The 461373-nt window shown below is 61.3% G+C and carries 372 protein-coding genes and 6 pseudogenes (2 of these 378 only partly in view); 188 read left to right on the top strand and 190 right to left on the bottom strand.

Translation table 11 applies throughout. The features are described from left to right. From TK06_RS02500 to TK06_RS02510, 3 genes are all read left to right on the top strand, one after another. A protein-coding gene (locus TK06_RS02500) for a Zn-dependent hydrolase (protein ID WP_063320667.1) crosses the window boundary here: on the top strand, positions 1-910 show its 3' portion. The gene continues 374 nt to the left of window position 1, outside the view; the window shows 910 of its 1284 coding nt (coding positions 375-1284); its start codon lies off the left edge, out of view; it ends in the stop codon at positions 908-910. A gap of 84 nt (positions 911-994) precedes the next feature. Continuing rightward, positions 995-2479: a helix-turn-helix transcriptional regulator gene (locus tag TK06_RS02505; protein WP_063320668.1), complete on the top strand. Its 1485-nt coding sequence runs from the start codon at positions 995-997 to the stop codon at positions 2477-2479. Between the two features lie 239 nt (positions 2480-2718). Further along, positions 2719-2964, top strand: coding sequence for a DUF1652 domain-containing protein (locus TK06_RS02510; RefSeq protein WP_063320669.1), 246 nt, complete (start codon positions 2719-2721; stop codon positions 2962-2964). Positions 2965-3149: 185 nt separating this feature from the next. Here TK06_RS02510 and TK06_RS02515 read toward each other — a convergent pair whose 3' ends face one another. Together TK06_RS02515 and TK06_RS02520 are read right to left on the bottom strand one after the other, a co-directional pair. Then, positions 3150-4535: a sensor histidine kinase gene (locus TK06_RS02515; protein WP_063320670.1), complete on the bottom strand. Its 1386-nt coding sequence runs from the start codon at positions 4533-4535 to the stop codon at positions 3150-3152. Further along, entirely contained in the window at positions 4513-5196 is a 684-nt protein-coding gene (locus TK06_RS02520; protein WP_003202897.1) for a response regulator transcription factor, read from the bottom strand. The genes TK06_RS02515 and TK06_RS02520 overlap by 23 nt, the downstream gene beginning before the upstream one ends. A gap of 271 nt (positions 5197-5467) precedes the next feature. On the opposite strand from TK06_RS02520, the gene hcnA reads away from it, so the two are divergent. From hcnA to hcnC, 3 genes are read left to right on the top strand one after another with little or no spacing between them, the layout of a single operon-like run. Then, positions 5468-5791, top strand: coding sequence for a cyanide-forming glycine dehydrogenase subunit HcnA (gene hcnA / locus TK06_RS02525; protein WP_063325046.1), 324 nt, complete (start codon positions 5468-5470; stop codon positions 5789-5791). Continuing rightward, a complete protein-coding gene (gene hcnB / locus TK06_RS02530) occupies positions 5788-7197 on the top strand; it encodes a cyanide-forming glycine dehydrogenase subunit HcnB (protein WP_063320671.1) in 1410 nt (469 codons plus the stop codon). Before hcnA ends, hcnB begins: the two co-directional genes overlap by 4 nt. Beyond that, a complete protein-coding gene (gene hcnC, locus TK06_RS02535) occupies positions 7190-8452 on the top strand; it encodes a cyanide-forming glycine dehydrogenase subunit HcnC (RefSeq protein ID WP_063320672.1) in 1263 nt (420 codons plus the stop codon). The genes hcnB and hcnC overlap by 8 nt, the downstream gene beginning before the upstream one ends. A gap of 281 nt (positions 8453-8733) precedes the next feature. Here hcnC and TK06_RS02540 read toward each other — a convergent pair whose 3' ends face one another. Further along, on the bottom strand, positions 8734-9339 hold the full coding sequence (locus tag TK06_RS02540) for a glutathione S-transferase (protein WP_063320673.1): 606 nt from the start codon (positions 9337-9339) through the stop codon (positions 8734-8736). A 30-nt stretch (positions 9340-9369) separates the two neighbouring features. After that, on the bottom strand, positions 9370-10293 hold the full coding sequence (locus tag TK06_RS02545) for a MurR/RpiR family transcriptional regulator (protein ID WP_063320674.1): 924 nt from the start codon (positions 10291-10293) through the stop codon (positions 9370-9372). A gap of 313 nt (positions 10294-10606) precedes the next feature. On the opposite strand from TK06_RS02545, the gene TK06_RS02550 reads away from it, so the two are divergent. The 14 genes from TK06_RS02550 (at position 10607) to TK06_RS02610 (ending at position 27634) form a co-directional block, all read left to right on the top strand. Further along, on the top strand, positions 10607-12544 hold the full coding sequence (locus TK06_RS02550; RefSeq protein ID WP_063320675.1) for a bifunctional 5-dehydro-2-deoxygluconokinase/5-dehydro-2-deoxyphosphogluconate aldolase: 1938 nt from the start codon (positions 10607-10609) through the stop codon (positions 12542-12544). A 194-nt stretch (positions 12545-12738) separates the two neighbouring features. After that, positions 12739-13632 (top strand): myo-inosose-2 dehydratase, encoded by an 894-nt coding sequence (iolE, locus tag TK06_RS02555; protein WP_063320676.1) that lies wholly within the window; start codon positions 12739-12741, stop codon positions 13630-13632. Continuing rightward, positions 13629-14438 carry a 5-deoxy-glucuronate isomerase gene (iolB, locus tag TK06_RS02560; RefSeq protein WP_063320677.1) on the top strand — a complete coding sequence of 270 codons (810 nt, stop codon included), beginning with the start codon at positions 13629-13631 and terminating at the stop codon, positions 14436-14438. The genes iolE and iolB overlap by 4 nt, the downstream gene beginning before the upstream one ends. A 30-nt stretch (positions 14439-14468) precedes the next feature. Continuing rightward, positions 14469-15971 carry a CoA-acylating methylmalonate-semialdehyde dehydrogenase gene (locus TK06_RS02565; RefSeq protein WP_063320678.1) on the top strand — a complete coding sequence of 501 codons (1503 nt, stop codon included), beginning with the start codon at positions 14469-14471 and terminating at the stop codon, positions 15969-15971. Between the two features lie 35 nt (positions 15972-16006). Next, on the top strand, positions 16007-16828 hold the full coding sequence (locus TK06_RS02570) for a TIM barrel protein (protein ID WP_063320679.1): 822 nt from the start codon (positions 16007-16009) through the stop codon (positions 16826-16828). A gap of 148 nt (positions 16829-16976) precedes the next feature. Then, positions 16977-18908 carry a 3D-(3,5/4)-trihydroxycyclohexane-1,2-dione acylhydrolase (decyclizing) gene (gene iolD, locus TK06_RS02575; protein WP_063320680.1) on the top strand — a complete coding sequence of 644 codons (1932 nt, stop codon included), beginning with the start codon at positions 16977-16979 and terminating at the stop codon, positions 18906-18908. A gap of 31 nt (positions 18909-18939) precedes the next feature. Next, entirely contained in the window at positions 18940-19950 is a 1011-nt protein-coding gene (locus TK06_RS02580; protein WP_063320681.1) for a Gfo/Idh/MocA family protein, read from the top strand. Between the two features lie 39 nt (positions 19951-19989). Continuing rightward, positions 19990-21042 (top strand): Gfo/Idh/MocA family protein, encoded by a 1053-nt coding sequence (locus tag TK06_RS02585; RefSeq protein WP_063320682.1) that lies wholly within the window; start codon positions 19990-19992, stop codon positions 21040-21042. A gap of 142 nt (positions 21043-21184) precedes the next feature. Beyond that, positions 21185-21337 carry a hypothetical protein gene (locus tag TK06_RS32645; RefSeq protein WP_175456230.1) on the top strand — a complete coding sequence of 51 codons (153 nt, stop codon included), beginning with the start codon at positions 21185-21187 and terminating at the stop codon, positions 21335-21337. Positions 21338-21388: 51 nt separating this feature from the next. After that, a complete protein-coding gene (locus TK06_RS02590; RefSeq protein ID WP_063320683.1) occupies positions 21389-22315 on the top strand; it encodes a sugar ABC transporter substrate-binding protein in 927 nt (308 codons plus the stop codon). A gap of 77 nt (positions 22316-22392) precedes the next feature. Next, positions 22393-23946: a sugar ABC transporter ATP-binding protein gene (locus TK06_RS02595; protein WP_063320684.1), complete on the top strand. Its 1554-nt coding sequence runs from the start codon at positions 22393-22395 to the stop codon at positions 23944-23946. Positions 23947-24094: 148 nt separating this feature from the next. Next, the gene (locus TK06_RS02600; protein ID WP_063320685.1) at positions 24095-25117 is read left to right on the top strand and encodes an ABC transporter permease; all 1023 of its coding nucleotides are present in this window, start codon (positions 24095-24097) and stop codon (positions 25115-25117) included. A 327-nt stretch (positions 25118-25444) separates the two neighbouring features. After that, on the top strand, positions 25445-25849 hold the full coding sequence (locus TK06_RS02605) for a TraR/DksA family transcriptional regulator (protein ID WP_003202859.1): 405 nt from the start codon (positions 25445-25447) through the stop codon (positions 25847-25849). Between the two features lie 561 nt (positions 25850-26410). Further along, complete coding sequence (locus TK06_RS02610; protein ID WP_409077375.1) at positions 26411-27634, top strand: methyl-accepting chemotaxis protein; 1224 nt, start codon at positions 26411-26413, stop codon at positions 27632-27634. Positions 27635-27848: 214 nt separating this feature from the next. Here TK06_RS02610 and TK06_RS02615 read toward each other — a convergent pair whose 3' ends face one another. From TK06_RS02615 to TK06_RS30500, 3 genes are all read right to left on the bottom strand, one after another. Then, positions 27849-28085, bottom strand: a complete 237-nt coding sequence (locus tag TK06_RS02615) for a DUF2789 family protein (protein ID WP_063320687.1) — start codon at positions 28083-28085, stop codon at positions 27849-27851. A gap of 87 nt (positions 28086-28172) precedes the next feature. Further along, positions 28173-28403 (bottom strand): hypothetical protein, encoded by a 231-nt coding sequence (locus tag TK06_RS02620; protein ID WP_063320688.1) that lies wholly within the window; start codon positions 28401-28403, stop codon positions 28173-28175. Between the two features lie 129 nt (positions 28404-28532). Beyond that, on the bottom strand, positions 28533-28769 hold the full coding sequence (locus TK06_RS30500; RefSeq protein WP_092146011.1) for a hypothetical protein: 237 nt from the start codon (positions 28767-28769) through the stop codon (positions 28533-28535). Between the two features lie 426 nt (positions 28770-29195). On the opposite strand from TK06_RS30500, the gene TK06_RS02630 reads away from it, so the two are divergent. From TK06_RS02630 to TK06_RS02640, 3 genes are all read left to right on the top strand, one after another. Next, a complete protein-coding gene (locus TK06_RS02630) occupies positions 29196-29645 on the top strand; it encodes a hypothetical protein (RefSeq protein WP_063320690.1) in 450 nt (149 codons plus the stop codon). 171 nt (positions 29646-29816) lie between these two features. Beyond that, on the top strand, positions 29817-30827 hold the full coding sequence (locus TK06_RS02635; RefSeq protein WP_063320691.1) for an ABC transporter substrate-binding protein: 1011 nt from the start codon (positions 29817-29819) through the stop codon (positions 30825-30827). A gap of 140 nt (positions 30828-30967) precedes the next feature. Further along, the gene (locus TK06_RS02640) at positions 30968-31405 is read left to right on the top strand and encodes a DUF3995 domain-containing protein (RefSeq protein WP_063320692.1); all 438 of its coding nucleotides are present in this window, start codon (positions 30968-30970) and stop codon (positions 31403-31405) included. Positions 31406-31889: 484 nt separating this feature from the next. Here TK06_RS02640 and TK06_RS33335 read toward each other — a convergent pair. The 8 genes and pseudogenes from TK06_RS33335 to TK06_RS02680 all read right to left on the bottom strand — a co-directional run. Beyond that, positions 31890-32096 (bottom strand): annotated as a pseudogene (locus TK06_RS33335) (Na+/H+ antiporter subunit G); the annotation flags it as partial. Between the two features lie 86 nt (positions 32097-32182). Next, a complete protein-coding gene (locus tag TK06_RS02650; protein WP_063320693.1) occupies positions 32183-32536 on the bottom strand; it encodes a Na+/H+ antiporter subunit G in 354 nt (117 codons plus the stop codon). After that, complete coding sequence (locus TK06_RS02655; RefSeq protein ID WP_024780040.1) at positions 32533-32811, bottom strand: K+/H+ antiporter subunit F; 279 nt, start codon at positions 32809-32811, stop codon at positions 32533-32535. The genes TK06_RS02650 and TK06_RS02655 overlap by 4 nt, the downstream gene beginning before the upstream one ends. Beyond that, a complete protein-coding gene (locus tag TK06_RS02660; RefSeq protein ID WP_063320694.1) occupies positions 32808-33296 on the bottom strand; it encodes a Na+/H+ antiporter subunit E in 489 nt (162 codons plus the stop codon). The genes TK06_RS02655 and TK06_RS02660 overlap by 4 nt, the downstream gene beginning before the upstream one ends. Then, positions 33293-34978: a monovalent cation/H+ antiporter subunit D gene (locus TK06_RS02665; RefSeq protein WP_063320695.1), complete on the bottom strand. Its 1686-nt coding sequence runs from the start codon at positions 34976-34978 to the stop codon at positions 33293-33295. The genes TK06_RS02660 and TK06_RS02665 overlap by 4 nt, the downstream gene beginning before the upstream one ends. Then, positions 34975-35319: a Na+/H+ antiporter subunit C gene (locus tag TK06_RS02670; protein WP_007986256.1), complete on the bottom strand. Its 345-nt coding sequence runs from the start codon at positions 35317-35319 to the stop codon at positions 34975-34977. Before TK06_RS02670 ends, TK06_RS02665 begins: the two co-directional genes overlap by 4 nt. Continuing rightward, entirely contained in the window at positions 35319-38243 is a 2925-nt protein-coding gene (locus TK06_RS02675) for a monovalent cation/H+ antiporter subunit A (RefSeq protein ID WP_063320696.1), read from the bottom strand. Before TK06_RS02675 ends, TK06_RS02670 begins: the two co-directional genes overlap by 1 nt. 206 nt (positions 38244-38449) lie before the next feature. Then, positions 38450-39454: a DMT family transporter gene (locus TK06_RS02680; protein WP_203417424.1), complete on the bottom strand. Its 1005-nt coding sequence runs from the start codon at positions 39452-39454 to the stop codon at positions 38450-38452. A gap of 12 nt (positions 39455-39466) precedes the next feature. Here TK06_RS02680 and TK06_RS02685 point away from each other — a divergent pair, with 12 nt between their 5' ends. From TK06_RS02685 to TK06_RS02690, 3 genes are all read left to right on the top strand, one after another. After that, a complete protein-coding gene (locus TK06_RS02685; RefSeq protein WP_063320698.1) occupies positions 39467-40030 on the top strand; it encodes a helix-turn-helix domain-containing protein in 564 nt (187 codons plus the stop codon). A gap of 145 nt (positions 40031-40175) precedes the next feature. Continuing rightward, positions 40176-40544, top strand: a complete 369-nt coding sequence (locus TK06_RS32355; protein WP_153044815.1) for a hypothetical protein — start codon at positions 40176-40178, stop codon at positions 40542-40544. 234 nt (positions 40545-40778) lie between these two features. Continuing rightward, a complete protein-coding gene (locus TK06_RS02690) occupies positions 40779-42212 on the top strand; it encodes an FAD/NAD(P)-binding protein (protein ID WP_063320699.1) in 1434 nt (477 codons plus the stop codon). Positions 42213-42662: 450 nt separating this feature from the next. Here the strand turns inward: TK06_RS02690 and TK06_RS02695 are convergent, their stop codons facing one another. The 3 genes from TK06_RS02695 to TK06_RS02705 form a co-directional block, all read right to left on the bottom strand. After that, positions 42663-43778, bottom strand: coding sequence for a Gfo/Idh/MocA family protein (locus tag TK06_RS02695; protein WP_063320700.1), 1116 nt, complete (start codon positions 43776-43778; stop codon positions 42663-42665). Between the two features lie 153 nt (positions 43779-43931). Continuing rightward, positions 43932-44699 (bottom strand): SDR family oxidoreductase, encoded by a 768-nt coding sequence (locus TK06_RS02700; RefSeq protein ID WP_063320701.1) that lies wholly within the window; start codon positions 44697-44699, stop codon positions 43932-43934. Positions 44700-44723: 24 nt separating this feature from the next. Then, entirely contained in the window at positions 44724-45791 is a 1068-nt protein-coding gene (locus TK06_RS02705; RefSeq protein WP_063320702.1) for a phosphotransferase family protein, read from the bottom strand. A 198-nt stretch (positions 45792-45989) separates the two neighbouring features. Here TK06_RS02705 and TK06_RS02710 point away from each other — a divergent pair, with 198 nt between their 5' ends. Then, complete coding sequence (locus TK06_RS02710; protein ID WP_003202818.1) at positions 45990-46385, top strand: DUF4280 domain-containing protein; 396 nt, start codon at positions 45990-45992, stop codon at positions 46383-46385. A gap of 221 nt (positions 46386-46606) precedes the next feature. Here TK06_RS02710 and TK06_RS02715 read toward each other — a convergent pair whose 3' ends face one another. The 10 genes from TK06_RS02715 to tssB all read right to left on the bottom strand — a co-directional run bounded on the left by TK06_RS02715 (position 46607) and on the right by tssB (position 58324). Further along, complete coding sequence (locus TK06_RS02715; protein ID WP_063320703.1) at positions 46607-47149, bottom strand: toxin-antitoxin system YwqK family antitoxin; 543 nt, start codon at positions 47147-47149, stop codon at positions 46607-46609. Between the two features lie 13 nt (positions 47150-47162). Further along, positions 47163-49172: a type VI secretion system tip protein VgrG gene (tssI, locus tag TK06_RS02720; RefSeq protein WP_063320704.1), complete on the bottom strand. Its 2010-nt coding sequence runs from the start codon at positions 49170-49172 to the stop codon at positions 47163-47165. 11 nt (positions 49173-49183) lie between these two features. Then, positions 49184-49750, bottom strand: a complete 567-nt coding sequence (locus tag TK06_RS02725; protein ID WP_063320705.1) for a hypothetical protein — start codon at positions 49748-49750, stop codon at positions 49184-49186. A gap of 42 nt (positions 49751-49792) precedes the next feature. After that, positions 49793-52336 (bottom strand): type VI secretion system ATPase TssH, encoded by a 2544-nt coding sequence (gene tssH / locus TK06_RS02730; protein WP_063320706.1) that lies wholly within the window; start codon positions 52334-52336, stop codon positions 49793-49795. Between the two features lies 1 nt (position 52337). After that, complete coding sequence (gene tssG / locus TK06_RS02735) at positions 52338-53363, bottom strand: type VI secretion system baseplate subunit TssG (protein ID WP_063320707.1); 1026 nt, start codon at positions 53361-53363, stop codon at positions 52338-52340. After that, a complete protein-coding gene (tssF, locus tag TK06_RS02740) occupies positions 53327-55117 on the bottom strand; it encodes a type VI secretion system baseplate subunit TssF (RefSeq protein ID WP_063320708.1) in 1791 nt (596 codons plus the stop codon). The genes tssG and tssF overlap by 37 nt, the downstream gene beginning before the upstream one ends. Continuing rightward, the gene (gene tssE / locus TK06_RS02745; protein ID WP_063320709.1) at positions 55101-55544 is read right to left on the bottom strand and encodes a type VI secretion system baseplate subunit TssE; all 444 of its coding nucleotides are present in this window, start codon (positions 55542-55544) and stop codon (positions 55101-55103) included. Before tssE ends, tssF begins: the two co-directional genes overlap by 17 nt. A gap of 13 nt (positions 55545-55557) precedes the next feature. Continuing rightward, positions 55558-56055 carry an Hcp family type VI secretion system effector gene (locus TK06_RS02750; RefSeq protein WP_014337905.1) on the bottom strand — a complete coding sequence of 166 codons (498 nt, stop codon included), beginning with the start codon at positions 56053-56055 and terminating at the stop codon, positions 55558-55560. Between the two features lie 197 nt (positions 56056-56252). Continuing rightward, positions 56253-57734 carry a type VI secretion system contractile sheath large subunit gene (gene tssC, locus TK06_RS02755; protein ID WP_063320710.1) on the bottom strand — a complete coding sequence of 494 codons (1482 nt, stop codon included), beginning with the start codon at positions 57732-57734 and terminating at the stop codon, positions 56253-56255. Between the two features lie 29 nt (positions 57735-57763). Beyond that, positions 57764-58324 carry a type VI secretion system contractile sheath small subunit gene (tssB, locus tag TK06_RS02760; protein ID WP_003202799.1) on the bottom strand — a complete coding sequence of 187 codons (561 nt, stop codon included), beginning with the start codon at positions 58322-58324 and terminating at the stop codon, positions 57764-57766. Between the two features lie 224 nt (positions 58325-58548). Between tssB and TK06_RS02765 the strand changes: the two genes are divergently transcribed. The 5 genes from TK06_RS02765 (at position 58549) to tssA (ending at position 66076) form a co-directional block, all read left to right on the top strand. Continuing rightward, positions 58549-58998, top strand: a complete 450-nt coding sequence (locus tag TK06_RS02765; RefSeq protein ID WP_063320711.1) for a hypothetical protein — start codon at positions 58549-58551, stop codon at positions 58996-58998. A gap of 63 nt (positions 58999-59061) precedes the next feature. Further along, entirely contained in the window at positions 59062-60393 is a 1332-nt protein-coding gene (tssK, locus tag TK06_RS02770; protein WP_063320712.1) for a type VI secretion system baseplate subunit TssK, read from the top strand. Positions 60394-60411: 18 nt separating this feature from the next. Then, positions 60412-61176 (top strand): DotU family type IV/VI secretion system protein, encoded by a 765-nt coding sequence (locus TK06_RS02775; protein WP_063320713.1) that lies wholly within the window; start codon positions 60412-60414, stop codon positions 61174-61176. Further along, positions 61173-64997 carry a type VI secretion system protein gene (locus tag TK06_RS02780; protein WP_063320714.1) on the top strand — a complete coding sequence of 1275 codons (3825 nt, stop codon included), beginning with the start codon at positions 61173-61175 and terminating at the stop codon, positions 64995-64997. The genes TK06_RS02775 and TK06_RS02780 overlap by 4 nt, the downstream gene beginning before the upstream one ends. After that, entirely contained in the window at positions 64994-66076 is a 1083-nt protein-coding gene (gene tssA, locus TK06_RS02785) for a type VI secretion system protein TssA (RefSeq protein WP_063320715.1), read from the top strand. Before TK06_RS02780 ends, tssA begins: the two co-directional genes overlap by 4 nt. Here tssA and TK06_RS02790 read toward each other — a convergent pair. Beyond that, a complete protein-coding gene (locus tag TK06_RS02790; RefSeq protein WP_063320716.1) occupies positions 66073-67026 on the bottom strand; it encodes a 2-hydroxyacid dehydrogenase in 954 nt (317 codons plus the stop codon). The two genes, tssA and TK06_RS02790, sit on opposite strands and share 4 nt — an antisense overlap. Before the next feature lie 379 nt (positions 67027-67405). Between TK06_RS02790 and TK06_RS02795 the strand changes: the two genes are divergently transcribed. Beyond that, entirely contained in the window at positions 67406-68686 is a 1281-nt protein-coding gene (locus TK06_RS02795) for a serine/threonine transporter (RefSeq protein ID WP_063320717.1), read from the top strand. A gap of 312 nt (positions 68687-68998) precedes the next feature. On the opposite strand, the gene acnB is transcribed toward TK06_RS02795, so the two are convergent. Further along, on the bottom strand, positions 68999-71608 hold the full coding sequence (gene acnB, locus TK06_RS02800) for a bifunctional aconitate hydratase 2/2-methylisocitrate dehydratase (protein ID WP_063320718.1): 2610 nt from the start codon (positions 71606-71608) through the stop codon (positions 68999-69001). 408 nt (positions 71609-72016) lie between these two features. On the opposite strand from acnB, the gene TK06_RS02805 reads away from it, so the two are divergent. Beyond that, on the top strand, positions 72017-72487 hold the full coding sequence (locus TK06_RS02805) for a DUF1289 domain-containing protein (protein WP_063320719.1): 471 nt from the start codon (positions 72017-72019) through the stop codon (positions 72485-72487). A gap of 185 nt (positions 72488-72672) precedes the next feature. Here TK06_RS02805 and TK06_RS02810 read toward each other — a convergent pair whose 3' ends face one another. After that, positions 72673-73536: a universal stress protein gene (locus tag TK06_RS02810; RefSeq protein ID WP_063320720.1), complete on the bottom strand. Its 864-nt coding sequence runs from the start codon at positions 73534-73536 to the stop codon at positions 72673-72675. A gap of 178 nt (positions 73537-73714) precedes the next feature. Here TK06_RS02810 and TK06_RS02815 point away from each other — a divergent pair, with 178 nt between their 5' ends. Then, entirely contained in the window at positions 73715-74320 is a 606-nt protein-coding gene (locus TK06_RS02815; protein ID WP_063320721.1) for a tRNA-(ms[2]io[6]A)-hydroxylase, read from the top strand. 197 nt (positions 74321-74517) lie between these two features. On the opposite strand, the gene TK06_RS02820 is transcribed toward TK06_RS02815, so the two are convergent. From TK06_RS02820 to TK06_RS02830, 3 genes are all read right to left on the bottom strand, one after another. Further along, the gene (locus TK06_RS02820) at positions 74518-75006 is read right to left on the bottom strand and encodes a GFA family protein (RefSeq protein WP_063320722.1); all 489 of its coding nucleotides are present in this window, start codon (positions 75004-75006) and stop codon (positions 74518-74520) included. A 127-nt stretch (positions 75007-75133) separates the two neighbouring features. After that, positions 75134-75751 (bottom strand): DNA-3-methyladenine glycosylase family protein, encoded by a 618-nt coding sequence (locus tag TK06_RS02825; protein WP_063320723.1) that lies wholly within the window; start codon positions 75749-75751, stop codon positions 75134-75136. 23 nt (positions 75752-75774) lie between these two features. After that, a complete protein-coding gene (locus TK06_RS02830; RefSeq protein WP_063320724.1) occupies positions 75775-76857 on the bottom strand; it encodes a bifunctional transcriptional activator/DNA repair enzyme AdaA in 1083 nt (360 codons plus the stop codon). A 145-nt stretch (positions 76858-77002) separates the two neighbouring features. Between TK06_RS02830 and TK06_RS32615 the strand changes: the two genes are divergently transcribed. Next, the gene (locus tag TK06_RS32615; RefSeq protein ID WP_063325047.1) at positions 77003-77482 is read left to right on the top strand and encodes a hypothetical protein; all 480 of its coding nucleotides are present in this window, start codon (positions 77003-77005) and stop codon (positions 77480-77482) included. A 67-nt stretch (positions 77483-77549) separates the two neighbouring features. Here the strand turns inward: TK06_RS32615 and TK06_RS02840 are convergent, their stop codons facing one another. Beyond that, the gene (locus tag TK06_RS02840; protein WP_063320725.1) at positions 77550-79004 is read right to left on the bottom strand and encodes a TrkH family potassium uptake protein; all 1455 of its coding nucleotides are present in this window, start codon (positions 79002-79004) and stop codon (positions 77550-77552) included. Positions 79005-79147: 143 nt separating this feature from the next. Here TK06_RS02840 and TK06_RS02845 point away from each other — a divergent pair, with 143 nt between their 5' ends. Further along, entirely contained in the window at positions 79148-79735 is a 588-nt protein-coding gene (locus TK06_RS02845; RefSeq protein WP_063320726.1) for a LysE family translocator, read from the top strand. A gap of 218 nt (positions 79736-79953) precedes the next feature. On the opposite strand, the gene TK06_RS02850 is transcribed toward TK06_RS02845, so the two are convergent. Further along, complete coding sequence (locus TK06_RS02850) at positions 79954-80778, bottom strand: helix-turn-helix transcriptional regulator (protein WP_063320727.1); 825 nt, start codon at positions 80776-80778, stop codon at positions 79954-79956. Positions 80779-80916: 138 nt separating this feature from the next. Here TK06_RS02850 and TK06_RS02855 point away from each other — a divergent pair, with 138 nt between their 5' ends. Next, on the top strand, positions 80917-81879 hold the full coding sequence (locus TK06_RS02855; RefSeq protein ID WP_063325048.1) for a GGDEF domain-containing protein: 963 nt from the start codon (positions 80917-80919) through the stop codon (positions 81877-81879). A 126-nt stretch (positions 81880-82005) separates the two neighbouring features. Here TK06_RS02855 and TK06_RS02860 read toward each other — a convergent pair whose 3' ends face one another. The 4 genes from TK06_RS02860 to tnpA all read right to left on the bottom strand — a co-directional run bounded on the left by TK06_RS02860 (position 82006) and on the right by tnpA (position 84816). Next, a complete protein-coding gene (locus tag TK06_RS02860) occupies positions 82006-82452 on the bottom strand; it encodes an Imm26 family immunity protein (RefSeq protein ID WP_063320728.1) in 447 nt (148 codons plus the stop codon). A gap of 69 nt (positions 82453-82521) precedes the next feature. Next, positions 82522-84090: an IS66 family transposase gene (gene tnpC / locus TK06_RS02865; RefSeq protein WP_063320729.1), complete on the bottom strand. Its 1569-nt coding sequence runs from the start codon at positions 84088-84090 to the stop codon at positions 82522-82524. A gap of 61 nt (positions 84091-84151) precedes the next feature. After that, positions 84152-84487, bottom strand: coding sequence for an IS66 family insertion sequence element accessory protein TnpB (tnpB, locus tag TK06_RS02870; RefSeq protein WP_063320730.1), 336 nt, complete (start codon positions 84485-84487; stop codon positions 84152-84154). Next, positions 84484-84816, bottom strand: coding sequence for an IS66-like element accessory protein TnpA (gene tnpA / locus TK06_RS30520; RefSeq protein ID WP_219737628.1), 333 nt, complete (start codon positions 84814-84816; stop codon positions 84484-84486). Before tnpA ends, tnpB begins: the two co-directional genes overlap by 4 nt. 206 nt (positions 84817-85022) lie before the next feature. On the opposite strand from tnpA, the gene TK06_RS32365 reads away from it, so the two are divergent. Next, positions 85023-85217 carry a hypothetical protein gene (locus TK06_RS32365; protein ID WP_153044816.1) on the top strand — a complete coding sequence of 65 codons (195 nt, stop codon included), beginning with the start codon at positions 85023-85025 and terminating at the stop codon, positions 85215-85217. Positions 85218-85465: 248 nt separating this feature from the next. Here the strand turns inward: TK06_RS32365 and fabI are convergent, their stop codons facing one another. From fabI to gloB, 8 genes are all read right to left on the bottom strand, one after another. After that, positions 85466-86260, bottom strand: coding sequence for an enoyl-ACP reductase FabI (gene fabI, locus TK06_RS02875; RefSeq protein WP_007988438.1), 795 nt, complete (start codon positions 86258-86260; stop codon positions 85466-85468). Between the two features lie 19 nt (positions 86261-86279). After that, positions 86280-87890 carry an ABC transporter ATP-binding protein gene (locus tag TK06_RS02880; protein ID WP_063320731.1) on the bottom strand — a complete coding sequence of 537 codons (1611 nt, stop codon included), beginning with the start codon at positions 87888-87890 and terminating at the stop codon, positions 86280-86282. A gap of 1 nt (position 87891) precedes the next feature. Next, positions 87892-88911: an ABC transporter permease gene (locus TK06_RS02885; RefSeq protein WP_063320732.1), complete on the bottom strand. Its 1020-nt coding sequence runs from the start codon at positions 88909-88911 to the stop codon at positions 87892-87894. Between the two features lies 1 nt (position 88912). Further along, positions 88913-89986, bottom strand: a complete 1074-nt coding sequence (locus tag TK06_RS02890; RefSeq protein WP_063320733.1) for a microcin C ABC transporter permease YejB — start codon at positions 89984-89986, stop codon at positions 88913-88915. Positions 89987-89990: 4 nt separating this feature from the next. Further along, on the bottom strand, positions 89991-91844 hold the full coding sequence (locus TK06_RS02895) for an extracellular solute-binding protein (protein ID WP_063320734.1): 1854 nt from the start codon (positions 91842-91844) through the stop codon (positions 89991-89993). After that, the gene (locus TK06_RS02900; RefSeq protein ID WP_063320735.1) at positions 91841-93673 is read right to left on the bottom strand and encodes an extracellular solute-binding protein; all 1833 of its coding nucleotides are present in this window, start codon (positions 93671-93673) and stop codon (positions 91841-91843) included. Before TK06_RS02900 ends, TK06_RS02895 begins: the two co-directional genes overlap by 4 nt. Positions 93674-93922: 249 nt before the next feature. Then, positions 93923-95371, bottom strand: coding sequence for a transglycosylase SLT domain-containing protein (locus TK06_RS02905; RefSeq protein ID WP_063320736.1), 1449 nt, complete (start codon positions 95369-95371; stop codon positions 93923-93925). Positions 95372-95470: 99 nt separating this feature from the next. Next, entirely contained in the window at positions 95471-96238 is a 768-nt protein-coding gene (gene gloB / locus TK06_RS02910; protein ID WP_063320737.1) for a hydroxyacylglutathione hydrolase, read from the bottom strand. Between the two features lie 65 nt (positions 96239-96303). Between gloB and TK06_RS02915 the strand changes: the two genes are divergently transcribed. The 4 genes from TK06_RS02915 to TK06_RS02930 all read left to right on the top strand — a co-directional run bounded on the left by TK06_RS02915 (position 96304) and on the right by TK06_RS02930 (position 99509). Next, the gene (locus TK06_RS02915) at positions 96304-97062 is read left to right on the top strand and encodes a class I SAM-dependent methyltransferase (protein ID WP_057452232.1); all 759 of its coding nucleotides are present in this window, start codon (positions 96304-96306) and stop codon (positions 97060-97062) included. 89 nt (positions 97063-97151) lie between these two features. Then, positions 97152-97604 carry a ribonuclease HI gene (rnhA, locus tag TK06_RS02920; RefSeq protein ID WP_030142629.1) on the top strand — a complete coding sequence of 151 codons (453 nt, stop codon included), beginning with the start codon at positions 97152-97154 and terminating at the stop codon, positions 97602-97604. A 201-nt stretch (positions 97605-97805) separates the two neighbouring features. After that, on the top strand, positions 97806-98567 hold the full coding sequence (dnaQ, locus tag TK06_RS02925; protein WP_060741972.1) for a DNA polymerase III subunit epsilon: 762 nt from the start codon (positions 97806-97808) through the stop codon (positions 98565-98567). A 327-nt stretch (positions 98568-98894) separates the two neighbouring features. Next, positions 98895-99509 carry a GNAT family N-acetyltransferase gene (locus TK06_RS02930; RefSeq protein WP_063320738.1) on the top strand — a complete coding sequence of 205 codons (615 nt, stop codon included), beginning with the start codon at positions 98895-98897 and terminating at the stop codon, positions 99507-99509. Here TK06_RS02930 and TK06_RS02935 read toward each other — a convergent pair. Beyond that, on the bottom strand, positions 99475-100368 hold the full coding sequence (locus tag TK06_RS02935; RefSeq protein WP_063320739.1) for a LysR family transcriptional regulator: 894 nt from the start codon (positions 100366-100368) through the stop codon (positions 99475-99477). The two genes, TK06_RS02930 and TK06_RS02935, sit on opposite strands and share 35 nt — an antisense overlap. Before the next feature lie 86 nt (positions 100369-100454). Next, positions 100455-100718, bottom strand: coding sequence for a hypothetical protein (locus TK06_RS02940; protein ID WP_063320740.1), 264 nt, complete (start codon positions 100716-100718; stop codon positions 100455-100457). Positions 100719-100903: 185 nt separating this feature from the next. On the opposite strand from TK06_RS02940, the gene TK06_RS02945 reads away from it, so the two are divergent. From TK06_RS02945 to TK06_RS02955, 3 genes are all read left to right on the top strand, one after another. Then, the gene (locus TK06_RS02945) at positions 100904-101461 is read left to right on the top strand and encodes an NADPH-dependent FMN reductase (RefSeq protein WP_063320741.1); all 558 of its coding nucleotides are present in this window, start codon (positions 100904-100906) and stop codon (positions 101459-101461) included. Between the two features lie 197 nt (positions 101462-101658). After that, on the top strand, positions 101659-102009 hold the full coding sequence (locus TK06_RS02950) for a metalloregulator ArsR/SmtB family transcription factor (RefSeq protein WP_063320742.1): 351 nt from the start codon (positions 101659-101661) through the stop codon (positions 102007-102009). Positions 102010-102046: 37 nt separating this feature from the next. Then, positions 102047-103330, top strand: a complete 1284-nt coding sequence (locus tag TK06_RS02955; RefSeq protein WP_063320743.1) for an arsenic transporter — start codon at positions 102047-102049, stop codon at positions 103328-103330. Positions 103331-103450: 120 nt separating this feature from the next. Here the strand turns inward: TK06_RS02955 and TK06_RS02960 are convergent, their stop codons facing one another. Next, a complete protein-coding gene (locus TK06_RS02960; protein WP_063320744.1) occupies positions 103451-104416 on the bottom strand; it encodes a DUF1853 family protein in 966 nt (321 codons plus the stop codon). Between the two features lie 271 nt (positions 104417-104687). Between TK06_RS02960 and TK06_RS02965 the strand changes: the two genes are divergently transcribed. The 8 genes from TK06_RS02965 (at position 104688) to TK06_RS03000 (ending at position 115082) form a co-directional block, all read left to right on the top strand. Next, the gene (locus TK06_RS02965; RefSeq protein WP_003202709.1) at positions 104688-105578 is read left to right on the top strand and encodes an NAD(+) kinase; all 891 of its coding nucleotides are present in this window, start codon (positions 104688-104690) and stop codon (positions 105576-105578) included. After that, positions 105575-106549 carry a metallophosphoesterase gene (locus TK06_RS02970; RefSeq protein WP_170862103.1) on the top strand — a complete coding sequence of 325 codons (975 nt, stop codon included), beginning with the start codon at positions 105575-105577 and terminating at the stop codon, positions 106547-106549. Before TK06_RS02965 ends, TK06_RS02970 begins: the two co-directional genes overlap by 4 nt. Next, positions 106546-107418, top strand: coding sequence for a rhomboid family intramembrane serine protease (locus tag TK06_RS02975; RefSeq protein WP_063320746.1), 873 nt, complete (start codon positions 106546-106548; stop codon positions 107416-107418). The genes TK06_RS02970 and TK06_RS02975 overlap by 4 nt, the downstream gene beginning before the upstream one ends. Positions 107419-107463: 45 nt before the next feature. Further along, positions 107464-107724, top strand: coding sequence for a YeaC family protein (locus TK06_RS02980; RefSeq protein WP_063320747.1), 261 nt, complete (start codon positions 107464-107466; stop codon positions 107722-107724). Beyond that, the gene (locus TK06_RS02985) at positions 107721-108551 is read left to right on the top strand and encodes a DUF2797 domain-containing protein (RefSeq protein WP_063320748.1); all 831 of its coding nucleotides are present in this window, start codon (positions 107721-107723) and stop codon (positions 108549-108551) included. The genes TK06_RS02980 and TK06_RS02985 overlap by 4 nt, the downstream gene beginning before the upstream one ends. Positions 108552-108564: 13 nt before the next feature. Continuing rightward, positions 108565-111222, top strand: a complete 2658-nt coding sequence (pepN, locus tag TK06_RS02990; protein ID WP_063320749.1) for an aminopeptidase N — start codon at positions 108565-108567, stop codon at positions 111220-111222. 388 nt (positions 111223-111610) lie between these two features. After that, positions 111611-112663: a WD40/YVTN/BNR-like repeat-containing protein gene (locus TK06_RS02995; RefSeq protein ID WP_063320750.1), complete on the top strand. Its 1053-nt coding sequence runs from the start codon at positions 111611-111613 to the stop codon at positions 112661-112663. A gap of 43 nt (positions 112664-112706) precedes the next feature. Further along, a complete protein-coding gene (locus tag TK06_RS03000) occupies positions 112707-115082 on the top strand; it encodes an efflux RND transporter permease subunit (protein ID WP_063320751.1) in 2376 nt (791 codons plus the stop codon). An 807-nt stretch (positions 115083-115889) separates the two neighbouring features. Here TK06_RS03000 and TK06_RS03005 read toward each other — a convergent pair. From TK06_RS03005 to TK06_RS03015, 3 genes are all read right to left on the bottom strand, one after another. Further along, entirely contained in the window at positions 115890-120602 is a 4713-nt protein-coding gene (locus TK06_RS03005) for a dermonecrotic toxin domain-containing protein (RefSeq protein ID WP_063320752.1), read from the bottom strand. A gap of 132 nt (positions 120603-120734) precedes the next feature. Further along, positions 120735-121454, bottom strand: a complete 720-nt coding sequence (locus TK06_RS03010; RefSeq protein WP_063320753.1) for a FadR/GntR family transcriptional regulator — start codon at positions 121452-121454, stop codon at positions 120735-120737. 349 nt (positions 121455-121803) lie between these two features. After that, a complete protein-coding gene (locus TK06_RS03015; RefSeq protein WP_063320754.1) occupies positions 121804-123540 on the bottom strand; it encodes an IlvD/Edd family dehydratase in 1737 nt (578 codons plus the stop codon). Between the two features lie 193 nt (positions 123541-123733). On the opposite strand from TK06_RS03015, the gene TK06_RS03020 reads away from it, so the two are divergent. The 7 genes from TK06_RS03020 (at position 123734) to TK06_RS33170 (ending at position 130115) form a co-directional block, all read left to right on the top strand. Continuing rightward, on the top strand, positions 123734-125056 hold the full coding sequence (locus TK06_RS03020) for an MFS transporter (protein WP_063320755.1): 1323 nt from the start codon (positions 123734-123736) through the stop codon (positions 125054-125056). 219 nt (positions 125057-125275) lie between these two features. After that, positions 125276-126268 carry an AraD1 family protein gene (araD1, locus tag TK06_RS03025; protein ID WP_063320756.1) on the top strand — a complete coding sequence of 331 codons (993 nt, stop codon included), beginning with the start codon at positions 125276-125278 and terminating at the stop codon, positions 126266-126268. A gap of 12 nt (positions 126269-126280) precedes the next feature. Beyond that, complete coding sequence (locus TK06_RS03030) at positions 126281-127861, top strand: aldehyde dehydrogenase (NADP(+)) (RefSeq protein WP_063320757.1); 1581 nt, start codon at positions 126281-126283, stop codon at positions 127859-127861. A gap of 160 nt (positions 127862-128021) precedes the next feature. Beyond that, a complete protein-coding gene (locus TK06_RS03035) occupies positions 128022-128318 on the top strand; it encodes a DUF5629 family protein (protein ID WP_063325049.1) in 297 nt (98 codons plus the stop codon). After that, a complete protein-coding gene (locus TK06_RS03040; RefSeq protein ID WP_063320758.1) occupies positions 128305-129480 on the top strand; it encodes a lactonase family protein in 1176 nt (391 codons plus the stop codon). Before TK06_RS03035 ends, TK06_RS03040 begins: the two co-directional genes overlap by 14 nt. A gap of 156 nt (positions 129481-129636) precedes the next feature. Next, positions 129637-129816 (top strand): hypothetical protein, encoded by a 180-nt coding sequence (locus TK06_RS03045; RefSeq protein WP_003202673.1) that lies wholly within the window; start codon positions 129637-129639, stop codon positions 129814-129816. A gap of 173 nt (positions 129817-129989) precedes the next feature. After that, positions 129990-130115, top strand: coding sequence for a hypothetical protein (locus TK06_RS33170; RefSeq protein WP_003180680.1), 126 nt, complete (start codon positions 129990-129992; stop codon positions 130113-130115). A 143-nt stretch (positions 130116-130258) separates the two neighbouring features. On the opposite strand, the gene TK06_RS03050 is transcribed toward TK06_RS33170, so the two are convergent. The 9 genes from TK06_RS03050 to TK06_RS03090 form a co-directional block, all read right to left on the bottom strand. Next, positions 130259-130861: a glutathione S-transferase gene (locus TK06_RS03050; RefSeq protein WP_063320759.1), complete on the bottom strand. Its 603-nt coding sequence runs from the start codon at positions 130859-130861 to the stop codon at positions 130259-130261. Beyond that, positions 130858-134499: an AAA family ATPase gene (locus TK06_RS03055; RefSeq protein ID WP_063320760.1), complete on the bottom strand. Its 3642-nt coding sequence runs from the start codon at positions 134497-134499 to the stop codon at positions 130858-130860. Before TK06_RS03055 ends, TK06_RS03050 begins: the two co-directional genes overlap by 4 nt. Next, on the bottom strand, positions 134496-135740 hold the full coding sequence (locus tag TK06_RS03060; protein WP_063320761.1) for an exonuclease SbcCD subunit D C-terminal domain-containing protein: 1245 nt from the start codon (positions 135738-135740) through the stop codon (positions 134496-134498). The genes TK06_RS03055 and TK06_RS03060 overlap by 4 nt, the downstream gene beginning before the upstream one ends. 337 nt (positions 135741-136077) lie before the next feature. Beyond that, positions 136078-137715 (bottom strand): BatD family protein, encoded by a 1638-nt coding sequence (locus TK06_RS03065; RefSeq protein WP_063320762.1) that lies wholly within the window; start codon positions 137713-137715, stop codon positions 136078-136080. Continuing rightward, entirely contained in the window at positions 137712-139448 is a 1737-nt protein-coding gene (locus tag TK06_RS03070) for a VWA domain-containing protein (RefSeq protein ID WP_063320763.1), read from the bottom strand. The genes TK06_RS03065 and TK06_RS03070 overlap by 4 nt, the downstream gene beginning before the upstream one ends. Next, positions 139445-140524, bottom strand: a complete 1080-nt coding sequence (locus tag TK06_RS03075; protein ID WP_063320764.1) for a vWA domain-containing protein — start codon at positions 140522-140524, stop codon at positions 139445-139447. Before TK06_RS03075 ends, TK06_RS03070 begins: the two co-directional genes overlap by 4 nt. Beyond that, on the bottom strand, positions 140517-141011 hold the full coding sequence (locus TK06_RS03080) for a DUF4381 domain-containing protein (RefSeq protein WP_063320765.1): 495 nt from the start codon (positions 141009-141011) through the stop codon (positions 140517-140519). Before TK06_RS03080 ends, TK06_RS03075 begins: the two co-directional genes overlap by 8 nt. Further along, the gene (locus tag TK06_RS03085) at positions 141008-141952 is read right to left on the bottom strand and encodes a DUF58 domain-containing protein (RefSeq protein ID WP_063320766.1); all 945 of its coding nucleotides are present in this window, start codon (positions 141950-141952) and stop codon (positions 141008-141010) included. Before TK06_RS03085 ends, TK06_RS03080 begins: the two co-directional genes overlap by 4 nt. A 9-nt stretch (positions 141953-141961) precedes the next feature. Further along, a complete protein-coding gene (locus TK06_RS03090) occupies positions 141962-142921 on the bottom strand; it encodes an AAA family ATPase (RefSeq protein WP_003202654.1) in 960 nt (319 codons plus the stop codon). A 601-nt stretch (positions 142922-143522) separates the two neighbouring features. Between TK06_RS03090 and TK06_RS03095 the strand changes: the two genes are divergently transcribed. After that, positions 143523-143891 carry a DUF6124 family protein gene (locus tag TK06_RS03095; protein ID WP_063320767.1) on the top strand — a complete coding sequence of 123 codons (369 nt, stop codon included), beginning with the start codon at positions 143523-143525 and terminating at the stop codon, positions 143889-143891. A gap of 791 nt (positions 143892-144682) precedes the next feature. Here the strand turns inward: TK06_RS03095 and TK06_RS03105 are convergent. The 5 genes from TK06_RS03105 to TK06_RS03125 all read right to left on the bottom strand — a co-directional run bounded on the left by TK06_RS03105 (position 144683) and on the right by TK06_RS03125 (position 149904). Then, entirely contained in the window at positions 144683-145660 is a 978-nt protein-coding gene (locus tag TK06_RS03105) for a 2-hydroxyacid dehydrogenase (RefSeq protein ID WP_063320769.1), read from the bottom strand. 14 nt (positions 145661-145674) lie between these two features. Continuing rightward, the gene (locus TK06_RS03110) at positions 145675-146973 is read right to left on the bottom strand and encodes an MFS transporter (RefSeq protein ID WP_063320770.1); all 1299 of its coding nucleotides are present in this window, start codon (positions 146971-146973) and stop codon (positions 145675-145677) included. A gap of 92 nt (positions 146974-147065) precedes the next feature. Beyond that, positions 147066-148040, bottom strand: a complete 975-nt coding sequence (locus tag TK06_RS03115) for a sugar kinase (protein WP_063320771.1) — start codon at positions 148038-148040, stop codon at positions 147066-147068. Continuing rightward, positions 148033-148815, bottom strand: a complete 783-nt coding sequence (locus tag TK06_RS03120; RefSeq protein ID WP_063320772.1) for a sugar phosphate isomerase/epimerase family protein — start codon at positions 148813-148815, stop codon at positions 148033-148035. The genes TK06_RS03115 and TK06_RS03120 overlap by 8 nt, the downstream gene beginning before the upstream one ends. A gap of 63 nt (positions 148816-148878) precedes the next feature. Then, entirely contained in the window at positions 148879-149904 is a 1026-nt protein-coding gene (locus TK06_RS03125; RefSeq protein ID WP_086936555.1) for a LacI family DNA-binding transcriptional regulator, read from the bottom strand. Positions 149905-150146: 242 nt separating this feature from the next. On the opposite strand from TK06_RS03125, the gene TK06_RS03130 reads away from it, so the two are divergent. Continuing rightward, complete coding sequence (locus TK06_RS03130; protein ID WP_063325051.1) at positions 150147-152300, top strand: WG repeat-containing protein; 2154 nt, start codon at positions 150147-150149, stop codon at positions 152298-152300. Positions 152301-152349: 49 nt separating this feature from the next. Here the strand turns inward: TK06_RS03130 and TK06_RS03135 are convergent, their stop codons facing one another. Further along, entirely contained in the window at positions 152350-152703 is a 354-nt protein-coding gene (locus TK06_RS03135) for a hypothetical protein (protein WP_063320773.1), read from the bottom strand. 431 nt (positions 152704-153134) lie between these two features. Here TK06_RS03135 and TK06_RS03140 point away from each other — a divergent pair, with 431 nt between their 5' ends. Then, a complete protein-coding gene (locus tag TK06_RS03140; RefSeq protein WP_063320774.1) occupies positions 153135-158003 on the top strand; it encodes an NAD-glutamate dehydrogenase in 4869 nt (1622 codons plus the stop codon). A 179-nt stretch (positions 158004-158182) separates the two neighbouring features. Here the strand turns inward: TK06_RS03140 and TK06_RS03145 are convergent, their stop codons facing one another. The 3 genes from TK06_RS03145 to TK06_RS03155 all read right to left on the bottom strand — a co-directional run bounded on the left by TK06_RS03145 (position 158183) and on the right by TK06_RS03155 (position 160733). Further along, on the bottom strand, positions 158183-158587 hold the full coding sequence (locus TK06_RS03145; RefSeq protein WP_063320775.1) for a cupin domain-containing protein: 405 nt from the start codon (positions 158585-158587) through the stop codon (positions 158183-158185). 293 nt (positions 158588-158880) lie between these two features. After that, entirely contained in the window at positions 158881-159174 is a 294-nt protein-coding gene (locus TK06_RS03150) for an antibiotic biosynthesis monooxygenase family protein (protein WP_063320776.1), read from the bottom strand. A gap of 125 nt (positions 159175-159299) precedes the next feature. Further along, entirely contained in the window at positions 159300-160733 is a 1434-nt protein-coding gene (locus TK06_RS03155) for a PLP-dependent aminotransferase family protein (protein WP_063320777.1), read from the bottom strand. Positions 160734-160928: 195 nt separating this feature from the next. On the opposite strand from TK06_RS03155, the gene TK06_RS03160 reads away from it, so the two are divergent. Then, positions 160929-161369, top strand: a complete 441-nt coding sequence (locus tag TK06_RS03160; RefSeq protein ID WP_063320778.1) for a carboxymuconolactone decarboxylase family protein — start codon at positions 160929-160931, stop codon at positions 161367-161369. Positions 161370-161549: 180 nt separating this feature from the next. Here TK06_RS03160 and TK06_RS03165 read toward each other — a convergent pair whose 3' ends face one another. Next, positions 161550-161891, bottom strand: coding sequence for a hypothetical protein (locus TK06_RS03165; protein ID WP_063320779.1), 342 nt, complete (start codon positions 161889-161891; stop codon positions 161550-161552). 205 nt (positions 161892-162096) lie between these two features. Here TK06_RS03165 and TK06_RS03170 point away from each other — a divergent pair, with 205 nt between their 5' ends. From TK06_RS03170 to TK06_RS03180, 3 genes are read left to right on the top strand one after another with little or no spacing between them, the layout of a single operon-like run. After that, the gene (locus TK06_RS03170) at positions 162097-162729 is read left to right on the top strand and encodes a secretin and TonB N-terminal domain-containing protein (RefSeq protein WP_063320780.1); all 633 of its coding nucleotides are present in this window, start codon (positions 162097-162099) and stop codon (positions 162727-162729) included. Beyond that, complete coding sequence (locus TK06_RS03175; protein WP_063320781.1) at positions 162726-163271, top strand: sigma-70 family RNA polymerase sigma factor; 546 nt, start codon at positions 162726-162728, stop codon at positions 163269-163271. The genes TK06_RS03170 and TK06_RS03175 overlap by 4 nt, the downstream gene beginning before the upstream one ends. A 37-nt stretch (positions 163272-163308) precedes the next feature. Then, a complete protein-coding gene (locus TK06_RS03180) occupies positions 163309-164250 on the top strand; it encodes a FecR family protein (RefSeq protein ID WP_063325052.1) in 942 nt (313 codons plus the stop codon). Positions 164251-164417: 167 nt separating this feature from the next. Here the strand turns inward: TK06_RS03180 and TK06_RS03185 are convergent, their stop codons facing one another. Beyond that, on the bottom strand, positions 164418-165029 hold the full coding sequence (locus TK06_RS03185) for a PulJ/GspJ family protein (RefSeq protein ID WP_063320782.1): 612 nt from the start codon (positions 165027-165029) through the stop codon (positions 164418-164420). Next, entirely contained in the window at positions 165026-165478 is a 453-nt protein-coding gene (gspH, locus tag TK06_RS03190; protein WP_063320783.1) for a type II secretion system minor pseudopilin GspH, read from the bottom strand. Before gspH ends, TK06_RS03185 begins: the two co-directional genes overlap by 4 nt. A 116-nt stretch (positions 165479-165594) precedes the next feature. Between gspH and TK06_RS03195 the strand changes: the two genes are divergently transcribed. Continuing rightward, positions 165595-166038: a type II secretion system protein N gene (locus TK06_RS03195; RefSeq protein WP_063320784.1), complete on the top strand. Its 444-nt coding sequence runs from the start codon at positions 165595-165597 to the stop codon at positions 166036-166038. A gap of 110 nt (positions 166039-166148) precedes the next feature. Here the strand turns inward: TK06_RS03195 and gspI are convergent, their stop codons facing one another. Beyond that, on the bottom strand, positions 166149-166523 hold the full coding sequence (gspI, locus tag TK06_RS03200; protein ID WP_063320785.1) for a type II secretion system minor pseudopilin GspI: 375 nt from the start codon (positions 166521-166523) through the stop codon (positions 166149-166151). Positions 166524-166670: 147 nt separating this feature from the next. On the opposite strand from gspI, the gene gspG reads away from it, so the two are divergent. The 9 genes from gspG to TK06_RS03245 all read left to right on the top strand — a co-directional run bounded on the left by gspG (position 166671) and on the right by TK06_RS03245 (position 189560). Continuing rightward, positions 166671-167120 (top strand): type II secretion system major pseudopilin GspG, encoded by a 450-nt coding sequence (gspG, locus tag TK06_RS03205; protein ID WP_060742020.1) that lies wholly within the window; start codon positions 166671-166673, stop codon positions 167118-167120. Between the two features lie 8 nt (positions 167121-167128). After that, entirely contained in the window at positions 167129-168115 is a 987-nt protein-coding gene (gene gspK / locus TK06_RS03210) for a type II secretion system minor pseudopilin GspK (RefSeq protein WP_063320786.1), read from the top strand. Further along, positions 168112-169284, top strand: coding sequence for a type II secretion system protein GspL (gene gspL / locus TK06_RS03215; protein ID WP_063320787.1), 1173 nt, complete (start codon positions 168112-168114; stop codon positions 169282-169284). Before gspK ends, gspL begins: the two co-directional genes overlap by 4 nt. After that, complete coding sequence (gspM, locus tag TK06_RS03220) at positions 169277-169849, top strand: type II secretion system protein GspM (protein ID WP_063320788.1); 573 nt, start codon at positions 169277-169279, stop codon at positions 169847-169849. The genes gspL and gspM overlap by 8 nt, the downstream gene beginning before the upstream one ends. After that, positions 169846-172209 (top strand): type II secretion system secretin GspD, encoded by a 2364-nt coding sequence (gspD, locus tag TK06_RS03225; protein ID WP_063320789.1) that lies wholly within the window; start codon positions 169846-169848, stop codon positions 172207-172209. The genes gspM and gspD overlap by 4 nt, the downstream gene beginning before the upstream one ends. 172 nt (positions 172210-172381) lie before the next feature. Further along, positions 172382-173800 (top strand): type II secretion system ATPase GspE, encoded by a 1419-nt coding sequence (gene gspE / locus TK06_RS03230; RefSeq protein ID WP_063320790.1) that lies wholly within the window; start codon positions 172382-172384, stop codon positions 173798-173800. Next, positions 173800-175011: a type II secretion system inner membrane protein GspF gene (gspF, locus tag TK06_RS03235; protein WP_063320791.1), complete on the top strand. Its 1212-nt coding sequence runs from the start codon at positions 173800-173802 to the stop codon at positions 175009-175011. Before gspE ends, gspF begins: the two co-directional genes overlap by 1 nt. 532 nt (positions 175012-175543) lie before the next feature. Continuing rightward, positions 175544-176728, top strand: a complete 1185-nt coding sequence (locus tag TK06_RS03240; protein ID WP_063320792.1) for a substrate-binding domain-containing protein — start codon at positions 175544-175546, stop codon at positions 176726-176728. Positions 176729-176942: 214 nt separating this feature from the next. Next, complete coding sequence (locus tag TK06_RS03245; protein ID WP_063320793.1) at positions 176943-189560, top strand: filamentous hemagglutinin family protein; 12618 nt, start codon at positions 176943-176945, stop codon at positions 189558-189560. 150 nt (positions 189561-189710) lie between these two features. Here TK06_RS03245 and TK06_RS03250 read toward each other — a convergent pair whose 3' ends face one another. From TK06_RS03250 to TK06_RS03260, 3 genes are all read right to left on the bottom strand, one after another. Beyond that, positions 189711-192284, bottom strand: a complete 2574-nt coding sequence (locus TK06_RS03250) for a bifunctional diguanylate cyclase/phosphodiesterase (RefSeq protein WP_063320794.1) — start codon at positions 192282-192284, stop codon at positions 189711-189713. Between the two features lie 429 nt (positions 192285-192713). Beyond that, complete coding sequence (locus TK06_RS03255) at positions 192714-194024, bottom strand: ATP-binding protein (RefSeq protein WP_063320795.1); 1311 nt, start codon at positions 194022-194024, stop codon at positions 192714-192716. Then, a complete protein-coding gene (locus tag TK06_RS03260; protein WP_003202589.1) occupies positions 194021-194761 on the bottom strand; it encodes a response regulator in 741 nt (246 codons plus the stop codon). Before TK06_RS03260 ends, TK06_RS03255 begins: the two co-directional genes overlap by 4 nt. 223 nt (positions 194762-194984) lie before the next feature. Here TK06_RS03260 and TK06_RS03265 point away from each other — a divergent pair, with 223 nt between their 5' ends. The 3 genes from TK06_RS03265 (at position 194985) to TK06_RS03275 (ending at position 197188) form a co-directional block, all read left to right on the top strand. Further along, complete coding sequence (locus TK06_RS03265) at positions 194985-195248, top strand: DUF2790 domain-containing protein (RefSeq protein ID WP_063320796.1); 264 nt, start codon at positions 194985-194987, stop codon at positions 195246-195248. Between the two features lie 168 nt (positions 195249-195416). Beyond that, positions 195417-196628, top strand: a complete 1212-nt coding sequence (locus tag TK06_RS03270; RefSeq protein WP_063320797.1) for a cytochrome c biogenesis protein DipZ — start codon at positions 195417-195419, stop codon at positions 196626-196628. Between the two features lie 230 nt (positions 196629-196858). Next, positions 196859-197188 carry a hypothetical protein gene (locus TK06_RS03275; RefSeq protein WP_063320798.1) on the top strand — a complete coding sequence of 110 codons (330 nt, stop codon included), beginning with the start codon at positions 196859-196861 and terminating at the stop codon, positions 197186-197188. Positions 197189-197192: 4 nt separating this feature from the next. Here TK06_RS03275 and TK06_RS03280 read toward each other — a convergent pair whose 3' ends face one another. Beyond that, positions 197193-199058 (bottom strand): sigma-54-dependent Fis family transcriptional regulator, encoded by a 1866-nt coding sequence (locus TK06_RS03280; protein WP_063320799.1) that lies wholly within the window; start codon positions 199056-199058, stop codon positions 197193-197195. A 342-nt stretch (positions 199059-199400) separates the two neighbouring features. Between TK06_RS03280 and TK06_RS03285 the strand changes: the two genes are divergently transcribed. From TK06_RS03285 to TK06_RS03305, 5 genes are all read left to right on the top strand, one after another. Continuing rightward, positions 199401-200474: an ATP-NAD kinase family protein gene (locus TK06_RS03285; protein ID WP_063320800.1), complete on the top strand. Its 1074-nt coding sequence runs from the start codon at positions 199401-199403 to the stop codon at positions 200472-200474. A 2-nt stretch (positions 200475-200476) separates the two neighbouring features. Further along, positions 200477-201454, top strand: coding sequence for a thiamine pyrophosphate-dependent dehydrogenase E1 component subunit alpha (locus TK06_RS03290; protein ID WP_063320801.1), 978 nt, complete (start codon positions 200477-200479; stop codon positions 201452-201454). 36 nt (positions 201455-201490) lie between these two features. Next, positions 201491-202507, top strand: a complete 1017-nt coding sequence (locus TK06_RS03295) for an alpha-ketoacid dehydrogenase subunit beta (protein WP_014339122.1) — start codon at positions 201491-201493, stop codon at positions 202505-202507. Next, a complete protein-coding gene (locus tag TK06_RS03300) occupies positions 202507-203619 on the top strand; it encodes an acetoin dehydrogenase dihydrolipoyllysine-residue acetyltransferase subunit (RefSeq protein WP_063320802.1) in 1113 nt (370 codons plus the stop codon). The genes TK06_RS03295 and TK06_RS03300 overlap by 1 nt, the downstream gene beginning before the upstream one ends. Before the next feature lie 85 nt (positions 203620-203704). Beyond that, entirely contained in the window at positions 203705-204769 is a 1065-nt protein-coding gene (locus TK06_RS03305) for a 2,3-butanediol dehydrogenase (protein WP_238992646.1), read from the top strand. Positions 204770-204839: 70 nt separating this feature from the next. Here the strand turns inward: TK06_RS03305 and TK06_RS03310 are convergent, their stop codons facing one another. The 15 genes from TK06_RS03310 to TK06_RS03380 form a co-directional block, all read right to left on the bottom strand. Continuing rightward, entirely contained in the window at positions 204840-205394 is a 555-nt protein-coding gene (locus tag TK06_RS03310) for a DinB family protein (RefSeq protein ID WP_063320804.1), read from the bottom strand. Between the two features lie 137 nt (positions 205395-205531). Continuing rightward, positions 205532-206449, bottom strand: coding sequence for a dihydrodipicolinate synthase family protein (locus TK06_RS03315; RefSeq protein WP_063320805.1), 918 nt, complete (start codon positions 206447-206449; stop codon positions 205532-205534). Between the two features lie 214 nt (positions 206450-206663). Beyond that, positions 206664-207692, bottom strand: a complete 1029-nt coding sequence (locus tag TK06_RS03320) for a trans-3-hydroxy-L-proline dehydratase (RefSeq protein ID WP_063320806.1) — start codon at positions 207690-207692, stop codon at positions 206664-206666. 51 nt (positions 207693-207743) lie between these two features. After that, positions 207744-208466, bottom strand: coding sequence for an amino acid ABC transporter ATP-binding protein (locus tag TK06_RS03325; protein WP_063320807.1), 723 nt, complete (start codon positions 208464-208466; stop codon positions 207744-207746). Further along, a complete protein-coding gene (locus TK06_RS03330) occupies positions 208459-209109 on the bottom strand; it encodes an amino acid ABC transporter permease (protein WP_063320808.1) in 651 nt (216 codons plus the stop codon). The genes TK06_RS03325 and TK06_RS03330 overlap by 8 nt, the downstream gene beginning before the upstream one ends. A 12-nt stretch (positions 209110-209121) precedes the next feature. Next, complete coding sequence (locus TK06_RS03335; RefSeq protein ID WP_063320809.1) at positions 209122-209787, bottom strand: amino acid ABC transporter permease; 666 nt, start codon at positions 209785-209787, stop codon at positions 209122-209124. Continuing rightward, complete coding sequence (locus TK06_RS03340) at positions 209780-211555, bottom strand: aconitase X (RefSeq protein ID WP_063320810.1); 1776 nt, start codon at positions 211553-211555, stop codon at positions 209780-209782. Before TK06_RS03340 ends, TK06_RS03335 begins: the two co-directional genes overlap by 8 nt. 10 nt (positions 211556-211565) lie before the next feature. Next, positions 211566-212384: a transporter substrate-binding domain-containing protein gene (locus tag TK06_RS03345; protein ID WP_063320811.1), complete on the bottom strand. Its 819-nt coding sequence runs from the start codon at positions 212382-212384 to the stop codon at positions 211566-211568. Positions 212385-212617: 233 nt separating this feature from the next. Continuing rightward, positions 212618-213367: an AraC family transcriptional regulator gene (locus TK06_RS03350; RefSeq protein WP_063320812.1), complete on the bottom strand. Its 750-nt coding sequence runs from the start codon at positions 213365-213367 to the stop codon at positions 212618-212620. A gap of 120 nt (positions 213368-213487) precedes the next feature. After that, a complete protein-coding gene (locus TK06_RS03355) occupies positions 213488-214744 on the bottom strand; it encodes an NAD(P)/FAD-dependent oxidoreductase (RefSeq protein WP_063320813.1) in 1257 nt (418 codons plus the stop codon). Next, the gene (locus TK06_RS03360) at positions 214741-214977 is read right to left on the bottom strand and encodes a 2Fe-2S iron-sulfur cluster-binding protein (protein WP_063320814.1); all 237 of its coding nucleotides are present in this window, start codon (positions 214975-214977) and stop codon (positions 214741-214743) included. The genes TK06_RS03355 and TK06_RS03360 overlap by 4 nt, the downstream gene beginning before the upstream one ends. Positions 214978-215168: 191 nt before the next feature. Further along, positions 215169-216284 (bottom strand): NAD(P)/FAD-dependent oxidoreductase, encoded by a 1116-nt coding sequence (locus TK06_RS03365; RefSeq protein ID WP_063320815.1) that lies wholly within the window; start codon positions 216282-216284, stop codon positions 215169-215171. Continuing rightward, positions 216281-217213 (bottom strand): 4-hydroxyproline epimerase, encoded by a 933-nt coding sequence (locus TK06_RS03370; RefSeq protein WP_063320816.1) that lies wholly within the window; start codon positions 217211-217213, stop codon positions 216281-216283. Before TK06_RS03370 ends, TK06_RS03365 begins: the two co-directional genes overlap by 4 nt. A 112-nt stretch (positions 217214-217325) precedes the next feature. Beyond that, positions 217326-217997 carry a GntR family transcriptional regulator gene (locus TK06_RS03375; protein WP_063320817.1) on the bottom strand — a complete coding sequence of 224 codons (672 nt, stop codon included), beginning with the start codon at positions 217995-217997 and terminating at the stop codon, positions 217326-217328. Between the two features lie 203 nt (positions 217998-218200). Then, positions 218201-219367, bottom strand: coding sequence for an MFS transporter (locus tag TK06_RS03380; protein ID WP_063320818.1), 1167 nt, complete (start codon positions 219365-219367; stop codon positions 218201-218203). Positions 219368-219504: 137 nt separating this feature from the next. Between TK06_RS03380 and TK06_RS03385 the strand changes: the two genes are divergently transcribed. Both TK06_RS03385 and TK06_RS03390 read left to right on the top strand, forming a co-directional pair. Next, positions 219505-220896, top strand: coding sequence for a PLP-dependent aminotransferase family protein (locus tag TK06_RS03385; RefSeq protein WP_063320819.1), 1392 nt, complete (start codon positions 219505-219507; stop codon positions 220894-220896). Positions 220897-221096: 200 nt separating this feature from the next. Then, the gene (locus tag TK06_RS03390; RefSeq protein ID WP_063320820.1) at positions 221097-223226 is read left to right on the top strand and encodes a TonB-dependent siderophore receptor; all 2130 of its coding nucleotides are present in this window, start codon (positions 221097-221099) and stop codon (positions 223224-223226) included. Between the two features lie 65 nt (positions 223227-223291). On the opposite strand, the gene TK06_RS03395 is transcribed toward TK06_RS03390, so the two are convergent. Further along, positions 223292-224026 carry an SDR family NAD(P)-dependent oxidoreductase gene (locus TK06_RS03395; protein WP_063320821.1) on the bottom strand — a complete coding sequence of 245 codons (735 nt, stop codon included), beginning with the start codon at positions 224024-224026 and terminating at the stop codon, positions 223292-223294. A gap of 253 nt (positions 224027-224279) precedes the next feature. Next, positions 224280-224486 (bottom strand): tautomerase family protein, encoded by a 207-nt coding sequence (locus tag TK06_RS03400; protein WP_025213530.1) that lies wholly within the window; start codon positions 224484-224486, stop codon positions 224280-224282. 126 nt (positions 224487-224612) lie between these two features. On the opposite strand from TK06_RS03400, the gene TK06_RS03405 reads away from it, so the two are divergent. Beyond that, on the top strand, positions 224613-225536 hold the full coding sequence (locus TK06_RS03405; protein ID WP_063320822.1) for a LysR family transcriptional regulator: 924 nt from the start codon (positions 224613-224615) through the stop codon (positions 225534-225536). A 198-nt stretch (positions 225537-225734) separates the two neighbouring features. On the opposite strand, the gene TK06_RS03410 is transcribed toward TK06_RS03405, so the two are convergent. Both TK06_RS03410 and TK06_RS03415 read right to left on the bottom strand, forming a co-directional pair. Further along, complete coding sequence (locus TK06_RS03410) at positions 225735-226169, bottom strand: nuclear transport factor 2 family protein (RefSeq protein ID WP_063325053.1); 435 nt, start codon at positions 226167-226169, stop codon at positions 225735-225737. 319 nt (positions 226170-226488) lie between these two features. After that, positions 226489-227385 (bottom strand): LysR substrate-binding domain-containing protein, encoded by an 897-nt coding sequence (locus TK06_RS03415; RefSeq protein WP_063320823.1) that lies wholly within the window; start codon positions 227383-227385, stop codon positions 226489-226491. A 90-nt stretch (positions 227386-227475) separates the two neighbouring features. Between TK06_RS03415 and TK06_RS03420 the strand changes: the two genes are divergently transcribed. The 3 genes and pseudogenes from TK06_RS03420 to TK06_RS03430 all read left to right on the top strand — a co-directional run bounded on the left by TK06_RS03420 (position 227476) and on the right by TK06_RS03430 (position 231754). After that, positions 227476-228891: an MFS transporter gene (locus TK06_RS03420; protein WP_063320824.1), complete on the top strand. Its 1416-nt coding sequence runs from the start codon at positions 227476-227478 to the stop codon at positions 228889-228891. Next, entirely contained in the window at positions 228888-230162 is a 1275-nt protein-coding gene (locus tag TK06_RS03425; protein WP_063320825.1) for a glucarate dehydratase family protein, read from the top strand. The genes TK06_RS03420 and TK06_RS03425 overlap by 4 nt, the downstream gene beginning before the upstream one ends. A gap of 406 nt (positions 230163-230568) precedes the next feature. Then, positions 230569-231754 (top strand): annotated as a pseudogene (locus tag TK06_RS03430) (porin). Positions 231755-231963: 209 nt separating this feature from the next. Here the strand turns inward: TK06_RS03430 and TK06_RS03435 are convergent. The 11 genes from TK06_RS03435 to TK06_RS03485 all read right to left on the bottom strand — a co-directional run bounded on the left by TK06_RS03435 (position 231964) and on the right by TK06_RS03485 (position 241171). Further along, positions 231964-233460, bottom strand: a complete 1497-nt coding sequence (locus tag TK06_RS03435; RefSeq protein ID WP_063320826.1) for a nitrite reductase — start codon at positions 233458-233460, stop codon at positions 231964-231966. Further along, complete coding sequence (cobA, locus tag TK06_RS03440) at positions 233457-234299, bottom strand: uroporphyrinogen-III C-methyltransferase (RefSeq protein WP_063320827.1); 843 nt, start codon at positions 234297-234299, stop codon at positions 233457-233459. The genes TK06_RS03435 and cobA overlap by 4 nt, the downstream gene beginning before the upstream one ends. Positions 234300-234339: 40 nt before the next feature. Then, positions 234340-235518, bottom strand: coding sequence for a heme d1 biosynthesis radical SAM protein NirJ (gene nirJ / locus TK06_RS03445; RefSeq protein ID WP_063320828.1), 1179 nt, complete (start codon positions 235516-235518; stop codon positions 234340-234342). A gap of 28 nt (positions 235519-235546) precedes the next feature. Then, the gene (locus TK06_RS03450; RefSeq protein ID WP_063320829.1) at positions 235547-236083 is read right to left on the bottom strand and encodes an Lrp/AsnC family transcriptional regulator; all 537 of its coding nucleotides are present in this window, start codon (positions 236081-236083) and stop codon (positions 235547-235549) included. Beyond that, the gene (locus tag TK06_RS03455) at positions 236058-236501 is read right to left on the bottom strand and encodes an Lrp/AsnC family transcriptional regulator (RefSeq protein ID WP_063320830.1); all 444 of its coding nucleotides are present in this window, start codon (positions 236499-236501) and stop codon (positions 236058-236060) included. Before TK06_RS03455 ends, TK06_RS03450 begins: the two co-directional genes overlap by 26 nt. Then, positions 236494-237006 (bottom strand): Lrp/AsnC family transcriptional regulator, encoded by a 513-nt coding sequence (locus tag TK06_RS03460; protein WP_063320831.1) that lies wholly within the window; start codon positions 237004-237006, stop codon positions 236494-236496. Before TK06_RS03460 ends, TK06_RS03455 begins: the two co-directional genes overlap by 8 nt. Further along, positions 237003-237461, bottom strand: coding sequence for an Lrp/AsnC family transcriptional regulator (locus tag TK06_RS03465; protein WP_063320832.1), 459 nt, complete (start codon positions 237459-237461; stop codon positions 237003-237005). The genes TK06_RS03460 and TK06_RS03465 overlap by 4 nt, the downstream gene beginning before the upstream one ends. Before the next feature lie 2 nt (positions 237462-237463). After that, the gene (locus TK06_RS03470) at positions 237464-238642 is read right to left on the bottom strand and encodes a cytochrome D1 domain-containing protein (protein ID WP_063320833.1); all 1179 of its coding nucleotides are present in this window, start codon (positions 238640-238642) and stop codon (positions 237464-237466) included. Beyond that, positions 238639-238968: a c-type cytochrome gene (locus TK06_RS03475; protein WP_063320834.1), complete on the bottom strand. Its 330-nt coding sequence runs from the start codon at positions 238966-238968 to the stop codon at positions 238639-238641. Before TK06_RS03475 ends, TK06_RS03470 begins: the two co-directional genes overlap by 4 nt. A 190-nt stretch (positions 238969-239158) precedes the next feature. After that, on the bottom strand, positions 239159-239467 hold the full coding sequence (locus TK06_RS03480) for a c-type cytochrome (protein ID WP_063320835.1): 309 nt from the start codon (positions 239465-239467) through the stop codon (positions 239159-239161). Positions 239468-239491: 24 nt separating this feature from the next. Continuing rightward, positions 239492-241171, bottom strand: coding sequence for a cytochrome D1 domain-containing protein (locus tag TK06_RS03485; protein WP_063320836.1), 1680 nt, complete (start codon positions 241169-241171; stop codon positions 239492-239494). A 267-nt stretch (positions 241172-241438) separates the two neighbouring features. Between TK06_RS03485 and TK06_RS03490 the strand changes: the two genes are divergently transcribed. The 6 genes from TK06_RS03490 (at position 241439) to TK06_RS03515 (ending at position 247153) form a co-directional block, all read left to right on the top strand. Next, the gene (locus TK06_RS03490) at positions 241439-242173 is read left to right on the top strand and encodes a CbbQ/NirQ/NorQ/GpvN family protein (protein ID WP_371856181.1); all 735 of its coding nucleotides are present in this window, start codon (positions 241439-241441) and stop codon (positions 242171-242173) included. Continuing rightward, positions 242157-242741: a cytochrome c oxidase subunit 3 family protein gene (locus TK06_RS03495; RefSeq protein WP_063320837.1), complete on the top strand. Its 585-nt coding sequence runs from the start codon at positions 242157-242159 to the stop codon at positions 242739-242741. Before TK06_RS03490 ends, TK06_RS03495 begins: the two co-directional genes overlap by 17 nt. A gap of 12 nt (positions 242742-242753) precedes the next feature. Then, complete coding sequence (locus TK06_RS03500) at positions 242754-243011, top strand: cytochrome C oxidase subunit IV family protein (RefSeq protein ID WP_063320838.1); 258 nt, start codon at positions 242754-242756, stop codon at positions 243009-243011. 250 nt (positions 243012-243261) lie between these two features. Then, positions 243262-243702 (top strand): c-type cytochrome, encoded by a 441-nt coding sequence (locus TK06_RS03505; protein WP_063320839.1) that lies wholly within the window; start codon positions 243262-243264, stop codon positions 243700-243702. A gap of 3 nt (positions 243703-243705) precedes the next feature. Further along, positions 243706-245133 carry a cbb3-type cytochrome c oxidase subunit I gene (locus TK06_RS03510; protein ID WP_063320840.1) on the top strand — a complete coding sequence of 476 codons (1428 nt, stop codon included), beginning with the start codon at positions 243706-243708 and terminating at the stop codon, positions 245131-245133. Between the two features lie 181 nt (positions 245134-245314). Then, positions 245315-247153 carry a nitric oxide reductase activation protein NorD gene (locus TK06_RS03515; RefSeq protein ID WP_063320841.1) on the top strand — a complete coding sequence of 613 codons (1839 nt, stop codon included), beginning with the start codon at positions 245315-245317 and terminating at the stop codon, positions 247151-247153. A gap of 4 nt (positions 247154-247157) precedes the next feature. Here TK06_RS03515 and TK06_RS03520 read toward each other — a convergent pair whose 3' ends face one another. Both TK06_RS03520 and TK06_RS03525 read right to left on the bottom strand, forming a co-directional pair. Next, complete coding sequence (locus TK06_RS03520) at positions 247158-247358, bottom strand: hypothetical protein (RefSeq protein WP_063320842.1); 201 nt, start codon at positions 247356-247358, stop codon at positions 247158-247160. Continuing rightward, a complete protein-coding gene (locus tag TK06_RS03525) occupies positions 247355-248038 on the bottom strand; it encodes a Crp/Fnr family transcriptional regulator (RefSeq protein WP_003202487.1) in 684 nt (227 codons plus the stop codon). Before TK06_RS03525 ends, TK06_RS03520 begins: the two co-directional genes overlap by 4 nt. Before the next feature lie 566 nt (positions 248039-248604). Between TK06_RS03525 and TK06_RS03530 the strand changes: the two genes are divergently transcribed. Next, a complete protein-coding gene (locus TK06_RS03530) occupies positions 248605-249795 on the top strand; it encodes an NnrS family protein (RefSeq protein ID WP_063320843.1) in 1191 nt (396 codons plus the stop codon). 25 nt (positions 249796-249820) lie between these two features. Next, complete coding sequence (locus TK06_RS03535) at positions 249821-250258, top strand: hypothetical protein (protein WP_063320844.1); 438 nt, start codon at positions 249821-249823, stop codon at positions 250256-250258. Between the two features lie 73 nt (positions 250259-250331). On the opposite strand, the gene ytfE is transcribed toward TK06_RS03535, so the two are convergent. After that, a complete protein-coding gene (gene ytfE / locus TK06_RS03540; protein WP_063320845.1) occupies positions 250332-251006 on the bottom strand; it encodes an iron-sulfur cluster repair protein YtfE in 675 nt (224 codons plus the stop codon). Positions 251007-251166: 160 nt separating this feature from the next. Here ytfE and norR point away from each other — a divergent pair, with 160 nt between their 5' ends. The 8 genes and pseudogenes from norR to TK06_RS30525 form a co-directional block, all read left to right on the top strand. Then, entirely contained in the window at positions 251167-252699 is a 1533-nt protein-coding gene (norR, locus tag TK06_RS03545; RefSeq protein ID WP_063320846.1) for a nitric oxide reductase transcriptional regulator NorR, read from the top strand. Positions 252700-252854: 155 nt separating this feature from the next. Further along, positions 252855-253502, top strand: a complete 648-nt coding sequence (gene pdxH / locus TK06_RS03550) for a pyridoxamine 5'-phosphate oxidase (protein WP_063320847.1) — start codon at positions 252855-252857, stop codon at positions 253500-253502. An 88-nt stretch (positions 253503-253590) separates the two neighbouring features. Then, entirely contained in the window at positions 253591-254145 is a 555-nt protein-coding gene (gene moaB, locus TK06_RS03555; RefSeq protein WP_063320848.1) for a molybdenum cofactor biosynthesis protein B, read from the top strand. Continuing rightward, a complete protein-coding gene (locus TK06_RS03560) occupies positions 254142-255377 on the top strand; it encodes a molybdopterin molybdotransferase MoeA (protein ID WP_063320849.1) in 1236 nt (411 codons plus the stop codon). Before moaB ends, TK06_RS03560 begins: the two co-directional genes overlap by 4 nt. Positions 255378-255458: 81 nt before the next feature. Next, positions 255459-256454: a ubiquinone anaerobic biosynthesis protein UbiU gene (gene ubiU, locus TK06_RS03565; RefSeq protein ID WP_063320850.1), complete on the top strand. Its 996-nt coding sequence runs from the start codon at positions 255459-255461 to the stop codon at positions 256452-256454. A gap of 11 nt (positions 256455-256465) precedes the next feature. After that, the gene (locus TK06_RS03570) at positions 256466-257356 is read left to right on the top strand and encodes a U32 family peptidase (protein WP_063320851.1); all 891 of its coding nucleotides are present in this window, start codon (positions 256466-256468) and stop codon (positions 257354-257356) included. Further along, complete coding sequence (gene ubiT / locus TK06_RS03575; protein ID WP_053184645.1) at positions 257350-257820, top strand: ubiquinone anaerobic biosynthesis accessory factor UbiT; 471 nt, start codon at positions 257350-257352, stop codon at positions 257818-257820. Before TK06_RS03570 ends, ubiT begins: the two co-directional genes overlap by 7 nt. Beyond that, a pseudogene (locus TK06_RS30525) lies at positions 257820-257900 on the top strand (putative zinc-binding protein); the annotation flags it as partial. The gene ubiT and the pseudogene TK06_RS30525, both read left to right, overlap by 1 nt. Positions 257901-258284: 384 nt before the next feature. On the opposite strand, the gene TK06_RS03580 reads toward TK06_RS30525, so the two are convergent. The 3 genes from TK06_RS03580 to TK06_RS03590 all read right to left on the bottom strand — a co-directional run bounded on the left by TK06_RS03580 (position 258285) and on the right by TK06_RS03590 (position 261635). Further along, positions 258285-258962, bottom strand: a complete 678-nt coding sequence (locus TK06_RS03580; RefSeq protein ID WP_063320852.1) for a Crp/Fnr family transcriptional regulator — start codon at positions 258960-258962, stop codon at positions 258285-258287. 229 nt (positions 258963-259191) lie between these two features. Then, positions 259192-259839, bottom strand: a complete 648-nt coding sequence (narL, locus tag TK06_RS03585; protein WP_063320853.1) for a two-component system response regulator NarL — start codon at positions 259837-259839, stop codon at positions 259192-259194. After that, entirely contained in the window at positions 259836-261635 is a 1800-nt protein-coding gene (locus tag TK06_RS03590) for a HAMP domain-containing protein (RefSeq protein WP_063320854.1), read from the bottom strand. The genes narL and TK06_RS03590 overlap by 4 nt, the downstream gene beginning before the upstream one ends. A gap of 308 nt (positions 261636-261943) precedes the next feature. On the opposite strand from TK06_RS03590, the gene TK06_RS03595 reads away from it, so the two are divergent. The 12 genes from TK06_RS03595 (at position 261944) to TK06_RS03650 (ending at position 278334) form a co-directional block, all read left to right on the top strand. Further along, the gene (locus TK06_RS03595) at positions 261944-263245 is read left to right on the top strand and encodes an MFS transporter (RefSeq protein WP_219737673.1); all 1302 of its coding nucleotides are present in this window, start codon (positions 261944-261946) and stop codon (positions 263243-263245) included. Beyond that, positions 263223-264620 carry a NarK family nitrate/nitrite MFS transporter gene (locus TK06_RS03600; RefSeq protein WP_063320856.1) on the top strand — a complete coding sequence of 466 codons (1398 nt, stop codon included), beginning with the start codon at positions 263223-263225 and terminating at the stop codon, positions 264618-264620. The genes TK06_RS03595 and TK06_RS03600 overlap by 23 nt, the downstream gene beginning before the upstream one ends. A 64-nt stretch (positions 264621-264684) precedes the next feature. Next, a complete protein-coding gene (locus TK06_RS03605) occupies positions 264685-268458 on the top strand; it encodes a nitrate reductase subunit alpha (protein ID WP_063320857.1) in 3774 nt (1257 codons plus the stop codon). Position 268459: 1 nt separating this feature from the next. After that, entirely contained in the window at positions 268460-269998 is a 1539-nt protein-coding gene (gene narH, locus TK06_RS03610; RefSeq protein ID WP_063320858.1) for a nitrate reductase subunit beta, read from the top strand. A 2-nt stretch (positions 269999-270000) separates the two neighbouring features. Next, positions 270001-270756, top strand: coding sequence for a nitrate reductase molybdenum cofactor assembly chaperone (gene narJ, locus TK06_RS03615; protein WP_063320859.1), 756 nt, complete (start codon positions 270001-270003; stop codon positions 270754-270756). Beyond that, positions 270749-271429, top strand: a complete 681-nt coding sequence (narI, locus tag TK06_RS03620) for a respiratory nitrate reductase subunit gamma (RefSeq protein WP_063320860.1) — start codon at positions 270749-270751, stop codon at positions 271427-271429. Before narJ ends, narI begins: the two co-directional genes overlap by 8 nt. Before the next feature lie 10 nt (positions 271430-271439). Further along, positions 271440-272408: a peptidylprolyl isomerase gene (locus TK06_RS03625; protein ID WP_063320861.1), complete on the top strand. Its 969-nt coding sequence runs from the start codon at positions 271440-271442 to the stop codon at positions 272406-272408. A 25-nt stretch (positions 272409-272433) separates the two neighbouring features. Then, positions 272434-273426 carry a GTP 3',8-cyclase MoaA gene (gene moaA, locus TK06_RS03630; RefSeq protein WP_063320862.1) on the top strand — a complete coding sequence of 331 codons (993 nt, stop codon included), beginning with the start codon at positions 272434-272436 and terminating at the stop codon, positions 273424-273426. 277 nt (positions 273427-273703) lie between these two features. Next, on the top strand, positions 273704-275719 hold the full coding sequence (locus TK06_RS03635; protein WP_063320863.1) for a ribonucleoside triphosphate reductase: 2016 nt from the start codon (positions 273704-273706) through the stop codon (positions 275717-275719). Between the two features lie 31 nt (positions 275720-275750). Then, positions 275751-275912, top strand: coding sequence for an anaerobic ribonucleoside-triphosphate reductase (nrdD, locus tag TK06_RS33175; RefSeq protein WP_003202433.1), 162 nt, complete (start codon positions 275751-275753; stop codon positions 275910-275912). Then, positions 275909-276604, top strand: coding sequence for an anaerobic ribonucleoside-triphosphate reductase activating protein (locus tag TK06_RS03645; RefSeq protein ID WP_063320864.1), 696 nt, complete (start codon positions 275909-275911; stop codon positions 276602-276604). Before nrdD ends, TK06_RS03645 begins: the two co-directional genes overlap by 4 nt. A 110-nt stretch (positions 276605-276714) precedes the next feature. Continuing rightward, positions 276715-278334: a methyl-accepting chemotaxis protein gene (locus TK06_RS03650; RefSeq protein ID WP_063320865.1), complete on the top strand. Its 1620-nt coding sequence runs from the start codon at positions 276715-276717 to the stop codon at positions 278332-278334. Between the two features lie 148 nt (positions 278335-278482). On the opposite strand, the gene mhpT is transcribed toward TK06_RS03650, so the two are convergent. Continuing rightward, on the bottom strand, positions 278483-279706 hold the full coding sequence (gene mhpT, locus TK06_RS03655) for a 3-(3-hydroxy-phenyl)propionate transporter MhpT (protein ID WP_063320866.1): 1224 nt from the start codon (positions 279704-279706) through the stop codon (positions 278483-278485). Between the two features lie 312 nt (positions 279707-280018). On the opposite strand from mhpT, the gene TK06_RS03660 reads away from it, so the two are divergent. Beyond that, positions 280019-281326 carry an OprD family porin gene (locus TK06_RS03660; RefSeq protein ID WP_063320867.1) on the top strand — a complete coding sequence of 436 codons (1308 nt, stop codon included), beginning with the start codon at positions 280019-280021 and terminating at the stop codon, positions 281324-281326. 200 nt (positions 281327-281526) lie between these two features. On the opposite strand, the gene TK06_RS03665 is transcribed toward TK06_RS03660, so the two are convergent. Next, complete coding sequence (locus tag TK06_RS03665) at positions 281527-282015, bottom strand: MarR family winged helix-turn-helix transcriptional regulator (RefSeq protein ID WP_063320868.1); 489 nt, start codon at positions 282013-282015, stop codon at positions 281527-281529. A gap of 213 nt (positions 282016-282228) precedes the next feature. Here TK06_RS03665 and TK06_RS03670 point away from each other — a divergent pair, with 213 nt between their 5' ends. The 3 genes from TK06_RS03670 to TK06_RS03680 all read left to right on the top strand — a co-directional run bounded on the left by TK06_RS03670 (position 282229) and on the right by TK06_RS03680 (position 286635). Continuing rightward, positions 282229-283059, top strand: a complete 831-nt coding sequence (locus TK06_RS03670) for a p-hydroxycinnamoyl CoA hydratase/lyase (RefSeq protein WP_063320869.1) — start codon at positions 282229-282231, stop codon at positions 283057-283059. A gap of 108 nt (positions 283060-283167) precedes the next feature. Further along, positions 283168-284616, top strand: coding sequence for an aldehyde dehydrogenase (locus TK06_RS03675; protein WP_063320870.1), 1449 nt, complete (start codon positions 283168-283170; stop codon positions 284614-284616). A 141-nt stretch (positions 284617-284757) separates the two neighbouring features. Then, the gene (locus tag TK06_RS03680) at positions 284758-286635 is read left to right on the top strand and encodes a feruloyl-CoA synthase (protein ID WP_063325054.1); all 1878 of its coding nucleotides are present in this window, start codon (positions 284758-284760) and stop codon (positions 286633-286635) included. Positions 286636-286799: 164 nt separating this feature from the next. On the opposite strand, the gene TK06_RS03685 is transcribed toward TK06_RS03680, so the two are convergent. Further along, the gene (locus TK06_RS03685; RefSeq protein WP_063320871.1) at positions 286800-287117 is read right to left on the bottom strand and encodes a DUF883 family protein; all 318 of its coding nucleotides are present in this window, start codon (positions 287115-287117) and stop codon (positions 286800-286802) included. Between the two features lie 160 nt (positions 287118-287277). On the opposite strand from TK06_RS03685, the gene TK06_RS03690 reads away from it, so the two are divergent. Beyond that, entirely contained in the window at positions 287278-287532 is a 255-nt protein-coding gene (locus TK06_RS03690) for a hypothetical protein (RefSeq protein ID WP_003181187.1), read from the top strand. A 3-nt stretch (positions 287533-287535) separates the two neighbouring features. On the opposite strand, the gene TK06_RS03695 is transcribed toward TK06_RS03690, so the two are convergent. Beyond that, on the bottom strand, positions 287536-288444 hold the full coding sequence (locus TK06_RS03695) for a LysR substrate-binding domain-containing protein (protein WP_086936556.1): 909 nt from the start codon (positions 288442-288444) through the stop codon (positions 287536-287538). 86 nt (positions 288445-288530) lie between these two features. Here TK06_RS03695 and TK06_RS03700 point away from each other — a divergent pair, with 86 nt between their 5' ends. Beyond that, entirely contained in the window at positions 288531-289454 is a 924-nt protein-coding gene (locus TK06_RS03700; protein ID WP_063320873.1) for a carbon-nitrogen hydrolase family protein, read from the top strand. A gap of 1 nt (position 289455) precedes the next feature. On the opposite strand, the gene TK06_RS03705 is transcribed toward TK06_RS03700, so the two are convergent. Next, positions 289456-289926 (bottom strand): LEA type 2 family protein, encoded by a 471-nt coding sequence (locus TK06_RS03705; RefSeq protein ID WP_063320874.1) that lies wholly within the window; start codon positions 289924-289926, stop codon positions 289456-289458. Between the two features lie 365 nt (positions 289927-290291). On the opposite strand from TK06_RS03705, the gene TK06_RS03710 reads away from it, so the two are divergent. The 5 genes from TK06_RS03710 (at position 290292) to TK06_RS03730 (ending at position 294823) form a co-directional block, all read left to right on the top strand. Beyond that, positions 290292-291008, top strand: coding sequence for a helix-turn-helix transcriptional regulator (locus TK06_RS03710; protein ID WP_063320875.1), 717 nt, complete (start codon positions 290292-290294; stop codon positions 291006-291008). A 51-nt stretch (positions 291009-291059) separates the two neighbouring features. Next, positions 291060-291401, top strand: coding sequence for a nuclear transport factor 2 family protein (locus tag TK06_RS03715; RefSeq protein WP_063320876.1), 342 nt, complete (start codon positions 291060-291062; stop codon positions 291399-291401). A gap of 322 nt (positions 291402-291723) precedes the next feature. After that, positions 291724-292992, top strand: a complete 1269-nt coding sequence (locus TK06_RS03720) for an IS110 family transposase (protein WP_063320322.1) — start codon at positions 291724-291726, stop codon at positions 292990-292992. A 157-nt stretch (positions 292993-293149) separates the two neighbouring features. After that, positions 293150-294271 carry a cell division protein ZapE gene (zapE, locus tag TK06_RS03725; RefSeq protein WP_063320877.1) on the top strand — a complete coding sequence of 374 codons (1122 nt, stop codon included), beginning with the start codon at positions 293150-293152 and terminating at the stop codon, positions 294269-294271. Positions 294272-294328: 57 nt separating this feature from the next. Continuing rightward, on the top strand, positions 294329-294823 hold the full coding sequence (locus TK06_RS03730; protein ID WP_063320878.1) for a GNAT family N-acetyltransferase: 495 nt from the start codon (positions 294329-294331) through the stop codon (positions 294821-294823). 24 nt (positions 294824-294847) lie between these two features. Here the strand turns inward: TK06_RS03730 and TK06_RS03735 are convergent, their stop codons facing one another. Continuing rightward, positions 294848-296587, bottom strand: a complete 1740-nt coding sequence (locus TK06_RS03735) for a phosphoethanolamine transferase CptA (RefSeq protein WP_063320879.1) — start codon at positions 296585-296587, stop codon at positions 294848-294850. A gap of 373 nt (positions 296588-296960) precedes the next feature. Further along, positions 296961-297134 (bottom strand): DUF6026 family protein, encoded by a 174-nt coding sequence (locus tag TK06_RS32650; RefSeq protein WP_170867344.1) that lies wholly within the window; start codon positions 297132-297134, stop codon positions 296961-296963. 250 nt (positions 297135-297384) lie between these two features. Here TK06_RS32650 and gnd point away from each other — a divergent pair, with 250 nt between their 5' ends. Genes gnd through TK06_RS03750 form a run of 3 tightly spaced genes read left to right on the top strand, consistent with a single transcriptional unit; the run spans position 297385 to position 300724 of the window. Then, complete coding sequence (gene gnd, locus TK06_RS03740; RefSeq protein ID WP_256572296.1) at positions 297385-298389, top strand: phosphogluconate dehydrogenase (NAD(+)-dependent, decarboxylating); 1005 nt, start codon at positions 297385-297387, stop codon at positions 298387-298389. Next, positions 298386-299906 (top strand): glucose-6-phosphate dehydrogenase, encoded by a 1521-nt coding sequence (gene zwf, locus TK06_RS03745; protein WP_063320881.1) that lies wholly within the window; start codon positions 298386-298388, stop codon positions 299904-299906. The genes gnd and zwf overlap by 4 nt, the downstream gene beginning before the upstream one ends. Beyond that, complete coding sequence (locus TK06_RS03750; protein ID WP_063320882.1) at positions 299903-300724, top strand: Cof-type HAD-IIB family hydrolase; 822 nt, start codon at positions 299903-299905, stop codon at positions 300722-300724. Before zwf ends, TK06_RS03750 begins: the two co-directional genes overlap by 4 nt. A 163-nt stretch (positions 300725-300887) precedes the next feature. Here TK06_RS03750 and nhaB read toward each other — a convergent pair whose 3' ends face one another. From nhaB to TK06_RS03765, 3 genes are all read right to left on the bottom strand, one after another. Beyond that, positions 300888-302390: a sodium/proton antiporter NhaB gene (nhaB, locus tag TK06_RS03755; protein ID WP_063320883.1), complete on the bottom strand. Its 1503-nt coding sequence runs from the start codon at positions 302388-302390 to the stop codon at positions 300888-300890. Positions 302391-302485: 95 nt separating this feature from the next. Next, positions 302486-303775 carry a hypothetical protein gene (locus TK06_RS03760; protein WP_063320884.1) on the bottom strand — a complete coding sequence of 430 codons (1290 nt, stop codon included), beginning with the start codon at positions 303773-303775 and terminating at the stop codon, positions 302486-302488. A gap of 183 nt (positions 303776-303958) precedes the next feature. After that, positions 303959-304225, bottom strand: coding sequence for a hypothetical protein (locus TK06_RS03765; RefSeq protein ID WP_013693488.1), 267 nt, complete (start codon positions 304223-304225; stop codon positions 303959-303961). Between the two features lie 341 nt (positions 304226-304566). Between TK06_RS03765 and TK06_RS03770 the strand changes: the two genes are divergently transcribed. Next, positions 304567-305892, top strand: coding sequence for a sigma-54 dependent transcriptional regulator (locus TK06_RS03770; protein ID WP_063320885.1), 1326 nt, complete (start codon positions 304567-304569; stop codon positions 305890-305892). Between the two features lie 68 nt (positions 305893-305960). Here the strand turns inward: TK06_RS03770 and TK06_RS03775 are convergent, their stop codons facing one another. From TK06_RS03775 to TK06_RS03815, 9 genes are all read right to left on the bottom strand, one after another. Next, positions 305961-307241 (bottom strand): transporter, encoded by a 1281-nt coding sequence (locus TK06_RS03775; RefSeq protein ID WP_063320886.1) that lies wholly within the window; start codon positions 307239-307241, stop codon positions 305961-305963. Positions 307242-307287: 46 nt separating this feature from the next. Next, a complete protein-coding gene (locus TK06_RS03780; protein ID WP_063320887.1) occupies positions 307288-308034 on the bottom strand; it encodes a hypothetical protein in 747 nt (248 codons plus the stop codon). 58 nt (positions 308035-308092) lie between these two features. Beyond that, complete coding sequence (locus TK06_RS03785) at positions 308093-308773, bottom strand: C39 family peptidase (RefSeq protein ID WP_063320888.1); 681 nt, start codon at positions 308771-308773, stop codon at positions 308093-308095. Positions 308774-309009: 236 nt separating this feature from the next. Beyond that, entirely contained in the window at positions 309010-310002 is a 993-nt protein-coding gene (locus TK06_RS03790; RefSeq protein ID WP_063320889.1) for a hypothetical protein, read from the bottom strand. 59 nt (positions 310003-310061) lie between these two features. Next, positions 310062-310655, bottom strand: a complete 594-nt coding sequence (locus TK06_RS03795) for a hypothetical protein (protein ID WP_063320890.1) — start codon at positions 310653-310655, stop codon at positions 310062-310064. 1 nt (position 310656) lies between these two features. Continuing rightward, positions 310657-311103, bottom strand: a complete 447-nt coding sequence (locus TK06_RS03800; RefSeq protein WP_063320891.1) for a hypothetical protein — start codon at positions 311101-311103, stop codon at positions 310657-310659. 322 nt (positions 311104-311425) lie between these two features. Continuing rightward, complete coding sequence (locus TK06_RS03805; protein WP_063325055.1) at positions 311426-311950, bottom strand: AAA family ATPase; 525 nt, start codon at positions 311948-311950, stop codon at positions 311426-311428. Then, positions 311947-312510: a nicotinamide riboside transporter PnuC gene (pnuC, locus tag TK06_RS03810; protein WP_063320892.1), complete on the bottom strand. Its 564-nt coding sequence runs from the start codon at positions 312508-312510 to the stop codon at positions 311947-311949. Before pnuC ends, TK06_RS03805 begins: the two co-directional genes overlap by 4 nt. Positions 312511-312773: 263 nt before the next feature. Further along, the gene (locus tag TK06_RS03815; protein ID WP_063320893.1) at positions 312774-314408 is read right to left on the bottom strand and encodes a methyl-accepting chemotaxis protein; all 1635 of its coding nucleotides are present in this window, start codon (positions 314406-314408) and stop codon (positions 312774-312776) included. Positions 314409-314681: 273 nt separating this feature from the next. Here TK06_RS03815 and TK06_RS03820 point away from each other — a divergent pair, with 273 nt between their 5' ends. Together TK06_RS03820 and TK06_RS03825 are read left to right on the top strand one after the other, a co-directional pair. Continuing rightward, on the top strand, positions 314682-315512 hold the full coding sequence (locus tag TK06_RS03820) for an undecaprenyl-diphosphate phosphatase (protein WP_063320894.1): 831 nt from the start codon (positions 314682-314684) through the stop codon (positions 315510-315512). Beyond that, positions 315509-315928 (top strand): DUF1294 domain-containing protein, encoded by a 420-nt coding sequence (locus TK06_RS03825; RefSeq protein ID WP_063320895.1) that lies wholly within the window; start codon positions 315509-315511, stop codon positions 315926-315928. Before TK06_RS03820 ends, TK06_RS03825 begins: the two co-directional genes overlap by 4 nt. Before the next feature lie 4 nt (positions 315929-315932). On the opposite strand, the gene TK06_RS03830 is transcribed toward TK06_RS03825, so the two are convergent. Continuing rightward, positions 315933-316283, bottom strand: a complete 351-nt coding sequence (locus TK06_RS03830; protein ID WP_063320896.1) for an MmcQ/YjbR family DNA-binding protein — start codon at positions 316281-316283, stop codon at positions 315933-315935. Continuing rightward, the gene (locus TK06_RS03835; RefSeq protein WP_063320897.1) at positions 316280-317188 is read right to left on the bottom strand and encodes a LysR substrate-binding domain-containing protein; all 909 of its coding nucleotides are present in this window, start codon (positions 317186-317188) and stop codon (positions 316280-316282) included. The genes TK06_RS03830 and TK06_RS03835 overlap by 4 nt, the downstream gene beginning before the upstream one ends. Before the next feature lie 128 nt (positions 317189-317316). On the opposite strand from TK06_RS03835, the gene TK06_RS03840 reads away from it, so the two are divergent. Both TK06_RS03840 and TK06_RS03845 read left to right on the top strand, forming a co-directional pair. Continuing rightward, positions 317317-317925, top strand: coding sequence for an FMN-dependent NADH-azoreductase (locus TK06_RS03840; protein ID WP_063320898.1), 609 nt, complete (start codon positions 317317-317319; stop codon positions 317923-317925). 184 nt (positions 317926-318109) lie between these two features. Further along, positions 318110-319147, top strand: coding sequence for an alpha/beta hydrolase family protein (locus tag TK06_RS03845; protein WP_063320899.1), 1038 nt, complete (start codon positions 318110-318112; stop codon positions 319145-319147). On the opposite strand, the gene TK06_RS03850 is transcribed toward TK06_RS03845, so the two are convergent. After that, positions 319141-320334: an MFS transporter gene (locus TK06_RS03850; RefSeq protein ID WP_063320900.1), complete on the bottom strand. Its 1194-nt coding sequence runs from the start codon at positions 320332-320334 to the stop codon at positions 319141-319143. The genes TK06_RS03845 and TK06_RS03850 overlap by 7 nt on opposite strands. A gap of 342 nt (positions 320335-320676) precedes the next feature. Here TK06_RS03850 and TK06_RS03855 point away from each other — a divergent pair, with 342 nt between their 5' ends. The 3 genes from TK06_RS03855 (at position 320677) to TK06_RS03865 (ending at position 326835) form a co-directional block, all read left to right on the top strand. Continuing rightward, positions 320677-322668, top strand: coding sequence for a hypothetical protein (locus TK06_RS03855; RefSeq protein ID WP_063320901.1), 1992 nt, complete (start codon positions 320677-320679; stop codon positions 322666-322668). Between the two features lie 305 nt (positions 322669-322973). Further along, a complete protein-coding gene (locus TK06_RS03860; RefSeq protein WP_086936558.1) occupies positions 322974-325106 on the top strand; it encodes an autotransporter outer membrane beta-barrel domain-containing protein in 2133 nt (710 codons plus the stop codon). A gap of 235 nt (positions 325107-325341) precedes the next feature. Continuing rightward, positions 325342-326835, top strand: coding sequence for a hypothetical protein (locus TK06_RS03865; RefSeq protein WP_063320902.1), 1494 nt, complete (start codon positions 325342-325344; stop codon positions 326833-326835). Positions 326836-326879: 44 nt separating this feature from the next. On the opposite strand, the gene TK06_RS03870 is transcribed toward TK06_RS03865, so the two are convergent. The 5 genes from TK06_RS03870 to TK06_RS03890 form a co-directional block, all read right to left on the bottom strand. Next, the gene (locus tag TK06_RS03870; RefSeq protein WP_063320903.1) at positions 326880-327977 is read right to left on the bottom strand and encodes a fimbrial protein; all 1098 of its coding nucleotides are present in this window, start codon (positions 327975-327977) and stop codon (positions 326880-326882) included. A gap of 61 nt (positions 327978-328038) precedes the next feature. Beyond that, complete coding sequence (locus TK06_RS03875) at positions 328039-330546, bottom strand: fimbria/pilus outer membrane usher protein (RefSeq protein ID WP_063320904.1); 2508 nt, start codon at positions 330544-330546, stop codon at positions 328039-328041. A 25-nt stretch (positions 330547-330571) separates the two neighbouring features. Next, the gene (locus tag TK06_RS03880; protein ID WP_063320905.1) at positions 330572-331333 is read right to left on the bottom strand and encodes a fimbrial biogenesis chaperone; all 762 of its coding nucleotides are present in this window, start codon (positions 331331-331333) and stop codon (positions 330572-330574) included. A 109-nt stretch (positions 331334-331442) separates the two neighbouring features. Further along, positions 331443-331991, bottom strand: coding sequence for a fimbrial protein (locus TK06_RS03885; RefSeq protein ID WP_063320906.1), 549 nt, complete (start codon positions 331989-331991; stop codon positions 331443-331445). Between the two features lie 253 nt (positions 331992-332244). Beyond that, positions 332245-337332, bottom strand: coding sequence for an RHS repeat-associated core domain-containing protein (locus tag TK06_RS03890; protein WP_063320907.1), 5088 nt, complete (start codon positions 337330-337332; stop codon positions 332245-332247). Between the two features lie 429 nt (positions 337333-337761). Between TK06_RS03890 and TK06_RS03895 the strand changes: the two genes are divergently transcribed. The 7 genes from TK06_RS03895 to TK06_RS03930 all read left to right on the top strand — a co-directional run bounded on the left by TK06_RS03895 (position 337762) and on the right by TK06_RS03930 (position 355642). Beyond that, positions 337762-340248 (top strand): hypothetical protein, encoded by a 2487-nt coding sequence (locus TK06_RS03895; RefSeq protein ID WP_063320908.1) that lies wholly within the window; start codon positions 337762-337764, stop codon positions 340246-340248. A gap of 283 nt (positions 340249-340531) precedes the next feature. Next, positions 340532-342343, top strand: coding sequence for a hypothetical protein (locus TK06_RS03905; RefSeq protein WP_153044819.1), 1812 nt, complete (start codon positions 340532-340534; stop codon positions 342341-342343). A gap of 178 nt (positions 342344-342521) precedes the next feature. Continuing rightward, entirely contained in the window at positions 342522-345002 is a 2481-nt protein-coding gene (locus tag TK06_RS03910; RefSeq protein WP_063320911.1) for a hypothetical protein, read from the top strand. Between the two features lie 50 nt (positions 345003-345052). After that, complete coding sequence (locus TK06_RS03915) at positions 345053-347335, top strand: hypothetical protein (RefSeq protein ID WP_063320912.1); 2283 nt, start codon at positions 345053-345055, stop codon at positions 347333-347335. Positions 347336-347364: 29 nt separating this feature from the next. Beyond that, positions 347365-350274, top strand: a complete 2910-nt coding sequence (locus tag TK06_RS03920) for a hypothetical protein (RefSeq protein WP_063320913.1) — start codon at positions 347365-347367, stop codon at positions 350272-350274. Positions 350275-350322: 48 nt separating this feature from the next. After that, positions 350323-350814 carry a hypothetical protein gene (locus TK06_RS03925; protein WP_063320914.1) on the top strand — a complete coding sequence of 164 codons (492 nt, stop codon included), beginning with the start codon at positions 350323-350325 and terminating at the stop codon, positions 350812-350814. Positions 350815-350935: 121 nt separating this feature from the next. Next, on the top strand, positions 350936-355642 hold the full coding sequence (locus TK06_RS03930; RefSeq protein ID WP_063320915.1) for an RHS repeat-associated core domain-containing protein: 4707 nt from the start codon (positions 350936-350938) through the stop codon (positions 355640-355642). A gap of 195 nt (positions 355643-355837) precedes the next feature. On the opposite strand, the gene TK06_RS03935 is transcribed toward TK06_RS03930, so the two are convergent. Further along, entirely contained in the window at positions 355838-357427 is a 1590-nt protein-coding gene (locus tag TK06_RS03935) for an ABC-F family ATPase (protein WP_003181279.1), read from the bottom strand. Between the two features lie 404 nt (positions 357428-357831). Between TK06_RS03935 and lpxO the strand changes: the two genes are divergently transcribed. Next, the gene (lpxO, locus tag TK06_RS03940) at positions 357832-358725 is read left to right on the top strand and encodes a lipid A hydroxylase LpxO (protein ID WP_063320916.1); all 894 of its coding nucleotides are present in this window, start codon (positions 357832-357834) and stop codon (positions 358723-358725) included. A gap of 15 nt (positions 358726-358740) precedes the next feature. Here the strand turns inward: lpxO and ligD are convergent, their stop codons facing one another. Both ligD and TK06_RS03950 read right to left on the bottom strand, forming a co-directional pair. After that, positions 358741-360708: a DNA ligase D gene (ligD, locus tag TK06_RS03945; protein ID WP_063320917.1), complete on the bottom strand. Its 1968-nt coding sequence runs from the start codon at positions 360706-360708 to the stop codon at positions 358741-358743. Between the two features lie 32 nt (positions 360709-360740). Further along, the gene (locus TK06_RS03950) at positions 360741-361631 is read right to left on the bottom strand and encodes a Ku protein (RefSeq protein ID WP_063320918.1); all 891 of its coding nucleotides are present in this window, start codon (positions 361629-361631) and stop codon (positions 360741-360743) included. A 199-nt stretch (positions 361632-361830) separates the two neighbouring features. Here TK06_RS03950 and TK06_RS03955 point away from each other — a divergent pair, with 199 nt between their 5' ends. From TK06_RS03955 to TK06_RS03970, 4 genes and pseudogenes are all read left to right on the top strand, one after another. Beyond that, entirely contained in the window at positions 361831-362172 is a 342-nt protein-coding gene (locus TK06_RS03955) for a hypothetical protein (protein ID WP_063320919.1), read from the top strand. Between the two features lie 47 nt (positions 362173-362219). Then, complete coding sequence (locus TK06_RS03960) at positions 362220-363368, top strand: PQQ-dependent sugar dehydrogenase (protein ID WP_063320920.1); 1149 nt, start codon at positions 362220-362222, stop codon at positions 363366-363368. 342 nt (positions 363369-363710) lie between these two features. Further along, positions 363711-364700: pseudogene (gene ilvA, locus TK06_RS03965) on the top strand (threonine ammonia-lyase, biosynthetic); the annotation flags it as partial. Between the two features lie 404 nt (positions 364701-365104). Next, the gene (locus TK06_RS03970; protein ID WP_063320921.1) at positions 365105-365386 is read left to right on the top strand and encodes a DUF1652 domain-containing protein; all 282 of its coding nucleotides are present in this window, start codon (positions 365105-365107) and stop codon (positions 365384-365386) included. A gap of 99 nt (positions 365387-365485) precedes the next feature. Here TK06_RS03970 and TK06_RS03975 read toward each other — a convergent pair whose 3' ends face one another. From TK06_RS03975 to TK06_RS04020, 10 genes are all read right to left on the bottom strand, one after another. After that, positions 365486-366424, bottom strand: coding sequence for a carbohydrate kinase family protein (locus TK06_RS03975; protein ID WP_063320922.1), 939 nt, complete (start codon positions 366422-366424; stop codon positions 365486-365488). A gap of 12 nt (positions 366425-366436) precedes the next feature. Then, a complete protein-coding gene (gene xylB / locus TK06_RS03980) occupies positions 366437-367924 on the bottom strand; it encodes a xylulokinase (RefSeq protein WP_063320923.1) in 1488 nt (495 codons plus the stop codon). Between the two features lie 206 nt (positions 367925-368130). Next, positions 368131-369612 (bottom strand): mannitol dehydrogenase family protein, encoded by a 1482-nt coding sequence (locus TK06_RS03985; protein WP_063320924.1) that lies wholly within the window; start codon positions 369610-369612, stop codon positions 368131-368133. Between the two features lie 15 nt (positions 369613-369627). Then, a complete protein-coding gene (locus TK06_RS03990) occupies positions 369628-370731 on the bottom strand; it encodes an ABC transporter ATP-binding protein (protein ID WP_063320925.1) in 1104 nt (367 codons plus the stop codon). A gap of 39 nt (positions 370732-370770) precedes the next feature. Continuing rightward, a complete protein-coding gene (locus tag TK06_RS03995) occupies positions 370771-371601 on the bottom strand; it encodes a carbohydrate ABC transporter permease (RefSeq protein WP_003202324.1) in 831 nt (276 codons plus the stop codon). Between the two features lie 10 nt (positions 371602-371611). Beyond that, positions 371612-372547, bottom strand: coding sequence for a carbohydrate ABC transporter permease (locus TK06_RS04000; protein ID WP_053184628.1), 936 nt, complete (start codon positions 372545-372547; stop codon positions 371612-371614). A 160-nt stretch (positions 372548-372707) separates the two neighbouring features. Further along, a complete protein-coding gene (locus TK06_RS04005; protein ID WP_063320926.1) occupies positions 372708-374018 on the bottom strand; it encodes an ABC transporter substrate-binding protein in 1311 nt (436 codons plus the stop codon). 340 nt (positions 374019-374358) lie between these two features. Further along, positions 374359-375264 carry an AraC family transcriptional regulator gene (locus TK06_RS04010; protein ID WP_063320927.1) on the bottom strand — a complete coding sequence of 302 codons (906 nt, stop codon included), beginning with the start codon at positions 375262-375264 and terminating at the stop codon, positions 374359-374361. 70 nt (positions 375265-375334) lie between these two features. After that, positions 375335-376627 (bottom strand): glycosyltransferase, encoded by a 1293-nt coding sequence (locus TK06_RS04015; RefSeq protein ID WP_063320928.1) that lies wholly within the window; start codon positions 376625-376627, stop codon positions 375335-375337. Between the two features lie 77 nt (positions 376628-376704). Beyond that, complete coding sequence (locus TK06_RS04020; RefSeq protein WP_063320929.1) at positions 376705-377076, bottom strand: response regulator; 372 nt, start codon at positions 377074-377076, stop codon at positions 376705-376707. Between the two features lie 260 nt (positions 377077-377336). Here TK06_RS04020 and TK06_RS04025 point away from each other — a divergent pair, with 260 nt between their 5' ends. From TK06_RS04025 to TK06_RS04045, 5 genes are read left to right on the top strand one after another with little or no spacing between them, the layout of a single operon-like run. After that, positions 377337-380819 carry a response regulator gene (locus TK06_RS04025; protein ID WP_063320930.1) on the top strand — a complete coding sequence of 1161 codons (3483 nt, stop codon included), beginning with the start codon at positions 377337-377339 and terminating at the stop codon, positions 380817-380819. Next, on the top strand, positions 380819-381634 hold the full coding sequence (locus TK06_RS04030; RefSeq protein WP_063320931.1) for a CheR family methyltransferase: 816 nt from the start codon (positions 380819-380821) through the stop codon (positions 381632-381634). Before TK06_RS04025 ends, TK06_RS04030 begins: the two co-directional genes overlap by 1 nt. Continuing rightward, positions 381631-382218, top strand: a complete 588-nt coding sequence (locus TK06_RS04035; protein ID WP_063320932.1) for a chemotaxis protein CheB — start codon at positions 381631-381633, stop codon at positions 382216-382218. Before TK06_RS04030 ends, TK06_RS04035 begins: the two co-directional genes overlap by 4 nt. Before the next feature lie 5 nt (positions 382219-382223). Next, positions 382224-383504: a hybrid sensor histidine kinase/response regulator gene (locus tag TK06_RS04040; protein WP_063320933.1), complete on the top strand. Its 1281-nt coding sequence runs from the start codon at positions 382224-382226 to the stop codon at positions 383502-383504. After that, a complete protein-coding gene (locus TK06_RS04045) occupies positions 383497-383874 on the top strand; it encodes a response regulator (protein WP_063320934.1) in 378 nt (125 codons plus the stop codon). Before TK06_RS04040 ends, TK06_RS04045 begins: the two co-directional genes overlap by 8 nt. Before the next feature lie 267 nt (positions 383875-384141). Here TK06_RS04045 and TK06_RS04050 read toward each other — a convergent pair whose 3' ends face one another. The 7 genes from TK06_RS04050 to TK06_RS04080 form a co-directional block, all read right to left on the bottom strand. Continuing rightward, positions 384142-385812: a response regulator gene (locus tag TK06_RS04050; RefSeq protein WP_063320935.1), complete on the bottom strand. Its 1671-nt coding sequence runs from the start codon at positions 385810-385812 to the stop codon at positions 384142-384144. Next, entirely contained in the window at positions 385809-387311 is a 1503-nt protein-coding gene (locus TK06_RS04055; protein WP_063320936.1) for an ATPase domain-containing protein, read from the bottom strand. The genes TK06_RS04050 and TK06_RS04055 overlap by 4 nt, the downstream gene beginning before the upstream one ends. A gap of 341 nt (positions 387312-387652) precedes the next feature. Continuing rightward, on the bottom strand, positions 387653-388711 hold the full coding sequence (locus TK06_RS04060; protein WP_063320937.1) for a tetratricopeptide repeat protein: 1059 nt from the start codon (positions 388709-388711) through the stop codon (positions 387653-387655). A gap of 297 nt (positions 388712-389008) precedes the next feature. Further along, entirely contained in the window at positions 389009-390430 is a 1422-nt protein-coding gene (locus TK06_RS04065; protein WP_063320938.1) for an efflux transporter outer membrane subunit, read from the bottom strand. After that, positions 390427-393606: an efflux RND transporter permease subunit gene (locus TK06_RS04070; RefSeq protein WP_063320939.1), complete on the bottom strand. Its 3180-nt coding sequence runs from the start codon at positions 393604-393606 to the stop codon at positions 390427-390429. The genes TK06_RS04065 and TK06_RS04070 overlap by 4 nt, the downstream gene beginning before the upstream one ends. A 15-nt stretch (positions 393607-393621) precedes the next feature. Further along, positions 393622-394875 (bottom strand): multidrug efflux RND transporter periplasmic adaptor subunit MexE, encoded by a 1254-nt coding sequence (gene mexE, locus TK06_RS04075; protein ID WP_063320940.1) that lies wholly within the window; start codon positions 394873-394875, stop codon positions 393622-393624. A gap of 284 nt (positions 394876-395159) precedes the next feature. Beyond that, the gene (locus TK06_RS04080; RefSeq protein WP_063320941.1) at positions 395160-395924 is read right to left on the bottom strand and encodes a substrate-binding periplasmic protein; all 765 of its coding nucleotides are present in this window, start codon (positions 395922-395924) and stop codon (positions 395160-395162) included. Positions 395925-396291: 367 nt separating this feature from the next. On the opposite strand from TK06_RS04080, the gene TK06_RS04085 reads away from it, so the two are divergent. From TK06_RS04085 to TK06_RS04100, 4 genes are all read left to right on the top strand, one after another. Next, positions 396292-396717, top strand: a complete 426-nt coding sequence (locus tag TK06_RS04085; RefSeq protein ID WP_063320942.1) for a VOC family protein — start codon at positions 396292-396294, stop codon at positions 396715-396717. Between the two features lie 127 nt (positions 396718-396844). Then, a complete protein-coding gene (locus TK06_RS04090) occupies positions 396845-397465 on the top strand; it encodes a TetR/AcrR family transcriptional regulator (RefSeq protein WP_063320943.1) in 621 nt (206 codons plus the stop codon). 201 nt (positions 397466-397666) lie between these two features. Next, positions 397667-398446 (top strand): thioesterase family protein, encoded by a 780-nt coding sequence (locus tag TK06_RS04095; protein ID WP_063320944.1) that lies wholly within the window; start codon positions 397667-397669, stop codon positions 398444-398446. 51 nt (positions 398447-398497) lie between these two features. Further along, entirely contained in the window at positions 398498-399769 is a 1272-nt protein-coding gene (locus tag TK06_RS04100; RefSeq protein WP_063320945.1) for an OmpP1/FadL family transporter, read from the top strand. A gap of 57 nt (positions 399770-399826) precedes the next feature. Here TK06_RS04100 and TK06_RS04105 read toward each other — a convergent pair whose 3' ends face one another. Further along, complete coding sequence (locus TK06_RS04105; protein ID WP_063320946.1) at positions 399827-400612, bottom strand: SDR family NAD(P)-dependent oxidoreductase; 786 nt, start codon at positions 400610-400612, stop codon at positions 399827-399829. A gap of 48 nt (positions 400613-400660) precedes the next feature. Next, a complete protein-coding gene (locus TK06_RS04110; protein ID WP_063320947.1) occupies positions 400661-402124 on the bottom strand; it encodes an efflux transporter outer membrane subunit in 1464 nt (487 codons plus the stop codon). Between the two features lie 218 nt (positions 402125-402342). Here TK06_RS04110 and TK06_RS04115 point away from each other — a divergent pair, with 218 nt between their 5' ends. The 10 genes from TK06_RS04115 to TK06_RS04165 all read left to right on the top strand — a co-directional run bounded on the left by TK06_RS04115 (position 402343) and on the right by TK06_RS04165 (position 418015). Next, positions 402343-403452, top strand: coding sequence for an efflux RND transporter periplasmic adaptor subunit (locus TK06_RS04115; RefSeq protein WP_063320948.1), 1110 nt, complete (start codon positions 402343-402345; stop codon positions 403450-403452). Continuing rightward, positions 403449-406529 carry an efflux RND transporter permease subunit gene (locus TK06_RS04120; protein WP_063320949.1) on the top strand — a complete coding sequence of 1027 codons (3081 nt, stop codon included), beginning with the start codon at positions 403449-403451 and terminating at the stop codon, positions 406527-406529. Before TK06_RS04115 ends, TK06_RS04120 begins: the two co-directional genes overlap by 4 nt. 56 nt (positions 406530-406585) lie before the next feature. Continuing rightward, positions 406586-407878: a beta-ketoacyl-ACP synthase II gene (gene fabF / locus TK06_RS04125; protein WP_063320950.1), complete on the top strand. Its 1293-nt coding sequence runs from the start codon at positions 406586-406588 to the stop codon at positions 407876-407878. Between the two features lie 231 nt (positions 407879-408109). Then, positions 408110-409825, top strand: a complete 1716-nt coding sequence (locus TK06_RS04130; protein ID WP_063320951.1) for a type I secretion system permease/ATPase — start codon at positions 408110-408112, stop codon at positions 409823-409825. A gap of 19 nt (positions 409826-409844) precedes the next feature. Continuing rightward, the gene (locus tag TK06_RS04135; RefSeq protein ID WP_238992582.1) at positions 409845-411155 is read left to right on the top strand and encodes an HlyD family type I secretion periplasmic adaptor subunit; all 1311 of its coding nucleotides are present in this window, start codon (positions 409845-409847) and stop codon (positions 411153-411155) included. A 1-nt stretch (position 411156) separates the two neighbouring features. Next, positions 411157-412464, top strand: coding sequence for a TolC family protein (locus tag TK06_RS04140; RefSeq protein ID WP_063320953.1), 1308 nt, complete (start codon positions 411157-411159; stop codon positions 412462-412464). Positions 412465-412587: 123 nt separating this feature from the next. Next, on the top strand, positions 412588-415209 hold the full coding sequence (locus TK06_RS04145) for a M10 family metallopeptidase (protein WP_063320954.1): 2622 nt from the start codon (positions 412588-412590) through the stop codon (positions 415207-415209). 233 nt (positions 415210-415442) lie between these two features. After that, positions 415443-415787 carry an SDR family NAD(P)-dependent oxidoreductase gene (locus TK06_RS30535; RefSeq protein WP_238992583.1) on the top strand — a complete coding sequence of 115 codons (345 nt, stop codon included), beginning with the start codon at positions 415443-415445 and terminating at the stop codon, positions 415785-415787. After that, the gene (locus tag TK06_RS04155; protein WP_063320956.1) at positions 415784-416770 is read left to right on the top strand and encodes an MDR family oxidoreductase; all 987 of its coding nucleotides are present in this window, start codon (positions 415784-415786) and stop codon (positions 416768-416770) included. Before TK06_RS30535 ends, TK06_RS04155 begins: the two co-directional genes overlap by 4 nt. Before the next feature lie 537 nt (positions 416771-417307). Further along, positions 417308-418015: a haloacid dehalogenase type II gene (locus TK06_RS04165; RefSeq protein ID WP_063320958.1), complete on the top strand. Its 708-nt coding sequence runs from the start codon at positions 417308-417310 to the stop codon at positions 418013-418015. Here TK06_RS04165 and TK06_RS04170 read toward each other — a convergent pair. The 3 genes from TK06_RS04170 to TK06_RS04180 form a co-directional block, all read right to left on the bottom strand. Beyond that, positions 418012-419769, bottom strand: a complete 1758-nt coding sequence (locus TK06_RS04170; protein ID WP_343226759.1) for an HAD-IIB family hydrolase — start codon at positions 419767-419769, stop codon at positions 418012-418014. The two genes, TK06_RS04165 and TK06_RS04170, sit on opposite strands and share 4 nt — an antisense overlap. A gap of 90 nt (positions 419770-419859) precedes the next feature. Beyond that, positions 419860-420852, bottom strand: coding sequence for a ribose-phosphate diphosphokinase (locus TK06_RS04175; protein WP_063320959.1), 993 nt, complete (start codon positions 420850-420852; stop codon positions 419860-419862). Between the two features lie 112 nt (positions 420853-420964). Beyond that, positions 420965-421531 carry a phosphoribosyltransferase family protein gene (locus tag TK06_RS04180; protein ID WP_063320960.1) on the bottom strand — a complete coding sequence of 189 codons (567 nt, stop codon included), beginning with the start codon at positions 421529-421531 and terminating at the stop codon, positions 420965-420967. A 311-nt stretch (positions 421532-421842) separates the two neighbouring features. On the opposite strand from TK06_RS04180, the gene TK06_RS04185 reads away from it, so the two are divergent. From TK06_RS04185 to TK06_RS04195, 3 genes are read left to right on the top strand one after another with little or no spacing between them, the layout of a single operon-like run. Continuing rightward, positions 421843-422733 (top strand): universal stress protein, encoded by an 891-nt coding sequence (locus TK06_RS04185; RefSeq protein WP_063320961.1) that lies wholly within the window; start codon positions 421843-421845, stop codon positions 422731-422733. Positions 422734-422785: 52 nt separating this feature from the next. Beyond that, the gene (locus TK06_RS04190) at positions 422786-423490 is read left to right on the top strand and encodes a phosphoribosyltransferase (protein ID WP_063320962.1); all 705 of its coding nucleotides are present in this window, start codon (positions 422786-422788) and stop codon (positions 423488-423490) included. Next, positions 423483-424178 (top strand): dienelactone hydrolase family protein, encoded by a 696-nt coding sequence (locus TK06_RS04195; protein ID WP_063320963.1) that lies wholly within the window; start codon positions 423483-423485, stop codon positions 424176-424178. Before TK06_RS04190 ends, TK06_RS04195 begins: the two co-directional genes overlap by 8 nt. Here the strand turns inward: TK06_RS04195 and TK06_RS04200 are convergent. Next, positions 424160-425527, bottom strand: coding sequence for an erythromycin esterase family protein (locus TK06_RS04200; protein WP_063320964.1), 1368 nt, complete (start codon positions 425525-425527; stop codon positions 424160-424162). The two genes, TK06_RS04195 and TK06_RS04200, sit on opposite strands and share 19 nt — an antisense overlap. 232 nt (positions 425528-425759) lie before the next feature. Between TK06_RS04200 and TK06_RS32540 the strand changes: the two genes are divergently transcribed. Further along, the gene (locus tag TK06_RS32540; RefSeq protein WP_161951724.1) at positions 425760-425927 is read left to right on the top strand and encodes a hypothetical protein; all 168 of its coding nucleotides are present in this window, start codon (positions 425760-425762) and stop codon (positions 425925-425927) included. A 92-nt stretch (positions 425928-426019) separates the two neighbouring features. On the opposite strand, the gene TK06_RS04205 is transcribed toward TK06_RS32540, so the two are convergent. Next, positions 426020-426667, bottom strand: coding sequence for a BON domain-containing protein (locus tag TK06_RS04205; RefSeq protein ID WP_063320965.1), 648 nt, complete (start codon positions 426665-426667; stop codon positions 426020-426022). Between the two features lie 227 nt (positions 426668-426894). Here TK06_RS04205 and TK06_RS04210 point away from each other — a divergent pair, with 227 nt between their 5' ends. After that, complete coding sequence (locus tag TK06_RS04210) at positions 426895-429177, top strand: heavy metal translocating P-type ATPase (RefSeq protein ID WP_063320966.1); 2283 nt, start codon at positions 426895-426897, stop codon at positions 429175-429177. A 384-nt stretch (positions 429178-429561) separates the two neighbouring features. Here the strand turns inward: TK06_RS04210 and TK06_RS04215 are convergent, their stop codons facing one another. After that, positions 429562-430353, bottom strand: coding sequence for an SDR family NAD(P)-dependent oxidoreductase (locus tag TK06_RS04215; protein ID WP_063320967.1), 792 nt, complete (start codon positions 430351-430353; stop codon positions 429562-429564). Positions 430354-430621: 268 nt separating this feature from the next. On the opposite strand from TK06_RS04215, the gene TK06_RS04220 reads away from it, so the two are divergent. Then, positions 430622-431431: a sugar phosphate isomerase/epimerase family protein gene (locus TK06_RS04220; RefSeq protein ID WP_063320968.1), complete on the top strand. Its 810-nt coding sequence runs from the start codon at positions 430622-430624 to the stop codon at positions 431429-431431. 174 nt (positions 431432-431605) lie between these two features. On the opposite strand, the gene TK06_RS04225 is transcribed toward TK06_RS04220, so the two are convergent. The 7 genes from TK06_RS04225 to TK06_RS04255 all read right to left on the bottom strand — a co-directional run bounded on the left by TK06_RS04225 (position 431606) and on the right by TK06_RS04255 (position 440784). Further along, positions 431606-432412 carry an IclR family transcriptional regulator gene (locus TK06_RS04225; RefSeq protein WP_063320969.1) on the bottom strand — a complete coding sequence of 269 codons (807 nt, stop codon included), beginning with the start codon at positions 432410-432412 and terminating at the stop codon, positions 431606-431608. Positions 432413-432457: 45 nt separating this feature from the next. Next, positions 432458-433465: a Gfo/Idh/MocA family protein gene (locus TK06_RS04230; RefSeq protein WP_063320970.1), complete on the bottom strand. Its 1008-nt coding sequence runs from the start codon at positions 433463-433465 to the stop codon at positions 432458-432460. Positions 433466-433761: 296 nt separating this feature from the next. Continuing rightward, a complete protein-coding gene (locus tag TK06_RS04235) occupies positions 433762-434586 on the bottom strand; it encodes a shikimate dehydrogenase family protein (protein WP_063320971.1) in 825 nt (274 codons plus the stop codon). Positions 434587-434737: 151 nt separating this feature from the next. Then, positions 434738-436180, bottom strand: coding sequence for an MFS transporter (locus TK06_RS04240; protein WP_063320972.1), 1443 nt, complete (start codon positions 436178-436180; stop codon positions 434738-434740). A 305-nt stretch (positions 436181-436485) separates the two neighbouring features. Then, positions 436486-438066: an aldehyde dehydrogenase (NADP(+)) gene (locus tag TK06_RS04245; RefSeq protein WP_063320973.1), complete on the bottom strand. Its 1581-nt coding sequence runs from the start codon at positions 438064-438066 to the stop codon at positions 436486-436488. 60 nt (positions 438067-438126) lie between these two features. Then, complete coding sequence (locus tag TK06_RS04250) at positions 438127-439674, bottom strand: UxaA family hydrolase (RefSeq protein WP_063320974.1); 1548 nt, start codon at positions 439672-439674, stop codon at positions 438127-438129. Between the two features lie 123 nt (positions 439675-439797). After that, a complete protein-coding gene (locus TK06_RS04255) occupies positions 439798-440784 on the bottom strand; it encodes a LysR family transcriptional regulator (RefSeq protein WP_063320975.1) in 987 nt (328 codons plus the stop codon). A 120-nt stretch (positions 440785-440904) separates the two neighbouring features. Here TK06_RS04255 and TK06_RS04260 point away from each other — a divergent pair, with 120 nt between their 5' ends. The 6 genes from TK06_RS04260 (at position 440905) to TK06_RS04285 (ending at position 447145) form a co-directional block, all read left to right on the top strand. Beyond that, positions 440905-442083, top strand: coding sequence for a fumarylacetoacetate hydrolase family protein (locus TK06_RS04260; protein WP_063320976.1), 1179 nt, complete (start codon positions 440905-440907; stop codon positions 442081-442083). A gap of 287 nt (positions 442084-442370) precedes the next feature. Then, a complete protein-coding gene (locus tag TK06_RS04265; protein ID WP_063320977.1) occupies positions 442371-443177 on the top strand; it encodes an IclR family transcriptional regulator in 807 nt (268 codons plus the stop codon). Continuing rightward, entirely contained in the window at positions 443174-443974 is an 801-nt protein-coding gene (locus TK06_RS04270) for a fumarylacetoacetate hydrolase family protein (protein ID WP_063320978.1), read from the top strand. The genes TK06_RS04265 and TK06_RS04270 overlap by 4 nt, the downstream gene beginning before the upstream one ends. A gap of 3 nt (positions 443975-443977) precedes the next feature. Next, a complete protein-coding gene (locus tag TK06_RS04275; protein WP_063320979.1) occupies positions 443978-444871 on the top strand; it encodes a fumarylacetoacetate hydrolase family protein in 894 nt (297 codons plus the stop codon). A gap of 22 nt (positions 444872-444893) precedes the next feature. Continuing rightward, positions 444894-445589, top strand: coding sequence for a DUF4286 family protein (locus tag TK06_RS04280; protein ID WP_063320980.1), 696 nt, complete (start codon positions 444894-444896; stop codon positions 445587-445589). Positions 445590-445864: 275 nt separating this feature from the next. Further along, positions 445865-447145 (top strand): OprD family porin, encoded by a 1281-nt coding sequence (locus tag TK06_RS04285; protein WP_063320981.1) that lies wholly within the window; start codon positions 445865-445867, stop codon positions 447143-447145. Positions 447146-447464: 319 nt separating this feature from the next. Here TK06_RS04285 and TK06_RS04290 read toward each other — a convergent pair whose 3' ends face one another. Next, positions 447465-447848 carry a winged helix-turn-helix transcriptional regulator gene (locus tag TK06_RS04290; protein WP_063320982.1) on the bottom strand — a complete coding sequence of 128 codons (384 nt, stop codon included), beginning with the start codon at positions 447846-447848 and terminating at the stop codon, positions 447465-447467. A 101-nt stretch (positions 447849-447949) separates the two neighbouring features. On the opposite strand from TK06_RS04290, the gene TK06_RS04295 reads away from it, so the two are divergent. From TK06_RS04295 to TK06_RS04305, 3 genes are all read left to right on the top strand, one after another. After that, entirely contained in the window at positions 447950-449068 is a 1119-nt protein-coding gene (locus TK06_RS04295) for an NADH:flavin oxidoreductase (protein ID WP_063320983.1), read from the top strand. Between the two features lie 149 nt (positions 449069-449217). Continuing rightward, positions 449218-449982, top strand: coding sequence for a response regulator transcription factor (locus tag TK06_RS04300; protein ID WP_063320984.1), 765 nt, complete (start codon positions 449218-449220; stop codon positions 449980-449982). A 29-nt stretch (positions 449983-450011) separates the two neighbouring features. Next, on the top strand, positions 450012-451361 hold the full coding sequence (locus TK06_RS04305) for an ATP-binding protein (protein ID WP_063325057.1): 1350 nt from the start codon (positions 450012-450014) through the stop codon (positions 451359-451361). On the opposite strand, the gene TK06_RS04310 is transcribed toward TK06_RS04305, so the two are convergent. The 11 genes and pseudogenes from TK06_RS04310 to oxdA form a co-directional block, all read right to left on the bottom strand. Beyond that, on the bottom strand, positions 451345-453312 hold the full coding sequence (locus TK06_RS04310; protein ID WP_063320985.1) for a TonB-dependent receptor domain-containing protein: 1968 nt from the start codon (positions 453310-453312) through the stop codon (positions 451345-451347). The two genes, TK06_RS04305 and TK06_RS04310, sit on opposite strands and share 17 nt — an antisense overlap. 238 nt (positions 453313-453550) lie before the next feature. Next, a pseudogene (locus TK06_RS33340) lies at positions 453551-453709 on the bottom strand (methyl-accepting chemotaxis protein); the annotation flags it as partial. A 99-nt stretch (positions 453710-453808) separates the two neighbouring features. Next, positions 453809-454864 (bottom strand): annotated as a pseudogene (locus TK06_RS33180) (PAS domain-containing protein); the annotation flags it as partial. A gap of 52 nt (positions 454865-454916) precedes the next feature. Continuing rightward, positions 454917-455594: an energy-coupling factor ABC transporter permease gene (locus TK06_RS04320; RefSeq protein WP_063320987.1), complete on the bottom strand. Its 678-nt coding sequence runs from the start codon at positions 455592-455594 to the stop codon at positions 454917-454919. Between the two features lie 60 nt (positions 455595-455654). Then, positions 455655-456095, bottom strand: a complete 441-nt coding sequence (locus TK06_RS04325) for a nitrile hydratase accessory protein (RefSeq protein WP_063320988.1) — start codon at positions 456093-456095, stop codon at positions 455655-455657. Beyond that, positions 456092-456745 carry a nitrile hydratase subunit beta gene (gene nthB / locus TK06_RS04330; RefSeq protein ID WP_063320989.1) on the bottom strand — a complete coding sequence of 218 codons (654 nt, stop codon included), beginning with the start codon at positions 456743-456745 and terminating at the stop codon, positions 456092-456094. The genes TK06_RS04325 and nthB overlap by 4 nt, the downstream gene beginning before the upstream one ends. 19 nt (positions 456746-456764) lie before the next feature. Then, complete coding sequence (nthA, locus tag TK06_RS04335; protein WP_063320990.1) at positions 456765-457397, bottom strand: nitrile hydratase subunit alpha; 633 nt, start codon at positions 457395-457397, stop codon at positions 456765-456767. Positions 457398-457473: 76 nt separating this feature from the next. Then, positions 457474-458988 (bottom strand): amidase, encoded by a 1515-nt coding sequence (locus TK06_RS04340; RefSeq protein ID WP_063320991.1) that lies wholly within the window; start codon positions 458986-458988, stop codon positions 457474-457476. A gap of 238 nt (positions 458989-459226) precedes the next feature. After that, entirely contained in the window at positions 459227-459751 is a 525-nt protein-coding gene (locus TK06_RS04345; RefSeq protein WP_063320992.1) for a group I truncated hemoglobin, read from the bottom strand. Between the two features lie 106 nt (positions 459752-459857). Further along, positions 459858-460724 (bottom strand): transporter, encoded by an 867-nt coding sequence (locus TK06_RS04350; RefSeq protein WP_063320993.1) that lies wholly within the window; start codon positions 460722-460724, stop codon positions 459858-459860. Between the two features lie 87 nt (positions 460725-460811). Beyond that, positions 460812-461373, bottom strand: partial view of an aliphatic aldoxime dehydratase gene (oxdA, locus tag TK06_RS04355; RefSeq protein ID WP_063320994.1) — the 3' portion only. It continues 494 nt past the right edge of the window; the window shows 562 of its 1056 coding nt (coding positions 495-1056); its start codon lies off the right edge, out of view; it ends in the stop codon at positions 460812-460814.

Here is a 461373-nt window from a genome sequence, read left to right on the forward strand (position 1 = left end):
CGAAGCGCCGCTGGAAGTGGTGGTGTGGACCAACGAAGAAGGCTCGCGTTTCGCCCCGTGCATGATGGGCTCCGGCGTGTTCGCGGAAAAATTCACCCTCGAAGAAACCCTCGCCAAGGTCGACGCCGAGGGCATCAGCGTGGGCCAGGCGCTCAATGCCATCGGCTATGCCGGCCCGCGCCCGGTCAGCGGGCATCCGGTGGGGGCGTATTTCGAGGCGCACATCGAACAGGGGCCGATCCTCGAAGACGAGGGCAAGACCATCGGTGTGGTGATGGGCGCATTGGGACAGAAATGGTTCGACCTGACCTTGCGCGGCGTCGAGGCCCACGCCGGCCCGACCCCGATGCACCTGCGTAAGGACGCCCTGGTGGGCGCCTCGATCATCGTCGGCGCCGTCAACCGCGCCGCCCTCGGTCATCAACCCCATGCCTGCGGCACGGTCGGGTGCCTGCAAGCTTATCCGGGGTCGCGCAATGTCATCCCCGGCGAAGTGCGCATGACCCTGGACTTTCGTCACCTGGAACCGGCGCGGCTGGATTCGATGATCGCCGAGGTCAAGCAGGTGATCGAAGACACCTGCCAGCAACACGGCCTGACCTTCGATTTGAAACCCACGGCCGATTTCCCGCCGCTGTATTTCGACAAGGGCTGCGTCGACGCCGTACGCGGCGCGGCCCAAGGGCTGGGCCTATCCCACCTGGACATCGTCAGCGGTGCCGGTCATGACGCAATCTTCCTCGCCGAACTGGGCCCGGCCGGGATGATCTTCGTGCCTTGCGAAGGGGGTATCAGCCACAACGAAATCGAAAACGCCGCCCCGGACGACCTCGCCGCCGGTTGCGCAGTGCTGCTGCGAGCGATGCTGGCCGCCTCACAAGCGATTGCCGAGGGGCGCATGGCGGCTTGAAGGGCCGATGCACTATTGCAAACCCATGTGGTCGTAACCTTCAACGCATCCATGCTTGAAACCTACTGACCACATGGAGACCCAATGAATCAGCAAGTCCCGACCACCGATACCAACCGTCGTCAATTGCTGCAGATCATTGCCGGGCTGTCCGACGGGGTGATGTTGATCGAGGTCGACCAGACCATTGCCTGGGCCAACGCAGCGGCCTTGGCGATGCACGGGGTCAAGGATCTCAGTGAGCTGGGCACCACGGCCAGGCAATACGCCCGGCGTTTCAATTTGCGTTATCGCAACAATCACCCGCTGAGCGACGACAACTACCCCATCGCCCGGGTTGCCCGTGGCGATGAGTTCAGCGATGTGCTGGTGGAAGTCACGCCCCAGGCCGACCCGGATCGGACCTGGGTGCATCGGATCCGCAGCATGGTGCTGGCCGATCGCAACGGCGAGCCGGAGCTTCTCGTGCTGATCCTCAGCGATGCCACCGAATGGGCCAGCGCCGAGCAGCGCTTCGAGAAAACCTTCGGGGCCAACCCGGCACCGGCGGTGATCTGTCGCCTCAGTGACCTGCGTTACATCAAGGTCAATCCGGGATTCCTGGAGATGACCGGCTACAGTCGCGAGCAGGTGATTGGGCGTTCGGTCTATGAGCTTGACGTGCTTGAAGCCGCCGAAAGACGCGACCTGGCCATCGAACGCCTGGGGCAGGGCGCGACCATTCCGCAAATGCAGGCCGAGTTGAAATTGCCCGACGGCACCTGCAAACAGGTGATCGTCGCCGGCCAGCCGCTGGACCTGCACGACGAAGACTGCATGCTGTTTTCCTTCATGGACATGGAGCCGCGACGCAAGGCGGAAACGGCTCTGCGCCAGAGCGAGGAGCGCTTTGCCAAGTCGTTCCGCCTGTCGCCCGTACCCACGCTGGTGTGCAGCGCTGAACAGCAGTTGTTGGAAATCAACGAGGCGTTTCTCCAGACCACCGGTTACGCCAGCGAAGAGCTGTTGGGAAAAACCGTGGAGGAAATCGGCTTTCTCGACAAGGACGCCAGCGCCGCGCTGTTTGCCCGGCTGGAAAAAGCCGCCGCTGTCTCGAGTATCGACGTCAAGGTGCACAAGAAGGGTGGCGAACTCATCGACTGTGAGGTCGCCGCCGATACGGTGCTCATCCAGGACAAACCTTGCTATCTGTTGGTGCTGATGAACATCACCGAGCGCAAACGCTCGGAGCTGGAGCTGGTGGCGGCTATCGAAGAGGTGATGAAAGACGCGTCCTGGTTCAGTCGGACCCTGATTGAAAAATTGGCTAACGTGAAGAGCATCAACGCCCACGTGCCCAGCGTGTCATTCACCGAGCTGACGGCCCGGGAGCGCGACGTGCTGGGGCTGATTTGCGAAGGCTTGGCAGACAAGGAAATCGCCGCACGCCTGAAGCTGGCGCCCAATACCGTGCGCAATCACGTGGCTACGCTGTATTCGAAACTGGATGTCCATAGCCGCAGCGAGGCGATTGTCTGGGCGCGGGAGCGAGGCTTATTCGCGAACGAATGGCGAATGAAGGCACCATGATAGCCAGTGCAAATGCACCGGGCATGCTGGTGCAAATTCGGGTTTTGCATGGGGGTTCGGTTCCTTAGGCTGTCAGTGTGCGACATCGTCTGTGATGTCGCGTCCCCACGAAACAGTCAAGGAATACGCCACAATGTGCAGTGAACTAACCCAGTATGAGAGCGACAGGATGCCTATGCGGACCAGGAGGTCGGTGCTGTCCACCGTTCATTTGTGCCCCCAGGGCTGAGGTGCATCTCATGACCCATCTGGCCCCCTTGCGCACTCGCCTGGAAGAAAGCTTTACGCCGCTGGCCTGCGAATGCAGCCTCAATGGTGACGGCACCCTCACCGTACGCCTGTATCACCGTGAAAGCGGTGAGGTGGACCTGGTGGTGAGCGGCATGAGTGTCGACAGCGTCCGCTCGGAAGAGAGCATCGCCAAGTTGATCGAAGAGCTGCGCTATGAGCTGGAAAATATCCCGCTGCATCGCGGTGACCCTTGAGGGACGGAATGGCCAGTGAGTGAGCCCGGTGTGGCGAGGGGATTTATCCCCGTTCGAGTGCGAAGCGCTCGCCATTGCAAACGAAGCACGGAATCGGGGCTGCTTCGCAGCCCAACGGGGATAAATCCCCTCGCCACAAGTGATGTGTTTCACAGGTCCCGATGGGTTTCCACAACCCCGACGAGCTAAAGCAACGTCCCCCGGCAATCGAGCACCAACCGCGCGCCGCCGTGTTCGCTGCTGCCTACCTCCAGCGTGAACCCATGCAGATTGACGATCGCCGCGACGATCGACAGGCCCAGGCCGAATCCGCCGTGCTGGCTGCTGCCCTCGGCACGGTAGAAACGGCGAAACACGGCCTTGCGCTCCGCCTCGGGGATGCCCGGGCCCGAGTCGAGCACTTCGATGCGGGTGCTGTCGCCCTGATCGACCCCACGCAGGATCACTGTGCCTCCCGGCGGGGTGAACTTGATGGAGTTGCTCAGCAGGTTCGAGACGGCCTCGAACAATAATGCCCGGTCGCCGTTGAGCAGGGGCAGCGCATCAGGCACCTCGAGGCTGAAGGTCAGCTCGCCTTCCTCGGCCAGCGGCAGGTAAAAGTCATGCAGCTCCTGCAATAACTGCAGCGGGTCGAGGCGCACGAAACCCGAGCGCCGCTGCTGGTCTTCCAGCTCGGAAATCCGCAACAACCCCCGAAACCGCGCCATCAGGGTGTCGGTCTCGGCGATCACCTGATCCATTTGCAAGGCCTCGGGCGAGCCGTCCGGCGCCTGTTGCTGGATGCGATAGAGTTGGGCACGCAGACGCGTCAAGGGGGTGCGCAGGTCATGGGCGATGTTGTCGCACACGCCCTTGACCTCATTCATCAAGCGTTCGATGCGGTCGAGCATGGCATTGACGATCGCCGCCAGCATGTCCAATTCATCACGCCGGCTCGACAGCGGCAGGCGATGGGTCAGGTCGCCGGCAACGATGGCTTCGGCACTGGCCTGCAACTGGCGAATCCGTCGTAGCGGTCGACGGCGCAGCAGATGCCAGCCGGCGATACCCGGCAGGATCGTCAGCGATACCCCCCAGAACAGCGCGTGCAAGATGATGCGGGTCACGGCGAACAACGAGCCATTGTCCCGCGCAAGTACCAGCCAGCGGCCGTCCTGGGTCCGGCTCGCCACCGCGTCACAACTGTCGGAAGGCACGCTGGGGTCGTCGGAATCGACGCAACCGCCGAGCATGTGGATCTTGCCGTCCAACGGCAGGTCCGCCGGGATCCGCACGATCGGCCCGCTCAAATGGCGCAGTTGCGGATCGAACAGCCCGTAGGCGTCGACACCGCGCTCGTCCAGCGTCAGGCTGGCCATGAGCGCATCTTCCAGTTGATCGCCATGGATCCGGGCGAACAGGTGCTGGCGCTGCATCAGGGAGTGCTTGGCCAGGCTGTCGAGGTAGCCAAATACCTCGTAGTACATCACCCCCATCAGGATCGCGCTCCAGATCACGAACAGCGAACTGTACAGCGCCAGCAGACGGCTGCTGGAGGAGCGCCAGCCTTTAGCAGGGTTCAGCAATGACATAGCCGGAACCCCGTACCGTGCGAATCAGCGGTTCCAGGCCCGGCGGGTCGATTTTCTTGCGCAGGCGGCCAATGTGCACGTCGATCAGGTTGGTGCCAGGGTCGAAGTGATAGCCCCAGACTTCCTCGAAAATCATCATGCGCGAGAGGATCTGCCCGCTGTTGCGCATCAGGAATTCCAGCAGCTTGTATTCGGTGGGCAGCAGGCTGAGCAGTTGCCCGTTGCGGCTGGCTTCTCGGCTGATCAGGTTCAGCTCCAGGTCGGCTACCCGCAGTACGGTTTCCGGCTCGCGGGCGCCATTGTTGCGCCGCAGCAGCACTTCGACCCGGGCGGCCATTTCGTCGGTGGCGAACGGTTTGGTCAGGTAATCGTCGCCGCCGGCCCGCAAGCCACGGACCCGCTCGTCCACGTCGGAGAGGGCGCTGATCATCAGGATCGGCGTGGCCACGCCCATGGTGCGCAGCGTGGTGACGATCACCAGGCCGTCGAGCTCGGGCAGCATGCGGTCGAGGGTGATCAGGTCGTAGTCGCCGCTCACCGCCCGTTCCAGGCCTTCGCGGCCGTTGTCGACCCAATCGACGTCCAGGCCGTTGCGGGTCAGCTCGGCGACGATTTCACGGGCGGTCACGGCGTCGTCTTCGATGGTCAGGATGCGGTTCATGGGCGGTACCGTGTGGGGAAGTTGATGCTATTGCGCAGCATTCTGCCAAAGAATAGCTGTCGGCTTTCTGAAAAAAAGTTCATGAGCCGGCATGCGGATTCCCTGGCCTGGATCAACACTTGGTCACAAATAATCCCTAACATAAATCGGTGCGAACCATCATGTTGTGTCTGTTGCCCTGTTGTAGCGCACTGTCGCTGCCGGGCACTGAAGCATGTGGTGTACCGCAAGGAGCCGAAACCTCACAGAACCTTCAAGGAAGAGCAGTATGATGCAACCTCAAGACCTTCTACGCCGAAAATTTGATATCCAGCCGCTGACCCAGGCCGACATGACGGTGCGCCTGGACGGGCAGGCCGTCAGCGCCGCCCACGGTGAAACCGTCCTCACCGTCATCCAGTCCCTGGGTCAACGGCAGGTGGCCCGCAACGATCACGACCAGATCAGCGGTGCCTATTGCGGCATGGGTGTATGCCAATGCTGCCTGGTCAAGATCGATGGCCGCCACAAGCGCCGCGCCTGCCAGACCCTGGTACGCCCCGGCATGCAGATCGAAACCCGGGTCAACCGCATCACCGAAACGGAGGCGCCATGAACCTCGATCCGGTGATTGTCGGCGGTGGGCCGGCGGGGATGGCCGCAGCCATCGAACTGGCCTCCCACGGCGTGCGCTGCACCTTGCTCGAAGAAGCGCCGCGCCTGGGGGGCGTGGTGTATCGCGGACCGTTGCGCGATGGCGTGCGCCTGGATTACCTGGGCCCGCGCTACAGCGAAGCCCTGGAGAAACTCCACGGTGAATTCCAGCAACACGCCGGCCTGATCGACGTGCGATTGAGCAGTCGTGTCATGGGGGCCGAAGGCTTCCGGGCGCTGGTGCTGCTGGATGCCGACGAGCGCCTGGGCGAGGTCGCCTATTCCCATCTGGTGCTGGCGGCCGGTTGTCACGAACGCAGCGTGCCGTTTCCGGGCTGGACCCTGCCGGGCGTGATGATGCTCGGGGGCCTGCAATTGCAGATCAAGAGCGGTGTGGTCAAGCCGCCGAGCCCGGTGGTGATCGCTGGCACCGGTCCGTTGTTGCCACTGGTGGCTTGTCAACTGCACGCATCGGGCGTGGCGGTGGCGGGTGTGTATGAGGCCTGTGCGTTCGGCCGGATCGCCAAGGAAAGCCTGGCGTTGCTGAACAAGCCGCAACTGTTCCTCGACGGCCTGAGCATGTTGGCCTACCTCAAGCTCAATCGCATTCCCGTGCGCTATGGCTGGGGCGTGGTGCAGGCTGACGGCGAGGGAGCGTTGAGCGTCGTTACCGTCGCGCCTTACTCCACAAGCTGGGAACCCGACCTCAAACGCGCTGAACAGGTCCCGGCCCAGACGCTGGCGGTCGGCTACGGGTTTATCCCGCGGACTCAATTGAGCCAGCAAATGGGCCTGGAGCACGGTTTCAGCGACGACGGCTATTTGCGGGCCGTGTCCGATGCCTGGCAACAGAGCAGCGAAGCGCACATTCACCTGGCCGGCGACATGGGCGGGATTCGCGGCGGTGAAGCGGCCATGCTGAGTGGACGCATCGCGGCGCTGTCGATCCTGATGCAACGCAACGTGCTGGATCCGTCCACGGCCCTGGCGCGCCGCGAACGCTACCAGGCGCAACTGGAGCGGATCATTCGCTTCCGCGCCGCCGTGGACCGCTACACCCAGCGCGGCGCCGGGCAAACCGCGTTGCCGGCCGCCGATACGGTGATCTGTCGCTGCGAGCACACCACCCGCGCCGACATCGACCGGGCCTTGGAGCAGGGTGTGCAAGACATGGCCAGCCTGAAAATGCGCACCCGCGTGAGCATGGGCGATTGCCAGGGGCGGATGTGTGTCGGCTATTGCAGCGACCGCTTGCGCGAGGCTACTGGGCGTGCCGACGTGGGCTGGCTGCGACCGCGTTTCCCCATCGATCCGATTCCCTTCTCAGCGTTCCAGAACCTGGGCACGGAGGCCGTTTCCCATGATTAAGCACTATGACGTGGTCATCGCCGGTGGCGGTGTGATCGGCGCCTCCTGTGCCTATCAACTGTCCAAGCGCAAACACCTGAAAGTCGCCCTGATCGACGCCAAGCGCCCCGGCAACGCGACCCGCGCTTCGGCGGGCGGCCTGTGGGCCATTGGTGAGTCGGTGGGCCTGGGCTGCGGGGTGATTTTCTTTCGCATGATGTCGGCCAACCGCAAGCGCCAGACCCAAGGCGCCGCGGTGGCGGTGGACGCCAGCACGCCGCATATCCTGCCCCAGTCGTTCTTTGATTTCGCCTTGCAGTCCAACGCGATGTATCCGCAGTTGCACCGCGAGTTGATCGACAACCATGGCATGGATTTCAAGTTCGAGCAGACCGGGCTCAAGTTCGTGATCTACGACGACGAAGACCGTCTGTACGCCGAGCACATCGTCGCCTGCATTCCCCACCTGGCGGACCAGGTGCGCTGGCTTGACCAGGCTGCGCTGCGTGAGGCGGAGCCGAATGTCAGCCATGAAGCCTTGGGGGCGCTGGAGTTTCTCTGCGATCACCAGGTCAGTCCGTTCCGCCTGGCCGATGCCTACACTGAAGGCGCCCGGCAGAACGGTGTCGACCTGTTCTTCAACACCAGCGTGACCGAGGTGCTGCGCAGCGGCACGCGGGTGACAGGCGTGAAAACCGCCGAGGCGGGGACGTTCAACTGCCAGACCCTGATCAACGCGGCCGGTGCCTGGGCGGCGGACCTGAGTGAGCAGGCCACTGGCGTGCGGATTCCGGTCAAACCGGTCAAGGGGCAGATCCTGTTGACCGAGCGCATGCCGAAAATCCTCAACGGCTGCCTGACCACCAGCGACTGCTACGTGGCGCAGAAAGACAACGGTGAGATCCTCATTGGCAGCACCACCGAAGACAAAGGCTTCGACGTGACCACGACCTATCCGGAGATCGAAGGGTTGGTGCAAGGCGCAGTACGGTGTATCCCGCAATTGGTCGACATCAACCTGAAACGAACCTGGGCCGGCCTGCGCCCGGGGTCACCTGATGAATTGCCGATCCTGGGGCCGATGCGCGGGGTAGAGGGCTACCTCAACGCCTGCGGTCATTTCCGCACCGGCATCCTGACCTCGGCCATCACTGGGGTGCTGCTGGACAAGCTGGTGAACAACGAACCGCTGCCGCTGGACCTTACGCCGTTCCTGGCGGATCGCTTCGAAGTGGCACCGAGTGTCGTCGAGCCGAAGGACCTGGAGCTGGCCTGAAGGGGACCCATGAAGGAGCTGAGGTGAACACCTCTCCCACAGTTACCCGAAAATAACTGTGGGAACATGCACGAATCTGCCCATCGCCACCGTCCCCAGTGGCGAGGGAGCTTGCTCCCGCTGGGGCGCGAAGCGGCCCTGAGACCTGGCGACTCGGTGTGTCAGGCAAATGGTTGGGGCTGCTGCGCAGCCCAGCGGGAGCAAGCTCCCTCGCCACAAGGGATTGGCTGGATACACAATCGAAGTACACCGCCGAATCCCACAGAAACCACACCCATCCGTTATTCCATCGGCGTGCTGACAAACGCCTCCAACCCTTCGGCATAGGCGGTGAACGCGCTGATCAACGGGAAAGCCTTGCCCTGCACCTGGTCCGGCACCACCAGGTTGGTGAAGCTCCAGGCCACCGCGACAGTGAGGCCGGCCTGATCGAGTTTGCCATCAGTGCTCAACGGCTGTTTTTCCAGTTCCTGCTCCAGCATTCCATAAGCCGCCGCCAGTTGGCCTTCTACGCGTTCAACCCAAGGCGCGTGCTGGATCTCCCGCAGGTTGCGTTCATAGTAGATCTGCACCGACTTCTCACAGGCCGCCAAGGCCAATCCAATCAGGCGCAGTGATCGCACCCGCTGCCCAAGGTCGGCCGGCATCAAGCTTTTCCCCGGAGCAGCCAAGGCCTCCAGGTAATCGATGATCAACGTGGAGTCCATTAGCACCGAGCCATCGTCCAGCACCAGGGTCGGGGCCTTGACCACCGGGTTGATGCGCTGGAACTGTTCGAAATGCCTGAACACCGAAACGGACTCGTGCTCCAGGGCAACCCCCAGGCACTTGGCGGAAATGGCGACGCGTCTTACATAGGGCGAATCCAGCATGCCGATCAGTTTCATGACTTCTCCTTGAGTAATTCTTTGCGGGCGTTAATCCTCGAACCCGACCTGTTCATGGATTTCATCGACCTTGAGTTCCAGTCGGTAAGCCACGGCGATGAACAATGCCTGGCACAGGCACAACGTGGCACTCAACGAACGGAAGGCGAACGAACTGCCTTCGTTGACCAGCAACACCGCGTTGGCCCGTTTGGCCAGGGGCGACAGGTTGCTGTCGGTGATGATCAGGGTCTTGGCCTGATGGTGCTGGGCAATGCGCAGGCAGTGCTGGGTTTCCTTGCCATAGGGCGTGAAGCTGATGGCGATGACCAGGTCGTTGGCGCGCACGCTGCGCATCTGCTCGCGGTAACTGCCCCCCAGGCCGGACACCAGGTGAATGCGTTTATTGGTGTGTTGCAGGTTGTAGACCAGGTAATCGGCCACCGCGAACGAGCGGCGCACACCCACCACATAGATATTGTCGGCGTTGACCACCAGGTCCACGGCCTTTTCGAACGCCTGGTCATCCAGCTCCAACCCCAGCCGCTCAATGCCCGACAGGGTCGCGTTGACGCACTCACGGGCCAGGTCGCCGCCGCTGGCTTTCTGTGACTTGTTGGCGATCATGCTGCGGATGCGCTGCTGGTAGTTCTGCACCGGGGTGGTCTTGTGGGTGTAGGCCTCGCGGAACAACGCCTGCATTTCGCTGAACCCGCTGAAACCGAAACGCTGGGAAAACCTGACGATGGCCGAGGGGTGCACTTCGCACTCCCGGGCGATGTCGCTGATGCGGTCGACCATGATCCGGTCGCTCTGCTGGCTCATGTAGCTGGCGATGCGTTTGAGCTGGCGCGGCAGGCTTTCGTATTCATCGGTGATCAGTTGCAGCAGGCGCTCGGCATTGATCGGTGGGCTCGGGAGGGCGGTTTCGGACGCGCTCTCGGACGGCGCCGGCAGATCATCGGGGCGGGTCATAGAAAATCCTTCTGGCTTGTTCTTATAGGGCGGCCCGAAAAAAGGCCGGCCCTCGACAATAGGTTGGCTGGTCGCAGTCTACAGCGTAGGCGCAGGGAAAATCATGGGCGGACAAATGTTGCGGCAACTGCTGAAACGATGCACTGCGTCTGGTCCGGTTCGGGTACAGCGTATTGGAAAAAATATTCCACGTAAAAAATTTATAGAATAATTATTGATTATTGCCCGCCGCTCGTTTTAGTCTGCATCCACCAACAGCGCTGGCGTCGGTTTTGGCGACAAGCGCAGGCTGATAAAAATAACAGGAGCCAGCATGGGCCAGACTCGTTTTGCCAGTGGGCGTCAATTGGATGTGATCTGCCTGGGACGCCTGGGCGTCGACCTTTACGCGCAGCAAGTCGGCGCTCGCCTGGAAGATGTCGCAAGCTTCGCCAAGTATCTGGGCGGTTCGTCGGCCAACATCGCTTTCGGCACGGCACGCCTGGGGCTCCGGTCGGCGATGCTGAGCCGGGTAGGGGACGACCACATGGGCCGCTTCCTGGTGGAATCCCTGGCACGTGAAGGCTGCGACGTCAGTGGCATCAAGGTCGATCCCGAACGCCTGACGGCCATGGTCCTGCTGGGTATCAAGGACCGGGAAACCTTTCCCCTGGTGTTCTACCGGGAAAATTGCGCCGACATGGCGTTGCGCGTCGAAGACATCGACGAAACCTTCATTGCCTCCAGCAAGGCGCTGCTGATCACCGGCACCCATTTCTCTACCGATGGCGTCTACAAGGCCAGTACCCAGGCACTGGATTACGCTGAGAAGCACAACGTCAAATGCGTGTTGGACATCGATTATCGGCCGGTGCTCTGGGGCCTGGCGGGCAAGGCCGATGGGGAAACCCGTTTTGTCGCCGACCAGAAGGTCAGCCAGCATGTACAAGGCATCCTGCCGCGTTTCGATCTCATCGTTGGCACCGAAGAAGAATTCCTGATCGCGGGCGGCAGTGAAGACCTGCTGAGCGCCTTGCGCACCGTGCGCTCGCTGACGGCGGCGACCCTGGTGGTCAAGCTTGGCGCGCAAGGTTGCACGGTGATTCATGGCGCCATTCCGGCCCGCCTTGAAGACGGCGCCCTTTACCCTGGTGTCCGGGTCGAAGTCTTGAATGTACTGGGCGCCGGTGATGCATTCATGTCGGGGTTCCTCGCCGGTTGGCTGGAGGACGCCAGCGATGAGCGCTGCTGTCAGTTGGCCAATGCCTGCGGCGGCCTGGTGGTGTCGCGCCATGCCTGTGCCCCGGCGATGCCGACCCGGGCCGAGCTCGACTACTTATTCAAGAGTCCGGTGCCGATTACCCGGCCGGACCAGGATGCGGTGCTGCAACGGCTGCATCAGGTCAGCGTGCCGCGCAAGACCTGGAAACAATTGTTCATCTTTGCCTTCGACCATCGCTGGCAACTGGTAGAGCTGGCCCAGAAAGGCGGTCGCGACCTGAACTGCATTGGTGACCTCAAGCAACTGTTCATCCAGGCGGTGGAGCGGGTTGAAGCCGACCTGCAGCGCCAAGGCATCGAGGCCGACGTCGGTCTGCTGGCCGACCAACGCTTCGGCCAGGACTCGCTGAACGCTGCCACCGGACGTGGCTGGTGGGTGGCGCGCCCGGTGGAGGTACAGAATTCGCGGCCACTGGCGTTCGAGCATGGGCGCTCCATTGGCAGCAACCTGATCGCCTGGCCCCAGGAACAGATCATCAAGTGCCTGGTGCAATTTCACCCTGATGACGAACCACTGCTGCGCCTGGAGCAGGAAGCGCAATTGATGGGGCTGTACAAGGCGTCCCAGGTCAGCGGCCATGAATTGCTGCTGGAAGTCATTCCGCCCAAGGATCATCCGTCACCCCACCCGGACGTGCTCTATCGCGCCCTCAAGCGCCTCTACAACCTGGGTATTTTCCCGGCGTGGTGGAAGATCGAGGCCCAGAGCGCGCAGGAGTGGAAACAGCTCGATGAGCTGATCCAGCAACGCGACCCGTATTGCCGCGGCGTGGTCCTGCTGGGCCTCAATGCCCCGGCCGCCGCCCTGGCCGAAGGCTTTCGCCAGGCCAGCCAGAGCACCACCTGCCGCGGTTTCGCCGTGGGCCGCACGATCTTCCAGGAACCGAGCCGGGCTTGGCTGGCCGGGGAAATCGATGATGAAACGCTGATCCGGCAGGTGCAGGGCCGGTTTGTGGAATTGATCGAGGCGTGGCGCAGTGCCCGTGCGTGATGGTAATGCAGGGCTTTTTGTGGCGAGGGAGCTTGCTCCCGCTGGACTGCGAAGCAGTCCCGATCAGCCAGCCCAGGTTCGACAGGCAAACCGCATCCACAGGTTGACGACTGCTTCGCAGCCGAGCGGGAGCAAGCTCCCTCGCCACAGGTGATCGGTTGAACATTTAGAGACAACAATAAAAGGTGCAGCCCATGCCCGCTATTCGAATTGGCATCAACCCGATTTCCTGGAGCAACGATGACTTGCCGTCGTTGGGCGGCGAGACGCCGTTGAGCACGGCGCTGAGCGAGGGCAAGGCAATCGGCTACGAAGGTTTTGAACTCAACGGCAAATTCCCCAAGGACGCCAAGGGCGTCGGCGATGTGCTGCGTCCTTATGACCTGGCGCTGGTCTCCGGCTGGTATTCCAGCCGCCTGGCCCGGCGTTCGGCGGCCGAAGAGATCGATGCGATCGCCAGCCACGTCGAGCTGCTGGCACAGAACGGCGCGACGGTGCTGGTGTACGGGGAAGTCGCCGACTCCATCCAGGGCCAGCGGATTGCGCTGATCGAGCGCCCGCGTTTCCATACGGATGAAGCCTGGCAAGCCTACGCCGACAAACTCACCGAACTGGCGCGCTTCACCTTGTCCCAAGGCGTACGCCTGGCCTATCACCACCACATGGGCGCCTATGTCGAGTCGCCCGCAGACATCGACAAGCTGATGGCCCTGACCGGCAGCGAAGTCGGCCTGCTGTTCGACTCGGGCCACTGCTACATGGGCGGTGGCGAACCGCTGCAGGTCTTGCGCAAGCACATCGAGCGCATCTGCCATGTGCACTTCAAGGATGTGCGCAAACCGGTGGTGCAACTGGCGCGCAATAACCTGTGGAGCTTCCCCGACTGCATCATCAACGGCACCTTCACCGTGCCGGGGGACGGCGACATCGACTTCGCCGCGTTGCTCGACGTGCTGCTGGCCGCCGATTACCAAGGCTGGCTGGTGGTGGAAGCCGAGCAGGATCCTGCCGTAGCACCGAGTTATGCCTACGCCAAGAAGGGCTACGACACCCTGCGTGCCTTGCTGCAAGAAAGGAATCCGTCATGAGCCTGTTGATCAAGAGCCATTCCAGCGGTCGAACCATGGTCCAGTTGCCGGCAGGTGAGCTGGAATATGTCGGGTTCGCCGCCTACCGCCTGAGCCTGGGCGAAACCCTGCCGGTGGCCGCCGATGACAAGGAATTGTGCCTGGTGCTGCTCAGCGGGCGCATCAGCCTCAAGGGCGAAGCGCCGGGGCAAGGGGCCTTCGATTGGGACAACCTCGGTGATCGCCAGTCGGTGTTCGAGGACAAATCACCCTATGCCGCCTACCTGCCGCCCGGCAGCCAGGCCCAGGTTACTGCGCTGAGCGATGTACAGATTGCCGTGTGTGCCGCACCGGGGTCTGCGCAGAACAGTTATGGCCCACGGTTGATCCGTCCGGACAGCATGAAGCGCAGTGTGCGCGGCAAGGGCGCCAATACCCGTTATGTCTGCGACATCCTGCCGGACAGCGAACCGGCCCATTCGCTGTTGGTGGTGGAAGTGCGCACACCGTCGGGGCACTCCTCGAGCTACCCACCGCACAAGCACGACACCGACGACCTGCCGCACCAGAGCTTCCTGGAGGAAACCTATTACCACCAGGTCAACCCGTCCCAAGGCTTCGTGTTCCAGCGGGTCTACACCGATGACCGCAGCATCGACCAGGCCATGGCCGTGGAGAACAGCGACCTGGTGGTGGTGCCCAAGGGTTACCACCCGGTCAGCGTGCCCTACGGGTACGAGTCGTATTACCTGAATGTCATGGCCGGCCCGAAGCGGGTCTGGCAGTTCCATAACGATCCGCAGCACAGCTGGCTGCTGGACCTCTGATTTCCAACATTCGTACGGAGAACAAGAACAATGAGTGACGCCCCGGTAGTAGGCCATTACCTCAACGGCCACGTGCAGGACCACGACAGCACGCGGTTCAGCAATGTCTTCAACCCGGCCACCGGTGCGGTGCAGGCCCGGGTGGCCCTGGCCGAGCCGGGCACCGTCGACGCGGCAGTGGCCTCGGCGCTGGCGGCGTTTCCGGCCTGGTCCGAGCAGTCGTCATTGCGTCGTTCGCGGGTGATGTTCAAGTTCAAGGAGCTGCTGGACCGGCACCACGACGAGCTGGCGCAAATCATCAGTCGCGAACACGGCAAGGTGCTGTCTGACGCCCACGGCGAAGTCACCCGCGGCATCGAGATCGTCGAGTATGCCTGCGGTGCGCCAAACCTGCTCAAGACCGATTTCAGCGACAACATCGGCGGCGGCATCGACAACTGGAACCTGCGTCAACCCTTGGGCGTTTGCGCCGGGGTCACGCCGTTCAACTTCCCAGTGATGGTGCCGTTGTGGATGATTCCCCTGGCGCTGGTCGCCGGCAACTGCTTCATCCTCAAGCCTTCGGAGCGCGATCCGTCCGCCAGCCTGCTGATGGCCCGGTTACTGACCGAAGCCGGCTTGCCGGACGGTGTGTTCAACGTGGTCCAGGGCGACAAGGTGGCGGTGGATGCGCTGTTGCAGCACCCGGACATCGAGGCGATTTCCTTTGTCGGCTCCACGCCGATTGCCGAGTACATCCATCAGCAGGGCACGGCGCACGGCAAACGTGTGCAGGCCCTGGGCGGGGCCAAGAACCACATGATCGTCATGCCCGACGCCGACCTTGATCAGGCGGCGGATGCGTTGATCGGTGCCGCTTATGGCTCGGCCGGTGAGCGCTGCATGGCGATTTCCATTGCCGTGGCAGTGGGTGACGTGGGCGATGAATTGATTGCCAAGCTGTTGCCCCGCATCGACCAACTGAAGATCGGTAACGGTCAGCAGCCTGGCACCGACATGGGGCCGCTGGTCACCGCCGAGCACAAGGCCAAGGTCGAAGGCTTCATCGACGCCGGCGTGGCCGAGGGCGCTCGGCTGATCGTCGATGGCCGTAGTTTCAAGGTGCCCGGAGCCGAGCAGGGATTCTTTGTCGGCGCGACGCTGTTCGACCAGGTCACCGCCGAGATGAGCATCTACCAGCAAGAAATTTTCGGCCCGGTGCTGGGGATCGTTCGCGTACCGGATTTCGCCACGGCGGTGGCGCTGATCAACGCCCATGAGTTCGGCAACGGCGTGTCCTGTTTCACCCGTGACGGCGGCATCGCCCGGGCGTTCGCCCGCAGCATCAAGGTCGGCATGGTAGGCATCAACGTGCCGATTCCGGTGCCCATGGCCTGGCATTCCTTTGGCGGCTGGAAGCGTTCGTTGTTCGGCGATCACCATGCCTACGGTGAAGAAGGCCTGCGTTTTTACAGCCGCTACAAAAGCGTGATGCAACGCTGGCCCGACAGCATTGCCAAGGGGCCTGAATTCAGCATGCCGACTGCTCAATAACTCACTTTTGAATGACTGCCGGAGGGAGAATAACAATGAACAAGCCCCTGCGTTTTGCCTTGAACCGAATGGTTGCGCCACGCCTGTCACTGCCCGAGTTCATCGACCTGGCGCTGGCGTTGAGAACCGATGCCATCGAGATCCGCAACGATCTGAAGGGCGTCGAGATCGAAGACGGCATGCCGCCCGGCCGGGTGCGCGAGTTATGTGAGGAAAGGGGCATCAAGGTGCTGTCGATCAATGCCCTTTACCCCTTCGATGTGTGGAACGAGCAGCGCCGTGCCCAAGCGGTGAGGCTGGCCGACTACGCCCGCGAATGCGGCGCCGAAGGGCTGGTGATGTGCCCGCTCAATGACCGCGCCGACCCACGCAGCGAGGCTGAGCGCGCGGCTGGGCTGCGTACGGCCCTCAGCGAACTGGCGCCGATCCTGCGCGCCTTTGGCATCTACGGGTTCATCGAGCCCCTGGGTTTCGAAGAGTGCGCGCTGCGCCGCAAGCGCACGGCGGTGGAAGCGATCAAGAGCATTGGCGGGCTGGATGTATTCCGCCTGGTGCATGACACCTTTCACCATCATTTGGCCGGTGAACAGGAATTCTTCCCCGAGCTGACCGCTCTGGTGCACATCTCCGGCGTCGAGGATGCCCAGGCGCCGCTGGCGACGATCCGTGACGGCCACCGGGTGCTGGTGGGCGAGGCCGACATCCTGGGCAATGCCGTGCAGATCGAGGCGCTGCGGGCCGGTGGCTACGAGGGCTACCTGTCCTTCGAGCCGTTCGCCGAGAGCGTCCATGACCTGGCCGACATCCGCCAGGCGTTGGGGGCGAGCATGAATCACCTGCAAAGCTGCCAGGCCTGATCCGATTCCCTGAACGATGGAACCCCAGTGGGAGCGAGCTTGCTCGCGATGACGGCGGCATACTCAACATCTGAGCTGCCTGACACACCGCTATCGCGAGCAAGCTCGCTCCCACACTTGACCGAGTTGCGTTTGAAAAGGTGCACGCATGACCACAACACGACTGACCATGGCCCAGGCCCTGGTGAAATTCCTCGATAACCAGTACATCGAAGTCGATGGCGTCCAGAGCAAGTTCGTCGCCGGGGTCTTTACCATTTTTGGCCACGGCAACGTGCTGGGCCTGGGTCAGGCGCTGGAACAGGACAGCGGCGACCTGGTGGTCCACCAGGGCCGCAACGAACAGGGCATGGCCCATGCCGCTATCGGTTTTGCCAAGCAGCATCTGCGGCGCAAGATCTACGCCTGCAGCTCGTCGGTGGGCCCCGGCGCGGCGAACATGCTGACGGCCGCAGCCACCGCAACAGCCAATCGCATTCCGTTGCTGCTATTGCCCGGCGATGTCTACGCCAGTCGTCAGCCGGACCCGGTGTTGCAGCAGATCGAGCAGTTCCACGACCTGAGCATCAGCACCAACGATGCGTTCAAGGCCGTGAGCAAATACTGGGATCGCATCAACCGCCCCGAACAGTTGATGACTGCCGCCATTCATGCCATGCGCGTGCTGACCGATCCGGCCGAAACCGGCGCGGTGACCCTGGCGCTGCCCCAAGACGTGCAGGCCGAAGCCTACGATTACCCGGATTATTTCCTGCAAAAACGCGTGCACCGCATCGACCGTCGCCCGGCCACCGAGGCAATGCTAGGCGACGCCCTGGCGCTGCTCAAAGGCAAGCGCCGACCGTTGATCATCTGTGGCGGTGGCGTGCGGTATTCCGAGGCCAATGCGGCGTTGCAGGCTTTTGCCGAGCGTTTCGACATTCCCTTCGCCGAGACCCAGGCTGGCAAGAGTGCGGTGGTGTCCAGTCATCCGCTGAACGTCGGCGGCGTCGGTGAAACCGGTTGCCTGGCGGCGAACCTGCTGGCCAAGAAAGCCGACCTGATCATCGGCATCGGCACGCGCTACAGCGATTTCACCACCGGCTCCAAATGGTTGTTCCAGCACCCGGACGTGCAGTTCCTCAATCTCAATATCAGCCCCTGCGATGCCTTGAAGCTCGACGGCGTGCAACTGCTGGCCGACGCCCGCTCGGGCCTGGAGTCGCTGTCCGCCGCGCTGGGCGACTATCGCGCTGAATGGGGCGGGCAGATCGCCGACGCCAAGGTCCAGTTGGACGCCGAGGTCGATCGGATCTACCAGGCCGATTATCAAGCCGAGGATTTCCTGCCGGAAATCGACGACCACATGGACCCGGCGGTGTTTCGCGAATTCATCGAACTCACCGGTTCCTGCCTGACCCAGAGCCGCGTGCTGGGCACCCTCAATGAAACCCTGGCCGACGATGCGATTATCGTCGCCGCCGCCGGTAGCTTGCCCGGCGACTTGCAGCGCGCCTGGCGCAGCAAGGGCGTGAATACCTATCACGTCGAGTACGGTTATTCGTGCATGGGCTACGAGGTGAATGCGGCGCTGGGGGTGAAACTCGCCGAGCCCGACAAAGAGGTCTACGCCCTGGTGGGCGATGGCTCCTACATGATGCTGCACTCGGAACTGGCGACCTCGATCCAGGAGCGCCGCAAGATCAACGTGGTGCTGCTGGACAACATGGCCTTCGGCTGCATCAACAATTTGCAGATGGGAAATGGCATGGACAGCTTCGGCACCGAGTTCCGTTTCCGCAACCCAGACACCGGCAAGCTCGACGGCGCCTTCGTGCCGGTGGACTTCGCCATGAGTGCCGCGGCCTATGGCTGCAAGACCTACAGGGTCAAGACCCTCGACGAACTGCACGCGGCCCTTGCCGATGCGCGCCTGCAGACGGTCTCCACCCTGATCGACATCAAGGTCCTGCCCAAGACCATGATTCACAGCTACCTGTCGTGGTGGCGGGTGGGCGTGGCGCAAGTGTCCACCAGCGCCCGCACCGATGCGGTTGCCAAGACCCTCAACGAACGGCTGGCCAAGGCCCGTCAATACTGATTGCCCCAACAATACGAAAGGAGTTCTCTACATGTCTTTGAAGCTGGGCGTCATCGGCACCGGGGCCATCGGCCAGGACCATATCCGTCGTTGCAGCCAGACCTTGCTCAACAGCCAGGTGGTGGCGGTGACCGACATCAACCTGCAACAAGCGGCCAAGGTCGTTGCCGATCTCAAGCTGACCGCCGAGGTCTACCCCGACGGTCACGCGTTGATCAAGGCGCCCGACGTGGAGGCGATCCTCGTCACCTCCTGGGGTCCGAGCCACGAAGAGTTCGTGCTGGCGGCGATTGCGGCGGGCAAACCGGTGTTCTGTGAAAAGCCCCTGGCCGTCACGGCCGAAGGCTGCCGCAAGATCGTCGAGGCTGAAATCGCCCACGGCAAGCGCCTGGTGCAGGTCGGTTTCATGCGCCCTTACGATGAAGGTTATCGCGCGCTCAAGGCGGTGATCGACAGCGGCCAGATCGGCGAACCGCTGATGCTGCATTGCGCCCACCGCAACCCGAGCGTGGGCGAAAACTACAAGACCGACATGGCGATCACCGACACCCTGATCCATGAGCTGGATGTGTTGCGCTGGCTGCTGGCCGATGACTACGTGTCGGTGCAGGTGGTGTTTCCGCGCAAGTCCAGCAAGGCCCTGGCCCATTTGCGCGACCCGCAGATCGTCCTGCTGGAAACCGCCCGGGGCACGCGCATCGACGTCGAAGTGTTCGTCAACTGCCAGTACGGCTACGACATCCAGTGCGAAGTGGTGGGGGAGACCGGTATCGCCAAGCTGCCGGAACCGTCCCAGGTGCAACTGCGCAGTGGCGCCAAGCTGTCGAATGCGATCCTGATGGATTGGAAGGACCGTTTCATCGCGGCCTACGACGTCGAATTGCAGGCCTTCATCGACGGCGTGCGCGCCGGGCAGGTGGGCGGGCCGTCGGCCTGGGACGGCTTCGCCGCAGCGGTGGCGGCGGATGCCTGTGTCCAAGCGCAGCAGAGCGGGCAGATCATCAAGGTCGAGCTGCCCGAGCGCCCGCGTTTCTACGGCTAACCCACAGGGTGCATTCCAACCGTGACCTAAGGAGCTTTCATGCGAATCGGACTAGTGGGCTATGGCAAGGGCGGACGGTTTTTTCATGCGCCGCTGATCAGCAGCCTGCCGGGGGCTACGTTTGTTGGCGTGGTGACCCGGTCCGTCGAGCGGCGCGAGCAACTGGCGAGTGATTACCCGCACGTCCAGGCCTTCGACACGCTCGAACAACTGGTGGCGGCCGGCGTCGATGCGGTGGTGGTCTCTACGCCGCTGGACGGCCGCCCGACCGTGGTGATGGAAGCCATCGAACGGGGCGTGGCCGTGGTCAGCGATAAACCGTTTGCCCGCGATGCCGCCGAAGCCGAAGCGATGGTGCTGGCGGCCGAGCGGCGCAATGTGCCGCTTTGCGTGTACCAGAACCGTCGCTGGGATTCGGATTTCCTGACCCTGCGCAAACTGCTGGCGTCCGGCGCCCTGGGCCAGGTCATTCGTTTTGAATCCAGTGTCGAGCGCTATTCACCGACGTCGGTGGGGAAGGGCAGCGGCGGTGGATTCCTGCGGGACCTGGGCAGCCATCTGGTGGACCAGGCGCTGCAGTTGTTCGGGCCGGTGGTGCGGGTCTACGCCGAGCTGGACTACCGGCAGCCGGACCAAGTGTTCGACAACGGCTTCTTCATGTCCTTGACCCACGCCAGCGGCGTGATTTCCCACTTGAGCGGCAATTGCGTGCAAAACGCAGCGCGCCCGCGTTTTCGAGTCAATGGCACCCAGGGCTGCTACACCGTCGAAGGCCTGGACGGGCAAGAAGCCCAGGCATTGGCGGGCTTGAGCCCGGCGTCCGAGGGCGAACGCTGGGGCGCTGAAGAACACCGGCGCTGGGGCTGGTTCGAACACGGCACCGAGCGCGAGCGGGTGACCTCGGAGCGAGGCTGCTGGCTGGCGTTCTACCAACACCTGCAAACCGCATTGCAGGGCGCTGGCCCGCTGCCGGTGGAGGCCCGTGATGCACTGGCGACCACGCGCATCCTTGATGCTGCCAGGCAGAGTGCCGAGCAGGGCGAAGTGGTGCGGTTGTCCACGCCTGTCGGTCATGGAATAAAAAACGAATAAAATTCTAAAATCAGTTGATATGGAAAATATTTTCCAATAAAGTCGATTCCAGGTTACCGACAATCCTGTCCGCCTCCCGCCAAGCCAGCCTTGAACGGATGAAGGACGAAACAAAAACAAGAAACACAGCTAGGTACCGTCGATGAAAACCTTCAGCCGCTCTGCGTTTTACCTGTCACCTCTGCTGCGCCTGTCCGCAATCCTTCCCCTGTTCGAATCCCTGTGCATCCAGCGCAAGGGCGCTGTTGTGTGTTGCATGCCCGGCGCGCCCATCGTGCGCTTGCCCCGTTCCTGATCCGCTACGCCTTATCCATAAAACCAACAAAAAAGTGGAGAAAGACCGTTCATGAAGACCAAGACCCGTATCGCCTCGCTGGCCCTGTCGTTGATGCTCACCAGCGGCGCTGCCCTGGCGGACTTGAAGATCGGTGTCAGCATGTCCCAGTTCGATGACACCTGGTTGACTTACCTGCGTGAATCCATGGACAAGAAAGCCAAGTCCCTGCCGGACGGCGTCACCCTGCAGTTCGAAGACGCCCGCAGTGACGTGGTCAAGCAACTGAGCCAGGTGGAAAGCTTCATCAGTCAGAAGGTCGACGCGATCATCGTCAACCCGGTGGACACCGCCGCGACCCAACGCATCACCAAGGCCGCCGTCGCCGCCGGTATCCCGCTGGTCTACGTCAATCGCCGTCCCGACGACCTGAAACTGCCGGCAGGCGTGGTCACCGTTGCCTCCGATGACCTGGAGGCCGGTCGCATGCAGATGCAATACCTGGCCGAAAAAATGGGCGGCAAGGGCGACATCGTGATCCTGTTGGGCGACCTGGCCAACAACTCCACCACCAACCGCACCAAGGGCGTCAAGGACGTGCTGGCCAAGTACCCCAACATCAAGATCGAGCAGGAGCAGACCGGTACCTGGTTGCGGGACAAGGGCATGACCCTGGTCAACGACTGGCTGACTCAGGGGCGCGAGTTCCAGGCGGTGGTGGCCAACAACGACGAGATGGCCATCGGCGCCGCCATGGCCCTCAAGCAAGCGGGTACCAAGAAAGGCAGCGTATTGATTGCCGGGGTCGATGGCACACCGGACGGCTTGAACGCGATCAAGAAGGGCGACATGGCCGTCTCGGTGTTCCAGGACGCCAAGGGCCAGGCCGATGGATCGATCGATACAGCCGTGAAAATGGTCAAGAAACAACCGGTCGAACAGTCCGTCTGGGTGCCGTATCGTCTGATCACGCCGGAAAACGTCGGTCAGTTCAAGTGACGTTTGACGCACCGGTCCCACCACAACAATAAACAGGCAAGGTTGCAACGCCGACCTTGCCGAGGGAGTACCTGATCATGTTCGCTTCAGCGACTGCTTCGAGCGCCCCGGCGATGACTTTCCGGCCGGACGTAATACCTGATGAACCGTATCTGCTGGAAGTCGTCAATGTCAGCAAAGGCTTTCCCGGCGTGGTGGCCCTGTCCGATGTACAGCTGCGGGTACGCCCCGGTTCCGTACTGGCCCTGATGGGCGAGAATGGCGCGGGCAAATCCACCTTGATGAAAATCATCGCCGGTATCTACCAGCCGGACGCCGGCGAACTGCGTCTGCGCGGTAAACCGGTGACATTCGACACGCCGCTCGCGGCGTTGCAGGCCGGCATCGCGATGATCCATCAGGAACTGAACCTGATGCCCCACATGAGCATCGCCGAAAACATCTGGATCGGCCGCGAGCAACTCAACGGCCTGCACATGGTCGACCATGGCGAAATGCATCGCTGCACCGCCCGCCTGCTGGAGCGCCTGCGCATCAAGCTCGACCCTGAAGAGCAGGTGGGCAACCTGAGCATCGCCGAGCGGCAGATGGTGGAGATTGCCAAGGCCGTCTCCTATGACTCCGACATCCTGATCATGGACGAACCGACCTCGGCCATTACCGAGACCGAAGTCGCCCACCTGTTCTCGATCATTGCCGACCTCAAGTCCCAGGGTAAGGGCATCATCTACATCACCCACAAAATGAACGAGGTGTTTGCCATCGCCGATGAAGTGGCGGTGTTTCGCGACGGTGCCTACATCGGCCTGCAACGGGCCGACAGCATGGACGGCGACAGCCTGATTTCGATGATGGTCGGGCGCGAGCTGAGCCAGTTGTTCCCGGTGCGGGAGCAACCCATCGGCGATTTGGTGCTGTCGGTGCGCGACCTGAGCCTGGACGGCATTTTCAAAGGCGTTTCCTTTGACCTGCATGCCGGGGAGATCCTCGGCATCGCCGGGTTGATGGGTTCGGGCCGGACCAACGTGGCCGAGGCGATTTTCGGTGTGACCCCGAGTACCGGCGGCGAAATCCTGCTGGACGGCCAACCGGTGCGTATCAGCGACCCGCACATGGCCATCGAGAAAGGCTTCGCGCTGTTGACCGAGGACCGCAAGCTCAGTGGCCTGTTCCCGTGCCTGTCGGTGCTGGAAAACATGGAGATGGCCGTGCTGCCCCATTACGTGGGCAACGGCTTCATCCAGCAAAAAGCCCTGCGCGCCTTGTGTGAGGACATGTGCAAGAAGCTGCGGGTCAAGACCCCGTCGCTGGAGCAGTGCATCGACACCTTGTCTGGCGGCAACCAGCAGAAAGCGCTGCTGGCCCGCTGGCTGATGACCAACCCGCGCATCCTGATCCTCGACGAGCCGACCCGTGGTATCGATGTCGGTGCCAAGGCCGAGATCTACCGACTGATTTCCTACCTCGCCAGCGAAGGCATGGCGGTGATCATGATTTCCTCGGAGCTGCCGGAAGTACTGGGCATGAGCGACCGGGTGATGGTGATGCACGAAGGCGACCTGATGGGCACTCTCAACCGCGGCGAAGCGACCCAGGAACGGGTCATGCAATTGGCTTCGGGCCTGTCCTGATGCCAGCCCGTTCAACTTAATAACGTCGAGCAACATGTGGCGAGGGGATTTATCCCCGCTGGGCCGCGAAGCGGCCCTGTCCCAGGGGCGCCACACCTCCCGGCAGGGAACAACCCCCCTCGCCAAAGAACAAAAAAGGTGAATGGCTATGAACGCGATACTGGAAAACAAACCCACGGCCGCACCGGCCAGGGCGCGCCGGCGGCTGCCGACGGAGCTGAGTATCTTCCTGGTGCTGATCGGCATCGGCCTGGTGTTCGAAATGTTCGGCTGGATCATGCGCGACCAGAGCTTCCTGATGAACTCCCAGCGTCTGGTGTTGATGATCCTGCAGGTGTCGATCATCGGCCTGTTGGCTATCGGCGTGACCCAGGTGATCATCACCACCGGTATCGACCTGTCGTCCGGCTCGGTGCTGGCGCTGTCGGCGATGATCGCCGCCAGCCTGGCCCAGACCTCGGACTTCGCCCGGGCGGTGTTTCCCTCGCTGACGGATTTGCCGGTGTGGATACCGGTGGTGGCGGGGCTCGGGGTGGGGCTGCTGGCCGGGGCGATCAACGGCAGCATCATCGCCATTACCGGTATTCCGCCGTTCATTGCCACCCTCGGCATGATGGTCTCGGCCCGTGGCCTGGCGCGCTACTACACCGAAGGCCAGCCGGTGAGCATGTTGTCCGATTCCTATACCGCCATTGGCCATGGTGCGATGCCGGTGATCATCTTCCTGGTGGTGGCGGTGATCTTCCATATCGCCCTGCGCTACACCAAGTACGGCAAGTACACCTACGCCATCGGCGGCAACATGCAGGCGGCGCGGACCTCGGGCATCAACGTCAAGCGCCATCTGGTGATCGTCTACAGCATTGCCGGGTTGTTGGCCGGGTTGGCCGGCGTGGTGGCCTCGGCGCGGGCGGCGACCGGGCAGGCGGGCATGGGCATGTCCTATGAACTGGACGCGATTGCCGCGGCCGTGATCGGCGGCACCAGCCTGGCGGGCGGGGTGGGGCGCATCACCGGCACCGTGATCGGGGCGTTGATCCTTGGGGTCATGGCCAGCGGTTTCACCTTCGTCGGTGTCGATGCCTACATCCAGGACATCATCAAGGGCCTGATCATCGTAGTGGCGGTGGTCATCGACCAGTACCGCAACAAGCGCAAACTCAAGCGCTGATACCCGGGCAGTTGCGACAAAGCGCCACGCCTGACCCGCGTGGCGTTGCCATTTGTCTTCTTAATACAGCTATTGCACCGAATTTCTTGTTATAAACGCACTCCGATGACTGCCAAAAGCCTGTCAGAGAACATTTGGAGGGGTTGTCGGACATTTTCCCTATGTTTTCAGTTGCTGAGGCCTCGACTCGGCCTTAGACTGCCGCCCCTCGTAAATTGAGTGCCGGGTGGCGCTTGGAATAGACGGCGCCTTCCTGATGAGCGTGGCAGCTGCGCTGCGGGACGCTCAATAATTCGCCTTAATGCACGTTTTTTTATAGAGATATCAATGACAAAGGAAAAGTTGCTGGCCATGCCGGCGGATGACTACATGAATGCCGAGCAGCTGGCTTTCTTCACCAAGCTGTTGCAGAACATGAAAGTCGAAACCCACGAGCGCATCGAACAGAACCGAATCGCCATTGAGAGCCTGGACACCCCGGCTGACCCGGCGGACGCTGCTTCCGTAGAAGAAGAGCGTACCTGGCTGGTCAACGCCATTGATCGCGACCAGCGCATGCTGCCTCAGTTGGAGCAGGCCCTGGACCGTATCAATGACGACAGCTTCGGCTGGTGCGACGACAGCGGCGAGCCGATCGGCCTCAAGCGCCTGCTGATCAGCCCGACCACCAAGTACTGCATCGAAGCCCAGGAACGTCACGAACAGATCGACAAGCACCAGCGTCAGGCCTGATTCGCGTTTTCCAAAAAAAGATCGCGACCTTTTGACGAAGGCCGCGATCTTTTGCTTTCCCCCGTGCTCGTACATCTACTCCCGTTGATCTGCTGCAAGAACGCGACTAATGGACCATGGATAATGGCTCTGTAGTGGCGTTTAATGCATTCATAACAACGAGAAGCGTGGGTGACGAACATGGCGACAGACGGATCTCTGGCGGGGGCGGTGCCGGCCTCGGTACCTGAGACAAACAGCACGGCGCGCTGGCTGACGCCGACCTTGCAGAGTCTCGCCCTGGCATTGCTGCTGTGCGGCATGGCCTTGGGCGGCTGGTCGCTGTACCTGGGCCTGCCGCTGGTCATGCTCATCGTCTGGTTGCCGCGCCTGCGTTCGCGCGTGGCCGCGGCGCCCGCACCCGCGACCGACACACTGGCCGAGCTGACCCGCGACCTGTCCTACACCACCAGCCATAATGCGCTGTCGGCGGCCGGCGTCGCCTATTCGGTCAAGCAATTGGCTGGCAAGGTCCAGTCGCAACTCGATGCGGCGGCGCAAATCGTCAGCAATGCCGAATCGATGATCGCCACCGAGCAAGCCACTTCGCAACTCAGCCAGCAAGCCCTGGGTGCCGCCAGCGAGGCCCATCGCAGCAGTGTGGCCGGGCGCAGCGAGCTGGTGGAATCCATCAGCCGCATGCACCAGCTCAGCCAGCGCGCAAACGACAGCCGTGAGTTGATCGAGGCCTTGAGTGTGCGCAGCGATGAAATCCAGCGGGTCAGCCTGGTGATTCAGTCGATCGCCAGCCAGACCAACCTGCTGGCACTGAACGCGGCCATCGAGGCCGCGCGGGCCGGTGAGCATGGCCGTGGGTTCGCGGTGGTGGCCGATGAGGTCCGTGGCCTGGCCGGGCGCACGGCGGCGGCGACCGGCGAGGTCGGGGTGATGGTGGCCGACATCCAGCAGCGCACCGCCCAGGTGGTGGAGCAGATCCGTCAACTGGCCGCTGACCTGGACATTGGCGTGCAGCAGGTCGAGCACACCGGCCAACACCTGGAAAACATCGCCCGGCTCGCCGCCGGCGTCGAAACCCAGGTCAGCGCCATCGCCGAAGGCACCGACACCAATCGCGAACAACTCGACAGCCTGTTCCACGCCATCGAGCAGATGCGCGGCGACCTGTCCATCAGCGACCAGCAGACCCAGCGCCTGGCCGAAGCGGCGGTGCAAATGGAAGGCCAGGCCGAAACCATCAGCGAACGCCTGGCCCAAGTGGGCCTCGACGATTATCACCAACGGGTCTATGACCTGGCACGGGAAGGGGCGAGCCAGATCGCCGCGCAGTTCGAAGCGGACATCGACCAGGGCCGTGTCAGCCTGGAGGATCTGTTCGACCGTAATTACCAGCCCATCCCCAACACCCAGCCCGCCAAATACCAGACCCGTTTCGACCGCTATACCGATCAGGTGTTGCCGGCGATCCAGGAACCCTTGCTGGCCCGGCACGAGGGTCTGGTGTTCGCGATTGCCTGCACTCAGCAGGGCTACGTGCCCACCCATAACAAGGTCTTCAGCCAGCCATTGACCGGCGATCCACAGGTGGACACGCTCAATAACCGGACCAAACGCAAGTTCTCCGACCGCACCGGGATTCGCTGCGGCAGCCATCAACAGCCGGTGTTGCTGCAGACCTACACCCGCGACACGGGAGAACTGATGCACGATCTCTCCGTGCCGATCATGCTCAAGGGGCGTCACTGGGGTGGTTTGCGCCTGGGCTACAAGCCCGAGAAGCCGCGCTAGGCCCTGTGGCGAGGGAGCTTGCTCCCGCTGGGCTGCGCAGCAGCCCCAAAAAGCTGGATGCAGCCAGCAGCCGGAGACACGAGCCGGCAGTACTCCGGGGCGACTGCTGCGCAGTCGGGCGGGAGCAAGCTCCCTCGCCACAAGAGCTTGTCTTGTACTTAGCTAAAAGTCCTGGCTGCTACAGGTGCCTTGCCACAGCCAAAAGTCCTGGCTGCTATTTACCGTCGTGCAGCCGCACATTCAACTGATCCACCAGCACCGCCTCTTCGCCGTCGGCGAGCAGCCATTCGCGCAGCAAGTCTTTCTGCTGGTCCGACCAGAAATCGGCCTCCACCAGCTTGATCTCCGGGGTCAGTGGGTGTGCCACGATGAAATCGTCGATGGCTTTGCCGTCCGAAGGCAGGCCGAGTTGGTCGAACAGGGTGCTGAGTTCGTGCGAAGGCTGTTCCATGGGGTTCTCCTTTGGGCGGGCGCCGTCATGGCGCCTCGGTTGCTTCCCTTTATCTGAGGCAAGCGCTGGTCAGGAGTTCGATCGGACTCAGGCTTTCAAGGCCCCTTCATCCACTGCGGCTTTCAGCGCCCTGGCGGCTTCCCGGGCGGCCTCGGCAGCGATTTCCGCGGTCTTGAACCAGCGATCTTTTTCCACTTGGTGCCAACTGACCGTGGTCAGGGGCGGTTTGGCGCGCATCACGATGACGGCCTGGAACTCGCCTTCGACCTCTCTGGCTTCGCCCCGGATAAAAAATTCGCCGATATCAAATTCCGTCACGTCGCGCCTTCTCAAAAGTCATGGTGTGGGTGCGCGATCCGTCAATGGGTGACGGTCTTCGCGGGCAGGCAGTATGGCAGCAGTTGCCTGTCGGCGGCTGAGTTAAGTCATGAAGGGGCGCATATGAGCTCAGGCACTTCGTTCCAGACGCCTGGCCAGGTGGCAGGCCTCGTTATGATCGGTGCGGAATCCTCTTACACGTCCAGTGGATGTTTCCTCAATATGGAAAAAGCACTTGCCGGCCAGGACGACCCGGTAACGCGGTTGAATCAACGAGACAGGCAGGCAGTCGACCCTGTCGAACGTGTCGGATGTCTCCACGACACAAGGGGCTTCAGGTTGGATCAGGGTTGTGAAAGTAGCCATGTGAATTCCTTTTCTATGGTTTACCGACGAATTGCCGAGCAGTTTGGGTAGTCTCCACGCCTCTGGCTGCTCTAGAATCGGCAGCACCGTGTGGACGGCTTGCCTATCTAAAGCAATTTTTTTTGGGCTCGATGTCAGAAAAATGCTTTTTTAAGTGAGAAATTTCCCTAAAGTTAGTAGTCCCATCTTTTCCGATGCTCAGAGTGGCTTTTTCCTTCAGCCTCTGGCGACCCCCCGGGAAAGACGGCGAGAGCGGCAACCTATAGTCTGCTCTCGGCCCGGGACAGGGCGCGCCGTTCACTTCGAATTTCAGTTACAGGTCCATTACGACGTTACAGTCGGCACGGGTTCTCGTGGTCCGTCCTTTCCGAAGGGCGGGCCGTTTTCAACGATGGGGATGTTTCCTTGGCAGTAAGTAATCTCGACATGCATGCGTTATTCGTACTTGGTGACCTGCGGGCAAAACTGGTCAAACTCTTCCAGTCACGTTTCGTCTACATCACCGAGCAGACCGCCGAAGGTATTTATGTCGCCGAAATCGATACCGAGTCGGCCCTGGTGGTCGATGACAAGCCCAGGCTCGAACTCAAGGTTGGTGATCATTTTCGCGCAGCGGTATTGCCCAGCCGCGAAGGTGGCAAGTTTGAAATCCGCTTTCGCGAAATCAAGCTGACGGTCTATGGCCTCGGTGATTACGCCTTCGTCACGACCCCCGCTGGTCAGGCAATCCTGTTCAAGGAAGGCCACAGCGTGGTGACCGTGTTTGCGGCCAACGAACAACTGCAAGAAGGCTTGACCAAGACCCTAAAGGCGGTCACCGCCAAGGCCGCCAAGTGGCGCAAGGGCGAACTGGTGACGTTCAAGGCCAGCGAGTGAGGCGGGCAGTGCCAGTGAGCGCGGGGGCCTCGGTCGCCCTGGACCGGTTACAGTTTTAACGAGATATCGCTGGAACCTCGGCTACAGTCAATTGACTGAACTATTCAGAGGCTTGCGTTCGGTGACGCAGGGCCGTTCAGCCATTGCTGTGTTTGGTACGAGGTTAAAAGCATGAAACGAGTTCGACAGTGGCTGGCTGCCTGGGCCACCTTCACTGTGTTGGTTTCGCCATTCCCGACGTTGGCCGCGTCAGCGCCGATCCACTTTGCCGACTTGAACTGGGAAAGTGGCAGCCTGATCACCGATATCCTGCGGATCATCGTCGAAAAAGGCTACGGGTTGCAGACCGACACATTGCCGGGCACCACCATTACCCTGGAAACCGCCCTGGCCAATAACGACATCCAGGTGATCGGCGAGGAATGGGCCGGTCGCAGCCCGGTGTGGGTCAAGGCCGAGGCCGAAGGCAAGGTGGTCGCCTTGGGTGATACGGTCAAAGGCGCGACGGAAGGTTGGTGGGTGCCCGAATACGTCATCAAGGGGGATCCGGCCAAGGGCATCAAGCCCCTGGCGCCGGACCTGCGCAGTGTCGAGGACCTGGCGCGCTACAAGCATGTGTTCAAGGACCCGGAGAGCCCCGACAAGGGCCGCTTCCTCAACAGCCCCATTGGCTGGACCTCCGAGGTGGTCAACAAACAGAAGCTCAAGGCGTATGGCCTGTCTGACAGCTACGTGAATTTTCGCAGCGGTTCGGGGGCGGCGCTGGATGCGGAAATCAGCTCGACGATCCGCCGGGGCAAGCCGATTCTGTTTTATTACTGGTCGCCCACGCCACTGCTCGGGCGCTTCAAGCTGGTGCAGTTGCAAGAGCCGCCGTTCGATGCCGAGGCCTGGAAAACCCTGACCGACGCCGATAACCCCAACCCGAAGCCGACCCGCTCACTGGCCTCGAAACTGTCGATTGGCGTATCTGCGCCGTTCCAGAAGCAATACCCGGACATTGCCGAGTTCTTCAGCAAGGTCGATTTGCCCATCGAGCCGTTGAACAAGGCCCTGGCCGACATGAGTGAGAAACGCATCCCACCCCGTGAAGCCGCCGAGGCGTTCCTCAAGGCACATCCGCAGGTGTGGCAGGCCTGGCTGCCCAAGGAAGTGGCAGATAAGGTCTCCGCGGGCCTGTAGGAGGGCTCGCGCGCCAGCAGGTTGAACTCTTGATCCTGGGCAATGAGTCATTCGCTGGAAACTGGCAACCTACGCCCGTCCAGCGAAATGCCAAATTCCAGCTAGGATGATTGTTCAACTCTTTTCAGGAGGCTGGCGAGATGACGCTTGTGTTGGCTCGGTCGCTGGTCGCAGTGTTTGCGACCATCAGCTTGATTCATATGTATTGGGCCCTGGGTGGGCGGTGGGCGGCCAAGGCAGTGGTGCCTCAGGTGCCGGTGAAGCAGGGGGAGGCGCTGCGACCGGCGTTCGATCCCTCAGGCTGGTTGACCTTGCTGGTGGCCCTGGCCCTGCTGATGGTGGCGCTGCTGGTCTGCCTGCGGGTCGGCCTGCTAGCGCAGCCGGTCACTCATCGGGCGTTGCAGTGGCTGATCAGCGCGATTGCCTTGCTGATGTTCGCCCGGGCCATTGGCGAGTCGGAGCTGGTGGGTTTCTTCAAGGAGGTCAAGGGCTCGACCTTCGCCAGGCTCGATACCTGGGTTTATTCACCGTTGTGCGTGGTGCTTGGGGCCGGGTTGCTGGCAGTGGCCTGGGCCTGACTGGCAGCGCAGTGGGTACACAGCCTGCTTTTTGTGGCGAGGGAGCTTGCTCCCGCTGGAGGGCGTAGCCCTCCCAAAAAGCTGAACACCAGTCAGCCTGACACACCGAGGTGACAGGTCTCAGGGCTGCTGCGCAGCCCAGCGGGAGCAAGCTCCCTCGCCACAAAAGCTGTGCCGGCTCGAGATATCGGTCAGTCGTTTCGGCGGCTGCTTACTTCCGCCGGCACATCATCCCCGGCCATGCGCTTGCGGAACAACGCCGCCCGGGCCAGCAGCAGGGTGGTCACCGGGACGGTGATGGACAGCAGGATCGGTATCAGCCTTTTGTGACGAGGGAGCTTGCTCCCGCTGGAGGGCGCAGCCCTCCCAAAAAGCTGAACACCAGTCAGCCTGACACACCGAGGTGACAGGTCTCAGGGCTGCTGCGCAGCCCAGCGGGAGCAAGCTCCCTCGCCACAAAAGCTGTGCCGGCTCGAGATATCGGTCAGTCGTTCCGGCGGCTGCTCACCTCCGCCGGCACATCATCCCCGGCCATGCGCTTGCGGAACAACGCCGCCCGGGCCAGCAGCAGGGTGGTCACCGGGACGGTGATGGACAACAGGATCGGTATCAGCCTTTTGTGGCGAGGGAGCTTGCTCCCGCTGGAGGGCGCAGCCCTCCCAAAAAGCTGAACACCAGTCAGCCTGACACACCGAGGTGACAGGTCTCAGGGCTGCTGCGCAGCCCAGCGGGAGCAAGCTCCCTCGCCACAAAAGCTGTGCCGGCTCGAGATATCGGTCAGTCGTTTCGGCGACTGCTCACTTCCGCCGGCACATCATCCCCGGCCATGCGCTTGCGAAACAACGCCGCTCGGGCCAGCAGCAGGGTGGTCACCGGGACGGTGATGGACAACAGGATCGGTATCAGCCAGGCGTGCAACACCGGCCCGGATTTGAGCGCCGAAAAGTACACGATCGAAGCCAGTGCCACGCACCAGGCCCCCAGCGTGGATGCCAGGGCCGGCGGGTGCATGCGCTGGAAGTAGTCCTTCAAGCGCACCAGGCCGATCGCTCCGATCAAGGCGAAGAGGCCGCTGAGCACCAGCAGGATCGCCACCGGGATTTCCACCCACATCGACAATTCGCCGGTCATTCGATCACCTCGCCACGCAACAGGAACTTGGCCAAGGCAAACGAGCCGACAAAGCCGAACAGGGCGATCAGCAGGGCTGCCTCGAAATAGGTGTCACTGGCATAACGGATGCCCAGCACCAGCATCATCAGCATCGCCACGATGTACAGATAGTCCAGGGCCAGTACCCGGTCCTGGGCCGACGGGCCCTTGAACAACCGCAGCAGGGTCAACACCATCGCCAGGGAGAACAGGAACAGGCTCAACAGGATCGCATTGGACAGCAAGGGGCTCATTGGAAAATCTCCATCAACGGGCGCTCGTAGGTGGCCTTGAAATGCGCGATGAATGACGCTTCGTCCTCCAGATCGAACACATGCATCAACAGGATGCTGCGGTCCAGGGCCAGTTCCGACCAGACCGTCCCCGGAATCACCGTGGTGATCATCGACAGCGCGGCCAGTCCATTGGCGTCGTGCAGGTCCAGCGGCACCTTGATGAACCGCGAGCGAGGCGGGCGGCGCCCGGCGTTCAGCACACCCCAGGCCACCGCCACGTTGGACACCAGCACATCACGGCCCACCAGCAGGAACAAGCGCAACACCACCCACGGCCGGCGGATACGGATGGGCCGTGGGCGCAACGGGCGCATCATCAACGGGGCCAGGAAGCCCAGCGCAGCGCCGAGCAGCAGATGGCCGGCGCTGACGGACACGTTCAACACCAGCCACAGCAACCACAACGCCAGGGACAACCACGGGGCGGGAAACAGGCGCTTCATGGCTGCACCTCCTGCAACGCGGCGCGGGTCTCTGGGTTGGGCACGGCGCGGGTGGCGAGTACCGACATCACGTAATGTTCCGGGGTGTTCAGCGCATCGGCAGCGGATTGGGTGTAGCGCAGCAACGGCTCGGCCTTGAAAGTCAGGGCGATGCCCAGGCCCAGCAGCACGATGATTGGCAGGCATTCGAACGGCCGCAGCAATGGCGAGGGTCGCTCCTGCGGCGTCCAGAAGCGCTGGATGCCCAGGCGCGAGAAGGCGATCAACGAGGCCAGCCCCGACAGGATCAATAACACCAACAAGCCCCAGGCCTGGTTCGACAGCGATGCCCCGGCGCTGGCGCCGAGCCCCTGGGGATTGAGCAGGGCGCTGAGCAGGCTCAGCTTGCCGATGAACCCCGACAACGGCGGCATGCCGATAATCAACAGCGCACAGAAGATAAAGCTCAAGCCAAGGAAGGCCATGGTCCAGGGAATTACTTGCCCGACCACGGCTTTCTGCTCGTCATCGAGGTTGATGCCCTTGGGCGGTTCCAGCGATTCCATCGGCCGTGGCAAGGTGTCCAGGTCATCGTCCAGGGCCTGTTCATTGGCCGAGCGCGAACGCTCGATCAGCTCGGCCAGCAAGAACAGCGCGCAGAGCGCCAGGGTCGAACTCACCAGGTAAAACAGCGCTGCGCCCACCAGGTTGGGTTGGGCGAAGCCGATGGCCGACAACAGGATCCCGGCCGAGACCAGGATGCTCAGGCTCGCCATGCGCTCCAGGCGTTGGGCCGCGAGAATGGCGATGGCAGCGCAGACGATGGTCGCCATGCCGCCGTAGACCAGCCAGTCGGCACCGTAATACGCCGAGGCGCCGGCTTGGCCGGAGAACAGCAACGTCCACAGGCGCAGGATCGTGTAGACGCCGACCTTGGTCATGATCGCAAACAGTGCCGCCACCGGTGCGCTGGCGGCGCTGTAGGCCGGCACCAGCCAGAAGTTCAGCGGCCACATGCCGGCCTTGGCCAGGAACGCCACTGCAAGGATGCCTGCCCCGGCGTGCAGCAAGCCGCGGTCGGCCTCCGGCACCAGCGGGATTTTCAGGGCCAGGTCGGCCATGTTCAAGGTGCCGGTGACGCCATAGATCAGCGCTGCGCCAATCAGGAACAACGACGAGGCCAGCAGATTGATGGAAATGTAATGCAGGCCCGACGACACCCGCGCCCGGCCCGAACCGTGCAGCATCAAGCCGTAGGAGGCCGCCAGCAATACCTCGAAGAACACGAACAGGTTGAACAGGTCCGCTGTCAGGAAGGCGCCGTAGAGGCCCATCAACTGGATCTGGAACAGCGCGTGGAAGCTCGCACCGGCGCCGTGCCAGCGGGCCGTGGCGAAGAGCAGGGCGCAGACGCCGATGATGCCGGTCAGCACCAGCATCAGCGCCGACAGGCGATCGACCACCAGCACAATGCCGAACGGCGCTTGCCAGTTGCCCGGCAGGTACACGCCGATGGAGGCGGGCAGGGTCTGGTCCTGGGTCCAGTACAGCAACAGCACGGCGATGCCCAGGCCCAGCAGACTGGAAAGCAGGTTGATCCGCGCCTTGAGCGGGCGGTGTTTCTCGCCCAGCATCAACATCAGCGCGGCGGTCAGCAGCGGCAGCAGGATGGGCGCGGCGATCAGATGAGGCGTCAACATCATTCCTTGGGCTCCCGGCCGTCCACGTGGTCGGTGCCGGTCAGGCCCCGGGACGCCAGCAGCACCACCAGGAACAGCGCGGTCATGGCGAAGCTGATCACGATGGCGGTCAGCACCAGTGCCTGGGGCAGTGGGTCGGTGTAGTGCAGCAGGTCCTGGGGTACGCCATCCTTGATGATCGGCTCCTTGCCGATGAACAGGCTGCCCATGCTGAAGATGAACAGGTTGACGCCATAGGACAGTAGGCACAGGCCCATGACCACCTGGAAGGTCCGTGGCCGCAAGATCAACCAGACCCCGGAGGCGGCCAGTACGCCGATTGCGATTGCGATGACTTCTTCCATCAGGCGGTGGCTCCTTTGACGGGGGCGACGGGTTTGGCTTGCAGGCCCGGCTTATGGGCTCGCACCGACTGGTGCGCCAGGGCGGTGAGGATCAACAGGGTGGAACCGACCACCACGGCGTACACGCCGATGTCGAAAAACAGCGCGCTGGCCACATGGAGATCACCCAGCAGCGGTAATTTGAAATGCCAGGTGTGGGTGGTCAGGAACGGATACCCCACGGCCATCGCTCCCAGGCCGGTGGCGGTGGCGAACAACAGCCCGGTGCCCATCCAGCGCAGCGGCCGCAGGCTCATTTGCGCCTCGACCCACTGGGTACCGGCGACCATGTACTGCAGGATGAACGCCACCGACATCACCAGCCCGGCGACGAAGCCACCGCCCGGTTGGTTGTGGCCGCGCATGAACAGGTAGAACGACACCACCAGGGCGATCGGGAGCAGCAGGCGCACCAGCACCGACGGTACCATCATGAAGCCCAATGCGGTGTCGCTGGCATGGCGCGGGTTGACCAGGTCGGTGACCACGTCCGGCGCCAGCAGACGCTGTTGCGCCGGTAGCTGCATGCTTTCCTTCGGTGGGCGGAAACGCCGCAGCAGGGCGAACACCGCCAGGGCCACCGCCACCAGCACGGTGATTTCCCCCAGGGTGTCGAAGCCGCGGAAGTCCACCAGCATCACGTTCACCACATTGCTGCCACCGCCTTCGGGCAGGGCGCGACTGAGGTAGAACGAAGAAATGTCGTTGGGCGTCTGCCGCGTCAGCATCGCATAGGACAACAGCGCCATTCCGCCGCCGACGGCGCTGGACAGCAGCAAGTCCCGCAGGCGCCGGATGCGCGCGCGTCGCTCGCTGTTGGGCAGCGGCGAGACGTCCTCGATCCGCCGTGGCAGCCAGCGCAGGCCCAGCAGGATCAGCACGGTGGTCACCACTTCCACCACCAGTTGCGTCAAGGCCAGGTCGGGGGCGGAGAACCAGACGAAGGTCACGCAGGTCATCAGGCCGCAGACGCTGACCATGGTCAGGGCCGCGAGCCGGTGATACTTGGCCTGCCAGGCCGCGCCCAGGGCACAGGCGATGGCCAGCAACCACAGGCTGACGAAGACGATGGAACCGGGGATCTTCGGCCGGTCGCCCCAGACCAGCGTGCTGTGCAGCATCGGGATCAACCCGGCGAGCACCGCAGCCAGCACCAGCCAGAACAATTGGGCCTGCAGGCGACGGGTGCTGATCAGCCGTTCCAGGCGCCGACCCTGGCGCATCATCAACACCAGGCAACGCTCGAACAGTCGCTTGCCACTGAGCCGGCCAATGAACGGCGGGTGCTTGATGTGGCCTTGCCGGAACTGATTGCGCAGCAGCAGGTACAGGACGATGCCGCCGGACATGGCCACCAGGCTCATGATCATCGGCGCATTCAGGCCGTGCCAGATCGCCAGGCTGTATTCAGGCAGCGTGCCGCCGACCACCGGCAACGCCGCCGCCGCGAGCAATGAACCGACCACCTGGGCTGGGAAAATCCCCACCACCAGGCAGGTGAACACCAGCAATTCCACTGGGGCGCGCATCCAGCGCGGTGGTTCGTGGGGGGTATGGGGCAGGTCGGTGGCGGCGGGGCCGAAGAACACATCCACGGTGAACCGCAAGGAGTAGGCGACGCTGAAGGTCCCGGCGATGGTGGCGATGATCGGCAGCGCCAGTTCGACCCAGGCCGTGGCGGAAATGAACACGGTCTCGGCGAAGAACATTTCCTTGGACAGGAAACCATTGAGCAGCGGTACCCCGGCCATCGCTGCGCTGGCGACCATGGCCAGTGTGGCGGTGAACGGAATCAGCCGCACGAGGCCACTGAGTTTGCGGATATCCCGGGTGCCGCTTTCGTGGTCGATGATCCCGGCGGCCATGAACAGCGAGGCCTTGAACGTGGCGTGGTTGAGGATATGAAACACCGCCGCCACGGCCGCCAGCGGACTGTTCAGGCCCAGCAGCAGGGTGATCAGCCCGAGGTGGCTGATGGTGGAATAGGCCAGCAGGCCCTTGAGGTCGTTCTGGAACATCGCGCAGTAGGCGCCTAGCAGCAATGTACAGGCGCCTGCGCCGCCGACGATGTAGAACCACTCTTCGCTACCCGACAGCGACGGCCACAGCCGCGCCAGCAGGAACACCCCGGCCTTGACCATGGTCGCCGAGTGCAGGTACGCCGACACCGGCGTCGGAGCAGCCATGGCGTGAGGGAGCCAGAAGTGGAAAGGGAATTGCGCGCTTTTGCTCAGGGCGCCGATCAGGATCAGCGGCAACAGGATGGGGTAGAGGCCATGGGCACGTATCAGGTCGCCGGCGGCCAGGACCTTGTCCAGCTCATAGCTGCCCACCACATGGCCGAGCAGCATCACCCCGGCCAACAGGCAAAGCCCGCCGGCACCGGTCACCATCAACGCCATATAGGCACCGCGCCGAGCGTCGGCGCGGTGGTGCCAGTAGCCGATCAACAGGAAGGAGAACAGGCTGGTCAGTTCCCAGAAGAACACCATCTGGATCAGGTTGCCGGAGATCACCAGCCCGAGCATGGCGCCCATGAACGCCAGGAAGAAGGCGAAGAAGCGCGGCACCGGATCGTCCGGCGACATGTAGTAGCGGGCATACAGCGACACCAGCGTGCCGATGCCCAGCACCAGCAACGAAAACAGCCAGGCGAACCCGTCCAGGCGCAGCACGAAGTCCAGGCCCAGGCTGGGCAACCAGGTGTAGTGCTCACGGATCACACCGCCGTCGGCGATCTGCGGGTACAGCAAGGCCACCTGAACCGTGCCGGCCAGGGCGACGAGGCCGGCCAGCAGGGATTCGGCGTTACGGGCGTTATGCGGCAGCAGCGCCGCGACACAGCTGCCGATGAAGGGCAAAAGCAATAGAACTATCAGTGACATAGGCTTCTATTCGGCGGGAGGTTGTGAGGGATCATACGTGGCGTATTCCCGATCACCAACCGCGAGGGTGTCGCAGAATCCTACAAGGTAGGTGGGGTTTTCCGACCTTGCAGGGTTCCAGATGACCTTGCACGCGCCGTCAATGTCGGGATGGCCACTGTCGAGGGTGGTGGTTTTTTCGGCGAACAATGGATTGCTGGCCGGCCTCAACCTTCCTGTTCAAGCCCTTCATCGACTGGGATGGCGTCTTTGTTGCGGGTCTTCAACTCACTAACAATCACCGCCGCGACGATCAGCGCCGCGCCGAACAAGGCAATCGCCGGCAACCGTTCGCCCGCCAGGCGCCCGGCAATGCCGGCCCACACCGGCTCGCCAGCATAGATCAGCGTGGCGCGGGTGGGTGAGACACTTTTCTGCGCCCAGTTCATCGCCACCTGAATGGCTGCACTGGCGGCTCCCAGGCCAACGGCGCTGACCAGCAGCAGCCAGGAGAACGCCGGGATCGCTTCCTGGGTCGGCACCACCAGCAGGAACGCCAGCACCGCCGTGCTTGCCAGTTGCACCACGGTCACCCGGCGCACATCGACCTGGCCGGCATAGGCGCTGATCAGGATGATTTCGGCGGCAATCGCGATGGCGCTGATCAACGTGGCGATTTCACCGGGGCTGAAGTTCAGCGAGGCTCCGGCCGGGCCCGACACCAGCATCAACCCGGTAAACGCCAGCATGATGCCGATGCTCGGCATCAAGCCCGGTCGACGGCCCAACACCAGCCATTGCAGCAAGGGCACGAATGGCACGTAAAGCGCGGTGATGAACGCCGATTGGCTGCTGGGGATGGTTTGCAGGCCGACGGTCTGCAGGCCGTAGCCGAGCATGATCGCCACGCCGATAAAGCAGCCGGCCTTGAGTTCGAAGAGGGTCAGGTCCCGCAGATGCCGCCAGGAAAACAGCGCGACAAACACGGCCGCGGCGGCAAAGCGCAGGCCAACGAAAAACATCGGCCCGCTGACCGTCATGGCGTGCTGCACCAGCAGGAAGGTCCCACCCCAGATCATGGTGATCAGCACCAGCACGCATTCGGCCTTGCTGAACCTTGAGAAACGGGAGGAAGCTTGAGGGGAATTCACCGATGCCATGACCTTGCGCGCCACTTGAGGCGGACGCACAATGCGCCCGAAGTTGGGCAGTATAATGCGCAGCCCTACCATGTGAGCAATATAGTGCACAAAGAATCCGGCCAGCGGGCTTCCGTCCTGCAACACGTCAGCCAGAACATCCGTCGTCTGCGCCATGCCGCGCAGCTCAGCCAGACCGCGCTGGCGGAATTGTCCGGGGTCAGCCGGCGCATGCTGGTGGCCATCGAGGCCGGGGAAAAGAACGTCAGCCTGACCACCCTGGACCGGGTGGCCGAAGCCCTCGACGTAGCCTTCAGCGACTTGATCCAGGCGCCCGACGCCCGCGATCCGAGCCGCATCAACGAGCTGGCCTGGGCCGGCACCATTCCCGGCAGCAAAGCCGTATTGCTGGCAAAAGCCACCGCCAGCCGCGAAGTCGAACTCTGGGAATGGCGCCTGGAGCCCGGCGAGCATTACCATTCCGAACCCGACGCCGACGGTTGGAGCGAGCAGCTTTATGTCTTCGAGGGCTGCCTGACGCTGCTGTTGGGCAGTGAGGAACGCCGGATTGGTGCCGGGGAGTTTTTCATGTTCGCCAGCAACCAGCCCCATGCCTATCGCAATGATGGTTTGGTGGCGGCGCGGTTTGTACGCAATGTGGTGATGTGATTTTCATTTTAAATACTGTTCATGCATTCACCTGTCAGGTTTGACAGTAGATGGCTGGGCAAGGCTTCTATCACAATCAACGAGTGGCGGATAACGTCTCGGTATACAAGTCCCACAAGGACAATCTTATTGAGAGGGTTCCACAATGGAACACGAAAATGAAGATACTTTAGTGCTTGTAGATCCAGAACTTCCAGCTCCCCGGATTTTGCAAGCAGTCAATAATGAGATTCATACTAATATTTTTGACGATTGTACGATTGTCACTCGTCTTCCTTCGTTTGCTGAGGCAGGTTATGAAATTCGTTTTGTTTTTGACTCGCCCCAGGGGCCGCTTTTCGGTCCGCGGGAGCGAATCACTCCGGAGCAAATTGACCGCGGTGAGGCTGAATGGCACATAACTTCTTTTAAGTTGAGCCTAAAGCCAGGGATGCAGATATCGGTGGAATATACTATTTATAAGGGTGATCATCCGATACGATCACCACGCGTGCCGTATCAGGTTGTTAGATAGAGGAAGGCGGGCAGAAAACGTCAATGGTTTTGCTTGGCAATAGCTGATGTGTAGGGTCTCGTTGTGGGAATACCTGTTCCTCTAGATCCTGAATTAGGTGAGCTGCTTTATAACTAGCTTCCGTAAAATCAGACAAAACAGTAAGGTGGCTTCATCTCATCGGAAACTCCCACAGTGTGCCTAGACGATGACGAGTAACCGATGGGGTGTTTACTGTTTTTATGGAAGCGTTCAATGAAAGATGATTTGACTACGCTAGCGCCACGTTTTGCCGACATCCTCATCATCGGCGGCGGCCTGAGCGGCACCATGCTGGCGGCGCAATTGCTGCGCCTGCCGGGCCGGCGTGAGGTGCTGATTGTCGAGCCGCGCAGCGAGCTGGGCCGGGGCGAGGCCTACAGTGCCGTGGAGCTGGGGCACACCTTGAACGGCAATGCGGCGCGCATGAGCGTCGACCCGGACAACGCCGACGACCTGACCCAATGGCTCACCGCGTTCATCGAGGCTGGCGGCTGGCCCGAGTCGGATCAGCAGCACGTGCCGATCAGCGAGTTGTTCCCGCCCCGGGGAATGTTTGGCCTCTATGTGCAACAACGGCTGGCCGAGGCTCGCGCGTTGGGCGCACGAAACGGTTCGACTGCCGAGCACGTGCGTGGGGAGGCCGTGGACCTGCGGGTTGTCGACGATGCCGTCATGCTGACGCTGGATGACGGCCAACTCTTACGTGGCCGTTTCGCGGTGCTGGCCACCGGCATGTTCCCGGCGGCACGCACCCCGCAAACCGAATCCAGCGGCTTGAATGCCGCGGCCCTGGACCCTTGGGATGTGGCGGCGATGCGCCTGCTTGATCCGCAGTCCACGGTGCTGATCATCGGCTCGGGGCTGACCATGGTCGATGCCGTGGTGTCCCTGGAGCAGGCCGGGCACCGTGGCCCGATCGAAGTGTTTTCCCGTCATGGTTTGTTGCCTCATGTGCGCCGCCAGCCACCCGCCTGGGTGGATTTCCTCGCCGACGATCACAGCCTGCGGTCGCCACTTCAGTTGATGCGGGCCCTGCGCGAGCAATGCCGCCGGGCCCAGGCCGAGGGCATTGATTGGCAGGCGCCGCTGGACACGGTGCGCGCCCACATCGGGCGCTTGTGGAGCCAGGCCAGCGATGTGCAACGCCGGCAGTTCGTCCGGCATGTACGGCCATGGTGGGAGAGCCATCACCATCGTTCGCCACCGCTGAGCGCCGAACTGGTGGCGCGTCTGCATGAAGAAGGGCGGTTGCGGATCCAGGCGGCATCGTTCAAGGGGCTGGTGGCGTCCGCCGAGGGCACGGTGGGTATCCGCATCCGCCGTCGGGGTGAGGCTGAGCTGACCGTGGTGCAGGGCGCGGCGCTGATCAACTCCAGCGGTATTGAATATGACTGGCGCCGCGTGGCGCGACCGTTGCCGCAGCAGTTGCTGGCTCGCGGTCTGATCCAGCCGGGGCCGCTGGCCCTGGGCATTGCCGCCCGGCCTGACGGTGCGGTGCTGGACGCCCAAGGGGCCCCCGCCCAGCGGCTGTTCGCCATGGGGCCGCCGTTGCGGGGGATGTGGTGGGAAAGCACCGCCGTGACCGACGTGGCGAGCCAGGCCAAGGCGCTGGCGGCGCGGTTGGTTGAGTGGCAAACCCAAAATTGAAGTTGGACACCTGTGGCGAGGGAGCTTGCTCCCGCTGGGCTACGAAGTAGCCCCAAAACCATTCACCCGGGTGTGTCAGGGTGATCGCATTCAGCCTTCAGCCTCTTTGGGGTTGCTGCGCAACCCCGCGGGAGCAAGCTCCCTCGCCACAGGGGAGGCATTGAATGGTGGGAAAGCACCGCCGTGACCGACGTGGCGAGCCAGGCCAAGGCGCTGGCGGCACGGTTGGTTGAGTGGCAAACCCAAAATTGAAGTTGGACACCTGTGGCGAGGGAGCTTGCTCCCGCTGGGCTACGAAGTAGCCCCAAAACCATTCACCCGGGTGTGTCAGGGTGATCGCATTCAGCATTCAGTCTCTTTGGGGTTGCTGCGCAACCCAGCGGGAGCAAGCTCCCTCGCCACAGGGTTAACCATGTCCCCGGACCAAACAGGGGATACTGAAGTGAGGGGTTATAGCTCGCTGACCTTCACCCAACGCTGCTCCCGCGCCGCCACCCGAATCGCCGCCGCCAGCCGCTCCACTTCCCAGGCCTCTTCGAAGTCCGTGCCGCTGCCGCCTTCGCCTGCAAGCGTCATGACCAGTTCCTGCACCTCCAGGGTCTTCAATTCGTTGTACCCCAACTGGTGCCCGGCGGCCGGGCTGAACGCGGCGTAGCCCGGCAAATCCGGGCCGGCCAGCAGGCGCTGGAAACCTGGCTGGCCGACGCGACACACGCGCAGTTCATTCAGCCGTTCCTGATCGAACGCCAGGGTGCCGAGGGTGCCGCTGATCTCGAAGCTCAGGTGGTTTTTGTAGCCGTGCTTGAGCCAACTGCTGCTCACCGTGCCCCGGGCGCCATTGGCGAAACGCAGCAGCGCGTGGACCTGGTCGTCCACCGCGATGGTACGTTGTTCGGCATTGCCCGCGCTGGCAGGGCGTTGGCTGTGCACGGTCTGGCTGTCGGCGCACACCGCTTCGACATCGCCCAACAAGTGCCGGGCCATGGCCAGCAAGTGGCTGCCCAGGTCCGCCAGTGCGCCGCCGGCGTGGGCCGCTTCGCAGCGCCATGACCACGGCGAGGCGGGGTTGGCCATGAAGTCTTCGCTGAATTCGCCCTGGAAACTGATGATCTGTCCCAGTTCGCCGCGCTGGATCATGTCCCGCGCCCGTTGAATGATCGGGTTGTGCTGGTAGTTGTAGCCGACCCGCGTCACCACCCCGGCCGCCTTGGCCGCCTGGCGCATCTGCTCGGCCTGCTCCAGGGACACCGCCAGGGGCTTTTCACAATAGACCGGCTTGCCCGCCGCCAACGCCGCCATGGTCATCGGGAAGTGCAGGTGATTGGGAGTGGTGATGGCGATCAGGTTGACCTTGGGGTCGTCAATCAGTTGTTGCCAGTCGCTGTGGGCCGTTTCGAACCCCCAGCTCTGGGCGCACTGCCGGGCACGCTGCGGATCGGCGTCGGCCAGGGCCGCCAGTGTCAGGTTCAGGGGGAGGTCGAACACCGCCTTGGCATTGTGGAACGCCAGGGCATGGGCACGGCCCATGAAGCCGGTGCCAATCAGACCGATGCCGAGTTCACGCATGAGGAAGAGCCCTTTGAATTGTTATTTTCAGAAGGGCTATTTATGGAATAAATATTCGCTAATTGCAAATGTTGGAATAAATATTCATTTGTTCGTCGTCACTGCAATGCCATGTAGGAGCGAGCAAGCCCGCTCCCACAAAGGTTTCCATCCTCAGGACAGGAACCCACCGTCCACATTCAACGCCACACCCGTGGTGTAGCTCGATGCATCGCTGGCCAGGTACAGCACAGCGCCGGCCATTTCGCTCGGGTCGGCCACGCGCTTGAGGGGGATCTGCGCCAGGGCGGTTTTCAGGATGGCGTCGTTCTTGACCAGGGCCGAGGCGAACTTGGTGTCGGTCAGGCCCGGCAGAAGGGCGTTGCAGCGGATGCCGAATTGCGCGCACTCCTTGGCGAAGACTTTGGTCATGTTGATCACCGCAGCCTTGGTCACCGAGTAGATACCCTGGAAGATCCCCGGCGAGATGCCGTTGATCGACGCCACGTTGATGATGCTGCCGCCGCCGTTCTCGCGCATCAGCTTGCCGGCTTCCACCGACATGAAGAAGTAGCCGCGGATGTTCACGTCGACGGTTTTCTGGAACGCACCCAGGTCGGTGTCCAGGACGTTGCAGAATTGCGGGTTGGTGGCGGCGTTGTTGACCAGGATGTCCAGGCGTCCGAACTGTTCGCGGATGTCCGCGAATACCTGGCTGATCTGCTCCATTTCACCGATGTGGCAGGCGATGGCGGTGGCCTTGCCGCCGGCGGCGATGATGGCGTCGGCCACGTGCTGGCAACCGTCGAGCTTGCGGCTGGAAACGATCACATGCGCGCCTTGCTGGGCCAGCAGTTTGGCGATGGCCTCGCCGATGCCGCGGCTGGCGCCGGAAACGAAAGCGATTTTACCGTCGAGGTCGAACAACTGGGTCTTGGACATGCTGTTTCCTTGTTATAGGTGCGCTCAGAGCGTGGATTTGCTGATGACCTGCAGGCTCATCTGCTCCAGCAGCTTGTTCATCTGAACGAACTGCGCGAAGCGTTTGTCCTGGGTCTGGCCGTGGAAGAAGCGGTAGTAGATCTGCTGGACGATGCCGGCCAGGCGGAACAGGCCGTAGGTGTAATAGAAGTCGAAGTTGTCGATGCGGATCCCGGCGCGCTCGGCGTAGTAATCGACGAACTCGCGGCGGGTCAGCATGCCAGGCGCGTGGCTGGGCTGGCGGCGCATCAGTTGCACCGGCGCCGGGTCGTCGGCCTCGATCCAGTAAGCGAGGCTGTTGCCCAGGTCCATCAACGGATCGCCGATCGTGGTCAGCTCCCAGTCCAGCACGCCGATGATCTGCATCGGGTTCTCGGGGTCGAGGATCACGTTGTCGAAGCGGTAGTCGTTGTGGACGATGCTTGAAGTGGGGTGGTCGGCCGGCATCTTGTCGTTGAGCCAGGCCTTGACCGCTTCCCACTTCGGCGCATCGGGCGTCAGGGCTTTTTCGTAGCGGTCGCTCCAGCCGCGGATCTGTCGGGCCACGTAGCCTTCGGGCTTGCCCAGGTCGGCCAGGCCGCAGGCGTTGTAGTCGACACGGTGCAGCTCGACGAGCCGGTCGATGAAGCTCTTGCACAGCGCTTCGGTGCGGGCGGCGTCGAAACCCAGTTCCGGCGGCAGGTCGGAGCGCAGGATGATGCCCTTGACCCGTTCCATCACGTAGAACTCGGCGCCCATCACTGATTCGTCGGTGCAGTGCACGTAGGCCTTCGGGCAATAGGGGAACGCCTCGCGCAACTGATTGAGGATGCGGAACTCGCGGCCCATGTCGTGGGCGGACTTGGCCTTGTGGCCGAACGGCGGACGGCGCAGGACGAATTCCTGCTCGGGGTATTCCAGCAGGTAGGTCAGGTTCGACGCGCCACCGGGAAACTGGCTGATCCGGGGCACGCCGGTCAGGCCGGGAATGTGGGCCTTGAGGTACGGGTCGATCAGGTTGGCATCGAGTTCTTCACCGTCGCGCACGCGGGTGGACTGATCAGTAAACGCCATGCTTATCCCTTCTGCTTATTTTGGAGGCCATCGATCATTGGCTAATCTAATGGCGCGCGGGAGGCGTCACAAGCACGCCAGGGTCTTATAGGTTAGCGTGTTGCAGGATAATCAGTGGGCTTGATGCATTGCGGCGTGCGCGTCGAGGATGGGCGAGCTAAGGTTCTGGAATCTGTCGCTTTCAATGGAGCAACCGCGATGGGATGCCCGCAAGTCTGTGGCACCGCGACCTTGCAATGCAGCTTCGGCGCTGCCCCGGCGGTGCTCAATGTGCTGCCGGTCAATCGCCTGCTGACCGGCGGGATGCCGGCGGCGAACATCATGGACCACATCCCGCTGGTGAACATCACCACGTTTGGCATGTGCATGAGCCTGGCGAACCCGACCGTGGCCGCCGCCACCGCGGCGGCACTCGGCGTGCTGACCCCCATGCCCTGCATCCCGGCCACCGCGGCGCCATGGATCCCTGGCGGCGCCCCGACCCTGTTGCTGGGCAACATGCCGGCCATCGATGCTAACAGCACCTTGATGTGTACCTGGGCCGGGGTGATCAAGATCGTGGTGCCAGGGCAGGTGCAGATGTTGATTCCCTGAGTAACACCAAGATCCCTGTGGGAGGCTATGTAGGTTACTTAAGACCGTAGATGACCCCGTGGCGAGGGAGCTTGCTCCCGCTGGACTGCGCAGCAGGCCCATTTTTGTGAGTGCTTCGCACTCAAGCGGGAGCAAGCTCCCTCGCCACAATGAATTAAACAAACCTTAGGTGAACAACATTCCCTGTGGGAGCGAGGCGGCTGCAGGAACCAGTCCCCAGTTTATGCCTGCGCCGGATCATTCCAGCGCCTGAACCACCAGCGCACCCGGGAGATTGGCTTGCCTTCGGCGTCCAGCGGCCGGCCGTCTTCGGCGTAGGCCTGGGCTGGTTCCAGCAGTTGGCCGTTGAGGTAGCGCGCTTCGACCGCCGGGTTGCCGTTGGGGTGCAGGCGGCGATAGCGGCCGTCGCGCACGCCGTCGCGATAGACCTCGGCTTCGGCCAGTTGTCCGTCGGGAAAGTAGTTGTTCGCCTCGCCGTGCAGCAACCCGCGGCGATACGTGGCCTGGCGTTGCAACCCGCCTTCGGCCGCGTAGAAGCTCGCCACACCTTGCAGTTTGCCTTTCACGAACGGCAGTACTGCCGAGACCTTGCCATTGGGGTGATACAGGGTGCTGGTGCCTTGCAGTTCACCTTGGCTGTAGTTGAGTTTTGCTTGCGGGCGTTGGGCTTCTTCGATCTGCAGCGGGCCGTCGAGCTGGCCGTCGACCAGTTGCCCGGTCAGTTGGCTGTCGCCACGTTCCACGTCGAGTCTCTTCGAGGCCATCGGTAGGTTCCTGTCAGTTGACCTTCACCAGGCCGCCCTTGATGGTCAGCATGCCGCCGCCGTCCACGGTCTGTTCGGCCGCCGCCTTGTTCACCAGGCTGATGCCGGCGTCATTGGTCAGGGTGGTGCCGGCTTTGTTTTCCAGCGAGGTACCGGCCTGGTTGCTCAGGGCTGTGCCGGCTTTCTGGCTGATGGACGTGCTGGCCTGGACGGCCAGGTCGGCGCCGCTCTTGATCGCGAAGCTGCCGCCGCTTTGCAGGGTCAGGGTGCCGCTGACCTTGATGGTCAGGTTGCCGTCCACCGTCAGGCTGTAATTGCCAGTGACCTTGTGCTCGTAGTTGCCGCCGGTGCTGTGGGTCTGGTCCGAGCCCACGGTGACAGTGCGGGTGTCCTTCACATCGAGGCTGTCGCTGCCGGTCTGGATGGTCACGCTGCGCTTGCCTTTCTCCAGGGTCACGGTTTCGTCGCCATCCTTTACCGTACGGGTGCGGGCGTTCTGCACTGTGAGGGTTTCGTCGTGACCGACGGTGGCGGTGGTGTCGTTGAGCACGTTGATGTTGAAGTCTTTCTGGGCCTGGAGAAACACCTCTTCGGCGTCCTTCTTGTCTTCGAAACGCAACTCGTTGAAACCGCCGCCGCCCTTGGACGATTGGGTCTTGATCCCGGACTGGGTCTGGTTCGCCGGCAGCGCGTAGGGCAGGGCATTGTCGCCGTTGTAGACGCAGCCGGTGACCAACGGACGGTCCGGGTCGCCGTCGATGAAGGTCACGATGACTTCCTGGCCGATGCGCGGCACGAATTGCATGCCAAAGCCTTTGCCGCTCCACGGCAAGACCACGCGGACCCAGCACGATGACGTCTCGTCGTTCTTGCCGGTGCGGTCCCAGGGGAACTGCAATTTGATCCGGCCATATTCATCGGTCCAGATTTCTTCGCCGGCCTTGCCCACCACCAGCGCCGTCTGGGTGTACATGCGGGGTTTTGGCGTGAGGCGGGGCGGTCGATAGACCGTGGCCTTGGGGATCGCTTCGAAGCGGTTGCGATAGCTGTCGTGGCTGGCTTCGTGGCTGACCGAGGTCACGACCCAATCGATATTCAGCGTCGTGTCTTCATGGCCGGCGAGGGTGAACCAGTATCCCGGCACCAGCCAGCGGCAATCGCTTTCGCCGACAAAACGTTGCTCCTGGCTGCGCAGGCCGTCCACCCGCTGTTTGGTCAACGCGTCGCCCTGGGCCTTGGCGGTGTAGCCGCCCGGGTGTTCGTACACTGAACTTGGCCCGGCCACGGCTTCGGCCTGGCTGTAGAGCGATGTCGTTGGCGTGGTGAATTCATAGTCGGTCGCCTGGTAAACCCCGGCCACCGCTTGCAGGCACACTTGCCCGGAGCGGATGCCGTGCAGTTCGCGCTCGCCGATTCGCTGCCCGAGGTAGTTCACCGTCGGCCCGTTGGGAATCGGTGCGAAGGCGTCGTTGCTGTCGGCCAGGACCAGCGTGTGGGTGCCTTCCTCGTGGGTGAAAAACCAGAAGATCCCCTCTTCTTCCAACAGGCGCGAGACGAAGGCCAGGTCGGTTTCGCTGTACTGCACGCAGTATTCGCGCGGGGTGTAGCTGCCGGTGAGCTTGAGCTGGAAGTCGGTGAAACCATGGGCCTTGAAAATCGTGGTGACGATGTCCGAGGTGGCAAGGTTCTGGAATACGCGGTTGTTGCTGGCCAGGCTCAACCACCAGAGCCAGGGCCGGAGCAGGAGTTGATAACGTTCGGCGGTGGCGTCGGCCGGCAGTTGGCGGATTTCGGCCACCAACCAATCCAGCGGGCGCAGCAAGGCGTCCTTGTGCAGCGTGGTGGTCACATGGCTGGCGACGGCTGTCGTGAGGTCCAGCGAGGCGCCGTCGTTGATGCCGTTGAGCATGTGCGAACCCAGGGCGTTGAGGCGTTCTTCGCCGGACAGCGATTCAGGGTACAGCGCCGACAGCGAGGTGGCGGTGAGGGAGAGGGTGGTGTTGCTGTCGGTGGAGCGGGGCATTGAATGGCCTGCTACTGGTAATTCAATTCATGGATAACTTTATTGGCGTTTCCATTCTGGTAGTAGAAGTGCCACTTCGAAGTGAATGGCCAGTAGGTGGCGACATACTCGCCCCACAGGACGGCTTCGGCCCAAGGCCCTCCATGGGTGTAGGGGACCGCTCTTTGGATTGCGGGGACATTGTATTTATCCGACGGCAGCAGCCAGGAAACATTGGTGCCATAGCGGAAAAGGTCATCCTGGGATAAGACCGGATTCTGATTGCCCGTGGTGTATAGATTGTAGTGTCGAACCCTGATGAACCCGCCGAAGTTCTGGATTCCCACGCAACAGCCTGTCAGGTTAGCAGTGAGGAACAGGAGTGGGTCGTTGCCCGTCGGGTTCGCAGGGAGGTCGACATAGAGTCCCGCGTCAGGATTCCACGGCAGGTAGTAGGCACGATGCGAGTTGCCGTCGGCCAACGCCAGCAAGTCTCGATCGATATCAAGGCGCAGGTCGAAGCTGACGATGCCTGCGTGAGTATTGGCGAAGGTGGGACAAAGATGGCGCTTTTCCAGTTCAAGTCTTGCCTTCAGCATGGCAACGTTCCCTCCGTTGATCGAGAAAAAATACAGGGCAAATCATTCCAACACCCACTCCGCCAACTTCCCCGTCACTTGCGTCATCAACACATTCTCGACATCCCGTGCCCCCGCCGCGCTGCACTTGGCCAACACAGCCTTGACGATCCCCGCATCGAATTCGAACTGCTTGCCCGTCGCAGCCTTGTAGCGCCCGCGCAATTTTTCCAGCTTCGCCAGCACAATCCCCTCCAGCGTCGCTTCATCCAGCGGTCGGTACGCCACCACGGTCATGCGCGCCAAAAACGCCGGGCGGAACGCTTGCAGCAGCACTTTGTGCAAGGCTTCGTTGAAGGCGTCGCTGCCCAGTTGCGCGGTAGGCGTATCCAGCAACAGCTCAGCGCCGACGTTGCTGGTGGCGAGCATCACGGTGTTCTTGAAGTCCACCACCAGGCCGGTGCCGTCTTCCATCAGGCCTTTGTCGAAGACGTTGTAGAAGGCTTCGAGCACATCCGGGTGGGCCTTTTCGATTTCATCCAGCAGCACCACGGAATAGGGTTTGCGCCGCACCGCTTCGGTGAGCACGCCGCCGCTGCCGTAGCCGACGTAGCCGGGTGGGGCGCCTTTGAGTTGGCTGACGGTGTGGGCTTCCTGGTACTCCGAGAGGTTGATGCTGATCAGGTTGCGTTCACCGCCGTACAAGGCGTCGGCCAGGGCGTAGGCGGTTTCGGTCTTGCCCACGCCGGTGGGGCCCACCAGCAGGAACACCCCGACCGGTTTCTGTGGGTCGGTGAGGCCGGCGCGGTAGGCTTGCAGGCGTTGGGCAATGGTGTTCAGCGCCGTGCTCTGGCCCATGACCCGCTGGCCCATGCGCTGGCCGAGGGTGCGCACGGCGTGGGCTTCGTCGGCGAGCATCTTGCCCACCGGGATACCCGTCCAGCCGGCAATCACGGCGGCGACGGTCTTGCTGTCCACCTGTTCGGGCACCAGCGGATCGTCCTGGCGAATGGCATCGAGGCCGGCCTCCAGACGCAGCAGTTCGGCGGCCAAGTGGTCGATGCGGTTATCGATCTCGGTGTCGGCTTTTTCACTGTCGGCGCGTTCGCTCAGGGTAAGCAGTTCGCGTCGGGTGTCGAGCAATTCGCGCACGGCTTCGCGCTCTTCGCCCCAGCGGGTTTCCAGCTCGCGGATGGCTTGCACGTTGCTGGTCGATTCGGCTTCGAGCAGGGTGATGCGCTCGCGATGATCCAGCCCGGTGGCCTGTTCCCGGCGCAGGCGTTCGACCTCGTCCTTGAGGCTGTTCTGCCGATGGCGCAGGCTTTCCAGCGGCGGCGGCACGTCGTGCTGGCCGAGGGCGACCCGGGCGCAGGCGGTGTCGAGCACGCTGATGGCTTTGTCCGGCAACTGTCGCCCGGAGATGTAGCGGTGGGACAGCTTCACCGCCTCGTGGATGGCCGCGTCCAGCACCTGCACGCCGTGGTGCTGTTCCAGTTTGCTCGCGACGCCGCGGAGCATTTCCACAGCGGTGAGTTCGTCCGGTTCTTCGACCTGCACCAGTTGGAAGCGGCGGGCCAGGGCCGGGTCTTTCTCGAAATATTTTTTGTACTCCAGCCAGGTCGTGGCGGCCAAGGTGCGCAGTTCGCCCCGGGCCAGGGCCGGCTTGAGCAGGTTGGCCGCGTCGCTGCCGCCTTCCGCACCGCCGGCGCCGATCAGCGTATGGGCTTCGTCGATAAACAGGATGATCGGCTTTTCGGCACTGCGTACCGCGTCGATCACGCCTTTGAGGCGCTGTTCGAATTCACCTTTGACGCCGGCACCGGCCTGCAACAGGCCCAGGTCGAGTACGCGCAGGGTGACTTCCTGCAACGACGGCGGCACATCCCCAGCGGCGATACGCAGGGCTAGGCCTTCCACCACCGCAGTCTTGCCGACGCCGGGTGCGCCCACCAGGATCGGGTTGTTCTGCCGGCGCCGGAGCAGGATGTCGATGCACTGGCGGATCTCGCCGTCGCGACCGACGATGGGGTCGATGCGCCCGGCCCGGGCGTCGGCGGTCAAGTCCTGGGTGTACTGGTCCAGCACCGGGTCTTGTTTCTGGGGAGGCTCGCCGGGTTTGGCCGGGCGCACGCCACCGACATGTTCACGGGAGCTTTCGGTCCACTCCAATAGGTGGGCGCGCAGGGCGTCGCGGGGAATGCGCAGCAACGACGAGGCGCTGTTGAGCAGCAGGCTGCGGCGCTCATCACGGTCCAGCAGGGCCAGCAGCAACAGCCCGGAGCGGATGCTGTCCAGGCCCAGTACGCTGGCCTGGACCACGGCGTCTTCCAACAGGCCGATGGTTTGCGCCGATAAGGCGGGTGTGCGGGTGCTGCCGGATTTGAACAGGTCCAGTGCCTTGTTGGTTTCCGTTGCCACCGCGTCACGCTCCAGACCGAAACGTGGCAGCAGGCAGGCAAAATCACCGCCCTCGATGTCGAGCAGTTCCAACAGCAGGTGCTCGATTTCCACGTAGTGGTGGCTGCGCTGCATGCAACGTTGCGCGGCCCGTTCCAGGGCGCGGCGGTTGTCCGGGTTGAGGCGTCCGATCAGGCTGGCCAGTTCCATTTCAGGCAATCTCCGGCTGACGAAGGCGGGTTTCGATCCGTTGCACGGCGAGGGTTGGCTGGTGTTGCAGGCCACCGTTCCAGTTCAGCCGTGGCGCTGCCTGGCGGTCCAGTTGCAGCGGGCCGGCGCCGCGGATCAGCAACACCAGGGTGCAATCCAGGTCGGGGCCGAAGTACAGGGCGTAGAGACTGGCGAGCAGCGGATGGGTTTCGCCGTTGGGCAGCAGTCCGCTGGCCTGGCCCGTGGTCAGCGGGCCGAGGGTCAGGCGCACGCCGGCATGTTCGTCCCAGACGTGGCTGCCGGCCACCGCGTTGCGGCCCAGGCACAGGTTGCGCCCGCCCGGTTGCAAGCGGCTGCGGCTGGCCGGCGGGATTTCACGCCAGCCACCTTCGTAGGCCGTCAGCTCCACGGGCAGCCCGAACTGTTCACGGACAATCGCCGCAAACCCGTCCAGGGAGCGCCGGCCATCGGCGTACAGCGCGGTGCAGGCCAGTACCGCCGAGTCTGGGGCGGCCTGGCGCTCCTGCAAGGCCTTGGGCAGCAGGCCGGTCAACGCCCGCAGTTGCGCGTGTACGGCGGACGATCCCGGGGCAGTGAAACCCAAGGCGATGCGATGTTTGCGCATCACCTTGTAAAGCAGGCTGAGCAGGCGATGCTGGAACAGGTCGAGGAATTCCGCGGGGGCATGATCCTTCGCCCGGGCTCGTTGTTGCAGCCATTCCTGGTAGGCGTAGGGCAACGGGCCGTCGGGGCCGCCGAGGCCGAAAATCGGCGTGGTCAGGGTTGGCGGCAGGCCGGGTTCCTGGCCCAGGCTTTCCACTTCGCTGGCGGCGAACAGCGGCGTCAAGGGCCCGCGCAGGCGCAAGGCTTCGGCGTGCGGCGCGGTGCCGCTGCCCAGGGGCTCGGCCTGGGGATGTTCACGTTCGAGCAACAGCAAGGCCTGGAGCCATTCGAAGCGTTGCGGGTCGCGCCGCAGGCGCTGGCTCAGGTTCAGAGCACCAGGGGTTTCCCGGCTTGGGGTTGCCATGTCTTCACCTCCTTGTCGGACTGGACCAGCACGGTGCGCACGAAGCGATTGGCGGTGGCGTAAAGGGAAAAGAATTGCGCCAGTACCCCGGAGAACAGCACGGCGCTGCTACCGACGAAGTGTTGCGGATCCAGTTGCAGGCGCACCTCCAGGCCATTGCGCCAGCCGCGCCAGGCGTCTTCGCCGACATGGGCGATGACCCGGTCGCAACTCAGCCCCGATACCCCTTCGATCTGGCGATGGGCGCTGGCCTCGTCCCGCAGGTTGTGCAATTGGAGGATCTCGCTCAGTGCGTCCAATGCCTGGGGGCCTTCGACCAGCGACAAATGGTTGAGGGTCAATTGCGACACCAGTCGCCAGCGCGATTCGCCGTCCAGGCGCGGCAGGCTTTGCGGGCTGGGTGGGTTGCGCAGGCGCGCCCAGGCCACCGGCCCCGGGCGCTCGAAACCCAGCGGGGTACCGGCCGGCAGGCTCTGGGCCAGGTGGCGGTTGGTGCACAGCAGTTCGGCGGTGAGGCTGTAGTCGCGGGTTTCGGCCAGCGGGTCGAACTGGGTGTCCACCAGGCTGACCATCAAGTCGGTGCCCAATCGGTTCGGGCTCATGCCACTGACCCGTCGCGCATGCCAATAGCAGGTCTGGTCGCTGCCATGCTGGCTTCCGTAATAGGCCGGCACTTTGCGCACGCCCTGGCTGGACATGGCGCGCATGCCACGGATGCTGTGGATCTCGACGCTGTTTTCCCGATGACTGTCGGCCACCAACCGGTACTCGCTGCGGGTGCCATCCGGGCGCAGCGGCTCGGAAGTCCTGGGAAACAGGTTGATCACCGGCGTGCAGCCCAGGGCGATGTCGCTGGCCTGGAGCGGCAGGCGGCTGGTGGGAGGGCGGTCGAAAACGATGTACAGGTACAACGACGGACTGTCGCTGGTGGCGCCGGCCAGTGGCAGATCGAAGAAGCCGAATTTATCCGGGAAGGCAAAGTACTCCGCCAGCAGGCGCATGCCGGGATGTACGCCGTCTTCATCCGGCAGCAAGACCTGGTCATTGGCGAAGCCGACGATCTGTGGCAAGCCTGTCAGCGACGCCGGCACGCTGCCCGGCGCACCGGCCAGGACCTCGATGGCGTGCGCGCCCAGCAGGTCGTACAGCCCGGCGTTGATGATCGGTGACGCCGCCAGGTGTACCCGCAGCGAGTCGATTCCCAGCGTCGACCACTGGCTTTCGCCCAGGCACCGCAGCTCCAGGCGCAAGGCCGAGCGTGCCCGGACCACGCCGGTCAGCGCCTGGGTTTCGTCGCTGCCCAGCAGCAATGCCTCGCTGATTTCAACCGGCCACAGATGCACGGCGGCGGTGGTCCGAAAATGAATGCTCTGGCCTTTGTCCGTAGTGACGAACAACGGTGTGTCGCGGGGCAGCGGGTAGCCCTCGTTCAAGTTGCCTTTGCTGGGGTCGGGTTCGAACTGCACGATGGCGCACGACGGCAAGGGGCGCATGGCCAACGGGTAAAGCTGTTCGAGCAGGGCATCGCTGAATTCGGCGTAGTCGTCGTCCAGCCGGCGTTGCAAGCGGGCGGCCAACAGGGCGAAACCTTCCAGCAGGCGCTCGACATGCGGGTCGGGGCATTCGCCCGGAGACAACTCCAGGCGCCGGGCGACCTTGGGGTAGCGCTCGGCGAACAGGCTCCCGGCGTGCCGCAACCAGGTCAGTTCGCGTTGGTAATAGTCCAACAGTTGCGGGTCAATCGAGTCGCTCATGTCGTACCTCAAGGCCGTCGCCGGCGTGCTCGATGACAAAGGCCACGGGCCAGGCATGCTGGTCGCCGCGCAGCTCGCCCAACAGCCGTATGCACAGTTGCTGCGGACGGCCCGGCACCGGGCAGACCTCGACCTCGCCCAGGCGCAGGCGAGGTTCGAAGCAGGTGATGGCCTGGCGGATTTCCCGGGTCAGTTGGCGGCGGTCATCGCTGCGCTGCTGTTGCAGCGCGGTCCAGTCGGCGATGCCGTAGTCCAGGATGCTCGGCGGTTCGGTCAGCGCCCGTGGGCCGCGTCGGGTATTGAACAGGCGCGACAGTTCGGCATGCACCGAGTCTTGCAACGCCTGGCGGTCGAACGCCCGCCCGGTATCGTCCGCCGGGCTGGCCAGGCGTTCGAACAGGGGCGGGCGCAGCCCGAAGCCAGCCATGGGCGTGGTTTCCCTACTTGGTCATTTTGTTGGCGGCCAGGTCCCAGGTCGTGCCCGCCGTGCCTTCCTTGGTGCCGTCGTCTTTCTGCGCGGTGAGCTCCCATTTGATCTTGGTGAAGTTCAGCGACAGGGTTTCCACCGGTTTGCCGCCGGTGCCGCCGCTGACACTGACGTTGGACAGCACGACGTTGGTCAGGGTGTAGACGATGAACGGCATGATCTGGCCGCTGCCTTCGGCGGCGTTGCGGCCGATGGTGATGACGGCCTGCGGGATCGGCTTGCCGGCGCAGCAATACTCGTTGAGCGAAGGGGTGGAGCTGTCGATGAATTTAGTCAGGGTGAATTCGCCGATATGGGGCCGACCGGAGGTGCGCTCCGAGTTGCTGACGTCGTTGGTGACCTGCATCGCCACGTTATGGCTGTAGGACATGACCTCGATCTTGTCCGTGAAACCCTCCAGCAGGCTGTCGCCCTTGATGTCGCCGCCGAGGTCGAGAATGATTGCATCCATTGTGTGGAACTCCTGAAGAAGACAAGTAGGTGGTACCCAATACCCCTAGAAACGAATGCCGAACCCCTGTGGCGAGGGAGCTTGCTCCCGCTGGGCTGCGCAGCAGCCCTAAAAAACAGGGCCGCTTCGCGCCCCAGCGGGAGCAAGCTCCCTCGCCACATAGCCACATAGCCACATAGCCACATAGCCACAAGCGGTCAGGCAGCTACCGGTGGCGGCAATGTCGCCACCAGGCGAATCGAGGCGGTCAGCTCCTCCAGCTGGAAGTGTGGCCGCAGGAACACCGTGGCCTTGTAGGCCCCTGGCTTGCCGGCCACTTCCGTCACGTCCACTCGCGCTTCGCGCAACGGGTACTGCGCCTTGATTTCTTGTGGCGCGTTGTCGTTGATCAGCACGTAGTCGGCGATCCAGTTGTTGAGGTAGGTCTGTACGTTGTCGCGGGTCATGAAACTGCCGACCTTGTCACGCATGATCACCTTCAGGTAATGGGCGAAGCGCGAGGCCGCGAGCACGTACGGCAACATCGCCGAGATCCGCGCGTTGGCGTTGGCCTCGTTGGTGTTGTAGACCTTGGCCTTGTTGGTGGTCTGGCCGCCGAAGAACACCGCCACGTCGCTGTTTTTCTTGTGGCACAGGGAGATGAAGCCCAGGTCGTTGAGTTCTTTTTCGCGACGGTCGGTGATCGCCACTTCGGTCGGGCATTTGAGCGACAGATCCCCGGAACTGGTGCGGAACGTATGGGCCGGCAGGCCTTCGACCGCGCCACCGCCCTCGGCCCCGCGAATGGCTGCGCACCAGCCATATTTGGCGAAGGCTTCGGTGATGCGTTGCGCCAGGGTCCAGGCGGCGTTGCCCCACAGGTATTTGCTGTGGTCCGTGCCGTTGACGTCTTCGACGTAGTTGATGCCTTCCACCGGCAGCGTGTCCGGGCCGTACGGCAGGCGCAGCAGGAAGTGCGGCAGCACCAGCGACACGTAGCGCGAGTCTTCGCTTTCACGGAAGGCGCGCCACTTGATCAGCTCCTGGCTCTCGAAAATCTTCGACAGGTCCCGGGGGATCGCCAGTTCGGTGAAGCTGGTCATGTCGAACAACCGCGGGCTGGCGGCGGCAATGAACGGGGCGTGCGCGGCGGCGGCGACGTTCGAGAGTTTTTCCAGCAGGCCGATGTCCTGGGGATGCCGGCCAAAGGTGTAGTCACCTACCAGCAGGCTGAACGGGTGCCCGCCGAAGGTGCCATATTCTTCCTCGTAGATCTTCTTGAACAGTGCGCTCTGGTCGAATTCGACGGCTTTTTCCAGATCGTTCTGCAGTTCTTTTTGAGTGACGTTGAGCAGGCGCAATTTGAGCCGAGTGCTGGTCTCGGTGTTTTGCACCAGCAGGTGCAGGCCGCGCCAGGAGGCTTCGAGTTTCTGCAGGTCAGGGTGGTGCAGCACTTCGTTGAGCTGGGCGCTGATCAATTGGTCGATCTGGCTGATGCGGTCGTTGATCATCGCCACGGTGTCCTTGTCGATGGCCATGCCTTCGTCGAGGACCTGGGTGGCGAATTCGGCCAGCATGTCGCGGGCGTAATCTTGCTGGCTGTCGTCGTGGGCCATGCGGCCTTCGGCGATGATCTTGTCCAGCAGGGACAGGGTCTGGGTCGTGCTCTCGCTGGTTTGAGCGCTGGATGAAGCAGGCATGGTGTTATCTCCCTTAATGATGCGCGCGATCAGGCCTGTGGTTCGGCCGGGGCAGGGTCATCGTTGGCGGCCACGGCGGGCAGCTCTGGCGGTACGTCCTGGGGACGCGCCGACTTGATCTCCTGCAGGCCTTCGGTGTTGGCGATCACGTCGCGCAGCAGCTTGTCCAGGTCGTCGTTGCCATCGAGTTTGGTCAAAAGATCCCGCAGGCGTTGGCGCGCTTCGAACAACCGACGCAACGGCGTGACCTGCTCCACGACCTTGACCGGGTCGAAGTCGTCGATGTGGCGGAAGTTGAGTTCGATGTTGAGCTTGCTGTCGTCGCCGCTGAGGGTGTTGTTCACCTGGAGCGTGGCGCGGGGGGAGATGGAGGCGAGCACCTCGTTGAAATTATCCCGATCGATTTCGGTAAAGCGCCGCTCATTGAGCTTGGGCAGCGGGTCCAGTGGCTTGCCTGAAAGGTCGGCCAGAATGCCGACCACCAGTGGCAATTCTTTTTTCTCGATGGCGTTGCCGATTTCCACGTCATAGGTGATCTGGACGCGGGGAGGACGGACTCTGTCGAGCTTGTGCTGGGTACTTTCTGCCATGGCGGCCGACTCCGATGCATGTGTGGGCGCAATGCATCGGGAGTCCCGCTCATCGCATTCCCTTGCTGATCCACAGGTTGCAAATGGACGGCAGAAAACCTGTCATTCCCTTGACGAACCTGGCGCATTCGACCGTGTGGGTCGAACTACCCAAGACGCTAGAACAGGTCTATAAAAAAGCAAGCAAAAACAATTTTTGACCGCTGAGAAAAGGAAGATTCATTTTGCGTGGGTTTTTTTTCGGATTTCTTTTGAGCCTGGCGCTCACCGGTTGCTCGCTTTTTGCCCCCAGCGTCGACCTGGACAGCCTGACCCTGGACGTCGCGCCGCGTGCCAATGACGACACGCCGATCGCCGTGGACTTCATCGCGGTGAACGACCCGGACCTGCTCAAGCAGCTGTCGGGCATCACCGCCAGCCAATGGTTCGCCGAGCGCGAACAGTTCCAGCGCGACTATCGTCAACTCATGTCGGTGTGGGGGCTGGAGCTGGTTCCGGGGCAATTCATCGACCGCCAACCCTTTCCGTTGGAGGGCCGGCGCGCCGCTGGACTTTTGGTCTTCGCCAGCTATAACACTCCCGGAGCCCACCGGCTTCGGCTGGACGATCAGCGCCAGGCCTGGCTGAAGTTCGACAGTCGGGAGATGACCCTCGTCAATGATGGGGCACGATGACAGCCAGCCTTGAGTGACCGCGGGCCGCCGAGCGCGGCGAATTGGGATGTCGAAGGGAGTCGTATGAGTCTGTTACCTGACGCGGTGTGCTGGCATGAGGGCATGCAATTGCTGCCCCAGCATTTTCAATTGCAAGGGCTGCGTGCCGAGGCCCTGGCTGCGTATTTTGCCGGGGCCTGCAACCCTTGGTTCTGGGGTGTCAGCCAGTTGGAAGTCGATCCTTCGGCCCTCAGCGCCGGCCAGGTGCGGCTGCTGCAATTGCAGGGCACCTTGCCGGACGGCCTGCCGGTCAACCTGCAGGCCGGTGTCGGGCCGCCCCTGGAGTTGGACATCGGCGAGGCGATCGACAAGACCGACGACGCCACCGTGACTGTGTACCTGGCCGTCAGCCCGTTGTGGCGTGCCGGGCAATTGGTGCCGCTCAAGGGGCGCCTGCAATCGGTGGTCGGCGAGGCGTTGCCGGACCTCACCAGCGGTGCATTTCCCGAGTCGATCACCGTCTGGCGACCCAACCCGAGGCTGTGCACGCAACTGAGCAAGGCGGATTCGATCTGCCTGCCGCTGTTGCGCATCCGCAAGGAGGGCGGTGGCTTCTGGCGCGTGCCCTACACCCCGCCGACGCCGATCCTGTTGCCGGAGTCGGCCCTCGGTCGCCGGGTCGCCGGGGTGTGCGCCCGGGCCCGGGAAAAGTGCATGTTTCTCGCTGGTCGCTTGCGCCAGGCCCAGGCGGCTGGCAACCAGGACGATGCCATGGAGATCCGTCGGCAATTGACCGCCTTGTGGGCGCGCTTGCCGGAAGTCGAAGGCGCGCTGAACACTCGGGTGGCGACACCCCAGGCGCTCTACGGTTTGCTGCTGGGGCTGGCCGGGAGCTGGTCGGCCCTCGATCCACTGGCGGGCGTCCCGGCCTTCGCACCGCTGGATTTCCTCGAATTGCAGCGCGGCTACGAGCCGTTGCTCGACTGGCTGGAAACCACCCTGGAACTGGTTCGCGCCGGCTATCGCAGCCTGGCCTTCGAGCGCAATGAGCAGGTCTTCTCGATCCAGTTGCCTGACGACCAACCGGACCAACGCCTGGTGATCGGCCTGCGCATGCCCAACGGCGCCAGCGAGCAGGCGGCGGGCGAGTGGTTGCGTGGGGCGATCATCGCGTCGGCGCGGCACATCCCGCTGCTGAGCCGACAACGCATGAGCGGTCTGCCTCACCAGGCCATGAGCCGCAACGAACAGGTGGCCTACAGCGTGGGCGACGACACCCGTTTGTTTGTGGTGGCCGCCAGCGGCCAATGGTTCGACGCGCAATTGCCGCTGCACATCGTGGCGCCGGCATCGGCCCAGGCCAGCAGCCCGTGGCAAGTGGTGTTGTTCGTGGCGCAAGCCAGTGAAAGTGCCTGATCGCAAAAGGGGAGTCGTATGCCTGATGGAAGTGGCGGGGCGGTTCGGAGTCTGCATGAGGCGCCGCTGAGCAGCGCTTTTCGCCAGGCCTGGCTGAAGTGGTCCCAGGAATGGCAAGACTTGCCCAAGGACAGCGACCCTGCGGTATTGGTCAATCGGGTGGTGGAGTTTTCCGGGCGCAGCGCCCAGCGTCTGTGGCGGGTGGCCTTCGCCACCGTCGGCGATGCCGCTACCGAGCAGGTCAAGTCGCTGGTCTACGCCTTCGTGGCGCTGGTGGACGAAACCTTGCTGTTCAGCCCTTGGCCCGGACAACTGGCCTGGCAGCAGCACCCCCTCGAATCACGCATGTATGCCAGTCGCCAGGCCGGTGAGCGCTTGCCGGCGGCGATCAAGAAACTACTGGACGAGCAGATGCCCGGCACCCGGGACCTGGCGAATGTTTACCTGCAGTGCTTGATCCTCGGGTTCCAGGGGCGATTGCGTGGCGAGCCCGGCCAGGTTCAGCATGAGAAATGGCGCCTGGCGTTGTTCACGTTTGCCTGGCAGCACGAACCCGATTATGTCGATGTCAGCCAGCGCCTGGCGCTGTCTGCGGCGACGCCGCCAATGCGCATGCCGGTGCAGCAATCGCTGCCGGACGGCTTTCGCCTGGGGCTGGCGATCCTGGCGATGGTGTTGTTGCTGACCGGGTTGGGGCAGGTGTTCTGGCGTGACATTCGTTTGGAACTCGAACCGGTGTTGCAACTGAACGAGTCGGCGGTGGTCCAGGAGCAGGACTCATGAGCCCGCTGAGCATCGTTGCCCTGGTGGTGCTCGCCATCGTCGTGGTGGTGTTGATCGCGGCCCTGATCTGGTGGCTGCGGACCCAAGGCGGGGCGGCGATTCGCAGTTTCTATGGGGCGGTGCGCCGCATGGAGCAGGAGCAGGGCACCCGGGACCGCTATCAGATGCCTTGGCTGATGATGCTCGGCAACGAAACCGACGGCGCCCAATTGTGCGCTCAATGGCGCTTGCAACCGACCGACAAGGCCGCCTGGTTCGGGCGCTGGTTTTCCGATGCCGAGGGTTCGGTGCTGGTGGTGCCCCAGGCGTTGTTCCTGCCCGATGAAGGCATGAACCGGCAACGGGGTAACTGGTGGCGCCTGTTGGGGCTGATGTTGCGCTTGCGCAGCAAACGACCATTGGATGCGGTGATCTGGACCGTGCCGTTCAGCACTCTCGATGACATCGAACACACCACCGAACTGAGCCTCAAGGTCCGGCGGTGCTTTATCGACCTGTTGCAACGGTTCGGCCTCAGCCTGCCGGTGTACGTGGTGATCTGCGGGATGGAAGAGCTGCCCGGGGTCCAGGAACTGGTCAGCGCGCTGCCCGCCGAGGCGCGTGAATCGATGCTGGGCTGGTCCTCGCCCTATTTGCCGGATGCGGCCTGGCAGTCGCAGTGGAGTGACCAGGCCCTGGACCAGGTCAACGCGGCGCTGTCGCAGTCGATCATCGAGATCGGTGCGCTGTCGGGGCAATTGGGCAGCGATCTTTATGGCTTGCCGGAGCGCTTCGAAGGCTTGCGACGGGCCTTGCAGATCCTGCTGGAGCCAGTGTTCCAGGGCAATGCCCAAGGCGAAGCGCCGCGTTGTCGCGGGGTGTATTTCACTGCCAGCCAGGCGCCGGCTGTCAGCGGTGATGGTTTGACCGCCGCCGAAAGTGTCCAGCGCCAAACCGTGTTCGCCCGGCAATTGTGGTCACGACGGCTGGTGGCCGAGCGTGGCTTGGCCCAACCTGTGCCGCGGCTGTTGCGCCTGCGCCAGCGCGGGCATCGGTTGGTCGCAGCGGTGGCGTTGGTGGTGGGCCTGGTCTGGTTGGGTGGCATGGTCTGGGTCTGGCACGATTCGGTGGAGGAAGCCGAAGGGCTGTCGCGCTTGATCCTCAGCACCCATAAGAACCACCTCGTGGTCGACCCTGACGAACCGCAGCTGGAACCGACCCGGCACAACGTGCAGAACTACTGGAACATGCTGGAAAAGGCCCCGCGCTGGCGCTTTGTCTCGGTGGTCTTTCCCACTTCGTGGTTCTCTTCCGTGGACACGCAACTGGAGAATGGGGTGCGCCTGACTGCTCGGCACCATTGGATATTGCCTCTGCGGGACCTGCTCAATTCAGACCTGGAACAGCTCAAATCCATCCGCAACACCGAGCGACGGGGCAATGTGGAGAACGAAGACCCGGCGCAATGGCAGAGCTATGTGAAGGCCAAGGCGCTGGTGGACCTGGCGGTACGCCTTGAACAGCACAACCAGATGTTCAGCCAGGTGGTGAACGATCCCAAGGCACCGCTGGACGAGCTGGTGCAACTGAGCAACACCGCCTTGTCCCTGGGGCTCAACACCGGCACCTTGAGCCGCGCACATTTCTACAACCGGGTGCTGTTCGATGCCGGGAACAGCGATTTGAAAGGGTTGGACCTGAATGCCGCGCGCCCGGTGATCTCCGATAATTTCACCGGCCTGATGCAGCGCTGGCTGGACCATTACTTTCTGGCGGACAACTTCGTGCGCCAGGCCGGTTACCTCAAGCTGCACCTGCAACGGCTGGAGGCCGGCAGTGGCAATTCGTTGAGTGAACTCGAAGACCTGATGGCGCTGATCGACGATTTGCAGACCCTGGTCAGCCTGACCAACTCGGCCTGGGGGCGAGGCAAGGGCCAGGACCTGGTGCCCGGCTACAGCCAGATGCTGGACAAGGTCAGCCACAGCACTTTGCTGGGGCCGGATATCGAGCAGGACCTGCAGAGCCAGGCGGCGAAGTTGCAGCAGAGCTTTCGTGACCAATGGATCGTCCAGACCGGCTCCCGGGACAATCTGCTGGTGCAACAGGGCAGCGGTCTGCTGGTCTTGCAGGACCATGTCACGGCGCTGGACGGTGCGGTGCAGGCGCTGTTCAAGCGCGACTTCGTGGCGTTGGCCATGCAGAAGGATCCGTCGGACAGCAACCCCGATGCGATGGGCCAGGGCGATGGCAGTGATGATTTCAGTGTCGCCCTGAACTACTTCGCCAGCTACAAGAGCTATGCCAGCGAAGAACTGCCGCGCATTCCGCCGGATTACCGTGACGCGCTGATGCAGGCCGCCGAAGGCGCTGCGGCCCGGGCCATGTGGTTGAGCCTGGATGAAAGCGACGCGTCGTTGCCCGGCATGGGCTTCAATGTACAAACGACCCAGGCCGTGGCGCTGCAAAAAGCTTTCATGGATGTGCATCGCGGCGACCTGGCGATCCGTTTCCAGCGTCTGCTCAATCGCCGGGCATTGGCGCAGATCAAGAGTGGCCTGGACGAAATCGATGCCCAGCCGCTGTTCAGCCAACGGGCCGATGTCCAGCGCTGGGACGGTTCGAAGAACTTCGGCTTGCAGCTGTACGGTGCCAGCGATCCACAAGACTTGAAGCTGAGCCTGAGCCAGCAGTTCGGCGTGATGCTGCAGGTCGCCGAACAGCGAATGCCCGCCCTGGAATGGCTGATCGTCCAGCAGGACAACCTGTCGGCCCTGGAACACGATCAGGTGGCACGCTTCATGGCCCTCAACGATGAATTGCTCAAGTACAAGAACCAGAACCCGGCCAGTTCGGCGGCCCAATTGGAGCAATTGGTCAGCCGGGACTTCATCGCCATGGACACCACGTCCTGCGCGCAGATCTTGCAGACCGCCAGCCTGCCCAGCGGGCGCGGCGACCTGGCCCAGCGCACGGTCGCGTTGCAGCAGGGTGCCCTGCAACGGTGCCTGTACCTGCAACAGAACCAGGCCGCGAGCGCCTGGAATGACGTGGCCAACTATTTCAATCAGTACCTGGCCGGGCGCTTCCCATTTTCTCAGGATGTGCGGGCCAGCGATGCCGACCCGGCGCGTGTCCAGCATTTGCTGGAACTGATCGACACGCGCCTGCCCCTGGCCCAGGCCGGGCTGACGTTGAGCCAGACGCCAGAGCGGCTGGCGGCCGAGGATTTCCTCAACCGTTTGAAACAGGCCGGTACTTGGCTCGGGCCGCTGTTCGTAAGGGACAAGAGTGGCATCCTGGGGGTGGAAATGGACGTGCGCTGGCGCACCGATCGCGATGAAGAGCGCGGCGCCGACCAGGTGATCGCCTGGAGTCTGGACGCCGGCAATCAACAGATCAGCTACCCCGGCGGCGGCCAGCAGAACCTGCGCTGGATGGTCGGCCAGCCCGTGCGCCTGACCTTGCGCTGGGCCCGCAACGGCTACCAGCGTCCGGCCAATGACCCATTGCAACCGAACCTGGTGGTGCGCGACCTGGAGGCCGGCTGGGAGTACCAAGGGCCGTGGTCATTGCTGCGCCTGATGCGCTCGCTGGGATCGGCCCAGCGCCAGCCGAATGTCGACTACACCGATTTTCCCCTGGCCCTGCAACTGCCGGTCACCGCCCAGACCCAGGCCCGCACGGCGGAACAGACACTGATGTTCGTGCGCCTGTCGTTGATGAGTCAGGGCTCCAAGCTGCCGTTGTCGATCCCGCCGCTGCCGACGCGGGCGCCCCGTTCACCTTTCATGGCGACCGCATCGAGCCCCGCCATCGCCACCCGTGAGGAGGGCCTGTGAGCTTGCCGATATCGCCTTTGCCTGAGTTGGTCACTCAGTTGCTCGAGCCGATCAGCGCCGAGTCGCCCTGTGGCCCCGACCTGCGCTACGAACCGGAATACGACCAACTGCGCGAATTGCGCCGGGAGGATGACACCAGCTTGCCCACCGGTGTGTGGCAGTCGTCGATCAAGCGCGCCCTGTGGCCGGACTTGGAACGGCTCGCGACCACGTTGCTGCTGGAGCGCAGCAAGGACTTGATGATCAGTGCCTGGCTGGGGGAGGCCTGGCTGCATATGGCCGGGCTGGAGGGATTGCCGGGCAGCCTGGCATTGGTGGCGGGGCTGTGTGAGCGTTATCCGGAGCAGTTGCACCCCCAGGCCGAGGAAGGCGACCAGTCGTGGCGGGTGATCCCGCTGGAGTGGCTGGCCCGTCGCTACAGCGAAGTGCTGCTGACGCGGGTGCCGTTGTTCGACGGTCGGGAACAGGCCTTCGCCGCTTTCTGCCTGGACGACTGGCAACGCTTGCAGCGCCAGCAAGTGTTGGTCAACGACAGCAAGAACGCCAAGGCCTCGGCCGAAGCGGCGCGCAACGATCAAAAGAAACTCGCCGAACTGATTCGCAACACACCCTTGTCGTTCTGGCTGCATCGCCAAGGCAGCCTGATGTTGAGCCTGCAACACCTGCAACGGCTCGAAGCCTGGAGCGACGCTTACCTGGGCAACCTGGCCCCGGGCTACAAATCCCTGCAGGACGTGATGCAGGCCTTGCTGGCACTGGTAGAGGAGTTCATCGCGATGCACCCACAGCAACCCACCGTCGCGCCGGTGCAAACGCCCCCGCCGTCCACGACGTCGACGTCCCAGGCGCAGGTGGCACCCGCCCAGGTCTTCCAGGAGCCGGCCAATCGTGAAGAGGCCTATCGACAGTTACTGGTCATCGCCGGTTACCTGGCTCGTACCGAACCCCACAGCCCGGTGCCCTACCTGATCCGGCGCGGCGTGGAGTGGGGCAACAAGCCGTTGAGCGAGTTGTTGGGTGAACTGATCAGTGCCGATGCCGAATCCCGGCGCTTATGGACGTTATTGGGCGTTCTTTAACGCTCCTCGCCGGGCCACGGCACTGGCGTCAACACCGGTTTACCGGAAAAGAACGCGGTCAGGTTCTGGCCCACCAGCTCTACCATGGCGCGGGTCGCTTCTGGCGACAGGCCGGCCACATGGGGCGTGAGGACGACGTTGGGCAGGTTTTTCAGCGCCTGCGGCACCTCGGGCTCGTGATCGAACACATCCAGGGCCGCTCCGGCGATTCGCCGATGTTCCAGGGCGCTGATCAGATCGGCGGTGGCAACCACGCTGGCCCTGGCGACGTTCACCAGGAACCCTTTAGGGCCGAGCGCATCGAGGGTCTGCTTGTTGATCAGTTGCCGGGTATCCAGGCCACCTGGCGTGGCGACGATCAGGAAGTCCGAAACCCGCGCCAGTTCCGTAGGAGTGGCGCAGAAGGTGTAGGGCACGTCATTGCGCACCCGGCGGTTGTGATAGCTGATACTCATGTCAAAGCCCAGGGCGGCCCGTTTGGCGATCGCCATGCCCACCGCGCCAAGGCCCAGCACGCCCAGCCGCTTGCCCGCCAGGGAAGGGCGCGCAACCCTTGGCCATTCGCCCCGCCGCAGGGCGGTATCGGAATGGGGTATGTCGCGCACCAACGCCAGCAACAGTGCCATGGCATGGTCAGCCACCGACGACGCGTTGACCCCGGCGCCGTTGGTGACCACGATGCCCCGATGGCGCGCGGCCTGCAGGTCTACTTGTTCGTAACCGGCACCGATCACGCAGATGATTTTCAGGTTGGGCAGGGCGGCGATCTCTTCCTCCGTCAGGCCCAGGGGGCCGCGGGTCAGTACTGCGCTGAAGCGTTCACCGTGTTCGAAAATCGCCGTCTTGCGTTCGGCAGGCGTGGGCGCCAATTCCAGGTGGTAACCCTGCTTCTCGAGGATCGGCAGGTATTCATTGACGGTTTCAACCAGTACCAGAACGGTTGCGGTCATGCTGGGCTCCTGTAGGTGCTGGGGCGATTTCAAGTATTCAACCTGATTGTAGGAGCCGGGGGCAGGGGGGCTTGGCTTTTTATTATGTGCATTTCGGATTTTGTTGACGGGGTACCTATCCATTGCTGCGGTCACGGCTGCTTAGGGTTGCGCCCTGACAGCCGGCCTGGCTCTGGCGGCTCTACTCGCTCCCACAGGGAATGCAGGGATAATTCCATGACAGCGATCTGATACGCATAACCGCTCCTCAGCTAAGTCTTTGCTTCTGCTCGTGAATCCCGGACAATCGCGCCCCTGTTTCGGCCAGGGCGCTGCCTGTCGGGTTTTTCCGACTCGTCCCGGCCGGGTGCATGTGACCGGAATACGGAGATCCGCCCGGATGAATGATCAGGCCAATAGCGTCGAAGAGCGCTTTGAAACGACAGTCCCAGCCACCCTCAGCCAATGGAGTCGCCAGGACACCACGTGGATGCTGGGCCTGTTTGGCACCGCCATCGGTGCAGGTACTCTGTTTTTACCCATCAATGCGGGCCTGGGCGGCTTCTGGCCGTTGCTGATCCTGGCTGTGCTGGCGTTCCCCATGACGTTCTATGCCCACCGAGGCCTGACCCGTTTCGTGTTATCCGGCCGCGACGGCGCGGACATCACCGAGGTGGTGGAAGAACATTTCGGCCTCAAGGCCGGTGCGCTGATCACGCTGTTGTACTTCTTTGCCATTTTCCCGATCCTGCTGATCTACAGCGTGGCGTTGACCAACACGGTGGGCAGTTTCCTGGAACATCAGTTGCATATCCAGCCGCCTCCTCGGGCTGTGCTGTCCCTGATGCTGATCCTGGGCCTGCTGGCCGTGGTGCGTTGCGGTGAGCAGGCGATCGTCAAGGCCATGAGCCTGATGGTCTATCCGTTCATCGTTGCGCTGCTGTTTCTGGCGGTGTTCCTGATTCCGCACTGGAGCGGCGGCATCCTGACCACGGCGTCCACGCCGCCTGAACCATCGGCCCTGCTGCATACCCTGTGGCTGGCGATTCCGGTGATGGTGTTCTCGTTCAACCATTCGCCGATCATTTCGGCGTTTGCGGTGGACCAGAAGCGTCGTTATGGCGCCAATGCCGAGGAACGCAGTTCGCAGATCCTGTCGCGCGCCCATGTGCTGATGGTGGTGATGGTGCTGTTCTTCGTGTTCAGTTGCGTGCTGACCCTGTCCCCGGCGCAACTGGCCGAGGCCAAGGCGCAGAACCTGTCGATTCTGTCGTACCTGGCCAACCATTTCAGCAACCCGACCATTGCCTTTGCCGCACCGCTGATTGCCTTCGTCGCCATCTCCAAATCGTTCCTGGGGCACTACATTGGCGCCAGCGAAGGCCTCAAGGGCCTGATCGTCAAGAGTGGCCGCCGCCCGGCGCCCAAGACCCTCGACCGCCTGACGGCGGCGTTCATGCTGGTGGTGTGCTGGATCGTCGCCACGCTTAACCCGAGCATCCTGGGCATGATCGAAACCCTGGGCGGCCCGGTCATCGCAGCCATCCTGTTCCTGATGCCGATGTACGCCATCCGCAAAGTCCCAGCCATGGCCCGCTATCGCGGTCAGGCCTCCAATGTCTTCGTTGTGTTGGTGGGTTTGGTGGCGATTACGGCGTTGGTCTACTCCCTGATCGCCTGACCGGCCCACACTGGCTGTGGTGGCGAGCACAAATCTGCCAATCGCCACCATTCCCCGGTGGCGAGGGAGCTTGCTCCCGCTGGGCTGCGCAGCAGCCCCCAACCACTTACCTGACACACCGAGTCGTCAGGACTCAGGGCCGCTTCGCGCCCCAGCGGGAGCAAGCTCCCTCGCCACAGGAGATCGGTCTGTCAGATGTACCGACGTTAGTCTGCTCGCGATGGCGGTGATTCGGCTGGCATCGAAATGACAGGCATAAAAAAACGCCGCCCCTCGCAAGAAGGGCGGCGTTTTTCGTCGAGTGTCTAAGCCTTAGGCTTGAACGACCGGGATGTTGGCGTTTGCAGCCGCTTCACGGAACTCGGCGATCTGGTCGAAGCTCAGGTAGCGGTACACGTCCGCTGCCATGCTGTCGATCTTGCCGGCGTATTCCATGTACTCCTCGACGGTCGGCAGGCGACCCAGGATCGAAGCCACGGACGCCAGTTCGGCCGAAGCCAGGTAGACGTTCGCGCCGTCACCCAGGCGGTTCGGGAAGTTACGGGTCGACGTCGACACCACGGTGCTGTTCGGCTCAACGCGTGCCTGGTTACCCATGCACAGCGAGCAGCCTGGCATTTCCATGCGTGCGCCAGCCTTGCCGTAGATGCCGTAGTAGCCTTCTTCGGTGAGCTGGTGAGCGTCCATCTTGGTCGGCGGCGACAGCCACAGACGGGTTGGCAGCTGACCCTTGACCTGATCCAGCAACTTGCCGGCAGCGCGGAAGTGACCGATGTTGGTCATGCACGAACCGATGAACACTTCGTCGATCTTCTCGCCAGCCACGCTGGAGAGCAGACGGGCGTCGTCCGGGTCGTTCGGCGCGCAGAGCACCGGCTCGCTGATGTCGGCCAGATCGATTTCGATGACTTCGGCGTATTCGGCGTCGGCATCGGCTTCCATCAGTTGCGGGTTGGCGATCCAGGCTTCCATCGCTTGGGCGCGACGTTCCAGGGTCCGGGCATCACCGTAGCCTTCGCCGATCATCCAGCGCAGCAGGGTGATGTTCGATTGCAGGTACTCGGTGATCGATTCTTTCGACAGCTTGATGGTGCAACCGGCAGCCGAACGTTCGGCCGAGGCGTCGGACAGTTCGAAAGCCTGTTCCAGGGTCAGGCCTTCCAGGCCTTCGATTTCCAGGATGCGGCCGGAGAAGGCGTTTTTCTTGCCTTTCTTCTCGACGGTCAGCAGACCGTTCTGGATGGCGAAGTACGGAATGGCATGAACCAGGTCACGCAGGGTGATGCCAGGTTTCATTTTGCCTTTGAAGCGCACCAGGATCGATTCCGGCATGTCCAGCGGCATGACGCCGGTGGCAGCGGCGAACGCGACCAGGCCAGAACCGGCCGGGAACGAGATACCCATCGGGAAACGGGTGTGGGAGTCGCCACCGGTACCCACGGTGTCTGGCAGCAGCATGCGGTTCAGCCACGAGTGGATGATGCCGTCGCCCGGACGCAGGGAAACGCCGCCGCGGGTCATGATGAAGTCAGGCAGGGTGTGGTGGGTGGTGACGTCGATCGGCTTTGGATAGGCTGCGGTGTGGCAGAAGGACTGCATCACCAGGTCAGCCGAGAAGCCCAGGCACGCCAGGTCTTTCAGTTCGTCACGGGTCATTGGACCGGTGGTGTCCTGGGAGCCCACGGTGGTCATTTTCGGTTCGCAGTAGGTGCCAGGACGTACGCCTTGGCCTTCTGCCAGGCCACAAGCCTTGCCGACCATCTTCTGCGCCAGGGTGAAGCCCTTGGTGCTTTCAGCTGGGGCTTCAGGTTTCTTGAACAGGTCGAACGCTGGCAGGCCCAGCTCGGCGCGAGCCTTCTCGGTCAGGCCACGGCCAATGATCAGCGGAATACGACCGCCGGCACGGACTTCGTCCAACAGTACGGGGGTCTTCATTTCGAAGGTGGTGATGACTTCGTCGGTACCGTGCTTGCAGACTTTGCCTGCATGTGGGTACAGGTCGATCACGTCGCCCATGTTCATGTTCGAAACGTCGAACTCGATTGGCAGTGCGCCGGCATCTTCCATGGTGTTGTAGAAGATCGGAGCGATTTTGCTGCCGAAGCAGAAACCGCCAGCGCGCTTGTTCGGCACATAAGGAATGTCGTCGCCGAAGAACCACAGCACCGAGTTGGTCGCCGATTTACGCGAGGAACCGGTACCGACCACGTCACCGACGTAGGCGATCGGGAAGCCTTGGCCGCGCATTTCTTCGATCTGCTTCATCGGGCCGGTCTTGCCTTGCTCGTCCGGAACGATGCCGTCACGGGCCATTTTCAGCATGGCCAGGGCGTGCAGCGGGATGTCAGGACGCGACCAGGCGTCTGGAGCAGGGGACAGGTCGTCGGTGTTGGTTTCGCCGGTTACCTTGAACACGCGCAGGCTGATCTTGTCGGCCAGCACCGGGCGCTTCTTGAACCATTCGCCGTCAGCCCAGGATTGCAGCACGGCTTTGGCGTGAACGTTGCCGTTCTTGGCTTTTTCAGCCACGTCGTGGAAGGCATCGAACATCAGCAGGGTGTGCTTGAGTTCTTCGGCGGCTACCGGCGCCAGCTCGGCGTCGTCCAGCAGCTCCACCAGGGTCACGATGTTATAGCCGCCCTGCATGGTGCCGAGCAGTTCAACGGCACGCTTCTTGTCCAGCAGAGGGGATTGGGCCTGGCCCTTGGCCAGGGCGGACAGGAAGCCGGCCTTGACGTAGGCAGCCTCGTCGACTCCAGGCGGAACGCGATTGGTGATCAGGTCAACGAGGAAAGCTTCTTCGCCAGCCGGAGGATTTTTCAGCAGCTCGATCAGGCCTGCGGTTTGTTCGGCGTTAAGCGGCTGGGGAACGATACCCAGGGCTGCGCGCTCTTCGATATGTTTGCGGTAGGCTTCAAGCACAGTTATTACCCTCATCAGTGGTCCCAAATGGGTGTCCGGGACGCTCATCCAGGAACCCACGGTACTCATGCGCGTCGACGGCTTTTTGAGCCATCACGCCAGAGTTTCCGCACGTTCCTCACAGAAGCTGCTTTCAAAGTTTTACGCCTGCAGAACGGGGAGCTGATGAGGGTTGGCGTTGGGCTTTCCCCGCTGGAAAGACCCTTCGCCAACACCGCTCTGAAGGAACGACTGTGCTCGTGACGCTTTGAAAACAGCTTCTAACGGACATTGGCGCCTTAAAAGGCTGGCTGATTCTACGGGAAAAAAAAATTAAAGGTAAGTTGGGCCTGGAAGTTTGAGGGGTGATCAATCTTAGACAAAGGGCTAACATGCCGGCCTGTCCTGCTTTTGCGTGTGCGTTTCCTTATGCCCAACCAGCTCATCAAGACCCCCTGCGTCGGCCTTTGCTCCACTGTCTACGGTGACCTGGTGTGCCGTGGCTGCAAGCGGTTCCACCATGAAGTGATTCACTGGAACGGCTACAACGAGGACGAAAAGCGCGCGGTGTGGATGCGGCTCGAGCAGCTTTTGGTGCAGGTGATGGTGGCCAAGTTGGAGGTTTTCGATCCGGTATTGCTGCGCCAGCAACTGGAGTCGCGCAAGATCCGCTTTGTGTCGCACCAGTCGGAATATTGCTGGGCCTATCAGTTGATCGCCCGGGGCGCGCGGGTGATCAACAACCTGGAAGCCTACGGCATGGTGCTGATGCCGGAGTTTCGCGACTGGGACCTGCCGGACCTGCGCGACGCCATTGATCGGGAATTTTTCCTCCTGTCCGAAGCCCACTACCAGCGCTACATAGCGCCGGGGTTCCTGAAGGATGCGATCGGCGGTTGACCTCCGGCCATTTGTGCAAAGGCGCTTTTGTGCCCGGGAGCTTTTGTGGCGAGGGAGCTTGCTCCCGCTCGGCTGCGCAGCAGACGCCTGGATTTTTCAGGCCCGGAAATTTTTAAGATCAAGAGCGAGGGTTGCTTCGCACCCCAGCGGGAGCAAGCTCCCTCGCCACAAAAAGCCCATTCGCTTTATTCCTTGACCGCCAACTCCACCAGATGGTCCTCGACCTCCTGCGGCTTGAGCACCAGCACATCGCTTTCCAGCGTATCGAGCACGGCCTCGGCGGTGTTTCCTATCAGCACCCCGGACAACCCCGAGCGGGCCACGGTGCCGATCACCGTCACCGCCGCTTGCAGCTTGCGCGCCATGTATGGAATCAAGACGTCCGCTGGTCCTTCCTCGATATGCAGGTGCTGGTCGTCGATGTCGAACTCGGCCTGGAACGCCTGGCATTGTTCGCGGTAACGGGCCTCGATGGTTTCTTTGAGCTGGAATGTCGGGTCGGCGGACGAGAGCATCGGCGAGGGGTGGGCGCTGATCACATGCAGGTGCGCCTTGGCGAGGAGGGCGATGTCATAGCCATGATCGATGATGGTGGAGTGCAGGTGGCGATGCTCGCCATCGGCATTGCCAACGTCGACGGCGGCCAGGATCACCTTGTCTTTCCAGGAACCGGCGGTTTTCACCAGCAGCACCGGGGTTGGGCAGTGGCGGAGCAGCTTCCAGTCCGCCGGGGTCAGCAGGGCTTTTTTCAACGGGCTGTCGGGGAAGTGCTGCTTGATCACCAGGCCGCAACCTTCCGCCTGCTGCACGTCGATGATGGTGTCGTGGAGGCTTTCGTTCCAGGCCTGCTCGGTGGTGATGCTGTAGCCGTCGGCCAGCAGTGCGGCCTTGAGCACGCTGAGCAGGCCGGCATGGTCATGCTTTTTGTCACACACCAGCAGGTGCAGGTGGGCCTGGGTCACTCCGGCGATCAGTTTGGCGCGCTTGAGCGCCAGGCTTTCCGAATGTTCGGGGTCAATAACCACCAGGATGCTGCGAATGGCTTGCATGATCGGCGTTCTCCTGCAATGAAAAGGCTGGCGTTGCTCAACTATAGTTGTTGTGGGGCAGTCTAGTTGCTGTGGGTGAGTCTTTGACTTGATGCATATCAACGGCGGTGGCTGGTGGTCTGGGGGCAGGCCGGTATAATCGGCGCCCTTCGCTCGACTACCTTTTCCCGTGAGCCCCATGAATCTTCCCGAAATTCACGAATTCCTTGGTTGCCGCACCCCCGATGCCTGGGTCCAGGCCGCGTTGGCTGACCAGGAAACGTTGCTGATCGACCACAAGAACTGCGAGTTCAAGGCGGCCAGCACTGCCCTGAGCCTGATCGCCAAATACCATTCCCACGTCGACCTGATCAATCTGGTGTCGCGCCTGGCCCGGGAAGAGCTGGTGCATCACGAGCAGGTCATGCGCTTGATGAAAAAGCGCAAGATCGGTTTGCGTCAGCTCTCCGCCGGGCGTTATGCCTCGGGGCTGCGCAAGGTGGTACGCAGCCACGAACCGGTCAAGCTGGTGGACACCCTGGTGGTTGGCGCCTTCATCGAGGCCCGCAGTTGCGAGCGTTTCGAGGCCTTGGTGCCGCATCTGGATGAAGAACTGGGCAAGTTCTATTTCGGTTTGCTGAAAAGCGAAGCCCGGCATTTCCAGGGCTACCTGAAACTGGCTTACCAGTACGGTGACGCCAAGGACATTGCCCAGGTGATCGACAAGGTCCGTGAGGCCGAGCGGGAGCTGATCGAATCGCCGGATGTGGAGTTTCGTTTCCACAGTGGTGTGCCGGCTCGATAGTTCAAAGGGATAGTTCAGAGGGATAGTTCAGAGGGATAGTTCAGAGGGATAGTTCAGAGGGATAGTGCAGAGGGATAGTGCAGAGATGCCGCTCCTGACGTCCTCGCGAGCAAGCTCGCTTCCGCAGGGGATTTGTGAATTTCCCAAGTCCAATGTGGGAGCTTGCTCGCGATGGGGCCTTATGCAGCACTGCATCTCTAAGTGACCAGCCCCAGGCGCTCGTGCCACTGGGCAATGGACTCCTCGGGATAAACCTCGAACTGCCGGTCGTCCGGATGCACCTCGACTTCCACCCACGACGCCCTGGAACCCAGCATCAGGTGGGTGTGCTCCGGCGGTACCGGCAGCGGTGTGTCGATGGCCGAAGCAAAGGGGTGAACCAGCTCCGGCCATTCGGGGCTGAACAGCCATAGCCCCGAACCGCACAAGGAACAGAAATGCCGTTCGGCACTGCTGCGGTGGGCGCGTTTATCGCCTTCGTCCTTGAGTCGTGCGTGGTAGATCGAGATGTGCTTGCGACCGCGCACCTTCAGGCTCTGGGCATCGCCCCCCAGGTTGATCGCAAAACCGCCGCCGCCCTGGGTCTTGCGGCAGATCGAGCAGTAGCAGCGCTGATAAGGGTAGGGGTGGGCACAGGCCAGGCTGAACGACACGGCGCCGCAGTGGCAGGATCCTTCGAGCTGCATGGGAACCTCCGATTGGGGACTGTAATGACTCTGGACAGCCTGGGCGGCCCGATGTTCTGGGCAGTGGAACGCATGGCTGACATGCGGACGCTATCGCGAGCAAGCTCGCGATGAACGAAGACACGGTCTAACGACCGGGCACTCGCCACAAATACCACGCCGCCACCGTCCGATAAGGGCTCCACGCCAGGCCGATCTCAATCATCTGCTTGCGGCTGGGCTGTCGTTCCAACCCCTTTAGCCGTCGATAACCTTCGCGTACGCCAAAGTCATCGGCCGGCAGGATGTCGGGGCGTTCCAGGCTGTAGATCAGTAGCATTTCCACGGTCCAACGCCCGACGCCGCGCAAGCTGACCAGGCGTTCGATCAACGCTTCATCCTCCATCGCCCGCGCTGTGGCGTAATCCGGCACGATTCCGTCCAGCGTCGCCTGGGCGATGCCCTGGATCGTCGCGATCTTGCTGGCTGAAAACCCACAGCCGCGCAACTGCGCAACGTCTGTCGCCAGGATCTGCCCGGGATGGGGGAATGTCTGCGCCGGGAACAACGCCAGCAGCCGACCGAGGATGGCATCGCCTGCCTTGGCGTGCAGTTGCTGGTAGGCAATCGCCCGCACCAAGGCTTCATAGGGATCGCGGGCCGGCTTGGGTTGCAGCAGGCAAGGGCCGATCGCCTCGACGTGACGTCGCCAGTCTTCGTCGAGACTTGCCAGCAAGGCGCTGGCGTCGTGGTAGGGCACAGGCATCGGGTATTTGTTCTCCGGGGCGCTCAAAACGCCAGGGGCAGCGAAACCTGCACCGCGGCTTTCTCCAGCCGTAGCAGAAATGCCTTGCGCGGCTGTCCGCCACCATAGCCGGTCAACGAGCCATCCGCACCGATCACTCGATGGCAAGGAATGACGATGGCCAAGCGATTCTGCCCGTTGGCCAGGCCCACGGCGCGGCTGGCGCCCGGGCTGCCCAGCGCCGTGGCGATGCCGCCGTAGCTGCGGGTTTCGCCGTAGGGAATCTTTTGCAGTTCAGCCCAGACCCGTACGGCGAAGGCGCTGCCCGGCATGTGCAGCGGAACGTTGAACGCCGTGAGCTTGCCGGCGAAATACTCGGCCAGTTCGGTTTCGATCTGTTGCAAATGCGCGTTGTGCCCCGGCGCAACCGTGTAGCCGTAGCGTAGCTGCAGCTCTTCGAGCTCCTTGGTCAGGGCCGGGCGGTCGAGGAATTCCAGCAGCACCAGGCCTCGTCGTTCGGCCATGGCCAGCATGGGGCCCAGCGGTGTGGTCAGGCGGGTGAACAGCAAAGGTTCGCTGAGGGCTGCGCGGCCCGGCGTGATGTGGAAGGATTTCACGAAGGCATCACGAAAACCGCTCAATGACTCATAACCGGAGTCGAATGCGGCATTGTCGATGGAGTTGCCGTCCTTGATGCCCCCCAAGGCGATGCCCAGGCGGCGGGTGCGCAGATAGGCGTGAAAGGTCATGCCGAAATGTTGCTTGAACCAGCGGCGCAATTTCAGTGGCTCGATACCTTGTTCCAGCAACAGGGCATCGGTCCAGCGCAGGTCGGGTTCGGCGTCCACGGCTTTGAGCAGGGCCTGGATCCAGTCTGGCGCGATGGCGGCGGCGTCCAGGGGCTTGCAGCGCAGGCAGGCCCGGTAACCGGCCGACATGGCTTCGTCGGCATGGGCGAAGAACTCCACGTTCTCCGGTTTCGGCTTGCGCGCGGTGCAACTGGGGCGACAGAAAATACCGGTGGTCTTGACCGCAGTGAAGAACACCCCCTCGTAGGCGGTGTCTCGTTCGAGCATGGCGCGGACCATCTCGGCATGGGGCGGGAGCAGCGAGTCGTGTAGGTTCATGGGCCTGAGCATAGAACCGTGCCAGGAACGACTCCACCGAAAAATCGACAGTGAATTTCCGTTCACTTGGTCGGAAGGTCACGAACAAAAATTGAACCTGAGAGTCTTAAAGGTTCAACCGTTGTTTTTGTCTTTCGGAGACATCATGTCCAAACATAAGAAATCTCTCATCGCCGTTGCTGTCTGTGCCTTGGCGTTCGGTGCTTCGGCCTTGCTGCCTGCTGAGTTGTCGCCTATCGGTTCGAGCTATGCCGCAGGCAATGGCGGCGGTGGTGGTGGCAATGGTGGGGGTGGCGGTCACGGTGGAGGAAATGGCGGCGGCCACGGTGGTGGCATCGGCGGAGGCCAGGGCCATGACAAGTCTGGTGATTCCAGCGGCCTTGGCAAAGGATTGGCTAGCGACCACACCGGTACCCGCACCCGCGATCATGGCCTGAGCGGCAAGCACACCGGCACCACCCGCACTGATCGCACCAGCAAGTCCTCGCTGACTTCGACCATCGCCAAGGACCGTGATACCCGTGGCCTGACCAAGGCATCGGCGATTTCCACCGCTACGCCAGGTACCCACAACACCAAGGGCCTGACCAACGCGACCAGCTCTTCGATCAAGAACGACCGCTGATCGCTTGAAAAAAGCCGCGACGCCTGTTCAGGGCATCGCGGCTTTTTTTGTCTTGTGCCCGATGTCTTCAATACTTCCAGAACACCGGCGTGAACAACACCAGTACCGTCAGGATCTCCAGCCGACCCAGCAGCATGCCTATGGTCAGCAGCCACTTCGCCGCATCCGGCAAGGTCGAGAAGTTGCCGGCGGGCCCGATGATCGTGCCCAGCCCGGGCCCCACGTTGCACACGGCCGTGGCCGCGCCGGTCAGAGCGGTGGTCCAGTCCAGACCGATCAGCGCCAGCCCCAGGGCGATAGCGCCAATGGTGATAGTGAAGAAGAACGAGAAGGTCAGCAGCGAGCGGACGATTTCTTCGTCGATGGGGTGATCGTTGTATTTTTTCTGGATCACCGCCCGGGGATGGATCAGTTGTTTCAGGCTGCCCATCAATAACTCGCCGGCTACCTGGAAGCGGAAGATCTTCAGTCCGCCGGCCGTCGATCCCGAGCAACCGCCAACGAACGTCAAATAGAAGAACAGCAGCAAGGCAAAGCTGCCCCATAGGGTGTAGTCGCCCAGCGCCACGCCCGTGGTGGTGACCACCGACGTCACGTTGACGGCCACGATACGGACCGCATCCCACCAGCTGTAGTCACTGTTCAGGCTCAGCCAGGTCCCCACGATGAGCCAGGTGATGACCAGGAATCCGACGAATCCCTTGACTTGCTGGTCCTTGAGCAACGCGCGTTTGTGGCCGCGCAAGGTGGCGACGTACAAAGTGAAGGGCAGCGCGCCTGCCATCATGACGACCACCGACACCCAGTGAATGGCCGGTTGGGGCCAATGCCCCAGGGAAGCATCCGATGTGGAAAAGCCACCCGTGGAAATCAACGACATCGCATGGTTGATCGCTTCGAAGGGCGTCATGCCGGCCAGCCACAAGGCCAGGGTGGCGAGTGCGGTCAAGCCGACATAGATCCACAGGATGTAGTTCGCCGCGACATGGGAGCGCGGCGTGACTTTCTCTGACCAGTCCGACGACTCGGTCTGGAACAGCCGCATGCCGCCGACCCGCAGCAATGGCAGGATCGCCACCGCCATGCCGATGAAGCCGATCCCGCCGAGCCAGTGCAACATCGAGCGCCAGATCAACAGGCCGGGAGAGGCCGTGTCCAGGCCGGTCAGGATGGTCGAGCCGGTGGTGGTGATGCCCGACATGGTCTCGAAAAAGGCATCGGTGTAGCTGATGTGCTGGATGAACACCATGGGCAGGGCGGCGAAGCTGCAAACGATGACCCAACTGGCGGTGGTCAACAGGTACATGTCCCGCGGGCGCATCTGGGTGTGTGCTGGCCGACCACGCGCCACCAACGCGATGCCGCAGACGAAGGTGATCAGGCTCGACCACAAAAACGCCGAGAGGTCATCGTTGCGCTCGTATATCACCAGCGTCAAAAGCGGGATTGCCATACTGGCAGCCAGGGTGATCAGGAAAATACCGAGGATGAAGCCAATAAACCGCACTACCGCAATGGACATAGAACACGCCTGGATGAAAGAGCCGCACAGTATTTTTTTTGTGAAGGGCTGATGGGTAGCCCCCTTGGGCAGTTTTGTTCAATACCGCCTGCGATTGGCAATTTACCTTGATCGTCCCCTCACAGATACAAAGAAGGTATGCGATGAGTTTGATTCTTTCCATGGCGGCGTTTGCCCTGGTCGCCTCCATTACACCTGGCCCGGTCAATATCGTCGCCCTCAGCTCCGGGGCGCGGTACGGGTTTCGTGCGACGTTGCGCCATGTGGGCGGTGCAACCCTGGGGTTTGTCTTGCTGCTGGTGCTGATGGGGCTGGGATTGCATGAAGTGTTGCAACGCTGGCCTGGCCTCACACGGGTGGTGCAACTGGGCGGCGTGGCGTTCCTGTTGTTCATGGCCTGGAAACTGGTGATGGATAACGGGCACCTGGGAAGCGAGGACGAGGGACGGGCGCCTTCGATGTTCTATGGCGCGTTGATGCAATGGCTCAACCCCAAGGCGTGGCTGGCCTGCGTGGCGGGAATGGGGGCATTCGTGGCCGATGGCGAGGCGCGGCTGGTGTGGCAGTTTGCGGCGATCTACCTGGTGATCTGCTACGTCTCGGTGGGCTGCTGGGCTTACGCCGGGAGTTTTCTGCGCAGCTGGCTGGGTAATCCGGCGACCATGCGCCTGTTCAATCGGACGATGGCGGTGTTATTGGTGGCCAGTGCGGTGTATTTATTGTTGCCGTGAGCAGAAGTGGCGGGCAATCCGGGCTTTTGAGACGAGTGCTATTGTGGCCATAATCCGCATTTTCGAGGCGGGGATGCTGTTGTGGCGAGGGAGCTTGCTCCCGCTCGACTGCGCAGCAGTCGCCCAGAATCGAGGGCTACTGCGTAGCCCAGCGGGAGCAAGCTCCCTCGCCACAGAGGTCCACCTGTTTTTGGTCCAAACAAGGTGGTGGGGCAGTATCAGCCGCGATACTGGCCGGGCGTGGCCGCCAGGTGTTGCTTGAAGGCACGCTGGAAATGCGCCTGGTCGGCAAACCCGCTGTCCAGCGCCACGTCGGCGATCAGCTTGCCTTCGCGCAATTGGCGCCGGGCAAACTGGATTCGGCGGTTGACCAGGAAGGCGTGGGGCGTCATCCCGTAATGGCGCTTGAAGGCTCGGCTCAGGTAGGACGGCGACAGTTGCGCGGCGGTGCAGATGTCTTCCAGCTTCAAGGCTTCACTGCAATGGTCGTGGATAAACTGTGCCGCACGCATCAGGCTCGGATGGCTGCCACGATCCGGGCGACTGGCAGGGTTGAGCCGTTGTTGCAGGTCAATGAAAAATGCCTCGGCGGCGGCGTGCTTGTCGCCAGCGTCGAGTTGCTCGTCTACCAATTGTCCATACAGTTTTTCCAACGCGGTAAACAGTTCCACGTCGCGGCTGTGGGTGGTGGCGAAACCCTGGAAATCCAGGCTTTCGTCAAAGCCGACACGGCGCTGCAAGTCTCTGAGCCATTGGGTGTCGACGTACAACATCACGTAGGACCAAGGCTGATCGTCGATTGGGTTGCACGCGTGGACGTCGCCCGGGTTCATCAGCACCACCGTGCCACTTTTCACCTGAAATTTCGAACGTTCGTGAAGGTAGGTGCTGCGCCCAGCGGTGATCGCGCCGATGGAAAAGTGGTCGTGGGAATGGCGCGAATAGCAGACCTTGCGCCCATCGCCGATGGCCCGGGCTTCGATGAAGGGCAGGGCTGCGTCGCGCCAGAAGCGTGGGGCGTCGTCATGGGGGGCGTGCTTCATCGGTCAGCGTCCTCGTCTTGAACTTGAGTGGCAGTGTATTAGTCCTGACCGGCAAATGCCCGTCGGATTTAGCCCGTTCGGTTTGAAGGGCTGGGGTCCTGGGCTAGACTTCATGAAGTCCTGCCAATGGAGTTTCCGATGCTTGCGCCACGCAAACCGGACGACGAAGCCGCTCGCCTCAAAAATCTGCACTCGCTCAAGCTGCTCGATACCGCACCTGAAGAACGGTTTGACCGCCTGACCCGTCTTGCCCGACGTCTGTTTGACGTGCCCATCGCCCTGGTGTCCCTGGTGGACGCCAACCGGCAGTGGTTCAAGTCCAGCGCCGGCCTGGACGCCAGCGAAACCCCGCGGGAAGTTTCCTTTTGCGGGCATGCGATCTTGCAGGATCAGATCCTGGAGATCTGCGACGCGGAACAGGACGAGCGCTTTCACGACAATCCGTTGGTCACGGACAAGCCTGGCATTCGTTTCTACGCCGGGCATCCGCTGGGGCTGGAGGACGGTAGCAAGCTCGGTACGTTGTGCCTGCTCGACACCCGGCCGCGCAAACTCAATGACGAGGAGCGCGAACTGCTGCGCGACTTGGCGCGCATGGCCGAACAGGAAATGGTCGCGGTGCAGATGGCGAGCATGGACGAGCTCACGTTGCTATCCAATCGACGGGGCTTCAGGACGTTGGCCCAGCATGCGCTGAATGTGTGTGATCGCTTGTCGCGACCGGCGACGCTGCTGTTTTTCGATCTCAACGACTTCAAGCCGATCAACGACCGTTATGGCCACGCCGAGGGCGACAACGCGCTGAAAACCTTCGCCGATGTGCTGCGTATTGCCTTTCGCGAAAGTGACGTGATCGGTCGCCTGGGCGGTGATGAGTTCGTGGCGTTGCTCACCGGTTCTTCCCATGTCGAGATAGCGGCAATCATGGCGCGCCTCAAGGAAATCCTCGATGAGCGCAATGCGATGTTGCAGCGTGGCTATGACATTCGTTTCAGCGTCGGCCAGATCGAGTACGACGCCCAGCGTCATCAGTTGATCGACAATCTATTGGCTGACGCGGACGCGGCGATGTATGCGCAGAAACAGGCGCTACGCAGCTAGCACAAGCCAACCCCCGATCACACAGGGATTTATGTTGGTCGAAGGTAAGTGGATGGCGAACTCACCTACCGAATCGCCCTTATGGCTGGGATCAGGTAGGTGAGTTCGCCGGAGGGTTACGGATTTTCATCGTATTCGTTGTGATATCTCCCATTTGCATGGGACACCTTTATAGTGCGCGTTTAGGCGATCCTCAACGTGGTGGGGCTCCCATACTTCGCATCGATCCAAGCCTTCACACTCTTCTCGGGTAGACGCTGTGATGGTGCCGCCGAGGTATATCTGGAAGCCAATGATTTTCTGGATGAACATGGGCCGCGGAGCCAGCAGGTTCTGTGGTGGGGCAATTTTACCCATCCTGAGCCATCGCCCTTGAGACCAGGCGCTTTTGTGTACTGCGACAGTAAATAGAATAGGTAGATCGAGCAAGGCTCCTAAGTCTGCTATAGGGGCACTGGAGCGCGCATCGAAGAAAGCGAAGTCCGCTTCCGGCAGTGTCAGGGCATAAGTGTGCATATCATTTTCGAGAGGAACTCGAAGCACCGCTCCGATCGTACGTTGTTGCCTTTTCATGCTGGATGTCTTCCTTGAACTAGACTTGTCTGTTTTATGTTAGCGCATGGTGAGCACACCTTGCGCAGATCAGGTGGGCGTCCATTGATGCGGCAATAGCTGGTCAATGTCACTCGCGTGCTGCGTCGGCAGGCGCGTGAGGACATCTTTTAGATACGCGTACGGATCATGGCCATTGAGCCGCGCAGACTGGATCAAACTCATAATCGCCGCCGCCCGTTTGCCGCTGCGCAACGACCCTGCAAAGAGCCAGTTCTTGCGCCCCAGTGCCCACGGCCGGATCTGGTTCTCGCACCAGTTATTATCAATGGGGACGTCCCCGTCATCGAGGTAGCGCGACAGCGCTGCCCAGCGTTTCAGGCTGTAATCCAGTGCTCTGCTGATAGCCGAACCTTCGGGCACGAGATCGCGCTGGGCGATCATCCAGGCATGTAGCATATCCATCACCGGCACGGCCCTTTCTTGCCGTATTCGACGGCGTAAATCCGGCTCCAGGTCGCGTACTTCACTCTCGATTTCGTACAGCAATTGAATGTAGCGCAGGGCTTGCTCGGCGAGCGTGCTCTTGTTGGTCGCGTGCAGTTCGAAGAACTTTCGCCGTGCATGGGCCATGCAACCGATCTCGGTCACGCCGAGTTCGAAACTGGCCTTGTAGCCACCAAAATCATCACACACTAGTTTGCACTTCCAGTCTTGCAGGAAGTTGCGAGCGTGCTCGCCGGCGCGGCTGGGGCTGAAGTCGTAAACCACCGCTGCCAAGTTCGAGAACTGGCTGGTGGTGTATGCCCAAACATAAGAGCGTTGGGTTTTCTTTGAGCCCGGCACGAGCATCTGCACGGGTGTTTCATCGGCATGAATAACCTGCTGCCCAAGCACGACATCGCGCAGTGCATCGACCAGAGGTTGCAACTGCACTCCGGTCACACCAACCCATTGAGCCAACGTTGAACGTGGAATCGCCAAGCCGGCACGACCGAAGATCGATTCCTGACGGTAAAGAGGCAGATGGTCAGCAAACTTGGCGATCATGACGTGGGCAAGTAGCCCGGCAGTCGGGATGCCCTTGTCGATGACCTGCGCCGGAACCGGCGCTTGGATCAGCGTTTCGCAGTCATCACACACCCACTTGCCACGGATATGGCGCTCAACGGTAAACACGCCGGGCGTGTAGTCCAGCTTTTCGCTGACGTCCTCACCGATACGCTTGAGTGCGCAGGCACATGGGCAGTGGGTGTTGTCCGGTTCGTGATGGATTAGCGTGCGTGGAAACTCTGCCGACAAAGCAGTGCGTTTGGGCTTTTGCTTTTTCTCGGTCGGAGCCAGCACTGTTTGCAAGGCTTGAAGCTCTGCTTCAATCGCCGCGATATCGGTATCGACTAAATCATCGAGCAAGCCGGCCTGCTCAGGATTCATCTGCTCGCTGCGCTTGGCAAACTTCAAACGCTTGAGTTGTGCTATCTCGTGGGTGAGCTTCTCGATAACCGTTTGATCGCGGTTGATCTTCTTGCCCATCGTCTCGACCGTCTTACCCAGCGTGTCGACTTGATGGTCGAGCGTCTCGACGCGCTGTATCAACTGCGCCGCTAAAGCGCGCAGTTGTTCAGGGGTAAGGTGGTCGAGATTGGGGAGCGAAGTCATGGCGCCGATTTTGCCAGACCAGACAACTCGCGGCGATAGACCGATAGGCTAATGGCAGCCGTTAAAGCAGTGTGATCGCACCGCCGGAGCCGGCGCGTTGCCATGGCAGACCCAACACCAGAGCCTGGAGTTGTTCGGTATCCAACTCCATTTCAGAGTCTTGGCGAATACCTGGCCAGTGGAACTTGCCTTGGTTCAAACGCCGAGCCGCCAGCCAGATCCCGAAGCCGTCATGCACCAGAACTTTCATGCGCGTGGCGCGGTGGTTGGGGAACAGATAAGCACAGTGCGGCTGCGCCGCACCGAACACCGCGATCACCCTGGCCAATGCCGTCTCGGTACCGGCGCGCATGTCCATCGGCTCGGTGGCGAGCCAGATGGAATCGATGCGGATCATCGCAGCAAGTCTCGTAGAAAGGTCGCGCAGGCAGTAGCACTTTCAGTTGGCCAGTTCACTTTGACGGTACCACGCGGGTGCTGGATCTCAACGCAGATATTCGGCGATGCAGCATGCGAATTTGCACCGGCCAGCTGCATAGGCAACGGAATGAAAGCAGGTTGCAGCGTCGTGCTTTTTTGCGCCTGCACTCGAATCCATTTGTGGACGAGGTTTGCGTTGAGGCTATGGCTGAGCGCGATGCTGGCAATCGAAGCGCCGGGCTCGGCGCACTCTTGAATGACCCGAGCCTTGAAGGACTTGGAATAGGAACGGCGTGTTGGCTGCATGAAATACCCGCTTAAAAGGCTAGAACTGGTGTCCACTTAAATTTAAGTGCACACCATGTCTTGGCTTTGCAGGGCTGGGTAGGTGACTTGGCCGGACGCATACGGTCGAAGAACCGAGAATCACCCCTCATTCAATGGCGAGGGAGCTTGCTCCCGCTGGGGCGCGCAGCGGCCCTGGAGCCCGGCGACGCGGTGGATCAGGTTGATTGAGTGAGCTTGAGAGGGGCTGCTGCGCAGCCCAGCGGGAGCAAGCTCCCTCGCCACAAAAGCTCAAAAGCACAAAAGCACAAAAGCTCAAAAGCTCAAAAGCTCAAAAGCTCAAAAGCTCAAAAGCTCAAAAGCTCAAAAGCTCAAAAGCTCAAAAGCTCAAAAGCTCAAAAGCATCCCGGTCGACCAACTGATTTGCTCTTGAAACTGACACCGATTCGAGGCATTCCCTTGACCCACGCCGTGCCCAATTCCCGGGGCGGGAGCGAGCTTGCTCGCGAAGGCGTCGGTACATTCATATCAATGCCAGCAGACTCACCGCCATCGCGAGCAGGCTCGCTCCCACAAGGTATTGCGGTGTAATCAGACAATCGGCAATAAAAAACGCCGCTTGGCCTTTCCAGGACGAGCGGCGTTTTTTTACGCGTGGCGCGGTTGAAGATTACTCTTCGAGGCTACCCATGGCGGTGGTGTTGAAGCCGCCGTCCACGTACATGATTTCACCGCTGATGCCCGACGCCAGGTCCGAGCACAGGAAGGCGCCGGCGTTGCCGACTTCTTCGATGGTGACGTTGCGACGCAGCGGGGTTTGCGCTTCGTTGGCGGCCAGCATCTTGCGGAAGTTCTTGATGCCGGAAGCGGCGAGGGTGCGGATCGGACCTGCCGATACGCAGTTGACGCGGGTGCCGTCCGGGCCCAGGGAGCCGGCCAGGTAACGTACGCCGGCTTCCAGGGAGGCCTTGGCCATGCCCATGACGTTGTAGTTCGGCATGGTGCGCTCGGCGCCCAGGTACGACAGGGTCAGCAGGCTGCCGTTGCGGCCTTTCATCATTTCGCGACCGGCCTTGGCCAGGGCCACGAAGCTGTAGGCGCTGATGTCGTGGGCAATGCGGAAACCTTCGCGGGTGGTGGCTTCGGTGAAGTCGCCGTCCAGTTGGTCGCCCGGGGCGAAGCCCACGGAGTGCACGATGCAGTCCAGGCCATCCCACTTCTTGCTCAGTTCTTCGAAGACCTTGGCGATTTCTTCGTCGCTGGCCACGTCGCACGGGAAGCACAGCTCAGGGCTCGAGCCCCAGCCTTGTGCGAATTCTTCGACACGACCCTTGAGTTTGTCGTTCTGATAAGTGAAGGCAAGCTCAGCGCCCTCGCGATGCATGGCGGCGGCGATGCCGGATGCGATGGACAGCTTGCTGGCGACACCGACGATCAGTACGCGCTTACCGGCGAGAAAACCCATGTGTTGCTCCTCTTTCAGGTTATTCGGCAGTTGTTGGGGCCAGGAAGGCGGCCTCCAGCAACTGCTGTGTATAGGGGTGCTGCGGCGCGGCGAATATGCTGCGGGCATCACCTTGTTCGACCACTTGGCCATGCTTGACCACCATCAACTGGTGGCTCAGCGCTTTGACGACAGCCAGGTCATGGCTGATAAACAGGTACGTCAGGTTGTACTTGGTTTGCAACGACCGCAACAGCTCCACCACTTGGCGTTGCACGGTACGGTCCAGGGCCGACGTCGGTTCATCCAGCAGAATCAACGCCGGCTTGAGCACCAGGGCCCGGGCAATGGCGATACGCTGCCGTTGCCCTCCGGAAAATTCATGGGGGTAGCGGTTCCGGGTTTCCGGGTCCAGGCCTACCTCCTTCAATGCCGCGATTATCGCTTGTTCCTGTTCGGCTTCGGTGCCGATCTTGTGGATCCGCAGGCCTTCGCCGACGATCTGGCTTACACACATCCGTGGGCTCAGGCTGCCAAACGGGTCCTGAAACACCACTTGCATTTCCCGGCGTAGCGGCCGGACTTGTTGCTGCGTCAGGCTGTCCAGCTGCTTGCCTTCGAAGCGGATCCCGCCCTGGCTGCCGATCAACCGCAGGATCGCCAACCCCAGGGTGGACTTGCCGGAACCGCTTTCGCCGACGATGCCCAGGGTCTGGCCTTGGGGCAGGCTGAAGCGGATACCGTCCACGGCCTTGATGTAGTCTACCGTGCGCTTGAACAGGCCTTTCTTGATCGGGAACCAGACTTTCAGGTCCTCGACCTGCAACAGCGGCGGACCGACGACGTTACTCGCCGGGGTGCCGCTGGGTTCGGCGCCCAGCAGTTCCCGAGTGTACGGATGCTGCGGTGCGCGGAACAACTCTTCGCACGATGCCTGTTCGACGATGCAACCGCGCTGCATGACACATACGCGATGCGCAATTCTTCGCACCAGGTTCAAATCGTGGCTGATCAGCAGCAGCGACATGCCCAATCGCGCCTGCAATTGCTTGAGTAATTCGAGGATTTTCAGCTGGACGGTGACATCCAGCGCGGTGGTCGGCTCGTCGGCGATCAGCAGTTCCGGCTCGTTGGCCAGGGCCATGGCGATCATCACCCGCTGGCGCTGGCCGCCGGACAGCTCGTGGGGCAGGGCTTTGAGGCGCTTGTGGGGCTCGGGAATGCCGACCAGTTCCAGCAACTCGAGGGTCCGGCGGGTCGCGACCTTGCCGCTCAGGCCCTTGTGGATGCCGAGCACTTCGTTGATCTGTTTTTCAATGGAGTGCAGCGGGTTGAGGGATGTCATCGGCTCCTGGAAAATCATCGCGATCCGGTTGCCGCGGATATGACGGATGGTTTTTTCCTTCAAGCCCAGCAAATTCTGGCCGGCATACTGGATGGTCCCGGTGGGGTGATGGGCCAGCGGGTAGGGCAGCAACCGCAGGATCGAGTGGGCGGTGACTGATTTGCCCGAGCCGCTTTCACCCACCAGGGCCAGGGTTTCGCCGCGCTTGATATCGAAACTGACCCCCTCGACCACACGTTGGCGGCGTTCGCCAACAATGAACTCCACCGCCAGGTCACGCACTTCGATCAGATTATCCTGGTTCATTTCATTTCCTCGGATCGAAGGCATCGCGAGCGGACTCGCCGATGAACACCAGCAGGCTCAGCATCACGGCCAGCACGGCGAACGCGCTGATGCCCAGCCACGGTGCCTGGAGGTTGGATTTGCCCTGGGCCACCAGCTCCCCCAGGGACGGTGCGCCGGGCGGCAGGCCAAAGCCGAGGAAATCCAGGGCGGTGAGGGTGCCAATGGCGCCGGTGAGGATGAACGGCATGAACGTCATGGTCGAGACCATGGCGTTGGGCAGGATGTGACGGAACATGATCGCGCCGTTCTGCATGCCCAGTGCCCGCGCCGCACGGACGTATTCCAGGTTGCGCCCGCGCAGGAATTCGGCACGGACCACATCCACCAGGCTCATCCAGGAAAACAGCAGCATGATGCCCAGCAGCCACCAGAAGTTGGGCTGGACGAAACTGGCCAGGATGATCAACAGGTACAGCACCGGCAGCCCGGACCAGATTTCCAGGAAGCGTTGGCCGGCCAGGTCCACCCAGCCGCCATAGAAGCCCTGCAGGGCCCCGGCGATCACGCCGATGATCGAGCTGAGCACGGTCAGCGTCAGGGCAAATAGTACCGAGATGCGGAAGCCATAGATGACCCGGGCCAGGACATCGCGCCCCTGGTCGTCAGTGCCCAGCCAGTTCACGGAAGAGGGCGGTGCCGGGGCCGGGACCTTCAGGTCGTAGTTGATGCTCTGGTAGCTGAACGGAATCGGTGCCCACAGCACCCAGGCGTTCTTGGCCGCCAGCAGTTCACGGATGTACGGGCTCTTGTAGTTGGCTTCCAGCGGGAATTCGCCGCCGAACGTGGTTTCCGGGTAGCGCTTGAGGGCCGGGAAGTACCAGCCGTCGTCGTAATGCACCACCAGCGGCTTGTCGTTGGCGATCAACTCGGCGCCCAGGCTCAGCCCGAACAGGATCAGGAACAGCCACAGCGACCACCAGCCACGCTTGTTGGCCTTGAACAGTTCGAAGCGCCGGCGATTGAGAGGGGACAGATTCATCTCAATGCTCCCGGCTTTCGAAGTCGATGCGCGGATCGACAAAGGTGTAGGTCAAATCGCCGATCAGTTTCACCACCAGCCCCAGCAGGGTAAAGATGAACAGGGTGCCGAACACCACCGGGTAGTCGCGGTTGATCGCGGCTTCGAAACTCATCAGGCCCAGGCCGTCGAGGGAGAAGATCACTTCCACCAGCAGGGAGCCGGTAAAGAAGATCCCGATGAATGCCGAAGGGAAACCGGCGATCACCAGCAGCATGGCGTTGCGAAAAACATGGCCATAGAGCACCCGGTGGCGGGTCAGGCCCTTGGCCTTGGCGGTGACCACGTATTGCTTGTTGATTTCGTCGAGGAAACTGTTCTTGGTCAGCAGGGTCATGGTGGCGAAGTTACCGATCACCAGGGCGGTCACGGGCAAGGCCAGGTGCCAGAAGTAATCGAGGATCTTGCCGCCCATGCTCAATTCGTCGAAGTTGTTGGAGGTCAGCCCGCGCAAGGGGAACCAGTCGAAATAGCTGCCGCCGGCAAACACCACGATCAGCAGGATGGCGAACAGGAACGACGGGATCGCGTAGCCGACGATGATGGCCGAGCTGGTCCAGACGTCGAAATGGCTGCCGTGCCGCGTGGCCTTGGCGATCCCCAGCGGGATCGACACCAGGTACATGATCAGCGTGCTCCACAACCCGAGGGAGATGGACACCGGCATCTTTTCCTTGATCAGGTCGATGACCTTGGCGTCGCGGAAGAAACTGTCGCCGAAGTCTAGGTGGGCGTAGTTCTTGATCATGATCCACAGGCGTTCGGGTGCCGACTTGTCAAAGCCGTACATACGCTCGATTTCCTTGACCAGCGCCGGATCCAGGCCTTGGGCGCCGCGGTAGGAGGAACCGGCCACCGACACTTCGGCACCGCCGCCGGCAATGCGGCTGGTGGCGCCCTCGAAACCCTCGAGCTTGGCGATCATCTGTTCCACCGGCCCGCCGGGCGCGGCCTGGATAATGACGAAGTTGATCAGCAGAATGCCGAACAGGGTCGGGATGATCAGCAGCAGTCGCCGAAAAATATAAGCCAGCATTTCGTTACTCCACGCTCGCAGGGGCGGCGATTTGCTGCTCGATGACCTGCTTCTCTACTTCATCGGCCGGCTTGACCTCCGGCTTGACCCACCAGGTGGTGGTGCCGATGTCATAGGTCGGCGTGATTTTCGGATGGCCGATGTGGTTCCAGTAGGCCACGCGCCAGGTCTTGATGTGCCAGTTCGGGATCACGTAGTAGCCCCATTGCAAAACCCGATCCAGCGCCCGGGCGTGAGCTACCAGGCTCTTGCGCGAATCGGCGTTGATCAGTTGTTCCACCAACTGGTCAACGGCTGGATCCTTAAGGCCCATGGTGTTACGGCTGCCGGGTTTGTCGGCGGCGGCCGACATCCAGAACTCGCGCTGTTCGTTACCCGGTGAGCTGGATTGCGGGAAGCTGCCCACCACCAGGTCAAAGTCCCGGGAGCGTACGCGGTTGACGAATTGGGAGACGTCGACACGACGGATGATCAGCTCGATGCCCAGGTCGCTCAGGTTGCGCTTGAACGGCAGCAGTATCCGCTCGAACTCGGTCTGGGCCAGCAGGAACTCCAGCACCACCGGTTTGCCTTGGGCATCGACCATCTTGTCGTCGACGATGCGCCAGCCGGCCTCTTGCAGCAATTGGTAGGCCTTGCGCTGCTGGTCGCGGATCATGCCGCTGCCGTCACACATCGACGGCTGGAAGGCGTCGGTGAAGACCTGTTCGGGAATCTTGCCGCGCAGGGGCTCGAGGATCTTCAGCTCGTCTTCGCCGGGCAGCCCGGTGGCGGCCATCTCCGAATTCTCGAAATAGCTGCGGGTGCGGGCGTAGGCGCCGTTGAATAGCTGCTTGTTGGTCCACTCAAAGTCCAACAACAGGCTCAAGGCCTTGCGCACCCGTACGTCCTGGAAGATCGGCCGGCGCAGGTTGTAGACAAAACCCTGCATGCCGGTGGGGTTGCCGTTGGGGATCTGTTCCTTGATCAATCGGCCTTCGGTCACGGCCGGGATGTTGTAGGCGTTGGCCCAGTTCTTGGCGGTCATTTCCAGCCAGAAATCAAACTGCCCGGCTTTCAAGGCCTCGACCGCGACGGTGTTGTCGCGGTAGTAGTCGGTCGCCAGTACGTCGAAATTATAAAAGCCGCGATTGACCGGCAGGTCCTTGCCCCAATAGTCCTTTACTCGCTCATAACGGATCGAGCGTCCGGCCTTCACTTCAGCAACTTTGTAGGGGCCGCTGCCCAGGGGGATCTCCAGATTGCCCTTGCTGAAGTCGCGCTCGGCCCACCAGTGTTTCGGCAATACTGGCAGTTGGCCGAGGATCAACGGCAGTTCACGATTATTGGTGTGCTTGAACTTGAACAAAACCTTGAGCGGGTCTTCGGCGATGACGTCGGCGACGTCGTTGTAATAGCCGCGAAACATCGGCGCGCCGTCCTTGGTCAGGGTCTGGAAGCTGAAGACCACGTCTTCGGCGCGTACCGGATGGCCGTCGTTGAAACGGGCTTCGGGGCGCAGGTAAAAGCGCACCCAGCCATTGTCCGGGGCTTTCTCGATTTTTTCGGCGATCAGGCCATATTCGGTGAACGGTTCGTCCAGGCCCTGCTTGGCCAGGGTGTCGTAGATCAAGCCGATGTCATCGGCCGGCACGCCTTTGCTGATGAATGGGTTGAGGCTGTCGAAGCCCCCAAAACCGCCCTGGCGGAAGATTCCGCCTTTGGGCGCGTCCGGGTTGACGTAGTCGAAATGCTTGAAGTTGGCCGGGTACTTCGGCGGCTCGTTGTACAAGGTCACGGCATGCTGCGGCGCGGCGCAGGCCAGCCCGGTGAATAACAGGCTGCTGGCCTGCAGGAGCAGGGCGCGTAAAGGCTTCATTGATCTTTCTCCGAAGATTTCAGCCACCATGCGCTCAGGCCCAGGGTGTAGGGCGGCGTGGTGACGAAGGCGAACCGGTTTCGATAAGCCAGGCGATGATAATTGAGATACCAGTTGGGAATGCAGTAATGCTGCCACAGCAGCACGCGATCCAGAGCCTTGCCAGCGGCGACCTGTTCGTCGCGGGTCTGGGCGGCGAGCAGCTTTTCCAGCAGATGGTCGACCACTGGGTTGGCGATCCCGGAGTAGTTCTTGCTGCCCTTGACCCCGACCTGGCTGGAGTGGAAGTACTGCCATTGCTCGAGACCCGGGCTGAGGGTCTGGCTCAAGGTCAACAGGATCATGTCGAAGTCGAACTGGTCAAGACGCTGCTTGTATTGGGCACGGTCCACCGTGCGCAGCCGGGCCTGGATGCCGATGCTGGCGAGGTTCTCGACGTAGGGTTGCAGGATGCGCTCCAGGTTCGGGTTCACCAGCAGGATTTCGAAGCTCAGGGGCTGGCTGTCGGCGTTCAGCAGGCGTTGGCCGTTGAGGTTCCAACCGGCTTGCTTCAATAACTCCAGGGCTTTACGCAGGGTTTCCCGGGGAATGCCGCGACCGTCGGTCTTGGGCAAGCTGAAGGGGTCGGTGAGCAGTTTGGCCGGCAATTGTTCCCGGTACGGCTTGAGCAGCAGCCATTCATGGCCCACCGGCAGGCCAGTGGCGGAAAACTCGCTGTTGGGGTAATAACTGAGGGTGCGCTTGTAGGCGCCGCTGAACAGGGTGCGGTTGGTCCACTCGAAATCAAACATCAGCCCCAGGGCTTCACGTACCTTGACTTCGGCAAACGTGCCGCGCCGGGTGTTCATGAACAGGCCTTGGGTCTGGGTCGGGATCTGGTGGGGGATCTGCGCCTTGATTATGTCGCCGCGCTTGATCGCCGGAAAGTCATAGCCATTGGCCCAGTTCTTGGCCTGGTGTTCGATGTAGATATCGAACTCACCAGCCTTGAAGGCTTCGAAGGCAACTTCGCTGTCACGATAGAACTCCACGTCCATGCGGTCGTAGTTGTACTTGCCGCGATTGACCGGCAGGTCCTTGCCCCAGTAATCCTTGACTCGTTCGAACACCAGCTGGCGGCCTGGTTGCACTTTGGTGATGCGATACGGCCCGCTGCCCAGGGGCGGTTCGAAGGTCGTCGCCTTGAAATCGCGGTCTTTCCAGTAATGCTGGGGCAACACCGGCAGTTCCCCCAGGCGCAGGATCAGCAGCGGATTGCCCGCGCGCTTGAAGACAAAGCGGATTCTCAGTGGGTTGAGAATGTCGACCCGTAGCACTTCCTGCAGGTTGGTGCGGTATTGCGGATGGCCTTCCTTGAGCAGCGTCCTGTAGGAGAACGCCACGTCATAGGCGGTAATGGGCACGCCATCGTGAAAGCGCGCTTCGGGGCGCAGGTTGAACACCACCCAACTGCGGTCCTCGCTGTACTCCACCGACTGGGCGATCAGGCCGTAGCTCGACGTCGGTTCATCACCGGACGGTGCGTACTGGCCTGTGCCGACCATCAGTGGTTCGTTCAGCTCATTGATGCCGTATTGCAGGAAATTGGGCGTGGAAACCGGGCTGCTGCCCTTGAACGTGTAGGGATTGAGCGTATCGAAGGTGCCGAATGCCATGACTCGCAAGACACCGCCCTTGGGCGCTTGCGGGTTGACCCAGTCGAAGTGGGTGAATCTGGCCGGGTACTTGAGCGTGCCGAACTGCGCATAGCCATGGCTTTCGCTGATGGTTGCGCTGGCGGGAGAGCTCAAGGCCAGGCTGATCAGGAGCAAGAGGAGGGGACGTATCAAGTCTGAGATCCGATCCAGGCGGCTTGGGCTTTTATGGCCTGTACAGTAACAGCTTGTATGGGCAGGAAAAAGGCGGGGGCTCAAAGCTTCAGGGTTTGCTTGAACTGTGGCGAGGGAGCTTGCTCCCGCTGGGTTGCGAAGCAGCCCCAAAAGCAGCGACTCAATCTACCTGTCACACCGAGGTGCCAGATTCGGGGTCGCTTCGCAACCCAGCGGGAGCAAGCTCCCTCGCCACAGAGAGCCCTGCGGTCAGTGCGGGGAGTAGACCGTCAGCATCTGCCCAGGCTTGAGTGCCTTGCCCATCCGCGGGTTCCAGCGCTTGAGGTGCTGCATTTCCACGTTGAAGCGCTTGGCGACGACGTACAGCGAATCACCTTGCTTGACCTTGTATTGGGTCTGCTTCTTCTGGTCCTTGCTGTTGGCGGCCACCACGGTGCTGATGCGCTTGCCACGGGCCTTGCTGGCCTTGGCGTCCTGCATCACCAGGGTCTGGCCGACCTTGAGCTTGTTGCCGCTGAGTTTGTTCCAGCGTTGCAGGTCCTTGGTCTGGACGTTGTTGGCCTTGGCGATCTGAGCCAGGTTGTCGCCGCGTTTGACGCGGTAGGTGCGCCTGGCACCTTCCACTTCGCTGTCGTCGGCGGATTCGAAAACCGGCTTGAGCGCGCGCTGGCTGATCAGCTCTTCCGGGCGCATGGTCGACAGGCTGGCGGTCAGCAGCTGGGCCTTGGACGTGGGCACCAACAGGTGCTGGGGGCCGTCGATGGTGGTGCGTTGCTTGAAGGCCGGGTTGAGCTGGAACAGCTCGTCTTCGTCGATGTTGGCCACCGCCGCGACCTTGGACAGGTCCATGCGCTGGTTGATCTCGACGACCTGGAAATAGGGTTCGTTGGCGATCGGGTTGAGGTTCACGCCATAGGCATCGGGCGAGAGCACCACCTGGGACAGCGCCAGCAACTTTGGCACATAGGCCTGGGTTTCGCTGGGCAGCGGCAGGTTCCAGTAGTCGGTGGGCAGGCCAAGCTTCTCGTTGCGCTCGATGGCGCGGCTGACCGTACCCTCGCCGGCGTTGTAGGCCGCCAGCGCCAGCAACCAGTCGCCGTTGAACATGTCGTGCAGGCGCGTCAGGTAGTCCAGGGCGGCCGTGGTGGAGGCGGTGATGTCGCGACGCCCGTCATAGAAGCGGGTCTGGCGCAAGTTGAAGTAACGCCCCGTGGACGGGATGAATTGCCACAGGCCCACTGCGTTGGCCCGGGAATAGGCCATGGGGTTGTAGGCACTCTCGATCACCGGCAGCAACGCCAGTTCCAGCGGCATGTTGCGCTCTTCGAGGCGTTCGACGATGTAGTGGATGTACAGGCTGCCGCGCTCACCGGCGTTTTCCATGAAGGAAGGGTTGCTGGCGAACCACAGGCGCTGTTGCTCGATACGCGGGTTGACGCCGGCCGTTTCCTGCAACTGGAAGCCCTGGCGCATGCGCTCCCAGACGTCCTGGGGGACTTGAGGGCTGGGTTTCTCGGTGAGCCATACCGGCTTCTGTTTGGCGCGAGCGGCGATATTCGGTGTGTGCGCCGCGTCGGTCTGCGGCAGCTGGCTCGTGCTCTGGCAGCCCGCCAAGGTGGCGGACACAGCCACCGCGATGGCTTGAGCCAAGCGGGTCAATGTGTCTGACTGGACGGACCTGCGTATGGATGACGACATTGGCTGGAAGTAAGTTCCGGGCAAAAATGTCGGCCGATTCTAGGAAGCGCACCCCAACAGGTCAACCTTTCAGAATTTTTGTATCAATCGATAGCTGCCTTAGAACGTATCTTTCCAAGCCCTCAAGGCCGCAAAAACCTCACTCGGCGTCTGGTTTCGCTGGCCGTTCCGTTCGTCTGCTTTTTGTTTAACGGATGTTTCAGTCGTGCGCAGGAACGGATTGGTGAGTTTTTCCAGGGCCAGGGTCGAGGGCAGGGTCATGATGCCTTCGTTGCGTTGCCGGCTGACTTTTTCCAGGCGGGCAGCGACGTCCGGATTGCCGGGCTCCACGGCGGCCGCGAACTTCAGGTTGCTGAGGGTATATTCATGGGTGCAGTAGACCAGCGTATCTTCAGGCAGGGCGGCGAGGCGACTGAGCGAATGGTGCATTTGCGCAGGCGTGCCTTCGAAGAGCCGGCCGCAACCGGCGGCGAACAGGGTGTCGCCACAGAACAACAGGCCATGGTGGTAGTAGGCAATGTGTCCGAGGGTATGGCCAGGCACGGCGTAGACATCGAAGTCCCAGCCGAGCACGCTGACCTTGTCGTTGTCATGCAGGGCCTGGTCCCGCGCCGGGATGTTTTCGCTGGCCGGGCCGTAGACGGTGGCGTTCGTCGCATTCTTCAGCGCCTGGACGCCGCCGACATGATCATGGTGATGGTGGGTGATCAAGATGTCGCTCAGGACCCAGCCCGGATGGGTCTCGAGCCAGGCCTGCACCGGAGCGGCGTCACCCGGGTCGACCACGGCGCAGCGCAGGGTCGCGTGGTCCTGTAACAACCAGATGTAGTTATCGGTGAATGCGGGCAGGGCACTGATCTGTATCATCGTGGAATTCGCCAAGCGGAAAACAAAGGCGCATCTTAGAACTTCCTGACGCGTTGGAGAATGCAATGACCGATGAAGCGTTCGCTCAGGCTGATCCTGACTGGCTGGCGTTGATCAGCGCCGCCCGTGAATGGCTGTCCGGCCCTGTCGGGCAATTTTTGCTGGAAGAAGAACGGCGCATGCTCGAAGACGAGTTGGGCCGGTTCTTCGGCGGCTATCTGGTGCACTACGGCCCTTCGGCGCAAACGCCGCCGTCGGCACCGCAAGTCCAGCGCAACGTGCGCCTGGGAGCGCCGCTGCCCGGGGTGGAAATCGTCTGCGAGGAGCAGGCCTGGCCGTTGAGCGAACATGCCGCCGACGTGGTGGTCATGCAGCACGGCCTGGATTTCTGCCTGTCGCCCCACGGTCTGTTGCGTGAGGCCGCCAGCAGCGTGCGTCCCGGCGGCCATCTGTTGATCATCGGCATCAACCCCTGGAGCGCTTGGGGCTTGCGTCATGTGTTTGCCCACGATGCCTTGCGCCAGGCCCGCTGCATCTCGGCGTCGAGGGTCGGCGACTGGCTCAACCTGCTGGGCTTTGCGCTGGAGAAACGCCGCTTCGGGTGCTATCGTCCGCCGCTCGCGTCGCCCAAGTGGCAGGCGCGCCTGGCCGGCTGGGAGCGCAAGGCCGGTGATTGGCAGCTCTCCGGTGGTGGTTTCTACCTGCTGGTGGCACGCAAGATCGCGGTCGGTCTGCGCCCGGTGCGCCAGGCGCGACGCGAGCCGATGGGCAAGCTGATTCCTTTGCCAATGGCCAAGGTCAATCGTCGCCACATCGAGCCGTAACCTTTTTCAATGGTGCTTGCCGGCATTGGGCTGCGGGTGTTGTCGGGCCTGATCGGCGGGCCTTTGCATTTTTTCCTGGATAGATTGGCATGAGCGATAGCGTAGAACTCTTCACTGATGGCGCCTGCAAGGGCAACCCCGGTCCGGGCGGCTGGGGCGCGTTGCTGGTGTGCAAGGGCGTGGAGAAGGAGCTCTGGGGCGGCGAAGCCAATACCACCAACAATCGCATGGAGCTGATGGGCGCCATCCGTGGCCTGGAGGAGCTCAAGCGGCCCTGCGATGTGCTGCTGGTGACCGACTCCCAGTACGTCATGAAAGGCATCAACGAATGGATGGCGAACTGGAAGAAACGCGGCTGGAAGACGGCGGCGAAGGAACCGGTAAAAAACGCCGACCTCTGGAAACTGCTGGATGAACAGGTCAACCGCCACAACGTCACCTGGAAATGGGTGCGCGGCCACATCGGCCACCACGGCAACGAACGGGCCGACCAGTTGGCCAATCGTGGGGTGGATGAGGTGCGGGGCTACAAGCAGGCTTGATAGAGACGTTGTCATGATCTGGGCAGGATGACACCTGTGGCGAGGGAGCTTGCTCCCGCTCGGTTGCGCAGCGACCGCCCGAAGGGGCCTGCTTCGCAGTCCAGCGGGAGCAAGCTCCCTCGCCACAGGTGCGGCACCGCGTTCCGTGAGCGTGCTAATATCCGCGCTTTTGCAAGACTGCCCGCTGAGAGCTGAACACTGATGGCCAACAGATCTGTAGTACTGGATACCGAAACCACCGGCATGCCGGTGACCGATGGTCACCGGATTATTGAAATCGGTTGTGTCGAGCTGATCGGCCGGCGCCTGACCGGTCGCCATTTCCACGTTTACCTGCAACCGGATCGCGAAAGCGACGAAGGCGCCATTGGCGTGCACGGCATCACCAACGAATTTCTGGTGGGCAAGCCGCGTTTCGCCGAAGTGGCCGACGAGTTCTTCGAATTCATCCAGGGCGCGCAGTTGATCATCCACAACGCGGCGTTCGACGTCGGGTTCATCAATAACGAATTCGCCCTGATGGGCCAGCACGACCGGGCTGACATTACCCAGCATTGCACCATCCTCGACACCTTGATGATGGCCAGGGAACGTCACCCCGGGCAGCGCAACAGCCTCGATGCCTTGTGCAAGCGCTATGGCGTCGACAACTCCGGTCGTGAACTGCACGGCGCCTTGCTCGACTCCGAGATCCTGGCCGACGTCTACCTGACCATGACCGGCGGCCAGACCAGCCTGTCCCTGGCCGGTAACGCCTCGGACGGCAATGGTACTGGCGAAGGCTCCGGCAACCAGGCCACGGAGATCCGGCGTTTGCCCGCTGACCGCCAGCCATCGCGGATTATCCGCGCCAGCGAAAGCGACCTGGCCGAACATGCCGCGCGTCTGGAAGCCATCGCCAAGTCTGCAGGCGCTCCGGCATTGTGGACGCAGTTGGCCGAGGCACAGGCCGCCACGCACTGATGAAACCCTATGAGAGCCATGCTGTTCATTCAAGGTAAGTAAAGAGCCTGTGGCGAGGGAGCTTGCTCCCGCTGGGCTGCGTAGCAGCCCCTTTTTGTGAGCGCTTCGCACTCAAGCGGGAGCAAGCTCCCTCGCCACAATGATCCAGGCAATCCTTGTGTGAGCTACTGCATCCATCGTTCATTTCTCGCCACAATCGCCACGACCTTCTACCCTGAGGTAACGGGCAGGCTACGGATCCCGCTTGATGTGTGAAGATTTGAAAGGCAAGGGCAATGGATGGCACCACGCCGTTGGTTGTCTCAAGGAATGAGGACCTTCCCCAGTATGCAACCGGTCATGAATCCCAAGCACCCCGGGTTGTCGGTGCGCATCGTCGATGACGGCTTTGCCGCTTATATCTGGGGCAGTGACTTCAGCTTCGAAGTCAGCGACTACGCGACGGCGCAGATCGGCCGGCCCGTCAGCCAATGGCCGGTGACGCCCATTGTTCCCTATCGCAAGTGCTATGGCATCGATCCCGAGGAATTCAGCAGCTTCCGCAATGCCCCGGACAGCGAGATTTTCATGGCCTATCTCGACGACCAGCCCGTGGGGCATCTGGTCGTCAGTACCAACTGGAACGGCTACGCCCACATCGACGAGTTGGCGGTGCACGCCCCGGCCCGTCGCCACGGGGTGGCCAAGGCATTGCTCGATGTCGCCCAGTTCTGGAGCCGCAAGAAAAAACTGCCGGGCATCATGCTCGAAACCCAGAACAACAATCTGGGGGCATGCCGGCTCTATGAACGTTGCGGCTACGTGCTCGGTGGTATCGATCACCTGCGCTATCGCGGCATTGACCGACATACCGCCGAAGTGGCGTTGTTCTGGTACCGGCTGTTCGACGATCCGCTGGGCATGTCGATCAGTGGCTCAGCAACGCCTCGGCTTGTTCCGTAACCCGTTCCAGCAGCGATTGGACAGCGGGTGAGGGCGGCGTGCCGTTCAGGCTCAAGGCGTAGAGACCAATCGCAATGGCGGGCGATACCGGGCAGACGTCCAGGCCACTGCCCTTGGCACCCGAGGCAGTGAACGGGTCGACGATGGCAAGGCCTTCGCCGGCCTCGACCATCGCGCGCATCATCTGATGGGTCTGGACGCGGATCTGGATCATCGGCGCCGGACGCAGCGCCGCCAGTTTATGCTCGAACGCCGGGCTCAGCGGGTCATGGCCATCCAGGCCTACCAACGGCTGGCCTGCCAGGTCCTGGAGCGAAATGTATTTCTGTCGTGGTTGCAGCCAGCCGTGAGGTGCCAGCAATTGCAGTTTGCCCTGGGCGATCATCTGGCAATGGATGTCGGGGTGTTCGGGGTCGTGCAAGCTCAGGCCCAGGTCACTTTCACGCAACAGCAGGCTGTGGACGATGTCGCGGGTCGGTTGGCTGAGCAGGGTGCAGGGCGCATCCGGATGGCGGCGACGCAGGGCGGCGATGCTCTGGGGCAACAACTGCTGGGCCAGCGGCGGGGTGCAGATAATGCGCAAGGGTGGCGCCTGATAGTGTTTCAGGCTGCTGGCCAGGCGCTGCACCGGTTCGAGGGTGTCGTACACCCGCGTGATGCCGTCGCGCAGTTCAAGGGTTTCCCGGGTGGCCTGCAGGCGTCCGCGCACGCTGGCAAACAGCATGAAGCCCAACTGGGCCTCGGCATCGCGCAGGATCGCCTCGACCTCCGCCACCGGCAGTTGCAGCCATTCGGCCGCCGTGCCGAGGTGACCGGTCTGCAGCAGCGCCTGGATCACTTCGATGTGGCGTAAACGCATGCAAGAAGTCCATGTTCGGCGGGTGAGCCATTGAGTGGCTGAATCCTAACCCAAGTCCGGGCATGACTTCTGCTCATAACTGCCAGTTATGAAGCTATTTGCGTTTCAGTGGGTGTTTGAGCTTGCAGTGGCGTTTCCGGTTCGCGCGTCAGTTCGATTTGAGATTGCACCAGAATAAATTTTCCGTCTTCGAGTTTGTTGACTCGATCACCGATAGCCAACTTATAGGTGGTGACAGGCTCCTTGCCGTTTCCGTCGGGCGACGGGGTCGATTCCTGAAACTCATGCACCGAATAGACGCGACCTTCGGCGTCCCGCGCATGAAATTGTCCGACAAGTACTGCTGCCATCGCTTAGAACCTCTGGAAATAAATCACTCGATTTGCGGTTCTGTAGACCCTGGTCAAGCGCGGTAAGTTTTCCTACATGAAAAAAATAGTCCAGCCGCCAGGTTTTCGTCGCTCCACTGGTCCAATTGTCACCCCGATCATCTATAACTACAGGCTCCTTTGAGCCGATAGTCGAGAAGCCTCTCATGAGTAATGTCTACACAGTGGCCGTTTTGGTGGGCAGCCTGCGCAAGGCATCGATCAACCGCAAGGTGGCGCTGGCACTGGCTGACCTGGCGCCAGCGAACCTCAAGCTGAACATCGTCGAGATCGGCGAGCTACCACTTTATAACGAAGACATTGATGTAGCGCCGCCGGCAGCCTACACCACATTCCGCCAGCAGGTGGGCGCGGCCGACGCCTTGTTGTTCGTCACGCCAGAGTACAACCGCTCGGTACCGGCACCGCTGAAAAATGCCATCGATGTCGGCTCGCGTCCCTATGGCCAGAGTTGCCTGAGTGGCAAGCCGGGCGCGGTGATCAGTGCATCGCCGGGCGCCATCGGTGGTTTTGGTGCCAACCATCATTTGCGCCAGTCCCTGGTGTTCCTCAATGTGCCTTGCATGCAGCAACCGGAAGCCTACCTGAGCGGCGCCGGGACGGCGTTCGACGAGGCGGGCAATCTCTCGGAGTCCGTGCGGCCGTTCCTGCAGACATTTATCGATGCCTATGGCAAGTGGGTCGAGCAGCACAAGAAGGCCTGATGTTCCGAGGCTCCAGATAACCCCGTGGCGAGGGAGCTTGCTCCCGCTCGGTTGCGCAGCAACCGCCCGAAGGGGCCTGCTTCGCAGTCCAGCGGGAGCAAGCTCCCTCGCCACAGGTGCAACTTCAAATCCCCGCTTTACTGGATATTCGAATTTCCATATATTCGCCCCTTCGTACCTCCAGGCCGTCCTTAGCCATGTCTGATTCCCACAATCCCGTCGATGTCTTCAAGGCGCTGGCCGACGACACCCGTACGCGCATTGCGCTGCTGGTGGCCCGTGAAGGCGAGTTGTGTGTCTGTGAACTCACCGCCGCGCTGGACCTGAGCCAGCCGAAGATCTCCCGGCACCTGGCGCAGTTGCGTAACGCCAGCCTGCTCAGCGATCGGCGCCAGGGGCAATGGGTCTACTACCGTCTGCATCCGCAGTTGCCGGCCTGGGTCAGCAATTTGCTGGAGCAGGCGTTGGCAGCCAACACAGCGTGGCTGATGGCGGATGTCGAGCGTTTGGGTGCCATGGCTGATCGTCCGGTGGCGCGTTGCTGCTGATTTCGTCTTTTCAATCCTCCTTCCAAGGCTGTTGCGCATGCTGATCGCGTCATTGATTTTCCTGCTGACCATTACGTTGGTGATCTGGCAGCCCAAGGGGCTTGGCGTCGGCTGGAGCGCGACGCTCGGCGCGCTGCTGGCGTTGTTGAGCGGGGTGGTGCAGGTCGGTGACATTGCGCTGGTCTGGCAGATTATCTGGAACGCCACCGGTACGTTTGTCGCGCTGATCATCATCAGTCTGTTGCTGGACGAGGCGGGATTCTTCGCCTGGGCAGCGCTGCATGTGGCCCGGTGGGGACGAGGCAGTGGACGCAAGCTGTTTGCCTTTATGGTGCTGTTGGGGGCACTGGTGTCGGCCCTGTTCGCCAATGACGGGGCGGCGTTGATCCTGACGCCCATCGTGATCTCGATGCTGCTGGCGCTGCGTTTTTCCCCGGCGGCGACCCTGGCATTCGTGATGGGCGCCGGTTTCATTGCCGACAGCGCGAGCCTGCCGCTGGTGGTGTCGAACCTGGTGAACATTGTCTCGGCGGACTTCTTCGGCATTGGCTTCAACCGCTACGCGGCGGTCATGGTGCCGGTGAACCTGGTCAGCGTGGCGGCCAGCCTGGCGATCTTGCTGTGGTTCTTTCGTCGCGACATCCCGGGTGACTACGACCCCGATCAACTGGACGATCCGGCGACGGCGATCCACGACAAGGCAACGTTTTATGCCGGCTGGGTGGTGTTGGTGATCCTGCTGCTGGGCTGCTTTGCGCTGGAGCCGCTGGGGATTCCCATCAGCGCGATCTCGGCGGTCTGCGCTGCGTTGCTGCTGGCGGTCGCGGCCCGCGGCCACAAGATTTCCACCCGCAAGGCGATGAAGGAAGCGCCCTGGCAGATCGTGATCTTCTCCCTCGGCATGTACCTGGTGGTCTATGGCCTGCGCAATGCCGGGCTGACCGGCTACCTGGCCCATTGGCTCGACGGCTTTGCCGAATATGGCGTGTGGGGGGCGGCCATGGGCACCGGCGTGCTGACGGCGTTGCTCTCGTCGGCCATGAACAATTTGCCGACGGTGCTGGTCGGCGCCTTGTCCATCGATGCCAGTCAGGCCACCGGGGTGGTGAAGGAGGCGATGATCTACGCCAACGTCATCGGCAGCGACCTGGGCCCGAAAATCACCCCGATCGGTAGCCTGGCGACTTTGCTGTGGTTGCATGTGCTGGAGCGCAAGAACATCCGGATCGGCTGGGGGTACTACTTCAAGGTCGGGATCGTGCTGACGGTGCCGGTGTTGCTGGTGACGTTGGCGGCGCTGGCGGTGCGGTTGTCCTTCTAGACCAGACCGAATTGACGTCATCGCGAGCAAGCTCCCACATTGGAATGCAACATCCTCTAGGAATGTGATCCCTTGTGGGCGAGCTTGCTCGCGATGAGGCCCTGACAGGCAGCACAAGGCTCAGCCATTACCCGGCACATCCGGCCAAAGATCGGCCACCAGGAATAGCCGCTCAGCTTCTTCCCACTCGCCCTCGGCATTTTCAGTCAGGCGCACCATCAGTTGCGCCGGCGCCATCGGGTCGAGGGCCATTCGCCAGGCCTCCAGTTGCTCGGTGCTCCAGGTCTGCTCCGCCGGATAATGGGCCGGGGCCAACCAGGCGGCGCGGGGCAGGGGTTGCCAGCGCCCAGGTGGGCGCTGGGCGATGAATGCAGGCCAATCCCGCTGATGCAGCCAACTGCCCCGCAAATGCCGGGGGTGCGCACCGGTCGGTGGGTCGGCGTGGCCTGGCCAGGGGTAGAGCAGGTAGCCGCCGAGCCAGAGCTCGGAGCGGAATACCTCGAGACCGGTCGGCTCAATACCCAGTGCCGCCAGGGCCTCACGGCTTTCCGGGCGGGCCGAGATCGGCAACTGGTGTTCGCGCAGATGGGCCAGCTTGCGGTCAAGCCGGTCATGGCACCCCGGACCCAGCCATTGCGCGGCGTCCCGCCCGTTACCTTGTTGCGGGCCGAGGTACAACTTGATCGCCAGCTCCAGATGATGGATGCCGTCACGATCGCGTAGCAGCAGGTCCAGTTCGCCCAGGGTATGGCCTTCGTGGCGGATCGGCAGGTTCGCGGCAATCAGCTCGATGCCGGGAGCGTGCTGCACGGCGAACTGCCACAGCCTTTCGTAATACAGGCCCAGGCGTCGCGTCCGTCCCAGGGACAGGCAGTGCAGCAACGGGTAGCTGTCGCGGTCCAGTTGTCGCAGCCAGTGTTCCAGTCGATGGGGATCCTGCACCCAGTCACTGCCGGCCAGGGGATGGCGCTGGGGCCAGGGCGTGTCGATGAGCATCGGCGGGGCGATGATCGCCCACGCGAGGTCGCGCACTTCGGGATGGTGCAGGCGGCGGGGCAAGTCCAGCAATTCAGGGAACAGGATCATTTTGCGAGCATAGCCGCTATGCGGCCAATGCTGTCAATTCAGGAAGGTAAAGACCCTGTGGCAAGGGAGCTTGCTCCCGCTGGACTGCGAAGCAGGCCCCTTGGGGCGGTTGCTGCGCAACCGAGCGGGAGCAAGCTCCCTCGCCACGGTGATTCAGGTACCCCTTGAATAACAGCATTGCGCCACGGTGAAGGCTTAAAGAATTTTGTCTATGGAGCGCTTTCGCCCATAATCGTGTTTTTCGCCCGCCGCAGACCCTCGCAGGAGCCTCATGGAGCAATTTCGCAATATCGGCATCATCGGTCGCCTGGGCAGTTCGCAGGTGTTGGACACCGTTCGCCGTCTCAAACGTTTCCTCCTGGAGCGACACCTGCATGTGATCCTCGAAGACACCATCGCCGAAGTCTTGCCGGGCCATGGCTTGCAGACGTCGTCGCGCAAGATGCTGGGCGAGGTCTGCGACATGGTCATCGTGGTCGGCGGCGACGGCAGCCTGCTGGGGGCTGCCCGGGCCCTGGCGCGGCACAACATCCCGGTGCTGGGGATCAACCGGGGCAGCCTGGGGTTCCTCACCGATATCCGCCCTGACGAGCTGGAAACCAAGGTCGCCGAGGTGCTGGACGGCCACTACCTGGTGGAAAACCGTTTCCTGCTGCAAGCCGAGGTCCGTCGTCACGCCGAGGCCATTGGCCAGGGCGATGCCCTCAATGACGTGGTGCTGCACCCCGGCAAGTCCACGCGCATGATCGAATTCGAGCTGTACATCGACGGCCAGTTCGTCTGCAGCCAGAAGGCCGACGGCCTGATCGTCGCGACCCCGACCGGTTCCACGGCCTATGCACTGTCGGCCGGCGGACCGATCATGCACCCCAAGCTCGACGCTATTGTGATTGTGCCCATGTACCCCCATACCTTGTCTGGGCGACCGATTGTGGTCGATGGCAACAGTGAGCTGAAAATCGTCGTGTCCAAGGATATGCAGATCTACCCGCAAGTGTCCTGTGACGGCCAGAACCATTTCACCTGCGCGCCGGGTGACACCATCACCGTCAGCAAAAAAGCGCAGAAGCTGCGCCTGATCCATCCGCTGGATCACAATTACTATGAAGTCTGCCGGACCAAGCTCGGCTGGGGAAGTCGGTTGGGGGGTGGAGGCGACTGATGCTCGATCCTGCGCGCAGTTACGATTTGATCGGTGACGTGCACGGATGCGCCCTGACCCTGGAACACCTGCTGGACCGACTCGGTTACCACAAGCAGGGCGGGGTCTGGCGGCATCCGTCGCGCATGGCTGTGTTCCTGGGGGACATCATCGACCGTGGCCCGCGGATTCGCGAGGCGCTGCACATCGTCCACGACATGGTCGTGGCCGGCCAGGCGCTGTGCATCATGGGCAACCACGAGTTCAATGCCCTGGGCTGGAGCACACCGGCATTGCCGGGCAGTGGCCAACGCTACGTGCGCGAACACACGCCACGCCATGCCCGCCTGCTCAACGAGACCCTGACTCAGTTCGAGCAGCATCCCGGCGATTGGCATGACTTTCTCAAGTGGTTCTATGAGCTGCCGCTGTTTGTCGACGCCGGCCGGTTCCGGGTGGTGCATGCCTGTTGGGACTCCGGCCTGATCGAACCACTGCGTGGCCTGTTCCCGGATGGTTGTGTCGACGAACATTTCCTCCAGGCCTCGGCGCAACCGGGCAGTTTTGCCTGCACGGTATTCGATCGTTTGCTGCGCGGCACCGACATGCGTCTGCCCCATGGCCTGACGCTGACCGGTGGCGATGGCCTGACCCGTTCGTTTTTCCGCACCAAGTTCTGGGAAGACAACCCGCAGACCTACGGCGACATCGTCTTCCAGCCCGACGCCTTGCCGGAACCGGTGGCCCGTACGCCACTGTCGCCGGATGAAAAAAACAACCTGCTGCGCTATGGCGTCCATGAACCGTTGCTGTTCGTCGGCCACTATTGGCGCAGCGGCAAGCCAGCGCCCATTCGCCCGAACCTGGCCTGCCTGGATTACAGCGCGGTGCTCTACGGCAAGCTGGTCGCCTATCGCCTCGACCAGGAAACCCGCCTGGATCCGCACAAGTTCGTCTGGGTCGATGTCGAGCGGCCGGAGGTGCTGCAATGAGTGTCGTCGCGGTTTTGCGTCTGCCCCTGGCAGCGGACTTGAGTGGCTTCGTCAAGCTGCTGCAACGCATGCAGGTACCCCATCGTGTCAGCGAAGAGGCCGGCGAGCAGGTGCTCTGGGTACCGGATGAAATCAGTGAGGATGTGCGTTCGTTGTACGCACGTTTTCCCGCCGGCGATCCCGATCAGCAGTTGGAGCTGCCCAACACGGGTGGCACTTCCCGGCGAGCGGGGTTCGTCCAGCAACTGACGCGCAGTCCAGTGACGGCCGTGGTGTTGTTGCTGAGCCTGATCGTCAGCGCGGTCACCCTGCTGGGGGAGAATCTTGAGATCCTGCGCTGGCTGACCTTCCTCGAGTTCCGCGTCGTTGGCGACTACATCCAGTTCACGCCGTTGGCCGATAGCCTGGCGGCGGGGCAGTGGTGGCGCCTGGTGACGCCGATGCTGATTCACTTTGGCTTTCTGCACATCGCCATGAATGGCATGTGGTACTGGGAACTGGGACGGCGGATCGAAGCGCGCCAGGGCGGCATCAACTTGTTGGGGCTGACGCTGCTGTTCAGCCTCGTCTCCAATTTTGCCCAGTACTTTTTCAGCGGCCCGACACTGTTCGGTGGGTTGTCGGGGGTGTTGTACGGCTTGCTGGGCCATTGCTGGATCTACCAACTGCTTGCACCGAACCCGGCCTATCACTTGCCCCGCGGGGTGTTGGTGATGATGCTGGTGTGGTTGCTGCTGTGCCTGTCCGGGCTGGTTTCGCTGATCGGTTTCGGTGAAATCGCCAATGCGGCTCACGTCGGCGGGCTGCTCGTCGGGTGCTTCACGGGGTTGTTGGGCGGGCTGTTCGCTCGTCGTAAAATGGCCCTTTGACCGGCACCTGTGCCTTTTGAGAATGCGCAATTGCGCGGAGAACCCATGGCTTCCTTCAACGAAATGATCCAGAACATCACTCCCGACATCTACCGGAGCCTGAAACTGGCGGTGGAAATCGGTAAATGGGCCGATGGCAACAAGCTCACCGCCGAGCAGCGCGAGCTGTCGCTGCAGGCGATGATCGCCTGGGAAATCCAGAACCTGCCCGAAGACGAGCGCACCGGTTACATGGGGGCGCAGGAATGCCATTCGAAGTCCACTGAAGTGCCGAATATCCTGTTCAAGTCGGACGCCATCCATTGATCGAGATTGGCCGCGGTGCAATCAGCAAGATGTCGGCGCGCCTTGACGGGCCGACCGTTCAATACGCCTTTCGCCTGGGCGATGTCGAGGTGCCGGTCAACCCGTTGATCGGCAGCACGGTGCGCCTGGAGTACCTCGGTGCGATCCACTGCACCCATTGTGGACGCCGGACCAAGACCAGCTTCAGCCAGGGATATTGTTACCCCTGCATGACCAAGCTGGCCCAGTGCGACCTGTGCATCATGAGCCCCGAGCGTTGCCATTACGAGGCGGGCACCTGCCGCGACCCGGCTTGGGGCGAGCGGTTCTGCATGACCGATCATGTGGTCTACCTGGCCAATTCCTCGGGCGTGAAGGTCGGCATCACCCGCGCCACGCAATTGCCGACCCGCTGGTTGGACCAGGGGGCAAGCCAGGCGCTGCCGATCCTGCGGGTCGCCACCCGCCAGCAGTCGGGGTTTGTCGAGGACCTGTTCCGCAGCCAGGTGGCGGACAAGACCAACTGGCGCGCCTTGCTCAAGGGCGACGCGGTGGCGGTGGACCTGCCGGCGATCCGTGACGCGCTGTTCGAAAGCTGCGCCCAGGGATTGCAGGGCTTGCAGGAACGATTTGGCCTGCAAGCGATCCAGACCATAGCGGACGTCGAACCCATCGAGATCCGTTATCCGGTGGAGCAATACCCGGCCAAGATCGTCAGCTTCAACCTGGACAAGAACCCGATTGCCGAAGGCACGCTGCTGGGAATCAAGGGCCAGTACCTGATTTTTGACACCGGCGTGATCAATATTCGTAAATACACGGCCTACCAGCTCGCCGTGCATCAGTAGAAGGATTCGACCCATGCGCACCGAACAGCCGAAGATGATTTACCTGAAGGACTATCAGGCCCCTGAATACCTGATCGATGAGACGCACCTGACCTTCGAGTTGTTCGAGGACCACAGCCTGGTCCATGCGCAACTGGTGATGCGCCGCAACCCCGAGCGTGGTGCCGGGCTGCCGCCGCTGCTGCTTGATGGCCAGCACCTGGAACTGCTCTCGCTCAAGCTCGACGACGCCGACCTGGGGCAGGGCGACTATCAGTTGGACGACAGCCACCTGACCCTGCACCCCAAGGCCCAGGCCTTCACGGTCGACACCTCCGTCCGGATCCACCCGGAAACCAACACCGCCCTGGAAGGTTTGTACAAATCCGGCAGCATGTTCTGCACCCAGTGCGAGGCCGAGGGTTTCCGCAAGATCACCTATTACCTGGACCGCCCGGATGTGATGAGCAAGTTCACCACCACCGTGGTGGCCGAGCAGCACAGCTATCCGGTGCTGCTGTCCAACGGCAACCCGATTGCCAGCGGCCCGGGCGAAGACGGTCGGCACTGGGCGACCTGGGAAGACCCGTTCAAGAAGCCGGCCTACCTGTTTGCCCTGGTGGCCGGCGACCTGTGGTGCGTCGAGGACACCTTCACCACCCTGAGCGAGCGCAGCGTGGCGTTGCGCATTTATGTCGAGCCGGAAAACATCGACAAATGCCAGCACGCCATGACCAGCCTGAAGAAGTCGATGCGCTGGGACGAAGAGGTATACGGGCGTGAGTACGACCTGGACATCTTTATGATTGTCGCGGTCAACGACTTCAACATGGGCGCCATGGAGAACAAGGGCCTCAATATCTTCAACTCCAGCGCCGTGCTGGCCCGCGCCGAAACCGCCACCGATGCTGCGCACCAGCGGGTCGAGGCGATCGTGGCCCACGAATATTTCCACAACTGGTCGGGCAACCGCGTGACTTGCCGCGACTGGTTCCAACTGTCGCTCAAGGAAGGCTTCACGGTGTTCCGCGATGCCGGTTTCTCGGCTGACATGAACTCGGCCACCGTCAAGCGTATCCAGGACGTGGCTTACCTGCGCACCCACCAGTTCGCCGAAGACGCCGGTCCCATGGCGCACCCGGTGCGTCCGGACAGTTTTATCGAAATTTCCAACTTCTACACCCTGACGGTGTACGAAAAGGGCTCGGAAGTGGTTGGCATGATCCACACCCTGTTGGGGCCTGAAGGTTTCCGCAAGGGCAGTGACCTGTACTTCGAACGCCACGACGGCCAGGCCGTGACCTGTGACGACTTCATCAAGGCCATGGAAGATGCCAACGGCGTCGACCTGGCCCAGTTCAAGCGCTGGTACAGCCAGGCCGGTACACCACGGCTGGCGGTGAGCGAGTCTTATGACGCCGCCGCCAAGACCTACAGCCTGACCTTCAGCCAGAGTTGCCCGCCGACCCCGGACAAGATGGAAAAGCTGCCGTTCGTGATTCCCGTGGAGCTTGGCCTGCTGGACAGCAAGGGGGCTGAAATCCCTCTGCGCCTGGTCGGTGAAGCCGCGGCAGACGGCACGTCCCGAGTGATCTCGGTGACCGAAGCCCAGCAGACCTTCACTTTCCTCGATGTCGCCGAACAGCCGCTGCCTTCGTTGCTGCGTGGTTTCTCGGCGCCAGTGAAGCTGAGCTTCCCGTACAACCGCGACCAGTTGATGTTCCTCATGCAGCACGACAGCGACGGCTTCAACCGCTGGGATGCCGGCCAGCAGTTGTCGGTGCAGGTGTTGCAGGAATTGATTGCCCAGCATCAGCAGGGTGCCAGCCTGGCACTGGATCCGCGCCTGGTCAGTGCACTGCGCAGCGTGCTGTCGGACGAGTCCCTGGACCAGGCCATGGTCGCCGAAATGCTCTCGCTACCAAGCGAGGCCTACCTGACGGAAATTAGCGAAGTGGCTGACGTCGAGGCGATCCATGCCGCCCGTGACTTCGCCCGTCAGCAGTTGGCCGTGAACCTGTTTGAAGCCCTGTGGCTGCGTTACGCAGCCAACCGCGACCTGTCGAAGAAAACGCCTTACGTGGCTGAGGCCGAGCATTTCGCCCGTCGCGCGTTGCAGAACATCGCGCTGTCGTACCTGATGCTCACCGGCAAGCCTGAGGTGCGGAGTGCGACTTTGGAGCAGTTCGACACCGCCGACAACATGACCGAGCGCCTGACTGCGCTGGCGGTGCTGGTCAATTCGCCATTCGAAGCCGAGAAGGCCAAGGCCCTGGAAGTCTTTGCGGAAAACTTCAAGGGCAACCCATTGGTCATGGACCAATGGTTCAGCGTCCAGGCTGGCAGCCCGTTGCCGGGTGGCCTGGCGCGGGTCAAGGCCTTGATGGAGCACCCGGCGTTCAATATCAAGAACCCGAACAAGGTGCGGGCGCTGGTCGGCGCGTTTGCCGGGCAGAACCTGATCAACTTCCACGCCGCCGACGGTTCGGGTTATCGCTTCCTGGCGGACCTGGTCATTCAGCTCAATGGCTTCAACCCGCAAATCGCTTCGCGGCAGTTGGCACCGTTGACCCGCTGGCGCAAATACGACAGCGCCCGCCAGGCGTTGATGAAAGGCGAACTGGAACGCATCCTGGCGTCCGGCGGGCTGTCGGCCGATGTGTTCGAAGTGGTGAGCAAGAGCCTGGCATAAACCGGCACTGCCTTACCTTTGTGGCGAGGGAGCTTGCTCCCGCTGGCCTGCGAAGCAGGCCTGATCCTGGTTCACTTTTGCTGCGAATGGCGAGTGGACCAAGCTCAGGGAGTCCTTCGGCCTCCAGCGGGAGCAAGCTCCCTCGCCACATTCATCACCCTCACGAATGTCTTCTTATTCGCCGTTGGCCTATATCCCCCTGGTTAACAAAAGATAACGCGGCGTCGATTGTCAGACCTTTCGAAAGCCCGATAGGATAGGTTAGCTTCCGAAGTGGCTCTAGATTGCAGGTTTCAGGACTATGCTCCAGGACTGGCAACCATCCAGAGCCTGCTTACGGCGCCCTGAAAGGTTGAATGACCTAACAATAATAATGGGGGAAAGGTCTATGAATGAGCCTGTCATGGCTGTGGGCCGCAGCCGGCCGCCGATGCTGCGCAGAGTGGCGTTGCTGGCTTCGGCGCTCTCGCTGCTGGGCTCTGCGGTGTTGTCGGCACCGGTGATGGCTGTTGCGGCGTCGACGTCCGATGTCATCTATTCCGTCGAATCGGCCAAGGCCAGCAAAACCCTGATGCTCGATGTGGTCCACGCCGGCCAGCGCCTGGTGGCGGTCGGTGATCGGGGGCACATTGTCTATTCAGACGACCAGGGCAAGTCCTGGACCCAGGCCAAGGTGCCGACTCGTCAACTGCTCACGGCGGTATTTTTCGTCGATGACAAACACGGCTGGGCCGTGGGGCACGACGCGCAGATCCTCGCCAGCGATGACGCTGGCAGCACCTGGACCAAGCAATTCGAAGACCTTACCCGCGAAGCACCGCTGCTGGACGTCTGGTTCAAGGATGCCAACAACGGTTTCGCCGTGGGTGCCTACGGCGCACTGCTGGAAACCACCGACGGCGGCAAGCACTGGGAAGACGCCAGCGACCGCCTCGAAAACGAAGACCAGTTCCACCTCAATGCGATAGCCGCCGTGAAAGATGCCGGGCTGTTCATTGTCGGCGAGGCTGGCAGCATGTTCCGCTCCGCCGACTGGGGCCAGACCTGGGAAAAGGTCGAAGGCCCTTATGAAGGCTCGCTGTTCGGGGTCATCGGCACCGCCCAGCCTTCGACGCTGCTGGCCTATGGCTTGCGCGGCAACCTTTATCGTTCCACTGATTTCGGCGGCACTTGGGATCAGATCGAGCTCAAGGCCGCGCGCGGTGCCCTGGAGTTCGGCCTGTCAGGCGCCACGCTGCTGGCGGACGGTTCCATCGTGATTGTCGGCAACGGCGGCAGCGTCGTGCGCAGTACCGACGACGGCGAGACCTTCAGCGTGTTCAATCGCCCGGATCGAATTTCCGTGGCAGCCGTCACGACCGCCGGCAACGGCAACCTGATCCTGGCGGGGCAAGGCGGCGTACGCGCCACCACGTCCACCGGCGCCGAACTGAGCAAATGAGTCACGCCTGCAAGACGGGCACAAAAACAAGAAGGCGGACCCCATGAGCAGTCATCACCAAGACAAGGCGACGTTCCTCGAGCGCCTGATTTTCAACAACCGCCCGGCAGTGATCATCATTTGCCTGCTGGTCAGCATTTTCCTGTTCTGGCAGGCCACGCTGATCCGGCCGTCCACCAGTTTCGAAAAAATGATCCCCCTCGAGCACCCCTTCATCCAGAAGATGCTCGAGCACCGCAATGACCTGGCGAACCTGGGCAACACGGTGCGCATTTCCGTGGAGGCGACCAACGGCGATATTTTCTCCAAGGAATACATGGAGACCCTGCGCCAGATCCATGACGAAGTCTTCTACATCTCCGGCGTCGATCGTTCCGGACTGAAGTCGTTGTGGAGCCCAAGCGTGCGCTGGACCGAAGTGACGGAGGAGGGCTTCGCTGGCGGTGAGGTGATTCCCCAGAGCTATAACGGTTCGGCCGACAGCCTCGACCTGCTGCGCAACAATGTGCTCAAGTCCGGCCAGGTCGGGCGCCTGGTGGCCAACGATTTCAAGTCGAGCATCATCGACATCCCGCTGCTGGAGTCCTATCCCGACCCGCAGGACCAAGGCAAATTGCTCGCCCTCGACTACCGGAAATTTTCCCACGAGCTTGAAGACAAGATCCGCAACAAGTTCGAAGCCCAGAACCCCAACGTGCAGATCCATATCGTCGGTTTTGCCAAGAAAGTCGGCGACCTGATCGACGGCCTGGTCATGGTGGTGCTGTTCTTCGGCGTGGCCTTCGTCATCACCCTGATCCTGCTTTACTGGTTCACCAACTGCATGCGCAGTACCGTTGCGGTGTTGACCACCACCCTGGTGGCCGTGGTCTGGCAACTGGGGCTGATGCATGCGGCCGGTTTCGGCCTGGATCCGTATTCGATGCTGGTGCCGTTCCTGATCTTCGCCATCGGCATTTCCCATGGTGTGCAGAAAATCAACGGCATCGCCTTGCAGTCCAGCGAGGCGGACAACGCCCTGACAGCGGCGCGGCGCACCTTCCGGCAATTGTTCCTGCCGGGAATGATCGCGATCCTGGCGGACGCCGTCGGCTTCATCACCTTGCTGATCATCGACATCGGCGTGATCCGTGAACTGGCCATTGGCGCCTCCATCGGCGTGGCGGTGATTGTGTTCACCAACCTGATCCTGCTGCCGGTGGCGATCTCCTACGCCGGCATCAGCAAGCGTGCGGTCGAGCGCAGCAAGAAAGACGCGACCCGTGAGCATCCGTTCTGGCGCCTGTTGTCGAATTTCGCCAGCGCCAAAGTCGCCCCGGTGTCCATTGCCCTGGCCGTGATCGCCTTTGGCGGTGGCCTCTGGTACAGCCAGAACCTGAAGATCGGCGACCTGGACCAGGGGGCGCCGGAACTGCGTCCGGACTCGCGCTACAACCAGGACAACAACTTCATCATCAGCAATTACTCCACCAGCTCCGACGTACTGGTGGTGATGGTCAAGACCAAGGCCGAAGGCTGCTCGCGCTACGAAGCCATGGCCCCCATCGATGAGCTGATGTGGAAGATGCAGAACACCGAGGGCGTGCAGTCGGCGATTTCCCTGGTGACCGTGTCCAAGCAAATGATCAAGGGCATGAACGAGGGCAACCTGAAATGGGAGACCCTGTCGCGCAATCCTGACGTACTGAACAACTCCATTGCCCGGGCCGATGGCCTGTACAACAACAGTTGCTCGCTGGCGCCGGTACTGGTGTTCCTCAACGACCACAAGGCCGAGACGTTGGACCGGGCGGTGAAGGCGGTGCAGGACTTCGCCAAGGAAAACAACCGCGACGGCCTGGAGTTCATCCTTGCCGCCGGTAACGCTGGTATTGAAGCGGCCACCAATGAAGTGATCAAGGCGTCTGAACTGACTATCCTGGTCCTGGTGTACATCTGCGTGGCGACCATGTGCATGATCACCTTCCGTTCCTGGGCGGCGACGTTGTGCATCGTGTTGCCGCTGGTGCTGACCTCGGTGCTGGGCAACGCCCTGATGGCATTCATGGGCATCGGCGTGAAGGTCGCGACCTTGCCAGTGGTGGCACTGGGCGTGGGCATCGGCGTGGACTACGGCATCTACATCTACAGCCGCCTGGAAAGTTTCCTGCGGGCCGGGTTGCCGTTGCAGGAGGCTTACTACCAGACACTGAAATCCACCGGCAAGGCGGTGCTGTTCACCGGTTTGTGCCTGGCCATTGGTGTGTGCACCTGGATCTTCTCGGCCATCAAGTTCCAGGCGGACATGGGGTTGATGCTGACGTTCATGCTGCTGTGGAACATGTTTGGCGCGCTGTGGTTGCTGCCGGCGCTGGCACGCTTCCTGATCAAGCCTGAGAAACTGGCGGGGCAGAAGGGCAATTCGCTGTTTGCGCACTGATCGCTGGCTGAATTTGATCGTTGATCGTTCCCACTCCGCGTGGGAACGATCATCCAAGAAGCCCTCAGTCCGGGTTTATGTGGCGAGGGAGCTTGCTCCCGCTGGGCTGCGAAGCAGCCCCCAAACCAGGCGCCTCGGTGTAACGGGCTGATCGCATCCAACCTTTTTGGGGCTGCTGCGCAGCCCAACGGGGATAAATCCCCTCGCCACAAGAAGTCCTCAGTCCGGGCTCATGTGGCGAGGGAGCTTGCTCCCGCTGGGCTGCGAAGCAGCCCCCAAACCAGGCCCCCGGTATAACTGGCCGATCGCATTCAGCCTTTTTGGGGCTGCTGTGCAGCCCAGCGGGAGCAAGCTCCCTCGCCACGGGGTTTGTGTTTGGCGATGGGCTGGGTTAGTCAGGTAGTTCAAGCAGCTATTACCAACCCCGATCCTGTGGCGAGGGGATTTATCCCCGCTGGGCTGCGAAGCGGCCCCTAAGCCGGGTACCTCGTTGTATCAGGCTGGATCGCCTCCAGGCTTTTTTGGGGCTGCTGCGCAGCCCAACGGGGATAAATCCCCTCGCCACAAGAAGTTCTCAGTCCGGGCTCATGTGGCGAGGGAGCTTGCTCCCGCTGGGCTGCGAAGCAGCCCCCAAACCAGGCGCCTCGGTGTAACGGGCTGAATGCTTCCAGGCTTTTTGGGGCTGCTGCGCAGCCCAGCGGGAGCAAGCTCCCTCGCCACGGGGTTTGCGTTTGGCGATGGGCTGGGTGAATCAGGCAGTTCGAGCCACTGGTCTCACGTGAGCAGCGTCTTGCCCTTTCAGCGCGATCAGGGCGCCAACGGCAAGAATTTGCTTTGTGCCAACGGCCTGCCGATCTGTCCTCGATGCACATTCACCACTGCGTAAGGGCTTTTAGCCTTGGCCAGCATTGAATGGTAGTGCTCCTTGCGCTGTTCCTTGGTTTTCAAATGCGCGACGCTAAAGTCGGCCTTTGGCGTGTCGGCGGTTTCGTAATGAAAATGCGCGTACCAGAGCGGCCAGCCGTCCCGGTCATTGATGGCGTACTCCTGGAGGAAATCCTTGCGCTCTCCTTTCAAGGCTATGCGTTCGCCGAGCCTCGCGACTTGCACCAGGTTTTTCTCGAACAGGTAGCGAAGGTTGCTGTCGGTAGGCGGCAGTTTCAGGCTCAATTCGGTGCGCAGTTCACTGCCTCGGGTGGTCAGACGCGAAACAGCGTTTGACAGCTGCTCGGTCAGTGTCTGATCAGCTGCGGTGCGCGGGTTTTTCGAGGCCGTGAAGGCTCTTTCGAGTTCTTCGGACAGTTTGCGGTAGCGACTCGCCTCATTGCTCAGGATTTCCTCGATTTCTTGAGGGAAGCGGCACTGGGTTTTATAGCGCTCGGCGTTCGCCAGACTGTTGTCTAGTTGCCCGAGCAGCTTTCGTGCATCGGCCTTGATCGCTTTGACCGAGCGTGTGCGGGGGGCCGGGGCTGGTCGTTGGACCTCGACGAGGTCCCAGACGTCGTCGTGTTGCGAATAGGTGGCGAGCAGCCTGTCGTCGACTTCGGAGCGCAGCTCGACGACCTCGATCGGCAGCGACGTGCCAGCCGGCTTCAAGTCACCGATCAACACGCCGCTCTTGCGCGTTTTGATCACCTTTTTCTGCGGGCGTCCGGCAACTGTCCTGCTGCGTTTCGGCGGGCGTTTGCGCGGCTGCGGCTCGGGCTTGATCTCGGCGGCCAGTTTCGTGGACGCCTCTTCATAAAGCCCCTCGACCAGCCTGAACAGCCTGCCGAAATAGGACGTGTCCATGTCAGCGGCATTGAGGGCTTTCATGCCCTGCATGGCATCGAGTGCCGCGCCATAGTGTTCGACCAGGCTTTCCAGGACCTCGATCTGTTCCGATGGGGTCAGCTCGTAGGTGCTCAGGTCGGATTGGGAGCGCGCCTGTTCCATCAACAGCTTGGTGACGCTGTGCAGGTTCTCGGGAAGATTGGAGTCGGGATCCTTGAATATCAGTGACGCCAGCGTAGGCAGTTGCAGGGCCTTGGTAGCCAATGGCGTTCGTTCACCCAATGGACGGTCCCGGGTCAGGCGTTCGAACACTTGCGCGCCGGCGGCACCCAGGTTCAACAGCGCTTCCAGGTAACGATCCCTGAGTTCCAGCCAATAGATCGAGCGATCGTTGATGTCACTCAAGGCGTCCAGGTAGTTGAAATAGTCGAGAACGTTGCCAGCGACATTCGCTTGCAGGGTCGAATAATCTTGCGTGAATTGGCCATAGGCGGCATCCAGCGCCGTCAGCTCGAATTCGTTGATCAGGAAGCCCTTGCGGGCGTTGTTGACCACGTTCTCCATCAAGGCCCGAATGATGCCGGGGGGTAATTGCATGTCGTGGCTGGCGTATTCGGTGACGTTGTCCAGCAGCTTCAGATAGGTGTCAGTCTGCTTCTCAAGGAGCTTGTAGAACCGCGCCCGCTTGTCCGCGCGTTGCGCCTCGGTAAAGTTGCCTGCCTGGGTCCTGGTCATGACTTCCTGGGCAGTGTCGAGGGCGCGTTGCTCATCGGCCTCGCCCTTGTAGTAATTCTTCAGAAGCTCGCTCAGTTCGGCCGCGCGTTGGGTCTTGATGTCCCGCAGTTTGGCCAGGCGCTTGGGCGGCATGCCCCCACGCAGGCGCAGACGCAGGTCGATGGACCAGTTGCCGCGGGCATCCGCTTGCAATACGGGACCGTTCTGGGCCGGATCCCGCGGGGCGAGCGGGTTGACGATGATCGCGCTGCCGTCCGATTCAGGGGTCACCTGATACATTTTTCCATCCACCAGGGCGTGCCAGGTGTTTCGAATGACGTACAGGCCCGTGTAGGGGCCGTATTTTGTCGGCTCGGGCAGGGACGCCGGGCGGCTTACCTCAAAGCGCTGCAGGCGGGCGAGTTGCTCCGCTGTCAGCCGGCGGCGGGCGCTGGCGAAACTGAGGTCAAGGCTTGCGCCGCTGTCCCCGAAGCGTTCCCCTGGCAAGGCCACCGACCCTTCATGAATGCTCGGTGGCGCGGGTGCGGGCCACTGCTCGGGAATGGTGCGCGGCGCGGGAGGGCGCATCGCCTGTTCCTTGAGCGATTCGGGCAAGGGGGCATGAGGCGGCGCACTGATGGAGGGGAATTGAAGCAGGAGCATGCCGAGGTTGAGCAGCAGATCGACGGCGGCGAGTTCCCGCGTCACCGCGTCTTCGCTGCTCAGCGACGGAATGTCCTGACTGGCGCTGGCCATCAGGTTCCATAGCCAGGCCGTGGCCATGGCTGGGCCGCGTAGCAAGGGCAAGAGCAGCGTGTTGAACAGCAGGCTGCCGCCATGCAGCAGAACGGCCCAGCGACTTTCGCTGTTGGAAACCGAATCCCGGTCGGCCTGGGTGACCAGGGCCCGCGCGTTGCTGCCATAGAGGTATTGCATCAGCTCGCCGTTGCGCAGGAACTGCCGCAACTCGTCGTTGACACTGTCGACCGCCAGGGTGGCCGGGGCAGGCTTATCGGGCAGGCTGAATTCATCGCCCTGGTAGAAGCGCACGATATGGGGCTCCTGGAAGCCGCCATTGGCATAGATCGGGCGGGCGGCGTCGGACATCCAGGCCAGGACGCTCTGCTGCAGGTCTCCGGGGGCGACGATGGCTTGCAGCAAGGCTTGGCGCGTCGGGTATTGCTGCAGCGAAGGTGTATAGAGCGGGCGATACAGCACATGCGGGCCCGTCGCGACGTCCTCCGGTTCGATGATGAACATGTTCGTCACGGTATCGGGGTGGGCTTCGGGCTTGCGCAGGAACGCCAGGTGGCGAATGACGACGGGGCGGCCTGCGACCCGCTGCTCATCGGCGTCGGGCTTGAGGAGGGCTTCGATCAGCGCCAGGCCTTGGCGGGTCATGCCGTTTTCCTGGTTGAGCAGCTGCTTGAGGGCATCCAGCGGCAGCTGGGCGGGCATCTCATCGGCAAACATGCGCTGGCGCTCCTGGGTTCGAGGCCCACCGTCCAGCAGGTTTTGTTGCAGGTAGCGTGGGTAGGTCGTGCCGATGTCCACCTGTTCGATCAAGCCGCCCTTGCGGGTGATGAAGTCCGCCGTCAGCCACACCGGCAGCGCCAGGCCCCGGCGATGAGTGAGCACCGGATCCACGCCAGGTCGGGCGACGAGGTTGTTGATCGCCAGTTCGGTCAGGCTCATCGTTCTTTTTTCGACGATGCCGATGGTTCCGGGATAGCCCGCCGCCGCGCTGAAGGTCAGCTCCACATCGTCGGGCTGGTATTGGTTGGCTTGCGCCTTCACCGGACTGCTGTCGTTGGCTTGTCCCATGCACTTTAGCAAGGCGTCGGCGGCAAAGGCCTTGATGTCCTGGATATCACTGAGAAAGGTGCGCCCCTGGTTGCGTTTCTTGGCGCTGGCCAAGGCGAGGCTGTATTGCTGGATTTTCGTCCTGTCGAGGACCGACGCCTGCCTCAACCAGTCGGGGATCAGGGGCGCGATCCGCGCCGACGTTACCGGCATCGGACGCGGTGCGTCGAGCAGATAGCGGGCAGGGTCGCTCAACTCGTTATAGAGCGCCTGGAGGTCGGGCAGGCCAATGCGCGCGGGCAACTGCACGGCCTGCAGGTCGGCCAGTTGCTGCTCCAGGATCAGGGCCGCCTGGGTCTCGAAGGCATTGCCACTGATCTCGTTACGCTGGCAGGTGACGCTGTCGACGATGTACTGGCTGGCGATCAGCGCGCCCCAGTGCTGAGTGAACGCTTCCAGGGAGTCAAAGACCTGGACCGCACCCGCAGGGCTGCAAAGCAGCAAGAGCGTCGCGTTGTTCTTGCACTGGATCAACAGGATGTCGCTGCTGGTCAACAGACTGCTGGAGCCGTCCCGAGTGAGTCGGGTCTCCAGGCTGTAGGCATAGACGGCCGATTGGCCGTGGCGCCGAAAGCGTTGTTCCCGATCGGGCCATTGGACAATCTGGCCCAGGGCTTCCCGGGCCTGCCCAGTGAGGTCCTGTTGTTGCAGGCTACGGATCTGCGCAAGGTTGCGCAGTACCTCGCTGAGCCACTGCCAACGGCTGGTGCCGTCCTGCTTGTCGTCCTGCGGGCCGGTGTCGATGTTGGCGTTCCAATAGCGGGTCAGCGCGTCCTCCAGTCCGATGGGTACGGTCCAGGGCAATTCGAGCAGCAGCTTTTCAATGACCTTCATCTCCAGTTTCCCGTCATCTGGCGCGAGAAGGCGCGGTGGCGAGTCGGACAGGAAACTGCGACGCCCGTTGCGATCCTTGAATTCAACGGGGGTGCCCAGCGCCAGGTAATCGAGGACGCGAGGCATGAAGGGGTCAAGCAAGTAGCCGCGAGAGGCCGGATCGGGCGTCGCCAGCCGAGTCTTGGAAAGATCGAAGACCAGTGTGGGGTACTTTTCCTGGATGGCTTGTTCAAGCATGCGTTGTGCGAACTGCTCGAAGGTCGGACGACTGGAAAATTGCAGGCCGACGCTTTGTGCAAGCGCAGAAGGGCTGTCAGCCGGGGAGGATGAGGTCATGAGAAATCCTTTTCATGGGGCGTTGGAAATGACGCCGGAAAAGTATCGACCTCTGGGCTCGCGCGGGCGGTATATAGATACCGCCGCGGCGGCTGGAATGTGTGCCAGGCCACGGATGGGCCGGGCTAGATATCAGGAAGGATCGGCGCCCAACACCACATTCAGGGCACTGCGGGCATCGTCCAGTTGCACCAGGGTGGCATGGCGCGCACCGAGGGCATCGCGGTTTTCGATGGCGGTGAGGATCGCCTTGTGCCGTGGCATCGCCAGCTCATGCAGGTTAGGCCGCTGGTTGGAATGCTTGAGCGCTTCGGCGATGGCGACCGACAACATGTTGCACAGGTTGGCGAGCAGGTCGTTGTGGGTGGCGTCGGCGATGCGGCTGTGGAAATCCAGGTCCGGTTGCAGCACGGCTTCGGGGGTCGGTGCCGCTTCCATGCGCTGATAGGCTTCGCGGATGGCGGCGATGTCGGCCTCGTCGGCGAACTGGGCGGCGAGGGCCGCGGCGGCCGGCTCGATGATGCTGCGCACACTGGTCAGCAGGTTGAAGAATTCATTCTGCGGGCTGCTCTGCATCAGCCAATGCAGCACATCCGGATCGAGCATATGCCACTCCCGCCGGGCCTTGACCACTGTACCCACCCGCGGTCGCGAATACACCAGGCCCTTGGCGACCAGCACGCGCGTGGCTTCGCGCAGCACCGGGCGGCTGACCGCATACTCTTCGCACAACAAGGCTTCAGCGGGCAGTTTATCGTCCGGTTTGAAGCGCCCGGAAACGATCTGCATGCCCAGTTCCTGGACGATGCGCGCGTGCATGCTCTTGCGGTCGGAGGGTTTACGGTAATCCATGGGAAGCGGCGCGATCCTGTGCGAGGGGGTGCTGCGCATGATAGCAGGCGCGGCGGATATTCATCAGGCCAAACCCTTGGGCCTGGTGACCTGTTTGGTCCGGGGACATGGTTACCTTGTGGCGAGGGAGCTTGCTCCCGCTGGAGTGCGGAGCGCTCCCAAAAATCTGAAAGCCCGCACATCATTTTGCATAAGTCCGCCGCTTTTGGGGCTGCTTCGCAGCCCAGCGGGAGCAAGCTCCCTCGCCACAGTCGGTGTGACAGCCAACTTTGGATGTTGTCTGTTACACCGCTATCGCGAGCAAGCTCAGCTCCCACAAAAGCTCGCGCCCACAGGGGGATGGATGGGGTCAGTGGGAGTGGCGTGGTACTTCGGCCCCACGGCAACCGACCAGGAAGTCGAAGTCACAGCCCTGGTCGGCCTGCAACACATGGTCGATGTACAGCTGGCGGTAGCCGCCCACCAGCAGTTGCTGCGGGGGAACGATGTCGGCCAGGCGGGCGGCGAGTTCGGCGTCCGGGATGTCCAGGTGCAGACGCCCGCTGGTGCAATCGAGCTCGATCCAGTCACCTTCCTTCACCGCCGCCAGGGGCCCGCCGGCAGCGGCTTCCGGTGCCACGTGCAAGACCACGGTGCCGTAGGCGGTGCCGCTCATCCGCGCATCGGAAATCCGCACCATATCCGTCACGCCCTGGGCCAGCAGCTTGGCCGGCAGCCCCATGTTGCCGACTTCGGCCATGCCTGGGTAACCCTTGGGCCCGCAGTTTTTCATCACCAGGATCGAGCTGGCGTCCACGTCCAGTTCCGGGTCATTGATCCGGGCCTTGTACTCGTCGAAGTTCTCGAACACCACGGCGCGACCGCGATGCTGCATCAGTTCGGCGGTGGCGGCGGACGGCTTGAGTACCGCTCCCAATGGCGCCAGGTTGCCGCGCAGCACGCAAATACCGCCGTCGGCGCGGATCGGGTTGTCCAGGGTGCGGATGACTTCGTCCTGGCCGTAGATCGGTGCGTCCTTGGTGTTCTCGCCGATGCTCTTGCCGCTGACGGTCAGGGCATTCGGGTGGGGGATCAGGTTGGCTTCGCCGAGACGCCGCAGCACGGCGGGCAGGCCGCCGGCATAGTAGAACTCTTCCATCAGGAAGCGCCCGGACGGTTGCAGGTCGACAATGGTTGGCATGCCGCGACCGATGCGGGTCCAGTCGTCCAGGTCCAGTTGCACGCCGATGCGTCCGGCGATGGCCTTGAGGTGGATCACCGCGTTGGTGGAGCCGCCGATGGCCGCGTTGACCCGGATGGCGTTTTCGAAGGCTTCCTTGGTCAGGATCTTCGACAGCTTGAGGTCTTCACGGACCATTTCCACGGCGCGCATGCCGGACATATGGGCCAGCACATAGCGGCGCGCATCCACCGCCGGAATGGCCGCGTTGTGCGGCAGCGACGTGCCGAGGGCTTCGGCCATGCAAGCCATGGTCGAGGCGGTGCCCATGGTGTTGCAGGTGCCGGCCGAACGGGACATGCCGCCCTCGGCCGCGAGGAAGTCGTCGATGGTGATGGTGCCGGCCTTGACCTGTTCGCTCAATTGCCAGACGACGGTGCCGGAGCCAATGTCCTGGCCTTTGTGCTTGCCGTTGAGCATCGGCCCGCCGGTGACGACGATGGCCGGGACGTCGCAACTGGCGGCGCCCATCAGCAACGCAGGGGTGGTCTTGTCGCAACCGGTGAGCAGCACCACACCGTCAATCGGGTTGCCGCGAATCGCTTCTTCCACGTCCATGCTCGCCAGGTTGCGGGTCAGCATGGCGGTGGGGCGAAGGTTCGATTCGCCGTTGGAGAACACCGGGAATTCCACCGGGAAGCCCCCGGCCTCGATCACGCCGCGCTTGACGTGCTCGGCGATCTGCCGGAAGTGCGCGTTGCACGGCGTCAGCTCCGACCAGGTGTTGCAGATGCCGATGATCGGCTTGCCGTGGAACTGATGGTCGGCGATGCCCTGATTTTTCATCCAGCTGCGGTACATGAAGCCGTTTTTGTCGGCGGTGCCAAACCATTGGGCCGAGCGCAGGGAGGGTTTCTTATCAGACATGATCGATTCTCTTATTGTATGACTATATTGTTCTAGCGTGAGCGTAACATAAGCGCAATTTACGCGGTTTGGAAGTGTTGTTGGGTAAATAGTATTACTATATAGTCCAATTCAACGGAGGGATTGTCCTGGCGGTCATTCGCGAGAGAAATCCCCCGAGGTTCCATAACAACAACAATCGGAGACCGGTCCCATGAGCCAGGAATTGCGGCTTATTCGTCGCATTACGCTGAAACTGATTCCCTTCCTGATCCTGCTGTACCTGATCGCCTACGTGGACCGCTCCGCGGTGGGCTTCGCCAAGCTGCACATGGGCGCCGACATTGGTATCGGCGACGCCGCCTACGGCCTTGGCGCAGGGCTGTTTTTCATTGGTTATTTCCTGCTGGAGATCCCCAGCAACCTGATGCTGGAACGCTACGGCGCCCGGCGCTGGTTCGCCCGGATCATGATCACGTGGGGCGCTATCACCATCGGCATGGCGTTCGTACAAGGCCCGCATAGCTTCTATGTGATGCGCTTTTTGCTCGGCGCGGCCGAGGCCGGGTTCTTCCCGGGCGTGCTGTACTACATCACCCAGTGGTTCCCGGTGCGCCATCGCGGCAAGATCCTGGGCCTGTTCATTCTGTCCCAACCTATTGCAATGATGATCACCGGCCCGGTGTCCGGCGGTTTGCTGGGCATGGACGGGATCCTGGGCCTGCACGGCTGGCAGTGGCTGTTCATCGTCATCGGCCTGCCGGCGGTGCTGTTGACCTGGCCGGTGCTGCGTTACTTGCCGGACGGCCCGCAACAAGTGAAATGGATGGACCAGGCCGAGAAGGACTGGCTGACCGGTGAACTGAAAAAAGACCTGCAGGAATACGGCCAGACCCGCCACGGCAATCCGCTGCATGCCCTGAAGGACAAGCGGGTCTTGCTGCTGGCGCTGTTCTACCTGCCGGTGACCTTGAGCATCTACGGCTTGGGCCTGTGGTTGCCGACGCTGATCAAGCAGTTCGGCGGCAGCGACCTGGTGACCGGCTTCGTGTCGTCGGTGCCGTACATCTTCGGCATCATCGGTTTGCTGATCATTCCCCGCAGCTCCGACCGCTTGAATGATCGCTACGGTCATCTGGCCGTGCTCTATGTATTGGGCGCCATTGGCCTGTTCCTCAGCGCTTGGTTGTCGGTGCCGGTGTTGCAACTGGCGGCGCTGTGCCTGGTGGCGTTCGCGCTGTTTTCCTGCACGGCGGTGTTCTGGACCTTGCCTGGGCGTTTCTTCGCCGGAGCCAGTGCGGCGGCGGGTATTGCGCTGATCAACTCAGTGGGCAACCTGGGTGGCTACATCGGCCCGTTCGTGATCGGCGCGCTGAAGGAGTACACCGGTAACCTGGCTTCGGGGCTGTATTTCCTGTCCTGTGTGATGCTGTTCGGCCTGGTATTGACTGGGGTGGTGTATCGGTTGCTGGAGCGCAAGCACGTGCTGCCGGCGGATCAGTTCGCGGCCAGTGCCCGGGGAGCGACGCGTACCTGAGGTCACTGTGGGAGCGAGCTTTTGTGGCGAGGGAGCTTGCTCCCGCTGGGGTGCGAAGCGCCCCCAATACCAGGTGCCGAGTTTATCCAGGCAAAACACAATCGCCTGTTTTGCGACTGCTGCGCAGTCGAGCGGGAGCAAGCTCCCTCGCCACAAGAGCTTGCAAGAGGGCCTCACAGTTCACTGCATATTCATGTTTTGTTTCACAGGAGAAAATTCATGCGTTTAGTTCAGTTCGAATTGCCTAACGGCGAACGCCGCGTCGGTGTGGTCGACGGCGACCAGGTGCGGGAAGTGCAGGGCGCCGCTAGCGTGCGCGACCTGGCGCTGGCGGCCATCGAGGCGGGCGTGAAGCTTGAAGAGCAGGTCAACAGCCTGGGCCTGGGCGCTGGCCATGACTACGCCCGGTTGCTCAGCGAGCTGCGCATCCTGCCTCCGCTGGATCACCCGGATCCGGCGCACCTGCTGGTCAGCGGCACCGGCCTGACCCACTTGGGCAGCGCCTCGGCCCGGGACAAGATGCATCAACAGGCTGGCGACGAAAGCGCCATGACCGACACCATGCGCATCTTCAAATGGGGCGTGGAGGGCGGTAAACCCCAGGCTGGGCAGGCCGGCGTGCAGCCAGAGTGGTTCTACAAGGGTGACGGCAGCATTGTGGTCCGTCCGGGCCATCCGTTCCCGCTGCCGCCCTTTGCCGAAGACGCTGGCGAAGAGCCGGAAATCAGCGGCCTGTATGTCATCGGTCACGACGGCAAGCCCTATCGCCTGGGCTTCGCAGTGGGTAACGAGTTCTCCGATCATGTCATGGAACGCAAGAATTACCTGTACCTGGCCCACTCGAAATTGCGCAGCTGCAGTTTTGGTCCGGAACTTCGCGTCGGTGAGCTGCCTCAACATCTTTCCGGGACCAGTCGTATCCTGCGCAATGGCGAAGTGCTGTGGCAGAACGAATTCCTCAGCGGCGAGGCGAACATGTGCCACAGCCTCGAAAACCTGGAGTTCCATCACTTCAAGTACAGTCAGTTCCTGCGCCCGGGGGACGTGCACGTTCACTTCTTCGGCACCGCGACCCTGTCGTTCGCCGACGGCATCCGCACCCAGCCGGGGGATGTGTTCGAAATCAGCCAGGCTGAATTCGGTGCGCCGCTGGTCAATGGCATTGCCCCGGTGGACGCGGTGTTCAACCCGGGTACTATCGGCACACTTTAAAGGAGACTTGCGATGAACCAGATCCTTGGCCACAACTACATCGGCGGGGCGCGCAGCGCGGCCGGCCAGACTCGCCTGCAAAGCGTCGACGCCAGCACCGGCGAGGCCTTGCCCCATGATTTCATCCAGGCCACGGCCGAAGAAGTCGATGCTGCCGCCAAGGCCGCGGCTGCGGCTTATCCGGCCTACCGGAGCCTGAGCGCGGTGCGCCGGGCCGAGTTTCTCGAGGCCATTGCCGATGAACTGGACGCCTTGGGCGATGAATTCGTGGCCGTGGTCTGCCGTGAAACCGCGTTGCCGGCGGCGCGGATCCAGGGCGAGCGCGGTCGCACCAGCGGCCAGATGCGCCTGTTCGCCAAGGTTCTGCGTCGTGGCGATTTCTACGGTGCCCGTATCGACCGCGCCTTGCCGGAACGCACGCCGTTGCCGCGCCCGGACCTGCGGCAGTACCGCATCGGCCTGGGGCCGGTGGCGGTGTTCGGCGCCAGTAACTTTCCTCTGGCATTTTCCACCGCCGGTGGCGACACGGCGTCGGCCCTGGCGGCCGGTTGCCCGGTGGTGTTCAAGGCCCACAGCGGCCACATGGCGACCGCCGAGCACGTGGCCGATGCGATCATTCGCGCGGCGGAAAAAACCCTGATGCCGGCTGGCGTGTTCAACATGATCTACGGCGGTGGCGTTGGCGAGTGGCTGGTCAAGCACCCGGCGATCCAGGCCGTGGGTTTCACCGGTTCTCTCAAGGGCGGGCGTGCCCTGTGCGACATGGCGGCCGCACGGCCGCAGCCGATTCCGGTGTTCGCCGAAATGTCGAGCATCAACCCGGTGATCGTGTTGCCGCAAGCGCTGGAGACCCGCGCCGAGAGCGTCGCGCGCGACTTGACCGCTTCGGTGGTGCAGGGCTGCGGTCAGTTCTGTACCAACCCGGGCCTGGTGATCGGCATTCGTTCGCCGCAGTTCACCGCCTTCACCCAGCAAGTGGCCGCGTTGATCGGCGACCAGGCGCCCCAGACCATGCTCAATGCCGGCACGCTGCAAAGCTACGGTAAGGGCCTGCAGAAATTGCTCGCTCACCCGGGCATCGAGCACCTGGCCGGGCGCCAGCAGCAGGGCAACCAGGCCCAGCCGCAACTGTTCAAGGCCGATGCCAGCCTGCTGATAAACGGTGACGAGGCGCTGCAGGAAGAAGTGTTCGGCCCGACCACGGTGTTTGTCGAAGTCGCCGATCAGGCGCAACTGACCGCTGCGCTGAACGGTCTGCACGGCCAGTTGACCGCGACGATGATCGGCGAGCCGGCGGATTTCGAACGGTTCAGCGAATTGACGCCGCTGCTGGAACAGAAGGTCGGTCGCATCCTGCTCAACGGTTATCCGACCGGGGTCGAGGTGTGTGATTCGATGGTGCACGGCGGGCCTTATCCGGCGACGTCCGATGCCCGGGGTACGTCGGTGGGCACATTGGCGATCGATCGCTTCCTGCGCCCGGTGTGCTTCCAGAACTATCCCGACAGCCTGCTGCCGGAGCCGCTGAAGAATGCCAACCCGCTGGGGATTCTGCGGTTGGTGGATGGCGTGCCGGGGCGCGAGGCACTCTGATCGCGGTGGGGCCGTTGCATTGAGGTTTGATGGACTGCCGCCATCGCGAGCTTGCTCGCGATGGCGATTGTCCAGTCAACATCCCTTTTGAAGTGATGGTCCAAGGTCCATTCGCTCATTGGGTTATCATGACAACTTTCCCAACGACCGACTGATCACCATGACTGCCGTAAACGACACCCTGCTGCATGCCCTCGAAGCCTGCGACATGCTGATTATCGACGGGCTGCACGCGTTCGATTTCTCCCTCGACGAGCAGGACCAATTGCACGTCGAGTGCATGAACGGCCGTACCCTCGAGCACTGGCGTTTCACGCCGGCGCAAATGGAGGCCGCGACGTTCGACAAGGCCTCGAATCACTGGATCATCACCAGTGACTCCGGCGACCACCATCTGGAATGCGTGGAAGCCACCAGCGGCCACAATGATGAGGACGACGAAGATGAAGATGCGTAGTCTCTGGCCGTTGCTGATGGCCGGCAGCCTGGGCGCCATGGGCGTCCAGGCAGACACCGATGAACGCCATCAACTGCTGGTGGGGTCCTACACCGCCGGCCAGAGCCAGGGCATCTACCGGTTGCAATTCGACAGCCGCACCGGCCAGCTCGATGCCAACCCATTGCAAGTGATCAAGACAGACAACCCGTCGTGGCTGACCCTTTCCAAGGACATGACCCGGCTGTTCGTGGTCAACGAAAACGGGCCGGGCCAGAAAGATCCGGTGGGCAAGGTCAGCAGCTACGCCATTGACCCGAAGACCCATGAACTGAGCCTGATCAATCAGGTGCAGTCCCTGGGCAACGAGCCGACCCATTCCAGCCTCAGCGGTGATGGCCGGCATCTGCTGGTCAGTAACTACTCGGTGGTGGAAGACCCGGGCGGCACCCTGGCGGTGTTGCCGGTGGGCGCCGATGGCAAGCTGGCGCCGGTGGTGCAGTTGAGCAGTCATCAGCCGAGCAAGGTCAACCCCGAGCGGCAGATGTCGGCTCACGTCCACGCCGCAGTGTCCTCGCCCGATGGCAAGTACGTGTTCGCCAACGACCTGGGGGCGGACAAGGTATTCATCTACCGCTACGACCCCAAGGCCAATCCAGAGCTGCCGTTGACCGCTGCCGATCCAGCCTTCGTGCAGTTGCCACCCGGCAGCGGCCCGCGTCACCTGCTGTTCAGCGCTGACGGCAAGCACGCCTGGCTGACCATGGAAATGAGCGCGCAAGTGGCGGTGTTCGACTATCAGGACGGCCGATTGACCCAGCGTCAACTGGTCGACCTGGCCGCCGGCAAACCCCAGCCGGGCAGGGCGGCGGCTGCGCTGCATGCGTCCAGGGATGGCAAGTTCCTCTACGTCAGCAACCGTGGCACCACCAACGAAGTGCTGGTATTCGCTATCGACCCGGCCGCTGGTACGCTCAAAGAGCTGCAGCGGCGCTCGGTCGAAGGCGATCATCCACGGGAATTCAGCCTCGACCCGAGTGGAAGATTCCTGCTGATTGCCAACCAGAAGAGCAACCAGATCGTGGTGATCGAGCGCGATCCGAAGACCGGCCTGCTGGGTAAAACCGTGCAGAAAATGCCGATGGATGCGCCCAGCGATTTGAAGTTCATGGTCCGTCAATAGCCCACAGGCCCCGTTTTTCGGGGCCTGCGCCGTTGTATCAACGAGACTGATATTCGCAAGTGATGTAAAGCATTTCAACGCGGGACGCCTCGGCGCGTAAGTTTGCTTCACGGCCCAACCGGGCAAGTCAGCCAACTGAATCCGAGGTCTACCGCCATGAATCTGAATCTCTTCTCCGTGATCGCCGCTTCCGCCATCTCTGCCACCGTGGCGCTGCCCGCCAGTGCCAGCGTCGAGATCAGCGACAAGAAAAATCGCACCCAGAGCTACACCGAGAAATACCTGCAACAAAGCGCCAACTTCTATGCGGCGCTGGACCACAAGACCCAACACTGAAATAGCGCGCAACGACTGAAGCCTGCGATCTTTTCATCTTCACTGACCCCAGGTGCAAGAGAAAAGATCGCAGGCTTCGCCGTTTCTGGAAAAAACCAGCTGTAATATCATTTAGCCATGTGTTTAAATTTGACGCTGACAAATTGACTCCTCCGCAGATAAGGATGGACACCATGGCGATGCGTCTGGCAGTGATGCTGCTGTTTCTCTACTCCACGCCGATAGTCTCGGCGGCGCAGCCGGATTCCGGTGAGTTGGAAGTGGCTCGTGAGCGATTGTTGAGTCTGCTGAGCGACTGATCGGATCGGCAACAATCGGGTTGCAGGATTGCCTTTGTGGCGAGGGAGCTTGCTCCCGCTGGGCCGCGCAGCGGACCCTTTTTGCGATTGCTGCGCAATCGAGCGGGCGCAACCTCCCTCGCCACAAGGGCTGTGTGCAGCCGTTATTTGGCCATGATCGCCACGAACAGCTCGGACGCCAGGAACCGTTGCAACCAGTCCCGTAGCCGAGGATAAGGCGCCTGGGTGAACCACTCGCGGTCGACATGGGCGAACTGACGCACGAATGGCATCAGTGCCACATCGGCCAGGCTCAGGTGATCGGCCACCAGGAATGGCCGCGCTTCAAGCAGCGTTTCCAGCCGCCCCAGGAACACCTCGCCCTCGGCTCGATAATGCTCCACCGGCTGTTCAGGATGACGCTCGGGGTACTTGTAGCGGTTCAGGTGAAGCTTGAACCGATGGTCGTTTTCCTCGATCAACGCTGCCGCCAATGTCTGGCCTTCGGGATCATCCAGCAACCGCCAGTCTTGCGGATCATGGCGGGCCAAGGCCCAGGCCATGATCTCCAGGCTTTCATCGATCACCCGGCCATCGACCTGCAGCACCGGCACCGTGCCTTTGCTGGAGAGCGCAAGCATCTCGGCGGGCTTGGCCTTCAGGCTGACTTCGACAATCGCCACCTCGACCGCGCTGTAGCGCAAGGCCATGCGCGCTCGCATCGCGTAGGGGCAGCGGCGGAAGGAATAGAGCGTGGCGTGGCTCATTTTACCTCCACGGTGCTCAACCCATTGCCTTGACGACGGACCTGGATCTGTACCGGAATCCGCTCGTGCATTTCCTGCACGTGGGAAATCACCGCGACCTTGCGGCCCTGGGCCTGCAGGCCGTCGAGAGCGTCCATTGCCAGTTGTAGCGACTCGGGGTCGAGGCTGCCGAAGCCTTCGTCGATGAACAGCGATTCGATCTTCAGTGTGCTGGACGCCATCGAGGCCAGGCCCAATGCCAAGGCGAGGGAGACGAGGAAGGTTTCGCCGCCGGACAACGAATGTACCGAGCGCAGTTCATCGCCCATTTCCGTGTCCATCACCAGTAGCCCGAGCATGCTGCCGCCACGCTTGAGCCTATAGCGGCGTACCAGTTGCCGCAGTTGGGCATTGGCGTGGTGCACCAGCAAGTCGAGGTTGTAGGCCTGGGCCAGCTTGCGGAAGCGATCACCGGTAGCCGAACCGATCAATGCGTCCAGCCGTGCCCAACGCTGGTATTCGATATAGGCCTGTTCGATCTGCTGGGCCAGGGCCTGGTTGGCGTTCTGCCGGCGCTGGTCCTCGGCCTGTTCGGCGCGTAGTTCGGCACAGCGCTGTTCACTGGCGGCGAACTGGCCTTGCAGCTCGGTGAGGGCTTCGGCCAATTGTTCCGGCAACAGGTTGCCATTGTGTTGGGCCTGATGGTTTTGCAGGCGCTGCTCGCGTTCGGTGAGCAGGACGCGGGCCTGCTCGATGGCTTTTTCGCTGTTGAGCAAGCGCTGGCGCAACTGGCTGACGTGTTGGTCGTCCAGGCCGAGCAGGGCCTCGAGGGCGGCATCGTCCAGTTCCGGATGGCTGGTGCGCCATTGCGCGATACCGGCGGCCAGCGCCTGGCGTTCGAGGTCCAGGGATCGGGCCTGTTCCTGTCGGGCCTTGAGTTCGGCGGCCAGTTGTACCAGGTCGTTGCGCAGTTGCTGCAACTGCTGATTGGCCGTCGCCTCGGCATCCCGTGTCTGTTCCAGGCGCTGGTCGAGTTGTTGCTGCCACTGTTCGGCGCTGGTGTGCTCGCCGAGCAGTTGCGTGAGTTGCTGCTGGCAGGCCTGTTGTTGCTCGCTCAGGGCGCTGAATTGCAGGCGGACCGCTTCCAGTTGCTGGAGGCGGGTTTGCTGGCGGTCCTGCTCTTTCTCCAGGGTCTGCTGGCGCTGGAGCTGTTCGCTGAGTTCGTCGCGCTGCTGTTCCAGTTGTTCCAGGCGCTGGGCGATCTGCTGGTCGAGCTGCATGAACGTGGCGGCCGGCTCGGTGCGCAGGGCCTGCAAGGTGTCGGCCGGCAACAGGGCGCTGAAGTGGCTCAACTCATCGTCCAGGCGTTGGCGATCACGGGCCAGTTCCTGTTGCTGGTTGCTCAACTGCTGTGCCGCCTGCTGGCTTGCCGTTTCGGCATCGCGCAGTTGTTGGGCGAGGCGCGCGGCATCCTGTTGCAGGGTCAGCAGGGCGGTTTGTCGTTGTTCGTCCTGGCTGATGTGCTGATGCAGCTGACTGTTCTGCTGGGCGAGCCAGGTGTCACGCTTGTTCGAATCCTGGGCCAGCAGTTGCGCCGACAATGGGTGGGCTTCCAGGCTGGGCGCCAGGCTCTGTTGCTGGCTGGCGAGCTGTTCCTGCTGCTGTTTGAGCTCCTTGAGCTGGGCGATGACGCCGCTGTATTGCGTGCGCAGGTCGATGACTTTTTCATTGAGCAGGTCGACGGCCTTGCGGGCGTTGGCCTCTTCGGTTTCATCGAAGCGCCCGAGGTTTTCCAGCAGGGCTTCGGGCTGATGATAAGGATGCTCGACACTGCCACACACGGGGCAGGGCTGTTCATCCTGCAACTGTGCGCGCAGCTGCTCGACACTTTCGCTACGGGCCAGGCGCTGGCGCTCCAGCAGCTCGCGAGTAACGGTCAGGGTCTGTTCGGCAATGGTCAGTTCGGCCTTGGCTTCGCCGCCTTCGCGCACCAGCCGGTCACGTTCCTGCAACGCTCGTTGCTGGCGTTGTTCAAGCTCGGCGCCACGTTTGTCCAGCTCTTGCTGACTGGCCCACAGCCGGGTCAGGTCTTCGAAGGCGCGCAGTTGCTTGCGGTTGTCTTGCAGCAGGGTGCCGAGCAACTGGATCTGTTCGGCCACGGCCTGCGGCTCGGCGCCGGCTTCCTTGTAGAGCACTTCAAGGTCTTGCCGGCGGGTGGCCAGTTCCTCGGCGGCGCGGGTGGCGCTTTGTTCCAGTGTGGCGAGTTCGGCCTGGCCCTGGTTCAGGCGATTACCGATCAGCATCAGTTGTTGGAGGCGATCGCGATAGGCGTTCCAGGCATCGCTCAGCGGGGCCAGGTGCGTGCTTTGTTCCAGCGCGTCGGCGATGCGCTGCAAGCGCTCGGCCACCTGCCTTTGCTGCTCGAGCAAGGTGTCGATGGTGCGCTGGCCTTCGGTGCAGGCCTGCTGTGCCTGTTCCTGGCGCTCGGCACTGAGGTTCGCGTCTTGGGCCAGGCGGGCGAGGGTGCTCTGCTCGCCGAAGGCCTGACGCAGCAATGGCGCACTGTCGATGCTTTGCTGGCGGGCGCTGGCCAGCGCTTGTTGCGCATCGTCCAAGGCCTTTTCCAGTTCGGCTTGTTGGGCGTGCAGGTCGATCTGCTGCTGGGTGAGTTGCTGGATCTGCGCCGTTAGGGGCTCGAGCTGCCGGTTCAGTTCCGTCTGGCGAATGAACTGATGCCGCTGGGGCGCCAGTTGTTCCAGGCGGACCAGTTTCAGACGTTCGTCGGCCAGGGCGTTCCAATCGGCCTGGGCCTGTTGCAGCTGTTCGGCGGCGCTGGCGTGTTCATCCTGCAATAGGCCCAGGTCGCGCAGCCAGGTGTGCTGCTGCTCCAGCTGCTTGAGTTGGGCCTGTTGGGCCTTGAGTTGCAGCTGCGCTTCGGTGAAGCGCTGGTCCAGCTCGGCCCGGGCCTCGGGGGCGAGCGGCGTGACGCCAGTGGCCTGGTCCTGTAACTGCTTGTGAGTTTCCTTGGCGTGCTTGGCCTTGTCGAAGGCGCGGCGCCCGAGGCGGGTGTAAAGGGCGGTGTCGGTGAGTTTTTCCAGCAGTTCGCTGCGCTCGTTGTCATCGGCCTTGAGGAACGCACTGAACTCGCTCTGGGCCAACAGCACGGCACGGGTGAACTGTTCGAAATTCAGGCCCAGGGCCGTTTCGAGCTGGGTCTTGTATTCGCCTTTCTGGCTCGCCAGCAGTTGATCGTTATCCAGGTCCCGCAGGCTCTGGCGGCTGGCTTGCAACTTGCCGCCGGCCTTTTCCCGGGCGCGATTGGCTTCCCAGCGGGCCCGATAGCGGCGTCCGTCGATGCCGCGAAAATCCACTTCGGCATAGCCATCGCCGGTACCACGGCGCAACAATGTGCGCGGATCGCCCGTGGCAATCTCGCCATCGACGTCCGGCACCTTGGCATCGCGTCCGGTGTTATTGAGGCGCGGTACGGCGCCAAACAGCGCCAGGCACAGGGCGTCGAGCAATGTGCTCTTGCCGGCGCCCGTGGGGCCGGTAATGGCGAACAGGCCGGCGCTGGCCAAGGGTTCGGCGGTGAAATCGATTTCAAACGGCCCGGCCAGGGACGCCAGGTTCTTGAGGCGGATCGCGAGGATCTTCATGGCTGCTCGCTCTCCATCTGCACGTCTTGCAACAGCACGGCAAAGTCCTTGAGGGTCTGTTCGTCCACGTCGTTGCCGTAGGTGTCCTGCCAGGCGCGGCTGAACAGTTCCTGTGGGCTGAGTTGATCCAGCTCCACCAGCGCGCTGCCATCATCGGCATTGCCGGCGCCGCCGTTGCCGGCGTACTCGGCGGCGATCCGCACCAGGCGCACGGCCTTGCCTTGCAATGCGGTCTCCACTTGGTGACGCAGGTCCGGCTGCGGTTCGTCGAGGCGCACCCGCACTTCCAGCCAGGGTTGGCGCTGGACGTCGGCCAGCAGGTCGATGTCGGGCAGGTCCTTGAGTTGCACCAGCAGATCGGCCAGTGGCGCCGGGCCCAGGCGTTGCAGGTTGACGGCCCGTGGGATCAGGCGCGGCTCGACCTTGACCAGGGCCTCGCCGTCCAGGGTGATGTCGAGGATCTGATGCTGATAGCCGATCTCCGAAAATGACAGCGGGATCGGTGAACCGCTGTAGCGGATGCGCTCTTCACCGTTGACCTTCTGCGGCTTGTGCAAATGGCCGAGGGCGACGTAGCTGATGCTCGGGCCGAACAGGCTGGCGGGCAGGGCCTCGGCGTTGCCGATGATCAGGCTGCGCTCGGAATCCTCGGACACCGAACCGCCGGCCATATGCGCATGACTGATGGCGATCAGCGCCTGGCCTTTCTTGCGCTTGCTATTGGCCGCGGCGATCAGCCACTCATGGACCTGGCCGATGCCTCGCAGGTAGTCGTCGCCCAGCTGTGCGCCAGTGACTTCGGCAGGGCGCAGGAACGGCAGGGCCAGGCACCACGCCTTGACCTTGCCCTTGGCGTCGGGCAACGGCAGCAGCAGGCGCTCGACGTCCAGTTGACCGTCGTCCAGCCACAGCACCCGGCCCAGGGCGTGGGTGCGCAGGCGTCGCATCAGCGGCGCAGGCAATTCGATACGCGAGCCGGAGTCGTGGTTGCCGGCGATCATCACGATGGTCAGGTTGGCGTTTTGTTCATGGGCGCTGACGATGAAGTCGTAGAGCCGCTCCTGGGCTTTGACCGGCGGATTCACGGTGTCGAAGATATCGCCGGCGATCAGCAGCACATCGGGTTTTTCGCCGGCCAGCTGGCGCAGTAGCCAGTCGAGGAAACACGCGTGTTCGAAGTCGCGCTCCTGGCCGTGGAGGTTTTGCCCCAGGTGCCAGTCGGAGGTGTGAAACAGACGCAAGGTGTACTCCAGGAAACAGATGATGGCCGCGTGAAGAGGGGCGGCTAAAAGAAGCAGAGTTTACTGGGAAATGGGGGCGAGGACTTGCTCGACGTTGCAGGATTTGGTGCAAGACCCTGTGGAGAGGGAGCTTGCTCCCGCTCGATTGCGCAGCAATCGCAAAAAAAGGGGCTGCTTCGCAGCCCAGCGGGAGCAAGCTCCCTCGCCACAAAAGCCACAAAAGCCACAAAAGCCACAAAAGCCACAAAAGCCACAAAAGCCACAAAAGCCACAAAAGCTACAAAAGCTACAAAAGCTACAAAAGCTACAAAAGCCACGACTGCCCAGGAAACCGGGTTTATTTGGGGTACAACGGCGGCAACCCGGAATCACTGGCAGAAGCCTGCGCCCCATCGGTGGGCGGAATCGCCCGAATCGCCCGCCACAGGTCTTCACCCTGCCAATGCTGGCCGGTTTCGCTGTAGAGCGCGCCGTTGAGGCCGTCCAGGGCGTCGGACAGCGGCACGAAGCGCGCGGCCATGTCGGCCAGGGTTTCCGGTTGCTGGCGGGCCCAGGCGTCGAGGGCCTGGCGGGTGGCGTGGGGGTCGTTGGCCAGGCAGGTACGTTTGAGATCATCCAGCAAGGTGCGTGGGCTCGGTCCGGTCTGGGTCGAGCGCAGGATGGCCGGCTGCCAGCGGCCGCGCCACCACAGGGCGAAGCCCAGCACGGTCGTGCAGGCGAGGACCAAGGTGCTCAGTTGCCAGTACCAGAGCATGTCGCTGTCGACGGTCGTTACGATCTGCGCCGTGCCGGCCGGCGTGTCCACCATCAGGCTCGGATTGTTCGCCACTTGCAGGGTCCGCGCCGGGAGGCTGGTGCGGTCCAGGTGGTCTTCCAGGGTGTTCCACCAGACCACTTCCACCGGTGGCAACTCGATGGTGCCGCTGCGATTGGGCACCAGGGCCTCGCGATCTTCGCGGCTGCCCACCAGCCCGCGTTCACTGTTGCGGCTGCTGAGTACCGGTTGGTCCGGATAGCGCCGCAGGCCATTGATCTCCGTGGCCGGCAGCGGTGGCAACTGGGCGCTGGCCAGGCCTTCGGCTTCCAGGGTCAGGCTGCGGGTCAGGGAGTCGCCCACCTGGCTGTGGGTCGGTTCCGGGCTCCAGCTTTCACTCAAGGACAGGCTGCGTGCCGGCAGCCAGGGCACGTCGGCCGGATAACTGGCAGGCTTGGGCTTGACGCGCAGCAACAGTTGCGTGGAGCTTACCCGCATCAACTGGCCGGGCTTGGGGCCCGAAGGTACGGCGTCCTGGGCCACCGGCTCGACCAGGGTGGCACTGAATGTCTGGGCCGGAATCGTCAGTTCGCCGCTGCGCTGTGGGTAGATGCCGTAGCGCAGTTCAATCACGCCATGGCGGACATCGTTGATGACTTTTTCATAGGTGCGCGATTCGCCCAGTTGCTCGGTGCGGGCATCGGGGATGTGCAGCGGCGTGAGGCTGCTGTCGTCGTACAGCGACACCGAATGGTAGATGCGCAGGGTCAAGATCGCCTGGGCCTGAACATACACGTCGGTCTGGTCGAGGCTGGCCTCGATAAACACCGCTGCCAGGGGCTCCGAGGCGTTGCGGGTTTCGCTTTCGATCACCTGCAGGGTGATCGGCTGGCTGGTCACTTCGCCCAGTTGCAACGGCGGAATGATCACGGTGCCGCTTTGGCGCGGCAGCAGGGTCACGATCCAGCGGGTGGTGGCGCGGTTCTCACCGTCAAGGGTCGTCAACTGGTTGACCTGACGGGTACCGCGCACATCGAACAAGGCCTGGAGCGGAGCCAGGTCCGGTTTGCCGAACAACGTGGCGTCGTTGGATTCCAGGGTCAGCTCCACCGTTTCCCCGGAGTTCAGGCGGCTGCGGTCCACACTGGCAGTCAGCTGTGCAGCCTGGGTTCCAGAGGCCCAGAGCAGCAACACGAGGAAGTAGGTGGTGAAGCGGGTCATTTGGTTTTTTCCTGGGCCTGATGGCTTTGCTGTTCATACCAGAATTTACGTCTGAGCAGCTCCCCTGGATTATCCGGGATCTGGCGCAGCCATTGTTCCAGTGCCTGGCGCTGTTCTTCTTCATTGCGCTGGCCCGCGGCAGGACGCAGTGGCGGGGTGGTGGTCTGCTCATCGGGCAGTTCGCTGCCTGGTACATCCTGGGCGGTAGGCGGTTGTGCCGTGCGCGGGGGTTGGGGCTCGTCCGATGTCGCGCTTGTCTCGACAGAGGGCTGTCCCGGTTCGGAAGACTGGGTGGGTGAGTCGGTATCCGGCGATTGCTCGGCGCGGGCCGGCTCCTCGCTTTCGGCAGGCTTGGGTTCTTCCGGTACGGGGGCCGGCTGTTTCAACAAACTTTCCACCAGGGCCTTGTTGGTCTGGGCGGGGCGCAGGTCGGGTTGCAACTCCAGGGCCTGCTCATAGGCATCCAGCGCAGCTTCCAGTTCGCCGCTCCTGGCCAGGGCGTTGCCGCGATTGTAGTGCGCACGGGCGTCGTTGCCTTCGGCGAAGCGCCGGGCGGCTTCGCTGTACTGGCCGGCTTCGTACAGGGCGACGCCTTGCCATTGGCTGTCCTCGAAGTGGGCGGCGGCTTCGGCGGGACGTTTTTGCTTGAGCAAGTGCTGGCCCTGTTGGTCGGCGCGCAACCACAGGTCCTGGAATTCGAAGGCATGGCCGGTTTGCGGCAACATGAATAACAGTGGCAGGCAGAACAGCCAGCCTCGCCGTCCGGCACAGGCGGCCAGCAGCAACAGGGGCAGGAGCAGCCAATAGCCCTGGTCGGCCCAGGTGTCCAGGCGCAGCGTTTGTCCGTCGCTGCGCAGATGACGAGGGCCGTCCAACAGGCCCAGGCCGCGCAGGTCGCTGTCGTCCAGGCGCGCCGGCCGGTAGCGGCCGTCCAGCTTGTTGGCAAAGGCCTTGAGGCCCGGGCTGTCCAGGCGTGGCAGCAGGATCGAACCCTGCGCATCCTTGAGGTAACTGCCATCTTCCTGGGGCACCGGTGCGCCTTCGCGGGTACCAATGCCGAGCATCAGCCATTGTGTGGCGGAACCGTCCAGGGCCTGGCGAATGCCTTGGCGTTCCTGCTCGTTCAGCGACGAACCGATCAGCAGGATCCGGCCATGGCCCAGTTCGCCCTGGTCCAACAGGGCCAGCGCCTTGCGGACCGCCAGGTCGGCACGATGGCCGCTCTGCGGCATGATCGATGGCGCAAGGGCTTCGAGCAGGTTGGCGCTGGTGGACAGGTCGTCGGACAGCGGCACCAGCGTATGGGCGCTGCCCGCATAGACGATGATCGCGGTCTGGGCGTCGCTGCGGTTCTGCAACAAGTCCAGTACCTTGCGCCGGGCCTGCTCCAGGCGCGTGGGCGGGACGTCGGTGGCGAGCATTTCCGGGGTCAGTTCCAGCACCACCACCAGCGGGTCGGCGGGTTTCTGGCTGGTCTGTTCGACCCGCGCCCAACTCGGCCCCAGCAACGCCAGCACGATCAACAGCCAACCCAGGCCCAGGGCAATCCACGGCAGCCGGCTTTCCCGGCCACTGCCGCCACTGAGCAGCACAGTATGAAAGGCGGGCGGTAGGATCATCTGCCAGCGGCCCACGCGTTTCTGCCGGTGCCACAGTTGCCAGAGCAACCAGCCCAGCAGAGGTAGCAGCAATACGAACCAGGGACGTAGCCAATGTGGCCAGAAGGCGATCATCGACGCCTCCGCAAGCGCAGGCGCTTGAGCCGCTGGCGCCACTCGGTGTGTTGGGCCGGCTGGAACAGCGGCTGGTTGAACAGGCGCTGCAACGGATTGTCCGGCCAGCGCGCCCGGGCCACCAGCAACATGCTCAACAGCAGCGCAACGGCCAGGGGCCAGTGATACAGCGCCAGGGCAGGACGGGCCTGGGTCGGTTGCTGGGTCACCGGCTCGAGCTGGTCGAGGGTGGTCTTGATCGCCAGTAATTGCGCGCCATCCTGGGCACGAAAATACTGGCCGCCGGTGGCTTGGGCGATTTCCTTGAGTGTCGGTTCATCCAGGTCCAGGCTCGGGTTGACGCCGAGCAAACCCGTGGTGCCGCTTTGTTCCGGGTCGGCACCGATGCCGATCGGGTAGATTTTCACGCCTTCGTCGGCGGCCAGTCGCGCGGCGGTGAGGGGGTCGATTTCGCCGCCATTGTTGGCGCCGTCGGTGACCAGGATCAGCACGCGGCTGTGGGCCGGGCGCTGGCGCAGGCGCTTGAGGGCCAGGCCGATGGCGTCGCCGATGGCCGTATTCTTGCCGGCGATACCGATACGCGCCTCATCGAGCCAATGACGCACGGTGCGGCGGTCGAAGGTCAGCGGTGCTTGCAGATAGGCCTGGCTGCCGAACAGGATCAGGCCGACCCGGTCACCTTCGCGGCCTTCGAGAAAGTCCCCGAGCATGTGCTGGACCAGCACAAGGCGACTGACCTCTTCGTCCTTCCACTGCATGTCGGGAAAGTCCATGGAACCCGAGACATCCACCGCCACCAGCAGGTCGCGGCCGCTGGCGGCAATGGGCAATGGCTCGCCCAACCACTGCGGTCGAGCCGCGGCGATCAGCAACAGCAGCCAGAGCAGGATGAAGGGCGCCTGTTGCCGCCAGGTCGGCAGATTGGCCCGCGCCCGGCGACCCACCAGGCCTTCCAGGTCCCCGAGGAAGCTGACCTTGAGCGCTGGCTCGCCGCTATCGGCCGCCGGCAGCACCAGGCGCATCAGCCAAGGCAGCGGCAACAGGGCGAATACCCACGGCCAGGCGAACTCAAACATGTTTGCGAATCCAGATTTCGACCGCCTGGGTCAGCCCAGCGATGGCTTTGTCATCGAGCTTGCATTCGGGTTTGTAGGCGCCTTCCACCAATATCATCCAGCGCGTCAGGCCCGCGGCCGGGCAGCGGTTATCCAGGAACGCCAGCCATTTGCGCCCATTGAGGGTGTGGCTCTGGCTGTAGGGGTAGTGATTGCGGCATAGACGCTTGAGCAGCCCGTTGAGCTGTTGCAGCCAGGCCCCGGCCGGCGCGCCGTCGTAGGGTTTGGGCAGCAGGGCGAGTTCGGCCAGCGCGGCCAGGCGCACCGGGTCGAGGGGTTGTTCGGCGCGGGCGACGGTGCGCTTGATGGGAATGAACCGGCGCAGTTGCCACAGGCCCAGGCCCAGCAATGGGATCAACACCAGCAGCAGCCACCAGCCTGGCGCGGGTGGCCAGAAACCGATAGGCGGCGGCGCCATCAGCGGTTGCAGTTGATCGAGGCTGCTCATCGGCTTTTCCCGGCCCGCTTGGGGTTCAGGTAGTCGCGCAGTTGCTCGACCATGTCGCCCTGGGTACTCAGGGGCAGCATCAGGATTCGCAGTTTCTGCGCCAGCATCTCCCAGCGTTCCTGGCGCGCCTCGGCCTGGGCGCGATAGGCCTGGCGCAGTTCGAAATTCAGGGTGTCGAGTTCCAGCTGCGAACCACGCTGGGTGAACCGCAGCAGACCGGCGGCGGGCAGGGCATGATCCAGCGGGTCCGACAGTGGCAGCAACAACAGGTCGCAATGGCGCGACAGCAGGCTCAACTGTTGCTCGGCGCTGTCGGACAGCGCGCGCTCATCGCAAATCACGATCGCCAGGCTGCCGGGCCGTAGCACTTCCCGGGCTCGGCGCAGGGCGATGCCGAACGAGTCGCGATCCGGCTCGGCCTCGGTGTGCAGTGACTGATTGACCCGCACCAACCGGTTGAGCAATTGCAACAGGCTCTGTTTGCTGCGTCGCGGCTTGACCTCGTAATGGGTGTTATTGCCGAACACCAGGCCGCCGACCCGGTCGTTATGCCCCAGCGCGGCCCAGCCTATGAGGCTGGCGGCCTGGGCGGCGAGTACCGACTTGAACACCAGCCCCGAACCGAAGAACAGCCGGTGGCTTTGCTCGATCATGATGAAGATCGGCCGCTCGCGTTCTTCGTGGAACAGTTTGGTGTGGGGCTCCTGGGTCCGGGCGGTGACGCGCCAGTCAATGGTGCGTACGTCGTCGCCGGCCTGATAGACCCGCACCTGGTCGAAATCGACCCCGCGTCCGCGCAGTTTGGAGTGGTGCAGGCCGATCAGCGGGCTGCGCTGGCCTGGGGTCGAGAACAACTGCACTTCGCGCACGCGATGGCGCATCTCGATCAGCTCCGAAAGGCTGACGCGGATGCCCGGTGCGGGCGCCAGTGGATTATTCATGACACATGCTCAAGCGACAGCGACGACGTCGAGAATCCGCTGCACGACCCGGTCCTGGTCGATGCCAGCGGCCTCGGCTTCGAACGACAGGATGATGCGATGGCGCAGCACGTCGAACAGCACGGCCTGGATATCTTCGGGGCTGACAAAGTCGCGTCCGGCCAGCCAAGCGTGGGCACGGGCACAGCGGTCCAGGGCGATGGAGCCCCGCGGGCTGGCGCCGTAGGCGATCCATTCGGCCATTTCCGGATCGAACTTGGCCGGGTTGCGGGTGGCCATGATCAGTTGCACCAAGTACTCCTCCACGGCGTCGGCCATGTACAACCCGAGGATTTCCTTGCGCGCAGAGAAAATCGCCTGCTGGCTCACGCGGCGTTCGGGCTTGGTCTCGCCGTTCAGCGCTTCACCCCGGGCCTGCTGCAGGATACGGCGTTCCACCGCGGCGTCAGGGAAACCGATCTTGACGTGCATCAGGAAGCGGTCGAGCTGGGCTTCGGGCAGCGGGTAGGTGCCTTCCTGCTCGATCGGGTTCTGCGTGGCCATCACCAGGAACAGCGGCGACAGTTCATAAGTGCTGCGCCCGACGCTGACCTGCCGCTCGGCCATCGCCTCCAGCAAGGCCGACTGGACCTTGGCCGGGGCCCGGTTGATTTCGTCCGCCAGCACCAGGTTGTGGAAGATCGGCCCTTGCTGGAACACGAAGCTGCCGGTTTCCGGGCGGTAGATTTCCGTACCGGTGATGTCGGCGGGCAGCAGGTCGGGGGTGAACTGGATGCGATGGAATTGCGCTTCGACGCCTTCGGCCAGTTCTTTGATGGCCTTGGTCTTGGCCAGCCCCGGCGCGCCTTCCACCAGCATGTGGCCGTCGGCGAGCAGGGCGATGAGCAGGCGCTCGATGAGTTTTTCCTGGCCGAGAATCTGCGTTGAAAGAAAGGTTCGCAGCGCAAGCAGCGCTTCACGATGTTCCATCGGTGACTGTTCCTGGAAAGGGTGGCCCCGGACGTTCGGATAACGCCGGGGCTGGGGGCGTTACTTTAATGCATGGCGGGGGGTGGCGACTAACGGGATTTTGATTGGCCGTGTGAATTGTGATCGGCTTGGAAAGATTGTGGGGGTGGGTTTGCTTGCCATGAATCCTACCCGATAGGCGCACTTACCCGGTGGCGAGGGAGCTTGCTCCCGCTTGACCGGGCTGGCGCTCCAGTGCGAAGCACTCACAAAATGAAGGGGTGTTTATCTGGATGTAGGAGTGTTCTGTATCGGGCTACGTTGTCTTGCGCCATTGCCTACAACTACGCCAGAATCCGCCGGCTTGTGCGCTTGGGAGGCAGGTTCTATCGTTTCCGGGTCGCTGATGAATCAGCGATCGGGTTTGGTAGCCCGGCTTTTGACTTGTCGCACAGCCCCTGTAACGGAGGCCTTTTTGGTATCTGTTTTATGGCGGTCATGCGCAGGGCGTCTTCGGACGCGCCGGTTCTCCAAGTCACCGGTCTACCAACCCGCGTATGGCCGCCACCTTCGTTTGGTAGCGAGGTTGATGGTCTCCTTTTTCTGATTTGGAGATTCATTCATGTTCAAAGTAACCCCGAACCCACCGAACACCGATCCAACGTCACCGCGTTCAAAAACCAAGTCTCAAAAACACGACGAAGTCACCGATCGAGTCCTCGACCATTACCTGAACCCCAAGCCGGACAAACCCGAAGCAGAACCTGCCCCCGGCCAACTCTTCACCGTCAACAAAGACATCGACACCGAAAGCCTGCTTGCCAACCTCAGCGAAACCCTGGCCTCGGCCAATGCCATGGTCAATGACCTGGCGTTCGACCTGGACGGTTCACGCCGGCATTTCCTCCTGGGCATTCAGCAACTGATCGAACTGGGCAGCCTGCTGGCAAACCGTGCACTGGACAACATCGAAACCCGCCAACCGACATAACCCCCGTGGCGAGGGACTTGTGACATTCCTTAAATCCTAGGCAAACCACAAAACCTGTGGGAGCCGAGCTTGCTCGCGATGGCGGCGGTACATTCAACATAGATGGGGCTGAACCACCGCTATCGTCAAGTCGCCGTCCGGAGCAGGCTCCCACATTGGAGCTGCGACAACAGTCGGACGAAATTCCGGCCGTTGGTTCGTGTGAAGGGAACGACGTTAGCTTGTCGGTACCTGTCAGTCCTGACAGTAGACGCTCAATTTGGCCCGAGTTATAGATTGGCCGGCATCAGGTTAGCACCTGAAGAATCCATCCCAATAACGAGAGGGAACTGTTATGGACTACCCAAAAGATCGTCCCTTCAACGGGTACATAATTCGTCAATACGACCCTGCCTATCAGCCCTATGACAATACATTTCAAGGAGTGGACTCGAATGGGGAGCCGATTACCGGGTTCTGCAAGTCAGCGGAGGAAGTCGAGGCGTTGATCAATGAATACATTAATGATGAGGCCATATAACCGGCTATCAAGCGCGAAGCCGGTTTTAAAAAAGATAGTGGATGGGTATTCGCTCTGATTCAGAGCGAATACCCATCGGGCAAGCACATTAACCCTGTGGCGAGGGAGCTTGCTCCCGCCGGGACGGTTCGACGCTTCGGGCACAGCAGCCTCAAACCGTGCCGGCGCGGTTTCCCGGGACACACCGCGTTCGCCGGGTCTGCGACTGCTGCGCAGCCGAGCGGGAGCAAGCTCCCTCGCCACAGAAGCGCTGCCGTGCTCGGATGATTACTCAGCCTACCCACGCCCCCGCATTCACCAGATTCACCGGCCGTTCACCCGCCAATGCCGCCAGCAGGTTGTCCACCGCACAGCGCGCCATCGCTTCCCGGGTCTCGTGGGTGGCCGAGCCCATGTGCGGTGTCGCCACCACGTTATCCAGTTGCAACAACGGCGAATCCGCACTCAAGGGCTCGCGCTCGAAGACGTCCAGCCCCGCGCCACGGATCTGGCCGTTGCGCAGGGCGTCGATCAGTGCCGTTTCGTCCACCACTTTGCCTCGGGAGATATTGATAAAGATGGATTCGGGACGCATCCGGGCAAACGCCTGCGCATCGATCAGCCCTTGGGTTTCAGCCGTCAAGGGCAAGGTCAGGCAGACGAAGTCCGCCTGCTGCAACAAGGTTTCGAGGCTGCAATAGCGTGCGTTGAAACGCTGCTCGACCGCGGGCTTGGGCGAGTGGCTGTGGTAGATGACCTGCATGCCGAAGCCGAAGTGCCCGCGCTGGGCCAAGGCTTCGCCGATGCGGCCCATGCCGATGATGCCCAGGGTCTTGCCATGGACGTCGGTGCCGAAATGCCGGGGGCCGATGCTCTGTTGCCAGCCGCCGCTGCGCACCAGGTTGGCCAGCTCCACCACGCGCCGGGCGGTTGCCAGGATCAGGGCGAAACCGGTGTCCGCGGTGGTTTCGGTGAGCACGTCCGGGGTATTGGTGAGCAGGATCCGGCGTTCGGTCAGGTAGTCGATGTCGTAGTTGTCGACCCCCACCGAGACGCTGGCGATGGCTTGCAGGTTCGGCGCCAGGTCCAGCAACGGCGCGTCCAGCTTGAGGCTGGCACCCAGCAAGCCATGGGCGCTTGGCAAGGCCTCGCGCAGTTGCACCAGGCCCTGCGCATCGAGGCGCTCGATGAGGGTGACTTGGGCCTGCGCTTGCAAACGGGCCATCAATTGCGCTGACAGCGCTTTGTACAACACCACGTGCTTTTTCATGGAGGGGTCTCGCTTCAGGAATGGGCAGGCGCCGAGTGTGGCGTCGCGGTTTTCGACAGAACCCGGTCGCTGGCGCCGGGCTTGAGGGCGAGGGTCAGCACCACGGCCACCAGCAACGCGCCGCTCATCAACAGGAAGGACATGCCAGGAGAGCCGGTGGAACCGTTGAGGTAACCCACCAGGTACGAGCCGCCGAAGGAGCCCAGCGCGCCCATGCTGTTGATCAGCGCCATGGCACCGCCGGCGACGTTGGCGGGGAGGATTTCCGGAACGATGGCAAAAAACGGCCCGTACGGCGCATACATGCAAGCCCCGGCCACCACCAGCAGGCTGTAAGACCACCAGAAATGTTCAGGCCCCAGCAGGTAGGAGGCGTAGAACGCGATGGAAGCGACCAGCAGCGGCGGCCAGACGAAACGCTTGCGCTTCTGCGCCTTGTCCGACGCCCAGGACACCACCAGCATGCCGATCACCGCCGCCAGGTAAGGCAAGGACGACAGCCACCCGGCCTCGACCATGTTCATCTGCAGGCCGGCCTTGAGAATTGAAGGCAACCACAGGACGAACCCGTAGACCCCGATGCTCCAGCAGAAAAACTGCAACGCCAGGATGATGACCTTGGGCGAGCGGAAGGCCTCGGCATAGTTCTTCACCGCCTTGATACCCACCTGTTCAGCCGCCAATGCGCTTTCCAGGTCGTGTTTTTCCTGGTCGCTGAGCCACTTGGCCTGGGATGGACGATCATCGGCCAGGCGCCACCAGATAAAGGCCCAGAGCACTGCCGGCAGGCCTTCGATGATGAACATCCAGCGCCAGTCGAATTGCTGCACCAGATAACCCGACACCACCGACATCCACAGCATGGTCACTGGGTTGCCAAGGATCAGGAACGTGTTGGCCCGCGAACGTTCGGCGCGGGTGAACCAGTGGCACAGGTACACCAGCATGGCCGGCATCACCGCGGCCTCGACCACCCCGAGCATGAAGCGGATCACGATCAGCCAGTAGGCATTGGAGACCACGCCCGTCAGGGTGGCCAGTGAACCCCAGAGGATCAGGCTGACGAAGATCAGCTTCTTCACACTGTGCTTTTGCGCGTAGATCGCCCCTGGCACCTGGAAGAAAAAGTAACCGAGGAAAAACAGGGCGCCCAGCAAGGACGACAGCCCCGGGGTGATCATCAGGTCCTTGGCCATGCCCGAGGCGGCGGCGAACCCGTAGTTGGCCCGGTCCAGGTAGGCCAGGCTGTAGGTGATGAAGACGATGGGCATGATGTACCACCAGCGGCGGGTGGCGAGGTTGAGCGTTTGCATGTCGTTGACTCCTGAGCTTGTTGTTTTTGTTGCAGCAGGTGTGTTTTGCGGTGGTCTCTATCGCGAGCAAGCTCGCTCCCACGGGGTTAACGTCAGCCCCTGTTGGAGCGAGCTTGCTCGCGATTGGCGTCATTGAATTCCGCCAATAACTCAATGCGAGTCGGCAATCCCTCCATGTCTCCACGGCTCTGCACCGCGCGGCTGCCAATCCAGTTGGCGCGCTGCACGGCCTCGGTGATGGCCTGGCCTTCGAGCAATGCGCTGATCAGGCCCACGGCGAAGCCATCACCGGCGCCCACGGTGTCCACCACTTGGGCCACCGGCACGCCGGGGATGACGCCTTGGTCCAACGCCGTGCGGTAATAGGCCCCGTCCGCGCCGAGCTTGATCACGACGAGTTCGGCGCCTTGGTCCAGGTAGAACGCGGCGATGTCGGCCGGGTCGTCGAAACCGGTCAGCAGCCGGCCTTCGCCGAGCCCCGGCAAGACCCAGTGGGCGAGGGCGGCGAGGCGATTGATTTCAGTGATCATCGTCGACTCGCTGCCCCAAAGGCTTGGCCTCATGTTGGGGTCGAACGACAGGCTGCGGCCGGCCGCGCGCATACGGCTCATCAATTCAAAGGACATCTCGCGGGCCGTGACCGACAACGCCGGGACGATGCCGGTGGCGTGCAAGTGACGGGCTTCAAGCAGCGATGGCGCGATGGAATCGATCGACAGATGACTGGCCGCCGAGCCACGACGGAAATACTCGACTTGCGGGTCGCTGCCATCGTCGGTACGGGACTTGAACTGAAATCCGGTGGGGTGCGTTGGATCGACCGCCACGTGACGACAATCCAGGCCTTCGTTTTCCAGTGTCTGCACGACGAAGCGTCCCAGGGAATCGGCGCCAACCCGGCTCAGCCACGCGACCTTGAAGTCCAGGCGCGACAAACCGATGGCCACGTTGCTGTCGGCCCCGGCAATGCGCTTGTGGAACTGGTCGACGCTGGCCAGGTCACCGCGCTGGTCGGCCACCAGCATCGCCATGGTTTCGCCGAACGACAACACATCGAACTCAGGCATGGGCAGGCTCCCGGCGTGGTTGCCCGAGGCGGGCAAGGGTGGCGACATGTTCAGCGGTCAATTGCAGCAAGTCTTCGCCTTGTAGCGGGTATTCGGCGGCGCGCATTACACCGACGGGCATGTGCTTGAGCAGTTGCTCCCACAGGTGCAGGTCGGTCATGGCCGGAGGCACGGCGACGAGTTTGCCGTCGGCGCGCCGGGCCACTGCCTTGCAATGCACATACGCCACATACCGCCCGAGCTGGCGGGCGGCCACGGCGGCCGATTGGTCCTGCCATTGCCAGTTGCCGATGTCGAAGGTCATGCCGACGGGCAATGCATGCTCTTCGGCAGCGGTGAAGAAACGTTGCAACGGTTCGATCCGTCCGCCTTGCAAGGTCTGGTCGTTTTCCACCAGCAACTGCACCGGGCTTGCGCCGAGCACATCCGCCAGTGCCGACAGGTCATGGGAGTCGGTGAAGTGCCCGAGGGAGACTTTTAGCCATGCCGAGCCGAAAGCCTCGGACCGTTGCAGGGTCAGTGCCAAGGCCGGGTTGGGCCTGGACTGCCCGGCGAGCCACAGCTCCAGTGGCGACGAGAAAACACTTTGCAGCCCCTGGGCGCGAGCGCGAGCGGCCAGCTCGGCGGGCTGTTCGGTGGTGAGCAATTCTTCGCGCCATTCGATGCGTGAGGCGCCGGCGGCGGCCAGCAGATCGATGAAACGGCCTTGGCCTTGTTGCCGTACCAGGTCGGCGCCGTAGCTGGAAAGGCTGATGGAAACGGGTGGTTTGTTCATTGTTATTACACCTCTGAAACCGGTTTCAGTTTTATTTAAAAAAAGGGGGTGTGCTTCAGGGCCTCATCGAGAAACCCCAAGCGTCGACCCACGCTCAATCAACCGCGCCGCAAAATCCAGGGTCCGCACCGGCCCGTTGTCGCCACGCAAGCGCTTGAGCAGACATTCGAATGCACTGGCGCCAATCTCGGCGGTGGGTTGGGCCAGGGCAGTGATGCCGCTCCCCACCAACGGGTACCAATCCAGATCGTCGAGGGCGATCAGGCCTACGTCGTCGAACAAATGGCAACCCAGGTCGCGCAAGGTTTGAGTGGCGGCCAACGCAGCAATGCCGTTGGCGCAGAACAGTGCCTTGGGGCCAGCGCCCGGCTGGGCAAGGAAGGTCTTGATGCGGGCGGTCAACCGATCACAGGTTTCCACCACGGCGCCGGTCAGGGCAGGGCGACGCTCGATGCCGGCCTTGAAACTGTCGACCCGCTCGATCCGCGAGCTGGTGCCGTCGAAGGGCTCGGTGACCAGGAGCAGATCGCGATAACCCCGTTGTTCAAGGTGGTCGAGCGCCATCGCGACGGCGGCCGGGTTATCCAGTCCCACCAGGTCGCTGTCGAGCCGATCGACCTTGCGATCCACCAGCACCAGCGGCATCTCGCCGCGCAGTTCGAGCAGTTCCTCACGGTGATGACCGAGGGTGTTCACGATCAGCCCTTCGATGTTGTAGGCGCGCAGCAACGCCAGGTGCTGGCGTTCCTGCTCGTCGTCGCGGTCGGTGTTGCACACCACCAGGCTATAGCCATGGCGACGACAGGCGGTTTCCACGCCATGCATCACGGCAATCGAATAAGGGTTGCGGATATCGGCCACCAGCATGCCGATCAGGCGTGTGCGCCCACGCTTGAGGCCGCGGGCCATCTGGTTCGGCCGGTAGCCCAGCTCGCTGATGGCCTGCTCGATGCGCCGGGCGATGGCCTCGGAGAGCAGGGCCCGGTCTTCGCCAATGAAACGCGAGACACTGGCCTTGGAGACCCCGGCGCGTTCGGCGACATCGAGCATGGTCACGCGGTTGCGCTGGGCGGCGGAGAAAGAAGTCACGGATTGAAACCTGCTTATTGGATTTATTAGTGGTTCTGAAACCGGTTTCAGGAAACACCAGAACCCAATCGGTCGTCAAGGGCGACGTGTCGCAGGCACGACCAGCGGTGGTTCGCTTGCGTCGGACAGGGCGACGATCCAGACAGGTCTTCATCAGAACCGGGCCACCCAGGCGATTTGCAGCGCGCAAGGCCGTGTGGTTAGCTGCCTGTCTCCCCAGCCCGTTGACTGCCGAAACCACCATGAACTTTACCCAGCCTCGTTTGAGATTGCTGTCGATACTGAGTGTGACCTTGTTGGTGGTGGGCTGTGCGTCCTATTACCTGTTTCGCCACAGCGGCGCGCCGGTAGATGAAGGTTTCGCCGCCGAGCAACTGAACGAAGGGGGCATGGAAGACATCGGTACGCTGGCAGCGCCCGAGGTGGAAAAACGCCTCAATTACTTGATTCAGGACACCGGTGAAACCCTCAGGTCCCTGGAGCTGATCAGCGACGCGCAATTGAGCCTGACCCTTTCGACGAGCGAGCCCGACGACGAGCAGCCATTGCAATACGAGCCGCTGTTTGTCCCGTTCACCAGCGCGCAACTGAAAGCTGAGCTGGCGTCGATTCAAGGCTTGCGTTTTACCCAGCGGCTGTTTGCCGAGGGTTCTGAGGTGCGGCTCGATACCAGCCGCCTCGATCCGCTCTGGAAGCGCGCCGCCACGCCGGAGGAGCCGGCGGCGGAGCAGTACCTGCCGCAGCGCCTGCGTTTTCGCGATGGCAGCGAAACAACCTTCGCCGAGCTCAAGGTGTCGCCCCAGGTCGAGTCCGACGACACGATCTCGTCCCATGACGCCTTCGCCCTGTCGGTGAACAAATCCCTGGCGAGCCTCGGCCTCACGGTCGCTTACCGCAGCTACCCGGCGTTCAAGAAAGTGGTACTGGACAAGGATCACCCGAAAGTGACCCTGGACGGCGGTCAGTCCTTCCAGCTCACTGCCCTGGGTGATGACAGCGCGTCCGTGCGGTTGAGTACACCGAAATTGTCGACCTTCGTGGTGCAGGGGCTGGATGACGCGGGCAGGGCGCTCTACAGCGACGGTAATAACTCCCGGGCGTTCCCCTCCGATGGCGATATCGCGGCGTTGCACGAGTATTACAACGCGCTGTTGCAGACCAAGGACGATCTCAAGCAGCTCAAGACCGGCCAGGCGGTGCAACAGCAATTGCAGCGCTTGACCGAGGTGCTGGCCGCTCAGGTGGGGCCGTTGAAAAACACCGAGGTCGACTATCGATTCGAGGCCACCCCGCAACGTATCGTCATCCATGTGCTCGATCCGATGGAAGACAACACCGTTGAGTTCGCCCAGGTCGACAACGTCCTTGCAGCACAAGCGCGTTACATCGCCCTGGACCGGAACGCCGAGCGCTATGGTTTCATCGATCAGGCTGGCCAGTGGTTGATCAAGCCCCGTTGGGTGCAGGTGCAAGATAGCCAGATGGCCGATACCTACACGTTGTTTTCCCCGGAGAAGTCCAGCGACCCGGAGTCGGAGTGGCAGGCGTTGCGCAGCCAGCTCGCCTACTTCCCCGCCGGTAGCAACAAACTCGTAGACCTGCCGTTCGAATACATCACCGAGGCGTTGAGCAATGGCCTGCTGTTGGTGGAGCGCGAAACCAACGGCCCTTACGGGCTCTATGATGCCAAGCGTCATCGTTTCGTGTTGCCGATGAAATTCGTCAACCCTACCGTGACCGACAACGTGTTCATCGCCCGTCTCGGCAAGCGAACCGATGTCATGGAAGGCCTGTACGGCGCCTATACCCTGGACGGCAAAGAGATCCTGCCGACGCAGTTCTCGGGCATCGAGTACCGCGAGGGGTTGCTCTACGCCAGCTCCGCCGATCGGAGTCGTCAAGACGTGTTCGACCTGCAAGGTAAACGGATCAACCTTCAGGTGGACAACGTGATAGGCCGGTTTGTCGGGCAACAACCGCTATTGGTGCAAGACACTAAAAGCCGGAAATTCGCTTTTATCGATCGCCAGGGCGCGCGGCTACCCATCAAGTTGCCGTATGACGAAGTGACGCCGTTTTCCAACGGCATGGCGGTGGTCGGACGCGATGGCAGCTACGGTGCCATCGACCTGGCGGGCAGGTTGCAGGTGCCGCTGGATTACAACCAGATCAGCGCGTTCCAGACCCACTACGCCGCAGCCATCCGGGCCGATGGTGGTTCCGGCCTGGTCTTGATCAGTCGGGACAACAAGGTGATCAAGGAACTGGGGTCCTACACCAGCCTGGACGTGCCGGATAACGGCAATGAGGCTCGTTATTACGTGAGGGATCCGAATAACAGTGACGAGTACCTGGTTTATGACGCCGATGGCAATCTCGTGAAGAAAGACGGATAAAGGCGGACGCACTGATTCCTCGCCACAGGAGCGTGTTCGTGTCCGGATCTCAGAGCTGGCTTATATAGGTCCCCGTCCCCTTGAGGATGTTCTGCAACGTCAGTTCCACTTCCGCCAGGTCCGCCGTATCGGTGTCGTGGGTGATCTCCAGCACATCGTCGCCGTTGAGCGCATCGGCATCCGCCGGGGCAATTTCAATCAGCAAGTGGGTCGGGCTGAGGGTGACCTTGACGCCGTCCAGTGTCGAAGGCTCTCCATCGAGGGCGATTTCCAGTTCGTCTTCGTCGGGGTAGCGCGTCATCAGGAACATGTCGCCCTGGGTGCTGTGGCAGCAGAGCATGGCCATGTTGTCTTCTTCTTCATCACACGGGTTGGCGATCAGAAGGGCGGTGGTCATTTTCATGGTGAAGGCTCCAGGATCGAGTGCACCTGCGGGGTGCAAAAAGTGGATTCTGCCAGCGCGAAGGATTTTCTGCTGGTTTACCGCCTCGGGGTGCCGTTTGGCCCCCAGCCTGCTAGGGTTGTCCGGTGCGTACCGGCTGTTTAGCTAGCCGATGACCGAATATGTCGCAGCGCTGCAAGCAGGCAGGTTGTCGCACTCGTTAAGCTGCGCAACGGATGTGCACCTGCAAAGGCCATCCCACGGGTGTTTTTTGCAGGTGCCCATGACATGAAATTACATGGAAAAGGATGTGACCTGCGGGTCCTGTCCAGCTTCATCCACCTGTCATCCTGTTTCCTCTGCCCGAGAATCAGGAACGGGATGGCCGATAACCCCGCAAGGGGTTGCACGCGACGCTTTCATCAATAACAAGCCCAAGCGGAGTACCACAGATGGCGTTCTTCACCGCAGCCAGCAAGGCCGACTTCCAGCATCAACTGCAAGCGGCACTGGCGCAGCACATCAGTGAACAGGCACTGCCACAAGTGGCGCTGTTCGCTGAACAATTCTTCGGCATCATTTCCCTCGATGAACTTACCCAGCGCCGGTTGTCCGACCTCGCCGGCTGCACCCTGTCTGCCTGGCGCCTGCTTGAGCGCTTCGATCACGCGCAGCCGCAGGTGCGCGTCTACAACCCCGATTACGAACGCCACGGCTGGCAGTCGACCCACACGGCCGTGGAAGTGCTGCACCACGACCTGCCATTCCTGGTGGACTCGGTCCGCACCGAGCTGAACCGTCGCGGCTACAGCATTCATACCCTGCAAACCACCGTGCTGAGCGTGCGTCGCGGCAGCAAGGGCGAGTTGCTGGAAATCCTGCCTAAAGGCACCCAGGGCGACGATATCCTGCAAGAGTCGTTGATGTACCTGGAAATCGACCGTTGCGCCAACGCCGCCGAACTCAACGTCCTGAGCAAGGAACTTGAGCAAGTGCTGGGCGAAGTGCGCGTGGCCGTGGCTGATTTCGAACCGATGAAAGCCAAGGTCCAGGAAATCCTCGACAGCCTGGACAGCAGCGCCTACGCCATCGAGGCTGATGAAAAGAGCGAGATCAAGAGCTTCCTGGAATGGCTGGTGGGTAACCACTTCACCTTCCTGGGCTACGAAGAGTTCGTGGTTCGTGACGAGGCCGATGGTGGCCACATCGAGTACAACCCCGATTCGTTCCTGGGCCTGACCAAATTGCTGCGCGCCGGCCTGACCGCCGAAGACCTGCGCATCGAAGACTACGCGGTCAATTACCTGCGCGAACCGACGCCGCTGTCGTTCGCCAAGGCCGCGCACCCGAGCCGCGTACACCGTCCGGCCTATCCGGACTACGTGTCGATCCGTGAAATCGACGCCGACGGCAAGGTCATCAAGGAATGCCGCTTCATGGGCCTGTACACCTCTTCGGTGTATGGCGAGAGCGTGCGGGCCATCCCGTACATCCGCCGCAAGGTCGCGGAAATCGAGCGTCGCTCGGGCTTCCAGGCCAAGGCGCACCTGGGCAAGGAACTGGCCCAGGTGGTCGAAGTGCTGCCCCGTGACGACCTGTTCCAGACGCCGGTGGACGAGCTGTTCAGCACCGTCATGTCCATCGTGCAGATCCAGGAACGCAACAAGATCCGCGTGTTCCTGCGCAAAGACCCGTATGGCCGTTTCTGCTACTGCCTGGCCTACGTGCCACGTGACATCTATTCCACCGAAGTGCGCCAGAAGATCCAGCAAGTACTGATGGATCGCCTGAAGGCCTCGGACTGCGAGTTCTGGACCTTCTTCTCCGAATCCGTACTGGCCCGTGTACAACTGATCCTGCGGGTGGACCCGAAGAACCGCATCGACATCGACCCGTTGCTGCTGGAAAAAGAAGTCGTGCAGGCGTGCCGCAGCTGGAAGGACGACTACGCCAGCCTGGTCGTCGAGAGCTTCGGTGAAGCCCAGGGCACCAACGTGCTGTCGGATTTCCCGAAAGGTTTCCCGGCCGGCTACCGCGAGCGCTTTGCTGCGCACTCGGCCGTGGTCGACATGCAGCACCTGCTGAGCCTGAGCGAAAAAAATCCGCTGGTCATGAGCTTCTACCAGCCGCTGGGCCAGGTCTCCGGCCAGCGTGAGCTGCACTGCAAGCTGTATCACGCCGATACGCCACTGGCGCTGTCCGACGTGCTGCCGATCCTGGAAAACCTCGGCCTGCGCGTGCTGGGTGAATTCCCGTACCGCCTGCGCCACACCAATGGCCGCGAGTTCTGGATCCATGACTTCGCGTTCACCGCCGCCGAAGGCCTGGACCTGGATATCCAGCAACTCAACGACACCTTGCAGGACGCCTTCGTCCACATCGTGCGTGGCGATGCCGAGAACGATGCGTTCAACCGCCTGGTGCTGACCGCCGGCCTGCCATGGCGCGACGTGGCGCTGCTGCGTGCCTATGCCCGTTACCTGAAGCAGATCCGCCTGGGCTTCGACCTGGGTTACATCGCCAGCACCCTGAACAACCACACCGATATCGCTCGCGAGTTGACCCGGTTGTTCAAGACCCGCTTCTACCTGGCGCGCAAACTCACCGGCGATGACCTGGAAGACAAGCAACTGCGCCTGGAGCAAGCGATTCTCTCGGCCCTGGACGACGTCCAGGTGCTCAACGAAGACCGCATCCTGCGTCGCTACCTGGACCTGATCAAGGCCACCCTGCGGACCAACTTCTACCAGACCGACGCCAACGGCCAGAACAAGTCCTACTTCAGCTTCAAGTTCAACCCGCACCTGATCCCGGAACTGCCCAAGCCCGTACCGAAGTTCGAGATATTCGTGTACTCGCCACGGGTCGAAGGCGTGCACCTGCGCTTCGGCAACGTGGCCCGCGGTGGCCTGCGCTGGTCCGACCGTGAAGAAGACTACCGCACCGAAGTGCTCGGCCTGGTAAAAGCCCAGCAAGTGAAGAACTCGGTGATCGTGCCGGTGGGCGCCAAGGGCGGTTTCTTGCCACGTCGCCTGCCGTTGGGCGGCAGCCGGGACGAGATCGCGGCCGAGGGCATCGCCTGCTACCGCATCTTCATCTCGGGCCTGTTGGACATCACCGACAACCTGAAGGACGGCGCGCTGGTACCGCCGGCCAACGTCGTGCGTCATGACGACGATGACCCGTACCTGGTGGTGGCGGCGGACAAGGGCACTGCGACCTTCTCCGACATCGCCAACGGTATCGCCATCGACTATGGCTTCTGGCTCGGCGATGCGTTCGCCTCCGGCGGTTCGGCGGGCTACGACCACAAGAAAATGGGCATCACCGCCAAGGGCGCGTGGGTCGGCGTGCAGCGCCACTTCCGCGAACGCGGCATCAATGTCCAGGAAGACAGCATCACCGTGGTGGGTGTCGGCGACATGGCCGGCGACGTGTTCGGCAACGGCTTGTTGATGTCCGACAAGCTGCAACTGGTCGCGGCCTTCAACCACCTGCACATCTTCATCGACCCGAACCCGGAGCCTGCCAGCAGCTTTGCCGAGCGCCAGCGCCTGTTCGATCTGCCGCGTTCGGCCTGGACCGACTACGACACCAGCATCATGTCCGAAGGCGGCGGTATCTTCTCGCGTAGCGCGAAGAGCATTGCCATCTCGCCACAGATGAAAGAACGCTTCGACATCAAGGCCGACAAACTGACCCCGACCGAGCTGCTCAACGCCTTGCTCAAGGCACCGGTGGATCTGTTGTGGAACGGCGGTATCGGCACCTACGTCAAGGCCAGCACTGAAAGCCACGCCGATGTCGGCGACAAGGCCAACGATGCACTGCGCGTGAACGGCAACGAACTGCGCTGCAAGGTCGTGGGCGAGGGCGGCAACCTGGGCATGACCCAACTGGGTCGCGTCGAGTTCGGCCTCAATGGCGGCGGTTCCAACACCGACTTCATCGACAACGCCGGCGGCGTGGACTGCTCCGACCACGAAGTGAACATCAAGATCCTGCTCAACGAAGTGGTGCAGGCCGGCGACATGACCGACAAGCAACGCAACCAGTTGCTGGCGAGCATGACCGACGAAGTCGGTGGCTTGGTGTTGGGCAACAACTACAAGCAGACCCAGGCCCTGTCCCTGGCGGCCCGTCGCGCTTTCGTGCGGATCGCCGAGTACAAGCGCCTGATGAACGACCTGGAAGCCCGTGGCAAGCTGGACCGCGCCATCGAGTTCCTGCCGACCGAAGAACAGCTGGCCGAACGTGTCGCGGCGGGCCATGGCCTGACCCGTGCCGAACTGTCGGTGCTGATCTCCTACAGCAAGATCGACCTCAAGGAAGCGCTGCTCAACTCCCTGGTACCGGACGACGACTACCTGACCCGTGACATGGAGACCGCGTTCCCGCCGACACTGGTGAGCAAGTTCTCCGAGGCCATGCGTCGCCATCGCCTCAAGCGCGAGATCGTCAGCACCCAGATCGCCAACGACCTGGTCAACCACATGGGCATCACCTTCGTTCAACGGCTCAAGGAGTCGACGGGCATGAGCCCGGCGAACGTGGCGGGCGCTTATGTGATCGTGCGCGATATTTTCCATCTCCCGCACTGGTTCCGGCAGATCGAAGCCCTGGACCACCAGGTGTCCGCCGACGTGCAACTGGAGCTGATGGACGAGCTGATGCGCCTGGGGCGTCGCGCCACGCGCTGGTTCCTGCGCAGCCGCCGCAACGAGCAGAACGCTGCCCGTGACGTGGCGCACTTCGGTCCGCACCTGGCGGCGTTGGGCCTCAAGCTTGACGAACTGCTGGAAGGTCCGACCCGCGAAGGCTGGCAGACCCGCTACCAGGCCTACGTGGCCGCTGGTGTGCCGGAGCTGCTGGCGCGCATGGTTGCCGGCACCACGCACCTGTACACCTTGCTGCCGATCATCGAGGCGTCCGACGTCACCGGCCAGAACGCCGCCGATGTGGCCAAGGCTTACTTCGCCGTGGGCAGCGCCCTGGACATCACCTGGTACCTGCAACAGATCAGCGCACTGCCGGTGGAAAACAACTGGCAGGCACTGGCCCGTGAAGCGTTCCGTGATGATGTCGACTGGCAACAGCGGGCGATCACCATCTCGGTCCTGCAAGAGGGCGATGGCGCCCAGGACGTGGAAACTCGCCTGGCACTGTGGCTGGAGCAGCACCACGAAATGGTCGAGCGCTGGCGTGCCATGCTGGTGGACATCCGTGCTGCCAGCGGTACCGACTACGCCATGTACGCGGTCGCCAACCGCGAGCTGTTGGACGTGGCAATGAGCGGTCAGGCGGTCGTGACGGCCAACTGATCCGGCGTTGAATGAAAAAGCCCCGCATTGAGAGATGCGGGGCTTTTTTTGCTTTCAAGATTCACTGTGGCCCCCTGTGGGAGCGGGCTTGCTCGCGAATGCGTCGGGTCAGCTTGCACAAGTGTTGGATATGCCGCCGTCTTCGCGAGCCCGCTCCCACAGGGGACTGCGTTGATCCGTTAGTTCTTCAGCGGAATCAACACCGCCTCTTTCTCACCCATCACCATGAACACCAGCAGTTTCGCCGGCTCTGTCGAGCTGGCGTTTTTCGAAACCAGATGCTCGGAACCCGCTGCTTCGTACCAAAACTCCCCGGCCTTGTAGGTCGTCGCCGGCTCGCCTTTGACCTGGGAGGTGATGGCGCCTTCCAGCACATAGGCCATGGCCGTTCCTTCGTGTTTGTGGGCAACGGACGACTGGCCGGGGGCGTAGTCGACCGTCAGCATCATGGTTTTTTTACCCGGCAGGTTCTTCAGCATCTTCTCCTGCAGTACGTTGACCTTTTCCGAAGGCGCGGTTTCGTGGGCATAGACCGGGGCCAGGGGCAGCAGACTGAGGGTGGCGATCAGGCAGAGGGTTTTCATTGCAATGACCTTCGTGGGTTTGAGTGAGTTCGCGCTGGCGCGGCGATGGATTCACCCTAAGCCCCACGGTGGTGCAAACAAACGTCCAATCTTTCGGAAGGTGGGTAGACCAATGGGGGGCGGAGAATTTCCATCAGGCTGGCTCGTACCCGTGGCGAGGGAGCTTGCTCCCGCTGGGTGGCGAAGCCGCCCCAACCGGAGCGCCGCCACTGTCCAGGTAAACCGCATCAGCCGGTTTACGACTGCTGCGCAGCCGAGCGGGAGCAAGCTCCCTCGCCACGGGGTAAGAGCGCTCAGACCACCGGGAAACTATTGAAGTCCACGCTCCTGGCCAGGCGGTTGTCGATCAGGCTGATGAAACCTTGCACTTCCGGACAGTTGAAGTGGGCTTGCATGGCCGCCTCCGATTGCCAGCGGGCGCTGACGTTCCAGCGGTCGCCATCGTCCGGGCAACGGTCGACCATATAGGCGTCGCAGCCCGGCATGGCGCGCAAGGTCTCGACGATTTGCTGCAATTGCCGGCCCAGTTCTTCCGAGCGACCGGCGGCGGCTTGCACCTGTACGGTATTGATCACTTGGCGAGACATTGTTCAGGCTCCTGAATCAAGTCGAATGGGTTTGCTCGACGCTCTCAACCACACCCGTGCAGGATAGGCCTGGCGGTGCGAGGCTCAAACAGCCAATGGGCGGATAAATGCCCAGTCCAATCGCCTCAGGCGACCTGCTGCAAGATATCTCGCAAACGGTCGAGGGCGATGTCGATGTCCAGGGTTTCGATAGCGCCGAAACCAAAGAACAGGCCCGACCGCACCGGGGCCTCGTTGAAAAAGCCGTCGAGGCTGTAGAGCCCGACTTCGGCTTTTTTCGCCAGCTCGATCACCAGCGCCAGGTCCATCGGGACCTTGCACAACACCGCCATATGAAAGCCCGCGGTGGTGGGTACGGCCTCGAACCAGGGCGACAAATCCCCGCCCATGCGGGCCAGGATTCGCTCGCGGCGCCCGGCATACAGCGTGTGGCAACGGCGGATGTGCTTGAGCAGGCAGCCCTCGGCGATGAACTTCGCCAACGCCCACTGGGGCAGGGTGGAGGTGTGCTGGTCGGTGAGGCGCTTGGCCAGGATCACTGCTTCAAGAATCGCTGGCGGCAGGATCGCATAGCCGAGCCGCAGTTCCGGCAACAAGGTCTTGGAGAAGGTGCCCACGTACGCGACGATCCCGCGCTCATCCAGGCTCTGCAACGAATCGGCGGGCCGGCCTTCGTAGCGGAATTCGCTGTCGTAGTCGTCTTCGATGATGATTGCCCCCAGCTCATAGGCCCGCGCCAGCAGGGCGTTGCGGCGGGCCTGGCTCATGGGCATGCCCAAGGGAAACTGGTGGGAGGGCGTCACATAAATCAGCCGCGTGCCGTCGGGGATCAGGTCGACCCGCATGCCTTGCTCGTCCACCGGAATCCCGGCCACCGTGGCGCCGTGGGAGCCAAACAGCAGGCGCGCCGGCGGATAACCCGGGTCCTCCATGGCCACCAGGCTGCCCGATCGGGTCAAGACCCGCGAGATCAGATCCAGGGCCTGTTGCGCGCCGTTGCAGACCACGACGTCTTCATCTTGGCAATTGACCCCGCGGGAAAACGCGATGTGCCGGGCAATGGCATTGCGCAGCGACGGCAGGCCTTCGGGCTGGCTGTAGAAGCCCTTGGCACTGGCAATCTGACGCAGCGCATGGGCGGTGCAGCGGCGCCAGTCGTCCAGCGGAAACTGACCCTTGCCCGTGGCGCCGCCGATGAAGTCGTAGCGCAACGCACCTTCGAGGGTGGGATGGCGCATCAGGTCGGGCATGGTGCGCCAGGCTTCGACGACGTCGGCACCGGCCAGCTCGCGGTGGCTCTGCTTGCGCACGATCCTGGCCGGCCGTGCGTTGACGTAGGTGCCTTTGCCAATGATGCCGGTGAGCAGGTTTTCGTAGGTCAGTTGGGCGTAGGTGTCGGAGACGGTCTTGCGCGAGACGCCCAGTTGCTCGGCCAGCAGGCGGCTGGGTGGGAGCTGCGTGCCGGCCGCCAGGCGACCGCTTTCGATGGCGCTGCGCAATTGTTGATACAACTGGCCCGACAGGTCCTTGCGGCCGTTGATGACAACATGAAGTTCCATACCCGCAAGCTCCTGGGCGATTGTTTGGCGGCCAGCGTCAAAGGCGCAAGATTACCCGCATTGTGCGACTGCATAGAAGTTGCGTAGGGAAAATCCTGTGCATTGGACTTGTCCCCGGTTTTTTCGCCGAATTGGACCTGTTATTGACCGGCACCAGGGCCTACCGTGAAAGTCTCGAACACCACGGAGCCCGCCATGAGCCCGCGTCTGGATTACTACACTGCATCCCCCGGGGCGATGCGAGCCATGATCGGCCTGGAAGCCCTGACCAGCCGCCTGAGTATCGAACCTGCGCTGCTGCACTTGATCAAGATCCGCGCTTCACAACTCAATGGCTGTGCCTTCTGCACTGACATGCATTCGGTGGAGGCCCGACGCCAGGGCGAGACCGAGCGCCGGCTCTACGCGGTGGCGGTGTGGCGCGACAGCGGTTTTTTCACGGCCCGTGAACGCGCCGCCCTGGCCTGGACCGAGGCGGTGACGCTGTTGGCTGAAAGCCAGGTGCCGGACGAAATCTATGCCCAGGCCCGGGCCTGTTTCAGCGAGGAGGAATTGGTGGACCTGACCCTGGCGATCAGCACCATCAACAGCTGGAACCGGCTGGCGGTGAGTTTTCGCCAGAGTCCCAGTGCTTGATTGCCAATCCTGAAGGAGACTGTGGCGAGCTGCTTTTGTGGCGAGGGGATTTATCCCCGTTGGGCTGCGTAGCGGCCCAAAAAACAAAGAACTCAATCTATCTGACATACCGAGCTGTCAGGCTTTAGGGCCGCTCGCGCCCCAACGGGGATAAATCCCCTCGCCACAAAAGCGGCGTCGTTACTTGAGCAGCGGCGAGGTCCCCGAGGTAGCCGGCGGCCGTTGGGGCTTGACCGAAGTGCCGAATGTATTGCCCATGCGCACCCCCGTGGCCGCCGGGGTAGCCAGGCCAATGCTGTTCGGAGCGCGCTCGTTGACCGGCACATTCATGGCGTCCTGGGCCTGTTGCGCCGCCTTCGCGGCCTGGGGGTCGTTGCCCATCTGCCGACTCAGGCAGTTGTAGTCGGGGGTCTTGTAACCGCCAACGGTTACCTCGATACAGGTCGGGGCTTCTTCACCCTGGGCCCCGGGCAGGGCCATGAACAGCCCGAGGCCTGCCATCATGTTCATCCACGGTTTCATCTGCGACCTCCTGGCCCGCCGCAGCGGACGGTGCGTTGTCAGGGCACCAGTCTAGTGCGGCCTGGAGGATTTGTATCGGTTGTCATACGACATTCATAAACACCCCTCAGGATGACGATTTTCAACGGATACGTCAGTCGTGCAGCAGGGCAGAGCCGGGGGCGGACGCGGACGTGGATTGACCAGGGCGCCCTTGGGGTGGCTGATGGTGTTGCTGTGTCTGCTGGCCGGGCCGATCCAGGCGGTCGGCCTGGTGGACCTGGACATCGCGCCCCAGGAACTGACCACGGCGCTGGAGCAGTTCAGCCGGGCGACGGGCATGGCGGTGCTGGTGGACCATCAGTTGTCGAGCCAGCGTCATACGCTGGGTGTCCAGGGGCAGTTCACACCTTCCGAAGGGTTGAGGGTGTTGCTCAGCGGCACCGGACTGGCGGCGCACTATGCCCGGGCGGATGCGTTCACATTGCAGCCGGTGCGGGTCCGAGAGGTGCCGCTGCCTCCCGGCGTCACCCCAGGCTTGAGTGACAGCAACTACGCGGCAGCGATCCAGGCGGTCATCCAGCGCAATTTGTGTCGTTCACCGTTGACCCGCCCAGGCAGTTTCCGGGCGGTGCTGCAAGTGTGGATCGGCCGGGACGGCGTGGTCCAGCACAGTCGCCTGGTCAGTTCCACGGGCGACCTGATGCGGGACAAGGCCTTGGTCAACAGTTTGCAGAACCTCAGGATCGACCGCCCGGCGCCCAGCTCGTTGCGCCAGCCGGTGACCCTGCTTTTGTTACCCGACTTATCAGGAAGAAGCATGGAATGCATAGCAGGGGAAGGGGTGTCCGGGCGATGAAAGACTCCGGTCGCAGCCCGTTGGTGAGGTTGTTCCTCACCTCGTATGAGGATTTCAAGGTGCGCCTGCGCAGACGCCTGGGCTCCGAGGAACTGGCCAACGATGTGTTGCATGAAACCTACCTGCGGGTCGATCGCATGGTCGATACCCAGGAGATTGCCCAGCCCAACGCTTATTTGTATCGCATGGCCCTGAATATCGCCGCCGACCGCCGGCAGGCCGATGCGCGTTTGCTCACGGGCGATGAAATCGAGGAATTGCTGCAGGTCTCGGATGAAGCGCTGGATCCGGCCCGTGTGGTGGGTGGGCAGAAGGAGCTGCAGACCCTGCTCAAGGCCTTGTACGAACTGCCGGCACGCCGCCGCAGGATCTTCATCGCCGCACGCCTGGAGGAAGCACCGCACCTGGAAATATCCCAGCGCTTCGGTATTTCCACGCGCATGGTGGAGAAGGAAATCAAGGCTGCGTTGGGGCACTGCGCCCTGCGCCTGGAAAGAAAAGTCATTCAGCGGTTCGGTCCCGGCGCGGGAAAACCGTCTTGAGAGTAGAGACCCGACCCTTTCGTGAGTGTGTGTGCGCTTGAACATCTTCAGCATCGCTTCCCCTGACGCCACGCCCCAGGCCCGATTGGCCGGCGAGGCCCGAGACTGGCTGATCCTGCTGACCTCGGGACGCGCCACCGTGGCCGATGCCCGGGCCTTGCGCCTGTGGTGCGGGCAGAGCCCCGAACATGCGCAGGCCTTCGAACAGGCCAAGGCGTTGTGGCAGGGGCTGCAACCGGCCGCCGCAGCGTTGCAGGCGCCCCGGCATTTCGGCCGCCGGGCGTTGCTGGGTGGCGCCATCGCGGCATCGGCGGCCTTCCTGCTGATCCGCGCCACGGTGCCAGGCGGTGTTTCCGGGCTGGGAGCCGACTACGTCACCGACGTCGGCGAACAGCGCCGCGTGGAACTGGCCGAAGGCGTCAGCCTGGAACTCAATACCCAGACCCGCCTCAGTCACCGCGCGCTGGCCGATGGCGGACAAGGACTGGAATTGCTCAGCGGCGAGATTGAAGTGCAGGGGCGCAGTGCCCAGGTGGTCAGCGTCCAGGCCGGCGCCGGCTGGATCAGCGCCGCCCAGGCACGCTTCAACATCCGCTACACCGACCAGAGCGTCTGCGCGACCTGCCTGGAGGGCGTGGTGCAGGTCGAGGTGCAAGGCCGGCGGTTTCGCCTGGAGCCGGGCATGCAGATGACTTACGAGCCTCACCAGGTGGGCGCGCCCAAGCGTGCCGATGTGTCGGCCGCCATTGCCTGGCGTGAGCAGGTGTTGGTGTTCAACGACGCGACCCTGGCCAGCGTCATCGACGAAATCAACCGCTACCGTCCCGGCATGTTGCTGCTGCTCAACCGCGAACTGGGGCAGCGCAAGGTCCAGGCGCGGTTTCGCCTCGACCAGTTGGCGGGCGTGGCGCTGTTGATCCGCGATGCCTACGGCGCCAAATGCACCGAGTTGCCGGGTGGCGTGGTGGTGCTGAGCTGAGGCCTGCGGCGCTTGGCGAGCCCCATCGCGAGCAAGCTCGCTCCCACAAGGGGCCCTGTGTTGTGCCCAAATCTTGAGGTCACCCGTTAACGCTGTGGGAGCGAGCTTGCTCGCGATGAGGCCGGTACATTCGACATCATCCTTGACAGACCCACCGCTATCGCGAGCTAATCCAGCGGCCCCAGCACCTGTCGATACTGCTCGGCGCCTTGGGGTGTCTGGCGGGTCAGGCTGATTTCGATGCCCATCGGGTTTTCCTGGCGGTTGCCGCTGAGTTTGCGCCAGCCTTTTTCCGTGTCCCAATACCGCAGTCCGGCATCGCTGACGTCACTGAGCACCGCCACGCCCGGGCCGGGTGCGGGCAGTGGGTAGCGACTGCGGGCCTGGCCTTGGGCGCGGTAAAGCGTGTCACCCTTGAGCCACCAGCGCACCCGTTGCAACTCGCCCTCCTGGGTCGCCGCCACGCGAATCACATCCAGGCGGAAGCCCCGACCTTCGGTGCTGCGCACGGTGAGGGCGGGCGGGGCGGTCGAGGGCTGGTCGTCGACGCCGGGTTTGACCGGTTCACTCAGCTCGATGCTGGCGCGCAGGGCCACGTCGCGCTCCAGTTGGTTCAACACCCGCAGCAGCGCTTCGGTCTGCTCGGTACTGGCCTGCAAATGGCTGTCGGCACGAGTCACGCTGTCCAGCCCGCGCCAGGCGATCAGGCTGACCACCGCCATCAGCAGGATCGTCACCATCACTTCCAGCAAGGTGAAGCCTGTCTGCCGGGCGCTCATTGGAGTTGCACCCGCCCGGCGGCACTGCGTTGCACCGTGAGGCTGTTCACGCCGTCCGACAAGCGGATCTGCAAGGGCTCGCCGAGCCACTCGGCATTCAGCACGACCCGCTGCCTGGGCTCCACGCGAACCTCCATCGACGGGCTCTGCCAGCGACGTGGATGCAGTTGCGGGTCATCCTTGAAACGATCCAACCCGGTGCCTTGATCGGCGCGACGACTGAAACCAAACCCCTTGGCGTCCCAGCGCCAGGTAATCGGTCGCCCGTCGGTGCGGGCTTCGGTCTGGGCCAGTTGCAGCAGTTGCACCAGCCGCTCGCCGTCCTGGCGCAGCAACTTCAACGGATCCGGCTTGATGCTCAGGCTCACGGCGGCGCTGGCAATGCCGATGATTACCAGCACCACCATCAGTTCGATCAGGGTGAAACCGCGTTGCTTGCCGAGGTTCATGCGCGCTCCTTTGCGTGAAACCATCCTGCACGGTGAAGATGATAAGGATGTGAAATAAAACGGAGAGAATTGACGCGTAGGCTGGACGCTGGAACAAAAAAAAGGAGATTCAGGCCATGGCGTTCATCGAGCGTGTGTCCCCGGCGCAAATCGTCCAGGCCGTGGGTCTGTTGGCGGCGTTGGCCGGGGTGGCGACCTGGTCTTCGCTGCTGCTCACGTCGGCCGAGTCGCGCACGCCGGATGTCGCCCCGCAACGCATGGCCGAACGTTCCGATAACCCGGCGCTGCAATGGTTCTCCAACCAGACGGCAGCGGTGGATATCAAGGTCAGCGGTGTGATGGCCAGCACGCACACGCCCGTGGCGATCCTCAGTCTCAACGACGGACCGCCGCGCAGTTTCCTGGTCGGTGAAAGGGTGGCCCAAGGCGTACGGTTGGTAGCGATCGAGGCGCAGGCGGTGGTCATCGAACGCGGTAATGGGCAGACCCGGTTGGTCCTGGCTCGGTTGCCGGATTCGGTGAGTTTGCCGTCCCTGACACGCCCCGAAAACCAGCGCTGAACCTCTGTGGCGAGGGAGCTTGCTCCCGCTCGGTTGCGCAGCAACCGCAAGATTTTGGGGCCGCTTCGCGACCCAGCGGGAGCAAGCTCCCTCGCCACAAGGGGCTGCCTTTATTTTTCCCGGCTGACCAACGTCTCCAGCCGAGCCAACGGCGGTGCTTCGCGACTGCGATCCGACACGCTCAGTTCAACCCGCAGCAGCCGGCCGTTTTCCGCCGGGCGCAGGTTCTGTTCGCAACGCAACAGCAATCGCCCCTGGTCGCATTCGAACACTTTCGAGCCCTGGGCAAAACGACCTTCCAGACGCAACTGCGCCAGTTGGCTGCGGGCGGCCAGCAGGGCGATGGATTTGTCCCGCAGCAGGCCGTTGCTCTGGGTCATCACCGCCGCCACGCGCACAGCGGCCGACATGGCCACGGCGATGATCGCCAGGGCCACCAGCACTTCGATCAGGGTGAAGCCGGCTTGTGGAGCGAGGCGTGGCATGGCGCGGGCTCGGGGTGAGGGCAGCCTTGAAGATTAGCCGGCGTTCGTGACCAATTGACGACGCAAGCTCCTGAGCAATTTCAATATCACTGACATATTTTCTTGCAACACTGCGCCTCGAATCGAATCCAGCGAAGGACCGTCGAGATGCAGATCGCCCGTTACAACGCCCGTTCCCAAGGCCCTCGTGGGCAGCGGGGTTTCACCCTGATCGAAATCATGGTCGTGGTGGTGATCCTCGGCATCCTGGCGGCGATGGTGGTGCCCAAGGTGCTCGACCGTCCCGACCAGGCGCGGGCAACGGCGGCGAAACAGGACATTGGCGGCCTGATGCAAGCCCTGAAGCTGTATCGCCTGGACCACGGCAGTTACCCGAGCATGAACCAGGGCCTCAAAGTGCTGGTGGAGAAACCGGCCGATGCGAAAAACGGCACCTGGCGTTCCTACCTCGAGCGCCTGCCCAACGACCCGTGGGGCCGCCCCTACAACTACCTCAACCCGGGTGCCAACGGCGAAGTCGATATCTTTTCCCTGGGGGCCGACGGCCAGCCTGACGGCGACGGCGTGAATGCCGACATTGGCTCCTGGCAGTTGTAAGGGCCGTGATGCGAACGGATTCGCCCCTCGCGGCGAAGCAGCGCGGCATGGCGCTGATCAGTGCCTTGCTGATTGCTGCCGTGGTGGCGGTCATTGCCGGTGGCATGCTGACCCGCCAGACCCTGTTCACTCGCAGCCTGGAGGCCGAGCAGTTGCGTGTCCAGGGCTCGGCGCGGTTGCAGGGTGGCCTGCAACTGAGTCGCCAGTTGCTCTGGGATGCCAGGCAGCGCGATCCACTGACGCGCTTCGGCCAACCTTGGGCCAAACCTATCGTGATACCGGGTTCAGGCCAGATCGACACACCCTTCGAAGGCCAGTTGGAAGATGAGCAAGGCAAGTTCAACCTGCGCAACCTCGTCGCCAATGAGCGGGTGGACGAGGAACAAGTGCGCGCCTTCGAACGCCTGTGCCAGCAATTGGGCGTGGCCGCGATGGTCCGCACGCGTATCGTCGACAGGGTGGTCGAGGCCTATCCGCGCCTGTTGAGTCCGCAGCGGGTGGACCAGGCGCCAAAGGCCAATACCTTCAACAGCGGTCGCGCAACCTCGCCGCAGGCCGACAACACGCCGCAGGCCCCGACGCGCCCGATGCTGCGCACCTTGCAAGACCTGCGCAGCGTCAAGGGTGTCAATGTGCGGTTGCTGGACACACTGGCGCCGTACGTGACGATCCTGCCCACCAACACCTGGCTCAATGGCAACACCGCCAGCGCCCCGGTGCTGGCCGCCTACGTGCCGGGGCTGTCGCTGCAACGGGCCGAGGCTCTGGTCAGGGAGCGCGACGGCGGCCACTGGTTTATCAATCGCGGGGATTTCGTCAATCGCCTGCGCATGCCGGAGCTGGACACGGCCAGCGTCAAGGTCGGCATCACCAGTGATTGGTTCCGCCTGCGGGGCCAGGCACGCAGCGGTCAGCGGCGGGTCGAGCTGGAGGCGTTGCTGCAACGTACCGAGGACCGCTTGCCCCAGGTGATCTGGTCGAGGGTGGGGGTATGACGCGCTTGCGCATCGCCCTGGCGCCGCTGGACAGCCTGGACCTCGACAGCCCGGTGGCGTTTGCCTGGCTGGATCGCCAAGGCCAGGTCCGTGAGCAAGGCCGCAGCAGCCTTCGGGCGCTGGGCCAGAGTGGTAAAAACCTTTCGGTGGAGTGTTTTCTTCACCCCCGCGACAGCGTGTTGACCCGCCTGGAGTTGCCGCTGTTACCAGCGGCCAGGATCACCGCAGCGGTGACGTGCGCGGCCCAGGCCCTGATGCTCGGAGCCAGCGAACAGATGCAGGTGGCCCATGGCCCGCGTGGGGTCGATGGGCAGGTGCAGATCGCCTGGCTGGACCGTGAATCCCTCGCCAATCTCGGGCGGCTTGTGCACCAGGCCGGCATGAAACTGCGTGGCCTCTACCCGGCGGCCTACGTCTTGCCGGTGCTGTCGGGGCCGGTGGCCTGTATCGAGGACGACCATCTGCTGGTGCGCCATGACCTGCAGCACGCCGTGGTGCAACCGTTGCAGCAAGAGGCGCTGGAGGAGTGGCTACTGGAAACGGGGCCCGGGGTGCATTGGGTGGGCGAGGCGCCGCCGCAACCTTCGATCGAGGCCTTGGCCGAAACCCATCGCTGGATGGGCCCTGCGCCAGGCTGGGGGTTGCATGCCGGCCTTGCACGCAACGCCGTCGAGCGCGGTGGCTGGGGCCGGGCGGCGGCGATCTGCGCGACAGCACTGGCGGTGTGGGTGATTGGGCTGAACCTCTACGCCGCCCGTGAAGCGGCCCAGGGTCAACGGCTCAAGGCGCAGATGAGCCAGCGAGTGAAGCAGGCGTTTCCCGAGTTGCCGGTGATTCTCAACCCGCTGCAACAGGCACGTCAGCAAATCGCTGCGCGCCAGGACGGTGCGGCGACCGACCCGGCCCAACGCTTTGCCAGCCTGGTGCAACAGGCGGGCAGTGCCATGCCGTTCATGAGCGGCAATGTCCAGGCGCTGGTGTTCGAGAACGGTGAGTTGCGCCTGAGTGTCGTGGCCGAGGCGCAGAAAACCGCCGCCGAAGAGGATTGGAAAATCCCCCTGGTCCAGGCCGGCATTGACGTCGCCGCCATCGATCAGGGTTGGACCCTGCGTGTGGCACCGGCCGGCCAGGGCAGCCCCGACGAAAACCCGGACGCCGATGATGAATAAGCATTCTCTGGCATTGATGTGGGGGCGCTGGGCAACCTATCGCACGCGTTTGCGCACGTTCTGGCAGGGGCTGGCGGTGCGTGAGCAAGCCGCCGTGGCCCTGGCTGCGCTGGTGTTGGGCGGCTGTCTGGTCTGGCTCGCACTGATCCAGCCGCCGCTCAAGACTATCGCCTATTGGCAAGCCGAAACCCCGAAGCTGCGTTCACAGACCGAAGCCCTCGAAGTGCTGTTGCGCGACGTCGCAGGGCCCGCACCCGAGCAACCTCTTGATACCGCCTTGCGCCAGAGCCTGGACGCCAGTGGCTTGAGCCAGCATTACCTATTGCAAGCGCCAGGCGCCGAGCGCCCCAACACCTGGCAGCTCACGTTCGACCAGGCCCCAGCGGAGGCGGTGATCAGCTGGTTGCTGGGCAACCCACGGCAATTCTCCCTGGAAGTGATCGAGGCCCGTTTGCAGCGCACCGCCCTTGCCAATCCCGACAACCACGACACCGACAATTCCGCCGGCACACTGTCCGGAACCGTTCGCATGGATCAGGCGCAAGGCGCTAAGGAAGCTTCATGAAAGGGGCCCGATACCCACGTCATTGGCGCAAGGCTGCACCGCTGTTGTTGCTCGCGTTAAGTGCGTGCAACAGCACGCCACCCGCGTCGCAGCCACCGTTGCTGGTGGACAGCGAGTTGGGCATTCCGTTGGGGAGTACCCAGCGCAGTGGTGATGCAGTGCTCGATCGTCAGCGGGCCCAGGACCTGCGTGAACATAAGCCCGCGGTGCGGCATCAGGTCGACCTCACCACCCGTGCTCGCGAGCCGCGCAGCAATGCGCCGGCGCGTACGCCCTTGGGCGATCAACCGGTGACGCTGAATTTCGTCGAGGCGGACATCCAGGCGGTGGTGCGGGCCTTGTCCCGCTCCACCGGCCAACAGTTTCTGGTGGACCCGCGGGTCAAGGGCAACCTGACGCTGGTGTCCGAAGGCCAGGTCCCGGCCCACCAAGCCTACGACATGCTGCTGGCCGCGCTGCGCATGCAAGGCTTCAGCGTGGTCGACGTCGGTGGCGTAGCCCAGGTGGTGCCGGAGGCCGATGCCAAACTGCTGGGTGGGCCGATCTACAGTGCCGACAAACCGGCCGGCAACGGCATGCTCACCCGCACCTTCCGCCTGCAATATGAGAACGCGGTGAATCTGATCCCGGTGCTGCGCCCGATCGTGTCGCCGAACAACCCGATCAATGCCTACCCGGGCAACAACACCATTGTCGTCACCGATTACGCCGAGAACCTGTCGCGGGTGGCGCAACTCATCGAAGGCATCGACACCCCGAGTGCCATCGACACCGATGTGGTGCCGATCCACAACGGCATCGCCGTCGACATCGCGCAAATGGTCTCTGACCTGCTGGAAACCCAGGGCGGCGACCAGACCCAGAAGATCAACGTGATCGGCGACCCGCGCTCCAATTCCATCATCATCCGCGCCGGCAGCCCCGAGCGCACGGAGCTGGCGCGCAACCTGATCTACAAGCTCGATAACGCCCAGAACAACCCGAGCAACCTGCATGTGGTGTACCTGCGCAATGCCCAGGCCGGCAAACTGGCCCAGGCCCTGCGCGGCTTGCTCACCGGGGAGAGCGAAGGCGAGAGCAGCGACAACTCGCGCTCGGTGCTCAGTGGCATGGGCGCCAGTACCAACGGACAGAGTGGGCAGGGCAGCAGTGGCGATGGCACCAGCGGCACCACCAGCGGCAATGCTTCGACCAGCGGCAACGGCTACGGCCAAGGCAGCAACGGCACGACTCCTGCTTCGACGAAAAACGAACAGAACACCGCTTTCAGCGCCGGCGGCGTGACCATCCAGGCCGACGCCACCACCAACACCTTGCTGATCTCCGCGCCGGACCCGCTGTACCGCAACCTGCGGGAAGTCATTGACCTGTTGGACCAGCGGCGCGCCCAAGTGGTGATCGAGAGCCTGATCGTCGAGGTCGGCGAGGACGACGCCAGCGAATTCGGCGTGCAATGGCAGACCGGCAACCTCGGTGGCAGCGGGGTGATCGGCGGGGTCAACCTCGGCGGCACCGCGCTCAACCTCAACGGCAAGACCAGCATCGATGTCTTGCCCCAGGGCCTGAACCTGGGGGTGGTGAACGGCACGGTGGACATTCCGGGTATCGGCAAGATTCTCGATCTCAAGGTCCTGGCCCGGGCCTTGAAGAGCAAGGGTGGCACCAATGTGCTGTCGACGCCGAACCTGCTGACCCTGGACAACGAAGCGGCGAGCATTTTCGTCGGCCAGACCATTCCCTTCGTCAGCGGCAGCTATGTCACCGGCGGCGGCGGTACCAGCAACAACCCGTTCCAGACCGTGACCCGCGAGGAGGTGGGTTTGAAGCTCAATGTCCGGCCGCAGATTTCCGAAGGCGGGACGGTCAAGCTCGACATCTATCAGGAAGTCAGCAGCGTCGACAATCGTGCTTCGAGCACCACCGGCATCGTCACCAACAAGCGCGCCATCGACACCAGCATCCTGCTGGACGATGGGCAGATCATGGTCCTCGGCGGGTTGCTGCAGGATGGCTACAGCCAGAGCAATGACGCGGTACCGTGGTTGTCGACCATTCCGGGGATCGGCGCGCTGTTTCGCAACGAACGGCGGCAGATCACCAAGACCAATCTGATGGTGTTCCTGCGGCCCTACATTATCCGCGACACGGCGGCGGGACGCGGCATTACCCTCAACCGCTACGACTTCATGCGTCGCGCCCAAGGCCTGCTGCAACCAGACCGTAGCTGGGCAATGCCGGACATGCAGGCCCCGCAGTTGCCGGCCTCGGCGAGGGCGATCCCGGGGACGGCGCCTGCCGGGGTGCAGATGCCCAGGGCGGTGATCAAGGCGGTGCCTGTGATGGAGCCGATTGGACAATGAATTCCGTGGCGAGGGAGCTTGCTCCCGCTGGGTTGCGAAGCGACCCCAAAAAGATTGCATGCTATTTGCCTGGCACACCGAGGTGCCTGGTTTTGGGGCTGCTGCGCAGCCCAGCGGGAGCAAGCTCCCTCGCCACAGTGGTGGGTGGGTCAGTCGTAGAGGAAGTGTGCCCATGAACACCCTCCCATACGCCTGGGCCAAGGCCCAGCGCCTGGTACTGCGTCAGTCCGCAGAGGGGGCGGTGCTGATGGTGTGCCCGTCCACGCCGGGTTGGTCCATCAGTGAAGTGCGCCGTCAGTTCGGCCTAGTGCGGCTGGAGCGGGTGCGCGACGAGGAACTCGATGGGCTGCTCAACAGTGCTTATGCCGACACTGGCAGTGCTGCCGCCGTCGTGGGCGCGGCGGAAAACGAAGTGGACCTCGACCGGTTGATGCAGGACATCCCCGAGATCACCGACCTGCTGGACACCCAGGACGGCGCGCCGGTGATCCGCATGATCAACGCCTTGCTGACCCAGGCCGCACGAGACGAGGCCAGCGACATCCACATCGAACCCTACGAGAGCCATTCGGTGGTGCGCTACCGCGTCGACGGCACCCTGCGCGACGTGGTTTCGCCGCGAAAGGCCCTGCACGGCGCGTTGGTGTCGCGGATCAAGATCATGGCCCAGCTCGACATCGCCGAAAAACGCCTGCCCCAGGACGGACGCATCGCCCTGCGCGTGGCTGGGCGACCGATCGATATCCGCGTCTCGACGGTGCCCACCGGCCACGGCGAACGGGTGGTGATGCGGTTGCTGGACAAGCAGGCCGGACGCCTGCAACTGGAAACGTTAGGCATGGACCCGGACGTGCTGGGCAAGCTCGATCACCTGATCCGTCAGCCCCACGGCATCGTCCTGGTCACCGGTCCCACCGGTAGCGGCAAGACCACCAGCCTGTATGCCTCCCTGGCCCGGCTGGACGCCAGCGTCCACAACATCCTCACGGTGGAAGACCCGGTGGAATACGATCTGCCGGGCATCAGCCAGATCCAGGTCAACGCCAAGATCGACATGACCTTCGCCCTGGCGTTGCGGGCGATCCTGCGCCAGGACCCGGACATCATCATGATCGGCGAAATCCGCGACCTGGAAACCGCGCAAATCGCCGTGCAGGCCTCCCTCACCGGTCACCTGGTGTTGGCGACGCTGCACACCAACGACGCGGTGTCGGCCATCAACCGCTTGATCGACATGGGCGTCGAGCCGTTCCTGCTGGCCTCGTCGATGCTCGGCGTGCTGGCCCAGCGACTGGTGCGCAGGCTCTGCCCGCAGTGCAAGCAACCGGATCCGGCCACGCCCGGCACCTGGCGCCCGGTGGGTTGCCCGAGCTGCAACCAGACCGGCTACAGCGGGCGCACCGGGATCCATGAACTGTTCTGCATTGACGATGACATCCGCACGCTGATCCACCAGGGGGCAGGGGAGCAGGCACTGCGCGCCGCTGCCCGTCGAGCCGGGATGTTCAGCATGCGCGAGGATGGCGAGCGCTGGGTGCGCAGTGGCACCACGGCCCCTGAAGAAATCCTGCGCGTGACACGGGACGCCTGATGAATCGCTACCGTTTCGAGGCCGCCGACGCCCAGGGCAAGATCGAATCCGGACATTTGGAAGCCGACAGCCAGGGGGCAGCCTTCAACCTGTTGCGCAGCCGTGGGCTGACGGCATTGCAGGTGCAGGTCGAGCGCAACACGACACCGGCCAATGGCGGTGGCTTGTTCAGCGCCAAGCTCTCGGACAACGATCTGGCCTGGGCCACCCGCCAACTGGCGAGCCTGCTGGGTGCGAGCCTGCCGTTGGAAGCGGCGTTGAGCGCTACGGTGGAGCAGGCCGAGCGCAAGCACATCGCCCAGACCCTGAGCGCGGTGCGCGCCGATGTGCGCAGCGGCATGCGCCTGGCCGAAGCCCTGGCGGCGCGGCCCCGGGACTTTCCGGAAATTTATCGAGCATTGATTGCCGCCGGCGAAGAGTCCGGCGACCTGGCCCAGGTGATGGAGCGGTTGGCGGACTACATCGAGGAGCGCAACAACCTGCGGGGCAAGATTCTTACGGCGTTCATCTACCCCGGGGTGGTGGGGTTGGTGTCGATCGCCATTGTGATTTTCCTCCTCAGCTATGTGGTGCCGCAGGTGGTCAGCGCGTTCTCCCAGGCCCGGCAAGACCTGCCCGCGCTGACCGTGGCGATGCTCACTGCCAGTGATTTCATTCGTGCCTGGGGCTGGTTGTGTTTTGGCGTGCTGGCCGGTGGCTTCTGGAGTTGGCGTATGTACTTGCGCAAACCGGCGGCGCGGTTGAGTTGGCACGCGCGGGTGTTGCGCCTGCCGCTGATCGGGCGTTTTGTACTGGGCCTCAACACCGCGCGGTTTGCCTCGACCCTGGCAATTCTCGGCGGAGCCGGGGTGCCGTTGCTGCGAGCCCTCGAGGCCGCACGCCAGACGCTGTCCAACGACCGTCTGAGCCAGAGCGTCAGCGAGGCCACGGCCAAGGTTCGCGAAGGCGTCAACCTGGCGGCGGCGCTGCGGGTGGAAAAAGTCTTCCCGCCGGTGCTGATCCACCTGATCGCCAGCGGCGAGAAAACCGGCTGCCTGCCACCGATGCTCGAACGCGCCGCACAAACCCTGTCCCGCGACATCGAACGCCGGGCCATGGGCATGACCGCGCTGCTGGAGCCGCTGATGATCGTGGTCATGGGCGGGGTGGTGCTGGTGATCGTCATGGCGGTGTTGCTGCCGATTATCGAGATCAATCAGTTGGTTCAGTAAGCACACGCAACCCGTGGCGAACATTGATCTTGTGGCGAGGGGATTTATCCCCGCTGGGCTGCGCAGCAGCCCCAAGACAACCTACTCAATTTGTCTGACACATCGAGACGACAGCAGGAGGGGGCTGCTGCGCAGCCCAACGGGGATAAATCCCCTCGCCACAAAAGCGGCGACCGGTCAGAAATTTTTTCGGCACTGCGGACATCTCCCGAGCCTTGACCGCACCAAACTCGGGTTCCTCGTTCTGTCATGTTTACTTGCCCGGCAACTACCCACCGTCATCTCCATCGCGCCCCCACATCGGACAACCGCAAAACTTGCTTGAAACCCCAATCCAGAGCCCTCGAACACCCGAGGAAAAAACTCGAAAAACAGCCCCCAGCTCCCGAGGTTTTTTCCTTTATCTGTCACCGGAAACTGCGAATTTCTAACCCATGGCCTCACCCCATCGCCACCGGCACAGGACCGAGCGCCATGACGGCAAGCACGCGTCACCCAACCTTCGTACGAACACGATGAAAGGAGATTCTTCATGTTTAAGCGCAACGTTCTCGCGGTATCCCTGACCCTCGCCGGCCTCTGCGCCGCTCAGGCCGCCATGGCTGATGTCAACGGCGGTGGTGCTACCTTGCCTCAGCCGCTCTATCAGACTTCCGGCGTACTGACTGCCGGTTTTGCCCCTTACATCGGCGTGGGCAGCGGTGCTGGCAAGGCTGCTTTCCTGACCAACGACTACACCAAGTTCGTGCCTGGCGACACCAGCGGCAAGAAAGTCCACTGGGCTGGTAGCGACTCCAAGCTCAGCGCCACTGAACTGAGCACCTACGTCAGTGCCCACGGTGCCGCCTGGGGTCCATTGATCCAGGTGCCTTCGGTCGCCACTTCGGTTGCCATTCCGTTCAACAAGACTGGCACCGCCAACGTCGACCTGAGCGTCAACCAACTGTGCGGCGTGTTCTCCGGCCGTCTGACCGACTGGAGCCAGATCACTGGTTCGGGCCGTACTGGCGCAATCACCGTGGTTTACCGTTCAGAAAGCAGCGGCACCACCGAGCTGTTCACCCGCTTCCTGAATGCCAAGTGCGCTGAAACCGGCACCTTCAGTGTCACCACCACCTTCGCCTCCAGCTACAGCGGTGGCCTGCCAGCTGGTGCCGTTTCCGCCTCCGGCAGTGCTAACGTGATGACTGCACTGAACGCTGCGCAGGGTCGTATCACCTATATGAGCCCGGATTACGCCGCTACTACCCTGGCCGGTCTGGACGACGCCACCAAGGTCGCTCGTGTTGGCGGTCTTTCCCCTGCACCAGCCAACGTGTCGGCAGCTATCAATGCCGTTACGGTTCCTGCTGTTGCCGACCGGTCAAAACCAAACGCCTGGGTGCCTATTTTCACTTCCCAAAAAGTGATCGATGAAACCATTCCGGCTGATCCTAGCTTGCGCCTCTACCCAACCACCGGCTACCCAATCCTGGGTTTCACCAACGTGATCTTCAGCCAGTGCTACGCCGATGCGACCCAGACCACTCAGGTTCGCAACTTCTTCAGCCGTCACTACGGTTCGTTGACCAACAACGACTCGGCCATCACCGCCAACCGTTTCGTGCCACTGCCTTCGGCTTGGAAAACTGCCATTCGTGATTCCTTCGTCACGGCTTCCAATGGTCTGAGCATCGGCAACACCAGTGTCTGCAACGCCATCGGTCGTCCGTTGTAAGCCCAGGCTTGAACGACCTGCAACACCCGGTCAGCAACGGTGAAAGCCGTTGCTGACTTTTTGCGTCATGCCCGCGCCAACACAGCCACATGAAATTTTCATGACATCCGTTCGGTCCCGAGCGGCTGTAACCGCCTATCCCCTATAACCAACGCTGGCAGCTTGATAGCACTGCGTTGCGCCCCCTTAGAGCGAACCCGAAAGGATGAGTAGGATGCTGCGCTGCAAACCCCAGACGAACCTGAATGCTCCACGTCGCGATGGCGAGTTGTCGATGTTGCGGCTCAAGCCGCTGGCCCAGGCCATTGCCCTGCTGATGGTGGCTGGCAATGCCCAGGCGGCGACCGCGTTCAGTTCGGCCTGGTTTGCCGCCAAGGGTGCGTCCCAGGCTGGTGGTACGGGGCGGCCCACGACGGCGCAGCCGGGCATGCCACCACCCCTGGCGCAGCAGCAACGGGCCAATGCGCAGTTGCAGCGGTCGCTGACCAACCTCAACAACACCGTGGCCGCCATCGCAGCCCAGCAGGCGGCGCAAGCGGCAGGAAGGCAGGCCGCGTTCGGGCAAATCCAGACCGTGCCCGACGGCTTGGGCGAGGGCGGGCTCAAGGTCGATAACAGCCTGACCCAGGGCTGGCTCAACGCCAAGGGACCGCAGCAGACCCAGGCCGGCGGCAAGACCACGGTGAAGATCGAGCAGACCGCCGACAAGGCGATTCTCAACTGGGAAACCTTCAACGTCGGGCGCAACACCACCGTGGATTTCCAGCAGCAGTCGGACTGGGCCGTGCTCAACCGGGTCAACGATCCGCAGGCGCGACCGAGCCAGATCCAGGGCCAGATCAAGGGCAACGGCACGGTGATGCTGGTGAACCGCAATGGCATCATTTTCAGCGGCAGCAGCCAGGTCAACGTGCGCAACCTGGCGGCGGTGGCGGCCAACATCAGCGATGAGCAATTCAGCAAGCGCGGCTTGTACGTCGATGCCACTGGCACCCAGCCGACCTTCACCGACGCGGCGGGCAAGGTCGAAGTGCAGCAGGGCGCACTGATCGAAACCCATCGTGCCGCCACCTCCACGGCGGGGGGCGGCTATGCCTTGCTGCTGGGTAGCGAAGTGGAGAACGCCGGCTCCATCATCACCGCCAAGGGCCAGACCACCCTGGCGGCAGGCGACAGCTTCTACATCCGGCGCGGCCAGGGCACCAGCGGCAACCTGCGTTCCACCACCCGTGGCAACGAGGTCGCGACATCCCTCAAACCGGGCAGCAGCGCCGGCACGGTGATCAACAGCGGCCTGATCCAGGCCAGCACCGGCGACATCACCTTCACCGGACACCGGGTCGAGCAGAACGGCGTGGCCGTCGCCACCAGTTCAGTGGACACCCGCGGCACCGTGCACCTGCTCAACGCCTTCAGCGACAGCACTGGCAGCGTGACCCTGGGGCTGGGCAGCGCCACGGCGGTGTTGCTCGACGCCGCCGGCGGCAGTGCCCTGGACAGTCAGCGCAATGCCGGACCGGCCGGCCTGGATGGCACGCCGAACAACCTGATCACCGGCCAGTTCAACAACCTCAGCAGCGTGGTCGACCGCACCGATCAGTCGCGGGTCGAGATCGTCAGTGGCGGTAGCGTTGACTTCCAGAACGGCTCCATCACCCTGGCCACCGGCGGCCAGGTCGCGGTCAGCGCCGCCGGGCGCAGCCTGGTGCGCGATGGCGCGGTGATCGACGTATCCGGCGCCATTGGCGTCAAGGTGGCGATGGAGTCCAACTCCATCAAGGTCAACGTGCAGGGCAATGAACAGCGCGACGCACCGGTCAACCGCGAGGACGGCAAGCTGACCAACAACGATGTTTGGGTGGATGTGCGTGACTTGATCTACGTGCCGGCAGGCACCAATGGCTACGCCACCGACCGTTGGTACACGGCGGGTGGGCTGCTGGAAGTCGGCGGCTACATGGGCACGCGGAGCCACAGCATGGGTGAATGGGCCGCCCAGGGTGGCACGCTGACGTTCACCGGCAGCGACGTCGTGACTCAGCAGGCGGCGCAGTTGAACCTGTCCGGTGGCACCCTGGATGTGCAGAGCGGCTACCTGCGTCAGACCTGGCTCAAAGGCCCCAATGGGCGTTTGTATGAATTGTCCAAGGCGCCGGGGGACATTCTCTATACCGGCATCTACAAAGGCTACGAAGATCACAGCCAACGCTGGGGCCAGACCGATTACTACTACAACCCGTTGATCGCCCCTCGCGAGCATTTTGAGGCGGGCTACACCGTCGGCCGTGACGCCGGCAAGCTGGTGGTGTCGACCCGCAACGCGGTGCTGGAAGGCCAGATTGTCGGTGAGGTCTACCAGGGCGAACGCCAGACCCAGGCACCCAATCTCAACCTCGACGGCTACCAGCAATCGCAAAACGCCGTGGCCCGACGGGCGCAGTTGTGGGTGGGCAGCTACACGCCGATCTACGACAAGACCAGCGGCATGATCAACAGTGGCCTGAACCCCACCTTCGATCAGGTCACCGTCGGCAAGGTGGCCGACAAGATTGCCGCGGGCCTGGACCTGACCTCGGTGGTCGACACCGATCGGCAAGGCAAGCTGGTGCTGGATAACGAACTGCTCAATGGCTTCCAGCTCGGCGCGGTCAAGGTGGCGGCGGCTGAAGGCATCCAGGTCGACGGTGCACTCAAGGTCGCCGACGGCGGCGACATCACGCTTTATGCCCCGCAGGTCGAGGTGAACGCCGACCTGACTGCCCGCAGCGGTCGTATTGCCTTGGGCAACGTGCTCAAACAGGTCAGGACCGATAACTTCCAGATTGGAGACGTCACGCTTTCACCCGCCACGGGACAGCGGGCAGTGGTCACATTGGGAGAAGGCGCCAAGCTGAACGCCGCCGGACGGTGGAGCAATCTGCTGCTCGACGGCAACGACCGCCAAGGCCTGCCGTTCATCAACGGCGGCACCGTGTCCGTGCGCAGCGACAATATCGATGTGCGCCAGGGCAGCCTGATCAACGTCAACTCCGGTGCCGCGGTCATGGCCGATGGCAAGACCCGCGGCGGTAAGGGCGGGGACCTGACGCTGACGGCGGTTACCAGTACGTCGTCAGACAGCGGCGACTTGAGCCTCGGTGGTGAATTGCGCGGCACCGGAGTGAGCGCTGGCGGGACCTTGAAGCTGGCGGCCAATAAAGTGCTGATCGGCAACAGCGGCTCGCTGCTTGAACCGGGTACCTTGCAACTGGGCGGCGACTTCTTTGACAAAGGCTTCTCGGCCTATGACATCACCGGCAACGAAGGCCTGACGGTGGCCGAAGGTACTAAGGTCGATGTGACGATGCCGGTGTACCGTTTTGGCGAGCAGGCGTTGAGCACCGGCAGCGGCGCAGAACCGGTGGATGCGTTGCAGCGCTGGACACCGGAGCTGTATCAGGAAGATGCGATCAAAGGCGTTCTCACCCAGCGTCGCGGCGCGAGTTTGAGCCTCACCGCCGGTACCGCGAACTCCAGCGCCGCCGACATGGCCAGCACGGTATTGAACCTGGGCAAGGGCAGTGTCATCAGCGTCGATCCGGGGCAGGGCATCGATGTGCGCAGCATCGGCCAACTGACCGCCAACGGCACCCTCAATGCTTGGGGTGGGCGGGTCAGCCTCACCGGGTTGAGCGTCACTGATGCGGGCGAAGGGGTCAATGCCCAGGGCCACGGTCGTTCCATTTGGCTCGGTGAACAGGCGCTGATCGACGTCTCCAGTCGTGCCGTGACCGCCCGGGACATGCGCGGCCAGACCTACGGCCTGGTGCGCGATGGCGGCCAGATTGTCATCGGCGGCCAGATCGATGCCGCGAAAGGATCGGCTTCAGCGTCCGAATTGTTCGTGGTGGTGCGCGACGGTGCGCGTCTGCAAGCGGATGGCAGCCAGGCCGTGCTGGATATTCCCGGCCAGGGACGTACGTCGGTGGCGAGCAATGGCGGCAGTATTTCCCTGGCGTCGGCCAATGGTTTGTACCTGGATGGCGAATTCAGCGCTCGTTCGGGTGGCACAGGGGCGGCAGGCGGCAGTTTGTCAGTAGCCTTGGAAACGCCGTATTACCGCAACGATGCAGTCAGTGACCGGGTCTTGCAGGTGCGTGAGCTGGTGCTGGGGCAAAACGCCCAGGCGACCCTGCTGGGCGACACGGCCGAGACTTCGGCGGATTCACTTGTCTACGGTCACGGTCGGTTGGGCGTGGACCAGGTCCAGTCGGGCGGCTTCGACAGCCTTGCCTTGTTGAGCAACGGCCTGTTGAGCGTCGATGGCGACGTGTCACTGTCTCTCGGCCAAAGCCTGAGTCTGTATGCCCGCAGCTTTGGGCCGAGCGCAAACGCGCCGGCCAATACCCGGGTTCAACTCAATGCCTCCCATGTGCTGCTGTCCGGGCCGGCGGCCGGTCGACCGAATATGGACGGGTATACCCGGCCAGTAGTCGAGGGCGGCGGTGTGTCGCTGTTGGCAAACAAGGCAATGTTTTCCGTTAACGCAGATCTGCTGGATGTACAGGGCAGTGTGATATTTAGCGGCAAAGGCACGCTGAGGCAGGCCGACGGCAGTACCGTAGAACTGGAACACGCCGGTTTCGACCGGGTCCAGCTACGCAGTCGGAGTGATTTACGATTCCTTGCCGGGTTTTCTGGCGAATATTTGCCTGCTGGCATCACTACCCAATTGCTGACCCCTTCGGACATGATCTTGCAAGCGGCGCAGCTGTATCCCGCGACGGGGGTTGGGGCTCGGGTGTTGGCAGGATATGGCCGGGGCAATGAACCCGGTAACGGCATGATTCTCTATGACCCGGCGCGTAGCCTGGTTATCGGACGCACCACCCAGGTAGTACCTCAAGTGCCTTATTCGGTATTCGGTCGCTTGCAGCTCGGTAGCGCGAAGATCGAACAAGGTGGTGTTGTCCGTGCACCTTTGGGGTTGCTTGAAATCGGTACAAACGACAGCTTGGCGGGCGTCTCGGCTCGAGTAGATTTGTTGCCGGGCAGCCTGACCTCGGTCAGCGGCCTGGGGTTGGTGCTGCCTTATGGTGGCACTGTCGATGGCCAGAGTTATCAGTACGCTGGAAAGAAGGTTGTGTTGCTAGGGCAAGGAGCGGCTTCCGGAAATGGTGACCTGAATATCGGCGTGATTCTCGGCGGTAAGTCGGTGGCGGCCCAGGAAGGCTCGGTGCTCGATCTCTCTGGTGGCGGTGAACTGCTTGGCGCCGGTTTTATCTCTGGCCGTGGCGGTTCCACCGATGCTCGCTTCAACCCGCTGGTACAAATCGGCGCGAACGGCGGTTTTACCTTGCCGGGCCTATCCAGCAACCCGGTCTATGCCATCGTGCCGGGCAACCAGAGCCAATATGCACCAGTCGCCCCCGAAGGCGGCGCAGTGGACCCCAGGGTAGGCCAGCAAATTACCATTGGTGCTGGCGTTCCGGGATTGGCCGCGGGTACCTATACCTTGATGCCCTCCACCTACGCCTTGTTGCCGGGAGCGTTCCGGGTCGAAGTCAATGGCCTGGCGGGGCAGGGGGTGACAACGGCTGCGCAACAGATGCGCAACGGCTCCTGGACCACCGCTGGGGTACTGTCTGTGGCTAATACCGGGCAGCGCAACAGTTTGTCCAGTCAGGTCATTCTGACGTCGGGAGATGTGCTTCGCCGCTACTCGCAATACAACGAAACCAGCTACGCCCAGTTTGCCGTGGCCGACGCCGGACGCCTGGGTGTCCCCAGGGCTTTATTGCCAGTGGATGCCAAGACTTTGAAGCTGAACCTGGCCAGGGGCGCTGGGGATCAGGCGTTCTCCTTCAAGGGTATTGGCAAGTTCGCGCCTCAGACGGGTGGATACGGCGGTACCGTTGCAGTGGTGGGGGGCACCGGTAGCGCACTGGAGATAGTTGCCGACGGGCGCGGGGCCACGGCCGGTTTCGAAGGTGTGACCCTCAATGCCGCAAGCCTCAATGCATTGAACGCCTCGCGCCAAGTGATCGGCGGCCAGTTTTCAATTCTTTATGGCCAAGGGGGTAACTACGTCACGCCACAAAGGGTCTCCCGCAGTGTGACTTTGCGTGAAGGCGCGACTCTGGCGGCACCGGAGGTTTTCCTGCTGACCGACGGGGGCGAGCTGTTGGTGGAACAAGGCGCCGCCATCAACACCCTCGGGCAAGGCAAGGCAGCGTACGATGCCCGTGATGGCTTTATCTATAACCTCAATGTGAGGAACCAGAATTACAATTTGCTGGCGGCTTCCAACGGCTTGCTCAACGTGCTGGCTCCGCAATCGGGCGCCACGGGTTCGGTCAGTATCGGCGGTTGCAGCCTGACACCGTGCACAGGCGTGACGAAGATTCACTCTGAAGGCAGTATCGTCGCCGCCTCGGGCAGCAGCCTGGAACTGGACGACCAAGTGCGCTATGGCACCCGTCACCTGACGCTGGCCCTGAGCAACATCAACGTTGGCACCGCCCAGGCCCTGAGCGCTGCGGCAACGCACCAGGTCTTGCCGGCGGGGCTGACCCTGAGCCAGACCGTGCTCGATCGCCTGTTGCGCGGGGACACCGAGTACGGTGCTCCGGCCCTGGAAACCCTCGAACTGTCGGCCAGTCAGGCGCTGAATTTTTACGGTACCGTCAGTCTCGACACCTATGACCCGACAACAGGCAAGTCGCGCCTGAATAATCTGATGCTCAGCACCCCTGCCATCTATGGTGCCGGTAGCGCCAACGATGTGGCGACCATTCGCACCACCAACCTGATCTGGAACGGCGCTGTCGGCGCGCCGGGTCCGGTGATTGCCGGTGGGGCCGGTACCGGTGCCGGTCGCCTGGACATCCAGGCCCAGCGCATCGAATTCGGCTACGGTGACTTCGCCCAGCCCAGCTCGGTCACCACCCTGGACCGCCTGGCCCTGGGATTCGCCAACGTCAACCTCAGCGCCAGCGAACGCCTGACCGCCAATCACAAGGGCAGCCTGGCGGTGTATCAAAGCCAGGGCGCCTATGACGCAAAAACAGGCTACGTCTACAGCGGCGGCAACCTGAATATCCTCACGCCGTTGCTCACTGGTGAAGCCGGATCGGTCAACCGCATTACTGCAGGCGGCGTGGTCAATGTAACGGGCACAACCGCTAAGCCTGGCGCTGTCTCCGGGCTAGGGGGCGAGCTGTCCCTCAAGGGCGCGAGCCTCAACCTCGCCAGCGCAGTGGTGCTGCCCAGCGGCAAGCTCACCCTCAGCGCGACGGATGACCTGACCCTGACGGATGCGGCGCAGATCGACCTGGCTGGGCGCGCAGTCACCTTCAACGATGTGACGCGTTACAGCGCCGGTGGTGAGGTGATCCTGCAAAGCCGCAACGGCAACATCCGCCAGGCGGATGGTTCAAGCATCGACCTCTCGGCCCGTAACAACCAGGCTGGCCGGCTCAGTGCCGTGGCCCTGGACGAGGCCGCCGGGATCGTTGATTTGCAGGGTCGGATTCTCGGCAGCAGCACGGGCGAATATGACGCCGGCGGCACCGCCATGCCGTACCTGGCCGGCGGTGTGGAAGTCCAGGCCCAGCGCCTGGGCGGCAACGGCAGCCTCAGCGAGCAGTTCGCGGCCTTGAACCAACGATTGGATGACGGACAGGTGTTCGGTTCCCGTGGCTTCCAGCTCAAACAGGGCGACCTGGTGATCGGCAACGAACTCAAGGCCTCGACCATCAGTGTGTCGGTCGACAACGGAAACCTGTTGGTCAACGGCAAGGTAGACGCCAGCGGCGAACGGGTCGGCAGCATCCGGCTCGCCGCCGGGCGCTCTCTGACCCTGGGCAGCAACGCGGTGCTCGACGCCCACGGCAATCGCCTGCGGGTGGACAGCTACGGCAAGATCATCGACTCACCGAACCGCGCCATGGTCGACCTGACCTCCCGGGGCGGCGTGCTGACATTGGCCGACGGCGCGCGCATCGATCTGCGCCATGGCACCGCGGCGCCTGCGGGGCAGCATGATGGTCGCGCTCGCGGCACCCTGGAGCTCAATGCCCGGCGCGCCGGCCCGGATGCCACCCAAGGTGACATCGCCATCGACGCCAGCGGCAACCTGGATATCCAGGGCGCGCGGTCCATCGCCGTCAATGGTATGTGGCAGTACAACGATGCAGCTTTTGGCAGCGATCCGGCGGCCAGTGGCCGTCCTTATCAGGTCATCGACCAGGCCTACCTGGATGGCAAGCATCAGGATAGCCTCGCCTTCATCAACGCGGCGCTGGCCAACAGCGATTTGATGCAACGTAGACTCGCCGGCCTGAACAACGCCCGTTACGCCGATACGTTCCACCTGCGGCCCGGCGTCGAGATCGTCAGTGCGACGGCCGACGGTGACCTGGTGGTGCAGGGCGACCTGGACCTGTCCGGTTATCGCTACGCCAGTGTCAACCCGCACACTCGGCAAACCGCCGTGTACGGCTCCGGTGAGGCCGGCGCGCTGACCCTGCGCGCCGGGGGCGACCTGAGCATCTACGGCAGCATCAACGACGGATTCGCTCCGCCGCCCGCCACTCAGGATGACAAAGGCTGGGTGTTGCTGCCCGGCATCGATTTCACCGGTGGCGACATCGTCGTCCCCGGTGCCGGCGTGACCCTGGCCGACGGTACGGCGTTCCCTGCGGGAACCACGCTCAACTACGACTTACCCATCAAAAACGTGACCCTGGCGGCCGGCACCCGGTTGCCAGTGGCGGCGATCCTGGAACAACCCTTGGAACTGCCGGCCGGCACGGTATTGGCGGCTGCGGTGCACGACGCCTCCGGCAACCTGCTGTTTGCCGCCGGCACTTTGCTGAGCCGGGCCCAGACCCTCGAAGCCGGCTCGCAGTTGGGCGCTGGCAGCGTGTTGAGCGGCGCCACCGCTTTGCTCGGTTTCACCTGGCCCAAGGGCGTGGCGCTGCCCAACGTGGCCGACGCGGGCAATGTCCAGAGCAATATTCTCAAGCTGGACGGCAGCCTGGCGCTGAACCGTGGTTCGCTGATCCCCTCGGGCACCGATGTGAAGTTGCCGGATGGCGTCGAGTCGATCCAGCTACGTCCGGAAATCGCCGGCAGCGATGGCCGCATGTGGGCTATCGCCCCGATGCTCGCCGAGGGTTCGCAATCCTGGTCGCTGCGGCTGGTGGCCGGGGCCGATACGACGGCGGCGGACAGCCGGATCGTCCAGCCCGATCCGGTACAAGGCGACTTGCGTCTTGCCGATAGCCACTACGGCATGTTTGGCAAATCCGTGCCGGCCAAGGGCACCTATCAGTGGACTCAACTAGGGGTCGATGAGCTGGCGGGCGCGGGGTTCACGGTAGCGCTCGGACAAACCGTCGACCTGACAATCGTGAGCAATTTTGGCTACGACTCGGTTGACGCGTTCTGTGCGGATTTCGCTGGTATTTGCGCGCTTCAAGCTTCTTACAGATGGACCAAGGCAGCGGAGGAGGAATTGGCAGGTTCCGGCTTTGAGGTCAAGGCCGGCGAGCTGATCAGCCAGGCCGCTGCGCAGTTTTTCCAGTTTGATTCGGTCCAGTCACTCTGCGACGCGGCGCCGAGTGTCTGTGCCCCCGCAGACGTGGAGTATGAAGTGGTTGCCGGCAGTGTCCGTCCGAGCGTCATCCGCACCGGCACCGGCGACCTGGAACTGCTCAGCGGTGGCAGCCTGCGCATGGATTCGTTGTTCGGCATCTACACCGCCGGCACCTCGTCGGCACCGACGTTCCCAGGCGATCCCTACAACCAGCCCAAGGCCCTGGGCGCCAACGGCAAGGTGCTCACCGACGAGGATGGCAGTAACGAAAAGCTGGTCGATGGCGGCGCTGAAAGTCTCTATCGCGCCTGGTATCCGGACGCGGGCGGTAACCTGTTGCTTAAGGTCGGCGGTGACATCAGTGGCAACCTGACCGCGCCTGTCAACTCTAACGGGCGACCGAACCCTACCGACATGGGCCAGGATTCGGCCAATGTAGGCAATTGGCTCTGGCGCCAGGGCAATGGTGATTCAGCGAGCAGCCAGCCGACCGCCTGGTGGATCAACTTTGGTAGTCATACCGCGTCGACGGTGTCGGGTGGCGCTGATCAAATGGCCGCTTTCACCGGGTTCGGGACTTTGGGTGGCGGTGATCTGGATGTACAGGTGAAGGGTGATGCGGGGGTGTTGAACCGGCTCGCCGGTAACGACTTCAACTCAAACATCAACCCTCGTAGCCAGGGGCTGCTGTTGGCGGTGGGCAGCACCGGACGTGTGGGCTCTGATGGCAGCCTGCAATTGACCGGCGGTGGCGATCTCAACCTGCGTGTGGGTGGTGTTTTGAATCCCGAGAGCTCGTTCACCATGGGGCATCTCAACGGCGCGGTCATCAATTTGCGAGGACACGCCCAAATCGATGGTGGTGCCATTGGTCGTATCGACCTGCTCTACGGCAACAGTGCCCCAGTGCAATCCCCTGGAGAAACACGGGCCTACGACTCCTTCAAGTCCACACGAGGCTCTGCAACCGGTGGACTGACCCTCATGCCTGGTGATGCTACCTTCGATCTGCGTACGTTGGGCGACTTGGTCGTGATGGACGTTGCCGACCCGGGCCGGGCGCCGATGATGAGCGTGTCGCCCTTCAAAAATGGTGCGACTAACGGCTCGGGCGTGAGCTGGTTTTCGTTGTGGACGGCTAATACTGCGATTGATCTCTGGTCATCGGGGGGCAATCTGACGCCGCTGATTTCTGGGAGCGAGACGGACTTGGCGGTAGTCTACCCATCGATTCTGCGGGCCGTTGCGGCCAGTGGCAGTCTTTACTACGGCCAGGCCAAGGTCGCAGGCTCCGGTAACTCCAGTAACGGCTATCGCTCAGCCTTGCTGCTTGCCCCCGGCATCAACAGCGAGTTGCAGTTCCTCGCTGGTGACTCCATCTATGGCGGTGACCTGACGGTCAGTCGCTCTGGTGCCTCGTCCACGGCCATGGCCACACCATTTCGGCCGGCCTTCATGGGGCTTGTCGGTAACACTGTGGTGGTCAGTAATCTCTCCGCCGATGCCAATCGTGTCTCTATAGGCGCAAATACATTGCCGTTGTTTGCTTTTGACAGCAGCAGCGCGTCCGATGAATGGGCGAGCAACACCGATCCTGCCCGTTTCTATGCGCTCAAGGGCGACTTGCTGGCCGTCAATAGCGGGCGGACGATGACGTTCACCACCCCGAATGACAGCCGATTCGGCCAGACTTATTACGAAGGAACCGGGTCGGTGTGGATGATGGCCGGGCGGGACATTGTCAGCAGCGGAACACCGCTGAGTGGCGGCCAGGGTGGCGAGTCTGTCACGGGGCAGTACACCAGCGCCGGCAACCTCTTCATCCACAACAACCCCACCGACATCTCCATTGTCTCGGCCGGGCGCGACATCCTCTACAGCAACTTCAACGTCGCCGGTCCCGGCCTGCTGGAAATCACCGCCGGGCGCAATATCCTGATGGACGACAAGGTCAGCATCACCAGCCTCGGCGCCGTGGTGCCGGGAGACTCGCGCCCTGGCGCGAGCTTGGTGCTGCAAGCTGGCGCGGGCCTCAACGGCGCGGATTACGAGCGCTTCGTCAAGGCCTACCTGGACCCGGCCAACCAGGCCCTGGCCGGTGTACCGCTGGCGAACCAGGACGGCAAGGTCGCCAAGACCTATGAAACCGAATTGGTGGATTGGCTGGAGAAGCGCTTCGGTTTCAGCGGCGACACCGAGCAGGCCCGCAGCTACTTCGCGGCACTGCCGGCCGAGCAGCAGCGGGTGTTTGCCCGCGACGTGTACTTCGCCGAGCTCAAGGCCGGTGGGCGTGAATACAACGAAGTGGGCGGCGTGCGCCAGGGCAGTTACCTGCGCGGGCGCGAGGCTATCGACTTGTTGTTCCCGACCAAGGACGTGGCGGGCAATCCGATCACCTACAAGGGCGACATCACGATGTTCGGCGGGGCGGGGGTGCACACCGATTTCGGCGGCAGTATCCAGATGCTGACCCCGGGCGGCGGCCAGACTTTCGGTATCGAGGGCAACGCGCCGCCGTCCACCGCAGGTGTCATCACCCAGGGTGAGGGCGATATCCAGTTGTATGCGCATAACAGCATCCTGCTGGGGCAGAGCCGGATCATGACCACCTTCGGCGGCTCGATCCTAGGCTGGTCGGCCCAGGGCGACATCAACGCGGGTCGCGGTTCGAAGACCACCGTGGTGTACACGCCGCCCAAGCGCTTGTACGACACCTGGGGCAACGTGACCCTGTCGCCGTCGGTGCCGAGCACTGGCGCGGGTATCGCTACCCTCAACCCGATTGCCGAAGTGGCGCCGGGGGATATCGACCTGATCGCGCCGTTGGGCACCATTGATGCGGGCGAGGCGGGGATCCGGGTGTCGGGCAACGTCAACATCGCGGCGTTGACCGTGGTGAACGCGGCCAACATCCAGACCCAGGGCAAATCCACCGGCGTGCCGCTGGCGGCCTCGGTGAACACCGGGGCCATCACCTCGGCCAGTTCGGCGGCGTCTTCGGCGACGCAGGCGGCTGAAGACGTGGCCCGTCAGCAACAGAATGCGGCGCGGCAGAACCAGGCGTCGGTGTTTACCGTCCAAGTGGTGAGTTTTGGCTCCGAGCAACTGGCCCCGTCCCGCGACGGCGCCAGCCGCGAAGCGCCTCGGGCCTACGACCCGGCCAGCCCGGTGCAGGTCCTGGGTGCGGGGCCTTTGGACGAACAGAACCGCCAGCGGCTGACTGAGGAAGAGCGGGGGCGGTTGAGTTTGTAAGGAGGTCAGTGTGCAGGGAGGTTGGCTGTGCCGGCGTCATCGCGAGCAAGCCCGCTTACACAGGTGATCTTGGGTGTTCATGAGTCTTGTGTTCACCACGGGCCCACTATTGTGGGAGTGGGCTTGCTCGCGATAGCGGTGGGAAGTGGGTTACAGCCACCGTGGGGTGGTGAAGAACGAGGCCATTTCCGAGCGGGCCAGGGCGGCGCCGAAGTAGGGGCCTTGGACATGGTCGCAGGCCACGTTGCGCAGTTGGCTGAATTGCCGGGCGTTTTCGATGCCTTCGGCGGTGACCATGAGCCCTACGCTGCGGCTCAATCGGATCATCGCCAGGACGCCCTCCTTGTCATCCTCCAGGCCCAGCTGCGTCAGGATGTTGCGATCGAAGCGGATGCCATCGAACGGCTGGTCCAGTACCTCGCGCAGGGAGGCGATGCTGGTGCCGAATTTGTCGATGTTGATCCGCACGCCGAGGTCCTTGAGCGCATGGAGGGTGCTGGCGACGGTCTTGTGGTCGGCCAGCAGAACCCCTTCGGCCACTTCCAGGGTCAACCGGTGAGGCGCCAGGCCGCTTGCTTGGAGGGCCTCTTGTACCTGGTCGAGCAGGAAGCTGCTGTTGAACCACCGGGGTGAAACCGCAATGGAGACATTGACGGCGCTCGGCCAGGTGGCGGCCTCTTCACAGACGTTGATCAGCATCCAGGTACCCAGCTCTTCCAGTTGGCCCGAGGTTTCGGCCACCGGTATGAAGTCGGCCCCACCCAGTTCACCTTTCTCGGGGTGGTGCCAGAAGGTCTGGGCTTCGAAACCGTGCAATTGCTCGGCGCTCACGTCGAAGCGAGGCAAGTAGCGCAGCTCCAGTTGATCCCGTTGCATGGCGTCGCGCAGTTGCTGTTCGTATTGCCGCCGGTCGCGGGCCAGGTTGCCCATGGCTTCCACATACACGCGCCAGGTGTTGCGGCCGGCGGCCTTGGCCGCATACAAGGCGATGTCGGCGTGGCGCAACAGTTCATCGGCACGTTCGTCTCCGGGTTGCGACCAGGCAACGCCGATGCTGACCCCCAGGTACAGGGTATTGCCGTCCAGGTGCATGGGCCGTTGCATGCAATCGATCAGCCGTTCACAGAGTTGATCGAGATCGTCGGCATCGCCCGGGTCGGGCATGACAATGACAAACTCATCACCGCCCAGACGTGCCACCAGATCAGTTCCGCGCACGTTTTGCTGGAGGATATGCGCCACCTCCTTGAGCACTTTATCGCCCACGGCATGCCCCAGGGAGTCGTTGACCGGCTTGAATCGGTCCATGTCCAGGTTCAGCAGCGCCAAGGGCCGACGATCGGCTCGGTCCAGGTGTTCGCGCAGGCAATCGAACAAGCGGTTGCGGTTGGCCAGCCCGGTCAGTGGATCATGCAGGGACAGGTGCTTGATCTGGGCCAGTGCCCGCAATTCGTCGGTGATATCGGTGGCGGTGCCGCGAAAACCCAGGGTGCCCGCTTCGATGGCTCGCACCGAGAGTTTGCAGGTACGGATGCGCTGGTTGCGTGCGGTGTACTCGCACAGCAGCGGCGCCGAGGAGTCGCTGTTGGCACCGCCGAGCAGCCATTGGGCAATCGAGATCGAGCCGCCATGGGGGTGAAGCAGACGGTGCAGAGGTTTGCCCAGCCACTGCGTGGGACTGAAGCCGGTCACTTGTTCGAAGCGTTCCGACAGATAGGTCAGGGTCCCGGTCGAATCGACCTCCCACAACCAGTCGGATGACACTTCGGCAATGTCGCGGAAACGTTCTTCACTGCGTTCCAGCGCCTTGCGATGGGCCAGCAGGCTGGCGTACTGGCGTTCTTGGGCGCGGAGCATGGCCAAGGCATGGCGCAGAACGGCCAGGGCCAGAATGCCCAGCACGAATAACGCCACGGCCAGCAACGGCAGGAGGATTTTGCGCAGATCCTGGCCCGGGGTCTGCGGCCGCCAGGCCAAGGCTTCCAGGGTCAGGTTGTCGAGCAGCAGCTGGGCGGTATCGGCGGGGCCCGGTGTCCTGGCGATATGGGCATCGGGCAGGGCGAAGTCCCGCGCCAGGTTTTCCAGGGCGCCGGGATCAAGGACCTTGACGAAGAGCATCAGGCTGGGCGGGCCGGGGATTTCGGGCACGCTGCTGTCCGTGCCGATGGTGATGGCGGACGCGGCGACATACGCAGGGGCGTCCTCGTGATGGAGCATCTCGACGACCACTTCGTCGTGATTTTGCGCAGCGGCGGCTTTTTTCAACAGCGCTCGCAAGTCGCCGGTCAGCCAGGTGTCGGCATTGACCTCACTCATCTGGCCGTCGATCACCGAATAGACGGTCTGGCCGGTCGGCGAAATGACAAACACGGCCTGGTAGCCATAGAGCGAATACACGCTGCTACCGACGTTTTCCTGGTCATAGGCCCATTCCTTGTCGACGCGGACATGCAGATGCCGGTAGGCGTCGCTCCACTTGGAATAATCGCTCAGGTCCCGTCCGATACCTTTGCGGATCCCCTCGACGGCCCGCTGGGCGAAAAACAGGCTCTGTTCACGGGCGCGGCGGTCCTGGACGCCGGTGATGTTGAGCAGCACGGCGATCGCCAGTGCGGACATGACAAACAGCAGGAGCATGATGGCCGGAAAAGTGCGACGGGTGAAACTTCGGGTTGGCGAACCCGGGGAAAGGACAGTTGAGTCATTGCCAGCAATTTCAATCATAAAAATAAGTCATCAGCCAAAAAGCGATTTCACCCGCACCTGTCTTATATCGGCTGGTGAGCTGATTTACTTAGTCGTGATCACACAGGAACTGGCGGATATGGGGGCTTGCGTCAGGTGCGGGCCTTGAAGCGCAACGTCCATTCGAGGGCGAAGTCCCGCTGGCGCAGGTAACTGACCCCGGCGGCGGCCAGCAGGGTCATGAACGCGGCCAGCGCCGCCAGGGCCATGTCTTTTTGTGAGTCCCATGGGTCCTGTTGGGCGCCGCCCCCACACCACGCAGAAAGCCAGGAGCAGGGACTAATGCCAGTCAGTTAAGCCTCAAACCCGTGGGAGCAAAGCTTGCTCGCGATTGGGGTGAGCCAGTCGACAACGCCATTGATGGGGCTGCCGCCATCGCGAGCAAGCTTTGCTCCCACAGGGGCTGTGTCAGCTTGCGAATGCCAGGCGCAACTCGGCGCACAAGCCGCCGCCGTCGCGGTTGCTCAGGGTCAGTGAGCCGCCCATGGCGATCGCCAATTGCTGGGCGATGGCCAAGCCCAGGCCGGTGCCGCCGGTTTCCCGGTTGCGCGAGCTTTCCACCCGGTAGAACGGCTTGAGCACCTCGGCCAGTTCCTGCTCGCTGATCCCGGGGCCACGGTCCAGCACCTGGATCGCCAGTTGCCCGTTGTCGGCCGGTTGCACCTGGATCTGCGCCGCGCCGCCGAATTTCAAGGCGTTGTCCACCAGATTGACCAGCACCCGCCGCAGGGCATGGGGGCGGGTGTCGATGACGGCGGCGTTTTTCCCGGTCAATTGCACGTCCTTGCCCGTGTCCTGGTAGTCGAACGCCAGGCTGTCGAGGAATGCATCCAGGCTGATCCGGCAACTGGCCTCGGTGGCGCCATGGATGCTGCGGGCATAGGCCACGCCTTCACGCACCAAATGTTCCATTTCGCTCAAGTCGCTCCACAGTTTGTCCCTTTCGATCCCTTCGTCCATGAACTCGGCGCGCAGCTTCATGCGCGTGATGGGGGTCTGCAAGTCATGGGAAATCGCCGCCAGCAACTGCATGCGCTCCTTGAGGTAGGCAGCGATGCGGTCCTGCATGGCGTTGAACGCTTTGGCGGCATGCACCACTTCGGTCGGGCCTTTCTCGTCCAGGCGCACGCCGTGGGCGTTAGGATCGAGGGTTTCCACCGCCTCGGCCAGTCGGGTCAATGGGCCGACGGCGAGGCGCACGGCCAGCCAGGTGCAGCCGATCAAAAGCGCCAACTGCCCGAGCAACACCATCGGCAGCCAGGGGGAGAGGGGCGTCATTGCCGGGCGTACGTCGATGGTCAGCGGGTTGCCGTCCCCCAGGCGCAGGTGCGCCTGATAGTGCATTTTCGGTCCGGGAATCTGTTTGAAGGTCAGGCCGTAGGCCTGGCCGATGGCTTCCTGGATCGAACTGACCGAGATCGGCGCGTCGGCAAGATCCATCGGTTGCCCGGGCTGGCCTTCGTCGAGCAGGTAGCTATAGTTGCGCCGGGCGAGTTTCGGCAGCCAGGCCTGGCGTTCGGCGGCAGGCAGACGGTCAAGAATGGCGACGGAGGTCGAGACGTCGGTTTCCAGGTTGCCGAGCATGGTCGACTTGGCGCTCTGGTAGCGCTCGTAGTACTGGACGCCGAAGGACAGCCCCTGGGCCAGGATCAGGCCGATCAGGAAGATCAGCGATAGCCTCGAGGCCAGCGTACGCGGCCAGCGCAACGATAGGCTCATACCGAGGCCTCGAGGATCTCCACCGGCAGCGAGAACACGTAGCCTTCGCTGCGCACGGTCTTGATGTAGGCCGGCTCCCGGGCATCGTCCAGCAGGCGCTGGCGCAGGCGGCTGACGAGCAAATCGATGGAGCGATCGAACAAGTCGGCGTCCCGGCCCTGGGTCAGGTTAAGCAACTGGTCGCGGTTGAGCACTCGTTGCGGATGATCGAGGAAGACTCGCAACAAACGATATTCGGCGCCGCTCAAGGCAACCATGGTGCCGTCGGTGTCCAGCAGGTGGCGGGCGGTGGTGTCCAGGCGCCAGCGCCCGAACGCCAGCAGGCGGCCGCTTTCGGTGACCACCAGGTTGGGCGGCAGCATGCGGGTGCGGCGCAGCACGGCATTGATGCGGGCCAGCAGCTCACGGGCGGCGAAGGGCTTGACCAGGTAATCGTCGGCGCCCATTTCCAGGCCGATGATGCGGTCGGTTTCGTCGTTGCGCGCGGTGAGCATCAGTACCGGCGTGGCCTTGTGCTTGCCGGCACGCAGCTCCCGGCACAGCACGAGGCCGTCGTCACCGGGCATCATGATGTCCAGCACGATCAGGTCCACCGGGGTCGTTTCCAGGAAGGCGCGCATTTGCCGGCCATCGGCAACGACAGTGGTGCGCAGACCGTTCTTTTTCAGGTAGTTGCCAACCAGCTCTCTGATCTCGCGATCGTCATCCACTATCAACACGTGATCGACATGATCCATGGTGTCCAGCTCCTCGGCGTTTCGTTGTGAGCAGTCTACAGGCGCCGGCCGGCCTGGCTCGCGGCGGTTTGTATTGCAGTGTATCTGGCGCGCGACGGATACACAGCGATGCAAAAAGCCACCTGGCTCGATACAGGCGCGATACCTGCGCGGCATTCAATGGCGTCTATCGAGGCAACACAACAGGCCTCGGCAGGTAAACCCATTGAATCGAGGAATCGCCATGAACAGCAAAGCCATCTACGCCGCCTGCCTATTCGCTGCACTGAACATTTGCACACTGTCGGCCCGGGCCGAAAGCAACGTGCAGGCGCAAACCTACGCCTACGGCACCCACCTGGACATCCAGAAAGTGCTGTCCCTCAGCGAAGACACCGAGCCGACCTGCGGCGTGGTCAACGCCCACATGACCTACCTGGATTCGACAGGCCACAAGCAGGTGTTGGACTACCGCAAGTTTTCCGACAACTGCAGCAACCAGAACTGACCTGCTTTTGTGGCGAGGGAGCTTGCTCCCGCTGGGGCGCGAAGCGGCCCCTTTATTTTCCTGACGCACCCAGTTGTCAGGTCGATTTCGGGGGCTGCTGCGCAGCCCAGCGGGAGCAAGCTCCCTCGCCACAGGGTCTATGTCAGCTTTTTATTTTGAGGTGTTGCCATGCTTCTGATCGCTTTTCTCGGCGGGATCCTGACGATCCTCAGCCCCTGCATTCTTCCGGTGGTGCCGTTTCTGTTTGCCCGGGCCGATCGCTCCCGTGGCTCGGTGCTGCTGACCCTTGGCGGCATGGTGCTGACGTTTGCCCTGGTCTCCAGCCTGGCAGTGGTCAGCAGCGAGTGGGTGCTGCGTGCCAGCAGCGTCGGCCGGCAAGTCGCCTTGGTGGTGATGGTGGTGTTTGCCTTGTCGCTGATCTTCAGTCGGGTCGGCACCTGGCTGGCGCGACCGCTGGTCAGCCTGGGCAATCGCCTGGACGCCGGCGCCGGGCGGATGGCCGGGCCTGTGGCTTCAGTGCTGATCGGGGTCGCCACCGGGTTGCTCTGGGCACCGTGCGCCGGACCGATCCTTGGGGTGATCCTGACCGGCGCCATGCTGCAAGGCGCCAGCGCACAAACCAGTCTGCTGCTGCTCGCCTACGGCCTGGGCAGTGCCTTGTCCCTGGGGACGCTGATCCTGGCCGGGCGCGGGCTGGTCGGACGCCTGAAACTCTCGCTGCCGATCACCACCTGGCTGCGCCGGGGAACGGGAGCGGTGGTGTTGCTGGCGGCCGTGGCGATTGGCACCGGGGCGGATGACCGCTTGTTGGCGGCGACTTCCTCCCAACAATCGGTCACCTTGGAAAAAAGCCTGCTGGAGAACGTGCCCAAGGCCATCGACTATGTGGTGAGCAAGGCTGGGGCAAGTTCCATGCCGGCCCTCGAATCCCAGGGCGCCATGCCTGCGCTGGACGGCGCAGTGCAATGGCTGAACTCACCCCCGCTGAGCAGCGAATCACTCAAGGGCAAGGTGGTGCTGGTGGACTTCTGGACCTACGACTGCATCAACTGCCAGCACACCTTGCCCTATGTGAACGGTTGGGCGAAGAAGTATGAAAAGGACGGGCTGGTGGTGATCGGTGTCCACACCCCGGAATACGGCTACGAGAAGATCATCGACAACGTCCGTGAGCAGGTACGCAAACTGGACATCCACTACCCGGTGGCGATCGACAACCAGTATGCGATCTGGCGCGCCTTCAACAATCAGTACTGGCCGGCCCATTACTTCATCGATGCCAAGGGGCAGGTGCGCTACAGCCACTTTGGCGAAGGGCGCTACGGCGAGCAGGAGCAGGTGATCCAGCAGTTGTTGCAGGAGGCGAAGGCAGGCCAGTGATACCTGTGGCGAGGGAGCTTGCTCCCGCTGGGCTGCGCAGCAGCCCCCCCGAAATCGACCTGACAACTGGGTGCGGCAGGAAAATAAAGGGGCCGCTTCGCGCCCCAGCGGGAGCAAGCTCCCTCGCCACAAAAGCTCACATAGCCACATGTCGGTGCAGCGGTGCTGGCCCCTTGCTCATTTGCATAAGGTCAAACTTCTTTTCTTTCAGAAAGTTGGGCGACAAACCTATGCGTATTTCTATGTGGGTCGTGGCGACGTTTCTCCTGGCCGCCGTTTCGCTTGAGGTCCAGGCCAGGGCGCTGACGCAAAACCAGCAGTCGGTGTGCCGCTGGGGTTCGGACATCGCGGCAGGGGCGCAGGCGTCGAAGCTTTCCGGCGTCAGCCTGTACGGCGCGCGCAAGAAGCTGCAAGTGCGCAAGTTTCCCCGGCCCTGGATGCGCATGACCGCCCTGGGCATTACCGAGCAGACCTACAACAGCGCCTCGCGTCTCAAGCCGGCCGCGGTCAAGCAGACCTACTACGAACAATGTGTCCGTCATGAACTGGCGCGACGATAGGCCTTCAGGCCGGGCTGCGGCCTGGCATTTCGATGCCATGCAGGTTTACCCGTCGATACAGGGTCGCCCGGGAAATGCCCAGGGCCCGGGCAGCGGCGGTGGGTTTCCAGCGGTGGCGCACCAAGGCATCGAGCAGTGCCTGGCGTTCCGGGCTGGCGCTCGGCTCCGGCCCGTGATCGGCGGCGTCCGTGTGGTGCATTGACTCGGGCAGGTGGCTGAGTTGGACCACGCTGGCTTCGCACACCGCGCACGCATAGCGCAGCACATGGCGCAACTGGCGCACATTGCCCGGCCAGTGATAACCGAGCAGGCATTCCAGGGCCGCGCCGCTCAGTTGCACTGTTGCCCCGCAGAGCGCCGACTCCTCGGCAAGAATTCGATTGATCAGCGCCAGCCGGTCGCTGCGCTCGCGCAACGGTGGCAGTTGGAAACGTGCGCCACCGAGGCGGAAATACAAATCCTCGCGAAATTCACCAGCGGCCACCAGGGTCTCCAGGTCGCGGTGGGTGGCGCAGATCACCTGGATGTCCACGGCTTTGCGGCGGGATGCGCCCAGTGGCGCCACTTCACCCTCGGCCAATACGCGTAGCAGGCGGGTCTGCAAGGCCAGCGGCATGTCGCCGATTTCATCGAGGAACAAGGTGCCGCCATCGGCCTGTTGCAACAGGCCCTGCATGCCTTTGGCCGAGGCGCCGGTGAAGGCGCCGGCGACGTAGCCGAACAATTCGCTTTCGATCAGGCTTTCGGGAATAGCGGCGCAGTTCAACGCCACGAAAGGGCGATCACGGCGCTGGCTGGCCTGGTGCAACTGCCGGGCGAACACTTCCTTGCCGGAACCGGTTTCGCCCTGGATCAGCACCGGCAGGTTGCGATCCTTGACCCGCACCGCCAGGCGCAGGCTGTCGGCCAGGCGTGGATCGATTTCCAGCGGGGTCACCGCCACCCGCGAACGTGAACTGGCCCGCTGGCGTGGCGCGCTCAAGCGCCCGTGCATGGCGTGATCGAGCGAGCAGAGGCTTTCGTCCCGGGCACGGTGCAGCAACTGCTGGTCGAACACCTGGCCGATGTGTTGCGGCAACTGCCCGTAATGTTGCAGCAGGTACTGGCGGGCGGCCGGGTTCAAGGCTTGCAGGCAACCGTCGTCGTCCCAGGCGAACAGGAAGTCCGGCTGGCTGTCGACGTAGCCGGCGTTGCGATGGGCCCGCAGCACCCAGTAACCCTGGGCGCTGCTCATGAAAAACGCCTGTTCGATCTCCCGGGCGCTCTGCACCACCATTTGCCGGATCAGGTGCTGCGAGCGCCGATCATCCGGCGAGCGCACTGCCGAGACGTCCAGCACTCCGAGCAATTCTCCCTGGGGGTCGAAGACCGGTGCGGCGGAGCAGGTCAGGCCAATGAACGCCGCCCGGAAATGGTCGCGCTTGTGCACCGTCACCGGGGCCTTGGCCGTGAGCACTGCCGCCACGCCGCAGGTGCCTTCCTCGCCCTCCGACCAACAGGTGCCCAGGTACAGCCCGGCCTTGCGGCAGTCATTGCGAATCGTGGTTTCCACCCGATAGTCGATGGTCTGGCCCTGGGCGTCGGTCAACAGCACGCAGTAGTCGGCATCGCGGACCCGACCATGGAGGCGGGCCACTTCTTCGCTGGCGATATTGAGGAACAGCTCGGAGCGTTCACGGCATTGCTTGAGCACGTCCTGGGAGAGGATGCGCGGGCCCTGCAGTGAACCGGGGTCCAGGTGATGTTGCTCCAGGGAGCGACGCCAGGAGTCGAGGATCAGGTCCGGGACGGGCAGTTGTGGCAATTGGTTCGCGTTTTTCACCACGCGGCTGACGCAATCCACGTGCGCCCGGGAGTGAGCGGAAAGCATAGGGGCCTCCGATTCAGCTTCTTATCGTTGTGCGCACATTAAGCGCCGTTCCCCGGGTGCAGACAAGCTCGACGGGTTCTTCGGGTGGTGTGAGACGCCACGTCTCAGGGTCTCGCCGCAACCTCGTGCAGGCTGACATGGAGCGTCTCACCGGGGCTCGGTTCGCTGCATCGAAAATCCCATGGGGGCCGCTCTGGCCCGGGCTTTGAGCAGGTTTTTTTCACAACTGGCACCGCCCTTGCTCTACCTCTGGAGCCCGCTCGACGGGTCATCCAATAATAACAACGAGGTGTCTATGGTTTCCTGCCCAGGCCGTGTGCCTGCTCTCTCCACGGTGGTGTCATGAGTCGCCGGCCATTGACCGTGGGCATCATCGCCAACCCCGCATCGGGCCGTGACGTGCGGCGCCTGACCGCCAATGCCGGGCTGTTTTCCAGCACTGACAAGGTGTCGGTGATCCAGCGCTTGCTGGCCGCTTTCGGCGCCACCGGCGTCGAACAGGTGTTGATGCCCACCGACATGATTGGCATGGCCGCCGCCGTGCTGAAGAACAGCCACAGCCGCCAGGCCCGCAGCAGCCACTGGCCGGCCCTGGAGTTCCTCGACCTGACCTTGCGCCAGACCGTCGAAGACACCCGTCGGGCCGCACGCCTGATGGCCGAGCGCGAGGTGGCGTTGATCGCCGTGCTTGGCGGCGACGGCACCCACAAGGCGGTGGCCGCCGAAGTGGGGGACATCCCATTGCTAACCCTGTCCACCGGCACCAACAACGCCTTTCCCGAACTGCGCGAGGCCACCAGTGCCGGCTTGGCCGGAGGGTTGTACGCCAGTGGTCGAATCCCGGACTCGATCGGCTTGCGCCGCAACAAGCGCTTGTTGGTTTGTGATGCCGGACGTGGCCTGCGCGAAGTCGCCCTGGTGGACGTCGCCGTGTCGCCCCTGCGGTTTGTCGGCGCCCGGGCCATCAGTCGGGCACAGGACCTGGCCGAAGTCTTCGTGACCTTCGCCGAACCGCAATCCATTGGCCTGTCGGCGCTGTGCGGCTTGTGGTTTCCGGTTTCACGCCAGGCCCCGGGTGGCGCCTGGATGCGCCTGGACCCGCAATCCCCCGAAGCGCTGCTGGTGCCGCTCGCGCCGGGGCTGTTGCAGGGCTGTGGCGTGCTCGCCGCCGGCTCCCTGGAACCCGGTGTCGCCCATGGCCTGTCGCTCTCCAGCGGCACTCTGGCCCTGGATGGCGAACGGGAAATCGAATTCAACGCGCAGGACCGGCCCACGGTCACCCTCGATGCCGGCGGTCCACTGAGCATCGACGTCAACGCGGTGCTGGCCTACGCCGCGCAACACCGTTTGCTGGCCATCGGCCGCGAACACCCGCAACACCCTCTGAATCTTCAAGAAGACACCCCAGGAGAATAAAAATGTCGACACCGCTCACCCACGATCAACTGCTGCACGCCTACCAGGTGATGCGCACCATCCGCGCCTTCGAAGAGCGCCTGCACGTGGAGTTCGCTACCGGCGAAATTCCCGGTTTCGTCCACCTCTATGCCGGCGAAGAAGCCTCGGCCGCCGGCGTCATGGCCCACCTGGGCGATGACGATTGCATCGCCTCCAACCACCGTGGTCACGGCCATTGCATCGCCAAGGGCGTGGACGTCTACGGGATGATGGCCGAGATCTACGGCAAGAAAACCGGCGTCTGCCAAGGCAAGGGCGGCTCGATGCACATCGCCGATTTCGAGAAAGGCATGCTCGGCGCCAATGGCATCGTCGGTGCCGGCGCGCCGCTGGTGGTCGGCGCGGCTTTGGCGGCCCGGCTCAAGGGCACCGATAGCGTCGCCGTGGTGTTTTTCGGCGACGGTGGCTCCAACGAGGGCGCGGTGTTCGAAGCCATGAACATGGCCTCGGTGTGGAACCTGCCGTGCCTGTTCATCGCCGAAAACAATGGCTACGCCGAAGCCACCGCCTCCAATTGGTCAGTGGCCTGCGATCACATCGCCGACCGTGCGGCCGGGTTCGGCATGCCCGGAGTGACGGTGGATGGCTTTGACTTCTTTGCCGTGCATGAAGCCGCCGGGGCCGCCGTCGAACGCGCCCGTGCCGGGGAAGGGCCGTCGCTGATCGAGGTCAAGCTGACCCGCTACTACGGCCACTTCGAGGGCGACGCTCAAACCTATCGGGCGCCCGACGAGGTCAAGCATTTTCGCGAGAACCAGGACTGCCTGATGCAGTTCCGCGAGCGCACCACTCGGGCCGGCTTGCTCACCGTCGAGCAGTTGGACCAGATCGACAAGGAGGTGGACATGCTGATTGAAAACGCCGTGTACAAGGCCAAGTCCGATCCCAAGCCCTCCGCGGCGGACCTGCTGACCGACGTCTACGTCAGCTATCCCTGAACGCCCCCCTGAATAACAACAATAGAGAATCCCATCATGGCGAGAAAAATCAGCTATCAGCAGGCAATCAACGAGGCCCTGGCCCAGGAAATGCGCCGCGACTCCAGCGTCTTCATCATGGGTGAGGACGTGGCCGGTGGCGCCGGCGCACCCGGTGAAAACGACGCCTGGGGCGGCGTGCTCGGCGTTACCAAGGGGCTTTACGACCAGTTCCCCGGACGCGTGCTGGACACGCCGCTGTCGGAAATCGGTTACGTCGGCGCGGCGGTCGGGGCCGCCACCTGCGGCGTGCGCCCGGTGTGCGAACTGATGTTCGTCGACTTTGCCGGTTGCTGCCTGGACCAGATCCTCAACCAGGCGGCGAAGTTTCGCTACATGTTCGGCGGCAAGGCCTCCACGCCCCTGGTGATCCGCACCATGGTTGGCGCCGGCCTGCGCGCCGCCGCCCAGCATTCGCAGATGCTCACGTCCTTGTGGACGCACATTCCGGGACTGAAAGTAGTGTGCCCATCGTCGCCTTACGACGCCAAGGGCCTGCTGATCCAGGCGATCCGTGACAACGACCCGGTGATCTTCTGCGAGCACAAATTGCTCTACAGCATGCAGGGCGAGGTGCCGGAAGAGCTCTACACCATCCCCTTTGGCGAGGCCAATTTCCTGCGCGACGGCAAGGACGTGACCCTCGTGTCCTACGGGCGCACCGTCAACACCGCCATGGACGCGGCGCGGAGCCTGGCCGGGCGTGGCATCGACTGCGAAGTCATCGATCTACGCACCACCAGCCCGCTGGACGAGGACAGCATCCTCGAAAGTGTCGAGAAGACCGGGCGCCTGGTGGTGATCGATGAGGCCAACCCACGCTGTTCCATGGCCACCGATATTTCGGCGCTGGTGGCGCAGAAAGCCTTTGGCGCGCTCAAGGCGCCGATTGAAATGGTCACCGCGCCGCACACCCCGGTGCCGTTCTCCGATTCGCTGGAAGACCTGTACATCCCTGACGCGGCGAAGATCGAACAAGCCGTGCTCAACGTGATCGAGTGGAGCAAGCGCTGATGAGCCAGATTCATACCTTGACCATGCCCAAGTGGGGCCTGTCGATGACCGAGGGCCGGGTCGATGCCTGGCTCAAGGAGGAGGGCCAGGTCATCACCAAGGGCGATGAAGTGATGGACGTCGAGACCGACAAGATCTCCAGCAGCGTCGAAGCGCCGTTTTCCGGAGTCCTGCGCCGCCAGATCGCCCGGCAGGACGAAACCCTGGCGGTCGGCGCCTTGCTCGGTATCGTGGTCGACGGCGAAGCCAGCGATGCCGAGATCGACGCGGTCATCGAACAGTTCCAATCGACCTTTGTGCCTGGCGACACGGCCGACGAAGACAGTGGGCCGAAACCGCAGAAAGTCGAATTGGATGGCCGCTTGATCCGCTATTTCGAGCGCGGCGAGGGCGGTACGCCGTTGTTGCTGGTGCATGGTTTCGGCGGCGACTTGAACAACTGGTTGTTCAACCATGAGGCGTTGGCGGCCGGGCGCCGGGTCATTGCGCTGGACCTGCCGGGCCATGGTGAGTCCGGCAAGGTCTTGCAACGGGGCGATCTGGATGAGTTGAGCGGCGTGGTGCTGGCCTTGCTCGATCACCTGGACATCAACGCTGTGCACCTCGTCGGGCATTCCATGGGCGGCGCCGTGTCGCTGAACACGGCACGGCTGGCGCCCCGGCGGGTGCGTTCCCTGACCTTGATCGGCAGCGCCGGGCTGGGTTCGGAGATCAACGGCAGCTACCTGCAAGGTTTTGTCGAAGCGGCCAACCGCAACGCCCTCAAGCCGCAACTGGTGCAACTGTTTTCCAATGCCGAACTGGTCAACCGGCAAATGCTTGACGACATGCTCAAGTACAAGCGCCTGGAGGGAGTGGACGCCGCGTTGCAACAGCTGTCCTCGAGGTTATTCGCCGATGGCCGCCAGCAAACCGACCTGCGCGAAGTGGTACAGGCCGGCCAGGTGCCGACCCTGGTGGTCTGGGGCAGCGACGACGCGATCATTCCAGTGACCCACAGCGAAGGATTGAGCGCACAGGTCGAGGTGCTGCCCGGTCAGGGCCACATGGTGCAGATGGAAGCGGCCGAACAGGTCAACTCGTTGATCCTGGCATTCATTCAGCAGCACTGATCAAGCGGGCGGCGAGGTGATTCGTCGCCCCAACAAAACTTCTGGAGGCAACGTCATGAACGTTTCAATCAAGCCCACCCGCAGCATGCGCGCCGCTGTCTGGCATGGCCGCAACGACATCCGCGTCGAAGACGTGCCACTGCCGGTTTCGCCGCCCGCCGGTTGGGTGCAGATCCGTGTGCAATGGTGCGGAATCTGCGGTTCCGACCTGCATGAATACGTGGCCGGGCCGGTGTTCATCCCGGTGGACGCGCCACACCCGCTGACCGGGATCAAGGGCCAGTGCATCCTCGGTCATGAGTTCTGCGGCGAAATCGTCGAACTGGGCGCCGGTGTCGAAGGCTTCAGTGTCGGTGAACCGGTGGCGGCGGACGCCTGCCAGCACTGCGGCACCTGCTATTACTGCACCCACGGGCTCTACAACATCTGCGAGAACCTGGCCTTCACCGGGCTGATGAACAACGGTGCGTTCGCGGAACTGGTCAACGTGCCAGCCAATCTGCTCTACAAACTGCCCGCCGATTTCCCTGCCGAGGCCGGTGCGCTGATCGAGCCGTTGGCGGTGGGTATGCATGCGGTGAAAAAAGCCGGGAGCCTGCTGGGCCAGAACGTGGTGGTGGTCGGCGCCGGGACCATCGGCCTGTGCACCATCATGTGCGCCAAGGCCGCCGGGGCGGCCCAGGTGATCGCCCTGGAAATGTCCGGCGCCCGCAAGGCCAAGGCCCTGGAAGTCGGGGCCAGTCATGTGATCGATCCGAACGAATGCGACGCCCTGGCCGAAGTCCGCCGCCTGACCGGTGGCCTGGGGGCCGATGTCAGTTTCGAATGCATCGGCAACAAGCACACCGCCAAACTGGCCATCGACTTGATCCGCAAGGCCGGCAAATGTGTGTTGGTGGGCATTTTCGAGGAACCCAGCCAATTCAATTTCTTCGAACTGGTCTCCACCGAAAAACAGGTGCTCGGTGCGCTGGCCTACAATGGTGAATTCGCCGATGTGATTGCCTTCATTGCCGATGGGCGCTTGGACATCTCGCCGCTGGTGACCGGGCGCATCCAGTTGGAGGAGATCGTCGGGCAGGGCTTCGAGGAACTGGTGAACAACAAGGAACACAACGTGAAGATCATCGTGTCTCCTGCACGGATCTGAGAGCGCCCGGGTGGGCGATTTGGCGATGGCCGGCAGCGGCCATCGCATTTTTTCCGGCCTGGGGAGACTTTCAGTCCAGCCGATAGCCTTGCCAGACGGTCCTTTCGTTGAGTTGCAGTTGCTGCTCTTCTTCTTGCCGAAACGTACGGTCGCAATCAAGGAAGAACTCATCAAGCTGCGGTGGTTTGATGGCGGTAGCGCTGAGCATCGAATGCACCTGGCCGCGGTGATGGATCTGATGTTCGAACAGGTGCAACAGCAGCCGGTCGATGCACTCGCGCACGACACCGTCGGCCCGCACCAGGTCGACGCAGCGGGCGAGGTCTGTTTCCCGCAGGGCTTCGCAGAACGCCACCAGCCGCTGGTCGGTTTGGGTTTGGCTTTGCTTCAGTTGGGCAAAGGCCAGGGTTTCAGAAAAGTCCTTTATCTGGCCGTCCCGGTCGCCTTCCAGAGCGGTGAGGTAATAACGGTCCACTTCCAGGATGTGGCACAGCGTGGCTTGGATGGACGGGAAGAACCCCGTGCGCGGCGCCGTGTAGTCTGCCTCGCTCAGCTGCGTGCAGGCGCCGAGCAGTCTGTGGTTGGCCCATCGGTTGTTCAGGGCCTGGGCCAGGAAGTAATTCATGGAAAGCCTCATCGAAACGTTGTGGGAATGAGCTTGCTCGCGAAGAGGGACGGCACATCCAGCATAGCCGGCTCTGGCAGACCGCTACCGCGAGCAAGCCCTCTCCCACAGGCTGGGCTTGCGGGTTAGGCTGGACCTTAAAGCCCCACATCCGGCAACACCGGCCGATTGGCCATGGCCTTGGCCATGATCTGTTCCACGTACAGCCGGTCTTCCTCTGGCAAGGCCAGGCGCGGTGGGCGGGTGAGGGCGCTGCCGCGACCGGCGATGGCTTCGCACAGCTTGATGCATTGCACCAGATCGGCGCGGGCGTCCAGGTGCAGGATCGGCATCAGCCATTCGTAGATCGGCATCGCCTCGGCGAAGCGTCCGGCGCGGGCCAGGCGGAAAATGGTCTCGCCTTCCTGCGGGAACACGTTGGACATGCCCGAGACCCAACCTTCGGCCCCCACGGCAAGGCTTTCCAGCACTACGTCATCGAGGCCTGCGAACAACACAAAACGGTCGCCGACTTCGTTGCGCACGTCGATGAAGCGCCGGGTATCACCGGAGGAATCCTTGAAACACACCACGTTGTCGCAATCGGCCAAGGAAATCAGGATGTCCGGTGTCACGTCATTCTTGTAGATCGGCGGGTTGTTGTAGACCATCAGCGGCACATCGGCGTGGCGGGCCACGTAGCGGAAATGCTCGGCGGTCTCGAAGGGCTTGGAGCCGTAGACCAGCGCCGGCATCAGCATCACCCCGTCGACGCCCACCTTGCGCACCGCGTTGGCGACCTTGGCGGCCTGCACGCTGGTGAACTCGGCCACGCCGCAGATCACCGGCACGCGGCCGCGAGAGGCGTCTACCGCCACTTCAGTCACGGCGATTTTTTCTTCGGCGCTCAAGGAGGTGTTTTCCCCCACCGATCCGCAGACCACCAGGCCGGAAACGCCATCACGGATGACGTTGGAAATCACCTGGTGGGTTTTTTCCAGATTGATGGAAAAGTCATCGTTGAATTGGGTGGTGACGGCAGGGAAGACGCCGCTCCAGTTGATGCGTTTGCTCATGGTTGTCTCCGGTGGTTAAGGGGATTTTTCATATACGCAGGTAAAGTTGAGTCGAGTACATAGCTTTTGTGGCGAGGGAGCTTGCTCCCGCTGGGCTGCGAAGCGGCCCCAATCACTACCTGGCGACTCGGTGTGTCAGGTAGATCCAGAGGGCCGCTGCGCGACCCAGCGGGAGCAAGCTCCCTCGCCACAGGGGATGTGCAAGATTCGAAATTCATGCGCCAGGCCAGGTGTCCGAAAGCCGATAGCCCTGGGGCCACGGATCGGCCGGGTCGAGCAACAGCTGATGGGTCCCGGTGATCCACGCCCGTCCGGCGATGCACGGGTAGATCGCCGGGCGTCCGGCCACGTCGGTCAAAGAGTCGATGCGGCAGTGGAATTCGGAGCCGATGATCGAGCGGCCGATAAAACGCTCGCCGACCTGCATCAAGCCCTTGGCGTGCAGCACCGCCATACGTGCCGAGCAACCGGTGCCGGTGGGAGAACGGTCGATCTTGCCGGGCTGGATCACCACGGCATTGGCGCCGGTGGCGATGCCGTTTTCCTGGACGATGGGCGCGGCGATCTGGCAGAACGAGATGTGCGACCAGTCGGGGTTCAGCGGATGCACGAAGCCCAATTGTTCGTTGGCGGCGCGGGTGATCTTCAAGCCCACGGCCACCAGCTCGGCGGCCTCGTCGGGGCGAATGGCAAAGCCCAGGCGTTGGGCGTCGACGATGACAAAGCTGTCGCCGCCATAAGCGGTGTCCACCTGCAGGGAGCCCAGGCCTTCAACTTCGATCCAGGCATCGAGGCGGTCGGCGAAGGAGGGCACGTTCTTGATCTCGACCCGTTGCACCTTGCCGTCGCGGCAGTCGGCCACGGCTTCGATCAGACCGCCCGGCGCTTCGAGCACCAGGCGGGTCTGGGGTTCGGTCATCGGCAGGATGCCGCTGTCCAGCAGCACGGTGGCGACGCACAGCGAGTTGGAGCCGGACATCGGCGGCGTGTCGGCCGGTTCCATGATGATCCAGGCCATTTGCGCCCGCGGGTCCTTGGCTGGCACCAGCAGGTTGACGTGACGGAACACGCCGCCACGGGGTTCGTTGAGGACAAAGTTGCGCAGGGTCTGGTCCTGGGCGATCCAGCGTGACTGTTCCCACACGGTGGCGCCGGGTGGTGGGGCGACGCCGCCGACGATCACATCGCCGACTTCGCCTTCGGCGTGGCAACTGACTACATGGATGATTTTTGATGAGCGCATGGATCAATCCTTGTGTTGTCTGTTCGGGCCCCTTCGCGAGCAGGCCATCCGCTATTTCACCGACTTGAGAAACGCCGCCGTCTCGGGCTGCATCGGGTTGCCAATCACCTGGTCCGGCGGGCCGATCTCATGGACCCGGCCATTGCAAAAGAACGCCACGCGGTCGGACACGTCCCGGGCGAAGCGGATCTCGTGGGTCACCAGCACCATGGTCATGCCGTCTTCGGCGAGCATGCGCATGGTGTCCAGTACTTCACCCACCAGTTGCGGGTCCAGGGCCGAAGTGGCTTCGTCGAAGAGCATGTAGTCCGGTGACATCGCCAGCGCTCGGGCGATGGCCATGCGTTGTTGCTGGCCGCCGGAAAGCTTGCCTGGGAAGGCCTTGAGCTTGTCCCCCAGGCCCACGTGCTCAAGCTGTTGCACCGCCAGTGCTTCGGCGTCCTGCTTGCTTTTGCCCAACACCTTGCGCGGCGCCAGCATCACGTTTTCCAGCACGGTCAAGTGAGGGAAGGCGTTCCATTGCTGGAACACGATGCCGATCTTCTGCCGCAGGCGATTGAGGTCGGTGGCGCGGTCATGGACCTCGATGCCGTCCACGCGAATGTTGCCTTTCTGGATCGGTTCCAGGCCGTTGATGCACATCAGCAGGGTCGACTTACCGGAGCCGGAACCGCCGATGATCGACACCACTTCGCCCTTGTCCACCGTCAGGCTCACACCCTTGACCACTTCCAGGTCACCGAAGGATTTGTGCACGTTTTCGATCTCAATCATTTTCCTGCCACCTTCTTTCCAGGCGTGCGCCAAGGCGGGCGACCACCAGGCTCATGACGTAGTAAATGAGGCCCGCGATGCACAGCACCAGCAGGGGTTCCTGAATGCGCGTGACGATGGTTTGCGATGCCCGCAGCAATTCAACGATGCCGATCCACATCACCAGCGCGGTGTCCTTCATCACGCCCAGCACCAGGTTCAGCCAGCCGGGAAACGCCACCCGCGTGGCAATCGGCAGGACGATGAAGCGCAGGTCCTGCACATAGCTCAGGCCCAGCGACCGACTGGCTCGACGGGTGCTCGACGGCACCGCCAGCACGCCACCGCGGACGATCTCGGTGAAGTACGCCGCGGCATAGACGCCGAGGACGATGCAACCGACGGCGAAGGCGCTGAGGTTCAGGCCGGCGATGCTCTTGAGCGAGTTGAACAGCACAAACTGGATCAGCAGCGGCACGCTGCGGAACACGTCCAGCAACCAGGCCAACGGCAGGCTGGCCCGTGGCAACAACGCCCGCAACAGACCGAACAGCAACCCGGCCAGGGTGCCCAAAAGGATCGACCAGACGGTCAGTTGCAGCGTGACCCAGGCCCCTTCGAGCAAATACAGCAGGTCGTTAACGCTGAGGCTTGTAGAGAACATGACCCACGCTCCTCAATACCGAAACAGCCGCCAGGACAACAGCCGGGCCAACCCGACGATCAGCTTGGCGATCAGGTAATACAGCACCGCCGCGAGGGCGAAGTATTCGAAGGTGCGGAAGGTCTTGACGTTGTATTCCTGGGTGACACCGGTGAGGTCGTTGTTCAGGCCGACGACCACGCCCAGGGACGTCATCAACACCGCCCAGACCATCTGGTTGGTCAACGGGTAGAACACGATGCGCAACAGTTGCGGGACGATGATCATCCGGTACGCCTGGAAGGCGCTCATCCCCAAGGAGCGGGCGGCGCGCATTTGCGTACCGGGCACGGCCTTGAGACCGCCGCGAAAGTTTTCCGCCAGGTAGCCGGCGTTGTTGAAGGTGATCCCGGCCAGCAAGGCCAGCCAGGAGCTGACGTGCAGCCCGAGGGAGCCGAGGCCGAAGTAGAGGATGTAGATCTGGAACAGCGAGGGCGTGTTGCGGGCGATGGACACCCAGCCATTGCCCACGCCCCGCAGCAAGCGATTCTGGGCCTGGCGCATTACCGTCAGCACCAGGGCGATCAGTACGCCGAAAATCATCGACAGCGCAGCGGTCTCGAACGTCACCCAGGCCCCGGCGAGCATGTCGGGCAGCGCACGCAAGGCCGGGCGCCATTGGAAGCTGTAGTCAAACATGGGGCTGGCTCCCGGTGCGGGTGGGTTGCAGCCACGTCGGCGGCTGGCCGGCGGTGGCGGCGGTACACGCGGCCTCGACGCATTCGGCAAGGGCGGCAAAGTGCACGCCGCGACCGACCAGGCCGGGTGCGTAGTGGGCGTATTTACCGGAGTTGGTCATCAGCGTGGTGGCGTGGGGCGGGATCACCGGCTCACCCAACATGCACCAACAGGTGTCGGTCACCAGCACCGCGCCGAAGGCCTCGATGGCGGTCAGATACCCGGCTTTACGGGCCTGCTCCAGCACCGCCCGACCGCAGGTGATCGCCAGCACCACATACGGATGCTTGACCCGACCGGCGCACAAGGTCGCGAGGGTGGCGAATTCACTGAGGGAGAAATGCGGATTGCCCAGGGACACTACGTCCACCCAGTTGTCCCGGGCGCTGTTGAGCTCACGCCAACTGGCAAGCAGGCCTGCGGCATCGACGCTTTCCTGCGCCAAGGTGACGTCGCGCTGCAGGACATCGGCCGGATCGAGGGCTTCGGGCGTCACCCCGGCGATGTGGAACAGCGGCGCAGCGCTGGTTGTGGCGAACGCGGCGCCAAAGGCCTTGAGGTCGTCCAGGGTGGGCGCGGCGTGTTCCAGGCCACGTATCAACGGAATGCGCCGGCCTGCCAGGCCGCCGATGTGATAGCCCAGCAGCGGATAGAAACTGTCATCGACGTGACCCAGCGCCGGCACGTCGACGATCAGCCGGGCCTTGCGCGGGTCGTCGAGATGGCAGCCGGTAAACGGCGCTCGCCCGCACAGGGCAATGCAGATATCGAGAAAGTCCGGGTACTTCTGCGTACGCGCGCCCAGCACGCTGTTGGCGTAGACCACGGCGTTGGATTCAGCCCAGACGATTTGTTCGCCGGCCTTTGGCGCGGTGTCCAGCAGGTAGGGGGCGCAGGTGAAACTCAGTTGCGCGCCCATCGCCATGTAGGCATCGCCCAAGGCACTGGCCGGCTCGCCCAAGGCCGGATCGACACCCAGTTCCCGCCAGCGCCGCTGGTCCACGGAGATGGAGTTGAGCGTGGTGGGGACGCGAACCTTTGCCCCCCACTGCACCAGTTGCTCGGCAAAGCGCAGGCTGGCTGGACCTGTGTAGATGCAGCCGTCGATGTGGGCCTGGGTGACGTCCAGCAGTTGCGTGGCGCCCTGGATCTCGGCCATGCGCAGCACGATCTGCATCGCCACTTGGGCAGCCTTGCCGTGGGTGCCGTCGAGCAACGCCCGGTCCTGTTCGTTCAGCTCCAGGGTTGAGAAAGTGGACGGCTGCGGCGCTGCGTCGGAACCTTGCCAACCGTCGTTTGGGGGCCGGCCAGACAGTGTCAGGACGTCGCCTTCCAGGCGCACGAAACCCTGGCCGCGCAGCCCATTGAAGGCCTCATGCCCCACGCACAGCACCGGCAGCGAGCGTTGGAAAATCACCTGCGCCACCAGCACGCCCAGGGTCAGGATTTCATCGGCTTCGGCGAGCACCAGGGCCGCGGGTGCGTGGCCGTTGCTGATCAGCTCCATCAAGACGCTGCTGCCGGTGCAGGAGCCGCGTCCGCTGGGGATCGCCAGCACGCGCCCCGCCAGGCGCTGACCACTCAAGGGATGGTGGCGATCGATGACTTCGCCGCTGGCCGGATCGACCCCGCCCCAGAAACTCAGCCCCACCTCGGCGAACAGCAGGGCGCCCTGGGCGGCACCCTCCACCAGGCTGCGGCCTTTCACACGGACAGGCGTGCTTGGCATGCGCCGATCCTCAGTAATAGACCTGGGGAACGGTCAGGTTGGCCGGCGGGATGTCGCTGCCCACCCATTTGACGAACAGTTCCTTGTAGCGACCCGTGCGCACCTGCTGGTTGACGAACAGGTTGAGGTAGTTGAGCAGGCCGTATTCGCTGCGCTTGGCACCGAGGGACACATAGTCGATGACGTAGGGCGCGTCACCGGCGATCTTCAGGCCCTTGTACTTGCCCGACTTGATGGTCGCGGCGGCCACGGTGTTAGTCACCACGGTGGCATCGATGTGCCCCTGGGCGACGGCCAGCAAGGTGTCGTTCTGCGACTGGTAGGCGCGGAAGCTGCCACTGCCCCAGCTCTTCTGGTCCTTCTCCAGGGCGATGGCTTCGTAGGTGCTGCTGGTATTGCCCAGGGCTTTGCCCTTGAGGTCGGCGTAGCTGTTGATGCCGGTGTTGTCGCGGGTCAGCACGACCATCTGGAAGGCGAAGTAGGGCACGGTCAGGCCCACGGTCTTGGCCCGCTCCAAGGTGTCGGATGTGGAGGCGACGATGACATCGGCGCGACCGGACAGCAGCGCGGGGATTCGGTCGGAGAATGGGGTTTCCACCACTTCGGCATCTACACCGAGGACCTTCGCCAGATCGTTGCAATAGTCCACGTCGAATCCCGCCGGTTTATTGCTTTCGTCGCGAAAGCCCATCGGGGGGAAGTCCAGGGTCACGGCGCAACGCAGCTTGCCGGAGCCGATGATGTCATCGAGCTTGTCGGCGTGGGCGGGGGCGATGAAAAGCGGAGTGAGGACAACGCTGAGGGCTACGGCCAATGCAGGGTTTTTCATAAATGCCTCGCTGTCGAATAAATGCGGTGAGATATCGTATTGAGGATTTCGTATACGATATTAGATAAGCAATCAGCGTGCCTGTTTCTGGTAGCGCCACAGCAATGCCACCGGAGGGCTGGACTAGAGGCTTTCATGCCGGGCGGTAACCAGCAGGGCAAGGGTGGTGCTGGCGCCAGGGTGTTACAGATGGGAGCACCCACGGGGCTCGATGCCCCAAGAGGGAACAAGGGTCAGCGCTGATTCTCGCGATATTGGCTGGGGGACAGGCTGGTCAGGGCCCGGAACTGGCGGCTGAAGGCGCTGTGGTCGGTGTAACCGCAGCGCAGGGCGATCTCGGTGATCGGCAGGTCTTTGTCGAGTAACAGCCGCGAGGCTTCTTCCAGCCGTGCCTTGTGAATCATCTGTCGCGGCGTGAGTTGGAAGATGCGTTTGCAGTGCCGCTCCAATTGCGCCACCGACAATTCGGCAATGGCGGTCAGCTCGGCAAGGCTGATGGGGCGGGCGAAGTGCTGCTTGATATGGGCGTCCACCGCCGCCAGTTTGTGGAACGCCGGATGGCCCGATTGCGGCAGTTGCAGGTCGCGGGAAATACCGGCCAGGCCGACGATCTGGCCGTTTGGATCGTGCAGGGCGAGCTTGTGGGTCAGGCACCATACAGGTTGGTTGCCGTAATACAAATGCAGTTCGAGCTGGTCGGCCAACTCCCGCCCGCTGGCCAGCACCCGGCGGTCCTGTTCGGTGTACAGCGGGCCGAAGCGCTCGGGGAACACCTGTTCGGCGGTGAGGCCGAGCAGGTCGCCGCTGTGTTTGAAACCGCAGCGGCGGGCCAGGGTCTGGTTGACGAAGGCGTAGCGGGCCTGCTTGTCCTTGATGAAAAACACCACGTCCGCGAGGGTATCCAGCAGCGGGGCGATGGGCTGCAGGCTGCGCAGCAGGGTGTCGAGGTCGCAGGGGGCGAAGGGGGTGAGCGAGGGGTACATGGCCGACGTCGTCTTTTTTGTGGGAGCGATGGCGGAGTGTCAATCGAAAATGCGCCGTCTGTCACGCCGCTATCGCGAGCAGGCTCGCTCCCACCGGGGATTGGGGTGAGTGCAGATCAGTCAGGTGGGTGGGGTTTCTTCCAGGGCCAGCAAGGTTTCGATCCGCGCCGGGCTGAAGGGCGGGCGGGGGGCGGGCGGTGTCCAGCCGAACAGGTGTTCCAGGGCGGCGCCGCACACTCGGCCCTGGCAGGCGCCCATGCCGCAGCGGCTTGCCAGTTTTGCTTCGCGCCAGTTTTCGTGGCCGACCAGTTCGCCGTACGGTACGTCTTCGCAGCGGCAGACCAGGGTGTCGCTGCGGGCCAGGGCCTTGAGCCGTGGATCGAGGACGAAGGCCTGGTTCAATGCCCCGGCGAAACTCTGCCAACGTGCGCGGCGCGGCCACAGTTGCTGGGCAGCCGCGCTATTGCCGACGGCGGCATGGCCGGCGATGGCGCCTTCCACCAGCGCCAGTTCGCTGCCGCCGAAACCGGTGCATTCGCCTGCCGCATAATGTTCATGGCGAGTGGTCGCTTGCCAGGCGTCAACCGCCAGCGCCTGGTCTTCAACCGCGCAACCCAGGGCCTGGCCTAATTGGGTATTGGGAATGAGCCCGAAACCACAGGCGAGCCGGTCGCAGGCCAATTCAATCGTCTTGCCTTGCTGATACAGGCGCACGCCCTCCAGCCGTTCCCGACCGAGCGCTTCCACCACGTGGGTGTCGGTGCGGTAGTGCCGGTCGAACAGACTGAACGATTGGAAAAACTTCCCCGGCCAGCGCGGCAGTTGTGCGGCGAAACCGGCGACGGCGCCGCGACGGGCCTGCTCGGCGATGCGCAGCACCTGTGCACCTTGATGCTTTGCCGTGGCGGCGCTGGCCAGCAGCAAGGGGCCGCTGCCGGCGATGACCAGCCGTTCGCCGCGCACCGGCAAGCCACCCTTGATCAGCGCCTGCAAGCCGCCAGCACCGGTCACGCCGGGGAGTGTCCAGCCGGGAAACGGGAGCAGTCGTTCGCGGGCACCGGTGCAGAGAATCAAGCGCTCGTAGCTGATTTGCCAGCCGCGCTCGGCATCTTCCACCAGCAAGGTTTTATCCGCCGCGCAGGCGATCACACGGGTGCCGGCATGGCAACGTACGTTGGCGCAGGTTTGCAGTTGCTCGCGCAGGCGTCGGGCGGCGCTGTGCAGGTTGGCCTGGGGGCCGTCGCGCCAGATCTGCCCACCGGGCAGCGGGTTGTCGTCCAGCAGCACGATGCGCGCGCCGCTGCTGGCTGCGGCGAGGGCGGCGGCCATGCCGGCGGGGCCGGCGCCGATGATCAGCAGGTCGGTGGTTTCGTTCATGGTCGGGTCTGGACCTGCATGCCGTCGAGGCACAAGGTCTGGCAGGCCAGGCGTCGACGACCGTCGATCAGCACCCGGCACTCCTGGCAGATACCCATGCCGCACAAGGGCGCACGGCGCTGGCCGCTGACCGAGGTGCGACTGCAACCATCCGCGCCCAGCGCCAATGCCGCCGCGACGCTGGTGCCGTTGGCCACTGACAATGGGTGGCCGTCGAGGAATAGATCAGGCATGGGAGCAATCCTCCAGGGGTAAAGGGATATCAGCGCCAAACGCCCATCCCGTGGCGAGGGAGCTTGCTCCCGCTGGGGCGCGCAGCGGCCTCGACAACGATCTGACAACTCGGTGTGTCAGGCCAATCCAGGGGACTGCTGCGCAATCCAGCGGGAGCAAGCTCCCTCGCCACAAGGACTTGTGTCGGGCTTCAGGCATGGGCCGGCTCTCCAAGAAAACGCTGCGGCAGGTAAGCTTGAGGCGCCAGCGGCGAGGTTTCGTTGAACAGTTGGGCGACCAGCAGGTCAGCCGTCGCCGGTGCCGTGGTGACCCCCAGGCCTTCATGACCCACCGCCAGCCACAGTCCCTGGCGCTGTGGATGTTGGCCCACCAGGGGTAAGCCGTCGGGGCTCGCTGCGCGAAAACCGGTCCAGGCCCTGATGCCGTTCAGATGCGCCAATCCTGGCAGGTATTCGACGGCGCGCTTGAGCATCTTCGCCAGCATCCAGCCTTCCACCTGAGGGTCAAGCGTGCCGAACTGCCGCGAGGCGCCAATGAACAATTGCCCGGTCGGGCGCGGCTGTATATTGCACGCCACTGACGGTCCGCTGGCGTTATGGGCGCTGGTGACGTAGCCCAGTTCCACCAGGGTGTGGGTGACGGTAGCGGGGTAGCGGTCGGTGATCAGCAGGTGGCCCTTCTTCGGCACGATCGGCAGCTCCGGGCACAATTCAGTGGCCTGGATGCCATTGGCGAGGACCACCGCTTCGGCGCTCAACCAGCGACCGTCATCAAGGCGCACGCGATGGCCGTCAACTTCGCTGACCTGCGCCCGTTGCTGGCGAATGTTGGGCGCGTCCAGCATCCAGCGCGCGGCCGCCGGGGCATAGAGGATGCCGTCACCCTTGATCAGCAGCCCACCTTCCAGCCCCGGGCGCAGCTCGGGTTCACGCTGATGCAGCGCGGCGTGGCCGATCAGTTCACAGGCTTCGCCATGGGCCAGCAGGTTCAGGTATTTGCTATGGGCCACCGCCATTTCTTCGGCATTGGCCGCCAGCCACAAGGTGCCGTTGTTGCGCCAGGCGCAGCCGTCGGGCAGGGCTGGGGCCAGCTCGCGCCAGCGTTGCAGGGAATATTGACTGAGGGCCAGCTCCGCCGGGTTGTCATCGAGCACCAGCAGGTGCCCCATGCCGGCCGCCGTGGCGCCGTGCCAACCGGCGTCCAGCACCAACACGTTGACGTTGCGTCGGGCCAATGCCTGGGCACAGGCCGCACCGATGATGCCCGCGCCGATGATGATCACGTCGGCGACATGGCCCTCGCTCACGGACGAATGCCCCAGGCGAACGGGTCATCGGCTTCGATGATCAGTGTGGTTTCGGCGCTGATGTAGGCGCGACCGCGAATGGTCGGCACGATGCGCTCGCCCGAGCGCTCGTAGGAGCCCTCGAACTCGCTGCCAATGACACTGGCCTGGCGCCAGATCTGGCCGGGTTGCAGTTTTCCATCGGCCGCCAGGCACGCCAGTTTGGCGCTGGTGCCGGTGCCGCAAGGGGAGCGGTCATAGGCCTTGCCCGGGCAGAGTACGAAGTTGCGGCTGTCGGCTTGCGGGTCGTCGGCAAACAGTTCGATGTGGTCGATCAAGCCGCCGTCCTCGCCGCGAAAACCCTGCTGCTCCAAGGCTTGCTGTACGGCGTAGGTGTAGGCGGTCAACGCGTCGAGGTTATCGCCGGCCACGCGTTGGCCATGTTCGGCGATCAGGAAAAACCAGTTGCCGCCCCAGGCCACGTCGCCCACCACCTGACCGATGCCGGGCACCTCCAGGGCCAGTGCCTTGCGGTAACGGTAGGCCGGCACGTTGCGCACGCTGACCGAGCGGTCTTCGTGCAAGGTTGCCTGTACCGTGCCCACCGGGGTTTCGATGCTGTGCACGCCGGGGCCGATCCTGCCCAGGTGGGCCAGTGACGCCACCAGGCCGATGGTGCCGTGGCCGCACATGCCCAGGTAGCCGCTGTTGTTGAAAAAGATCACGCCGGCACAGGCGCTGGGGTCCACCGGCTCGCAGAGCAGCGCCCCCACCAGCACATCGCTGCCCCGCGGTTCCAGCACGCAGGCGGTGCGCCAGGCGTCGTGTTCCGTGGCCAGGCGTTGCTTGCGCTCGGCCATGCTGCCCTGGCCCAGGTCAGGAAAACCGTCGGTGACCAGTCGGGTCGGTTCGCCGCCGGTATGGGAGTCGATCACGGTGATGCGTTTCATGGGAGGGCCACGTCCGTTCAGGTGAATGACGGTAAGCGTGGCCCGCGCCAGGGGGCGACGGCTTGATAGTTTTACCTGTCGCCGATGACGAAATCGGCACAGTGCTGGCCCATCAATGGCTGGACGGCAGGAACTTGAACAAGGTCTCGCAGACCCCGGCGATGTGTTCGTCCAGCAGCATCACTGCTCGCTCGACGTCACCGGCGCGGCAGGCCTTGATGATTTCCCGGTGCTCGTGATCGGCGCGCTCCTTGCCGGCCGAAAGGCTCATCTGCATGCGCAAATAACGCTCCAGCTTGTCGTGGACCGAGCGGATCAGACTCACCATGAACGGCCGCTGCGCCGGTTCGTAGAGGCAGGCATGCAGCTGCCAGTTCAGTTCCGCCCAACGCCCTACGTCGTCTTCACCGATGAACTCCCGGCAGATGCTTTCGGCGCGGGCGAAGGTGGCTTCGGTCATGTTGGGAATCGCCAGGCGCAGTACTTTGTCTTCCAGCAGCATCCGCACTTCGAACATTTGCGCCAGCTCCGCCTCGGAAATGCGCGTCACCATCGCCCCGCGATTGCGCTGGAACATCACCAGGCCTTCGGCCTCCAGGCGCTTGAGGGCTTCGCGTACGGGGATCTTGCTGACGTTGAACTGCCGGGCGATGTCATCCTGGCGAATAGGCTCGTCCTCGGCAAAGTGCCCAGCCACGATGGCATCGCGCAGATGGCGGGTGATGATTTCCGAGGTGGAAGGGGTGTTGCCCAGATCAGGCAGGTTGAACTTGGATAAAGTCACGGCGGCGGGTCGTTCGGCTTAGGTGGGGATATGGTATACGACTTTGCCGAGCGCGGTGTCGAGCTGTCCAAGGCTTCCCCAATCCTTCAGTCAGCCTCCGTGGCGAGGGAGCTTGCTCCCGCTCGATTGCGCAGCAATCGCAGAATGTTGGGGTCGCTGCGCAACCCAGCGGGAGCAAGCTCCCTCGCCACAGGTTGGTTGTTTCAGCCGTGGGACAGGTGGCTCACATAAGCCTCGGTCCGGACGATGCGCCATCCGGTAACAGACACCCCAGCCAATAACGCCAGGCCGAACACGATCAACGCCACGTCCGCGCCGAAATGATCGGCCAGCAACCCGGTCACCACCACCGGGATGCTGAACCCGACATAGGCGAACAGGAAAAAACCGGCACTGACCCGGGCCTTTTCCGCGCCAGCCAAGGCCGTGACGGCCGACAACCCACCCAGGTACAGGAAACCGTAGCAAGCGCTGCTGGCGCCCAGCGCTCCCAGCAACACGGCGAGCAGGGAGCCGGCGCTCGCGCCCCAGGCCAGCAACGCGTAGCTCGCAGGCAGGATCAACAGGCCCAAGCCCGTGGCCCTGGCCGGCTGCATGCGTCGAACCCAGGGCTGGAAGAGCAAGCCGCAACTGATCACCGTAAAGGTCGACAGGCCCGACCAACGCTGCAAGTCGTGGGTCGCCAGCACTGATGGCAATATGGCGATGACCAGACCCGAGGTCGCCCAGGCCAACAGCATGGAAAAACTGTAGGGCAGGCTGCCGGCGGGAAACAACGGCAGGCGCAGCAACGGTGCATCTTTGATTTTCAGCGCCGGGTCCGGTAACCGCCAGACCACCACCATTGCCATGGCAGCCAACATCAGCTGCAACCAGAAGCTGCCGGGCGTGGCGCTGTGATGGACGAACAGGAACAGACTGGTCAACGCCGCGCCCAGGCCAAAGCCCAGGGAGGTGCTGGCGGTGACCCGGTTGGCCGGCGAGCGCGGATCGCGGGTTGCCATGAGCTCGGCCATATAGGCGGTTGATGTGGCTGAGGCCAGCCCTGTGCCGACCCCCATCATCAGGCGCGCCACGCCCAGGGCTTCCAGGCTCGGCCAGAGCAGTGTCACCAGCGTCGCCAGCATCGACAGCCCGAGGGCGACCAGGATCAACGGCTTGCGTCCCACCCGGTCGGCCAGCCCGCCGAACGCCAGCAGGACCGGCAGTACGCCCAGCACATAACCGGAAAACGCCACCGCCGTGGCTCCGGCCCCGTAGCCGGACAACTGCGCGTAGGTGGTGTACAGCGGCGCCTGCAGGTTGACCGCAAGGGTGATCAGGCAAAGGCCGAAAGCCAGTCCCCAGGAATGTCGATGCGATGGGTTCAAGGGTGTTCCTTAGAGGGTGTGCATGAAGTCTCGAGGACTATCACTGCCGGGCACAGCGCAAACAAGGAACAGACCCAGGCCATTTGTGCTTAACTGTTCGCTCGAAATCCGAGAACACTTAGCCAAGAGTGCCAGCCGTGGACCTGAAGATTGATCGCAACGTTGCCGAGCCTGTGATCCGGCAGCTCGTGACGCACCTCATGGGCTGGATCAACGCCCATGGCATCCGCCCCGGTGCGCGCATGCCGTCCATTCGTCAACTGGCCCGGGAAAACAGCTTGAGCCTGTCGAGCGTGATCAAGGCCTATGACCAACTCGTTGCCAGCGGGGTGCTGGAGTCTCGACATGGCGCGGGTTTTTTTGTCGCGCAGCAGTTGTTCCGGCCCGTGGAGCCGGAGCCGGAAACGGATAACGCGCGGTGGCGGTTGTTCGACAATGAGTCGACGCAGCTCAAGCTGGGGTGTGGCTGGCTGCCCGATGCCTGGCGCGACGACACCGACCTGGGCCAGGCGATCCGCCAAGTGGTGCGCAGCGACAACCATGCGTTGTTCAACTACAGCACCCCGCTGGGCTCGCCTCATCTGCGCCTGCACCTTCAAAAGCGCCTGGGCCTGATCGATATTCATGTCGACCCGACGCAAATCATCACCACCCAAGGCGCCAGCCAGGGCCTCGACCTGCTGGTGCGAACCCTGCTCAAGCCCGGTGACCTGGTGCTGGTGGAAAGTCCTGGCTACTACAACCTGTTCAATCTGCTGAAGCTGCATGGGGTCAAGACCGTGGCGGTGCCGAGAACCGCCCAAGGCCCGGACATCGCCCGCCTGGAACAGCTTCTCGGCGAGCATAAGCCCTCGTATTTCTTCATCAACAGCATGTACCAGAACCCCACTGGCACCAGCCTGGCGCCAAGCGTGGCTTATCGTCTGCTGCAACTGGCAACGGCCCATGACTTTCGCCTCATCGAGGACGACATCTACGCCGATTTCCAGAATGGTCCGACCTCACGCCTGGCCTCCCTGGATGCCCTGGACCGGGTGATCTACCTGGCGAGTTTTTCCAAGACGCTGTCCAGTTCGCTGCGCATCGGTTACGTGGTCGCCCATCCCGAGATCATCCAGCGCCTGGCCGAAGTCAAGATGATTACCGGCATCGGTTGTTCGCTGCTGGCAGAAAACGTGGTGGCGACGTTGCTGGCCAACGGTGCTTATCGCAAGTTGATCCAGCGCTTGCGCCAGCGCCTGAACAAGCAGATGGCAAGTACGCTGCGCCAACTGGACCCAGCCCACTGGGAGGTGTTTGCCGAGCCGCTGGGGGGGATGTTCGTCTGGGCCAGGCCTCGGTACCTGGCGGCACAACGGGTGCAGCAGATCGCCCGGGAGCTGAAAATCCAACTGTCCCAAGGCTCGACGTTCCTGCCCCAGGGCGAGGCGTGCGATTGGTTGCGGTTGAATGTGGCCTATACCCAGGATCATCGGGCGCAGGTGTTCTTCCAGCGGGTGGAGCAGGAGTCGACTGCGGTGGCTCAGTAGGGTTTGGGAGATTGTTCTGCGTCATCGCGAGCAATCCCCTGTGGAGCAAAGCTTGCTCGCGATGACGGACTGACCGGTCACAAAAAATATCGACGTTAATGGGAATAGATATCAAACAGAAATGAGTTGCTGTATCTTTCGCGACACATTCTTGTCAGCCTCCCGACGTGGAGGCTTTTTTCCATTAGGATTGTGCATCGATGCGTCGGATTCTCGTTTCACTGTGTGTGCTCCAGGCTTATTCCGTTTCCACTTGGGCTGAACAGCCAGTCCCTGCCAAGCCGGCTTCCCTTGAGTTGCAAGCCACGGATATCGTCGGTAGCGCCGACTATGAATCAGCACAGGGACCGGTGAAGGGCTATCACGCCACCCGTTCGGCCAGTGCCACCCGTACCGACACGGCGATCCATGAAACCCCGCAATCCATTTCCGTGGTGTCTCGCGACGTCGTCGAAGACCTTGGCGCCACGCGTCTGCAGGACGCCCTCGATTACGCTGGAGGAGTCGGCCGGGGTAACAACTTCGGCGGCCAGGGCCTGACTACTTTCACCGTACGCGGTTTCACTACCGGAGAGTTCTACCGCAACGGTTTCCCGATCAACCGTGGCTACCCGAACATGCCTGACGCCAACACCATCGAGCGGCTGGAGGTCTTGCGCGGCCCGGCCACCATGCTCTATGGCCGGGGCGATCCCGGCGGTACCTTCAACGTGGTGTCCAAGCAGCCGTTGGCCGAGCGCACGGTGACCCTGGGTAGCCAGGTCAGCGACCAGGGGATGCGTCGCGGTACGCTGGACGCGTCCGGTCCGTTGGATGAAGAAGGGCGCCTGGCTTATCGCCTGAACGTGATCGGCGAGGGCGGCGACACGTTCCGCGATCACGTCGAGACCGAGCGTTACGGCGTTGCACCCGTGGTGTCCTGGCAGGTCAACGACACCACGCGCCTGACCTTCGAAGGCGACTTCATGCGCAACAATGCGCCGCTGGACCGTGGCTTGACTCATTACGCCGGCCAGCGCGGCACCGCGTCGCGGGATACGTTCTTCGGTGAAAAAGACGTCGGCAAGCTGCATAACGACAACAACATGCTGCAGGTGCGTTTCGAGCACATGCTCAACGACGACTGGACCCTGGCCGGCGGTACCCAATGGCTCGACGGCACCTTGCAGGGCAATGCCATCGAAGGCAACGGCATCGCCGCCGATGGACGCACCCTGGGTCGCAACTTCAACTACCGTAAGCTGGAGTGGACCGACCGCGACACCCAACTCAACCTCACCGGGCATTTTTCCACTGGCGGGTTCGAGCACACGTTGCTGACGGGTATCGAGTATGAAGACTACGACTACCAGTCCATCATCCAGCGTTCCTCCGGCGCTGTCGGGGCCTACCCGATCGATATCTTCGACCCGGTGTATGGCCAGCCACGCCCGGCATTGACGCGCAAGCCCACCGATGACCAGGAAAACCTCAAGACGTTTGGCGTGTTCGTCCAGGATCAGGTGACGCTGACTGAGCGCTTGAAGTTGTTGGCTGGGGCGCGTTTCGAGCGGTTCGAGCATAAGTACGAGAATTTTGCTACCGCCAATGGTGACTGGGATGCCAGCCATAACGCCGTCACTCCGCGTCTGGGAGTGATCTACGACTTGACCGACACGGTGGCTGTCTACGCGAATACGGCTCGTTCTTTCAAACCCAACACCGGACGCAATGCGCAGGGTGGTGGATTCAAGCCTGAAGAGGGCAAATCTTATGAAATGGGCATCAAGTGGGAAGCGCTGGATCGTCAGGTAAGCGTAGATGCCGCGGTGTACCAAATCGAAAAACGCAATGTGCTCACCTCAGATCCACAGGACTCGACACTTAATGTGGCCGCCGGTGAAGTACGGAGTCGTGGTTTTGACCTGAACGTGGCGGGAAACCTGACGCCGGAATGGCGCGTGATCGGCGGCTACGCTTATGTGGACGCCGAAGTGGTCAAGGACAACACCTTCGAGAAGGGTAGCCGACTGCTCAACGTACCAAGGAACAGCTTCAGCCTGTTGAACGTCTATGAGTTCCAGGACGGAGGCCTTAAAGGGCTGGGCTTGGGACTGGGGGCCAGGTACGTCGATGAGCGGGCCGGGAAGATGGGCGTCAACCCGTTTTCCATGGACAGCTACACCGTCGTGGACCTGCTCGGTTACTACAAGGTCAACGAGCGGATCCGCCTCAACCTGGACCTGAAGAATCTGTTTGACGCCGACTACGAAGAGGGTGCATTCGGGGGCGTCTATGCCTACCCAGGCGCACCGCGAACCGTGCAGGCCGGCATCTCCTACACGCTCTGAATTCGATGCGTCATGAAAACCCCGAAGGTTCTGCCTTCGGGGTTTTCTTTTTACCACTTGCCTCTTTACCACTTGCCTGTGCTCATCCCGCCGTCCACCGGCAGTATCGCGCCAGTCGTGAAATCGGCGCCCGCCAGGTACAACACGGCCTCGGCAATTTCCTCGATGGTGCCCACGCGACCGGCTGGGGCCAGGTTGTCGAGGAATGCGCGGTGCGCCGGGTCGTGCATGGGCGTGTCGATGATGCCGGGGGCGACCGCGTTGACCTTGATGTTGTGGGGCGACAGCTCCAGGGCCAGGGCGCGGGTCATCTGGTTGACGCCGCCCTTGATCAACACCGGCAGTGCTGCCGGCACCTGGATGTTCGGTTGCAGGGCCACGGCGGCTGAAATGTTGATGATGAAGCCTTGCTGGCGCCCGATCATGTGCGCGGCAGCGGCCTGGCTGGCGTAGACCAGACCCTTGAGGTTGGTGTCCAGTAGCGCGTCCAAATCCTGGGGGCTGTATTCGACGAAGGGTTTTGGCAGGAAGAAGCCGGCGTTGTTCACCAGCCCGTCAACGGTGCCAAACGCCGCGACGGCTTGGGTGATGAGGGCGGTTGAAGTGGTCGGGTCAGCGATGTCGCCGGCCACGCCGATGAAGCCTGCCGGGTGGCCGAGGTCAGCGGCGGCAGCCTCCAGGCCGGACGGGGAGCGGGCATTGCCCACCACGTTATAACCCCGACCCAGGAACGCTTTGACCAAACCCAGGCCGATCCCGCTGGAAGCGCCGGTGATGATGACGGTTTTTTTGAGGCTCATGATTGACTCCTGATCACATTGAGTTGAACCGGTGCGCCTGTGTTGGCGGTGGTTGAGTTCAGGGTATTGATGCGCCAGGGTTTGATAAATAAGGCTTCTGGTACTTGAGTTGATACGTCGTGTAATCAATGGTCGGGGCCGCACACAATGTTCCCGGCTGATCGCAAACCCAGGTTCGCCGGTAACGCTCACAGGATTGTCGCAGGCAGAAAAAAGCCCGGTCAGTTGGACCGGGCTTGGGAGGGGCAGGGCGTTATTCCTTGGGAAGACTTCGATACTCCGTCGTCGTCATCCCCGCGTATCCCCAGTTATCCGTGTCGACTTCCTCGATCACGATGTGGGTCAAATGCGGGTCCTTGCCCAGTACGCGCTGGAGGGTTTCGGTGATTTCGGAAATCACCTGGGCTTTCTGTTCACGGGTGACGCCGTCTCGGGTAATTCGCACATTGACGAAAGGCATGTTGCACTCCAACTGATGGAAATGAGCGCAGGACAACCCTGCGCGGTGGAAGGCCACTGTATTTATACGCCGCAGACTGATAAACAGGCCTTTGGAAACTTCAGTTGATACGCGGTGTAATGAATCATGAAGCGTCATTTCGAAGACCTGCAGTTGGGCAGCATAGAACTGTTCTGCCTGGCGGCGGAGGCGGGCAGCTTCACGGCGGCGGCGCAGTTGGCGGGGGTTACCCCGGCGGCGGTGAGCCGCTCGATCTTTCGCCTGGAAGAGCGCCTGGGTTCAAGGCTTTTCGTGCGCACCACCCGCAGCATCCGCCTGACCGAAGCCGGCAAGACCTATTTCGAGCAATGTCGGCAGGCGTTGACGCAACTGGTCGAGGCGCAACAGGAAATGATGGGCGCGCAATCGGTGCCGTCCGGGCAACTGCGCATCAGCCTGCCCACCACGTATGGTCATCATCGGATATTGCCCTTGCTGCCGGCTTTCCGGGCATTGTATCCGCAGGTCAGCGTCGACCTTCACTTGAGCAATCGAAACATCGATTTCGTTGCCGAAGGTTATGACCTCGCCATCCGGGTGCGGGCCCAGCCGGACTCCTCCATGATCGCCAGGTTGTTGGAAGACGCGAATCTGGCGGTGGTCGCCTCACCGGACTACCTGCGCAAGGCCGGCACGCCGCAGACCCTTGAAGACCTGGACGATCACGAGTGCATCCAGTTCGAATTGCCCAGCAGCGGACGACGGATTTCCTGGTTGTTCAAGGTGGATGGCAAGGAGAAGGAGGTATTCGGCCAAGGCAACTATTGCTGTTCGGATGATGTGCTGGGTGGGGTGACGCTGGCCAAGCATGGCGCTGGGTTGTTCCAGACCTACAAATTCATCGTTAAGCAGGAACTGGCCAACGGGCAACTGGTAGAGGTGCTTGCACCCTTCGCGGGGCGCTCACGGCCGTTCACCTTGCTGTATCCCCATGGCCGGTATGTGCCGCAGCGTGTGCGCGCTTTTGTGGATTTCCTGCTGCAGTACCGAGAGCAGTGGGCCGCGGATTGAGGTGATTGTGATCTGTGGCGAGGGGATTTATCCCCGCTGGACTGCGAAGCAGTCCCAACAGCAGCGATGCAATCAATCAGGCGCATCGAAGTATCAGGTTCAGGGCTGCTTTGCAGCCCAGCGGGGATAAATCCCCTCGCCACAATGAATCACAGCGCCTTCAAGTTGACAGGACGCTTTGCGCGGAAAATTTTTCTGTCAGAACCGAAACGCCTGACGGCCAATCAGCAGCCACTTGCCATTCTTCTGCTTCTGCCAGATCTGGAAGTTCTCGATTTCCGTCGGAACCACTTCGGTGCCCTTGAGCGCCTGGGCCGAGAAGTGGTTGCGCACCAGCGCTACGTCACCGGACAAGGTGATTTTCTGGTTCTGCATTTCCAGGGTCTTGAACGCGCTCTTGCCCGTTTCGATGTCGGCGATGAAGGCTTTCTTGTCCTGGATATTGCCGCTGGAGTGCCCGTAGGTCAGGTTCTCGGCGGCCAGTGCCTGGAGTTGTGGGATGTCTTTGTGCAGCATGGCTTGGGTCAGGTGGTCGACGGCCTCGGCCACTTCCTGCTCGGCCGAAGAAGGGGCTGCCGCTGCGTAGCCGCTGAACAGGCACAAGAAGCTGACGATCAATGTCGCTTTTTTCATGGAGATTTCCTTGTTGTTGTAGGTATCCGGAACATACAAGCGCTTGCGCTCATCGGTCATCGTACAACTTGTCGAAGGCAACGGGAATAGCCAGACAGCTAGGCCATTTGTGAAATCAGCCAGGTCTGGTCAAAAGAACATCGGGGGATGGCCAACAATGTGGCGAGGGAGCTTGCTCCCGCTGGGTTGCGCAGCAGCCCCAGGAATCGGCACTGAGGTGTGTCAGGTTTATTGCGTTGTCTTTTTGGGGCTGCTTCGCAGCCCAGCGGGGATAAATCCCCTCGCCACAGGGGGGGGGCTTTTAGCTGTGGTGGTGTATTCACAGGCCCTCGCGAACCGCTCCCCGAATCCCTTCCAGCAGCATGGTGAACGCCGGGTTGTCGTTGTCCTGGCGCCACACCAGGTGCAACTCGCTTTGAACCCCTTCGCCCAGGTCGATCTCGCGAAACACCACCTGCTTGAACACCACGCTGCTGGCGCAACGCGGCACCAGCGCCAGGCCCATGCCGGCATTGACCAGTGCCAGGATCGTCAGCGACGACCCCAGCCATTGCACGAATTGCGGCGCGACCCGGGCCGAGCGCAGCATGCCGGTGAGCAGTTCGTTGAAGGGCGGGTAGGCGGCGTGGGAGTACATGAGGAACGGTTGGGCGTCCAGATCCTGGACGCTCACGGTCTCGGCGCTGGCCAGCGGATGTCCGGCAGGCACCGCCAGTACGAAGGGTTCGCGCACCAGGCATTCGGTGGCGTAGCCGGTCTCCAGCAGTGGCGAGCGGACGATGCCCAGGTCGATGCGCCGAGCGCGCAGGGCTTCATGCTGCTGGTAGGTGTTCATCTCCGCCAGGACGATTTTGACCTGGGGCTGTTTCAGCCGGGCCTCGGCAATCACCTTGGGCAGAAACTCGTACACCGCGCTGCCGACGAAGCTGATGGTCACCGAACCGATGTCACCCTGGGCAAAGCGCCGGGCGGCGATGGCGGCTTGTTGGGCCTGTTCCAGCAGGTTCTGCGCTTCGATGAAAAACGCCCGGCCGGCGGCAGTGAGCGCCACGCTGCGGGTGCTGCGGGTGAACAGTTCGACGCCTAAGTGATGCTCCAGCAATTGGATCTGCCGGCTCAGCGGTGGCTGGGTCATGTTCAGGCGTTCGGCGGCACGACGAAAGTTGAGTTCGGTCGCCACGGTGGTGAAGCAGCGCAGCTGGGCCAGTTCAAACATTGATTCAATCCAGGTATCAATCAAGTGCCAAGTTAGATTAGACGGGAACAATCCCCCGCGTCCATCATCGGCCCGTTCCCCACAAAAACAATGATCGGGAGGCACCCCTTGAATAACGTAACGGACTCCACCCATGACAGCACCCTGGCGCTTGCGGCGGCCAAGGTCAAACGTCATGTACTGCCGTTGGTGGTGGTGATGTTCATCGTCAACTACATCGACCGGGTCAACATCGGTTTCGTGCGCAGTCACCTGGAAACCGACCTGGGCATCGGCGCTGCCGCCTATGGGCTTGGCGCCGGGTTGTTCTTCGTCGGCTACGCCCTGTTTGAAGTGCCGTCTAACATGCTGTTGCAACGCTACGGCGCGCGGGCCTGGCTGACGCGCATCATGTTCACCTGGGGCGCGGCGGCCATGGCCATGGCTTTTGTGCGCGGCGAAACCAGTTTCTATGTACTGCGCTTCATCCTCGGCGCGGCGGAGGCGGGGTTCTTTCCCGGCATCATCTACTACTTCACCCAATGGCTACCTGCCAACGAGCGCGGCAAGGCGATGGCGATCTTCCTGAGCGGGTCGGCCATCGCGTCGGTGATTTCCGGCCCGGTGTCCGGCGCCTTGCTGCACATCAGCGGGATGGGGCTGCATGGCTGGCAATGGATGTTCCTGATCGAAGGTTTCGCCTCCATCGTGCTGTGCGGGTTTGTCTGGTTCTGGCTGCAATCGCATCCGAGTCAGGCGAAATGGCTGAGCAGTGAAGAGAAAACCGTATTGATCGCCGCTATCGCCGAAGAGCAACGGGCCCGGGAGGCGGCCCAGGTGATCAAGCCGTCGATATTCAAATTGTTGGCTGACCGGCAGATCGCGCTGTTCTGTTTCATCTACTTTTCCATCGCCCTGACCATCTACGGTGCCACGTTCTGGCTACCGAGCATGATCAAGAAAATGGGCAACCTGGGAGACTTCCAGGTCGGCTTGCTCAACTCCATTCCGTGGATCATTTCCATCATCGCGATGTACGGCTTTGCCGCCCTGGCCGGCAAATGGAAATTCCAGCAGGCCTGGGTCGCGGTGACGCTGGTGGTCGCTGCGTTCGGCATGTTCATGTCCACCACCGGCGGGCCGATCTTCGCCTTCGTGGCGATCTGTTTTGCGGCGATTGGTTTCAAGGCGGCGTCGGCGTTGTTCTGGCCGATTCCCCAAGGCTACCTGGATGCACGCATCGCGGCGGCGGTGATCGCCTTGATCAACTCCATCGGTAACCTCGGCGGTTTTGTGGCGCCGACGGCCTTCGGTTTCCTGGAGCAGACCACCGGTTCCATCGAGGGCGGCCTGTATGGGTTGGCCGCCACTTCGCTTGTCGCCGCCGTGGTGATCTTTTTCGCTCGCACCGCACCGAAGCGCGATACCCCGAACTCACTGTCCGGCCGGCCCGAAGCCGTTGCCGAAGCCAGTCAGTCGCAAACCTCTCAAGCCTTGAAACCTGGCCCATCGGGAGCCGCTGTATGAAGATCAAACGCGTCACCGTCACACCCATCGCTTTTCGCGATCCACCTTTGCTCAACGCCAGCGGCATCCATGAGCCGTTCGCGTTGCGCTCGATCATCGAGATCGAGAGCGACAACGGTTACATCGGCCTGGGGGAGAGCTACGGCGATGCGCCGGCCTTGGCGATCCAGCAGCAGTTGCAGAGCCAGTTGATCGGCCTGGATCCGTTCAACCTCAACCAGTTGCGGTCTATCGTCCAGGCGACCGTCGCCGCGCAGAAACCGGTGAGCATTGCCGGTGCCGAACTGGCGCCGGGTTCCCACGCGAGCAAGGCGGTGAGCAATGCCTATTCGGCGTTCGAAGTGGCTTGCCTGGATTTGCAGGCCCATTACCTGAACGTGCCGTTGGTGGACCTGCTGGGCGGCGCGATCCGCGACGAGATTCCGTTCAGCGCCTATCTGTTTTTCAAGTACGCCGAGCACATCGATTCGCCGTACCCGCCCGACAGTTGGGGCGAGGCGCTCAACGAACAACAGATCGTTGCCCAGGCCCGGCGGATGATCCAGGACTATGGCTTCAAGAGCATCAAGCTCAAGGCCGGCGCTCTCGATCCGGAGCATGAAGTCGCCTGCATCAAGGCGCTGAAACGGGCATTTCCCGGCTATCCGTTGCGCATCGATCCCAACGGTAACTGGTCCCTGGAAACCTCGATTCGCATGGCCGAGCTGCTGGGAGATGACCTGCAGTACTACGAAGACCCGACACCGGGGCTGGAGGGAATGGCCGAGCTGCACAAGCGCACCGGGCTGCCGCTGGCGACCAACATGGTGGTCACCGATTTCGATGAGTTCCGCCGTAGCGTGGCGCTGGACAGCGTGCAGATCGTACTGGCGGACCATCATTACTGGGGCGGCCTGCGCGACACCCAGGCCCTGGCGAAAATGTGCAGCACCTTCGGCCTTGGCGTGTCGATGCATTCCAACTCGCACCTGGGCATCAGCCTCATGGCCATGGCCCACGTAGCGGCAGCGGTGCCGAACCTGGACTACGCCTGCGACACCCATTACCCGTGGCAGGAGCCGGATGAAGAAGTGATCAAGGGTGGCAAGCTGCCGATTGTCGACGGCTGCGTGAAGATCACCCGGGCGCCGGGCCTGGGCTTGGAACTGGATCGGGATCAACTGGGCAAGCTGCATGACCAGTTCCTCAGTTGCGGCATCCGCCAGCGCGACGATGTGCGGCAGATGCAGCGTTACCGGCCGGAGTGGAAGACCGTCAAGCCGAGGTTCTGAGGAGACAGCGAGGGGGCCTGCTGCGCAGGCCAGCGGGAGCAAGCTCCCTCGCCACAAAAGCTGGATTTGACTTCAATTTTGAGTGTGGGTGCGACCCCAGTGGCGAGGGAGCTTGCTCCCGCTGGGCTGCGCAGCAGCCCCAAACCAAACAACTCGCTATGACTGACCAATGAGTTGATCCTCCCAGCCCACCCAGCGGCCCACACCCAAAGTACCGCGCCCGTCGGCAAGGCAGTCTTACACCCAAGCTATCGCACCCGCCAGCCTCGCCGTCTTACACCCAAACTGCCGCGCCGGGCCGGCGCTTCCAAAGCACCCGCCAATTGCCTCCAAGGCAGCGTATGACACGCCCTGGCGCCTTTCGATAATCGCCTCCGACATCCCGTCCCCTGTTGCGGAGCGCGCCATGCACAACAATAAAAATACCCGCCAACGTTTTTTGCCTGCGGTCATCGTAGGTGTTTCGAGCCTGGGCCTGATGCCTTGGGCCAACGCCGAAATCATGCTGTACGACAAGGACCAGACGACCTTTTCCACCGACGGCTACATCAACGCCTTTTACGTCAACAGTGACGTCGACCGCGCGGGTGAGCAGTACGACCGTCGGCAGGCGCGGGTCAAGATGGGTTTCTTGCCCAACTACCTGGGCTTCAACATGGGCAAGCAGGTCGATGACCTCAAGCTCGGTGCCCGGGCCTCGTTCTGGGTGACCATCAACGACAGTGAAACCAATGGCACCGACACCGCCATCGACGTGCGCCAGTTCTACGGTACCGTGGCGAACCCGGAGTGGGGTGAGGTGCTGATCGGCAAGGACTTCGGCCTGTTTGCCCGCTCCAACATCCTGCTGGACGAGTTGCTCGCCGGTTACGGTCAGGTCAGTGACAGCCTCGGTTTGGTGGACGGCGGTGGCGTCTCGTTCGGCAACATCGGCAGCGGTTATCCGTATCCGTTCCCGACCTCGCAGATCACCTACCGCACGCCGGTGATGGAGGGCTTGCGGGTGGCGGTGGGGATCATGGACCCGGTGGACACCAACGACAACAGCGCCACGGGCAAGGCCTATCAGGAAAACCCGCGCACCGAGAGCGAGATCACCTATCAGTTCGATCTGGGCGGGGCGAAGATCTACAGCTGGCTCAACGGCAGCTACCAGACCTCGGACAACACCGACTCCACCGTCGAATCGGTCACTTCCAAGGGCCTGGGGTATGGTGTGCAGGCCAAGATGGGCGGGTTGTCGCTGACCGGCTCGGGGTTCCAGGCCAAGGGCATCAACCCGTTCTTCACCAACAACGCCGGTGAAGCCACCCTGCGCAATGTCGACAGCAAGGGCTACCTGTTGCAGGGCTCCTACAAGCTGGGCAAGAACCGCCTGGCGTTGTCCTACGGCAAGACCGATGACGACGGCAACGGTGTGGTGGGCAGTGGCGCCGATTACGAAACCCGTGGCATCGCGCTGTTCCACGACATCAACGACAACCTCAAGCTCGTGGCCGAGTACAACCAGTTCGAAATCAACGGCCACGACACCAGCGCCCAGAACGAAGACACCGATACCTTCGCGGTGGGGGGCGGTGCTCACCTGGTAAGGGTGACCCCCCTTCAACTGAGATGTGTCAGGTCGGCTTTTGGGGCTGCTGCGCAGCCCAGCGGGAGCAAGCTCCCTCGCCACAAGAGCAGTGTTCGACTTCATTTTTGAGTACGGTGCAATCCTGTGGCGAGGGAGCTTGCTCCCGCTGGGGCGCGAAGCGGCCCCGAGACTGATTGATATTGGGGGCTGCGCATCAGCCCCCTTTTTTCAGTGTGACGTCCCCTCGGCGAACTCGATCTTGTTGCCGACGTTGTACTTGCCCGACGGCTTGTTCATGGGCAGGCGCTTGATTTCCTCGAGGGTGTTGCTGTCGTAGACAATCAGCGCGCCATCGGTATCCCAAATGCTCAGCAGCAGGTAGCGGCCGTCGCGAGTGAACTCGACGTGGGCGGCGGTTTTGCCGGGCATGGGCCGTAGGGTGTGGGCGATTTCCAGGGTCTGTTTGTCGATCAGGTGGATGGCATCGTTGTCCGGGCCGAAGAACACGTCGGTCCAGGCGTAGCGGGAATTGGCATGGCTGCGCAGGAAGAAACCCGGCCCCAGGGTAGGGATCTGCTTGATGACTTTCCAGGTGTCGAAGTCGATCACCGAGATCAGCCCCTTGCTGATGTTGGGTGTGGCGAACACCCAGTGCCCATCGCGTTTCCAATAGGTCCCCGAGCCCAGGTGCGGCATGCCCGGCAGTGCGATGTCGGTGACGATCCGCCCTGTGTCGAGGTCGATCACCTGTCCGCCCTGGGCCTTGCGCGAGGTGGCGAGCAACTGCCGGTAGTCGGGCGAGAAGGAAAAATCGTCGAGGTAATCCTCGGCCTCGATACGCCTGGGCACAAAATCCGGATTCGGGCCGGTGGACAGCTCCCAGACCTCTTTCACATCTTTCAAGGCGACGATGAAGCTGTTGCGCGGCGGCGCGGTATAGACCGCACTGACCCGCGACGCCTGGCCGTCCAGCCCCACCGTTGCAACGGTCTTGACCAATGACAGGTCGCGGGCATCCAGCACCACCAGGTTGCCGGGCAGGGTGTTGCCCACCAGCACCCAGCGCCCGTCCTTGCTCACCGCCAGGTTGCGGGTATTGAGCCCGGCTCGCACCTCGGCGATGAGCGTGAGGTTGTGCAGGTCATACAGGCTGATCCAGCCGTCCCGGGAGGCGAAATAGACGAAGCGTCCGTCCGGCGAAAACTTCGGTCCGCCATGCACCGCGAAATGTGAGGCGAAGCGCGCCAGGACCTCGAAACGATCCCCGTCGACGATATTGATGTGATGATCGCCAGCCTCCACCACCACGAACAGGTTCAGCGGATCGGCATGGTGCTGGGGTTTGTCGGGCAGGGTCGCGACATCCGCCAGCAGGCGATGGCTGTGGCGAGTGTCGTCCTCGCTCCAGGTCGGTTCGACGGCAGGCGGACGTTGGAGATAGTGGGTCAGGCCATCGATCTGCGCGGGCTCCAGCACCGCGCCGAATGCCGCCATCTGGCTGGCCGGACGGCCGTTTTCGATCACCTGGCGAATTTCGTCGGGCTTGATCCGACTCAGGCTCTGGGGCAACAGCGCCGGCCCGGCGCCGCCGATGCGATTGACCCCGTGGCATTGCTGGCAGTGTTGCTGGTAGTTCTGTTCGGCCAACGCCAGCTCCGGTTCAGGCGCCGTGGCGCCGTGGACGGCACCGATCCATAGTAATGGGGCAAGCCAGCCGATCCTCATGAGGCCACCCTCGCGACAGTTGGCTGGAGCGGTAGGGCCGGGTGCAGGCGGGCCGGATGCTCCAGCAGTTGATGGGCAAACAAGCCAACCACCTTGCCGATTACCGTCAAGGTCGGCAGGCCTTCGGCGCACGTCAGCGCCATCTCTGGCAATTGCTGGAGGGTGCCGCGCAAGACCTGCTGGTCGGGGCGTGTGCCGTTGCTGATCAGCGCCGCCGGCGTATCAGCCGCCAGGCCCGCCGCGATCAGTTGTGCGGCGATGGTGCCGAGGTTTGACAGACCCATGTAGAACACCAGGGTCTGGCTGTCATCCGCCAGGCTTTGCCAGGGCAGGTTCAAGTCACCTTCGCGTTGCAAATGACCGGTGATGAAGCGACAGGAATTGACCAGGTCGCGATGGGTCAGGGGAATGCCGGCATAGGTGCTGCAACCGGCCGCGGCGGTGATGCCGGGCACGACTTGGCAATCGATACCGCGGGCCAGCAGATACTCCAGTTCCTCGGCACCGCGACCGAAGATGAACGGATCACCGCCCTTGAGTCGCACCACCCGCTGTCCCTGGTCGGCCAGGTCGGCCAGCAGTTCGTTGATCTGTGGCTGGGGCAGGCTGTGGCAACCGGCGGCCTTGCCGACGTAGTGGCGGGCGCAGGTCAGGGGGATCAGACTGAGCAATTGCGAGCTGATCAAGCGGTCGTAGACCACCGCGTCGGCCTGCATCAACAGGCTCCAGGCGCGCAATGTCAGCAGGCCCGGGTCACCGGGGCCGGCGCCGACCAGGGCGACTTCACCCGGTCTGAAGGACGATTGCAGGGCAGCGGGCAAAACGATGGAGGCAGGCATGGGACTTCCTTGGTTCGGTATCAGGGGCGCCGTCGGTTGATCAGGCGCAGGGCATCGCAACGCTGGGGATCGCGCGCAAGCCGATTTCTTCGTCGCTGAGGTGGCAGCCGGGGTCTTGGCCCCACAGGTCACCGTCGGCCCAGGCCCGGGTGCGGGTATTGCCGTTGCAGATCGCCAGCCAGCGGCATTGCCCGCAGCGACCGCCAACGGCCCGTGGGTGTTCGCGTAGCTTCAGCAGCAGGGCATCGGGGCGATTGAGCCAGAGCGTCTTGAATGGTGTCTGGCGGACATTGCCCACCGAGTGCTGCCACCAGTACGTGTCGGGGTGAACCTCGCCGGTATTGTCGATGTTGGCGATGCCGCTACCCGACGCGTTGCCGCCCCAGGCTCGCAGCATCTGCTCCAGTGCGGCGCAGTGTTGGGGCAGACGCCGGGCGACCCATTGCAGCAGCAGGATTGCGTCGGCGTCGTTGTTGCCGCTGACGAAGTCACTGTCACGGCCTTGTTCGATGTCGCGCCAGGCCCGTTCGAAGATCAAGGCCATGGCCTCGCGGCTCATCTGTTGCTGGGCATCGAGCTTGCGACTGCGCTTGCCCCGGCCGCTGTAGTTGAGGTGCGACAGGTAGAATTTCTGTACGTCGTACTCATTCATCAAATCCAGCAAGCGCGGCAACTGGGCATGGTTTTGCTGGGTGAGGGTGGTGCGCAACCCGACCCGGATGCCTTGCTCGCGGCAAAGCCGGATGGCCGCCATGGAGCTGGCGAAACTGCCCTTGAGCTGACGGAATTCATCGTGGGTCGCTTCCAGTCCGTCGATGCTGATGCCCACGTAATCGAAGTTCGCCGCGGCAATCTGTTCGATATTGGAAGCGTCGATCAGCGTGCCGTTGGTGGACAAGGCGAGGAAAAAACCTTTGTCGCGGGCATAAGTGCTGAGTTGGAACAGGTCCTCGCGCAACAGCGGTTCGCCGCCGGACAGGATCAACACGCGCACGCCGGCATCGTGCAGGTCGTCGATGACCTGGAGCGCCGCCGGGGTGTCCAGTTCATCGCGAAACACGCTATCGGCCGACGTTGCATAGCAGTGCTTGCAGGTCAGGTTGCAGCGCCTGAGCAGGTTCCAGATCACCACCGGCGGGCGACTGCCGCCCGGTGGCGCGACACGTGGGGCGGGGCAATGCCCGGCCAGGGCTCGCAGGTAATGGCTGATCCTCAACATAAGGCGCTCCTTCAGTCGGCGTGCGGGTTCAGCGCGAGGCGGGTGACAGGCGCAGGCCGGTTTTTTTCAGGATGCGGCTGCTCACCAGCATGTCGTCGGCGGCGCAGGCGTCCCCCAGCAGGTAGCGCAGGTGTTCGCGGTAGCTGTCGATTTCTTCGCGGCTGCGGCCATGGACCATGGCGAACAGGTTGTAGCGCCAGCCGGGCTGGCGCGGGCGCCGGTAGCAGTGGCTGACGAAGGGCTGCGCCCCCAGCAGGGCGCCGAGACGCGAGATGTCGGCATCGGCCACGTCCCAGACCGTCATGCCGTTGTGGCGATAGCCCAGGCGATAGTGATTGGGCACGGCGGCAATGCGGCGGATCGCACCGTCGGCCTGCAGGCACTTGAGCAGGTCGAGGGTGGATTCCACGCTCAGTTCCAGTTGCTCGGCCAGCCAGGCCCAAGGGTCTTCGAGCAAGGGCAGGCCGGCCTGGGTCAGTTCCACCAGGCGCAGCGCCAAGGGTGTTTCATCCAGCCGTGGCGGTGCTTGCCACAAAGACTCAGACGGGGAAATACAGGCCGACATGGTAGGTCTCCTCTTTGGGCAGGTTCAGCGGCACCAGGCCGGTCAGGTGTTCGATGCGCAGCAGGGTGTCGTTGATCGCCTGTTCGCTGGGGCAGGCGAGCACGAACCACATGTTCCAGGTGTGCTCGCGGCGGTAGTTGTGGGCGACCTCGGGCATGTCCGCGAGCAGTTCGGCGATGGCCTCGAAGCGCTGTTCGGGCACCGCCAGCGCCGCCAGGGTGAACGCACCGCCCAGGCGATCGATATCGAACATCGGGCCGAAGCGGGTGAGTACACCGTCGTTGAGCAACTCATGCAGGCGATCGAGCAATTCGCTACTGCTGCTGTCCAGCTCTTGGGCCAGGGCCTGCCAAGGGTGGCGCACCAGCGGCAGGCCAAGTTGCAGGCGATTGATCAGGCGGCGGTCCAGGTCATCCATCGATATGGGCTCCGACCGGGGCGGCGTAACGTGCGCCGCATTGCTTGAACAGGTGTGTGCTGAACAGCAACTGGTGGGGCAAGTCGTCCAGCCGGTGTTCTTCAAGCAGCGCCTGGATCTGGGCCTCGACACGGTCGCGCTGGCGACCGTGGATCATGCAGAACAGGTTGTACTGCCACTGGGGCAGGCGCCTGGGGCGTTGGTAGCAAAGGCTGATGCCGGGCGCTTGCCCGAGGCGACGCCCGACTTCATCGACCAAGGCGTCCGGCACGTCCAGCACGAGCATGGCGTTGGCGGCAAACCCCAAGGCGCGATGGTTGACCACCAGGCCGACACGGCGGAACAGTCCCTGTTCATGCCAATGCTGCACCTGTTCGAGCACCTGTTGCTCGCTGGCCTCGATCTGCTCGGCCAGGGCCTGGAAGGGGCGCGATGTCAGGGGCAGGCCGGTTTCCAGCAAGCGGCGCAGTGCCAGTGACTGTTGTTCGCTCAGGGCGTTTTTCATGGGGTGGCCTCCAGGGCAAAGCCCAGGTCGATGCGATAGGCGGTCAGCATGGGCAGGTCCAGTGGCGTGAGACCGGTGTCGTTCTCCAGTTCCTGGAGGATGTTTTCCAGGTGGGCGCGGTTGGGGCCGGTCAGCACGAACCAGAGGTTGTAGCGATGTTCGCGGGCATAGTTGTGATTGACTTCCGGGTATTGGCTGATGCGTGCCGCCACCTGGTGCAAGCGCTCTTCGGGTACGGCCAGAGCGGCCAGGGTGCTGGCCCCGGCCCGGGTGTGTTCGAACACCGGGCCGACCCGCGACAAGGTCCCGGCCACTTGCAGGTGTTGCAGGCAGTCGATGACCTGGGCTTCGCTGCAGCCCAAGGTCTGGGCCATGGCCCGATAGGGCTCGGCGCACAACGGCAGGCCATGCTGGAATTGATCGATCAGGCGCCGGGCCAGTGAGCTGGAGGTCATGGTCAGTACCCCGGCTTGTGCGCGCGGCTGCTGAAGAAAATGCCGCTGGGGCTGAGGGCCGGCAGGCTGCTCAGGCGCTCGAGCCGATACGGGTTCCAGACCTGGACCTCGCCACCGTCCCGGGCAGACAACCACAACTGGTCACCCCGCGCGGTGAACTCCATGTGCAGCACCGCCGGGCCTGGCCGCAGATCCGCGACGATGGCGTGGGTCTGGGTGTCGATGACCTGGACGCGGTCGTTGTCCGGGTAGGCGAAGTTGACCCACAGCTGCCGACCGTCCGGACGCGCCGTGACGAATACTGGTTGACCGGCCACGGCGATGGCGTCGGTTTGTTGCCAATCCTGGGCGTTCATCACCAACACCTGGTGATGCCCGACCGCAGGCACGAAAGCTTGCTGGTCGGCCATGGCCCAGCCTTCCAGATGCGGCATCTTGTACACCGGGAGCCGCTCCTGGCCGCGACCGTAATGCCCCAGTACCCGTTTCACCCCAAGCTCCGGGTGCCAGAGATCGAGTTGGGCCATGCCGTCTTCACCGAACAGGCCGGCCATGTAATAACGCCCGTCCGGGGTGATCAGGGCATCGTAGGGTTGCTGGCCGATAGCGGTGAACCGTTCGATGCGCGGGGTGAGGCCTTGGCTGAAGTCGGCGGTCCAGATCTCACCCGTGTCGAACAGGCTGAACACGAAGCGTTGCCCCGGTGCGTCCACCAAGCCGACCACCCGTGAGCGCTTTTGTCCGCCGGGCAATGGTGTGGCCGGGATGTCGGCGACCTGTTCCAGGGTCCGGGCATCGAATACCTTGACACCGCCGGGCTCGTAGTTGGAGACGGCGATCAGCTTGCCGTCCTGGCTGATTGCACCGCCGATGCTGTTGCCGCCCTGGATGATGCGCCGCTCGATGCGCGCACTCAGCAGGTCGACTTTGCTCAGGCCTCCATCGCGGCCGAACACGTAGGCGTAGCGTTGGTCGCGGGAGAACACCACCGAGGCGTGGGACAAGTCGCCCAGGCCTTCGACGCGGCCCAGGGCGGTGCGGGTGTCGCTTTCAATGATTTGCAGGCTGCCGGTGGCGCGCTCCACCACCACGCCCAAATCGCCGGTGCCGCGCAACGGTGTCTGGGCGCAACCGCAGAGCAGCAGGGCGATGGCGGTGGAGGAGAGGACAGAACGGATCATGAGGCGGGTTTTCCTTGAAGGAGCCGGTCCACCAGCCAGCGGATGTCGTCGGGTGCAAGCAACGGTGCCCAACCGGGCATGGCGCTGCCGGGCCGTCCGAGGGTGACGGTGGCGATGAGGCTGTCGCGGGATTTTCCGGCCAGGGCTCCGTGGGTCAGGGGTGGGCCGAGGCCGCCGGTCATGTACAGGCCGTGGCAGGCGCCACAATCCTGGTCCAGCAGGTGTTGCAGCTGGGCCTGGCGCTGGCTGTCGGGAGCGGCCAGCACGCAGGACGAAAAAACGAAGAGGAGAGCCGTCATCGAGATTGCAGCGCTGTGTCGTTCCATGACGCCTCCTGAATTAAAGTCGTGCGCGGTCCTGTGGCGAGGGAGCTTGCTCCCGCTGGGCTGCGAAGCAGCCCCGATAACGACCTGACGACTCAGTGTGTCAGGCAAAACCAGGGGGGCTGCTGCGCAGCCCAGCGGGAGCAAGCTCCCTCGCCACAGGGTTTGTGTCAGACAGGTCTCCCTGCCGGGTTTATTTAAGGGTCAAGACCCACGCCGCGAGGATCTTGGCTTCCTCTTCCGTCACGGGGTTGGCCGGCATTGGCATCGGTCCCCAGTTGCCTTGCGTACCTTCCTTGATGTGCTTGGCGAGCAGATCCTGTGCTCCGGCGACGCCGGCGTTTTTCGCCGCGACGTCCTTGAGCGCCGGGCCCACCACCTTGGTATCAATGGAGTGGCAGGCCGCGCAGGGCTTGCTCTTGAACAGCGTCGGGCCGTCTTGCGCCAACGCCGGCAGGCTGTAGGCGGCAGTCAAGGCCAAGGCAATCAGAATAGGCTTCATGGTTTTTCCTCTTATTGATGGGGCTCAATAGATGTCGTGTTGGGTGTTGTAGACGTTGAATTTCCCCGTCGGGGTGATCAGGCGTTTGTCCTTGATCACGTTCTTGACCTTGAGGGTCTTGTCGTCGATCACCACCAGGGCCGACTCGTCTTCCTGACCACTCCAGACCGAGAACCAGACCTCGTCGCCGGCCTTGTTGTATTCCGGTTGCACCACACGCAGCGCGCCTTTCTTGATACCGGCGTACTCGGCAATCGGCAGCACGGTGTAGCCGGCGTCGAGCTTGTCGATATTGAACACCGCTACCGACTGGCTGAGCTTGGCGTCGGGGCTGAGGGTGGTGTCGACATACAGATGACGAGACGCGGGGTGAGTCTTGATGAACAGCGAACCGCCACCCTGGCCCTGGAGCGAACCGACCTGTTTCCAGGCGTATTGCGGGTGATTGACCGGGTCGGTGCCGATCAGCGAAACGCCGGCATCGCCCAAGTGGCTGGTGGCCCAGACCGGTCCGTAGAGGGGGTGGTTGAAGTTGGCGCCGCGTCCCGGGTGCGGGGTCTTGCCAACGTCCACCAGGGCGGTGAGCTTGCGTTCCTTGGAGTCGATCACCGCGACCTTGTTGGAGTTGTTGGCGGCCGTCATGAAGTAGCGATGGCTGCTGTCCCAACCGCCGTCATGCAGGAACGGTGCGGCGTCGATGCTGGTGATGGTGAGGTTCTTGATGTCCTGGTAATTGACCAGCATCACCTTGCCGGTTTCCTTGACGTTGACGATGAACTCCGGCCACTCGTGGGAGGCGATGATGGCCGCGACCCGAGGCTCGGGATGGTACTGCTGGGTGTCGACGGTCATGCCGCGGGTCGAGACGATCTGCTTGGGCTCCAGGGTCTCGCCGTCCATGATGGTGAACTGCGGCGGCCAGTACGAGCCGGCGATGGTGTACTTGTCTTCGTAGCCCTTGAACTTGGAGGTTTCCACCGAGCGAGCCTCGATGCCCACCTTGATTTCCGCGACCTTGGTCGGCTCTTTCGGCCACAGGTCGATCATGTCGATCTTGGCATCCCGGCCGATCACCAACAGGTAGCGACCTGACGCCGAGATGCGCGAGATGTGCACCGCATAACCGGTGTCGATCAGCTTGACGATCTTCTTGCTGTCGCCGTCGATCAGGGCAATCTTGCCGTCGTCGCGCAGGGTCACCGAGAACAGGTTCTGCAGGTTGAGCGTACTGATCTGTTTGGTCGGCCGGTCTTCAGGCTTGACCAGCACTTTCCAGGTCTTGCAGGTTTCCGCCATGCCCCATTCCGGTGGCGTCGGCGGGGTGTGCTGGATGAACTTGGCCATCACCGTGATCTGGTCTTTGGTCAGGGCATTGGAGGTGCCCCAGTTCGGCATGCCGGCGGCCGAACCGTAGGTGATCAGCGCCTCCAGGTAGGCTTGGCCGCGCGATTGGGTGATGTCGGGTGTCAGCGGCTTGCCGGTGGCGCCTTTGCGAAGCACACCGTGGCAACCGGCGCAGCGCTGGAAGTAGATTTCCTTGGCCGTGTCGAAGTCGGCCTGGCTCAGGTCGGGCGCGCCTTCGGTCTTGACCACGCGGGGTTGCTCCGGCGCGGCGGTTTGGTCGGCGAAGGCGTGGGGGGCGGCCAGCGCTGTACACAGCGCCGTGACCCGCAGGGCCCACGATTTTTTGTGGCTGATCAGCATTCCATTTCTCCTCAGGCGTGACCCGCGCTGCGCTGTAATTGACGTTCGGCGCGCAGGTTCTTGGTGCGGTGCAAGGCTATGCCCAGGCCGGTGGTTAGCCGCTTGACGGCGATCAAGTTTGCCGGCCGCAGCCCTTGCCAGGTTGTCGCAGGGCACCGTAGCGTGGCCTGCAATCGTGTTGTCCGAGCAGGTCTTGCCATGAACGCTATCCACACTTTGCAGCACCCCGACGAACCCTTTTATCAACCCCAGGACAACGAGCAGGCGATGTTCGAGCAGGCCTGGCATCACGGCATGCCGGTGCTGATCAAAGGCCCGACCGGCTGCGGCAAGACCCGTTTCGTCCAGCACATGGCCCACCGCCTGAAACTGCCGCTGTACACCGTGGCCTGCCACGATGACTTGAGCGCGGCCGACCTGGTGGGCCGTCATCTGATCGGCGCCCAGGGCACCTGGTGGCAGGACGGGCCCTTGACCCGGGCGGTGCGCGAGGGCGGTATCTGTTATCTGGATGAGGTGGTCGAAGCGCGCCAGGACACGGCCGTGGTGTTGCACCCGCTGGCCGATGATCGTCGGCAGCTGTATCTGGAACGCACCGGCGAAGTGCTGCAGGCGCCGCCGTCCTTCATGCTGGTGGTGTCGTACAACCCCGGTTACCAGAACCTGCTCAAGGGCATGAAACCCAGCACTCGCCAGCGTTTCGTGGCGATGCGCTTTGGCTATCCGGCGGTGGCCGATGAAGAGCGTATCGTTGCCCGCGAGGCGGGCGTCGATCTGGCCCTGGCGGCTCAGGTGGTGCGATTGGGGCAGGCGCTGCGCCGGCTCGATCAGCATGACCTGGAGGAAGTTGCCTCGACGCGCCTGCTGATTTTCGCCGCGCGCATGATCGGCTCCGGCATGGACCCGCGCCAGGCCTGCCTGGCGTGCCTGGCCGAGCCATTGAGTGACGACCCGCAGACCGTTGCAGCGTTGATGGATGTGGTCGATGTCCACTTTGGCTGAAACCGTTGCCGTGCCCCGACGTTTGCCCGGGGACCTGGCGATGTGGTTTTTCATCCTCGCCGAGTTGTCGGTGTTCGCGTTGTTGATCCTGACGTTCACCGTCGCCCAGGCGTTGTACCCACAGACTTTCAGCGAAGGCCGGCAATTGCTGGACCGCTCCACGGGCCTGGCGATGACCCTCAGCCTGCTGACGGCCGGGTTGTTCGCCGCCCTGGCCCAGGAGCAGGTCAGGCAAGACCGGCCACGTCGGGGGGCGTTGTTGCTGTGGGTGGCGTTGCTGCTTGCTTCGGGCTATGTGGGGATCAAGCTCACGGAGTACGCCCATCTGTTGGCGAACGGCCTGGGGATGGAGCACGACACCTTCTTCACCTTGTACTGGATCCTCACGGGGTTTCATTTCCTCCATGTGCTGCTGGGCATGGTGATCCTTGGCTGGCTGGCCGAGGGCTGCCGGCGCCGTCGCTATGGGGCGCAGCGCAACAGTGGGCTGGAATCCGGCGTGCTGTATTGGCACATGGTCGATCTGGTCTGGGTGCTGCTGTTCCCGGTGGTCTACATCCTTGATTGAGCGGAGGTGCTCATGTCGGCTTCCCGTGTCTTGATTGCTTGCTGGATGACGCTGGCCGTGCTGAGCACCGGCACCGTTGCCCTGGGCCAGATCGCGGCTGCCGGGCTGGTGTCCATCGCCATCCTGGTGGTCGCGGTGACCAAGGCCTGGCTGATCGCCGACGGCTTCATGGAACTGCGCCATGCGCCGCGCCTGTGGCGCGGGTTGATATTGAGCTGGGCGGTGCTGTTGGCGGTGCTGATCGCCTCGACACTTCTGTCAGGCACATAACCCGTGGCGAGGGAGCTTGCTCCCGCTGGGCTGCGCAGCAGCCCCATTCGTAACAACCTCACTCTACCTGACACACCGTGCCGGCAGGTTTTGGGGCCGCTTCGCGACCCAGCGGGAGCAAGCTCCCTCGCCACGGGATCGGTGCTGCAGGAACAACCCACCAAAACCATCGGAGATTCTTGATCGCCATCAAGCGGTTTCCGACCCCTCGCTTCCTAGAATGAACACGCCAAGCAATGAGGAAGTGACCATGTCAGATACTTTCACCAAAGGCATGGCCAGGAATATTTATTTCGGGGGAAGCATCTTCTTTTTCCTGATATTCCTGGCCCTGACCTACCACACGGAACAGACCTTTCCAGAACGCAGCAACCAGGCGCAATTGACGGAGTCGGTGATACGCGGCAAGGGCGTCTGGGAGCGCAATAACTGCATCGGCTGCCATACCCTGCTGGGCGAGGGCGCGTATTTTGCGCCGGAGCTGGGCAATGTGATCAACCGGCGCGGTGGCGATGAAGCCTTCAAGCCGTTCCTGCAGGCCTGGATGAAAATGCAGCCGCTGAACGTTCCGGGGCGTCGGGCCATGCCGCAGTTCAACCTGAGCGAGCAGGAGGTCGACGACATCGCCGAGTTCCTCAAATGGAGCTCGAAAATCAATACCAATGGCTGGCCGCCAAACAAGGAGGGCTGAGAGATGAGCATGGCTAATCCGCATCTGAAATTCGCCTCGCAGGCCGTTGCCAAACCCTACTTCGTGTTTGCCCTGATGCTGTTCCTGGGGCAGGTGTTGTTCGGTTTGATCATGGGGCTGCAATACGTGGTCGGCGACTTCCTGTTCCCGCTGATCCCTTTCAACGTGGCCCGCATGGTCCACACCAACCTACTGATCGTCTGGCTGCTGTTCGGCTTCATGGGCGCGGCGTATTACCTGATACCGGAGGAGGCCGACCGCGAACTGCATAGCCCGAAACTGGCGCTGTTGCTGTTCTGGGTGTTCGCCGCCGCTGGCGTGGCGACGATCCTGGGCTACCTCTCGGTGCCTTATGCAACGCTGGCGAAGTTCACCGGCAACGACTTGCTGCCGACCATGGGGCGCGAGTTCCTGGAGCAGCCGACCATCACCAAGATGGGCATCGTGGTGGTGTGCCTGGGGTTCCTCTACAACATCGGCATGACCCTGCTCAAAGGTCGCAAGACCACGGTCAGCATGGTGATGATGACCGGGCTGATCGGCCTGGCGGTGTTCTTCCTGTTCTCCTTCTACAACCCGGAAAACCTCGCTCGCGACAAGTTCTACTGGTGGTGGGTGGTGCATCTTTGGGTCGAAGGTGTCTGGGAACTGATCATGGGTTCGATGCTCGCTTTCGTCCTGATCAAGATCACCGGCGTGGACCGCGAAGTGGTCGAGAAATGGCTCTACGTGATTATCGCCATGGCACTGATCACCGGGATCATCGGCACCGGCCACCACTTCTTCTGGATCGGCGCACCCGAGGTCTGGCTGTGGGTGGGCTCGATCTTCTCGGCGATGGAACCGCTACCGTTCCTGGCCATGGTGGTCTTCGCCTTCAGCATGGTGAAAAACCGTCGTCGGCAACACCCGAACCGCGCCGCCACGTTGTGGGCCAAGGGCACCACGGTCACCGCGTTCTTCGGTGCGGGCGTCTGGGGTTTCCTGCACACCCTGGCACCGGTCAACTACTACACCCACGGTTCACAACTGACTGCGGCCCACGGTCACCTGGCCTTCTACGGCGCCTACGCAATGATCGTGATGACGCTGATCAGCTACGCCATGCCACGCTTGCGTGGGTTGGGTGAAGCAGCGGACGAACGTTCCCAGCGGTTGGAGATCTGGGGCTTCTGGTTGATGACCTTGTCGATGGTGATGATCACCTTGTTCCTCACCGCTGCCGGTGTGGTCCAGGTGTGGTTGCAACGCTGGATGACGGATGGCAGTGCCTTGCCGTTCATGGCCACGATGGATCATTTGAAGCCGCTGTTCTGGGCACGACTGGTCAGCGGTATCGGGTTCCTGGCCGGGTTGCTCTGCTACCTGTTCAGCTTCCGTCAACGTGGCCGTGCGGCCCTGCGGGCACCAGCGGCGGTGGTGCCTTCGTGAGTCACCACAGCGACTGAGCCGGACTCATTTGTGGTGAGGGGATTTATCCCCGTTGGGGCGCGAAGCGGCCCCCTACATCCTGTCTGATGCACCGCAGCAGCAGACATTTTGGGGCTGCTTCGCAGCCCAGCGGGGATAAATCCCCTCGCCACAATGGGTTCGGCTTAAGAGGAGAATAACCATGGCATTCACCCTGGAGCTGGAAGAATGGGTCGGCAGTGTCTGGCACCGTTTCATCACCCGTCGGGCCAGTGCTGATTTTCCTGAGGCCCGGGTCGAGCTGGTGCCCCGGCAACGCTCGTTGCAGGTGCTGTTTCGCGCCACTGGCGGTGCGCCTCACCTGGGGGTCGAAGCGGTCAGCGACCGCGATCTGTTGTTGCGTCGCAACCTGTTGCAGCAGATTGCCGGCACCTGCAAGCAAGTGCCCCTGGCCTGTTGCGATGGCGATAACCTGCGGCTGCCGGCGAGCCTGGCGACATTCCCCGATGTCGGGCTCAACGAAGAGCTGTATCGCTGGCTTGCGTTGCTGGCCGCGCAGTCGGGGCCGATGAAGCACTGGGGACGGGACAATCAACGCTGGACCCTGGCGGTGTTGAAGCGCTACCCGGCGCTGCGCCCTCGCTACCGGCGACTGGTGGAGGCGCACCTGTCCCTGCGCCCCGATCCGGCCACGCTCAACCCGGCCGAAGCCGCCTTGGAGCGGGCGTTGTGCCAGGCCTTGCGCGAACCGGGCAGTGTCGAACATTTTCCACGCAGCGAGCGGGCGGCCTGGCCGTTGCCGCTGTGGCTCTACCCACCCCAACACCTGGCCAATCCCCAGGCCGCCAACCTTGAGGAGTCCGAGCAATACCTGGCGACGCCGCCCGGTGAACAGCAGGGCGGGCGCAAGCGCGCCGAGCGAATCGACGACACCACCCGTGACGGTGGGCTGCTGATCGTGCGCCTGGAAAACCTGTTCAGTTGGACCGAACACGTGGACCTGGATCGCTGGGCGGACGACAGCGAAGACCCGGACGCCGCTCGCGTCGCCGAGGACCTGGACCAGTTGACCTTGTCACGTACCCGCATACGCAAGGGCGGTGGTTTGAAACTGCACCTGGACCTGCCGCCGGCCGATGTGGATGACCTCCCGTTGGGCGCAGGCATCCTGTTGCCGGAATGGGATTACCGCAAGCAACGACTGCAGGACGACTTCGTCAGCCTGCAAACCTTTACCCCTCGCGATTGCCAGCCCCAGCCGTTGCCCGCACGCCTGCGAAGCTCGGCCCAGCGCTTGCGTCGCCAGTTCGAACACTTGCGCAACGATCGCCAATGGTTGCGCCAGCAAACCCAAGGCTCGGAACTGGACCTGCAAGCCTGGCTGGATTTCCACGTCGAGCGCCAGCATGGGCAGTGCAGTGAACGCGGGCTGTTCATGGACCAGCGTCAGACCCGCCGCGACCTGGCCTGCCTGCTGTTGGCCGATCTGTCGATGTCTACCGATGCCCACCTCAACGACGAACACCGGGTGATCGACGTGATTCGCGACAGCCTGTTGCTGTTCGGCGAAACCCTGTCGGTGCTGGGGGACGATTTTGCCTTGTACGGGTTCTCTTCCTTGCGCCGCCAACAGGTGCGCATGCATGAACTCAAGGCCTTCAACCAGCGTTATGACGACCACACCCGGGGGCGGATCCAAGGGCTCAAGCCCGGTTACTACACGCGCATGGGCGCGGCGATTCGCCAGGCCACGCAACGGTTGGCGGGCTGCAAGCGGCGGCGCAAATTGTTGTTGCTGCTCAGTGACGGCAAGCCCAATGACCTGGACCTCTACGAAGGACGCTACGGCGTGGAAGACACCCGCCAAGCGGTGCTGGAAGCCCGGCGCCAAGGGCTGACGCCGTTCTGCATCACCATCGATCGCGAAGCGGGGGATTACCTGCCGTACATGTTCGGGGCCAACGGCTACACCTTGATTCGCCAGCCCGAGCAACTGCCGCTGCGTTTACCGCAGTTGTACCGGCAATTGACTCAGGATTGAGGGCTCAGGCGATGCTGCGCGGCAGCCAGAAGAACATGACGATGCAGAAGATCGTCAAGCCGACACAGAACCAGGTGAAGCGTCGCAACCGACGCTCGCTGGCCTTTGCGGCCTCGACTGGCAGGGGCATGCCGCACTGGCGACATTCGGTTTCGTGTATCGGGTTGGCTTGTTGGCAATACAGGCAAGTGGGCTGCGCGCTCATTCGAATTGCTCCAGGCGCAGGCGATCGAGAATGGCGATCTGGCGACCGTCCTGGGTGATGATTTTTTCATCGATCAGGCGCCGGATGATCCGCGAGAAGGTTTCCGGCTGGATCGACAAGTGCCCGGCGATCAACTGCTTGGCCATCGGCAATTCGAATTGGCTGTCCACGGTTTGCAGGCGCACCAGTTGCGTCAGCAGGTAGCGCACCACACGGTGAGTGGCGTTCTTCAGTGACAGGGTTTCAATCTCGTTGACCCGTTGGTGCAGGCGTACGCAGAGCTTGCCGAGCAGGGCGAAGGTCAGCCGGCTGTTGCTTTGCAGCAGGCGCATGTAGGTAGCGTTGGACAGCCGGTATACCTGGGTCGGGCCGACGGCTTCAGCGGACGCGACGTAGTTGGGGGTGTCCATCAGCATCATGGCTTCGGCGAAGGTCTGGCGCTCGCCGATCACCTCGAAGACCTTTTCCTGGCCATCCGGGGTCAGTCGGTAGATTTTCACGGCACCGGAAATCACGAAGTAAAACGCCTGCGCCGGCTCTCCCTGGCGGAACAGCGGATCGCCCCGGTCGATGTTCAGCAGTTGGCTGTTGCTCATCAATTCGTTGAGCTCTTCTTCGTTCAACGGCTCGAACAGGTGATGGCTGCGCAGAATCTGGTGATGGACGCGGTGGAGCACCATGGCATGGAATCCTTGTAAGGGCGAAAGAGGTGGTCGGGGTCAGACCAGGCTCAGGGACAGGCCGCTGGCCAGCGCCACGACGCAGGAGAGCAAGACGAACCAGGTAAACGGCAGAACGACGGATTTCATGGGTGACCCCGACAAGAAAGGTGATGCCGTGCCTGAGCAAGAGACGGGCCATGCCTGCGGGCGTTGATTCATGGGACGTTAGAGTCAGTGAGGGTAAAAATGACCCTGGCGCAATCAGGTTAAAACAACCACGAAAGGGTCATAAGTACCCCGTTAGGCTACAGTCCCTGTGGGAGCGAGCTTGCTCGCGATGGCGTCGGATCAGTCAGTATTGAGTTGTCTGGCCCACCGCCATCGCGAGCAAGCTCGCTTCCACAGGGGGGGTAGGGGTATTTAGCGAATGGCTCGACCCGGTTCGGCAAGCCCCTTGCAAGTGACTGGTCGAGGCACCTGGCTGGCTTGATCTGAGACAAGGCCTGCCAGCGCCGATAGCCGATCATTCGAACCCTGGTTTGTCGTACTTCGCTGGCGGTTCAGCGAGGCAAAAGGAGTGATGTATGCAAGTGCTTGACCGTCGTAAGGCCATGGCCATTCTGCCGCTGTGGCGCCTGGCGTTTCGGCCGTTCTTCCTGGCGGGCTGCGTGTTGGCGCTGTTGGCCATTCCCCTGTGGCTGCTGGCCTTCACCGGGCGCTTGTCGACCTGGCAGCCGGCCGGCGGCTGGTTGGCCTGGCATCGGCATGAACTGTTGTTCGGTTTCGGCCTGGCGATCATTGCCGGGTTCCTGCTGACGGCGGTGCAAACCTGGACCGGAATCCCCGGCCTCAGCGGCAAGCGCCTGGCAACGCTGGCGTTGTTGTGGCTGGGCGCGCGGCTGGCCTGGTTGGTGGATGCGCCCTGGCCGTTACTGACGCTGCTGGAGCTGGGTTTTGCCCTGGCGGTCGCCGCGCTGATGGGCGTGATGTTGTGGCGTGTGCGGCAGAAGCGCAATTACCCAATTGTGCTGGTATTGCTGCTGTTGGCCGCCGCCGATGCGTTATCCGTATACGGCCTGGTGCAGCACGACGAGGGCTTGCAACGCCAGAGCGTGCTCACCGGCCTGTGGCTGGTGGCGGCGATGATGGGGTTGATCGGCGGGCGCGTGATTCCATTCTTTACCCAGCGCGGCCTCGGTCGGGTCGAGGGCGTTACCCCTTGGCCGTGGCTCGATCGCCTGTTGCTGGCAGGGGCGGCGCTGGTGGCGTTGTTGTATGCCTTCGGTCCGGCGCTGGTGACCAGCGTCTGGGTCGGCCTGTTGTTCGCTGCGTTGGCGGTGGGCCACGGGATTCGGCTGGTGCGTTGGCATGATCGGGATTTGTGGCGGGTGCCGCTGCTGTGGTCGTTGCACCTGGCCTACGCCTGGCTGGCGGTGGCTTGCCTGGGCATGGCGCTGTGGCACTTCGGCGTGCCAGTGAACCCGAGCCTGGCGGTGCATGGCCTGACCATCGGCGCCATGGCCGGGTTGATCCTGGCGATGGTTGCCCGTGTCAGCCTGGGCCATACCGGGCGCGCCCTCGAGCCGCCGACGGGCATGACCCTGGCGTTCATCCTGCTGAACCTGGCGTGCCTGAGCCGCGTGCTGTTGGTGCTGCTGTTGCCGTTGGCCGGGCTGTGGCTGGCGGCGCTGTGCTGGACACTGGCGTTCGGTCTATACGCCTGGCGCTATGGGCCGATGCTGCTCAAGGCTCGGGTGGATGGGCATCCGGGATGAGCCGACTGGGCAGAGGGAATCGATAATGTACGGGGTCTTGCTGGTTACCCACCTGTTGGCGGCCATCGCCTTCATTGGCACGCTGTTTTTCGAGGTCTTCATCTGGCATGGCGCCCGTCGGCCGTTGGCCCAAGGCGTCAAGGACGCTGCCGACCAGGCCATCGCCCAGCGCTCGCGGCACGTGCTGCACGGCGTCGTGCTGGTGCTGTACGGCGCCGGCATGGCCCTGGCCTGGCAGCATCGCGGCGCATTGAGCCAGCCGTTGAGCAACAGCTTCGGCCTGCTGCTGAGCCTGAAGATCCTGCTGGCCCTGAGCATCATCGGTCACTATTTGTGGCTGGCGTACTGGCTCAAGCGCGGTCGCCTGACGCCGAACCGAGCCTGCTGGTTGCGTCGCAGTATCCTGGGGCACATGGTGTTGATCGTGGTGTTGGCCAAGGCAATGTTCTATTGGCAGTTTTGAGCAGGGATGAGAGCAACGAATGCCTGTGGGAGCAAGCTTTGCTCCCACAGGCGTAATGGGCAATGTTTGAGAGTTAACGGGCAGGCTTCATCGCATTGACGAACAACACATTGTTTTCCAGGTGGATGTGCTGCATCAGGTCATCACGAAACTCCACCAGCCCGCGATACAGGGCGCGCCAGGTGTTGCAGGCGTCGGCGGGCGGGGTGATCTGGTCGGTCAGGGCGAGCATGGTTTCGAGGGCTTCACCGTGCTGGTCGTGTTCGTAGCGCAGCACCTGGATCGGCGCCGAGGCCCGTTCGCCCAGGCCTTGTTGCAGCATCGGGAACAGCACCTGTTCTTCCTTGAGCATGTGGCCTTCGAGTTCCTGGTACATGTCCTGCAGGTGATCGGCCAGGCCGTTCGGGCAACTGGGTCGCGCACCGTGGACCTGCTCGACGCGCCGGGCCAAGCGGATCAGTTCCGGCAGCTGTTCGCGATGGCGTGCGTGGTAGCGCTCCAGGATGTGGCCAATCAAGGTCGCCTGGGGTTCGTCGCGCCAGTCATGGCCCAGCTCCCCAGCGGCTTGCAAGGTGCGCAGGGCGTCGGCGATCAGCAGCGGGTTCAGGCCTTTGCCCAGCGCTGCTTCACGCAAGGACTTTTGCCCGCCGCAGCAGAAGTCGAGGTTGTAATGATGGAAGGTACGGGTTGCACCGGGAATATCGCAGGCCAGTTGGCCGAGGCTTTGTTCCAGCAAATCGAGGCTCATCATGTTTCCTTGGGGTTGAATCCCGGCAGGGACGGATGAACGGACTTTGCAGTCGACGTGCCAGTTTCAACTGATTGAAAATAAAGCATTAAATTTTTGGCAGGGTGATTGTCACCCTGACTGTTGAGGGTCAAACGAACCCTGGAGGGTCATCACTACCATGCTGCGTGAAAGCCTGGCCGCCGACCTGATCGTCGAGCTGCCCAATGCGGTGCGATTGCAGCGCCTGGTGCAGACCCTGCGCGAATACTTCAACAGTGGCGCCGTGGGATTGTTGCGCCTGGACGACGACAGCCTCAGGCCCGTGGCGACCGTGGGCCTGGTCCACGAGGCGCTGGGCCGTCGGTTCGTGATTGCCCAACACCCACGCCTGGCGGCGATCATGGCTTCGCGCGAACCCACTTGGTTCGAGCCCGACAGTCGCTTGCCGGACCCTTATGACGGCTTGCTCGACAACCATGTCGGCGAGCCGCTGCCGGTGCACGACTGCATGGGCGTGAGCCTGTATGTGGAAGGCCGGCTCTGGGGCGCGATCACCCTCGATGCGTTGCACGCCGGCACCTTCGACAGCCGCGCCCGAGAGGAACTCAAGCGCTGCACCTTGCAGATCGAGGCCGCGGTGCGAGTCACTCGGCTCGAGCAGGAAAACCGCAGCCTTAGGGCCTCGCGCAGCGACCCGGCGGACCTGCGTCTGCCGGCCGAGGAGGGTGAGATCCTCGGCCGTAGCGAGGGGCTGCAACAGTTGCTCAACGAATTGGATGTATTGGCCGACTCCGAACTGCCGGTGCTGTTGCTGGGCGAAACCGGCGTGGGCAAGGAATTGTTCGCCCGGCGTCTGCATCGCTTGTCCCGGCGCGGCCACAAGCCGTTGGTCCAGGTCAATTGCGCGGCGTTGCCGGAGTCCCTGGCGGAAAGCGAATTGTTCGGCCACGTCAAAGGCGCGTTCTCTGGCGCGACCACTGACCGCGCCGGGCGTTTCGACGCGGCCAATGGCGGTACGCTGTTTCTCGACGAGGTCGGCGAGTTGCCGTTGAGCGTGCAGGCCAAGCTGCTGCGCACCCTGCAGAACGGCGAGATCCAGCGCCTGGGCGCGGACAAGCCGTTGCACGTCGATGTGCGGATCATCGCCGCCACCAACCGACACCTGCCCGACAGCATTCGCGACGGGCTATTTCGCGCCGACTTGTACCACCGGCTCTCGGTCTACCCGGTGCCGATCCCTCCGTTGCGCGAGCGTGGCCACGATGTGTTGATGCTGGCCGGGCACTTCCTCGAACTGAACCGCACGCGCCTGGGCTTGCGTGGCTTGCGCCTGTCACCGGCGGCTGAACAGGCGCTGCTGGCGTACTCCTGGCCGGGCAACGTGCGGGAGCTGGAACATGTGATCAGTCGCGCGGCGTTGAAGCAACTGAGCCGGGGCGCCAGTCGCAGCCTGATCATGACCTTGGAGCCGCAGGTGCTGGATCTGGATGTCAATGCCGGCGTAGCCTCGGCGCAGGCGATACCGGAACAGACCCTGCAAGCGCTGGAGGCGCCCGTGCAGCCCTTGGGCGAGATCGTTGATGCATGTCAGCGACAAGCGATCCTCAAGGCTCTGGAACGCTGCGGACAGAACTGGGCGGGGGCGGCGCGGTTGTTGGAGGTTGATCCGAGTAACCTGCATAAGCTGGCGCGGCGGTTGGGGCTCAAGTAGCCGTTGGTCTGTTAGACCGCGTTGCCTTCATCGCGAGCGAGCTTGCTCGCGATAGCACCCTTCAACTCACCACAAGAACCACCATTGACAACGATCAAGGCCCGCCATCGCCGCAGAATCCACACTGGCCCAAACCCATCGTGGAGATCACCGTCATGCCCCTTTCCCTGGCCAAAATGCGCCGCCAGTACACCCTCGATGGCCTGGATGAAGTCCAGGCACCCGACGACCCCATGGCTTTGTTCAGGCTCTGGATGCAACAGGCCCGAGACACCGAAAGCCCGCCGGTGGAAGCCAACGCCATGGCTTTGGCGACGGTGGATGAGCAGGGCCGGCCTCACTGTCGGGTGTTGTTGCTCAAGGGCTTCGACGCCCAGGGCTTTTCGTTTTTCGGCAACTACGACAGCGCCAAGGGACAGAACCTGGCGGCCAACCCGTGGGCGGCCATGACGTTTTTCTGGCCGGGGCTGGAGCGGCAAGTACGCATCGAAGGGTTGGTCGAAAAACTCGATCCGGCGTTGTCGGATGCCTATTTCGAATCCCGTTCCGTCGCCAGTCGCCTCGGTGCCTGGGCGTCGCCACAAAGCCGACCACTGGAGGACAGGGCCGCACTCGAGACCTTGCTGGCCCAAACCGAACAACGTTTCGCCGATCAACCGGTGCCACGTCCCGCGCATTGGGGCGGCTATTGCCTGCGGCCCGAGCGACTGGAATTCTGGCAGGGCCGTGCCGACCGTTTGCACGATCGCCTCGACTACCGCCTGCAGGATGGCGCCTGGCAGCGCAGCCGCCTGGCGCCTTGAGCGCCGAGGGAGGTACCTCCAAGGAGGAATAGGCCCGGCAACGATTGCGGTTCAGGCTGGGCCATCTTTTCTGACAGGACGGCTGATCATGGCCCATCTGACGCAACGCCTCTTTCAACCACTGAACATCGCGGTCCTTACCATCAGCGATACGCGAACCTTCGAAACCGACACCTCGGGCCAAACCCTGGCGGACCTGCTGCAAACAGCCGGACACGTGCTCATCGACCGCAGGCTGGTGAAGGACGATATCTACCAGATCCGCGCCCAGGTTTCCCAATGGATCGCCGACCCGAAAGTGCAAGTGGTGCTGATGACCGGCGGCACCGGGTTCACTCCGCGCGATAACACCCCCCAAGCGGTGGCGCCGTTGCTGGACAAACACGTCGACGGTTTTGGTGAGTTGTTCCGCCAGGTGTCCCTGGCGGAAATCGGTATGTCCACGCTGCAATCGCGCGCCTTGGCGGGCATGAGCAATGGCGTGCTGGTGTGCTGCTTGCCAGGCTCGCCGGGGGCTTGCCGGACTGGCTGGGAAAAGATCCTGGTCGGGCAACTGGACAGCCGCACTGGCCCGTGCAATTTCACCCCGCACCTCAAGCCGCAGGCCGGCATTGCTCCAACCGCCTGCGAGACACGCTCGTGAGCGGCAAGGTGTGCGACAGCGGCGTGCTGATGCCGGTGGATGAGGCGATCCGTCATCTGCTCGACCAGGCCCCGCCGCCACCGCCCGTGCAACGGGTTGGCCTGGACCAGGCCCTGGCGCGTGTGCTGGTCGCCGACATTCTGTGCCCGATGAACCTGCCGGCCTGGGACAACAGCGCGATGGATGGCTATGCCCTGCGGGCCGCTGACCTGCCGGGTGACGGCGGCTACCTGCTGTTGGGCGGGCGGATCGCCGCGGGTGACGAGCCGGGCGAGCCGTTGCAGGTCGGGCACGTCGTGCGGATTTTTACTGGCGCGCCGCTGCCACCGGGGGCCGACACTGTGGTGCCGCAGGAAAGCTGTCGCGTCGATGGCGAGCGGGTCTGGTTGCCGTCGGTCAACGGCGGTGACCATGTTCGCAAGGAAGGCGAGGAACTGCGTCGAGGAGATCGGCTGCTCGAAGCCGGCACGCGCTTGCGTGCCCAGGAGTTGGGTTTGCTCGCCGGTGCCGGCGTCGGCCAGGTGGACGTCTATCGCCCCTTGCAAGTGGGATTGCTCAGCAGCGGCGATGAGCTGCGCGAGCCGGGCGAGCCACTGGCGCCAGGACAAATCTACAACAGCAATCGTCATAGCCTCGCCGCACTGTTGCGCGGTTGGGGTGTCGAGGTGCATGACTTCGGGGTCATGCCCGACCAGCTACTGGCCAGTCGACAAGCGTTGCGCCTGGCCGCCGCTGAATGCGATGTGCTGATCACATCGGGCGGTGTCTCGGTGGGTGAAGAAGACCACCTCAAGCAAGCCATCGAAGCCTTGGGCAGCATCGACCTCTGGCGCCTCGCCATCCAGCCGGGCAAGCCCCTGGCCTTTGGGGATGTGGAAGGCAAGCCATGGATTGGGCTACCGGGCAATCCTTCAGCGGCGTTGATTACCGCGTTGATCGTCGTGCGTCCCTTCCTGTTCCGCGCCCAAGGCATGCGCGACGTGCTGCCTGTACCGTTGCAACTGCCGGCCGGGTTCGACTGGCTCAAGCGCAACCGACGCCGGCAGTACCTACGGGCCAGGTTGGTCCCGGATGCCAACGGCCACCTGTGTGTGGAACTGCACCCTCAGCAAAGTTCGGCGATGCTGACGGCCGCTTGTTGGGCCGATGGGCTGGCGGTGGTGGAGTGTGAGGCGCAGTTGCACAAGCACGACAAAGTGCTGTACCTGCCATTCGCCGAGCTGATGCATTGACGGCAATTGATTGCCGTCAAGGTCGCCGGCCGAGGGCTGGCTAGACTGGCGGCGCTTGAGTTTTTCTCATGAGGATGCCCCATGCAACTGGTTTGCCCGGCAGGGAATCTGCCTGCCCTCAAAGCGGCGGTGCGCCAAGGCGCCGATGCCGTCTATGTCGGCTTTCGCGATGACACCAATGCCCGGCATTTCGCCGGGCTGAACATGGACGACAAGCAGTTCGACGCGGCTGTCGCACACATCCGTCAACACCAACGCAAGCTGTACGTGGCGGTCAATACCTACCCGCAGCCCAAGGGCTGGGAACGTTGGCAACGGGCGGTGGACCGTGCCGCCGATTTCGGCGTGGATGCCCTGATTGCCGCCGACCCCGGCGTGCTCGGCTACGCCAGCCAGCGCCACCCGAAACTGGCGCTGCACCTGTCGGTACAAGGCTCGGCGACCCACGCCGCGGCTCTGGCTTTTTACGCCCAGCGCTATGACATCCGCCGCGCCGTGCTGCCGCGGGTACTGTCCCTGGCCCAGGTGCGACAGGTGGCGGCGGCCAGCCCGGTGCCGATCGAAGTGTTCGGTTTCGGCAGCCTGTGCATCATGGCTGAAGGCCGTTGCCACTTGTCTTCCTACATCACCGGCGAATCGCCGAACCTGTGCGGCGTCTGCTCGCCCGCCAAGGCGGTGCGCTGGAGCGAGGATGCCCAAGGCCTCAGCGCACGCCTGAGCGAGGTGCTGATCGACCGCTACACCCCCGAAGAACCGGCCGGTTATCCGACCCTGTGCAAAGGCCGATTCCTGGTGGGCGGCAAGCGTTTCCATGCGCTGGAAGAACCCACCAGTCTCGACACCCTTGACCTGCTGCCGGAGCTGGCGGCCATCGGCGTCGAAGCGGTGAAGATCGAAGGTCGCCAACGCAGCCCGGCCTATGTTGAACAAGTGACCCGGGTCTGGCGCGCCGCACTGGATGCCCACCAGGTCGCGCCGCAACGGTTCCGGGTGCAGGAAGAATGGCGCCAGGTGCTGGCTGGCTTGTCCGAAGGCAGCCAGACCACCCTGGGTGCCTACCATCGATCATGGCAATGAGGGGAGGCCAGATGAAACTCAGCCTGGGACCGGTCCTGTTTTACTGGGACAAAGCGCAACTGGGGAATTTCTATGCCGAGATGTCGGCATTGCCGCTGGACGTGATTTACCTGGGGGAAACCGTGTGCTCCAAGCGCCGGGCCTTTTCTCTGGATCAATGGCTGGGTCTGGCGCGCGAGCTGCAGACGTGCAGTCAGGCACAGATCGTGTTGTCGAGCCTGACACTGATCGAAGCGGCTTCGGAGCTGTCTTCGCTGCGCCGTCTGTGTGACAACGGCCAATTATTGGTGGAAGCCAATGACATGGGTGCGGTGCAGTTGCTGGCCGAACGCAAGCTGCCTTTCGTGGGCGGTCCGGCGTTGAATTTGTACAACGGTCACGCCTTGGGCCAATTACTCGACAGCGGCATGATCCGCTGGGTGCCACCGGTGGAATGTTCGGCGGCGCTGATCGGCGATGTACTGGAGCAAGTGCGAGACATGGAGCGTGAGGTGCCTGAAGTCGAGATCTTTGCCTACGGCCATCTGCCCCTGGCGTACTCGGCGCGTTGCTTCACCGCTCGGGCCGAAAACCGGCCCAAGGACGACTGCCAGTTCTGCTGCATCAACTACCCCGACGGCCTGGCGCTGAGCAGTCAGGAGGGCCAACCGTTGTTCACGCTCAATGGCATCCAGACGATGTCCGGTGAGGTGAGCAACCTGCTGGCTGATTACAACGCCCTGGTGGCTTGCGGGGCTGACATCCTGCGCTTGAGTCCGCGAGCCCAGGGCATGGCCGAGGTGGTCAGCGCGTTTGATCGCGTGCGCCAGGGGGAGGCGCCGCCGCTGTTTGTCGAGGGCTGCAACGGCTACTGGCACGGCCATGCCGGCATGTTGAAAGTAGAGGAGGCGGGCCTGTGCTGAGTCCGAAGAAGTGGGTGCTCAAGGGCGCTGACCGCTTGCTGCCCCTGGTGGGCAAGGTGCCGTTCGTGGTGCAGCGCCTGGCGTTGCAACAGGCGCTCAATCGTTGCCTGGCCGAGCCGTTGCGCGATGGCGGGTTCGATGTGCTGCGTGGACGCTGGTTGTGCCTGCGGGTGCCGGACCTGAAGTTGTGTTGGTACCTGACCCTGGCGCGGGATGGATTGCGCATCGCCGAGCGGGCCGAAGCCCAGGTCACCATCAGCGGCAACTGGCGCGAATTCCTGTTGCTGGCCAGCCGTCAGGAGGATCCCGATACGTTGTTCTTCCGGCGACGGCTGGTGATCGAGGGGGACACGGAGCTGGGGCTGGCGCTGAAGAACCTGATCGACAGCCTTGATCCGGAGGTATTGCCGCCTTGGTTGTGGCGCAATCTGGAGCGGGCGGGCAAGGGGTTGGCGACCGTGTGATGAAGCCTTCGACTGCATTGCCCCTGGTGTATTCCTGCTCCGGTTGCTCCAACGTTGCGCAATTGGCCAACACCGTGGCCCGTGGCGAGGGAGCTTGCTCCCGCTGGGGGGCGAAGCACCCCCAAGTTTGCCACAGCGGTGCGTCAGATTGATTGCGTCTGGCCTTTTTGGGGCTGCTGCGCAGCCCAGCGGGAGCAAGCTCCCTCGCCACAGAGGGTGCACTGACTCGGGCTATTGCTGGTAAGTCTTCAACGCCTCCTCGGCCAGGATGCAAATAGGGGTTGATCAACGCCCCTGAGCCAAACACCAATCCCGTGGCGAGGGAGCTTGCTCCTGCTGGGGGGCGAAGCACCCCCAAGTTTGCCACAGCAGTGTGTCAGATTGATTGCGTCTGGCCTTTTTGGGGCTGCTGCGCAGCCCAGCGGGAGCAAGCTCCCTCGCCACAGAGGGTGCGCTTGCTCGGGCTATTGCTGGTAAGCCTCCAGCGCTTCCTCGGCCAGGATGCGAATGTTGCGCCGTTCCATGGCGATCAGGCCACCGTCCACCAAGCGATGCAGAATGCGCGAGAAGGTCTCTGGCTGAATCCCCAGCTTGGAGGCCACCAGGCGTTTGGACACCTGCAGCACCAACTGACCGTTGCGTGGATCGCGCTCCTGCAGCAGGAAATTGATCACCCGCCGACTGGCGCTGGCCAGGGTCAGGTTGTCGATGTCCTTGAGGCGTTGGTGCAGGTGGATGCTCATGCTCGCCAGGATCGCCAGGCAGACTTTGGGCTGGTCCTCCAGGGCCTTGCGGTAGTGGGTGCCCTCGATGCTCACCAGTACGCTGTCCTTGATTGCCGACGCACTGACCGGGTAGCACCGGGCCTCGCTGAATAGCAGGGCCTCGGCGAAGGTCTGTCCGGGCTGGATGATCTCCACCAGGTTCTCCTGGCCTTCGCCGGTGACCCGGAACAGCTTGATCTGGCCACTGACCAGCAGGAAAAACCGCTTGGCCGGGTCGCCCTGGTGCATGAGCGTGCTGTTGCTGTCCAGGCGCCTGAGGACGGCCAGGCTGCAGACATCTTCAAAGACCCGCTCCGGCAGTTGGCTGAACAGGTGATGACGACGCAACAGTAAAACGATGGAAGGGTGGGTCAGCATGGCGTACCTCCGCGTGCCGTCATGGTAGAGCCCAAATCGTCGCCGGCCTATGCCTCGGCAGGCCTACCTCGGAAGAGGGAGGGAGGCCTGATGACTATCCCTGTGGCAAGGGAGCTTGCTCCCGCTGGGCTGCGTAGCAGCCCCAAAAAACAGGGGCGCTGCGCGCCCCAGCGGGAGCAAGCTCCCTCGCCACAGGTTATGTGTTGCTCATGGGATCTATTCGCCAGGCCTAACCCGCCCCGCGCAGATGTTCCATCGCCCATACGGCCGCTTCGACCCGTGAACGCAAACCGAGCTTGTGCAGCAGGTTCTTCACATGCACCTTGACCGTGCCTTCGGTAATGCCCAGCTTGTGCCCGATGACCTTGTTGCTGTAGCCGCCAGCGATGGTCTTGAGCACCTGGCGTTCGCGCTCGGTCAGTTCCACATCGGCCTGGCGCGGTGGCGAGCGCAGCGCCTGGGCCATGACGCGGGTCAGGCCGGGGCTGATCACCAGGGCGCCGTTGAGGGCATCGCGGATGTACTGGATCAGCAACTCCGGCTCCATGTCCTTGAGCAGGTAGCCGTTGGCGTCCAGGCGCAGGGCATCGCGAATGTCGTCCTCGGCATCGGACACGGTGAACAGCAGCACCTTGCCGGTGTAGTGCATGGCACGCAGCCGGCGCAGGGTCTCGATGCCGTTCATCTGCGGCATGTTGTTGTCCAACAACACCAGGTCGGGCTTGAGCGGTTCGATCAGGGTCAGGGCTTCTTCGCCGTGGCTGGCTTCGCCAACGATCTGCAAATCGTCTTCGAGCTCAAGCATCTGACGGATGCCGCGACGCATCATCGGATGATCGTCGACCAGTAGCAGGGTGTGGTGCAGGGGGGCGTTCATGTTGCGAGGCCTTCGGTGTGTTGGCCCAGGAATTCCGGTTGGAAATGCACCTGGATGCGGGTGCCCTGGGGGGTACGGGAGTGAATCTGGAGCTGGCCGCGCAGGCTGCGGGCCCGTTCGTTCATGATGTTCAGGCCATGGTGTTCGCGCTGGTCCACCTCGCCGCTGAAGCCCCGGCCATCGTCTTCGATCGACAGCCGCACGGTCTCGCCTTCCTGGCGCAGTTCGAGCCAGGCGTTTTCGGCATGGGCATGGCGCAGGCAGTTGGACAGGGCCTCACGGGTGATCTGCAGGATGTGGATCTGCTCGCTGGCCGACAGCTCGAAGGCCAGGGTGTCGACGAACAGATGCACTTTGAAGTCCCCGCGGTTGGAGAACTCCTCGGCAGTGTCCTTGAGTTCTTCGACCAGGCCGTCATCGTGGATCTGCAAGCGGAAGGTGGTCAGCAACTCGCGCAACTGGCGATAAGCATTGTTGAGCCCTTCGCGCAGTTCACCGGTGACGGTCTCCAGGGTCTGCACCGGTTCGCCCCGACGCATCAGGGTCTGCATGCGGCTGACTTGCAGCTTCATGTACGACAAGGCCTGGGCCAGGGAGTCGTGGAGTTCGCGGGCAATGATCGTGCGTTCATCGAGCAGCAGCAGACGATGGTCCTGTTCGCGCTGGCGCTTGAGCGATAGCGACGTACCAATCAGGTTGGCCAGGGCCTGGATCAATGCGGTTTCCCAGGGCTGCGCGGCGTGGCCGTCGACAAAATGGGCCTTGAGCTCACCCAGTTCGTTGCCTTGGTTGCTGATGCTGAAGGCTTGCGGGCGTGCCGCGTTGTGTTTATGACAACTGGCGCAATCGCTGCTGGCGCAGACCTGGCGGCTGTCGGCGCCATGCAACGCCAGCAAGTGCCTGGCCGGTGCCTGCAATTGCCCTTGCAGGCACAGCGTCAGGCGCAGGCCCGGCAGGCGTTGTTGGAAGCGTCGGATCAGTTCATCCAGCCCTTCGGCATTGGCCTGTCGCGTCGCCAGGCTGCGACTGCTTTGGTACAGCAGTTCCAGGGCTGCGTTGGCCTGTTGCAGGTTCAGGGTCTTTTGCTGGACCTGGTTTTCCAGGGTGCGGTGCGATTGCTCGATGGTCTCGGCCATGGTGTTGAAACTGGTCGCCAACTGGCCCAGTTCATCTTCGGACTGGTGATTGACCCGCACCTGGAATTCGCCACGACGAAAGCGCTGGGTGGCGTCCACCAGTTCCTGCAAGGGCGTGACCACGCCGTACTGCAATTCATACAGGCCGATCAGCAGGATGATCATGGTGCTGAACAGCGCCGCGCCCTGGATCACCTGCTGCCAGCCTTGCTTGTGCTCGCTCTGACGTTGCAGCAGGGTGACGAACTGGTCCAGTTGATCGACGAAGGTGTTGGCGCTGGCCTGGAAAAATGCCGAGTCACCACGCTCGATGGCCGGGCGCAAAGTCTGGTTCCAGCGCTGCACAAGGTCGCGATAGCTCTTGTGCAGGGAGGTTTCCGGCCCATCTTCCAGCACGGCGCGCAGGGCAGGGCTGTCGAGGCGTTGTTGCAGGCTGGCGATGATCGCGGGGATGTCGTCGTTGGCCCCCGCCGCCAGTTTCCAGCTCAGGTGGTAGGTCTCCATGCGCACGGAGCCAGCGGTATTGATAGCGGCAGCGTCGCCCTGGCTGAACCAGGCGATCAATCCGGCGCTCAAGGAACTGGCCAGGGCCAGGATGGCGATGAGGATCACCGCCAGCCCGGCGCGAGCGGGCAGGGAGCTGCGCAGCCAGCGCATCATCGACGCGGGCCTGCGGGGCAAAACTGTGATGCGAGCATAGGGGCGCCCTGGACCTGGGGGGTGTAGCAGCCAATCCTGGGCGCACTACCTCTAAAGAGTTGTCGGCCGCTCCATTTCCATAAAAGCTTCGGCAGACTTGTTCAAGATATTGATAAATAAAGGGTTGTATCAATATCCGGGTCTACCTCCTTGGAGGTAGACGGGGCAAGCATAGGCCTGGACCGCCCCGGCACACGTTGACCCAAGTCAAGTTTTTGCGGGGTTCGTATCACTAGGCTGCGCTCATCGAACTGACGGAGTGCATCGTGATGCGAGCGCAAGTGCAACAAGGGCTGGTACTAGGGATGAGTACCCTGGCCTTCACCGTGTGCTTCATGGTCTGGATGATGTTTGCCGTGCTCGGCGTTCCGATCAAGGAGCTGCTGGCCCTCAACGAGACCCAATTCGGCCTGCTGGCGGCCACGCCGGTGCTGACCGGCTCGCTGGTGCGTTTGCCCCTGGGGCTTTTGACCGACCGCTTTGGCGGGCGGATCGTGTTCTTCCTGCTGATGCTGTCCTGCGTCTTGCCGCTGTACTTGATCACCCTGGCCACGGCCTTCTGGCAGTTCCTGGTGCTGGGCCTGTTCGTCGGCCTGGCCGGCGGCTCGTTCTCGGTGGGCATTGCCTACGTCGCCAAATGGTTCGACAAGCAGAACCAGGGCTTCGCCATGGGCGTCTTCGGTGCCGGCAACGCCGGTGCGGCGGTGACCAAGTTCCTCGCCCCGGCGCTGATCGCGTTCGGCTCCTGGCACCTGGTACCCAAGGTGTTCAGCGCCATCCTGTTCATCACCGCGCTGCTGTTCTGGTTTCTCACCAGCGAGAAAAAGGAACACAGCGGCACTGGCGGGGCGACGTTGCGCGAGCAATTGAAAACCCTGAAAGAGCCCGCCGTGTGGCGCTACTGCCAGTACTACTCGATCGTCTTCGGCGGCTATGTGGCCCTGGCCTTGTGGATGACCAAGTACTACGTGCAGGAATACGGCTTCAGCCTGCAAAGCGCGGCGTTGCTGGCGGCGTGTTTCTCCCTGCCTGGCGGCGTGCTGCGGGCCGTCGGTGGCTGGATGTCCGACCGCTGGGGCGCCCAGAGCGTGACCTGGTGGGTGCTGTGGGTCAGCTGGATCTGCCTGTTCCTGCTCTCCTATCCCCAGACTCAACTGCAAGTGCAGACCGTCAACGGCATCGTCGATTTCCACATCGGCCTCAGCCCGACGCTGTTCACTGTGCTGCTGTTCGTGATGGGCATCGCCTTCGCGTTCGGCAAGGCCTCGGTCTTCAAGTACATCGCCAACGACTACCCGAAAAACATGGGTGCGGTGTCCGGCATCGTCGGCCTGGCCGGCGGCCTCGGCGGGTTCGTGCTGCCAATCATGTTTGGCGCCCTGGTGGACCTCACCGGCGTGCGCTCGTCCTGCTTCATGTTGATGTACGGCGTGGTCTGGGTCTCCCTGGCCTGGATGTACTTCAGCGAAATGCGCAAGCGCCCGCTGCTGGGTAAACAGCCGCCGGCCACTCAATCCCCGTTTTCCAGCATTGCCCAAGGAGAAGAACATGTCCGTTCTGCAAACGCCTGAAAAGGGCCCGGTCATTCATGACTGGCGTCCGGAAGACCCTGCTTTCTGGGGCAGTAGCGGCAAGCTGACCGCCCGGCGCAACCTGTGGATCTCGATTCCTGCGCTGCTGTTGGCCTTCGCGGTGTGGATGGTCTGGAGCACGGTGATCGTGCGCCTGAATGCCATCGGCTTCAGTTTCAGCACCGACCAGCTGTTCTGGCTGGCGGCGTTGCCGGGGCTGTCCGGGGCGACCTTGCGCATCTTCTACTCGTTCATGGTGCCGATCTTCGGCGGCCGGCGTTGGACCGCCCTGAGCACCGCATCGTTGCTGATCCCGGCGTTGTGGATGGGCTTCGCCGTGCAGGACTCGGCCACGCCCTACAGCGTGTTCGTGCTGATCGCATTGCTTTGCGGTTTTGGCGGCGGCAACTTCGCCTCGAGCATGTCCAACATCAGCTTCTTCTACCCCAAGTCCCAGCAAGGCACGGCCCTGGGCCTGAACGCCGGGCTGGGTAACCTCGGGGTGTCGGTGATGCAGTTCAGCGTGCCGTTGGTGATTTCTTTCGGCGTGTTTGGCTTCATGGGCGGCCAGCCCCAGGTATTGGCGGACGGCAGCTCGCTGTGGTTGCAGAACGCCGGTTTCATCTGGGTACCGTTCATCCTCGCCGTAACCTTGATTGCCTGGTTCGGCATGAACGATTTGTCCAGCGCCCGCGCGTCGTTCAGCGAGCAGGCGGTGATCTTCAAGCGCAAGCACAACTGGCTGATGTGCTGGTTGTACCTGGCGACCTTCGGCTCGTTCATCGGTTTCTCCGCGGCGTTTCCACTGCTGATCAAAACCTCGTTCCCGGACGTCATCGCCCTGAAATTCGCCTTCCTCGGCCCGCTGGTCGGTGCCTTGGTGCGGCCGTTGGGCGGCTGGCTGGCGGACAAGCTCGGTGGCGCGAAGGTCACCCTGTGGAACTTCGTGCTGATGATCGTGATGGTGTTCGGCGTCTTGCACTTCCTGCCGCAAGGCGGCCAGGGCGGCAACTTCTACGGCTTCCTGGGCATGTTCATGTTGCTGTTCATCACCACCGGCGTGGGCAACGGTTCGACCTTCCGCATGATCCCGGTGATCTTCCGCACCCTGCATGAAAAAGCCGCCCAGGGGAAAAAGCCCGAGGTGCGCGAACAAGCGATCAAGGACGCGGGCAAGGAGTCGGCGGCGGTGCTGGGTTTCAGCTCGGCCATGGGCGCCTTCGGTGCGTTCTTCATTCCTAAATCATTCGGCTCTTCGATGGCCCTGACGGGCGGCCCGGAGATGGCCTTCTACATGTTCGTCGGCTTTTACCTGAGCTGCATCGTGGTGACCTGGTGGTGGTACGCCCGCAAGGGCGCCGCGACACCTTGCTAAGCCGAACCTAAACCTGCGTGGGCGGGGCGCAGACCCCGCGGAGCAAGCCTGAGAGGAACACATTGTGAGTCATTTATTGGATCAACTGCGGTTTTTCAACCGTAAGCAAGGCGAGTTTTCCGATGGGCACGGCGAGACCCGCAAGGAGTCCCGCGACTGGGAGAACGTCTATCGTTCGCGCTGGCAGTACGACAAGATCGTGCGGTCCACCCATGGGGTGAACTGCACCGGTTCGTGCTCGTGGAAAATCTACGTCAAGAACGGCTTGATCACCTGGGAAACCCAGCAGACCGACTATCCGCGTACCCGCAACGATCTACCCAACCACGAACCGCGCGGCTGCCCTCGCGGCGCGAGCTACAGCTGGTACATCTACAGCGCCAACCGGCTCAAGTACCCGAAAATTCGCAAGCCGTTGCTCAAACTGTGGCGCGAAGCCCGGCAGACCCTGCCGCCGGTGGAAGCCTGGGCCAGCATCGTCGAGAACAAGGCCAAGGCCGACTCCTATAAAAGCAAGCGAGGCATGGGTGGCTTCATCCGTTCCAACTGGGAAGAAGTCAACGAGATCATTGCCGCCGCCAACGTCTACACCGTCAAGACGCACGGCCCGGACCGGGTGGTGGGCTTCTCGCCGATCCCGGCCATGTCGATGGTCAGCTATGCCGCCGGCTCGCGTTACCTGTCGTTGATCGGTGGCGTGTGCCTGAGCTTCTACGACTGGTATTGCGACTTGCCGCCCGCTTCGCCGATGGTCTGGGGCGAGCAGACCGACGTGCCGGAATCGGCCGACTGGTACAACTCCAATTACATTATTGCCTGGGGCTCCAACGTCCCGCAGACCCGTACCCCTGACGCCCACTTCTTCACCGAGGTGCGCTACAAGGGCACCAAGACCGTGGCGATCACCCCGGACTATTCGGAAGTCGCCAAGCTCACCGACCTGTGGCTCAACCCCAAACAGGGCACCGACGCCGCACTGGCCCAGGCCTTCAACCATGTGATCTTCAAAGAATTTCACCTGGACAAGCCCAGCGCCTATTTCACCGAATACGCCAAGCGCTACACCGACCTGCCGGTACTGGTGATGCTCAAGCCGATGCTTGGCGCTGCGCCGGGCGCGGGTTACCAGCCGGACCGTTTCCTGCGGGCCAGTGACTTGACCGACAACCTCGGCCAAGAGAACAACCCGGAATGGAAAACCATCGCCATGGATGCCGCCGGCGAACTGGTTTCGCCCCAAGGCTCCATCGGCTATCGCTGGGGCGAGAAGGGCAAGTGGAACATCCTGCCCCGTGAGGGCGGCGAGGGACGTGAGATCGACCTCAAGCTGAGCCTGATCGGCGGCGACGTCGCCGAGGTGGCCTTCCCGTATTTTGCCGGCGAAGCCCAGGAGTATTTCCAGCACGTGGCCGGTGATGCGGTGCAGTTCCGTCGGGTGCCGGTGCACAGCGTGGTGTTGGCCGATGGCAGCGTGGCGAAAGTCGCCACCGTGTTCGACCTGTCGGCAGCCAACCTGGCGATTGACCGTGGCCTGGGCGGCGCCAACGTTGCCAAGGACTATGACGACGCTTCGGTGCCCGGCACCCCGGCCTGGCAGGAGCAGATCACCGGTGTGAGCCGCGAGAAGGCGATCCAGATCGCCCGGGAGTTTGCCGATAACGCCGACAAGACCCGTGGACGCTCGATGATCATCGTCGGTGCGGCGATGAACCACTGGTACCACATGGACATGAACTACCGCGGGCTGATCAACATGCTCATGCTCTGCGGTTGCGTCGGCCAGACCGGCGGTGGCTGGGCCCACTATGTGGGCCAGGAAAAACTCCGTCCGCAATGCGGCTGGCTGCCCCTGGCCTTCGGCCTGGACTGGAACCGTCCGCCACGGCAGATGAACGGCACCAGCTTCTTCTATGGCCACAGTTCGCAATGGCGCCACGAGAAGATGAGCATGCACGACGTGCTCTCGCCCCTGGCCGACAAATCGCAGTTCCCCGAGCACGCCCTGGACTACAACATCCGTGCCGAACGGGCCGGCTGGTTGCCGAGCGCGCCGCAACTCAACACCAACCCGCTGCACATCTGCCGCGATGCCGCCGCCGCGGGCCTGGAACCCAAGGACTACGTGGTCAAGTCGCTGCAGGACGGTTCCCTGCGCTTTGCCTGCGAACAGCCGGACAGCCCGGTGAACTTCCCGCGCAACATGTTCATCTGGCGCTCCAACCTGCTGGGCTCCTCGGGCAAGGGCCACGAGTACATGCTCAAGTACCTGCTGGGCACCAAGAACGGCGTGATGAACGAAGACATCGGCCATAGCACCGAGTGCAAGCCTACCGAAGCCGAATGGGTCGACGAGGGCGCCATTGGCAAGCTCGACCTGGTGACCACCCTGGACTTCCGCATGTCCTCGACCTGCGTGTATTCCGACATCGTCTTGCCGACCGCCACCTGGTACGAAAAAGACGACATGAACACCTCGGACATGCACCCGTTCATTCACCCACTGTCGGCCGCCATCGATCCGGCCTGGGAATCGCGTTCGGACTGGGAAATCTACAAGGGCATCGCCAAGGCGTTTTCCGCCATGTCGGTCGGTCACCTGGGTGTCGAGAAAGACCTGGTCACCGTACCGCTGATGCACGACAGCGTCGGCGAACTGGCCCAACCCTTCGGCGGCACCGACTGGAAAAGTGCCGGTGTGGCGCCGGTCCCGGGCAAGAACGCACCGAACCTGCAGGTGGTGGAGCGCGACTACCCGAACATCTACAAGCAGTTCACCTCCCTGGGCCCGATGCTGGAAAAACTCGGCAACGGCGGCAAGGGCATCAACTGGAACACCGAGACTGAAGTGAAATTCCTCGGCGAACTGAACCACAAGGAAGTCGAGGCCGGCATCAGCCAAGGGCGGCCGAAGATCGACAGCGCCATCGACGCTGCCGAAGTGATCCTGTCCCTGGCCCCGGAAACCAACGGCCATGTCGCGGTGAAAGCCTGGGCGGCGCTGTCGGAGTTCACCGGCATCGACCACAGCCACCTGGCCGTCTCGAAGGAGCACGAGGCCATTCGTTTCCGCGACATCCAGGCCCAGCCACGCAAGATCATTTCCAGCCCGACCTGGTCTGGCCTGGAAGACGATCACGTGAGCTACAACGCCGGCTACACCAACGTCCATGAGTCGATCCCATGGCGCACCATCACCGGTCGCCAGCAGTTCTACCAGGATCACCCGTGGATGCAGGCGTTCGGCGAGCAGCTGATGAGCTATCGGCCACCGGTCAACACCCGCACCATCGCCGGCGTGAAGGGTAAGCGCAGCAATGGCGAGACCGAGATCGTCCTGAACTGGATCACCCCGCACCAGAAGTGGGGCATCCACAGCACCTACAGCGACAACCTGCTGATGCTGACCCTGAGCCGTGGCGGACCGATTGTCTGGCTCTCGGAAATCGACGCCAAGCGCGCCGGTATCGAGGACAACGACTGGATCGAATGCTTCAACGTCAACGGCGCGCTGACCGCCCGTGCGGTGGTCAGCCAACGGGTCAAGGAAGGCATGGTGATGATGTATCACGCCCAGGAACGGATCGTGAACGTGCCGGGTTCGGAAACCACCAAGACCCGTGGCGGCCACCACAACTCGGTGACCCGCGTGGTGCTCAAGCCCACCCACATGATTGGCGGTTACGCCCAACAGGCCTACGGCTTCAACTATTACGGCACGGTCGGTTGCAACCGCGACGAATTCGTCGTGGTGCGCAAGATGGTCAAGGTCGATTGGCTCGATGGTTCCAGTGGCGATGATTTGCCGCGTCCACTGCCGACTGATATCGAGGAGAACTGAGATGAAGATTCGCTCACAAATCGGCATGGTCCTGAACCTGGACAAATGCATCGGCTGCCACACCTGCTCGATTACCTGCAAGAACGTCTGGACCAGCCGCGAAGGCATGGAATACGCCTGGTTCAACAACGTCGAATCCAAGCCTGGCATCGGCTACCCCAAGGAGTGGGAAAACCAGGACAAGTGGAAGGGCGGCTGGATCCGCAACGCCGACGGTTCGATCAACCCGCGCATCGGCGGCAAATTCCGCGTACTGGCGAACATCTTCGCCAACCCGGACCTGCCGAGCCTGGACGATTACTACGAACCGTTCGACTTCGACTACCAGCACCTGCACACCGCACCGCTGGGTGAGCACCAGCCCACCGCGCGACCCCGCTCGGTGGTGTCCGGCAAGCGCATGCAGAAGATCGAGTGGGGCCCGAACTGGGAGGAAATCCTCGGCACTGAATTCGCCAAGCGGCGCAAGGACAAGAACTTCGACAAGATCCAGGCGGACATCTACGGCGAGTACGAAAACACTTTCATGATGTACTTGCCGCGCCTGTGCGAGCACTGCCTGAATCCGGCGTGCGCGGCGTCGTGCCCGAGCGGTGCGATCTACAAGCGCGAAGAGGACGGCATCGTCCTGATCGACCAGGAGAAGTGCCGCGGCTGGCGCATGTGCATCAGCGGCTGCCCTTACAAGAAGATTTACTTCAACTGGAAGAGCGGCAAGTCGGAAAAATGCATCTTCTGCTACCCGCGTATCGAAGCCGGGATGCCGACTGTCTGCGCTGAAACCTGCGTTGGACGGATCCGTTACCTCGGCGTGTTGCTGTACGACGCCGACCGTATCAGCGAAGTGGCAAGCACCGCCGATGAGAAGGACCTGTACGAGAAGCAACTGGAGATTTTCCTCGACCCCAACGACCCGGCAGTGATTCGCCAAGCCCTGGCCGATGGCGTGCCGCAGTCGGTGATCGATTCGGCGCAACGTTCGCCGGTCTACAAAATGGCCGTGGACTGGAAACTCGCACTGCCGCTGCACCCGGAATACCGCACCTTGCCAATGGTCTGGTACGTGCCGCCACTGTCGCCGATCCAGAACGCTGCCACGGCTGGCACCGTGGGCATGAACGGGGTGATCCCGGACGTCGACAGCCTGCGCATCCCGCTGCGCTACCTGGCGAACATGCTCACAGCCGGCGATGAAAAACCGGTCAAACTTGCGCTGAAACGCTTGCTGGCGATGCGTGCCTACAAACGTTCCGAGCAGGTCGACGGCGTGCAGGACCTGCAAGTGCTGGCCGACGTCGGCTTGAGCGTGAACCAAGTGGAAGAGATGTACCGCTACCTGGCCATCGCCAACTACGAAGACCGTTTCGTGGTACCGAGTGCCCACCGCGAAGACGCCATGAGCGACGCGTTCGCCGAGCGCTCCGGTTGCGGCTTCAGCTTTGGCAGCGGTTGCAGTGGCAGCTCCGACACCAACATGTTCGGTGGCAAGAAGGCCAACCGCCGCGACGTGATCAAAACCGTGCAGTTGTGGGAGGAATGAGCATGCGCATTCTCAAGGTGATTTCGTTGCTGCTCGACTATCCGACCGAGACCCTGGTGGCCGGTCGGGATGAGCTGGAACAAGCGATTCTCCAGGCACGGGAAATCAGCCCCAACCAGCGCGCCGGGCTGTTTGAATTGCTGGAGGTGATCTGCGGCAAGGACCTGATGGATGGCCAGGAGCACTACGGTGCGCTGTTCGGCCGCGGTCGTTCGCTGTCGCTGCTGCTGTTCGAACATGTCCATGGCGAATCCCGCGACCGTGGCCAGGCCATGGTCGACATGATGGCCCAGTACGAAGAGGCCGGTTTTGCCATCGGCGTCAAGGAACTACCTGACTACATCCCGCTGTACCTGGAGTTTCTCTCCACCCGCGAAGACCTCGAGGCCCGCGAGGGCCTGGCCGATGTGGCGCACCTGCTGGCCTTGCTCGCGGCGCGCCTGGACGAACGTGAAAGCGCCTACGCCAGTTGCTTCCGGGCCTTGCTGCAAATCGCCGGGGCCGAGCCTCAGGTGGCGGTGGCCGAGTTGCGTGAGCAAGTGAAGGCCGAGCCACGGGATGACTCCCTCGAGGCTCTGGACAAGGTCTGGGAAGAAGAGGCGGTGGATTTCATGAAGGCCGAACAGCAGGACCGTTGCAGCTCGATGCCCGGCGCGCCGGGCAAGGCGCGGGACGAAAGCGCGGTGCCGCTGCACTGGGTGGATTTTCAGCATGAAGGGCTGGCCGCAGCGCCAGCCGGGGAGGTGGGTAATGTCTAAATGGGATCTGTTGTTGTTCGGGGTCTACCCCTACGTCGCCTTGGCGATTTGCCTGCTTGGCAGTTGGGCACGCTTTGATCTGTCCCAGTACACCTGGAAGGCCGGTTCCAGCCAGATGCTGAACAAGCGCGGCATGCGCGTGGCCAGCAACCTGTTTCACATCGGTGTGCTGTTCGTGCTGGCCGGCCATTTCGTCGGCCTGCTGACACCTTCGGCGATCTATCACCATGTGTTGAGCACCGAGAACAAGCAGTTGCTGGCGATGGTCTCCGGTGGTTTCTTCGGCGTACTGGGCCTGATCGGCCTGGTGATGCTGCTCAACCGTCGCCTGACCGACCCACGGGTTCGCGCCACCTCCAATGCGTCGGACATCCTCGTGCTGGTGGTGCTGCTGGTGCAACTGGTGCTGGGGCTGATGACCATCGTGGCCTCTACCGCCCATATGGACGGCTCGGTAATGGTGATGCTGGCTGACTGGGCCCAGAACACCGTGCTGTTGCGTCCGGTTGAAGCCGCTACCTCGATAGCGCCGGTAGGCCTGGTCTACAAGCTCCACGTGGTGCTGGGCCTGACCCTGTTCGTGTTGTTCCCGTTCACTCGTCTGGTCCATATCGTCAGTGCGCCGGTCTGGTACCTGGGACGTCGTTATCAAATCGTTCGGCAGAAGTTTTGAGGAGAAGATCATGGCGAGTGGATGCGGATGTGGCGGTAGTGGTGGCGGCAGCGGCGGCTGCGGTTCTTCGGCAAAAGCGGCACCGGTGATCGCGCCGGTGGCCGATGCCGAACCGGCGGGGGCGGTGCAGTTCGAGCCGGCCCAGGCCGGGCCGGTGGCGGAGGATGAAGCGCCACAGTTGATTGCCAGCAGTGAACAGGAGTGGCCGATCATCAGCGTCAACGGGGTGTCGATCACCCCGCAGGCGATGGCCCAGGAGCTGCAATACCACCCGGCGGAAAGCCGCGAGGAGGCGGTTTATCAGGCGGCACGGGCCTTGGTGATTCGCGAATTGCTCCAGCAACGCATCGCCGAACTGGGCCTGGCGTTACAGGTCGGCGCCGGCGAAAACGAAGAGGAAGCGGCCACGCGGCTATTGCTCGAACGTGAGGTGCAGGTGCCGCAGTGCGACGAGGCCACCTGCCTGCGTTATTACGAAAGCAACCGAGCGCGGTTTCACAGCGCACCGTTGCTGGCGGTGCGGCACATCCTGCTCGAATGCGCGCCGGACGATGCCGAGGCGCGCAGCCTGGCCCATGTCCAGGCCGAGCTGCTGCTGGAGCGACTGGATCAGTTCCCGGGCAGTTTTGCCGAGTTGGCGCTCAAGCATTCGGCGTGTCCATCCAAGGAGCAGGGCGGCTCGCTGGGGCAGATCAGCAAGGGCCAGACTGTGCCTGAGCTGGAGCGCCAGTTGTTCACCTTGCCAGCGGGCCTGGCCGGTAAACCGCTGGAAAGTCGCTATGGCTGGCACGTGATCAGCATCGACCAGCGCATCGATGGCCAGCCATTGCCGTACGAGGCGGTGGCGACGGCGATTCGTACCCAGTTGCAGCAGGGCGTGTGGCAAAAAGCGCTGGTGCAGTACCTGCAAACCCTGATCGGTGCGGCGGACATTCGCGGCATTCACCTTCAGGGCGCCGACTCGCCGCTGGTGCAGTGAGCACGGGCTCAATCAGGAGGTCTTCATGAATGCGGTGTTGCAGGACGGATTTGGGCGCCAGATCGATTATTTGCGGATGTCGGTGACCGATCGTTGTGATTTTCGTTGTGTGTATTGCATGGCGAAAAACATGACGTTCCTGCCGCGTCAGCAAGTGTTGACCTTGGAGGAGTTGCAGCGCCTGGCGCGGCTGTTCGTCGGCCTGGGGGTGAAGAAAATCCGCCTGACCGGTGGAGAGCCGCTGATCCGTCCGGGCATCGTCGGGTTGTGTCGCGAGATCGCGGCGTTGCCCGGCCTGCGGGAACTGGTGATGACCAGCAACGGCTCGCAGTTGGGGCGATTGGCCCAGCCGCTGGTCGATGCTGGCGTCAAGCGCATGAACATCAGCCTCGATAGCCTGGACGGCGAACGTTTTCGGGCGATCACCCGCAACGGCAACCTCGATCAGGTGCTGGCCGGGATTGAAGCGGCGAAGGTCGCTGGGTTCGAGCGGGTCAAGTTGAACTGCGTGGTGATGAAAGGACGCAACTTCGATGAGGTCCCGGCGCTGGTGCAGTACGCCATCGATCAACGCATCGACATCAGTTTTATCGAGGAGATGCCGTTGGGGGAGGTGGGGCGTTCCCGGGGCGAGTCGTTCTGTTCCAGCGATGAGGTCCGGGCCGAGATCGCTCGCCATCATCGCCTGCTCGACAGCGCCGAGAGCAGCGGCGGGCCGGCGCGCTATGTGCGTCTGGAGCGTCATCCGGATACCCGGATCGGTTTCATTTCGCCCAATACCCACAACTTCTGTGCCAGTTGCAACCGCGTGCGCATGACCGTTGAAGGGCGCTTGCTGTTGTGCCTGGGACAAGAAGACTCTCTTGACCTGCGCGGCTTGCTGCGCCGGTATCCACTGGATGACCAATCGATCATTCAGTCGATAAAGCAGGCACTCAAAGGCAAGCCCTTGCAGCATGATTTCAGTCCCGGTGGGGAAGTGCAGATCGTGCGGTTCATGAACATGAGTGGCGGGTAAGTGTAGAGGCCTTGTGGCGAGGGGATTTATCCCCGCTGGGGCGCGAAGCGGCCCTAAATGCCGACAACCCGATGTGTCAGACAAGTCAAGTTGCCCTCTTAGGGGGCTGCTATGCAGCCCAGCGGGGATAAATCCCCTCGCCACGGTATTAAACAGCTTTCCGGGTCACCCCCAATCTTGATATCGATCAATTGCAACCCAAGCCTTTTTCCGTACCATCCACTGCATATTGTGTTTATTTAAATCAAAAAGCCTATATGTAGTGTCTGGAGCCAAAATGCAGAGCACGTTGATCTCAGTAGGGTGTAACCGCTTGCACAAGCGCGATGGCAGTGTGGTCGCCTTTGATGCGGACAAGATCCGCCAGGCGCTGATCGCCGCTGGCAAGGCCACTGGCGAATACGCCGAAGCCGAGGCCGAGGCGTTGCTGGAGGCGGTGTTGGCGCGGTTGGAAGGGCAGACGCGGTTGAACGTCGAGCAGATCCAGGACCGTGTCGAGCGGGTGTTGATGGACGCCGGTTTCTTTCTCTCCATGCGTGCCTACATCGTCTATCGCGAGCAACACGGACGCCTGCGTCGGGATCGCCGTACGCTGGTGGAAGTCGCCACGTCGATGAACGAATACCTGGACCGCGAAGACTGGCGCGTGCAGGCCAACGCCAACCAGGGCTATTCCCTCGGCGGGCTGATCCTCAACGTATCGGGCAAGGTCACCGCCAACTACTGGCTCGACGAGGTCTACAGCCAGGCCATCGGCCAGGCGCACCGCGAGGCGGACCTGCATATCCACGACCTGGACATGCTCGCCGGCTATTGTGCCGGCTGGTCCTTGCGTACCCTGTTGCACGAAGGTCTCAATGGCGTGCCAGGGCGGGTCGAGGCCGGGCCGCCCAAGCATCTGAGCAGTGCCCTGGGACAGATGGTGAATTTCCTCGGCACCCTGCAGAACGAATGGGCCGGCGCCCAGGCGTTCAGCTCGTTCGACACATACCTGGCACCTTATGTGCGCAAGGACCAGCTCAGCTACGACGAGGTCCGGCAGTCGTTGCAGGAGTTCATCTACAACCTCAACGTACCGTCGCGCTGGGGCACGCAAACTCCGTTCACCAACCTGACGTTCGACTGGGTCTGCCCACAGGACTTGCGTGAACAGATCCCGATCATCGGTGGCGAAGAGATGCCGTTCGCCTACGGTGACCTGCAAGCGGAAATGGAACTGATCAACCGCGCCTACATCGAGGTGATGCAGGCCGGCGATGCGAAAGGGCGGGTGTTCACCTTCCCGATCCCGACCTACAACATCACCCACGACTTCCCGTGGGACAGCGAGAACGCCGACCGGCTGTTCGAAATGACCGCCCGTTACGGTTTGCCGTATTTCCAGAACTTCCTCAACTCGGACATGCAACCCAATCAGGTGCGGTCGATGTGCTGCCGCTTGCAGCTGGACGTGCGCGAGTTGCTCAAGCGTGGCGGTGGCTTGTTCGGTTCGGCGGAGCAGACCGGGTCCCTGGGCGTGGTGACGATCAACTGCGCGCGCCTGGGTTATCTGTACAAAGGCGACACCAGCGGGTTACTGCAACGCATCGATACCCTGATGGAACTGGCGAAAGAGAGCCTGGAGGTCAAGCGCAAGGTCATCCAGCATCACATGGATGCCGGTTTGTATCCTTACACCAAGCGCTACCTGGGCACCTTGCGCAACCACTTCTCCACCATCGGCGTGAACGGCCTGCATGAAATGCTGCGCAATTTCACCGATGACCAGCAAGGCCTGCACACCGAGCAAGGCCGGGCATTCGCCCTGAAACTGTTGGATCACGTGCGGGCCACGCTGCTGCGATTCCAGGAAGAAACCGGCCACCTCTACAACCTCGAAGCCACGCCCGCCGAGGGCACCACCTACCGCTTCGCCAAGGAAGACCTCAAGCGCTATCCGGATATCTTGCAGGCCGGCAGCCCGGTCGCACCGTACTACACCAACTCGTCGCAACTGCCGGTGGGCTTCACCGAGGATCCGTTCGAAGCCCTGGAGCTACAAGACGAACTGCAATGCAAATACACCGGCGGCACCGTGTTGCACCTGTACATGGCAGAACAGATTTCCTCCACACAGGCCTGCAAGCAACTGGTGCGCAAGGCACTGGGACGTTTCCGCCTGCCGTACCTGACCATCACGCCGACCTTTTCCATCTGTCCGGTGCACGGTTACCTGGCCGGCGAACATGAGTTTTGCCCGAAATGCGACGAGGCCTTGCTGCTGCAACAACAGCGCCAGGGCAGCGTTCACTGATCCGATCCATCGACCGCAAGGAGCTTCACCCATGAATGCATCGCAAAGTCTTCCACAAGCACAGCGTCAACGCTGCGAAGTCTGGACCCGAGTGATGGGTTATCACCGCCCGGTGGCGGCCTTCAACCCAGGTAAGCAGTCCGAGCATCGCGAGCGGGTGCACTTCACCGAACGCGCGGCCGGGCGTCCATGAGTCGAGTGCTACGGGTCGGGGGCATGGTGCCCCTGACCACCCTCGATTATCCGGGCCAACTGGCGTGCGTACTGTTTTGCCAGGGCTGTGCCTGGCGTTGTCGTTATTGCCATAACCCGCAACTGATCCCGCCGCGCGGTAGCGAGGAGGTGGATTGGTGCCGGGTGTTGGCGTTCCTGCAGCGCCGTCAGGATCTGCTCGACGCCGTGGTGTTCAGTGGCGGCGAGCCAACCTTGCAGGACGGCCTGGCGCCGGCCATGGAGGAAGTGCGGCAGATGGGCTTTCGCATCGGCCTGCACAGCGCCGGCATCAAGCCGGCGGCCTTCGCCAAAGTGGTCGGGCTTGCCGACTGGGTCGGTTTCGACGTCAAGGCCTTGCCCGAAGATGCCCTGGACGTGACCCGTGTCGAAGGCAGCGGCGCCGCCAACTGGCGCAGCCTCGACCACCTGCTGGCCAGCGGCGTGGACTATGAATGTCGCACAACGGTGCACTGGCATCTGTTCGACCCCGAACGGTTGCTGAACCTGGCCCGACGCTTGAGCGAACGCGGCGTCACGCGGTTCGCGGTGCAACTGGTGCGCACTGCGCGGATGCTCGATCCCCACCTTTCCAGCGTTTCGGCACAAGCCTTGCAGCCTGAGCTGTGGGCCGCCATGCGCGAGTTGTTCCCCTCGTTCGTCTTACGCAGTTGAGCGAGCGCCGGGATGAACGACCGACAGCGGCCCGGGATGACCGGGCCACACTTTTTTAGGTTTTCAAATGCGCTGCCAACCGGCAGGTAGTTGAACAGGGAGCATTTGATATGACCAGACTCACCACCGCCCAACGCATCGTGATCGGCTTTGCCATCGCGCCACTGGCCTTGATTGCCCTGGCGCTTTACGCCTTGAGCGACCTGGCGATGCTGCGCGACCAGGCCGAGCAGATCGTCAGGCAGGATTGGCCGAAGATCGACCCGATCATGGTGATCGCCACGGGCGTGCGCGATAACGCCAGGAATACCCGGGATTTGTTGATCGACAAGAACAATGCGCAAGTCCAGCAATCCATCGACGCCACCCGACAACGGATTACCCAGGCCTTCGCCACGCTGGAGCCGCTGTTCGATCAGCCTGAAGGCAAGGCCGCGTATGCCGAGTTGAAGAAACGTCGCGAGGCCTATGTGGCGGCGTTCGTCCAGGTGCAGGCGTTGATCCGCCAGGGCGCGACGGACGAGGCGATGACGCAGCTCAAGCAGGGCGTGATTCCGGCGGAGCTTGAGGTGTACAAAAGCCTCGAAGGGATGATGGCGATGCAGGGCAAGGTCTTTGTCGAACGTGAGCACTTGGCCCAGGCACGTTACAACGATGCGCGGCGCAACATGCTGGCGTTGGTGCTGGCCTGCCTGGCCCTGGTGACGACCGTGGCGATCCTGGTGACCCGCAGTGTGACCCGTCCCCTGGGTGGTGAACCCAATGACGCGGCGCGGGTGCTTAACCTCATCGCCCAGGGCGACCTGACGATCCGCGTGCCCGTGGGTGTAGGTGCCAATGACAGCGTGATGAGTAACATGCACGACATGCAGCAGAGTCTCAACAGCATGGTCCGGCATATTGCGGCCTCGGTGGATCGAGTGGCCAGTTCCTCCGAAGAACTGAGCGCGGTGAGCAGCCAGACCAGCAGCACCTTGCAGTTGCAGGGGCATGAAATCGAACAGGCGGCCGCGGCCGTGAACCAGATGACCGCCGCGGTGGACGAAGTGGCGCGCAATGCGGTGAGCACCAGCGAAGCCTCGCGGGTGTCCGAGCAAACGGCCCAGCGTGGTCGTGAACAGGTCCAGGAAACGGTGGCTTCCATTACCGCGCTGGCCGAAGGTGTGACGGACAGTTCCGGCCGAATCCAGCAATTGGCCGGGCGGGTACAGGACATCAGTTCGGTGCTGGATGTGATCCGCAGCATTGCCGAGCAGACCAATCTCCTGGCACTGAACGCCGCCATCGAAGCCGCCCGCGCCGGTGATGCCGGGCGTGGTTTTGCAGTGGTGGCCGATGAAGTCCGGGCGCTGGCCCATCGGACTCAGGATTCGACTCGGGAAATCGAGGGCATGATCGGTAATATCCGCCTGGACAGCGGGCATGCGGTGAGCTCCATGCAGAACAACAGCGAACTGGTGCAAGCCACGCTACTGGTGGCCCAGCGCTCCGGCGATGCCCTGGATGAAATCGCCCATTCGATCTCGCAGATCAACGAGCGCAACCTGATGATCGCCAGCGCCACGGAACAGCAGGCGCTGGTGGCGCGAGAGGTGGATCGTAACCTGGTGGACATTCGCAACCTGTCCGAACAGGTCATGCTGGGCGCGCGGCATACCGATACGGCGGGCCAGGACCTGGCGCAGATGGCCGGGTCACTGCATGAGACGGTGGCGCGGTTCAAGGTCTAGGCCGATCAATGTCAGGGCCTCAGTCCCACAATCCCTTGTGGGAGTGAGCTTGCTCGCGATAGCGGTGGGTCTGCTTGTGGTGATGTTGGCTGTGCTAAGGGCGGAACCCTAAGCCGCCGTTACCTAAATAACGGATATACACACCAAGTCAGGAGTTCCCAGCGACCGGCTCAGAAGCACCCAATCGCGGCCCGGTCGAATAACGAATCACACTAAGAACCGCCAGCGTCGCAACCACCAACCCAGGAGACGTCGCCAGCAATACGGCCGTGGTCCCACCCCCAGCCGCCAGGATCTGTCCGGCAGCCAGCGGCCCGGCCACCGACCCCAGGCGTCCGATGGCCACCGCTGCACCAACCCCCGTCGCACGTACGGAGGTAGGGTAGGAGGGCGGCGCCAAGGCATAGAGGACCAATTGCGCAGCCATAACAAACAACCCAGCGGCGAACCCGGCGATGGCCATCGGCACGATGCCGACCGAAAACCCGACCCCGGCCAGGGCGCTCAGCAGTCCGGCATAGACGAACAGCACCACCTTGATGCCATTGCAACGGTCCAGCAACAGGCCACCGAGCAACGAGCCCAGCGCTCCGCCGATGTTGAACAGCATTTGCACCAGGCCGGCCTGGGGTTTGCTGAAGCCCTGTTCCAGCAGCAACGACGGCAGCCAGTTGAGCAACATGTACATCACCGTCAGGGTGAAGAAATAACTCAGCCACAGCGCCAAGGTGGTACGGCCGCGACCTTCACCAAACAGCGCCTGAGTGGTGGAGCCGCGCGCTGTGCCGCCATCCTGCGCCTGGCGAAAGGCGCTGGATTCGGGGAGCCACAAGAGCATCAGCGGGACCACCAACAGGGGCGCCAACCCGCCGATGAAAAACGTCATCTGCCAGTGTTCGCCAAACAACATGGCGACCACTGCCGCCAACGCACCACCCAACGGAACGCCGGCGTACATCACGCTGATGGCCGTGCCCCGGCGCTGCTCGCCCACGGCTTCGGCGCACAGGGCGATGAGGTTGGGCAGGGCGGCGCCCAAGCCCAGGCCGGTCATGAAACGCACCAGTAAGAGGCTGGAGAAGTGTTCGACATAAGCGGTGCTGAGGGAAAACACGCCGAACAGCAAGACAGCGGCGATGAGAATTTTCTTGCGACCGATGCGATCAGCGATCCAGCCGCCAAAGAACGCACCAGGCAACAGCCCGATGATCCCGGCACTGAATACCCAGCCCATCATTTTCGGGTCGAGGGCAAACGTCTGTCGCAGCCCTGCGGCTGCGGTACCGGCTGACTGAAGGTCGAAACCCTCGATCAACGCGACGATGAAACACAAGGCGATAGTCAGCGTCGCACGATGCGCCGGACGGTTCATGGCAAATCCTCTTATTGTTTTTGTGAGGGACACCGGCTCGGAGGATAACCGGCAGGCGCATTTAAGATTAACAAAGCTAACTAAAAAATGAAGGATGCCAAGGGCGAGCCATAAACGGGCCAGATCACTATGAAAATCATGGGCTTGGTACGAATATTCAAGTCAGTTGGTAAATTAGTTAATGATATTAATGTTCGATTATCGGTCAGTGTTGATTGACGAAGGGCCCTCGCGGTTTCCATTCTTGGTTCCCACGGCCCCTATCACCAAGGCTGGGCCGATCAAAACAACAACAATAAGTGGATATCGAACATGCCAAACCTTGCCCGGGACGCCTCGATGGCGCGCCCTGTTTTCTCGTTCGCCAGTCTGCTGGCCTGCCTCGGGCTGAGCCTGGGTTCTCCTGCCTTGCGGGCGGAGGGCTTCATCGACGACAGCCACGGTACCCTGACCCTGCGCAATTACTACATGGACCGCGACTACAAGGACGGCGGCGCCAAGACCGCGGCCAGGGAGTGGGCTCAAGGTGTGTTCATGAACGTCGAGTCGGGGTTTACCCCAGGGACGGTTGGGTTCGGCCTCGATGTGAGGGGATTGCTGGGCATCAAGCTCGACTCATCGCCTGACCGAAGCGGCACCGAACTGTTACCGGTATCGAGCAGCGACAAGCGTGCGGCGGATGAGTATTCGCGCCTGGGTGTGACCGGTAAGCTGCGTTTCGCGCAAACCACGGTGAAGACCGGCGATGTGTCGATCTTCCTGCCGTTTGCCTTTGCCAGCCCATCGCGGCTGCTGCCGCAGACTTTTCGCGGGACGACCCTCAGTTCCAAGGACATCGACGGCTTGACGTTGAACACCGGTTATATCGATCGCATCGCCCGGCGCGATTCCACCGACTACCAACCGATGAGCATCGCCTCGCCCAACCGTCGTTTCAACGGTGCGGCGACTTCTTCCCATATGGCTTATGGGGGCGGCGACTACCAGGTCAACAAAGACCTCAGCCTGCGGGCTTACCACGCCGAAGTGGCGGATTTGTATGAACAGAACACCTTGGCGTTATTGCATAACCTGCCCTTGGGCGATGGTGTCCTGACCACTGACCTGCGCAGTTTTTTCAGCGACGAAGACGGCGCGGCCAAGGCTGGCAAAGTGGATAACCGCAACGTTTCGGCGCTGGTCGGCTATCGCCTGGGCGGCCATCGCGTGAGCCTGGGCTACATGCATTCCAGTGGTGATACGGCCACGCCTTATGTGTCCGGCACCGAGCTGATGGGCTTGAGCGAAATGACCATGAGTTCGGATTTCCTCAATGCCAAGGAACGCACCTGGCAGGCGATCCATGACTACGACTTTGCCGCCGTGGGCGTGCCGGGCCTGCGCAGTCGACTGCGTTATGTGCGTGGTGATCACATCGAACTGGCGGCCCTCAATGCCGAGGATCGCAAGGAGCGTGAGTTCCAGATGGAGCTGGGATACGTGATCCAGGGCGGCCCGCTGAAAAACGTCGGGCTGCTGGCACGCAAATCGATCTATCGCAACAACTTCCCGGGTACGGCGGCGTTTCGCGACGAGAACCAGACCCGGTTCCTGGTGACGTACAGCGTGCCGATCTGGTGATGCATTGTTGGGCGAAGGGAGCTCTGTTCGGAGCGGGGGACATAATGGCTCTTGTGGCGAGGGGATTTATCCCCGTTGGACTGCGCGGCAGTCCCCCCCAAACGGCTACCTCGGTACTTCATATTGATCGAGGTGTCTGGAGTAGGGCTGCTATGCAGCCCAGCGGGGATAAATCCCCTCACCACAGGGGAGCGTTGGCCTTACTGTTGGTAAACCTTCTTCAACAACCGCAGCAACTCCTCACGCTCAGCCCCTGAAAGGGTCGCCGTGGAATCCAGGTCACTCTGCGCGGCGATTTGCTTGAGTTCCTTGAGCAACGTTTCGCCAGTTTTGCTCAGGAAAATCCCGTAGGAGCGTTTATCCGGCTTGCACCGCACGCGCACGGCCAGGGCCCGGCTTTCCAACTTGTTCAGCAGCGGCACCACTTGCGGTGGCTCGATCGTCAGGGCCTTGGCCAGGTCAGCCTGCATCAGGCCGGGATTCTGGTCGATGATTGCCAGGGCCGAGAACTGGGCAGGGCGCAGATCGTGGACGGCGAGTCGGCCAATCAGGTTCTGGAACAGTTTCAACTGGGCGCGGCGCAGGGCGTAACCGATCAGGTCATCCAGTGCGGAGTCCAGCGGCGCTTGCGCGTCGGTACCGGCGGCCAGGGACTCGGCGGGTTCGGCAAGCTTGGAAGACTTGGCCATCGAAGTGAACTTCCTCAAGGTAAGTGGTTAACAAGGCTATCCAGTTTGCCGGGGTTGCGACGCCCTGGCTATGGGCTTGCGCAGATTCGAGATTTGTAACCTTCGATCCAGGCCCGGAAAAATACAGATAAACCGATTAATAGTTAATTGACATAACTAAATTTCCGGTTTAGTTTTTGATCATCTTCAGCCAAGAACAAGAGAGCACGCATCATGAGCAATTACGAAGGTCGCTGGAAAACGGTCAAGGTCGATATCGAGGAGGGCATCGCCTGGGTCACCCTCAATCGCCCGGAAAAACGCAACGCCATGAGCCCGACCCTCAACCGCGAGATGATCGACGTGCTCGAGACCTTGGAGCAGGATCCGGCCGCTGGCGTATTGGTGCTGACCGGGGCCGGTGACGCCTGGACCGCTGGCATGGACCTCAAGGAATATTTCCGCGAAGTGGATGCGGGGCCGGAAATCCTCCAGGAAAAAATCCGTCGCGAAGCGTCGCAATGGCAATGGAAACTGCTGCGCATGTACGCCAAGCCAACCATCGCCATGGTCAACGGCTGGTGCTTTGGTGGCGGTTTCAGTCCTCTGGTGGCGTGCGACCTGGCGATCTGCGCCGACGAAGCGACCTTCGGCCTCTCGGAAATCAACTGGGGCATCCCGCCGGGCAACCTCGTCAGCAAGGCCATGGCCGATACCGTGGGTCATCGCCAGTCGCTGTACTACATCATGACCGGCAAGACATTCGGCGGGCAAAAAGCCGCCGAAATGGGCCTGGTCAACGAAAGCGTGCCCCTGGCGCAACTGCGTGAAGTCACCGTGGCGCTGGCGCGCAACCTGCTGGAGAAAAACCCGGTGGTGCTGCGGGCCGCCAAGCATGGTTTCAAGCGCTGCCGCGAACTGACCTGGGAGCAGAACGAGGATTACCTGTACGCCAAGCTCGATCAGTCGCGCCTGCTCGACACCGAAGGTGGCCGCGAGCAGGGCATGAAGCAGTTTCTGGACGACAAGAGCATCAAGCCTGGCTTGCAAACCTATAAGCGCTGAGTCGACCGGCGAATGGCGGGCCGCATCCCGCTGTTCGCTGCGCCGCCCTGGCGCTACTGTTACACCGCTGCGATGTATTCCCGATAAAGACAATAAAGAGGAATCACCATGCTGGACGTGCCCCTGTTGATTGGCGGCCAGTCGTGCCCGGCCCGTGACGGCCGGACCTTCGAACGCTGCAACCCGGTGACGGGCGAGGTGGTGTCTCGCGTGGCCGCCGCCACTCTGGAAGATGCCGACGCCGCGGTAGCTGCTGCCCAAGCGGCGTTTCCCGCCTGGGCCGCATTGGCGCCTAACGAACGCCGGACGCGGCTGTTGCGTGCGGCCGAGCAGTTGCAGGCCCGCAGCAATGAATTCGTCGCTGCTGCCGGCGAGACCGGTGCCATGGCCAATTGGTACGGTTTCAACGTGCACCTGGCGGCGAACATGCTGCGCGAAGCCGCTTCCATGACCACCCAGATCAATGGCGAAATCATTCCTTCGGACGTGCCTGGCAGTTTCGCCATGGCCCTGCGTCAGCCTTGCGGCGTGGTGCTGGGCATCGCCCCTTGGAATGCTCCGGTGATTCTCGCCACCCGCGCCATCGCCATGCCCCTGGCTTGCGGTAACACCGTGGTGCTCAAGGCTTCTGAAATAAGCCCGGCAGTGCACCGGCTGATCGGCCAGGTGTTGCAGGACGCAGGGCTGGGTGACGGCGTGGTCAACGTGATCTGTAATGCACCTGCGGATGCGCCGGCCATTGTCGAGCGATTGATTGCCAACCCGGCGGTGCGCCGGGTCAATTTCACTGGTTCGACCCATGTCGGACGCATCGTCGGCGAACTGTCGGCGCGCCACCTCAAGCCGGCGCTGCTGGAACTGGGTGGCAAGGCGCCGCTGCTGGTGCTGGACGACGCCGACCTGGACGCCGCGGTGCAAGCGGCGGCCTTCGGCGCTTACTTCAACCAGGGCCAGATATGCATGTCCACCGAGCGACTGATCGTCGATGCCCGTGTGGCGGATGAGTTCATCGCCCGCTTGGCCGCCAAGATCGCCACCCTGCGCGCTGGTGATCCGGCGGACGGCGATTCGGTACTGGGTTCGTTGGTCGACGTCAGTGCCGGCCAGCGCATCAAGGGACTGATCGACGATGCCTTGGCCAAAGGCGCAACGCTGGTCACCGGTGGCCAGTTGGAAGGCAGTATCCTGCAGCCGACGTTGCTCGATGGCATCACCCCTCAGATGCGCCTGTACCGCGAAGAGTCCTTCGGGCCGGTGGCCGTGTTGCTGCGCGGTGACGGCGATGAAGAGCTGCTGCGCCTGGCCAACGATTCCGAGTTCGGCCTGTCGGCCGCCATTTTCAGCCGCGATACCACCCGTGCGCTGGCCTTGGCCCAGCGGGTGGAGTCGGGCATTTGCCATATCAACGGGCCGACCGTGCACGACGAGGCGCAGATGCCTTTCGGTGGGGTCAAGTCCAGCGGTTACGGCAGCTTTGGCGGCAAGGCGTCCATCGAGCATTTCACCCAGCTGCGTTGGGTGACTTTGCAGAACGGTCCCCGGCATTACCCGATCTGAAACCCGTCGCATCGCGGGCGGTCGAGCCTTGAACGCCGTCGCCCCGATGCAGGCCAGAATAATAATGACAAGGCCGCAGCCTGGTGCTGCCACGCTCCGCTCGCATCGCGACCCGAGTGTGCCTTGGTGGAGGAAATGCACGTGAGTTCCGAGTCCAGATCGTCCTCCCGACCCGAGGCCGGGCGGTATCGCCAGGTATCGATTGGTCATCCTGCCGTGGAAGTCCGGGAAGAGCGTGGCATCTTGCACATGCGCTCCCTGGAGCCCCTGGCCCCGCTGCCGGCGCGGTTGCTCGAGCGCCTGGTGCACTGGGCCAAGGTGCGCCCGGAGCAGACGTTTATCGCCGCCCGTGAAGCCGGCGGTGACTGGCGTCGAGTCAGCTATGCCCAAATGCTCGACAGTGTCCGAGCCATCGCCCAAAGCCTACTCGGTTACGGTTTATCGGCGGAAAAACCCTTGGCGCTGCTCTCCGGCAACGACATCGAGCACCTGCAAATGGCCCTCGGCGCGATGTACGCCGGTATTCCCTATTGCCCGGTTTCGCCGGCCTATTCATTGCTGTCCCAGGATTTCGCCAAGCTGCGTCATGTCTGCGATCTGTTGCAGCCGGGGCTGGTGTTCGTCAGTGAGGCCGCACCGTTCGAGCGCGCGATCACTGCCGTATTGCCGGCGGACGTGCCCTTGATCACAGTGCGTGGCGAGATAGCCGGCCGGTCGAGGACAAGCTTCGCCAGCCTGCTGGTCCAACCCGGCGGCGCCGAGGCCGAGCAGGCGTTCGCTGCCACCGGCCCGGACAGCATCGCCAAGTTCCTGTTTACCTCAGGCTCCACCAAGCTGCCCAAGGCGGTGATCACCACCCAGCGTATGCTTTGCGCCAATCAGCAGATGCTGCTGCAGACCTTTCCGGTGTTCGGCGAGGCGCCGCCGGTGCTGGTGGACTGGTTGCCGTGGAATCATACGTTCGGTGGCAGCCACAACGTTGGCATCGTGTTGTACAACGGCGGCACGTTCTACCTGGACGACGGCAAACCCACCGCCCAGGGCTTCGCCGAAACCCTGCGCAACCTCAAGGAAATCTCGCCTACCGCCTACCTGACCGTGCCCAAGGGCTGGGAGGAATTGGTCAACGCCCTGGAGCAGGACGATGAATTGCGCGAGCGATTCTTCAAACGCATCAGCCTGTTCTTCTTTGCCGCGGCGGGCTTGTCCCAAAGTACCTGGGACCGGCTCGACAAGGTCGCCGAACAGCATTGCGGCGAACGTATCCGCATGATGGCGGGCCTGGGCATGACCGAGGCGGCGCCGTCCTGCACCTTCACCACCGGGCCGTTGTCCATGGCCGGCTACATCGGCCTTCCAGCGCCTGGCTGCGAGGTGCGCCTGGTGCCAGTGGACGGCAAGTTCGAAGGGCGTTTTCGCGGGCCGCACATCATGCCCGGCTACTGGCGCTCGCCGCAGCAAACTGCCGAGGTATTCGACGAGGATGGTTTCTACTGTTCGGGGGATGCGATCAAGCTGGCCGACGCCAGCAATCCGCAACTGGGGCTGATGTTCGATGGGCGGATCGCCGAGGATTTCAAATTGTCTTCCGGTGTGTTCGTCAGTGTCGGGCCGTTGCGCAATCGGGCGGTGCTGGAGGGCACGCCCTACGTCCAGGACCTGGTGATTACCGCACCGGATCGCGAGTGCCTGGGGGCGCTGGTGTTCCCACGGCTTGCTGAATGCCGGCGCTTGTCCGGGCTGGGCGGGGACGCCAGTGACGCCCAGGTTCTTGCCAGCCCGACGGTGCGCCAATGGTTCGCCGACTGGCTGCGACGCCTGAACCGTGAAGCCAGCGGCAATGCCAGTCGCGTGGAGTGGATCGCCTTGCTCGATGAACCGGCGTCCATCGACCGCGGTGAAATCACTGACAAGGGCTCGATCAACCAACGGGCGGTGTTGCAGTGGCGGGCGGGGAAGGTGGAGGCGTTGTATCGCGGGGAGGATGCGTCGATTTTGCGGGCGGGACCTGTGGCTTAAAGCAAGACCTTGTGGATGTGGATGAATGGCAGACTCATCCACAAACGCCTGTGGGAGCGAGCTTGCTCGCGATAGCGGTGGCTTAGCAGCAGAGAGGTTGCCTGACACACCGTCATCGCGAGCAAGCTCGCTCCCCATGAGGTCCGGGGGCTGGTTTGTGATGGTTAACGCCGTCCTAGCAACAAACCCACCACCAGCCCGAAACCGGCGGAAATCGCCACGGTCTGCCAGGGGTGGCCGCCAATATAGACTTCAGTGGCGTCGACCATGGGGCGGGTACGCTCTCGTGCGCTGGCAACCGAATCAAGCGCTTGTTGCAGTTTCTGGGAGATCTGGCCGCGCAGGTTTTCAGCATCTTCGCCTACCAGCGAGGCACTGCTTTTGAGCAGCTTTTCCGATTCTTCGATCAACGCCTTCAGTTCGCTGAAGGCTTGATCCTTGATTTGCTCTCCATTCGCTTGCACGGTGCTTTTACGGGCCATTGAAGTACTCCTTGCTGATGATGGCATTGATCAATGGAGTGCTGCGCTTGTGCAAAAGTTGCAACGTTTGGCCTTGTCGGCGCAGCCCATCACAAATCGTGGTTAAGACGTTTCCCTGCAAGGTGTAAGATGGCGCCTATTTACGCAACAGGTAATTCCCATGAGCTTCAATCTGGCTGACAAGCCCTTGGCCGAGCGCGCCGCGCTGGAAGACGAAAAATCCCGACTTTTTGAACTGTGGCAAAACAACCTGGGCAAAGCCAAGGGCGATGCTGCCCGCTTGTTCGGCGAGCGCTCCAAACGCAAGGGCAAGTGGGCCGAGTGGGTGCGTGCCGAACTGGACGGCATGTCGCCGCCGGAGTACGCCAACATGGTACGCAGTGAAGTCAATCGACTGATGGCTGCCAACAAGTAAGCCTTAGGTGAATGTTGCCGTAATGGCCTCGCGAACCTTTAGCATTGTCGGCTCCATTTGCGTGTGGGTTCGCCATCCCAGTTCGATAGGGTAGCGGGGCAAGGCCAGGGGGCAGGGCAGCAAGGCCAGGCCGCTGAGGTCGGCGATGGCCCGGGCGGCATGGGCCGGAATCGTCGCCACGGCCTGGCTGCCCTTGAGCAGGAACGGCAACGCGGCAAAGTGGGTGGTCGAGGCACAGACTCGCCGGCTCAGGCCAAGCCCGGCCAGCCCTTCGTCGGTGATACCGATGAAACCATCTGAAGACACCAGCAGATGTTCACGGGCCACGAACGCCTCCAGGCTGAGGGATTGTTGGCCCTGCGCCAGGCTCGCCGGGTCCAGGAGGCAGGCGTAATCGCCTTCGCCCAACACCTGGCGGCTGAGCAACCGCTGGGCGAAACCGCCCGCCGTGATCGCCAGGTCAAGTTCGCGCTCCATCAGGGCCCGGCCGACGATCTGGCTGTGGGTCTGGCGGAAAATCAAGCGCAGGCCCGGCGCTCGGTCGGCCACTTCTTCGATCAAGCGTCGCCCATGGGCAATCTCGAAATCGTCCGACAGGCCGACGATGACCGAGCGGCCTTCGTAATGGCTGGCATCCGGGTCGACCATCGCCAGGCTCTGGCGGCATTTATCCAGTGCTTCGCTGATCACCGGCTTGAGCTGGTTGGCCCGCAGCGTCGGCGCCAGGCCCCGGCCGGTGCGCACGAATAATTGATCGTCATACAAACCGCGAAGCCTGCGCAGCGCTGCGCTGATGGCCGACTGGGTCACGCCCAGGCGCACGGCGGCGCGGCTGGCGCTGGATTCGTCATGCAGGGCTTCGAAGGTCTTCAGCAGATTGAGGTCGATGTCGGCGATATTCATAAGGCTCATATCATTTAGCAGTATTCGGGGCTTTATTCATGATCGGCCGCTGCCTGAGAATCGGCAACACCTGATGATCAAGGAGTTGAAAAACCATGCCCAAATCCATTGTGGCTGCCCTGCAGATCGGCTCGTTGCCTGGCGGCAAGGGCGAGACCCTGGCACAGATCCTTTCCTACGAAGAAGCCATTCGCGAGGCTGGCGCGCGCCTGGTGGTGATGCCTGAAGCGCTGCTGGGTGGCTATCCCAAGGGCGAAGCGTTCGGGACTCAACTGGGTTACCGGTTGCCGGAGGGACGCGAGGCGTTTGCCCGCTATTTTGCCAATGCCATTGACGTGCCTGGCGTTGAAACCGAAGCGCTGGCCGGGCTATCGGCGCGTACGGGGGCGAGCCTGGTGCTGGGCGTCATCGAGCGTGTCGGCAGCACCTTGTACTGCACCGCGCTGTATTTCGAACCCGATGCGGGCCTGGTGGCCCGGCACCGCAAGTTGATGCCCACCGGCACCGAGCGGCTGATCTGGGGCAAGGGCGACGGCTCGACCTTGCCGGTGATCGACAGCCAGGTCGGTCGGGTCGGCGCGGCGGTGTGCTGGGAAAACATGATGCCGCTGCTGCGCACCGCGATGTACGCCAAAGGGGTGGAAGTCTGGTGTGCGCCGACGGTGGATGAGCGGGAGATGTGGCAGGTGACCATGCGCCATATCGCCCACGAAGGTCGCTGTTTTGTGGTCAGTGCCTGTCAGGTCCAGGCCTCGCCGCAGGCCCTGGGTATCGAGGTCGCGCACTGGCCGGCCGAGCGGCCGCTGATTGCTGGAGGCAGCGTGATTGTCGGCCCCATGGGCGATGTACTCGCGGGGCCGCTGAAGGACACGGCTGGGCTACTGATTGCCGAAATCGACACCGATGAGCTGGTGCGGGCGCGTTACGACTATGACGTGGTGGGGCATTACGCCAGGCCAGATGTGTTCGAGTTGGTGGTGGACGAGCGCGCCAAGCCCGGCGTGCGTTTCACGGCGTGATTCACCAGTTGGCGGCGGAGCCCGGCAGGTCGAGGGTTCCGCGGTCAACGAAGCGCAGGGTGCCGAATACGCCGCCGGCGAGCTTGCCCTTGAGCACATAGGGCAGGTTGTCCAGGCTTTGGGTCTGGCTCAGGCCCAAGGTCTGGCGCAACACCGAAAACGCCGAAATGCTCACCGGGACACTGAGGATCGCCTCGGAAAAGCGCGGGATCGAACCGCTCTGGTCACTGACCCCCGTTGCCAGCGTACGGTCGTTGACCTCCAGGTCCAGCGCCACGCCGTTGTAGTCGATCGCGGTTTCGTTGGGGTTCTGCACGCGCAGTTTCACGGCGAAACGCACCTCCAGGCCCTGGTTGGGCAAGGGTTCGATGCCGACCACGTTGATGTTCAGCGGGTCACGGTGCGGGAAGAGGGCGCAGGCGCTGAGACTGAGCAGTATCAGGAAAACGGAAAGGCCGAGGATTCTGCGCATGGCTTGACTCTCAACGAATGAAAAAACCGGAAGCGATTGAGCACGATACCCCACAGGTGCCCCATGGCAACCCACGAACCCTTGGATAGGGCGCTTTTGGTGGCGAGGGAGCTTGCTCCCGCTGGGCTGCGTAGCGGCCCCAAGCTTTTGCGGTTGCTGCGCAACCGAGCGGGAGCAAGCTCCCTCGCCACAAAAGCCACAAAAGCCACAAAAGCCACAAAAGCCACAAAAGCCACAAAAGCCACAAAAGCCACAAAAGCCCATGCCACAGCGATGTATGCGAGACATGGCAAGAGGGCTCCTGACAGTTTCTGACACCAGCCTCTGCTAATCTGCGTCGACTTTTTTCTTCTGGATAGTCCATCGTGTCGCGTACCACTCGGTTGCTCACTTTGCTGCAAGTCTTGCGGGGCAAGCGTTGCCCGGTTACCGCTGCGACATTGGCGGGAGAACTGAACGTTTCCGAGCGCACCTTGTACCGCGACATCGCCGAACTCACCGCCCTTGGTGCGCCAATTCAGGGCGAAGCGGGCATCGGTTATGTCTTGCGCAGCGGCCTGTTCCTGCCGCCACTGATGTTCACCGCCGATGAAATCGAGGCCATTGTGCTGGGCTTGCGCTACGTCGATCAGCGCGCCGACGAGGTGTTGGGCAAGGCAGCCGCTGACGCCCTGGCGAAGGTCGCTGCAGTGCTGGCCCCCGATGTGCGAGACGCTTTGCGCAACCCCACGGTGCTGCCCGGCCCACCGGGTTATGGCTATCCGCAGAACACGGTGGAACTGAATGTGTACCGCCAGGCCATTCGTGCCCAGGCCAAGCTGCACATCGATTACGCCGACGTGAACAAGACCCCGAGCCAACGCTTGATCTGGCCGCTAGCCCTGGGCTTTTTCAATGAGGCGCGGGTGGTGGTGGCCTGGTGCGAATTGCGCGGCGCCTATCGGACTTTTCGCACTGACCGGATCGCTTCTGCCACCGAGCAGGGCGAGCGCTATCCGGGCCGCCGCAGCGACTTGCTGCGCGACTGGTTCGCGCTGATGAAGCTGGACGAAAGCGGACGGTTCACTCCTGACAAAAACTGACACAACGCTGTTCTAGCATGGTGCCAGATCGATAAAACAAGGAGCCGTACCATGTCCAATCCCGTCTCTTCCCTGGCCCCGGCCATCGCCGGCTACATTGCGGCGGCCAATGCCCGTGACAGCTCGGCGGTGACGCGTTTCTTCGCCGAGGATGCCAACGTATTCGATGAAGGCCAGCACCGTGTTGGCACCCAGGCCATCGCCCAATGGATGGAAGACACTGCCCGGCGCTTCCAGCCGCGTGTGGAAGTCCTCAATGTGCAGCAACGCACTGGCAAGGTGTTGGTGAAAAACCTGATCTCCGGGACATTCCCCGGCAGCCCGCTGGAGTTGCGCTACACCTTTCGGCTCGATGAGCAGGGCAAGATCAGCCGGTTGGATATCTCGATTTAGCAGTCTGCACCCTGTTATGTGAACACTATTGTGGCGAGGGGATTTATCCCCGCTGGACTGCGATATAGGTAGTCCGTTCCTTGCTCCCCCATACTGATACTCGCTGGAGTCCGGTTGTTGCGAGGAAGGAACATGCACCTGCGAGCTACGAATAGGGCTGCAACGCATCTCGATGATTACTGCTTCACCTTCGAGCCCAGCAGGTGCGCTTGCGCCCTCTAACGAACACTCAGGGAAAGCCGGGCACGGCTCTCTATATCGCCTTCGCTGGACGCAAGCATGCATGTTCCTGCATGTACTTTAGCGTCTGTGGAGGTGTGCGATGCAAACGCTCTTGTCTCAGAAATTCACTGCTTATATCGGAATTGATTGGGCCGATACCAAACATGACGTCTGTTTGCAGGTTGCTGGGCAAGCCCAGCGGTGCTTCTCGGTCATCCGACACAACCCCGAAGCTATTGATCAATGGGCTCATGCGCTGTATCAGCGTTATGGCGGTCCTATCGCCATTGCCGTGGAGTTAGACAAAGGACCGTTGATAGCGGCCCTGCAAAAATATGATTTTTTTTGTTTGTTCCCGATCAACCCCGCCACCTTAGCCAAGCAGCGTAAGGCCTTCGTTCCCAGCGGTGCGAAGGACGATCCGAGCGATGCCCAGTGGGCACTTGAGCTATTGCTCAAGCATCCCGACAGATTTCCCCAGCAGGAGAAACAAAGTCCTGCCATACGTTCTCTGGCTAGCTTGACTGAACATCGGAGAACCTTGGTTGATGAGCGGGTAAGAATCAGTAATCGGTTGGTTTGCATGCTCAAGCAGTACTATCCGTTGGCGCTGGAGTTGTTCCACGATCATGACACACAGGTGTTCTGTGATTTCCTGGAGCGCTGGTCGACGTTGGAAACACTTAAACGTGCTCGGCCTACAAGCGTTTTGAAGTTTCTTAACGCGCATAATGTTCGCCATGCAGAACTCAATCAGCAGCGTCTGGCCTTGATCCTCAAGGCCACGCCGCTGACAGAGGATCCGGGGATTGTTAACCCTTCAGCGCTGTATGTGCGGACCCTGGCATCGCAACTGAGTGGGATGCTGGTGGCGATCAAGCAGTTTGATGCGGCGATCGAAGAAACGGCCAATACCCTGGCCGATTACAGCCTCTTCAAATCCTTGCCTGGAGCCGGGCAACAGCTTGCACCACGGCTAATGGTAGCTTTTGGTGAGCAACGTGATCGCTTCAAGGATGCTGGTGCTATGCAGCGATATGCCGGGATCGCTCCGGTTACCGAGCGCAGTGGCAAGAAGAAAATCGTTCGCTGGCGCTATCAATGTTCAACCTTTTTGCGCCAGACATTTGTCGAGTGGGCTGCCCACAGCATCAATCAATCGGTATGGGCAGGGGCGTACTATCGCCAACAGAAGGCCAAAGGCTGCTCTCATCAAGCAGCCCTGAGGGCACTGGCTTTTAAATGGATCAGGATCGTTTATCGGTGCTGGAATGCTGGATCCCAGTATGACGAGAGCGTCTATTTACAAGCCTTGGCCCGCCACGACTCGCCTTTGATAAGAGCACCGGAGGCAACGAAAGCATGTTGACGGAAGAGCTCAGGGCGTGAAGCAGGCCCATACGGTTTGAGGCCTGGCGTCTGCTTCGCAGCCGAGCGGGGATAAATCCCCTCGCCACAGTCTGCACGGTTCTTCTGAGCGTTTCGCATGGCATACTCCCCACCTTCGTATTCCGGACCCGGGCCGTATGACTTTCGACTCCCCCTTGAGTGCCTGGCAGCATGCCATCGAACACCACGGCTTCGTCCAGGACGAGGCCCAGGAACTGGCCATCATGACACTGGAGCAATGCCACAAGGCGTTGCACGAAGGTCGCAAGGCGATCAAGGGCGTTTATCTCTGGGGCCCGGTGGGACGTGGCAAGACCTGGCTGATGGACCGCTTTTATGAAAGCCTCAGGGTGCCGGCCCGTCGACAACACTTCCACCATTTCATGGCGTGGGTGCATCAGCGTTCGTTCCAGCTCACAGGCACGCCGGATCCTTTGCAGGCCCTGGCTCGGGAGTTGAGCGCTGAAGTACGGGTGCTGTGTTTCGACGAACTGTTCGTCAACGACATTGGCGATGCAATCATCCTCGGGCGCCTGTTCCAGGTGATGTTCGAGTTGGGGATGGTCATGGTCAGTACCTCCAACCTGCCGCCGGAGGAGCTCTATGCCAACGGCCACAACCGTGAGCGTTTCCTGCCGACCATCACCGCGATCAATCGATATATGCAGGTCGTGCCGGTGAACGGCTGGCAAGACCATCGCCAGCACCCTGGCCAATTACAGCAGCGTTATTGGCTGCGCGATCCCGGGCAACCTGATCCGTTGGGTGACGTCTTCAACCAGTTGACCAGCGGGCAAGCGTCGAGCAGTGCGCCGATCAAGGTCGGTCATCGCCTGCTTGAACCGGTCCAGGCCAGCGACAGCGTGCTCTGGAGCCGTTACCCCGACCTGTGCGAGCAACCGTTCTCGGCGCTGGATTTCATGGCGCTGTGCGACCGCTTCAGCGTCATCCTGCTCAGTGATGTTCCGTGCCTGAGCGCCGAACAGCGCGAAGGGCGCATTGCCCGTGGCACCGAGGACGGCGTTGAACGGGTCGTGGCCGGTGATCGCGAATTGCCGCAGTTGTCGATCCATGACGATGGCGTACGGCGCTTCATCGCCCTGGTCGACGAATGTTATGACCGCAAGGTGCCGTTGTGCCTTTCGGCCCAGGTGCCGATGGATGAGTTGTATACCGAGGGCTATCTGCAATTCCCGTTTCGCCGTACCCTCAGCCGCCTCCAGGAAATGCAAATGCAACGTTTTGGTCAGCAAGCCTGACCTGTATCCCGGCGACGGCTTCGAGCCAGCGGCACTAACGAAGTGAGATGGAAGATCATGGAAGAAGCCAAGGACATCCTTGTACTGCAAGCCAGCTACACCAACCCGGTCCACGCAGAAGCGATCTGTCATGTGCTCAATGGCTATGCGCAGGACCCGATGGGCGGGGGGCATCCCTTGCCGGCCGAGGTGCTGCTGCACCTGCCCGAGGAACTGGCCAAGCGCCCTCATGCCTTCAGCGTGTTGGCTTTCGTCAACGGCGAACCGGCGGGGCTGGTCAATTGTTTCGAGGGTTTTTCAACCTTTGCCTGCCGGCCACTGGTGAACATCCACGACATGGCGGTGATGCCGGAGTTTCGCGGCCTCGGGTTGAGCCAGAAGATGTTGCAGAAGGTTGAGGGCATCGCCCGCCAGCGTGGTTGCTGCAAGATTACCCTGGAAGTGCTGGAGGGCAATGCCGTGGCCCAGGCCAGCTATGCCAAGTTCGGCTTTGCCGCCGGCATGTTCGACCCGGCCCACGGGCCTATGGAGTTCTGGATCAAGCCCCTGTAAAAGCGGGCTTTTGATGGGTTTCGGTTATTTCTGCACGACTGCGGTCGTCGGTGCCTTGGGCTGCATCAGGCTGAAGTCGATCAGGGCCTTGCGTGGGGTTTGATAGGGGTCGCCGATCAGCAGCGGCCGGGCCTTGAAGTCATCGCTGACCAGGCTCTTGCTGCGGTCCAGCTCGTCAAAACTCAAGCCTGCCAGGTCTGCCCAGGTGTGAATCAGGTGCGAGCTGCTGTAGGGACGCGACAGGTCGCCGGCAAAGTTCCAGTCATGGCTTTCGCGCCACTTGGGCGAGGCCCAGGCCATGAAGGGGATGGTGTACATCGGCGCGGTCGGCTTGCCTTCGTTACGGCCCAGTGTGTCGTGGCCGGCGGAGTCGAACACGTCTTCACCATGGTCAGACAGGTACAGCAGGAAGCCGTTGGGGTCGGTCTTGGCGTAGTCCTTGATCAGGCTGGACACGACGAAGTCGTTGTACAGCACCGCGTTATCGTAGCTGTTGTAGGTCGGGACCTGATCATCACGCACGCCCGCCGGTACGCCTTGGCGGTCGGTGAACTTGTTGAAGGTCGGCGGATACCGGTACTGGTAGCTCATATGGGTGCCGAGCAGATGCACCACGATCAGCTTGCGCGGGGCGCTGTCGGCCAGGGCTTTGTTGAACGGCTCGATCACATCGCCATCGTACTGCGCGGCATTCTGATTGCGGTTGTTGTTCAGGTACACCTGCTCGTCGGCCTGCTGGGAAAACGTCGTGAGCATGGTGTTGCGCTTGGTCATGGTCTGCTGGTTGGTGATCCAGAAGGTCTTGTAGCCGGCCTGTTTCATCATGCTCACCAGCGACGGGGTGCTCAGGTACAGGTCCGGGTTCTGTTCGTCGGCGAACGTCAGCACCTGCTGCAGCGCTTCGATGGTGTAGGGGCGTGGGGTGATGACGTTATCGAACACCGACAGCTGGTCCTTGAGCTTGTCCAGCTCAGGCGTGGTTTCGCGCGGGTAACCGTAGAGGCTCATGCGCTGGCGGTTGGTGGATTCACCGATCACCAGCACCAGAGTGGCCGGTTGGTCGGCCATGGCGTCCTTGAGGTTGCGCAGTGGCGCGATCTTGCTGGCGCTGTGGAGCATGCCTTGCATGTTCTCCAACTGTTCACCGTAGCGACGATAGGCCACCAGCATCTGCCACGGGACGGCCGGCTCGATGCGATTCTCGAATTTCTCCAAGCCACCGGCGAAACTGCCGGTGCGCAGGGTTTGCTTGACCAGCGGATAACCGGCCACGGCGAGCACGATGACGGCTGCGGCGACCATGGCCTGGCCCCGGGGCAGGTACACCGGGCGCAGGCGAGTCCAGAGCCAATAGCCGACGGCGGTGTGGGCCAGGAACGCCGCCACCATCCACCAGGCAAAATACTGTGTCAGGTATTCGCCGGCTTCAGACACGTTCGATTCGAACATGATGAAGATGACGCTCTGGGAAAACTCTTGCTGGTAAATGAAGAAGTAGCCCAGGCTGGCCATGGAGCAGGCCCACAGCACCACGCCGATCAAGGCGGCGAGCACGCGCGTGCGGGCGGGGAAGAGCAGCAGGGGCGCCAACCACACCGCGCTCATCACGAACGCTTGGCGAAAGCCGGTGAAGCCGGAGGTGTCGCTCAACAGAATGAGCAGTTGGGTGATGCCAGAGAAGTACCAGAAGAACAGAAACAGCCAGCCAAGCCCGGCCCAGTCGAAACCTTTCGCAGTCGTTTTGCTGCGTTTGAACAAACTCATCAAGCGCTCCAGCCTTTGTCGACGAAGCTGTCGGCACCGGATTGGTGACCGCAGGCATGCGCCGAACAACCTTAAAGGCGGGAAGTATTACGAGTCGGTTGTGAAAACTTTGTGAGTTTTTCGGATACAAAACGCACGTGAGGTGCGAATGCACCTGTGGCAAGGGGATTTGTCTCTAGGGGCGGGACCTGTGGGAGCAAGGCTTGCCCGCGATAGCCGCGCCGCGGTCGTACCGCTGAACCGCGTTATCGTTCATCGCGGGCAAGCCTTGCTCCCACAGATAGAATTCTCGCCGCAAGTGGGCACGGCAGGACTACATGGAAGTGACACTGTTTGACCAGCGTCACTTCTTCAACCGTGCCTCCGGGGACGGTTACCGAGCCAGGGACTGGTTCTGGTGGGGCAGCTGTGCGTATTGCAACTGCATGCGCAACTGCGTCACTTCATCAAGCAGTAGATCGCGTTCTTCCTTGAGTAGGCGCAATTCATCGCGACGAATGGTCACATAAAGGGTTTGGGGAGGACGTGCGGTAACGACAGGGCCCATTGCTCACCTCGCAAATGGCGTACATCAACTATAGAGATGTCGCCAGTATTTGGTCGACACCTCTACTATCGGCGCCGATTCTGATTTCTTTTGCTTGTGATTGGAACTTTTTTATTTTTCATGGTCGCTGTGTCTTCGGCCGGATCTTGAGCGTTATCCCTTGTGATCGCTCGAATTACCCGGAAACTATGCAGCAATGCTCTGGACTAACCTCCACGTGTCGTACGAGCTAAACCTTTGACTTACCTTTATTTGTAGTAGGGAGCATCAGCACATGCAACTCGGGATCATTGGACTGGGCCGCATGGGCGGCAATATTGCGCGGCGCCTGATGCTCAATGGGCACACCACCGTTGTCTATGACCGCAATGCCGCTTTTGTCGAAAACCTGCGCCAGGATGGCGCCACGGGCGTCGCGGACCTGCCGGCACTGGTCGCCGGGCTGGAGAAACCACGGGCGGTCTGGGTCATGCTGCCAGCCGGCGCGCCCACCGAAGACACCATCAACGTCCTCAGCGAGCTGTTGGAGCCGGGCGATGTAATCATTGACGGCGGTAACACGTACTACAAAGACGACATCCGTCGCGCCCAGGCCCTGTCGGAAAAAGGCCTGAGCTACATCGATGTTGGCACCTCCGGCGGCGTTTGGGGCCTGGAGCGCGGTTACTGCATGATGATTGGTGGCGATGCCGAAGTGGTGAAGCGCCTGGACCCATTGTTCGACAGCCTGGCCCCAGGCATGGGCGACATCCCGCGCACCCGTGACCGCAAATCCGACGATGACCGCGCCGAACGTGGCTACATCCACGCGGGCCCGGCCGGTTCGGGGCATTTCGTGAAGATGATCCACAACGGCATCGAATACGGAATGATGCAGGCCTTCGCCGAGGGCTTTGACATCCTCAAGACCAAATCCAGCGAAAGCCTGCCAGCGGAGCAGCGCTTCGACCTGAACCTGGCCGATATCGCCGAAGTCTGGCGTCGCGGCAGCGTGGTGTCGTCCTGGTTGCTGGACTTGACCGCCGATGCGCTGGCCAGCGATCCGAAACTGGACGGCTTTTCCGGCGAAGTCGCCGACAGCGGTGAAGGGCGCTGGACCATCGAGGCAGCCATCGAGCAAGCGGTGCCGGTTCCGGTCCTGTCCAGTTCGTTGTTTGCCCGTTTCCGCTCGCGCCAGCAAAGCACGTACGGTGACAAAATGCTCTCGGCCATGCGCTTCGGCTTTGGCGGCCACGTGGAGACGCCGAAAAAATGACCTCGATCGGCAGCAAATCCAAGGCAGAACCCGCGCCGCCGACCACGTTGTTTCTGTTCGGCGCCCATGGCGATCTGGTCAAGCGTCTGCTGATGCCGGCGCTTTACCACCTCAGTCGCGACGGTCTGCTGGGCGATGGGCTGCGCATCATCGGGGTTGACCACAACGCCATCAGCGATGTGGATTTTGCCAAGAAACTCGAGGACTTCATCCGTAACGAAGCGGCGAGCAAGGGCGGCGATGCCGACCGGGCGCTCGATCCGGTGCTGTGGGCCAAGCTGGCCAAGGGCATCAGCTACGTCCAGGGTGATTTCCTCGATGAGAGCACCTACCAGGCGCTGGCGGCGAAAATCGCCGCCAGCGGCACCGGCAACGCAGTTTTCTATCTGGCGACCGCGCCACGTTTTTTCAGTGAAGTGGTCAGCCGCCTCGGTGCGGCAGGGCTGCTTCAGGAGCAGGAAGGGGCCTTCCGTCGCGTGGTGATCGAAAAGCCGTTCGGCTCCGACCTGCACACCGCCGAAGCGCTGAACGCTTGCCTGCTCAAGGTCATGAGCGAGAAGCAGATCTATCGCATTGACCATTACCTGGGCAAGGAAACGGTGCAGAACATTCTGGTCAGCCGTTTCTCCAACAGCCTGTTCGAGGCGTTCTGGAACAACCACTACATCGACCACGTACAAATCACCGCCGCCGAAACGGTCGGCGTGGAAACCCGTGGCAGTTTTTATGAACACACCGGCGCCCTGCGGGACATGGTGCCCAATCATCTTTTCCAACTGCTGGCGATGGTGGCCATGGAGCCGCCAGCGGCGTTTGGTGCCGACGCCGTGCGTGGCGAAAAGGCCAAGGTCGTCGGGGCGATCCGGCCCTGGTCGGTGGAGCAGGCCCGGGCCAACTCGGTCCGCGGCCAGTACACAGCCGGTGAAGTCGGCGGCAAGGCGGTCAACGGTTATCGCCAGGAGGCCAACGTGGCGCCTGACAGCAGCACCGAGACCTACGTGGCCCTCAAGGTCATGATCGATAACTGGCGCTGGGTCGGCGTGCCGTTTTACCTGCGCACCGGCAAGCGCATGAGCGTGCGGGACACGGAGATCGTCATCTGCTTCAAGCCAGCACCTTACGCGCAATTTCGCGACACCGACGTCGACGAATTGCAACCTACGCACTTGAGAATCCAGATTCAGCCCAATGAAGGCATGTGGTTCGACCTGCTGGCCAAGCGGCCGGGGCCGGCACTCGACATGGCCAATATCGAGTTGGGCTTCGCCTATAAGGATTTCTTCGTAATGCAGCCGTCCACAGGTTATGAAACCCTGATCTACGATTGCCTGACCGGCGACCAGACGCTGTTTCAGCGTGCCGACAATATCGAAAACGGCTGGCGCGCCGTGCAGCCGTTCCTCGATGCCTGGCAGCAGGACACAGCGGTCCAGCCCTACAAGGCTGGCGAAGATGGCCCGGCCGCCGCCGATGATTTGCTTGCCCGCGACAGTCGCGTCTGGCACGACCTCGGATGAGTGATCTGATGAAGCATCCCATCCGTTTCCTGCTCAGCGACATGGACGGTACCTTGCTGTTGCCCGACCACAGCCTGAACCAGCGCACCGTCGAGGCGGTTCGCTCATTGCGTGAGGCCGGAGTGTTGTTCAGCCTCGCCACCGGGCGGCCGCCGCGGGCGATGTTGCAGTTCATCGAGGCGTTCGGCGTCGACCTGCCCACGGCGGCCTTCAATGGCGGCACGCTGATTCATCCCGATGGCAGCTTTCTTGCCGTCCACTACCTGCCAGCCGAGGCAGCGCTGGCCACACTGGCCCTGTACGCCGATCAGCCCGGCATCGAAGTCTGGGTATTTGCCGATGGCGACTGGCTGGTGCGCGACGCCAACGGTCCGATGGTGCCGGTGGAGACGCGTGGCCTGGGCTACCCACCGGTAGAAGTCGAGAGTTTCGAACCTTACCTTGAGCGGATCGACAAGATCGTCGCCACCAGCGCCAACACGAACCTGCTGGTGGAGCTGGAGGCGCGGTTGCATCCGCTGCTCAAGGGCCAGGCCCAGGTGTCGCGCTCGCAACCGATCTACCTGGATGTGACAGCCATGAAAGCGAACAAAGGAGAAGCGCTGTCGACCCTGGCGGCGTTTCTCGATGTGCCGCTGGAGCAGACAGCGGCCATGGGGGACGGTGGCAACGACCCGGCAATGTTCCACCGCGCGGGATTGTCGATTGCCATGGGACAGGCGGAGGAGGCGATCAGGCGCCAGGCCGATGTCATCACTGCAGCCGTTACCGAAGACGGCGCGGCGCTGGCGATCGAACGCTACATCTTGCCGCGATAAGCTTTGGCCCTTTGTGGCGAGGGAGCTTGCTCCCGCTGGGGCGCGAAGCGCCCCCCTGTACTTGCCTGACACACCGCAGTGTCAATGCTTTCTTGGGGCTGCTGCGCAGCCCAGCGGGAGCAAGCTCCCTCGCCACAGGTTTTCCTTCTGCTCAGCAATACTTCTACAGCCAGTAAGTCACCGCATACCAGCCCAAGCCACCCATCACCACGGTGTAGGGCAGTGCCATCCACACCATCCGGCCATAGGACAGGCGAATCAGCGGGGCGATCGCCGAGGTCAGCAGGAACAGGAATGCCGCCTGGCCGTTGGGTGTGGCGACGCTCGGCAGGTTGGTGCCGGTGTTGATGGCCACCGCCAGGGTCTCGAACTGTTCGCGGCTCATGTGGCCGGATACGAAGGCCTGTTTGACTTCAGTAATGTAGATGGTTGCCACGAACACGTTGTCGCTGATCGCCGACAGCAGGCCATTGGCAATGAACAGCATGCCGGGCTGCTGGTCGGCGGGCAGGGCCAGGACCCACTGGATCAGCGGCGTGAACAACTGCTGGTCATGAATGACCGCCACCACTGCAAAGAACACCACCAGCAGCGCGGTGAACGGCATGGCGTCCTTGAACGCATTGCCAAGCCTGTGCTCGTCGGTGATGCCGGTGAAGGCGGTAATCAACACGATGACCATCAGGCCGATCAGGCCGACTTCGGCAATGTGCAGGGCCAGGCCCACGATCAGGATTAGCGCGGCAATACCCTGGACGATCAGGGCGGCGCGTTGCCGTGCGGTGCGTTCACGATTGTCCTGCTCGGCATAATCGGCCAGCACGGTGCGTACGTTGTCCGGTAGCAGTGTGCCATAACCGAACCAGCGCAGTTTTTCCAAGGCTACGCAGGTCAGCAGCCCGGCAACCAGCACTGGCAGCGACACAGGAGCGACTTTCACGAAGAAATCAGCGAAATGCCAGCCCATCTCATGGCCGATCAGCAGGTTCTGCGGTTCGCCTACCAGGGTGCAGACGCCGCCCAGCGCCGTGCCGACGGCACCATGCATGAGCAGGCTGCGTAGAAACGCCCGAAACTGATTGAGATCTTCATGATGGCTCGACGGCAGATCATGGTCTTCATCGACATTGCTGTCCTGGCGCGGATCGTTGCCCGACGCCACACGGTGATACACCGCATAGAAGCCCACGGCGGCGCTGATGATCACCGCGGTGACGGTCAATGCGTCAAGGAACGCAGACAGGAACGCCGAGAGAAAACAGAACATCAAGGACAGCAGTGCCTTGGAGCGCACACCCAAAAGCAGGCGCGAGAACAGGAACAGCAGCAGATCCTTCATGAAGTAGATCCCTGCCACCATGAACATCAGCAGCAGGATGACCGGGAAGTTGTGCAGCAGCTCATCGTATAGCGCCTTGGGCGTGGTCATGCCCATCACCAGCGCTTCGACCAGCAAAAGCCCGCCAGGCATCAGCGGATAGCATTTAAGGGCCATGGCGAGGGTGAAGATGAATTCCACCACCAGCATCCAACCGGCAACGACCGGGCCCAGGGTCCACAGCACCACGGCATTGAGGATCAGGAACGTGATGACGCACGCCTTGTACCAGCGTGGGGAATGCCCCAGAAAGTTATGCGCGAAAGCTTGAGCCATCGAACCGGACATTGGCTGCTCCTTTTATTTAGAAGCGCGCAACTTGCCGTAAGAAATAAGGAATATCAAGAGTAAGAATAAATACCGTTCACTCGCGACAATCCTGCTCAGGCCCAATACCGCGCAACCACCGCTCGATAATGGCCCTGGAGCGAATAGCCGCCTACCAGAATTCTTCCATCAGCCTGCATAGCCAGGGAAGTGGCGGTGTCCAGGCTATAGCCGAGCCGAGTGCGAACCCAGCCCTTGCCCTGGCCGAAATCCGGGTCGAGGCTGGCGTCCGGTAGATGTCGGGCAAGTACGAAATCGGCCTCGATACCGCCGATCGTGGCGCCGGCGGTCACCAGTTTTCCGTCCGCTTGAAGCTGGGCGGCGGTCCACTGACTGGCAGTGCGCCCGATCGCCATGAGTTGGCACTGACCCTGGTTGCAATGACGGTCCGGCTTGCCGTCGGGGCGCACTTTCAGGGACAGGCTATGCATCGGATCACGGCTGCTGCCGAACACCTGCAGATCACCGCTCGCATCCTGAACGATTTGGCTGACCATCACGCTGTGCCCCTGGGCCAGGATGGACAGGAAGCCGTTTTCGCCAAAGCTGTCATCGAGTTGGCCGCTGCTGTCATAACGGGCAATCAGGCCATGCTGGGGCAAGTCGATGGCGCCGCCGACGACAATATGACCGTCAGCCTGGAGCACCAGGCAGCCGAGCCAGGTATTTTTCAACAAGCGTCGGACCATCACGAAACCGCGACCGTTGAACGAGGAATCCAATGCCCCATCGGGCAAGAGCCGGATCAGTACGCCGACATGGTCGGAGAGTTGATAGTGGTGATTGGCGAGCACAAGGATCCGGCCATCGGCCTGTACTTGCATGTCGCAAGCCTCAAGTCCCGGCACGCCGGGCGGTAGCCAGGGGTCGCGCAGCCCTTGGGAGAGATTGCCGCAAAGCCTGATGATGTGCCGGCCGGCATTGCCGAAGCTTTGAACGGCGCAACCTTGCTGGTCGAACAGCGCCAGGGCGGGAAGGGTGTGGTCGTTGCTTTCATAGTGCAGGCCGGACAGCAGGATATGCCCATTGGGCAACACGATCACCTTGCCCGCTGTCGCTTCGAAACCGTGTTCAAACGCGCCGATCACGTAGCCGCGGGTGCCGAAGTCCGGGTCAATTTCACCGTCGTGGTTGAGTCGCGCCAGCCCGAACCGACTGCCGTGGGCTGTCTCGATCCTGGCTGCCACCAGGATTTGTCCGGCATGATCGAGCGTCAATCCGGTGGTCAGGCTAGAGATACTGTCGTCGAAATGAACCCAGGCTTTGCCGTTGGTGGCAAAGCCTGAGTCGAGTTGTCCGGCGTGGGCCATGGCCCTGGGGGACACAAACGCGAACTGATCGAGCATGCCTGCCTCTCCTTGCGTGTCGAGCAGCCCGAAAGGGCGACGACTGCATGAGGGCAACATTCAATCCCTGAATGTGACAATGCACAACTGTCATGTTCTACGGATACAGCGGCAATTCGTGCCATAACGATGGCTTTACAACCCAGAGCCAAGCCTGCAATGGATAACAGGCTTTACCGGTGGTTATTCAGGCATCGACCAGGATTGCAATGTATAGCCTTCCTGGCTCAGTTCGGCACGGGCCTGTTTCAACAGATCGGCCAGTTGGACCGGGTCGGTATAGGCGCTGCTTGGAATTTGGGTGCGGCCAATATGGGTATTGGTGCGGTCGATGACGGTCAGGCTAAGTTCACCGTTACCGTCTTGTGGAGCCCAGGCCACGCATTGGAAAGGACGGAATGCGCGGTCGGCAATCAAAAGAGCTTCGTTGATACGGAGCGGGGCGTTCATGGCGTTTTCTCTTAAGTGTGCCCAAACAAATGATGTGCCGTCGGTTGGGCGTACCGTGCGGCTGGTTACTTGTACTGATGTCCCGAACCCGCAGGCGGGTCACACATTATTTAAATAAATTTCGATTTTCTTTCAGACCAGGCTTTTGGGCTTTTGTTTGAAAGCACCCTGAAACAAACAGACTTGAGATAACTAACCAACCGCCTGCTTATAACCAGTTTGAAGCGACCTCGATAATCAATTGATACAAGGGGGCGTCAACTTCTTGCTACTGTTACATGCAGGTTTGCCAAACGACTGTTTCTAATCATATTTCCTTATTTTGACGCCAAGGATCAGTCATGATCGAAGCCAGTACGTCACGTCGTCTGCTCGTGGTTGATCCCTGCGATGATTGTCATCGCCTGTTGCCGGGTCTGCGCACCATTGGCTGGGATGTGGACAGTTGCTCCCTCGAACACGCCAGCGATCGGACGTGCGACGTCGGGCTTTTGCGGTTGCAGCCTTTTCATCTGGAGCGCCCGGAAGCGGTCAAGGAGTTGATCAGCCGTAGCGGCACCGAATGGATCGCCGTGCTCAATCAGGAAGTGTTGCGCCTGAAAAACGTCGGTGATTTCGTCTGCGAATGGTTTTTCGACTTCCATACCTTGCCCTTCGACGTGTCCAGGGTCCAGGTGACACTGGGCCGGGCGTTTGGCATGGCGCGCCTGCGGGGGCAGGGCTCGATCCACATTGATCAACCCGAACATCAACTGCTGGGCGACAGCAAGCCGATTCGCGAGCTGCGCAAATTGTTGAGCAAGCTGGCGCCCGCCGAGTCGCCGGTCTTGATTCGGGGGGAGAGCGGTACCGGCAAGGAACTGGTGGCGCGCACCCTGCATTGTCAGTCTCACCGGCGCAACAAGCCGTTCATCGCCATCAACTGCGGTGCCATCCCCGAGCACCTGATCCAGTCCGAGTTGTTCGGGCATGAGAAGGGCGCGTTCACCGGGGCTCACCAACGCAAGATCGGGCGGATCGAGGCGGCCCACGGCGGGACGTTGTTTCTCGATGAAATCGGCGACCTGCCGTTGGAGCTACAGGCCAATCTGCTGCGTTTCCTGCAGGAAAAACACATTGAGCGGGTCGGTGGCAGCCAGCCGATCGCGGTCGATGTGCGGGTCTTGGCGGCCACCCATGTGGACCTTGAGGCGGCCATCGAGCACAAGCGGTTTCGCGAGGACCTGTATTACCGCTTGAACGTGTTGCAAGTGGTGATGGCGCCGCTGCGCGAGCGTCATGGTGACCTGGCGATGCTGGCCAGCCACTTTTCCCATTTCTACAGCCAGGAAACCGGTCGCCGTCCTCGCAGTTTCAGCGACGACGCGCTGGTGGCGATGGGCATGCATGACTGGCCCGGCAATGTGCGCGAGCTGGCCAACCGCGTCCGTCGCGGTCTGGTGTTGGCCGAAGGGCGTCAAATCGAAGCCCGGGACCTCGGCCTGGCCAGCCACCAGGGCGTCGCGGCGCCGATGGGTACGCTGGAGGACTACAAGACCCGCGCCGAGCGCCAGGCCTTGAGCGATGTGCTCAACCGTCACAGCGACAACCTGAGCGTGGCCGCCAGGGTGCTGGGCGTGTCCCGGCCGACATTCTATCGCCTGCTGCACAAGCATCAGATCCGCTGACTCAAGCTCGTTCCCACAGGGGGGGCATTGCCCTTGGGATATGTGCCCGTCACATATCCCTGAGGGCATTAGAAGTAGTACGGGAATTTCAGGCTAAAGGTGAAATCCGGTGCGTCGTCGGTCAGCCCGATGGACAGGTTGGGTACGATGGTCAGGTTATCGGACGCGGCGACGGTCATGCCGATGTTGAAGTAGCCGGCGTTGGCGTCGCTGGAGGTCACCGACTCCCAGTCGCCACCGTCCTGTTTGAGCTTGCTTTTCTTTTGGATCAGGTCAGAGACCGAGAACGACATGCTCATCTTCTCGTTCAAGGCAAAGGCGATGCCCGCGCCGAGCTGGAAGCTGTCGCCGATCCGCACCTTGCCTGGGACCTTCTGGTTGACTGTGGAGCTGATGTCGTCGAACGATTCTTCGAAGTTATGGGTGTAGGAGAGGGTGCCGAACAGCACCGCCGGATCGAAGGTCTTGACCAGCGAAAGCCCGGGCGTGATCGACCACACGCCGTTGCCGGTGGGCAGGTCGTCAGGCACGAACAGGTTGGTGTTGGCCTGGGATTGACGCAGCTTGATGCCAAACGGGTCCTTGCCGGTGGGGGCCTTGACCCGCAGGGTGACCACCGCGTCCGGAGCGTTGATCGACTCATCCATGAACTTGTAGGCGATGCCGAAGTTGACGTCGCCGATGGTCGGGTCGCGGGTCACGGTTTCTTCGCTGGTGACCCCCGCCGCGCCGTTGTTCGCGCCGCCTGACTGATACGTGGATTCGCGATAGACTACCGGCACGTTGAGGTCGAACTGCCAGCGATTATCGAAGTTATAGCGGCCGGTGAGGTCCAGCGTCCAGGTGTCGGCCTTGATCCGGTCGAGGTTGATGTTGCCCAGGAAAATCGAATCCAGGGCCAGGAAACCATTGAGGATCAGTTGCCGCGTGTCGTAGCGCGAATAGGTCACGCCGGTCTCGAAACTGAACTTGCCGCCGCCGAAGAAGCCGCTGGCCTCGTCATAGAGGTTGGAGACACTCTGGGCCGGTTGGGAATCATCGGCCAGGGATTGCCCATAGCCGCTGCCGCCGGCCGTTGTCGCGCCGCCGGCCACGGTCTGGTTGCCTTTCATGTCGGCCGGGGATTTGGCCAGGCGCTTGGGCTGTGGCGTGGCGGGTTGATCCTCCACCTGGCGAACCCGCTGTTCGAGCACCGCCAGGGCTTTCTGCTGGACCTCGTATCGTTGCTTGAGCTCAAGAAGTTCCTGTTTCAGCGCCTCGATGTCTGCATCCGGGGCCGCGTGCAACACGGCCGCCGGGAACAACGTGCTTAAACACATCACAGCGCGCAACGATACGGATCGATACATGAAATATGCCGTCCCTATTTGCCCAATGATCGGAAAACAGCGTAGTTCAATAACCGAGGTTACGGAGGCCGCGCAGTTGGGTCAGATTGCAGTCCAATGCCCCGGCACTGGGGCCGTTGTTGTTCAGCACCACGTTGAGCTGCGTCATGTTGTTGACCAGGTTGCTATTGCCCAGCAGGCGAGTGTTTTGCAGCAAGCCGCCCTGGGCCACTTGCTGCAGGGTGCCGCCCTGGTTGTGGCTGGCCTGGATCGCCATTTGCACGCCATTGCCGGTGGCGGTGACCGCGACGCTGCCGGCGGCGTTGCTGCCGCTGATGGTCTGGCCCTTGGTCAGCAGTTGGCCTTGGGAGGGGACGAGCGCAGGCGCCTGATTGCTCTCTTTCACATTGATGTTGACGTTGTTGTAGGCCGTGTTGCCGTCGCCGGCGGCACGCACGCTCTGGGTCACGCCCTGGCTCGTGCCAAGGCCGGCACCACCGGTAATGTTGCCGCTGCCCTGTTCCGGAGCGCTGCCGTTACCGGTCTGCTTGATGGTCGAGACGTAGAATTCGGGTTTGACGGTGGCGGCCTGGATCTGCATGGTGCTGGTGGCGCCGATCAAGTCGCCGCTGGCGTTGCGCCAGGTACTGCTCATGACGATGCCGAAGCTGATGACTCGGCCGGGCATGACGTAACGACCGCGCAGCTCGGCAAGCTCCTGGTCCTTGACTTCGATGGGTTTGAAGCCGGCATGGGCAAAGCCCGAGGCAGTCGCGAGCAGGCAGGCCAGCGACAGCCAGTGTGAGGTTTTCATGTGCTGCTCCCGGAGCGTCCTGCTCCTTTTTGTACTTATGTTGGCAGTGGGTCGGCGATTAAAAAAAGTCGCTCTGTATGAAACCGAAATCCATCAGTTCCGCATCCCTGACTGGGTTGAAACCATCCAGCTTGTTACGGGCTGTCAGTGGTTGCGGAGGGCTGCGTAGCGCATTGGTCTTGTCATAGCCTGGGCCAACGATCGCAAAGACGATGCCGTTCCAGCCTTTGACGAATTCATCGTGGGCGTAGCGCTTGTGGCCCAGCACCGGGTCGCCGATGTAGACCCATTGCTTGTCGGCCCTCTGTAACACCACGAAGTGCTTGTAGCCGCGTATCTCCATCAGGACCACCACCGGGATCGTCACCGCTTCGAGTTTCTCTGGCGGTATCCGGTAGCCTCGGGCGCGCATGCCGATGGTTTCCACGTAGCGCTTCATGTCCAGCATGGAAAACCCTTGGGTGCGAACCAGGTTCTGGTCGGCATTGACCAACATGCCTTTGATGACGTGCTCTTCATCGACATCCAGCCAATAAGCCTGGCGCAGCACCGTGGCCAGCGCGGCGGCGCCGCAACTGAAATCGGTTTTCTGCTCGACGATGTCGCTGAATTTGCGTTCGCGTACGCTTTGCACCGGTTTGTAGACCAGCATGCCGCCAGGCAGGGCGGCGACCGGCATCTGCGCTGCTTCGGCCACGCAGGCCAGGCAGAGCAGCAGGGAAACGGCAGTGACACGCATGATCAATACGCCTAATGAACATCCAGGGAAAAAAAGCCCCTTTGCGTGTCATGTCGTTCATTTCAAAGCGTTGAACTGAGTCCGTGGCGAGGGAGCTTGCTCCCGCTTGAGTGCGAAGCACTCATAACCAGTGGGTCTGCTTCGCAGCCCAGCGGGAGCAAGCTCCCTCGCCACAAGATTCACTCACGTCCTGAGTGGACAGCATTACCGTTGCCGGGGCTTCGTTTCATGCGCGCTTACATGCAAGCCTTGCAGCCGGCAGCGATGGACAGCGAGTTGCTCTGCTGGTTGCCCACGCCCGCCGACACGTTGGCACCGCCGTTACCGGAGAAGCCGTTCATGGAGTTGGTCATGGTGGCGTTGTTGATCACAGGGTTTTTCCAACCGTCACGGGTCAGCACCTGCTGGGTGTTGCTGCCGGCCAGCTCGAAGGTCCCCACGGCGGAGAACTTGAACTTGTCGTCATCGTGACCGCCGCCATAGCCGCCGCCTCTGTTGTCCCAGCCGCCGTGATCGTTGTCTTCGGCGGTACCGGTACCTTTGGCCTTGAACGTGCCGGAGGCGCTGTAGGTGCTGGTGAGGGTGTCGGTCTTGTAGGTCCGCACGCCTTTGTTGTCGACCACTAGGCCGGTGGAGGACTGGTCAGCCGCGGCAGAGGCCTGTGCGACACGGCCCCCGGATACGGCGATAGCCAGGTTGTTTTTCTGTTGGTTGAAGTTCCCGGCGGTCACGTTGATGCCGATGTTGCCGGAGCCACTGTTGCCTGCATTGGTGAGCGAGGCGTTGTTTTGCGTCGAGTTGTTCTTGACGTAGTTGTTGTTATTGACCTGCGTGGCGCTGGAGGCGGCGACAGCCGAGCCGAAGATAAAGCTTTCGTCGGCGGTGGCCAGGGCGGCGGCGTTGTCCTGCTGGTTGCCGTCGCCGCCGGCAATGTTGGCGCCCATATTGCCGTTGCTGCCATTGAGCGAGTCAGTGGCTTCAGCGGTGTTTCTGGTGGCCTGGTTGGTCACCACGTTACCGTCGCTGTTCTGCTCATCCAGCACCGTAGCCCCAGCGCCGGCATTGATGGAGAGCAATTGATCCAGCGTCGGCCCTTGCTGATGGCCATTGCCGTGACCGTGACCATTGCCATGGCCATTATTGTTGTCGTTTCCTCCAGCCTGTGCCGCCATTGTCATGACCGCGGCGAGAGCGAAAACCAATGGTTTGAGTGCCATTGTAGGTTTCATGGTGTTTCTCCTTGCGTGTCGTTGGTTAAGTGTCAGTACTTTCTTATGTAGCTTCCGGGTCAATCAGCGACTCGGATGCTCAGGGTGTTAGCCATGCGGTTTCCCACCCCTGCGCTCTGGTTCACCTGGATTACCCCTCGGCTGCCGGTGAAGGCCTGGTCGCTGGTAACGACCTGGCGACTGCCGGTTGGGGCGCCAGTTGCTCCTGAGTTCGGTAGCAACGCCACGTTCTGTTGAGACAGGGCGCTGTCGTCAATGCTCTGCGGATGGGCACTGATGCCCACCCGCATGACATTGGCCATCTGGTTGTTGGCCCCGGCGGACTGGTTGACGCCCAGCACACCGTTGCCGTTGGTGAAGGAGCTGCCGCCGATACGGGCGGTGGCGGTCATGGAAGGGGCGGCCGGCGTGTCGACGCGTTGCTGCACGCGGGTGCTGGCCTGGGCGTGGCTGCCAATGGCGATGGCCCGGGTGTTGGTTTGCTGGATCTGGTCGCCGGCGGCTTGGTTGACGTTGAAGTTGCCGGTGTAATGGCTGCCGGAATCCTGCAGGTTGGCGTTACTGACCACCGCAACACCTGGATCGGCAAATACGGTGAAAGAACTGAGCAGGGAAAGCATGAACAGGGCGAGCAGAAACAGCACGGGCTTCATATCACTGACCTCCCGCCAGCCGACCCAGCGGGGCCAGGCCGGAACTCAGCGAGCGGTTGATGGTGCCGGAGATCGCGCCGCCGCTACCGCCACCGTGACCGGCATTCATGCCCGGCATGCCGTTGGGATTGGTCACGACGTTCAGACCTTGCACGCCGGTATTCGGGTTGACGGTGTTGCGGATCGACGAGCCGCTGGCCACGCTGGCAAATTCGCCATCGCTCAGTTCGGTGCTGGCGGTCGCCTGGTTGATTCGTTCGGAGGGGTTGGCATTGACGGTAGTCGGGTAGGGGTCTTTGCCACCGTTGCGACCAATTGCGATGGGTTGCACGTCACGGTTGAGCACAATGACGCCGTTGCCCTCGGCCTGCACTGGCAGACTGAGCGTTGCGCTGGCGGCGCAGCCGATCAACAGCAGGCAGGTCAAACTTCTCTCGAAAGTCCCCACGGCATCGATTCCTTCTTCGGTGGGCTGGCCCTTGTCAGCGTTGCGAAGTGGGAGAGCATGTGTTGTGCCGTGTTTTGAAATAACTTGCAGTTCAAAGGGTTAGAGTTTTTTTGTATGACCCGCCGGTCGAATCTGTTTCATTCGTGAGACAACCCAGCGGCGGTTAATGGCCGTGCGCTATCGTTTGGCTATGGATCCAGGCTGTGGGAGGGGAGTGTTTCAAGAAACTAACAGTGAGGATGACAATTGTGTGAAAGGGCGCTGGGGCAGGGTTTGAGGGGGGGCAGGTGTTTCAAGAACGCAACACACCCCTCGCGATACGTCAGATTTCGAGCAGTCGGGTCACGGCGGCGAACACCTGGTCCCGACGTTGCGTCCAATCGCCTTCAATCACCTGGAAATGCCGTTGATGCCGAACCAGCCAACGCTCGATCGCTTCGAAGAAATCCATGCGTTCTGCCAGTTCGGGTTGGCAGCGCAAACCGTCGCCGGTCCATTCGACCTGCTCGGGGCTCAGCAACAAGTGCAGGTCATAATGGCGGGCCAGCAGGGCCGGCTCGAGCCAGTCCGGGCAGTCGCCGAACAGGGTCTGGCTCCAGAGGATGTTGCTCAGCAGGTGCGTGTCGAGGATCAACAGCGCCGGCCGGCGGGCACGCGCCTCATCTTCCCAGGCCAATTGGCCGGAGGCGATGTCGGTGATGTCCGCCAGGCAGGTGTCGCGTTGGGTCTGCTCCATGAAATGGCGTACGTACTCATCCACCCGCACGCCACCAAAATGTTCCTGCAATTGCGCCGCCAGCCAACTCTTGCCGCTGGATTCCGGGCCGGTCAGCACCACCACCTTCATGCGCGCAGGGCCGGGGCGGCGCGCCATTCCCGCCAGCCTTGCACGGCCAACAGGGTGAACAGGGCATAGAGCGCGGCAGTCAGGTGCAAGCCTTTGTAAATGAACAGGCCGACGAAGATCACGTCCAGGGCAATCCACAGCGGCCAGCATTGCACGCGTTTCTGCGCCATCCACCACTGGGCCACGAGGCTGAAACCGGTGAGCGCGGCATCGAGCCAGGGCTGGGCGGCATCGGTCCAGTGGGCCATGGCGGCGCCCAACAGCAGGCTGCCTGCCGCACCGATAGCCAGGCCGGACAGCACTGACGCCCCACCGAGACTGCTGACCTGGCGTCCATCATGATTGTGCCCGGCACGGGTCCATTGCCACCAACCGTAGAGTTGCAGCACTGCGTAGACAACCTGCAGCAGCATGTCCGAGTACAACTTCACCTCGAAAAAAATCCAGCTGTACAGCAACACCATGACCAGGCCGATCGGCCAGCACCAGGGGTTCTGCTTGACGGTCAACCAGACAGCGATCACGCCGAGGGCTGCGGCAAACAGTTCAAGCCCGGACATGGCGGTTCCTTGGGGAATAGAAGAGGGCGGCGATTGTAAACGCTATGGCGTGGGCAGCTCCAATACCAATGTTGAATGTGCCGTCGCTATCGCGAGCAAGGGATTACGATCATTCCCACGCTCCTGCGTGGAAATGTCGCCAGGGACGCTCTGCGTTCCGCTTCTGGAATGTGACGCAGAGCGTCACGGGATGCATTCCCACGCGGAGCGTGGGAACGATCTAATCCAAAGCCCGCTCCCACAGGGGGGGGGGCTACCGATCTTTAGACCCGGAACTGCGTGAGCAACCCGTTCAACTGTTCACTCAATGCCTTGAGGCGGGTGCTTGCCTGGCTGGATTGTTCGGCGGCCATGGCCGTGCTGTGGGACAGGCCGGCGGCCTGGGTGACGTTCTGGTTGATGTCCTCCACCACATGGGCCTGTTGCAACGTGGCGCTGGCGATGGAGGCGTTCAGGCTGTTGAGATTGCGCAGGGCCTGGCCGATGGCGTTGAGGCTGGCACCGGCCAGGCCGGCTTGTTCGATGGTCAGCTGCGAAGCACGGCTGCTGTCGCCGATGACTTTCACGGCGGCTTCGGAATGGGTTTGCAGGCGCTCGATCATCGCCTGGATCTCTGCAGTGGACTTCTGAGTACGCTGGGCCAGCAACCGCACTTCATCGGCGACCACCGCGAAGCCCCGGCCCTGTTCGCCGGCGCGGGCGGCTTCGATCGCGGCGTTGAGGGCCAGCAGGTTGGTCTGCTCGGCAATGGAGCGAATTACCTCCAGCACGCTGCCAATCTGGGTGCTTTCACTCGCCAGGGTGCGGATCACTTCCACCGCCTGGTCGATGGTCTGGGACAGGCGGTCGATCTGCTGCAAGCTGCCATCGATGTTGACCTGGCCTTGCTGGGCCTGTGATTCGGCGTCGCGCATCTCATTGGCCGCGTGCTCGGCGTTCTTGGCCACGTCCTGCACGCCATAGGTCACTTCATTGATCGCGGTCGCCACCAGCTCCATTTGTTGCGACTGCTGCTGGCTGCGTTCCTGAGCCTGCGCCGCGTCGTTGCCCAATTCACTGGAGGATTGCCCCAGCGCACTGGCCGAAGCTTGCAGTTGGGTCACCACTTGCCGCAACTTGGCGGTAAAGGCGTTGAAATGCCGCGCCAGTTGAGTGACTTCGTCCTGGCCGTGGGTGTCGAGGGTGCGGGTCAGGTCACTCTCGCCGCTGGCGATGTTGGCCATGGCGTTGACCGTTTCCTGCAACGGGCCGACGATGCTGCGCACGATCAGGGTCAACAGCAGGCCCATGAGCAAGGTGATGACCAGTCCAACCACCGAGGCCTTGATCACCTGGGATTGAAACTCGGCCTGGACGTCATCCACGTACACGCCTGAGCCGATGATCCAGCCCCAGGGCTCGAACAGTTGGACGTAGGAGGTCTTGCCCACCGGGGCCTCGGCGCCCGGTTTTGGCCAGAGGTAATTGATCATGCCGGCGCCCTTGGACTTGGCGATGGCAACCATCTCGTTGAACAGCGCATAGCCGTTCGGGTCACGGATGGCCGAGAGATTCTGGCCTTCAAGCTTCGGGTTGGTCGGGTGCATGATCATGACCGGCGTCAGGTCGTTGATCCAGAAATAGTCAGTCTGGTTATAGCGCAGGCCACGTACGGCGCTGAGGGCCTGTTTTTGCGCGGCGTCACGGGTCAGGGTACCGGCAGCTTCCAGGCCTTGGTAGTAAGTCAGCACGCCGCTGGCGGTCTGTACCACATGCTGGGTTTTCTGCACCTTGGCTTGGTAGAGGTCGCTGTGGATCTGTTTAAGCATCAAGGCGCCGAGCGTGAACAACATCACGATGGACACGACCAGGATGAGCCACAAGCGTCGGCTGATCGACACACTGCGCAAGCTATTCATACGCTGTCACTCCGGTTTTTTATTCTTGTCATATCGACGGCCGGCACTGTAGCGCCCGGCCGCTATCGGTCATTGACCTGAGTCACAACGCGGCAGCGTTATCAGGGCTTGTCTGATAGGATTTCGGCCCCGCAGCGCAAAACCTGAGCCGGTTCTCATTTTTCATTGGTTTTTTTTGAAAGGTCGCGGTTATCGTGCACCCGCTGCGGGGGACCTGCATGACACTTGAATATTGATAAGACCTGCATGAACAGCGTCTTTTTTGGGGGATGAATGGATTTGTGGACCGCCTTTTCGGCACTGATTCTTGGCGTAGTAGAAGGCTTGACGGAGTTTCTGCCGATTTCCAGCACCGGGCACCAGATTATTGTTGCCGACTTGCTTGAGTTCGGTGGCGAGCGCGCGATGGCGTTCAACATTATCATCCAGCTCGGCGCGATCCTGGCGGTGGTCTGGGAGTTCCGCCGCAAGATCTTTGACGTGGTGCTGGGCCTGCCGACGCAACCCAGCGCCCGCCGCTTTACCGCCAACCTGCTGATCGCCTTCCTGCCCGCCGTGGTCTTGGGCGTGCTGTTCGCCGACTGGATCCACCACTACCTGTTCAACCCGGTCACGGTGGCCACCGCGTTGGTGGTGGGCGGCCTGGTGATGCTCTGGGCCGAGAAGCGCCAGCACCAGGTGCACGCCGCAACGGTGGACGAGATCTCCTGGAAAGATGCGCTGAAGGTCGGCCTGGCCCAATGCATTGCGATGATCCCAGGCACCTCCCGTTCCGGCGCGACCATCATTGGTGGCCTGCTGTTCGGGCTGTCGCGTAAAACCGCTACCGAGTTTTCGTTCTTCCTGGCGATGCCGACCATGGTTGGTGCGGCGGTCTACTCGGGCTACAAATACCGTGAGCTGTTTGTCCCGGCGGATTTCCCGGTGTTCGCCATTGGCTTCGTCACCGCGTTCATTTTCGCCATGATTGCGGTCAAGGGCCTGCTGCGATTCATCGCCAGCCACAGCTACGCCGTGTTCGCCTGGTATCGAATCGCCTTCGGCCTGTTGATCCTGGCAACCTGGCAGTTCGGCTGGGTGGACTGGACCGCTGCCAAGCCATGAACCAATCAGGCAACCGCAAACACACCGGGCGCAATGCTGAAGGCACCGTGCAGCACCTGCGGCTCAAACTGATGGTGTTTGCGCTGCTCTGTGCCTTGCCGTTGTTCGGTTCGCTCCTGTTCGGGCTGCGGGCGGTGTCGTGGGTGCCGATGGTGGCTTATGGCGGCGTCAGCGTGGTGGCATTCCTGCTGTACTGGAGCGACAAGCGCAAGGCGCGCGCCGACACCTGGCGCACCCCGGAGAATGTGCTGCATGCGGTGGAGCTGGCCGGCGGTTGGCCCGGAGCCTTGCTGGCCCAGCAGCTGTTTCGCCACAAGACTCGCAAAGTGTCGTTTCAGGTCGTGTTCTGGTCCATCGTGCTGTTGCACCAGGTGTTCTGGATCGACCAGTTGTTCCTGGGCAGCTATCTGTTCTGAATGACTAGAGCAACAAGCCCGCCTGGGTGCGCTTGGGCAATTTGCTGACCACCAATTGGTGTGAGCGTTGCAGCAGGCCACGCAACTCTTCGGCCCCCAGCGGGTAGGGCACTTGCATGATGACCCACTGGGCCCGCGCCAGGTAAGGCGCGGGGTGAATGCCCGGCCGGTCGCAATGGCCCAGGAACAGATCCTTGTCGACCTTGAACGCCAGCGAGTCGCCTCGCAGGCCCTGCAGGGCGAACATCTTGTTCCCGGCAATGGAAAACACCCGCACGCCGCCCCATTTGTAGTCCTCCCTGGCGCCGGGCAGGCCCAGGCAAAACTGCGCGACATCCTCTTCGCTCAACCTCATATCGTTCTATCTCCACAGCCCTCGAAGGCTTCCACCAAATGATCGATCCATGCACGCACCGCTGGCAGCATGCCACGCCGATGCGGGTAGACCGCCTGGAGCCAGCCATCGGGCGATGACCATCCAGGCAAGAGTTCCACCAGTGTGCCGTCCTGCAATTCCTGCTCGCAATACATACTCGGCAATAAGGTGAAGCCCAGGCCGGCGAGGGTGCAGGCCCGGCGCACAATGAAGTCGTCGATGCCCAGGCGGGCTTCCAGGCTCAGTTCCACACGCTGCCCATCGGCGCTGACCAGGCGCAGGTGCACCTGGCGATCGGCTTCCAATGCCCCCAGCACCGGCAGTTGCTTGAGATCGTCCGGGGTTTCGATCCGCCGTCCTGCGGCAAAGGCCGGGCTGGCAACCATCATCAGTCGCGCCTGGCGCAGGCGCCGGGTCATCAGCAAGGGATCCTCGTCCCCCAGATCGCGCACGCGCAACGCCACATCGATGCCTTCGCCGATCAAGTCCACCCGCCGGTTGAGCAGGGTCATATCCAGTTGCACCAAAGGGTATTTCACCAGGAAGGTTTCGATTATCACCGGCAGGAACTGGTGGGCCAAGCCCACCGGACTCGACACTCGCAATCGGCCGCGGGGTTCGCTGGACATGCTCGCCACCGCTTCGTCGGCCATCTCGGCCTCCAGCAACATGGCCTGGCAATGGCGCAGATAACGTTCGCCGACCGCGGTCAATTTCAATTGGCGGGTGGTGCGCTGGAGCAACCGGGCGCCGAGGCGTTCTTCCAGCTCGGCGATACGCCGCGACAACCGCGACTTGGGAATGCCCAGCGCGCGCCCAGCCGCCGCGAAACCGCCGGCTTCGACGACTTTGGCGAAGTAATACAAGTCATTGAGGTCTTGCATGTTGAACTCGATTGTCCTGTCAGTGGGACAAACTATCGCATTTATGCTGGCTTATCGATCATTGGCCTCATATGTAGGATGGTCGCCAATTGATCGCCCGGTGCGGTCCTCATTTGGAGAGCATTGATATGAAACTACTGCACATCGATTCGAGCATCCTCGGCGACAACTCCGCTTCCCGCCAATTGAGCCGTCAAGTGGTTGAAGCCTGGAAAGCTGCCGAGCCAGGCATCACCGTTACTTACCGTGACCTGGCCGCCGACGCCATCAGCCATTTTTCCGCCCAGACGCTGGTTGCCGCTGGTACCAGTGCCGAATTGCGCGACGCTGCGCTCAAGTACGAAGCCGACCTTAGCACCGAGACAATGGCAGAGTTCCAGGCGGCGGATGCGCTGGTCATCGCCGCGCCGATGTACAACTTCAGCATTCCGACCCAACTCAAGGCTTGGATCGACCGCATTGCCGTGGCCGGCCAGACGTTCCGCTACACCGAAGCTGGCTTCGAAGGCCTGTGCGGTGGCAAGAAGCTGGTGATCGTTTCCACCGCCGGTGGTTTGCATGCCGGGCAGCCAAGTGGTGCAGGTCATGAGGATTACCTGAAAGTGATGTTCGGTTTCCTAGGCATCACCGACATCGAATTCGTCCGTGCGGAAGGGCTGGCCAAGGGCGATGACATGCGCAATAAGGGCATGAACGAAGCCCAGGCGCAGATCGGCGAACAGTTCGCCGCTGCGTAAAACCTGCGTAAAGGCAGCAAGCGCTTCGGGCAACCTTCGTAAAACCCTGTATTCTCGTCGTCATTGGATGGCCGGGATGCAGGGTTTTACTGCATTCGGCGCCTGGATTTCTGGCGCAGGTTATGCACGGCCAAGACTGCGAGCGACGGGGCCTTCCCGTGCGCTGGTGAAGGTGGATGATTCGATGATACGTTTTGGTGCGGCGCTGCTGCTTTGCTTGTTTGCCAGTCTCGGTTCAGTGCAGGCCGCACCGGGCCCACATCCGCATTGGAGCGCCGGTTTCCATGAGCTGAGTTTTCTCGATCCGCTCGATCAGCAACCGATGCACGCCATCGCCTTCTATCCGTCCACCGACCGGGAACAATCCAGCCTGCTGGGCGGCTACCAGATCGATGCCGCGCCGGACGCCCAGATCGCCATCGGCCGTTTCCCGCTATTGATGTTGTCCCATGGCAACACCGGCACGCCGTTGGCCCTGCATGACCTGGCCACCTCCCTGGCACGCAAGGGGTTTGTCGTGGTGGCGGTGATTCATCCCGGCGACAATGCCCAGGATCACAGCCGGCTTGGCACCCTGAGCAACCTGTACGGGCGGCCGATCCAGATTTCCGAAGCCATCACCGCCACGCTCAATGATCCGATGCTGTCGCCGTTCGTCAACGCCGGGCAGGTCGGGGTGATCGGCTATTCGGCCGGTGGCGAAACCGCGCTGATCCTGTCCGGTGCGACGCCGGACCTCAATCGCCTGCGCCGCTACTGCGTGGAGCGGCCGGACGACCGTGATGCCTGCAATACCCAAGGCGAATTGATCGCTGATCGCGATGACCTGCAACCGGTGGCCGACCCCAGGGTCCGGGCATTGTTGTTGATGGCACCGTTGAGCCTGAAGTTTGGCCGTCATACCCTGGCCGATGTCCATGTGCCGGTGCTGTTGTACAGCGGCGATGGCGACAAGCTCGTGGCTTTCGACAAGAATGCTGCCGCTCTGGCCCGCAAGCTGCCCACCGCACCGGATTTCAAGACCTTGGCCGGCGCAGGCCATTTTGTCTTCCTCGCACCTTGCACCGATGAGCAGATCGCCGCGATGCCCGCGCTCTGCACGGATGCTGACGGTGTCGACCGCAAGGACATCCACCGCACCATGATTTCCGAGGCCAGTCGCTTCTTCGGCGAGGCCTTGGGCAAGCCAACCCGGGCGGGGATGAGGACGGCCGATCAATAAGGTGCGTTTATAGCTCGGCGACGCAGCAGCAGAGTCAGGCCCAGTCCAGTGACGGACAACAAGGCGGCGCAGAAGAAGATCGACGAATACCCCAGGTTCAACGCCACCGCCCCCATCAACGGACCGGCAATCGCCAAGGCCAGGTCAAAGAACACCGCATAGGCACTCAACCCGGCGCCCCGGCTGGTATTCGGCACCTGCTTGATGGCCTCCACACCCAGCGCCGGATACACCAGCGACAGCCCGAAGCCCGCCAGCCCCGCGCCGATCAGCGCAAACGCGGTGGAAGGCGCCAGCCAAAGCAACACCAGCCCCAGGGTTTCAATGCTCATGCAGACAATGGCCGAGCTGAAGCCACCGAAGCGGGCGATGCTGGAAATGAACAGTAACCGCGCCAGAATGAAGCAAATGCCGAAGACCGTCAGGCACCAGGCCGCGCCGGTCCAGCCGCGACTGACGTAAAACAACGTGATGAACGTGGTGAGCGTGCCGTAGCCGATCGAAGCCAGGCTCAGGCTCGCCCCGTACGGCGCAATGCGCCCGAACACCGCCCAGAAGGGCAGGCGCTCGCCGCGAATCACCGGCACCGACGGCTTGTTGCGAATCATCAACAGCGCCGCACCGGCCAGCAACGACAAGGCGACGCCCAGGCTGGCGAAGCCCAACTCACCGACCATCACCACCCCCAGCGGCGCGCCGATGGCGATGGCGCCATAAGAGGCGATGCCGTTCCAGGAAATCGAACGAGCCGTATGCTCCACGCCGACCTGGCCCATGCACCAACTGATCGTACCCACGCCAATCAGGCCTTGGGCCACGCCCAGCAGCAAGCGGCCGGCAATCAGGATCAGCAGGCTGGGTAGCGGGAAGCTTTGCAGCAAGGTCGAGAGCAGCGTCAGCACGCCGCTGAGCACAATCCCCGACAGCCCGTAGACGATGGCGCGCTTGGTGCCGACGCTGTCCGACAACCGCCCGGCCATGGGACGGCTGAGCAGGGTCGCCAGGTACTGTGAACCGATGGTCAACCCGGCCACCACCGCGCTGAAGCCCAGCTGTTCGTGCACATACCCGGGCAGCACGGCAATCGGCAGGCCGATGCAGAGAAAGGCGATGAAGGTGTAGAAAACGATGGAGACGATCTGCAGGGTGATCGATAGGGAACTGGGAGCAGAGGAGGGCGTGGGCATGGGGCTCGTTCGCGGGCGGCGGTAAGAGAGCCTCATCATGGCGCGAGGTGAGGATAAAAGAAAGCAGGCTAACTAAATGTGCTGGCACGGGATGCGGCCCGGGCTTGGCGAATAGTTCCTTGGTTTGAACCCCCGGCTTTTCTGGCGGGCAGTCGCTGCTTGGGCTCTGTAAAAGGACGACCTGTCAACTCTGACAGTATCCAAGATATGAAAGAGGGCGTTCAATCAGTCGCAGGCCCTATTGGTCGATGTGAAACGCTTCGAGATGTCCATGGGCATTGTGTGCCGAGCTTTACGGCGGTAGCTCCAATCACGACGGTCTGAATATCAGGAGAATCGGATATGGCAAGCGTGGACAAGAAAACCAGTGCGGCGCAGGCTCGTATTGACTACCTCGCGCAGCGACGTGAACAGCATTCAGGACCCAAGGCTTTGGACCCTCCTGAGCTTCTGGCCAGGCTGGTTGATAGCACAGACGGTACGCTCCATGGCGAAGATCTGGATAGGGATCTGCAAGTCAAATTCTTGGGTTTCTCTGACTTGCCGGCACTTCCGAATGATGCGTCGATCATGTATTTGCAGTTCGCTTCGGGTGCGACGCCTGCTGAAGCAGACTATGAAGACGTTGCTGAAAGAAGCTTTCCTTTTCCGGTCGACCCGCAAACCGCTTTTCCGTTTGAACTGACCCTTGAGCGCAAGCACTTTGCCTTCGATGGCGTTTATACATTCAGAGCGTATTTAAAGAGTTACAACAACGGCCGCGACAAGTCACTACCCACCACTCGTATTTTCGATAGCACGCCCCCCTATAACCATAAGGAGCCCAAACCGTTAACCATTACGTCCCCCATCACCGATGCTGTTTTGGCGGCTAATCCTCTTGGGGTTCCGGCGATCCTTGACGAATATGACGACCGCGCGGCAAGCGATGAATATTTTCTGTATTACGGAACACTCCCGTTGCCGGATAACCTGCCCGGTACCCCGCCTACGGTCACAGGTTTTGTACCGAATGACCTGACATTACGGATACCTGTCAACATCATTCGGGAGTTGGGGGATGGTGGCTGCTATGCGGTGTATGCACTGCGCGACAAAGCGCAGAATCGCACTCCGCTGTCTGACGTAACCGCCTTGGGCGTGGCCTTGGGCACTTGGCCGCCCCCTGATCTTCAAAGAGTCGAAGTACCGCAAGCGACATTCAAGGGGTTCCTCGATTTTCAAGATGCTCTGGATGGCGTGGATGCAGTCGTCAAAACCTATACGGGGCGAAAGGGGACCGATTACATTGAGGTGACCTGGGGAACGACAGTGCTTCCTTTGGAAACCATGGGTTTGGCCCCAACCAAGAGCATCCGCATCGACCCCGACGTGCTGCGAAGCGAATACGGCACTGCGACCGGGCCGATTAGTATTCAAGTAAGTTATCGCGTACTTCGAGGCACGGAGCCCTATGGTTCGGACATTGAAACAGGGATTACGGTCGTGACCAATTTTTGGCTACCGGGGCCCACGCCCATCGATCCTTGGCCTGATCCGATCAATGGTGACATCCCATTGGGTGACGTCTTTGGCGAGAATTCAACAACGCCTAACGTTTTGACCCGAGCGCACAATAATAAAAATGCCAACTTTGTATTTAAGTTGTACCCGAATGTGCAGGCGGACGAGATCGTAAAGATTTACTGGAACGGCGAGCACGTCGTCGAAGCCGATTATACGGTCTTGCCCACTGATAAAGAGGGCTATGAAAAAACGCAAGTCATTCCGTGGCCCTACATCCACAGGGGCGGCAATGGCGACGAGGTGCCGGTGTGGTACTGGATCAATTCTCCCAACTCTCCCAACCGCCAACGTTCGGACGACACGCCGGTCGAGGTGAACGCGGTCATCTTCAAGCCCGCTGCGCCGACCTTTCCCGATATAGACGGCCCGTTCTTGAATTGCGATTCGCTCTATGGTCCCGACTACGCCATTCGTGTGCAAGTGCCTGATCTATCGGGCCCGCCTTACAACTTGGGCATCGGGGATGTGGTGACCCTGCACTGGGTCGCGCTGGCGGGTACTGCTGGAGAAACGCCGATCGATGGGGCCGAGAAGGATGAACCGGTCACCCTGGATGACACAACCTGGCCGGTGACAGGCTTCATCTGGCTGGTACGACCCTACGCAACGCACCTTCTGCCCACGTATGACCCATTTGGTCCGGGGGGCAGTGAGGGGCGAGGGCGAATCACCTACTCCTATGTTGTAGATGGAGAGACGATTACTTCTGAGGAGAGCGAGGCGCGGGTGACCATGTTCCTAGGTCACGGCTCGTGCCCAATCCCTTGATCATCATCACGTATCCGGCGGTGAAGGTGCGCCCCCTTTGCCGCTGGAGTTAGGTCTGTTTACTTTTGCGTGATCAAAGAAGGAGTTGTCGGTAGAGAATCAGAAAAGTCCTACATATGCCCACAGGGCTAATCTATAGACTCGCCGGCCGTATTAAGTGTTGCCCGGCGAGTTGCTAGCCTGGATATGACACTTGGAATTAACTTTCCTTCTCCAGGGAATCGAGCATGATATTTTCCAATTGCACGTTTGCATTAAACCCTATATCGCGGTGTCTTGCGCTGGCCTCCGTTGCCCCGTTTATCATGGTCTGTCAATTCACTCAGGCCCGTACATTGACGGACGAAGACCTGACCATTGGCGCTGGGGGCAGTCCCGACAATTATCAGCTGTTTGGTAACTCCACCCTGACCGCCAATGGTGCCTCCACCCAGGATATTCAGGTGGCTATCGGTGGCACGGTCAATCTAAATGGCACGACAGTCACAGGTGGATCCAGTAACGGCGTGGAGTTGGTCGATAGTACTGCAAACATTGCCGCCAACAGCACCGTGACCAGCAACGGTATAGCGCTGGCCTTGACGGGCAATGTGTTGGGGGCCAAAGCCACGGTCACGGACAGCTCGCTCATCGGCGGCGCCCGCGGCGCCTCCCTCAGTGCTGCAAGTGAGCTGACGCTGAGCAACGCCACGGTGACTGCAACGGGTGCCACGGGCACGGGTATCGTCAGTTTCGGTGGCGCGGTCCAGGCCAGCAACAACACCCGAATCACGGGCGGTCAGAACGGTGTTGTCTTGCGTAATGACATCTCTTCGGTAAAGGGAAACCAGCTAACGCTGGATGCCAGCCATGTCGAAGGCCTGAATGGTGCGGCCATCGTCGTGAGCAGCGTTGCCGGACTCCCTGATCGCGAAGCGGTGATCGACGTGAGCAATGGCTCGACCCTCAAGGGCAGCGATGGTGTGATGCTGCAAGTTACGAACGATGGCATGGCGGCGCTGAATGTCGATAACAGCGTTCTGCTCGGTGATGTGGTGGCTGAAGCGGGCAGTATCGCGAAGGTGGCCTTGAGCAACTTCGCCACCTTGACCGGGCGCCTGGAGAACGTCGATACCCTGGCGGTCAATAGCTCGGGCAAATGGGTCATGGTCGAAGACAGTCAGCTAAAGAATCTGTCGATGGCAGGGGGGGAGGTTCAGTTTGGTCAGCCTGGCAGTTTCTATACCTTGTCGGTGGAGAATCTCAGCGGTAACGGCAACTTCATCATGCATGCGGACTTTTCCAACGGGCAAGCCGATTTTCTGAATATCACGGGGACAGCAACCGGTACTCATACGCTTGACGTGGCCAGTACCGGTGTGGAACCGACGCTGACCAACCAGCGCATCCATGTCGTCCACGCAGCCAGCGGCGATGCTGCGTTCTCGTTGATCAATGGCCGGGTAGACTTGGGTACTTATTCTTATGATTTGCTCAAGGATGGCGCCAATGACTGGTATCTCGATGGTGCGAGCAAAACCATCAGTCCTGGTACGGCCTCGGTGCTGGCGCTGTTCGATGCCTCGCGTACGGCCTGGTATGGCGAACTGAGCACGTTGCGTTCGCGCATGGGCGAAGTGCGGATGAACCAGGGGCAGTCTGGCGGCTGGATGCGGGCGTATGGCAACCGCTTCGATGTTTCTGCCGACTCCGGGATGGCCTATAGGCAGACCCAGCAGGGATTGGCTTTTGGTGTGGATACCCCCGTGCCGTCAGTTGGGGATGGACAGTGGGTGTTTGGCCTGATGGGTGGTTATAGCCGGTCCGACCTGGACCTGATTCATGGGACCTCGGGCACGGTCAACAGCTTTTATGTCGGTTCTTACGCCACTTGGCTGGACGCCGAGAGCGGTTACTACTTCGACGGCGTGCTCAAGTTCAACCGCTTCCAAAATGAGTCCAAGGTCAGTCTCAGTGACGGGGCACAGGCCAAGGGGCGGTACAACACCCATGGATTGGGCACCACGCTGGAGTTTGGTCGGCATATCAAGTTGGACGAAGGTTATTTCATCGAGCCTTTTGGGCAAGTCTCGGCGCTGGCGGTTCAGGGCAAACGTTACCAATTGGATAATGGCATGGCTGCCGATGGCAACCGGAGTTATTCCTTGCTGGGCAAAGTGGGTGCAAGTGCCGGTCGGGATATCGACCTGGGTAATGGACAGATGCTTCAGCCTTACCTCAAGGCAGCGCTGGTCAACGAGTTCGCCAAAGACAATCAGGTCAAGGTCAATAGTACAAGCTTCAACAATGACCTTTCCGGTTCTCGCCTGGAGTTGGGAGGTGGCGTTGCCATGAAAGTCGCGGATAAAGTGCAAGTGCACGCCGACGTCGATTACAGCCAAGGCAAAAAGATTGATCAGCCATGGGGAATAAACTTCGGCGTGGAATACAAGTTCTGATCAGCTTTGTTTAAAAGGTCAGATCCGTGGATTGTTTTCACGAGACGGCATGAGGGTTAGTCAAACGAGCAAGGACCGTAACGGTCCTTGTTTCATTTTTCATGAACTCTTTTTTGGAGTCTGTCAACTGAGCAGTTCTGTTAGTACTCAACGGTTTGGTTTTGGAATCTAATGGGCTTCTCTGGACAGTAGTGGCTTTGGAGGCGTGGTTACTCATGTGTTGATAGGAGGGTCCATGATGTCAAATTCGAAAAATTCCAGTACGTTCGGCAAAAACCAAGTCCCGATTTACGATCCGCCTACGGTCGTGGCGTTGCCAAATATCGACGGAGGCGAAACCAATCTGCTGCATAAGAGCGCCCTGGTAGCGCCCTTGCCCATCACTATTCCCAAGTGGTTGAATTCCTGTCCCAAGCCCCATGAGCCGGAGTGGGTCACGCTGTATTGGGGAGGCGATGATCTGGAAACAAAGACCTGGACCGCCCAGGTGCCCGATGCGGATCGGGTATTTTATGTTCCGGTCCATTTACTCATCCATGGTGAACATTCACTTTATTATTTTCTACACCTGTACAACCTGGCCGAGGCTGACTCTTTTGATCTTACCCTAACCATCGATACCCTCAAGCCGCTGCTCAACCAGACCGACGACCTTGCGCAGTTTCCTGAAGCGATCCTGACAGGTGGGGTAACGGCCCAGTATCTAGAGCAGAACAACGATCAAGTGAAGGTCGGTATCCCCCGTTATGATGAGCAGCGGGGTGGTCCCAAGGTCGGCGATATCATTACCTTGTATTTGAACGAAAAAAACGGAACCGGAGAGCCAGATCAGCTAAAGGTCGGTGAATTGACTGTTCCGCACCCGGTACCCAACGTTCTTGAGGGCGTGTATGAGGGGCAGGCGTTTCGCGACTTTGGCGATCGTGTGGGGTATGCGCGATATCGTGTCGAAGACCGGGCGGGGAACATCAGTGAGTTGTCGGGGCGGGTTGAGCTGGATGTGAAGGCTGCACCGACACCGCGTGATCTGTCCTATCCATGGGTGAGAGAAGCCTCCGGCAACCCGCAGGCCAGTCGGCTCGATCCGAACCTTGCGGCTGTCGTTAATAATGGCGTCATTGTTGCCATCCCTCAAAACGCGATCATCTCGGATACGGAGACCGCCGCCGTACTGTTTGGTGAAGAAGGTGGTTTCGGATTCTATCGCGCTGACACACCCATCGTCACAGGAGGGCGGGAGTACCGCATTCCCAAGGAGTATGTCGCCCGAAACCTGCGAAAAAACATACCGATAATCTTCGAGGTGACCGGTCCCAATATTCCCACACCGCTTGTGTCTCAGACGCACAGCCTGACGATCTCCAGCCTGAGCGGCGGGTTGCCGGTCCTTCAGTCCACCAGTTTTAATGCGACGACGTTGAGCTTGGCCAACATTCCCGAGGGCGGGGCGGCTGTTCTCAGGCTGGGTAGCTGGAAGTACATGGCGACGTCACAGTTCCTCAGGGTCGAGATGAGGGGATTGCTGAGTGCGGGAGGCGCTCACACCGTGACGATTCTCGATGCTCAGCCTGTGACTTCGGTGGGTGAAATGCAAGCAGGACAGATACTCAAGACGGAGCTTCGCAGATTTCAAATCGGTGAAAAGCTCACCTTCATCGCGAAGGTCAGCTTTGACAATAAGCAGACCTGGCACGACTTTCCAAGCATAGATCCTCAATTAACCAACTGACCCTTGAGCATGAGGTATTACCGTTTCAGCGATGCGCCTCGCGCTCATTTGTAGGTCATGGTGAAGTTCAACGCGCCTTTGGCCACACCGGGACCGACGTGAGGCGCTAACTGGTAGAAGCGTGCGTTGAAGTCCAGCACCGTCGTGCCGGATGTGATGGGCACCAGGGGAACCTCCATACCCAGTGCGACAGGGGTCAGGCCGTCGCCCCTGAGGATCTGAACACCTACGCCCGATGCTCCAGAGTCTGCGGTCAGGCTGAAAATGCCGTTGTTTTCATCAACGGGGACGGACCCCAGAACACCATCGAGCTTGATCGTTGCGACGGCGATATTGCCATCTGACGGGTCGGCTTCGCAGGCGCTGAGCGTGATGGTAAAAGGCGCAAGGGTTGTGCCGAAGCCGGGGCCTGTGAACTCGGAGGTGTCCCAGGTCCCTAGTGGCACTGGATTGACGCTTACCGGGTTGCCCGAGATGCCGCAATGAGCCTGAATCACCGTGCCCACGGGGCCTACGCCGAACCCTTTGCCGACGCCGGTAAAGGTCCCGCTGAACAGCTCGCGGCCATCCAGTGGGTTGGGACCGGTCGCAATGGGGCCGGTTTTGATCAGGGTGGTGTAGGTCCGCAGGTTGCGCAGTGTAAAGCGTATGAACGTGGTGATCTGGTCCTGATAGCCATCGAAGGGCACGATCGGGCGATAGGTCGGTCCGCCGATGGGGATGAAGGTGTTGTTGCCGCTGCCATCGAAGGGAAAATCCAGGCGGATCAAGACGCCCACGCCGGGAATATTGGTGTTGAATACCTTGCCGTTCACATCGAACCCGTCAACCGGCGGCAACTGGCCGGCGAACAGCGGGGCGGTTGGCTGGGCCTGGAAGTTGAGGATGGTGCCGGGGGTATCGACGCTGCAGTCCAGTTGCGAACCACCGCCGCTGGTGAAGGTGTGTTTGTTCAAGGTGCCGATGACACTTCCTACGGCAGCGTCCCGAGGGACATAAAGCGTGCCCAATTGAGGCTGGAAATTCAGGGGGCCACTTCCGGCCTCCCACCAGCAAGTATCGGCGGCGGCGAATGCGGATGAAGTCGGGCTGCCGGTGACCAGCACCAGGGATGTCAGCAGCAGTCGTGTCGATTGTTTCATGGTGTTTCCTGTGGGATCGGGCATGACAATAGGCTGTTTGCCAGTGGCTGGGTGGCGCGTGTCAATGGCATGTCAGCGCCTGAATGCGGTAGCCCTGCACCTGCTCCATCGTCTGCGGATTGACGTCCAGCCGGCATTGAGGGGCGTCGCCCGGTGCCCAGCGCACGTTAAGTTGTTGTGGCTCGGGCCCTACAGAGAGCAATACCTGGCCGGCCTGGCCCACGGTACCCAGAACAGTGCCCTGGGCATCGCTGACCTGAGCCCCGAAAGGCAGGGCCTGGCCGTTAGCCGTCTGCCCGCTGATCAGCAGGCGATTGATGGTACGCGCGGTGAAGGTGGTCTTGACCACGGCCCCGCGGCGTGGGACGACTTGCGCTGTGCCATTGTCGATCTCGATTTCAGGGCCCAAATCATCCGTTTGCAGGGACACCTGGTTCATTCGATAGGGCCGCAGGTAAGGGACCAGCGCGAAGCCTTGGGCGTTGGTTTTCACGCCCGTCGCGTTCTTGACTCCCACACCGGGGATATCCGGTACTTCAACCAACGCCAGCGTTTCTCCCAGGTACGGGCCAGCTTCGATACCATCGGCATGAAGCAGCAATGCGCCGCTGGCGTTCAGTGAGGTCGTGCGGTAGTGGCTGCTTTGAGTGATCCCGGCGCCGACGCTGCCAGTGGCCCCTTGATAACCTAAAGCCAACTCGGCTGACTGTCGCTGTTGCGAGTCGTGGCTGATGCTGGTTCGATAGTTGAGCCGGTTCTCAAGACTGTTACCACTCAGGCTGGCCCTCTGGCTATGGCGTCCGGCGTTGTTCTGTACGTCGAACGTGGCAGTGCTCGAAGGCATGAAGTCCAGCGGCAATGATACGCTCAACCCCATTTGGCGCTGCTCGCTCATGTTGCGTTTGTCGTTATCTCTGAGCGATTGCAAGGCATAGACGTTATAGGTCACGCCTTTGTGTTGGGTATTGAAGTTGAACTGGAACTGGCGTTGGGTGTTATTCGTTTGCCAGTAATCCTGGTGCGAGAACGTCAGGTTGACGGAGCTGTGTTTCCCGATTTTCTGGTTGATTGCCGCTTCGAGGCGGCTGCGTCGGCTACCGAAAAAACGGACGTCGTGCTCGCGGTCGCGCACAGCTTCGTCGAAATCGCGGTAACCCTCGGTGGAATAGCGATAGCCAGCGAAACGCAGCTGGGTCCCGCTTTGGAATGATTTGCCGTATTTGACCGAGTAACTCTTGCCTTGCACGTCCTGGCTTGCCTGCGTATCGGAGTGACTCAGGTCCAAGGCCAGGGCGCCCAGCGCACCCAAGTCCCGGGAGGCCCCCAATGTGACGGCCCGATAAAAGTCGCTGCCCATCGCGCCGCCATATAACGTCGTGCTCCAGCCGAGCCCCCAGGCCAGCGTACCTTGCCAGAGCAGAGGGTGGTCACCCTCGCTGATGGCGTTGTAATGCCCGACTGTCGCGCTGTAACGCCAGAGATCTTCGCGCAAAAGATTGCTGAGTGTGGCGTAAGGCTGCGTGTAGCGATGAACCTGGCCATCGGCTTCGGTTAATACGATTTCCAGTTCACCGCTGCCGCCCACGGTAGTGAGATCATCGATTTCATAAGCGCCGGGGCTGACATAGGTGGAGTAGATCGGGTAACCGTTTTGCAGGACTTCGAGCTTGGCCCGCGTCTGGGCCACGCCTCGTATGACAGGGGCATACCCCTGAAGGGCATCGGGCAGCATGTCTGGGTCCGAGGCAATGATTGCGCCCTTGATGGGCAGGCTCCTGAACACATCGCCCCGGGTAAAGGTTTCACCCAGGGTCAGATTGGCTTGCAAGCCGGGAAGATCGCGCTGGGCATAGGTATAGGCGCTGCTCCACTCGCGTTGGTTCTGTTCGTTGCGGCGTAACGTCTGGTTGCTGCGCAAACGCCAGGCGCCCAGATTCAGCCCACTGTTGAGGTACAGGTCATCACTCTGGCTGGAGCCGCCTTGTTGATGATTGCTCTGCTGCGCCGACACCTGGTAATTGATAAAGGCCGCGTTGATTCCGTGATCCCAGCGCTCGGGGTCGGCATAACCTGACTGATTCCTGCGCATGGCGATCTGAGGAACCGAGAGTGACAACCACAGCTTGGCGCCTTCGAATTCGATATTGGCCCCGGGGATTACGCTGGCCAGGTCGATGCAGTCGGTGTTCAGCGCTTGGTTGTCGGCCAGGCCGTCGAGACGTACGCCCAACTCTTGAAGCAAATCGGACGATAGGCAGGGCAGCAGGTCGCCCTCGGGGCTGAGGCTGAAGTCGAGCTCACGCAGGCCAAAGGAGCGCCGGTTGATTTGAAGTTCGACCCGATAGCGCCCCGGTCCAAGGTCCTGACTTTGGCCCAGCGCACTGAGTGCCAATGCCCCGGCATCGCGGGTGTATTCCGGATGCTGGCGCAGGAAACCGGATTGGAATTCAACCGTCGCATCGGCCAGCGCGGGTGTGATATCGAGCAGTGCCGTACTGGCACCCAGGGCGACCCAGTGTGCCAGGCGTGCTTCGCCGCCGATACCCGAGCGTTTCAAGAGTCGAGTCATTAAAAGTGTCCGAGAGCGCATGGCGTCACAGTGTTGGAGGGAGCTGCACGGGGGCGGTCAAAGGCGCGCTGAAAGCGCCGTAGTCATTGACTGTGGCGAAAGTGACCTGCAAGCCGGCTGTCGGTTTGATCCGGCCCAAGGCAAATGTCTGGCGTTGCAGCGGTGCCGACATGGCCGGGTTATTCAGTTCTTCGGATTGGCGCTGGTCGCTGACTTCAAGCCGGCTGAATGAGACATGGAAGGGGGTTGGGTTGTAGACCACCAACTGCGCCGAGCCGTTGACCTGCTCAATCGACCACAGCAGATCCTTGAGGCGGGCTTGCGGGTTGTCCTTGATTTGGCTGGGGCGATAGAACAGTTTGATCCGGGTGCGCAGGGCGATATTCAGGGCGTTGGCGTGGCTGGTATCGGCCTGGGGAATTTCCTGGACGTTGAAATAGAACAGCGATTCACGGTCCGTCGGCAAGGTGTTGGGGAGTGCATTGATCTGCACTTGTTGCTCCTTGCCGGGGTTGAGCCGGAACAACGTGGGTGACGGCATGAAGGGGACGGCGGTGGTGGTGTCGTCGGCAGCGGTGTTTACCCAGGTTTGAACGGCAAATATATTCTCGCTGGGGTTGGCGATGATCAGCGAAACACTGCGTTTGTCACTGTCGAACACCACGCGGGTGCCGCTCAGGCTCAGCGCCGCCTGACTCTGGGAACTCTGGAAAAACAAGATCGACAGTGCCGCGCAGGCGCCGAGAATTGACCGCGCGGCCCCAGGCTGCTTGATGAACGTGAACATAGAAAAGTACCGGTGGATCAGGCGCGGGACTGCGCCTGAGGTGCAGTGCGCTTGCGCCACGGGGAGTCCGGCTTACAAACCGGCAACTCATGGCGTGCGCGGGCGGAAATCAGATGATGTTCACAAGGAACATGATGTGCGCCGAGGCAGGTCCCGGCGTTACCGTGGCAGCGGTCGAGCGATAACGGGCATGGAAGAGCATGTCGGTTTCGCCGCCGGCGACCAGGTTGTACGCGACGGAGCTGGTGCCGGGTGCGATGGCGGCGCCTGACTTGTCGCGGATCGCGATGGACACGCCCATCGCATGGCCCGGTGTCGGGGCAACGGCAAAGTAGTCGCCGCTGCTGTCGGCGGCACCGTTGAAGGTCGTAGTGGCGGTTTGGCCAGGGGCGATCACACAGCCTGAGCCGCCTTTGACGCGCAGGACAAAGTCCTTGCCCAGCAGTTCATCCCCGACCTGGGTGAAGTGACTGGCATCGACACTGCCCATGTAAACGGTATTGCCGATGGTGCCATCGCCTGGGTTGACGACTTCGATGGGGCAGGTGCTGGCGGTGATTTCACCTTGGAAGTGGATGGTACCGGTATTGGCAAGCGCCGCGGTGCCTGCCAGGCTGGTTGCCAGGCCAAGGCACAGGGCGAGGGAAGTTTTTTTCATGGTGGGAATCCAGTGGATGCAGTGCTCGGCATTCAAGGCGTGAGACCGGACGGGGCGCACTGCGATTTGGCCGGTGTCGATAAGGTCTCTCTGGATAAGTTTAAGAAGCGGCGTGGGGGCGGGATATGAGAGAGTTCTCATTGTGAGCGTGGGGTGTCAGGGAGGTGGAACAGAATGTTTCGGGGGGGGCAGGCACCAACCGAGACCGAGGTGTTCTCGGTCAGGTTGGTGTTCAGGTGAGTGAGGGGGGGAGTCACGCAATTCTCAAATTTTCATTGATCAACTCGATCAAAAATGTGTTCTTCAGATGTTTCGGTGCTCCGCTGGCCCCCAATATTGTTTCGAATGTTTTTTCACCGAGCACATTTCCCGCGTTAGCAGCGGCGTTAACGCTGGCTCCTTTTCTTTTTGCTGCCACTGCGACGGCGAGCTGGTCCTTCGCAGTTGCAATGGGCCTGTTCTGAGGACCGCCGGTTTTATTGAGTTCTACCCCCTCTTTAATCTGCTCTAATAAAGTTCTTTGCGGGTTGCCAAGCCCATGTGCTTGCGGCTTCGGCGAGGGAGGGGGAGCGGGAGGAGAAGGGGGCGCTGCAGTTTGTCCTGCCGAACTCACCTTGGCTGAATTGCGATAGTAAGGCAGGTTACGCCTCAGTACCGCTCTGGGTATTTCCACTGGCACGGGTGTAGGTGGGAGTTCCGCGGCCCCGCTCATGACGAGCGCGTTGGACCACTTAGACGTCTGGTTTGCTAGAGCGCGTCCTATAGTGTAACCACCGACAGCGCCAACCAAGCTAATTCCCATGCCCGCGTAGTCCAATATCTGGCCCACCAGCAAAGCGTCCTCATTATCATCGGGTGTTGCCGCTTTGATCACCGTAGTAACGAACCCCAAACCTACGGCAGTCACTGATGCTACGTTAGCAATCACAGCGGCAGCCAATGCCAGGCCACTCAGACCGCCTGTGGGGACCCAGGTAATGACAGCAAAGATAGCCGCAACGACAGTCACGGCGGCGCTGATAGCGACAGTGACCCAGTTTTTACTTCGTTTGTACGCGCCCGGAACCCGATCCTCATCCGGGTGTTTCATGCGCGAGACCGAACTCACATGGCCCGTCGGGTCCTTGAAGCGAATCGGGTTACCCAGGCAATAGCAGTAGGGGTTGACGCCACCGGCACCGAAAGGGCTGAAGGAGTCCGGGCTGTGAAAGCGCATCAGCACCGGGTTGTAGGCGCGATAACCGTTGCCCAGCAGGTACCAGCCACTGCTACTTTCCCGCACCTCGCCATTGAAGGCCCGAACGCTCAATAACGGTTCTTCGCTGCTGCGCTCGCCGTAGGCGCTATAGATAGCGGCGCGTAACGCGGCACCTTGGCATTCGCCCAGTACACTGCCATTGGCATCGGTGAACAACAGCAGGTTTTTCGACGGATCACCCGGTTGGTGTTGGCCCAGGACCTGGTCTGCGGCGGTGAAGAAGTGGGTCTGTGCGGCGCTCTGGACGGTATAGCTCAGTTCGTCACCCTGGTAGAGGCGCAAGGATTTCGCCTGGGTACCCTCCTGGGAACTGATCAGGCGATCATGCCCATCGTACTGGTATTGCATGACCGGTTGCTGGCTGACGGAGCGCACTTCCAGCAGGCGGCTCTGGCTGTCGTAGCGCAGCAATTGCCCCTGCTCATCGTTACGCATGTTGCCATTATCGTCGTAGTCGAAGGTCTGTTCCTGCGTGGGGCCTCCATCGAGGCTGCGGGTCATCCTGACCAGGCGACAGCGGTCGTCGTCGGCGTAGAAGTATTCGTTGACCTCGCTGGCCCCTCCCGAAAACTGGCTCACTCGTAGGGTGATGTTGTCCAGGTCATCGAAAACGTACATTTGTTGCTCGATGGCGCGACCGGCTTCATCCTTGGGCAAATCCCGGCCCGAGCAGGTATGGACGCTCAAGCGGCCACGGTCGTCGTAGTCGAACGCCTCCAGGAGCAGGCTGTTCAGAAGGCCTGCCTCCTCGACTTGCAGATGACGTGACTTGAGCTGCCCGTCGGGATACCAGACCTGCTCGATGGTCCGTGTCGAATGCCCCGGCAATGTGATCGTCCGCAGGATTTCCTGATCCTGATCGTCATACGTCAACTCGGTGATGAGCGTGGTGTTGGCGTCAGTATCAACGCTGGTGGTTTTGCTCAAGCGACTGAGAGCATCGTATTCGAATGTCGCTTCCAGGCTACCCTGAACGCTGCGCGTAACGAGTCCCGCGCTGTCGTATTCGTAGACGTTTTCGACGGTGTTGAGGTGGTTGATATCCAAGCGCTTGCGCAGTTGTCCACCCGATGTGCTGATGTATTGGGTTTCCCAGGACAATCCCTGCTCATCGACCCATTGCTCACTGCGCACCTGGTTGGTGATGTCGTATTCGTAGTGACGCGAACCTTGCTCGTTCTGCGCCTTGACCAGACGAGCCGAGACCGGGTGGTAGTCAAAGGCGCTCTGTGCATCGGGCGAATGAATGGCGGTGGGCTGATCGGTCAGTTGCAAGTTTTTGTATTCATAGGTGATCACCGCGCCGGCGGCGGTGGTTCTCGTGTTGGGTTGCAACTGATCGTCGATGTAGCCGAGCGTTTCGCTGCGCATGCCGGTCTGGGTTTCGGTCAGGCGTTCCAGGCCGTCGAAGGTCTGGGTGCCGATCAACACGGGGTCGGGTGAACTGCCGGAGGCGGGTTTCACCCACAGTGCCGTGGGCAGTTCCGAGCGGCTATGGGTGGCATACTCGCGTGATACCACACACTGGTCCGGCAAGGTGGTGGTGACCATGCGGGACCAGGGGTCATAGCTGTAAAGCGTCTTGCGTTTGAGTTCGTCGACCTCTTGTGTGCAGTTACCCTGGCCATCGTACTGGTAAGTGCGGGTGGCAAGCACCTGGCCCTGTGCATCGAGGCTGGCTGTCTGCGCCGGTTTGTCCAGCGAGTTGATGCGGGTCTCGCTTTTGCCACTGATCATCGGAGAGTGGCCAGGGCCTTGCCGCCAGCGGGTCTCCACCAGACCGTTCCAGGGAGATGGGTGACCGACGGCGATGCCGATGGGGTTGAATTCGGTGTGGGCCTGCACACCGTCAGGGCCAGTGACACAGGACTGTTCGCCCCAGTCGTCATACTCATAGGTGGTGGTGTAGGCGAAGGAGCGTCCTTCAAAATAATCGTAGCGGGTTTCTTCGATCAGCTCGCCCAAACCGTTGTAACGAGCCTTCCAGGTTTGTTCGACGCGCGTGGGGTTGGTTTCGCTGACATTATCGCGCTCTTCATAAATCTGGCGTCCCAGTCCGTCAATTTGAGTTCGGGTGGTGATTCCACGTGTGTTGACGGCATCTCGCCCACTGAAGTGCCCCACGCCGGCAGAAGGGAAATACCGATAGGTGCGTACAGCCTTGAATTCGCTGCTTCGGGGCGCCGTGGTTTCACGAACCAGCCGTCCTAGTTTGTCGTACTCATAGCTGATTTCCATGTCGCTCGAGTGCAACAACAAGAGCTTTCCGGTCAGTGCCGAAGTTTGCTCGATATTGACTTTCTTGACACCGTCGAAATCGGTACTCAAGGTCGTGGTGAGCTGGATGGCGGGTTCGGGGAAGTCGACGCCGAAGAGTCTTTTGTAATCAGTATCAGTGTAGGTGGTGGCGCCATTGAGGCGTACAGCCTGCCGCGACAATTGACCATGACGTAAAGGGTCGTTCAGGTCAGTCCAGTATTGGTAGGTGGTGCTCTGCAACGTCTCCTCTCGTTCTTGGGGGGTGCCGGCATCGTGCACTTGAACCAGAACTTGCTCGTCGAGCGTGACGGGCCTCGCGAGCGGGGTCCTGGCCAGTGGAGGTATTTCGATGTAGCGGTAGTGGGTCCGCACGGTCGGGGCCGGCTCGTGGTCCGGTGCGGGCGTCACCGTGCTGCTCTTGACTTTGCAGACAAACCCATAAGGGTTATCGGGGAAGTCCTCTTCGCCAGAGGCGCGATAGTAGACGTTGGTGGTGGTGATGCCACTGGCCTCAACGTGGGTCAGTTCATTGCCGGAGCTGTCGTAGGTGTAGGTCTCTGTTTCTGCGCGTTGACGTGTCGGGTTGCTTTTAAGCCGCCAGCGATTGATCACCTGCGTAGGCAACTGATAGGTATTCGGTTGATCCAGCACCGAGCCGTTGCGCAAAGGGTAAACGGTTTCGGTTTCCTGGATGTTGTCACCTTGTGTCGTGGTCTGGAGTATGAGCGAGTGGAAACGGTTGAACGTGCGTTTGACACTGCGCACAGCTTTTCCCGCCAGGTAATGGGTTTCCACGGTGCTGTAGTCGTAAGTACCGCTCTGATAGATCAGCGGGTCCTTGTTGTCGGTGCCCCATTGGATCGGCAAGGTGTTGCCCAGGAAGTTCTTATCATCCGGATAGGTGTATTCGACTTGCACCTTGTCCGGGTTGTCAGGGGCGCCATCGGGATAAATCTCGTGACGGCTGACACGTGGCAGGTAGCGGCCTGACGGGCCGGGGAAGCTATGTTCGCTGTCATAGACGATCAGTTCACTACCGCCCAACGGGTTTTCCACCTTGGTCACCACGGTGTGCCCATGTTTGATCGTGTAGTCGAATCGCCAGTAACCCCGTTGGCCGGACTCATCGGCAGGCAGGGCAATGGTGCGGGCATATTTCAGCTCGCCCGAGTCGAAAGTCATCGTATAGCGCGCCCGCGCAGGGAGCGCCTCATCGACATTGGGGTAGAGATCCAGATCCAGTTTGCCGGCGTCGCGCCGCACGCTCAACAAGGGGATCCCCGCGTCGTCGTTGACCGATTGCAGCAGCGTGTGTCCGTTGAATGAGGTATAGGCAAGGACCAGCCTGTGGCCCAGGGGGCTATAGATTTCGATCGGAACGGCGACGCGGTCGCTACCCATGCCGCGCTCTCGCAAAATTTCCACGGTGCCGGTCTTGTGCACCAGCATGAACTGTTTCTTATCTTGAAATGGCGTGTATTCGAAGAATCGGAAACTGTCGAGTTTTTTGGTCTCCATCAGCAGTTCCCCGTCCACGCCATTGGCGGTCACGGTGTGGCGTTCGCCTGTGCTCGTGGATAAAACCTGCTTGTTCATATCGTATTCGGACAGCTGCACATTCCAGCCGATGCCATAGCCGCTGTCCGTTGTGTTGAGAGCGCTGAAAGCCAATGCCAGCGAAAACCCCGGGCCGCGCAAATCGTTGCCCTTGAGTTCGGGTAAGTCGAGGGATATCCGGTATTGCCCGGTACGTGGGTCAACGCCACTTTGCAGCGACTGCATGAAGTTGAATGCGTTGGAGGGAACGGAAGTATCGGCACTCATGGGGGCACACCTCAATGAGTCATCGAAAGCCATAATGAATGGCGCCTTTTAACGGCAGGGCTACGGCAAGTTGTCGATACGGTAACAGTCTGCAGAGCGCCAGTAACCTAACAGTTCTGATAGTGGTCGGCGCCATCGGTCAGGGGTAAAACGTCTTTATCGCTGCATGAAAACTCAACGAGGGTGGCGAACCGTTGGGGAAGAGTCCCTGCGTCTGTTTTTTATGTGGGCAAGCGCTTATGGCGCCTTGAACGCACTATTTTTTTGATGGAAAGACTGATTGTCGTTGAAGGACACGGTTCGGTAATCGCTTTTTGCTGTTCTGGCGATCAGATGCTTTTGTGACGTTTATCTCGATAGGAGGCGCTCAGTCGTGAGTGTGCGAGACGGCTCGGCTCACCGTTGATTTTGACATTTGAGGGTATGGCAATGGCAACTACCTATACGTTGGCAGAGCTTCTGAGCTGGATGAAGGATCAGGATCGCATGAGCAAATGGGATGCGATTGTGGCCATGGAACGCAACAAAACCAATCTGCTGCTGATTCAAAACTACATTGATAAGTTCAATTTGGGCAGCTATATCCCGGCCATCACCGGAACCATTGCAACAGGTGGTACCAGTGGCAAATTTCGGGAATATATTCAAGATTTTGAAATGGATGTACCTCGTTTGTATTTCGAGGATACCGGTCTTGATAATTCGAAGGCCAATCTGCGGATGGCCGTTGTGGCCGGTCATCAAGTCTCCATCGAAAAAGACGTGACGGTGTGGCATGCCACGCGCATCTTGGATTATGACCCGCTGGACGGGCCGAGCTTATTCCTGGACCTGTTATTGCCCGAGGTGTCGGGAGAAATTGCCGACAATGGGAATATCCGCCTGGACCTGAGCAAAAGCGATAACTTTCGCTTCACGTTTGCCGAAACCCAGACAGAACAAGAGCTGGCCGGCAGAGTTTTCAAGGCCTTGTTTAATCGATTGGATGAGAAACAGCGTGTCTGGACCCTGGGCATGATTAAGCGGGGCACCAATCCCATGATGCAACCGCGTTCTTTCGGCTTGCGCACGCAGCAGGGTAGCCAGGAGGGCGAGGGAGCGATGCTTGCCTTCGTGCGCATGGAGGGTAGACATGAGGGAGACTTTCCTGGTGCGAGCAGTGGTTTTCGTTACTTGATCCCGAATGACGCCGGAAGAGATTACTCTGCCACTGTATTGGTAGGGCGAGGCCGAGTAGTTATTGCTGAGTTGGTTCGATCGCTGGGGGAAATGATTGATAGCGATGATTTTGATTATGTTTTTGATGACGATAACGGAGATATTGTCGTGACGGCTAAAGGGGGGGGGATTAAGATTCCGCGTGGGACATTTAATCATCGTTTGGAGATGACCACCCTGTTGGGTCCAATATGGGCGGATCTTGAGGTTAGTCATCCTGAATTTCTTCTGGCGGCCAGTGAACGTCTGAAGGTTGAGCTGCATGGGCAACAGATCAGCGTCCGGTGGCTATGTGCCGGGACTGTTAGAGCTAGCATGAATGTCGTAGCAACTAATTATGAGGGGCTTCAAGAGCTAATAGATATATATCCGAGCAAGAGCTTGTATTACCATTTAACCGTCACGGCGTATTACCAATTGATTGATGATGGCGCCGGTGGCACGTTGAAAAGAATAAGGTATGATGTTGAAAGCAATGTAGATCCTGAGTCGGGTGTTGATATTTTTAAGTTTGGCGATGCCGTTAAGCGTAAGTTGAGTTTGGCAGATCCAGTAGATCCAATAGCGGATTTAATAGGCAAGCTGTTAATCTTGATTGGGCTGTTAATGGTACAGGCTGCTGAAGTTTTACTTAATTTGTTGGCGACGGATGCGTCGGGGATGATCGCGGGTGCAATCAAAGAGCAGTTCCCTACGGGCCGCGTTGTGTCGGGATTTATTGCGGAAAATCTTGCGCTTAACTACGGCGAAACCATTCAGATGCTCAATTTACAGTCCCCTTATGATGTCGGCCTGTTCGGTCGCATCAATCCCGCTCAAACAACGTTCGCCATCACCACGCCGGAACCTCGCATTGCCGCCGGCACGCCGCACTATGCTTTTGAGGTTTTTCCTGAAAGAACCGGCCTGAAATGGACTGTTGGAGACCTGCAGCGTCGTGCTGTCAGCGCAGGTACGATCGATGAAGACACAGGGGTCTACACACCTCCGGCAGCGAGTCAGATCGAGGGGCGTTTCACCCGTGTACGGGTCACCGCAACCGACCCTGTTACCCAGTTCAGCAGTTCTGCCTTGGTGACGGTAGTCCGCTCGCGCTTGACGATCAATCCACTGATTCAGATTTGCAATTTAGACGAGCGTGTACCGTTAAAACTTGGCTATCTGAAGGACGAAGAGGACAGCCCTGCGCCTACGGTGGTCATCAACAACCCGGTTCCAGGGGAGAGCGGTTCTATCGAATCCAATAATGACGTTTACACCTATGTCTCGAATAAAGAAGCCGTCGAAGGGAAAACCTATGTGATGGATGAACTCGTGGCGACTTATAAAGGGTATACGGCGTCGGTTTACATGGTGGTTACACAGACAACTCCCGCGATAACCATTCAAGTCCCTGACAGCTTGAAAGGTTTGACAGAAGTCGCTTTAAGAGCCATAGCCAATAACAGGGATATTACCGAACACGTTGAGTGGAGTATTGACTTCAACGGCCCCGGCTCATGGCACAGCGAAACCCCAGGCGTCTATAAGGTTGACGAAATGGCCCCGCAGGCTTTCGTGTTCATCAGAGCGTCCTGGGACTCGGTGGTTATAGGTGTTCTTGAAGGTCATCTACTGCTAGCGCTGCCCTTGCTCGATATTCCCGATGTGCCGCTGAGTGTTGCCGAGACTGATGGCGAGACAGGCCTGGCTTATTGATCTGTATAACGACTTGCTTGCAACCCATTTATTAAAGCTCCCCATGGGCTCGACGCCTTGGTGCAATGCAATAGCGTTGTAGTCGACATAATCGTCGGTCATGACATTGCCGCGATAGCCATAATGAACGGCGCTTTTTAACGGGAGGGCTACGGTGAGTTGTCGATACGGTAACAGACTGCAGAGCGCCGGTAACCTAACAGTTCTGATAGTGGTCGGCGCGATCGGTCAGGGGTAAAACGTCTTTATCGCTGCATGAAAACTCAACGAGGGTGTCAAACCCATGAATACAAAAGATGCCCCGCCGGCTCCCCACATTCCGCTACTCGGTCGCGATAACGTGATTGATCTGGATGTGTTGGGAACAGACGACTTGTTGACCTATGTGCAGTATCCAGGACTTGCAATAGGTCATGGGATCGAACCCAACTGGCGAGGGCGCAGCCCGTTGGGCGAAGCGATCGATGAAACCAACTACCAGGATGTCGATGACCGTTTGGAACATGACGAGAATGGTCATCCAAGAATGCCGATAGTGATTGAGAACGCCAAACTCATCGGCCTGGATCAGGGCGAAGTGTTTTACTCCTATCGGCAATCGGATGGCGGACCGCTGGGGGAAGAGTCCCGGCGTCTGTTTTTTTATGTGGGCAAGCGCGTCAGTATTCTGAGCTTGCCTGTGGCGCAGATGAAGGAATCTCACGCATTGTGCGTGGACCCAAGCGCCATCGCCGGCCCCGCGCTCATCTCCACCGCGCCTTATCAGGCGATGGCCGAAGGTGATGAGCTTACTTTCACCTGGGTGGCCCATCGCGCTACCGGAGGGACCCCTACGACCCATACGATACGCCGGACATTGAGCGCCGATGACGTGGGTAAAACCCTGGAGTGGTCTTTGCCCAAGGCACAACTCACATTGATCCAGAACGGTGGTCATGGGGTTATGCAGTACCAGGTGCAGTACGCCGATCCACAGGATCCGCTCACGGCCGAATCAACTTCCGCCGAACAGACCATTACGGCAGTGGACACCCTTGAACCGTTGTTGCCCGAACTGATTGTCGCGGGTGCCGACAGTGGCTCGATTGACCCGGCACGACACCCCGATGGCTTGCCCGTGCAGGTGCCACTGTATGACAGCCGGCAGCCAGGTGACGTGGTGACGGTATATGCGCAAGGCGACACCAACCTGCTCGCTACCGCGCTGCTGGATGTGTCGGCGGTCGAGAGCGGGATCATCACGCTGGTCCTCGAACACCGCTGGTTACAGGAGAACAACGGCAAGGTTGTCGAGCTGCTTTATCACTATGCGCGGGCAGGGGCTTCGTTCAGCTCGCGCGCGTTGACGCTGATGGTTCGGCGCCCCCTTGAGCTGTATGCACCGAATGTGGATAAGGCCAATCTTTACGATGACGACGGGTCGGGCGTGGTCAAGGGGTGGGTGAATGCCGCTGATGTGCTGACCGGGGCCGTCATCGATATCCCGCAGGACTCCGTGATTGGCAACGATGACAAGGTCAGCATGATCTGGGACGGCTTTGGCGATCCGCTGGTGGTGACGACACCCACGATTGGTAACGACAGGCGATTCAACATTCCCCGTACGGCCGTACCGATGAATGTGGGGAAACATGTTTTGATTCATTACGAGGTTCTGCCGCCAGATGAAGCCGTTCCTCACGCTTCACCGTTTTATGATCTGGAAATAAGAAACTTCGACAGTGGTTGGCCGCGGATCCAGGCGGAAAGGCCGAGACTTAGCGGTGGCTCTATCAAGTTGAGCGAGATCACCGACCCAGTCATGCTCTTTAAATTGGAACGCTGGTATTTCATCGCAGAAGGGCAACTTCTAAACATTCAGGCAAGCGGCGTATCGTCAGCAACAGGCCAGGTAGTGACTCATACGATGCGTGACGAAACGCAGCCCCTTACCGACGATGAATACTACGCTGGATATATATTGCCAGCGCTTGATAAGGGCTTTTTAGATTCGTTGGTAATGGCTGAAAAACTTTCTATCTTGGTTCAGTTGAGCTACGACCAGGGCAGCACTTATAAGAAGGTGGATGAACGGCTGTTTCTTCTGGCGCCCTGAACGCACTATTTTTTGGATGGAAAGACTGATTGTCGTTGAAGGGCACGGTTCGGTAATCGCTTTTTGCTGTTCTGGCGATCAGATGGTTTTGTGACGTTTATCTCGATAGGAAGCGCTCAGTCGTGAGTGTGCGAGACGGCTCGGCTCACCATTGATTTTTACATTTGAGGGTATGGCAATGGCAACTACCTATACGTTGGCAGAGCTTCTGAGCTGGATGAAGGATCAGGATCGCATGAGCAAATGGGATGCGATTGTGGCCATGGAGCGCAACAAAACCAATCTGCTGCTGATTCAAAACTACATTGATAAGTTCAGTTACGGCAGCTATATCCCGTACATTACCGGAGCCATTGCAACAGGTGGCATTGGTGGCAATTTTCGGGAATATATTCAAGAGTTTGTAATGGATGTACCTCGTTTGCATTACGAGGATACCGGTCTTGATAGTTCGAAGGCCAATCTGCGGATGGCCGTTGTGGCCGGTCGTCAAGTCTCCATCGAAAAAGACGTGACGGTGTGGCATGCCAAGCGCATCTTGGATTATGACCCGCTGGACGGGCCGAGCTTATTCCTGGACCTGTTATTGCCCGAGGTGTCGGGAGAAATTGCCGACAATGGGAACATCCGCCTGGACCTGAGCAAAAGCGATAACTTTCGCTTGACGTTTGCCGAAACCCAGACAGAACAAGAGCTGGCCGGCAGCGTTTTCAAGGCCTTGTTTAATCGATTGGATGATGAACAGCGTGTCTGGACCCTGGGCACGATTAAGCGGGGCAGCAACCCCATGATGCAACCGCGTTCTTTCGGCTTGCGCACGCAGCGGGGTGCCCAGGAGGGCGAGGGAGCGATGCTTGCCTTCGTGCGCATGGAGGGTAGACATGAGGGAGCCTTTCCTGGTGCGAACAGTGGTTTTCGTTACTTGATCCCGAATGACGCCGGAAGAGATTACTCTGCCACTGTATTGGTAGGGCGAGGCCGAGTAGTTATTGCTGAGTTGGTTCGATCGCTGGGGGAAATGATTGATAGCGATGATTTTGATCTTGTTTTTGATAATGATAGCGGAGACGTTACTGCGACAGCTAAAGGCGGGGGTATTACGGTTCCTCGTGGGACATTTAATCATCGTTTGGATATGAATCCCGTGGTGGGAGGGCCAATATGGGCGGATCTTGAGGTTGTTCATCCTGAATTTCTTCTGGCGGCCAGTGGAAGTCTGAAGGTTGCGCTGCGGGGGCAAGAGATTAGCGTCGAGTGGCCGTGTAGCGGGACTATTAACGCTAAAATTAATGTTTTAGAAACTAATTATCATCCACTTCAATCGCTCATAGATTTGTATCCGGGCAATACTTTGCGTTACGGCTTAACCGTCACGGCGACCTATCAATTGGTTGATGATGCCGCCGGCGGCGCGTTAAAAAGAATAAAATTTGATGTTGAAAGCGATGTAGTCCCTGAGCCAGGCGATGATTTTTCCGAATTTGAAAATGCCGTTAAGCGTAAGTTGATTCTGGAAGGTCAAACAGCGAGTATATCGCTTATACTGTATTTTTTGCTAGGGCTGGCGATGGTGCAGGCTGCTGAAGTTTTACTTCGGTTGTTGACGATGGATGCGTCGGGGATGATTGAGGGTGCAATCAAAGAGCAGTTCCCTACGGGCCACGCTGTGATGGGATTTATTGCGGAAAATCTCGAGCTTAACTACGGCGAAACCATTCAGATGCTCAATTTACAGTCCCCTTATGATGTCGGCCTGTTCGGTCGCATCAATCCCGCTCAAACAACGTTCGCCATCACCACGCCGGAACCCCGTATTGCCGCCGGCGCGCCGCACTATGCTTTTGAGGTTTTTCCTGAAAGACCCGGCCTGAAATGGGCTGTTGAGCACTTGCGGCGTCTCGCTGTCGGCGTAGGTACGATCGATGAAGACACAGGGGTCTATACACCTCCGGCAGTGCACCAGGTCCAGGGGCGTTTCACCCGTGTACGGGTCACCGCAACCGACCCTGTTACCCAGTTCAGCAGTTCTGCCTTGGTGACGGTAGTCCGCTCGCGCTTGACGATCAATCCACTGATTCAGATTTGCAATAAAGACGAGCGTGTACCGTTAAAGCTTGGCTATCTGAAGGACGAAGAGGACAGCCCTGCGCCTACGGTGGTCATCAACAATCCGGTTCCGGGGGAGAGCGGTTCTATCGAATCCAATAATGGCGTTTACACCTATGTCTCGAATAAAGAAGTCATCGAAGAGAAAACCTATGTGATGGATGAACTCGTGGCGACTTATAAAGGGTATACGGCGTCGGTTTACATGGTGGTTACACAGACAACTCCCGCGATAACCATTCAAGCCCCTGGCAGCTTGAAAGGTTTGACAGAAGTCGCTTTAAGAGCCATAGCCAATAACAGGGATATTACCGAACACGTTGAGTGGAGTATTGAATTCAACGGCCCCGGCTCATGGCACAGCGAAACCCCAGGCGTCTATAAGGTTGACGAAATGGCCCCGCAGGCTTTCGTGTTCATCAGAGCGTCCTGGGACTCGGTGGTTATAGGTGTTCTTGAAGGTCATCTACTGCTAGCGCTGCCCTTGCTCGATATTCCCGATGTGCCGCTGAGTGTTGCCGCGATTGAGGGCGGGACAGGCCTGGCTTATTGATCTGTATAACGACTTGCTTGCAACCCATTTATTAAATGAGGAAAGTAGCGATGGCCAGTTATTCGGTAACCGAACTGTTAGGCTGGATGCAGGGCACCAGCCAGATGCGCGAGTGGGATGCATTGTTTGCCTTGTCGGGTCATTCGGTGAACCAGGCGCTACAAAAGGACCATGCACTCCGATTGAGCCAGGGCATAAGCCTGAATGGCATCACCGGAAGTTACGAGGTGCCGGATACTCCGCTTACCCATCACTTGATCGGGTGCTCATTGAGTTATCCCGAGATTTCCTTTCCATCAACGTCGTATGTATCGAATGCCGTGGGTTCATCCCTGCAAGTGAGCGGCGGTCAAGAAGTGATCACGCAAAAAAAAATTGATCAACAGCTTATCCGGTCGATTTTTCTCTTTAGCCCACTTAATGCTTATAAGTTGGTCACAGACGAGCAACCGGTTACTTTCCAAGAGCCAGCAGCCGGACGCGATGCGCAGGTCGTGCTGGACCTGACGCTGGCAGAAGAACTCAGGCTGACGAGTTCGCCGGTGCTGGAGGAACAGGTCGCTGGCGGCAAGTTCTTCAAGGCGCAATTTGAAGCCTTGGCCGATGAACGTTCCGTGTTTCCGTTGGCCAGGTTCCCGGATCAGGAAAATCCTTTCCTGTGTATCAAGTCCATTGATGTGGGCACTCAATCGAGCGGGGAGGTCGCGGGCGAAGGGGCGTTGCTGTTTTATCAAACCATGGCGATGGGCAGGCCCGGCTACAAACCGAGCGAATACCGATACCTGATCGCCAATGACGCCGATAAGGACTACGCCAGCACCGCGCTGTTCTCGTCCAGGCTGATCAATCGGGCCGCGTTCGGCGGGGCACTGTTGAGCATGTTTGGCAGCAATCACTTCGAACTGATGGAAGACGATGGACATGTGATAGGCATGAAAGCCACCTCGGGCGAGTTGACCATTACAGCTCGCGATTATAAGGACAATCTTTACGACTTTGGCTGTGACACTTTTGGTATCTCGCTGGTGCAAGGAGCTCAGCCACTGACGGCCGAATTTGAACTGACTCGGGCCGTTCAGCACTGGCAAACCAGGGCCGATGTGCCACTGCGTTATCGGCTCCAGGGCAGCACGGGTGGATGGACCTCTTTTACGGTGACGTTCACCTTCAGCCTTGAGCAGGTGTTTCGGATGATGGTCGATGAGTTCGCGCCGTACGAAGTGGGTGCCGAGTTATTTGTGCCACGCACGCAGACGCCGGACGTGACGTATATCAGTGGCCTGCCGGATAACACACCGCAACTCCTGCGCGGTCGGATCGTGGCGTTTATCGGGCATGCGGTTAAAACCGCGTTGATCGAGCAGTACGCCGAATGCCTGACGGCCACCGGTACCCAAGTGTTTTTGGCGGATGTAGACCTGGCGGGTGCCCACCGGTTGCAATCGGAAGTCGTGGCGCTCCCACAGGATTATGTCGACTTTGGCCGGGTTCTTTCCTCCAGCGCCTCGTTCACGATCCGTGCGCCGAAAACGCTGTTACTGCCTGGGGAAATTGTTTTGTTCGAGGTGGCGCCGGCCGCCCCCGGAGTCAGTTTCACAATAGAGGCGCCGGGCGCTTTGGATCCTGGAAGGATGACGCCAGAAGGGGAGTACCGGGCACCGCCGGCCCATACGCTGGGCGCAGCCCCTCTTCAGGTACTGGTCATTGCCCGTGATGAGGCCAGTGACGAGCGAAGTGTGGTCGTAGTAACGGTGATCAGGGAAAGTCTTGTGGTCAATCCCGTTATTCAAGTGTGCAACCCGCAGGATCGCATTTCGTTTTTGGCGGGCTCCATCGGTGGCGGACCATTGACGTGGGAAATAAAGAATCGGGTACCGGGTGAAAGTGGAGATTTGGTCCCCAATCCTGCCACCGGTGGATACGACTATATTGCCGCTGACGAGATTACGGGTGAGGCCGCCTTTGTTTTCGATGAAATCAACGTGACTGATGAAGACAGCGGCAATACATGGTCAAGTTATGTGGTGGCACAACATAAAAACACGATAATGGTTATAAAGCCCGATCTTGAATCTTCCGCCGAAGGTGAACTTCAGTTACGCGCCACGATTAACCACTTTCCCATCGAGGCAGAGTGGTTCCTCCCCTTTGACGGTCCCGGAGAAATCGATAGCGATACGGGGGTGTATCGTGAAGGCGGACCCAGTGCACAACCTTGCGTCGTCATTGGCGCAAAATGGGTTGAACCCGTGCTTGGTCTATTTGAAGGTTACACCATCGTGCCATTACCGTTAGCCGATTCAGGTGCGGTCATTCGAGCGTTGAGTTTGTAATCCATCCTTTTATTGGAAGAGGATTTATCATGGCTACGTTGAATGAAGTTCTTGCGCTTATGCAGGGTAGACTGACTACCCGAGGTTGGGATGCATTATTCATATGCGACCGCCTTCGCATTAATTATCTTCTGGAACAGCAATATGTAACGCGTTATGAAGAGTTCACTTTCTTACCCTATTTGAATGGTCGCACTGTCATTAACGCGTCTGAGAGTCAGTCTGTCGAGGTTAAATCAATCGTTCTCGGTGCGCCGAAGGTGTCTTTCGAGAGTGCGACCTTAGCGGACTCCAGTGCTACGGTGACGATGAATATCGTGGGCGGGGAAATCAAGACGTGGCAATCTCGAGTGGGCGCTTCGGACACTCTATTGTCCACGGGTTACATCACCGAACAACAGGGTTTCACCCTGACGATGAAGGTCAACTTGTTCTTGGTGGTGGCTGAAGTCGACCGGCAAGGCCGTATCACGATGGATTTGAAGGGGGCCAGTACCTTTACCTGCGATCTCTTGGGCGGGGAGCACGCAGAGCGCCTCGGTGCCTATTTTAAAGAGCAGTTTGACAAATTGTCGTCGGACCAGACGGTGTTTCAGCTGGGACGAATCGGCCTCAAGGGCTACCACGGGCTTGCCCCAAGGCGTTTCCGCCTGCGGACCCAGGCTGCACCCGGAGCGAAGGTCAGAGGTGCGGCAAATGAAGGCGATGGTGTGGTGCTCGCATTGATCGAACTGCTGGCCGGTAGTGGCCCGGGGCAAGAACTCGGTGTCGACTTTCCTTACTTGATGCCCGATGACACCAATCCTGGTGGTGATCGCAAATACACCGCCTTGTGGGTGTTATCCCGGGACATGCTGAGGTATGCCAACAATAACGACGTAGAGTTACCGGCGCATCTATCTTTCCCCGGACTGAATTTCTACGAAGAAGTCTCGCAACACACACCTCATGACGTGGTGTCGTTTGGTCGCATCAGCCCCGCACAGACCAGCATACGCCTGGAGCCCGCGTTCCCAGTCATCGAGGCCGGGGGGCGACAGCAATTCCAGCTACTCGATTGGGAAGGCAGGACGCTGACGGCCAAAACGTGGAAAGCCGTCAGCCTGCAAAGTCACTCCGAGGACGGGCACGGCACCATAGACAATGGCTTGTATAGGGCGGTGTCGTCGCAACGTATTGGCTACCACTCGTTGCGTGTGCTGGTGACGGCTACCTATGAAAACAACGGCAAAACCTACACCGCCTCGACTTTGCTCAGGGTGGACTACAGCAAGGTGGAAATCGCGCCGAAACTGGTGACCCACTTGCTCAAGAAGGAACCTGGCGAAGTTACACTGAACGCGACCGCGATGGGGCAGGAAGCCCGATGCAGCCTGCTTGCGCCGCTACAAGGCAGCCTGACCAGGGTTGCCGACACGCAGTGGCGGTTCGTGGCCAGCGCCGAGGCTGAGCTCAAGAGCTTCTCGATTCAGAAGGTGCTGTGCGAGACGCTCGGTGCTAACGTCAAAACAACGCAATCTACCCTGGTGCTGGACAATGCCCAGTCGTTTTTAAGCGTCGAGCCGGCTGTGGTGGAGCGTCTCAACGCCGCCAATACGGTGCAATTGAACCACGATGTTTCTCTGATGCCGCAGGTGCCGCGGCGGTGGCGAGTGGTCAGTGGTGTCGGCAGCGTGGACGAAGGGCTTTACACCGCCCCACCGCAAGGGGTGGAGCAGACAAGCGTGGCGTTGTGCGAAGTCGTACGTAACGGCGTGGTGTTTTTCCGGGGCTACAGCGTGATTGGCGAAAAACAGCAGGACCCGGATCCGACTTGGGAAGTCCCCCTGGCCCTGTTCACGATCAAAGTGGTGGGTGGGCCGGAGCTGGATACGCAAGGTAATGTGCTGGCCAATGGTTACCAGCAACTTCATGTTCAAGTCAGCACCCAGACCAATGGTGTGTGGGATCCAATAGACGAAGAGCTCAAGTACTACAAACTGAGTTTGACGGAGTTGGCAAGCATGCGCCTGCTCTACAAAAATTACAATGAGCTGCCTTTTATACCGGTGGAGGATCTGGGAGTCGATCCGGGGGCGTCACAAGAGTTGCAAGTGCATAAAATCCTGAGTCCTTACTTCGACCTGGCCATTCCATCTAACCCCGGCCAAGTACCGAATGCCGACGCTCTGCGAGCAAATGATTCTCTGGTCGAGCAGGATTTCTATCTTCATTCCGTTGCGCCCGTCAATACCACCGCAACGCTGCATGCCAGATTTCAGAAAGACAGCGCCGATGGCGGTGGTGAGTGGATCGATACAGCGAAAGAGGGGGAAGAGGGCGTCGGTAAACGAATCACCGTCAGGTCCGTGAAGCCTGCAGAGTTTGTATATGATCTCACTCGGGTGCGCATAGCCGGTGGCAGCGGAGGCGAACCTGGCAATGATAACGCTGACTTCGATATGATTCTTAACAGCCAGGATTGGTGGACGTTCAAGTGCAGGGGGCAGGACTTTATCATGCTCGAATGGCTACTTCCTGATCAATTAGAACCGGGTGTTCCGAATTTTATTAATGTGTCTTCCATTCGCTGGGAAAGCGAAAAGCTGGAGGAGACTATGTTTAGTTGGCTGGGCTATTACTTTGAAGATGTTACTGGAAATAATGATTTAAAAAACAAGGTGGCTTTCGATGATTTCATGCCTGATGTTGTAAAAGATCCCCAGCTTCTGGATGTTGCCAAATCCACTCGGTATGACCCCTTCACCTTTGCTGTTTTACTGTGTCGAAACGATAACATTCCGTTCATTTTGCCTCGCGCCCATCCGCGTCCGCGGTTGGATCAAGATTTGAAGGTTGCCTTGCGAGACAAGAACGGCAATCTTCACAAACAGAGAATTTCATTCAAGCCCAAGGGAACCTATTATCATCGTAATTATCTGGATAATACGGCTTTATGATCTTTCCCCTTCGTCCATGATTGGTCGAACCTTTGCAGGTGACTGACAATGAACATTTTTACGAAAATAGGCGCCGGCTTGCTGATTGTTGCCGTTCAGGCGATGACTGTCGTTCTGGCTCAGGGAAGTATTAAGCTATATCAAAAAGGGAGTATAGAGGATCCTGGTAAGACATGCGTTATTGCTATTCCCGCTGCATATAAGGACTATGATATGGCATATCATGGTTGCGATAATGATGTGTACAGCTTTTTTACCCTCGACAATGTGGAGTCTGCCGTGAGAATTGCCTTCGGTTCGGAAAGGAACTGCCGAGTTACGGGGCCGGGCTATACGGGGGACTGGTACTATATGGTGAAGACCTATATTGATCCCACTAATACATCCTTGATTTCACTTCCGGGTGTAGTGGCATCGGCGATACCAGGACAACTTCTCAAACCGGGAGTGATGTTTGTAGAGGGGAAAAACAAAAATAATGAGAATGTCGAAGGGAAGCTGTCCTGTGTTTATATATGGCCAGGTACGCCTGCAAGTTAATCATGCCTGCCTAGCGCTCACTTTTGGTGGTGAAATCTAAAAGCAAGCGGTTGGGAAGCTCAAGGTTACTCAATATTGGCGCGTGGTTTTCTGAGTTTGTTTCTTTCCAGAGGTGGCAATCATGACCGACTCCACGGCGGTACATTCCAACGCTTTCAATTTCATGAGTTACATAGCGGGCGGGGTTGATCCTCGAACCAATCAATACACTTTTTCCATCAACTTCCCCGAATTCAAACCCAACTTCTTGAACGGTCCGCTGCTGTCCCTGGCCATGGGCTTCAATCCCATGAACCGTCATGACAGCGGTTACGGCACCGGCTGGAACGTGCAGCAATCGCAATATCGGGTTCAGCGGCAAATCCTGACCTTGAACAGCGGCGAGCGTTACAAGGTTACGGCGCAACGGGAGGAAGGGCTTCTGGTCGAGCTTCTGATGAAAGAGAAAAAGCTCAATACCTTCCGTTTTTACCGTGATAAAGACGACGATCAACTCTACCGACTGGTGCATAAGTCCGGTCTGGTCGAAGAACTCAGGGTCCATGGCCGGGGAGACGATGCGGTTGCCTTGCCTGTCCGGATGATTGCGCCGGAAGGTCATGCGGTGACGCTGGGGCACTTGCCCTTCGGTGCCCATGATTTCCGGCTTGCGAGCATCAGTGATGAGCGCGGCGATTTGCTGAAGGTAGACCGTCAGGAGGGCAGCGTCATCCTGGACCTGCACCCCACTGCCGGCGCCAACGGCACGCCGTTGGCGCGCTATTCGATGACGCTGGATTCCGGCACCGAGAAGTACGTCAAAGTCATTACTTTGCCGAGCGAAGCGGGTCGCAACGTTGCCTGGCGTCTGAATTACAGGCCAGTGGGCGAATACACCTGCATCGTGTCGGTGGAAACGCCACTGGGCGGGCGGGAAGAAGTGGTCTATGACGCGCAGGGCCATGAGTTTCCCACCGGCAGTGGTCGTCAGCCCATACCCCGGGTGAAAGAACACCGGGTGTTCCCTGGCAGCGGACAGCCCATGGTAGAAACGCATTACAGTTTCACCGACGGTTCGACCTACCTGGAGACCAATAATTTCCTGGGTCGCAATCTGGTGCTGAGTTGGAACGATGAAGGGTTGGATAACCTCTATCAGTTCACTGGCAGCCATTACGCCTACGGTTGCACCGAGCACCTGATGAATGGAGGGGTGGAGGTCCAGCGTATCAAACGTACCTTCAACCAGTTTCACTTGCTCACCCTGGAGACCACGACGCGCAACACGGCACAGCAGGAGGTCGAGACTGTGTATGGTCAGATCCCCGGTGGGTTCGATGGCCAACCAGACTGGTTTCAACTCCCTCACGAAGTCACCAACCGCTGGCGGTTGGGTAGCCAATTACGTAGCGAAAAGTCCAGCAGCACCTATGACAGCTACGGCAATCTGTTGGTCCAGACCCATCCCACAGGTGTTGTCGAAACCAGTTTTTACTACGATAAGGACGGAGAAGATGGCTGCCCGAAAGACCCCGATGGCTTCGTGCGCAATCTCAAAAGTCAAACCCAGACGCCCGCTCCTGGCTATGTGGCCGGTGCGCCGACCCTGCGGACCGATTATCGCTACGTGCTGTATCCATCGCTGGACGGCAGCGGACGTTCGTCGTGGCTGGCGCTCGAACGTGAAACGCTCACGCGAACGGCTCCCGGCGCCGTCATGGAATTACGTAGCACGGCCTATGAGTACTACCACGACAAGGACGACGCGCAGGCGCATGTGGTGCATGGACGCCTGAAGCACCAGTCGGTTGCCTTGAATGAAAAAGCAACGATAACCGCCTACACGTACGGGGTGACGATGGGCACCCTGGCCGACGAGACGGTTCTGCAAACAGTGGAAACGCTGACGACAGACTTCGATCAGGTGCACAAAATCATTACATTGGAAAGCTCGCTACTCAACGGCGAGTCGCTGCTTGAGCGCGACGACAATGACGTAGAGATACGCCGCACTTACGATGTGCTGAATCGGGTCACCAGTGAAACCGTGGCACCGAACGACCCACGCTACAAGGCAACGCGCAATTATGAATATTATCTCTCCGCCAGCATTGGGCAACGGGCCGAGCAATGGTTGTTCGACGTCAAGGGCGTGAAGACCGTGACGGCATTCGATGGGCTTAACAGGGCGGTTTACGAAGAGCGCAACGATGCCGACAGCAGCCAACCGGCAATGCGCCAGACCTATGCCGCCCAGTACGATGTTTTCGGGAACCTGATCGAGCAGACCGAATACGATTGGTGGGGAGCGCAGGAGAAACCCTTCAAGACACGGTTTCTGTTCGACGACTGGAATCAGCCCTTCTGCGAGATCGGCCCGGACGGCGTGGAGCGCTATAAGCAAGTCAATCCGATTGGCGATCGAAACTGGTCAGGCCCGATTGAACGAAGCTGGGAGCAGGATTCGACGAAGGTCCACTTCAGCGGGATCACTGAAACGCGTCTCAACCTGTTTGAAAAGCCTGTCCAGACAGAGCGTCTGGCCTTGGATGAAAGCGTAATCAGTCGGCAAAAATATAGTTATGACGGGTTGGGACGGTCGGTGAAGGAAGAGTTGGGCCTCAGGACTCCGTTGCGCGTTACCGAGTACAGCTATGATGCTTTCGACCGTATGACGCAAACCATCTTGCCTCAAGGTGCCAGGATTGTGCGCGAATATGCCGAGCACAGCGCTGAAGATTGGCCTACACGCATCAGCGTGGATGGACAGGAACTGGGAACGCAAACGTTCGACGGGCTGGGCCGCATGACCGAGTCGGTCACCGGAGGGCGTTTGCAACGCTATGAATACGATCCGCAGCAGACCCGACCTAAGACCGTGACCCCCGCCAGTGGTCAAACGGTCGAATACCAGTACATGCCACAGTTGAGTGATGAACCTCTGCGTCGCCAACTTTCAGGTGGGGACATCTGTAACTACGAGTATGACCCGGCCAACGCGCGATTGACGAAGGCCAGCGTGGGCGGGCGGACACTGGCACGTACTTATTTCAGTTTTGGCGAGCCCAAGAGCGAAACCGTTGAAGCGGATGGGCAAACTTTCGCGATGGCCTACGAGTATAGTTTTCGCAGTCGTTTGCTCAGCTATACCGATGTGCTCGATCAAATACAGCAGTATGAATATGACCCTAAAGGTCGATTGGAGCGTACATCCTTGGGGACGACTTCGTCGGCCTTCACTTACGACGCCTTGGGGCGTGTCGCTACCATCACCACGCAGGACATCGTCGACGGCGCACCGGCGAGAACCCTTGGTATCAGCCTTGAATACGATGAGTTTCATCGTGAAACAAAGCGTACGTTCGACCTTGATGGTGTTATCCAGGTATTGGATCAGGTATACGACGAGTTTGACTGTCTCGTGCGACGCACCTTGACCGAAGGCCCCCAGACGCTGCGTGACGAAACCTATGCCTATGATCTTCGTGGACGCCTGGAGACGTATACCTGTGCGGGCAGCCAACCGCCAATTGATCCGTATGGCAACAGGCTCTCGGGGCAAACCTTTATCTTCGATGCGATGGATAATCTGATCATCGTTATCACAGAGACGGTCGATGGAAAAAACAACATGGCCGAATATCATTATGAAAATCCGCAAGACCCTGCCCAACTGAGTCGAGTCACCAACTCAGGGGATGCGGGGCATCCAGACGAGCTGGTGCTTTCCTATGATGCCAACGGTAACCTGATTCAAGACGAGCAAGGCCGAGTCCTGGAATATGACGCGCTTAATCGGCTGCTCAGTGTGAGTGAGTCCGGATCGGGTAAAACGGGTAACTTCCAGTATGATCCACTGGACCGGTTATCCAATAACGATGACGGTGGCGGTTCCCAGCAACATTTTTACAAGGGCGATCACATCGCCAACCTTGTGGATGGGGAGCGGAGCAGTACCTTCATGCGCGGCGATGACCATTTATTGGCAGAGCGTCAGGGCGACAACACGCTGTTACTGGCCGGTAATTTCACCAACAGTGTAATGAATGAAGTCAGCTCCGACTCAACCCATTCTCTTGCTTACAGCCCTTATGGCCATCGTAGCGCCGAACAACCTATCAGTACCGAACTGGGTTTCAATGGTGAACTGAGGGAGGCTCAGACCGGAGGATATATGCTGGGAAAGGGTTACCGGGTGTATAGCCCGGTGCTCATGCGATTCAATAGCCCGGACAGCTGGAGTCCATTCGGCAAGGGGGGGCTCAACGGGTATGCATACAGCCAGAGGCCGCTCGATGAGGTAGACCCTACGGGGCACTTCGTTGTTAACGCGGCGTTGGGCGCCTTGCTTTTAGGCGTTATAGCTGCCTCCACAAGTGTTGGTGCGGCTCTCACCGACGACAACACGGCTCGCATTGTGTTTATCGCCATTGCTTCGGTAGCGGGGGTGGCGTCGATTGGTTTAGGCGTGGCGGCATTTAGGATGACCCCAGCGCCGAATAGAATGCCCGTTGCGCATCCACGGTCTCGCACTGGAACTGCTTCTCGCCCTACAGGCAATGTGCCGAGACCGACTAACGATCCATTCGCTGGTGCTACTGCTCCCCCGCTTTCTGCATCGGCTGGCGATCCATACGCTCCTACTGCTCCCCGGCTTTCTGCATCCTCAGCGTCGGGAAGGGTTGGCGATCCATACGCTGCTACTGCTCCCCTTCCTTCTAATCCGCCGAGTTATTCTGCCGCGACAGCAAAATCAGGCATGCTACCTAAGTATACTGAGCTGGATTTTGACGAGCTACTGAGAGGGGCGACAATAAGAATGAATGGTATTAGAAGCACAGCTCCATAAGCCTAACCCGCGCAACGCCATTCCTTCACTGTGCTGTTAAAGCCCCGCGTGTTCATGGCGCACGTGTTTGTCGGATTTCCTCATTCTTCTTGCATGAACGGCATCACGGGATATGCGCCTTGAAATACAAAAAGCCCTGTCACAGTGGACAGGGCTTTTTACTTGCCGCTTGAAGCTTGCAACTCGCAGCTGCCCTTAGAACACCACACCCTGGCTACGCAGGTAGTCGTCATAGGTGCCGCTGAAGTCGACCACGCCATCGGCGCTCAGCTCGATGATGCGGGTGGCCAGGGACGATACGAACTCACGGTCATGGCTGACGAAAATCAGCGTGCCCGGGTAGTTTTCCAGCGCCAGGTTCAGCGCTTCGATCGATTCCATGTCCAAGTGGTTGGTCGGTTCGTCCATCACCAGCACGTTTGGCTTCTGCAGGATCAACTTGCCGAACAGCATGCGACCCTGTTCACCACCGGAAATGACCTTGACCGACTTGAGGATCTCGTCGTTGGAGAACAGCATGCGGCCCAGGGTGCCACGCACCAGTTGTTCGCCACCCTGGGTCCACTGGCCCATCCAGTCGAACAGGTTGACGTCGTCCTCGAAGTCGTGAGCATGGTCCTGGGCGTAGTAGCCCAGTTCCGCAGCGTCGGTCCATTTCACGGTACCGGCGTCGGGTTCCAGTTCATTGACCAGGGTGCGCAGCAACGTGGTCTTGCCGATACCGTTCGGGCCAATGATCGCCACGCGTTCACCGGCTTCGACGGTGAAACTGAAGTCCTTGAACAGCGGCTTGCCGTCGAAGCCCTTTGCCATGCGCTCGACGATGACCGCCTGACGGTGCAGTTTCTTGGTCTGTTCGAAGCGAATGAACGGGCTGACACGGCTCGATGGCTTGACCTCGGCCAGTTGGATCTTGTCGATCTGCTTGGCGCGGGAGGTGGCTTGCTTGGCTTTCGAGGCGTTGGCCGAGAACCGGCTGACGAACGACTGCAGTTCGGAAATCTGGGCTTTCTTCTTGGCGTTGTCCGACAGCAACTGCTCGCGGGACTGGGTCGCCACGGTCATGTATTCGTCGTAGTTGCCCGGGAACAGGCGCAGCTCGCCGTAGTCCAGGTCCGCCATGTGGGTGCAGACACTGTTCAGGAAGTGACGGTCGTGGGAGATGATGATCATCAGGCTCGAACGCTGGGTCAGCACGTTTTCCAGCCAGCGGATGGTGTTGATGTCCAGGTGGTTGGTCGGTTCGTCGAGCAGCAGCACTTCCGGGTCGGAGAACAGCGCCTGGGCCAGCAACACACGCAGCTTCCAGCCTGGCGACACTTCGCTCATCGGGCCGAAATGCTGCTCGATGCCAATCCCCAGGCCCAACAGCAGTTCACCGGCACGGGATTCGGCGGTGTAGCCGTCCATCTCGGCAAATTCGGTTTCCAGTTCGGCCACGGCCATGCCGTCTTCTTCGGTCATTTCCGGCAGCGAATAAATGCGATCGCGTTCGGCCTTGACCTTCCACAGCTCTTCGTGACCCATGATCACGGTGTCGATCACGGTGAATTCTTCGTAGGCGAACTGGTCCTGGCGCAGTTTACCCAGGCGCACATTCGGCTCGAGCATGACCTGGCCGCCGGACGGCTCGAGGTCGCCGCCGAGGATTTTCATGAAGGTCGACTTGCCGCAACCGTTGGCGCCAATCAGACCGTAGCGGTTACCCGCGCCGAATTTGACAGAGACGTTTTCGAACAGTGGCTTGGCGCCGAACTGCATCGTGATGTTAGCTGTAGAGATCAAAGGTTTATCCTGCGGAACATTCAGAGTAGCTAAGGGTGCGGCAGTACCTGTTCAGTACCTGTTTGCGCACGTCCCGACCGCGCAAAGGCGTCGCGGTCGCAAGCGCAAGGGTCCATCCGGCATAAGAGGACAGCAGCAATACGGAGCGCCTGGCCCGGTAGACGTGCGTCGAAGCCGCGTTTGCGGTATCGACCAAAGGGGACGCGTAATAGTTGGCGGCGATTGTACTGGTCTGGCCGCATAAACGATAGGGTATTGCCCGGGCAAGACAGTTTTTCACAATTGAAGGATAACTTTTGGTTACAAACTGTGGCTAGAATGCCATTTCACCCTGTGCCACTGCCTTGCCGTTTGGCTGGCCCCGGGGAAACGATCTGTTCACTCCAGCATTGTGACGGTTTTTCGTGAAGCTCATCATTGTCGCACTCTACATCTTCTCCATTGGCTACGTTCATCTGCGCGGTCGGGTGCGGCATAAGTTCGGACGCCAACTGAGCGATCATTCGTCGTTTCTCGCGCCGATCAATTGCCTGCTTTACTTGTGCTCGAAACTGCCCAACAGGCCGTTCCTGAGTCCGGCGCAGTTCCCGGACCTGAGCCCGTTGCAGGCCCATTGGCAAGAGATCCGGGCCGAAGGCCTGGGCCTGCTGCACGCGGGGGAGATCAAGCGTTCCGATCAATACGACGATGTGGGCTTCAACTCGTTCTTCAAGACCGGTTGGAAGCGTTTCTACCTGAAGTGGTACGGCGACAGCCATCCTTCGGCCATGAAGCTATGCCCTACCGAGCTGGTACAGAGCATCGGTTCGATCAAGGCGGCGATGTTCGCCGAATTGCCGCCGGGCTCGAAGCTGGTCCGGCACCGCGACCCCTATGCCGGCTCCTATCGGTATCACCTGGGCCTGGAAACGCCCAACGATGCTGGCTGCTACATCAATGTCGATGGCGAGCCCTATCATTGGCGCGATGGCGAGGCGGTGATCTTCGACGAAACGTTCATTCATTACGCCCAGAACACCACCGACCATAATCGCATCATCTTGTTCTGCGACGTGGAGCGGCCCATGAAGTTTCGCTGGGCTAGCGCATTCAACCGCTGGTTCAGCCGCACCGTGATGGCTGCGGCCGGTGCGCCCAACGACGCGGGCGACAGGACGGGCGCCTTGAACCGGGCGTTTTCCAGGCTCTACAAAATACGGTTACAGGGCAAGGCTCTGAAAAAACGTAACCGCACGCTGTATTACCTGCAGAAGTGGGCGTTCTTTGGCGGCCTGCTGGTGATCTTTATCTGGATTTGAACGCTGGATTTACCTTCATGCCTCGGGTTTTTGCGCATCCAGCTGTTCCCACATCCTGGCGGTGATCCGCTGACGATGGTGGTAGCCTTCCCAAGGATCGGCGCCCAAGCCCTTGGCCCGTTCCAGAGCGGTATAGATGTCCCATTGCTGTGCGTTGCGCAGGGTCGGCAGTTCGGCCCGGGCGATTGGCACCGAGACCGGCAGGCCTGGCCTGGCGCGCACTGAGTAGGCGGCCACCGTGCTGGCGCCGCGGGCGTTGCGCAGGTAGTCGACGAATATTTTTCCGACGCGGTTCTTCTGTCCCATGGTGGCCGTGATGCGCTCTGGCATTTGCCGGGTCAGGAACTGCGAGATAGCCTTGGCGAACGCCTTGGTGGTGTCCCAGCCTTCACTTCTCGCCAAGGGCACGATCACGTGCATGCCTTTGCCACCGCTGGTCTTGAGAAAAGCTTGCAAACCCAACTCGTCGAGCACCGCCAAGGTCATGTGGGTCGCCTCGATCATGGCGCTCCAGGGCAGCGAAGGGTCTGGATCCAGGTCCAGGACAAACAGGTCGGGTGTCTCGATCCGATCGTGGGTCGCGGTCCAGGTGTGCAATTCCACCGTGCCCATCTGCGCCGCGCTGACCAGGGCGTGGATGTCATCGATTTCCATCAGCGCTGCATGGCCCGGGTCCAGTCGCGGATCCAGCTGTTTGATATGGGGAATGTCCAGGCGATCGGCGTGTTTTTGGAAGAACTGCTCTTCGCCGATACCGTCCGGTGCCCGCAACAGCGCGACCGGCCGCTGCTTGAGGTGCGGCAGGATCCACGGGGCGATGTCCAGGTAATACTGCGCCAGCTCGGCCTTTTGCACACCGCTGACACTGTCGATGACCCGATCGGGGTGGGTGATCGTCACACCGTCGACTTTGGCCGCGCGGGTTTTGCTGCGACGCTGGGTTTTTGCTGTCGTGGATTTTATCGGCAGCGGCTGCTCACGAACAACCTTGTTGGCCGGTGTCTCGGTCGAAAAACCCAGGAAAATGGCCTGCCGCACTTGGTTGTCGCCAGTCCATTCAATGAACTCTACCTCGCAGGTCAAGCCAGGCTCGACCCATTGCACGCCGCGTCCTTGCACACCGTTGAGTGGCAGCGCCAGTGGCGAAGTCTCGCGTTGCTGCGCGCACAGTTGCGCATGTAATTGTTGGATTTGCGTCTGGCTGAATCCCGTGCCGACCCGACCGGCGTACACCAGTCCCGACGGCCCGTTGACCGCCAGCAACAGCGCGCCGAAACCGCTGCGCCTGCCTTGGGGGCGGGTGAACCCGACGATGACGAAGGCTTGGCGCAACCGGCACTTGAGTTTTACCCAATCGGCGCTTCGCTGGGACCTATATGGGCTGCCCACGCGCTTGCCGACCACGCTGTCCAATGCGAGCGCGATAGCGCTTTCGAACATGTCGTGCGGGCTGGCCGAAAACGACTCGGAAAAGCGCAGGCGCTTGCTGGCGTTGTTGCCAAGGGCTTTTTTCAGGGCCGCACGGCGTTCCTCCACCGGAGCCTGGCGCAGGTCGACACCATTGAGGAACGGCGCATCGAACAGGAAATACAGCATGTCGACGGTGCGGCTGATGTCGAAGGCCTGGCGCAGGGCCGCGAAATCGGAGCGGCCGGTCTCATCGAGCAGAACCAGTTCGCCGTCGAGCCAACTGTCCCCCAGGTTCCACCCGGCCAGGGCGTCGGCATGCAGCTTCAGCCGCTCGGTCCAGTCCTGGTGATTGCGATTGAACAAGCGGACTTCACCCTGTTCGATGCGGGCCAGCAGTCGATAACCGTGGAATTGGACCTCATAGCGCCATTCGCCGGTGGGCGGTTCTTCCACGGGCGTGGCCAATTGCGGTGACAGGCGCTCGGGCAGGCGGTTTTGAGGCGCCTTTCGGGCTGTCGTAGCCTCCGACTTGGCGTTGGACAAACGAGCAGATTCACTCTCGGCATTGGCCATGACAGATTCCCTTGTATTGCGCACGCCAGGGTTTACCCCCGGGAGGCCTTGGTGGCTTTTTTGGCAGGAGCGGATTTGCGGGCTTTCGCGGGTTTTGCGGGGGCCTTTCCGGCGGATTTGTCGGTGGCCTTGCCCTTGCTGCCCAGGCTGCGCTTGAGCAACTCGGTAAGGTCGATGACATCGGCGGTCTTGCGTTGTTCTTCGCCCGGGTCGGTTTCCACCGCTTCGAGGCGGCCTTCGTTGGCCTTTTTCTCCACCAGTTCCATGATTTTGTCTTCGAAACTGTCCCGGTATTCTTGCGGTTCCCAGTCGGCGCTCATGTCTTCCACGAGACGTTTGGCCATTTCCAGCTCGCCCTTGGCCAGGGTTGGGTTCGTCACTTCGTCGCCCAACTCGAGGACATCAAGGTCACGTACCTCCGCAGGCCAGCGCAGCATCACCAGTACCAGCGCCGATTCAAGGGGCATGAGCGCCGCCAGGTGCTGGCGGGTATGCAGCACGACATGGGCCAGGGCGACCTTGTGGGTCTTGACCAGGGTTTCGCGCAGCAGGGCATAGACTTTGCCACCGCGTTTGTCGGGGGCGAGAAAGTAGGGCGTGTCGATGTTTTGCAACGGGATCTTCTCGCTGTCGACAAAGGCAAAGATATCGATGGTCTGGGTGGACTTGGGGTGGGCGGAACGGATTTCTTCCTCGCTGAGCAGCACGTACCGGCCTTTCTGGTACTGGACGCCTTTGACGATGTCGTCCTTGGTCACTTCCTTGCCCGTGGTCTTGTTGACCCGCTTGTAGCCCACCGGGTCCATGCTGCGTTTGTCCAGCCAGTCAAAATCCACCCCCTGGGACGAAGTGGCCGACACCAGTGCGACAGGAATGTGGGCCAGTCCGAAGCTGATTGCGCCTTTCCAGATTGCCCGTGCCATGGTGGTGTTGTCCTTGCCGGTGGATGTCTTTCTGGTGACCTTCGCGCTTTGGGAAAAGTTTCCATTGTGGGGCGAGCAAGCTTGCTCCCACCTGTCTTCGGAGACGCTTCGTTACATCTTCACCGGGATATTTCGCTTAACAAGGGCGAACCTGCGGCGTAGCGTGCTTTCGATATGCCTGAACCCCAGAGGTGTCCCAATGAACAGGCTGATGCTCGTCATCATGACGCTATTACTGACTGCCGCTGCTCAGGCCGCCACGCCCAGCGCAGGCGCAACGGTCCTGGCCCAAAACCTGCCGGGCAACAACAATCCCTATAACAGCCCGACGCGCCGGGCCAATCCCAACAGCATGCAGGGCACCCGGCCCAACGTGCCGACGATACATAACAACCCGACAGTGCCGGTACCACGGCCACCGACCCTGGAAAACGGCGGCATCGGCAATGGCTACCCGCGTTCCGGCCCGCCGTCGGGTTCGCCGCGACCGACCATCGAGTCTCCTGCGCCACCGCGCAACAGCCAGAATGGCAACCGCTAGGCGCTGGCGCCCGTTGTTCTCTTTCAACACCGCAGAAGGAAATGTGCATGTTGCGTAAAACACTCCTGGCCGCATTCTGCGCCAGCGCTGTCCTGGCCCTTGCCACCCCGGCCAATGCCGCGCCAACCCAGTCATTCAAGAGCGAGGAGGGCACGCTGGAAGTGACCACCGTGGTCAAGGGGCTGGAGCACCCTTGGTCTGTCGCATTCTTGCCTGGCCAGCAGGGCATGCTGGTGACGGAGCGACCGGGTAACCTGCGCGTGGTCAGCGCCGATGGCCAATTGTCCGCACCCTTGAGTGGCGTGCCTGAAGTGTGGGCCAAGGGCCAGGGCGGTCTGCTGGACGTGGTGCTGTCGCCCGATTTCAAGCAGGATCGTACCGTCTACCTGTCTTATGCCGAGGCGGGCGCAGATGGCAAGGCCGGCACCGCCGTGGGTCGCGGGCAACTGTCCGAAGATCTCAAGAGCCTGAAGAATTTCGACGTGATCTTCCGTCAGTTGCCCAAGTTGTCCACGGGCAACCACTTTGGCTCGCGCCTGGTCTTCGACCGCGACGGTTATCTGTTCATTACCTTGGGGGAAAACAACGAGCGGCCCACCGCCCAGGATCTGGACAAGCTGCAAGGCAAGATCGTGCGCATCTACCCCGACGGTAAGGTGCCCGACGACAACCCCTTCGTCGGCCAGAAAAACGTCCGTCCCGAGATATGGTCCTACGGCATGCGCAACCCCCAGGGGGCGGCCCTCAACCCTTGGAATGGCACGTTGTGGGAGAACGAACACGGGCCCAAGGGCGGTGATGAGATGAACATCATCGAGCGCGGCAAGAACTACGGCTGGCCATTGGCGACCCATGGCATCAACTACTCCGGCGCTCCGATCCCCGAAGCCCAGGGCAAGACCGTCGAGGGTGGCCTTGACCCTCACCACGTCTGGCAGGTCTCACCGGGGCTCAGTGGCATGGCGTTCTACGACCATGGGCGCTTCAAGGCCTGGCAACACAATGTGTTCATCGGCGCCTTGGTGCCAGGGGAACTGATCCGCCTGCAATTGCAAGACGACAAGATCGTCCATGAAGAGCGCCTGTTGGGTGAGCTCAAGGCGCGAATCCGTGATGTTCGCCAGGGCCCGGATGGGTATCTCTATGTGTTGACGGATGAGGACGACGGGGCGTTGTACAAAGTCGGCCTCAAATAATTGGAGAAAACCGTGGGAACGAGCTTGCTCGCGATTGCTATGGGTCAGCTGGCATTGATACTGACTGATACTCCGCAATCGCGAGCAAGCTCGCTCCCGCAGGGAATGTTGTTCACTTGAGCTCAATGCAACGAATATCGGCTGGCACTTGATATTGCCCATTGACTTGCCGCCAACGCACCGCTAATTTCCAGGCATGAACTCACCCGTACTGCGCAGCCAGCCAAGCATTATTACCGCCATTCCTTATTTGGCGGGTTAGCTGTCGGCTGCACCCAACCCGCCCTGGAGGCGGGTTTTTTCTTTCTGTCTCCTGGGCTCCGCCTGAACCAGGAGATCGCCATGACCGTTACCCGCACCGAGCAAACCCTGCTTGAGCACTATGTTAAGAAGATTCTCGCCGCGCCGGTCTATGAGCTGGCCGTGCGCACGCCGCTGCAAGCGGCACCCGCATTGTCCGAGGCCTTGGGTAACCGGATCCTGCTCAAGCGCGAAGACCTGCAACCGACCTTTTCCTTCAAGATCCGCGGTGCCTACAACAAACTCGTGCAACTGACTCCGGAGCAGCGCGCCCGTGGCGTCATCACCGCGTCTGCCGGCAATCATGCCCAGGGTGTCGCGCTGGCGGCACGGGAGTTGGGTATTTCGGCCAGCATCGTCATGCCTGTGACCACTCCACAATTGAAGGTGCTGGGCGTGCGCAACCGAGGCGCCGAAGCGATTCTGCACGGGGAAAGCTTTCCGTTTGCCCTGGCGCACGCGCTGGAGCTGGCCGAGCAGAGCGGATGGGAGTTCGTCTCGCCTTTCGATGACCCGGACGTGATCGCCGGGCAGGGCACCGTCGCCATGGAAATCCTGCGCCAGCACCCCGGCCAGCTGGATGCGATTTTTGTCCCGGTCGGTGGCGGTGGGCTGATCGCCGGGATCGCAGCCTACGTCAAGTACCTGCGCCCGGAAGTACGCATCATCGGCGTCGAGTCGCAGCACTCGGCCTGTCTCCAGGCGGCGCTGGCAGCCGGTGAGCGAGTGACCTTGCCTGAGGTGGGAACCTTCGCCGATGGCGTGGCCGTGGCGCAGATCGGCGCCCATGGCCTCGATATCTGCCGTTTCTGTGTCGATGAGGTGATGACCGTGAGCAACGATCAACTGTGTGCCGCGATCAAGGATATCTATGACGATACCCGCTCCATCACTGAACCGTCGGGCGCACTGGCGGTGGCAGGCATCAAGCAGTACGTGGCCGGCACGGGGGCGCGAGGTCAGACGCTGGTGGCGATCGATTCCGGTGCCAATATCAATTTCGACAGTTTGCGCCACGTGGCCGAGCGGGCGGCGGTGAGCGCGTTTTGAGTCTTTTTACGCTACGTCACACTTTTTTTGAAGCAGGCGACGGATGCCCACTTGCGTCTTCGTATTAGGGGCTACTCTAAGTTGCGAACAGGATAAAAGCGATTGCAGTTTGCATGGGAAAAGTAGCGTTTCCTTGCATTTTGCACGAGCTCTCCAGCGCGGGACAAAGCTAAGCGCTTGATTCAGATCAATCCGCAAGGTCTTCGATACAGGCATGCTTCTTGCGGGATGATTCAAGAGTTCGCCTGGCGAACTCGTTGACTGAAAAACGCTAAAAGAACGAACGAACGGCACGGTATTCGTAGTCCCAGTCCGCAGGGAAGAAAACGGACGAAAATACCGCCGGCGTGAACATAAGTTGGCCGCCTCAACAGGAGAGAGTCGCCATGTTTCTATCTGCCCTCGAAATGCGAAACATCATTGAAAGCAGCTTGCTGCCCAAGCGCTCGCAATGCACCTTGTCACCTGAGCTCAAGATGACGGTCAAGATCTACGACGATCATGCAACCGATCGCGTGGCATTGCTCAAAACCGACATCGATGCCAATAAACTCACTGGTTGTCGGGCCATCAACGACTTGATCGCGGAGCTGCGTACCGAGCTCGACCACAACCCTGCCGCTGGCAATCACTTCCATCAGCAACACCAGCGGATGACTGGCCGCTGATAACGGCCTTGTTCTTGTAAGGCTGACGCTCGGGTCCGGTCATGTCCGAACCCGGCGTCCAGTTTTTTTCAGCTGTTTTTTTTAGCTGCGATGCGCCATTCAGTTCAATTGGTGCCTGTAGGGCAGGTCTGGCCCGGTTTTGCCGCAAGTCAGGGCGGCGGCGCGAATGGCGAATTCAAGCATTGCGCTGATCTGTTCCCGGGTCAGGGTATGCAACCCCTCGATCGAATCCAATTGTTGTTCAGTCAACCACGCAATCAGCGCGGCCTGGAAGGTATCGCCTGCACCCACGGTGTCGGCGATCTTCACCGGACAGGACGGCAGCGACCATGAGCCGTGTTGGCGACTGAAGACCGTAGCGCCCTGGCCGCCCCGGGTCAGGAAGACCAATTGGCAGCGGTTCCCCAGCCAACCTTCGATGATCGCCTCGGGCTCCTTTGCGGGGTAGAGCAGGTCCAGGTCTTCGTCACTGACCTTGATCAGGTCGGCATATTGCACCAGCGTCGCAATCCGTGAGCGCCACAGCTCGATATCCGGCTGCGGGTTGAGTCGCACATTCGGGTCGAGGCTGATCAAGCGGCGGCCGCTTTCGCGTTGCATCAGGGCCAGGAGCGTATCGGCGATGGGCTGGACCACCAGCGAGAACGAGCCGAAATGCAAGCCGCGCACCTCGGGGCCCAGGTCCGGTAGATGCGCCAGGCTCAGTTGTCGGTCCGCACAGCCTTCGCCGCGAAAACTGTAGTGGGGCGAACCATTGGCGCCTACGGCAACCATTGCCAGGGTGGTCGGTGCGTCGAAGTCCACCAGGTATTGGGCGCTGACACCTTCATTGAGCAGCACCTGGTGCAAGCGTCGACCCAGGTAGTCGGTGGACAGCCCGGTAAACAGCGCCGATTCAACACCCAGGCGACGCAGCCCCACGGCCACGTTGAACGGTGAACCACCGGCAATGGCCTTGTAGTTCACTTGCGAGGCCGGGCCATCCGCCTCGGTCTCACTGAAAAAATCAAACAGCGCTTCACCACACACCAAATACATAGTTTCCCGCTCTCAAAGGGTTGCGACGTGTTGTCGATAACGTTCATATGCCTGTTGCGACGCCGCGACATGGGCGGCGATTGGCCGGGTTTCGCTGCTCGGGTCTAGCTTGACGCAGCGTTCGCACAGCTCGGCCAAGCCTGTCTGTGAGCCGGAGTGGCACCATGCCGCCTGGATCGCCGCCCCCAATGCAGCGGCTTCGCTCTGTTCGGTGCAAATGACCGTGGTGTCCATGGTGTCGGCGACGATCTGCCGCCACTGCGCGCTCTTCGAACCTCCGCCGATCAGGCGAATGCTCTGGGCCTGGAGTCCGTTGGCTCGCAGCAGGTCCAAGCCATAGCGCAAACCGAAGGTCGTGCCTTCGACCACGGCGCGACACAGGTTGGCCCGGGTCAGGTTGGTGGTGGTCAGGCCCAGCAAGCTGCCGGTGGCATGGGGCAGGGCAGGAACACGCTCGCCGTTGAGGAACGGCAGCATGCACACGCCCTCGGCGCCAATCGGGGCCTTGGCCACCAGGGCGTTGAAGGCGTCGATGTCCAGGTCCAGCAGTTCGCGTATCGCGCCAGTGGCGTTGGTCAGGTTCATGGTGCAGATCAGCGGCAGCCAGCCACCGCTGGAGGAGCAGAAAGTCGCCACGGACGGCTGTGGACTGACCGCAGGTTCGGCGGCATAGGCGTAGACCGTACCGGAGGACCCGAGGCTCATGGTGATCACACCGGGCTGGATGTTCCCGGTGCCGATGGCGCCCATCATGTTGTCGCCGCCGCCACTGGCCACCACCGCTTCGGGGTTGATGCCCAGGTGCGCAGCAATGGCCGGCAAGATGCGTCCGACGGGCTGATGGGCCTCGATCAGTTCCGGCAGCGCCGCTTGCAAGCGTGCGCTGGGGTCGATGTGTTGTAACAGTTGCACGTCCCATTGGCGGGTGCGTACGTTGAAATAGCCGGTCCCCGAAGCATCGCCGTATTCGCTGCAATGACGGCCGGTGAGCCAGTAGTTGAGGAAGTCGTGGGGCAGCAGGACGCTGGCGATGCGTTCGAATACCTGGGGATGCTGCTCCCGCGTCCAGAGCAGTTTGGAAACCGTGTAGCCCGGCGCGATCACCACGCCGAGGCGTTCGAGGCTGCCGTCTTCACCGCCCAGGTGCGCCAGGAGCCGATCATTTTCCGGCGTTGTCTCGGTGTCGCACCACAGCTTGGCCGGGCGCAAGACCTGGCCCTGGTCATCAAGCAGGACCAGGCCGTGCTGCTGGCCGGAGACGCCGATGCCGAGGATCGCCTGGCCATCGACCCCGGCGGCGGCCAAGGCCTGATGAGTCGCCTGGGTGAATGCATCGAGCCATTGCTGGGTGTCTTGTTCACGACGACCGTTGGCCCCGCTGATCATGCTGTGGGCAGCGGCGCCCAGGCCGAGGACCTGGCCACTGGTTGCGTCCAGGATCAGCGCCTTGGTGCCTTGGGTGCCGCAGTCGATGCCCAGGAACAGTTGTTGGTTTGCCATGGAAATCCTTGGTCGTCAGATCAATACCCGCAGGAAATAACCGCTCGGTCAGCCAACACCTACCTGTGGCGAGGGAGCTTGCTCCCGCTGGGCTGCGAAGCAGCCCTAAAACCTGCCACTCGGTCTATCTGGTTCACCGTGTCGGCTGTCTGGGGGCCGCTGCGCAGCCCAGCGGGAGCAAGCTCCCTCGCCACAAAAGCGGACCGTTAGTCCGCGTCAGCCAGCACGCGCTCAAGCGTTCGCGTGACGCCATGCTCGCGCAAGCTGTTGCAGCACCATTCGAATGCTGCCACGAACTCCGGCGAGCGGGGAATGGCGGTGCCAAAGATTTCTTCCACCTCCAGCATCCGCTGGGTCACCAGCGCATCGTCAGCCACCAGTGCCTGGCAAAACGCTGCCCGTGGGTCCGGGATTGAATACGTTACGCCGTTCTCGTCCACGCCCTTCAGGTATACGGCCCAGGCCGCCACCACCAGCGCCGCGCGGCGAGTCTGGCCACCGTCGGCGATCAAGCGGTTGATGGTCGGCACAGTGAATTTTGGAAACTTCGACGAGCCGTCCGAACAGACCCGTTCCAACTGGTCGGCAATCGCCTGATTGGAAAAGCGCTCCACCAGGGTGTTCTTGTAGTCGGTCAGGTCGATGCCTGGCACTGGCGCCAGTTGCGGCGTCACGTCCAGGTCCATGTAGGCGCGCATGTAACGCACGAACAGCGGGTCGTTCATGGTCTCGTGGACGAAGCGATAACCCTTGAGAAAGCCCAGGTAGGTCAACGCCAGGTGGCTGCCGTTGAGCAGCTTGATCTTCATCTCTTCATAGGGTGTGACGTCATCGGTGAACTGCACGCCGACCTTTTCCCAGGCCGGGCGACCGTTGACGAACTTGTCTTCCAGGACCCATTGCACGAACGGTTCGCAGACCACCGGCCAAGCGTCGTCGATGCCATGTTCGTCATGCAGTTGCAGGCGATGGGCCACGCTGGTCATGGGCGTGATGCGATCGACCATGGCATTGGGGAAACTGACATTGCGGTCGATCCACTGCCCCAGCTCCGCGTCGCGCAACGCGGCGAAGGCCAGCAACGCCTTGCGGGTCACCGCGCCGTTGTGGGGCAGGTTATCGCAAGACATCAACGTGAACGCCGGAATACCGGCCGCGCGGCGCTTGGCCAGGGCGGCGCAGAGGAAACCGAAGACGGTTTTCGGAGCGTCAGGATGGGCCAGGTCGTGCTGGATCTGTGGCAAGTGGGCCATGAACTCGCCGTTGCTGTCGTCGATGCAATAGCCGCCTTCGGTGATGGTCAGCGAGACAATGCGGATCTGCGGATCGGCCAGTTTGTCGATCAGCGCTTGGGCGCCATCTTCAGCCAGCAACATGTCATTGATCGCGCCAATCACCCGGACTTCGGTGTCATCGGTGTCACCCAGTTCGTACAGGGTGAACAGGTAGTCCTGGCTGGCCAGGTCATCCCGGGCACGGCGATCCTCGGCCCGCAGGCCCACGCCGCAGATGGCCCAGTCCAGGTCGGTGCCGGTATTCATCAGCGCATCGGTGTAGTAGGCCTGGTGCGCCCGGTGGAAACCGCCGACGCCGATATGGGCGATGCCCTGGCGGATGTCGCCCAAGGGGTAGGCGGGCAGGGCTACGTCGGGGTTGAGGTTGTGCAGGTTTTGTCGGTTGAGTTTCATCGCAGGTCTCGGTAATCAGGCGGCGGCGCGCAGCGCACGGGTCACCGCAACGCCCTCGGCGTCGAATAAGTGGCAGTGTTCAGCGTCCAGGTGCAGGCTCAGTTGCTCGCCGAAACGGCTCGCCAGGTCACCGCGAACGCGCATGGTCAAGGCTTCGCCGGAGGCCGTGACGACGTGACAGAAGGTGTCGCTGCCCAGCCGCTCGCTGACGTCGGCGGTGACTTGCAGCGTGCAATCACCCGGTTGCGCCAGGTTCAGGTGTTCCGGGCGAATCCCCAGGGTCACCGCGCCGCCGACGCTCAGGTTGGCACCGCTGCGCGGCAGGTTGATACGCGTGCCGGCGTCCAGCAGCACCTCGCAGCCCTGGCTGTCCAAGCCGGTGACCTTGCCTTTGAGGAAGCCCATTTTCGGCGTGCCGAGGAACCCGGCGACAAACAGGTTGGCCGGCTGGTGATACAGCTCCAACGGCGAGCCGACCTGTTCGATACGCCCGCCATTGAGCACCACCACCTTGTCGGCCAGGGTCATGGCTTCGACCTGGTCGTGAGTCACATAGATCATGGTCGCCTGCAACTCCTTGTGCAGGCGTGCCAGTTCCAGGCGCATCTGCACCCGCAGGGCGGCGTCGAGGTTGGACAGCGGTTCGTCGAACAGGAAGATTTTCGGGTTACGCACGATGGCCCGGCCAATCGCTACACGCTGGCGCTGGCCGCCGGACAGTTGCTTGGGCTTGCGCTCGAGCATCGGACCCAGTTCGAGGATGCGCGCCGCTTCGTTGACCTTCTTCTCGACCTCGGCCTTGGGCACGCCGGCCAGGTCCAGGGCGAAGGACATGTTCTTGCGCACGCTCATGTGCGGGTACAAGGCGTAGGTCTGGAACACCATCGCCAGGTCGCGCTTGGCCGGGCTGACTTCGGTGATGTCCCGGCCATCCAGTTCGATGGTGCCGTCGCTGACCTCTTCAAGGCCGGCGATCAGCCGCAGCAGCGTGGACTTGCCACAGCCCGACGGGCCGACAAACACCACGAACTCGCGGTCGTTCACCTCAAGGTCGATGCCCTTGATGATGGAGAAACCTTCGAAACCCTTTTGCAGATTCTTGATTTTCAGGTTGGCCATGATGATGGGCCTCCACTTCTGATTATTGTGTAGGGCGCGTTATTTCACCGCGCCGAAGGACAAACCGCGCACCAGCTGTTTCTGGCTGATCCAGCCGAAAATCAGGATCGGCGCGCAGGCCAGGGTCGAGACGGCCGACAATTTGGCCCAGAACAAACCTTCCGGGCTGGAATAGGAGGCAATCAACGCCGTCAGTGGCGCGGCTTTGGAGGAGGTGAGGTTCAGCGACCAGAAGGCCTCGTTCCAGCACAGGATCAGTGACAGCAGCACAGTGGAGGCCAGGCCGCCCTTGGCAATCGGCAGCAGTACGCGGACCATCTCCTGCCATAGGGTGGCGCCATCCAGGCGCGCGGCTTCGAGGATGTCGCGGGGAATGTCCTTGAAGTAGGTGTAAATCATCCAGACCACGATGGGCAGGTTGATCAACGTGTAGATAACGATCAACGCGAGACGCGTGTCCAGCAGGCCAAATTGCTTGGCCAGCAGGTAAATCGGCATCAGCACGCCCACTGGCGGCAGCATCTTGGTGGAGAGCATCCACAGCAACGTACCTTTGGTGCGCTGGGTTTCATAGAACGCCATGGAGTAGGCCGCCGGTACTGCAATCAGCAGGCACAGGGCGGTGGCGCTGAAGGAAATCACCACCGAGTTCCAGGCGAAGCTGAAGTAGTTGCTGCGCTCGTTGATGTGCAGGTAGTTCTCCAGCGTCGGCGTGAAGATGAACTGCGGCGGCGTGGCGAACGCGTCGATTTCGGTCTTGAAGCTGGTCAGCACCATCCAGAAGATCGGGAAAAAGATCAGGATCGCGATGGCCCAGGCCAGCGTGCCCAGCAGCAGGCTTTGCAGGCGACGGGATTGTTGAAGAGTCATGGCGACGGCCTCAGTGCTTGTCGGTGAGGTTTTTGCCGATCATCCGGACCAGGATGATGGCGGCGATGTTGGCAATGACCACGGCAATCAGGCCACCGGCCGAAGCCATGCCGACGTCGAACTGCACCAGTGCCTGGTTGTAGATCAGGTAGGCCAGGTTGGTGGAGGCGTAGCCAGGGCCACCGTTGGTGGTGGTGAAAATCTCGGCGAACACCGACAGCAGGAAGATCGTCTCGATCATCAGCACCACGGCAATCGGGCGGGCCAGGTGCGGCAGGGTCAGGTGCCAGAAAATCGCGATCGGGCCGGCACCGTCCAGGCGCGCGGCCTCTTTCTGTTCCTGGTCCAGCGACTGCATGGCGGTCATCAGGATCAGGATCGCGAAGGGCAGCCATTGCCAGCTCACGATGATGATGATCGATAGCAGCGGGTAATGGGCTAGCCAGTCCACTGGCTGGGCGCCGAACAGTTTCCACACCGAGGCGAGGATGCCCGAGACCGGGTGGAAGATCAGGTTCTTCCAGATCAGCGCGCCGACGGTGGGCATGATGAAGAACGGCGAGATCAGCAGCACACGGACGATACCGCGACCAAAAAACTCACTGGCCTCCAGCAGCGCGCTGATCAACACCCCCAGCACGATACTGATCAGCAGCACGCTGCCCACCAGCAACAAGGTGTTGGTGGCACCGGGCATGAAACCCGAGTCGGTCAGGAAGTAGGTGAAGTTCTCCAGCCCGACGAATTCGTTTTCGCCGGGGTAGAGCAGGTTGTAGCGGATCATCGAGAAGTAGACGGTCATGCCCAGGGGCACGATCATCCACAGCAGCAACAAGGCCACCGAAGGGCTGACCAGGAACCAACCGGGGTTCGCCAGGCGGATCTTGCGTGCCGGCGGCGGGGCAATCTCGATGGGGGCTTTGGCGGTTGTCGTTGAGCTATTCATGAACGTTTACTCTTGTGCGACGCATTCCCTGTGGCGAGGGAGCTTGCTCCCGCTGGACCGCGCAGCGGGCCCATTTCGACTGGCAATCCTTGGATTGCCAGGGCGGGCTTCGCCCGCAGCGGGAGCAAGCTCCCTCGCCACAATTGGAGAAATGCAGACCTTATTTTGGATACCCGGCGCGTTTCATCTCGCGTTCGGTGGTGGACTGCGCTGCGGTCAACGCCTGGTCCACGGTCTGCTGGCCGGTCAGCGCGCCCGAGAAGAACTTGCCCACTTGGGTGCCAATGGCCTGGAACTCGGGAATGGTCACCAACTGGATGCCGATGTAGGGCACAGGCTTGAGGGTTGGCGCTTTCGGGTCGGCGACTTTCAACGATTCGAGGGTCACCTTGGCAAACGGCGCAGCCTTCATGTACTCGTCGCTGTAGGTCGAGGTGCGGGTGCCTGGCGGTACGTTGGCAATGCCGTCGGTCTTGGCGACCAATTGGCTGTATTCCTTGGACGTCGCCCAGGTGGTAAAGACCGTGGCCGCGTCCTTGGCTTTGGAGCTGGTCGGGATGGCCAGCGACCAGGAGTACATCCACGAAGTGCCCTTGTCGGTTTTTTCGTGGGGGGCGAAGGTGAATCCAACGTGATCGGCCACCTTGCTCTGGGTCTTGTCGGTGACGAACGAACCGGCGACGCTGGCATCGACCCAGATCGCGCATTTGCCGCTGTTGAACAGCGCCAGGTTTTCGTTGAAGCCGTTACTGGACGCACCCGGCGGGCCGGATTTCTTCATGTTGTCGACGTAGAAATTCAGTGCTTCCTTCCATTCGGGTCCATTGAATTGTGGCTGCCACTTCTCATCGAACCAGCGCGCGCCATAACCGTTGGCCAGGGTGGTGATCAGCGCCATGTTCTCGCCCCAACCGGCCTTGCCCCGCAGGCACAGGCCATATTGTTCCTTGGCTTTGTCGGTGAGTTTTTCGGCGAACTCACCGATCTGGCTCCAGGTCGGGTGTTCGGGCATGGTCAGCCCGGCGTTTTTGAACAGGTCGGTGCGGTAATAGGTGATCGAACTTTCGGCATAGAACGGCAGGGCGTACAGCGAGCCTTTGACCGACAAGCCATCGCGCACGGAAGGGAAAACGTCGTCCAGGTCGTAGGAGGCCGGCAGGTCCTTCATCGGCTCCAGCCAGCCCTTGGCGCCCCAGAGTGCAGCTTCGTACATGCCAATGGTCAGCACGTCGAACTGTCCGCCTTGGGTGGCGATGTCGGTGGTCAGGCGCTGGCGCAGCACGTTTTCTTCGAGCACCACCCAGTTGAGCTTGATGTCCGGGTGCTCGGCCTCGAAGGTTTTCGAGAGCTTTTGCATGCGGATCATGTCGCTGTTGTTGACGGTGGCAATGGTGAGGGTCTGTGCGCCGAAACTGACGCTGCTGAGGGTCATGCAGGTGGAGACAAGCAGAGCTTTTACCGAAGGTTTCATCGCGCACTCCTTTTCCGCGCCCGAGGGCGGCAGAAGGACAGTTATTGTTTTTGTGTCTTCCGGATGAAGGGAAGAATGTGCGCTGATTACAGCCCTCAATGGACGGCGTGACAAATCATCCGTCGCACTTTCACTGATACTTTTTTGCACTGGAGGGATTGATGCCTGCCACTTCAGGCCGGACAAAGAACCTGTGGCGAGGGAGCTTGCTCCCGCTGGGGCGCGCAGCGGCCCTCAACAATTCCCCTGACAACTCGGTGCGAAAGGCTGATATAGGGGGCTGCTTCGCAGCCCAGCGGGAGCAAGCTCCCTCGCCACAGGGGATTGGGTGAGAAAAATGTCAGCCCTGGTTCTGCTCGGTCAACCGCTGCACCGCCAGCCGCCGGTAGTGGGATGGGGTCATGCCCTTGAGCTGCTGGAAACGCCGGTTGAAATTGGAAATGTTGTTGAAACCCGATTCAAAGCACACGTCCGTCACCGGTTTATCACCGTCGGCCAGCAACTCGCAGGATTTGCTGATGCGCAGGCGATTGACGAATTCGATGAAGCAGCGACCGGTGGCCTGTTTGAACACCCGGCTGAAATAGGTGGGTTTCATGCCCAGGTGCTCGGCCACTTCTTCCAGGGACAGTTCCCGGGCGTAATGGGCAAAGATGTAGTCCACCGCGCGGTTGGTGCGGTCGATGCTGTGTTCGTCTGCCGTTTGCGCAGAGGTCGCGCCGGACAGCAGTTGGTAGTCATCCGTGGCGGCCAGCAGCTCCATCAGGATGAAAAAATACCCCAGGCGGCTCATGCCTTGGGAATCGGCGATGCGCTGCATCAGGGTCATGGCCTGGCGGATGGTGCGCTTGCAGCGGAACTCGATGCCGTATTGGGCACGTTCGAGCAGCGGTGCGACAGTCTTGAGTTCAGCGAATACCTGGTGGCCGCTTTCGAACAACTCGTCAGTGAAGTTCACCAGCATGTCGCGCTTGTGCACCACTTCATCCTCGGCCACCTGGCTGATCCAGTTATGGGGCAGGTTGGGGCCGGTGAGGAACAGTGACTGCGGATAGAAGTTGCCGATGTAATCGCCAATGAACACTTTGCCGGAACTGGCGACGATCAAGTGCAGCTCGTATTCCTTGTGGAAATGCCAGCGCACCAGCGGGCAGGGAAAACCGTGCTGACGGTAGATGATGGACAACCCATTATGGTCGTCCATCAACTCGTAGGAGGGGTCGGTGATTCTGGCTGTACGGGTCATGGGCCTGGCGCTTTTATTGTTATCGCCATTGGATAATGCCCCCTTCGCCAGGCGGCTGCCACTCTGACGTCTAACCGTTGCGGTTTTTTTCTTCGATCCACTGGGACATGTATTGGGTGCTTTTGTGCTGGTGGTGACGCAGCATGCTGCCGGTGAAATTGTCCCGACGTCGTTGTGCCAGGTCCGCCCGGCAAGCGTTGATGCTGTCGATCAGCGCCGGGCCGTGCACCTGTTGCCGGTAGCGATTTTCCAGCAAGGCGAGGCCAGCATCCTGGGCCAGGGTCCAGCGCGCCTGATCGCGATACAACTGCACCGCCGCATTGGCGATGCCTTCGGCGCTCTGGGCAATCGCGCCGGGCCAGGGCATGTCGCCGTGCATGGCTTCGGCCCCCACGGGCGTGGTGACGTTGGGGGTGCCGCAGAGCATGGCATCGATCAGCTTGCCCTTGATGCCGGCGCCGAAACGCAGCGGCGCCAGGCAGATGCGTGCCGCCGACATCACCTGCAAGGCGTCCTCCGCCCAGTTCATGATGTGAAAGCCCTGGGCCGGGTTATGCAGCGCGGCGGCCTTGGGCGGGGTGTAGGCGCCGTACAGATGCAGCTGCGCGCCGGGTAATTGTTGGCGGATCAGTGGCCAGATGGCGTTTTTCATCCAGAGCACGGCGTCCCAGTTCGGTGCGTGGCGAAAGTTGCCGATGCTCAGGAAATGCGCCCGGTCCTCGAACGGCGCCGACGGCTCGCCGGGCAGGTCCAGCATCAACGGGCACCAGTGCAGCAGGTTGCGGGGCAACCCGAAGTGCTCCACCAACAGTTCGATTTCAACCTCGGACACCATCAAGTTGAGGTCGCAGCGGTACAATGCGGCGATTTCCCGTTTGGCCAGGTCGGTGTCGGCCATCCGCTGGAACTCCTCGTCCAGGGCTGGGGCGAAGAGGTCGCTGAAATCCTCGCCAGCCTCATCCTGCTTCAGGCGGTCTTTCAAGCGCTGGTGCCGAGCGTGGCGCAGGCTCTGCAAGTCTGACGTCTCCAGCACCCGCAGGGCACCGGGGCAGTGCTTCTCGACCCGCCAGCCGAACTGTTCTTCCATCATGAATTGGTCGAACAGCACGATGTCCGGCGCCAGCTCACTGATGAAGGCGTCGAAGCTGCTGCTATTGAGTTCGATCGGTACTTCGCGGATACCCAGCGCGACCAGGTCGGCGCGCTGTTCACCGGGGCCCGCCGGACTGCTGAAGGTGATGTCCCAGCCTTGTCCGAGGAAGGTGTCGAGGATCTGCATGACATGCCCGCTGGCAGCCGATGAGCGCGGCTCGGGCCAGACATAGCCGATAACCAGGACCTTGGTGGCGGTGGGGTGATGCATGAGCAGGGGGTTCCTCGAAGCGGATCAGGCGCTGTCGGCGCGCGGGGCGCCGATAGTGACCAAGAATACGATCCGGCTCAAGAAAGAATGCGTTTGACCTTGTCTCGCAACTGGTCGATGGAGAAAGGCTTGCCGATCACCGACATGCCTTCCGGCACATCGATACTTTCAGCGTAACCGCTGGCAAACAGCACAGGCAGTTGTGGCCGCACGGCTCGGGCCTGTTTCGCCAATTCGCGCCCGTCCATGACCGGCAGGCCGACGTCGGTCATCATCAGTGCAATGGGTTGCGCGTCGTTGCGCAAAAACGCCAGCGCCTGTTCACAACCGTCCGCCTCCAGCACTTGGTATTCCAGCTCCTCCAGCACGTCGACGATCAACATCCGCACAATGTCATCGTCTTCGACGACCAGGATAGTGGACTGGGTGGCAGGAGGAGGGGTGGACATAGTCGACATTCTCGAAGGAGGGAGCGGGAGGGAGACTCGAAAAAAACGGCCTCTTTCATGAGTAAGCTCCGAGGCGGCACAAGTTCCCAAGGTTGTACAAGAAAGGATCTATAGTACAAGAGCTGACAAGGATAGTCGCTTCCTTGCTACAAGGTAGATCGTCGCGGGACTTGCGCCTTTGACTCGTCAGATAATGTGGATCCAAGCGCCGTTTTTCGGGCAAACTCCACGGTTTTCAACTGTCCACCAAGGCCCTTTCCATGACTCCTTCGTCTTCGGTCGACGAGCAAAGTTTTCGCAAACTCCTGAGCCGCAATATCAGCCTGCCGCTGGGCATGGGCGCCCTCAGCTCGGTGTTTTTCATCATCCTTGTCACGTACCTGCTGTCGGTGATCCAGTGGGTCGGGCATACCGACCGGGTGATCAATAATGCCAATGAGGCGCTCAAGCTGAGCGTGGACCTGGAAACCGGCATGCGTGGCTACCTGTTGAACGGTGACGAGCACTTTCTCGAGCCCTATGAAGTGGCCAAGCCGCGGATCGCCGTCGCGTTGGATACACTGCTGGAATTGACAGCCGACAACCCCGTCCAGACCGACCGGCTGCACAAGATACAAGCGATCCAGACGGAATGGTCCACGTACGCCCAGGGCTTGATCGACCTGCAACGCAGCAGCGGGGATTACCGGAGTGCGGCGAGGTCCGGGCGCGGCAAGCGCTTGACGGACGAGATCCGCCAAACTTTCGAGGAAATCGTCGATACCGAGCAGCAACTGCGTGCGGCGCGTAACCAGGACGTGCGCACCACCACCGTCTGGAGCATTGGCCTGTACCTGCTGTTCGTCGCCGCAGTCAGTGGATTGCTGGCCTACGTCGGTCGCCGGGATCTGTTGAGCTTGTCCGAGAGCTACAGCGCCAGCCTGAAAGTCCAGCAACGCAGCGCCCTGCACCTGGAGAAGCAGGCTTGGTTGCGCAATGGCCAGACGCAGCTGGCCGAGCAGGTCCTGGGGCAGTTGTCCCTGGACCTGTTGGGCCGCAATATCTTGCAGTTCTGTGCGAAGTACCTGGGTGTGGCGGTGGCTGCGCTCTATGTGCGGGAAGAAAATGGCGTGCTCAAGCGCGTCGCCAGCTATGGCTTGTCCCGGGAGGATGACGCACAGCAGCAGGTGATCGTCGACGGTGAAGGTATCGCTGGCCAAGCCGTCCGACAGGGGCGTCTCATTCGGTTGGATGACGTACCGGACGATTACCTGAAAGTCAGCTCCGGATTGGGGCAAGGGCTGCCCAACAGCGTGCTGGTGGCGCCCACCAGTGACGATGACCGGATCAACGGTGTCATCGAATTGGGCTTCCTGCGGCCATTGACCGAGCGCGACATTGAGATGCTGGAGCTGATTTCCGGCAATATCGGCACCTCCATCGAGGCCGCTCGTTATCGCCAGCGCTTGCAGGAAGTGCTGGCCGAAACCCAGCAGTTGAACGAAGAACTGCAAGTGCAGCAGGAAGAGCTCAAGACTGCCAACGAGGAACTGGAAGAGCAGTCGCGCATTCTCAAGGAGTCCCAGGCCCACCTCGAAGCCCAGCAGCAGGAACTGGAGCAGACCAACGAGCAATTGGCCGAACAGCGCGACGCCATGGACCAGAAGAACAGCGAGCTGAACCTGGCCCAGATCCAGTTGCAGGAGCGCGCCGAAGAGTTGCAGCGTTCGAGCAAGTACAAATCCGAGTTCCTGGCCAACATGTCCCACGAGCTGCGCACGCCGCTCAACAGTTCGTTGATCCTGTCCAAACTGCTGTCGGAAAACCCGCAGCAGAACCTCAGCGAGGAACAGGTCAAGTTTGCCGAGTCGATCTACTCCGCCGGCAACGACCTGTTGAACCTGATCAACGATATTCTCGACATCTCCAAGGTCGAGGCTGGAAAGCTGGAAGTGCGCCCGGAAAACACCAGCGTGCAGCGTCTGGTGGAGGGCCTGCGGGACATGTTCGAGCCGTTGGCAGTCGACAAGGGCCTGGAGTTCGAGGTCCAGGTATTGCCCGATGCGCCAGCGATGCTCTACACCGACCGCCAGCGCCTGGAACAGGTGATCAAGAACCTGCTCTCCAATGCCGTGAAATTTACCGAGCAAGGCACCGTCAGCCTGTCGGTGGCCGGGCAGCCGGGCTCGGGCATCGCGTTCATGGTGCGCGACTCCGGGATCGGCATCGCCGCCGATCAGCAGCAAAGCATCTTCGAAGCGTTCCGCCAGGCCGATGGCACGACTAATCGTCGTTACGGTGGCACCGGCCTGGGGTTGTCGATTTCCCGGGACCTGGCCACGTTGTTGGGCGGCTCGATCAGCGTTTCCAGCGAGCCGGGGCAGGGCAGCGTGTTTACGCTGGTAATGCCTGAACGTTATGTCGAGCCCGGAGAATCGCCGATAGAGCCGTTGACATTCATCCCGACGGCCACCGCGCCAGCGCCGGCGGCACCAAAAGCCGCACCGGCACCGCTGATCGCTGAAGTGGATACGCCGATTGCCCGATTTGCCGACGACCGCGACAAGGCGCCGTTCGACACCCGGTGCATCCTGGTGATCGAGGACGAGCCCAAGTTCGCCCGCATCCTGTTCGACCTGGCCCATGAGCTCGGTTACCAGTGCCTGGTGGCCCACGGTGCCGATGAAGGCTTCGACCTGGCCTTGCAACTGGCTCCCGACGCGATCCTTTTGGACATGCGCCTGCCGGATCACTCCGGGCTGACGGTGTTGCAGCGGCTCAAGGAGCGGGCCGAAACCCGGCACATTCCGGTGCATGTGATTTCCGTCGAAGACCGCGTCGAAGCCGCCATGCACATGGGCGCCATCGGCTATGCCGTCAAGCCGACCACCCGCGAAGAACTCAAGGATGTGTTCGCCCGCCTGGAAGCCAAGCTGACCCAGAAGGTCAAGCGGGTGTTGCTGGTGGAAGACGATGACTTGCAGCGCGACAGCATCACCCGGCTGATCGGCGATGACGATATCGAGATCACCGCCGTCGGCCTGGCCCAACAAGCCCTGGACCTGTTGCGGACCAACGTCTACGACTGCATGATCATCGACCTCAAGTTGCCGGACATGCTCGGCAATGACCTGCTCAAGCGCATGTCCAGCGAAGACATCTGTTCCTTTCCGCCGGTGATCGTCTACACCGGGCGCAACCTGACCCGCGACGAAGAGGCCGAACTGCGCAAGTATTCGCGCTCGATCATCATCAAGGGAGCCCGTTCGCCAGAGCGCCTGCTGGATGAGGTGACACTCTTTCTGCACAAAGTCGAATCCCGGTTGTCCCATGAACGGCAGCGGATGCTCAAGACCGCCCGTAGCCGCGACAAGGTGTTTGAAGGCCGCAAGGTGCTGCTGGTGGACGACGATGTGCGCAACATCTTTGCCTTGACCAGCGCCTTGGAGGCGAAGGGGGCGATTGTTGTCATCGGCCGTAACGGCCTGGAGGCGATCGATCGCCTGAACGAATTCGACGACATCGACCTGGTGCTGATGGATGTAATGATGCCGGAGATGGACGGTTTCGAAGCCACCGCGCTGATCCGCAAGGACCCGCGCTGGCGCAAGCTGCCCATTATTGCCGTGACGGCCAAGGCCATGAAGGATGATCAGGAGCGCTGCCTGGCGGCGGGTTCCAACGACTACCTGGCCAAACCGATCGATCTGGATCGTCTGTTCTCGCTGATTCGCGTGTGGTTGCCGAATATGGAAAGAATTTAGTGGAACGTGACACTGACATTGAACTTCGTTTGTTGATCGAAGCGATCTACCTCAAGTACAGCTACGATTTTCGCGACTATTCCGGTGCGTCCATCAAGCGCCGGGTCCACCATGCGCTGAGCCAGTTCGAGTGCAAGACCATTTCGGCCTTGCAGGAGCGCGTGCTGCATGACCCAGGGGCGTTCATGCAACTGCTGCAACTGCTGACGATCCCGGTCAGCGAGATGTTTCGCGACCCCACGCATTTCCTGGCCATTCGCGAGGAAATCGTGCCGCTGCTCAGGACGTATCCTTCGCTCAAGATCTGGATCGCCGGTTGCAGCACTGGGGAGGAGGTCTACTCCATGGCGATCCTGCTGCGCGAAGAAGGCCTGCTGGACCGCACGCTCATCTATGCCACCGATATCAACCCGCGCTCGTTGGAAAAAGCCAAGCAGGGGATTTTCTCCCTGGAGAACGTGCGTACCTACACCCAGAACTACCAGGCGGCCGGAGGCCGGCGCTCGTTTGCCGATTACTATACCGCCGCCTACGATTATGCGATGTTCGACAAGACCCTGTGCGAGAACGTGACCTTTGCCGATCACAGCCTGGCGACCGACAGTGTCTTTTCAGAAACTCAGTTGATTTCATGTCGCAATGTATTGATATATTTCAATAAAAAACTACAGGATCGGGCGTTCGGATTGTTTCATGAGTCCCTTTGTCACCGTGGTTTCCTGGTATTGGGCAGTAAGGAGACGTTGGATTTCTCGGCTTACGGCCATCGATTCGAGCCGTTGGTCAAACAGGAACGGATCTATCGCAAGTTATGAACCAGACGAAGGACAGATCCAACCCGCCCATCGAGGCCGTTGTCGTCGGTGCATCGGCCGGTGGCGTCGACGCGCTGCTCAAGGTCTTCGGACACCTGCGCAAAGGCTTTGGCGTGCCCATTTTGGTGGTATTGCATTTGCCGGACGAGCGCGAAAGCCAACTGGCCCGTGTCTTCGGACATCGTCTGGCGGTGCCGGTGGAGGAAGCCCGGGACAAGCAAGACATCGTGCCGGGAACCTTATATGTCGCCACGCCCGGCTATCACTTGTCGGTCGAGGCTGACCGTAGCCTGTCGTTGAGCCTGGAGGAGCCGCTGCATCATTCGCGGCCGTCCATCGATGTGTTGTTTGAATCGGCCGCCGATGTCTACGGCCAGAAATTGCTGGCTGTGGTGCTGACCGGCGCCAACAACGATGGCGCCTGTGGCTTGGCGAAGGTCAGGGCGCTGGGCGGGATCACGGTGGTCCAGGACCCCAATGAAGCCCAGGTCTCGACCATGCCCGAAGCGGCGCTGGCCCTGCACGAACCCGACCATATCCTTACTTTGCAAGGCATCGGCCAATTGCTGGCCGGGCTGGAATGAACCACATGCCAAGAGATATTCAAGCCAAACTGCTGATCGTCGATGATCTGCCTGAGAATCTGTTGGCCCTGGAAGCGTTGATCAAGGGGGGCGACCGCGAGGTCTTCAAGGCCCTGTCGGCGGACGAAGCACTGTCCCTGCTGCTACAACACGACTTTGCCCTGGCCATCATCGATGTGCAGATGCCGGACATGAACGGTTTCCAACTGGCCGAGCTGATGCGCGGCACGGAGAAGACCCGCAGCATCCCTATCATTTTCGTCAGTGCCGCTGGTCGTGAACGCAACTATGCCTTTACCGGTTATGAAAACGGAGCGGTGGACTTCCTGCACAAGCCGTTGGACACCCAGGCGGTCAAAAGCAAGGTCAATGTGTTCGTCGAGTTGTACCGTCAACGAAAGGCCATGAAGGAGCAGGTCGTAGCCCTTGAGCAGAGTCGCCGCGAGCAAGAGGTTCTGCTGCAACAACTGGAGGCCACCCGGGGCGAGCTGGAGCAAGCGGTGCGCATGCGTGACGACTTCATGTCCATCGTCGCCCACGAGGTGCGCACGCCCCTCAATGGCCTCATCCTCGAGACACAACTGCGCAAGATGCACCTGGCCCGGGACAACGCCGCGGCCTTCAGCCTGGACAAGGTGCGGGCGATGGTTGAACGCGATGAACGGCAGATCAAGAGCCTGATCCGGCTGATCGAGGACATGCTGGATGTCTCGCGGATTCGCACCGGCAAGCTGTCGATTCGTCCGACCCGCTTCAACTTGACAGCATTGGTGGAAAACCTGCTGCGCAATTTTCAGCCGCAGATCGCCGTTGCCGAATGCTCGTTGACCTGCCTGGCTGAACCGTCGGTGGAGGGGCTTTGGGATGAGTTTCGTATCGAGCAGGTGATCTCGAACTTGTTGACCAATGCGTTGCGCTACGGCGGCAAGGGCCCGATCGAGGTGCGCGTCTACAAGACTCCCGACCACGCCTGTATCGAGGTCCAGGATCATGGCATCGGTATCAGCGAGGAAAACCAGAAACGTATTTTCCAGCAGTTCGAACGCGTATCGTCCAAGGCGGCTGCTGCCGGCCTTGGGCTGGGGCTGTTCATTTCCGAGCAGATTGTCACCGCCCATGGCGGGACAATCACGGTCAACAGTCGCCTCCATGAAGGGGCCTTGTTTCGTGTTTGCCTGCCTTTGCAGAAAACTGTCTTGGACAAAACCGCCGAACAGACGCAACCTCTGCGAGACCCCAAGGTCGTATCAGCAGCTATTGATCGAACAAAGGCTTCTCATGAGTGAAGATGCGCAAGATGTTGTATTGATCGTCGAGGATGACCCGTCGATCCTGATGGTGTTGTCGGCCTACCTGTCGGGCGAGGGATACCGGGTGCTACAGGCCGAAAACGGTGCCCAGGCGTTCGAGATCCTGGCGAGCAAGCCTCATCTGGACATGATGATTACCGATTTCCGCCTGCCGGGTGGTATCTCCGGCGTGCAGATCGCCGAGCCTGCGGTCAAGTTGCGTCCTGAGCTGAAGGTCATTTTCATCAGTGGCTACGCGCAGGAAGTGCGCGACACTGACAGCCCCATTACCCGCAAGGCGCCGGTCCTGGACAAGCCGTTCGACCTGGATGAGCTGCAGCGCATCATGCAGTCGATGTTGTCGTAGGTTTTGTCTGGGCTGGGGACATGGCTGTGGCGCTGCAACTGATTTTTTCCCAGCCTGCTACCAAGTGTTTGTATCCGGGTTGCTTCATGCAGATAAATGAGGTGCCCGGGCCGCTTTCGTGGCGAGGGAGCTTGCTCCCGCTGGACTGCGCAGCAGGCCCAAGGCCGGCGACACCATTGAATCTGGCATAACCGGGATTGAGGTTTTAGGGCCGCTTCGCGCCCCAGCGGGAGCAAGCTCCCTCGCCACAACAGACATTCAATCGACTCAAACCGTGATCATCTCCCGCACCTTGGCCGTCAACAAATCAAACGTGAATGGCTTGGTGATCATCTGCATCCCCGGGTCAAGGAAACCGCCGCGTACCGCTGCATGTTCCGCGTAACCGGTGATGAACAGTACCCGCAGGTCCGGGCGGATCTGCCGGCCGATTTCTGCCAGTTGCCGGCCATTCATGCCGGGCAGGCCCACGTCGCTGATCAGCAGGTCGATGCGTTGGCCTGACTGGAGGATTGGTACGGCGCCGTTGGCGTCGGCCGCTTCCACAAAGGCATAGCCCAACTCGCTCAACACCGCGCTCACCAGTACTCGCACCGCTGGATCGTCCTCGACAATCAGCACGGTCTCACCGTCCTGCGCATGCGGTGCATGTGGGGTGGTGGCCTGTGGTTCGTGTATTTCCTCGCCGCGAAAGCGCGGCAGGTAAAGGTTCACCGTGGTGCCTTTGTCGACTTCGCTGTCGATGGTCACATGCCCGCGCGATTGCTTGCTGAACCCATAGATCATCGACAGGCCCAGCCCGGTGCCCTGGCCGATTGGCTTGGTGGTGAAGAACGGATCGAACGCACGACCGATGATCGCTTCGGGCATGCCGCAACCGCTGTCCTGCACGCTCAGCACCACATAGTCGCCGGGTTCCAGGTTGGTGTAGGCGTCGGTAAAGTCGGCGTCAAGGTGCTGGTTGCAGGTCTTTACCACCAGGTTCCCGCCATTGGGCATGGCATCCCGGGCGTTGAGGACCAGGTTGAGCAGGGCGCTTTCCAGTTGGTTGGGGTCGGCTTCGGCGACCCAGAGCTGCTCGTCCAGCTGCATGTCCAGGTGGATGCTTTCGTTGAGGCTGCGTTGCAGCAACTCGCCCATGGACAGTACCAGCGTATTCATCTGGACGGCCTTGGAGTCCAGTGATTGCCGACGGGAAAACGCCAGCAGGCGATGGGTCAGGCCGGCGGCGCGGTTGGCCGAGGTCACGCCCAGGTCGATCAGGCTGTCCAGGTCCTCGGTGCGGCCCCGGGCCAGGCGCCGGCGCAGCAGTTCGAGGCTGCCGATGATTCCGGTGAGCATGTTGTTGAAGTCGTGGGCGATACCGCCGGTGAGTTGGCCGACTGCTTCCATTTTCTGTGACTGGCGCAATGCCTCTTCGTTATGGCGCAGCTGGGCGGTGCGTTCTTCCACTTGCTGTTCAAGGGTTTCAAGGGTGGTTTGCAGGCGCAGTTCGCTGTTGCTCAGGTCGATCAGGCGGTCGCGGGCTTCGTACTGCCTTCGACGACCTCGCAGGGCGGTGGTCACCAGGCTGATCAGGGTCACTGGGTGGAAGGGGCGCTCAAGGAAGGTCACGTTGCCCAGTTGCGTACCGATACGCGCCGCCGGGTTCTGTTCCGGGCCGCCGTGATGGGTCAGCAAGACAATGGGCAGGTCAGACCAGGCCGGCTGTTGCTCGATGTGCAGGAACAGTGCTTCCAGATCAGGCCCCACCAGGGCTTCCGAGGAAATCACCAACAGGCCGGCACCTTTTTCCAATTCTTCGCACAAATGACCCAGATGACGGCAGATGAGGCCGGCAAAACCGGCTTCATTGAGGATCATCAAGGCGATCTGGCTGTCCCGTCCCAGCGGCGCGAGGATCAGCGCCCGCTCGGACAGGGGCTCGGCCAGCGTCACCGGTGTTCATCCCTGAGCAGCGGGTTGCTCTCGCCCATATAAGTGGGAACCCCTCGCAAGACGCCTTGGAACGCCTCGAGCGGCTCGCCGATGGTCATGCCCAAGCCGCTGATGCGGTATTCGCGGATGGTCGACTCATGGCTGCCCGTGCGTTTCTTGATGATGGAAATCGCCCGGCGCACCTTGCCCAGTGCTTCGAAATAACGCAAAAGAATCACCGTGTCAGCCAGGTAAGTAATGTCGACGGGCGCCTGCATGTCGCCGACCAGACCGTGCTGTGCAACAGTCATGAAGGTCGCCGCGCCCTTGCGGTTGAGGTAGAGCAACAATTCATGCATGTGCAGGACCAGCGCGTTCTCCTCCGGCATGGCCGCCTGATAGCCATTGATGCTGTCGATGACCACGGTCTTGATGTCTCCCTCATCGACACAACGGCGCACGCGGTGGGAGAACTCACCAGGAGACAGCTCGGCGGCGTCCACTTGTTCGATCAGCAGGTTGCCGGTCTCTTGCAGGGCTTGCAGGTCGATGCCGATGTTTTTCATGCGTTCGAACAACAAGCCCAGTTCTTCATCGAAGATGAACAGCGCGGCTTTCTCGCCGCGATGTACGGCTGCGGCGGCAAAAATCATTGCTATCAGCGATTTGCCGGTCCCCGCCGGGCCGAGAATCAACGTGCTGGAGCCGGTCTCGATACCGCCACCCAGCAGGGCGTCCATTTCGCCGATGCCGCTGGAGAGTTGCTGGCGCAGGTATTGGCCTCGGTGCTCGGCGGCCACCAGGCGTGGGAAGACGTGTACGCCGTCGCCCATGATGGTGAAGTCATGGTAACCGCCGCGGTATTTCTGCCCGCGATACTTGACCACCCGGATCCGCCGCCGTTCGGCGCCATAGTTGGGCGTCAGTTCTTCCAGGCGAATCACTCCGTGGGCGACACTGTGGACGGTCTTGTCGAGGGACTCGGTGGTCAGGTCGTCGAGCAGCAGGACCGTGGCGTCGTAGCGCACGAAGTAGTGCTTGATCGCGAGGATCTGGCGACGATAGCGCAAGGAGCTTTGCGCCAGCAGGCGGATCTCCGACAGGCTGTCGAGCACCACCCGGGTCGGCTTGACCCGTTCGACCACTTCGAAAATCTGCCGCGTCGCTTCGCCCAGCTCCAGGTCCGAGGAGTACAGCAGGCTCTGCTGGTGCTCGGCATTGAGCAGGCTTTCGGGCGGGGTCAGTTCGAAAATATGAATGTTGTCGTCCAGCGTCCACCCGTGGGAGGTTGCGCCCTGACGCAGTTCACGCTCGGTTTCCGATAGCGTGATGTACAACGAGCGCTCGCCAGCCTTGGCGCCGGCCAACAGAAAATGCAGCGCGACCGTGGTCTTACCCGTCCCTGGTTCCCCCTCGAGCAGGAACACATGGCCGCGGGACAAACCACCGGAAAGGACATCGTCCAGTCCTTCGATGCCGGTGGCGGCTTTTGCACTGATCAACTCGTTAGATGTAGACAAAAATAGCCCTCTCATGACTAGGGAAGTGGGCAGCAGGCGGGGTAACGCCTGAATTCAACTGCCTGAACACTTGACCTTTGGCGGTGATGGCGGTTCCGCTTACATCGATAAAACGCGGTGTATTGCACAACTTTCGGCGTGCAATGAGGGCCTACAGACCAATGCCAGTCAGCTAAGCGAAATGAAGCCGAGCAGTAACCCCGTGGCGAGGGAGCTTGCTCCCGCTGGGCTGCGCAGCAGCCCCAAAACAGGGCCGCTTCGCGACCCAGCGGGAGCAAGCTCCCTCGCCACGGTTTGTGTGTTTGCCCAAGGTTCCAGCTGACAAAAGTTAGGCATTAGGCCTACAGGCCTTGCTGCAGCGCCGGGTCATCGGGGTTCAACTGTTCAAGTTGCGCCAGCAGGATTTGAACATTCTGCAATTGGCCGGTCTCCTTCCAATAGTTGATCAGCAGCACCCGTGCCTTGCGGTCGGCGGGGTAGCGCTGGACGATTTCCTGCAGCTGTTTCTGCGCGGCTTCCACTTCCTGCTCGGCATGCAGGGTGGTCGCCAGGTCATAACGGTAATGGCGGTTCTCGGGCTCCAGCTCCACCGCTTTTGCCAAGCCGAGCACCGCATACTCATTCTGGCCGTGTTGCAGCAGCCACATGCCCAGCGCATGTTGCAGATAAGCCGACGCTGGCTGGGTTTGCAACTGTCGGGCGAGCAATAATCGCGCAGCTTCGCTTTGGCCCTGTTTGTCCAGTACTTCGATCTGCATGACCAGTGCTGGCAGGTTGTCCGGTTGCAGGCGCAGGGCCTGTTCAAGGGCCCGTTGGGCTTTCTTCAGTTCGGCGTTGTGCAGGTGCAGTCGGGCGAGCTGGCAGTGGGTCTCAGCGGTTTTCGGACCGTCCTCGAGCACCTGTTCCCAGGTGTCGATGGCTAACTGCATCGCCCCGAAATACAGGCCGAGATCATCCGGCGACAAGCCCAGCAGCGCGTTCACGGCGGCGAACCGGACGTTCTGGTCATCATCATCCAGGAGCGGGCCGAGCAACAGGCTGCGCTGGCCTGTCGGTACCAGCCCGACGACGCTGCCGATGGCAGCTCGACGCACGTCCGGCGATTCGTTGTGCAGGTCCGCGTCCGCCAGCTTCAGGGCTTGGGGGCTGGGGTAGTTGGGCAGTTCGGCGTGCAGCCACACGCGGCGCTTGGGCGAGAGGTCTGGGCGCCCCAGTTGCTGGTAAAGCATGCGCGCCGCTCCCGGCTGTCCGTTGCGGGCGCTTTCCAGGGCTTCACTGTAACCACGCTTGATCGCTTCGGGGATTTGCGGCGTGGTGCTGCGTAGCCATAGCGCGACAAGACCGATCAACAACAGGACACAGAGGCTGAGGAGCAGATAGCGGCGGCGAGGCGAGGGCATGCAGGGAATCCATTACCAGAAGCGTGAAATGCCGCAAGCTTCGGTCAGGTGGCGGCTTGAGTCAAACCTTGTCACAGCGGTAACGGACCTGTGGGATCGAGCTTGCTGGTGATGGCATCGGTTCAGCGATATCGATATCGACTGACCCACCACTATCGCGAGCAAGCTCATTCCTCACAATGGGCTCTTTCACGCTGGGTCGTGGTCGATAGGCAAAAAAAGCCCCGCGTCCAAATGAGCGCGGGGCAAAGAATTGGTTGGTTGCGGCCAACCAAAGGAGCTCGGTTGAGAGGGAGATCAGTTGCTGGCAACGGTCTCCGGTTTCCAGCCGCCGCCCAGGGCCTTGTAGATCGCGACGATGCCGCGGTACAGGTCCACTTCGGCCTGGGCCTGGGTGTCTTCGGCGGCCAGGCGTTCGCGCTGGGCGTCGAGCAGCACGAGGAAGTCCACAGTGCCTTCACGATAGCGAATCTCGGCCAGGTCGGCGGCGGCACGGCTCGATTCACTCTGGCGGATCAGCGAGATCAGCCGTTGTTGGCGCTTGCCGTAGTCACTGAAGGCGTTCTCCGATTCTTCCAGGGCCAGCAGTACTTGCTGTTCGTAGGTCGCCAAGGCGCCGTCCGCCTCGGCGTCGGCACCGCGCAAGCGAGCTCGCACGCTGCCCAGGTCGAAAGCGGCCCAGGTAATGCTCGGGCCCAGCGCCCAGGCGTTGGCGGCCGAGGAGCCGATCTGCGAACCGCGTCCAGCGGTGAAACCGAGGAAACCGCTCAGGCTGACCCGTGGGAACAGGTCGGCCTTGGCCACGCCGATGCGTGCCGTGGCGGCGGCCAGTTGGCGTTCGGCACTGAGAATGTCCGGGCGTCGTTGCAGCAGTTCACCCGGATCGCCGATGGGCAGGGCCTTGGCGATGGCCGGCAACTGTTTCGGGCTCAGATCCACGCTGAGTTTGTCCGGGCGCTCGCCCAGCAACGTGGCGATACGATTGCGTTGGCGCACCTGTTCGGCCTGCAACTGCGGCACGCTGGCTTCCACCGAGGCCAGGCGCGCATCGGCGCGAACCACGTCGAGCTGATCACCGACGCCGGCATCGCGCAGGCTTTCGGTGATCTTGCGCGAATCCTGCTGATTCTTCAGGTTGGCCAAGGCGATCTTTTCCCGCAGCTGAGCGCCGCGCAATTGACCGTAGGCGTCCACCAGTTCGGCGATCATCGTCACCTGCAACTGATAGAGGTCGGCTTCGACCGCCTGCTGATCGGCATCCGTGGCTTCCAGGTTGCGCCGGATGCGTCCGAACAGATCCAGTTCCCAGGCCATGTCCAGGCCCAGGTCGTAACGCTCGGTGTTGACCCGGTCGGTGGTCTGCCCGGGAATCTGGCCCTTGCCCAGGTCGCTGCTGGCACGGCTGGTGATGGTTGGCATGGCGTCATTGCTGGCGTCATCGCGAATCGCCCGGGCGGCCCGCAAGCGGGCGAAGGCCACGCGCAACTCGCGGTTGCCTTCCAGGGATCGGGTCACCAACGCGTTAAGGGTCGGGTCGTCGAACTGCTGCCACCAGATGCCTTCGAACCGGGCACGGTCGAAATTCTTCTGGCCGGCGGCGCCGTCGGTGGCGGTGGTGATATTCGCCGCCTCCGTTTGCGGGGCCTTGTAGTCCGGGCCCACGGCGCAGGCACTCAAGGCCAATACCAGCAAGCTCGGCACGAACGCTTTCAAACTCATTGTTGCGCCTCCAGTTTCAAAGCCCGGGCCGCCTTGCGGGCCTCGCTGCGCTCGACGAAGTTGCGGATCAGTACATAGAACACAGGGGTGAGCAGCAGGCCGAAAAAGGTCACGCCGAGCATCCCGGAGAACACCGCCACACCCATGGCATGGCGCATTTCCGCACCTGCGCCGCTGGAGAACACCAGGGGCACCACGCCCATGATGAAGGCGAAGGAGGTCATCAGGATCGGCCGCAGACGCAGGCGGCACGCTTCGAGGACCGCCGCCAGCGGGTTCATGCCTTCGAGCTGTTTATCCTTGGCGAACTCGACGATCAGGATCGCGTTCTTGCAGGCAAGTCCCACCAGTACGATCAAGCCGATCTGGGTAAAGATGTTGTTGTCGCCGCCGGAGAGAATCACCCCGGTAATGGCCGACAGCAGGGTCATCGGTACGATCAGGATCACCGCCAATGGCAGGCTCCAGCTTTCGTACTGTGCCGCGAGCACCAGGAACGCCAGCAGTACGCAGAGCGGGAACACGAACAGCGCGGTGTTGCCCGAGAGGATCTGCTGGTACGTCAGGTCGGTCCACTCGTACGTCATGCCGTTGGGCAATTCGTCCTTGAGCAGCTTCTCGATGGCTTTTTCCGCCTGGCCGGAGCTGTAGCCTGGGGCGGCGGCACCGTTGATTTCAGCGGTGATGAAGCCGTTGTAGTGCATCACGCGGTCTGGCCCCGAGGTATCGCTGACCTTGATGAAGGTCGCCAGCGGGATCATTTCGCCACGGTTGTTGCGCACCTTGAGCTGGCCGATCTGGTCCGACTCGAGACGGAATTGCTGCTCGGCCTGGACGTTGACCTGGTAGGTGCGACCGAAGCGGTTGAAGTCGTTGGCATACAGCGAACCCAGGTAGATCTGCAGGGTGTCGAAGATGTCGCTGACGGCCACGCCGTGGGTCTTGGCTTTTTCACGGTCGATGGCGGCATCGACCTGGGGCACGTTCACGGTGTAGCTGGTGAACAACCCGGCCAGTTCCGGCACGCTGCGGCTCTTGGTGATGATGTTCATGGTTTCTTTGTACAGCTCGTCGTAGCCCAGGTTGCCCCGGTCTTCGATTTGCAGGCGGAAACCACCGATCGTACCCAGGCCCTGTACCGGCGGTGGCGGGAAGATCGCCATGTAGGCTTCCTGGATCCCGGCGTACTGGCCGTTCAAGGCGCCGGCGATGGCACCGGCCGACATGCTCGGGTCCTTGCGCTCATCGAAAGGCTTGAGGGTCACGAACACGATGCCGGCGTTCGGGCTGTTGGTGAAACCGTTGATCGACAGGCCCGGGAAGGCCACGGCGCTTTCCACGCCCGGTTGCTTGAGGGCCAGGTCGGACATGCGCTTGATCACGTCTTCGGTACGGTCCAGGCTCGCGGCGTCCGGCAGTTGGGCGAAGGCCACCAGGTACTGTTTGTCCTGGCCGGGCACGAAACCGGTCGGGGTGGTGGAGAAACCGAAGAAGGTCAACACCATCAGGCCTGCATAGAGCACCAGGGCGATGCCGCTGCTGCGAATCACTCGAGCGACGGTGCCCACATAACCATGACTGGCGCGCTCGAAGAAACGGTTGAACGGACGGAACAGCCAGCCACCGAAGACCTTGTCCAGGAACTTGGAGAAACGGTCCTTGGGCGCGTCATGGCCCTTGAGCAACACCGCGGCCAAGGCTGGCGACAGGGTCAGGGAGTTGATCGCCGAAATCACCGTGGAGATGGCAATGGTCAGGGCGAACTGTTTATAGAACTGCCCGGTCAGGCCGCTGATGAATGCCGCCGGAACGAACACCGCGCACAGCACCAGGGCGGTGGCGATGATCGGGCCGGTCACTTCGCCCATGGCGCGCTTGGTCGCTTCCACCGGGGTAAGCCCCAGTTCGATGTTTCGCTCGACGTTCTCCACCACCACGATCGCGTCGTCCACCACGATACCGATCGCCAGTACCAGGCCGAACAGCGAGAGGGCGTTCAACGAGAAGCCGAATAGATGCATCACGGCGAACGTACCGATCAGCGATACCGGCACCGCCACCAATGGAATGATCGAGGCGCGCCAGGTCTGCAGGAACAGGATCACCACCAGCACCACGAGAATCAGTGCTTCGAACAGGGTATGTACCACCGCCTCGATGGAACCGCGGACGAAGATCGTCGGGTCATAGACGATGCTGTAGTCCATTCCCGCCGGGAAGCCTTTCTTCAGTTCTTCCATCTTGGCGCGAACGTCGTTGGAGATCTGGATAGCGTTGGAACCCGGGCGCTGGAAGATCGGGATCGCCACTGCCGGCTGGTTGTCCAGCAGCGAACGCAGGGCGTATTGGCTGGAACCCAGTTCGACCCGGGCGATGTCCTTCAGACGAGTGATCTCACCGTTGGCACCGGAACGAATGATGATGTTCTCGAACTCTTCCTCATTTACCAGGCGCCCCTGGGTGTTGATCGACAGCTGGAAAGCCTGGGCATTGGGCGCTGGCGGTGCACCCAGGGCGCCGGCAGCCACCTGGCGGTTCTGTTCACGGATCGCGGTGACCACGTCGGTGGCGGTCAGGTTGCGCGAGGCGGTCTTGTTCGGATCCAACCAGACCCGCAGGGAGTAGTCACCCATGCCGAACAGCTGCACATCACCTATGCCGTCCAGGCGCGCCAGCTCATCCTTGATGTTGAGCAGGGCGTAGTTGGACAGGTAGAGCATGTCGTAGCGTTTGTCCGGCGAGGTCAAGTGCACGACCATGGTCAGGTCGGGCGAGGCCTTGTCCACCGTGATGCCGATCCGGGTCACTTCTTCCGGCAGCTTGGGCTCGGTCCGGGTGACGCGGTTCTGCACCTGCACCTGGGCGTTGTCCAGGTCGGTGCCCAGGGCGAAGGTGATGGTCAGGGTGATCTTGCCGTCAGCGGTGGATTGCGAGGACATGTACAGCATGTTCTCGACACCGGTGATGGCTTGCTCCAGGGGCGCGGCCACGGTTTCGCCGATGACCTTGGGGTTGGCGCCCGGGAAGTTGGCGCGCACGACCACGGTCGGCGGCACGACTTCCGGGTATTCGCTGATCGGCAGTTGGAACAGCGAGATGGCGCCGGCGATCAGGATCAGCAGCGAAAGCACTGCTGCGAAGATCGGCCGCGAAATGAAGAACTGGGAAAATTTCATCTTGGATTCAGTCCCTTAACCGCGTGGGGTCGCAGCGGCCAATTTGCCAGCCGCCCCTGACGCGTCCTTGGATGGCGCGACTTGGGGCAGGTTGCTGGCTTCGAGCGCTTTACGTTGTTGTGCCAGGGCGGCAATGGTTTCGTCGCTGGCCATCGGCACGGTTTCAGGCGTGACCGGTGCGCCCGGACGAGCCCGTTGCAGCCCCTTGACGATGATGGTGTCGTTCTTGCTCAGGCCGCTGCGCACGATACGCAGGCCTTCGATTTTCGGACCCAGTTCAACGGCGCGGTAGGCCGGCTTGTTCTCGGCGTCCATCACCAGCACGAATTTCTTGCCCAGGTCGGTGCCGACGGCTTCGTCGTTGATCAGCACGGCGGCGTAAGTACCGCTGCCCACCAGCTTCAGACGGGCATAGAGGCCTGGGGTGTAGGCGCCGTCCTTGTTGTCGAACACGGCACGACCACGGATGGTGCCGGTCTGCGGATTGACCTGGTTGTCGACGAAGTTCATCTGGCCCTGGTGGGGGTTGCCGTCTTCGTTGGACAGGCCCATGTAGACCGGCGTGGCCTGGCCGCGCTGGCCCTGGCGGGCGAGTTGGGTGTACTTGAGGAAGACACGTTCGTCGGCGTCGAAGTAGGCGTAGACCTTGTCCGTGGAGACCACGCTGGTGAGCGGGGTGACGTCGGCGGTCACCAGGTTGCCGGCGGTGATGGCCGCCCGGCTGACGCGACCGCTGATGGGCGAGGTCACCCGGGTGAAGCTCAGGTTCAGCTTGGCCAGGTCCAGTTGCGCCTGGATGGCCGCGGCGGCGGCGCGGGCTTCTTGGGCGGCGCTGGTGCGCGAGTCTGCCAGTTCGGCGGAAATGGCGTTGCTCAAGCGCAGGCGTTCGCCACGCTGGGCTTCGTTTTCGCTGCGGGTGGCGGTGGCGCGGGCCTGGGCCAGTTGGGCTTCGAGACGACGTACTTCAGCCTGGAAAGGACGCGGGTCGATCTGGAACAACAGGTCGCCTTTCTTGACCAGCGCGCCTTCGGTGAAGGCCACTTCGTCGATCTGCCCGGAAACCCGTGGGCGGATCTCGACGGTTTCCGGCGCTTCAAGGCGTCCGGTGAACTCATCCCATTCGTTGACAGGTTGCTCCAATACCTTGGCCACACTGACTTTGGCCGGCGGCATGGACGCTGCCGTGTCGGGAGTCTTGCCGCAGGCGCTCATCACCAGCATCGCCAGCAGCGCGAGGGGAAAACGCAGTTTTGAAAGTGAATGTTCCATGGATAGCATCCGCCAATGTATTGAGAATGGGCGGATGATGCGTGGCGCAAGGCAGAGGAACGAATCGAATGAAGCAAAGGTAACTATCATTCGGAATGATATAAGCCATCGATGAGGGCTCTAGTTCAGCGATGCTATTCATTCGATGTTGAACTGCATGTGGCGAGGGGATTTATCCCCGCTGGGTTGCGAAGCAACCCTGAATCCAGCCACCGCGTCATCTCAGGTTGGTTGCATCCTGCCTTTGGGGCTGTTGCACAGCCCAGCGATCCCCTCGCCACAGCCTACTGCGGCAAATAGAGGTCATGGATATGCTTGACCGTCCCATCCGCGCGAAGCGCTTCAACCGCCTCGCGCAAATCCTCGACCATTTTGGGCGAGCATTGCTTCGAGCAGGCCAGGTAGAGATCGGCGCTGCTGCCGACCGAGCTCATGAGCAGTTTGCGCTCGGACACCTTCGGCCAGATGTATCGACTCTCCGGTACACCGTTGAACCACGCGTCGATGCGCCCCATCAACAGCATCTGGGCGGGATTGTCGCCGATGGCCAACGGATAGATCTGTTCATCGCTGAAGCCTTCGCTGCGCAGGATATCTTCCTGTGCACTGCCCAGGCCGACGCCAATCTTGCGGTAGGTCTCTTTCGCTTGGGCGAAGCTGCTCACCCGTCGTTCGAGGCTGAAAAAGGCACGTTCCATGGGCATGATCGAGGCAATCCAGGTGAAGCGATCTTCACGAGTTGGGATGCGCGACAGGGGGGTGATCAAGTGGTCATGTTCTTCACTGACATGCTTTTGTGCCCGGGCCCAGGGAAGTACATGGACCTTTACGGTGTACCCGGCCCTGGTCATCGCCGCCACGGCGACATCGCCCACGATTCCGTGACCCCTGGGGTCGTTGACGAACGTCAGCGGCGGTGCGTCGGGAAAGTGCAGTTCAATGACCGGAGATTCGGCGCTCGCCCCATGGCTAGCCAGCAGCGGCAGTAACAGACAAAGCCGGTAAAGCGCTTTGGTTGATGCGTTCAAAACGCGTGTAGTCGGGCTCATGGACGATACTTCAGGCATTGAAAGGGGGGCGCCAATTCCGGCGTACGAGGCGCCGGAAACAACATCTACAGGCCAGCTTTTTTTTATGATGCGGCGCATGATGCAGCGATCCGGCAGGATTCGCCACAACCGTTCCATCCCATCACGTCAGTGCCGCCTTGGTCTGACTGTGTGCTTCTGAAGGTATAGATCATTTGCTCGGCTAAAGCGGCTAATTTGGATGTGTACCTGCACGACGGACCTGCGGTGCATGAGCCTGCCGCGAAAACTCGTCGCTCCCGGTATCGCTTGGACATGGTCTGTAGGGTTTTCTTGCCGCAAGCGCGGCGCTACGATGGCCCAACCTCACACGTTAAGAGGATTCTCGATGAGCCTTTCTCCGTTCCACCTGGCGATTCCGGTCTACGATCTTGCCGCCGCCCGTACGTTCTACCGTGAAGTGTTTGGCCTGGAAGAAGGCCGTTCCAGCAGTCAGTGGGTCGACTTCAATTTCTACGGTCACCAACTGGTGATTCATGAGCAACCCAAGACCGCTTTCCAGGAAAGCGCCCAGAGCAATCCGGTGGACGGGCATGATGTGCCGGTCCCGCACTTTGGTGTTGTTTTGGCTTGGGAGGCGTGGGAGGCACTGGCTGAACGATTGAGATCTTTCGGCACGGAGTTTGTGATTGAACCCTACGTCCGCTTCAAAGGGCAGGTTGGCGAGCAAGCCACGATGTTCCTGTTCGATCCTTGTGGCAATGCCCTTGAATTCAAGGCATTCAAGGATATGAGTCAGCTTTTTGCCAAATGACACGGACAAATCGGAGCCCTCGTGACGAGGGAGCAAGGTGCGTGTAACGGACGGACGGCTGTTTTGTGACTGTATTCATAGGTGGTCACAAGTTGTCATCCCTCGCAGGGATGCGTAAGCTGCTCCCATGAATCAGCCAACATCACCTTCGCCCAGCACTCGCGGCCCAGCCGATCATGACATTCGCGACCAGATTGTCGCGGCGGCCAACGAGCATTTCAGTCAATACGGCTACGCCAAGACCACCGTGTCTGACCTGGCCAAGGCCATCGGCTTTTCCAAGGCGTACATCTACAAGTTCTTCGATTCCAAGCAGGCGATTGGCGAAGCCATTTGCTCCGGTTGTCTTGCGAAGATCGTTGCGGCCGTGGAGGAGGCCATCAGCGAGGAAGGGCTCTCTTCGACCGAGCGCTTTCGCCGCCTGGTCAAGACCCTGATTACCACGGGGATCGACCTGTTCTTCAATGATCGCAAGCTCTACGACATTGCCGCATTCTCCGCGTCGGAGCGCTGGCCCAGCTCCCTGGTGTATGACGCACGGATCAAGCAATTCGTGGTGCAGGTCGTACGGGAAGGGCGCGAAAGCGGTGAGTTCGAACGCAAGACGCCGTTGGATGAAACCGTCGAAGCGATACACCTGACCCTTCGGCCTTTCGTCAATCCTCTATTGCTGCAGTACAGCCTCGATCATGTCGAGGTGGCGCCGACGCTGACCGCCAACCTCATCCTGCGTAGCCTGATGCCCTGAGGGACGGCTGCGACGAGCGGCCGTCCCGATTCAGAAACGACTTCCTTGCCTTCGGATTGTACCTGACCGAGCGGTCTCTTTTTGCCTGTTTAGTGACTATTGACAATAATGGTCACGTGAATAAGTATGGCATCGACTTTCAAGTGATCCTTCTTGCGATGCTTCTGCGGGTTCACGTTCAGGCCGTCGGAGGGCGTCTAAATGACCAGTTTTGCTCAGGTGCTGGCGCAGTTTGATCCGAGCGTGCCGTTCGTTGCTCCAGCCAATTGGCAGCAGGGCCGGACGATCTTCGGTGGTCTTTCGGCGGCGTTGTCGTTGGAAACGGTTCTGCGCGAGCGCCCACAGGGCTTTCCTCCGTTCAAGTCTGCGCAGGTTTCATTCATAGGTCCGGTCACGCAAGCCCAGACATTCGATACAAGCGTGTTGCGCGAAGGGCGATCCGTGACTTCGGTGTCTGTCGACTGCAAGTCGGGCGATGAGCTGGCGTTGCGCACGACCTTGCTGTTCGCTCAGCCACGCGCCAGCAGGATTACCCATGAGGCATGGGGATGCCCGTTGGTGGAGCAGGCGTCGCGGTACGCCACGCTGGCGCTGGACAACACCATTGCGCCTGCCTGCGCCTTCAACTTCGAAATGCGCCCTGCGGGTGGGTCATTGCCGGTGTCCGGGGCTACAGATCCCGAGTTGCTGATGTGGGTTCGTCACCTGGATGCCCAGGGGGTAGACCCGGCGGTGGCTTTGATCGCCCTCGCTGACAGTCTGCCGCCCGCCGCGATGACCTGCTTCACAGAGCCGGCAGCCATCAGCTCGGCTTCCTGGACAATCGATCTGCCGCAGCCCGCCGTGGCCGGCGAATGGTTTCTCATCAGCGCCTTCAGCCAGCAGGCCTCGGAGGGTTACTCCTTGCAAGATATGGAAATCTGGGACGAAAGCGGTCGGCGAGTGCTTTGGGCGCGCCAGACCGTGGCGATTTTTACCTAATAGAAAAACAAACCGTTCCATCCCCCAGCAATTGTTCCTAGAGTCCTAATAATGAAAAGAATCTTGCTCAAGACCCCCATGAGTCTCGCCGTTGCGCTTGCAACGTCCCAAGTGTTTGCCAGCGGCTTCGCGCTGAACGAACAAAGTATCAGTGGGATGGGCGCGGGTTTTGCCGGGCGGTCCTCTTCCGCTGAAGATGCCAGTACTGTCTTCGGCAACCCGGCGGGCATGTCTCGCTTGAAGAAAGAGCAGGTCAGCCTGGGCGCTGCGACACTGTTTACCCAGAGCGATATCAGCCAGACCCGCAGCACTTTCGGTGGCCGAGAGGACGGTGACATGGTGCCGACCACCACGGTGCCGATGGGTTACTACGTCAAGCCGGTGGATGAGCATTGGGCTGTCGGCGTTGGTTTTTATGTGCCATTTGGTTTGATCACCGATTATGGCAGCGACTTTGCCGGGCGTTATTACGGCAATAAAAGCGAAGTGACGACGCTGACTTTCCAGCCTACCGTCAGCTATGCCTTCAACGACAAGGTGTCGATCGGGTTTGGTCCGACCATCAACCGGATCAGCGGTGAGATCTCCGGGATGGTGCCCAATCCCCTCAGTCCCGGCAGCAACGATGGGAAGCTGAAAAGCAACGGCGACGATACGGCGCTCGGCTTCAACGCCGGCATCCTGGTGCAGGCGACGGACCAGACTCGCCTGGGGCTGACTTACCACTCCAAGGTCAGTTACCACCTGGATGCCAAGTCCAAGCTCACGGGTGGCATTTTCAGTGTGTTGGGGGTAAGTGGCCGCAGCTATGACGCGTCGTTGGACGTGGATACTCCGGAGTCAGTGGACATCTCGCTCACTCATCAGCTCAATGACGACTGGACGATGTACCTGGGAAGTACCTGGACGCGCTGGAGCCGCTTCAAGGAGCTGACCATCGAGAACTCCGGCTTGCCTGCGCTGCTGAGCGGCACGCTGGGCACCGTCAGCGAAGAACAGAACTGGCATGACACTTGGGCCCATGCCATCGGTGCCGCGTATAAACTCAACGATCAATGGGTCCTGCGCGCGGGCTTGTCGGTCGACCAGTCGCCCGCCAACAACACCAACCGTGGGCCTCGGATACCAACCGGCGACCGCACGGTGCTCAGCTTCGGTGCCGGCTGGACGCCTGTGGAAGAGGTGACGATCGACGTGGCTTACTCCTACTTGCAGGAAGAGAGCGTGCGCATCAACGAAACCTCGTCGACCCGTGGCGCATACAGTTCCAAATACCGGAACAGTGCCAGCGGTTTTGGTACTTCAGTCAGCTATCGTTTCTAGCGCAATAGGGCGTGTGCCGGGAGCCCTTGCAGCTCCCGGTCCTTCGCCGCATCGCATTCATACCCCCATGACATTCGCCATGAGACGCTGGTGAAATCGGCGTGGCGTGGCCCAGATCAACACCGCGAGTGCCTTGTTGCCGAAGCCGGGCACCACACTCATGCGCCCGGCTTGCAGCGCGCGGATGCCTGCGCGAACCACTGGTTGGGGTTGCATCATCACCATTTTCAGCGCTGGCGTGAGGGTCTGGTTGGCACTCTGCGCAAACCCGGTATCCGACATGCCTGGGCACAGCGCGGTCACGACGACACCGTCGCCCTTGAGTTCCTGGTGCAGCGCCTCGGAGAAGCGAAGCACGTAGGCCTTGGCCGCTGAATAGACCGCGAAATTTTTCACGCCTTGATAGGAAAGCAAGCTGGCGACCTGCAAGATGTGGCCGCGGCGGCGGATGCGCATGTCCTGGGCAAAGAGGCGAGTCATGGTGGTCAGGCTGGCGATGTCCAGATCGATCATTGCCAGGGATTGGTCAATGGCGTGGTCCAGGAACGGGCCCTGCAATCCATGGCCGGCGTTGTTGATGAGCACATCGACTGCAATACCCTGTTGAACCAGTCGCTTGTGCAGGTCGATGACTGCCGGAATCGACGACAGGTCGACTTGTTCGGTGATCACCTCGGTGCCGAAACGCTCGCGCAGTTCTTTTGACAGCGCTTCCAGTTTGTCCAGCCTGCGGGCTACCAGAACGAGGGATTTTCCCTGTGCTGCGTATTGCCGGGCGAACTCCTCGCCAAAGCCGCTTGAAGCGCCCGTGATGAGCACCCAGGAATTCTCGTTGGTTTTCATGTGGCTGGACTCCGGTTGTAAAGATTGAAAATAGTGGTGATTGCCTGATCATCGGCTCGCTACCGGCTGCGGTGGCTGTGGCGCTTGCCAGCCGCCACCGAGGGCTCTGAATGCTGCGACCGCCGCCCGTGCCGATTCCGTCCGGGCTTGTGCCCGGGCATCGGATGCCTGGAGCAGTGTCTGGTCGGCGTTGAGCACATCGATCAGGCTGGCCGTGCCTTTCTGATAGGCAATAAAGGATGATCGACGCGCCTCGCTCAATGACGCTTCGCCTACGGTGAGTGTCGTGGCCTGGGCTTCTCGGTTGACCAAGGCGGAGAAGGCATTCTCGACATCCTCGGTGGCGCGCAACGCGGACTGGCGATAAGCAGCCAGCGCTTCGGCTTCCTGTCCCTTGGCCTGGTCGATCTGGGCGTTGATCCGGCCAAAATCGAACAGCCTCCAGCGCAGTCCCAGCGCGCCCGACGCCTGGCTGGCGCCGCCGGAGAAAAGGTGCCCGGCAGAGACCGCAGTGGCGCTGCCGAGCAACGCGCTGAGGGAAAATTTCGGATAGTACTCAGCGACGGCTTCGCCGATACGGGCATTGGAGGCGGCGAGACGGCGCTCGGCGACGATGAGGTCTGGCCGGCGGCGCAGTAGATCAGCCGGCGTACCCATCTCGCTGATTTGTGGGGGCAGGGGGATGCTACCCGTCTCGGTCAGTTGCGGGCGGTGAGTGCCTGGCGGCGTGCCGAGCATGACATCCAGCGCATTCATGGCGGCGTCCAGCCCGGTTTGCAGGACCGGTACCGTTGCCTGGACCTGGGCAAGCGCGCCTTCGGTCTGGCGGACCTGATAGCTGGCGGCGAGCCCTTTGCTGTAGAGCAACTGGACTTTTTCCAGCAGGTCCTGCTGGGTCTTGACCTGGTGGTTCGCAATATCCAGCCGCGCTTGCAAGCCGCGCAGGGTGATGTAGATGTCAGCGGTCTGCGCGGCCACGGCCAGCCTTGTCGCCGCGGCTCCGGCCTCGGAGGCCTGGTATTCGGCCAATGCAGCTTCGCGTCCGCGTCGCAGGCCGCCAAAGACATCCAGTTCCCAGCTCGCGCCGAGGTCCAGCTCGTAGCTGTTCCCGTACCGATCAAAACCAGGGTTCGAGTTGAGCAATTGGCCCTGCGGCGTCTCGACAGATTGATAGGCGCGTGCGGCCTGGCCACTGATATTTCCCGAGGGCAACAAGGCGGCGTTGGCTGCACCAAGGCCGGCCCGCGCCTGAGCAACGCGCGCCGACGCCTGGGCGAGGTCAAGGTTCTGTTCCAGGGCTTTGGCGATAAAGTCGCTCAGCACCGGGTCGCCAAACCCCTCCCACCAGGTGGTGAGGCTGGCCTGTGTTGTACCGCTCCTTTGCTCGACAGAAGGCTGGCCCAGGAAACGATCCGACAGGACAGCGTTGGGACGCTGATAGTCCGGACCGACCGCGCAGCCGGTCATCAGGCTGGCGCTTACTAAAAAAGCAAGGGGGCGCAGGGGTGGCATTGGAGTTTCCTTGGGGGCGACATTGGTGACCATATTATATTATGGTCACAATCTGTCAATTGGTGATGGAAGGGGGTTTTTGGATCTAAGGCTCAATATTTACTGATCTTCCATAAAAAATTGGCGTTTAGAAATTTCCTGCTGGAATGTGACCATTGACAGTATTGGTCACGAGCGCAAGAATGATTTCCCCATCCTCTGTCCAGTAAAGGGAACCTATGCTCCGGCTCCGACCTGTCACCCTTGCCGCTTGCTTGTTGCCTCTTGTCCTCACGGCGTGCGGCGACTCATCCACTGCCACCGATCCGCGCACGCTTGCTCCTCTGGTGAGGGTTGCGCAGGTGCAGGGTTCCTCCGTCGGCGCTCGCTCTTTCACTGGCGTCGTGGCGGCCCGCGTCCAGAGCGACCTGGGTTTTCGTGTGTCAGGCAAGGTCCTGGAGCGGTTGGTGGATGCCGGTCAGGCGGTCAAGAAAGGCCAGCCGCTGATGCGTCTGGACCCCATCGACCTGGGCTTGCAGGCGCGAGCCCAGCAAGAGGCTGTCACGGCCGCGCGCGCCCGGGCCAAGCAGACCGCGGACGATGAAGCTCGATATCGCGAACTGGTGGCCGCCGGGGCGATTTCGGCGTCGGGCTATGACCAGATCAAAGCCGCCGCCGATACCGCGAAGGCGCAGCTCAGCGCCGCCGAGGCGCAAGCCGACGTGGCCCGCAATGCGTCCGGCTATGCAGTGCTCCTCGCCGACGCCGATGGTGTGGTGATGGAAACGCTCGCCGAGCCGGGGCAAGTCGTCAGTCCGGGTCAACCGGTGGTCCGACTGGCGCGAGCCGGGCAGCGCGAAGCCGTCGTGCAACTGCCCGAGACCCTGCGACCAGCCGTCGGGTCCAGCGCCCAGGCGACGCTGTATGGCAGCACCAGCGGGGCGGTCACCGCCAGGCTCAGACTGCTTTCCGATTCGGCTGACCGGGTGACCCGTACCTTTGAAGCGCGCTATGTCCTGGAGGGCGCCCTGGCTAATGCACCGCTGGGCTCGACCGTCACACTGCGTATCGCCGAGGGCGTGGCCCAGGGGCCGGTGCTGCAAGTGCCGATTGCGGCGCTGTACGACCCCGGCAATGGCACTGGCGTGTGGGTCATCGACGGCGAGCCGGCAAAAGTGACTTGGCGTCCCGTCCAGGTCTTGGGCTTGAGCGACGACGCGGCGCGCGTTGCAGGCCGTCTCAACGTCGGTGAGCGGATTGTCGCCCTGGGTGCACATCTGTTGCGTGAAGGCGAGCCCGTCCGGCTGCTTGCACCGGGCGATGTGAACATCGCGGGGACCCGCCAATGAGCTTCAATCTTTCGGCGCTCGCCGTGCGCGAGCGCGCCATCACGGTATTTCTGATTTTCCTGATCGCCGTCGCCGGGACCTTGGCGTTCTTCAAGCTTGGCCGCGCGGAGGATCCGCCGTTCACGGTCAAGCAACTGACCGTCATTACTGCATGGCCGGGGGCGACGGCGCGGGAGATGCAGGACCAGGTCGCCGAGCCCCTGGAAAAACGCCTGCAGGAGTTGAAATGGTACGACCGCTCGGAAACCTACACTCGTCCCGGCCTGGCTTTCACCATGGTTTCGCTGCTGGACCGCACGCCGCCTTCACAGGTGCAGGAAGAGTTCTACCAGGCGCGCAAGAAGCTCGACGACGAAGCCACCAAGTTGCCGGCGGGGGTGATCGGGCCACTGGTCAACGACGAGTACTCGGACGTGACGTTTGCGCTGTTTGCCCTCAAGGCCAAGGGTGAGCCGCAGCGCCTGCTGGTGCGCGATGCCGAGGTGTTGCGCCAGCGCCTGTTGCATGTGGCGGGGGTGAAGAAGGTCAACATCATCGGCGAACAGGCCGAGCGCATTTTCATTTCCTTTTCCCATGACCGGCTGGCGACCTTGGGGGTCTCCCCCCAGGACATCTTCGCCGCACTGAACAGCCAGAACGTACTGACGCCCGCCGGCTCCATCGAAACCAAAGGGCCACAGGTTTTCCTGCGGGTGGAGGGGGCCTTCGATACCTTGGAGAAAATCCGCGACACGCCGCTGACAATCCAGGGGCGCACGTTGAAGCTCTCGGACGTGGCGACGGTTGAACGTGGCTACGAAGATCCGGCCACCTTCCTGGTGCGCAACAATGGCGAAGAGGCGTTGTTGCTGGGCGTGATCATGCGCGAGGGTTGGAACGGCCTCGATCTGGGCAAGGCGCTCGATGCCGAGACGAGCAAGATCAATGAAGACATGCCGTTGGGCATGACGCTGACCAAGGTGACCGATCAAGCCGTGAACATCGATTCGGCCGTCGGCGAGTTCATGGTCAAATTTTTTGTCGCGCTACTGGTTGTGATGCTCGTGTGCTTTCTCAGCATGGGCTGGCGTGTAGGCGTTGTGGTCGCAGCGGCCGTACCGTTGACACTGGCCATCGTGTTTGTGGTGATGGCGGCTACCGGCAAGAACTTTGACCGCATCACGCTGGGCTCGCTGATTCTGGCCCTCGGGCTGCTGGTGGACGACGCCATCATCGCGATCGAAATGATGGTGGTGAAGATGGAGGAGGGCTACGACCGGATCAAAGCCTCGGCCTATGCCTGGAGTCACACGGCTGCACCGATGCTGTCCGGTACGCTGGTGACGGCGATTGGCTTCATGCCCAACGGGTTTGCCCAATCGACCGCTGGTGAATACACCAGCAACATGTTCTGGATCGTCGGCATCGCCCTGATCGCCTCCTGGGTAGTTGCGGTAGCTTTTACCCCTTACCTGGGGATGAAAATGTTGCCGGACATCAAACCGGTCGAAGGCGGGCATGCCGCCATTTACAACACCCGCCACTACAATCGCTTCCGCCAGGTCCTGGCGCGGGTCATCAGCCACAAATGGCTGGTGGCCGGTACGGTGATCACGCTGTTTGTCGTGGCCGTCCTGGGCATGGGGCTGGTGAAAAAACAGTTCTTTCCGACTTCAGACCGTCCCGAGGTCATGGTCGAGGTGCAAATGCCCTATGGAACTTCCATCGAGCAGACCAGCGCCGCCACGGCCAAGGTCGAAGCCTGGCTGCAAAAACAGGCGGAAGCGAAAATCGTCACCGCCTATATCGGACAGGGCGCGCCGCGTTTCTTCCTGGCAATGGCGCCAGAACTCCCAGATCCTTCGTTCGCCAAGATCGTCGTGCTGACGGACAGCCAGGAGGCACGGGAAACCCTCAAGTTCCGTCTTCGCGAAGCGGTTGCCGCAGGGCTTGCCCCAGAGGCCCGTGTCAGGGCGACCCAGATTGTGTTCGGTCCGTATTCACCGTTTCCGGTGGCCTACCGGGTGATGGGGCCTGATCCGACGAAACTGCGGGAGATTGCCGCACGCGTACAGGACGTCATGCAAGCCAGCCCGATGATGAGGACGGTCAACACCGATTGGGGTCCGCTGGTGCCGACGCTGCATTTCAACCTGGATCAGGATCGCCTGCAGGCGGTCGGACTGACATCCAGTGCCGTCGCCGAGCAACTGCAATTCCTGCTGGCCGGGGTGCCGATCACGGCGGTTCGTGAGGACATCCGTTCGGTGCAGGTCGTTGGTCGAGCCGCCGGTGACATCCGTCTTGACCCCGCCCGGATCGAAGGCTTTACGCTGGTAGGGGCCGCCGGGCAGCGTATCCCGCTGTCCCAGGTCGGCGAGGTGGATGTACGCATGGAGGATCCGATCCTTCGGCGGCGTGATCGTACGCCGACCATCACTGTGCGCGGCGACATCGCCGAAGGCTTGCAGCCACCAGACGTATCGAGCGCGATGCTCGTGCTATTGCAGCCGATCCTCGACACGCTTCCTGACGGCTACCGGATCCAGCAGGCAGGGGCTATCGAGGAATCGGGCAAGGCCAACCAAGCAATCCTGCCCCTGCTGCCGATCATGGTGGCGCTGACGCTGCTGATCATCATTGTCCAGGTGCGTTCGATCTCGGCGATGCTCATGGTGTTCTTAACCGCGCCCTTGGGACTGATTGGCGTGGTGCCTATGCTGCTGATATTCCAACAGCCGTTCGGCATCAATGCCCTGGTCGGCCTGATCGCACTGTCGGGCATCCTGATGCGCAACACGCTGATCCTGATCGGGCAGATCCATCACAACGCCCAAGAAGGGCTGGATCCGTTCAATGCTGTCATCGAAGCCACCGTACAGCGGGCCCGCCCCGTGCTGTTGACGGCGCTGGCGGCGATCCTGGCGTTCATTCCCCTGACGCACTCGGTGTTCTGGGGGACGTTGGCCTACACGCTGATCGGCGGTACGTTCGTCGGCACCCTCATGACCCTGGTGTTCCTGCCGGCAATGTATTCCATCTGGTTCAAGATCCGTCCTGTCCAGCCTGCACCCATGGAAACAGTACGGCTGGTATAAACGAGTGTTCGCGCGTGGCTGCCAGTGTGCGTCCACCGAAAAATGAAGAGGTTCTTATGAGTGCTCCCGAAGGTCAAAAGCGAATCGTCGTCACGGGTGTCGGCATTGTCGGCCCCCTGGGCTGCGGTGTAGAAGAGGTATGGCAGCGGTTGCTGGCCGGCCGCTCCGGCATTCGTATCCTGCCTGGCGATATCACCGAGGGTACCGGTGTGGCCGTGGGCGGCCAGGTGCCGTCGTTGGAGGAAGACGCCAGCGCGGGTTACGACCCCGAACGCGTCATCCCGGTCAAGGATCGCAAGAAAATGGATCGCTTCATCGAGTTTGCGCTGGTGGCCGCCCATGAGGCCCTGGAGCAGGCGGGCTGGCATCCGACTGAAGCCGTCGACCAGGAGCGGAGCGCGACGATCATTTCATCGGGCGTGGGTGGGTTTGGCGCCATTGCCGATGCCGTACGCACCACCGACTCGCGGGGGCCGCGTCGGCTGTCACCGTTCTCTGCGCCGGCGTTTCTCGCCAACATGGCGGCCGGCCACGTGTCCATCCGGCATGGCCTCAAAGGCCCGCTCGGCGCACCGGTAACCGCCTGTGCCGCCGGCGTCCAGGCCATCGGCGATGCAGCCCGGCTGATCCGGAGCGGGGAGGCGGACATTGCTATTTGCGGCGGTACCGAGGCGGCGATCGATCGCGTGACCCTGGGTTGTTTCGCGGCGGCCAGGGCGCTCTCCACCGGTTTTGCCGAACACCCGCAGGAAGCGTCGCGCCCCTTCGACCGTGATCGCGACGGTTTTGTCATGGCCGAAGGCGCGGGGTTGTTGGTGATCGAGTCGCTGGAACACGCGTTGGCGCGTGGGGCCAAGCCCCTGGCGGAACTGGTCGGCTATGGCACCAGCGCCGATGCCTACCACCTGACGGCCGGCCCGGAAGACGGCAACGGCGCCCGCCGCGCAATGGAACAGGCGCTGCGCCAGGCCGCTGTCAGCCCGGCCGACGTGCAGCATATCAATGCCCACGCGACCTCTACCCAGGTCGGCGACAGCGGGGAACTGGCGGCGATTCGTTCGGTGTTCGGCACGGACTCCGGGGTGGCGATTACCTCGACTAAATCGGCTACCGGCCACCTGCTGGGCGCGGCCGGGGGCATTGAAGCCGTTTTCACGGTATTGGCGCTGCGTGACCAGATTGTGCCGCCGACCCTGAACCTGGTTAATCCTGACGAGGCCGCCGCTGGGCTTGATCTGGTTGGTCTGAAGGCCAGGAAGATGCCGATTACCCATGCGCTTTCCAATGGGTTCGGGTTCGGTGGCGTCAATGCCAGTGTGTTGTTTCGTCGTTGGGAGGCTGAGGCTTGAGCATTTGATCTGGTGTCGCCCGCCGCGAAGGGCCATCCCGCGCGGCGTATCACCCGTCACGCCAATTTCGATTTTTCCTTAAGAACTGCAAAACCGCGCCGATACAGCGCGGTAGATCCGATTGTGCGGGCGCTCCAGTGGTGTCCCGCCGAACGATATTCCAGGCGTTCGTGCGCCTGTGCCCTTGTGATTTTTCAGGTTTGACCAGAATCGGACCTCAGGTGATGAACCATGTCAGCCCACGCCAGGACCGAACTGGAAGGCGCCCTTGCCGTCTGCAAAGGTAGTTTTCTTGCCGTTGGTTTTTTCAGTTTTTTCGTCAACTTGCTGATGCTGGTTCCTTCGTTCTACATGTTGCAGGTGTATGACCGCGCGGTAGGCAGCGCCAGCCTGTCGACGCTGTTGATGCTGACGCTGATCATGTTGCTGTTGATGATCACCCTGGGTGGTTTGGAGTGGGTCCGTTCGCGAATCATGGTGCGGATCAGCACTCGCCTGGACACGCTGCTGAGCCAGCGTCTGTTCGACGCCAGTTTCAAGCAGGCGCTCAATACCAGTGGCATGAATGCCACGGCCCAGCCTTTGAGCGACTTGAATGGTTTGCGCCAGTTCCTGACTGGCAACGGCCTGTTTGCATTTTTTGACGCGCCGTGGATCCCGATCTACCTGGCTGTCATGTTCATGTTTCATCCCTGGTACGGCTGGATGGGGGTCGTGAGTGCAGCGTTGCTCGGCGCGCTGGCCTTTGCCAACGAAAAGCTTACCCACTCACCGCTGCAAGCTGCCAACCGCGAACAGGTGGCGGCCACCGCCCTCACCAACAAGAGCTTGCGCAACGCCGAAGTGGTGCAGTCCATGGGCATGCTTGCCAGCCTGCGCCAGCACTGGAGCGGGCGAGCCCACAAGGTTCTTGCGCTGCAAGGCCTGGCCAGTGACCGCGCCGCAACCATGACATCGGTGTCCAGGACATTCCGGCAGATCGTCCAGTCGCTGGTGCTGGGCCTGGGCGCCTATCTGACGATCAATCACGAGATTTCGTCCGGGCTGATGATTGCCGGCTCGATTTTGCTAGGGCGCGCACTGGCGCCCATCGATCAGTTGATCGGCGTATGGAAAGGCTTTCTGGGGGCCCGCTCGCAATATGCCCGGCTGCACGAATTGCTGCTCAAGATTGTCGCCGAGCCTGAACGCATGTCGCTACCGGCACCTGAGGGGGCGATTCGCGTCGAGGGCCTTTCGGCCGGATCCCCCGATGCTCGCAAGCCGATTATTCGCGGCGTGGGCTTTCAGGTCGCCGCGGGTGAAGCAGTGGGCATCATTGGTCCCAGCGGCGCTGGAAAGTCGACCCTGGCCAGGGCACTGCTCGGCGTCTGGCCAAGCCTGGCTGGCACCGTACGCCTGGATGGCGCGGACATCAGCCAATGGCGTAGGGAGGAGTTGGGCCCGTACATTGGCTATCTGCCGCAGGACATCGAGTTGTTCGAGGGCACCATCAGCCAGAACATTTCCCGCTTCGGCCCGGTGAACGCACCTGCCGTGGTCGCTGCCGCGCGCATGGCGGGTGTGCATGAGCTGGTGCTGCAATTGCCCGATGGCTACGACACGGTGATCGGCGCCAATGGCGGTGGATTGTCCGGCGGTCAGCGGCAACGTATCGGCCTGGCGCGCGCCTTGTACGGTGAGCCGCGCCTGGTGGTGCTCGATGAACCCAACTCCAACCTGGATGAGGCCGGCGAAAAAATGCTCGCCGAGGCGCTGCAAAAGCTCAGGCAGAGCAGGGCCACGGTGTTTGTCATTACCCATCGACCTGGGGTATTGGCGCAGGTGGATAAATTGTTGGTGCTCAATCATGGCGAATTGAGTCTGTTCGGGCCGCGGGACCAGGTCCTGGCCCGCTTGCGCGATGCGACGCCCGCGGCCCGCCAGGCTGCCGAGATTCAACCGTAGGAAGCGGATGAGCGATTTCATGCAAAACAGCAAACACTCGTCCACCGCGTTGCTTGTCGATGACACGCCGGTAAGGCGCGTCGGCTACCTCATGCTGCTGGTCACCTTCGGCCTGTTCGGTGGCTGGGCTGCGTTGGCCCCGCTCGACAGCTCGGCACTCGCGCCGGGCGTGGTCACGGTCAAAAGCTACCGCAAGACGGTGCAGCACCTTGAGGGCGGCATCGTGCGCGAACTGCGCGTGCATGATGGTGACCTGGTCAAAACCGGCGATGTGTTGCTGGTGCTCGACAACACCCAGGCCCGTTCGGAAATGGAAACGACGCGCAGCCAGTTGATTGCCGCGCTTCAATTGCAGGCCCGGTTGGAGGCTGAGCGTGACGCATTGCCCGAGCCTCTGGCGGTGCCTGCCCTGGATCCCGCGGACCCACGGGTGCAAGAAGCCCGCGACAGTGAAGCCCGGATCTTCCAGACCCGACGGACCTCGTTGCTGGGCGAAATCGGCTTGCAAGAGAAGACCATCGGACAAATCGAAGAACAGATTCGCGGATTCAAGGCCATCATCGCCAGCAAGCAAGCGCTGGCGGCTTCCTATCAAGAAGAAATAGTCGATTTGCGGGCACTGCTTGCCGAAGGCTACGTGGACAAACAGCGACTGCGCGAGCAGGAGCGCAGCCTCTCTCGCCTGCAAACCGAAATAGCTGAAAGCCAGTCCGAGATAGCGCAAGCGCATGTCCATATCGACGAGGCGCGGTTGAAGATACTGCAGTTGAAAAAGACCTTCGCCAGTGAAGTCGCCGGCCTGTTGGGCGATGCACGGACCAAAGTGTATGAACTGCGCGAGCGACTGGCCACCCTGCAGGACCGCGATCAGCGCACCGATATTCTTGCGCCCGAATCCGGAATGGTCATGGGCATGACGGTCCATACCCTCGGCGCCGTGGTCAGCCCAGGCACTGCGCTGCTGGATATCGTTCCGGCCAACGAAGAGCTGATCATCGAGGCGCAGGTGTCGCCGATGGACATCGACCGCATCGCGTTGGGCAAGCTGGCGGACATTCGCTTCAGCGCGTTCAAGAGCAGTACCACGCCTGTCATCGAGGGGCAACTGGTGCAGATTTCCGCCGACCGTCTGATCAACAAGGACACAGGCACGGCTTATTACCTGGCACGCGTGGCCTTGACGGACAAAGGGCGCCAGGCATTGGGCAACCTTACCCTGGTGCCGGGAATGCCGGTCGAAGTGCTGGTCAATACGGGCGCGCGGACGCTGTTGCAATACTTGATACAGCCGGCGAGCAATGTGTTCGCCCGTTCGTTGATCGAGGACTGAGATGAAGTTCCTGATCACGATGTGCCTGGCCCTCCTGCCGCTGGGAGCGCTCGCTGACGATACGTATATCGACCTGTGGCAACTGCACCAGGAAGCGCAGGGTGCTGATCCGCGTGTCCTGCGGGCACAAGCCCTGGTTCGAAGCGGCGAGGGCAAGGAACGCGCGGCCTTTGGTCAACTATTGCCACAGCTCAACGCCAGCGGCAGTGTCAACCGCAGCCGGCGCGACGACGACCTGGACCGTATCCAGTACAACGGCAAACGCATGGCCGTGATGCTCAATCAGGTGATCTACGATCCCCAGGTCTGGCGCAGTTACCAGAAGTACCTTGAGTTGGCCCGGCAGAGTGGCTACGAGTCGGTCGATACGCGGGTGCAGGCCAGCATTGATTTGTCCGAGCGTTATTTCGCCGTTCTTGCTGCGGAGGACGAGTTGTCGCTGGTGCGCAGCGAGCTGGAGGCGACCGAGCGTAACCTCAAGCGAGTCAAGGCCTTGTACGCGCGGCAGATGGCGATGGTGACCGACACACTCGACCTTGAGGCGCGAGTGGATGCGCTCAAGGCTGACGAGATCGAAGCCAGCAACAAAGTCCTGGCCAGTCGTGAAGCGATTTCCGAACTGCTGGGGCGCGATGTCAGCGAGCGGTTCAAGCGCATCGGCGACAATCCAGCCTTCATCCTGCCAGCGCAAGCGCAGGACTACTGGGTGCAGACGGCGCTCGACAGCAACCCGGCGCTGCACGCCCGGGAGCACAGTGTCCTCGCCGCCGAGGCGGCCATCGCTGAAAACAAGGCAGGGCATCTTCCCCGGCTGGGCCTGAATTTGACGGCGCAACGCAGTGACATTGGCTATGAAGGCGCCGTGACGCCTCGCTCGGACAACCTCGTTGCCTCCCTGGATTTACAGATGCCGCTCTACAGCGGCGGTTCCACCCGTGCCCGGGTATCGAGTTCCGAAAGTGACAAGGAAGCCGCCCAGCAGGAGCTGGAAGCCTTGCGTCGCCAGGTCATCAAGGAAACCCGCACTGCTTATCTCGGCATGACGGCCGAGCTCAGCCGGATCAAGGCTACACGGCGTGCGCTGGAGTCGGCTGAAAAGTCTCGGGTCGCCACGGAAAAAGCCTTCGGCTATGGCGTCAAGAATGCGGTCGATGTACTGGACAGTATCAAGGACGAGTTTCGTGCGCGGCGTGATTTTTATCAGTCCCAATACAAGTTCGTGACCAGCTTGCTGGTGCTGCATCGCTGGAGCGGAAGATTGGGAGATGGGGATATTCGCCGGGCCAATGAGTGGTTGGTTGCGCCATAGCTGGTTGGATTCAAGCTTGAAGCTAGTGGCTATATGATGTCACTTTTTCTGTTTCTAATGCAAAATAACCCATTGTAGCGGCCGCATTTCGGAAGGCCGCAGATTGCTCACAGGAGATTTCATATGCCCACTCCGGTTGGTTATTCATACACTTCGTCGGCAACGCTGACCGGCAATGCACAAGTCGACAGCTTGCTGGTTGGTACCTATTGGATGGGCAATACCTGGAGTACCGGTACGTTCACCACACCCCTGACGTACAGTTTCATGACTGAGACTTCGCGTTTTGCCCGCTACTACAGCAGTGACAATGAGTATGAGGCCAGCTACGTCCTGACGTCAGCCCAGCAAAGTGGTATTACCAGTGCGCTCGACCTGTGGGGCTCGGTTGCCAATATCAAATTCACCCAGGTCAGTGAATCCACCACCACCGTAGGCGACCTGCGGTTCGGCGGCTATCTGAATATGGAGAGCGACACCGCAGCCTGGGGCTATTTCCCTGCCGATACCCCCAGCGGCGGTGATGTCTGGCTCGGGCCAGTGACGAACAACCCAACCCCGGACAAGGGCACTTACGACTACCTGGTTTTTATGCATGAGATCGGCCATGCACTTGGTCTCAAGCATCCGTTCTCCCAAAGTCTGTCGAACACCACGGTGCTTGCAGCTCAGTTCGATGACGTTCGCAATACGATCATGAGTTACAACACCTCGTATTCTTATGAGCCCACCACTCCCATGGTGCTGGATATTGCCGCCATCCAAAGTCTCTATGGGGCCAACACTCAATGGCAGACTGGCAATAACACGTATCGCTGGGAGCCCAGCCAATCGGTTTTCGAGACGATCTGGGACGCGGGTGGTATTGACACGATCGACGCGAGCAATCAGCTGGCAGCGGTCCGCATCAACCTGAATGAAGGCCAGTTCAGTAAGATCGGCCAATCGTTTCTGGAGCTCGACACTCAAACGGCCTTCAGCGAAGGATTGGCGATCGCCTACGGTGCCAAAATTGAAAACGCATTCGGCTCGGCCAATGACGACACACTGATCGGCAATGCATTGGCCAACGTTCTGAACGGTCGCGCGGGCGAGGATACGATGATCGGCGGGGCTGGCAACGACACTTACGTCGTCGATAACATCGGTGACAGCGTGCAGGAAAGCAGCACCTTGGCCAGCGAAATCGATGCTGTCATTTCGTCCGTCAGCTACGTCCTGGGTGCCAACATCGAGACGTTGAGGCTGGGCGCAAGCGCCAATATCAACGGCACGGGCAACACGTTGAACAATCGCATCGACGGTAACGCCGGCGCCAATACCCTGGATGGCGGCAGCGGTATCGATAACTTGACTGGTGGTGCAGGCAATGACACTTACGTGGTCGACAACCTCAAGGATGTCGTCAGCGAAACCAGCGCCCTGGCCAGCGAAATCGACACCGTGCGCTCTTCAGTGAGCTGGACGCTGGGCGCCAACGTGGAAAACCTGATCCTGGCCGGTTCCGCCCCTATTAACGGCATTGGCAATGCCCTGAACAATGTGCTGACTGGTAACGCCGCCAACAACGTGCTGAACGGTGGAGTCGGACAGGACACACTGATCGGTGGCGCGGGGAATGACACCTACTTGGTCGACGACCTCAAGGATATTGTCAGCGAAACCAGCACCCTGGCTGGCGAAACCGATACCGTGCGTTCCTCACTGAAATGGAGCCTGGGCGCCAATCTGGAGAACCTCACGTTGACCGGCAGCGCTCACCTCAATGGCGGTGGTAACGCCCTGAACAACGTGCTGATCGGCAACGATGGCAACAACGTGCTGAGCGGTTGGGGGGGCAGCGACACGTTGGACGGCGGTAGCGGTATCGACACGCTTGTTGGTGGTACCGGCAACGACACTTATGTGGTCGACAACCTCAAGGATATCGTCAGCGAAACCAGCACCCTGGCCGGTGAAATCGATACCGTGCGCTCCTCACTGAAATGGAGCCTGGGCGCCAACCTGGAGAACCTCACGCTGACCGGCAGCGCTCACCTCAATGGCGGCGGTAACGCCCTGAACAACGTACTGATCGGCAACGACGGCAACAACGTGCTGAGCGGTTGGGGGGGCAGCGACACGTTGGACGGCGGCAGCGGTATCGACACGCTTGTTGGTGGTACCGGCAACGACACTTATGTGGTCGACAACCTCAAGGATATCGTCAGCGAAACCAGCACCCTGGCCGGTGAAATCGATACCGTGCGCTCCTCACTGAAATGGAGCCTGGGCGCCAATCTGGAGAACCTCACGCTGACCGGCAGCGCTCACCTCAAGGGCGGCGGTAACGCCCTGGACAACGTGCTGATCGGCAACGACGGCAACAACGTGCTGAGCGGTTGGGGGGGCAATGACACACTGAGCGGCGGTCTGGGCATTGACAGCCTCACCGGTGGAGCTGGAAGCGACCGCTTTGTCTTTAATACGCTGGGTGAGCTGGGCATGGGGTCCACCCGTGACACCATTTCCGACTTCAGCAGCCTACAGGGCGACAAGTTGGATCTGTCGAAACTCGATGCCAATCTCTTGACCTCGTTTGCCGACACGTTCAGCTTCGTAAATTCGAATGACTTCACGGCAGCAGGACAACTGCGCTTCGTCGATCAGGTGCTGTACGGCAACGTCAATGGCGATCTGGGCGCGGATTTTGAAATCCAACTGGTGGGTGTCAATACCCTTAATGTCACCGATCTGATCGCCTGATAGAGCAGTTCGGGGGGGCGAGGGAATGATCAGGGCCCTGAACCATTGAGCGCTCAGTGTCCCGACGGGCGCTCACTCAAGACAACCATGAACCCCATGGCGAGGAAGCACGCCCCCTCGCCACCTGTTTTGTCTTCTGCCTAATCAGTTCATTGATTTCATGAGCGCTGATCTATTTAAGCGCCGGGAGAAACGCTGGCCGCATCATCAACATCGGCTCTATCCTTGGTGTCGTGCCGGTTCCTTATGCTGCCCTCTATTCAGCCAGCAAGCATGCGGTGGGAGGTTATTCTCAAGCGCTGGATCCCGAATTGCGTACACACGGCATCAGGGGCACGGTCGTCGAGCCCGGCTATACCAAGACTCGATTTGAGAGCAACACCCTCCAACCCCACGCTAGACTCGACGTGTACGAAGACGTTCGGGTAAAAGTGACGAAAGTGGTGAGCCAGGCCATGGCTCCGGCGCACTTGCTGGACACGGGCATTCGCAGAGCGCTGCAGCTCGAACCAGATGGCCTGCTCAGGCACGCTGACAGCGATGACCATCCGTTTGAACGAACAGGACAAAAACCATGACCTTCAAAGCGCTGCTCACGACCAAAACCGGCGAAGCGATCTCGACCCAGCTGGTTGACTTCAAGGACGAGGACCTGATGCCCGGTGATGTCACTGTCGCGATCGAGTTCTCGACCGTGAACTACAAGGACGCCATGGCCCTCAGCGGACGCTCCCCCGTCATTCGCCAGTTTCCGCTGATTCCGGGCATCGACTTCGCCGGTATCGTCGAGACGTCCAGCCACCCGGGGTTCGAGGCCAGCGACCGTGTGCTGGTCAACGGCTGGGGGCTGAGCCAGACCCACCACGGGGGCTTTGCGCAGAAGGCGCGGGTGAGCGGTGACTGGCTGGTAAAGATCCCGGAAGTATTCTCGACCCAGGCGGCCATGGCCATCGGCACCGCGGGCTACACGGCGATGCTCAGCGTCCTGGCATTGGAGCATGGCGGGCTGACCCCTGATCGAGGCGATATCCTGGTCACCGGCGCCAGCGGTGGCGCCGGCTCGGTGGCTATCGCACTGCTGTCGGGCCTGGGTTATCGAGTGATCGCCTCGACCGGACGACTAGAGGAGGGTGACTACCTGCGCGACCTTGGTGCGACGCAGGTTATCGACCGCAACACCTTGTCGCAGCCGGGCGCACCGATCGCCAAGGAACGCTGGGCTGGCGTCATTGATTCGGTGGGCAGTCACACCCTGGCCAATGCTTTGGCACAGACCCAATATCGCGGTGTTGTCGCTGCCTTCGGCCTGGCTCAGGGCGCGGATCTGCCTGGCTCGGTGCTGCCCTTCATCCTGCGCAACGTGACCCTGGCCGGTATCGATTCGGTCAACGCTCCGCAAGCGGTGCGCCTGCAGGCATGGTCGCGACTCGCCCAGGACCTTGATTTGAGCAAGCTGACCCGCACCACCCAGATGGTTGGCTTGGCAGAGGTGCCGGCCGTTGCCGCTCGGGTACTGGAAGGCAAGGTGCGCGGGCGCACTGTCGTGGACGTGAATGCATGAGCAACCACTTGTGGACCACCACGTGGATGTCACGCTCGCGCAGGTATCGGGTCAGCACAGTGCGGTCGGCGTCGCTCCAGTCGATGTCCTGTTGGACGAACCAGCCGTCGACAAAGGCGCCGAATTCGCCGCACAGCTAGATGAACTCATTGGCCAGCGACAGCACGCGTAGGTCCGGGTTTCTATGCGTTATCGGTCTGGTCGATGGTGATCGGTGTCGTGGCTGACCAGATCGTCTCCACGCTCCAGACCCAGCAGGATCCCACGACGTTTATCTAGGGCCTGTCCGACACGTTGTCGGCTCGCACCTGACTCAGGTCTCATCCCCGCAGCGCTGCTGGTTGGCGTGTTCCTCGCGGCGCGACTGCGCAAGGCGGCGCCGCAGCGGTATTGGGTGCTGGGTAGTCACAAGCTATAGGAGCGGCGCAGTATCGATGACGCATGAAAAGGATAAGGCTAAGCTCATTGGATTCCCGCGTTCCAGAGCCCCGGCGGCCGGTGTGCCAGGCTGGACCTAAATAGCAGAGGAGTCTTGCGATGGCGCTTGCACGAGCGTTGGCATTCGATGTGTTCGGTACGGTGGTTGACTGGCATTCAGGCATCGCACGTGAGGCGAGTCCATTCGTGTCGACCTACCTGCCCGCTGTCAGTCCCGCGGAATTCGCCATGCAATGGCGCCGGTTGTATGCGCCAGCGTTGCGCGATTGCATCAAGGGGCATGGAGGCTTTGTTGTCCTGGACACATTGCACTACGAGACGCTGGTCCAGTTGTTGACGGCTTATGGCCTGGAAGTCGACCAGGTTGACTCCGGGGTATTGCACACGCTTGCCCATGCCTGGCGTCGCCTGGACCCTTGGCCTGACGTGGCCGAGGGCCTGGCCCTGCTGCGTCGGCGCTTTACGGTGGTGACCTTGTCCAATGCCAATGTGGCCTTGATGATCGCTATGAACCGCTACAACGGTTTGCAATGGGACGCGCTACTGGGAGCGGAGTTCGCGCAAACCTACAAACCGGATCCTGCGGCGTACCTGTCCACGGCCAGGGCATTGGACATCAAGCCCGCTGAACTCTGCCTGGTGGCCTGCCACCACAGCGATCTTGCGGCAGCCAGGGATTGCGGCCTGATGACGGCCTATATCGACCGGCCCATGGAGTATGGCGGAGCGCCCGCACCCGATGCAGCCCAAGCCCAGGATTGGGATTGGCAGGCCGATGGTTTCATCGATCTTGAACATAAGCTCTAGTTGCTTGAGGGGCTGCTCAAGCGGAATCGGGAGCAGCGCGCGCTTGAGCCTGGATGCGAACGACATGACCCCCCTAAAGGTGGTAGCGCGATTGCACCCATTGTTGGATTTGTTCCAACGCTTTGCTGGGGGGCCAGGGAGCTGTCCGTTTCAATGAGGCGTGTCTTATTGGCAAGCACATCGTCCCGGATCACATGACGGAACCAGTTGGAAAAATCGCCGGCCTTCATATGTTCGCCAAGGGCCAGATCTGTCAGTTGCATCGAGAGGGACAAAAACTCTGTCAGGTTCGCGGCACTTTTGCCTAAGGCAGGAAAGTGAAACGCATGCCATGGGCCTACATTTCCCGAGACGTACTTGCCGCTGTGACGATGGTGCTTCTGGTCTGGCTGGACCTGGTCGAGCAACATCACTTGTTCGCCTTCTCGTATATTCCACAGGCAGGCATGTTCAAGGCCTGGTGGGCGCTCTGGAAAGGCGGGCCTGCTTTGCTGTATGCGGTAGGCGAACTGTTCGACCAGTTCCCGGGCAGTGCTGCCGAACGTTACCAGCACGTCAGCCTCCTCAAGCAGCGCCGGGCATACCTGATCGAAGTTCAGGGCAACGATGATTGCCCCCACGTTTCCGAGAAAGCCGGGTGGCCAACTGGCACAGTGGGGAAGCATGTAGTGGGCTTCGTCCACGATCAGCCAATAGGGGCGGCCCGAAACGTTGCGAAGATGATGGATTGCGGGCAATAGCTCGCCAAACAGTTGCACACGCGCCGCCGGATCCAGGGCCAGGGCGCTGACCACAACGTTAAGCCGCGCCTGTAGAAGCAGTTGCACCGACTCCTCGGTCGTCGGGGGTACAGTCAGGCCACCCACCGTTACCGCGTCGTCAAGGGTCAGATAGTCGCCTTCCGGATCAATGATGCAGAAATCCTGGCGAGCCTGGACCATTCGTTCTGTCAGCCAGGTAATGAAACTGGATTTGCCGGAGCCCGAATTGCCAACGACCAGCAACACCGACTCCGCAGGCAGCCAGGCTTTGTTCGCATCAACGGTCTGGCCCAACAGGATCCCGGTGCGCTCGATGGACACCAACGCGGCGTCTTTTTCCAACAGCATCTCCACCAGCTCGCAGACCCCGCGGCCATGGTCCTGGCTGAGGCACACGTCTGCGCTGGACTTTATCGACGCAATGGCATTGTTCACGGCCGCGGCGCAGCCACAGATCGATAAAAAAGCGTGGTCGTTTTCCGCATCACCCACGCCCACCACGTTGAGCTCGCAGATCCCCAGTCTTCGCAGGGCAGCACTCAGGCCTGACGCTTTGTTCACACAAGGGGGCAAGATCATGATCGCATCCTTGTTGAACGTCATCTGCCACTCCAGGCCAAGCTCGCGGATGCTGCTGAGCACCGTGTTTTCAAACAGACGCCACGTGGCGATGACTGATCGGCCGATCGACAACGGCGAGACCCCCTTGTCACGTAGGCTGGCAACCAGTTCGGTCGAAGCCGGATCGGCGATGAGTTCCTCGGTGTCGGTGATAGGGTCGTACAACAGCGCGCCGTTTTCGACGATCACCAGGTCAAACAGATCAAGGTTTGGAAACTGGTGCTTGAGCGCTTGCAGTTCCCGGCCGGTCACCAGCAGTAACTTGCGGCCGCTCTCTTTGAGGCGCGTGAGCGCTGCACAGACCTGCGGCGGGACATTGCCGTTTTCGGCAATGGTCCCGTCAAAATCCATTGCCAAGGCTAAGAAGTGCATACTCTCTCCAGGCTCGGTTTAATCGGATTTCGTCCAGCCAGGACTCTGCTCGCGAACCAGAGAATGAAATCATTCCTGTTCTGCATGTTGTCACCGATGCAGCGACAGGCCAGGCATGCCGTTCCCTGCAAATGCGCCATTTTCCGCCAGGAACGTCGCGATCAGGCCGGTGCTGTCGAGCACTTGCAAGTGTTGCGTGACGCAGTCGGGCGGCAGGCGAAACGGCGCAACGGTGTCTGTAATCGCGATGCGTTCAAAGATCGGCGGGTCGAACAGTTGACTGCCAGTGGTAAACAAACCATGGGTGGCTGCGGCGAACAAACGTGTGGCGCCGGCCTTCTGACAAGCCAGGCCTGCACGTTTGAGCGTGTCCCCGGTGCTGATCAGGTCATCGAAAACAATGGCGGTCTTGCCGGCAACATCGCCAAGCAGCAGGCTGCCCGTGAGCGTGTTCTGGGTACGGTGCTTTTCCATCAAGGCGCTGCCGACCGTACGTCCCAGTTGCCACTCCAGGGCCTGGCGAAAGTGTTCGGCGCGCTTGGTCCCCCCTGAGTCTGGAGACACTACCACCACGGCGGCGTCGCCGACTTGTGTGGCGAAATGCTCGGCGAACAATTGCGCGCACTGAAGGTTCCATGCAGGCAGGCGAAAGGCGTTATCGAACGCGGCTGGATTGTGCACGTCCAGGGTCAGCAGGCGATCGACGCCACTGGCTTCGAAAAACGACGCCACGTAGCGAGTGATGGTCGGGTCTTGAGGCTGGCTGCGGCGGTCCTTGCGCCCGTAGCAGAGGTAAGGGCAAACCACCTGCACCTGGCGTGCGCCGGCATCCTTGAGGGCGCCGCAAAAAAACAGCAGGCGACACAGTTTATCGTTGGCGCTCTGCCGGCCATCGCCATACAAGGAATGGAAGACTACGACCTCGCGCCCGTTTACCGGATCCAACGGGCGGCATTTGTGTTCGCCGTCTTCATAGTCACGTTCCTCATGGCGGGCCAACGGACAGCCAAGCCGATGAGCCACGCGAGCGGCATAGTGTTCGCAACCTTGCAGGGCAAAAAGAAGCGGGGGCAGGGTGAGCATGCAAGACTCCTCTGAGGCTGCCGGCAAGGCGCCTCATTTCAGTGGCACGTATCCCTGTGCATTTTTGCCATTGCGAGCCAGCCTGGCCCGCCGGTCTTGATCGAGCGCATCCTCAACGGGCCGCGCCATGGCGCACCACTTCAATGCAATACTCCTCTTCGAAGGGCGGCACGTGGCATTCGACGATGTCATCGGCGGCGACCTGCAAATGTATGCCAACGATGTTGGCCCGAATCGGTTGCTGGCAGATATGCCGGTCCACCAGTACGGCGGTATGGACGCGACGAGCCCCCAGTTGCGCCAGGTACGCGCAAGTGCGCAAGAGCGAATGACCTTCGAAGAGCACATCGTCGACCACCAGCAAGGTGGTATTGGCCAGGTCGAGACCGCCCAGGGCCGGGTTTTCGGTCAATTGGGTGTAGGTATGCAGCACTTGCAGGTCGTCGGCGTAGCGCTTGACCCGCAGAGGGTAAAGGGGCAATTGCGGCTGGCCGGTCCGATGCGCAATGTACTCGCGCAACCGTTGAGCCAGCGGTTCGCCCCGGCGCTGGATACCAATCAGTGCTGCGTGGGTCGGGGGCAGGAGGGGCGCGGCCTTGCGCGCCATTACCTGCAGCACGTCATCCAGCTCGTTGCTGTCATACAGGCGCACTCGCTGACTGGCCAATAGGATCGTCATCGCCTTTCTCCTGTCCGTAAAACCGTGGGTTATGTACCCAAGGTAATCCGGTGGCCACTGACAAGATTGACATTGATCAATCGCGGTCCAAACAAAGGCCGGTGATTGACGAGGGCGAACCGCCAACCCGTCCCGACACGCATGCGTCGTTGAATGCCTGGTCGACGAAAGTAATTGATATATGTCAACGCCACGGTTGCCCTGACAGAGGATGGTGAATCTACAACAAAGGTGCCCGTTGCAGCGGCAGATACGACAGTGGCCCGCGGTGGCAGGCAGTGACAAACGTGCAAGCTCCATGGAGTCCGATCATGAGCCAATATCAACGGTTATTGCTGATCATCAACCCGGCCCTGCGCCACTCCCATGCCCTGGGACACGCTGCGGCCCTGGCCAAGGCCTGCGGTGCGAGCCTGCACGTCGCCGCCTTGATCCCTTCCTGGAAACTGTTGTCACTGCTCGAAGAAGGCGACCGGGAACAGGCGCGCGAAGGCTACCTGCAAGACCATCGCGATTGGCTCAAGAGCCAGGCGAATCACCTGCGCGGCAGAGGCATCGACGTGACGACGGAGGTGACCTGGGCTGATGACATGCAGCAAGACATTCTCGATCACGTCGCCGAGATGCAGCCAGACCTGCTGATCAAGCAGGTGCAGCACGAGTCAGCGTTCAAGCGGGCTTTTTTCACCCCCCTGGACTGGCGCTTGCTGCGCCATTGCCCGGTACCGGTGTACCTGATGGGAGAAAGCGACCGTCCTTTGCCCCGCAAGGTCGTGGCGGCGGTCGATGCGTCCAGTACCCTGGCGCAGGACAACGAGCTCAATGAACGGATCATCCAGCAGGCATGCGGACTCGCCATCCAATGCGATGCCGAGTTGCACTTGCTGTACGCCTGCGACATCTCGATGGTGTACATGGGCGATATGGGCGGCGGCGGTCTGGCGCTCTCGGACCTTGGCGAGCAGTTGCGCAAAGAACATGAAAAGTCCTTTTTCGATCTGGCTGACCGATATGGCGTGGCCGCTGACCGACGTCACTTCATTGAAGGACACCCTGTCGCGGTGCTGAATGCGTTCGCCGATGAGCAGCATATGGATGTGATTGTGATGGGCAGGGTCCAGTCCCATGGCCTGGAAAAGCTTTTGGGTAGCACGACCGAACATACCCTGTACCAGGTAACTTGCAGCATCCTGGCCATCTAGCGCGATCAGGATCGTCCATAACGAAGCGACATCATTGCCTCAGGAGGTTCCCATGATTCAGAGCCCCTCATTGCAAACCACTTTGCCGAACCGCGCCGAGGCCGGTCGGCGACTGGTGGAGCCCTTGCTCAAATACGCCAACCGGCCTGACGCTGTCATCCTGGCCTTGCCCCGTGGCGGCGTCCCGGTGGCTTATGAAGTGGCGACGGCCCTGAACGTTCGCCTGGACCTGATGCTGGTGCGCAAGCTTGGTGTCCCGTCGCACCCGGAGTTTGCCATGGGCGCCATTGCCAGCGCAGGCATACAAATCCTCAACGACGAGGCGCTGCGGGTGCACCCGATCGACCGCGCCAGTTTCGAGGCCGTCGTCGCCCGGGAAACGCAGGAATTGTTGCGGCGCGAACAGGTGTATCGGGGTAATCGCCCGCCGTTGCAGCTCAAGGACCAGGTCGTGATCCTGATCGACGATGGCCTGGCAACTGGGTCCTCCATGATGGCCGCGGTCCATGCGGTACGCCTGCAGTCCCCGGCGCGCATTGTTGTCGCGGTGCCGGTTGCTCCCCTGGAAACGGTCGAGGCGTTGCGCAGTGAAGTGAATGAAGTGATTTGCCCGCTCATTCCCGAGTGGATGATGTCGATCGGTTATTGGTATTTGGATTTTGCCCAGACGTCGGACGCAGAAGTCATTGAGCTCATGCGCCAGGCCTGGCAGCGGGAAGCGGCGAGCGGTTGCGCGACGGAGCATCCTGATGCTTGAACCTCAATCTCGATCCATCGACCTGCCAGGCGTCGAGTTATCGGCCGACTTGCGTTTGCCGGTGAACACCCGCGCCCTGGTGATCTTCGTCCATGGCAGCGGCAGTGGTCGTACCAGCCCACGCAATCAATACGTGGCCGATGTCCTGGCCCGTCGTGGCCTGGGGTCGCTGTTGTTCGACCTGCTCACCGGACCGGAGCAGCGCATGGACAATCTGACCGGGGAGTTGCGTTTCGATATTCCCTTGTTGGCCAAGCGCCTGATCCAGGTGATTGACTGGGCCCGCCGCGACCCTGAACTGCGCGCGCTGCGGATCGGTCTGTTTGGCGCCAGCACTGGTGCAGCTGCGGCGCTGGTGGCGGCTGCCGAGCGCGCGGATGCGGTCGCGGCAGTGGTCAGCCGGGGAGGGCGAACCGACCTGGCGGGGCCGGCGTTGGTCAGGGTGGAGGCGCCGACCTTGCAGATTGTCGGTGCACAAGACCCACTGGTGTTGGGTTTGAATGACCAGATTCGCCGGGTCCTTCGGTGTGAGCAGGCATTGGAAGTCGTGGCGGGTGCCACGCATCTTTTCGAAGAGCCCGGCACCTTGGAGGAAGTCGCCAGGCTTACCGGCGACTGGTTTGAGAAATACCTGCTGGTTTCCAAGCCCACAACAAATTGCCTACCTCCTCATACGCCAAACGGATAGGTTTCGTCCTCCGGTTCCAGTTGCTGGTTTTGCGGCAGGGGCAGCGCCGTGACCGGCCTGGTTTGCTCGAACCAGATCATGGCATCGAATTGTTCGGTCAGTACCGACTCGAAGTAGTGACTGAAACGCTCGCTCTCGGGGCGGTAAATCACCCCGATGGCCCGTTCCAGCAAAGGGGTGGACAACACGCGTCGCAGTTCTTTTCGCTGCGGATCTCGCCAATCGGTCAGGGACGCCGCAACCCCGGCTTTGAGGAACTGATGTTCCCAGCTGTCCGGTCGGGAAGGGCGAATGTCCTTGATCCGCATCTCTCCGTCCCAGTCATCGGCGGCAGCCACCTGGCCTCTGTCGGTAGCCATGCCGATCAAGACGGCGTCGCGCCCATAGGTGCTACGGCACAGTTGGCCGATGTTGAACTGCCCCTTCCAACCCATTTCCGTGGCGCCTGCATTGCCGATATGGGAGTTGTGCGCCCAAACCACCGCCTTGGCGTGCGGCCCCCGATGTTCGAGTAAGGCACGCAACGTCTCGAACATGTGTCGGTCCCGCAGGTTCCAGGAGAGCGCCGATCCTCGATAAACCGCGCGGTAATACTGTTCCGCCGCCACCACCACCTTGGCGTTCTGCGTCGCGTTGAAGAACGCTTCGTCGTCGCGGATGAGCCCGGCCAATTGCTCGGCCAGCATGACGTTGAGCTGCTCGACCACCGCTTGTTCGCAGGGCATCACACCGTCGCGCTCGACAAAATGACCATACAACGCGGGATCATCCTGCCACGGAGTCAAGCAACCATAGCGTCGCCGGGCTTCATGGGCCAGGTGTGGGTCGACCCGTTCCAAATAGCCCAGGACTTCATGAATGGAATTGCGCAGGCTGTAGACGTCCAGGCCACGGAACTCGACTCGTTGTTCGGCAGCCAGCGGATGATTGTGTCCATGCAGCCAACGGGTGAAAGCCTTGACTTCGCTGTTGCGCCACATCCAGGTCGGGAACCTGCTGAAGATGTGGCGTTTCCACGCCGAATGCGCCAGCCCCCGGACGTACTGGTCGACATGACCGGCATCCGGCCAGTCGGCTTCAACCGCCACGATATTGAATCCGTGACGCTCGATCAGCCGTTGGGTAATCGCCGCCCTGGCTAGATAGAATTCGTGGGTTCCATGGCTCGCCTCGCCGATCAACACCACGCGCGCGTCGGCGTAGCGATCGAACAGTTCGGCAAAGCCCGGTGAGTCCAGGTCCGGCAGTGGTTCTGCGTATTGACGCAGCAAAGGGGCGATGTGGGCTCTATCAACGTGATATTGCCGGCCGTAGAGCTTTTCCATCAGTTTTTGCGAAGGTGAGTTCATGAACGTCATCCCTCAAAAGTTGAGCCACTGGTGGCCGTATGACGTTTATGTCCATCCGACGCCGCACCGCCCGGAATCATTGCGCAGGTTCTCGACACGGTGCGTTAACGCTTCGAACCTGCTGCCTTCGCCTGTTTAATTACTCCTACACCGTGCTGCCGGGGATGGGTTGAGGTTAATCAATAAAGGCTCGAATCCTCCAAGAAAGGATAAACCTCTATGCAAGCAACCCATGAGCAGCCGTACCACTGCTCATGGCGCGATCCTTCAGGCGGGTCTGATCTACATCAAGGTCGAGGAAGTGGGATCGGCGATGCTGGTGCCATCCACCCCACTGCGTCGGGATTGCGCCATGCCCCACCCGGACGGAACGCCGCTATCGCCATGGCCTTGCACGTGAGCTGCTATCAAGCCTGCGCACGATTGGAGGCACGAACCGATCCTGAAGCGTTGCATGCCTCGGAGAAAGCGCGTCTCGAGCAGGCCATTGATTCAGGCGATCAGCAAATGATCCTCCACCGTGTTGACCCCCGGCACAGACCACGCGGCCCGTTCCGCGATCTGGCGTTCACGCCACAGATGCACTCTGCCTTCAAGCTTGACCACGCTGCCTTCAACCTTGATTTGAATCGCCTTGGCGTCGATTTCGGCATTGCGTTTAAGCGCTTCTTCGATGCGTCGCTGGATATCGGCCACGGCGACCCGGGGACGAAGCGTGAGCCGGTTGTCCACGCCGACCACCCCCGAAAGTTTGCGTACGGCCCGTTCTGCCGTTTCCTTCTGGTACTGCCAGTCCACCTGGCCTTCCAGGCTGATCCAGCCGTTCTCCACAATCACCTTGACGGCGCCTATTGGAAGATCGGAACTCCAATCAATGATGTGCAGCGCACGAGTGGCGATGGCGTCATCCGTTGTGCCGGCATCCTTGTGCAGTCTTACCTGCAGTTCTTCGGCCACTGCGCGCACACCCTTCACCGCCTTGACGGCACGTTCGGCGCTGATTTTCTGGGCGTAGTCGCTGACGTGGCCAGTCAGGGTGACAACCCCTTTGTGTACGGCAACGCCAATGTCGGCAGCATCGATGTCGGGCTGGAATTCAAGCTCTTCCAGGATAGTGTTACGCAGGCTCAGATCACTCATGACGATGTCCTCTGAAGAAGGGGCAGGATTTGCCCGCTCCCCTTTTTTTACCCTTGGGCAGCGTCAGCACATTGAGTTAGGTCAAGTAGATCGCAGTGCTCGTTGGCCGTTGATCGACAGGTAAGGGCCATGCCCCGAGGGGCAACGACACAGAGGCGGTTCAAGCCCTGAGCGCGCTGCCAAGATCCGCGCAGCGAGGCAGGCCAAGCGTTTATGAGGGACTTTTTATGCTCGATAAATGGCTGGATCCCGTTCTCTTGCTGCTCACCGCACTGACGCTGGTGGCAGGGGCCGTTGCGCATGTCGCACAGCAACCAGAGTGGGCATCGATAGGCTGGGCGGCGGGCAGCCTGGTGATGGCTGGGGTCCTGCTGGTTGAAATCCTGAAGCGCCTGTCCCGGGGCGAGGGTGGTGTCGACCTGATCGCCCTGCTGTCGATCACCGCCGCTCTGATCTTTGGGCAGGCCCTGGTGGCAGCGCTAATTGCCTTGATGCTGGCGAGCGGCCGGATCCTGGAGTTTTTCACCCGCCAACGTGCCGAGCGGGAGCTCAGGGCGCTCATTGATCGGGCGCCACGTTTTGCGTGGGTGCAGGAGGAGGGCGGCCTACGCAAAATCCCTGTTGAGCAGGTCCAGCCCGAGCAAACATTACTGGTGCGGCTGGGGGAAGTGATTCCGGTTGATGGTCGCTTGCTGAGCCCTGTGGCCATTCTCGACGAATCGGCGCTCAGCGGCGAATCGTTACCCCTGACACGCCGGGAAGGTGAGCAACTGTCCAGCGGGGTTTCCAATGTCGGTGCCTCCATCCTGCTCATCGCCACCAGCACGGCGGCGCAAAGCACCTACGCCGGGATCGTGCGCCTGGCCGAGGCGGCACGCCGTTCGCGGGCGCCTTTCGTACGCCTGGCTGACCGTTATGCGCTGTTCTTCATCCCCTTGACGTTGCTGATGGCGGCCGCGGCTTGGTACATGAGTGGCGATGCCTTGCGGGCACTGGCGGTGCTGGTGGTGGCCACGCCGTGCCCTTTGATACTGGCGGTGCCGATTGCCATCATGTCCGGTATCTCGCGGGCGGCGCGGCGTGGGATTCTGGTCAAGGATGGCGTGACCCTGGAAGCGCTGGCCGGCATTAAACAGGTATTCCTCGACAAGACCGGCACCTTGACCAGCGGGCATGCCCGCTTGCAGTCGATCGAGACGAACGGCCCCATCGATCCGCAACGCCTGCTTGGCCTGGCCGCTTCACTCGCCCAGGCTTCGACACACCCCATCTCCCAGGCCATCGTCGACGCGGCGCATCAGCGCAAACTACTGCTGTACGTTCCGCAAGGGGTAGAGGAGAGTCCTGGTGCAGGGCTATCTGGGCAGGTCGACGGTGTACAGGTGCGTTTTGGCACATTGTCGTTTGCCAATCACGATGCGCCCGTGAGCGACTGGGCCACCACCATGCTGCGCCACATGGATTACCAGGCATGCAGCGCAAGCTTCGTCGCAGTGGACGGCGAGCTCGCTGGCCTGCTGGTTTTCCTGGACACCGTTCGGCGCGAAACCCCGCAAACCCTGCGTCGACTACGCAGTAGAGGGATTGAACGGATCGTCATGCTCACCGGGGATCGCCTGGAAACTGCCGAGATGATTGCCCTGTCCGCCGGGATAGATGAACTGCGTGCCGGGTTGAGTCCCGAGGATAAAGTGCAGGCTGTACAGCAGGGTTGCCTGCACGCCAGCACATTGATGGTCGGTGATGGCATCAACGACGCCCCCGCGCTGGCGGCGGCCAACGTCGGCGTGGCGATGGGGGCCAGCGGTGTCACCGCTTCTGCGCAAGCGGCGGGCGTTGTGCTGCTGGTTGATCGCCTCGATCGCCTGGTCGAGGCATTGGACATCGCCCGGCGAACCCGCTTTATCGCCCGGCAAGGCGTCCTGGTGGGGATGGGAATGTCATTGCTGGCCATGGCGCTGGCGGCCCTCGGTTATCTACCGCCGTTGATTGGCGCCGTGGTGCAGGAGGGCATTGACGTGGTGATCATCGTTAACGCCTTGCGCGCCTTGGGGCCGCTGCGGGCGCTGGGGAAAAGAAAGCTGACCGCTGAGTATATTGATCACCTGCAAGCTGAACACCAGCAACTCTCTGCTCTAACGAGCGATCTGCACCGACTGGCCAATGACTTTGCCCAGCGACCACCTGAGCAGGCACGGGCTGACCTGGCGGAATTGGTCAACTATCTGCAGACCTCACTGGCGCAGCATGAGCGCGAAGATGAGCGCACGTTGTATCCACTGCTGATGCGAAACTTGGCCGGTGAGGACCCGCTATCGGCCATGAGCCACGTCCACAGGGAGATTTTTCGCCTGATCCATTTGCTGGCGCGCATGAACGACGACTTCAGTTGCGCCCCCGCCACGGCAACTGCCGATGAGATCCAGCACCAACTGATCCGCCTGGACACCTTGGTGCAACTGCATTTTGAACAGGAGGAAGAACTGTTTCGCTATCTGGATGGGCGCTAGCGATTGAAGCCGGGCAAAAAGACCGTGCTGTCAGTCCTTCAAAGGCTGTCCGGGTCGCCAAAGAAGACATTTTGACTGGGCTCTAGAACGGTGGTTCTAGCCTGAAAAAACTAGTTGTACCCCCAGTTTTGCCCCCATTCGCACCGGGTGTGAGAGATCGCGAATGGCGATTTCTGACGGACTCCAGTATGGCAGCGACTGGTATTCAGTGCGTCTGGGGGAAGGGGGCTTACCTTGGATTTAACAAGGTTCAACCAGAGCGGTATTGCCGGTCGAAGCCGCACGTAACACTTAAGTCCGTACGGCCTCGCTTAGCTCAGCTAGCGTCGTTTGGTTGACACACCATCAGACCTGAGCGCTGAACTCACTTTAAAGCAATTGTGCTTATGACTTGGAGCTCGGTCGCCCTGGGATATGGCTCAGTATCGATTTGGAGAAGCCACCATCCACACATATATCCTGTCCCGTGACATATGCCGATAAGGGGCTAATGAGAAATTCGATCACGTTCGCGATATCCACGGGCTCACCGATTCTCGCCAGCGGAATGATTGCTTCCCGTGCTTTCTTGATCTGGGGGTCGGTATACATTTTTTCCGACATCGGCGTACGGGTCATTCCTGGGGATACCACGTTGACACGGATCCCGTCAGGAGCCCACTCCAGCGCGAGCGTCTGGGCCAGCATTGTCAAGGCTGCCTTGGTGGGGCTGTACGCGCCTGAGCCAGCATGGGGAGTCTGGCCAGACATCGACGAGGTAAAGCACGCCGAGCCTCGGCTCTCGCGCAAATGCGGGTAGCTGGCTTTGGCAAGCAGCCAGGCGCCGCGAAGATTGACGGAGAACATGTCGTCCCAGTCCGCAATGGACAAATCACAGATTGCGCCAGGGCTGGCGATGCCGGCATTCGCAACCAACGCGTCGAGCCCACCGAACTCCGCCACTGCAGCTGCCACAAGTTGGCTTGGGACCTCAGGGTCGCCAAGATCCCCTAACAATGCGATGGCGATGCCGCCCATGGCCTCAATGGATCGAACGACTTCTTCCTGAGCAGTAGTGGGTGTGTGCCCGCATACCGCAATTTTCGGCTGCGAGCCTCGGGCAAGGGCCGCCTCCGCGATCCTAAGGCATGCAGACGCACCGATACCGCTACTACCGCCACTGACCAAAGCTCTCATTGGGCACTCCTTCTTATAGTTAGACATTGAGGTAAAAGAGGCTTGTAAAGTACGAAAATAGATTTCGCTTTGCAATCAAATTGACAATGGAATTTGATTCCGATATCGTTTTTTCGTAGTCAAATACCCTTGCCACTGCAGTGTCTATAGCTATCCAGATTCATCCATCGTCGCGTTTTTCAGCTAGCGATAGTGGTCAGGTACAAAATCCATAATACGAATGGCCCGCTTCACTCCAGCGAATACTCAACTGAAAGGATGTTTCGATATGATCATCAGCACGTTTTCCTATCTGTGGTCGTCCACGGCAATTGATGCGATTGCGCAGTTGGCCGAGCACGGGCATCGCGTGTTCGAAGTCCCCGTCAGCTCGCCACATTGCTGGCCGGTAGAGCTCTCGACCGCAGACCGTTCCGCCGCAAGGGCGCGTCTTCATGAATACGGTGCGAAGATCAGGTCCCTCAACGCCGGCGGCTATGACCTCAATCTGGCCAGTCCCGCGGCGAATATGCGTCAGAAGAGCATCGAGCACATCAAGTCGGTCATTGACTTGGCTGCCGCTTGGGATACTCAGGAGGTGGTGATATCCCCCGGCACCAGGCGCCCAATGATTTCCCCGCCGCTCGAGAAGACCTACGATTGGATGTACGAAAGCCTGGCAGTCCTGATTCCGCTGGCGAAACAGGCTGGCGTGCGCTTACTGCTGGAAAACACCCCGTATTGCTTTACCCCCACCATGCCGGAACTGGCGAAGGTTGTAAGCACCCTCAATGACGATGTGGTCAGGGTCGTCTACGACATCGCCAATGCCGCTTACATCGGTGAAGATCCGGTGGCGAGTCTGCTGGCTTATCACGCCAGCATCGACTTTGTGCATGTGTCTGATACGGGGACGGACGTATGGGGGCATGATCCAGTCGGCACCGGTGTAGTGGACTTTATCGGGTTGGGCGAGGCCGTTCACGCGACCTGCGGTATTGAAAACTGCGTACTGGAAATCATCCGCGAAGAAAATGCTTTGTATGAGCTGAACAAGGGTGTGCAGGATCTGCGTGCCAAGGGCTGGAAAATTCCGTAATCGTCCACCGGTCGCTTGTCGCTACCGTCTGCGACCGGATAGTTCAAGTAGCCTTGAGGCCCGCAACGGGCCCAGGTGACAGCGTTTACACCAGCAATGCATGCGCGCGATCATAGGGGGTTCGCAGGCTTCGGCCTGCTGGAGCCCGTCATGATTGCGATGATGCGCGCGGTGCTACCGCAGAGGTAGCGAATCATCACCACTGACCGAAGCCCAGAGCGACCAGCATTCGCCTACTCTGATCGCCGAGCGCTTCAAATGTTCGATATGAGCACTCAGGGTTTCCTCCCGCATGCGTGCGATGGGGCCGGCGACGCTCAGGGTGGCCACCGGGCCCGAGTTGTCTGGCCGCGAGGTATCGAATACAGCAACCGCCACGACACACACACCCACTTCACCTTCTTCTCGAACGACTGCGTGTCCGTCTTTGCGGATCTGAGCGATGTCATCAAAGATGTCGCGAATCGAAACGCGCGCATTGGGTCCTGCGTAGTCTCGGCTGTTCTCGATGTCCCAGGCGGCGAGAATTCGCATGGCGCGCTCATCGCGCATAGTGGAAAGCCATACTTTGCCCGCCGCGGTTGTGTGGGGAATGATTTTTTCATCCAGGGCTCGGCGGTACTGAAGCCCTCTGGTGTTTTGCGTGGCTTGCAGCACCCAGGTCAGGTGATCCTCTGCAACTGCCGCCAAGCGGACGTGCTCGCCGGTTTCGCTGGCCAGCTCGTTGAGCAAGGGTTGCATGATCCTGGCGAAGCCCGTTTCAGAGATGAAGTTCACGCCCATGCTGGGGATTTTCAGCGTCAGGCGGTAATGATCCTGTTCGTCCTGGTAGACGTAGCCTCTTTCTCGCAGCGCGCTCAATATGCGGTGGGCCGTGGCCATGGCAACTTGGGTTCGCTCGCCGATTTCAGACAGGGCGAGACCGTCCGGGTGGGACAGCAGCAGTTCCAAGGTGTTGAAGTAGCGGCCAATGTGTGACAATTTTTAAATCCTCTTTTTTGCCAGCAATGGCCAGCCAACATTGTGTCAGGGGTACTGGAGTGTGATGGGAATGCCGCCGAGGCGGTCTGACTCATAGGCCGCCTCGATGATGCGCATGACGTGGTGCATGGTTGCAAGTCCGGCACCGGTATACGCCGTCTCACGGCCAGGGGTGAGGACATCGGTTACGAAATTGTCGTAATACACGTCAGAGTTCAGGCTCATGGTCAGGTCACTTGCCTCTCCAACCGCGTCGATCAGGCGCAAGCCATCCGGGGTCGAACGCACGTAGAACTGATCGGTTGACAATGAAAACGAGTACTCCCGTTGCTCGGGCGTGTTAGCCGGGTAATTGTAGCCAGTTTCGATGGTGCAGATGCAGCCGCTCTCGGTCACCAGGGTCATCATTGAGGCGATCTCTACGGCGGTCAGCTGCGGGTCGCGATGCATGACGGCGGACACGCTGCATATGCGCTCTCCGGACATTTGCTGCGCCAGATCGACGAAATGAGGGGCAAGGTTGATCGTGCATCCGCCACCCGAGCGTTTCGGGTCAAGCATCCAGGCGCAACTGTTCGTCAAATAGCGTCCGGGCGGGCCGGCGTTGAATCGAAACGACAGGGTTCTCCATTTGGCGCCACTCTGCGACGCCGCATGCTTGACGCGGTTCAGTAATTCACTGTGTCTCCAAACCAACGGCACCGCGGTGAACACGCCGGCGGCTTCGGCGAGTTGGTGCAGGTCCAGTACTTCATGCTGGGTAAGCCCGCAGGGCTTCTCCATCGCGAACGGAATGTTGCGCTCGACCAATGCCTTGCCCATGGCATGCAGCTCATCGTGCGGACCAAAGGCGAAGGCGAAATCAGCCTCTTCGTTGTCCAGCAGGGTTTTCCAGTGACTGTAGAGCTGCGCTCCGAAGCGCTGGGCGAGGGCGGGACCACGCGACCCGGTAGCGTCGGATACCGCCGTGACGGTCACATCAGGCAGGCGCTCAAGGGCATCAAGGTAGAGCGTGGTGTGCCAGTGGCTTACTTCCAGAAGAACGACTTTCAAACATTCATTCCTTATAAACAAATATGTTTGACGAACTTGCCGGTGCCCTCGGGGTGCGGATCAAGCCCGAATATAACAGCGCACGAGCCACGTTTCCGAGGGGGCGTAGTAGGCTAGCACGACGTGATTACGAACGGAAGTTGGTTTCGTTTTGCTGAATGGCGACGTGTGGTGTCTGAGATGAGGTGCAATTTCAACAGGCGCACGAAAATGTGCACATGCCGGGGCAGTGCACATCGTTAATCGTTTCGGTTCGGATTATTGAGAGGGGAGGCAGGGTAGGTTGTACCGGACCCTTACAATTCGGTCGAGTAGCGACGCTCGATGTCTTCGAAACCTAGAAAACTCAATGCCAGCAGGGCTTGACCTACGTGCATAGGCTGGCCATCGAGGGTTTGACAGCCGCGCGATTGCGCCTCAAGCAGCAAGGCAGTCGGCTCTGACCTGGTGATGATATCGACCACCACCGTCGCTGGGTCCAGCCGCGTTGCGTCTATAGGCATTGGATCATCAGGGTTCATGCCGAGTGGGGTAGCATTGATCACGATGTCATGCCCTGCTGGGTCTGCCGGGCCTGCATACACAGCGCACGGACCCTCTTTGGCAACTCGGTGTACAAGGTCCGAGGCGCGGTGTGGATCCAGGTCTGAAATGACCAGTGATCGTGCGCCAGCCGCGGCAACGGCAAACGCGATTGCCCGTCCCGAGCCGCCAGCGCCTATAAGCAGAACAGATTTTCCCACCAGGGAAACTCCATGGCGCTGCATGCCGGCTACGCAACCAAGTCCGTCGAACACAGCGCCCACCCAGCGCCCGTCATTGTCACAACGAACGACGTTGATTGCGCCGATCTGGCGCGCAGTAGGGTGGAGCTCATCCACGATATCCAGCATGCTCTGCTTGTGCGGCATGGTCACCAGAAGTCCAGCGAGGTTGCGCACGGCTCGCACGCCTTTGACAAACTCAGCCAGGTCCCCCGTACCTATCTCCAATGGAATGCAGACGGCGTCAGCCTGTGCTTCGGCAAACAACTTATTCAACAGCATTGGAGACTTGGCGCTCCTGAGTGGATCACCGATCAATCCATATATACGCGTGGTGCCTGTGATGCGTGGATGCATGTCAACCTACTTGTCATTGGCTATTGCACGCCAGTTGCCGGTATGCAGATATCGGAATCCCCCCTGACAGAGCGTGCATATCCACTGCCGTGCTGCTCGAAGCGCTGTGCAGAAAAACTGAGCAGCGCGGCGGTGGTGAAGGGGGCGGTCGTCAGGAGCGCATCACCGGCGCTGATTTTTTAAATGCTTGATTGGAGGCATTGGCGTTTGACTTGGGATTGGATTTTTCCCGCACCTGTTCGTATTCCTCCTCTGACATCGGGACAGCATTGGGGTCACCGAGGTCTTTCAGACGAATCCGGAAGGTTTCCCGGGTAGTAATAGCGGCGATAGCGGAGATTAAACAGATGCCAAAAGTCAGTGCCCCAATTTTTAGAGGGATATTCTCGCTACCGGGAGGCGCAACAGATACGAAAAGGGCCGGCAGAAACGCTGTGCATGCCACGCCTATGTTCTGTCCAATGGCCATGCCGGTAACACGTACCCGTGTACGGAACAGTTCCGGAAACAAACTCGGGAACACACCATTGAAGCCTTGGTAAGCCACACCCCACATGAGCAACGATAGAACCAGCGAAAGCCACATATTGTGAATGCTGATCGCATAGAGGTAGCCAAATGACAATACGCCGCCGCACAGAACGCCAACAATCACCGGAGGCTTGCGGCCAATTCTATCGGAGAGCTTACCGACGAAGGGGATAAGGATAACTGCGCATATATTGCCTAGCACCGGTATCCACATGAATAAGCCGGAAGGAAATCCAATGCCGTAGGCGGGTTGCACTGCATAGGTCGCACCGAATACAGAGGCGACGATTGCAAGTACCGCAGAGAGCGCCATGCAGATGACGCGTAGCAGATCGCCCCAACTCTGCGTGAGCACTTCGATCACAGGTAGTTTACGGGGCTCGGTGTGTGTCTGCGCCTCAGTGAAGATCGGAGCCTCATGAACCTGACGCCGGATGATCCATCCCATGACGAGCACCACTGCGCTGAGCAGGAATGGAATCCGCCAGCCCCAAGAAGCAAACTGATCGGCTGGCATGAACTGGGCAAGCGGCAGGAAAACCGCTGCGGCTAGCAGTTGCCCGGCTTGGACGCCTTGAAGGGTAAAACTTGCGAAGTAACCGCGACGCCCATCAGGCGCATGTTCCAGGGTCATGGAACTTGCACAAGACACTTCACCCGCGACCGCAAAACCTTGAATCAGACGCAACAATATCAATAGGGAAGGAGCCCAGATACCAATCTGTGCATAGGTAGGGAGCAGACCGATGCACATCGTCGACGCGCCCATCAGGAACATGCAGTAAACGAGCACCGTTTTGCGTCCGTGTCGGTCGCCCATGTGCCCTAAGACCACAGCGCCTATCGGTCGGGCAATATAACCAACGCCGAAACTGGCCAGCGAAATGATAATCCCTACCGTTGGGTTGTCTGACGGAAAGAACAGCTGTGGGAAAAGTAGCGCTGCCGCGGTGGCATAGATAAAAAAGTCGTAGTACTCCAGTGCCGAGCCTATCCAGCCGCTCGCTGCGGCCTTTTTAGACTGACGCTTGGAGTGTGAATCGCCTTGAATGCTTTGGCTCATGACATGTCTCCGGATTCTCGGTTGTTGTTATTGTAACGCCGTTCCATCAGTAATTCTGTTACCAGATTCGTCGCCTTGTCAAGGGAGTTCCTTTAGTCGATCAAGGCATGGCGCTGGTTCTCTGCAAGGTGCCTCGTCGCACCGGGCGGGCACGCTGGAGCCCGCTCATGCAACAGTGCGAAGTTGTTAGGAGGATGAACGGGCTTCGAAGCGTCAAGCTCTCGGCACTGTGGCTTCCTGCGAAGAGCGATGACGCCAACGACAAGTTTTACCGTTGTCGTACGCCGCCTTTCACATTTACCAACCTACAAGCGATCTCTCGAAAGACACCCGTCGACGAGCCTCGAAATGTTCAACGGATTCGCGTTCTTGAGCGCATCGGGAAGCAACGCGTCGGGGTAGTTCTGGAAGCAGACTGGCCTCAGGAAACGGTCGATGGCCAAGGTGCCGACCGAGGTGCCGCGGCTATCGGACGTGGCAGGATAAGGGCCGCCGTGCACCATTGAATCGCAGACCTCGACACCCGTTGGGTAGCCATTGATGAGGATGCGACCAACCTTCATCTCCAACAAAGCAGTCAGCTCTGTGAATTGCGTAAGGTCTTCTGGCTCGCCAATCAAGGTGGCGGTCAATTGTCCGCGAAGGGCATTGATGGCAGCGCTGAGTTGGGCCTGGTCAGCGACCTCAATGAAGATGGACGTGGGGCCGAAGATTTCTTCTTGAAGAACCTTGTCGCCGTTAAGCAGCAACTCTACGTCGGCCTTGAACAACTGTGGCTGGGCCTGGTGAGCCTGCTGGTCGCTGCCAGCTAGGTGCACGATGCCAGGGTGCGCATGCAGGTTCTGCAAGCCAGCCGCGTAGCTGCGCAGGGTGCCCGCATTGAGCATTGTCTGTGCCGGTTGGTCGTTCATCAACGCTGCCACTCTGTCCTGAAAAGCAGTGAAAGCATCCGAGCGAATGCCCACTACCAGCCCGGGATTGGTGCAAAACTGCCCACAACCTTGAACCACCGATGCGGCAAGATCGTGAGCGATACTGTCGGCTCGACGCGAGAGCGCATGAGGCAGGATCACGACCGGGTTGATGCTCGACATCTCAGCGAAGACTGGAATGGGCTCGGGGCGAGCGGCGGCCATATCGCACAACGCTCGACCACCCTTGAGCGAGCCGGTAAAGCCAACGCCCTTGATGAGCGGGTGTTTTACCAGGGCTTCGCCTACGCCACTGCCATAAATCATGTTGAAGACACCGGCGGGCATGCCGCTGCGTTCGGCCGCGCGGATGATCGCATTGGCGACTTGTTCTGCAGTGGCCATATGGCCGCTGTGGGCTTTGAATACCACCGGACAACCCGCCGCGAGCGCGGAGGCGGTATCGCCGCCGGCCGTGGAGAAAGCCAACGGGAAATTACTTGCCCCAAACACAGCGACCGGACCGATTGCGGTGCGGTACTGGCGAAGGTCAGGACGTGGCAACGGCTTGCGAAGGGGTAGTGCCTGGTCGATGCGGGCCCCATAGAAGTCACCACGCCGCAACACGTTTGCAAACAAGCGCATTTGACCGCTGGTACGTGCGCGTTCGCCCTGGATGCGGGCGACAGGCAGTGCTGTTTCCCGGCAAACCAACGCAATGAACTCATCGTCCAAAGCCTCTAGCTCTTGCGCAATGGCATCGAGAAATTCAGCCCGTTTGCTCGCGCTCAGGGTGCGGTAGCTGGAAAAAGCATGGTGGGCTGCATGAGCCGCGTTCTCGACTTCTTGCGCAGTCGCCTGGTGGAACGCATAGGGTAAGGTTTCCCCTGTGCTGGCATCCACGCTCTTGACGATGATGGTGCCGGCGGCGCTACGCTGGCCGCCGATAAAGTTCTGGCCGGTGATGAGGGACATGGTTGTCTCCAGGTTGAATGTGCATGTGATAGAAGGGCAAGGCGTCCCCAGGACTGAAAATCAGGTGACGGCGCCGATCTGCCAAGGCACGAACTCATTTTGTCCGTATCCGTGTTGTTCGCTCATGCTGCGTTCGCCCGAGGCAATGCGCAGCATGGTTTCAAAGATTGCTGCACCGCATGCCTCGATGGTCAAAGTGTCTTCGGCTATTTCGCCGCAGTTGATGTCCATGTCTTCTCGCTGACGTGCCCATAAGGCGCTATTGGTCGCCAGCTTGATTGATGGGGCAGGGGCACAGCCATAGGCCGAGCCACGACCGGTGGTAAACGCAATCAGGTTCGCACCACCGGCGACCTGACCGGTTGCCGAGACCGGGTCATAGCCTGGGGTGTCCATGAAAACCAGCCCGTTGGCCGTGACGGCCTGGGCGTATTCGTAGACATCCATCAGGTTGCTCGAACCCGCCTTTGCCACCGCGCCCAGCGACTTTTCCAGAATGGTGGTCAAGCCACCGGCCTTGTTGCCGGCAGAGGGGTTATTGTTCAGTTCGGCTCCCATACGCTCGCAGTACTGTTCCCACCAATGAATGCGAGCGATGAGTTTTTCGCCGACTTCACGGCTCACAGCCCGTCGTGTCAGCAAGTGTTCGGCACCGTATATTTCCGGGGTTTCGGAGAGAATCGCGGTACCGCCGCAGGCGACCAGGCGATCCACTGCGTTGCCCAGCGCTGGGTTGGCAGTAATGCCGGAGTAGCCATCCGAGCCGCCGCACTGAAGCCCGACGGTCAGATGGCGAGCGCTGACCGGTTCACGCTGAATTTGATTGGCCTCGCCAAGCAATTGCTTCACATGGTCAATGCCACTGGCGATGGCCTTGGATGTACCGCCACTGTCCTGGATATTGAACGTGCGTAGGGTATTGCTGCGGGTGAGTCCTTGCGTTGTGAGTAATGAGTCGATTTGGTTCGTCTCGCAGCCCAACCCGATCACCAGCACGGCCGCAAAGTTGGCGTGGGTCGCATATCCGGCTAATGTCCGGCGCAACATGCTCAAACCGTCACCCGCTGGATCAACGGCGCAGCCGGCGGAATGTGTCAGGGCGACAACACCGTCGACGTTTGGATACGCTTGCAGTGCAGCGGGATTGATGTCTCGACGAAAATGGTCGGCGATGGCCCGGGCGACTGTGGCAGAGCAATTCACGGACGTAAGAATGCCGATGTAGTTACGCGTCGCGACGCGTCCATCCGGGCGTACGATACCCATGAACGACGGGGCTTCACTGGGCGTGACGCTGGGCTTTGCATCGACGCTGAAAGCATAATCTCGAGCGAATTCCCCCATGGCCAGATTGTGCACATGGATATGCTCGCCTGCTTCTATGTCGACAACAGCAAAACCAATGATTTGCCCATAGCGCCTTACTGGTTGGCCGGCTTCGATACGTCGGGAAGCCACTTTATGGCCCGGCACGATCGCTTGCCGGATGGTCACGCCTTCCTGTTCAAGGATTTCGCCAGCGAGTAGCGGTCGGCGTGCAATCAGCACATCGTCCAGCGGGTTCAAGCGCAGCACAGCTGCTGCGCCGGTTTTCATGATCAGTTCCATCGCATCCTCACGGGCTGCTGGGTGGTGGGCGGTCGCTAATAGCGCCGCACTTTTGTGCCGGCACTATAGGATTCATGGAAATGGCTGCCTAATGAGAGCTTTCGATTGCTCGATAACTTTGCCTCATCGACTTTTTCTGAACTGGCTGCGGTCTCTCTTCTCTGTAGCCGTTTGCCGCTGTTTGGCGAACGCCAGCAAGGTCGCAATAAACGTCCGTGTCGGCTCTGACAGGGGCTCATCCTTGCGAGTGATAACCCCATAATCCTGGGATTCAACTTTGAAGGGCGTGTTGAGGATTTGAAGCTGCCCGTTTTGCAGCTGTGACTGGACCATGGACTCGGGGAGCATGGCGAGCATTGGCCCGGACTGAAGCAACTGCAGGAAGGTCTGCATCGAAATGGTCTCCACCGTGTTGGTCGGCGGGGCGATCTTGAACGTCCTGAACGCGCGCTCCATGCGTTGTCGGATCGGCGTATTGAAGGGATACATGACCCATGGCCATTCACTGAGTGCTTCAGTGGGGACCTCCTCGAGTCGGCACAGAGGATGTGTGCTGTTCGCGACAAGGCAAAAGGGTTCAGGCCCCAGCGATGTGAATTCGAAAGGCTGACAATCCTCATCCGTGAAGCGCGCGATGATCAAATCGAGTTTCTTTTGTTCGAGCATCTCCAGCAGATGGTTACTGGTTTGTTCGATCACCTCGATAGAAAGGAGGGGGCGCTCCCGTTTTATGCTGGCAATGGCTTCAGGCAGCACCACGGATGTGGCGGCGAAAATAGTGCCGACTTTTAGATGACCATGCCCGCCTTTGCGCAGTTTATTGACTTGGTCGACGAACGACTCTGTGTCTTCCAAGGTAATACGCGCATAACGGGCTACGAATTCCCCTAGTTCGGTAAGAACCAGACTGCGCGTTTGACGCTCAAACAGCGGAAAACCGAGGAGAACTTCCAGATCGCGCAGCAATTTACTGATGGCCGGTTGCGTGACATTCATGTGCTCGGCGGTTGTGTGCATGTTGCGGGTCTTGGCCAAGCTATTGACCAGTACCAAATGTTTGATCTTCAGCCATCGGGAGACACTGGCAAAAGTAATTTGATCATTTTCCATCGGATAAGGCCTTGTCTGTCGATAACGAAACAGCATTGATGAGTGAGTTTCTTTCATTGGGATTTACGGGGGCAGTCCATTAGTTTTACGGCTCTGATGACCAACTGATCTGGAAGCTCCATGGCGAATTTGAAACTGACGCGCGAAAACACCCTGCCAGTGGATGGCCTGGCCGGAACGCTGATCGGCCGTGCCTGGATCCCGGGGGCGATTGCCGGCCCCTCGCCGGTGGTGCTGCGCGATGAAGGTGTGTTTGATCTTTCTGAAACCTTTTCGACAATCAGCGAACTGCTGGAACACACCTCGCCGTTGTTGGTTGTTCGTCAGGCGCCAGGCAGGTACATCGGGACTGTCGAGGCGTTGCTTGGGAACACCGGCAGCCATGCCGATCCCGGCAAGGCATCGCTGCTGCCTCCGGCGGATCTGCAAGTCATCAAGGCGGCCGGGGTGACGTTCGCGTCCAGCATGATTGAGCGGGTCATCGAGGAGCAGGCCCGAGGCGATGCAGCCAAAGCTGAAAGTGTTCGCCGCTTGGTGCACGAAGCAATAGGCGACAACTTGCGGGCAATCAAACCGGGTTCGCCAGAAGCGATGCGTCTTAAAGCGGTGCTGATCAAGCAGGGTATGTGGTCGCAATACCTGGAGGTCGGTATCGGCCCGGATGCGGAGATTTTCACGAAGGCACCGGTTTTGGCCGCGGTGGGCAGTGGCAGCGAAATCGGCATTCATCGCAAGTCCGAATGGAACAATCCGGAACCGGAAATCGTGCTGGCGGTGAACAGTCGAGGCCAAGTGCATGGCGTCACTTTGGGCAATGACGTCAATTTGCGTGATTTCGAAGGCCGCAGCGCCCTGCTGTTGAGCAAGGCCAAGGACAACAATGCGTCCTGTGCGATCGGCCCGTTCATTCGTCTGTTCGATGAAGCGTTTACGCTCGATGACGTGCGCAATTGCGTCGTGGATTTGCACGTCCAGGGCGACGACGGCTTTGCGCTTGAAGGCAGCAGTTCCATGGCCCTGATCAGCCGTGACCCGTTGGATCTCGTGGCCCAGACGGTCGGCGGGGATCACCAATACCCGGATGGCTTCATGCTTTTTCTCGGGACATTGTTTGCGCCTACCCAGGACCGTGAGGAGCCGGGAAGCGGCTTCACTCATAAGCAGGGTGATGAGGTCAGCATCGGCAGTCCGTTGCTGGGCACGCTGCGCAACACCGTCACCTACAGCCATGAAGCTGCGCCCTGGACTTTCGGCTTGCGAGCCATGATGCACAATCTTGCTGCCCGCGGATTGCTGTAGGTAAGGCAGGGTGGTGAGAGGCATTGGGCGTTCTTCCGCAAAGATTGAACATGCACAGGCGCTTGTCTATGGATAAGGAGCCGGGCCCGAAGGGTTCGGTTTTTATCTCCGTCCGGCGTCCCACGTTCCGGAAACCCGGCTGCGTGGCCCGCCCTGTCTCGATAGGGCCAACCCGATGCAAGCGGGTTTGACTTATTAGGGGGCGCCTGCATACTATTGGAACGCGGTTCCAGTACGAACAATGTTGCTCGAATCCTCCTCATTGTCAAAGATAAGTCGAGAAAAATATGAGAGTCGTTAAAGGTGCTGTTGACCGTTGCCTGGAGGCGATTGAACTGCTGGCCCGCGAGGCTCGCTGGATGCGGATGTCCGATATCGCAGCCGAGCTGGGTTTGGAGAAGGGGCCCGCCCATCGAGTGCTTGCTCAGTTAGTCGAGCAAGGGTGGGCGGAGCAGGATGAAGCCACGTCGCAGTACCGCTTGACGCTGAAGCTGGCACTGCTGGGGCAGCGCTATTTACATGGCATTGGCTTGCCTGAGTTGGTCCAGCCGATCATCGAGCAAGTGGCTGTTCAATGTCATGAGTTGGTGCGGTTGACGGTGGTCAACGAGGGCACCTTGTCCTGGTTGTCTTCGGCCCAAGGCGCCGCGCCGGGGCTTATGTATTCGCCGGCCATGGATAAACCGATCAATCTTTATGCAACCGCCAATGGCAAAGCCTGGCTGGCAACGATGTCTGATGAGCTGGCCATTGAGCATGCGTTGCGCAGCGGGCTGGGGAAAGCTGATGCCGGGATTGGGCAGGGGCCGAAAGCGATCAACAGCATCGAAGGCTTGTTGGCCGAGCTGGCACTGACCCGAAAGCGCGGGTATGGCTTGGTCATTGAAGAAGCCGAGGCGGGTGTCTGGGCGATTGCCGTACCGGTCAAGCTGGTTCCGTCCGGCACTGTGGTCGGCACGATGAGTATCGCCGGCCCGGTGTTGCGCATGCAGCCCGAACGCTATGAAGAATTGCATGCCCTGCTGGAAGAGGCCGCCAACAAGCTGGGTACGGTTTGGCCGCGCCAGAACAACGTGCATTCGGAGAGCGTATGAGCCAACTCGCACCTGCAGGGGACAAGGCGGGCGCCGGGCTGGAAGTCGCCGCTGCCGCTCTGGTCCGTGCACGGCTGGAGGGGGTGCGGCTGGCATCCTTGCCTGATCCGAACCTGCCAAGCAGCCTGGCAGAAGGTTTTGCCATTCAGCAACACGTGGGCCTATTGGCTGGAAAAACCGTGGGAGGCTGGAAGTGCGCGTTACCGCCGGCTGGCAAATGGATCGTCGCCCCGATCTACAGCGACAGCATCGTAGAAGGCGAACGTTACCGACTGGCCGCTGGCGCCGATAAGGCGCGCATCGAGCCCGAACTGGCGTGCGTCCTGGCCCATGATTTGCCGGCACGTGTCGAGCCGTATACCGCTGAACAGATCGCTGCGGCGATCAGCGACGTGCGCTTGGCATTGGAAGTGATCGACTGCCGTTATACCCATCCACAGACACTGCCGTTCGAGCAATTGCTCGCGGATGGTCTATTCAATCATGGCCTGGTACTGGGGGCGCCAATCACGCTGTCGAACCCTGCCAGCATGCCCTCTGAACTGGTTATCACCCTGAGCGATGCAACGTCGGAGCCCCTGGAAATCAAGGGACGGCATCCGGACGGGGATCCGTTGTTGCCGATCGTCTGGCTGGCCAATTTTCTGTCTACACAAGGGATAGGGCTGCAAGGAGGGCAGGTGATTATCACCGGGTCCTATGCAGGTGTTCTCGATGTGCCCGTTAACCAGCCACTGCATGTTCAGTTCGGCGAAGCAGGCTCATTGTCTGTCCATTTCTCAACGCTGGAGGAGTAACAAATGCGCTTAGTTCGTTTTGGTTTACCGGGGCAGGAACAGCCGGGAATCCTGGATTCGCAAGGAATTGTTCGAGACCTCTCGGGCATTGTCGATGACATCGATGCGTCGGCCCTGAGCCCGGCAGTGCTTGAAAAACTGCGCGCGGTCGACGTTGAAAAGCTGCCCGTGGTGGCGCCTGGTACGCGTCTTGGTCCGTGCGTGGGCAGCGTACCGAACCTGATTTGCATTGGTCTGAACTACTCCGATCACGCGGCTGAAACGAATACGCCGATCCCGAGCCAACCGGTGGTCTTCAACAAACACACTGCGTCCATCAGCGGACCCAATGACCCGGTCATCTTGCCAACGGGCGCTCAGAAGCTGGATTGGGAAGTCGAACTGGCCATCGTCATCGGTACCCCTGCCTGGCAGATCGATGAGTCGCAGGCATTGAATCACATTGCCGGTTATTGCCTGGCCAATGATGTTTCCGAGCGGGCTTATCAGCTTGAGTACGAAGGCCAGTGGGCCAAGGGCAAAAGCGGTTTTTCTTTCGCGCCTCTGGGACCTTGGCTGGTCACCCGTGACGAAATTTCCGATCCGCAGGCACTTGACCTCTGGCTCGACGTGAATGGCAAACGTCTCCAGACCGGCAATACCCGTACGATGATCTTCAGTGTTGCCCATATTGTCGCGTACCTCAGTCGCTTCATGCCGCTACTGCCGGGTGACGTCATCATTACCGGTACGCCACCAGGTGTGGGACTCGGGCAGAAGCCACCGGTATTCCTCAAGGCAGGTGACACCATGCGTGTCGGTGGCCAGGGGTTGGGTGAACAATTTCAGACCGTGGTTCCTTACGTTGCTGAAATGGGCGCTGCATGGGTCGCGGGTCGCCATCCCAATGTTGACTGACTATCGCTAAAGGAAAAACGCTATGAGCTTTGCAGGAACAGGTGTAGTCGCGATCTGGCATGATCTTTTGCCCGAAGCGCGGGACGAGTTCTATGAGTGGCATAACCGTGAGCACATGCCTGAGCGGGCTGGAATTCCGGGCTTTTTGCGCGGACGCCGGTACATCGCTTTGGATGCCGGGCCGACTTATTTCAACCTCTATGAGGCTGATTCTGTGCAGGTGTTGGGCGGGCAGGATTATTTATCGCGTCTCAACACGCCGACGACGTGGACCCAGCAGTCGGTGAAATCCTATCGCAATGTCGCGCGATCCATTTGCGAAGTCACTTACTCCAGCGGTGTGGGGCAGGGCGCCTATTTGTTAACGGTCCGTTTCGATGTTGTCGAAGGGCAGCATAAATCGGTGTCAGACGCATTGCGCCAACGCGTGCTGCCTCCCCTGGCGGATAAACAGGGTATTACAGGCGTGCACTTGTGTGTGGCTGATGAGGCCGTGAGCAAGGTTGAAACCGCAGAGAAAAAGGCCCGCGCCGAAGGGACCCAGATACCGGCCTGGATCGTCATGATCGAAGGTTGTGCGCCTGATTACGTTCGCGTCGCCGGCGAGTCTTTTGTGGCCGAGCTGCAACGGCTGTTGGAGGGGCAATCGACGGGACCGGAAACCACGCTCTATCAACTGGAATACACACGTTGTAAAACGCCGGGGAGTGCGGGTTGATCGCCGAGCGTTCGAGTACGTTTTAACTTTCAGTCGTTGTTCTCATGCAATTCCTCACGAGCGTGCCAATACAGGCATTGAGTTTAGCTCGCGTCTGCGCGCGCTCGGGTTTTGCTTAAGGCGATATTAAACAATTATCAAGTTGCTCAATAACGGGCTAGATAAGGAACTCCTTCGGCCGCTCGGAAGTTAGCTCTTCGGGCTGTCTGTGCATGCGTTGTCACGAGCTAAAAATCGCAACAAAAAACAATAATAATTCATTGTGAGGAAACATCATGCGCTACCCGGTTACTCTCCGCAGCGTGCCTGCACATCCATCGCTCATCAGTCTGACTCTTGCGTTATGCGCGGGTTCGTCAGCTGTTGTCCAAGCCGATCAAAATAGCGGTTTTGTCGATGGCGCTAAGGCCACCCTCAATTTGCGCAACGCTTACATCAATCGCAACTTCACCAACCCGAACGTCGCCCAGGGCAAAGCCGAGGAATGGACCCAGAACTTCATCCTCGACGCCAAGTCCGGTTTCACCCAGGGCGTGGTCGGTTTCGGCGTGGACGTGCTGGGCACGTACTCGCTCAAGCTCGACGGCGGCCGTGGCACGGCCGGTACGCAATTGCTGCCGGTGCATGACGACGGTCGTCCGGCCGATGACTTCGGGCGCCTGGGCGTCGCCCTCAAGGCCAAGGTGTCGAAGACCGAGCTGAAAGTCGGCGAATGGATGCCAGTGCTGCCGATCCTGCGTTCCGACGACGGTCGCTCCCTGCCGCAAACCTTCCGTGGCGGCCAGGTGACCTCCACCGAAATCAACGGTCTGAGCCTCTACGGCGGCCAGTTCCGCGCCAACAGCCCGCGCAACGACGCGAGCATGGAAGACATGTCGATGAACGGCCGCGGCGCGTTCACCTCCGACCGGTTCAACTTCGGCGGCGGTGAATACGCCTTCAACGAAAAACGCACCCAGGTCGGCGTGTGGTACGCGGAACTGTCCGACATCTACCAGCAGCAATATTTCAACCTGACTCACAGCCAGCCCATCGGCGACTGGACCCTGGGCGCCAACCTCGGCTACTTCATCGGCAAGGAAGACGGCAGCGCCTTGGCCGGCGACCTGGACAACAAAACCGCGTTTGCCATGCTCTCGGCCAAATACGGCGGCAACACCTTTTATGTCGGCCTGCAGAAAGTCGGCGGCGATGATGCCTGGATGCGCGTCAACGGCACCAGCGGCGGCACCCTGGCCAACGACAGCTACAACTCCAGCTACGACAATGCCAAGGAAAAATCCTGGCAACTGCGCCACGACTTCAACTTCGCCGCCGTCGGCGTGCCGGGCCTGACCCTGATGAACCGCTACATCAGCGGCGACAATGTACACACCGCCACGGTCGACGACGGCAAGGAATGGGGTCGCGAAACCGAACTGGCCTACACCGTGCAGAGCGGCGCCCTGAAAAACCTCAACGTGAAATGGCGCAATGCGTCGATTCGCCGGGACTTCAGCACCAATGAGTTTGATGAAAACCGGATTTTCATCAACTACCCCATCTCGCTGCTATAAAACATCTCCGATTCCACTTGATGAGTAGCGGCGTGCAGGTACGCCGCTATTTTTTCAATAATTTCTGCGCCAGCGCCAAGGCTTCATCTTCAGTGGTTGCGATGAGCATGGGATAACCCCAAAATTTTTCATACATGATTGCGAACGCTTTGCCTGCCAGCCGTTTGGCGAGATTTGATTCGATATAATCAATGTCAACAATGTGTTCGATAAAAAATATGCAACCCAGAAAGGCGATTTCGATACTGTCAGTTACGGAGCGCCGCGTAATGCCCTGATGACGTTGAACTATAAACTGTAGTTTGCGCGGCTAACCGAATCACTCCATCACCTTAAGCTCCGCGGCCTCGTCAAACTTCGACCGGGCCGCTTCAACCTCGAGCAATTTGTCGAGCGTCCATTTATGCAACTCGCGAAATGGCTGCTGCAGTGTTCGACCCAGTGGGGTGATCTCATACTGCACTGCCACGGGCGAGAACGAAATGATCTGGCGCGAGACGAGACCATTGCGTTCCAGCCGCCGCAGGCACTGGGTAAGTGCCTTCTGGGTGACGCCTTCCAGGCGACGTTTGATGGCGTTAAAACGATTCGGCCCTTCATCAAGCACTGCCAGAACCATCATTGACCACTTATCCGCGATCTGGTCGAACAACGCCCGGCTTGGGCACTCCGACGAAAAACACTGCGGCTTTAATTCCAGCATTGAAGTTTCCTCACGTATACCTAGGCGACTTTAAGTGCCTAATTGACATCAGGTTTACAAAATATACTTTATGGCCTCCGAAAACAAATGGAGTCCATCCGATGTCGATCCTCGATACCAGCATCTTATTCCGTCCTTTTTCCATCCGGTCGCTCGAACTGAAAAACCGCATTGTCATGGCGCCGATGACGCGTCTGTTCTCACCCGAGGGCATCCCGGGTGAAGCGAGCACTGCCTATTACCGGCGGCGGGCAGAGGGAGGTGTCGGGCTGATTTTGTCGGAAGGTACCGTGATTGATCGCCCGGCATCGCGCAATGATGCCGGTATTCCTTTTTTTCACGGCGAAGCGGCGCTGGCTGGATGGAAGAACGTGATTGATGCCGTCCACACGGCTGGCGGGCGCATGGCACCGCAGATCTGGCACACCGGCTCCACGCGTTACATCAACGACTGGGAGCCAGATGCACCCGTTGAAAGCCCGTCGGGCCTTGTTTCGCCAGGTGACCTGCGTGGCGTGGCGATGAGTGAAGAGGACATTGCCGACACGGTAGCCGCCTTCGCCAAGGCCGCAGCGGATGCCAAGCGACTGGGCTTCGATACCGTTGAGATCCACGGAGCCCATGGTTATCTGATCGATCAGTTTTTCTGGTCTGGTAGCAATCTGCGCACCGACCGCTACGGCGGGCCGACAATCAAGGAACGCTCGCGTTTTGCCAGTGAGGTCGTCTCTGCCGTTCGTCAGGCTGTTGGCCCTGAATTCCCGATCATCATGCGCGTCAGCCAGTGGAAGCAACAGGACTACGGGGTGCGCGTTGCTGAAACGCCGGCGGTGATGGAGGACTGGTTGTTGCCCCTGGTCGAGGCCGGTGTCGACGTCCTGCACTGCTCGCAGCGCCGCTTCTGGGAACCTGAGTTTCCCGAAATTGACGGTGAGAACGGGTTGAACTGCGCGGGCTGGGCGAAGAAAGTCACTGGAGCCACAACCATTAGCGTCGGTTCGGTTGGGCTGGAGAATGATGTCACTAACGCCTTCGCCGGAAAGGGCTCAACCCCCGCGAGTCTGGATCGGCTCATTGAGCGTATGGAGCGCGGAGAGTTCGATCTGATTGCAGTAGGGCGTGTGTTGCTGAGTGACAAGGATTGGGTCGCCAAGGTGGAAAGAGGCGATTACGCGGATTTGAAGGGCTTCAATCCGGCCTCTTTAGCTGAATTGGTTTGAATTGCGGGGTGGCCCGGGCATTTACGCGCAGGCCACACTTTCAATGTAATGCCATTCGCTACCCCCCATAAGCGCTGGCCCAAACAATACAACTGAGAAGCGTTCGTAGTATTATCGCTGCCTGTTTCCCTTGGTAGTCCTGCGCCGCGATGCCCCCAATTCCTTCCAGCAAAGCCCCTAGCGTGCTCATCGTCGATGACAGCCGCAAGATCCGCGATCCGCTGGCGACGTTTCTGCGTCGCCACACGTTCGAGGTGCGCACGGCGGCGGATGCGGCGGGCATGTGGCAGTTGCTCAAGCAGCACAGCTTTGAGGTGATCATCCTCGACGTGTCGCTGCCCGATGGCGATGGTTTCGAGTTGTGCAGTCGCCTTTATCGGCGAAGCGATACGCCGGTGATTCTGCTGACGGCGCGCGACACCTGCGCCGATCGGGTTCGCGGTCTTGATCTGGGCGCGGACGACTACGTCACCAAACCGTTCGAGCCCCGGGAACTGGTGGCGCGGATCAACAGCGTACTGCGTCGACGCCGCCCGACCGGCACGAAACAGGCCATATCGGCGTCCGACCCTGTCGCCGTGAAAATGAGTCCCTGCTACCTGTTTGCCGACTGGCGTTACGATGCCCGTCACGCCACGCTGGCGCGTGATCAAGAGCCGCCGATTCTGCTCAGCACCGTCGAAAGCAAGCTGCTGCAAGTATTTCTCAACCATCCCAACACGCTGCTGCCCCGCGAGCGCTTGATTGATTTGACCACCGCAACCGACAGAGACGTGACAGACCGCGCCATAGACCGTCAGGTCAGTCGTCTGCGTCGCAAGTTGGCCCATAAACCGGGGGAACCGGAATTGCTGCGTACCATCTGGGGTGGCGGCTATCTGCTGGCGTCCGATGTCGTGCTGCAGGCGCCATGAATCGCCTGCGTGTCTTGTGGCCGCGCAAGATGGTTCATCAACTCAGTGTGCTGCTGTTGCTTGCGTTACTCGCTTCTAATGCAATTGCCATGCTGGTTCTGCAGCGCACCGGGGCGTTGATCCATCCGCTGTCGCGGACCATGAGCCTGGAACGTCTGGTCACCGCGCACCATGCGGCTCTCGAGGCACCCAACCAGGTCGGCGCCCGGCTACTGGCGTCGATGATCACCCCGGATGCACATTTCTGGATTGATCGGCGCGCCGACGTCGAGCCCTTCGACATGCGCGCCGAAGAACAACGCCTGGCCAATGTGCTGCGCGAGCGCCTGCAACTGGCGCCAGACCTTGCCGTGGTCATGCAACTGGAGCGGGTCACCGGCGGTCATGCCCGGGACCAGGTGTTCAGCCCAGCTGGCTGGGCTCCGTTGCGTTTGCGCAGCAGCATCGAACTGCCCGACGGCCGCTACCTCAACGCGTTGCAGCACCCGGTCGGGGCTTACGAGTGGCGCAAAGTCCTGACGTATAGCCTGCCGGTGACGATCATTCCGGTGCTGTTGATCGTCATGTTCTGCATCAGTCGCGTGGTGCAGCCTGTGAAAACCCTCGTGCAGGCGTCCGAGCGCGTCAGTCGCGGCGAGTGGATTGCCCCGCTGCCGCTGACGGGGCCGCAGGAGGCACGGGACCTGACGGCAGCGTTCAACCACATGCAGGCCAGCATCGCCCGCCATGTCGAGGGCCGCACACGCATGCTCGCCGCGATCAGCCATGACCTCAATACGCCAATCACCGAACTGCGCCTGCAAGTGGAACTGCTGGAGGAGGGCGATGCTCGCGAGGACATGCTGGAAAGTCTCGAAGAGTTGAGTCTGATGGTGCGCGAAACCCTCAACTTCGTCCGCGAAGACGCTGTGCAGGAGCCGACGCTGACCATTTCGTTGAACGGGTTACTGGATGACCTGGCCAAACGTTACCAACTGCTGAACCAGCCTGTAACCTGGCACGGAGCGCCGCCGATCATGCTGACGTGCCGGCCCCTGGCGCTGAAACGGGCCCTGACCAACCTGATCGACAACGCCCTGCGTCATGCCGGGGATGCCACGCTGAGCCTGTGTCGCGAAGACGCTGGCACCGTCCGCCTCGACATCCTCGACCACGGTGCAGGACTTCCCGATGCCTGGTTGAGCAGGGTGTTCGAGCCGTTCGTGCAGTTCGCCGGTGGAACGGCCGATGGGCACAAGGGCGGTGTCGGCCTGGGCCTGGCCATCGCCCGCGCCTGCGTGCAGGCACACGGTGGCGAACTGCTGCTGGAAAACCGCCCGTCCGCCGGATTGTGCGCCGTGGTCAGGCTGCCGGCCGCGCTGCTTAGAAGTTCAGCGTAGCGCCCATCCACAACGTGCGACCGTAGTTCACCGTGCCGTAGGTTTCATCGTCCAGGCGCTTGTTGGTGATGTTGTTCAGCGAGCTGTTCAACGTGATCGAATCGGTGAGCTCATAAGAGCCGCCCAGATCGGCCGTGGTGTAACCCGGTGCGCTTTCATCGGTAATGGTGTTGCCGGTTTCTTCCCCGTAGTAGCTGACCGACGCCCACGCTTGCGCGCGATCATTGATCGCCCATTCGCCGCGCAGGTTGGCTTTTTGCTTGGGCGTCAGCGCCAGTGGTGCGCCGGCATTGGCGCCGCTTTTCTGTTCCGAGTCGGTGTAGGTGTAATTGGCCTTGAGCAACACACTGGCGTTGATATCCCATTGCCCGGTCAGCTCCACACCCTGGATCACGGCCTTATCGATGTTGACCCGATCCATGACGATGTAACCGTTCCAGCGCTCGTCGGTGGTGACCGTCGACAACTTGTCCTTGAAGTCGTTGTAGAACACCGTCGCGCCCGCCGACAGATCATCGCGGTTGGACCACAACGCCGAGAACTCGTAGTTGGTGCTGGTTTCCGGTTTCAGGTCGGGGTTGCCGAGCATCACGAAACGGTTGCGTCGCAGGTAGGCGTAATCCTTGACCACCGCGCGTAATTCGGGCGCCTTGAAACCGCGGGCGATGCCGCCCTTGAGTGTCCAGTTATCGGTGGCGCGCCACACCCCGTAAATCCGCGGGCTGGCGTGGGTGCCATATTGTTCGTGGTCGTCTAGGCGCAGGCCGGTGGTCAGTGCGAAGCTGTCGGTCACCGACCATTCGTTTTCGGCGAACACGGCTTTTTGCAGCACCGAAAACTCGTAATCGACGCGATCGCCCAGGCCCTGGTTCCAGTCGGTCAATTCGCTTTCATTCCACTGCATGCCCACGGTACTGACATTGTGCGTGGTGGGCACCACCAGTTTGGCGTCGAACACGGTGTTCTTGACCTCCGGTTTGCGCCCGTAAATATCGGTTTGCGCCGGCGTGGCCTTGCCTTCGCGGCTGGAGGTTTCCTGGGACAAGGCGATATCCGACGTGGCCCAACCCCAACGGCCCTGGTGCGACAGCGACCAGTGATCGCGATTGTTCTCCTGCTCGCGGGTGGCCCAATTGGCACTGATGCTGTCGCCGTTCTTCAAGCGCGTGGCGCCAGCCTCCAGCAGGATGTCGTGGTCGACGGTCGGGGTGAAGGCCAGGCGTGCGGTCAGGTCGCGGTGATCGGCCTGGCTGAAACCGTTGGTTTGCTCGATGTCGTCATCGGCCTGACGATCCAGGTAACGGCCCCAGACCTGCAAGCCGAGAAAATCTTCGTGCAACGGACCATTGAGGTAGAACTGCGTCTGACGGGCGTTGCCTTGATCGCTGTGCTGCCGCGCCGAATAGTCGTAGGACACCGAACCGCCCCACTGTGGCGAAACCTTGCGGGTTATCACGTTGATCACCCCGCCAATGGCGTCCGAACCGTACAGCGACGACATCGGCCCACGCACCACTTCGATACGCTCGATGGCCGCCGCCGGCGGCACGAAACTCTGCTCGTAACCGCTGTTACCGTTGACCCGCGATTCCCGGGCACTCTGGCGCTTGCCATCGACCAGAATCAGCGTGTAATCGGCTGGCATGCCGCGAATGGAAATGTCCGTCTCATTGGCCCCACCGTTGACCGTCACCCCCTCCACATCCCGCACCGCGTCGCCCAGATCGCGATACGACTTGCGGCGCAGCGTCTCCCCATCAATCACCGTGACAGAGGCCGGCGCATCCTCGACGCGTTGCTCGTAGCCGGAAGCGGTCACCACCACATCATCCAGGGTCAAGGCCTGCGGTTCAGCGGCTTGGGCGGAAGTGAATAGCGTGCCGGCTGCGCTGGCGGCCAGGGCGAAACGTGTCCACGGGGACAATGCTGGAAAACGAAGAGGGGAGTGCATGGGGTGTCCTTTACAATTCAACTTAAAAGAGAATCGTAATCATCTGCACTGGTAGAGATTGGACAAAGTGTGACAGGGCGAATCCCACGGCAACCCAAACCCACTGTAGGCGCGACTTCACTCGCAAAAACCCAGGAGCGCCACTGCCTGGGTTTTGTACGAGAAGTCGGGGTGAATAGCATGGATGCCCCGCTTGAACTCAGTACCTCTCGATCATGTCGGCCGCCTGTTGGGTGGCCTGGCTGGTCCGGGTGGCCAGCTTGCGGACTTCGTCGGCGACGACTGCGAAGCCCCTTCCGGCCTCACCGGCTCTGGCCGCTTCTATGGCTGCGTTCAGTGCCAGTAGATTGGTCTGTTTGGCAATGCTTTGGATGGCGGCGACGATTTGCGTCAGCTGAGCGAGGTTTTCCTGCATCGCTTGATGCTGACGTTCCTGAGTCTGGCGCAACTGGCTTTCCTCGCGGAAGGAGTGCACGTCTGTGATCGCCCCCACTGTACGCAAGGGCGTGCCGTCGATGCTTCGCTGGGTCTGACCCCGGCCTCTGAACCAACGGTACTCGTCGTTGCGGTGCCTGAGGCGGTAGGTCACATCGAAGGGTGTTCGGCCGGAGCGGTCGGCGACATGGTCGACAAACGCTTGCACGGCACGCTGGCTGTCTTCGGGATGCAGGCGGGACAACCAGCTTTCGAACACATTGGGAAACTCTTCGATGGTTTCGTAGCCGAGCAGGCGACGCATCTGTGACGAGAACCAGATGACGTTGTGCGGATTGGCTGGATCGCCTGCGATGATATTGATGTCCCAGAGTGCGTCTTGAATGCATTCGCGGGAAATCTCGAAGCGGGCTGAGAGCATCGCGAACTCTTCGTCTTGCAAGCGTTGTCTGTGGATGTCACGCAGCATCCCGACGCTGATCTGTGGCAGCCCCCGTTCGTCACGGAGCGTTTCGCCGACGATCTGGACCCAGCGGTATTCTCCCAAGTGGCTCGCGAGGCGCACCTCCACCTGGTAGGGCGCGTGCCCGCTGCGATCGGCAAGATGACGAGCCAGGGCATCCAGGTTGACCTGGCGGTCGTCAGGGTGCAGGCAATCGTTCCAGGGGCCTAGATAGAAGGGGAGGTCCGCCTGAGTGGGCAGGTTGCCGAACCATTGCAGTACTGCATCGCGGGCGGGCTGCAGGCTGCCATTGAGCTGCAATTTCCAGAGCAAATCACCCGACCTGCTGGCCAGCAATTGCCAAAGTTGTGCTTGATCGTGCAACTGCGTTCCGTACTCACCCAGCTGAAGCTTGAGGCGTTGCAGTTCAGCATCAAGGTCGACCACGCTGGCCCTGAGCGCCGTGCGATCGGCGAGCAGGCGTTCGATGCCGGCCAGTACTGGTCGCAGTGACGAATCCTTCGCCGCTATCGATACTCCTTCGCCGTCGGGTTGTTCCAGTCGTTCGCCGAGCAGCTTCAATTCCTTGCGGGTGCTATTTCTGAAGAACATCAAATACCTCTGGTTTTGCTCACGAGGTTTCGGGGTGGTTCTGGTTCTTGATGCCCCGAGCATTCCGGTCTTCGAATGCTCGGGGACTGTCTGACCTGGACTGGAGTCTGTCGACTCAGGCGGCCTGGTACAGGCGGCGCTCGATCAGCGCGCTGCCACGCAGGCGATGTGTTGCCTTGGCACCGGCCAGCACGGCCAGGTCCAACAGCGGTTCGAGGGTGACGACGGTCATGTAGGCACTGCCGAAGGTCAGAATTGACAGGGCGTTTCCTGCGGTGAAGCCTTGTCCGTAGAAGGCCCAGAAGGCAACCCAGGCGACGATGCCGGCCTGGAAGGCGGTCGACAGCCCCAGCGCTTGTCTATAGTTCAGTTCCACATACGGCGTGTTTGGCGCGATGATGCGTTTCGCCAGGGCAGCGACTGCGAACAGCGGTACCAAAAGGGTGGTGACGTTCATGCCGTATTGCGGCAGGTCGAATGGCGCGAAGAACAGACTCTGGATCAGCAGTCCCAGGGCCAGGCCCGCTGCCGCAGGTGCGGCGCCGAGCAGCAGAAACAGCGTTGACCCCAGGATGAGATGGACCTCGGAGACGCCGACTGGATGGTGCGGTAGTAGCTCGAAGAAGCTGAATACCAGGGCCGTGGCAGTGACAGTGCGAGCCAGCAGCGAGAAGACACCACGCTCGCCCATGGCTTGGGCAGCGAGTTTGAGGGTGTAGGCGCCGGCACCTGCGGCAGTGACATAGCTCAGCCAGAGTTTTCCAGCTTCCACCAGGTTAGGTTCGATATGCATGACGATTGCCCCTTGGCCGCTACGCGACCTCGAAAGTAAAAAAACAGGATGACTCCGGGCTCAGCTGGTGGCCCGGCTGATCGCCACCGGCTCGTGCCGCGGCAGGTGTTCGTGGCCTTTTCCATGGGCCGGTGGGCAACTCGCATTGAGCAGCGTCACCGGTTGTCCGTGGGGGGTATTCAAGTAAGCCTGCTGCCATTCCTCGGTGCGCCGGCTGATATCTTCCATACCCGTTAAACCGAGTGTGGTGACCACTCTTTCCATCGCTGCGATCCATTGCCGGTAGTAAGTGTCGTTGACGCTTTCTCCGGGTTGCGCCGGGGCAGCCTTGATCTCTTCGCTGAATACCTGCACCCAGTCCTTCCAGGGGAACACGCCGGCTTGGTGCAAGTGCACCAGCAGGGAAAAAGCCTGAGCCTGCCAAGGCTTGTCGAACACCGGGCCTTCATCGTCGAGAGGGAGGCCGACGGCCTTGTAGTCGTGGTGCATGCTCGTGTTCATACGGCCTCCAGGTAGCTGTCCCATAGGTCGATGCACACACTGTCCGGTCGCGCCACTCCCCACAGTTCTGTCGCACTGAAGCGAACGGCATAGACCTGTTGGGGCTGTTCGCCTAGACCGTGGGCCATCGTGTCTGGGGTGGCAAACGCGCCGTGTGCAATCTCGATGGTCCCGACCTTGCCGCGCGCGTAGCGCGGCAGTCGGGTGTGGGTGGTTGGGTTGAGGTTCTTCGTTCGCACCCGGTCACCGACCTGGAAGCGGCCGGAGACAGGTTCCTTTGCCCGGGAAGAGGCGCCGCCGAGCACTACGGCCTCGACGATGTCCGGTGTTAAAACCGTGACGGGCTGTGTCGGTGGGGTTGGTTTGGCCGTACCCTGCAGTTCGCCAGTGCTGATCACGCCTTTTTCCAGCAGCAGGTTCTCGAAGGCATGCAGCCAATGTTCGTAGTAACTGGACTGCAAGTATTCAGCCGGTTCCATGCGTTCAATGGCGTGTCGGAATTCGTCGACATTGAAGTGCCCGCCGACGAAGAGCGAGGCGAACAGCGGAAAGACCCTGCGCTCCCAGTCGTGATGGAAGAGGGGTTCATTTTCTTCGGTGAGCACCGGGCCGAAACCGTGCATACCGCCTAAATCGTGTACACCGTTCATGGTTTTCTCCTTTTCAGGTTCAGGCTTCGTCGCCCGGCATCTTCGGCAGGCCAGTGCCGATCATGGCGTCACGCGTCACCAGCTCGACCAGTCGTTCCTCGCTCCAGCCGTCAGTACCGACCGGACGTTCCGGCAGTACCAGGTAGCGCAACTCGGCACTGCTGTCCCAGACGCGTACTTCCTTGTCATTGGGAATAGTCAAACCGAATTCGGCCAGCACGCTGCGCGGATCGATGACGATCCGTGACCGATAGGGCGCGGATTTGTACCAGACGGGTGGCAGACCCAGGGTCGGCCAGGGGTAGCAGGAGCACAGCGTGCAGACCGTCACGTTGTGCACGGTCGCGGTGTTCTCCACCACCACCATGTCTTCGCCCTGCACGCCGGAAAAACCCAGTTCGGCAATGGCCGCGGTGGCATCTTCCAGCAGCCGATGTTTGTAATCGGGATCGAACCAGGCCTTGGCGACCACCTGAGCGCCGTTGCGCGGGCCGACCTTGTGTTGGTAAGTGTCCACCAGAGCATCCATCGCGGTTGGGTCGACCAAACCCTTTTCGATCAACAGGGATTCGAGCGCCTTGACACGCAAGGCGATGGCCTCGGGTGGCTCGGTGTGATCGTGATCGTGATGATGTTCGTGCGTATGGCTCATGTCTTAGCTCCTCTGAAGTTGATACTCACTTTCAGTGCTACTTGCCGGTGTTCGTTCGCCAATGCGATGCGCAGGTCTACAACGTCCGCCAATCGACAGAGGCCTCGAATGCGGCTGCCGCTTGATAGAGGGTGCCTTCGGCATAATGTCTTCCGACAAGCATCAGCCCCACGGGCAGTCCGTCCACCAGGCCACACGGGATCGACATGGCGGGGTGCCCCGTAATGTCTTGAGCGGCCGTATTGCCAAGCATCTCCAACGCACGCGTGACGGTCTCGGTGATTGAAGAACCCGGTTCCGGGAGCGGCTGAGCGGTGATTGGCACTGTCGGCATGACGAGCAGGTCATAGGTGTCCAGCGCCTTGTCATAGGCCGCTCGGGCAAAGCGCGCAATGTTCTGGGCCTTGGCGTAGTAGCGACCGTTGTAGCGCTCCAGACCGAACTGGCCGACGAACATGCAAAGCTTGAGTGACGGCGACAATGCGTTTGCCTGATCGCGCCAACCGGCCTGTTTGTCCAGCAGGCCCACGTCGTACAGCCCCTTCCAGTTAAAACCCGCGCCATTGCCGTGCATCATTTGCATGGTCAGGCCTTCACAGCCGATAGGGCTCCATAACGATCCCGCCAGGTTGTGTTCGGGAACCGATACCTCCTCGACCCGCGCGCCCAAAGCTTCGAGCCGGGCGATAGCGCTGCGTACCTTTTCTGCGATACGTGGATCTTGATTCGCGAGTTGGAAGCCTTCCTGGAGAACCCCGATCCGAAGTCCGGTCACGCCTCGTTCCAGATAATCGCAATAGGCATCGACCTTGGGGGCGGCCTGGCGAGGGTCGAGCCCATCGGCGCCGGCCATCACTTCGAGCATGAGCGCGTTATCGCGTACGTTGCTCGTCATGGGGCCGACATGATCGAAAGTGGACTCGATCGCCATGACCCCGGTGTAAGGCACTAGACCCCAGGTAGGTTTCATTCCATAAATGCCGCACCATGCGGCAGGAATGCGGATGGAACCGCCTTGGTCGCCACCGATAGCCAGGTCGACCGCCCCCGTCGCCACAAGCGCCGCGCTGCCCGAAGACGAACCACCCGTCGTATAACCATGGCGAAAAGGGTTGTGCACAGGCGCGGGGTCCGAGGTATGGCTACCACCGGAGAGGCAGTAATGTTCGCAGGTGGCTTTGCCGAGGATGGTTGCACCAGCGTCGAGCAGACGCGTCACCACGGTGGCGTCAAACGAAGGTACGAAACCCTCCAGTGGTGCGGCGCCGTTCATCATCGGGACACCGGCCAGAGAGATATTGTCCTTGAGCGCGACCGTCTTGCCAGAAAGCTTGCCCGAACTGGCGCCCATCACCTCAGTTCTGTAGTACCAGGCGTTCAGCGGATTATCCGTGCTTGAAGGGCGGTAACCAGCACTGCGCTCGTAGCGCACTGGAGGGATGAAATCTGGCAACTCATCGACCAAGTCGTAGGCATCGAAACTGGATTGCATAAGCGCCAGGTATTCGCTGGCTTGCTCGGGTGTCAGCTGTATGTGCAGGCGGCTGGCGAGATCCTGCACGTGTTCGAGAGTCGGGCGGATGATGGCCATGGGGTGTCCTTTGTCCTGTGCCAACCCGTAGGGGCTGGCGATGTCTGTTCAAACGTCATCTCGGGGATGCCCGGGCACGGTGCGCACTCTTGGCGAGCCGTGCTCGGGGCTGGTATCAAGCTATCTCCACAGATTGAGCAGCGCTTGGCTGAGGAGGACAGTCGCTTGGTTGAGCGGGACTCGCTTGCCCCACCACGGTCGCCCTCCATTGCTGTGGCTTAGGCTTATGCCGGGGGTATCAGTCTTCGGATTCAGGCGTGGTCTGTTTCCGAGATGACTTCCCGGGTTTTGGCCAGACAACCCCAACGCTTCTCATCCCTTTGGCGGGGTCCATTTCCGGGTGTGCGAGTACGACGTCCCGATAGGAGGGGCTCCCGATCACCGCCGGTTTGAACTTGATGAGGAAGTCATTGACCTCTTTGCGCAGATCCGGGGCCAGACCGTAGTCGTCGTAGCACGCCTCGAGACAATCGAGCACCGCTTGCCAGTGCACCTCGGTCAGGCCCATTCCGCGATGCGCGGTGACCATGTCTCTACCCCGGTATTTGGCGCTTCCACCCCAGTGCTCGGAAAGGAAATCGACAAAATTGATGTGTTCCTTTTGGAACGTCGATTCCGACATATGGGCCCAGATGTGCCCGATGGCGGGGTGTCCCATTGTCTTTCTCAATACTGCGCCTGCGAACTGATAGATCGCGTCATAGCCGCCAAGACGGGTATAGAGGGAGGGTTGTTGTTCCATGGTGGGTTGCTGGTCGGTCATTGTCTGGTTACTCCGTTTCGGGTGAGAGGCATCTCATTAGCCAACTGTCGCGCCGTTGGGCACACGCTTGGTTGATAAGGACAACGGGTGGTAGAGACGGGGGGGTCTAAAAAACCCTGACGTAGCGCAGGTTCATGCGAAAGTCTTCTTTGGGACCGTTCTCCACCGCTAGGTCGCGTCCAAGTTGCACTTGGAGTTGGTCCTTGGCAGTGAAAAACTTTCTGGCCGTGACGCGGAAGTTGGTGGTTTCCATCCTGTCGTCCTGGTTGACACCATCGATCTGGTTTTCCCCGCCCCAACTGTGGCCGAAGCCGATAGCCAGCGCCGTGGTCTCGTCGGGCATGTAGCGCCCCATTAACTGAGCACCGTAGGAAACGTCCTGCTCCCGGCGGGCGGAGCTGGCGCCGAAGTCGTTGTTGTCTGCGTACCAGATGGCGTCACCGACGAGGTCGATGGCCCACTTCTGCGTGAAGTGCTTGACGTAAGCGGCCTGGAGATCAACCTTCCAACGGTTCTCGCCAAGGTTGAGCGCGTCGTCTTTGTCATAGTCGCCAGTCGGCACGTACAAGTAGGCGGTCGCACCGAGGGTGTCGTTGGCGTCGTTGAGGCGGTACTTGAGCGGCGCAGTGAGAATGAGGTCGCCGATGCCGCTGGCGTCGCCTAAAGCAGAAGCGTCACCACCGCCTGAGACATGACCGAAGGGCAACAGGAATTGCGGCTCGATGGTCAGTCGCTCGCTCAACTGGTAGATGTGCAGCAGACGCAGAATGCCGATATCGGAAGTCAGGTTGAAATCGGAGCTGGTCTTGTGGCCCTGGGCATAGGCACTGTCCGTGGTGGCGTGCTGGTAGTAGACCACGCCGATGGTCGCTCCCACGGGGAGCGGCTCGTAATCGCCAGGATCCACCTCGAGCGCGTGGGAGGAAAGGCTGGGGAGGAGGGCGGCAAGCGACAGGTAGCGGAACTGTTTCATGATCGAAGATCCTTTTTTCGGGCAAAAAGAGCCCCGCAATCGCCAGTCAGGCAATGCGCAGGGCTAAAAGTGGAGTCAGCGATGAAGTCAGGTGGGCGACACTTGCGCGTCGCGCATCATCCCGGTCTGCGGGTGGCAGTTGATGTACTCGAACAGTTGCTGGCTACCGTCCGCTACCGAGACCTCGTGATACAGCCGCAGCTTCGAAAGGCCTCCGATCACTCGGAAGAACGTGGTGAAAATACGTAAATGAGTGGGGTGGGATTCTGCCCAGCGTTCCAGTTTGTCGAGGGATCGCCAGTGACCGATGTCATAGGCGATGTCGAGAAGATTGCCATCCAGGTCGACGTTGCGAACGAAGCGGTTGCTGTAGCAGCCCAGGGCCTGCCCCTCGTCACGCAGGAAGTTCATGCCGTCTTGCAGGGGCGGCAGCATCTCGTTGAAATAGAGCGCGCGCTCTTCCTCGCCGGCTTCGACCCAGTCTTGTCCGGAGCGGATCAGCGTCAGGTTGTCGTGGCCGCGCACCACGACCCTGCCGCCCTTGGCGGGGTCGCCTGAAATGACTTGCAGTTCGCTGGTCGGCTGCATCCAGTCGGTCTGTGAGATAGCAAAGCGGTCGCGCGCCGAGCCCCAGTAGCCGTGCTCCTCG

Source organism: Pseudomonas fluorescens (assembly GCF_001623525.1).
Classification (GTDB): Bacteria; Pseudomonadota; Gammaproteobacteria; order Pseudomonadales; family Pseudomonadaceae; genus Aquipseudomonas; species Aquipseudomonas fluorescens_Q.

Excerpts from the sequence above, each read along its gene's own strand:
- TK06_RS02505 (WP_063320668.1), top strand. The coding sequence starts at position 995 with ATGAATCAGCAAGTCCCGACCACCGATACCAACCGTCGTCAATTGCTG.
- TK06_RS02510 (WP_063320669.1), top strand. The coding sequence starts at position 2,719 with ATGACCCATCTGGCCCCCTTGCGCACTCGCCTGGAAGAAAGCTTTACG.
- TK06_RS02515 (WP_063320670.1), bottom strand. The coding sequence starts at position 4,535 with ATGTCATTGCTGAACCCTGCTAAAGGCTGGCGCTCCTCCAGCAGCCGT.
- TK06_RS02520 (WP_003202897.1), bottom strand. The coding sequence starts at position 5,196 with ATGAACCGCATCCTGACCATCGAAGACGACGCCGTGACCGCCCGTGAA.
- hcnA (WP_063325046.1), top strand. The coding sequence starts at position 5,468 with ATGCAACCTCAAGACCTTCTACGCCGAAAATTTGATATCCAGCCGCTG.
- hcnB (WP_063320671.1), top strand. The coding sequence starts at position 5,788 with ATGAACCTCGATCCGGTGATTGTCGGCGGTGGGCCGGCGGGGATGGCC.
- hcnC (WP_063320672.1), top strand. The coding sequence starts at position 7,190 with ATGATTAAGCACTATGACGTGGTCATCGCCGGTGGCGGTGTGATCGGC.
- TK06_RS02540 (WP_063320673.1), bottom strand. The coding sequence starts at position 9,339 with ATGAAACTGATCGGCATGCTGGATTCGCCCTATGTAAGACGCGTCGCC.
- TK06_RS02545 (WP_063320674.1), bottom strand. The coding sequence starts at position 10,293 with ATGACCCGCCCCGATGATCTGCCGGCGCCGTCCGAGAGCGCGTCCGAA.
- TK06_RS02550 (WP_063320675.1), top strand. The coding sequence starts at position 10,607 with ATGGGCCAGACTCGTTTTGCCAGTGGGCGTCAATTGGATGTGATCTGC.
- iolE (WP_063320676.1), top strand. The coding sequence starts at position 12,739 with ATGCCCGCTATTCGAATTGGCATCAACCCGATTTCCTGGAGCAACGAT.
- iolB (WP_063320677.1), top strand. The coding sequence starts at position 13,629 with ATGAGCCTGTTGATCAAGAGCCATTCCAGCGGTCGAACCATGGTCCAG.
- TK06_RS02565 (WP_063320678.1), top strand. The coding sequence starts at position 14,469 with ATGAGTGACGCCCCGGTAGTAGGCCATTACCTCAACGGCCACGTGCAG.
- TK06_RS02570 (WP_063320679.1), top strand. The coding sequence starts at position 16,007 with ATGAACAAGCCCCTGCGTTTTGCCTTGAACCGAATGGTTGCGCCACGC.
- iolD (WP_063320680.1), top strand. The coding sequence starts at position 16,977 with ATGACCACAACACGACTGACCATGGCCCAGGCCCTGGTGAAATTCCTC.
- TK06_RS02580 (WP_063320681.1), top strand. The coding sequence starts at position 18,940 with ATGTCTTTGAAGCTGGGCGTCATCGGCACCGGGGCCATCGGCCAGGAC.
- TK06_RS02585 (WP_063320682.1), top strand. The coding sequence starts at position 19,990 with ATGCGAATCGGACTAGTGGGCTATGGCAAGGGCGGACGGTTTTTTCAT.
- TK06_RS32645 (WP_175456230.1), top strand. The coding sequence starts at position 21,185 with ATGAAAACCTTCAGCCGCTCTGCGTTTTACCTGTCACCTCTGCTGCGC.
- TK06_RS02590 (WP_063320683.1), top strand. The coding sequence starts at position 21,389 with ATGAAGACCAAGACCCGTATCGCCTCGCTGGCCCTGTCGTTGATGCTC.
- TK06_RS02595 (WP_063320684.1), top strand. The coding sequence starts at position 22,393 with ATGTTCGCTTCAGCGACTGCTTCGAGCGCCCCGGCGATGACTTTCCGG.
- TK06_RS02600 (WP_063320685.1), top strand. The coding sequence starts at position 24,095 with ATGAACGCGATACTGGAAAACAAACCCACGGCCGCACCGGCCAGGGCG.
- TK06_RS02605 (WP_003202859.1), top strand. The coding sequence starts at position 25,445 with ATGACAAAGGAAAAGTTGCTGGCCATGCCGGCGGATGACTACATGAAT.
- TK06_RS02610 (WP_409077375.1), top strand. The coding sequence starts at position 26,411 with ATGATCGCCACCGAGCAAGCCACTTCGCAACTCAGCCAGCAAGCCCTG.
- TK06_RS02615 (WP_063320687.1), bottom strand. The coding sequence starts at position 28,085 with ATGGAACAGCCTTCGCACGAACTCAGCACCCTGTTCGACCAACTCGGC.
- TK06_RS30500 (WP_092146011.1), bottom strand. The coding sequence starts at position 28,769 with ATGGCTACTTTCACAACCCTGATCCAACCTGAAGCCCCTTGTGTCGTG.
- TK06_RS02630 (WP_063320690.1), top strand. The coding sequence starts at position 29,196 with ATGCATGCGTTATTCGTACTTGGTGACCTGCGGGCAAAACTGGTCAAA.
- TK06_RS02635 (WP_063320691.1), top strand. The coding sequence starts at position 29,817 with ATGAAACGAGTTCGACAGTGGCTGGCTGCCTGGGCCACCTTCACTGTG.
- TK06_RS02640 (WP_063320692.1), top strand. The coding sequence starts at position 30,968 with ATGACGCTTGTGTTGGCTCGGTCGCTGGTCGCAGTGTTTGCGACCATC.
- TK06_RS02650 (WP_063320693.1), bottom strand. The coding sequence starts at position 32,536 with ATGACCGGCGAATTGTCGATGTGGGTGGAAATCCCGGTGGCGATCCTG.
- TK06_RS02655 (WP_024780040.1), bottom strand. The coding sequence starts at position 32,811 with ATGAGCCCCTTGCTGTCCAATGCGATCCTGTTGAGCCTGTTCCTGTTC.
- TK06_RS02660 (WP_063320694.1), bottom strand. The coding sequence starts at position 33,296 with ATGAAGCGCCTGTTTCCCGCCCCGTGGTTGTCCCTGGCGTTGTGGTTG.
- TK06_RS02665 (WP_063320695.1), bottom strand. The coding sequence starts at position 34,978 with ATGATGTTGACGCCTCATCTGATCGCCGCGCCCATCCTGCTGCCGCTG.
- TK06_RS02670 (WP_007986256.1), bottom strand. The coding sequence starts at position 35,319 with ATGGAAGAAGTCATCGCAATCGCAATCGGCGTACTGGCCGCCTCCGGG.
- TK06_RS02675 (WP_063320696.1), bottom strand. The coding sequence starts at position 38,243 with ATGTCACTGATAGTTCTATTGCTTTTGCCCTTCATCGGCAGCTGTGTC.
- TK06_RS02680 (WP_203417424.1), bottom strand. The coding sequence starts at position 39,454 with ATGGTAGGGCTGCGCATTATACTGCCCAACTTCGGGCGCATTGTGCGT.
- TK06_RS32355 (WP_153044815.1), top strand. The coding sequence starts at position 40,176 with ATGGAACACGAAAATGAAGATACTTTAGTGCTTGTAGATCCAGAACTT.
- TK06_RS02690 (WP_063320699.1), top strand. The coding sequence starts at position 40,779 with ATGAAAGATGATTTGACTACGCTAGCGCCACGTTTTGCCGACATCCTC.
- TK06_RS02695 (WP_063320700.1), bottom strand. The coding sequence starts at position 43,778 with ATGCGTGAACTCGGCATCGGTCTGATTGGCACCGGCTTCATGGGCCGT.
- TK06_RS02700 (WP_063320701.1), bottom strand. The coding sequence starts at position 44,699 with ATGTCCAAGACCCAGTTGTTCGACCTCGACGGTAAAATCGCTTTCGTT.
- TK06_RS02705 (WP_063320702.1), bottom strand. The coding sequence starts at position 45,791 with ATGGCGTTTACTGATCAGTCCACCCGCGTGCGCGACGGTGAAGAACTC.
- TK06_RS02710 (WP_003202818.1), top strand. The coding sequence starts at position 45,990 with ATGGGATGCCCGCAAGTCTGTGGCACCGCGACCTTGCAATGCAGCTTC.
- TK06_RS02715 (WP_063320703.1), bottom strand. The coding sequence starts at position 47,149 with ATGGCCTCGAAGAGACTCGACGTGGAACGTGGCGACAGCCAACTGACC.
- tssI (WP_063320704.1), bottom strand. The coding sequence starts at position 49,172 with ATGCCCCGCTCCACCGACAGCAACACCACCCTCTCCCTCACCGCCACC.
- TK06_RS02725 (WP_063320705.1), bottom strand. The coding sequence starts at position 49,750 with ATGCTGAAGGCAAGACTTGAACTGGAAAAGCGCCATCTTTGTCCCACC.
- tssH (WP_063320706.1), bottom strand. The coding sequence starts at position 52,336 with ATGGAACTGGCCAGCCTGATCGGACGCCTCAACCCGGACAACCGCCGC.
- tssG (WP_063320707.1), bottom strand. The coding sequence starts at position 53,363 with ATGGCAACCCCAAGCCGGGAAACCCCTGGTGCTCTGAACCTGAGCCAG.
- tssF (WP_063320708.1), bottom strand. The coding sequence starts at position 55,117 with ATGAGCGACTCGATTGACCCGCAACTGTTGGACTATTACCAACGCGAA.
- tssE (WP_063320709.1), bottom strand. The coding sequence starts at position 55,544 with ATGGCTGGCTTCGGGCTGCGCCCGCCCCTGTTCGAACGCCTGGCCAGC.
- TK06_RS02750 (WP_014337905.1), bottom strand. The coding sequence starts at position 56,055 with ATGGATGCAATCATTCTCGACCTCGGCGGCGACATCAAGGGCGACAGC.
- tssC (WP_063320710.1), bottom strand. The coding sequence starts at position 57,734 with ATGCCTGCTTCATCCAGCGCTCAAACCAGCGAGAGCACGACCCAGACC.
- tssB (WP_003202799.1), bottom strand. The coding sequence starts at position 58,324 with ATGGCAGAAAGTACCCAGCACAAGCTCGACAGAGTCCGTCCTCCCCGC.
- tssK (WP_063320712.1), top strand. The coding sequence starts at position 59,062 with ATGAGTCTGTTACCTGACGCGGTGTGCTGGCATGAGGGCATGCAATTG.
- TK06_RS02775 (WP_063320713.1), top strand. The coding sequence starts at position 60,412 with ATGCCTGATGGAAGTGGCGGGGCGGTTCGGAGTCTGCATGAGGCGCCG.
- TK06_RS02780 (WP_063320714.1), top strand. The coding sequence starts at position 61,173 with ATGAGCCCGCTGAGCATCGTTGCCCTGGTGGTGCTCGCCATCGTCGTG.
- TK06_RS02790 (WP_063320716.1), bottom strand. The coding sequence starts at position 67,026 with ATGACCGCAACCGTTCTGGTACTGGTTGAAACCGTCAATGAATACCTG.
- TK06_RS02795 (WP_063320717.1), top strand. The coding sequence starts at position 67,406 with ATGAATGATCAGGCCAATAGCGTCGAAGAGCGCTTTGAAACGACAGTC.
- TK06_RS02805 (WP_063320719.1), top strand. The coding sequence starts at position 72,017 with ATGCCCAACCAGCTCATCAAGACCCCCTGCGTCGGCCTTTGCTCCACT.
- TK06_RS02810 (WP_063320720.1), bottom strand. The coding sequence starts at position 73,536 with ATGCAAGCCATTCGCAGCATCCTGGTGGTTATTGACCCCGAACATTCG.
- TK06_RS02815 (WP_063320721.1), top strand. The coding sequence starts at position 73,715 with ATGAATCTTCCCGAAATTCACGAATTCCTTGGTTGCCGCACCCCCGAT.
- TK06_RS02820 (WP_063320722.1), bottom strand. The coding sequence starts at position 75,006 with ATGCAGCTCGAAGGATCCTGCCACTGCGGCGCCGTGTCGTTCAGCCTG.
- TK06_RS02825 (WP_063320723.1), bottom strand. The coding sequence starts at position 75,751 with ATGCCTGTGCCCTACCACGACGCCAGCGCCTTGCTGGCAAGTCTCGAC.
- TK06_RS02830 (WP_063320724.1), bottom strand. The coding sequence starts at position 76,857 with ATGAACCTACACGACTCGCTGCTCCCGCCCCATGCCGAGATGGTCCGC.
- TK06_RS32615 (WP_063325047.1), top strand. The coding sequence starts at position 77,003 with ATGTCCAAACATAAGAAATCTCTCATCGCCGTTGCTGTCTGTGCCTTG.
- TK06_RS02840 (WP_063320725.1), bottom strand. The coding sequence starts at position 79,004 with ATGTCCATTGCGGTAGTGCGGTTTATTGGCTTCATCCTCGGTATTTTC.
- TK06_RS02845 (WP_063320726.1), top strand. The coding sequence starts at position 79,148 with ATGAGTTTGATTCTTTCCATGGCGGCGTTTGCCCTGGTCGCCTCCATT.
- TK06_RS02850 (WP_063320727.1), bottom strand. The coding sequence starts at position 80,778 with ATGAAGCACGCCCCCCATGACGACGCCCCACGCTTCTGGCGCGACGCA.
- TK06_RS02855 (WP_063325048.1), top strand. The coding sequence starts at position 80,917 with ATGCTTGCGCCACGCAAACCGGACGACGAAGCCGCTCGCCTCAAAAAT.
- TK06_RS02860 (WP_063320728.1), bottom strand. The coding sequence starts at position 82,452 with ATGAAAAGGCAACAACGTACGATCGGAGCGGTGCTTCGAGTTCCTCTC.
- tnpC (WP_063320729.1), bottom strand. The coding sequence starts at position 84,090 with ATGACTTCGCTCCCCAATCTCGACCACCTTACCCCTGAACAACTGCGC.
- tnpB (WP_063320730.1), bottom strand. The coding sequence starts at position 84,487 with ATGATCCGCATCGATTCCATCTGGCTCGCCACCGAGCCGATGGACATG.
- tnpA (WP_219737628.1), bottom strand. The coding sequence starts at position 84,816 with ATGCAGCCAACACGCCGTTCCTATTCCAAGTCCTTCAAGGCTCGGGTC.
- fabI (WP_007988438.1), bottom strand. The coding sequence starts at position 86,260 with ATGGGTTTTCTCGCCGGTAAGCGCGTACTGATCGTCGGTGTCGCCAGC.
- TK06_RS02880 (WP_063320731.1), bottom strand. The coding sequence starts at position 87,890 with ATGAACCAGGATAATCTGATCGAAGTGCGTGACCTGGCGGTGGAGTTC.
- TK06_RS02885 (WP_063320732.1), bottom strand. The coding sequence starts at position 88,911 with ATGAATCTGTCCCCTCTCAATCGCCGGCGCTTCGAACTGTTCAAGGCC.
- TK06_RS02890 (WP_063320733.1), bottom strand. The coding sequence starts at position 89,986 with ATGCTGGCTTATATTTTTCGGCGACTGCTGCTGATCATCCCGACCCTG.
- TK06_RS02895 (WP_063320734.1), bottom strand. The coding sequence starts at position 91,844 with ATGAAGCCTTTACGCGCCCTGCTCCTGCAGGCCAGCAGCCTGTTATTC.
- TK06_RS02905 (WP_063320736.1), bottom strand. The coding sequence starts at position 95,371 with ATGTCGTCATCCATACGCAGGTCCGTCCAGTCAGACACATTGACCCGC.
- gloB (WP_063320737.1), bottom strand. The coding sequence starts at position 96,238 with ATGATACAGATCAGTGCCCTGCCCGCATTCACCGATAACTACATCTGG.
- TK06_RS02915 (WP_057452232.1), top strand. The coding sequence starts at position 96,304 with ATGACCGATGAAGCGTTCGCTCAGGCTGATCCTGACTGGCTGGCGTTG.
- rnhA (WP_030142629.1), top strand. The coding sequence starts at position 97,152 with ATGAGCGATAGCGTAGAACTCTTCACTGATGGCGCCTGCAAGGGCAAC.
- dnaQ (WP_060741972.1), top strand. The coding sequence starts at position 97,806 with ATGGCCAACAGATCTGTAGTACTGGATACCGAAACCACCGGCATGCCG.
- TK06_RS02930 (WP_063320738.1), top strand. The coding sequence starts at position 98,895 with ATGCAACCGGTCATGAATCCCAAGCACCCCGGGTTGTCGGTGCGCATC.
- TK06_RS02935 (WP_063320739.1), bottom strand. The coding sequence starts at position 100,368 with ATGCGTTTACGCCACATCGAAGTGATCCAGGCGCTGCTGCAGACCGGT.
- TK06_RS02940 (WP_063320740.1), bottom strand. The coding sequence starts at position 100,718 with ATGGCAGCAGTACTTGTCGGACAATTTCATGCGCGGGACGCCGAAGGT.
- TK06_RS02945 (WP_063320741.1), top strand. The coding sequence starts at position 100,904 with ATGAGTAATGTCTACACAGTGGCCGTTTTGGTGGGCAGCCTGCGCAAG.
- TK06_RS02950 (WP_063320742.1), top strand. The coding sequence starts at position 101,659 with ATGTCTGATTCCCACAATCCCGTCGATGTCTTCAAGGCGCTGGCCGAC.
- TK06_RS02955 (WP_063320743.1), top strand. The coding sequence starts at position 102,047 with ATGCTGATCGCGTCATTGATTTTCCTGCTGACCATTACGTTGGTGATC.
- TK06_RS02960 (WP_063320744.1), bottom strand. The coding sequence starts at position 104,416 with ATGATCCTGTTCCCTGAATTGCTGGACTTGCCCCGCCGCCTGCACCAT.
- TK06_RS02965 (WP_003202709.1), top strand. The coding sequence starts at position 104,688 with ATGGAGCAATTTCGCAATATCGGCATCATCGGTCGCCTGGGCAGTTCG.
- TK06_RS02975 (WP_063320746.1), top strand. The coding sequence starts at position 106,546 with ATGAGTGTCGTCGCGGTTTTGCGTCTGCCCCTGGCAGCGGACTTGAGT.
- TK06_RS02980 (WP_063320747.1), top strand. The coding sequence starts at position 107,464 with ATGGCTTCCTTCAACGAAATGATCCAGAACATCACTCCCGACATCTAC.
- pepN (WP_063320749.1), top strand. The coding sequence starts at position 108,565 with ATGCGCACCGAACAGCCGAAGATGATTTACCTGAAGGACTATCAGGCC.
- TK06_RS02995 (WP_063320750.1), top strand. The coding sequence starts at position 111,611 with ATGAATGAGCCTGTCATGGCTGTGGGCCGCAGCCGGCCGCCGATGCTG.
- TK06_RS03000 (WP_063320751.1), top strand. The coding sequence starts at position 112,707 with ATGAGCAGTCATCACCAAGACAAGGCGACGTTCCTCGAGCGCCTGATT.
- TK06_RS03005 (WP_063320752.1), bottom strand. The coding sequence starts at position 120,602 with ATGACCTCATCCTCCCCGGCTGACAGCCCTTCTGCGCTTGCACAAAGC.
- TK06_RS03010 (WP_063320753.1), bottom strand. The coding sequence starts at position 121,454 with ATGGATTACCGTAAACCCTCCGACCGCAAGAGCATGCACGCGCGCATC.
- TK06_RS03015 (WP_063320754.1), bottom strand. The coding sequence starts at position 123,540 with ATGTCTGATAAGAAACCCTCCCTGCGCTCGGCCCAATGGTTTGGCACC.
- TK06_RS03020 (WP_063320755.1), top strand. The coding sequence starts at position 123,734 with ATGAGCCAGGAATTGCGGCTTATTCGTCGCATTACGCTGAAACTGATT.
- araD1 (WP_063320756.1), top strand. The coding sequence starts at position 125,276 with ATGCGTTTAGTTCAGTTCGAATTGCCTAACGGCGAACGCCGCGTCGGT.
- TK06_RS03030 (WP_063320757.1), top strand. The coding sequence starts at position 126,281 with ATGAACCAGATCCTTGGCCACAACTACATCGGCGGGGCGCGCAGCGCG.
- TK06_RS03035 (WP_063325049.1), top strand. The coding sequence starts at position 128,022 with ATGACTGCCGTAAACGACACCCTGCTGCATGCCCTCGAAGCCTGCGAC.
- TK06_RS03040 (WP_063320758.1), top strand. The coding sequence starts at position 128,305 with ATGAAGATGCGTAGTCTCTGGCCGTTGCTGATGGCCGGCAGCCTGGGC.
- TK06_RS03045 (WP_003202673.1), top strand. The coding sequence starts at position 129,637 with ATGAATCTGAATCTCTTCTCCGTGATCGCCGCTTCCGCCATCTCTGCC.
- TK06_RS33170 (WP_003180680.1), top strand. The coding sequence starts at position 129,990 with ATGGCGATGCGTCTGGCAGTGATGCTGCTGTTTCTCTACTCCACGCCG.
- TK06_RS03050 (WP_063320759.1), bottom strand. The coding sequence starts at position 130,861 with ATGAGCCACGCCACGCTCTATTCCTTCCGCCGCTGCCCCTACGCGATG.
- TK06_RS03055 (WP_063320760.1), bottom strand. The coding sequence starts at position 134,499 with ATGAAGATCCTCGCGATCCGCCTCAAGAACCTGGCGTCCCTGGCCGGG.
- TK06_RS03065 (WP_063320762.1), bottom strand. The coding sequence starts at position 137,715 with ATGACCCGCTTCACCACCTACTTCCTCGTGTTGCTGCTCTGGGCCTCT.
- TK06_RS03070 (WP_063320763.1), bottom strand. The coding sequence starts at position 139,448 with ATGATCGCCTTCTGGCCACATTGGCTACGTCCCTGGTTCGTATTGCTG.
- TK06_RS03075 (WP_063320764.1), bottom strand. The coding sequence starts at position 140,524 with ATGTTTGAGTTCGCCTGGCCGTGGGTATTCGCCCTGTTGCCGCTGCCT.
- TK06_RS03080 (WP_063320765.1), bottom strand. The coding sequence starts at position 141,011 with ATGAGCAGCCTCGATCAACTGCAACCGCTGATGGCGCCGCCGCCTATC.
- TK06_RS03085 (WP_063320766.1), bottom strand. The coding sequence starts at position 141,952 with ATGAATAATCCACTGGCGCCCGCACCGGGCATCCGCGTCAGCCTTTCG.
- TK06_RS03090 (WP_003202654.1), bottom strand. The coding sequence starts at position 142,921 with ATGGAACATCGTGAAGCGCTGCTTGCGCTGCGAACCTTTCTTTCAACG.
- TK06_RS03095 (WP_063320767.1), top strand. The coding sequence starts at position 143,523 with ATGTTCAAAGTAACCCCGAACCCACCGAACACCGATCCAACGTCACCG.
- TK06_RS03105 (WP_063320769.1), bottom strand. The coding sequence starts at position 145,660 with ATGAAAAAGCACGTGGTGTTGTACAAAGCGCTGTCAGCGCAATTGATG.
- TK06_RS03110 (WP_063320770.1), bottom strand. The coding sequence starts at position 146,973 with ATGCAAACGCTCAACCTCGCCACCCGCCGCTGGTGGTACATCATGCCC.
- TK06_RS03115 (WP_063320771.1), bottom strand. The coding sequence starts at position 148,040 with ATGCCTGAGTTCGATGTGTTGTCGTTCGGCGAAACCATGGCGATGCTG.
- TK06_RS03120 (WP_063320772.1), bottom strand. The coding sequence starts at position 148,815 with ATGAACAAACCACCCGTTTCCATCAGCCTTTCCAGCTACGGCGCCGAC.
- TK06_RS03130 (WP_063325051.1), top strand. The coding sequence starts at position 150,147 with ATGAACTTTACCCAGCCTCGTTTGAGATTGCTGTCGATACTGAGTGTG.
- TK06_RS03135 (WP_063320773.1), bottom strand. The coding sequence starts at position 152,703 with ATGAAAATGACCACCGCCCTTCTGATCGCCAACCCGTGTGATGAAGAA.
- TK06_RS03140 (WP_063320774.1), top strand. The coding sequence starts at position 153,135 with ATGGCGTTCTTCACCGCAGCCAGCAAGGCCGACTTCCAGCATCAACTG.
- TK06_RS03145 (WP_063320775.1), bottom strand. The coding sequence starts at position 158,587 with ATGAAAACCCTCTGCCTGATCGCCACCCTCAGTCTGCTGCCCCTGGCC.
- TK06_RS03150 (WP_063320776.1), bottom strand. The coding sequence starts at position 159,174 with ATGTCTCGCCAAGTGATCAATACCGTACAGGTGCAAGCCGCCGCCGGT.
- TK06_RS03155 (WP_063320777.1), bottom strand. The coding sequence starts at position 160,733 with ATGGAACTTCATGTTGTCATCAACGGCCGCAAGGACCTGTCGGGCCAG.
- TK06_RS03160 (WP_063320778.1), top strand. The coding sequence starts at position 160,929 with ATGAGCCCGCGTCTGGATTACTACACTGCATCCCCCGGGGCGATGCGA.
- TK06_RS03165 (WP_063320779.1), bottom strand. The coding sequence starts at position 161,891 with ATGAAACCGTGGATGAACATGATGGCAGGCCTCGGGCTGTTCATGGCC.
- TK06_RS03170 (WP_063320780.1), top strand. The coding sequence starts at position 162,097 with ATGGTGTTGCTGTGTCTGCTGGCCGGGCCGATCCAGGCGGTCGGCCTG.
- TK06_RS03175 (WP_063320781.1), top strand. The coding sequence starts at position 162,726 with ATGAAAGACTCCGGTCGCAGCCCGTTGGTGAGGTTGTTCCTCACCTCG.
- TK06_RS03185 (WP_063320782.1), bottom strand. The coding sequence starts at position 165,029 with ATGAGCGCCCGGCAGACAGGCTTCACCTTGCTGGAAGTGATGGTGACG.
- gspH (WP_063320783.1), bottom strand. The coding sequence starts at position 165,478 with ATGAACCTCGGCAAGCAACGCGGTTTCACCCTGATCGAACTGATGGTG.
- TK06_RS03195 (WP_063320784.1), top strand. The coding sequence starts at position 165,595 with ATGGCGTTCATCGAGCGTGTGTCCCCGGCGCAAATCGTCCAGGCCGTG.
- gspI (WP_063320785.1), bottom strand. The coding sequence starts at position 166,523 with ATGCCACGCCTCGCTCCACAAGCCGGCTTCACCCTGATCGAAGTGCTG.
- gspG (WP_060742020.1), top strand. The coding sequence starts at position 166,671 with ATGCAGATCGCCCGTTACAACGCCCGTTCCCAAGGCCCTCGTGGGCAG.
- gspK (WP_063320786.1), top strand. The coding sequence starts at position 167,129 with ATGCGAACGGATTCGCCCCTCGCGGCGAAGCAGCGCGGCATGGCGCTG.
- gspL (WP_063320787.1), top strand. The coding sequence starts at position 168,112 with ATGACGCGCTTGCGCATCGCCCTGGCGCCGCTGGACAGCCTGGACCTC.
- gspM (WP_063320788.1), top strand. The coding sequence starts at position 169,277 with ATGAATAAGCATTCTCTGGCATTGATGTGGGGGCGCTGGGCAACCTAT.
- gspD (WP_063320789.1), top strand. The coding sequence starts at position 169,846 with ATGAAAGGGGCCCGATACCCACGTCATTGGCGCAAGGCTGCACCGCTG.
- gspE (WP_063320790.1), top strand. The coding sequence starts at position 172,382 with ATGAACACCCTCCCATACGCCTGGGCCAAGGCCCAGCGCCTGGTACTG.
- gspF (WP_063320791.1), top strand. The coding sequence starts at position 173,800 with ATGAATCGCTACCGTTTCGAGGCCGCCGACGCCCAGGGCAAGATCGAA.
- TK06_RS03240 (WP_063320792.1), top strand. The coding sequence starts at position 175,544 with ATGTTTAAGCGCAACGTTCTCGCGGTATCCCTGACCCTCGCCGGCCTC.
- TK06_RS03245 (WP_063320793.1), top strand. The coding sequence starts at position 176,943 with ATGCTGCGCTGCAAACCCCAGACGAACCTGAATGCTCCACGTCGCGAT.
- TK06_RS03250 (WP_063320794.1), bottom strand. The coding sequence starts at position 192,284 with ATGATTGAAATTGCTGGCAATGACTCAACTGTCCTTTCCCCGGGTTCG.
- TK06_RS03255 (WP_063320795.1), bottom strand. The coding sequence starts at position 194,024 with ATGAGCCTATCGTTGCGCTGGCCGCGTACGCTGGCCTCGAGGCTATCG.
- TK06_RS03260 (WP_003202589.1), bottom strand. The coding sequence starts at position 194,761 with ATGGATCATGTCGATCACGTGTTGATAGTGGATGACGATCGCGAGATC.
- TK06_RS03265 (WP_063320796.1), top strand. The coding sequence starts at position 194,985 with ATGAACAGCAAAGCCATCTACGCCGCCTGCCTATTCGCTGCACTGAAC.
- TK06_RS03270 (WP_063320797.1), top strand. The coding sequence starts at position 195,417 with ATGCTTCTGATCGCTTTTCTCGGCGGGATCCTGACGATCCTCAGCCCC.
- TK06_RS03275 (WP_063320798.1), top strand. The coding sequence starts at position 196,859 with ATGCGTATTTCTATGTGGGTCGTGGCGACGTTTCTCCTGGCCGCCGTT.
- TK06_RS03280 (WP_063320799.1), bottom strand. The coding sequence starts at position 199,058 with ATGCTTTCCGCTCACTCCCGGGCGCACGTGGATTGCGTCAGCCGCGTG.
- TK06_RS03285 (WP_063320800.1), top strand. The coding sequence starts at position 199,401 with ATGAGTCGCCGGCCATTGACCGTGGGCATCATCGCCAACCCCGCATCG.
- TK06_RS03290 (WP_063320801.1), top strand. The coding sequence starts at position 200,477 with ATGTCGACACCGCTCACCCACGATCAACTGCTGCACGCCTACCAGGTG.
- TK06_RS03295 (WP_014339122.1), top strand. The coding sequence starts at position 201,491 with ATGGCGAGAAAAATCAGCTATCAGCAGGCAATCAACGAGGCCCTGGCC.
- TK06_RS03300 (WP_063320802.1), top strand. The coding sequence starts at position 202,507 with ATGAGCCAGATTCATACCTTGACCATGCCCAAGTGGGGCCTGTCGATG.
- TK06_RS03305 (WP_238992646.1), top strand. The coding sequence starts at position 203,705 with ATGCGCGCCGCTGTCTGGCATGGCCGCAACGACATCCGCGTCGAAGAC.
- TK06_RS03310 (WP_063320804.1), bottom strand. The coding sequence starts at position 205,394 with ATGAATTACTTCCTGGCCCAGGCCCTGAACAACCGATGGGCCAACCAC.
- TK06_RS03315 (WP_063320805.1), bottom strand. The coding sequence starts at position 206,449 with ATGAGCAAACGCATCAACTGGAGCGGCGTCTTCCCTGCCGTCACCACC.
- TK06_RS03320 (WP_063320806.1), bottom strand. The coding sequence starts at position 207,692 with ATGCGCTCATCAAAAATCATCCATGTAGTCAGTTGCCACGCCGAAGGC.
- TK06_RS03325 (WP_063320807.1), bottom strand. The coding sequence starts at position 208,466 with ATGATTGAGATCGAAAACGTGCACAAATCCTTCGGTGACCTGGAAGTG.
- TK06_RS03330 (WP_063320808.1), bottom strand. The coding sequence starts at position 209,109 with ATGTTCTCTACAAGCCTCAGCGTTAACGACCTGCTGTATTTGCTCGAA.
- TK06_RS03335 (WP_063320809.1), bottom strand. The coding sequence starts at position 209,787 with ATGTTTGACTACAGCTTCCAATGGCGCCCGGCCTTGCGTGCGCTGCCC.
- TK06_RS03340 (WP_063320810.1), bottom strand. The coding sequence starts at position 211,555 with ATGCCAAGCACGCCTGTCCGTGTGAAAGGCCGCAGCCTGGTGGAGGGT.
- TK06_RS03345 (WP_063320811.1), bottom strand. The coding sequence starts at position 212,384 with ATGAAAAACCCTGCATTGGCCGTAGCCCTCAGCGTTGTCCTCACTCCG.
- TK06_RS03350 (WP_063320812.1), bottom strand. The coding sequence starts at position 213,367 with ATGTACCCCTCGCTCACCCCCTTCGCCCCCTGCGACCTCGACACCCTG.
- TK06_RS03355 (WP_063320813.1), bottom strand. The coding sequence starts at position 214,744 with ATGAACGAAACCACCGACCTGCTGATCATCGGCGCCGGCCCCGCCGGC.
- TK06_RS03360 (WP_063320814.1), bottom strand. The coding sequence starts at position 214,977 with ATGCCTGATCTATTCCTCGACGGCCACCCATTGTCAGTGGCCAACGGC.
- TK06_RS03370 (WP_063320816.1), bottom strand. The coding sequence starts at position 217,213 with ATGAAACGCATCACCGTGATCGACTCCCATACCGGCGGCGAACCGACC.
- TK06_RS03390 (WP_063320820.1), top strand. The coding sequence starts at position 221,097 with ATGCGTCGGATTCTCGTTTCACTGTGTGTGCTCCAGGCTTATTCCGTT.
- TK06_RS03395 (WP_063320821.1), bottom strand. The coding sequence starts at position 224,026 with ATGAGCCTCAAAAAAACCGTCATCATCACCGGCGCTTCCAGCGGGATC.
- TK06_RS03400 (WP_025213530.1), bottom strand. The coding sequence starts at position 224,486 with ATGCCTTTCGTCAATGTGCGAATTACCCGAGACGGCGTCACCCGTGAA.
- TK06_RS03405 (WP_063320822.1), top strand. The coding sequence starts at position 224,613 with ATGAAGCGTCATTTCGAAGACCTGCAGTTGGGCAGCATAGAACTGTTC.
- TK06_RS03410 (WP_063325053.1), bottom strand. The coding sequence starts at position 226,169 with ATGAAAAAAGCGACATTGATCGTCAGCTTCTTGTGCCTGTTCAGCGGC.
- TK06_RS03415 (WP_063320823.1), bottom strand. The coding sequence starts at position 227,385 with ATGTTTGAACTGGCCCAGCTGCGCTGCTTCACCACCGTGGCGACCGAA.
- TK06_RS03420 (WP_063320824.1), top strand. The coding sequence starts at position 227,476 with ATGATCGGGAGGCACCCCTTGAATAACGTAACGGACTCCACCCATGAC.
- TK06_RS03425 (WP_063320825.1), top strand. The coding sequence starts at position 228,888 with ATGAAGATCAAACGCGTCACCGTCACACCCATCGCTTTTCGCGATCCA.
- TK06_RS03435 (WP_063320826.1), bottom strand. The coding sequence starts at position 233,460 with ATGAGGATCGGCTGGCTTGCCCCATTACTATGGATCGGTGCCGTCCAC.
- cobA (WP_063320827.1), bottom strand. The coding sequence starts at position 234,299 with ATGCCTGCCTCCATCGTTTTGCCCGCTGCCCTGCAATCGTCCTTCAGA.
- nirJ (WP_063320828.1), bottom strand. The coding sequence starts at position 235,518 with ATGTTGAGGATCAGCCATTACCTGCGAGCCCTGGCCGGGCATTGCCCC.
- TK06_RS03450 (WP_063320829.1), bottom strand. The coding sequence starts at position 236,083 with ATGTCGGCCTGTATTTCCCCGTCTGAGTCTTTGTGGCAAGCACCGCCA.
- TK06_RS03455 (WP_063320830.1), bottom strand. The coding sequence starts at position 236,501 with ATGGATGACCTGGACCGCCGCCTGATCAATCGCCTGCAACTTGGCCTG.
- TK06_RS03460 (WP_063320831.1), bottom strand. The coding sequence starts at position 237,006 with ATGAAAAACGCCCTGAGCGAACAACAGTCACTGGCACTGCGCCGCTTG.
- TK06_RS03465 (WP_063320832.1), bottom strand. The coding sequence starts at position 237,461 with ATGACCTCCAGCTCACTGGCCCGGCGCCTGATCGATCAATTCCAGCAT.
- TK06_RS03470 (WP_063320833.1), bottom strand. The coding sequence starts at position 238,642 with ATGATCCGTTCTGTCCTCTCCTCCACCGCCATCGCCCTGCTGCTCTGC.
- TK06_RS03475 (WP_063320834.1), bottom strand. The coding sequence starts at position 238,968 with ATGGAACGACACAGCGCTGCAATCTCGATGACGGCTCTCCTCTTCGTT.
- TK06_RS03480 (WP_063320835.1), bottom strand. The coding sequence starts at position 239,467 with ATGAAGCCTATTCTGATTGCCTTGGCCTTGACTGCCGCCTACAGCCTG.
- TK06_RS03485 (WP_063320836.1), bottom strand. The coding sequence starts at position 241,171 with ATGCTGATCAGCCACAAAAAATCGTGGGCCCTGCGGGTCACGGCGCTG.
- TK06_RS03490 (WP_371856181.1), top strand. The coding sequence starts at position 241,439 with ATGTTCGAGCAGGCCTGGCATCACGGCATGCCGGTGCTGATCAAAGGC.
- TK06_RS03495 (WP_063320837.1), top strand. The coding sequence starts at position 242,157 with ATGTCCACTTTGGCTGAAACCGTTGCCGTGCCCCGACGTTTGCCCGGG.
- TK06_RS03500 (WP_063320838.1), top strand. The coding sequence starts at position 242,754 with ATGTCGGCTTCCCGTGTCTTGATTGCTTGCTGGATGACGCTGGCCGTG.
- TK06_RS03505 (WP_063320839.1), top strand. The coding sequence starts at position 243,262 with ATGTCAGATACTTTCACCAAAGGCATGGCCAGGAATATTTATTTCGGG.
- TK06_RS03510 (WP_063320840.1), top strand. The coding sequence starts at position 243,706 with ATGAGCATGGCTAATCCGCATCTGAAATTCGCCTCGCAGGCCGTTGCC.
- TK06_RS03515 (WP_063320841.1), top strand. The coding sequence starts at position 245,315 with ATGGCATTCACCCTGGAGCTGGAAGAATGGGTCGGCAGTGTCTGGCAC.
- TK06_RS03520 (WP_063320842.1), bottom strand. The coding sequence starts at position 247,358 with ATGAGCGCGCAGCCCACTTGCCTGTATTGCCAACAAGCCAACCCGATA.
- TK06_RS03525 (WP_003202487.1), bottom strand. The coding sequence starts at position 248,038 with ATGGTGCTCCACCGCGTCCATCACCAGATTCTGCGCAGCCATCACCTG.
- TK06_RS03530 (WP_063320843.1), top strand. The coding sequence starts at position 248,605 with ATGCAAGTGCTTGACCGTCGTAAGGCCATGGCCATTCTGCCGCTGTGG.
- TK06_RS03535 (WP_063320844.1), top strand. The coding sequence starts at position 249,821 with ATGTACGGGGTCTTGCTGGTTACCCACCTGTTGGCGGCCATCGCCTTC.
- ytfE (WP_063320845.1), bottom strand. The coding sequence starts at position 251,006 with ATGAGCCTCGATTTGCTGGAACAAAGCCTCGGCCAACTGGCCTGCGAT.
- norR (WP_063320846.1), top strand. The coding sequence starts at position 251,167 with ATGCTGCGTGAAAGCCTGGCCGCCGACCTGATCGTCGAGCTGCCCAAT.
- pdxH (WP_063320847.1), top strand. The coding sequence starts at position 252,855 with ATGCCCCTTTCCCTGGCCAAAATGCGCCGCCAGTACACCCTCGATGGC.
- moaB (WP_063320848.1), top strand. The coding sequence starts at position 253,591 with ATGGCCCATCTGACGCAACGCCTCTTTCAACCACTGAACATCGCGGTC.
- ubiU (WP_063320850.1), top strand. The coding sequence starts at position 255,459 with ATGCAACTGGTTTGCCCGGCAGGGAATCTGCCTGCCCTCAAAGCGGCG.
- TK06_RS03570 (WP_063320851.1), top strand. The coding sequence starts at position 256,466 with ATGAAACTCAGCCTGGGACCGGTCCTGTTTTACTGGGACAAAGCGCAA.
- TK06_RS03580 (WP_063320852.1), bottom strand. The coding sequence starts at position 258,962 with ATGCTGACCCACCCTTCCATCGTTTTACTGTTGCGTCGTCATCACCTG.
- narL (WP_063320853.1), bottom strand. The coding sequence starts at position 259,839 with ATGAACGCCCCCCTGCACCACACCCTGCTACTGGTCGACGATCATCCG.
- TK06_RS03590 (WP_063320854.1), bottom strand. The coding sequence starts at position 261,635 with ATGATGCGCTGGCTGCGCAGCTCCCTGCCCGCTCGCGCCGGGCTGGCG.
- TK06_RS03595 (WP_219737673.1), top strand. The coding sequence starts at position 261,944 with ATGCGAGCGCAAGTGCAACAAGGGCTGGTACTAGGGATGAGTACCCTG.
- TK06_RS03600 (WP_063320856.1), top strand. The coding sequence starts at position 263,223 with ATGTCCGTTCTGCAAACGCCTGAAAAGGGCCCGGTCATTCATGACTGG.
- narH (WP_063320858.1), top strand. The coding sequence starts at position 268,460 with ATGAAGATTCGCTCACAAATCGGCATGGTCCTGAACCTGGACAAATGC.
- narJ (WP_063320859.1), top strand. The coding sequence starts at position 270,001 with ATGCGCATTCTCAAGGTGATTTCGTTGCTGCTCGACTATCCGACCGAG.
- narI (WP_063320860.1), top strand. The coding sequence starts at position 270,749 with ATGTCTAAATGGGATCTGTTGTTGTTCGGGGTCTACCCCTACGTCGCC.
- TK06_RS03625 (WP_063320861.1), top strand. The coding sequence starts at position 271,440 with ATGGCGAGTGGATGCGGATGTGGCGGTAGTGGTGGCGGCAGCGGCGGC.
- moaA (WP_063320862.1), top strand. The coding sequence starts at position 272,434 with ATGAATGCGGTGTTGCAGGACGGATTTGGGCGCCAGATCGATTATTTG.
- TK06_RS03635 (WP_063320863.1), top strand. The coding sequence starts at position 273,704 with ATGCAGAGCACGTTGATCTCAGTAGGGTGTAACCGCTTGCACAAGCGC.
- nrdD (WP_003202433.1), top strand. The coding sequence starts at position 275,751 with ATGAATGCATCGCAAAGTCTTCCACAAGCACAGCGTCAACGCTGCGAA.
- TK06_RS03645 (WP_063320864.1), top strand. The coding sequence starts at position 275,909 with ATGAGTCGAGTGCTACGGGTCGGGGGCATGGTGCCCCTGACCACCCTC.
- TK06_RS03650 (WP_063320865.1), top strand. The coding sequence starts at position 276,715 with ATGACCAGACTCACCACCGCCCAACGCATCGTGATCGGCTTTGCCATC.
- mhpT (WP_063320866.1), bottom strand. The coding sequence starts at position 279,706 with ATGAACCGTCCGGCGCATCGTGCGACGCTGACTATCGCCTTGTGTTTC.
- TK06_RS03660 (WP_063320867.1), top strand. The coding sequence starts at position 280,019 with ATGCCAAACCTTGCCCGGGACGCCTCGATGGCGCGCCCTGTTTTCTCG.
- TK06_RS03665 (WP_063320868.1), bottom strand. The coding sequence starts at position 282,015 with ATGGCCAAGTCTTCCAAGCTTGCCGAACCCGCCGAGTCCCTGGCCGCC.
- TK06_RS03670 (WP_063320869.1), top strand. The coding sequence starts at position 282,229 with ATGAGCAATTACGAAGGTCGCTGGAAAACGGTCAAGGTCGATATCGAG.
- TK06_RS03675 (WP_063320870.1), top strand. The coding sequence starts at position 283,168 with ATGCTGGACGTGCCCCTGTTGATTGGCGGCCAGTCGTGCCCGGCCCGT.
- TK06_RS03685 (WP_063320871.1), bottom strand. The coding sequence starts at position 287,117 with ATGGCCCGTAAAAGCACCGTGCAAGCGAATGGAGAGCAAATCAAGGAT.
- TK06_RS03690 (WP_003181187.1), top strand. The coding sequence starts at position 287,278 with ATGAGCTTCAATCTGGCTGACAAGCCCTTGGCCGAGCGCGCCGCGCTG.
- TK06_RS03695 (WP_086936556.1), bottom strand. The coding sequence starts at position 288,444 with ATGAGCCTTATGAATATCGCCGACATCGACCTCAATCTGCTGAAGACC.
- TK06_RS03700 (WP_063320873.1), top strand. The coding sequence starts at position 288,531 with ATGCCCAAATCCATTGTGGCTGCCCTGCAGATCGGCTCGTTGCCTGGC.
- TK06_RS03705 (WP_063320874.1), bottom strand. The coding sequence starts at position 289,926 with ATGCGCAGAATCCTCGGCCTTTCCGTTTTCCTGATACTGCTCAGTCTC.
- TK06_RS03715 (WP_063320876.1), top strand. The coding sequence starts at position 291,060 with ATGTCCAATCCCGTCTCTTCCCTGGCCCCGGCCATCGCCGGCTACATT.
- TK06_RS03720 (WP_063320322.1), top strand. The coding sequence starts at position 291,724 with ATGCAAACGCTCTTGTCTCAGAAATTCACTGCTTATATCGGAATTGAT.
- zapE (WP_063320877.1), top strand. The coding sequence starts at position 293,150 with ATGACTTTCGACTCCCCCTTGAGTGCCTGGCAGCATGCCATCGAACAC.
- TK06_RS03730 (WP_063320878.1), top strand. The coding sequence starts at position 294,329 with ATGGAAGAAGCCAAGGACATCCTTGTACTGCAAGCCAGCTACACCAAC.
- TK06_RS03735 (WP_063320879.1), bottom strand. The coding sequence starts at position 296,587 with ATGAGTTTGTTCAAACGCAGCAAAACGACTGCGAAAGGTTTCGACTGG.
- TK06_RS32650 (WP_170867344.1), bottom strand. The coding sequence starts at position 297,134 with ATGGGCCCTGTCGTTACCGCACGTCCTCCCCAAACCCTTTATGTGACC.
- zwf (WP_063320881.1), top strand. The coding sequence starts at position 298,386 with ATGACCTCGATCGGCAGCAAATCCAAGGCAGAACCCGCGCCGCCGACC.
- TK06_RS03750 (WP_063320882.1), top strand. The coding sequence starts at position 299,903 with ATGAGTGATCTGATGAAGCATCCCATCCGTTTCCTGCTCAGCGACATG.
- nhaB (WP_063320883.1), bottom strand. The coding sequence starts at position 302,390 with ATGTCCGGTTCGATGGCTCAAGCTTTCGCGCATAACTTTCTGGGGCAT.
- TK06_RS03760 (WP_063320884.1), bottom strand. The coding sequence starts at position 303,775 with ATGCTCGATCAGTTCGCGTTTGTGTCCCCCAGGGCCATGGCCCACGCC.
- TK06_RS03765 (WP_013693488.1), bottom strand. The coding sequence starts at position 304,225 with ATGAACGCCCCGCTCCGTATCAACGAAGCTCTTTTGATTGCCGACCGC.
- TK06_RS03770 (WP_063320885.1), top strand. The coding sequence starts at position 304,567 with ATGATCGAAGCCAGTACGTCACGTCGTCTGCTCGTGGTTGATCCCTGC.
- TK06_RS03775 (WP_063320886.1), bottom strand. The coding sequence starts at position 307,241 with ATGTATCGATCCGTATCGTTGCGCGCTGTGATGTGTTTAAGCACGTTG.
- TK06_RS03780 (WP_063320887.1), bottom strand. The coding sequence starts at position 308,034 with ATGAAAACCTCACACTGGCTGTCGCTGGCCTGCCTGCTCGCGACTGCC.
- TK06_RS03785 (WP_063320888.1), bottom strand. The coding sequence starts at position 308,773 with ATGCGTGTCACTGCCGTTTCCCTGCTGCTCTGCCTGGCCTGCGTGGCC.
- TK06_RS03790 (WP_063320889.1), bottom strand. The coding sequence starts at position 310,002 with ATGAAACCTACAATGGCACTCAAACCATTGGTTTTCGCTCTCGCCGCG.
- TK06_RS03795 (WP_063320890.1), bottom strand. The coding sequence starts at position 310,655 with ATGAAGCCCGTGCTGTTTCTGCTCGCCCTGTTCATGCTTTCCCTGCTC.
- TK06_RS03805 (WP_063325055.1), bottom strand. The coding sequence starts at position 311,950 with ATGAAGGTGGTGGTGCTGACCGGCCCGGAATCCAGCGGCAAGAGTTGG.
- pnuC (WP_063320892.1), bottom strand. The coding sequence starts at position 312,510 with ATGTCCGGGCTTGAACTGTTTGCCGCAGCCCTCGGCGTGATCGCTGTC.
- TK06_RS03815 (WP_063320893.1), bottom strand. The coding sequence starts at position 314,408 with ATGAATAGCTTGCGCAGTGTGTCGATCAGCCGACGCTTGTGGCTCATC.
- TK06_RS03820 (WP_063320894.1), top strand. The coding sequence starts at position 314,682 with ATGGATTTGTGGACCGCCTTTTCGGCACTGATTCTTGGCGTAGTAGAA.
- TK06_RS03825 (WP_063320895.1), top strand. The coding sequence starts at position 315,509 with ATGAACCAATCAGGCAACCGCAAACACACCGGGCGCAATGCTGAAGGC.
- TK06_RS03830 (WP_063320896.1), bottom strand. The coding sequence starts at position 316,283 with ATGAGGTTGAGCGAAGAGGATGTCGCGCAGTTTTGCCTGGGCCTGCCC.
- TK06_RS03835 (WP_063320897.1), bottom strand. The coding sequence starts at position 317,188 with ATGCAAGACCTCAATGACTTGTATTACTTCGCCAAAGTCGTCGAAGCC.
- TK06_RS03840 (WP_063320898.1), top strand. The coding sequence starts at position 317,317 with ATGAAACTACTGCACATCGATTCGAGCATCCTCGGCGACAACTCCGCT.
- TK06_RS03845 (WP_063320899.1), top strand. The coding sequence starts at position 318,110 with ATGATACGTTTTGGTGCGGCGCTGCTGCTTTGCTTGTTTGCCAGTCTC.
- TK06_RS03850 (WP_063320900.1), bottom strand. The coding sequence starts at position 320,334 with ATGCCCACGCCCTCCTCTGCTCCCAGTTCCCTATCGATCACCCTGCAG.
- TK06_RS03855 (WP_063320901.1), top strand. The coding sequence starts at position 320,677 with ATGGCAAGCGTGGACAAGAAAACCAGTGCGGCGCAGGCTCGTATTGAC.
- TK06_RS03860 (WP_086936558.1), top strand. The coding sequence starts at position 322,974 with ATGGTCTGTCAATTCACTCAGGCCCGTACATTGACGGACGAAGACCTG.
- TK06_RS03865 (WP_063320902.1), top strand. The coding sequence starts at position 325,342 with ATGATGTCAAATTCGAAAAATTCCAGTACGTTCGGCAAAAACCAAGTC.
- TK06_RS03870 (WP_063320903.1), bottom strand. The coding sequence starts at position 327,977 with ATGAAACAATCGACACGACTGCTGCTGACATCCCTGGTGCTGGTCACC.
- TK06_RS03875 (WP_063320904.1), bottom strand. The coding sequence starts at position 330,546 with ATGACTCGACTCTTGAAACGCTCGGGTATCGGCGGCGAAGCACGCCTG.
- TK06_RS03880 (WP_063320905.1), bottom strand. The coding sequence starts at position 331,333 with ATGTTCACGTTCATCAAGCAGCCTGGGGCCGCGCGGTCAATTCTCGGC.
- TK06_RS03885 (WP_063320906.1), bottom strand. The coding sequence starts at position 331,991 with ATGAAAAAAACTTCCCTCGCCCTGTGCCTTGGCCTGGCAACCAGCCTG.
- TK06_RS03890 (WP_063320907.1), bottom strand. The coding sequence starts at position 337,332 with ATGAGTGCCGATACTTCCGTTCCCTCCAACGCATTCAACTTCATGCAG.
- TK06_RS03895 (WP_063320908.1), top strand. The coding sequence starts at position 337,762 with ATGGCAACTACCTATACGTTGGCAGAGCTTCTGAGCTGGATGAAGGAT.
- TK06_RS03905 (WP_153044819.1), top strand. The coding sequence starts at position 340,532 with ATGAATACAAAAGATGCCCCGCCGGCTCCCCACATTCCGCTACTCGGT.
- TK06_RS03910 (WP_063320911.1), top strand. The coding sequence starts at position 342,522 with ATGGCAACTACCTATACGTTGGCAGAGCTTCTGAGCTGGATGAAGGAT.
- TK06_RS03915 (WP_063320912.1), top strand. The coding sequence starts at position 345,053 with ATGGCCAGTTATTCGGTAACCGAACTGTTAGGCTGGATGCAGGGCACC.
- TK06_RS03920 (WP_063320913.1), top strand. The coding sequence starts at position 347,365 with ATGGCTACGTTGAATGAAGTTCTTGCGCTTATGCAGGGTAGACTGACT.
- TK06_RS03925 (WP_063320914.1), top strand. The coding sequence starts at position 350,323 with ATGAACATTTTTACGAAAATAGGCGCCGGCTTGCTGATTGTTGCCGTT.
- TK06_RS03930 (WP_063320915.1), top strand. The coding sequence starts at position 350,936 with ATGACCGACTCCACGGCGGTACATTCCAACGCTTTCAATTTCATGAGT.
- ligD (WP_063320917.1), bottom strand. The coding sequence starts at position 360,708 with ATGGCCAATGCCGAGAGTGAATCTGCTCGTTTGTCCAACGCCAAGTCG.
- TK06_RS03950 (WP_063320918.1), bottom strand. The coding sequence starts at position 361,631 with ATGGCACGGGCAATCTGGAAAGGCGCAATCAGCTTCGGACTGGCCCAC.
- TK06_RS03955 (WP_063320919.1), top strand. The coding sequence starts at position 361,831 with ATGAACAGGCTGATGCTCGTCATCATGACGCTATTACTGACTGCCGCT.
- TK06_RS03960 (WP_063320920.1), top strand. The coding sequence starts at position 362,220 with ATGTTGCGTAAAACACTCCTGGCCGCATTCTGCGCCAGCGCTGTCCTG.
- TK06_RS03970 (WP_063320921.1), top strand. The coding sequence starts at position 365,105 with ATGTTTCTATCTGCCCTCGAAATGCGAAACATCATTGAAAGCAGCTTG.
- TK06_RS03975 (WP_063320922.1), bottom strand. The coding sequence starts at position 366,424 with ATGTATTTGGTGTGTGGTGAAGCGCTGTTTGATTTTTTCAGTGAGACC.
- xylB (WP_063320923.1), bottom strand. The coding sequence starts at position 367,924 with ATGGCAAACCAACAACTGTTCCTGGGCATCGACTGCGGCACCCAAGGC.
- TK06_RS03985 (WP_063320924.1), bottom strand. The coding sequence starts at position 369,612 with ATGAAACTCAACCGACAAAACCTGCACAACCTCAACCCCGACGTAGCC.
- TK06_RS03990 (WP_063320925.1), bottom strand. The coding sequence starts at position 370,731 with ATGGCCAACCTGAAAATCAAGAATCTGCAAAAGGGTTTCGAAGGTTTC.
- TK06_RS03995 (WP_003202324.1), bottom strand. The coding sequence starts at position 371,601 with ATGACTCTTCAACAATCCCGTCGCCTGCAAAGCCTGCTGCTGGGCACG.
- TK06_RS04000 (WP_053184628.1), bottom strand. The coding sequence starts at position 372,547 with ATGAATAGCTCAACGACAACCGCCAAAGCCCCCATCGAGATTGCCCCG.
- TK06_RS04005 (WP_063320926.1), bottom strand. The coding sequence starts at position 374,018 with ATGAAACCTTCGGTAAAAGCTCTGCTTGTCTCCACCTGCATGACCCTC.
- TK06_RS04010 (WP_063320927.1), bottom strand. The coding sequence starts at position 375,264 with ATGACCCGTACAGCCAGAATCACCGACCCCTCCTACGAGTTGATGGAC.
- TK06_RS04015 (WP_063320928.1), bottom strand. The coding sequence starts at position 376,627 with ATGCATCACCCCACCGCCACCAAGGTCCTGGTTATCGGCTATGTCTGG.
- TK06_RS04020 (WP_063320929.1), bottom strand. The coding sequence starts at position 377,076 with ATGTCCACCCCTCCTCCTGCCACCCAGTCCACTATCCTGGTCGTCGAA.
- TK06_RS04025 (WP_063320930.1), top strand. The coding sequence starts at position 377,337 with ATGACTCCTTCGTCTTCGGTCGACGAGCAAAGTTTTCGCAAACTCCTG.
- TK06_RS04035 (WP_063320932.1), top strand. The coding sequence starts at position 381,631 with ATGAACCAGACGAAGGACAGATCCAACCCGCCCATCGAGGCCGTTGTC.
- TK06_RS04040 (WP_063320933.1), top strand. The coding sequence starts at position 382,224 with ATGCCAAGAGATATTCAAGCCAAACTGCTGATCGTCGATGATCTGCCT.
- TK06_RS04045 (WP_063320934.1), top strand. The coding sequence starts at position 383,497 with ATGAGTGAAGATGCGCAAGATGTTGTATTGATCGTCGAGGATGACCCG.
- TK06_RS04060 (WP_063320937.1), bottom strand. The coding sequence starts at position 388,711 with ATGCCCTCGCCTCGCCGCCGCTATCTGCTCCTCAGCCTCTGTGTCCTG.
- TK06_RS04065 (WP_063320938.1), bottom strand. The coding sequence starts at position 390,430 with ATGAGTTTGAAAGCGTTCGTGCCGAGCTTGCTGGTATTGGCCTTGAGT.
- TK06_RS04070 (WP_063320939.1), bottom strand. The coding sequence starts at position 393,606 with ATGAAATTTTCCCAGTTCTTCATTTCGCGGCCGATCTTCGCAGCAGTG.
- mexE (WP_063320940.1), bottom strand. The coding sequence starts at position 394,875 with ATGGAACATTCACTTTCAAAACTGCGTTTTCCCCTCGCGCTGCTGGCG.
- TK06_RS04080 (WP_063320941.1), bottom strand. The coding sequence starts at position 395,924 with ATGAGCCCGACTACACGCGTTTTGAACGCATCAACCAAAGCGCTTTAC.
- TK06_RS04085 (WP_063320942.1), top strand. The coding sequence starts at position 396,292 with ATGAGCCTTTCTCCGTTCCACCTGGCGATTCCGGTCTACGATCTTGCC.
- TK06_RS04090 (WP_063320943.1), top strand. The coding sequence starts at position 396,845 with ATGAATCAGCCAACATCACCTTCGCCCAGCACTCGCGGCCCAGCCGAT.
- TK06_RS04095 (WP_063320944.1), top strand. The coding sequence starts at position 397,667 with ATGACCAGTTTTGCTCAGGTGCTGGCGCAGTTTGATCCGAGCGTGCCG.
- TK06_RS04100 (WP_063320945.1), top strand. The coding sequence starts at position 398,498 with ATGAAAAGAATCTTGCTCAAGACCCCCATGAGTCTCGCCGTTGCGCTT.
- TK06_RS04105 (WP_063320946.1), bottom strand. The coding sequence starts at position 400,612 with ATGAAAACCAACGAGAATTCCTGGGTGCTCATCACGGGCGCTTCAAGC.
- TK06_RS04110 (WP_063320947.1), bottom strand. The coding sequence starts at position 402,124 with ATGCCACCCCTGCGCCCCCTTGCTTTTTTAGTAAGCGCCAGCCTGATG.
- TK06_RS04115 (WP_063320948.1), top strand. The coding sequence starts at position 402,343 with ATGCTCCGGCTCCGACCTGTCACCCTTGCCGCTTGCTTGTTGCCTCTT.
- TK06_RS04120 (WP_063320949.1), top strand. The coding sequence starts at position 403,449 with ATGAGCTTCAATCTTTCGGCGCTCGCCGTGCGCGAGCGCGCCATCACG.
- fabF (WP_063320950.1), top strand. The coding sequence starts at position 406,586 with ATGAGTGCTCCCGAAGGTCAAAAGCGAATCGTCGTCACGGGTGTCGGC.
- TK06_RS04130 (WP_063320951.1), top strand. The coding sequence starts at position 408,110 with ATGTCAGCCCACGCCAGGACCGAACTGGAAGGCGCCCTTGCCGTCTGC.
- TK06_RS04135 (WP_238992582.1), top strand. The coding sequence starts at position 409,845 with ATGCAAAACAGCAAACACTCGTCCACCGCGTTGCTTGTCGATGACACG.
- TK06_RS04140 (WP_063320953.1), top strand. The coding sequence starts at position 411,157 with ATGAAGTTCCTGATCACGATGTGCCTGGCCCTCCTGCCGCTGGGAGCG.
- TK06_RS04145 (WP_063320954.1), top strand. The coding sequence starts at position 412,588 with ATGCCCACTCCGGTTGGTTATTCATACACTTCGTCGGCAACGCTGACC.
- TK06_RS04155 (WP_063320956.1), top strand. The coding sequence starts at position 415,784 with ATGACCTTCAAAGCGCTGCTCACGACCAAAACCGGCGAAGCGATCTCG.
- TK06_RS04165 (WP_063320958.1), top strand. The coding sequence starts at position 417,308 with ATGGCGCTTGCACGAGCGTTGGCATTCGATGTGTTCGGTACGGTGGTT.
- TK06_RS04170 (WP_343226759.1), bottom strand. The coding sequence starts at position 419,769 with ATGCACTTCTTAGCCTTGGCAATGGATTTTGACGGGACCATTGCCGAA.
- TK06_RS04175 (WP_063320959.1), bottom strand. The coding sequence starts at position 420,852 with ATGCTCACCCTGCCCCCGCTTCTTTTTGCCCTGCAAGGTTGCGAACAC.
- TK06_RS04180 (WP_063320960.1), bottom strand. The coding sequence starts at position 421,531 with ATGACGATCCTATTGGCCAGTCAGCGAGTGCGCCTGTATGACAGCAAC.
- TK06_RS04185 (WP_063320961.1), top strand. The coding sequence starts at position 421,843 with ATGAGCCAATATCAACGGTTATTGCTGATCATCAACCCGGCCCTGCGC.
- TK06_RS04190 (WP_063320962.1), top strand. The coding sequence starts at position 422,786 with ATGATTCAGAGCCCCTCATTGCAAACCACTTTGCCGAACCGCGCCGAG.
- TK06_RS04195 (WP_063320963.1), top strand. The coding sequence starts at position 423,483 with ATGCTTGAACCTCAATCTCGATCCATCGACCTGCCAGGCGTCGAGTTA.
- TK06_RS04200 (WP_063320964.1), bottom strand. The coding sequence starts at position 425,527 with ATGAACTCACCTTCGCAAAAACTGATGGAAAAGCTCTACGGCCGGCAA.
- TK06_RS32540 (WP_161951724.1), top strand. The coding sequence starts at position 425,760 with ATGAGCAGCCGTACCACTGCTCATGGCGCGATCCTTCAGGCGGGTCTG.
- TK06_RS04205 (WP_063320965.1), bottom strand. The coding sequence starts at position 426,667 with ATGAGTGATCTGAGCCTGCGTAACACTATCCTGGAAGAGCTTGAATTC.
- TK06_RS04210 (WP_063320966.1), top strand. The coding sequence starts at position 426,895 with ATGCTCGATAAATGGCTGGATCCCGTTCTCTTGCTGCTCACCGCACTG.
- TK06_RS04215 (WP_063320967.1), bottom strand. The coding sequence starts at position 430,353 with ATGAGAGCTTTGGTCAGTGGCGGTAGTAGCGGTATCGGTGCGTCTGCA.
- TK06_RS04220 (WP_063320968.1), top strand. The coding sequence starts at position 430,622 with ATGATCATCAGCACGTTTTCCTATCTGTGGTCGTCCACGGCAATTGAT.
- TK06_RS04235 (WP_063320971.1), bottom strand. The coding sequence starts at position 434,586 with ATGCATCCACGCATCACAGGCACCACGCGTATATATGGATTGATCGGT.
- TK06_RS04240 (WP_063320972.1), bottom strand. The coding sequence starts at position 436,180 with ATGAGCCAAAGCATTCAAGGCGATTCACACTCCAAGCGTCAGTCTAAA.
- TK06_RS04245 (WP_063320973.1), bottom strand. The coding sequence starts at position 438,066 with ATGTCCCTCATCACCGGCCAGAACTTTATCGGCGGCCAGCGTAGCGCC.
- TK06_RS04250 (WP_063320974.1), bottom strand. The coding sequence starts at position 439,674 with ATGGAACTGATCATGAAAACCGGCGCAGCAGCTGTGCTGCGCTTGAAC.
- TK06_RS04255 (WP_063320975.1), bottom strand. The coding sequence starts at position 440,784 with ATGGAAAATGATCAAATTACTTTTGCCAGTGTCTCCCGATGGCTGAAG.
- TK06_RS04260 (WP_063320976.1), top strand. The coding sequence starts at position 440,905 with ATGGCGAATTTGAAACTGACGCGCGAAAACACCCTGCCAGTGGATGGC.
- TK06_RS04265 (WP_063320977.1), top strand. The coding sequence starts at position 442,371 with ATGAGAGTCGTTAAAGGTGCTGTTGACCGTTGCCTGGAGGCGATTGAA.
- TK06_RS04270 (WP_063320978.1), top strand. The coding sequence starts at position 443,174 with ATGAGCCAACTCGCACCTGCAGGGGACAAGGCGGGCGCCGGGCTGGAA.
- TK06_RS04275 (WP_063320979.1), top strand. The coding sequence starts at position 443,978 with ATGCGCTTAGTTCGTTTTGGTTTACCGGGGCAGGAACAGCCGGGAATC.
- TK06_RS04280 (WP_063320980.1), top strand. The coding sequence starts at position 444,894 with ATGAGCTTTGCAGGAACAGGTGTAGTCGCGATCTGGCATGATCTTTTG.
- TK06_RS04285 (WP_063320981.1), top strand. The coding sequence starts at position 445,865 with ATGCGCTACCCGGTTACTCTCCGCAGCGTGCCTGCACATCCATCGCTC.
- TK06_RS04290 (WP_063320982.1), bottom strand. The coding sequence starts at position 447,848 with ATGCTGGAATTAAAGCCGCAGTGTTTTTCGTCGGAGTGCCCAAGCCGG.
- TK06_RS04295 (WP_063320983.1), top strand. The coding sequence starts at position 447,950 with ATGTCGATCCTCGATACCAGCATCTTATTCCGTCCTTTTTCCATCCGG.
- TK06_RS04300 (WP_063320984.1), top strand. The coding sequence starts at position 449,218 with ATGCCCCCAATTCCTTCCAGCAAAGCCCCTAGCGTGCTCATCGTCGAT.
- TK06_RS04305 (WP_063325057.1), top strand. The coding sequence starts at position 450,012 with ATGGTTCATCAACTCAGTGTGCTGCTGTTGCTTGCGTTACTCGCTTCT.
- TK06_RS04310 (WP_063320985.1), bottom strand. The coding sequence starts at position 453,312 with ATGCACTCCCCTCTTCGTTTTCCAGCATTGTCCCCGTGGACACGTTTC.
- TK06_RS04320 (WP_063320987.1), bottom strand. The coding sequence starts at position 455,594 with ATGCATATCGAACCTAACCTGGTGGAAGCTGGAAAACTCTGGCTGAGC.
- TK06_RS04325 (WP_063320988.1), bottom strand. The coding sequence starts at position 456,095 with ATGAACACGAGCATGCACCACGACTACAAGGCCGTCGGCCTCCCTCTC.
- nthB (WP_063320989.1), bottom strand. The coding sequence starts at position 456,745 with ATGAACGGTGTACACGATTTAGGCGGTATGCACGGTTTCGGCCCGGTG.
- nthA (WP_063320990.1), bottom strand. The coding sequence starts at position 457,397 with ATGAGCCATACGCACGAACATCATCACGATCACGATCACACCGAGCCA.
- TK06_RS04340 (WP_063320991.1), bottom strand. The coding sequence starts at position 458,988 with ATGGCCATCATCCGCCCGACTCTCGAACACGTGCAGGATCTCGCCAGC.
- TK06_RS04345 (WP_063320992.1), bottom strand. The coding sequence starts at position 459,751 with ATGACCGACCAGCAACCCACCATGGAACAACAACCCTCCCTCTATACC.
- TK06_RS04350 (WP_063320993.1), bottom strand. The coding sequence starts at position 460,724 with ATGAAACAGTTCCGCTACCTGTCGCTTGCCGCCCTCCTCCCCAGCCTT.